General features: G+C 66.3%; 412 protein-coding genes, 12 tRNA genes, 1 other RNA gene, 2 pseudogenes and 3 riboswitches (2 of these 430 only partly in view). Of the genes and pseudogenes, 263 read left to right on the forward strand and 164 right to left on the reverse strand.

Annotated elements, in window-relative coordinates:
• From AC3ANU_RS10290 to bcp, 7 genes are all read right to left on the reverse strand, one after another.
• On the reverse strand, positions 1-1,106 hold the 5' portion of the coding sequence (locus AC3ANU_RS10290) for an LLM class flavin-dependent oxidoreductase (RefSeq protein WP_018768350.1). Its footprint begins 4 nt before the window's first position; only the first 1,106 of its 1,110 coding nucleotides appear in the window; the start codon lies at positions 1,104-1,106; its stop codon lies beyond the left edge, outside the window.
• A gap of 113 nt (positions 1,107-1,219) precedes the next feature.
• On the reverse strand, positions 1,220-4,450 hold the full coding sequence (locus tag AC3ANU_RS10295) for an efflux RND transporter permease subunit (protein ID WP_488315932.1): 3,231 nt from the start codon (positions 4,448-4,450) through the stop codon (positions 1,220-1,222).
• 68 nt (positions 4,451-4,518) lie between these two features.
• Positions 4,519-6,021 (reverse strand): malate:quinone oxidoreductase, encoded by a 1,503-nt coding sequence (locus tag AC3ANU_RS10300; RefSeq protein ID WP_056387928.1) that lies wholly within the window; start codon positions 6,019-6,021, stop codon positions 4,519-4,521.
• Between the two features lie 79 nt (positions 6,022-6,100).
• Positions 6,101-7,768, reverse strand: coding sequence for an ABC transporter substrate-binding protein (locus AC3ANU_RS10305; RefSeq protein ID WP_488315933.1), 1,668 nt, complete (start codon positions 7,766-7,768; stop codon positions 6,101-6,103).
• Between the two features lie 160 nt (positions 7,769-7,928).
• Complete coding sequence (locus AC3ANU_RS10310; protein WP_056387927.1) at positions 7,929-8,621, reverse strand: fasciclin domain-containing protein; 693 nt, start codon at positions 8,619-8,621, stop codon at positions 7,929-7,931.
• A 230-nt stretch (positions 8,622-8,851) separates the two neighbouring features.
• Positions 8,852-8,933 (reverse strand) — tRNA-Leu (locus tag AC3ANU_RS10315).
• A gap of 120 nt (positions 8,934-9,053) precedes the next feature.
• A complete protein-coding gene (gene bcp, locus AC3ANU_RS10320; RefSeq protein ID WP_018768345.1) occupies positions 9,054-9,527 on the reverse strand; it encodes a thioredoxin-dependent thiol peroxidase in 474 nt (157 codons plus the stop codon).
• A 96-nt stretch (positions 9,528-9,623) separates the two neighbouring features.
• Here bcp and AC3ANU_RS10325 point away from each other — a divergent pair, with 96 nt between their 5' ends.
• Positions 9,624-10,082 (forward strand): MarR family winged helix-turn-helix transcriptional regulator, encoded by a 459-nt coding sequence (locus AC3ANU_RS10325; protein WP_018768344.1) that lies wholly within the window; start codon positions 9,624-9,626, stop codon positions 10,080-10,082.
• A 168-nt stretch (positions 10,083-10,250) separates the two neighbouring features.
• Here AC3ANU_RS10325 and AC3ANU_RS10330 read toward each other — a convergent pair.
• The 3 genes from AC3ANU_RS10330 to AC3ANU_RS10340 form a co-directional block, all read right to left on the reverse strand.
• Positions 10,251-10,326, reverse strand: a tRNA-Lys gene (locus tag AC3ANU_RS10330).
• Between the two features lie 114 nt (positions 10,327-10,440).
• A complete protein-coding gene (locus tag AC3ANU_RS10335) occupies positions 10,441-11,571 on the reverse strand; it encodes a PQQ-dependent sugar dehydrogenase (protein WP_488315934.1) in 1,131 nt (376 codons plus the stop codon).
• 55 nt (positions 11,572-11,626) lie between these two features.
• A complete protein-coding gene (locus AC3ANU_RS10340) occupies positions 11,627-12,868 on the reverse strand; it encodes a sunset domain-containing protein (protein ID WP_488315935.1) in 1,242 nt (413 codons plus the stop codon).
• 261 nt (positions 12,869-13,129) lie between these two features.
• Here AC3ANU_RS10340 and ilvD point away from each other — a divergent pair, with 261 nt between their 5' ends.
• The 8 genes from ilvD (at position 13,130) to metG (ending at position 25,836) form a co-directional block, all read left to right on the forward strand.
• Positions 13,130-14,848, forward strand: a complete 1,719-nt coding sequence (gene ilvD, locus AC3ANU_RS10345) for a dihydroxy-acid dehydratase (RefSeq protein ID WP_488315936.1) — start codon at positions 13,130-13,132, stop codon at positions 14,846-14,848.
• A gap of 376 nt (positions 14,849-15,224) precedes the next feature.
• Positions 15,225-17,132: an acetolactate synthase large subunit gene (locus AC3ANU_RS10350; RefSeq protein ID WP_056387920.1), complete on the forward strand. Its 1,908-nt coding sequence runs from the start codon at positions 15,225-15,227 to the stop codon at positions 17,130-17,132.
• 2 nt (positions 17,133-17,134) lie between these two features.
• The gene (ilvN, locus tag AC3ANU_RS10355; protein WP_018768340.1) at positions 17,135-17,647 is read left to right on the forward strand and encodes an acetolactate synthase small subunit; all 513 of its coding nucleotides are present in this window, start codon (positions 17,135-17,137) and stop codon (positions 17,645-17,647) included.
• 83 nt (positions 17,648-17,730) lie between these two features.
• The gene (gene ilvC / locus AC3ANU_RS10360) at positions 17,731-18,756 is read left to right on the forward strand and encodes a ketol-acid reductoisomerase (RefSeq protein WP_026265624.1); all 1,026 of its coding nucleotides are present in this window, start codon (positions 17,731-17,733) and stop codon (positions 18,754-18,756) included.
• Between the two features lie 125 nt (positions 18,757-18,881).
• Entirely contained in the window at positions 18,882-20,471 is a 1,590-nt protein-coding gene (gene serA, locus AC3ANU_RS10365; protein ID WP_018768338.1) for a phosphoglycerate dehydrogenase, read from the forward strand.
• A 218-nt stretch (positions 20,472-20,689) separates the two neighbouring features.
• Positions 20,690-23,488 (forward strand): ABC transporter permease, encoded by a 2,799-nt coding sequence (locus tag AC3ANU_RS10370; protein ID WP_018768337.1) that lies wholly within the window; start codon positions 20,690-20,692, stop codon positions 23,486-23,488.
• Positions 23,485-24,240 (forward strand): ABC transporter ATP-binding protein, encoded by a 756-nt coding sequence (locus AC3ANU_RS10375; RefSeq protein ID WP_018768336.1) that lies wholly within the window; start codon positions 23,485-23,487, stop codon positions 24,238-24,240. The genes AC3ANU_RS10370 and AC3ANU_RS10375 overlap by 4 nt, the downstream gene beginning before the upstream one ends.
• Positions 24,241-24,276: 36 nt before the next feature.
• On the forward strand, positions 24,277-25,836 hold the full coding sequence (metG, locus tag AC3ANU_RS10380; protein WP_488315937.1) for a methionine--tRNA ligase: 1,560 nt from the start codon (positions 24,277-24,279) through the stop codon (positions 25,834-25,836).
• A gap of 88 nt (positions 25,837-25,924) precedes the next feature.
• On the opposite strand, the gene AC3ANU_RS10385 is transcribed toward metG, so the two are convergent.
• The 4 genes from AC3ANU_RS10385 to AC3ANU_RS10400 all read right to left on the reverse strand — a co-directional run bounded on the left by AC3ANU_RS10385 (position 25,925) and on the right by AC3ANU_RS10400 (position 31,264).
• Positions 25,925-28,459, reverse strand: a complete 2,535-nt coding sequence (locus AC3ANU_RS10385) for an FtsX-like permease family protein (RefSeq protein WP_488315938.1) — start codon at positions 28,457-28,459, stop codon at positions 25,925-25,927.
• Between the two features lie 2 nt (positions 28,460-28,461).
• Positions 28,462-29,238: an ABC transporter ATP-binding protein gene (locus AC3ANU_RS10390; protein WP_488315939.1), complete on the reverse strand. Its 777-nt coding sequence runs from the start codon at positions 29,236-29,238 to the stop codon at positions 28,462-28,464.
• 101 nt (positions 29,239-29,339) lie between these two features.
• Complete coding sequence (locus AC3ANU_RS10395) at positions 29,340-30,068, reverse strand: response regulator (RefSeq protein ID WP_196804743.1); 729 nt, start codon at positions 30,066-30,068, stop codon at positions 29,340-29,342.
• Between the two features lie 2 nt (positions 30,069-30,070).
• Positions 30,071-31,264 (reverse strand): sensor histidine kinase, encoded by a 1,194-nt coding sequence (locus tag AC3ANU_RS10400; RefSeq protein ID WP_488315940.1) that lies wholly within the window; start codon positions 31,262-31,264, stop codon positions 30,071-30,073.
• A gap of 150 nt (positions 31,265-31,414) precedes the next feature.
• Between AC3ANU_RS10400 and AC3ANU_RS10405 the strand changes: the two genes are divergently transcribed.
• The 6 genes from AC3ANU_RS10405 to AC3ANU_RS10430 all read left to right on the forward strand — a co-directional run bounded on the left by AC3ANU_RS10405 (position 31,415) and on the right by AC3ANU_RS10430 (position 37,820).
• Positions 31,415-32,467, forward strand: coding sequence for a 3-isopropylmalate dehydrogenase (locus AC3ANU_RS10405; protein WP_488315941.1), 1,053 nt, complete (start codon positions 31,415-31,417; stop codon positions 32,465-32,467).
• A 104-nt stretch (positions 32,468-32,571) separates the two neighbouring features.
• A complete protein-coding gene (locus AC3ANU_RS10410; protein WP_134163871.1) occupies positions 32,572-33,684 on the forward strand; it encodes a branched-chain amino acid aminotransferase in 1,113 nt (370 codons plus the stop codon).
• A gap of 216 nt (positions 33,685-33,900) precedes the next feature.
• On the forward strand, positions 33,901-34,722 hold the full coding sequence (locus tag AC3ANU_RS10415; protein ID WP_488314497.1) for an MBL fold metallo-hydrolase: 822 nt from the start codon (positions 33,901-33,903) through the stop codon (positions 34,720-34,722).
• Between the two features lie 10 nt (positions 34,723-34,732).
• Positions 34,733-35,509, forward strand: a complete 777-nt coding sequence (locus AC3ANU_RS10420) for a fumarylacetoacetate hydrolase family protein (RefSeq protein ID WP_018768326.1) — start codon at positions 34,733-34,735, stop codon at positions 35,507-35,509.
• A gap of 56 nt (positions 35,510-35,565) precedes the next feature.
• Positions 35,566-37,080 carry a glutamate--tRNA ligase gene (gene gltX / locus AC3ANU_RS10425; RefSeq protein WP_488314498.1) on the forward strand — a complete coding sequence of 505 codons (1,515 nt, stop codon included), beginning with the start codon at positions 35,566-35,568 and terminating at the stop codon, positions 37,078-37,080.
• Positions 37,080-37,820 carry an HAD family hydrolase gene (locus AC3ANU_RS10430; RefSeq protein WP_018768324.1) on the forward strand — a complete coding sequence of 247 codons (741 nt, stop codon included), beginning with the start codon at positions 37,080-37,082 and terminating at the stop codon, positions 37,818-37,820. The genes gltX and AC3ANU_RS10430 overlap by 1 nt, the downstream gene beginning before the upstream one ends.
• Positions 37,821-37,909: 89 nt before the next feature.
• On the opposite strand, the gene AC3ANU_RS10435 is transcribed toward AC3ANU_RS10430, so the two are convergent.
• Complete coding sequence (locus AC3ANU_RS10435) at positions 37,910-39,505, reverse strand: hypothetical protein (RefSeq protein WP_488314499.1); 1,596 nt, start codon at positions 39,503-39,505, stop codon at positions 37,910-37,912.
• A 311-nt stretch (positions 39,506-39,816) separates the two neighbouring features.
• Here AC3ANU_RS10435 and AC3ANU_RS10440 point away from each other — a divergent pair.
• From AC3ANU_RS10440 to AC3ANU_RS10455, 4 genes are all read left to right on the forward strand, one after another.
• Positions 39,817-39,888, forward strand: a tRNA-Gln gene (locus tag AC3ANU_RS10440).
• Positions 39,889-40,016: 128 nt separating this feature from the next.
• A tRNA-Glu gene (locus AC3ANU_RS10445) sits at positions 40,017-40,092 on the forward strand.
• A 180-nt stretch (positions 40,093-40,272) separates the two neighbouring features.
• Positions 40,273-42,039 carry a dynamin family protein gene (locus tag AC3ANU_RS10450; protein WP_488314500.1) on the forward strand — a complete coding sequence of 589 codons (1,767 nt, stop codon included), beginning with the start codon at positions 40,273-40,275 and terminating at the stop codon, positions 42,037-42,039.
• Positions 42,036-43,652, forward strand: coding sequence for a GTPase (locus AC3ANU_RS10455; RefSeq protein WP_488314501.1), 1,617 nt, complete (start codon positions 42,036-42,038; stop codon positions 43,650-43,652). Before AC3ANU_RS10450 ends, AC3ANU_RS10455 begins: the two co-directional genes overlap by 4 nt.
• Positions 43,653-43,675: 23 nt before the next feature.
• On the opposite strand, the gene AC3ANU_RS10460 is transcribed toward AC3ANU_RS10455, so the two are convergent.
• Together AC3ANU_RS10460 and AC3ANU_RS10465 are read right to left on the reverse strand one after the other, a co-directional pair.
• Positions 43,676-44,221, reverse strand: a complete 546-nt coding sequence (locus AC3ANU_RS10460) for a DUF1697 domain-containing protein (protein ID WP_488314502.1) — start codon at positions 44,219-44,221, stop codon at positions 43,676-43,678.
• Between the two features lie 44 nt (positions 44,222-44,265).
• Complete coding sequence (locus AC3ANU_RS10465) at positions 44,266-44,985, reverse strand: IclR family transcriptional regulator (RefSeq protein WP_009356552.1); 720 nt, start codon at positions 44,983-44,985, stop codon at positions 44,266-44,268.
• A 113-nt stretch (positions 44,986-45,098) separates the two neighbouring features.
• Here AC3ANU_RS10465 and leuC point away from each other — a divergent pair, with 113 nt between their 5' ends.
• The 6 genes from leuC (at position 45,099) to AC3ANU_RS10495 (ending at position 51,625) form a co-directional block, all read left to right on the forward strand.
• Complete coding sequence (gene leuC / locus AC3ANU_RS10470; protein ID WP_026265621.1) at positions 45,099-46,553, forward strand: 3-isopropylmalate dehydratase large subunit; 1,455 nt, start codon at positions 45,099-45,101, stop codon at positions 46,551-46,553.
• A 10-nt stretch (positions 46,554-46,563) separates the two neighbouring features.
• Positions 46,564-47,166: a 3-isopropylmalate dehydratase small subunit gene (gene leuD, locus AC3ANU_RS10475; protein WP_018768318.1), complete on the forward strand. Its 603-nt coding sequence runs from the start codon at positions 46,564-46,566 to the stop codon at positions 47,164-47,166.
• A 159-nt stretch (positions 47,167-47,325) separates the two neighbouring features.
• The gene (murA, locus tag AC3ANU_RS10480; protein ID WP_026265620.1) at positions 47,326-48,651 is read left to right on the forward strand and encodes a UDP-N-acetylglucosamine 1-carboxyvinyltransferase; all 1,326 of its coding nucleotides are present in this window, start codon (positions 47,326-47,328) and stop codon (positions 48,649-48,651) included.
• A gap of 9 nt (positions 48,652-48,660) precedes the next feature.
• The gene (locus AC3ANU_RS10485) at positions 48,661-49,428 is read left to right on the forward strand and encodes a lysophospholipid acyltransferase family protein (RefSeq protein WP_056387899.1); all 768 of its coding nucleotides are present in this window, start codon (positions 48,661-48,663) and stop codon (positions 49,426-49,428) included.
• Positions 49,425-50,474, forward strand: a complete 1,050-nt coding sequence (locus AC3ANU_RS10490; protein WP_488314503.1) for an NAD(P)H-dependent glycerol-3-phosphate dehydrogenase — start codon at positions 49,425-49,427, stop codon at positions 50,472-50,474. The genes AC3ANU_RS10485 and AC3ANU_RS10490 overlap by 4 nt, the downstream gene beginning before the upstream one ends.
• Before the next feature lie 2 nt (positions 50,475-50,476).
• Positions 50,477-51,625 (forward strand): D-alanine--D-alanine ligase family protein, encoded by a 1,149-nt coding sequence (locus tag AC3ANU_RS10495; RefSeq protein WP_056387895.1) that lies wholly within the window; start codon positions 50,477-50,479, stop codon positions 51,623-51,625.
• A gap of 42 nt (positions 51,626-51,667) precedes the next feature.
• Here AC3ANU_RS10495 and AC3ANU_RS10500 read toward each other — a convergent pair whose 3' ends face one another.
• Entirely contained in the window at positions 51,668-52,171 is a 504-nt protein-coding gene (locus AC3ANU_RS10500; RefSeq protein WP_018768313.1) for a DUF3515 domain-containing protein, read from the reverse strand.
• Between the two features lie 69 nt (positions 52,172-52,240).
• Here AC3ANU_RS10500 and thiL point away from each other — a divergent pair, with 69 nt between their 5' ends.
• Genes thiL through rsmD form a run of 4 tightly spaced genes read left to right on the forward strand, consistent with a single transcriptional unit; the run spans position 52,241 to position 57,225 of the window.
• Positions 52,241-53,287 (forward strand): thiamine-phosphate kinase, encoded by a 1,047-nt coding sequence (gene thiL, locus AC3ANU_RS10505; RefSeq protein WP_488314504.1) that lies wholly within the window; start codon positions 52,241-52,243, stop codon positions 53,285-53,287.
• A gap of 22 nt (positions 53,288-53,309) precedes the next feature.
• The gene (locus AC3ANU_RS10510) at positions 53,310-54,296 is read left to right on the forward strand and encodes a DAK2 domain-containing protein (protein WP_134163917.1); all 987 of its coding nucleotides are present in this window, start codon (positions 53,310-53,312) and stop codon (positions 54,294-54,296) included.
• Positions 54,286-56,553, forward strand: coding sequence for an ATP-dependent DNA helicase RecG (locus tag AC3ANU_RS10515; RefSeq protein WP_488314505.1), 2,268 nt, complete (start codon positions 54,286-54,288; stop codon positions 56,551-56,553). The genes AC3ANU_RS10510 and AC3ANU_RS10515 overlap by 11 nt, the downstream gene beginning before the upstream one ends.
• A 42-nt stretch (positions 56,554-56,595) precedes the next feature.
• Positions 56,596-57,225 carry a 16S rRNA (guanine(966)-N(2))-methyltransferase RsmD gene (rsmD, locus tag AC3ANU_RS10520; RefSeq protein WP_056388174.1) on the forward strand — a complete coding sequence of 210 codons (630 nt, stop codon included), beginning with the start codon at positions 56,596-56,598 and terminating at the stop codon, positions 57,223-57,225.
• 13 nt (positions 57,226-57,238) lie between these two features.
• On the opposite strand, the gene AC3ANU_RS10525 is transcribed toward rsmD, so the two are convergent.
• Together AC3ANU_RS10525 and AC3ANU_RS10530 are read right to left on the reverse strand one after the other, a co-directional pair.
• Positions 57,239-58,027 carry a spermidine synthase gene (locus AC3ANU_RS10525; protein ID WP_223991950.1) on the reverse strand — a complete coding sequence of 263 codons (789 nt, stop codon included), beginning with the start codon at positions 58,025-58,027 and terminating at the stop codon, positions 57,239-57,241.
• Positions 58,027-59,256, reverse strand: coding sequence for an aminotransferase class I/II-fold pyridoxal phosphate-dependent enzyme (locus AC3ANU_RS10530; RefSeq protein ID WP_186447729.1), 1,230 nt, complete (start codon positions 59,254-59,256; stop codon positions 58,027-58,029). Before AC3ANU_RS10530 ends, AC3ANU_RS10525 begins: the two co-directional genes overlap by 1 nt.
• A 43-nt stretch (positions 59,257-59,299) precedes the next feature.
• Between AC3ANU_RS10530 and coaD the strand changes: the two genes are divergently transcribed.
• From coaD to mutM, 5 genes are all read left to right on the forward strand, one after another.
• Positions 59,300-59,800: a pantetheine-phosphate adenylyltransferase gene (coaD, locus tag AC3ANU_RS10535; RefSeq protein WP_056387888.1), complete on the forward strand. Its 501-nt coding sequence runs from the start codon at positions 59,300-59,302 to the stop codon at positions 59,798-59,800.
• A 122-nt stretch (positions 59,801-59,922) separates the two neighbouring features.
• Positions 59,923-60,447, forward strand: a complete 525-nt coding sequence (locus AC3ANU_RS10540) for a YceD family protein (RefSeq protein ID WP_082581631.1) — start codon at positions 59,923-59,925, stop codon at positions 60,445-60,447.
• Positions 60,448-60,483: 36 nt separating this feature from the next.
• Entirely contained in the window at positions 60,484-60,687 is a 204-nt protein-coding gene (rpmF, locus tag AC3ANU_RS10545) for a 50S ribosomal protein L32 (RefSeq protein WP_009356569.1), read from the forward strand.
• Positions 60,688-60,707: 20 nt separating this feature from the next.
• A complete protein-coding gene (gene rnc, locus AC3ANU_RS10550) occupies positions 60,708-61,436 on the forward strand; it encodes a ribonuclease III (RefSeq protein ID WP_056387882.1) in 729 nt (242 codons plus the stop codon).
• Between the two features lie 6 nt (positions 61,437-61,442).
• Entirely contained in the window at positions 61,443-62,411 is a 969-nt protein-coding gene (gene mutM, locus AC3ANU_RS10555) for a bifunctional DNA-formamidopyrimidine glycosylase/DNA-(apurinic or apyrimidinic site) lyase (RefSeq protein WP_144599841.1), read from the forward strand.
• Between the two features lie 24 nt (positions 62,412-62,435).
• On the opposite strand, the gene AC3ANU_RS10560 is transcribed toward mutM, so the two are convergent.
• Genes AC3ANU_RS10560 through AC3ANU_RS10570 form a run of 3 tightly spaced genes read right to left on the reverse strand, consistent with a single transcriptional unit; the run spans position 62,436 to position 67,134 of the window.
• Positions 62,436-63,407, reverse strand: a complete 972-nt coding sequence (locus tag AC3ANU_RS10560; protein ID WP_056388168.1) for an NAD-dependent epimerase/dehydratase family protein — start codon at positions 63,405-63,407, stop codon at positions 62,436-62,438.
• Positions 63,404-66,118: an alpha/beta fold hydrolase gene (locus AC3ANU_RS10565; protein ID WP_488314506.1), complete on the reverse strand. Its 2,715-nt coding sequence runs from the start codon at positions 66,116-66,118 to the stop codon at positions 63,404-63,406. The genes AC3ANU_RS10560 and AC3ANU_RS10565 overlap by 4 nt, the downstream gene beginning before the upstream one ends.
• Positions 66,112-67,134, reverse strand: a complete 1,023-nt coding sequence (locus tag AC3ANU_RS10570) for a 3-oxoacyl-ACP synthase III (RefSeq protein WP_200831085.1) — start codon at positions 67,132-67,134, stop codon at positions 66,112-66,114. Before AC3ANU_RS10570 ends, AC3ANU_RS10565 begins: the two co-directional genes overlap by 7 nt.
• A 230-nt stretch (positions 67,135-67,364) precedes the next feature.
• Between AC3ANU_RS10570 and smc the strand changes: the two genes are divergently transcribed.
• On the forward strand, positions 67,365-70,988 hold the full coding sequence (smc, locus tag AC3ANU_RS10575) for a chromosome segregation protein SMC (protein WP_488314507.1): 3,624 nt from the start codon (positions 67,365-67,367) through the stop codon (positions 70,986-70,988).
• A 103-nt stretch (positions 70,989-71,091) separates the two neighbouring features.
• Positions 71,092-72,297 (forward strand): signal recognition particle-docking protein FtsY, encoded by a 1,206-nt coding sequence (gene ftsY, locus AC3ANU_RS10580; RefSeq protein ID WP_018768297.1) that lies wholly within the window; start codon positions 71,092-71,094, stop codon positions 72,295-72,297.
• Between the two features lie 66 nt (positions 72,298-72,363).
• On the opposite strand, the gene AC3ANU_RS10585 is transcribed toward ftsY, so the two are convergent.
• Positions 72,364-73,605 (reverse strand): MFS transporter, encoded by a 1,242-nt coding sequence (locus AC3ANU_RS10585; RefSeq protein ID WP_026265614.1) that lies wholly within the window; start codon positions 73,603-73,605, stop codon positions 72,364-72,366.
• A 226-nt stretch (positions 73,606-73,831) separates the two neighbouring features.
• Between AC3ANU_RS10585 and AC3ANU_RS10590 the strand changes: the two genes are divergently transcribed.
• Positions 73,832-75,193 (forward strand): ammonium transporter, encoded by a 1,362-nt coding sequence (locus AC3ANU_RS10590; protein WP_018768295.1) that lies wholly within the window; start codon positions 73,832-73,834, stop codon positions 75,191-75,193.
• Positions 75,190-75,528 (forward strand): P-II family nitrogen regulator, encoded by a 339-nt coding sequence (locus AC3ANU_RS10595; RefSeq protein ID WP_018768294.1) that lies wholly within the window; start codon positions 75,190-75,192, stop codon positions 75,526-75,528. The genes AC3ANU_RS10590 and AC3ANU_RS10595 overlap by 4 nt, the downstream gene beginning before the upstream one ends.
• A 93-nt stretch (positions 75,529-75,621) precedes the next feature.
• On the opposite strand, the gene AC3ANU_RS10600 is transcribed toward AC3ANU_RS10595, so the two are convergent.
• Positions 75,622-77,025: a glucose-6-phosphate dehydrogenase gene (locus tag AC3ANU_RS10600; RefSeq protein ID WP_223991945.1), complete on the reverse strand. Its 1,404-nt coding sequence runs from the start codon at positions 77,023-77,025 to the stop codon at positions 75,622-75,624.
• 84 nt (positions 77,026-77,109) lie between these two features.
• Here AC3ANU_RS10600 and ffh point away from each other — a divergent pair, with 84 nt between their 5' ends.
• Positions 77,110-78,693, forward strand: coding sequence for a signal recognition particle protein (ffh, locus tag AC3ANU_RS10605; RefSeq protein WP_018768292.1), 1,584 nt, complete (start codon positions 77,110-77,112; stop codon positions 78,691-78,693).
• Between the two features lie 101 nt (positions 78,694-78,794).
• The gene (locus AC3ANU_RS10610) at positions 78,795-79,529 is read left to right on the forward strand and encodes an alpha/beta fold hydrolase (RefSeq protein ID WP_018768291.1); all 735 of its coding nucleotides are present in this window, start codon (positions 78,795-78,797) and stop codon (positions 79,527-79,529) included.
• Here AC3ANU_RS10610 and thiC read toward each other — a convergent pair.
• A complete protein-coding gene (thiC, locus tag AC3ANU_RS10615; RefSeq protein ID WP_488314508.1) occupies positions 79,526-81,367 on the reverse strand; it encodes a phosphomethylpyrimidine synthase ThiC in 1,842 nt (613 codons plus the stop codon). The two genes, AC3ANU_RS10610 and thiC, sit on opposite strands and share 4 nt — an antisense overlap.
• Positions 81,363-81,470: riboswitch (TPP riboswitch) on the reverse strand. Its footprint overlaps the gene before it by 5 nt.
• Before the next feature lie 79 nt (positions 81,471-81,549).
• Here thiC and AC3ANU_RS10620 point away from each other — a divergent pair.
• The 17 genes from AC3ANU_RS10620 to AC3ANU_RS10700 all read left to right on the forward strand — a co-directional run bounded on the left by AC3ANU_RS10620 (position 81,550) and on the right by AC3ANU_RS10700 (position 94,890).
• Positions 81,550-82,632, forward strand: a complete 1,083-nt coding sequence (locus AC3ANU_RS10620) for an amidohydrolase family protein (protein ID WP_488314509.1) — start codon at positions 81,550-81,552, stop codon at positions 82,630-82,632.
• Positions 82,633-82,731: 99 nt separating this feature from the next.
• A complete protein-coding gene (locus AC3ANU_RS10625) occupies positions 82,732-83,607 on the forward strand; it encodes a VOC family protein (RefSeq protein ID WP_018768288.1) in 876 nt (291 codons plus the stop codon).
• A gap of 168 nt (positions 83,608-83,775) precedes the next feature.
• Positions 83,776-84,231, forward strand: coding sequence for a hypothetical protein (locus AC3ANU_RS10630; RefSeq protein WP_056387866.1), 456 nt, complete (start codon positions 83,776-83,778; stop codon positions 84,229-84,231).
• A 233-nt stretch (positions 84,232-84,464) separates the two neighbouring features.
• Positions 84,465-84,887 (forward strand): 30S ribosomal protein S16, encoded by a 423-nt coding sequence (rpsP, locus tag AC3ANU_RS10635; RefSeq protein WP_018768286.1) that lies wholly within the window; start codon positions 84,465-84,467, stop codon positions 84,885-84,887.
• 1 nt (position 84,888) lies between these two features.
• Positions 84,889-85,131, forward strand: coding sequence for an RNA-binding protein (locus AC3ANU_RS10640; protein WP_013601399.1), 243 nt, complete (start codon positions 84,889-84,891; stop codon positions 85,129-85,131).
• A gap of 118 nt (positions 85,132-85,249) precedes the next feature.
• The gene (gene rimM, locus AC3ANU_RS10645) at positions 85,250-85,795 is read left to right on the forward strand and encodes a ribosome maturation factor RimM (RefSeq protein ID WP_186447728.1); all 546 of its coding nucleotides are present in this window, start codon (positions 85,250-85,252) and stop codon (positions 85,793-85,795) included.
• Positions 85,796-86,608 carry a tRNA (guanosine(37)-N1)-methyltransferase TrmD gene (gene trmD, locus AC3ANU_RS10650; protein WP_488314510.1) on the forward strand — a complete coding sequence of 271 codons (813 nt, stop codon included), beginning with the start codon at positions 85,796-85,798 and terminating at the stop codon, positions 86,606-86,608.
• A gap of 235 nt (positions 86,609-86,843) precedes the next feature.
• On the forward strand, positions 86,844-87,203 hold the full coding sequence (rplS, locus tag AC3ANU_RS10655) for a 50S ribosomal protein L19 (protein ID WP_018768283.1): 360 nt from the start codon (positions 86,844-86,846) through the stop codon (positions 87,201-87,203).
• A gap of 88 nt (positions 87,204-87,291) precedes the next feature.
• Complete coding sequence (gene lepB, locus AC3ANU_RS10660) at positions 87,292-87,969, forward strand: signal peptidase I (protein WP_488314511.1); 678 nt, start codon at positions 87,292-87,294, stop codon at positions 87,967-87,969.
• The gene (gene lepB, locus AC3ANU_RS10665) at positions 87,970-88,800 is read left to right on the forward strand and encodes a signal peptidase I (protein ID WP_488314512.1); all 831 of its coding nucleotides are present in this window, start codon (positions 87,970-87,972) and stop codon (positions 88,798-88,800) included. It begins immediately after the preceding gene.
• A 50-nt stretch (positions 88,801-88,850) separates the two neighbouring features.
• Positions 88,851-89,606, forward strand: a complete 756-nt coding sequence (rnhB, locus tag AC3ANU_RS10670; protein ID WP_488315967.1) for a ribonuclease HII — start codon at positions 88,851-88,853, stop codon at positions 89,604-89,606.
• A 48-nt stretch (positions 89,607-89,654) separates the two neighbouring features.
• Complete coding sequence (locus tag AC3ANU_RS10675) at positions 89,655-89,981, forward strand: DUF2469 domain-containing protein (RefSeq protein ID WP_056335405.1); 327 nt, start codon at positions 89,655-89,657, stop codon at positions 89,979-89,981.
• 108 nt (positions 89,982-90,089) lie between these two features.
• Positions 90,090-90,446 carry a YraN family protein gene (locus AC3ANU_RS10680; protein ID WP_488314513.1) on the forward strand — a complete coding sequence of 119 codons (357 nt, stop codon included), beginning with the start codon at positions 90,090-90,092 and terminating at the stop codon, positions 90,444-90,446.
• Positions 90,446-91,990 (forward strand): YifB family Mg chelatase-like AAA ATPase, encoded by a 1,545-nt coding sequence (locus tag AC3ANU_RS10685; RefSeq protein WP_488314514.1) that lies wholly within the window; start codon positions 90,446-90,448, stop codon positions 91,988-91,990. The genes AC3ANU_RS10680 and AC3ANU_RS10685 overlap by 1 nt, the downstream gene beginning before the upstream one ends.
• Positions 91,987-93,174, forward strand: coding sequence for a DNA-processing protein DprA (gene dprA / locus AC3ANU_RS10690; protein WP_488314515.1), 1,188 nt, complete (start codon positions 91,987-91,989; stop codon positions 93,172-93,174). Before AC3ANU_RS10685 ends, dprA begins: the two co-directional genes overlap by 4 nt.
• A gap of 46 nt (positions 93,175-93,220) precedes the next feature.
• Positions 93,221-94,147 carry a tyrosine recombinase XerC gene (locus AC3ANU_RS10695; RefSeq protein WP_488314516.1) on the forward strand — a complete coding sequence of 309 codons (927 nt, stop codon included), beginning with the start codon at positions 93,221-93,223 and terminating at the stop codon, positions 94,145-94,147.
• Positions 94,148-94,386: 239 nt separating this feature from the next.
• On the forward strand, positions 94,387-94,890 hold the full coding sequence (locus AC3ANU_RS10700; RefSeq protein ID WP_026265612.1) for a DUF3145 domain-containing protein: 504 nt from the start codon (positions 94,387-94,389) through the stop codon (positions 94,888-94,890).
• Positions 94,891-95,005: 115 nt separating this feature from the next.
• On the opposite strand, the gene AC3ANU_RS10705 is transcribed toward AC3ANU_RS10700, so the two are convergent.
• The 6 genes from AC3ANU_RS10705 to aceE form a co-directional block, all read right to left on the reverse strand.
• Positions 95,006-96,241 carry a beta-ketoacyl-[acyl-carrier-protein] synthase family protein gene (locus tag AC3ANU_RS10705; protein WP_018768273.1) on the reverse strand — a complete coding sequence of 412 codons (1,236 nt, stop codon included), beginning with the start codon at positions 96,239-96,241 and terminating at the stop codon, positions 95,006-95,008.
• A 177-nt stretch (positions 96,242-96,418) separates the two neighbouring features.
• Positions 96,419-96,664: an acyl carrier protein gene (locus AC3ANU_RS10710; protein ID WP_009359314.1), complete on the reverse strand. Its 246-nt coding sequence runs from the start codon at positions 96,662-96,664 to the stop codon at positions 96,419-96,421.
• A 77-nt stretch (positions 96,665-96,741) separates the two neighbouring features.
• Complete coding sequence (locus AC3ANU_RS10715) at positions 96,742-97,803, reverse strand: beta-ketoacyl-ACP synthase III (protein ID WP_056387340.1); 1,062 nt, start codon at positions 97,801-97,803, stop codon at positions 96,742-96,744.
• Positions 97,800-98,729, reverse strand: coding sequence for an ACP S-malonyltransferase (locus AC3ANU_RS10720; protein ID WP_186447725.1), 930 nt, complete (start codon positions 98,727-98,729; stop codon positions 97,800-97,802). The genes AC3ANU_RS10715 and AC3ANU_RS10720 overlap by 4 nt, the downstream gene beginning before the upstream one ends.
• A gap of 88 nt (positions 98,730-98,817) precedes the next feature.
• Positions 98,818-100,062, reverse strand: a complete 1,245-nt coding sequence (locus tag AC3ANU_RS10725) for a PucR family transcriptional regulator (RefSeq protein ID WP_018768270.1) — start codon at positions 100,060-100,062, stop codon at positions 98,818-98,820.
• 191 nt (positions 100,063-100,253) lie between these two features.
• The gene (gene aceE / locus AC3ANU_RS10730; RefSeq protein WP_223991926.1) at positions 100,254-102,995 is read right to left on the reverse strand and encodes a pyruvate dehydrogenase (acetyl-transferring), homodimeric type; all 2,742 of its coding nucleotides are present in this window, start codon (positions 102,993-102,995) and stop codon (positions 100,254-100,256) included.
• Between the two features lie 428 nt (positions 102,996-103,423).
• Between aceE and AC3ANU_RS10735 the strand changes: the two genes are divergently transcribed.
• From AC3ANU_RS10735 to AC3ANU_RS10770, 8 genes are all read left to right on the forward strand, one after another.
• The gene (locus AC3ANU_RS10735; RefSeq protein WP_026265808.1) at positions 103,424-103,843 is read left to right on the forward strand and encodes a DUF3052 domain-containing protein; all 420 of its coding nucleotides are present in this window, start codon (positions 103,424-103,426) and stop codon (positions 103,841-103,843) included.
• Entirely contained in the window at positions 103,840-104,334 is a 495-nt protein-coding gene (locus tag AC3ANU_RS10740) for a peroxiredoxin (protein WP_018769522.1), read from the forward strand. The genes AC3ANU_RS10735 and AC3ANU_RS10740 overlap by 4 nt, the downstream gene beginning before the upstream one ends.
• Positions 104,335-104,340: 6 nt before the next feature.
• Positions 104,341-105,261 carry an NAD-dependent protein deacetylase gene (locus AC3ANU_RS10745; RefSeq protein WP_018769521.1) on the forward strand — a complete coding sequence of 307 codons (921 nt, stop codon included), beginning with the start codon at positions 104,341-104,343 and terminating at the stop codon, positions 105,259-105,261.
• A 104-nt stretch (positions 105,262-105,365) separates the two neighbouring features.
• A tRNA-Val gene (locus AC3ANU_RS10750) sits at positions 105,366-105,441 on the forward strand.
• Between the two features lie 111 nt (positions 105,442-105,552).
• Entirely contained in the window at positions 105,553-105,831 is a 279-nt protein-coding gene (locus AC3ANU_RS10755; RefSeq protein WP_223991921.1) for a hypothetical protein, read from the forward strand.
• A gap of 452 nt (positions 105,832-106,283) precedes the next feature.
• Positions 106,284-107,213 carry an NAD(P)-dependent oxidoreductase gene (locus AC3ANU_RS10760; protein WP_488315968.1) on the forward strand — a complete coding sequence of 310 codons (930 nt, stop codon included), beginning with the start codon at positions 106,284-106,286 and terminating at the stop codon, positions 107,211-107,213.
• Positions 107,210-107,980: an SDR family oxidoreductase gene (locus AC3ANU_RS10765; protein WP_056390760.1), complete on the forward strand. Its 771-nt coding sequence runs from the start codon at positions 107,210-107,212 to the stop codon at positions 107,978-107,980. Before AC3ANU_RS10760 ends, AC3ANU_RS10765 begins: the two co-directional genes overlap by 4 nt.
• Entirely contained in the window at positions 107,980-109,062 is a 1,083-nt protein-coding gene (locus AC3ANU_RS10770) for an L-idonate 5-dehydrogenase (RefSeq protein WP_208324255.1), read from the forward strand. The genes AC3ANU_RS10765 and AC3ANU_RS10770 overlap by 1 nt, the downstream gene beginning before the upstream one ends.
• Here the strand turns inward: AC3ANU_RS10770 and AC3ANU_RS10775 are convergent.
• On the reverse strand, positions 109,043-109,768 hold the full coding sequence (locus AC3ANU_RS10775; RefSeq protein ID WP_018769516.1) for a FadR/GntR family transcriptional regulator: 726 nt from the start codon (positions 109,766-109,768) through the stop codon (positions 109,043-109,045). The genes AC3ANU_RS10770 and AC3ANU_RS10775 overlap by 20 nt on opposite strands.
• A gap of 231 nt (positions 109,769-109,999) precedes the next feature.
• Between AC3ANU_RS10775 and gndA the strand changes: the two genes are divergently transcribed.
• The gene (gndA, locus tag AC3ANU_RS10780; protein WP_018769515.1) at positions 110,000-111,439 is read left to right on the forward strand and encodes an NADP-dependent phosphogluconate dehydrogenase; all 1,440 of its coding nucleotides are present in this window, start codon (positions 110,000-110,002) and stop codon (positions 111,437-111,439) included.
• 79 nt (positions 111,440-111,518) lie between these two features.
• Here the strand turns inward: gndA and epsC are convergent, their stop codons facing one another.
• From epsC to msrA, 3 genes are all read right to left on the reverse strand, one after another.
• A complete protein-coding gene (gene epsC / locus AC3ANU_RS10785; protein WP_018769514.1) occupies positions 111,519-112,103 on the reverse strand; it encodes a serine O-acetyltransferase EpsC in 585 nt (194 codons plus the stop codon).
• A 39-nt stretch (positions 112,104-112,142) separates the two neighbouring features.
• Entirely contained in the window at positions 112,143-113,078 is a 936-nt protein-coding gene (gene cysK / locus AC3ANU_RS10790) for a cysteine synthase A (protein WP_026265806.1), read from the reverse strand.
• Positions 113,079-113,142: 64 nt separating this feature from the next.
• Positions 113,143-113,667: a peptide-methionine (S)-S-oxide reductase MsrA gene (msrA, locus tag AC3ANU_RS10795; RefSeq protein ID WP_018769512.1), complete on the reverse strand. Its 525-nt coding sequence runs from the start codon at positions 113,665-113,667 to the stop codon at positions 113,143-113,145.
• A 99-nt stretch (positions 113,668-113,766) separates the two neighbouring features.
• Here msrA and AC3ANU_RS10800 point away from each other — a divergent pair, with 99 nt between their 5' ends.
• Complete coding sequence (locus AC3ANU_RS10800) at positions 113,767-114,690, forward strand: Nif3-like dinuclear metal center hexameric protein (protein ID WP_200831090.1); 924 nt, start codon at positions 113,767-113,769, stop codon at positions 114,688-114,690.
• Positions 114,691-114,799: 109 nt separating this feature from the next.
• The gene (locus AC3ANU_RS10805) at positions 114,800-115,537 is read left to right on the forward strand and encodes a zinc ribbon domain-containing protein (RefSeq protein ID WP_018769510.1); all 738 of its coding nucleotides are present in this window, start codon (positions 114,800-114,802) and stop codon (positions 115,535-115,537) included.
• 9 nt (positions 115,538-115,546) lie between these two features.
• On the opposite strand, the gene AC3ANU_RS10810 is transcribed toward AC3ANU_RS10805, so the two are convergent.
• On the reverse strand, positions 115,547-116,311 hold the full coding sequence (locus tag AC3ANU_RS10810; RefSeq protein WP_488314517.1) for a YaaA family protein: 765 nt from the start codon (positions 116,309-116,311) through the stop codon (positions 115,547-115,549).
• A 56-nt stretch (positions 116,312-116,367) separates the two neighbouring features.
• On the opposite strand from AC3ANU_RS10810, the gene rnpB reads away from it, so the two are divergent.
• The 5 genes from rnpB (at position 116,368) to AC3ANU_RS10835 (ending at position 120,290) form a co-directional block, all read left to right on the forward strand.
• Positions 116,368-116,755, forward strand: an RNA gene (gene rnpB, locus AC3ANU_RS10815) — RNase P RNA component class A.
• Between the two features lie 44 nt (positions 116,756-116,799).
• A complete protein-coding gene (locus AC3ANU_RS10820) occupies positions 116,800-117,333 on the forward strand; it encodes a TspO/MBR family protein (protein ID WP_223991914.1) in 534 nt (177 codons plus the stop codon).
• Positions 117,334-117,638: 305 nt separating this feature from the next.
• A complete protein-coding gene (locus AC3ANU_RS10825) occupies positions 117,639-119,081 on the forward strand; it encodes a glyceraldehyde-3-phosphate dehydrogenase (RefSeq protein ID WP_488314518.1) in 1,443 nt (480 codons plus the stop codon).
• Positions 119,082-119,155: 74 nt separating this feature from the next.
• Positions 119,156-119,365, forward strand: coding sequence for a hypothetical protein (locus AC3ANU_RS10830; protein ID WP_488314519.1), 210 nt, complete (start codon positions 119,156-119,158; stop codon positions 119,363-119,365).
• A gap of 127 nt (positions 119,366-119,492) precedes the next feature.
• Positions 119,493-120,290 carry an HNH endonuclease family protein gene (locus tag AC3ANU_RS10835; RefSeq protein ID WP_478223276.1) on the forward strand — a complete coding sequence of 266 codons (798 nt, stop codon included), beginning with the start codon at positions 119,493-119,495 and terminating at the stop codon, positions 120,288-120,290.
• A gap of 32 nt (positions 120,291-120,322) precedes the next feature.
• Here AC3ANU_RS10835 and def read toward each other — a convergent pair whose 3' ends face one another.
• From def to orn, 3 genes are all read right to left on the reverse strand, one after another.
• Positions 120,323-120,895, reverse strand: a complete 573-nt coding sequence (gene def / locus AC3ANU_RS10840; protein WP_018769504.1) for a peptide deformylase — start codon at positions 120,893-120,895, stop codon at positions 120,323-120,325.
• Positions 120,896-121,028: 133 nt separating this feature from the next.
• Positions 121,029-121,101 (reverse strand) — tRNA-His (locus tag AC3ANU_RS10845).
• 129 nt (positions 121,102-121,230) lie between these two features.
• The gene (orn, locus tag AC3ANU_RS10850; protein WP_018769503.1) at positions 121,231-121,818 is read right to left on the reverse strand and encodes an oligoribonuclease; all 588 of its coding nucleotides are present in this window, start codon (positions 121,816-121,818) and stop codon (positions 121,231-121,233) included.
• A 196-nt stretch (positions 121,819-122,014) separates the two neighbouring features.
• Here orn and mptB point away from each other — a divergent pair, with 196 nt between their 5' ends.
• The gene (gene mptB, locus AC3ANU_RS10855) at positions 122,015-123,571 is read left to right on the forward strand and encodes a polyprenol phosphomannose-dependent alpha 1,6 mannosyltransferase MptB (RefSeq protein ID WP_018769502.1); all 1,557 of its coding nucleotides are present in this window, start codon (positions 122,015-122,017) and stop codon (positions 123,569-123,571) included.
• Positions 123,572-123,595: 24 nt separating this feature from the next.
• Here the strand turns inward: mptB and AC3ANU_RS10860 are convergent, their stop codons facing one another.
• Positions 123,596-124,303 carry a DNA alkylation repair protein gene (locus AC3ANU_RS10860; protein ID WP_488314520.1) on the reverse strand — a complete coding sequence of 236 codons (708 nt, stop codon included), beginning with the start codon at positions 124,301-124,303 and terminating at the stop codon, positions 123,596-123,598.
• A gap of 81 nt (positions 124,304-124,384) precedes the next feature.
• Between AC3ANU_RS10860 and AC3ANU_RS10865 the strand changes: the two genes are divergently transcribed.
• Positions 124,385-125,287 (forward strand): aldose 1-epimerase family protein, encoded by a 903-nt coding sequence (locus tag AC3ANU_RS10865; RefSeq protein WP_488314521.1) that lies wholly within the window; start codon positions 124,385-124,387, stop codon positions 125,285-125,287.
• Positions 125,288-125,321: 34 nt separating this feature from the next.
• Here AC3ANU_RS10865 and AC3ANU_RS10870 read toward each other — a convergent pair whose 3' ends face one another.
• Together AC3ANU_RS10870 and AC3ANU_RS10875 are read right to left on the reverse strand one after the other, a co-directional pair.
• Complete coding sequence (locus AC3ANU_RS10870; RefSeq protein ID WP_268003236.1) at positions 125,322-126,083, reverse strand: alpha/beta hydrolase; 762 nt, start codon at positions 126,081-126,083, stop codon at positions 125,322-125,324.
• Entirely contained in the window at positions 126,083-127,171 is a 1,089-nt protein-coding gene (locus tag AC3ANU_RS10875) for a LacI family DNA-binding transcriptional regulator (protein ID WP_488314522.1), read from the reverse strand. Before AC3ANU_RS10875 ends, AC3ANU_RS10870 begins: the two co-directional genes overlap by 1 nt.
• 168 nt (positions 127,172-127,339) lie before the next feature.
• On the opposite strand from AC3ANU_RS10875, the gene AC3ANU_RS10880 reads away from it, so the two are divergent.
• From AC3ANU_RS10880 to AC3ANU_RS10890, 3 genes are read left to right on the forward strand one after another with little or no spacing between them, the layout of a single operon-like run.
• On the forward strand, positions 127,340-128,509 hold the full coding sequence (locus AC3ANU_RS10880; RefSeq protein WP_018769497.1) for a Gfo/Idh/MocA family protein: 1,170 nt from the start codon (positions 127,340-127,342) through the stop codon (positions 128,507-128,509).
• Positions 128,509-129,723 carry a dihydrodipicolinate synthase family protein gene (locus AC3ANU_RS10885; protein ID WP_488314523.1) on the forward strand — a complete coding sequence of 405 codons (1,215 nt, stop codon included), beginning with the start codon at positions 128,509-128,511 and terminating at the stop codon, positions 129,721-129,723. The genes AC3ANU_RS10880 and AC3ANU_RS10885 overlap by 1 nt, the downstream gene beginning before the upstream one ends.
• Positions 129,720-130,559 carry a sugar phosphate isomerase/epimerase family protein gene (locus tag AC3ANU_RS10890; protein WP_056390723.1) on the forward strand — a complete coding sequence of 280 codons (840 nt, stop codon included), beginning with the start codon at positions 129,720-129,722 and terminating at the stop codon, positions 130,557-130,559. The genes AC3ANU_RS10885 and AC3ANU_RS10890 overlap by 4 nt, the downstream gene beginning before the upstream one ends.
• A 126-nt stretch (positions 130,560-130,685) precedes the next feature.
• Here the strand turns inward: AC3ANU_RS10890 and xylB are convergent, their stop codons facing one another.
• Together xylB and xylA are read right to left on the reverse strand one after the other, a co-directional pair.
• Positions 130,686-132,119: a xylulokinase gene (gene xylB / locus AC3ANU_RS10895; RefSeq protein ID WP_478223278.1), complete on the reverse strand. Its 1,434-nt coding sequence runs from the start codon at positions 132,117-132,119 to the stop codon at positions 130,686-130,688.
• A gap of 3 nt (positions 132,120-132,122) precedes the next feature.
• Positions 132,123-133,310 carry a xylose isomerase gene (gene xylA, locus AC3ANU_RS10900; protein ID WP_144599806.1) on the reverse strand — a complete coding sequence of 396 codons (1,188 nt, stop codon included), beginning with the start codon at positions 133,308-133,310 and terminating at the stop codon, positions 132,123-132,125.
• 144 nt (positions 133,311-133,454) lie between these two features.
• On the opposite strand from xylA, the gene AC3ANU_RS10905 reads away from it, so the two are divergent.
• Positions 133,455-134,681: an ROK family protein gene (locus AC3ANU_RS10905; protein WP_056390715.1), complete on the forward strand. Its 1,227-nt coding sequence runs from the start codon at positions 133,455-133,457 to the stop codon at positions 134,679-134,681.
• 49 nt (positions 134,682-134,730) lie between these two features.
• Here AC3ANU_RS10905 and AC3ANU_RS10910 read toward each other — a convergent pair.
• A tRNA-Arg gene (locus AC3ANU_RS10910) sits at positions 134,731-134,803 on the reverse strand.
• A 206-nt stretch (positions 134,804-135,009) separates the two neighbouring features.
• On the opposite strand from AC3ANU_RS10910, the gene AC3ANU_RS10915 reads away from it, so the two are divergent.
• The 3 genes from AC3ANU_RS10915 to ettA all read left to right on the forward strand — a co-directional run bounded on the left by AC3ANU_RS10915 (position 135,010) and on the right by ettA (position 138,089).
• On the forward strand, positions 135,010-135,561 hold the full coding sequence (locus AC3ANU_RS10915; RefSeq protein WP_056390711.1) for a single-stranded DNA-binding protein: 552 nt from the start codon (positions 135,010-135,012) through the stop codon (positions 135,559-135,561).
• A gap of 214 nt (positions 135,562-135,775) precedes the next feature.
• A complete protein-coding gene (locus AC3ANU_RS10920; RefSeq protein ID WP_488314524.1) occupies positions 135,776-136,345 on the forward strand; it encodes a DUF6993 domain-containing protein in 570 nt (189 codons plus the stop codon).
• Between the two features lie 61 nt (positions 136,346-136,406).
• Complete coding sequence (gene ettA / locus AC3ANU_RS10925) at positions 136,407-138,089, forward strand: energy-dependent translational throttle protein EttA (RefSeq protein ID WP_018769489.1); 1,683 nt, start codon at positions 136,407-136,409, stop codon at positions 138,087-138,089.
• 148 nt (positions 138,090-138,237) lie between these two features.
• Here the strand turns inward: ettA and AC3ANU_RS10930 are convergent, their stop codons facing one another.
• Entirely contained in the window at positions 138,238-139,158 is a 921-nt protein-coding gene (locus AC3ANU_RS10930) for an acyl-CoA thioesterase (RefSeq protein WP_488314525.1), read from the reverse strand.
• 63 nt (positions 139,159-139,221) lie between these two features.
• Here AC3ANU_RS10930 and AC3ANU_RS10935 point away from each other — a divergent pair, with 63 nt between their 5' ends.
• Positions 139,222-139,881: a DUF8185 domain-containing protein gene (locus AC3ANU_RS10935; RefSeq protein ID WP_018769487.1), complete on the forward strand. Its 660-nt coding sequence runs from the start codon at positions 139,222-139,224 to the stop codon at positions 139,879-139,881.
• A gap of 43 nt (positions 139,882-139,924) precedes the next feature.
• Here AC3ANU_RS10935 and AC3ANU_RS10940 read toward each other — a convergent pair whose 3' ends face one another.
• Complete coding sequence (locus AC3ANU_RS10940; RefSeq protein WP_056390703.1) at positions 139,925-140,419, reverse strand: globin; 495 nt, start codon at positions 140,417-140,419, stop codon at positions 139,925-139,927.
• 1 nt (position 140,420) lies between these two features.
• Positions 140,421-141,104, reverse strand: coding sequence for a mechanosensitive ion channel family protein (locus AC3ANU_RS10945; protein WP_018769485.1), 684 nt, complete (start codon positions 141,102-141,104; stop codon positions 140,421-140,423).
• 67 nt (positions 141,105-141,171) lie between these two features.
• Between AC3ANU_RS10945 and AC3ANU_RS10950 the strand changes: the two are divergent.
• Positions 141,172-142,170, forward strand: a pseudogene (locus AC3ANU_RS10950) (NAD-dependent epimerase/dehydratase family protein).
• A gap of 17 nt (positions 142,171-142,187) precedes the next feature.
• Here the strand turns inward: AC3ANU_RS10950 and AC3ANU_RS10955 are convergent.
• Entirely contained in the window at positions 142,188-142,661 is a 474-nt protein-coding gene (locus tag AC3ANU_RS10955; RefSeq protein WP_134164652.1) for an OsmC family protein, read from the reverse strand.
• The gene (pepN, locus tag AC3ANU_RS10960) at positions 142,658-145,231 is read right to left on the reverse strand and encodes an aminopeptidase N (protein WP_056390698.1); all 2,574 of its coding nucleotides are present in this window, start codon (positions 145,229-145,231) and stop codon (positions 142,658-142,660) included. Before pepN ends, AC3ANU_RS10955 begins: the two co-directional genes overlap by 4 nt.
• A 175-nt stretch (positions 145,232-145,406) precedes the next feature.
• Here pepN and AC3ANU_RS10965 point away from each other — a divergent pair, with 175 nt between their 5' ends.
• The 5 genes from AC3ANU_RS10965 (at position 145,407) to AC3ANU_RS10985 (ending at position 149,388) form a co-directional block, all read left to right on the forward strand.
• Positions 145,407-146,435 (forward strand): hypothetical protein, encoded by a 1,029-nt coding sequence (locus AC3ANU_RS10965; protein ID WP_018769481.1) that lies wholly within the window; start codon positions 145,407-145,409, stop codon positions 146,433-146,435.
• 69 nt (positions 146,436-146,504) lie between these two features.
• The gene (locus AC3ANU_RS10970; protein WP_018769480.1) at positions 146,505-146,999 is read left to right on the forward strand and encodes a ribose-5-phosphate isomerase; all 495 of its coding nucleotides are present in this window, start codon (positions 146,505-146,507) and stop codon (positions 146,997-146,999) included.
• Positions 146,999-147,958, forward strand: a complete 960-nt coding sequence (locus AC3ANU_RS10975) for an Fpg/Nei family DNA glycosylase (protein WP_488314526.1) — start codon at positions 146,999-147,001, stop codon at positions 147,956-147,958. The genes AC3ANU_RS10970 and AC3ANU_RS10975 overlap by 1 nt, the downstream gene beginning before the upstream one ends.
• A 108-nt stretch (positions 147,959-148,066) precedes the next feature.
• Positions 148,067-148,537 (forward strand): helix-turn-helix domain-containing protein, encoded by a 471-nt coding sequence (locus AC3ANU_RS10980; RefSeq protein ID WP_478222907.1) that lies wholly within the window; start codon positions 148,067-148,069, stop codon positions 148,535-148,537.
• A 50-nt stretch (positions 148,538-148,587) separates the two neighbouring features.
• A complete protein-coding gene (locus tag AC3ANU_RS10985) occupies positions 148,588-149,388 on the forward strand; it encodes an IS3 family transposase (RefSeq protein WP_488315969.1) in 801 nt (266 codons plus the stop codon).
• A gap of 594 nt (positions 149,389-149,982) precedes the next feature.
• Here AC3ANU_RS10985 and AC3ANU_RS10990 read toward each other — a convergent pair.
• A tRNA-Gly gene (locus tag AC3ANU_RS10990) sits at positions 149,983-150,056 on the reverse strand.
• 131 nt (positions 150,057-150,187) lie between these two features.
• Here AC3ANU_RS10990 and AC3ANU_RS10995 point away from each other — a divergent pair.
• The 6 genes from AC3ANU_RS10995 (at position 150,188) to AC3ANU_RS11020 (ending at position 155,375) form a co-directional block, all read left to right on the forward strand.
• A tRNA-Pro gene (locus tag AC3ANU_RS10995) sits at positions 150,188-150,262 on the forward strand.
• Positions 150,263-150,341: 79 nt separating this feature from the next.
• Positions 150,342-151,736, forward strand: coding sequence for a trigger factor (gene tig, locus AC3ANU_RS11000; protein WP_134164653.1), 1,395 nt, complete (start codon positions 150,342-150,344; stop codon positions 151,734-151,736).
• Between the two features lie 233 nt (positions 151,737-151,969).
• Complete coding sequence (locus tag AC3ANU_RS11005; protein WP_056390687.1) at positions 151,970-152,593, forward strand: ATP-dependent Clp protease proteolytic subunit; 624 nt, start codon at positions 151,970-151,972, stop codon at positions 152,591-152,593.
• A gap of 36 nt (positions 152,594-152,629) precedes the next feature.
• A complete protein-coding gene (locus tag AC3ANU_RS11010; RefSeq protein ID WP_018769476.1) occupies positions 152,630-153,289 on the forward strand; it encodes an ATP-dependent Clp protease proteolytic subunit in 660 nt (219 codons plus the stop codon).
• 177 nt (positions 153,290-153,466) lie between these two features.
• Positions 153,467-154,747, forward strand: coding sequence for an ATP-dependent Clp protease ATP-binding subunit ClpX (gene clpX / locus AC3ANU_RS11015; protein ID WP_018769475.1), 1,281 nt, complete (start codon positions 153,467-153,469; stop codon positions 154,745-154,747).
• A gap of 13 nt (positions 154,748-154,760) precedes the next feature.
• Complete coding sequence (locus tag AC3ANU_RS11020) at positions 154,761-155,375, forward strand: mycothiol-dependent nitroreductase Rv2466c family protein (protein ID WP_488314527.1); 615 nt, start codon at positions 154,761-154,763, stop codon at positions 155,373-155,375.
• A gap of 360 nt (positions 155,376-155,735) precedes the next feature.
• Here AC3ANU_RS11020 and valS read toward each other — a convergent pair whose 3' ends face one another.
• Complete coding sequence (gene valS / locus AC3ANU_RS11025) at positions 155,736-158,357, reverse strand: valine--tRNA ligase (RefSeq protein WP_488314528.1); 2,622 nt, start codon at positions 158,355-158,357, stop codon at positions 155,736-155,738.
• A 71-nt stretch (positions 158,358-158,428) separates the two neighbouring features.
• Here valS and AC3ANU_RS11030 point away from each other — a divergent pair, with 71 nt between their 5' ends.
• Together AC3ANU_RS11030 and AC3ANU_RS11035 are read left to right on the forward strand one after the other, a co-directional pair.
• Positions 158,429-158,809, forward strand: coding sequence for a DUF488 domain-containing protein (locus AC3ANU_RS11030; protein WP_134164655.1), 381 nt, complete (start codon positions 158,429-158,431; stop codon positions 158,807-158,809).
• 18 nt (positions 158,810-158,827) lie between these two features.
• Positions 158,828-159,586 carry an SDR family oxidoreductase gene (locus tag AC3ANU_RS11035; protein ID WP_223991877.1) on the forward strand — a complete coding sequence of 253 codons (759 nt, stop codon included), beginning with the start codon at positions 158,828-158,830 and terminating at the stop codon, positions 159,584-159,586.
• Positions 159,587-159,622: 36 nt separating this feature from the next.
• Here the strand turns inward: AC3ANU_RS11035 and AC3ANU_RS11040 are convergent, their stop codons facing one another.
• Positions 159,623-160,657 carry an endonuclease/exonuclease/phosphatase family protein gene (locus tag AC3ANU_RS11040; RefSeq protein ID WP_488314529.1) on the reverse strand — a complete coding sequence of 345 codons (1,035 nt, stop codon included), beginning with the start codon at positions 160,655-160,657 and terminating at the stop codon, positions 159,623-159,625.
• A gap of 454 nt (positions 160,658-161,111) precedes the next feature.
• Here AC3ANU_RS11040 and ileS point away from each other — a divergent pair, with 454 nt between their 5' ends.
• From ileS to ndk, 4 genes are all read left to right on the forward strand, one after another.
• A complete protein-coding gene (ileS, locus tag AC3ANU_RS11045) occupies positions 161,112-164,450 on the forward strand; it encodes an isoleucine--tRNA ligase (RefSeq protein WP_488314530.1) in 3,339 nt (1,112 codons plus the stop codon).
• Between the two features lie 3 nt (positions 164,451-164,453).
• Entirely contained in the window at positions 164,454-165,812 is a 1,359-nt protein-coding gene (locus AC3ANU_RS11050; RefSeq protein ID WP_488314531.1) for a bifunctional folylpolyglutamate synthase/dihydrofolate synthase, read from the forward strand.
• A gap of 2 nt (positions 165,813-165,814) precedes the next feature.
• Complete coding sequence (locus AC3ANU_RS11055; RefSeq protein WP_488314532.1) at positions 165,815-166,276, forward strand: DUF4233 domain-containing protein; 462 nt, start codon at positions 165,815-165,817, stop codon at positions 166,274-166,276.
• A 65-nt stretch (positions 166,277-166,341) separates the two neighbouring features.
• The gene (ndk, locus tag AC3ANU_RS11060) at positions 166,342-166,761 is read left to right on the forward strand and encodes a nucleoside-diphosphate kinase (RefSeq protein ID WP_018769466.1); all 420 of its coding nucleotides are present in this window, start codon (positions 166,342-166,344) and stop codon (positions 166,759-166,761) included.
• Positions 166,762-166,824: 63 nt separating this feature from the next.
• Here ndk and AC3ANU_RS11065 read toward each other — a convergent pair whose 3' ends face one another.
• Positions 166,825-167,493, reverse strand: coding sequence for a vitamin K epoxide reductase family protein (locus tag AC3ANU_RS11065; RefSeq protein ID WP_056390664.1), 669 nt, complete (start codon positions 167,491-167,493; stop codon positions 166,825-166,827).
• Positions 167,494-167,931: 438 nt separating this feature from the next.
• Between AC3ANU_RS11065 and AC3ANU_RS11070 the strand changes: the two genes are divergently transcribed.
• The 15 genes from AC3ANU_RS11070 to mctP all read left to right on the forward strand — a co-directional run bounded on the left by AC3ANU_RS11070 (position 167,932) and on the right by mctP (position 183,779).
• A complete protein-coding gene (locus tag AC3ANU_RS11070; RefSeq protein WP_488314533.1) occupies positions 167,932-171,372 on the forward strand; it encodes an Rne/Rng family ribonuclease in 3,441 nt (1,146 codons plus the stop codon).
• 148 nt (positions 171,373-171,520) lie between these two features.
• Positions 171,521-171,618, forward strand: a riboswitch (TPP riboswitch).
• A 7-nt stretch (positions 171,619-171,625) separates the two neighbouring features.
• Positions 171,626-173,146 carry a bifunctional hydroxymethylpyrimidine kinase/phosphomethylpyrimidine kinase gene (gene thiD / locus AC3ANU_RS11075; protein ID WP_488315970.1) on the forward strand — a complete coding sequence of 507 codons (1,521 nt, stop codon included), beginning with the start codon at positions 171,626-171,628 and terminating at the stop codon, positions 173,144-173,146.
• A gap of 263 nt (positions 173,147-173,409) precedes the next feature.
• Positions 173,410-173,718 carry a 50S ribosomal protein L21 gene (rplU, locus tag AC3ANU_RS11080; protein ID WP_003803420.1) on the forward strand — a complete coding sequence of 103 codons (309 nt, stop codon included), beginning with the start codon at positions 173,410-173,412 and terminating at the stop codon, positions 173,716-173,718.
• 61 nt (positions 173,719-173,779) lie between these two features.
• Positions 173,780-174,043: a 50S ribosomal protein L27 gene (rpmA, locus tag AC3ANU_RS11085; protein WP_009372867.1), complete on the forward strand. Its 264-nt coding sequence runs from the start codon at positions 173,780-173,782 to the stop codon at positions 174,041-174,043.
• Positions 174,044-174,162: 119 nt separating this feature from the next.
• The gene (gene obgE / locus AC3ANU_RS11090) at positions 174,163-175,752 is read left to right on the forward strand and encodes a GTPase ObgE (RefSeq protein WP_018769462.1); all 1,590 of its coding nucleotides are present in this window, start codon (positions 174,163-174,165) and stop codon (positions 175,750-175,752) included.
• Positions 175,753-175,756: 4 nt separating this feature from the next.
• Complete coding sequence (proB, locus tag AC3ANU_RS11095; protein ID WP_488314534.1) at positions 175,757-176,893, forward strand: glutamate 5-kinase; 1,137 nt, start codon at positions 175,757-175,759, stop codon at positions 176,891-176,893.
• Between the two features lie 26 nt (positions 176,894-176,919).
• Complete coding sequence (locus AC3ANU_RS11100; RefSeq protein ID WP_056390655.1) at positions 176,920-178,284, forward strand: glutamate-5-semialdehyde dehydrogenase; 1,365 nt, start codon at positions 176,920-176,922, stop codon at positions 178,282-178,284.
• A 79-nt stretch (positions 178,285-178,363) separates the two neighbouring features.
• Positions 178,364-178,603, forward strand: coding sequence for a hypothetical protein (locus AC3ANU_RS11105; protein ID WP_018769459.1), 240 nt, complete (start codon positions 178,364-178,366; stop codon positions 178,601-178,603).
• 55 nt (positions 178,604-178,658) lie between these two features.
• Positions 178,659-179,276, forward strand: coding sequence for a nicotinate-nucleotide adenylyltransferase (gene nadD / locus AC3ANU_RS11110; protein ID WP_056390652.1), 618 nt, complete (start codon positions 178,659-178,661; stop codon positions 179,274-179,276).
• Between the two features lie 7 nt (positions 179,277-179,283).
• Entirely contained in the window at positions 179,284-180,582 is a 1,299-nt protein-coding gene (locus AC3ANU_RS11115; protein ID WP_488314535.1) for a hypothetical protein, read from the forward strand.
• Between the two features lie 38 nt (positions 180,583-180,620).
• Positions 180,621-181,022 (forward strand): ribosome silencing factor, encoded by a 402-nt coding sequence (gene rsfS / locus AC3ANU_RS11120; protein ID WP_018769456.1) that lies wholly within the window; start codon positions 180,621-180,623, stop codon positions 181,020-181,022.
• 132 nt (positions 181,023-181,154) lie between these two features.
• A tRNA-Ala gene (locus AC3ANU_RS11125) sits at positions 181,155-181,227 on the forward strand.
• 209 nt (positions 181,228-181,436) lie between these two features.
• A tRNA-Ala gene (locus AC3ANU_RS11130) sits at positions 181,437-181,509 on the forward strand.
• Positions 181,510-181,734: 225 nt separating this feature from the next.
• Positions 181,735-182,106, forward strand: coding sequence for a DUF3311 domain-containing protein (locus AC3ANU_RS11135; RefSeq protein ID WP_018769455.1), 372 nt, complete (start codon positions 181,735-181,737; stop codon positions 182,104-182,106).
• Positions 182,103-183,779 carry a monocarboxylate uptake permease MctP gene (gene mctP / locus AC3ANU_RS11140; RefSeq protein WP_018769454.1) on the forward strand — a complete coding sequence of 559 codons (1,677 nt, stop codon included), beginning with the start codon at positions 182,103-182,105 and terminating at the stop codon, positions 183,777-183,779. The genes AC3ANU_RS11135 and mctP overlap by 4 nt, the downstream gene beginning before the upstream one ends.
• Before the next feature lie 110 nt (positions 183,780-183,889).
• Here mctP and AC3ANU_RS11145 read toward each other — a convergent pair whose 3' ends face one another.
• Complete coding sequence (locus AC3ANU_RS11145; protein ID WP_018769453.1) at positions 183,890-185,227, reverse strand: class I SAM-dependent methyltransferase; 1,338 nt, start codon at positions 185,225-185,227, stop codon at positions 183,890-183,892.
• Between the two features lie 46 nt (positions 185,228-185,273).
• Here AC3ANU_RS11145 and AC3ANU_RS11150 point away from each other — a divergent pair, with 46 nt between their 5' ends.
• The 6 genes from AC3ANU_RS11150 (at position 185,274) to AC3ANU_RS11175 (ending at position 192,106) form a co-directional block, all read left to right on the forward strand.
• Positions 185,274-186,356 carry an FAD-dependent oxidoreductase gene (locus tag AC3ANU_RS11150; protein ID WP_134164660.1) on the forward strand — a complete coding sequence of 361 codons (1,083 nt, stop codon included), beginning with the start codon at positions 185,274-185,276 and terminating at the stop codon, positions 186,354-186,356.
• A gap of 50 nt (positions 186,357-186,406) precedes the next feature.
• Positions 186,407-187,549, forward strand: a complete 1,143-nt coding sequence (locus AC3ANU_RS11155) for a class I SAM-dependent methyltransferase (protein WP_056390644.1) — start codon at positions 186,407-186,409, stop codon at positions 187,547-187,549.
• A gap of 201 nt (positions 187,550-187,750) precedes the next feature.
• Entirely contained in the window at positions 187,751-188,953 is a 1,203-nt protein-coding gene (locus AC3ANU_RS11160; RefSeq protein WP_134164661.1) for an ROK family transcriptional regulator, read from the forward strand.
• An 8-nt stretch (positions 188,954-188,961) separates the two neighbouring features.
• A complete protein-coding gene (locus tag AC3ANU_RS11165; RefSeq protein ID WP_018769449.1) occupies positions 188,962-190,314 on the forward strand; it encodes an extracellular solute-binding protein in 1,353 nt (450 codons plus the stop codon).
• Between the two features lie 2 nt (positions 190,315-190,316).
• Positions 190,317-191,198 carry a carbohydrate ABC transporter permease gene (locus AC3ANU_RS11170; protein WP_134164662.1) on the forward strand — a complete coding sequence of 294 codons (882 nt, stop codon included), beginning with the start codon at positions 190,317-190,319 and terminating at the stop codon, positions 191,196-191,198.
• A 74-nt stretch (positions 191,199-191,272) separates the two neighbouring features.
• A complete protein-coding gene (locus AC3ANU_RS11175) occupies positions 191,273-192,106 on the forward strand; it encodes a carbohydrate ABC transporter permease (RefSeq protein WP_018769447.1) in 834 nt (277 codons plus the stop codon).
• Here the strand turns inward: AC3ANU_RS11175 and AC3ANU_RS11180 are convergent.
• Positions 192,103-192,336, reverse strand: coding sequence for a hypothetical protein (locus AC3ANU_RS11180; RefSeq protein ID WP_018769446.1), 234 nt, complete (start codon positions 192,334-192,336; stop codon positions 192,103-192,105). The genes AC3ANU_RS11175 and AC3ANU_RS11180 overlap by 4 nt on opposite strands.
• Before the next feature lie 109 nt (positions 192,337-192,445).
• On the opposite strand from AC3ANU_RS11180, the gene AC3ANU_RS11185 reads away from it, so the two are divergent.
• The 7 genes from AC3ANU_RS11185 (at position 192,446) to metE (ending at position 201,242) form a co-directional block, all read left to right on the forward strand.
• Positions 192,446-193,453 (forward strand): AAA family ATPase, encoded by a 1,008-nt coding sequence (locus AC3ANU_RS11185; RefSeq protein WP_478223295.1) that lies wholly within the window; start codon positions 192,446-192,448, stop codon positions 193,451-193,453.
• A 6-nt stretch (positions 193,454-193,459) separates the two neighbouring features.
• Positions 193,460-194,362: a DUF58 domain-containing protein gene (locus tag AC3ANU_RS11190; RefSeq protein WP_488314536.1), complete on the forward strand. Its 903-nt coding sequence runs from the start codon at positions 193,460-193,462 to the stop codon at positions 194,360-194,362.
• Positions 194,352-194,831, forward strand: a complete 480-nt coding sequence (locus tag AC3ANU_RS11195; protein ID WP_488314537.1) for a hypothetical protein — start codon at positions 194,352-194,354, stop codon at positions 194,829-194,831. The genes AC3ANU_RS11190 and AC3ANU_RS11195 overlap by 11 nt, the downstream gene beginning before the upstream one ends.
• Positions 194,831-196,786, forward strand: a complete 1,956-nt coding sequence (locus AC3ANU_RS11200; protein WP_056390635.1) for a vWA domain-containing protein — start codon at positions 194,831-194,833, stop codon at positions 196,784-196,786. Before AC3ANU_RS11195 ends, AC3ANU_RS11200 begins: the two co-directional genes overlap by 1 nt.
• On the forward strand, positions 196,783-197,499 hold the full coding sequence (locus AC3ANU_RS11205) for a hypothetical protein (protein ID WP_488314538.1): 717 nt from the start codon (positions 196,783-196,785) through the stop codon (positions 197,497-197,499). The genes AC3ANU_RS11200 and AC3ANU_RS11205 overlap by 4 nt, the downstream gene beginning before the upstream one ends.
• A gap of 330 nt (positions 197,500-197,829) precedes the next feature.
• A complete protein-coding gene (locus AC3ANU_RS11210) occupies positions 197,830-198,795 on the forward strand; it encodes a methylenetetrahydrofolate reductase (RefSeq protein WP_018769440.1) in 966 nt (321 codons plus the stop codon).
• A 107-nt stretch (positions 198,796-198,902) separates the two neighbouring features.
• Positions 198,903-201,242 carry a 5-methyltetrahydropteroyltriglutamate--homocysteine S-methyltransferase gene (gene metE / locus AC3ANU_RS11215; protein ID WP_144599801.1) on the forward strand — a complete coding sequence of 780 codons (2,340 nt, stop codon included), beginning with the start codon at positions 198,903-198,905 and terminating at the stop codon, positions 201,240-201,242.
• A 27-nt stretch (positions 201,243-201,269) separates the two neighbouring features.
• On the opposite strand, the gene AC3ANU_RS11220 is transcribed toward metE, so the two are convergent.
• Genes AC3ANU_RS11220 through AC3ANU_RS11230 form a run of 3 tightly spaced genes read right to left on the reverse strand, consistent with a single transcriptional unit; the run spans position 201,270 to position 203,504 of the window.
• Entirely contained in the window at positions 201,270-201,986 is a 717-nt protein-coding gene (locus tag AC3ANU_RS11220; protein WP_268003220.1) for a hypothetical protein, read from the reverse strand.
• Between the two features lie 48 nt (positions 201,987-202,034).
• Complete coding sequence (locus tag AC3ANU_RS11225) at positions 202,035-202,541, reverse strand: DUF2004 domain-containing protein (RefSeq protein WP_018769437.1); 507 nt, start codon at positions 202,539-202,541, stop codon at positions 202,035-202,037.
• 45 nt (positions 202,542-202,586) lie between these two features.
• The gene (locus AC3ANU_RS11230; protein WP_026265795.1) at positions 202,587-203,504 is read right to left on the reverse strand and encodes a LysR family transcriptional regulator; all 918 of its coding nucleotides are present in this window, start codon (positions 203,502-203,504) and stop codon (positions 202,587-202,589) included.
• Between the two features lie 96 nt (positions 203,505-203,600).
• Here AC3ANU_RS11230 and AC3ANU_RS11235 point away from each other — a divergent pair, with 96 nt between their 5' ends.
• The 8 genes from AC3ANU_RS11235 (at position 203,601) to nrdF (ending at position 212,087) form a co-directional block, all read left to right on the forward strand.
• A complete protein-coding gene (locus AC3ANU_RS11235; RefSeq protein ID WP_488314539.1) occupies positions 203,601-204,998 on the forward strand; it encodes an NAD(P)/FAD-dependent oxidoreductase in 1,398 nt (465 codons plus the stop codon).
• On the forward strand, positions 204,995-205,726 hold the full coding sequence (locus tag AC3ANU_RS11240; protein ID WP_488314540.1) for a DUF1365 domain-containing protein: 732 nt from the start codon (positions 204,995-204,997) through the stop codon (positions 205,724-205,726). The genes AC3ANU_RS11235 and AC3ANU_RS11240 overlap by 4 nt, the downstream gene beginning before the upstream one ends.
• On the forward strand, positions 205,723-207,099 hold the full coding sequence (locus AC3ANU_RS11245) for a class I SAM-dependent methyltransferase (protein ID WP_488314541.1): 1,377 nt from the start codon (positions 205,723-205,725) through the stop codon (positions 207,097-207,099). The genes AC3ANU_RS11240 and AC3ANU_RS11245 overlap by 4 nt, the downstream gene beginning before the upstream one ends.
• A gap of 37 nt (positions 207,100-207,136) precedes the next feature.
• Positions 207,137-207,670 carry a TspO/MBR family protein gene (locus tag AC3ANU_RS11250; RefSeq protein WP_488314542.1) on the forward strand — a complete coding sequence of 178 codons (534 nt, stop codon included), beginning with the start codon at positions 207,137-207,139 and terminating at the stop codon, positions 207,668-207,670.
• Between the two features lie 366 nt (positions 207,671-208,036).
• The gene (gene nrdH / locus AC3ANU_RS11255; RefSeq protein ID WP_013601222.1) at positions 208,037-208,282 is read left to right on the forward strand and encodes a glutaredoxin-like protein NrdH; all 246 of its coding nucleotides are present in this window, start codon (positions 208,037-208,039) and stop codon (positions 208,280-208,282) included.
• 127 nt (positions 208,283-208,409) lie between these two features.
• Positions 208,410-208,880 carry a class Ib ribonucleoside-diphosphate reductase assembly flavoprotein NrdI gene (nrdI, locus tag AC3ANU_RS11260; RefSeq protein WP_488315971.1) on the forward strand — a complete coding sequence of 157 codons (471 nt, stop codon included), beginning with the start codon at positions 208,410-208,412 and terminating at the stop codon, positions 208,878-208,880.
• 20 nt (positions 208,881-208,900) lie between these two features.
• Positions 208,901-211,021, forward strand: coding sequence for a class 1b ribonucleoside-diphosphate reductase subunit alpha (gene nrdE, locus AC3ANU_RS11265; RefSeq protein ID WP_018769430.1), 2,121 nt, complete (start codon positions 208,901-208,903; stop codon positions 211,019-211,021).
• Between the two features lie 91 nt (positions 211,022-211,112).
• Positions 211,113-212,087 (forward strand): class 1b ribonucleoside-diphosphate reductase subunit beta, encoded by a 975-nt coding sequence (gene nrdF / locus AC3ANU_RS11270; RefSeq protein ID WP_018769429.1) that lies wholly within the window; start codon positions 211,113-211,115, stop codon positions 212,085-212,087.
• A gap of 78 nt (positions 212,088-212,165) precedes the next feature.
• Here nrdF and AC3ANU_RS11275 read toward each other — a convergent pair whose 3' ends face one another.
• Entirely contained in the window at positions 212,166-213,668 is a 1,503-nt protein-coding gene (locus tag AC3ANU_RS11275; RefSeq protein ID WP_488314543.1) for an HNH endonuclease signature motif containing protein, read from the reverse strand.
• A 173-nt stretch (positions 213,669-213,841) separates the two neighbouring features.
• Between AC3ANU_RS11275 and AC3ANU_RS11280 the strand changes: the two genes are divergently transcribed.
• Entirely contained in the window at positions 213,842-214,240 is a 399-nt protein-coding gene (locus AC3ANU_RS11280; RefSeq protein ID WP_018769427.1) for a DUF4259 domain-containing protein, read from the forward strand.
• Between the two features lie 30 nt (positions 214,241-214,270).
• Here the strand turns inward: AC3ANU_RS11280 and AC3ANU_RS11285 are convergent, their stop codons facing one another.
• Entirely contained in the window at positions 214,271-214,825 is a 555-nt protein-coding gene (locus tag AC3ANU_RS11285; protein ID WP_056390609.1) for a DUF3090 domain-containing protein, read from the reverse strand.
• Between the two features lie 173 nt (positions 214,826-214,998).
• Positions 214,999-215,430, reverse strand: a complete 432-nt coding sequence (locus tag AC3ANU_RS11290; RefSeq protein ID WP_488314544.1) for a UBP-type zinc finger domain-containing protein — start codon at positions 215,428-215,430, stop codon at positions 214,999-215,001.
• 176 nt (positions 215,431-215,606) lie between these two features.
• Here AC3ANU_RS11290 and AC3ANU_RS11295 point away from each other — a divergent pair, with 176 nt between their 5' ends.
• Complete coding sequence (locus AC3ANU_RS11295) at positions 215,607-217,361, forward strand: NAD(P)/FAD-dependent oxidoreductase (RefSeq protein WP_268003216.1); 1,755 nt, start codon at positions 215,607-215,609, stop codon at positions 217,359-217,361.
• Positions 217,345-218,220, forward strand: a complete 876-nt coding sequence (locus AC3ANU_RS11300) for a hypothetical protein (protein WP_134164673.1) — start codon at positions 217,345-217,347, stop codon at positions 218,218-218,220. The genes AC3ANU_RS11295 and AC3ANU_RS11300 overlap by 17 nt, the downstream gene beginning before the upstream one ends.
• 24 nt (positions 218,221-218,244) lie before the next feature.
• On the opposite strand, the gene AC3ANU_RS11305 is transcribed toward AC3ANU_RS11300, so the two are convergent.
• The 5 genes from AC3ANU_RS11305 to AC3ANU_RS11325 form a co-directional block, all read right to left on the reverse strand.
• Positions 218,245-219,411, reverse strand: coding sequence for a hypothetical protein (locus AC3ANU_RS11305; RefSeq protein WP_018769425.1), 1,167 nt, complete (start codon positions 219,409-219,411; stop codon positions 218,245-218,247).
• Between the two features lie 11 nt (positions 219,412-219,422).
• Positions 219,423-220,712 (reverse strand): glucarate dehydratase family protein, encoded by a 1,290-nt coding sequence (locus tag AC3ANU_RS11310; protein WP_488314545.1) that lies wholly within the window; start codon positions 220,710-220,712, stop codon positions 219,423-219,425.
• Between the two features lie 40 nt (positions 220,713-220,752).
• Entirely contained in the window at positions 220,753-221,664 is a 912-nt protein-coding gene (locus AC3ANU_RS11315) for a carbohydrate ABC transporter permease (protein ID WP_018769423.1), read from the reverse strand.
• On the reverse strand, positions 221,661-222,512 hold the full coding sequence (locus AC3ANU_RS11320) for a carbohydrate ABC transporter permease (RefSeq protein WP_488314546.1): 852 nt from the start codon (positions 222,510-222,512) through the stop codon (positions 221,661-221,663). Before AC3ANU_RS11320 ends, AC3ANU_RS11315 begins: the two co-directional genes overlap by 4 nt.
• A 95-nt stretch (positions 222,513-222,607) precedes the next feature.
• Positions 222,608-223,939 (reverse strand): ABC transporter substrate-binding protein, encoded by a 1,332-nt coding sequence (locus tag AC3ANU_RS11325; RefSeq protein ID WP_056390595.1) that lies wholly within the window; start codon positions 223,937-223,939, stop codon positions 222,608-222,610.
• A gap of 99 nt (positions 223,940-224,038) precedes the next feature.
• On the opposite strand from AC3ANU_RS11325, the gene AC3ANU_RS11330 reads away from it, so the two are divergent.
• From AC3ANU_RS11330 to AC3ANU_RS11350, 5 genes are all read left to right on the forward strand, one after another.
• The gene (locus AC3ANU_RS11330; RefSeq protein WP_082581728.1) at positions 224,039-224,872 is read left to right on the forward strand and encodes an NAD-dependent epimerase/dehydratase family protein; all 834 of its coding nucleotides are present in this window, start codon (positions 224,039-224,041) and stop codon (positions 224,870-224,872) included.
• A 37-nt stretch (positions 224,873-224,909) separates the two neighbouring features.
• Complete coding sequence (locus AC3ANU_RS11335) at positions 224,910-225,719, forward strand: IclR family transcriptional regulator (protein WP_142072631.1); 810 nt, start codon at positions 224,910-224,912, stop codon at positions 225,717-225,719.
• Positions 225,720-225,787: 68 nt separating this feature from the next.
• A complete protein-coding gene (locus AC3ANU_RS11340) occupies positions 225,788-226,720 on the forward strand; it encodes an ABC transporter ATP-binding protein (protein WP_026265790.1) in 933 nt (310 codons plus the stop codon).
• A gap of 8 nt (positions 226,721-226,728) precedes the next feature.
• Positions 226,729-227,961 carry an ABC transporter permease gene (locus AC3ANU_RS11345; RefSeq protein ID WP_488315972.1) on the forward strand — a complete coding sequence of 411 codons (1,233 nt, stop codon included), beginning with the start codon at positions 226,729-226,731 and terminating at the stop codon, positions 227,959-227,961.
• Positions 227,962-228,054: 93 nt separating this feature from the next.
• Entirely contained in the window at positions 228,055-228,792 is a 738-nt protein-coding gene (locus AC3ANU_RS11350) for a PspA/IM30 family protein (RefSeq protein ID WP_056390588.1), read from the forward strand.
• A 586-nt stretch (positions 228,793-229,378) separates the two neighbouring features.
• Here the strand turns inward: AC3ANU_RS11350 and AC3ANU_RS11355 are convergent.
• The gene (locus AC3ANU_RS11355) at positions 229,379-229,552 is read right to left on the reverse strand and encodes a CsbD family protein (protein ID WP_018769414.1); all 174 of its coding nucleotides are present in this window, start codon (positions 229,550-229,552) and stop codon (positions 229,379-229,381) included.
• A 262-nt stretch (positions 229,553-229,814) separates the two neighbouring features.
• Between AC3ANU_RS11355 and AC3ANU_RS11360 the strand changes: the two genes are divergently transcribed.
• Positions 229,815-230,030 carry a hypothetical protein gene (locus tag AC3ANU_RS11360; RefSeq protein ID WP_018769413.1) on the forward strand — a complete coding sequence of 72 codons (216 nt, stop codon included), beginning with the start codon at positions 229,815-229,817 and terminating at the stop codon, positions 230,028-230,030.
• A gap of 97 nt (positions 230,031-230,127) precedes the next feature.
• Here AC3ANU_RS11360 and AC3ANU_RS11365 read toward each other — a convergent pair whose 3' ends face one another.
• The 4 genes from AC3ANU_RS11365 to AC3ANU_RS11380 all read right to left on the reverse strand — a co-directional run bounded on the left by AC3ANU_RS11365 (position 230,128) and on the right by AC3ANU_RS11380 (position 232,394).
• Positions 230,128-230,691, reverse strand: a complete 564-nt coding sequence (locus AC3ANU_RS11365; RefSeq protein WP_488314547.1) for a hypothetical protein — start codon at positions 230,689-230,691, stop codon at positions 230,128-230,130.
• Positions 230,692-230,849: 158 nt separating this feature from the next.
• A complete protein-coding gene (locus tag AC3ANU_RS11370; protein ID WP_018769411.1) occupies positions 230,850-231,449 on the reverse strand; it encodes a TMEM175 family protein in 600 nt (199 codons plus the stop codon).
• A gap of 69 nt (positions 231,450-231,518) precedes the next feature.
• A complete protein-coding gene (locus tag AC3ANU_RS11375; protein WP_268003209.1) occupies positions 231,519-231,797 on the reverse strand; it encodes a YciI family protein in 279 nt (92 codons plus the stop codon).
• Positions 231,798-231,869: 72 nt separating this feature from the next.
• Positions 231,870-232,394, reverse strand: coding sequence for a DUF2087 domain-containing protein (locus AC3ANU_RS11380; protein ID WP_488314548.1), 525 nt, complete (start codon positions 232,392-232,394; stop codon positions 231,870-231,872).
• Positions 232,395-232,604: 210 nt separating this feature from the next.
• Here AC3ANU_RS11380 and AC3ANU_RS11385 point away from each other — a divergent pair, with 210 nt between their 5' ends.
• Positions 232,605-232,757: a hypothetical protein gene (locus AC3ANU_RS11385; protein ID WP_186447719.1), complete on the forward strand. Its 153-nt coding sequence runs from the start codon at positions 232,605-232,607 to the stop codon at positions 232,755-232,757.
• A 31-nt stretch (positions 232,758-232,788) separates the two neighbouring features.
• Here AC3ANU_RS11385 and AC3ANU_RS11390 read toward each other — a convergent pair whose 3' ends face one another.
• From AC3ANU_RS11390 to AC3ANU_RS11415, 6 genes are all read right to left on the reverse strand, one after another.
• The gene (locus AC3ANU_RS11390; protein ID WP_082581720.1) at positions 232,789-233,736 is read right to left on the reverse strand and encodes an alpha/beta fold hydrolase; all 948 of its coding nucleotides are present in this window, start codon (positions 233,734-233,736) and stop codon (positions 232,789-232,791) included.
• A gap of 28 nt (positions 233,737-233,764) precedes the next feature.
• Positions 233,765-234,850 carry an alpha/beta hydrolase gene (locus AC3ANU_RS11395; protein ID WP_223991736.1) on the reverse strand — a complete coding sequence of 362 codons (1,086 nt, stop codon included), beginning with the start codon at positions 234,848-234,850 and terminating at the stop codon, positions 233,765-233,767.
• A 31-nt stretch (positions 234,851-234,881) separates the two neighbouring features.
• Positions 234,882-235,751, reverse strand: coding sequence for an HNH endonuclease (locus AC3ANU_RS11400; protein WP_488314549.1), 870 nt, complete (start codon positions 235,749-235,751; stop codon positions 234,882-234,884).
• Between the two features lie 52 nt (positions 235,752-235,803).
• Positions 235,804-235,995 (reverse strand): hypothetical protein, encoded by a 192-nt coding sequence (locus AC3ANU_RS11405; protein ID WP_018769404.1) that lies wholly within the window; start codon positions 235,993-235,995, stop codon positions 235,804-235,806.
• Entirely contained in the window at positions 235,992-236,516 is a 525-nt protein-coding gene (locus AC3ANU_RS11410) for a hypothetical protein (protein ID WP_018769403.1), read from the reverse strand. The genes AC3ANU_RS11405 and AC3ANU_RS11410 overlap by 4 nt, the downstream gene beginning before the upstream one ends.
• Positions 236,517-236,580: 64 nt before the next feature.
• The gene (locus AC3ANU_RS11415) at positions 236,581-237,528 is read right to left on the reverse strand and encodes a universal stress protein (protein WP_488314550.1); all 948 of its coding nucleotides are present in this window, start codon (positions 237,526-237,528) and stop codon (positions 236,581-236,583) included.
• 26 nt (positions 237,529-237,554) lie between these two features.
• Between AC3ANU_RS11415 and AC3ANU_RS11420 the strand changes: the two genes are divergently transcribed.
• Positions 237,555-239,012 (forward strand): DUF5129 domain-containing protein, encoded by a 1,458-nt coding sequence (locus AC3ANU_RS11420; protein ID WP_488314551.1) that lies wholly within the window; start codon positions 237,555-237,557, stop codon positions 239,010-239,012.
• A 33-nt stretch (positions 239,013-239,045) separates the two neighbouring features.
• Here AC3ANU_RS11420 and AC3ANU_RS11425 read toward each other — a convergent pair whose 3' ends face one another.
• A complete protein-coding gene (locus AC3ANU_RS11425) occupies positions 239,046-239,318 on the reverse strand; it encodes a YegP family protein (protein WP_018769400.1) in 273 nt (90 codons plus the stop codon).
• A 287-nt stretch (positions 239,319-239,605) separates the two neighbouring features.
• Here AC3ANU_RS11425 and AC3ANU_RS11430 point away from each other — a divergent pair, with 287 nt between their 5' ends.
• Positions 239,606-239,992, forward strand: a complete 387-nt coding sequence (locus tag AC3ANU_RS11430; protein WP_018769399.1) for a hypothetical protein — start codon at positions 239,606-239,608, stop codon at positions 239,990-239,992.
• A gap of 40 nt (positions 239,993-240,032) precedes the next feature.
• On the opposite strand, the gene AC3ANU_RS11435 is transcribed toward AC3ANU_RS11430, so the two are convergent.
• The 3 genes from AC3ANU_RS11435 to AC3ANU_RS11445 form a co-directional block, all read right to left on the reverse strand.
• Complete coding sequence (locus AC3ANU_RS11435) at positions 240,033-240,503, reverse strand: GyrI-like domain-containing protein (RefSeq protein WP_018769398.1); 471 nt, start codon at positions 240,501-240,503, stop codon at positions 240,033-240,035.
• 64 nt (positions 240,504-240,567) lie between these two features.
• Positions 240,568-240,930 carry a DUF5655 domain-containing protein gene (locus tag AC3ANU_RS11440; RefSeq protein ID WP_018769397.1) on the reverse strand — a complete coding sequence of 121 codons (363 nt, stop codon included), beginning with the start codon at positions 240,928-240,930 and terminating at the stop codon, positions 240,568-240,570.
• Between the two features lie 17 nt (positions 240,931-240,947).
• Positions 240,948-241,400, reverse strand: a complete 453-nt coding sequence (locus AC3ANU_RS11445; RefSeq protein WP_488314552.1) for a flavodoxin family protein — start codon at positions 241,398-241,400, stop codon at positions 240,948-240,950.
• A 183-nt stretch (positions 241,401-241,583) separates the two neighbouring features.
• On the opposite strand from AC3ANU_RS11445, the gene AC3ANU_RS11450 reads away from it, so the two are divergent.
• From AC3ANU_RS11450 to ppsA, 4 genes are all read left to right on the forward strand, one after another.
• Positions 241,584-243,515 (forward strand): heavy metal translocating P-type ATPase, encoded by a 1,932-nt coding sequence (locus AC3ANU_RS11450; protein ID WP_488314553.1) that lies wholly within the window; start codon positions 241,584-241,586, stop codon positions 243,513-243,515.
• 106 nt (positions 243,516-243,621) lie between these two features.
• Positions 243,622-244,083, forward strand: coding sequence for a universal stress protein (locus AC3ANU_RS11455; RefSeq protein WP_026265787.1), 462 nt, complete (start codon positions 243,622-243,624; stop codon positions 244,081-244,083).
• On the forward strand, positions 244,080-246,635 hold the full coding sequence (locus tag AC3ANU_RS11460; protein WP_488314554.1) for a cation-translocating P-type ATPase: 2,556 nt from the start codon (positions 244,080-244,082) through the stop codon (positions 246,633-246,635). The genes AC3ANU_RS11455 and AC3ANU_RS11460 overlap by 4 nt, the downstream gene beginning before the upstream one ends.
• Before the next feature lie 48 nt (positions 246,636-246,683).
• Positions 246,684-249,107, forward strand: coding sequence for a phosphoenolpyruvate synthase (ppsA, locus tag AC3ANU_RS11465; RefSeq protein WP_018769392.1), 2,424 nt, complete (start codon positions 246,684-246,686; stop codon positions 249,105-249,107).
• 122 nt (positions 249,108-249,229) lie between these two features.
• Here the strand turns inward: ppsA and AC3ANU_RS11470 are convergent, their stop codons facing one another.
• The 4 genes from AC3ANU_RS11470 to AC3ANU_RS11485 form a co-directional block, all read right to left on the reverse strand.
• A complete protein-coding gene (locus tag AC3ANU_RS11470; protein ID WP_018769391.1) occupies positions 249,230-249,652 on the reverse strand; it encodes an Hsp20/alpha crystallin family protein in 423 nt (140 codons plus the stop codon).
• A 13-nt stretch (positions 249,653-249,665) separates the two neighbouring features.
• The gene (locus AC3ANU_RS11475; protein ID WP_081620195.1) at positions 249,666-252,185 is read right to left on the reverse strand and encodes a cation-translocating P-type ATPase; all 2,520 of its coding nucleotides are present in this window, start codon (positions 252,183-252,185) and stop codon (positions 249,666-249,668) included.
• A 24-nt stretch (positions 252,186-252,209) separates the two neighbouring features.
• Positions 252,210-253,076, reverse strand: a complete 867-nt coding sequence (locus AC3ANU_RS11480) for a universal stress protein (protein ID WP_018769389.1) — start codon at positions 253,074-253,076, stop codon at positions 252,210-252,212.
• 144 nt (positions 253,077-253,220) lie between these two features.
• On the reverse strand, positions 253,221-253,679 hold the full coding sequence (locus AC3ANU_RS11485) for a pyridoxamine 5'-phosphate oxidase family protein (protein ID WP_018769388.1): 459 nt from the start codon (positions 253,677-253,679) through the stop codon (positions 253,221-253,223).
• Between the two features lie 240 nt (positions 253,680-253,919).
• On the opposite strand from AC3ANU_RS11485, the gene AC3ANU_RS11490 reads away from it, so the two are divergent.
• Positions 253,920-255,602 carry a GAF domain-containing sensor histidine kinase gene (locus AC3ANU_RS11490; RefSeq protein ID WP_018769387.1) on the forward strand — a complete coding sequence of 561 codons (1,683 nt, stop codon included), beginning with the start codon at positions 253,920-253,922 and terminating at the stop codon, positions 255,600-255,602.
• 9 nt (positions 255,603-255,611) lie between these two features.
• Here the strand turns inward: AC3ANU_RS11490 and AC3ANU_RS11495 are convergent, their stop codons facing one another.
• Positions 255,612-256,283, reverse strand: coding sequence for a response regulator (locus AC3ANU_RS11495; protein ID WP_051081367.1), 672 nt, complete (start codon positions 256,281-256,283; stop codon positions 255,612-255,614).
• A 274-nt stretch (positions 256,284-256,557) separates the two neighbouring features.
• Here AC3ANU_RS11495 and AC3ANU_RS11500 point away from each other — a divergent pair, with 274 nt between their 5' ends.
• On the forward strand, positions 256,558-257,046 hold the full coding sequence (locus tag AC3ANU_RS11500; RefSeq protein ID WP_488314555.1) for a universal stress protein: 489 nt from the start codon (positions 256,558-256,560) through the stop codon (positions 257,044-257,046).
• Between the two features lie 57 nt (positions 257,047-257,103).
• Here the strand turns inward: AC3ANU_RS11500 and AC3ANU_RS11505 are convergent, their stop codons facing one another.
• From AC3ANU_RS11505 to AC3ANU_RS11515, 3 genes are read right to left on the reverse strand one after another with little or no spacing between them, the layout of a single operon-like run.
• Positions 257,104-257,634, reverse strand: a complete 531-nt coding sequence (locus tag AC3ANU_RS11505) for a hemerythrin domain-containing protein (RefSeq protein WP_488314556.1) — start codon at positions 257,632-257,634, stop codon at positions 257,104-257,106.
• Positions 257,631-257,948, reverse strand: a complete 318-nt coding sequence (locus AC3ANU_RS11510) for a DUF3040 domain-containing protein (RefSeq protein ID WP_018769383.1) — start codon at positions 257,946-257,948, stop codon at positions 257,631-257,633. Before AC3ANU_RS11510 ends, AC3ANU_RS11505 begins: the two co-directional genes overlap by 4 nt.
• Positions 257,949-257,986: 38 nt before the next feature.
• Complete coding sequence (locus AC3ANU_RS11515) at positions 257,987-258,244, reverse strand: SHOCT domain-containing protein (RefSeq protein WP_082581719.1); 258 nt, start codon at positions 258,242-258,244, stop codon at positions 257,987-257,989.
• Between the two features lie 254 nt (positions 258,245-258,498).
• On the opposite strand from AC3ANU_RS11515, the gene AC3ANU_RS11520 reads away from it, so the two are divergent.
• Positions 258,499-259,161 (forward strand): hypothetical protein, encoded by a 663-nt coding sequence (locus AC3ANU_RS11520; protein ID WP_488314557.1) that lies wholly within the window; start codon positions 258,499-258,501, stop codon positions 259,159-259,161.
• Here AC3ANU_RS11520 and AC3ANU_RS11525 read toward each other — a convergent pair.
• The 5 genes from AC3ANU_RS11525 to AC3ANU_RS11545 form a co-directional block, all read right to left on the reverse strand.
• A complete protein-coding gene (locus tag AC3ANU_RS11525; RefSeq protein ID WP_488314558.1) occupies positions 259,158-261,974 on the reverse strand; it encodes an HAD-IC family P-type ATPase in 2,817 nt (938 codons plus the stop codon). The two genes, AC3ANU_RS11520 and AC3ANU_RS11525, sit on opposite strands and share 4 nt — an antisense overlap.
• 12 nt (positions 261,975-261,986) lie before the next feature.
• Positions 261,987-262,985 (reverse strand): polysaccharide deacetylase family protein, encoded by a 999-nt coding sequence (locus AC3ANU_RS11530; RefSeq protein WP_488314559.1) that lies wholly within the window; start codon positions 262,983-262,985, stop codon positions 261,987-261,989.
• Between the two features lie 44 nt (positions 262,986-263,029).
• Complete coding sequence (locus tag AC3ANU_RS11535) at positions 263,030-263,497, reverse strand: universal stress protein (protein ID WP_488314560.1); 468 nt, start codon at positions 263,495-263,497, stop codon at positions 263,030-263,032.
• Positions 263,498-263,571: 74 nt separating this feature from the next.
• The gene (locus AC3ANU_RS11540) at positions 263,572-265,152 is read right to left on the reverse strand and encodes a DUF4389 domain-containing protein (protein ID WP_488314561.1); all 1,581 of its coding nucleotides are present in this window, start codon (positions 265,150-265,152) and stop codon (positions 263,572-263,574) included.
• Between the two features lie 65 nt (positions 265,153-265,217).
• Positions 265,218-266,084, reverse strand: a complete 867-nt coding sequence (locus AC3ANU_RS11545; RefSeq protein WP_018769376.1) for a universal stress protein — start codon at positions 266,082-266,084, stop codon at positions 265,218-265,220.
• A 240-nt stretch (positions 266,085-266,324) separates the two neighbouring features.
• On the opposite strand from AC3ANU_RS11545, the gene AC3ANU_RS11550 reads away from it, so the two are divergent.
• From AC3ANU_RS11550 to AC3ANU_RS11565, 4 genes are read left to right on the forward strand one after another with little or no spacing between them, the layout of a single operon-like run.
• Positions 266,325-266,756, forward strand: a complete 432-nt coding sequence (locus tag AC3ANU_RS11550) for a hypothetical protein (RefSeq protein ID WP_056390539.1) — start codon at positions 266,325-266,327, stop codon at positions 266,754-266,756.
• Positions 266,757-266,806: 50 nt separating this feature from the next.
• Positions 266,807-267,328, forward strand: a complete 522-nt coding sequence (locus AC3ANU_RS11555; RefSeq protein ID WP_488314562.1) for a mycothiol transferase — start codon at positions 266,807-266,809, stop codon at positions 267,326-267,328.
• Entirely contained in the window at positions 267,321-268,268 is a 948-nt protein-coding gene (locus AC3ANU_RS11560; protein ID WP_018769373.1) for a ribonuclease Z, read from the forward strand. Before AC3ANU_RS11555 ends, AC3ANU_RS11560 begins: the two co-directional genes overlap by 8 nt.
• Positions 268,252-269,715, forward strand: a complete 1,464-nt coding sequence (locus tag AC3ANU_RS11565) for a protein adenylyltransferase SelO (RefSeq protein ID WP_488314563.1) — start codon at positions 268,252-268,254, stop codon at positions 269,713-269,715. Before AC3ANU_RS11560 ends, AC3ANU_RS11565 begins: the two co-directional genes overlap by 17 nt.
• 126 nt (positions 269,716-269,841) lie before the next feature.
• Here the strand turns inward: AC3ANU_RS11565 and AC3ANU_RS11570 are convergent, their stop codons facing one another.
• The gene (locus AC3ANU_RS11570; RefSeq protein WP_134164688.1) at positions 269,842-270,675 is read right to left on the reverse strand and encodes a C40 family peptidase; all 834 of its coding nucleotides are present in this window, start codon (positions 270,673-270,675) and stop codon (positions 269,842-269,844) included.
• Positions 270,676-270,678: 3 nt separating this feature from the next.
• Positions 270,679-270,849: riboswitch (cyclic di-AMP (ydaO/yuaA leader) on the reverse strand.
• 157 nt (positions 270,850-271,006) lie between these two features.
• Here AC3ANU_RS11570 and AC3ANU_RS11575 point away from each other — a divergent pair.
• The 4 genes from AC3ANU_RS11575 to AC3ANU_RS11590 are packed head-to-tail and all read left to right on the forward strand — an operon-like array spanning position 271,007 to position 273,871.
• Positions 271,007-272,491, forward strand: coding sequence for an aggregation-promoting factor C-terminal-like domain-containing protein (locus AC3ANU_RS11575; RefSeq protein ID WP_488314564.1), 1,485 nt, complete (start codon positions 271,007-271,009; stop codon positions 272,489-272,491).
• A 21-nt stretch (positions 272,492-272,512) separates the two neighbouring features.
• On the forward strand, positions 272,513-272,872 hold the full coding sequence (locus tag AC3ANU_RS11580; protein ID WP_056390525.1) for a TraR/DksA family transcriptional regulator: 360 nt from the start codon (positions 272,513-272,515) through the stop codon (positions 272,870-272,872).
• Entirely contained in the window at positions 272,869-273,399 is a 531-nt protein-coding gene (locus AC3ANU_RS11585; protein ID WP_134164690.1) for a DNA alkylation repair protein, read from the forward strand. The genes AC3ANU_RS11580 and AC3ANU_RS11585 overlap by 4 nt, the downstream gene beginning before the upstream one ends.
• Positions 273,400-273,424: 25 nt before the next feature.
• Positions 273,425-273,871: a DUF1810 domain-containing protein gene (locus tag AC3ANU_RS11590; RefSeq protein WP_043424958.1), complete on the forward strand. Its 447-nt coding sequence runs from the start codon at positions 273,425-273,427 to the stop codon at positions 273,869-273,871.
• Between the two features lie 36 nt (positions 273,872-273,907).
• On the opposite strand, the gene AC3ANU_RS11595 is transcribed toward AC3ANU_RS11590, so the two are convergent.
• Together AC3ANU_RS11595 and AC3ANU_RS11600 are read right to left on the reverse strand one after the other, a co-directional pair.
• Complete coding sequence (locus AC3ANU_RS11595) at positions 273,908-274,801, reverse strand: glucose 1-dehydrogenase (RefSeq protein ID WP_056390519.1); 894 nt, start codon at positions 274,799-274,801, stop codon at positions 273,908-273,910.
• A gap of 156 nt (positions 274,802-274,957) precedes the next feature.
• Positions 274,958-275,464 carry a metallophosphoesterase family protein gene (locus AC3ANU_RS11600; protein WP_018769365.1) on the reverse strand — a complete coding sequence of 169 codons (507 nt, stop codon included), beginning with the start codon at positions 275,462-275,464 and terminating at the stop codon, positions 274,958-274,960.
• A gap of 73 nt (positions 275,465-275,537) precedes the next feature.
• Here AC3ANU_RS11600 and AC3ANU_RS11605 point away from each other — a divergent pair, with 73 nt between their 5' ends.
• The 3 genes from AC3ANU_RS11605 (at position 275,538) to AC3ANU_RS11615 (ending at position 278,684) form a co-directional block, all read left to right on the forward strand.
• Positions 275,538-275,729 (forward strand): DUF1918 domain-containing protein, encoded by a 192-nt coding sequence (locus AC3ANU_RS11605; protein ID WP_026265782.1) that lies wholly within the window; start codon positions 275,538-275,540, stop codon positions 275,727-275,729.
• Positions 275,730-275,829: 100 nt separating this feature from the next.
• Positions 275,830-276,342 (forward strand): NUDIX domain-containing protein, encoded by a 513-nt coding sequence (locus tag AC3ANU_RS11610; RefSeq protein ID WP_018769363.1) that lies wholly within the window; start codon positions 275,830-275,832, stop codon positions 276,340-276,342.
• A 560-nt stretch (positions 276,343-276,902) separates the two neighbouring features.
• A complete protein-coding gene (locus AC3ANU_RS11615) occupies positions 276,903-278,684 on the forward strand; it encodes a glycosyltransferase (protein WP_488314565.1) in 1,782 nt (593 codons plus the stop codon).
• Between the two features lie 4 nt (positions 278,685-278,688).
• Here AC3ANU_RS11615 and AC3ANU_RS11620 read toward each other — a convergent pair whose 3' ends face one another.
• The gene (locus AC3ANU_RS11620; RefSeq protein WP_018769361.1) at positions 278,689-279,366 is read right to left on the reverse strand and encodes an endonuclease/exonuclease/phosphatase family protein; all 678 of its coding nucleotides are present in this window, start codon (positions 279,364-279,366) and stop codon (positions 278,689-278,691) included.
• A 155-nt stretch (positions 279,367-279,521) separates the two neighbouring features.
• Here AC3ANU_RS11620 and AC3ANU_RS11625 point away from each other — a divergent pair, with 155 nt between their 5' ends.
• The 4 genes from AC3ANU_RS11625 to AC3ANU_RS11640 all read left to right on the forward strand — a co-directional run bounded on the left by AC3ANU_RS11625 (position 279,522) and on the right by AC3ANU_RS11640 (position 283,543).
• A complete protein-coding gene (locus AC3ANU_RS11625) occupies positions 279,522-280,325 on the forward strand; it encodes a thioesterase family protein (protein ID WP_488314566.1) in 804 nt (267 codons plus the stop codon).
• 140 nt (positions 280,326-280,465) lie between these two features.
• Complete coding sequence (locus AC3ANU_RS11630) at positions 280,466-281,008, forward strand: PadR family transcriptional regulator (RefSeq protein ID WP_488314567.1); 543 nt, start codon at positions 280,466-280,468, stop codon at positions 281,006-281,008.
• A gap of 4 nt (positions 281,009-281,012) precedes the next feature.
• Positions 281,013-282,725 (forward strand): ABC1 kinase family protein, encoded by a 1,713-nt coding sequence (locus AC3ANU_RS11635; RefSeq protein ID WP_488314568.1) that lies wholly within the window; start codon positions 281,013-281,015, stop codon positions 282,723-282,725.
• Positions 282,726-282,793: 68 nt separating this feature from the next.
• The gene (locus tag AC3ANU_RS11640; protein WP_223991674.1) at positions 282,794-283,543 is read left to right on the forward strand and encodes a lipoate--protein ligase family protein; all 750 of its coding nucleotides are present in this window, start codon (positions 282,794-282,796) and stop codon (positions 283,541-283,543) included.
• Positions 283,544-283,580: 37 nt separating this feature from the next.
• Here AC3ANU_RS11640 and AC3ANU_RS11645 read toward each other — a convergent pair whose 3' ends face one another.
• Positions 283,581-283,838, reverse strand: a complete 258-nt coding sequence (locus AC3ANU_RS11645; RefSeq protein WP_018769356.1) for a mycoredoxin — start codon at positions 283,836-283,838, stop codon at positions 283,581-283,583.
• A 150-nt stretch (positions 283,839-283,988) separates the two neighbouring features.
• On the opposite strand from AC3ANU_RS11645, the gene AC3ANU_RS11650 reads away from it, so the two are divergent.
• Positions 283,989-284,732, forward strand: coding sequence for an SOS response-associated peptidase (locus AC3ANU_RS11650; protein ID WP_488314569.1), 744 nt, complete (start codon positions 283,989-283,991; stop codon positions 284,730-284,732).
• A gap of 68 nt (positions 284,733-284,800) precedes the next feature.
• Here the strand turns inward: AC3ANU_RS11650 and AC3ANU_RS11655 are convergent, their stop codons facing one another.
• Positions 284,801-285,223: a VOC family protein gene (locus tag AC3ANU_RS11655; protein ID WP_488314570.1), complete on the reverse strand. Its 423-nt coding sequence runs from the start codon at positions 285,221-285,223 to the stop codon at positions 284,801-284,803.
• Between the two features lie 16 nt (positions 285,224-285,239).
• Between AC3ANU_RS11655 and AC3ANU_RS11660 the strand changes: the two genes are divergently transcribed.
• On the forward strand, positions 285,240-285,563 hold the full coding sequence (locus AC3ANU_RS11660) for a chorismate mutase (RefSeq protein ID WP_043424939.1): 324 nt from the start codon (positions 285,240-285,242) through the stop codon (positions 285,561-285,563).
• 27 nt (positions 285,564-285,590) lie between these two features.
• Here the strand turns inward: AC3ANU_RS11660 and AC3ANU_RS11665 are convergent, their stop codons facing one another.
• The gene (locus tag AC3ANU_RS11665) at positions 285,591-285,980 is read right to left on the reverse strand and encodes a hypothetical protein (protein WP_018769352.1); all 390 of its coding nucleotides are present in this window, start codon (positions 285,978-285,980) and stop codon (positions 285,591-285,593) included.
• A gap of 132 nt (positions 285,981-286,112) precedes the next feature.
• Between AC3ANU_RS11665 and AC3ANU_RS11670 the strand changes: the two genes are divergently transcribed.
• From AC3ANU_RS11670 to pdxS, 6 genes are all read left to right on the forward strand, one after another.
• Positions 286,113-286,463, forward strand: coding sequence for a DUF6504 family protein (locus AC3ANU_RS11670; RefSeq protein ID WP_018769351.1), 351 nt, complete (start codon positions 286,113-286,115; stop codon positions 286,461-286,463).
• Between the two features lie 19 nt (positions 286,464-286,482).
• The gene (locus AC3ANU_RS11675) at positions 286,483-289,974 is read left to right on the forward strand and encodes a DNA polymerase III subunit alpha (RefSeq protein ID WP_488314571.1); all 3,492 of its coding nucleotides are present in this window, start codon (positions 286,483-286,485) and stop codon (positions 289,972-289,974) included.
• A 115-nt stretch (positions 289,975-290,089) separates the two neighbouring features.
• Positions 290,090-292,099, forward strand: a complete 2,010-nt coding sequence (gene thrS, locus AC3ANU_RS11680) for a threonine--tRNA ligase (RefSeq protein ID WP_056390502.1) — start codon at positions 290,090-290,092, stop codon at positions 292,097-292,099.
• 17 nt (positions 292,100-292,116) lie between these two features.
• Positions 292,117-292,704 (forward strand): HIT family protein, encoded by a 588-nt coding sequence (locus AC3ANU_RS11685; RefSeq protein WP_018769348.1) that lies wholly within the window; start codon positions 292,117-292,119, stop codon positions 292,702-292,704.
• Positions 292,694-293,317: a phosphatidylinositol phosphate synthase gene (gene pgsA, locus AC3ANU_RS11690; protein WP_134164696.1), complete on the forward strand. Its 624-nt coding sequence runs from the start codon at positions 292,694-292,696 to the stop codon at positions 293,315-293,317. The genes AC3ANU_RS11685 and pgsA overlap by 11 nt, the downstream gene beginning before the upstream one ends.
• Positions 293,318-293,454: 137 nt before the next feature.
• The gene (gene pdxS / locus AC3ANU_RS11695; RefSeq protein WP_026265780.1) at positions 293,455-294,381 is read left to right on the forward strand and encodes a pyridoxal 5'-phosphate synthase lyase subunit PdxS; all 927 of its coding nucleotides are present in this window, start codon (positions 293,455-293,457) and stop codon (positions 294,379-294,381) included.
• Between the two features lie 231 nt (positions 294,382-294,612).
• Here the strand turns inward: pdxS and AC3ANU_RS11700 are convergent, their stop codons facing one another.
• Positions 294,613-296,625 carry a M3 family metallopeptidase gene (locus AC3ANU_RS11700; RefSeq protein WP_488314572.1) on the reverse strand — a complete coding sequence of 671 codons (2,013 nt, stop codon included), beginning with the start codon at positions 296,623-296,625 and terminating at the stop codon, positions 294,613-294,615.
• Positions 296,626-296,770: 145 nt separating this feature from the next.
• Between AC3ANU_RS11700 and AC3ANU_RS11705 the strand changes: the two genes are divergently transcribed.
• A complete protein-coding gene (locus AC3ANU_RS11705) occupies positions 296,771-298,153 on the forward strand; it encodes a ferredoxin reductase family protein (RefSeq protein ID WP_488314573.1) in 1,383 nt (460 codons plus the stop codon).
• A 48-nt stretch (positions 298,154-298,201) separates the two neighbouring features.
• Here AC3ANU_RS11705 and AC3ANU_RS11710 read toward each other — a convergent pair whose 3' ends face one another.
• Both AC3ANU_RS11710 and AC3ANU_RS11715 read right to left on the reverse strand, forming a co-directional pair.
• Positions 298,202-298,957 carry a type 1 glutamine amidotransferase gene (locus AC3ANU_RS11710; protein ID WP_488314574.1) on the reverse strand — a complete coding sequence of 252 codons (756 nt, stop codon included), beginning with the start codon at positions 298,955-298,957 and terminating at the stop codon, positions 298,202-298,204.
• Positions 298,954-300,246, reverse strand: a complete 1,293-nt coding sequence (locus AC3ANU_RS11715; RefSeq protein WP_186447717.1) for a Mur ligase family protein — start codon at positions 300,244-300,246, stop codon at positions 298,954-298,956. The genes AC3ANU_RS11710 and AC3ANU_RS11715 overlap by 4 nt, the downstream gene beginning before the upstream one ends.
• 90 nt (positions 300,247-300,336) lie before the next feature.
• Between AC3ANU_RS11715 and pdxT the strand changes: the two genes are divergently transcribed.
• The 9 genes from pdxT (at position 300,337) to AC3ANU_RS11760 (ending at position 310,292) form a co-directional block, all read left to right on the forward strand.
• Entirely contained in the window at positions 300,337-301,047 is a 711-nt protein-coding gene (pdxT, locus tag AC3ANU_RS11720; RefSeq protein ID WP_026265778.1) for a pyridoxal 5'-phosphate synthase glutaminase subunit PdxT, read from the forward strand.
• A 3-nt stretch (positions 301,048-301,050) separates the two neighbouring features.
• Positions 301,051-301,806: a YebC/PmpR family DNA-binding transcriptional regulator gene (locus AC3ANU_RS11725; protein WP_018769340.1), complete on the forward strand. Its 756-nt coding sequence runs from the start codon at positions 301,051-301,053 to the stop codon at positions 301,804-301,806.
• Between the two features lie 62 nt (positions 301,807-301,868).
• Positions 301,869-302,447 carry a crossover junction endodeoxyribonuclease RuvC gene (gene ruvC, locus AC3ANU_RS11730; protein WP_018769339.1) on the forward strand — a complete coding sequence of 193 codons (579 nt, stop codon included), beginning with the start codon at positions 301,869-301,871 and terminating at the stop codon, positions 302,445-302,447.
• Between the two features lie 89 nt (positions 302,448-302,536).
• Entirely contained in the window at positions 302,537-303,181 is a 645-nt protein-coding gene (gene ruvA, locus AC3ANU_RS11735; protein ID WP_018769338.1) for a Holliday junction branch migration protein RuvA, read from the forward strand.
• A complete protein-coding gene (ruvB, locus tag AC3ANU_RS11740) occupies positions 303,174-304,259 on the forward strand; it encodes a Holliday junction branch migration DNA helicase RuvB (protein ID WP_018769337.1) in 1,086 nt (361 codons plus the stop codon). The genes ruvA and ruvB overlap by 8 nt, the downstream gene beginning before the upstream one ends.
• 212 nt (positions 304,260-304,471) lie before the next feature.
• Positions 304,472-304,879: a preprotein translocase subunit YajC gene (yajC, locus tag AC3ANU_RS11745; protein WP_488314575.1), complete on the forward strand. Its 408-nt coding sequence runs from the start codon at positions 304,472-304,474 to the stop codon at positions 304,877-304,879.
• 99 nt (positions 304,880-304,978) lie between these two features.
• Positions 304,979-306,736, forward strand: coding sequence for a protein translocase subunit SecD (gene secD / locus AC3ANU_RS11750; protein ID WP_018769335.1), 1,758 nt, complete (start codon positions 304,979-304,981; stop codon positions 306,734-306,736).
• A complete protein-coding gene (gene secF, locus AC3ANU_RS11755) occupies positions 306,736-307,752 on the forward strand; it encodes a protein translocase subunit SecF (RefSeq protein ID WP_488314576.1) in 1,017 nt (338 codons plus the stop codon). The genes secD and secF overlap by 1 nt, the downstream gene beginning before the upstream one ends.
• Positions 307,753-307,901: 149 nt before the next feature.
• Positions 307,902-310,292, forward strand: coding sequence for a RelA/SpoT family protein (locus AC3ANU_RS11760; protein WP_026265777.1), 2,391 nt, complete (start codon positions 307,902-307,904; stop codon positions 310,290-310,292).
• On the opposite strand, the gene AC3ANU_RS11765 is transcribed toward AC3ANU_RS11760, so the two are convergent.
• From AC3ANU_RS11765 to AC3ANU_RS11775, 3 genes are all read right to left on the reverse strand, one after another.
• Positions 310,173-310,946 carry a hypothetical protein gene (locus AC3ANU_RS11765; RefSeq protein WP_488314577.1) on the reverse strand — a complete coding sequence of 258 codons (774 nt, stop codon included), beginning with the start codon at positions 310,944-310,946 and terminating at the stop codon, positions 310,173-310,175. The genes AC3ANU_RS11760 and AC3ANU_RS11765 overlap by 120 nt on opposite strands.
• A gap of 102 nt (positions 310,947-311,048) precedes the next feature.
• A complete protein-coding gene (locus tag AC3ANU_RS11770) occupies positions 311,049-312,698 on the reverse strand; it encodes a DUF349 domain-containing protein (protein WP_488314578.1) in 1,650 nt (549 codons plus the stop codon).
• A 67-nt stretch (positions 312,699-312,765) separates the two neighbouring features.
• A complete protein-coding gene (locus tag AC3ANU_RS11775; protein ID WP_134164700.1) occupies positions 312,766-313,584 on the reverse strand; it encodes a peptidylprolyl isomerase in 819 nt (272 codons plus the stop codon).
• 229 nt (positions 313,585-313,813) lie between these two features.
• On the opposite strand from AC3ANU_RS11775, the gene hisS reads away from it, so the two are divergent.
• Complete coding sequence (hisS, locus tag AC3ANU_RS11780) at positions 313,814-315,184, forward strand: histidine--tRNA ligase (protein ID WP_223991649.1); 1,371 nt, start codon at positions 313,814-313,816, stop codon at positions 315,182-315,184.
• An 8-nt stretch (positions 315,185-315,192) separates the two neighbouring features.
• Here hisS and AC3ANU_RS11785 read toward each other — a convergent pair whose 3' ends face one another.
• Positions 315,193-316,446, reverse strand: coding sequence for an APC family permease (locus AC3ANU_RS11785; protein WP_056390475.1), 1,254 nt, complete (start codon positions 316,444-316,446; stop codon positions 315,193-315,195).
• Between the two features lie 96 nt (positions 316,447-316,542).
• On the opposite strand from AC3ANU_RS11785, the gene aspS reads away from it, so the two are divergent.
• On the forward strand, positions 316,543-318,339 hold the full coding sequence (gene aspS / locus AC3ANU_RS11790; RefSeq protein ID WP_488314579.1) for an aspartate--tRNA ligase: 1,797 nt from the start codon (positions 316,543-316,545) through the stop codon (positions 318,337-318,339).
• Positions 318,340-318,478: 139 nt separating this feature from the next.
• Positions 318,479-319,227, forward strand: a pseudogene (locus tag AC3ANU_RS11795) (GNAT family N-acetyltransferase).
• Between the two features lie 18 nt (positions 319,228-319,245).
• Here the strand turns inward: AC3ANU_RS11795 and AC3ANU_RS11800 are convergent.
• Positions 319,246-319,914 (reverse strand): acVLRF1 family peptidyl-tRNA hydrolase, encoded by a 669-nt coding sequence (locus AC3ANU_RS11800; protein ID WP_056390471.1) that lies wholly within the window; start codon positions 319,912-319,914, stop codon positions 319,246-319,248.
• 76 nt (positions 319,915-319,990) lie between these two features.
• Between AC3ANU_RS11800 and AC3ANU_RS11805 the strand changes: the two genes are divergently transcribed.
• The 14 genes from AC3ANU_RS11805 (at position 319,991) to nusB (ending at position 333,578) form a co-directional block, all read left to right on the forward strand.
• Positions 319,991-321,472, forward strand: a complete 1,482-nt coding sequence (locus tag AC3ANU_RS11805) for a replication-associated recombination protein A (protein WP_056390468.1) — start codon at positions 319,991-319,993, stop codon at positions 321,470-321,472.
• 168 nt (positions 321,473-321,640) lie between these two features.
• Positions 321,641-322,267 (forward strand): 30S ribosomal protein S4, encoded by a 627-nt coding sequence (rpsD, locus tag AC3ANU_RS11810; protein ID WP_009357431.1) that lies wholly within the window; start codon positions 321,641-321,643, stop codon positions 322,265-322,267.
• 144 nt (positions 322,268-322,411) lie between these two features.
• Entirely contained in the window at positions 322,412-322,786 is a 375-nt protein-coding gene (locus tag AC3ANU_RS11815; RefSeq protein ID WP_018769323.1) for a DUF948 domain-containing protein, read from the forward strand.
• A gap of 17 nt (positions 322,787-322,803) precedes the next feature.
• Positions 322,804-323,034: a DUF6167 family protein gene (locus AC3ANU_RS11820; RefSeq protein WP_222430050.1), complete on the forward strand. Its 231-nt coding sequence runs from the start codon at positions 322,804-322,806 to the stop codon at positions 323,032-323,034.
• A 123-nt stretch (positions 323,035-323,157) separates the two neighbouring features.
• Complete coding sequence (gene alaS / locus AC3ANU_RS11825) at positions 323,158-325,836, forward strand: alanine--tRNA ligase (protein WP_488314580.1); 2,679 nt, start codon at positions 323,158-323,160, stop codon at positions 325,834-325,836.
• Between the two features lie 7 nt (positions 325,837-325,843).
• Positions 325,844-326,428, forward strand: coding sequence for a Holliday junction resolvase RuvX (gene ruvX / locus AC3ANU_RS11830; protein ID WP_488314581.1), 585 nt, complete (start codon positions 325,844-325,846; stop codon positions 326,426-326,428).
• Positions 326,429-326,440: 12 nt separating this feature from the next.
• Entirely contained in the window at positions 326,441-328,177 is a 1,737-nt protein-coding gene (gene mltG, locus AC3ANU_RS11835; protein WP_488314582.1) for an endolytic transglycosylase MltG, read from the forward strand.
• Positions 328,174-329,034: a shikimate dehydrogenase gene (locus tag AC3ANU_RS11840; protein WP_488314583.1), complete on the forward strand. Its 861-nt coding sequence runs from the start codon at positions 328,174-328,176 to the stop codon at positions 329,032-329,034. Before mltG ends, AC3ANU_RS11840 begins: the two co-directional genes overlap by 4 nt.
• Before the next feature lie 23 nt (positions 329,035-329,057).
• Complete coding sequence (gene aroC / locus AC3ANU_RS11845) at positions 329,058-330,257, forward strand: chorismate synthase (protein ID WP_026265774.1); 1,200 nt, start codon at positions 329,058-329,060, stop codon at positions 330,255-330,257.
• A complete protein-coding gene (locus AC3ANU_RS11850) occupies positions 330,257-330,826 on the forward strand; it encodes a shikimate kinase (protein WP_134164705.1) in 570 nt (189 codons plus the stop codon). The genes aroC and AC3ANU_RS11850 overlap by 1 nt, the downstream gene beginning before the upstream one ends.
• The gene (gene aroB, locus AC3ANU_RS11855) at positions 330,823-331,914 is read left to right on the forward strand and encodes a 3-dehydroquinate synthase (RefSeq protein ID WP_134164706.1); all 1,092 of its coding nucleotides are present in this window, start codon (positions 330,823-330,825) and stop codon (positions 331,912-331,914) included. Before AC3ANU_RS11850 ends, aroB begins: the two co-directional genes overlap by 4 nt.
• The gene (locus tag AC3ANU_RS11860) at positions 331,914-332,432 is read left to right on the forward strand and encodes a tetratricopeptide repeat protein (protein WP_134164707.1); all 519 of its coding nucleotides are present in this window, start codon (positions 331,914-331,916) and stop codon (positions 332,430-332,432) included. Before aroB ends, AC3ANU_RS11860 begins: the two co-directional genes overlap by 1 nt.
• A gap of 172 nt (positions 332,433-332,604) precedes the next feature.
• Complete coding sequence (gene efp / locus AC3ANU_RS11865) at positions 332,605-333,168, forward strand: elongation factor P (protein WP_018769313.1); 564 nt, start codon at positions 332,605-332,607, stop codon at positions 333,166-333,168.
• Positions 333,168-333,578, forward strand: coding sequence for a transcription antitermination factor NusB (gene nusB, locus AC3ANU_RS11870; protein WP_018769312.1), 411 nt, complete (start codon positions 333,168-333,170; stop codon positions 333,576-333,578). The genes efp and nusB overlap by 1 nt, the downstream gene beginning before the upstream one ends.
• Before the next feature lie 64 nt (positions 333,579-333,642).
• On the opposite strand, the gene AC3ANU_RS11875 is transcribed toward nusB, so the two are convergent.
• A complete protein-coding gene (locus AC3ANU_RS11875; protein ID WP_018769311.1) occupies positions 333,643-334,914 on the reverse strand; it encodes a PrsW family intramembrane metalloprotease in 1,272 nt (423 codons plus the stop codon).
• Between the two features lie 185 nt (positions 334,915-335,099).
• Between AC3ANU_RS11875 and pyrR the strand changes: the two genes are divergently transcribed.
• From pyrR to AC3ANU_RS11940, 13 genes are all read left to right on the forward strand, one after another.
• The gene (gene pyrR, locus AC3ANU_RS11880) at positions 335,100-335,687 is read left to right on the forward strand and encodes a bifunctional pyr operon transcriptional regulator/uracil phosphoribosyltransferase PyrR (protein WP_488314584.1); all 588 of its coding nucleotides are present in this window, start codon (positions 335,100-335,102) and stop codon (positions 335,685-335,687) included.
• Positions 335,684-336,712, forward strand: coding sequence for an aspartate carbamoyltransferase catalytic subunit (locus AC3ANU_RS11885; RefSeq protein ID WP_223991604.1), 1,029 nt, complete (start codon positions 335,684-335,686; stop codon positions 336,710-336,712). Before pyrR ends, AC3ANU_RS11885 begins: the two co-directional genes overlap by 4 nt.
• On the forward strand, positions 336,712-338,052 hold the full coding sequence (locus AC3ANU_RS11890) for a dihydroorotase (protein ID WP_488314585.1): 1,341 nt from the start codon (positions 336,712-336,714) through the stop codon (positions 338,050-338,052). The genes AC3ANU_RS11885 and AC3ANU_RS11890 overlap by 1 nt, the downstream gene beginning before the upstream one ends.
• On the forward strand, positions 338,052-338,570 hold the full coding sequence (locus AC3ANU_RS11895; protein ID WP_488314586.1) for a PH-like domain-containing protein: 519 nt from the start codon (positions 338,052-338,054) through the stop codon (positions 338,568-338,570). Before AC3ANU_RS11890 ends, AC3ANU_RS11895 begins: the two co-directional genes overlap by 1 nt.
• Positions 338,551-339,849 carry a glutamine-hydrolyzing carbamoyl-phosphate synthase small subunit gene (carA, locus tag AC3ANU_RS11900; RefSeq protein ID WP_488314587.1) on the forward strand — a complete coding sequence of 433 codons (1,299 nt, stop codon included), beginning with the start codon at positions 338,551-338,553 and terminating at the stop codon, positions 339,847-339,849. The genes AC3ANU_RS11895 and carA overlap by 20 nt, the downstream gene beginning before the upstream one ends.
• Positions 339,849-343,163: a carbamoyl-phosphate synthase large subunit gene (gene carB / locus AC3ANU_RS11905; RefSeq protein ID WP_134164710.1), complete on the forward strand. Its 3,315-nt coding sequence runs from the start codon at positions 339,849-339,851 to the stop codon at positions 343,161-343,163. The genes carA and carB overlap by 1 nt, the downstream gene beginning before the upstream one ends.
• Positions 343,156-344,034 carry an orotidine-5'-phosphate decarboxylase gene (pyrF, locus tag AC3ANU_RS11910; RefSeq protein WP_018769304.1) on the forward strand — a complete coding sequence of 293 codons (879 nt, stop codon included), beginning with the start codon at positions 343,156-343,158 and terminating at the stop codon, positions 344,032-344,034. Before carB ends, pyrF begins: the two co-directional genes overlap by 8 nt.
• A 110-nt stretch (positions 344,035-344,144) precedes the next feature.
• Positions 344,145-344,462, forward strand: a complete 318-nt coding sequence (gene mihF, locus AC3ANU_RS11915) for an integration host factor, actinobacterial type (RefSeq protein ID WP_026265771.1) — start codon at positions 344,145-344,147, stop codon at positions 344,460-344,462.
• A gap of 45 nt (positions 344,463-344,507) precedes the next feature.
• Complete coding sequence (gene gmk, locus AC3ANU_RS11920; protein ID WP_018769302.1) at positions 344,508-345,101, forward strand: guanylate kinase; 594 nt, start codon at positions 344,508-344,510, stop codon at positions 345,099-345,101.
• Positions 345,102-345,116: 15 nt separating this feature from the next.
• A complete protein-coding gene (rpoZ, locus tag AC3ANU_RS11925) occupies positions 345,117-345,377 on the forward strand; it encodes a DNA-directed RNA polymerase subunit omega (RefSeq protein WP_003800778.1) in 261 nt (86 codons plus the stop codon).
• 38 nt (positions 345,378-345,415) lie between these two features.
• The gene (coaBC, locus tag AC3ANU_RS11930) at positions 345,416-346,651 is read left to right on the forward strand and encodes a bifunctional phosphopantothenoylcysteine decarboxylase/phosphopantothenate--cysteine ligase CoaBC (RefSeq protein ID WP_056390447.1); all 1,236 of its coding nucleotides are present in this window, start codon (positions 345,416-345,418) and stop codon (positions 346,649-346,651) included.
• A gap of 110 nt (positions 346,652-346,761) precedes the next feature.
• Positions 346,762-347,997 carry a methionine adenosyltransferase gene (gene metK / locus AC3ANU_RS11935; RefSeq protein WP_018769300.1) on the forward strand — a complete coding sequence of 412 codons (1,236 nt, stop codon included), beginning with the start codon at positions 346,762-346,764 and terminating at the stop codon, positions 347,995-347,997.
• A 90-nt stretch (positions 347,998-348,087) separates the two neighbouring features.
• Positions 348,088-350,172 (forward strand): primosomal protein N', encoded by a 2,085-nt coding sequence (locus AC3ANU_RS11940; protein ID WP_018769298.1) that lies wholly within the window; start codon positions 348,088-348,090, stop codon positions 350,170-350,172.
• A gap of 49 nt (positions 350,173-350,221) precedes the next feature.
• Here AC3ANU_RS11940 and AC3ANU_RS11945 read toward each other — a convergent pair whose 3' ends face one another.
• Genes AC3ANU_RS11945 through AC3ANU_RS11960 form a run of 4 tightly spaced genes read right to left on the reverse strand, consistent with a single transcriptional unit; the run spans position 350,222 to position 354,087 of the window.
• The gene (locus AC3ANU_RS11945) at positions 350,222-351,298 is read right to left on the reverse strand and encodes a glycosyltransferase family 4 protein (RefSeq protein WP_488314588.1); all 1,077 of its coding nucleotides are present in this window, start codon (positions 351,296-351,298) and stop codon (positions 350,222-350,224) included.
• The gene (locus tag AC3ANU_RS11950; RefSeq protein WP_018769296.1) at positions 351,295-352,224 is read right to left on the reverse strand and encodes an alpha/beta fold hydrolase; all 930 of its coding nucleotides are present in this window, start codon (positions 352,222-352,224) and stop codon (positions 351,295-351,297) included. Before AC3ANU_RS11950 ends, AC3ANU_RS11945 begins: the two co-directional genes overlap by 4 nt.
• An 8-nt stretch (positions 352,225-352,232) precedes the next feature.
• The gene (locus AC3ANU_RS11955) at positions 352,233-353,102 is read right to left on the reverse strand and encodes an aldo/keto reductase (RefSeq protein ID WP_488314589.1); all 870 of its coding nucleotides are present in this window, start codon (positions 353,100-353,102) and stop codon (positions 352,233-352,235) included.
• 19 nt (positions 353,103-353,121) lie between these two features.
• Positions 353,122-354,087, reverse strand: coding sequence for a sugar-binding transcriptional regulator (locus tag AC3ANU_RS11960; protein WP_018769294.1), 966 nt, complete (start codon positions 354,085-354,087; stop codon positions 353,122-353,124).
• A 166-nt stretch (positions 354,088-354,253) separates the two neighbouring features.
• Here AC3ANU_RS11960 and AC3ANU_RS11965 point away from each other — a divergent pair, with 166 nt between their 5' ends.
• The 3 genes from AC3ANU_RS11965 to glpK all read left to right on the forward strand — a co-directional run bounded on the left by AC3ANU_RS11965 (position 354,254) and on the right by glpK (position 358,438).
• A complete protein-coding gene (locus AC3ANU_RS11965) occupies positions 354,254-356,038 on the forward strand; it encodes a glycerol-3-phosphate dehydrogenase/oxidase (RefSeq protein ID WP_488314590.1) in 1,785 nt (594 codons plus the stop codon).
• A gap of 94 nt (positions 356,039-356,132) precedes the next feature.
• The gene (locus AC3ANU_RS11970; protein WP_026265770.1) at positions 356,133-356,882 is read left to right on the forward strand and encodes an MIP/aquaporin family protein; all 750 of its coding nucleotides are present in this window, start codon (positions 356,133-356,135) and stop codon (positions 356,880-356,882) included.
• 41 nt (positions 356,883-356,923) lie between these two features.
• On the forward strand, positions 356,924-358,438 hold the full coding sequence (gene glpK / locus AC3ANU_RS11975) for a glycerol kinase GlpK (RefSeq protein ID WP_488314591.1): 1,515 nt from the start codon (positions 356,924-356,926) through the stop codon (positions 358,436-358,438).
• A 159-nt stretch (positions 358,439-358,597) separates the two neighbouring features.
• On the opposite strand, the gene AC3ANU_RS11980 is transcribed toward glpK, so the two are convergent.
• The 4 genes from AC3ANU_RS11980 to AC3ANU_RS11995 are packed head-to-tail and all read right to left on the reverse strand — an operon-like array spanning position 358,598 to position 366,294.
• Positions 358,598-359,497 carry a hypothetical protein gene (locus AC3ANU_RS11980; RefSeq protein ID WP_056390439.1) on the reverse strand — a complete coding sequence of 300 codons (900 nt, stop codon included), beginning with the start codon at positions 359,495-359,497 and terminating at the stop codon, positions 358,598-358,600.
• Between the two features lie 41 nt (positions 359,498-359,538).
• Entirely contained in the window at positions 359,539-362,682 is a 3,144-nt protein-coding gene (locus tag AC3ANU_RS11985) for an efflux RND transporter permease subunit (RefSeq protein ID WP_026265769.1), read from the reverse strand.
• A gap of 1 nt (position 362,683) precedes the next feature.
• Complete coding sequence (locus tag AC3ANU_RS11990) at positions 362,684-363,136, reverse strand: efflux RND transporter periplasmic adaptor subunit (RefSeq protein WP_018769288.1); 453 nt, start codon at positions 363,134-363,136, stop codon at positions 362,684-362,686.
• Positions 363,136-366,294, reverse strand: a complete 3,159-nt coding sequence (locus tag AC3ANU_RS11995; protein ID WP_056390830.1) for an efflux RND transporter permease subunit — start codon at positions 366,292-366,294, stop codon at positions 363,136-363,138. The genes AC3ANU_RS11990 and AC3ANU_RS11995 overlap by 1 nt, the downstream gene beginning before the upstream one ends.
• A 533-nt stretch (positions 366,295-366,827) precedes the next feature.
• On the opposite strand from AC3ANU_RS11995, the gene leuS reads away from it, so the two are divergent.
• From leuS to holA, 5 genes are all read left to right on the forward strand, one after another.
• Positions 366,828-369,353, forward strand: coding sequence for a leucine--tRNA ligase (gene leuS / locus AC3ANU_RS12000; RefSeq protein WP_056390433.1), 2,526 nt, complete (start codon positions 366,828-366,830; stop codon positions 369,351-369,353).
• Positions 369,354-369,440: 87 nt separating this feature from the next.
• Entirely contained in the window at positions 369,441-370,460 is a 1,020-nt protein-coding gene (locus AC3ANU_RS12005) for a DegV family protein (protein WP_026265768.1), read from the forward strand.
• 48 nt (positions 370,461-370,508) lie between these two features.
• On the forward strand, positions 370,509-371,420 hold the full coding sequence (locus AC3ANU_RS12010) for a ComEA family DNA-binding protein (RefSeq protein ID WP_488314592.1): 912 nt from the start codon (positions 370,509-370,511) through the stop codon (positions 371,418-371,420).
• A gap of 230 nt (positions 371,421-371,650) precedes the next feature.
• Positions 371,651-373,534: a ComEC/Rec2 family competence protein gene (locus AC3ANU_RS12015; protein ID WP_488314593.1), complete on the forward strand. Its 1,884-nt coding sequence runs from the start codon at positions 371,651-371,653 to the stop codon at positions 373,532-373,534.
• Positions 373,468-374,484 (forward strand): DNA polymerase III subunit delta, encoded by a 1,017-nt coding sequence (gene holA / locus AC3ANU_RS12020; protein ID WP_478223348.1) that lies wholly within the window; start codon positions 373,468-373,470, stop codon positions 374,482-374,484. The genes AC3ANU_RS12015 and holA overlap by 67 nt, the downstream gene beginning before the upstream one ends.
• Before the next feature lie 75 nt (positions 374,485-374,559).
• Here the strand turns inward: holA and rpsT are convergent, their stop codons facing one another.
• Positions 374,560-374,820 carry a 30S ribosomal protein S20 gene (rpsT, locus tag AC3ANU_RS12025; RefSeq protein WP_018769282.1) on the reverse strand — a complete coding sequence of 87 codons (261 nt, stop codon included), beginning with the start codon at positions 374,818-374,820 and terminating at the stop codon, positions 374,560-374,562.
• 169 nt (positions 374,821-374,989) lie between these two features.
• Positions 374,990-375,541 carry a type II toxin-antitoxin system PemK/MazF family toxin gene (locus AC3ANU_RS12030; RefSeq protein WP_018769281.1) on the reverse strand — a complete coding sequence of 184 codons (552 nt, stop codon included), beginning with the start codon at positions 375,539-375,541 and terminating at the stop codon, positions 374,990-374,992.
• A gap of 176 nt (positions 375,542-375,717) precedes the next feature.
• Between AC3ANU_RS12030 and lepA the strand changes: the two genes are divergently transcribed.
• Together lepA and hemW are read left to right on the forward strand one after the other, a co-directional pair.
• Positions 375,718-377,574: a translation elongation factor 4 gene (lepA, locus tag AC3ANU_RS12035; protein ID WP_488314594.1), complete on the forward strand. Its 1,857-nt coding sequence runs from the start codon at positions 375,718-375,720 to the stop codon at positions 377,572-377,574.
• Between the two features lie 25 nt (positions 377,575-377,599).
• Positions 377,600-378,829, forward strand: a complete 1,230-nt coding sequence (gene hemW / locus AC3ANU_RS12040) for a radical SAM family heme chaperone HemW (RefSeq protein WP_488314595.1) — start codon at positions 377,600-377,602, stop codon at positions 378,827-378,829.
• Positions 378,830-378,852: 23 nt separating this feature from the next.
• Here hemW and AC3ANU_RS12045 read toward each other — a convergent pair whose 3' ends face one another.
• Complete coding sequence (locus AC3ANU_RS12045; protein WP_018769278.1) at positions 378,853-379,263, reverse strand: DUF4870 domain-containing protein; 411 nt, start codon at positions 379,261-379,263, stop codon at positions 378,853-378,855.
• A gap of 119 nt (positions 379,264-379,382) precedes the next feature.
• Positions 379,383-380,234, reverse strand: coding sequence for a DUF3097 domain-containing protein (locus AC3ANU_RS12050; protein ID WP_056390420.1), 852 nt, complete (start codon positions 380,232-380,234; stop codon positions 379,383-379,385).
• 171 nt (positions 380,235-380,405) lie between these two features.
• Between AC3ANU_RS12050 and hrcA the strand changes: the two genes are divergently transcribed.
• From hrcA to AC3ANU_RS12065, 3 genes are all read left to right on the forward strand, one after another.
• Entirely contained in the window at positions 380,406-381,419 is a 1,014-nt protein-coding gene (gene hrcA / locus AC3ANU_RS12055) for a heat-inducible transcriptional repressor HrcA (RefSeq protein WP_018769276.1), read from the forward strand.
• A gap of 87 nt (positions 381,420-381,506) precedes the next feature.
• Positions 381,507-382,634: a molecular chaperone DnaJ gene (gene dnaJ, locus AC3ANU_RS12060; RefSeq protein WP_056390413.1), complete on the forward strand. Its 1,128-nt coding sequence runs from the start codon at positions 381,507-381,509 to the stop codon at positions 382,632-382,634.
• Positions 382,635-382,636: 2 nt separating this feature from the next.
• Positions 382,637-383,416, forward strand: a complete 780-nt coding sequence (locus AC3ANU_RS12065) for a 16S rRNA (uracil(1498)-N(3))-methyltransferase (RefSeq protein ID WP_488314596.1) — start codon at positions 382,637-382,639, stop codon at positions 383,414-383,416.
• On the opposite strand, the gene AC3ANU_RS12070 is transcribed toward AC3ANU_RS12065, so the two are convergent.
• Complete coding sequence (locus AC3ANU_RS12070) at positions 383,403-384,320, reverse strand: GerMN domain-containing protein (protein WP_488314597.1); 918 nt, start codon at positions 384,318-384,320, stop codon at positions 383,403-383,405. The genes AC3ANU_RS12065 and AC3ANU_RS12070 overlap by 14 nt on opposite strands.
• A 405-nt stretch (positions 384,321-384,725) precedes the next feature.
• On the opposite strand from AC3ANU_RS12070, the gene AC3ANU_RS12075 reads away from it, so the two are divergent.
• The 5 genes from AC3ANU_RS12075 (at position 384,726) to AC3ANU_RS12095 (ending at position 390,239) form a co-directional block, all read left to right on the forward strand.
• Complete coding sequence (locus AC3ANU_RS12075; RefSeq protein WP_144599755.1) at positions 384,726-385,814, forward strand: PhoH family protein; 1,089 nt, start codon at positions 384,726-384,728, stop codon at positions 385,812-385,814.
• The gene (gene ybeY / locus AC3ANU_RS12080; RefSeq protein ID WP_488314598.1) at positions 385,811-386,284 is read left to right on the forward strand and encodes an rRNA maturation RNase YbeY; all 474 of its coding nucleotides are present in this window, start codon (positions 385,811-385,813) and stop codon (positions 386,282-386,284) included. The genes AC3ANU_RS12075 and ybeY overlap by 4 nt, the downstream gene beginning before the upstream one ends.
• Positions 386,281-387,612: a hemolysin family protein gene (locus AC3ANU_RS12085; protein WP_018769270.1), complete on the forward strand. Its 1,332-nt coding sequence runs from the start codon at positions 386,281-386,283 to the stop codon at positions 387,610-387,612. Before ybeY ends, AC3ANU_RS12085 begins: the two co-directional genes overlap by 4 nt.
• Complete coding sequence (gene era / locus AC3ANU_RS12090; RefSeq protein WP_018769269.1) at positions 387,596-388,555, forward strand: GTPase Era; 960 nt, start codon at positions 387,596-387,598, stop codon at positions 388,553-388,555. The genes AC3ANU_RS12085 and era overlap by 17 nt, the downstream gene beginning before the upstream one ends.
• Positions 388,556-388,652: 97 nt before the next feature.
• Positions 388,653-390,239 (forward strand): LCP family protein, encoded by a 1,587-nt coding sequence (locus tag AC3ANU_RS12095; RefSeq protein WP_018769268.1) that lies wholly within the window; start codon positions 388,653-388,655, stop codon positions 390,237-390,239.
• Positions 390,240-390,338: 99 nt separating this feature from the next.
• Here AC3ANU_RS12095 and AC3ANU_RS12100 read toward each other — a convergent pair whose 3' ends face one another.
• The gene (locus tag AC3ANU_RS12100) at positions 390,339-392,291 is read right to left on the reverse strand and encodes a M13 family metallopeptidase (protein ID WP_488314599.1); all 1,953 of its coding nucleotides are present in this window, start codon (positions 392,289-392,291) and stop codon (positions 390,339-390,341) included.
• Positions 392,292-392,543: 252 nt separating this feature from the next.
• On the opposite strand from AC3ANU_RS12100, the gene leuA reads away from it, so the two are divergent.
• The 3 genes from leuA (at position 392,544) to AC3ANU_RS12115 (ending at position 395,969) form a co-directional block, all read left to right on the forward strand.
• Positions 392,544-394,283 carry a 2-isopropylmalate synthase gene (gene leuA / locus AC3ANU_RS12105; RefSeq protein WP_018769266.1) on the forward strand — a complete coding sequence of 580 codons (1,740 nt, stop codon included), beginning with the start codon at positions 392,544-392,546 and terminating at the stop codon, positions 394,281-394,283.
• An 85-nt stretch (positions 394,284-394,368) separates the two neighbouring features.
• A complete protein-coding gene (gene recO / locus AC3ANU_RS12110) occupies positions 394,369-395,121 on the forward strand; it encodes a DNA repair protein RecO (RefSeq protein WP_018769265.1) in 753 nt (250 codons plus the stop codon).
• A gap of 2 nt (positions 395,122-395,123) precedes the next feature.
• Positions 395,124-395,969, forward strand: a complete 846-nt coding sequence (locus AC3ANU_RS12115) for an isoprenyl transferase (RefSeq protein ID WP_056390408.1) — start codon at positions 395,124-395,126, stop codon at positions 395,967-395,969.
• A gap of 2 nt (positions 395,970-395,971) precedes the next feature.
• Here the strand turns inward: AC3ANU_RS12115 and AC3ANU_RS12120 are convergent, their stop codons facing one another.
• The gene (locus tag AC3ANU_RS12120; protein WP_018769263.1) at positions 395,972-396,931 is read right to left on the reverse strand and encodes an alpha/beta hydrolase; all 960 of its coding nucleotides are present in this window, start codon (positions 396,929-396,931) and stop codon (positions 395,972-395,974) included.
• 149 nt (positions 396,932-397,080) lie between these two features.
• Here AC3ANU_RS12120 and AC3ANU_RS12125 point away from each other — a divergent pair, with 149 nt between their 5' ends.
• Positions 397,081-398,151: a quinone-dependent dihydroorotate dehydrogenase gene (locus AC3ANU_RS12125; RefSeq protein WP_488314600.1), complete on the forward strand. Its 1,071-nt coding sequence runs from the start codon at positions 397,081-397,083 to the stop codon at positions 398,149-398,151.
• A gap of 97 nt (positions 398,152-398,248) precedes the next feature.
• Here the strand turns inward: AC3ANU_RS12125 and AC3ANU_RS12130 are convergent, their stop codons facing one another.
• A complete protein-coding gene (locus tag AC3ANU_RS12130) occupies positions 398,249-398,851 on the reverse strand; it encodes a DUF3043 domain-containing protein (RefSeq protein ID WP_018771080.1) in 603 nt (200 codons plus the stop codon).
• 92 nt (positions 398,852-398,943) lie between these two features.
• Here AC3ANU_RS12130 and AC3ANU_RS12135 point away from each other — a divergent pair, with 92 nt between their 5' ends.
• From AC3ANU_RS12135 to AC3ANU_RS12155, 5 genes are all read left to right on the forward strand, one after another.
• Positions 398,944-400,398: a M20/M25/M40 family metallo-hydrolase gene (locus AC3ANU_RS12135; RefSeq protein WP_488314601.1), complete on the forward strand. Its 1,455-nt coding sequence runs from the start codon at positions 398,944-398,946 to the stop codon at positions 400,396-400,398.
• A 185-nt stretch (positions 400,399-400,583) separates the two neighbouring features.
• A complete protein-coding gene (locus tag AC3ANU_RS12140; protein WP_488314602.1) occupies positions 400,584-400,973 on the forward strand; it encodes a HesB/IscA family protein in 390 nt (129 codons plus the stop codon).
• A 185-nt stretch (positions 400,974-401,158) separates the two neighbouring features.
• The gene (gene ctaC, locus AC3ANU_RS12145) at positions 401,159-402,031 is read left to right on the forward strand and encodes an aa3-type cytochrome oxidase subunit II (protein WP_026266044.1); all 873 of its coding nucleotides are present in this window, start codon (positions 401,159-401,161) and stop codon (positions 402,029-402,031) included.
• Between the two features lie 10 nt (positions 402,032-402,041).
• Positions 402,042-403,769, forward strand: a complete 1,728-nt coding sequence (ctaD, locus tag AC3ANU_RS12150; protein ID WP_018771084.1) for an aa3-type cytochrome oxidase subunit I — start codon at positions 402,042-402,044, stop codon at positions 403,767-403,769.
• A complete protein-coding gene (locus AC3ANU_RS12155; RefSeq protein ID WP_018771085.1) occupies positions 403,766-404,167 on the forward strand; it encodes a cytochrome c oxidase subunit 4 in 402 nt (133 codons plus the stop codon). The genes ctaD and AC3ANU_RS12155 overlap by 4 nt, the downstream gene beginning before the upstream one ends.
• Positions 404,168-404,242: 75 nt before the next feature.
• Here the strand turns inward: AC3ANU_RS12155 and AC3ANU_RS12160 are convergent, their stop codons facing one another.
• Positions 404,243-404,536, reverse strand: coding sequence for an HPr family phosphocarrier protein (locus AC3ANU_RS12160; protein ID WP_018771086.1), 294 nt, complete (start codon positions 404,534-404,536; stop codon positions 404,243-404,245).
• A 160-nt stretch (positions 404,537-404,696) separates the two neighbouring features.
• Between AC3ANU_RS12160 and AC3ANU_RS12165 the strand changes: the two genes are divergently transcribed.
• Positions 404,697-405,467, forward strand: coding sequence for a GntR family transcriptional regulator (locus AC3ANU_RS12165; protein WP_018771087.1), 771 nt, complete (start codon positions 404,697-404,699; stop codon positions 405,465-405,467).
• A 105-nt stretch (positions 405,468-405,572) separates the two neighbouring features.
• On the opposite strand, the gene qcrB is transcribed toward AC3ANU_RS12165, so the two are convergent.
• From qcrB to ctaE, 4 genes are all read right to left on the reverse strand, one after another.
• Complete coding sequence (gene qcrB, locus AC3ANU_RS12170; protein ID WP_018771091.1) at positions 405,573-407,243, reverse strand: cytochrome bc1 complex cytochrome b subunit; 1,671 nt, start codon at positions 407,241-407,243, stop codon at positions 405,573-405,575.
• Positions 407,221-408,291: a cytochrome bc1 complex Rieske iron-sulfur subunit gene (gene qcrA / locus AC3ANU_RS12175; RefSeq protein WP_026266047.1), complete on the reverse strand. Its 1,071-nt coding sequence runs from the start codon at positions 408,289-408,291 to the stop codon at positions 407,221-407,223. Before qcrA ends, qcrB begins: the two co-directional genes overlap by 23 nt.
• A 101-nt stretch (positions 408,292-408,392) precedes the next feature.
• Positions 408,393-409,181, reverse strand: coding sequence for a cytochrome bc1 complex diheme cytochrome c subunit (gene qcrC, locus AC3ANU_RS12180; RefSeq protein ID WP_056390383.1), 789 nt, complete (start codon positions 409,179-409,181; stop codon positions 408,393-408,395).
• An 86-nt stretch (positions 409,182-409,267) separates the two neighbouring features.
• Positions 409,268-409,942 carry an aa3-type cytochrome oxidase subunit III gene (gene ctaE / locus AC3ANU_RS12185; protein ID WP_223991571.1) on the reverse strand — a complete coding sequence of 225 codons (675 nt, stop codon included), beginning with the start codon at positions 409,940-409,942 and terminating at the stop codon, positions 409,268-409,270.
• A 112-nt stretch (positions 409,943-410,054) separates the two neighbouring features.
• On the opposite strand from ctaE, the gene trpD reads away from it, so the two are divergent.
• Positions 410,055-411,110 carry an anthranilate phosphoribosyltransferase gene (trpD, locus tag AC3ANU_RS12190; RefSeq protein WP_018771095.1) on the forward strand — a complete coding sequence of 352 codons (1,056 nt, stop codon included), beginning with the start codon at positions 410,055-410,057 and terminating at the stop codon, positions 411,108-411,110.
• Between the two features lie 15 nt (positions 411,111-411,125).
• On the opposite strand, the gene AC3ANU_RS12195 is transcribed toward trpD, so the two are convergent.
• Together AC3ANU_RS12195 and AC3ANU_RS12200 are read right to left on the reverse strand one after the other, a co-directional pair.
• On the reverse strand, positions 411,126-411,407 hold the full coding sequence (locus AC3ANU_RS12195; protein ID WP_043456257.1) for an Lrp/AsnC family transcriptional regulator: 282 nt from the start codon (positions 411,405-411,407) through the stop codon (positions 411,126-411,128).
• A gap of 115 nt (positions 411,408-411,522) precedes the next feature.
• Positions 411,523-411,924 carry a DUF3054 domain-containing protein gene (locus AC3ANU_RS12200; RefSeq protein WP_043425344.1) on the reverse strand — a complete coding sequence of 134 codons (402 nt, stop codon included), beginning with the start codon at positions 411,922-411,924 and terminating at the stop codon, positions 411,523-411,525.
• A gap of 517 nt (positions 411,925-412,441) precedes the next feature.
• On the opposite strand from AC3ANU_RS12200, the gene AC3ANU_RS12205 reads away from it, so the two are divergent.
• The 4 genes from AC3ANU_RS12205 (at position 412,442) to AC3ANU_RS12220 (ending at position 417,965) form a co-directional block, all read left to right on the forward strand.
• On the forward strand, positions 412,442-414,616 hold the full coding sequence (locus AC3ANU_RS12205; protein ID WP_196804785.1) for a S8 family serine peptidase: 2,175 nt from the start codon (positions 412,442-412,444) through the stop codon (positions 414,614-414,616).
• A gap of 239 nt (positions 414,617-414,855) precedes the next feature.
• A complete protein-coding gene (locus tag AC3ANU_RS12210; protein ID WP_488314603.1) occupies positions 414,856-416,088 on the forward strand; it encodes a type III polyketide synthase in 1,233 nt (410 codons plus the stop codon).
• Between the two features lie 14 nt (positions 416,089-416,102).
• A complete protein-coding gene (locus AC3ANU_RS12215) occupies positions 416,103-416,798 on the forward strand; it encodes a class I SAM-dependent methyltransferase (RefSeq protein WP_488314604.1) in 696 nt (231 codons plus the stop codon).
• 3 nt (positions 416,799-416,801) lie between these two features.
• Positions 416,802-417,965 (forward strand): FAD-dependent oxidoreductase, encoded by a 1,164-nt coding sequence (locus AC3ANU_RS12220; RefSeq protein ID WP_134164726.1) that lies wholly within the window; start codon positions 416,802-416,804, stop codon positions 417,963-417,965.
• Between the two features lie 34 nt (positions 417,966-417,999).
• Here AC3ANU_RS12220 and AC3ANU_RS12225 read toward each other — a convergent pair whose 3' ends face one another.
• Complete coding sequence (locus AC3ANU_RS12225; RefSeq protein ID WP_018771102.1) at positions 418,000-418,413, reverse strand: nuclear transport factor 2 family protein; 414 nt, start codon at positions 418,411-418,413, stop codon at positions 418,000-418,002.
• A 54-nt stretch (positions 418,414-418,467) separates the two neighbouring features.
• On the opposite strand from AC3ANU_RS12225, the gene AC3ANU_RS12230 reads away from it, so the two are divergent.
• The 5 genes from AC3ANU_RS12230 (at position 418,468) to AC3ANU_RS12250 (ending at position 422,256) form a co-directional block, all read left to right on the forward strand.
• Positions 418,468-419,148: a peptide deformylase gene (locus AC3ANU_RS12230; RefSeq protein ID WP_018771103.1), complete on the forward strand. Its 681-nt coding sequence runs from the start codon at positions 418,468-418,470 to the stop codon at positions 419,146-419,148.
• 68 nt (positions 419,149-419,216) lie between these two features.
• Complete coding sequence (locus AC3ANU_RS12235) at positions 419,217-420,098, forward strand: putative RNA methyltransferase (protein ID WP_488314605.1); 882 nt, start codon at positions 419,217-419,219, stop codon at positions 420,096-420,098.
• A gap of 129 nt (positions 420,099-420,227) precedes the next feature.
• Positions 420,228-420,701 carry an NfeD family protein gene (locus AC3ANU_RS12240; protein WP_018771105.1) on the forward strand — a complete coding sequence of 158 codons (474 nt, stop codon included), beginning with the start codon at positions 420,228-420,230 and terminating at the stop codon, positions 420,699-420,701.
• Between the two features lie 22 nt (positions 420,702-420,723).
• Complete coding sequence (locus tag AC3ANU_RS12245) at positions 420,724-421,665, forward strand: SPFH domain-containing protein (RefSeq protein ID WP_018771106.1); 942 nt, start codon at positions 420,724-420,726, stop codon at positions 421,663-421,665.
• 243 nt (positions 421,666-421,908) lie between these two features.
• Positions 421,909-422,256: an RNA polymerase-binding protein RbpA gene (locus AC3ANU_RS12250; protein ID WP_026266052.1), complete on the forward strand. Its 348-nt coding sequence runs from the start codon at positions 421,909-421,911 to the stop codon at positions 422,254-422,256.
• Positions 422,257-422,356: 100 nt separating this feature from the next.
• Here the strand turns inward: AC3ANU_RS12250 and AC3ANU_RS12255 are convergent, their stop codons facing one another.
• From AC3ANU_RS12255 to AC3ANU_RS12340, 18 genes are all read right to left on the reverse strand, one after another.
• Positions 422,357-423,100, reverse strand: a complete 744-nt coding sequence (locus AC3ANU_RS12255; RefSeq protein ID WP_488314606.1) for a polyprenol monophosphomannose synthase — start codon at positions 423,098-423,100, stop codon at positions 422,357-422,359.
• 94 nt (positions 423,101-423,194) lie between these two features.
• The gene (locus tag AC3ANU_RS12260) at positions 423,195-424,862 is read right to left on the reverse strand and encodes an amidohydrolase (protein WP_223991556.1); all 1,668 of its coding nucleotides are present in this window, start codon (positions 424,860-424,862) and stop codon (positions 423,195-423,197) included.
• A gap of 58 nt (positions 424,863-424,920) precedes the next feature.
• On the reverse strand, positions 424,921-427,845 hold the full coding sequence (locus tag AC3ANU_RS12265) for a DEAD/DEAH box helicase (RefSeq protein WP_134164730.1): 2,925 nt from the start codon (positions 427,843-427,845) through the stop codon (positions 424,921-424,923).
• 20 nt (positions 427,846-427,865) lie between these two features.
• Entirely contained in the window at positions 427,866-428,660 is a 795-nt protein-coding gene (gene tatC, locus AC3ANU_RS12270) for a twin-arginine translocase subunit TatC (protein WP_018771111.1), read from the reverse strand.
• Between the two features lie 48 nt (positions 428,661-428,708).
• The gene (gene tatA / locus AC3ANU_RS12275; RefSeq protein ID WP_018771112.1) at positions 428,709-428,981 is read right to left on the reverse strand and encodes a Sec-independent protein translocase subunit TatA; all 273 of its coding nucleotides are present in this window, start codon (positions 428,979-428,981) and stop codon (positions 428,709-428,711) included.
• A gap of 32 nt (positions 428,982-429,013) precedes the next feature.
• On the reverse strand, positions 429,014-429,361 hold the full coding sequence (locus AC3ANU_RS12280; RefSeq protein WP_488314607.1) for a hypothetical protein: 348 nt from the start codon (positions 429,359-429,361) through the stop codon (positions 429,014-429,016).
• A 10-nt stretch (positions 429,362-429,371) separates the two neighbouring features.
• Positions 429,372-431,357, reverse strand: a complete 1,986-nt coding sequence (locus AC3ANU_RS12285; protein WP_056390357.1) for a helix-turn-helix transcriptional regulator — start codon at positions 431,355-431,357, stop codon at positions 429,372-429,374.
• Positions 431,358-431,460: 103 nt separating this feature from the next.
• A complete protein-coding gene (locus tag AC3ANU_RS12290) occupies positions 431,461-431,856 on the reverse strand; it encodes an FKBP-type peptidyl-prolyl cis-trans isomerase (RefSeq protein ID WP_018771115.1) in 396 nt (131 codons plus the stop codon).
• A 64-nt stretch (positions 431,857-431,920) separates the two neighbouring features.
• The gene (locus tag AC3ANU_RS12295) at positions 431,921-432,889 is read right to left on the reverse strand and encodes an FKBP-type peptidyl-prolyl cis-trans isomerase (protein ID WP_018771116.1); all 969 of its coding nucleotides are present in this window, start codon (positions 432,887-432,889) and stop codon (positions 431,921-431,923) included.
• A gap of 115 nt (positions 432,890-433,004) precedes the next feature.
• Positions 433,005-434,369 carry a Pup--protein ligase gene (gene pafA / locus AC3ANU_RS12300; RefSeq protein WP_056390354.1) on the reverse strand — a complete coding sequence of 455 codons (1,365 nt, stop codon included), beginning with the start codon at positions 434,367-434,369 and terminating at the stop codon, positions 433,005-433,007.
• 9 nt (positions 434,370-434,378) lie between these two features.
• Positions 434,379-435,089, reverse strand: coding sequence for a proteasome subunit alpha (prcA, locus tag AC3ANU_RS12305; protein WP_018771118.1), 711 nt, complete (start codon positions 435,087-435,089; stop codon positions 434,379-434,381).
• A gap of 1 nt (position 435,090) precedes the next feature.
• Positions 435,091-435,912 carry a proteasome subunit beta gene (gene prcB, locus AC3ANU_RS12310; protein ID WP_018771119.1) on the reverse strand — a complete coding sequence of 274 codons (822 nt, stop codon included), beginning with the start codon at positions 435,910-435,912 and terminating at the stop codon, positions 435,091-435,093.
• A gap of 80 nt (positions 435,913-435,992) precedes the next feature.
• A complete protein-coding gene (locus AC3ANU_RS12315) occupies positions 435,993-436,196 on the reverse strand; it encodes a ubiquitin-like protein Pup (RefSeq protein ID WP_018761343.1) in 204 nt (67 codons plus the stop codon).
• A gap of 84 nt (positions 436,197-436,280) precedes the next feature.
• Positions 436,281-437,954: a depupylase/deamidase Dop gene (gene dop / locus AC3ANU_RS12320; RefSeq protein ID WP_488314608.1), complete on the reverse strand. Its 1,674-nt coding sequence runs from the start codon at positions 437,952-437,954 to the stop codon at positions 436,281-436,283.
• Positions 437,951-439,702: a proteasome ATPase gene (arc, locus tag AC3ANU_RS12325; protein ID WP_018771121.1), complete on the reverse strand. Its 1,752-nt coding sequence runs from the start codon at positions 439,700-439,702 to the stop codon at positions 437,951-437,953. Before arc ends, dop begins: the two co-directional genes overlap by 4 nt.
• Positions 439,703-439,784: 82 nt before the next feature.
• Positions 439,785-440,849 (reverse strand): tRNA (adenine-N1)-methyltransferase, encoded by a 1,065-nt coding sequence (locus tag AC3ANU_RS12330; RefSeq protein WP_018771122.1) that lies wholly within the window; start codon positions 440,847-440,849, stop codon positions 439,785-439,787.
• Between the two features lie 96 nt (positions 440,850-440,945).
• Positions 440,946-442,151, reverse strand: a complete 1,206-nt coding sequence (locus tag AC3ANU_RS12335; protein WP_018771123.1) for a site-2 protease family protein — start codon at positions 442,149-442,151, stop codon at positions 440,946-440,948.
• On the reverse strand, positions 442,144-442,875 hold the full coding sequence (locus tag AC3ANU_RS12340) for an HAD family hydrolase (RefSeq protein ID WP_026266054.1): 732 nt from the start codon (positions 442,873-442,875) through the stop codon (positions 442,144-442,146). Before AC3ANU_RS12340 ends, AC3ANU_RS12335 begins: the two co-directional genes overlap by 8 nt.
• A 151-nt stretch (positions 442,876-443,026) precedes the next feature.
• Between AC3ANU_RS12340 and AC3ANU_RS12345 the strand changes: the two genes are divergently transcribed.
• Positions 443,027-443,932 carry a PAC2 family protein gene (locus AC3ANU_RS12345; protein ID WP_018771125.1) on the forward strand — a complete coding sequence of 302 codons (906 nt, stop codon included), beginning with the start codon at positions 443,027-443,029 and terminating at the stop codon, positions 443,930-443,932.
• 76 nt (positions 443,933-444,008) lie between these two features.
• Here the strand turns inward: AC3ANU_RS12345 and mshC are convergent, their stop codons facing one another.
• Both mshC and AC3ANU_RS12355 read right to left on the reverse strand, forming a co-directional pair.
• Positions 444,009-445,286, reverse strand: coding sequence for a cysteine--1-D-myo-inosityl 2-amino-2-deoxy-alpha-D-glucopyranoside ligase (mshC, locus tag AC3ANU_RS12350; RefSeq protein ID WP_056390347.1), 1,278 nt, complete (start codon positions 445,284-445,286; stop codon positions 444,009-444,011).
• 15 nt (positions 445,287-445,301) lie between these two features.
• Entirely contained in the window at positions 445,302-446,135 is an 834-nt protein-coding gene (locus AC3ANU_RS12355; RefSeq protein ID WP_018771127.1) for an undecaprenyl-diphosphate phosphatase, read from the reverse strand.
• A gap of 51 nt (positions 446,136-446,186) precedes the next feature.
• On the opposite strand from AC3ANU_RS12355, the gene AC3ANU_RS12360 reads away from it, so the two are divergent.
• Positions 446,187-447,122, forward strand: a complete 936-nt coding sequence (locus AC3ANU_RS12360) for an aldo/keto reductase (protein ID WP_018771128.1) — start codon at positions 446,187-446,189, stop codon at positions 447,120-447,122.
• Between the two features lie 18 nt (positions 447,123-447,140).
• Here AC3ANU_RS12360 and AC3ANU_RS12365 read toward each other — a convergent pair whose 3' ends face one another.
• Entirely contained in the window at positions 447,141-447,407 is a 267-nt protein-coding gene (locus tag AC3ANU_RS12365; protein WP_018771129.1) for a hypothetical protein, read from the reverse strand.
• A 40-nt stretch (positions 447,408-447,447) separates the two neighbouring features.
• On the opposite strand from AC3ANU_RS12365, the gene AC3ANU_RS12370 reads away from it, so the two are divergent.
• Positions 447,448-447,681 (forward strand): DUF5703 family protein, encoded by a 234-nt coding sequence (locus tag AC3ANU_RS12370; RefSeq protein ID WP_018771130.1) that lies wholly within the window; start codon positions 447,448-447,450, stop codon positions 447,679-447,681.
• Positions 447,682-447,705: 24 nt separating this feature from the next.
• On the opposite strand, the gene AC3ANU_RS12375 is transcribed toward AC3ANU_RS12370, so the two are convergent.
• Together AC3ANU_RS12375 and AC3ANU_RS12380 are read right to left on the reverse strand one after the other, a co-directional pair.
• Positions 447,706-448,866 (reverse strand): acyl-CoA dehydrogenase family protein, encoded by a 1,161-nt coding sequence (locus tag AC3ANU_RS12375; RefSeq protein ID WP_488314609.1) that lies wholly within the window; start codon positions 448,864-448,866, stop codon positions 447,706-447,708.
• A gap of 11 nt (positions 448,867-448,877) precedes the next feature.
• Positions 448,878-450,182, reverse strand: a complete 1,305-nt coding sequence (locus AC3ANU_RS12380) for a M20/M25/M40 family metallo-hydrolase (RefSeq protein WP_478223370.1) — start codon at positions 450,180-450,182, stop codon at positions 448,878-448,880.
• 168 nt (positions 450,183-450,350) lie between these two features.
• On the opposite strand from AC3ANU_RS12380, the gene AC3ANU_RS12385 reads away from it, so the two are divergent.
• A tRNA-Leu gene (locus AC3ANU_RS12385) sits at positions 450,351-450,433 on the forward strand.
• A 427-nt stretch (positions 450,434-450,860) separates the two neighbouring features.
• Here the strand turns inward: AC3ANU_RS12385 and AC3ANU_RS12390 are convergent.
• Positions 450,861-451,322 (reverse strand): GatB/YqeY domain-containing protein, encoded by a 462-nt coding sequence (locus AC3ANU_RS12390; protein ID WP_488314610.1) that lies wholly within the window; start codon positions 451,320-451,322, stop codon positions 450,861-450,863.
• A gap of 299 nt (positions 451,323-451,621) precedes the next feature.
• On the opposite strand from AC3ANU_RS12390, the gene AC3ANU_RS12395 reads away from it, so the two are divergent.
• Positions 451,622-453,220, forward strand: a complete 1,599-nt coding sequence (locus AC3ANU_RS12395; protein ID WP_488315973.1) for a phospholipase D family protein — start codon at positions 451,622-451,624, stop codon at positions 453,218-453,220.
• 49 nt (positions 453,221-453,269) lie between these two features.
• Positions 453,270-454,295, forward strand: coding sequence for an NADPH:quinone reductase (locus AC3ANU_RS12400; protein ID WP_488315974.1), 1,026 nt, complete (start codon positions 453,270-453,272; stop codon positions 454,293-454,295).
• 14 nt (positions 454,296-454,309) lie between these two features.
• Here AC3ANU_RS12400 and AC3ANU_RS12405 read toward each other — a convergent pair whose 3' ends face one another.
• From AC3ANU_RS12405 to AC3ANU_RS12420, 4 genes are all read right to left on the reverse strand, one after another.
• Entirely contained in the window at positions 454,310-454,501 is a 192-nt protein-coding gene (locus AC3ANU_RS12405; protein ID WP_018771136.1) for a three-helix bundle dimerization domain-containing protein, read from the reverse strand.
• Positions 454,502-454,653: 152 nt separating this feature from the next.
• The gene (locus AC3ANU_RS12410; protein ID WP_018771137.1) at positions 454,654-454,878 is read right to left on the reverse strand and encodes a hypothetical protein; all 225 of its coding nucleotides are present in this window, start codon (positions 454,876-454,878) and stop codon (positions 454,654-454,656) included.
• A gap of 74 nt (positions 454,879-454,952) precedes the next feature.
• The gene (locus tag AC3ANU_RS12415; RefSeq protein ID WP_018771138.1) at positions 454,953-455,924 is read right to left on the reverse strand and encodes a glycosyltransferase family 9 protein; all 972 of its coding nucleotides are present in this window, start codon (positions 455,922-455,924) and stop codon (positions 454,953-454,955) included.
• Positions 455,921-456,215, reverse strand: partial view of a glycosyltransferase family 9 protein gene (locus AC3ANU_RS12420; protein ID WP_134164742.1) — the 3' end only. Its footprint extends 848 nt past the window's final position; the window shows 295 of its 1,143 coding nt (coding positions 849-1,143); the start codon falls outside the window, past its right edge; the stop codon is at positions 455,921-455,923. The genes AC3ANU_RS12415 and AC3ANU_RS12420 overlap by 4 nt, the downstream gene beginning before the upstream one ends.

Below are 456,215 nucleotides of genomic sequence, written 5' to 3' on the forward strand. Positions count from 1 at the left end.
GCCTCCGCGGTGGCTTTGTCGGCGTCCTGCGATGCCAGCAGGGCGGCGACACGGCCGGCGTGGGTGGGCGGCTCGGGAACGTGCGCTGGCTTGAGGGCCGCGTACTCCTTGCGGAGCACGGGCAGGACTTCCTCGCCGAACAGGTCCAGCTGCTCCAGGACGGTCTTAAGCGGCAGGCCGGCATGGTCGATCAGGAACAGCTGGCGCTGGTAGTCGCCGAAGTGCTCGCGGAAGGTCAGGGTCTTCTCGATGACTTCCTGCGGGCTGCCCACGGTCAGCGGGGTCTGGGAGGTGAAGTCCTCCAGGGACGGTCCGTGGCCGTACACGGGGGCGTTGTCGAAGTATGGGCGGAATTCGTTTACCGCCTCCTGGGAGTTCTTCCGCATGAAGAACTGGCCGCCGAGCCCGACGATCGCCTGGTCCGCCTTGCCGTGTCCGTAGTGCTCGTACCGCTCGCGGTAGAGGCCGATCAGCTGCTGGTAGTGCTCCTTGGGCCAGAAGATGTTGTTGGCGAAGAAGCCGTCGCCGAAGTACGCGGCCACCTCCGCGATCTGCGGGGTACGGATGGAGCCGTGCCACACGAAGGGGGCCACGCCGTCGAGCGGCCGGGGCGTGGAGGTGAAGTTCTGCAGCGGGGTGCGGAACTTGCCGGACCAGTTGACGGTGTCCTCGTCCCACAGCTTGCGCAGGAGGCTGTAGTTCTCGATGGCCAGCTCCACGCCGTCCTGGATGTTCTTGCCGAACCACGGGTACACCGGGGCGGTGTTGCCGCGGCCCAGGACCAGGTCCACGCGCCCGTCGGACAGGTGCTGGAGCATGGCGAAGTCCTCGGCGATCTTCACCGGGTCATTGGTGGTGATCAGCGTGGTGGCCGTGGAGAGGATGATCCGTTCCGTCTGGGCTGCAATGTACGCGAGGGTGGTGGTGGGTGAGGAGGAGAAGAAGGGCCGGTTGTGGTGCTCGCCCAGGGCGTAGACATCCATGCCGATTTCCTCGACCTTTTTGGCGATGGCCACCGAGGCCTTGATGCGTTCGTGCTCGGTGGGGGTGCGGCCCGTGGTGGGGTCCGTGGTGATGTCGCTGACGCTGAAAACACCGATCTGCATGGCGTGCCTTTCCGTTCCTGGACTTGCTGGGCTTGGCTCCAGTGTAAACCAATTTAGATGCATTTACATCTATCGCCGGATACAACGCAGCCACGCCGGAAATATTCCGCCGTTTAGTCTGCGCCGGGAGCGGCGCGCCGGCCGCTGACCTTGGGGACCTGGCCGGTGGTCCAGTCCCTGAATTCGGCGTCGAGGTCGGCACCCGGTCCCATTTCGGGGCGGGCCTGCAGGTCGCGCAGGAGTGCCTTTTTCTCGCGCCGTCCCTCCACCAGCCGGTACAGCACCGGGACCAGGATCAGGGTCAGTGCGGTGGAGGACACCAGCCCGCCGATCACCACCACGGCCAGCGGCTGCGAGATGAACCCGCCGCCGCCCGTGATGCCCAGGGCCATCGGCGTCAGGGCGAAGACCGTGGCAAGGGCCGTCATCAGGATGGGGCGGAGGCGCTGGCGTGCGCCGTTGGTGATGGCGTCCGCCACGTTCATGCCGGGCCTGCCGTCGCGCGGCTGCCGGTACTGGTTGATCAGGTCGATCAGCACGATGGCGTTGGTAACCACGATGCCCACCAGCATCAGCATGCCGATGAGCGACGGCAGGCCCAGGGGCACTCCGGTGAGCAGCAGCAGGGCCACAGCGCCGGTCGCAGCGAACGGAACCGAGACCAGCAGGATCAGCGGCTGGACGAGCGACTTGAAGGTGGCCACCATGATCACGTAGACAATGGCGATGGCTGCCAGCAGGGCCAGGCCCAGTTGCCGGAACGATTCTGCCTGCTGGGTGGTGGCGCCGCCGATCGCCGCGGTGACGCCGGCGGGCAGCTGGACGTCCGCCAGGCGCTTCTGGACTTCCGTGTTCACCGCGCCCAGGTTGGAGCCCGACGGCGTGATGGACACCTTGGCGGTCCGCTCGCCATTGCTGGCGGTGATGGAGACGGGGACGTCCACCTGCTCCACGGACGCGATGCTTCCCAGCGTTACAGGCCGGCCGCCTGCGGGCAGCGGGATGTTCCGGACGGCGTCGATGCTGGTGAACTTGGTGCCCTGGCCGATGCGGACGGGAAAATCGTTGGTATCGATCCGGACCGTGCCCGCAGGGATGGGGCTGATGGTCGATGCCAGGACCCCAGCCACCTGTTGCTCGTTCAGGCCGGCGGCGACGGCTTTGGCCCTGTCCACCTTGACCTGCACCACAGGGTTGCTGGCGGCCAGGTTGCTGGCAACTTCGCTGGTGCCGGGCACGCCCGTCATGGCCGCGACCATGGTGTCGCTGGCGGCCTGCAGGTCGGCGCTGCTGGCAGCCTTCAGCGTGATGTCCACGGTGGATGACGTGCCGAAGCCGCCCTGCTGGGTGCCCACCGATACCTTGCCCGAGTCGGGCACCTTCGCAAGCTCTGAGCGAACTGTCTCCTGGAGGCGCTCCTGGTTGGCCTTTTCGTCTGTCACCACTGTGAAGGTGGAGTTGGAGGATCCGGTGGAGGTGAGCGCGGCGAAGCCGGCCTGGGCGTTGCCGGAGGTCACCTGGACGTCCTTGATGCCGTCAATGCCCCGCAGCACCTCTTCGAGGCGGATGGCGGCGGCGCTGGTGTCGGCCAGGCTGGTCCCGGCCGGCAGCACCTGCCGTACGGTCAGGCTGTTCTGTCCCGAGTTTCCCAGGAGGTTCGTGGCAAGCAGTGGTGTCATGGCACCGGTGGCACCGAGCACCAGGACCGCGGCAACCAGGGTGATGACGGGGTGCTTCTGCGTGGACCGGAGGATGGGCAGGTAGCCGCGCTGCAGGCGGCTTCGCTGTTCGGCTTCGTGGGCCTTCGCTTTCGCCTCCTCGGCGATCCGCCGGGCCTCGGGGGAGCCGGCGGGCGCCCTGCCCGCCGCGCCCTTGGGGTTTTTTAGGAACCAGTAGGCGAGCACGGGGACGATGGTCAGCGACACCAGCAGCGACGCCAGCAGTGCCATGGTCACGGTCAAAGCGAATGGCCGGAAGAGTTCGCCGGCCAGTTCGCCGACGAAGGCGATGGGCAGGAACACCGCCACCGTGGTCAGGGTGGAGGCGGTGATGGCGCCGGCCACCTCCCTGATGGCGGTGAGGATCGCCGTCGACTTTTCCTCACCGTAGCTGAGGTGCCGCTTGATGTTTTCGATGACAACGATGGAGTCGTCCACCACGCGCCCGATCGCGATGGTGAGCGCGCCGAGCGTCAGGATGTTCAGCGAGTAGCCGGTGGCCGACAGGCCGATGAACGTGATCAGCAGGGACAGCGGAATGGACACCGCTGTGACCAGCGTGGAGCGGGCGGACATCAGGAAGAGCAGGATGATGGCGACGGCGAAGCCCAGTCCCAGCAGGCCTTCCGTGGTGAGGTCCTTGATGGACTTTTCGATGAAGGGTGCCTGGTCGAAGACCGGCGTGAACCTGGCGTTGGAGCCCAGTTCCGCCTCCAGGCCCTTCAGCGAGTCCCGCACCGCATGGGAGATGCCCACCGTGTCGCCCTCGGGTTTCTTGGTCACGGAGATGGCAAGGGTTTCGGCGCCGTTGGTGCGGGTGATGGAGGTGCGTTCGTCATCCTTGAGGGAAACATCGGCAACGGAGCCGATTGTTGCCCCATTCCTGGCACCTGCCAGCGGGAGTGCCTTGATGGCGTCCAGGGAGTCCACCGGGCTGCCAATCTGAAGCGACAGCGTCTTGCCCTGCTCCTGGAGCGTCCCGGCGGGGACCAGCGCGCCGTTATTGGACAGCGCGTCCCGGATGGAGGTGACACCTGTACCCGCCGCTGCCATGGCGTCGGCCCTGGGAAGGATCTCGATGTGCTGGGATGCGCCGCCGGTGACATCGGCGCTGCGGACGCCGTCGATCTTCTGCAGCCGGGGAACGCTCAGGCGCTGCAGGTCGGCATTCAGCTCGCTGAGCGTCTTGTCCGAGGAGACGGCGAGGAAGACGATGGGGAAGTCGCTGATGCTTCCGGCAATGGCCTGCGGCTGGACATCGCTGGGCAGGGACCGCTTGGCATTGGAGATGGCCCGGTCGATCTGGTTCCTGGCCCGGTCCAGGTTCGACCCGTACGTGAACACCATGGTGATCTGGGAGACGCCGGTGCGTGACGTGGAGGAGGTGGATTCCAGCCCCTCCACGCCGTTCAGCGCCTTCTCAAGCGGGCCGCTGACCTGCTTGTCCACCACTTCCGGCGACGCGCCCGGCATGGAGCTGAGCACCGTGATCTGCGGGAACTCAATGGAAGGGATGAGTTCCTGCTTCAGCGATGACATGGTGATCACGCCGAAGACCGAGGCGAACACGGTGATCAGTGCGATCAGGGCCCGGTTTGCCAGGGAAAGGTGCGCCAGCCGGAACATGGGTGGTCTCCTGGGGGTCTAAGTGACTGGTACATGCCCTGGGGGTGCCAGCCGCTGGCCCCGCAGGGTCAGTGGCTGGCGGAAACGCTCTCCAGCTGGAGGGACGCGGCCGTTGCCCGTTCCAGCTCCGCGGCAAGGTTCGGATTCTCATCCAGCTTCACCCCGTAGCCGGGCATCATGTCCTTGAGCTTGCCCTGCCAGCCCTTGAAGTTCTTGGGGAACGTCTTCTGCAGCAGTTCGATCATGATGGGGACAGCGGTTGAGGCTCCGGGCGACGCGCCCAGGAGCGCACCGATGGAGCCGTCGCGGCCGGCAATCACTTCGGTACCGAACTGAAGGATGCCGCCCTTTTGCGGGTCTTTCTTGATGATCTGTACACGCTGGCCGGCAGTGATGAGTTCCCAGTCCCCGCCCTTTGCCTCGGGGTAGTACTCGCGCAGTGCCTCAACCTTCTGGTCGTGCCGCTTGACCACTTCCTTGACGAGGTACGCGGTGAGGTCCATGTTGTCCTTGGCCACGGCCAGCATCGGGATGATGTTCCCGGGCCGGATGGACAGCGGCAGGTCCAGGTAGGAGCCGTTCTTCAGGAAGTTGGTGGAGAAGCCGGCGTACGGACCGAACAGGAGCGAACGCTTCCCGTTGACGTAGCGGGTGTCCAGGTGCGGAACAGACATGGGGGGAGCGCCCACGGAGGCCTGGCCGTAGACCTTGGCACTGTGCTGGGCCGCGATGGCCTCGTCCGTGCAGCGGAAGAACTGGCCGGAGACGGGGAAGCCGCCATAGCCCTTGCTTTCGGGGATGCCGGAGGCCTGCAGCAGGTGCAGGGCCCCGCCGCCGGCTCCGACGAAGACGAACTTGGCGTGGATCTTGCCGTGTTCCCCGGACTTGGGGTACTTCAGCGTCAGGTCCCAGCCGCCGTCGGAGGCGCGGGAGATCCCGGTGACGTCGTGGTTGTAGTTGATTTCGACGCCGTTGTGCCCAAGGTAGGTCACCAGCTCGCGCGTGAGTGCCCCGAAGTCGACGTCGGTGCCCTCGGCCGCGCGGGTGGCGGCGATGCGCTGCTGGGGGTCGCGTCCCTTGACGATCAGTGGCGCCCACTTGGCGATCTGCGCGTGGTCCTCGGAGTACTCCATGCTGCGGAACAGGGGGTGCGGCTTCAGCGCCTCGTAGCGGGTCTTCAGGAACCGGGTGTGGTCCTCGCCGATCACGAAGCTCATGTGCGGGACAGTGTTGATGAAGCCCTTGGGCGAACCGATCAGGTTGTTGTCCACCAGGTGGGACCAGAACTGGCGGGAGAGCTGGAACTGTTCGTTGATGAGCAGTGCCTTGCCGGGGTTGACCGAGCCGTCTTTGGCTGCGGGGGAGTAGTTGAGTTCGCAGAGGGCGGCGTGGCCCGTGCCCGCGTTGTTCCAGGGGTCCGAGCTTTCGAGGCCCGGCTGGTCCAGCCGTTCGAACAGGGAGATGGTCCAGTCCGGCTCCAGCTGCTTGAGGAATGCCCCCAGGGTGGCGCTCATGATGCCGCCGCCTATCAGGACAACGTCGGCGTGTGGGGTCTTGGAAATGAAGGTCACGATCAGTCTCCGATTGCAGCGGCTCTGGCTGTCACAGAATATCCCCGCGCGGCCCGCATACTGAAATTGGCCGGGCCCGTCAAGGCTTTAGCTGGACCTTCGTGAAAACTTCGTTTAAGACCGGCGATGCAGGGTAGCTCAGCACCCGGTCTGACAGGGCAAGCGCGGAGATGGGGAAGGCGATGGGGACTGCCGGCACGGTCGCGGCGATCTGGGCATTGATGGTGTGATAAAGCTCATCCCGTTCCTTGCCGTCAGGCAGTCCCCGTGCCCGGTTGATCTTCGAGAACACCTGGGGATCCTGGTAGCCGAACTCGCCGTTCTTCTCTCCGAAGAGAGGGCCGACGAAGTTGTCCGCGTCCGAGTACGAGCCGTTCCAGCCGAGGATGTGGAGCGCGTGGTCGCCGGCGGACTGGACCTTCTGGAGGTAGCCGTCCGACCAGTCCACGGGGACAGGACGGATATTGAAGCCGACGGCGGTGAGCTGGCGGCTGAGCTCGGCGTAAACCTTTTCCGGCGTGGGCAGGTAGGGCCGGGTGACGTTCATGGGGTAGTAGAACTTCAGTTCCTCGCCCGCGTAGCCGCCCTCCTTGAGGTAATCCTTGGCCTTCAACGGATCGTGCCCGAGTGCCGGGGCGTCATTGTTGAAGCCGCTGATCTTGGGCGGGACAAACTGCGTGGCTTTGGCCGTGTTGTCGATAAAGAACTTCCGGATCAGGGTTTCCTTGTCGATCGCAAGCTCCACCGCCTGCCGGATCTTCTGGTTCTGCAGTACCGGGATGTCTTGGTTCATGCCGACGTACATCACCGAGAACGGGTCGCGCTGCACAATCTGTTTGCCGCGCTTGACCAGTTGGTCGAAATTCCCCACGGTCACGGCGTCATAGCCGTCGATCTTTCCGTCCAGCAGGGCCTGGAGGCGAATCTGGGGATGGTTGTAGGCCTGGAAATTGATGGTGGCGATCTGGCCGCGGTCGCCCCAGTAGGTCTTGTTGCTGGAGAGGGTGACACTGTCGCTGCCCCACGCCGCCAGGGTGAAGGGCCCGGTGCCGACGGGGTTCGTGGCGAACCTGGACATGGCCTGGCCGCCCCGGTTCTGGTCCAGGACGTCTGCCGTGCCGGCGGCAAGGGCCGCAGGGGACGCAATGGCGAAAGCCGGCAGGGTCAGTGCCTGGAGGAACGCCGTGAAGCGCTGCGTCAGGTCGATCTGGACGGTGTCGGCCGAGACCGCCGTGCAGCTCTTGAAGATGGACAATCCGGGCTCGTCCGAGTGCCCCTTGAACACGCTCTTGAACGAGCTGCCTGGCGCCTGCCTCCGCAACTCGGCGGGAAACGCGAACCAGCGGTTGAAGTTGGCGCAGACGGCATCGGCGTTGAATGGCGTGCCGTCCTGGAACGTAACCCCGGAGCGGAGCTTGAAGGTGTAGGTCCGGCCCTCGTTGGACTCGTTCCATTCCGTGGCCAGCAGCGGGGTCGGCTTGCCGGTGGTCTGGTCCACGCCCACAAGGCCTTCAAGGATCTGGCGGGTGATGCGCTGCGACTCCACGTCGCTGGACAGGGCGGGATCCAGTCCCAGGGGCTGGGCGGCCGTGCCGAAACTGAAGGTGGCATCAGGCTCCGCCCGCGCGGAACTGGGCGTTCCGGATGTGGGGGAAGGGGACGGCATCCCGGTGCATGACGTCATGCCCAGCGCCATGAGGACGGCGCCGGCCTTGATGACCGTTCGCCGCGATGTACTGCTGGGCACTCGTTTATCACCTCTGGATGCTGCCGGCTCCGCCCCTTGCGGGCCGGGACCAGTCTAGAGGACAAGGCATGGGGCCAATCCCAGGCACGTCCAGGACGCGCCAGGGCCGGGCCCGCTCGTTGCAGCGGGCCCGGCCTTGGTCATGTGGGGAAGAGAGGGCTTACTTGGGCATGAGGACGGAGTCGACCAGGTAGACCGTCGCATTCTTGGTCTTGACGCCGCCGCAGACCACGTTGGCGTTGTCCACCTTGAGGTTGTCGCCACTGCCGGTGACGGTGACGGAGCCGCCCTGGACCGTGGCGTGCGTGCCGGCAATCTTGTCCGGGGTGATCTGGCCGGGAACCACGTGGTAGGTCAGGATCTTGCTGAGCAGCGCATCGTCCGTCTTCAGGGTCTCGATCGTGGCGGCGTCGATCTTCTTGAAGGCGTCGTCCACCGGCGCGAAGACGGTGAATTCGCCGCCGTTGAGCGTGTCAACCAGGTCCACCTTGGGGTTCAGCTTGCCGGAGACTGCAGCGGTGAGCGTGGTCAGGATCGGGTTGTTGGAGGCGGCGACGGCCACCGGGTCCAGGGCCATGCCCTCCACCGAGCCCGCACCGGTGGGAACCTGCTTGGCGTAGGCGGCGCAGCCTGGGCCAACCAGGTTTGCGGCCGGGTCCATCATGCCGGCCGAGGAGCTGGCCGACGCACTGGCGGACGGGGACGCCATGCTGGAGCTGGGGGATGATGACATCGGCGCCGACGACGCCGACGAACCGGAGGTGCTGCCGGAACCGCCACATGCGGTGAGGCTGAGCAGAGCGGCCGCTGCAACGCCTGCGACGGTGAAAGTTGTGCGCTTGAAGGTCTGCATTTCAGTTCTCCTTGGATCGTTTTGCCTGCCGCCCCGGATGGGATGTCCGCGGCCTGCAGTTTGCCTTGGGGTAAGCACCTGCCCTTGGCTGGTGTCTCAATGGCTATTCGGCCGTTGGGCAGTGGTGGATGGGTGATCTTTGGAGTTTTTCGATTTGAGGCACTAATCCGGCCCAAGCACCGTCATGCCTTTAACGCAAAATCCCCCGGCCGAAGCCGGGGGATCCCAGGTGCGCAAGGGGGGACTTGAACCCCCACGCCCGAAGGCACAGGAACCTAAATCCTGCGTGTCTGCCAATTTCACCACTCGCGCGCGGTTTCCTGCCGGGAACCCTGAAGGTTCGACGGCGGATGCCAGTGTCCATTGTAGCGTTGCCCGGGTACGTGGCTGGGAGGGTGCCTGGACAACTGACAGGGGCGGTTGCCTGCGGGGTCAGTTGTCCAGATTGAGGTCCCGCCGCAGTTTGGCGACGTGTCCCGTGGCGCGGACGTTGTATTGGGCAAGGGAAACGTTGCCAGAGGGGTCCACGACGATTGTGGAGCGGATAAGGCCCTGGTACGTCTTGCCGTAGTTCTTCTTTTCGCCCCAGGCGCCGTAAGCCTCGGCCACCGCGTGGTCCGCGTCGGAGAGCAGGGGGAACGTCAGCGACTCGTTGGCAGCGAACTTGGCCAGTTTCTCAACCGGGTCGGGGGAGATGCCAAGGACGTCGAAGCCGGAGGCCTGCAGCGACGCAAGGCTGTCCCGGAAGTCGCAGGCTTCCTTGGTACAGCCGGGCGTGGAGGCGGCCGGGTAGAAATACACAATGGTGGAGCGGCCGGGCCGGGGAGCCAGGCTGACGTCCTTGCCGGTCGAATCCTGAAGAGTGAAAGCGGGTGCTTTGTCGCCGGTAACGAGTCTTTCAGCCATTGTTTTTCTCCTTGTCGCGGGCGGGACACAACAGCCTAGTAAGCACGTGGGGCGAGTGCTAATCGGCATTTGGCTATACTTGCTGCTATGCCTGATATGGATCACTGGCCCACAGGGCGCCTCCTGTCCACTGCTGCGCGCCTCGTTGAACACTCCTGGAACGAAAAACTTGGCGCCATCGGACTCACCCACGCCGGTGTTATCGCCATCGAGGTCCTTGCCGCGCAAGGACCCATGACCCAGGCGCAGCTTGCCCAGTATGTCCGTGTCCAGGCCCAGACCATGGGCAAGACACTCAGCCGGCTTGAGTCCCACGGCCACATCGTCCGGGTCCGCAGCACCTCGGACCGCAGGAGCCACGTCGTGTCGCTCACCGAGCAGGGCAAGGAAGCCGTTGCCCAGGCGGTGGAGATGGAGCGCTCCGTGCTGGCATCGGCGTCGATCGACCCCGAACTGCTGCGCCAGGAACTCAAGGCCGTAGTGCGCGAACTGGCCAGCCAGTTCTCCACCACGCCCAGCAACGCGGGCGACCTGGTGGACAACGCTGCCAAGTAGCAGTTGGCCCCGCAGGCCGTTTAAGGAAAAGCGCGGTCCCGGCATGGAAAAGCCGGGACCGCGCTTTTTTGGTGCCCGACTGCAGGGTGCCCGTTCCGGACGCCGTGAAGCCCTAAAACAAAACAGCCTCCGGTTTGTGTTTCCACAAACCGGAGGCTGTTTTCCCAGTGGTGCACCCCCCGGGACTTGAACCCGGAACCCATTGATTAAGAGTCAATTGCTCTGCCAATTGAGCTAGAGGTGCATCTTTTTTGCTTCCATCCCCGGGCTTTTTCTTTCCCGTTGATCTCCGCAACGACATGAAACTCTACACGAACTTTTGGTGCAAGTGAAATCGGCCCGGGTGGCGGTGCGTGAATCACTGGAATGGGCGCAAAACCAGCACGAAATCAGGGTTTTCGTTGTTCGTCAGCAGCCACAAACCTCCCTGCGGGGTCCGAATCACGTCGCGGATCCGGCCGTATCCGCCTGTGAAATAGGCCACAGGGGTGCCCGCCTCTGTCCCGTTGAGCGGCACCGTCCACAGGCGCTGCCCCCGGAGGGCGCCCAGATAGGCAACACCCCCGGCTATCTCCAGTCCGCTGGGTGAAGAATCGCTCGTCGACGGCCACACCACTTTTGCATCCTGGAACTCCGCCCGGTGCGGTGCGCCGGTGACCAGCGGCCAGCCGTAGTTGGCGCCCGGCACAATCAGGTTCAGTTCGTCGTCCACGTCGGGTCCAAACTCGCTGGCCCACAGCCTGCCGGCGTCATCCCAGGCCAGGCCCTGGACGTTCCGGTGGCCCAGGCTGTAAGTGGCGTTGCCGAACGGGTTGCCCGGGGCGGGGCTGCCGTCGGGCGTAAGCCGAAGTATTTTTCCGCCCAGGGCGTTGGGGTCCTGCGGCTGCCCGCGGCGCTGGGCGTCGCCGGTGCCCACGTACAGGAGGCCGTCCGGGCCAAAGCGGATCCTGCCGCCGTTGTGGGTGGTGGCCTTTGGGATTCCTGCAAACACAACCTGGGGCTGGCCGAGCGCCAGGGAACCATCGCCATTGGCCTTGACGGTAAGCCGGATGACGCGGTTGTCCTCCTGTGCGGTCAGGTAGGCGTACAGCAGGTGGTCCGTGGCGAAGTGCGGGGACAGTGCCAGGCCAAGCAGGCCCCCTTCCCCGGCGGGGACCACGCCCGGGATTTTGCCAAGCGTTGTGGCTTTTCCTTCCCGGACGGCCTTCAGGAGCGCTGTGTCCCGCTCGGAGATGATGGCGGTGCCGTCCGGAAGGAAGACCGCCGCCCAAGGGATGCTCAGCTGCAGGTCCAGCCGTTCCTGCACCGCCGGTACGGGGGCAGAAGAAGCGGAAGGGGCAGGGGCGGTAGAGAGTGGGGGAACAACGACGGCGGTTTCCGGCGGGGTGCCGCGGCTTGCCGTGCCTGTGGCCGGTGCAGGCGGCCCGGGGGTCCCCGTGCAGGCGGCAAGCGCCAGGGACAGGGCCAGCGCCAGGCACGATGCCAGCACCTTGGATGAGTCCAGGCAAGGAAGGCCCGCCGCAACGCGGCGGGCCTTCCTCCTCTTAGAGCCGTTTGCGCCGGGGCGCGCGGAAGCCGGCGGCCTCCGCGTGTGCGGCAGATTCAAACCAGACTTCCGCCCGGGTCTGCTCATAGTCGGGATGTCCTTCTTCGTAGTAGACCATCGCGGCGGCATCGCCCTTCACGGTGTAGTCCGCCGGTCCGCTCCCATCGGGGCCCGGCGCGGCCGAACCTGCGCCATAAGGCTCATCTGCTGCGAGGTGTCCGGCCGGCTCGACGGCAGCCATGCCCTGTGCCTGAGCGCCCTGCCCGGCCGCTGCCACGCCCTGCCCGGCCGCTGCCACGCCCTGCCCGGCCGCTGCCACGTCCTGCCCGGCCGCTGCCACGTCCTGCCCGGCCGCTGCCACGCCCTGCCCGGCCGCTGCCACGTCCTGCCCGGCCGCGGGCACACCCTGGTCCTGGCCGGAGGGCTGGTGGTGCTCCGCCCCGTTCTCCACCAGGGCGGAGGACTGGGTGCGGTCCAGTGTTTCGGCCGCTGCGGCCTGTCCCTCGGTGCCATCGGCGGCTGGCGGCACGGCCGGCTCCTGGTGGGCCGGTGATGCGGACGTGTCGGCGTGGTGCCGTGGCGCGTGCCCGCCGGCCGGCTGCGCTGGCGCCGCGCCGCCGTCGTCCGTGCCTTCCAGTGCAGCCGTTTCAGCGCCGGGAAGCGTGGGGGCGTGCGGTGCCGTGTACTCGTCATGGTGGACCGGGCGGGTCGCCGGGGGTGAAGCCTGCCCGGACGGCGCCCCGGCGGGAGCTCCGGCCTGTGCCGGCTGTTCCGCGGGAGTTCCGGCTGCACCTGCGGCGGAGGAGCCTGACCCGGAGCCGGCCTCGGACCACTGGGTTTCCCACTCGGCCTGGTCTGCCGCCTGGTTCTGTGCCTGGTCCTGGCTGCGACCGTCCCCGTCCTCTGTGCTGCCGGGTGATGTGCTGCGGGGCGACGTGCCGCCTGCCGGAGTGCCGGCACTGGATGCAGCGGCGGAATCAGCCGGTTCCTCAGCGGTGGGAAGGACGGCCGGTTCGGCGGGCTTTCCGAACCCCGCCGCCGTGGGGATGCCGGTGGTGCCCGCAGCCTGGGCGGAGGCCGCGGCACTGCCGCCTTCGAGCGCTCCATCGGTCCGGACCCTGTCCGTCCCTGCCCCCGCCGATGATCCGCCGCGCTGATTGGCGGACCTGCTGCGGTTCACCAGCCAGCCGATGATGATGATGACGATAACGACGAGAATGATCCAGAAAACAATGTCCATGGCAGGCCTTTCGGTCCAAGTGGCTCGGTGTCCTGTCCCCGACGCTACGTCGGGTCACCACTGCTGTCCAGAGATCCCGCGCCACGCCGGGGGAGTCATGGCCGTGAAGCTCCTGCGGCCGGCCGGGACCCGGCATGCGCTGCGCCGAGTCTCGAATTATGAGACGAATGTCCACTATTTGACAACCATTTCCGTGCCTTTTGGCCCAACCTCTGCGCAGACTGTCGTTTCCGCCACGGTCCGAGCCCTAGACTTTCCCCTATGAGTGACGCCCAGACCGCCTCCGAGACCACGCCTGACATCAAACCCCGCAGCCGCGTCGTGACCGACGGGATCCATGCGGCCCCCGCGCGCGGCATGTTCCGGGCGGTCGGGATGGGCGATGACGACTTCGCCAAGCCGCAGGTGGGCGTGGCGAGTTCATGGAATGAGATCACCCCCTGCAACCTCTCACTGAACCGGCTTGCGCAAGGCGCCAAGGAAGGCGTCCACGCAGGTGGCGGGTTTCCCATGCAGTTCGGCACCATCTCCGTCTCCGACGGCATCTCGATGGGCCACGAGGGCATGCACTTCTCGCTGGTTTCCCGCGAGGTCATCGCCGACTCCGTTGAGACCGTCATGCAGGCGGAACGGATCGACGGTTCGGTCCTCCTGGCCGGCTGCGACAAGTCCCTGCCAGGCATGCTGATGGCGGCGGCCCGACTGGACCTTGCCAGCGTGTTCCTCTACGCCGGCTCCATCATGCCCGGCTGGGTCAAGCTCGAGGACGGCTCCGAGAAGGAAGTCACCCTCATTGACGCCTTCGAAGCTGTCGGCGCATGCGCGGCCGGCAAGATGAGCATGGAGGACCTCACCCGCATCGAAAAGGCCATCTGCCCCGGCGAAGGCGCGTGCGGTGGGATGTACACGGCCAACACCATGGCCTGCATCGGCGAGGCCCTGGGCATGTCCCTGCCCGGCTCGGCCGCACCGCCCTCGGCAGACCGCCGTCGTGATGAGTTCGCCCGCAAGTCCGGCGAAGCCGTGGTCAACCTCCTGCGCAAGGGCATCACGGCCCGCGACATCATGACCAGGGAGGCCTTCGAGAACGCCATCGCCGTCACGATGGCCTTCGGCGGCTCCACCAACGCCGTCCTGCACCTGCTGGCCATTGCCCGCGAAGCCGAGGTTGAGCTCACCCTTGACGACTTCAACCGCATTGGCGACAGGATCCCGCACCTGGGCGACCTGAAGCCTTTCGGCCGCTACGTGATGACCGACGTCGACAGGATCGGCGGCGTGCCGGTGATCATGAAAGCCCTGCTCGACGCCGGCCTGCTCCACGGCGACTGCCTCACCGTCACGGGCAAGACCGTTGCGGAAAACCTGGAAGCGATCAACCCGCCGGACGTGGACGGAAAGATCCTCCGCGCTTTGGACAATCCCATCCACAGGACCGGCGGCATCACCATCCTTCACGGCTCCATGGCGCCCGAAGGCGCCGTCGTCAAGAGTGCCGGATTCGACGCCGATGTCTTCGAGGGAACCGCCCGCGTGTTCGAGCGCGAACAGGGCGCCCTGGACGCGCTGGACAACGGCAAGATCCAGGCGGGCGACGTCGTCGTGATCCGCTACGAAGGACCCAAGGGCGGCCCCGGCATGCGCGAAATGCTCGCAATTACCGGCGCCATCAAGGGGGCAGGCCTGGGCAAGGACGTCCTGCTGCTCACCGACGGCCGGTTCTCCGGCGGCACCACCGGCCTGTGCATCGGCCACGTTGCCCCGGAAGCGGTCGACGGCGGCCCCATCGCCTTCGTGAAGGACGGTGACAGGATCCGGGTGGACATCGCCGCCCGCAGCTTCGACCTGCTGGTGGACGACGCAGAACTGGAAGCCCGGAAGGTGGGCTGGGAGCCGCTCCCTGCCCGCTACACCAAGGGCGTGCTCGCCAAGTACGCCAAGCTGGTGCACAGCGCCAGCCAGGGCGCCTACACCGGCTGACGGGTGATCCCTTCCCAAGTGATGCGGCGCGGCCGCCGCATCACTTGGGGCCCTCGGGATCCCCCTTATTAAGCCCTGCCGCCTGTGCGGTTGGGTTTCGGTCGGTCCTTCCGAGATAGGATCAAAGAGTGGACAATGGGGTCCACATGGTGAGATAGGATTGTCGCTCGTTGACACCTGTCTCACCGAGAGGGAAGACTGAACGCATGACTTTCGTTACCGCCGGCACCGTCGTCGTCCTTACCAAGCGCGTGGCACATTAGCCTCCACTGGTAACGAACCGTCACGCGCGAAACCCCTCACAGAGCCACCCGGCTGAGGGGTTTTTTTATTTCCCTCAGCCAGAAACCACAGAAGATCCACAAGGAAGAGTCCGATGAGCAAAGGATCGCCCATCAGCCCCTCGCTGATGGCCACCAAGTCCGCTGGAGCCGCCAAGGCTCCGGAACGCGCCGACCGGACGGCTGACCACGCCGCCGTCGTCGCAGACCTTGCTGCCGTCTCTCCTGTCCTTGGGCCGAACAACGTCGTACCCCCGACGGTGATGACCGGCTCGCAAGCAATCGTCCGCTCGCTCGAAGAACTCGGCGTCGACGACATTTTCGGTTTGCCGGGTGGCGCGATCCTGCCCACCTACGACCCCTTGATGGCCTCCACCATGAACCACGTGCTGGTCCGTCACGAACAGGGAGCCGGCCACGCCGCGCAAGGCTACGCCATGGTCACCGGGCGGGTTGGCGTCTGCATCGCCACCTCGGGCCCCGGGGCCACCAACCTCGTTACCGCCATCATGGATGCCCACATGGACTCCGTGCCGCTGGTGGCCATCACCGGCCAGGTGTCCAGCGGCGTCATCGGCACCGACGCCTTCCAGGAAGCCGACATCGTGGGCATCACCATGCCCATCACCAAGCACTCCTTCCTGGTGACCGACCCCAACGACATCCCGCACGTCATGGCCGAAGCCTTCCACCTGGCTTCCACCGGCCGTCCGGGCCCCGTGCTTGTCGACGTCGCCAAGGACGCCCAGGTGGGCCAGATGACGTTCTCCTGGCCGCCGAAGATCGACCTGCCCGGCTACCGGCCGGTCACCCGCGGCCACAACAAGCAGGTCCGCGAGGCGGCCAAGCTCATTGCGGCGTCCACCAAGCCGGTACTGTACGTGGGCGGCGGCGTGGTCAAGGCACACGCGTCAGCTGAACTGCTTGCACTCGCCGAAGCAACCGGGGCACCTGTGGTCACCACCCTGATGGCCAAGGGCGCATTCCCGGATTCGCACCCGCAGCACGTGGGCATGCCCGGCATGCATGGCACCGTTTCCGCAGTCACGGCCCTGCAGCAGTCCGACCTGCTGATCACCCTCGGAGCCCGCTTCGATGACCGCGTCACCGGCGTGCTGAAGACCTTCGCACCCAACGCCAAAGTCATCCATGCGGACATCGACCCGGCCGAGATCTCCAAGAACCGCACCGCCGATGTGCCCATTGTGGGGTCCGTCAAGGAGATCATCCCGGAACTGACCGAGGCCGTACGCGGCCAGTTCGAGGCCTCCGGCGCCCCTGACCTGACCACCTGGTGGGCCTTCCTTAACAACCTCAAGGAAACCTATCCGCTGGGCTGGACGGAGCCTGACGACGGCCTCATCGCACCGCAGAAGGTCATCCAGCGGATCGGCGCCCTGACCGGGCCTGAAGGCGTTTACGTGGCCGGTGTGGGCCAGCACCAGATGTGGGCTGCCCAGTTCATCAAGTACGAGCGCCCCCACGCATGGCTGAACTCCGGCGGCGCGGGAACCATGGGCTACGCCGTACCGGCGGCCATGGGCGCCAAGGTGGGCGAGCCGGACCGGGTGGTCTGGGCCATCGACGGCGACGGCTGCTTCCAGATGACCAACCAGGAACTGGCCACCTGCGCCATCAACAAGATCCCCATCAAGGTTGCTGTCATCAACAACTCCTCGCTGGGCATGGTGCGCCAGTGGCAGACCCTCTTCTACGAGGGCCGCTACTCCAACACCGACCTCAACACCGGCCACGACACCGTCCGCATCCCGGACTTCGTCAAGCTGGGGGAGGCCTACGGCTGTGCCTCGTTCCGCTGCGAACGCGACGAGGACATTGACGCCACCATCCAAAAAGCCCTCGAAATCAACGACCGCCCCGTGGTTATCGACTTCGTGGTGAGCCCCAACTCCATGGTGTGGCCGATGGTGCCCGCCGGCGTGAGCAACGACCAGATCCAGGTTGCCCGCAACATGACCCCGGAATGGGAAGAGGAAGACTGAGCATGAGCCGCCACACACTCTCCGTCCTGGTTGAGGACAAGCCCGGCGTCCTGACCCGCGTGGCCAGCCTGTTCGCCCGCCGCGCCTTCAACATCAACTCCCTGGCCGTTGGCCCCACCGAAGTGCCGGGCGTATCCCGCATGACGGTGGTGGTCGACGCCGACGGCGACCTCATCGAGCAGGTCACCAAGCAGCTCAACAAACTGATCAACGTCATCAAGATCGTTGAGCTGACCCCAGAATCTTCCGTACAGCGCGACCACATCCTGGTCAAAGTACGTGCGGATGCCGCAACACGTCTGCAGGTAACCCAGGCCGCAGACCTGTTCCGTGCCTCGGTGGTCGACGTCTCCACCGACTCCGTCGTCATTGAGGCCACCGGCCACCCCGAAAAGCTCACGGCACTGCTTTCAGTGCTGGAGCCCTTCGGCATCCGCGAAATTGTGCAGTCCGGCACCCTGGCCGTTGGACGGGGATCCCGCTCCATGAGTGACCGGGCGCTCCGCTCCGCCTAGGCACCTGCCCAAGGCGGGCCCCGCGCCCGTAACCGCAGCACCGCAAGACCACTATCTACAACCACTCAAGAGGAGTTACGCAAGTGACTGAAATGTTCTACGACGACGACGCCGATCTGTCGATCATCCAGGGCCGCAAGGTTGCCATCGTTGGCTACGGTTCCCAGGGCCACGCCCACGCGCTCAACCTGCGCGATTCCGGCGTCGAGGTCGTCATCGCCCTGAAGGACGGCTCCAAGTCGACCGCCAAGGCGCAGGATGCAGGCTTCACGGTCAAGAACGTTGCCGACGCCGCCGAATGGGCTGACGTCATCATGATCCTGGCGCCGGACCAGCACCAGCGCGCGATCTACAACGACTCCATCAAGGACAAGCTGACCCCCGGCAAGGCACTGGCCTTCGCCCACGGCTTCAACATCCGCTTCGGCTACATCCAGGCACCGGAAGGCGTTGACGTCATCCTGGTGGCCCCGAAGGCTCCGGGCCACACCGTGCGCCGCGAGTTCGAGGCCGGCCGCGGCATCCCGGACATCATCGCCGTCGAGCAGGACGCGTCCGGCAACGCCTGGGAGCTGGCCAAGTCCTACGCCAAGGCCATCGGCGGCACCCGCGCGGGCGTCATCAAGACCACCTTCACCGAAGAGACCGAAACGGACCTCTTCGGCGAGCAGGCTGTCCTCTGCGGCGGCGTTTCCCAGCTGATCCAGTACGGCTTCGAGACCCTCACCGAGGCCGGCTACCAGCCGCAGATCGCCTACTTCGAGGTGCTGCACGAGCTCAAGCTCATCGTCGACCTCATGTGGGAGGGCGGCATCGCCAAGCAGCGCTGGAGCGTCTCGGACACCGCAGAATACGGCGACTACGTCTCCGGCCCGCGCGTCATCACCCCGCAGGTGAAGGAAAACATGAAGGCCGTCCTGGCCGACATCCAGTCCGGTGCCTTCGCCAAGCGCTTCATCGAGGACCAGGACAACGGCGGCGTGGAGTTCAAGGAACTGCGTGCCAAGGCCGAGCAGCACCCCATCGAGGCTGTCGGCCGCGAACTGCGCTCCCTGTTCTCCTGGCAGCAGCAGGACGTCGACTACGTGGAAGGCTCCGCAGCCCGCTAAGGCTGCCAGCCCAACCACATAGACCGCAACGGTGAGGCCGGGTTCACACTTAACAATGTGAGCCCGGCCTTTCCGTCGGCCTAGACTTGTTTCCATCCCCAGGACTGCAACGCAGAGGATCAGCCGTGTCAAAACCCGTAGTACTGCTCGCCGAAGAACTTTCCCCCGCCACCGTCGAGGCCCTTGGCCCGGACTTTGAAATCCGCCAGACCGACGGTGCCGACCGTTCCCAGCTGCTTTCTGCGATCAGTGACGTAGACGCCATCCTGGTCCGCTCCGCCACCCAGGTTGACGCCGAAGCCATCGCTGCGGCCAAGAACCTGAAGGTCATTGCCCGTGCCGGCGTGGGGCTGGACAACGTGGACATCAAGGCCGCCACCCAGGCCGGCGTCATGGTGGTCAACGCGCCCACGTCCAACATCGTGTCCGCCGCTGAACTCACCGTGGGCCACATCCTGAGCCTGGCCCGCCACATCCCGCAGGCCAGCGCCGCCCTCAAGGACGGCGAATGGAAGCGCTCCAAGTACACCGGCATCGAGCTGTTCGAAAAGAAGATCGGCATCATCGGCCTGGGCCGGATCGGTGCCCTGGTGGCAGCCCGCCTGAAGGGCTTCGACACCAAGATCCTTGCCTACGACCCCTACATCACCTCCGCCCGCGCCGCGCAGCTGGGCGTGCAGCTGGTGACCCTGGACGAACTCCTGGCCCAGTCGGACTTCATCACCATCCACATGCCCAAGACGCCCGAGACGGTGGGCATGCTGGGCGCTGACGCGTTCAAGAAGATGAAGAGCACCGCCTACGTGGTCAACGTGGCCCGCGGTGGCCTGGTGGACGAGGAAGCCCTCTTCACCGCCCTCCAGGACGGCGAGATCGCCGGCGCCGGCGTGGACGTCTTCGCCAAGGAGCCCAGCACCGACCTGCCGTTCTTCAAGCTCGACAACGTGGTGGTGACCCCGCACCTGGGCGCCTCCACCGACGAAGCCCAGGAGAAGGCCGGCGTCTCCGTGGCCAAGTCCGTCCGCCTCGCCCTCGCCGGCGAGTTGGTGCCGGATGCCGTCAACGTTGCCGGCGGCGTCATTGCCCCGGACGTCCGCCCCGGCATCCCGCTGATCGAGAAGCTGGGCCGCATCTTCACCGCGCTGACCCACGCCTCCCTGACCCAGTTCGACGTCGAGGTGGCCGGCGAAATCTCCTCACTCGACGTCAAGGTCCTGGAACTGGCCGCGCTGAAGGGTATCTTCGCCGACGTCGTGACCGAGCAGGTGTCCTATGTCAACGCCCCGGTGATCGCCGAGCAGCGCGGCATCAACGTCCGCCTGATCACCACGCCGGAGACCGAGTCCTACCGCAACGTCCTGACCCTGCGCGGCGCCCTCAGCGACGGCAGCCAGATCTCCGTGGCCGGCACCCTGACCGGTCCCAAGCAGATCGAGAAGCTGGTGGGCATCAACGGCTTCGAGGTTGAGATCCCCATCAGCGAGCACCTCGTGGTGGTTGCCTACACCGACCGCCCCGGCGTGATCGGAACCATCGGCCACATCCTGGGCATGAACAACATCAACATCGCCGGCATGCAGGTGGCGCGTTCCAACGAGGGCGGCCAGGTCCTTGCCCTGCTGACCATCGACAGCTCTGTGCCGCAGCAGGTGCTGGACGCCATCAAGGCAGGCATCGGCGCTGAGATGGTCCGGGAAGTGGACCTGGAAGACTAACGCGACACACCGGCCGAAACGCCGCTGCCGCCCCTCCGCAAGGCCTCGTCCACTGCGGAGCCACGTATGATTGGCCGGTCTGCTTACAATGGCTTGGTCCTGATTCAGGACCGTAGCCGGCAGACCGGCCAATACCTTTTGCACATCCGTCCGTCATTGTCCACGTCTGCCCGGGCGGATGGAAGTGTGCGCACGCAATCCAGGTTTCAGGGAGTTCCATGAACGCCGTCCAGAGGTTCATCAGAAGCAGGGTGCTGCTGTTGACCGCGGCCATCTTGATCGCAGCCATGTGCTTGTCGGTCCTCGTTCAAAGCCAGTCACAGGCTGCGCTCAACCGCACGGTTGATGAAAACTCGAGGGGGCTCTACGACATCCTGGTCCAGGCCAAGGCACCCTCCGGGGCCCTCCTGCAGCCCGAGATCGCCAACGGCGCCGGCGGCATCGGCTTCGACCAGCTGGACTCCATCCGGAAGCTGTCCGGCACGTCCGTGGCGGCCCCCATCAGCCTGGTCTCGCGGGTCACCCAGAACCTTGAGACGCCCCGGCTCGACGCCATGGACTACCTCGGCTACAACGCCGGGCTGGCCGGCACCGCCACCGCGGACCAGGCGGCGGGTGCCACCTCGCCGGACAAGTGGCCGGCCGCTGAATCGGTCCTGACCGATGCCGCCAAGAAGTACCGGCTGACCGCCAGCGCAGTGAGCTCTGACGGCAACTCGGAGCAGACCCTCTTCAAGACCACCGCCGAGGGCACGCTGGGCAAGGCCCGGCTCGTGGAGGAAAAGGCCCAGGGCGGCAGCAGCATCCGCATCGCCCCGGCGGCGGGGGAGACCGGCATCAAATTCCCCGCCCCCGCCGGCGGCTCCGAGCACAATCTCTTCAACCTTTCCGTCGCCCTGCCGCTGGCTCCCGAGGTCACCGAATCCGTGGTGGCAGTGGACCCGGCCGCTGAACGGGCCCTGCTGGGCTCCGCGGGCGACTTCCTGGCCCCGCTGGAGAAGGCCCCGCCCGCCGACGCACGCGACGCGGGCGCCGTGGGCCGCTACCTGGAAGGCCTCTTCACCAACGGCATCAGCATGGACCAGCTCAAGGAAGGTCCGGACTTCCTGGGCGTCAAGCTCAAGTACTGGGCTCCGCTGATGACCCAGTACCAGCAGGCCAAGCGCACCGGCCAGCTGACCAGCGGCTCGCAGGCCGTCCCGCTGATCGTGCGTTCCGGAACATCGCTGGACCTGAAGTACAACGTCAAGATCGAGGAGATTGACGACGCCGGCAAGGTAGTCAAGGACGTCGGCACCGTGTCGAAGTCCCTGGGCAAGGATTACCTGCCGTTCGTCTCGAAGGACCCGTTCGTTTTGTCATGGCCGGGCTCCACGGACCACTCGTCGCTGCTGGGCAACAACGGCAACTTCAACGCGGGCCTGTACACCCCGGCAAAGTGGAGCACCAACTTCGCCGGCGCCCCCAAATACAACGACAGTGACACAGCGGCCAACGGTGCCGTGGACAAGACCGCTGTTCCCGGCGAATGGGTCACCGTCAACCGCCTTCCTGACAAGGCCGCCAACGGCGCGCCCGTTGACCAGACCCAGCGGAACCCGGTGGACGAGCGGTCCTACCGGGACAACCTGTCCACCGGCCAGCAGCAGGCGGCAACGCCGTTGCCCATGGTGTACGGCACGTTCGACCCCGCCGCTGTCGAGGCGGCCTCCGGGGACGTCAACAAGCTCCCGCTGGGCGGCTACGACCCCACGCCGTTCACGCTGGTCAAGGATGCTGCCGGCAAGGATGTTCCCGCAGCAGACCTGAAGCCCTCGTTGAGCGCCACCGGGCTGGCCAGCCAGTCCGCCGGTGCCATCACCGACTACTACGGACTCGCAGCAGCGCGCGGCTACAAGCAGAACGCCGCCGTCATCGACGCCGTGCGCGTCCGCGCCAAGGCGCCGGGCAGCTGGAAGGACGCCCAGCCCGAGGTGGAGAAGCTCGCCGCCGAGATCAGGGACATGGGCCTGGACGCCACCGTGGTGGCCGGTTCGGCGCGTGAGGACACCAGCATCTTCGTTCCCGGCTACTCCAAGGACGGAGCCGGCAAGGAGTCCGCCCTGGGCACCGTCCAGCAGTCCTGGGTCCGGCAGAACGCTGCCGAAGCCGTGGCCGGAGCGCTGTCCGGAACGAACATCACGCTGCTGTTCCTCACCCTGTGCGGCGCCGCCCTGCTGACGGGGGCCTCCACCGTGAGCTACATCCGGAAACGGCGCAGCGAGGCAGGGACCCTGCGGGCCATGGGCTGGACCCAGCGGCGGATCCGCAGCTGGGTACTTGAGGAATTCGGCGTCGGGGCCGTACTGCTCGCCGCCGCCGGCATCGTGCTGAGCCTGGTGAGCTGGAGCCTTGCCACCGCACTGGTGTGCGCCGCCGTCCTGGTCCTGTACTGCGGCGCGGCCCTCTTCGCCGCGCAGCAGCTCCGCCACCGCGACGTGATCGACCAGGAGCCGCAGCACGACGAACGGCTCATCCCGGTGGACTCGCCGCTGACCTTCGCCAACCGGCAGCTGAGCACCAACAAGTTCAACACGTTGTCCCTGGCGGTTGCGGTCGGCGTCTTCGGTGCGGCCGTCGGCGGGCTGATCGCCCTGCTGATCGACATCCCGCGGGCAGCGGGTGCCAGCGCGCTGAGCGGCCTGGCGGCGGCCAGCGTCACCCTGCCGAGCATCCTGCTGGCGCTTGCGGGGGTGGCCGTGGGACTGGTGCTCACCCTGGTGACCGGCCGCTTCGAGCTCAACGCCAAGCGGCAATACCTTGGCATCCTCCAGGCGATGGGCTGGAACCCTGACATGCTCCGCCAGGTCCGTTTGTTCGAGAACGCACTGGTGGGAACCGTGGCCCTGCCGCTGGGCGTGCTGGGCGCCCTGGGCATCGGCCTGCTGCTGGCACCCTACGCGGCCATCTGGGCCGCCGTAGCCGGCCTGGTGGCTGTAATTTGCTGGATACCTATTGCAACGAAAGTGGTCCAATGACAAACCCGACGAACCTCCAGCGCAGCCGCAGGAGCGGCTCCAACGAGGTCCCCCTGCAGACCCGGGCCAACACCATCGTCAAGTCGGCCGACCACGCCACCCCGCTGGAGATGCGCGACATCACCATCCGCTATGGCGGTGGAAAGGGCGGCGCCGAGGCCGTGAGCGTGGTGGAAGGCTTCGACCTGACCCTGCACGCCGGCGAAATGCACTGTGTGGCCGGCCGAAGCGGCTCCGGCAAGACCAGCATCCTGACCGTCGGCGCGGGACTCACCCTGCCGACGTCGGGCCGCGTTTTCTGGGAAGGCGATTCGCTCGAAAGCATGGGCGACGACGAAATCGCCGACCGCCGTCGTGCACTGATCGGTTATGTGGACCAGGGCGGTGCCCTGATCGACGGCATGAGCGCACTGGAGAACGTGCTCCTGCCTGCCGTTCCGGACGGCGAAGTGGACCAGCGGCGCGACATGGCCAAGGACCTCCTGGACCTGGTGGGCCTTGGCCGGCGGATGCGGCACCGTCCCGCCCAGCTGTCCGGCGGTGAACGGCAGCGCGTGGCGATCGCCCGCGCCCTGATCCTGGGCACCAGGGTCCTGGTGGTGGACGAGCCCACCGCCAGCCTGGACCGTGCCTCTGCCAACCGCATTATCAGTATCCTGAAGGACACCACCTCCGACGGGATCGCCGTCCTGGTGGCCTCCCACGACCACGAACTGGTCCGGCTGAGCGATACCCTGACAGAACTGATCTAGCCCCGCCCACTCCGCACTGAAGGTAACCGTCCGAACGTGACTGCTCCAGAAAAAACGCCGTTCTACATCACCACGGCCATCACCTACCCCAACGGTGTGCCGCACATCGGCCATGCCTACGAGTACATAGCCACCGACGCCATGGCGCGCTTCAAGCGGCTGGACGGTTATGACGTGATGTTCCTGACCGGCACGGACGAGCACGGCATGAAGATTGCCCAGACCGCGGAGAAGGAGGGCGTCACGCCCAAGGAGCTGGTGGACCGGAACGCGGAGGTCTACATGGCCGCGCACGCCGCGCTGGGCATCAGCTACGACCGCTTCATCCGCACCACGGACGAGGACCACTACGCTGCCTCGCAGGCCATCTGGAAGAAGATGGAAGCGAACGGGGACATCTACCTCTCCAAGTACGAGGGCTGGTACTCCGTCCGGGACGAAGCCTTCTATGGCGAGGATGACACCGTGGTCAAGGACGACGGCGTGCGCTACTCGAAAGAGACGGACACCGAGGTGACGTGGACGGCGGAGGAGAGCTACTTCTTCCGGCTGTCCGCCTACCAGGACAAACTGCTGGCACTGTATGAATCCCACCCGGAATTCGGCGCGCCGCAGTACCGGTTCAACGAGGTCATCAGCTTCGTCAAGCGCGGGCTGGAGGATCTGTCCATCAGCCGGACCACGTTCGACTGGGGCGTTCCCGTGCCCGGCAACGACAAGCACGTCATGTATGTCTGGGTGGACGCGCTGACCAACTACCTCACGGGCGTCGGTTACCCGGATGTGGACTCGGAGAAGTTCCGGAAGTACTGGCCCGCCGACGTCCACATCATCGGCAAGGACATCTCCCGGTTCCACGCCATCTACTGGCCCGCCTTCCTGATGAGCGCAGGGCTGGATCTGCCCAAGCGGGTCATGATCCACGGGTTCCTGCACAACAACGGGGTCAAGATGTCCAAGTCCCTGGGCAACGTGGTGGCTCCTGCCGATTTCGTTGCCCGCTATGGGCTGGACCAGGTGCGGTTCTTCTTCCTCCGCGAAGTCCCGTTCGGGGCCGATGGCAGCTACAACCACGAGGCCATCGTGGGGCGCATGAACGCGGACCTGGCGAACAACTTCGGCAACCTCGCACAGCGGTCGCTGTCCATGGTGGCGAAGAACTGCGGCGCCTCGGTTCCCTCCCCCGGAGAGTTCACGGCTGCGGACCAGGCCATCCTTGACCAGGCCAACGGCCTGCTGGACGCCGCCCGCGCCGCCTTCGAAAAGCAGGAATTCAGCCGCGCCCTGGAAGCTGTCTGGGGCGTGCTGCACCACACCAACGCCTACTTCGCCGATCAGGCGCCCTGGGTCCTGCGGAAGACCGACGTCGAACGCATGAACACCGTCCTGTACGTGACCCTGGAGGTCCTGCGGATCGTGGCCATCCTGGCCCAGCCGGTCATGCCCAACGCCACGGCCAAGCTCCTGGACGCCCTGGGCCAGGCAGAAGGTGAAGCCCGCCAGTTCGCCGCCATCGCCAGCCCGATCGTCCCGGGAACGGCACTGCCGGCTCCCACTCCTGTGTTCCCCAAGTTCGAGGAACCGGCCGAAGCCTGAGGTTCCGGCGCACGAAAGGGCAGGTGAGGCGGACTTCCGCGCCACCTGCCCTTTCCCGTTCCGGCGCCCTGGCCCGGCCGTCGGCGGGCTATGCGGCGGCAAGCCCCTGGACAGGCGACAGCCGTGCCGCACGCCGGGCAGGAATGACCGACGCCAGCAGGCCGGCGACCACGGCCACGGCCAGTACCCCCAACAACTGCAGCCAAGGGACGGAGGGTGTGACCTCGGCCAGGCTGCCGAGGGCGGACCGCGCCCCCAGCCAGCCGTAGACGCTGCCCAGGACAGCACCAATCACTGCGGCGACGCCGGCCACCAGGGCTGCCTCAAGGGCCAGCATGCCCCGCAGCTGGCCTTTGGTAAGGCCCAGCGCCCGAAGCAGGGAGTTCTCCCTGGTCCGTTCGAGCACGGACAGCGACAGTGTATTGGCCACGCCGATCAGCGCGATCAGCACGGCCACCCCCAATAGGCCCGTGACCACTAGGAGCAGTACGTCGATGACCTCATTGAAGGTGACCCGCTCTATGGCGGCGCCGCTGACCGCACCCGCGGACACGCCTGCTGCCTGGGCAACAGCGGACTGGATGTCCTTGATCCGGTCTGCGGACAGCGGTGCGCCGCCGGGAGCGTCCGCCAGGCGCAGCCAGACGGCACTGGCCGCGGGGCCGGTGCCATCGGTCCGCGCACTGTCTGTTGGGGCAACGCCACTGCCCGTCAGGCCCGACTGGCGGGCGGTGTCGGTGGACACCAGGGCCGGGATGTTGCGGGTCCGCAGCACCACGGCTTCCAAGGTGGCCCGTCCGGCGGCGCCGTTGACCTCAACGGATCCGGCCGGGGAGCCTTCGGGCAGGTAGATCCTGCCCGGTTCAAGGGTAATAGTGGTGTCGCGGAGCAGCCGGCCGGCCTCCGCCGCGTCGAGGGCATAGACGGGGCTGTCCATGCCTTCGCCGGCCATGGTGCCTGCTACCGGCAGCAAGGCCGCAGTGGCGACGCCGTCGATCCGTGCTACTGCGTCACGCTCGAGGGCTGTCAGTGCACCCCCGGTGATGGCCATATCCACGGGGTAGGTACCGGCGAGGGCGTCATCAAACGCCTGGCGGGCAGTGGCAGCCCCGGTCATCATGAGGGACACCAGCGTGACGCCGATCAGGAGGGCGGCAGCGGTGACGGAAGTCCGGGCCGGGTTGCGGACGGCATTGAGTGCGGCCAGCTTCCCGGGGACGCCGGCAGGGGAGGCCAACCGTCCCGCCAGGCCCACCAGCTGCGGGACGAACAGGGTGGCGCAGAGCAGGACTCCGACGAAGGAGAGCACGCCGCCGGCGAAGGCCACCACCAGCATCACGCCCGCGGCGCCGAGGGCCAGCAACGGAATACCAAGGGCAAGGGCGGCAAGGCCCAGCACCAGTCGCACTCGGCCGCGCCGGTTCCCGATTCCGGCATCGTCAGCCGGCCGCAGGGCAGCAAGCGGAGCCACGGCCGTGGCAGCTTTCGCGGGAACCAGGGCGGCGCCCAGGGTCAGGAATGTGCCTACTGCGAGCCCCACAATGACGGACGACGACGGGACGGCCATGGTGGCAAACGCCATGTCCGGCTGCGTCCCGGCCCAGCCGATCAGGGCAGCCATCAGGGCGACGGCGGCGAGCACACCAGCCGCAGAGGACACCAGGCCCACCACCAGGGCTTCGGCCAGGACCGAGTTGCGTACCTGGCTCCGGCACGCCCCCAGGCACCTGAGCAGCGCCAGTTCCCTGGTGCGTTGGGCCACCAGCACCGCGAAGGTGTTGGTCACCACCAGGCCGGAGACAATCAGGGCGACCCCGGCGAACGCCAGCAGGATGATTGTCAGTTCATCCTGGCCTCCGGTCATCATCGCCACCTGGGCGGTGACCTGTTCGTCTGCTGTTTTGACCTGCGCGCCGGCGCCGACGCCGGTGAGCGCCGCCAGCACGTTCTTGCTGGTTGTGGCGGCGTCGGTGCCTGAAGCCAGGGCCAACTGGATGGTCCCGTAGCCGGCGCCGGCGCCGGTACCACCTTGCGGGTCCCGGGCACCGGCTGCCAGGGCACTGACGGCGGGTGTCCCGGCGACGATCTGCGGGAGGGCAGAGGTGAAGGGGTCGTTGCTGCCGCGAAGGATCCCGGTGACGGTCATGGCCACGGTTGTGGCGCCGCCGGGGGCCCTGAGGGTCAGGGAGTCGCCGATGCGCAGCCCATAGCGGGCGGCGGCAGCCCCGTCCACCGCAACGCCGTCAGCACTCTCCGGGAGGGCGCCGTCGGTCACGGCCGCGGTTTCCAAGGCCATCGGCGCCAGGTTCCGGGCCTGCGCAAACACCTCCTGGCCGCCGGCGGTGAACTCGGTGTACGCCTCCATCCGGCCATAGGCCTCGGTCACGCCAGGTACCGCACGGACTGCTGCCAGGGCGGCATCGTTGAAGGTTCCCGTGTCCGGGGTGGCGATGAGGCCGGCCTTGCTGTAAGCCTCTCCGAGGCTGGCACCCAGCGAAGCACGGGTACTCGCCCCCATCATCAGGGTGGTGGACAGGAACGCCACTGACAGCATCACCGCCAGGCCGACGGCAATGAACCGGCGGCTGTGGGACTGGAATTGCGAGAAGGCAACGCGCAGCACGATCAGCCTCCCAGCTTGCCGAGGGCAGCGAGGACGGACCCGGCGGTGGGCTCGGCGATCTCGCCCACCAGACCGCCGTCACTCATCAGGACCACGCGGTCGGCGTAGCTGGCCGCCACCGGATCGTGGGTGACCATGATGATCGTCTGGCCCATTTCCCGGCTGCTGCGGCGCAGCAGAGCCAGGACCTCGCCGCCGGCGGTCGAATCAAGGTTGCCGGTAGGTTCGTCCCCGAACACCACGTCGGGCCGGGTCAGCAGGGCCCGGGCCACGGCCACCCGCTGCTGTTGACCGCCGGAGAGCTCGTGCGGCCGGTGCCGGAGCCTGTCCTTAAGGCCAAGCGTGGCCACCACTGTGTCGAACCAGGCGGCGTCGGTGGCCTTGTTTGCCAGTGCCAGCGGCAGCGTGATGTTCTGTTCGGCTGTCAGCGTCGGCACGAGGTTAAAGGCCTGGAAGACAAATCCGATCCGGTCGCGGCGAAGAGTGGTGAGCTGCTTGTCGTTCAGGGCCGTGATGTCCGTCCCGCCCACCAGGATCCGTCCGGAGTCCGCGGTGTCCAGGCCGGCGAGGCAGTGCATCAGGGTGGACTTTCCGGAGCCGGAAGGGCCCATTATTGCGGTGAAGCGGCCGGCATCGAATGTGACGCTGACCTCACGCAGGGCGCTGACGCGGGTGGCGCCGCGGCCGTACGTCTTGGCCAGGGAGAGGGCCTGCACGGCGGGAGCGGAGGTGATGTTTTGCCTGTTAAAAGCAGTATGGGCATGCGCGGAAGTTGTCATGTTTCCACGCTATGGCCGCACCCGGCGCCCGGGGATCGGCCGGTGGTCTGGTCCTGCCGGGGCCGGCCTCATACCCAGGTCTGAGACGACCGCGCCAGGCGTCAGCCCCCGGGAGTGACAACCCCGGTCTCGTAGGCGAGCACGACTGCCTGGACCCGGTCCCGTGCCCCAAGCTTGGCCAGGATGTGCCCTACATGCGTTTTGACGGTTGCTTCGGAGACAAACAGGTCTGCCGCGATCTCAGGGTTGGATCGCCCTTGTGCCATGAGGGTGAACACTTCGCGCTCGCGGGCTGTGAGCCGTTCGACGGCCTCGTGGTCCTCGGGCCGTTCGTTGCCGTGCGCGCGCAGCAGCGGAGCTACGTGGTCCAGGAGCCGGCGGGTGGTGGAGGGGGCGATGACGGCGTCCCCGCGGTGCACCGTGCGGATGGCTTCCAGCAGTTCCTCCGGCGGGGCGTCCTTCAGGAGGAAACCGCTGGCGCCGGCTTCGATTGCCGCCAGTGCGTACTCGTCCAGATCGAAGGTCGTGAGCACCACGACGCGAAGTTCAGCCCTGGCTGACCCGGCGGGGGCGGAAGCGGCGCGTTCGATAAGCCTGCGGGTGGCCTCGATGCCGTCCATTCCCGGCATGCGCACGTCCATCAGGACGACGTCGGCGGCTGCTGCTCCGAGGGCCTGGAGTGCCTCGAGCCCGTTCCCGGCCTCGACCACGACGTCAAGGTCCGGCTGGGAGTTGATCAGCATTCTGAATCCCGACCGCACCAGTTGCTGGTCATCGACCAGCGCCACTCGGATCGGAGCGGTTGTGTCACGGTCTAGTGGCAAAGTCATGCTCAAGCCTCGGTGTAGGGAAGGAAGGCCGAAACCTGGAAGCCCCCGCCCGCGGCCGGGCGGGCCGCCAACGAACCATCGTAAAGGCTGATCCGTTCCCGCATGCCCCGCAGCCCGTTACCGCCGTCTTCCCCGGCACCCACCGCCGGATGGGCAGCAGCGCCCCGGCCGTCGTCGTGCACTTCGAGCTGCAGCCCGCGTGGCTGCCACCGCACCAAAACCCGGGCCCGGGCCCGCGGACCTGCATGCTTGAGGACGTTCGTCAGGGATTCCTGGAGGACCCGGTATGCCGTGAGTTCGGCGCCCGGAGGCAGGGTGCGCCGCGGCGATCCCAGCTGTTCGACGTCCAGCGGCAGGCCGGCCGCACGGAACCCCAGGAACAGCTCATCGAGGTCCACAAGTCCGGGCAACGGGCGGGTGGTGGACTCATCGCCGTGCCGCAGCACACCCAGCAGTCGGCGCATTTCCGCCAACGATTCCCGTGCCGTGGCGGCGACGGTGGCCAGCGTTTCCGTGGCCACGGCAGGGTTGGCTGCCGCGGCGTATCGTGCACCGTCGGACTGGGTGATGATCACGGACAGGGAATGCGCCACGATGTCGTGCATCTCACGGGCAATGTGGGCGCGTTCATCGGCGGCGGCCAGGGAGCGTTCCTGCTGTTGTTCGGTTTCGAGCCGACGGGCACGGTCCGCGAGGGTCTGCAGCTGCTGACGGCGGACGCGTGTCAAGTCCCCGAGGGTCCAACTGAACAACACCAGCATCCAGATCAGTACGGTGTACACGGCACTGATGGTGAGGCCCAGCACGCCCGTTTGGGCCGTGCTGCTGAGGTTTCGGGTGGTCAGCAGCACGCCGCCCAGCAGGCCCAGGCCAAGGACCGACCGGCTGGCCCAGGCAGGACCGTAGGCGGCAACGGCATAGATGATCAGCGGAACAGCCATCAATCCCGCCAGGGGCTCCAGCCCGGACGCCCACAACGCCAGAGATGCCAGCACAATGGCGCCCGCCGCGGGCACCGGCCGGGTGCGTCGCCATGCCAGCGGCACCACCAGTGCGCTCGACAGCACGAAGTGCCAGGGTCGGTCCGCGATGAGGTACACCGGGCCGCAGAAAAGCAGGAGCGCCAGCATGAGGACCAGGTCCACCCGGAAGGTGTTGACCCGGAGCCAGTGATAAGCCTTGTGCCGTAATTCCACCCCGAAACTCTATGCTGATGCGGTGGCGGGTGCCTCATGCCTGGGGCTGATCGCTGTACACGTCCGGGACTCCAACGCCGCCGACGGACCCGGTGTCCGGAATATGGGACGGCTTGACCAGCATATGGATGGTCTGGCTACCCTGAAGACATGAGCGCATCCTCCATCGATCTTGCAGTTATTCCCGGCGACGGCATCGGCCCCGAGGTCATTGCCGAGGCCCTTAAAGTCCTGGAAAAGGCTGTTGCGGCGGAGGGCGTGGAGCTCAAGCCCACGCATTACGAACTCGGCGCCGAGCACTGGCTTCGCACCGGCGAGACCCTGCCGGACGACGTCCTGGCCGACCTGAAGACCCGCGACGCCATCCTCTTCGGCGCGGTGGGCGCCGCCCCCGGCGACACCCGGATCCCGTCCGGCATCATCGAGCGTGAGCTGCTCCTCAAGCTCCGGTTCAGCCTGGACCACTACGTCAACCTGCGGCCTTCCCGGCTATACGGCACGGTCGGCAGCCCGCTGGCCAACCCCGGCACCATCGACTTCATCGTGGTCCGCGAAGGCACCGAAGGGCCCTACGTCGGGAACGGCGGCACCCTGCGTGCGGGCACCCCGCACGAGGTAGCCACCGAAGTTTCCCTGAACACCGCCCACGGCGTGGAGCGCGTGGTCCGTGACGCCTTCCGACGCGCCAGCGCACGGGAACGCAAGCATGTCACCCTGGTGCACAAGCACAACGTCCTGGTCTTCGCCGGCCACCTCTGGAAGCGCACCGTCGAAGCCGTCGCCCAGGAATTCCCGGAGGTCACCCACGACTACCTGCACGTGGACGCCGCCACGATCTTCATGGTCACGGACCCGTCCCGCTTCGATGTCATCGTCACGGACAATCTGTTCGGCGACATCATCACCGACCTCGCCGCTGCCATCACCGGCGGCATCGGCCTGGCCGCCTCCGGCAACATCAACATGGACCGCACCGCGCCGTCCATGTTCGAACCGGTCCACGGTTCCGCGCCGGACATCGCCGGTCAGGGCAAGGCAGATCCCACCGCGGCGATCCTCTCCGCGGCCCTCCTGCTGGACCACCTGGGCTACACGGACGCCGCCCGCAGGATTGAAGCTGCCGTGGTTGCCGACGTCGAAAAGCGCGACGGCACCGCACGCAGCACCACGGCCGTGGGCGACGCCATCACCGCCGGCCTTTAGCCCGCGCCGGGGCATCCGGCATCGGGCGTAAGCTTGTCTCGAATCACCAAATGCCGCCCCGCCGTTCAGCGCTGAACGAGGTGGCGGCCGATCGTGGAGGAACCATGACCCAGACCGCCCATGGCGTCGAATTCACCCGGCAGCCTTCGGCCAACCCGAAGTCCGCCGAAGAGCGTGCAGCCATCCTGGCAAACCCGGGATTCGGCAACTACTTCACCGACCACACCGCCATCGTGGACTACAGCGTGGACGCGGACGGCAACGGCGGCTGGCACGATGCCCGGATCGAACCCTACGGTCCGATCGTCCTGGATCCTTCCGCCGCCGTCTTCCACTACGGCCAGGAGATCTTCGAAGGGTTGAAGGCCTACCGCCACGCGGACGGGTCCATCTGGACCTTCCGCCCGGAGGCGAACGCGGCGCGGCTGAACAAATCCGCCCGCCGGCTGGCCCTTCCGGAACTGCCGGCCGAGTACTTCCTCGGCGCCATCCGCGAACTGGTGGCAGTGGACAAGGAGTGGGTCCCCTCCGGCGACGGCGAGGCCCTGTACCTGCGGCCGTTCATGATCGCCACCGAGGCCTTCCTGGGCGTCCGCGCCGCCCGCGAGGTGTCCTTCCGGGTGATCGCCTCGCCTGCCGGCAACTACTTCGGCGGCGAGCTCAAGCCCGTATCCATCTGGATCTCCCGGCAGTATGCCCGCGCCGGCCGTGGCGGCACCGGCGACGCCAAGTGCGGCGGCAACTACGCGGCTTCGCTGATCGCGCAGCAGGAGGCCGAGGCCAACGGGTGCAAGCAGGTCCTGTTCCTTGACCAGGCCAACGACAACGCCGTGGAAGAACTGGGCGGCATGAACGTGTTCTTCGTCATGAAGGACGGCTCGCTGGTAACGCCCGCGCTCACCGGGACCATCCTGGAAGGCGTCACCCGGATGTCCGTTATCCAGGTGGCCAAGGACATGGGCCGCGAGGTTTCCGAGCGGAAGATCACCCTTGACGAGTGGCGTGACGGCGTGGCCTCCGGTGACATCACCGAAGTGTTCGCCTGCGGCACGGCAGCCGTCATCACTCCCATCGGAGTCCTCAAGGACGCCACCGAGTTCATCGGTTCCGAGGACGCCAAGGCGGGGGAGGCCACCATGGCCATCCGCGAAAAGCTCTTGGGCATCCAGACCGGCACGGAGCCGGACACCCACGGCTGGCTGACCCGCCTGGCATAGCCCGGCAGTTTTCAATGTACGACGGCGCCTGCCGGACTTGGGTCCGGCAGGCGCCGTCCTGCGTTCCGGCCAACAGGCATTCCTGGGCTGGTTCGCAGATCCTGACCTTGAAGGCGTGGTTGTGCGAACAAGCTGCTGACTGTTGCGGGGTGGATGCCGGCACACCGACGCGCTGCGGGGCTGGGGTGGGGCAGCGCCGGATGCAAGGATGGACCGGTGACTTCAGTTTCCGGCCCCCGGCTGCAGCGCGGCTCCGGGCTCACACAGTTCATCCTGGCACCCAACCCCGGCCCCATGAGCCTGGACGGCACCAACTCGTACCTCCTGCGTGCCCCTGGCCATTCCTCCGTGGTGGTCGTGGATCCCGGTCCCCGGGACGAAACGCACCTGAACGCACTGGCCGGGACCGCCGCCGTCGAACTGATTTTGGTGACCCACCGGCACGCGGACCATACGGCGGGTTCCGCCCGCCTGCATGAACTGACGGGCGCGCCGGTCCGGGCGGCGGATCCCGGCCACTGCCACGGCGGGGGAGTGCCGCTGGTCCATGGAGAGGTGATCCAGGCCGCAGGTCTGGAGATCGTCGTCCTGGCCACGCCCGGCCACACTTCAGACTCCGTCTGTTTCCACCTGCCTGCGGACGGGGACTATGGATCGGTGCTGACGGGCGACACCGTCCTTGGCCGCGGCACCACCGTCCTGGATTATCCGGACGGCACGCTGGGCGACTACCTGGCATCCCTGGACCGGCTCGAAGCGCTGGGGCCCGCAACCGTCCTCCCGGCCCACGGCCCGGTGCTGCCCTCCCTTGAAGCCATCGCACGGGACTACCGGACACACCGGGAAGAACGGCTGGCGCAGATCCGCGCCGCGCTGGACCGGCTGGGCCAGGATGCAGCCGCGGGGGAAGTGGCCGACGCCGTCTATTCCGACGTCGAGCCTTCCGTGCGGCGTGCCGCCGAGCTGTCCGTGGCCGCGCAGCTGTCCTACCTGCGCGGCGGCGGCAGCGCGGGCCAGGCGGCACCGGCGGGACGGTAGGGTAGGAGCCATGCGTATTGCCAGGTTTGTAGTCGATTCCGATCCCCTGTACGGCGTTGTGGAAGGTGAACCGGGCAGTGAGGAAATCACTGTCATCCACGGCGACCCCTTCTTCCATGGCGTGGAGCGCACATCCGTGCGCCACAAGCTGGAGGACGTCCGGCTGCTGGCGCCGATCATCCCGCGGAGCAAGGTGATCGGCGTTGGCCGGAACTTCGTGGATCACGCCCATGAACTCGGCAACGAGGTCCCCGCCCAGCCGCTGCTCTTCCTGAAGCCCAACACCGCAGTCGTGGGCCCCAACGACCCCGTAGTGCTGCCGGAGTTCTCCGAAGAGGTCTCCTTCGAAGCTGAACTCTGCGTGGTGATCGGCCGGATCTGCAAGGACGTGCCGGAAGACCGCGTGGACGATGTCATCTTCGGCTACACGTGCGGCAACGACCTCACGGCCCGCGACGTCCAGAAAACGGATCTGCAGTGGACCCGCGCCAAGGGCTTCGACACCTCCGCGCCGCTGGGGCCTTGGATCGAGACCGACCTGGACACGGAGGACCTGCGGATCCAGGGCAGGCTCAACGGTGAAGTGCGCCAGGACGGCAGCACCAGCCAGATGATCCGCGGCGTGCGCGAACTGGTGTCGGTGGTATCGCAGGCGTTTACCCTGCTGCCGGGCGACGTGATCATGACCGGCACGCCCGCCGGCGTGGGCCTGGTCAAGGAGGGCGACCGCTTCGAGGTGGAAATCGAGGGCATCGGACGGCTTTCCAACCCCATCGTCCGCCGCTAGGCCTGTCCGGCCGGCGGAAGGCCGGACCCGGCCAGGCGGGTAAAGTTGAAGCCACTATGACTATCGCTTCTTCGTCACCCGCCGCAGCCATTCCGCCCGTTACCGCCGAGACGCCCGTCCGGGTCCGTTTCTGCCCGTCGCCCACGGGTACCCCGCACGTTGGACTGATCCGGACGGCCCTGTTCAACTGGGCCTACGCGCGCCACACCAAGGGCACGCTGGTTTTCCGCATCGAGGACACGGACGCGGCGCGGGACAGCGAGGAAAGCTACCACCAGCTGCTCGACGCATTGAAGTGGCTGGGCATCAACTGGGACGAGGGCGTTGAGGTCGGCGGCCCGCACGAGCCGTACCGGCAGTCCCAGCGCGGCGACATCTACCAGGACGTCATCAAGCGGCTGCATGACGGCGGGTTCATCTACGAGTCCTTCTCCACCCCGGAGGAGATCGAGGCGCGCCACCGCGCGGCCGGACGGGACCCGAAGCTTGGCTACGACGGCTTTGACCGGCACCTGACGGAGGAGCAGCTGGCGCAGTACCGGGCGGAGGGCCGGCAGGCTGTCCTCCGCCTGCGCATGCCGGACGAGGACATCACGTTCACCGACCTGGTCCGCGGCGACATCACGTTCAAGGCCGGTTCCGTCCCTGACTTCGCCGTGGTGCGGGCCAACGGTGCGCCGCTCTACACGCTGGTCAACCCGGTGGACGACGCGCTGATGGGCATCACCCATGTGCTGCGCGGCGAGGACCTGCTCAGCTCCACGCCCCGCCAGATCGCCCTGTACCGGGCGCTGTACGCCATCGGCGTCGCCGAGTACATGCCGGAGTTCGGCCACCTGCCCTACGTCATGGGCCAGGGCAACAAGAAGCTGTCCAAGCGCGACCCCGAGTCCAGCCTGTTCCTGCACCGGGAGCGGGGCTTCATCCCGGAAGGGCTGCTGAACTACCTGTCCCTGCTGGGCTGGTCCCTCAGCGCGGACGAGGACATCTTTACGGTGGAGCAGCTTGTGGAGCACTTTGACGTCCACGACGTCCTGGCCAACCCGGCCCGCTTCGACCTGAAGAAGGCCGAGGCCATCAACGGCACCCACGTCCGGATGCTCGAGCCCAAGGTGTTCCGTGACCGCGTTGCGCACTACCTGCGCGAGGCAGGCCTGGTGGGGGAGATCCTGACAGACCGCGAAGAGGAAATCGTCACCGAGGCGGCGCCGCTGATCCAGGAACGCATCACGCTCCTGGGCGAAGCCCCGGACATGCTGGCGTTCCTGTTCAAGGCCGATGACGCCATCGACATCGCCGACGACGCACGCAAAGGCCTTCCCGCCAACCTTCCCGAGGTCCTTGATGCCGCCATCGCCGCGCTGGAACCGGTGGCGGAATGGACGCCGGACAACATCCAGGCCGCACTCAAGCAGGCCCTGGTGGAGGACATGGGCATCAAGCCGAGGCTTGCCTTCGGCCCGGTGCGCACGGCCGTTTCCGGCCGCCGCGTGTCGCCGCCGCTGTTTGAGTCCATGGTGATCCTGGGCAAGGAGTCCTCCCTGCGCCGGCTCCGCGCCTTCCGCGGCTGATGACCGCTCCCAGCCAAGCGGCCCGAGCCGGCATACTGGAGACACCTTTCGGCCGTGTCCGGGGCGTCCTGTTCGACATTGACGACACCCTGGTGGACCTCGAGTATTCGATGACCACCGCGCTGCGCGAGGTCAGCGAACACCTCCTGCCCGGACTGGACCAGGCCGGGTGGGAGCGGTTCGGCCGCATCTTCACCCACGAGACCACCCACTTCTACGACCGCTACCTGGCCGGCGAGCTGACGTTCAACGAACAACGCCTGCTCCGCGGGCGTGCGGCACTGGGACACTTCGGCGTTGACCTGGGCGAGGGCGAGGAGTCGCACCGGTGGCTGGCGGCCTACATGGAGAAGCAGCCCGCGTACGTGAAGCCGTTCCCCGATGTGCTGCCCCTCCTGGACGTCCTGGACAATGCGGGAGTGCCCTACGGCGCCGTGAGCAACAACGTCCATGACTACCAGCGCGCCAAGCTGGACGGGGCCGGGCTGGAGCGGATCACGCACCTGGTGGGCACGGACACTCTTGGCGTGGCCAAGCCCGATCCGGCCATGTACCTTGAGGGCGTCCGGCTGCTGGGCACTGCCCCGGGCGAAACGCTGTACGTGGGCGATAACCGGCTGCTGGATGCGGAGGGTTCGACGGCGGCAGGGCTGCTGGGCGTCTGGCTGAACCGCATGGGTGAGGTTGTGGAGGGCTTCGAGGGCAGCATGGTTGCTTCCCTGGAGGAACTGCTGGCCTAACCGGACCAGCCGGCCACATAGGCGTTGCAGGCCGGGACCGCGGCCCCCTTTTTTGCAGGGCCGCGGTCCCGGCCTGTCTGCGTCAGCTGTCAGGGGGCCCGCAGGCCCGCGGCACGGCGGCGCAGGAGCAGGTAGGCCGCGACGGCGGCGGCCACGAGCAGCGCGATCAGCAGCAGGGCGATGCCCGGGTTGTCCAGCCAGGACGACGGCGACACTGCCGCCACTTTCGTGTGCAGCTCCTGCGTGCCGGCAGCGATTTTCGCGTTGCCGTCCGCCAGCTTGCCGGCGCCTTCCGCCAGTTTGCCGGAACCGTCGTCCAGCCGGCCGTTGCCATCGGCCAGCTGACCGGATCCTTCGGCGAGCCGTGCGGACCCCGATTCCAGTTGGCCCGTCCCACTGCTGAGCTTGACGGTTCCGTCGGAGAGGGCTTCCGTTCCCGCCAGCAGGCCCGGGTTCGCCGGGTCGCCGCCGCCGTTGATGCCCGCGCTGAGCCGGGTGGTGCCGTCCTGGAGGTTGTTGGCGGCGTAGATCAGGCCGGGACGGTCGGGGTCGCCCGGCACACCGTCCATCCCCACCCGGATCTTCGCCGTCCCCTCGGCCAGCATCGACGTGCCCAGCACCACGCCCGGGTTCTGCGGATCCGTCGCATTGAGCTTTTCCGCCAGGGTGGCAAAGCCCGCCTTCAACCGTCCGGCGCCGTCGTTCAACTCGCCGGCTCCCGTGGCCAGCCTGCCCGTTCCGGTCTTCAGCTGCCCGGCGCCGTCGTCCAGGGCCCCGGCCCCGCCGTTGACCTTTGCTGCGCCGGCGTCAAGCTGTACCGCCCCGGCATAGGCCCTCCGGCCGCCGTCGGCCAGCTTGGCTATCTGGTCCTTGATCACTGCAAGGGGTACCAGGCCCTGCGGTCCGTTCGCTGCCGCTTCGAGCTGGTCCAGTCCCTGGCTGAGTGCGGCGAGCCCGTCGCCCTGTGCGGGGTCGTTGCCGGCACCCGGGTAACCCTTGAGCCGGTTTGCTCCGGCTGCCAGCTGGCCGGTGCCGTCCTTCAGCTCTGCGGTCCCGCTGCGCAGCTTGGTGGCGCCGGCATCAAGATCGCCGGCACCTGCGGCGAGCTGGCCCGTGCCTGCAGCGATCCGGCCCGCGCCGTCAGCAAGGTTGTTGGGTGCGTTTCCGGACGCCGTTGGGGTCAGCGCAGCGGAAAGAGCGACGGCGCCGGACTGAAGCTTCCGTGCGCCGTCGTCCACCTGGTAGACACCCGGTACCAGCTTGTTCAGCACATCTTTCTGCAGCTTGGTGGTACCGGCGTGCAGCTTGTCCACCCCTGGTGCCAGCTGGTCGCGGACTCCGGAGAAGATCCGGCCGGCCCCCGACTGCAGGGCCGCGGCGCCGGCATTCAATTCGCTGCTGCCGTCCCTGACCTTGTCCGAGCCGTCCTTCACCTGCGCCGCGCCTTTGTTCGCGTCCCCTGCTCCTGCTGCCAGCTGGCCCGAACCGTCTTTGAGCTGGTTGGCCCCCGCGGCAGCCTGCTCTGCTCCGTCCATCAGCTGCGCGGCACCGTTGGCGATCTGGCCCGTGAGGAAGGTATAAAACGCAAGGAAAAGAGCCAGCAGCAGGGACAGTGCCGTGATGGCGATGGATTGGGACCGGGTTTTGGGCTTGGCTGTTGCGATGGATTCTGTGCGGGTTGTCAACGCTGACACTTCCTAACTGGGCCACCGGGCGACGCTGCCCGGTGGTCGAAACCGTTGGTGGGAGGGCCATCCTGTTTCCTCGTGGGGGTGCCCGGATAGCGGGACGGGAAGTTGTTACTGATGGGTAACTTACTCGAGGGTAACCATACGGCGGGAGCGTGGGCAAGGGCCCGCATGGAGAAGTCCATGCGGCTGCCGGCGACTTCGTCGATCCCGATTTGTGCGAGCCGAAAGTCTCGGGTAAAGTAATTTCTCGTGCTGAGGCGCACGGAGCAGGGAAAAAGCCCTGAAAACCGGCCCGAAAGTGCCATTGGGATATGGTGTAATTGGCAACACTACGGTTTCTGGTACCGTCATTCTAGGTTCGAGTCCTGGTATCCCAGCTCTGATTTGAAAGCTGGCTTCAGCTGGAATTCAGTAGGTTTCCAGTCGGTTCGCCGATTTGAAACCACGGCAAAGTGTGTGAATACTCACTGAGCTTGAGCGGCGGAAACGCTGCCGGAAGTACTCTGGCCCCATCGTATAGCGGCCTAGTACGCCGCCCTCTCACGGCGGTAACGCGGGTTCGAATCCCGCTGGGGTCACCATCGAAATGGTCCCGGGCATTAGCCCGGGGCCATTTTTTATGAGCATCAGGCCGGTTCCCCTCCAGCCGGACGAGACCGCCTGTCGTTTCGAAGAAAATCGTCCTGCTGCGGGGGAATTCCCTGCTGGGGACGACACGCGGTGGAACTTCGCGCCCCCTACTCAACTGGCATGATGTAGCTGTGACCTCCCATGACGAGCACGGCCGCCCCATCCCGCCGGTGCCGCACGCCATGGCGGCAGTGACCCTGCTGGAGGAGATCCGCAGCGGCCTGGACCATGTGCTGCTGCCGCTCGCGCTGCCGGGCGCGGACCAGGCACGCCGCGAAACGTCGGCCGCAAGGGCGCAGCTGGACGACTACATCCTTCCGCGGTACCGGAGCCTGGACGCCCCCTTGCTTGCCGTCGTCGGCGGTTCCACCGGTGCCGGCAAATCCACCCTGGTGAACGGGCTCGTGGGGCATCCCGTCACGCGGGCCGGGGCCATCCGCCCCACTACCCGCCAGCCCATCCTGCTGCACAACCCCGCGGAGGGAACATGGTTTGAAGGGCAGCGGGTCCTGCCCGGGCTAAGCCGGATCCGCGGTACCCTCGCCGGCAGTCCGGCCGCCGCGGGCGCCATGCCGGAGCCGCGCGACGCCGCTTCGCTGGTGCTGCTGGCCGATCCGGCGGTTCCGGCCGGCATCGCACTCCTTGACGCCCCGGACGTTGACTCCATTTCCGACCAAAACCGCCTGCTGGCCGGGCAACTGCTGGCCGCCGCGGACTTGTGGGTGTTTGTCACCACAGCCAACCGGTACGCGGACGCCGTTCCCTGGAAGCTCCTCCTGGACGCGGCGGCGCGGGACATTACTGTGGCAGTGGTGCTGGACCGGGTGCCGCCGGGCGCGCAGGCGGAGGTAAGCGAGGACCTCCGCGGCCTGCTCGACCGGGAGGGGCTCGGTGGGAGCCGGCTGTTCATCATCGCCGAGACGGTCCTTGATCCGCACGGCATGCTGCCTCCCGGCGCTGTCAATGAGCTGCGGGACTGGCTTGGTGCCCTGGCCGCCGATGCTGCCGGCCGGGCCGCCGTCGCACGGCGGACCCTGAATGGAACCGTCCGCGCCCTGGCCCATCGGATTCCGGATATCGCCGGCGCCGTCCGTGAGCAGGAGCTGGCCGCCTCGCGACTTGAGGCCGACGCCGTGGCGGCTTACGCGGATGCCGCCAAGCGGATCCTTGATGCCACCCGCGACGGTGCACTCCTCCGGGGCGAAGTGCTGGCCCGGTGGCAGGATTTTGTGGGCACCGGTGAATTCTTCCGCGCCCTTGAGCAGAATGTGGGGCGGTTCCGGGACAGGCTGGGGGCCTTCTTCCGCGGTGAACCGGCACCGGCCGTCGGGGTTGAGGCGGCCATCGAAACCGGGCTTCAGGCCGTCATTGTGGACGAGGCAGCCAACGCAGCGGAGGACACCGACCAGCGGTGGCGCTCAGACCCCGCGGGGCGGCAGCTGCTGGGTCCGGACGACCTGTCGGGGACGGCGCCCGGGTTCGCCGAACGGGCAGCAGCGGAAATCCGGGCGTGGCAGGAAGCCCTGATGGAGCTGATCCGGACGGAAGGCCAGGGACGGCGGACGCAGGCCCGGTGGCTGTCCTTTGGCATCAACGGCCTCGGCGCCGCGCTGATGATCGTGGTGTTTTCGATGACTGCGGGCCTGACCGGACTGGAGATCGGCGTGGCGGGCGGAACCGCCGTCGTGGGCCAGCGCCTGCTGGAAGCGGTGTTCGGCGAGGACGCCGTGCGCCGCATGGCTGATAAAGCCCGTGAAGATCTGGCCACGCGGTGCCGGCGCCTGCTGGCAGACGAGCAGGAGAAGTTCCTGCAGCGGCTGCCGGAAGGCAATCCCGCCCTCGCACAACGCCTTGCTGCGCAGGCCGGGGAACTGGCCCGGCTGGCGGAGAGCGCGTGAGCCGCCACAGCGGGGCACACGCGTCCTCCAAACTGGACGCCCGGCTCCAGGCGCTCCAGGACGCCCGGGAGCTGGGGGAGGGGGTCCTGCCGGACCAGGCGCTGCAGGACGTGTTCGACGTCCTGGAGCGCGCAAGTTCCCGCCGTTCCTTGTCCGGCGACCACACCGTGGTGGGATTTTTCGGGGCCACCGGAAGCGGCAAGTCCTCCCTCTTCAACGCGGTCAGCGGCGCGGAGATCGCGACGGCGGCGGCCCGCCGTCCGACGACATCGGAACCACTGGCAGGTGTTTGGGGAGCGGCAGGCAGCGAAGCCCTCCTCGACTGGCTGGAAGTGGGAAACCGGCATCACGCCGCGCCGGTGGACGGCTTCGCCGACGAACAGACGGGGCTGATCCTGCTCGATCTGCCTGACTTCGACTCCACCCATGCAGCCAACCGCGGGATCGTGCAGCGGATGGTGGGGATGGTGGACGTCCTGGTGTGGGTGCTGGACCCGCAGAAGTATGCCGACGCTGCCGTCCACCATGGGTTCCTGGCGCCGCACGCTTCGCACGGGGCCGTCACGCTTGTGGTCCTGAACCAGGTGGACCGGCTCCCGGAACACGATGTGCAGCCCGTGCTCGACTCGCTGCACGCAATCCTTGCAGGTGAAGGGCTGGGACAGGTGCGGGTCCTCCCTTCATCGGCGGTGACGGGGGCGGGGATCGGGGAAGTGCGGGCGGCGATCCGGAAGGTGGCCGTCCAGCGCCAGGCCCAGTCCCGGCGGCTGGAGGCGGATATCACTAAGGCCGGGCAGGACCTGCGGCAGGCTTCCGGGGACGGCGACGCCGCAGGGGTCCGGCCGGCCGCCAGGTCCCGGCTCGCGGGCGAACTGGCTGTGGCAGCGAACGTGCCTGCCGTGGTGCGGGCCGTCGGCCAGTCCTACCGGCTGGAGTCCGTCCGGCGCACCGGCTGGCCCGTCACCCGCTGGCTCTCCAGGTTCCGCCCGGACCCGCTGCGCCGCCTCAATCTCCGCAGGGATTCACCTGCCGGGCTGAACCGGACCTCCCTGCCGGCCGCCGGCGCGCCGGAGCGGGCCCGGACGGACGCTGCCGTCAGGGAATTTGCGGACGCGGCCAGCGAGGGGGCTCCGGGACCCTGGCGGGCAGCGATTAGGGGGAGGGCCAGGGCCGGCCGGGACCGGCTGCCCGACGCCCTGGACCAGGCCATCGCCGGGACCGACATCGGGGCCAACCGCAAGGCGTGGTGGTGGGGTGCCTTCAACGTGGTTCAGTGGCTGGCGCTGCTGACGGTGCTGGGCGGCCTGGGCTGGCTTGGCGTCCTGGCCGGACTGGCCTACCTGCAGCTGCCGGTGCCCGAAGTTCCACGCGCGGAAGGCTGGCCGGTACCCACCCTGATGATCGCCTTCGGCCTGGTGCTGGGGATATTTTTGGCGGTCACCGGCCGTTTCATTGCGTCCGGTGCTGCCCGGGCGCGGGCTGCAAGGGCACGACGGCGGCTGAACAGCGCCGTGGCAGCGGCGGCGCAGGAGCTGGTGGTGGCGCCCGTGGAGGAGGAGATTGCCAGGCTGGCAGCCTTCAACAAGGCGCTGAAGAAGGCCATGGGGCCGTAGGGCTGCTACCGGCCCATAATGACCTAGCCGCCCGCCAGGGCGGCCGCGGCGTCCCGGACCTTGATGAGGGTGCGCAGGTTGCGGGTGGTGGTTGCGGCCTTGAACTTCGTTTTCGCGCTGATCTTGCTGAAGGGGCTGTCCAGTGTCCCTCCCGCCGGGGCCAGCCAGGCAAGCGCTTCGGGCCCCAGCCGCTGCTGGTCCTGGCTTTCAAGGGCTGACCCGGCCGCCTCCAGTTCGTCAATGACGGCGGTGTCCGAGGACAGGGTGATATAGGTGTGGGTGGACCTGTCGTCGTCCGGGTAGGGGCAGCCATCCACCAGTTGGGCCACCCGCCCGGCGTCCAGGACCACAACCCACGCTTCATAGCCAAAGGCGGCCCGGAGGCACTTTTCGCATTCCTGTTTGACCGCTGCCGCGTCCAGGGTGCTGCTGAGCACCACGTTTCCGCTGGCCAGCAGGGTCTTTGCGTCCGTGAAGCCGCAGGATTTCAGCGCGTCCCGCAGGTCCGCCATCTTGATATTGATCCCGCCCACGTTGATGCCGCGGAGGAACACCGCATAGCTGCCCATGGGCACAGCCTAGCGGCCGGAGCCCCGGTGGGGCCGGCAGGAGCCTAGTCGTTGTTCTTGCGGAGGGCCTCGGTGAGGATGCGCCCGGCATTGCAGACAACTTCGGCGTGCAGGCGGCCGGGCTGGCGGGTCAGCCGCTCAATTGGACCGGAAATGGAGACGGCGGCAATCACCCTGCCGGACGGACCCCTCACCGGTGCCGAAACGGAGGCGACCCCCGGCTCACGCTCGCCAAGGCTCTGTCCCCAGCCCCGGCGTCGTACTCCTGCCAGGACGGTCGGCGTGAAACGGGCCGACTGCAGGCCCTCGAGGAGCCTGTCGTGATCCTCCCAGGCGAGCAGGACCTGCGCGGCAGAGCCGGCCTTCATGGACAACTGCGTGCCCACGGGAATGGTGTCGCGCAGGCCGATGGGGCGCTCCGCGGAGGCGACGCATACGCGCCAGTCACCCTGCCTGCGGAAGATCTGGGCGCTTTCGCCGGTGGCATCGCGCAGTTGCATGAGTACGGGCCCGGCCGAGGCGATCAGGCGGTCTTCCCCGGCGGCGGAGGCAAGCTCCACAAGCCTGCTGCCGAGCACGAACCGGCCCTGGATGTCTCGGCTGACCAGCCGGTGGTGCACCAGCGCCAAAGCGAGGCGGTGGACAGTGGGCCGGGCCAGGCCGGTGGCGGCTACCAGCTGCGCCAGCGTGGTGGGGCCGGCCTCAAGGGCATCGAGCACCTGGGCCGCTTTATCAATGACACCGACTCCACTAGAATTGTCCATGTAATGATATTGCCGTCTCAATATCTGAGATGCAAATCTTTCGGCTGGCGCAGCGCGGAGCCGTCCTGATTCAGTTGGATCAATCAGCCAAACAGCAGTGAAGGGAGATGGCCATGGCAAAGACATTGGCCGAGAAAGTCTGGGACGCACATGTGGTGCGCAAAGGTGACGGCGATGGTGCCAACGCCCAGCCGGACCTTCTGTACATCGACCTTCACCTGGTCCACGAAGTCACGTCCCCGCAGGCGTTCGAAGGCCTGCGGCTGGCCGGCCGCAAGCTGCGCCGGCCGGACCTGACCATTGCCACCGAGGACCACAACACCCCCACGCTGGACATCGACAAACCGATTGCCGACCTGACCAGCCGCACCCAGATCCAGACCCTGCGCAACAACTGCGCGGAGTTCGGCGTCCGGCTGCACAGCCTGGGCGATGCCGAGCAGGGCATCGTGCACGTGGTGGGCCCGCAGCTGGGCCTCACCCAGCCCGGCATGACGGTGGTCTGCGGCGACTCGCATACATCCACCCACGGCGCTTTCGGTGCGCTGGCCATGGGCATCGGCACCTCCGAGGTGGAGCACGTCATGGCCACCCAGACCCTGTCCCTGAAGCCGTTCAAGACCATGGCCATCAACGTCGAGGGCACACTGCGTCCCGGCGTCACCGCCAAGGACATCATCCTCGCCGTGATCGCCAAGATCGGCACCGGCGGCGGCCAGGGCTACGTCCTGGAATACCGCGGGTCGGCGATCCGCGCCCTGTCCATGGAAGCGCGCATGACCATCTGCAACATGTCCATCGAAGCCGGCGCCCGCGCCGGCATGGTGGCCCCGGACGAAACCACCTACGAGTACATGAAGGGCCGCCCCCACGCGCCGGAAGGCGAGGACTGGGACGCCGCCGTGGAGTACTGGAATACGCTGCGTACCGACGACGACGCCACCTTCGACGTGCAGGTTGACCTGGACGCCAACACCCTGGAGCCATTCGTCACCTGGGGCACCAACCCCGGCCAGGGCGTGTCCCTGTCCGAGTCCGTTCCGTCACCCGGGGACTTCGGTGACGAAAACGCCAAGGCCGCTGCCGAGCGCGCCCTGCAGTACATGGGACTCGAAGCCGGCACGCCCATGAAGGACATCCGCGTGGACACCGTCTTCCTGGGCTCCTGCACCAACTCCAGGATGGAGGACCTGCGTGCCGCTGCCGACATCATCCGCGGCCGGCAAAAGGATCCGAACATCCGGATGCTGGTGGTCCCCGGCTCTGCCCGCGTCCGGCTGGAAGCCGAGGCCGAGGGCCTGGACAAGGTCTTCAAGGACTTCGGTGCTGAGTGGCGCTTTGCCGGCTGCTCCATGTGCCTGGGCATGAACCCGGACCAGCTGGAGGTGGGGGAGCGTTGCGCCTCAACCTCCAACCGAAACTTCGAAGGCCGGCAGGGCAAGGGTGGCCGCACCCACCTGGTCTCCCCGGTGGTGGCCGCAGCCACGGCAGTACGGGGCACGCTCAGCTCTCCATCGGACCTTGACCCGGCTCCCGAACCCGCCGCCATCCGCATCGACGCAGCCTAGGACAGCACAAATGGAAAAGTTCACCAAGCACACCGGTATCGGCGTCCCGCTGCGCCAGAGCAACGTCGACACCGACCAGATCATCCCCGCGGTCTACCTCAAGCGGATCACCCGGACCGGCTTCGAGGACGCGCTCTTCTCCGCCTGGCGCAAGGACCCCTCCTTCATCCTGAACCAGGAGCCCTACAACGCGGGATCGGTCCTGGTGGCAGGCCCCGATTTCGGCACCGGTTCCTCCCGTGAACACGCGGTCTGGGCGCTGAAGGACTACGGTTTCAAAGCCGTCCTGTCCTCCCGGTTCGCCGACATCTTCCGCGGCAACTCGGGCAAGCAGGGACTTCTGGCCGCGCAGGTTGCGCAGGACGACATCGAGCTCATCTGGAAGGAACTCGAAAACGCCCCGGGAACCCAGGTCACCGTGGACCTCGAGTCCAAGACCGTCGTCTGCGGCAACATCGTGGCGCCGTTCGACATCGACGACTACACCCGCTGGCGGCTCCTGGAAGGCCTCGACGACATCGGGCTGACCCTCCAGCACGAAGCCGACATCACCGCCTACGAGGCGACCCGCCAGGCGTTCAAGCCCAAGACCCTGCCGGCGAAGCTTTCCTAGCCCCGGGGCCACCATCCCGGCGGCGTGGCGCAGCGGGCGAAGGCCGCGCCACGCCCCGCCGCCGGTACCCCCTTATTTCGGTTCGGTAACGCGACCTCCTATGCTTGGTTGGAGCCTTTGCAAGGTTTTGGGGGCTAGTGATCGTGAGGAAACCGGTATATGAGTAGTGTTCTGACAATCCGCGGCGGTGTCCCGCTTACAGGCCGCGTCAGCGTCCGTGGGGCAAAGAATCTTGTCCCCAAGGCAATGGTGGCGGCGTTGCTGGGCAACGAACCCTCGGTGTTGCGGAACGTGCCGGAGATCAAGGACGTGGAGGTGGTCACCTCCCTGCTGCAGCTGCATGGGGTGACCGTGGAGAAGGACCCGGTCAACGGTGACCTCACCCTCGATCCCAAGGCCGCAAAGACGGCGCCGAGCACCGCGATCGATGCCCATGCCGGTGACTCCCGCATCCCCATCCTGCTGTGCGGACCGCTGATCCATGCCATTGGCGAAGCCTTCATTCCCGACCTGGGCGGCTGCAAGATCGGCGACCGTCCCATCGACTACCACCTGGATGTCCTGCGCCAGTTCGGTGCCGTCGTGGAGAAGCGTCCCGGTGGCATCCACATCTCTGCACCCAAGGGCCTGCACGGCGCCAAGATCTCGCTGCCGTACCCGTCCGTGGGCGCCACCGAGCAGGTCCTGCTGAGCGCCACCCGCGCGGAAGGCATCACGGAGCTGTCCGGCGCCGCCACCGAGCCGGAAATCATCGACCTTATCGCCGTGCTGCAGAAGATGGGCGCCATCATCAGCGTGCAGACGGACCGGACCATCCGCATCGAGGGTGTCCGTGACCTCGGCGGCTACAACCACCGTGCCCTCTCGGACCGCAACGAATCGGCGTCCTGGGCTTCGGCCGCACTGGTGACCCGCGGCGACATCTTCGTTGAAGGCGCATCCCAGCGCGACATGATGACGTTCCTGAACACCTACCGCAAGGTGGGCGGCGGAATGGACATCGGCGAGGACGGCATCCGGTTCTACCACAAGGGCGGAAAGCTGAACCCGCTGGTCCTTGAAACGGATGTCCACCCCGGCTTCATGACGGACTGGCAGCAGCCCCTGGTGGTTGCGCTGACCCAGGCCGAGGGCGTATCGATCGTGCACGAGACGGTGTATGAGAACCGTTTTGGCTTCACCGACGCCCTGATCCGCATGGGCGCCAGCATCCAGGTGCACCGGGAATGCCTGGGCAGTGTCCCGTGCCGGTTCGGCCAGCGCAACTTCCTGCACTCCGCGGTGATTTCCGGACCCACCCAGCTCAAGGGAACCGACATTGATGTCCCCGACCTGCGCGGCGGGTTCAGCCACCTGATTGCCGCCCTGGCCGCCACCGGAACGTCCCGGGTCACCGGCATCGACATCATCAACCGGGGCTACGAGCGGTTCACGGAAAAGCTCGCCGGCCTTGGGGCCGACTTCGACATCACCACCACGAAGTAGCGCGGCACCGTGAAGGAATCGGCCAAAAGCAAGGCCACATTTGTTTTCATTGCCAGCATCGCCCGGCCGCTGCTGAACCTGATGATGTCCAAGACGTGGGAAGGCACCGAAAAGCTTCCCGCCGGCGGCTTCATCGCAGCCCCCAACCACTGCACGGAGATCGACCCCCTTGTTGTGGGGCACATGCTCTACAACCAGAAGCGTGCCCCGCACTTCCTGGCCAAGGCCGCGCTGTTCAAGGTTCCCGGCCTGGGTGCGCTCCTGCGCGCCACCAAGCAGGTGCCGGTGGAGCGCTCGACGGCGGGAGCGAACCGATCGCTGCAAGTGGCCCAGGAGATTGTGGCTGAGGGCGGGGCGATCATCATTTACCCGGAGGGAACGCTGACACGCGATCCCGGGCTTTGGCCGATGAAGGGGCATACCGGCGCGGCAAGGCTGGCCCTCGAAGGCGATATTCCGGTGGTGCCCATTGCCCACTGGGGCGCGCACGAGGTGTTCCCCAGGTACGGCAAGCGGTTCCACGTGTTCCCCCGGAAGCACTCACGCGTCGTCGTGGGCGAACCGGTGGACCTGAGTGCGTTCCGCGGCCGCCCGCTGGACAAGGCCACCCTGACGGAGGCGACGGAAGTGATCATGGACGCGATCACGGCTTTGCTGGCAGGCCTGCGCGGCGAGCAGCCTCCCGCCGAACGCTGGGACCCGGCCAAGCGGCCGCAGGCCAAGCACGGACGGTTCGTTGACCGCGGCGAGCCCGAATCAGGAACGGAAGCTCCGTGACCGCTGACGGGAAGCCGGGGGCGGCGGGCACGGTAGCCGTCCTGGGTGCGGGATCGTGGGGGACAACCTTCGCGAAGATCCTCGCGGACGCTGCGATTGCCGCCGGAACGCCGCGCGCCATCAGGCTTTGGGGCAGGCGCGCCGGGGTGGTCGAAGAGATCAACAACTGCCACCGCAACAGTGAGTACCTCAAGGACATCGTCCTGCCGGAGAGCATCACGGCGTCCACAGACGTCCGCGGAGTCCTGGCGGGAGCCGACCTGGTGGTGCTGGCGGTTCCGGCCCAGTCGCTGCGCCCGCAGCTGCGCGAATGGAAGGACATGATCGCTCCCGGAGCTGTTGTGGTCTCCCTGATGAAGGGGCTGGAGCTGGGCACGGACGCGCGGATGAGCGAGGTCATCGCACAGGAACTGGGCCTGCCGCTGGAACGCATCGCAGTTGTCTCGGGACCCAACCTCGCCATGGAAATTGCGCGGGAAGAGCCTACGGCATCAGTCGTGGCATGCGCTGACTCCGCCACTGCAGGCTGGCTCGCCCGGACCTGCACCGCCCCCTACTTCCGGCCCTACACCACGGCCGATGTGGTCGGCGTCGAAATCGGCGGCATCGTCAAGAACGTGATTGCGCTGGCAGTAGGCATCTGTGAGGGCAAGCAGATGGGGGACAACACCAAGGCCTCGGTGATTACCCGGGGACTCGCGGAAACGTCCCGCCTCGCCTTGGCGCTGGGCGGCGAGGCCAAGACCATGGCCGGGCTCGCCGGGCTGGGCGACCTTGTGGCAACCTGTTCGTCCGCGCTGTCCCGGAACCACACGGCCGGGAGGCTGCTGGGCCAGGGCCTGACCCTGGAGGAGGTGGGCCGAAAGATGACCCAGACCGCCGAAGGCATCAAATCCGGCCAGGCCGTCCATGAACTCGCCGCCAAGCTCGGCGTCGACATGCCCATCACTGCCGCCGTCGTCGCGGTGCTGGCAGGCAAGCTGTCCGTTGACCAACTGGGGCCGGTTCTGCTGTCCCGGGAATTGAAACCTGAAGGCGATTACTGACCATGTCCCAAGACACACCCAACACAGGGGAAACTGCCACCAGCCGGAAGCCGCGGGTCGCCGTGCTTTTCGGCGGCCGCTCCAGCGAGCACGCCGTGAGCTGCGTCACCGCAGCAGGCGTGCTGGGCGCGATCAACAAGGACAAGTACGACGTCATCCCCATCGGGATTGCCAAAACCGGCCAGTGGGTTCTTGCCCCGGCCGAAACCACCCAGTGGTCGCTTGCCGCATCATCACTCCCCGAGGTAGTACCTTCCCCGCAGACCGTCACGCTTGCTGAGATCGGCGGGGAACACCAGCTGATCGTGGCGTCCCCCAATGAGGTTCCGCAGGAACTGGGCGCCGTCGACGTGGTCTTTCCGCTGTTGCACGGCCCCTTCGGCGAGGACGGCACCATCCAGGGGCTCCTTGAACTTTCCGACACCCGCTACGTCGGCGCCGGAGTCCTGGCATCGGCCGTCGGCATGGACAAGCACTACATGAAGGTGGTCTTCGAGGCCGCCGGACTTCGCGTGGGACCCTACGTGGCTGTGACCGACCGGCAGTGGCAGCGGGATCCCGAATCCGTCAGGAAGCAGGTGGACCGCCTCGGTTTCCCCGTCTTCGTCAAGCCGGCCCGTGCCGGCTCGTCGATGGGCATCTCCAAGGTTGATTCCCTTGAGGACCTGGACGCCGCGATCGAAGAGGCCCGCCGCCACGACCTCAAGCTGGTCATTGAAGCCGGAATTGTCGGCCGCGAAATCGAATGCGCTGTCCTGGAAGGCAGGGGCACCGATGCGCCCCGGACCTCGATGCCGGGCGAAATCTCGGTGTCCGGGGGGACGCACGAGTTCTACGACTTCAACGCCAAGTATGTGGAGGATGATGCCGCAGCCCTGAGCTGTCCCGCAGACATCCCCGCGGAAGCGATCTCCCGGGTCCGGGAGCTGGCGGCCGCCGCATTCGACGCCGTCGGCGCCGAGGGCCTGAGCCGCGTGGATTTCTTCTACACCCCCGAGGGCGAACTGATCATCAACGAGATCAACACCATGCCCGGCTTCACGCCCAAAAGCATGTACCCGCAGATGTGGGCAGCGTCCGGACTGGGCTACGCGGACCTGATCGACGAACTCATCCACCTGGCCCTGAACCGCAAAACCGGCCTTCGCTGATCCACGCCGGAACCCTCCCGGCGTGGGCCCACCCGCCTGGACCTACCGGCTCTTCGGCAGGTTCTGCAGGTCTTCCTGGCCCACGCAGTTCCGTGCTGACGGCACCTTTTCGGCAGCTGCTGCCAGGTCCGCGAGTACGGTTGCGGAGCTGATTTTGTCCGGGTCCATCAGGATTTCCGTGGCCGGTTCCCGCCCGTAGGTGGTCAGCGTCCACACGGGGTCGCCCTCCTTGATGACCCAGTCGACGCCGTTGACGGTCACGCAGCGGTCCGTCGTAGGGCCCGGCACATTGACGCCGCAGCGGAGGATGACAAGCGACGGGTCGCCCCAGGCTGCGGTGGCCTGGCTGTTGGTCTTCCGCAGCTTTGAATCGCCGATGGCGTCCGGCAGGGCCACCATCATCGGTGCGCACAGCGGATTGGCGGCGTCCCTGGCGGGCGTGACGTCCACCGCGGGGGAGCAGGCGGTCAAGGAAAGGGCGGCAATTCCCCCAACCATCGCCATCCTGGCGGCACGGGCGGACAGGGGCAGCTGGGGATGGTGCATGATCCCAGCCTATCGCCGCCGTCGTCCCCGCCCGGACACGATGTCGGCCGGGCGCGGTAGCGTAGTGGCGTGCCTGAAGACCTCCGTAACCGCGTCGCCTGCCAGCCCACCGTCGCCGGCCTTTCCGAAGCCGAGCTGCTGGACCGGATTTTTCCGCGCCTCCGGATGGCCGGGGGCCACACCGCCAGCACGTTGCTGGGTCCCGGCGATGACGCCGCCGTCGTCGCAGCCCCGGACGGCAGAACCGTCATCAGCATCGACACCCAGGTCCAGGACCAGGACTTCCGCCTCCTGTGGCCCAACGGCTACCGCACCACCGGGTTCGACGTCGGATGGAAGGCTGCGGCACAAAACCTCAGCGACATCAACGCCATGGGCGCACAGGCAATATCCATGGTGGTCAGCCTCACCCTCCCCGTGGACACGCCCGTGAGGTGGGTGGAGGACCTGGCGGACGGGTTGACAGCCGGAATCCGTGAACTTGGCGCCGCGCGTTGCTCCGTGGCCGGCGGGGACCTGGGCCGGGGCCGCGAAATCTCGGTAACCGTGGCGGTGCTGGGGACGCTCGACGGCGGACAGCCGGTCCTGCGGTCCGGCGCCCGGGCGGGGGACATCCTGGCACTGGCAGGAACAGCAGGCCATGCCGCCGCAGGCCTGGCGCTGCTTGAATCGGACATCGCCGTGGACACCCTCACCCCGGCCGAGCGCGCCTTCGTGGACCTGCAGTGCCGGCCGCGTCCGCCGCTGCATGCCGGGCCTGCAGCCCGGGCGGCGGGTGCCACGGCAATGCTGGACATCTCGGACGGACTCCTGCGGGACGGCAAGCGGCTGGCCGCCGCCAGCAACGTAGCCGTCGCGCTCGATCCGGCCGGCCTGGCGCAACTGGCGGACCTCCTGGCCCCCGCCTCCGCCCGCCTGGGCGGGGACGGCACGGCATGGGTGCTCGGCGGCGGAGAGGACCACGGGCTCCTGGCCACATTCCCGGCGGGCGTTCAGCTGCCACCCGGATTCACTGCGATAGGCTCGATACATGCACTCGGTACCGACGAAGGCCCGGGCGTCCTGATTGCGGGCCGGGCCGCGGACACCGGGGGATGGGATCACTTTGCACACTAAGGTTGCCGCCAACGCGCTGGCGATGAAGAGGTGGTTGGGCAAGGCTGAAACTGCCCTGGGAAACCACAGCGACCGGCTCAACGCCATCAACATCTTCCCGGTGGCCGACGGCGACACGGGCACCAACCTCTATCTCACCGTGCGCGCTGCCGCCCGCTCCCTGGTGCTCGCCGAGGATCAGCCGGCCCCGGTCGACGTCGGGGAAGTCCTTGCCACGGCCGGGCAGGCCGCCATGGAGGAAGCCAGGGGAAACTCGGGAACTCTTTTTTCCGTGTTTCTTTGCGCCGCCGCGGAACCCCTTGCCGGCCATACCCGGTTGACCTCCACGCTCCTGTCGGCAGCGCTGAACCGTGCCCAGATCCGCGCATGGTCCGCACTGAGTGATCCAGTTCCGGGAACCATGTTGTCGGTCATGGAAGCGGCAGCCCGTGCGGCAGCCGCCGTCGACGCCGCCCAGGACGGCGATGACAGCAACCATGCGCTGGGCCTGGCCCTGGACGCGGCGGTGGAGGGTGCGCTGGCCGCCGTGATCCACACCGAGGAGCAGCTCGATGCCCTGCAGTCCGCCCATGTGGTGGACGCGGGCGGCGTGGGCATGCTGCTGATCCTCGACTGCCTCCGCTCCGCCGTCCTGGGCGAGGAATTGCAGAGCGAACTCCTCGATGGCCTGCACGGCTACGACGTCTCCGATCCCCACATCCACACTTCCATGCCGGACGACGACGGCGTGGAAGTCATGTGCACCATCAACCTTTCGCCCCTGAATGCCGCCACCCTCCGGCAGCGGCTGGACGAGATCGGCGAGTCCGTCATCATGAGCCAGGTGGGCAACGGCTCGGATCCCGAGGGCAACTACCGGTGGCGGGTCCACGTCCACGTTCCGGAACCTGACGCGGCCGTGGACATCATCAGGTCGCTGGGGGAGCCGTCCCAGATCAGCATCAGCGAGTTGGCGCTTCCCCGGGACCCGGATGCGGAAAAGGTGAACACCGGCGGGCATGAACGCTGAGCTGGACCTCGCCCTGGAACGCCGGATCGGAAAGCGCTCCGCGGCCGTCATTGAAAAACACCTTGGCATCACCACTGTCGAAGGCCTCCTCAATTACTTTCCCCGCCGCTACCTCATGCGCGGTGAGCTGACTCCCATCAGCGAGCTCCCGCTCAATGAGGACGTCACCCTCATCGCCCGGGTGCTGTCCAGCAGCACGCGGGCAATGCAGGCACGGCGGGGGACCATCACGGACGTCATCGTTTCCGACGACGGGCAGCAGGGCCTCCGGCTGGTGGGCGGCAGGGACTACCACGGCAAAGTGCCCGGGACCCTCAAGATCAGCTTCTTCAACGGCTACAAGGCAAAAGCCGAGCTCCTGCAGGGACGGCGGGCTCTGTTCTCGGGAAAAGTCACCAGCTTCAAAGGCCAGCTGGGCCTCACCAACCCGGACTTCCAGCTCCTGGACGATGACCCCTTCGTGCAGGGCACCGGTGACCCCGCGAAACTCGCCGCGATGCCCATCCCCGTGTATCCCGCCACAGCCAAGCTTCCCAGCTGGAGGATCCAGAAGGTGATCGGCACCCTGCTCGAAACCGTGGACCTGGGTGCGCTGCCGGATCCGCTTCCACCCACGGTCGCCGCGAGGGAAGGCTTCCTGCCCGTGGCGGAGGCGTACCGGCTCATCCACGCGCCGGAAATTGCCGCCGACTGGAAACGCGCCCGGGACCGGTTCCGGTACCAGGAAGCCTTGGTGCTGCAATCAGCGCTTGCCAGGCGCCGGGCCCAGCTCGCCGCCGAGGAAGCCACCGCACGGCGCCCTGTCACAGACGGTCTCCTGGCTGCCTTCGACCAGGACCTGCCCTTCACGCTCACAGCCGGCCAGGCCGCCGTCGGCAAGACCCTCGCCGCGGAACTGGCGCAGGCAGCCCCCATGAACCGGCTGCTGCAGGGTGAAGTGGGCTCAGGGAAAACCGTGGTGGCGCTGCGGGCCATGTTGCAGGTGATCGACGCCGGCGGCCAGGCCGCACTCCTGGCGCCCACCGAAGTGCTCGCCGCCCAGCATTACGACTCCATCCGCCGCACCCTGGGCGTGCTCTCCAGCGACGGACTCCTCGGCGGGCCGTCCGGGGGCAACGGGCCGTCCGTGCAGGTCACGCTGCTGACCGGGTCCATGCCCACTGCGGCACGGAAACAAGCCATGCTGGACGCCGCCTCGGGGACCGCAGGAATCATCATCGGCACCCACGCCCTCCTCAGTGACAACGTGTCCTTCTACGACCTCGGCCTGATCGTGGTGGACGAGCAGCACCGCTTCGGTGTGGAACAGCGCGATGCCCTGCGGTCGAAGGCCCGGAAACCACCGCACCTGCTCGTCATGACCGCCACGCCCATTCCCCGCACCGTAGCGATGACCGTGTTTGGCGACCTTGAGACCTCCACCCTCGACGAACTGCCAAAGGGCCGGGCCCCGATCACCACCCACCTCGTGGGCCTTGCGGAAAATCCCGGCTGGGTGGCACGGATCTGGGCACGTGCCCGGGAAGAGATCGACGCCGGCCACCAGGTGTACGTGGTCTGTCCCAAGATCGGAACAGACGACGACGGCGACTTCAGCCCGGGGGAGGCGGCACCTCCCGGCATGGACACAGAGGAGACGCGGGAGCTCGCGTCGGTCACCGCCGTCGTGGACCATCTTCAGGGCGAGCCCTCGCTGGCAGGGGTGCCGCTGGCTCCCCTGCACGGACGCCAGGACCCCGACCTGAAGACGGAGACCATGGCCGGGTTCACCGCCAACCGCATCAAGCTGCTCGTCTCCACCACCGTGATCGAAGTGGGGGTGGACGTCCACAACGCCACGCTGATGGTCATCCTGGACGCCGACAGGTTCGGCATCTCCCAGTTGCACCAGCTTCGCGGCCGTGTGGGCCGCGGCGGACTGCCGGGAACCTGCCTGCTGGTCACCGCCCTGGAACCGGGCCACCCAAGCCGGCGGCGGCTGGATGCCGTGGCGGCCACCACCGACGGTTTTGTGCTCTCCCAGGAAGACCTCAAACTGCGGCGCGAGGGCGACATCCTGGGCGCTTCCCAGTCCGGCGGACGGTCCACATTGAAACTGCTGCGGGTGCTCGAACACGAAGACGTCATCGCCCGGGCCAGGGAGGACGCCCAGGCGATCGTAGGCGGCGACCCGTTGCTGTCCGGCTACCCGGAACTCGCGGACGCCATCGAGAAATACCTCAACCCTGAGAAGGAGGCGTTCCTTGAACGCGGTTAGCAAAGAAAGCGGAGCGGGCGCCGGCGGATCGCGGTGGGCACGGTGACCAGGATTATCTCCGGCGTTGGTGGCGGAACGCCGTTGGCGGCGGTTCCCGGGTCCTTGACCAGGCCTACGACAGACCGGGTGAAGGAAGCTCTGTTCTCCCGCCTGGACGCCTTCGAGGTGATTTCCGGGGCGCGGGTGCTTGATCTATACGCGGGTTCGGGTTCCCTGGGGGTGGAAAGCGCCAGCAGGGGAGCCGCGACAGTGGACCTGGTGGAATCCGACGCCAAGGCCAGCGGTGTGTGCCAGCGCAACGCGGACCTCATTAACGGAGTCCTGGGCCGAAAGGCCGTCACGGTGCACCGCTCCAGGGTGGAACCTTTCCTGGACCGGGCCGCGGAATCCGCGGCGTGGGACCTGGTGTTCCTGGATCCGCCGTATCCGTTGGAGGAAGCCGCACTGTCGGCGGTGCTGCAGAAGCTCGCCGCGCACCTGGTCCCGGGTGCCGTTGTAGTGGTGGAACGCTCGTCCCGCTCCCCGGAACCGCAGTGGCCGGACGGGATGACGAGGTTCGCCGAAAAGAAGTACGGGGAAACCCGGCTGTGGTTCGCCGAGCCGTTCGTGCCCGACGCCATCGCTCCGGATGACCTGGCCGATGTTGCCGGACCTGACACCCAGGGCACCTAGCCCGCCAAGGCGCTCAGCCCGAGAAGGGGTCCAGATCCACTCCCGCCAGGACACGGCCAGGGTGGGGGCCCCGGGCGGCCAGCTCAGCTGTCCACGATTCCGGCCAGGGGCCCTGTGTGCCTGCCAGGATGATGTTGCCCGGATACCTGCCCTCGAACATGCCCGCTTCCGCAAACGCACCCACATCCGCCATTGCCGCGCGCATCGCCGCCACCTGGCTCCGGACCAGTGTGAGGGCCGCCTCGTCGCCCACGTTGACGATCAGCAGGCCGTCCGGGCGCAGACGCTCCCTGGCTTCGCGGTAGAAACCGCTGGTGGCGATGTGGGCCGGCGCTTCCGGGCCGGAAAAGATGTCCAGGATTACGACGTCGAACGTGAGTCCCGGATCGAGGGCACCGAGCGCCTCGCGGGCGTCGCCGATGACGGTGGTCAGGTCTGTCCCGTCGGGCATGGGAAGGTGCCGAAGGACAAAGTCGAGCAGCTCACGTTCCAGCTCGACCGCGTACTGGACCGAGCCGGCGCGGGTGGCCTGGATGTAGCGCGCAAGCGTCAGCGCCCCTGCCCCCAGGTGGAGGGCGCTGATCGGCTCGCCGGGAGGGGCGGCCAGATCCACCAGGTGCCCGATCCTGCGGAGGTATTCGTAGAAGATGTCCTCCGGCCGGTCGAGGTTGACGTGGGATTGTTCGGAGCCGCCGATGCTCAGTACATAGCCCCCGTCAGTGAACGCATCGGGTTCGATGGTGGCATGCCGGCCGGTGGTCCGCAGGAAGCGGCTGGCGTGCACGCCGCTGCCGCCGGACATCAGAGCCTTCCGCGCAGGGTGGACAGCCGCGCCGCAGCCTCCTCCAGGACTTCTGTCTTTTTGCAGAACGCGAACCGGAGCAGGCTTCGCATCCGCTTCGCGCCTTCCGCATGGCAGAAGACCGGAACGGGAATGGCTGCGACGCCCACCAGTGCCGGCAGGCGGCGGGCGAGGTCCAGGGCATCGGTGATGCCCAGCGGAGCCGTATCCACATTGACGAAGTAGGTTCCCTGTGGTGTGAAAACGTCAAAGCCCGCCGCCCGAAGTCCGGCGCTGAGGATGTCACGTTTCGTCTCAAGGGCGGCGGCGATGCCCGTGTAGAAACTGTCCGGCAGGGCCAGCCCCTTGGCGATCGCGGCCTGGAAGGGAGTGCCTGAGCTGTAGGTAAGGAATTGCTTGACCGTGCGGACGGCGGAGACCAACTCTTCGGGCCCGCTCAGCCAGCCGATCTTCCAGCCGGTCAGGGAAAAGGTCTTTCCGGCAGAGGAAATGGTGATGGTGCGGGCGGCGGCCCCTGGAAGGGTGGCAACGGGGGTATGGGCCACGCCGAAGGTGAGGTGCTCATACACCTCATCCGTGATGACAATGCTGCCGTGCTTCTCCGCGAGCTCCACCACGCGCTGCAGGACGGCCGGCGGAAAAACGGCGCCGGTGGGATTGTGCGGGTTGTTCAGCAGTACCACGCGGGTCCGCCCGTTGAACGCTGCCTCCAGGGCCGCCATGTCCGGCATGAAGTCCGGGGCAGCGAGCGGCACCGTGACGTGGGAGGCGCCGGAAAGCCCAATGACCGCGCCGTAGGAGTCATAGAAAGGCTCGAACGTCAGGACCTCGTCGCCGGGTCCGGCAAAGGCCAGGAGGGCCGCGGCGATGCCTTCGGTGGCTCCGGTGGTGATGATGACTTCGGTTGCCGGGTCCGGCGCAAGCCCGTAGAACCGTTCCTGGTGTGCGGCCACCGCCTGGCGGAGTTCGGGCAGGCCCTTGCCGGGCGCGTACTGGTTGGCCCCCGCTGCGATGGCTGCCCGGGCTGCCTCCCGGATTTCGGCAGGCCCGTCCTCATCGGGGAAGCCCTGGCCCAGGTTGATGGCCCCGGTCTGGACGGCCAGGGTGGTCATCTCTTCAAAGATGGTGACACCCAGCCCGCCGTCGGGCGCCAGGAGGTTGGCACCGAGCGCCGTACGCTGCCAGGGCGCAGGTGCCAAGGGGGTGGAAAGTTCCCGTGGTGGATGCATCCAGTCATGGTATCCCGGCCTTTCCATGGGGTAGGTTCGGAGCATGAGACGCGCTGTGTGCCCCGGATCCTTCGACCCCATCCACAACGGCCATCTCGAAGTCATCGCACGGGCTGCCGGTCTTTTCGACGAGGTCATCGTGGCCATTTCCACCAACTACGCCAAGAAGTACATGTTCAGCCTGGAAGAGCGGCTGGAAATGGCGCGCGAAACGCTGGCACTGCTCAGGGGCATCGTGGTGGAACCGGTGGGCGAGGGGCTCCTGGCGGAGTACTGCCGCCAGCGGGGCGTGTCGGCCATCGTCAAGGGGCTCCGGTCCTCGTCGGACTTTGACTACGAGCTGCCCATGGCCACCATGAACCGGCAGCTGAGCGGGGTGGAGACAGTGTTCCTCCCGGCAGAGGCCAGCTACGTCCATTTGTCCTCCACCCTGATCAAAGAGGTGTCGTCCCTGGGCGGCAGCGTGTCCGACTACGTGCCCCGCTCGGTGCACCGCCGCATGGTTTCCGGCGAGCCTTCGGCGGATCAGCAGCCAAAGCGGTAGGCTGGATCGGTACTTCGGCGCTTCCTCGTGCCGGTTTGAGTCGCTGCGGCTCTTCAGGCTAAGATGGTACGTCGGTCATATGTTCAACAGGAGTTCTCATTAACAGAGATGCTGGTTCGCCCTTGGCGTTCGACGTCAAGGACCTCGGGCGCAGCCCGGGAAGCATGCGGACACTGAAGGAACATGTACCCGCACCGGGTGATCTTGGTGTGGCGCTCATTGGTGTTCAGGAAGGCTCGGATGTCGAGCTGGATCTGAGGCTGGAGGCCGTACACGAAGGAATTCTGGTATCAGGAACCGTGGTTGCCGAAGTTACTGGCGAGTGCGGCCGATGCCTGGATCCCCTTGCGTATGACCTTGAGGTCAATGTGCAAGAACTTTTCTTCTACGAGGGCATTCAGCTTTCGGATGGAGAAGATGATGAAGAGCAACGTCGAGTCGAGCACGATGTAATCGATCTTGAACCGGTGTTGCGGGACGCGGTTGTCACCAATCTGCCGTTCCAGCCGGTGTGCCGGGAAGACTGCCAGGGCCTTTGCTCCGAATGCGGAGCTCGCCTGGAAGACGAGCCGGGGCACCACCACGAGGTCCTGGATCCTCGCTGGGCTGCCCTAGCTGATATGGCTAAGCCTGACCGGCAAAATTGATTTGTACGTGTTTGTCTAGAGAGAAATGAGTTAGCCGTGGCTGTTCCCAAGCGGAAAATGTCTCGCTCGAATACCCGCGCCCGCCGCTCGCAGTGGAAGGCGACCGCCCCCCACCTGGTGAAGACCGTTGAGAACGGCCAGGTCACCTACAGCCTGCCGCACCAGGCAAAGGTCGTTACCGACTCTGCCGGCACCGCGCTGTTCCTTGAGTACAAGGGCCGCAAGGTCGCTGACGTCTAATCGGCCCAACAGGCTGACTGATGTCTTCAACTGAAGAGCTTCTGAAGCGTCTCGGTGTCACTATTGACGCCGGGACGCTTCGTCTTGCGCTTACCCACCGTTCGTACGCATACGAGAACGGCGGCATACCCACCAACGAGCGGCTCGAGTTCCTGGGCGACTCCATTTTGGGATTCTCCGTCACCGATGCCCTCTACCGGGACAACCCGGACCTGCCCGAAGGCGAACTCGCCAAGCGCCGGTCCGCCGTCGTCAGTACCCGGGCCCTCGCCGGGATCGGCCGCAGCCTTGGCATCGGTGAGTATATCTACCTCGGGCAGGGCGAAAAGCTCACCCACGGCAAGAACAAGGCCTCCATCCTCGCGGACACCATGGAGGCCCTGATCGGGGCAACGTACGTTTCCAACGACATCGAGACCGCGCGCCAGCTGGTCATGCGGCTGGTCGGTCCGCTGCTGAAGGACGCCGCAGTCCTGGGCGCCGGCACCGACTGGAAGACCAGCATCCAGGAACTCGCCGCCAGCCGGCAGCTGGGCAGCATCCACTATGCAGTGGACGGCTCCGGCCCGGACCACGCCCGTACCTTCACGGCGGTGCTGAACATTGGCGGCAAGGCCTACGGCAAGGGCTCCGGCCATTCCAAGAAGGAAGCCGAACAGGAGGCAGCGGAAGACGCCTGGCGGGTGCTCTCCGGAGCCGGGGCCCAGGCTGACCCCAGCACCTCCGCAGGCTCCATAGCCGCCAAGTAGCGCTCCGTGCCTGAATTGCCAGAGGTCGAAGTGGTGCGCCGCGGCCTGGTGAACTGGGTCCGCGGCAGGACCATCCGCGCCGTGGACGTCATCGATCCCCGCTCCATCCGGCGCCACGCCCTCGGGGCAGGGGACTTCATCGGCAACCTCGAAGGCGCCACGGTGGCCGACGTCGTGCGGCGCGGCAAGTTCCTCTGGATGCCGCTGCTGGACGGCACCGCTGCGCTGCCGAACGCCGGGGAGGACACCCGCGTTCCCGCGGTGGCACTCATGGCGCATCTGGGCATGAGCGGGCAGCTGCTGATGCAGGGCCCCGGCGTTCCCGATGAAAGGCACCTCAAGGTCCGTTTCCGGCTCAGTCCCCGCGACGGAATGCCGGACCAGCTGCGGTTCGTGGACCAGCGGATCTTCGGAGGCCTTTTTGTCACCGCACTGGTACCCACGGACGACGGCGGCCCGGGCGGCCTCGCGGAATCCCCCCTTCCCCTGATCGCCGCCGAAGCCGCGCACATTGCGCGCGATCCACTGGACCCTTCGTTCTCCTTCGACCTCTTCTACCAGCGGCTTCGGAAGCGCCGGACCGGCCTGAAGCGGGCACTGCTGGACCAGGGCCTGGTCTCCGGTATCGGGAACATCTATGCCGACGAAGCGCTGTGGCGGGCCCGGCTGCATTACGCCCGGCCCACCGATACCCTGCGCCGGGGGGACGCCCGGCGTGTCCTCGACAGCGCCCGCGAGGTCATGCTCGATGCCCTGGCCGCAGGAGGAACCAGCTTCGATTCCCTGTACGTCAACGTCAACGGCGCCTCAGGCTACTTCGACCGGTCCCTCAACGCGTACGGCCGCCAGGGTGAGCCGTGCAAAAGGTGCGCGGCCGCAGGAATCCAGGCGGTCATCCGCCGCGAGCAGTTCATGAACCGTTCGTCCCACACCTGCCCCGTGTGCCAGCCGCGGCCACGCAACGGCCGCTGGTAGCACCGGGCCGCCCAGGCGATGGGCTCAGCGGGTGCCATAGTGTGCTGCCAGCCGCGCCAGGCCTTCGTCGATCGGGACGGCCGGAGTCCAGTCGAGGAGTTCCCGGGTTTCGCGCTGGTCGAACCAGTGGGCGGTGGACAGCTGCTCAGCGAGGAATTTCGTCATGGGCGGTTCGTCCTGCATTCCAAGCCTCAGCCACAGTTTTTCCACTACGGACCCCGCCGCCCTGGCAAACCGCCCCGGGACGGACCACGACGGGGCAGGCACGCCACCGGCGGCGCAGATGCCGGCAATCAGTTCGCCCACCGGCCGTGGCTCCCCGTTGCTGACAACCAGCGCCCTGCCATGGATGTGGCTGATGCGCTCCAGCGCGGCAACAATCGCCGACGCGGCGTTGTCCACGTACGTGGTATCGATCAGGGCGGCGCCCGCATCCAGCAGCGGCAGCCGGTGCCGGGCAGCCCGCGCCAGCACCCGTTCCACCAGCTGCGTGTCCCCGGGTCCCCAGACCACGTGCGGCCGAACGGCAGCAACGCGGAAGTCCGGGGCGTCCGCGGCAAGGGCCAGCAGTTCCGCCTGGGCCTTGGTGCGGGAGTAGTCCCCGTGGGCATGCTCCGGGTCCGCGGGCTCTGCCCCCAGGCCCGCAATGGCGGCGCCGGAATTGGCCACTGACGGCGAGGACACGAAGATTAGGTTCCGCACGCCGGCCGCGCGGGCGGCGAGGAGCAGCCGCCGGGTGCCGTGGACGTTTACTTCGTCGAACTGTGCGGCACGGCCGGTGAAGGAGACCTTGGCCGCCAGGTGGATGACTGCCTCGGCACCCCGGACGGCATCGCTGACCGCGGCGTCATCGGTGAGGGATCCGCGGTGGTCCGTGGCGCCGTCGACCCCTGAGGGACGCCGCTGGAAGGTGGTGACGTCATGGCCCCGGTGCACCAGTTGTCCGGCGACTCCGCGGCCCAGGAGTCCGCTTGCACCGGTAACGAGGACTTTCATGGCGTCCCCGCGCGTCCGCCGGCCAGGACGGAGGCAGCCCACCGGGACAGGCGCGTCCGGTCGATCTTTGCGTTGTGGCGGATATCGGTAGGCTGCGCGGGGACCACCAGCACGGCGGCCACGGAAATGCCCGCCGTGCGCGCGGCTTCCCGGACCTTTCCAGCCAGTTCCGGACCGGCAGGCCCGGCTTTCCGGACGGGCGGGACCGTCTCGACCACGGCGGTGACGGCCTGCGTCCCCGCCGGCCCCACGCCAACAATCGCGGCCATCCGGATGCCGGCCACGCGTTCGATGGCCTGTTCGGCGCCGACCGGTGTCACCACCGAACCGGGCGCGGTGACGACGTGCGCAAGCCGGCCTTCCACCCACAACCGGCCGTCGGAGTCGAAGTGGCCGACGTCGCCGGTGCGGTGCCATCCGGCCACGCCGGTGCTGGCTTCCTGGGTCAGCCAGAGCCGGTCGTACATATCCTTGACGTGCGGCGCACTGACCAGGATTTCTCCTGTGATTCCCGCGTCCGTGACAGGAGTTGAACCGGGGGCTGTGCCGTCTGCCGCCAGGGGGATGACGGCCACCCGGGCGCCGTGGACGGGCCGGCCCACGCAGACACCGTTGCCGGCTCCGGGCTTTGTTCCGGATCCGGCGTCGAAAGCCGCGGCCCTGATTTGTTCGAGGCTGATGTCGGTGACGGGGAGCGCTTCCGTCATTCCGTAGGGCGTGTGCAGGGAGGCACCCGGCAGGAGCCGCTGCATCTCCGCAAGGAGCGGTTCGGGAACGGGGGCGCCTGCGGAGAGCAGCAGTTCAACCCGTTTCAGCGCTGCGGTGCCCTCCGCACTGAGTCCGCCGCTGGTGGCGACGACGTTGCGCAGGGCAGCCGGCGAGGCGAAGACCACGGTGGCGTCGATGGCCGCTGCGGCGTCCGCGAGGGCCCGCGCGGTCAGGGTTCGTGGCGCGGTGACATCCATCGCCGGCGTCACGGACACGGTTCCCAGTGCCGGTCCGAGCAGGGCGAAGGGCGCGAAACCCGCCACCAGCCGCTGGCCCGGATGGATCCCGAAGGTTTCGGCCACGGTGTCCCGCATCGCGGCGAGTTGCCGGTGCGTGTACAGCACGCCCTTGGCCGGACCGGTGGAGCCGGAGGTGAAGAGCACGGCGGCGGGGGAGTCCGGGTCCGGCCAGTATGTGCCGTTGCCGTTGCCGTTGCCGTTGCCGTTGCCGTTGCCGTCGCCAGGCCCGGCGGAGCGCACCCTACCCGCCGTTGTTAGTGCGGCCAGGGAGGTTTCCACTCCGAGAATCCGGCGGCGGGCGGCCGGGAGGTCGCGTACGCTGATGCGCCTGGCCGCCCATCCCAGGGCGCGGGCAGCTGCCAGCGCCCTGTCGATGCCGATCAGGAAGTCGGGAGTAGCCCCCTTGACCGCCCGGTTCAGTCCCTTCGTTCCGAGTCCGGCATCGGCCACCACCACTACGGCTCCCAGCCGCAGGCAGGCATACAGGGCCACGGTCAGGTCCACCCCGGGCGGGACCATGAGGCTCACCCGGCTGCCCGGCCTTACGCCTGCCAGGTGCAGGCCGGTGGCCAGGCGGTGGACGTCAGAGTCCAGCTGCTGCCACGTGAGGGAACGGGCCAGGGTGCCGTCCGCAGCCATTTCGACGACGGCCGGCTTACCTCCGGCGGGTCCTGCCGCCTGTTCGGCGAGGAGCGTCCACAGTGGCTGGAAACCTGCGCGGGCCGGTGGCTGGGAAGCGGCGTTCCCCACCGCGGGCGAACCGTTGCCGCCGCCGCTGACGCGCCCGGCCAGCCAGTCGAAAACCGCCGGGGCGATGTCCCGGTCCTCCACGAGCAGGTGTCCTGCGCCCTCGTAGCGGTGCACGTCAGCATGCGGGAGGCGGGTGATGAGGTCCTTGAGGTAGCGGTCGGAAAAGATCGGGTCGCGCGGACCCCACAGCATCAGGGCAGGGACCTCCAGGTTCCGGAGGCCTTCCGCCACGCCGCTGAGCGCAGAAAAGCTGGGATGCCAGGCGTCCACGGGAATGTCGGCAACAAAGTTTCCCACCCCGGCCCGCCGCTCGGCTCCGCGGTAGGGGGCCATATACGCCTTCCGGACATCCGCGGGCAGCGGCGGGTGCGCCAGCGAATGCGTCACCCGCAGGAAGGAGTCAGATGTGGTGGTTCCCCATGTGTGCACGGCAGGGTGCAGGGCAAGGCGCAAGGCCGGGGGAATGGACGAGCCTGCAGGCTGGTGAACGGCCGTGTTGGTCAGTACCACGCCGGCCAACTGGTGCTGGTGGGCCAGCGCCCAGCCCAGGCTGACCACTCCGCCCCAGTCATGCCCCACCGAGACGACCGGTCCCTCCAAGGCCACCACGTCCGTCAGGTCGTTCAGGTCCTGGATCCTGTCAGCCAGCCGGCGGAAGGTGCCCGTGCGTTCGGAGAAGCCCATGTCCAGCTGGTCAACCGCCACCACCCGCCACGGATGCGCGGGGTCGCATCCGGCGGCCAGCAGGCTCCGCCACAGGTAGGACCAGGTGGGGTTGCCGTGCACGCACAGCAGGGTCCCGGCGGGAACCAGGCCACGGCCGGCGAGTTCTGCGCCGTTGTCCAGCAGGTGCCAGCGGCGCACCGTGCCCGGCGCGTCGACGCCGGCTGTGGAAGTGACATCAATCTGGCGCGACCACCCGGCGGCCACGCCCGGCCAGTCCGCGATCACCAAACGATTTCCAGCATTGCGGTGTTCAGGCCGGAACCCACGCCCATGCACAGGACGCGGTCCCCGGTATCCAGGGACTGCGACTCGGCCGCAAGCGTCATGGGCAGCGAGGCGGGCCCAACATTGCCCCAGTGCGGGAACGTGATGGGCACCTTGTCGGGGTCGAGGTCAATGGCGTCAATGATGGCCTGTGTATAGGCGTTGCTGACCTGGTGCGTGACGTAGCGGTCCATGGCCGCCCAGTCCCACTCGGGCTGCGCTTCATGCCACGCGTCCACGACCAGCTGGAGGCCGCCGTCGAGCAGTCCTTTCGTGTCCGTGTTCATGCCGTCGATGCCGCCCACGCACAATTCATGGTGCTCGGTGCCGGCACGCATCACGCCGCCCACCACGCGGTGGGCCCCGGGGTGCTCATCGGCCGGTCCCAGGACGGCCGCCGCTGCCCCGGATCCCAACGTCAGCGTGGCGAACTCGCGGTTGAAGTCGTCGCGGGTGGTTTCCGGCCGCTGCAGCCGGGCGAGGGTGGCCTCCTGCGTCAGCTGGGCGTCCTCGCCATTGACGATGACGGCGTACCTGATCTGTCCCGAATCGATCATGTTCGCTGCCAGGGTCAGGGCGTTCACGAACCCGAGGCATGCGTTGGCGAGGTCGAAGTTCATGGCCGACGACGGCAGGCTCAGGCCGTGGTGGATCTTCACCGCCACGGACGGTTCGAGGTTGCGGCGCGTGACCGAGGTGTTGATCAGCAGTCCGACGTCGGAGGCTTCGATGCCTGCCTCGGCCAGGGCCTTGGCTCCGGCTTCCACCGCGGCGTCGTCGAACGATGTTCCGGGGGCCCACCAGCGGCGGTGCGTAATGCCAGCAACGCGCTCAAGCAGCCGGGGTGGAAACTTCAGCCGCTTCAGGGTGTGCGCCAGGTGGCGGTCGAAGTCCGTGGAGCTTACGATCCTTGGAGCCTCGACGCTGCTCACCGAGAGCAGCGCGGTGTTGCTGTGGCGGAAGGTTGCATTACCTGCCAATTCAAGCCCCTCTTCGTTTCCGTCGCGCATTCATGCGGTGACTGTACCCACATAAACGCAGGCTCAAGAGCTTAACTATGCCTTTGCCCGGCCGGAACCGGCATATCCGGCCGTGGCCCCGGCCCCGGCTTCCGGGTGCTGCTGCCGGGAAATGTCGGTCCTGCGCAGTAGATTGTAGTGAGCCGGTTCCAGCAAAACTGTCCTATCCGCTCCAGGAGACCTGAAAAGCCTTGCACCTCAAAAGCCTCACCGTCCGGGGGTTCAAGTCCTTTGCCTCTGCCACCACCTTCGACTTCGAACCCGGCGTCACCGCCGTCGTGGGTCCCAACGGATCCGGCAAGTCCAATGTGGTGGACGCCCTGGCCTGGGTCATGGGGGAGCAGGGGGCCAAGACTCTCCGCGGCGGCAAGATGGAGGATGTCATTTTTGCCGGGACGTCCGGGCGGCCGCCCCTGGGACGCGCCCACGTTTCGCTGACCATCGACAACGCCGACGGCGCGCTCCCCATCGAATACAGCGAAGTGACCATCTCACGGACGCTTTTCCGGACAGGCGGCTCCGAATATGCCATTAACGGTGCCGCCTGCCGTTTGCTGGATATCCAGGAGCTGCTCTCCGACTCCGGGCTGGGCCGGGAGATGCACGTCATCGTGGGCCAGGGGCAGCTGGACCGCGTCCTGCACGCCACCCCCGAGGACCGCCGCGGCTTCATCGAGGAGGCGGCGGGGATCCTCAAACACCGCCGGCGCAAGGAACGGACCGTCCGGAAGCTGGAGGCCATGCAGGCCAACCTGCAGCGCCTCACAGACCTCACCGGGGAGATCCGCCGCCAGCTGACGCCCCTTGGCAAACAGGCCGAAGTGGCCCGCCGCGCCCAGCGCGTCCAGTTCGACGTCCGGGACGCCCGTGCCCGGCTGCTCGCCGATGACCTCGTCCAGCTGCAGCAGGCCCTGGAGCAGGACGTGGCGGACGAGGCAGCGCTCAAAGCCCGCCGGACCGCCGTCGAGCAGGAACTCGAAGCCGGGCGCCGGCAGCAGGCGGCGCTGGAGCAGCTGGCTGCCGAAGCCACACCCCGGCTCAACGCCGCGCGGGACACCTGGTACCAGCTGTCCACTGCACGGGAGCGCCTCCGGTCGCTCGGTTCGCTGGCCACCGAGCGCAGCCGCCTGCTCGGCTCCGACGATGCCGCACCGGCATCCGCGCGGGACCCCGAACAGCTCGAACGCCAAGCCGCCAGGGTGCGGCAGGAGCTGGCCGAGCTCGAACGGGACATCCACGCCAGGCGCACCACCCTGGACACGGCCAGCGCCGCGAAGGCCGAGGCAGAGCAGGCAGCCGTGGCCGAGGACCGGCGGCTCACGGCCCAGCTCCGGGCCGCGGCGGACCGGCGGGAAGGCCTGGCCCGCCTGGCCGGACAAGTGGCGGCGGCCCGGTCCCGGGTGGAATCCGCGCAGGCAGAACTGGGCCGGCTGCGGGAGTCCCTTGTCGCCGGCACGGAACGGCGGGCGCGCGCCCAGGCCGAGTTCACGGCCTTGGAAAACCAGGTGGCCGGCGTGGAGGAAGGGGAGGAATCCCTCGACGCCGATTACGAGGCCGCCAGTAAAGCACTTGATGCGGTCCTTCAGGAGATTGCCCAGCTCAAGGCCGCCGTCAACGAAGGCGTCCGCAAGCGGGACGCCCTTGCCGCCCGGCTCGACGCTCTTAAGCTCGGCCTGGACCGCAAGGACGGTGCCAGGCACGTACTGGAGTCAGGGCTGTCCGGGGTGCTGGGCAGCCTGGCGGCCGGGATCAGCGTGCAGGGTGGTTACGAGGCGGCGGTCGCTGCCGCGCTGGGAGAGGCCTCCGAGGCAGTCCTCGTCCAGGATCAGGACACGGCGGCCGCCGTCCTGAAGGTGCTCAAGGACGACGACGCCGGGCGGGCGTCGCTGCTCCTCGCATCAGCGGTGGCAGGCCACCTGGGTGACCCCGCCACGGAGTCCACGCCGGGAGGAGCGGCCGCCCCCAAAGCAGTGCCGCTGCCCGATGGTGCGCAATGGGCCGCCGACCTGGTGGACGGACCTGCGGAGCACATCCCGCTGGTCCGGCACCTGCTGTCCGGAACCGCCGTCGTCACAGGCATCGACGCCGCGGCTGCGCTGGTGGCCGGGCTGCCCGGACTCACGGCGGTCACCCGCGAGGGGGACGTGTTCACCGCCGTATCCGTTGCCGGCGGTTCTGCCAAGGCGCCCTCCCTCCTTGAGGTGCAGGCGGCGGTGGACGACGCCGACCGTGGCCTTTTGGCGGTCACGGCAGACCTGGAGCGGAACAGGTTCGCCCTGGCCGCCGCCGAGGCGCGCCGCGCCGGAGCGCAGGAGGAGGCGGACGCTGCCCTGGACAAACTGCACGAATCCGATGCCCGCTTGGCCGCCGTGGCCGAACGCCTGGGCCACCTGAATTCAGTCCTGCGCAGCGCCGTCGGTGAGAGCGACCGCCTGGCTGCCTCCCTGGCACGCGCTGCGGAGAACGTTGCCGCGGAGGAGGAGGCGCTCGCTGCCATCACGGCCCGGCTGGCCGCCGCCCAGGAGGCTCCGGTTGAAGAGGAGCCCTCCACCGAACAGCGGGACGCGTTGGCCCGTGCCGCATCCGCCGCCCGTGCAGCGGAAGTGGAAGCGCGGTTGTCCCTGCGCAGCGCCGAAGAGCAGCTGGCGGCAACCCGCAACAGGGTGGCGTCCCTGGAGCGCGCCGCCGCCACCGAACGCCGTGCCCGGGAGGAAGCAGCCCAGCGTGCCCGGCGCCGCCGCATCCAGGCCAGGCGTGCGGCCGCCGTTTCCGCCGCGGCGGAACTGGCACTGCGTTACGTGGACGTATCGGTGGACCTCGCCCGGCACGAACGGGACCTGGCCGAGGAAAACCGCGAACAGCGTGACCGTGGGCTGCGGGACATCCGGGAAGCCAACGACGCCCTGGCCCGCGAACTGGCCGACCTCACCGACAACGTGCACCGGGATGAGCTGGCCCGTGCGCAGCAGCGGGCCAGGATCGAGGCAGTGGAATCCCGGTCCGTGGACGAGTTGGGCATCACCCCCGAAGCGCTGGTGGCAGAGTTCGGGCCGCACGTCCCGGTTCCCGTGCCTGCGGAGGAGACCGGCGACAAGTGGGCCGCGCTGCGGGCTCCCGTTGACGCCGGCGGGGAAGAAATCCGGGAAGGGAAGCCGTACGTCCGGCAGGAGCAGGAGAAACGGCTGCGCAAAGCTGAACGCGACCTCGCCAGCCTGGGCAAGGTCAACCCCCTGGCCCTGGAGGAATTCGCGGCACTGGAGGAGCGGCACCAGTTCCTCAGCACCCAGCTTGAGGACCTGAAGGCCAGCCGCCGGGACCTGCTGGACATCATCAAGGAAGTGGACGACCGGGTCCAGCGCGTCTTCGCCGAGGCGTTCGAGGACACCCAGGTCCAGTTTGTCCGGGTTTTTGAGCGGCTCTTTCCCGGCGGCGAGGGCCGCCTGGTCCTCACGGACCCGGGGGACATGCTCACCACAGGCATCGAGGTGGAGGCCCGTCCCGCGGGCAAGAAGATTAAACGGCTGTCCCTGCTCTCCGGGGGCGAGCGGTCCCTTACCGCGGTGGCGCTGCTGGTGGCCATCTTCAAGGCGCGGCCCTCGCCGTTCTACGTCATGGACGAGGTGGAGGCGGCGCTGGACGACACCAACCTCGGCCGGTTGATCACCATCTTCGAGGAACTGCGGGAGTCCAGCCAGCTCATCGTCATCACCCACCAGAAGCGGACCATGGAGGTGGCGGACGCACTGTACGGCGTCACCATGAGGGGCGACGGCGTTTCCACGGTGATCAGCCAGCGGCTCGTTTCCGAGGTGTAGCAGCACCGCCGGCGTCCGGCGGCCGCGGGGGCGCCGCATTGGGGCAGGTCAGGGGCGGGCCGGGCGCCCGAACCGGGCAGGCCGTTTGTGAGAAGCTAGGGGAGTGAATGACATCCTTCCCATTGTCCTGTCCATTCTTGTTGCGCTGGTGGTCATCGGCGGCCTGATTCCGGTCCTGCTCAAGACGCGGAGGAACATCACCCGGTACCCCGGCACGCGGGACGCCAACGATCCTGAGGTCCGCTCCGGCGGCAGCACCGCCGTAGCGGACAGCGCCGGACCAATCGAACGCACGGCGCCCGCGGGCGTGGACCTCGAAGGGCTTGACACCACTACGGTTCCGGACGACGCTGCCGGGCTGGAAACCATTCCCGTCGAAACCCCGCTGCCTGTCGCGGGCCGCCTCACCCGCCTCCGTGAGCGGCTGGTCCGCTCCAACAACATCATGGGCAAGGGCCTGCTGGCGCTGCTGTCCAGCGACCGGATCGATGAGAGCGTCTGGGACGAGGTGGAGGAGACACTCCTCCTCGCGGACCTGGGAACCGAACCCACCATGCAGCTGGTGGATGCCCTGCGCGAACGGGTCAAGGTGCTGGGCACCCGGACCCCCGAACACGTCAAGGCCATGCTCCGAGAAGAGCTCATCAAGCTTGTCGACCCCTCCATGGACCGCAGCCTGAACGTCCAGCGCCATGCGGACAGGCCTGCCGTGATGATGGTGGTGGGCGTGAACGGCGTCGGCAAGACCACCACCGTCGGCAAGCTGGCGCGCGTGCTGGTGGCAGAGGACAAGGACGTCCTGCTGGGTGCCGCGGACACGTTCCGCGCCGCCGCGGCGGAACAGCTGGCCACGTGGGGGCAGCGCGTCGGCGTCCCCACCGTGAAGTCGGACATCGACGGCGCCGATCCCGCCTCCGTTGCCTACGAGGCCGTGAAGGCAGGCATTGAGCAGGAAGTGGACGTTGTCATGATTGACACCGCCGGCCGCCTCCAGAACAAGGTGGGCCTGATGGACGAACTGGGCAAGGTCAAGCGCGTGGTGGAGAAGCTGGCCGAGGTGGACGAGGTCCTGCTGGTTCTGGATGCCACCACCGGCCAGAACGGCCTGAACCAGGCGCGGGTCTTTTCGGAGGTTGTCAACATCACCGGCATCGTCCTGACCAAACTGGACGGAACCGCGAAGGGCGGCATCGTCGTCGCCATCCAGAAGACGCTCGGCGTGCCCGTCAAACTCATCGGACTGGGCGAAGGCGCCGACGACCTGGCCCCGTTCGACACCGAAGGCTTTGTCGACGCCCTGCTGAACTAGCTAAGCCAGCCCAACCAGCTCGCATTAGTTGTCGTTTTGAGCCCTCAAAACGACAACAACTGCGGGCTAGTTGGGTTTAACCCGGAGTGTTTCGCGGGTGGGCAGCCAGCCGACGGCGGCCAGGAGCATGACGCCGCCGGTCACGCCGAAAGCCCAGCCGAAACCCAGCCGGTCCGCGAGCAGCCCGGCCGCCACCGGTCCGACGATCGCTCCGACGTCGGACGTCATTTGGTAGACGGCCAGGACCTTGCCGCCGGAGCGTGCGTTCCCAATGACATCGGCGACGGCGGCCTGCTGCGCCGGGCCGAAAAGGCCGGACCCGACGCCGGCAAGCGTCGATGCGGCAAGGAACCAGGGCAGGTCGGAGGTCAAGCCGATCGCCGCAGTCGCGAAGGCTGCCACCAGCAGGCCGGAGATCATCATCGGCTTGCGCCCCAGGGAGTCCGCCAGCCGCCCCGAGAAGGTCAGCGCGGCGGCGTTCCCGGCAGCGAAGACTGCCAGCGCCAGTCCGGCCGCCTGCGGTCCTGCCCCGAAGGCTGCCGCGGCGAACAGCGGCACCGTTGCCATGCGGACGCCAAACGTGGCCCACCCGTTGGCAAAGCTGGACAGCAGGGCCGACCGGTAGGTTCCGGCAGCCACGGCTTCGCCAAAGCGCATGTCCGGCGGACGGTGCTGGGTTTCACCGCCGCCCCGGCGCTGGTGGCTGAGCTGGGTCTGCACCACAAACGCGGCAACGAGCAGGGCCCCGGCGTAGGCAAGGAACGGGACCCGCAGGCCCAGCCCCGCCAGCAGACCGCCCACAATCGGCCCGCACACATTCCCGATCAGGAAAGCGGACGCATAGGCACCTGAGACCCTGCCCCTGCTCTGGGGTGGGGCCAGGCGGACCACCAGGGCCATCGATGCCACCGTGAACATCACGGACCCGGCTCCGCCAAGGCCGCGGAACAGCAGCAACTGCCAATAGTCCTGCGCAAAGGCGCAGGCCGCCGTGGACAAGGCCACGATCAACAGCCCAGCGACATAGACGGGCCGTTCACCGCGCTTGCCGATCAGAGCTCCGCCGGCGGGTGCAAAGGCAAGGCGCATGAAGGCAAAGATCGCCACGATGACGGCTGCCTCGGTGTTCCCTACGCCGAAGGTTGTTGCGAACTGCGGCAATACAGGCGCAACGAGCCCGAATCCAAGCGCAATCAGGAACGCCGCGGCCAGCATCACCTTAATGTCGCGGGGAAGTTTCTCCCGCCGAGGCCTTAGCCGGGCCAAAAACCTCGAAGTGGCGCCGCTTTCGCGGGGTGTTGCCGTCATTGTGAAGGAGTCCTTGCAGGAAAGGGAGCCGGGTGGCTGCGCGGGTGCGGAAACATAACCGTAACAAGGCGGATATGCACCATTTACTTCCTAGAGGTTGTTGTAACAGGCCCGCAATCTAAATCCTCCGCGGGCGAAACACGCCGCCCACAAACTCATTACAGGACGCAAAAAGGCGTTGGCAGGCGGAGTACTCCGCAAGATTCGATGAGAGAGGACGTGCACCATGGAACTTACCGCAGGTCACGTTTGGGTCATGGTGGCGGCAGCCCTTGTGCTGTTCATGACACCCGGTCTGGCATTTTTCTACGGCGGCATGACCCGCGCCAAGGCAGCACTGAACATGATGATGATGAGCTTCATCTCCATCGGCATGGTGGGTGTTGTCTGGGTGCTGTGGGGCGCGTCCATGAGCTCCGGTGAAGGCTTCCTGGAGATCGTGGGCAACCCGTTCGCCACATTCGGCCTTGAGGGCATCACCACCCCTGACGGTCTGATCAAGGTTGGCTACGCCGCCACCTTCGCCATCATCACCGTGGCACTGATCAGCGGCGCCATCGCCGACCGCGCCAAGTTCGGCGCCTGGTCCGTCTTCGTTCCCGTGTGGGTCACGCTCGTCTACTGCCCGCTGGCGTACATGGTGTGGGGCGGCGGACTCTTCGGCCCCGAAGGCGCCATCGGCAAGGCCCTCGGCCCCGCCATCGACTTCGCCGGCGGCACCGTGGTCCACATCAACGCAGGTGTGGCGGCGCTCATCCTCGTCCTCATCATCGGCAACCGCAAGGGCTTCGGCAAGGACCCCAACCACCGCCCGCACAACATCCCGTTCGTCATGCTCGGCGCAGCCATCCTGTGGTTCGGCTGGTTCGGTTTCAACGGCGGTGCAGCCACCACTGCCGAACAGGGGGGTCTGATCTGGATCAACACCCTCGCAGCCCCGGCAGCAGCCATGCTCGGCTGGCTGGTCACCGAACGGATCCGCGACGGACACCCCACTTCCCTCGGCGCCGCATCCGGCGTGGTGGCCGGCCTCGTCGCCATCACCCCGGCCTGCGCCAACGTCAGCCCCGTCGGTGCACTCGGCCTGGGCGTCGTGGCCGGCGTAGCCTCCGCCCTGGCAGTCGGCCTGAAGTTCCGCTGGGGCTTCGATGACTCGCTGGACGTCGTCGGCGTGCACCTGGTGTCCGGCATCATCGGCACCGTGGCGCTCGGCTTCATCGCACTGCCCACCGACGGTGTTGGCGGCGGCCTCTTCTACGGCGGCGGACTGACCCAGCTCTGGGCGCAGCTCGCGGCAGCCGGCGTCGCCATCGCCTACTCCGCAGTCCTGACGGCCATCATTGCGCTGGCCATCCACAAGACCATGGGCTTCCGGGTCTCGCAGGAACAGGAAACGGTGGGTGTGGACCTCAGCCTGCACGCCGAGACTGCCTACGAGTTCGGACTGAGCGGACACGGCGGAAGCTTCCAGCCGCTGCACGACATGATCACCGGCAAGGGCCAGGGCGAGTCCCACGCGCCAGTCCAGGGGACGCCGGGCACGCAGAAGTCACAGTCAGCAACAGGTAAGGAAAGCGTGGGGGCATGAAACTGATTACTGCAATCGTCCGGCCGGAAAAGCTCGAAGCCATCAGGGAGGGACTGGAATCCTATGGTGTTCAGGGCCTGACCGTCAGCGCAGCCAGCGGATACGGCCGGCAGCGCGGCTACACCGAGGTCTACCGCGGAGCCGAATACAACGTGGACCTCCTGCCCAAGATCCGGGTGGAAGTCCTGGCCACGGACGAGCAGGCAGACGACATCCTGGATGTGATCATTGCCAGTTCCAATACCGGCAGGGCCGGGGACGGCAAGGTCTGGACCATCGATGTCCATGAAGCAGTTAGGGTCCGGACCGGGGAACGCGGAGTGGCCGCCATCTAGGCACCGGCACGGAACCATAAAGACAGGCAGGGCGGGAACCGAAAGGTTCCCGCCCTGCCTGTTGTTAACGCTGCCGGTGCTGCCGCGGACTGCTCAGTCCTTTGAGCGGTTGGTGGGCCAGGATGCCGGGCCGGCCGAACCGGCGTCGTACTCTTCAAGCGGGACGTCCCCGCGCTCCCACGCCTTGAGGACCGGCTCAACAATCCGCCAGCAGTCCTCTGCAGTGTCTCCCCGGACGGACAGCAACGGATCGCCGGTCAGCACGCCTTCCAGCACTTCGCCGTAGGGCAGGAGATCGGAGGCGCTCAGTTCGGCTTCCAGGGTGACCCGGCCCAGGCTGAAGATGTTTCCCGGACCGTTGACGTCGACGTCGAACTCCAGTGTGTCCGGGCCGAAACCGATCCGGAGCTGGTTGGGGGAGTCCACCCCGGTAAAGCCCTGGGGCAGGTGGGGCACCGGAAGGAAGGTGACCACCGCTTCCTTGCGCTTGTCGCCCAGGGCCTTGCCGGAACGCAGGATGAAGGGAACCCCCCGCCAGCGCCAGTTGTCGATGCCCACCTGGACTTCGGCAAGGGTTTCGGTTCCCTTTCCGGGATCCACGCCTTCCTCCTTGGCGTAGTCCGGGACGTCCTTGCCTGCCACGGAACCGGCGGTGTAGCGGGCCCTGCGCGTTGAGCCAGTGAAGGGGGCACTGACGCTGCTGGCCCGCAGGACGGTGGAGACGGCGTCGCGGAGGTCGCGCTCGCCGATGGTGGCCGGAGGTTCGATGGCCATGATCGCCATGACCTGCAGGAGGTGGCTCTGGATCATGTCCCGGAGGGCGCCGGCGCCGTCGTAGTAGCGCGCTCGGCCTTCCAGGGCCAGGTCCTCATCGAAAAAGATCTCCACCTTTTCCACGTGCTGCCTGTTCCATACCGGCTCAAGGAAGTTGTTGGCGAACCGAAGGCCCAGGATGTTCAGGACGGTGGCCTTGCCCAGGAAATGGTCAACCCGGTGGATATGGTCTTCGGGGACCAGCCGTGCCAGGGTCCGGTTCAGCGACCGGGCCGATTCCTCGCTGAAGCCGAAGGGCTTCTCCATTACCAGGCGGGTGCCTTCCGGAACCTCTTCCGGCTGGAGCGTCTCGCATGCCTGCTGGCTGATCCGGGGCGGCAACGCAAAGTAAACGGCCACCGGGCCTTCCAGCCCCGCGAGCAGGGCGGCCAGGGCACCCTTGGCCGTGACGTCCACCTGGTGGTACGCCGTCTCCTTCTGCAGCAGCTCGAGGGCGTCCTTTCCGGAACTGTCTGCCGCGCCGGCTGCAGCAGCGAACGATGCCTGGACCCGCTCCCGCCATTGTTCCGGCGTCCACGGATCCGAGCCTGCCCCCACCAGGGTGAGGCCCTCCGCGCGGCCTGCGGCAACGAGCCGCGCCAGGCCGGGCAGGAGGAGCCGGCCGGTGAGGTCGCCCGAGGCGCCGAGGATGAGCAGGGTTTTCACAGTCGTTTGGCTCGTCATTTTGCCAGCATGCCACCTACCGGGCCTGACTTGATACCCTAGATAGTCGAGTCCCGATCATCCACTGAAAGAAGTGCACGTCGCGTGTTCAATTCACTCTCTGACCGGTTGACAGCAACCTTCAAGAATCTCCGCGGTAAAGGCAGGCTCACCGAGGCCGACGTCGATGCCACCGTCCGGGAGATCCGCCGCGCGCTTCTGGACGCCGATGTTGCCGTTCCCGTTGTGCGTGAGTTCACTGGCCGGGTCCGTGAACGCGCCCTGGGTGCCGAGGTCTCTGCGGCACTGAACCCCGGCCAGCAGATCGTCAAGATCGTCAATGAGGAACTCGTCGAGATCCTGGGCGGCGAAACCCGGCGGATCCGGCTGGCCAAGAACGGCCCCACCGTCATCATGCTCGCCGGCCTCCAGGGTGCCGGCAAAACCACCCTTGCGGGCAAGCTGTCCAAGTGGCTGAAGGCCCAGGGGCACAGCCCCATGCTGGTGGCCTGCGACCTGCAGCGCCCTAACGCCGTCACCCAGCTCCAGGTGGTGGGCCAGCGGGCAAAGGTCCCCGTCTTCGCCCCGCACCCGGGTGCCACCTCCACCGAGCTGGACCAGCCCGCCGGCGACCCCGTCGCCGTCGCCCGCGCCGGCGTCGAGGAAGCACGCCAGAAGCTGCACGACGTCGTCATCGTTGACACGGCCGGCCGCCTGGGCGTGGACGCCGACATGATGGAACAGGCGCGCCAGATCCGCCGTGCCATCGTGCCCAACGAAGTCCTGTTCGTGATCGACTCCATGATCGGCCAGGACGCCGTGAACACGGCCCTCGCCTTCGACGAAGGCGTGAACTTCACGGGCATCGTGCTGTCCAAGCTCGACGGCGACGCCCGAGGCGGTGCCGCTCTTTCAGTCGCGTCGGTCACCGGCAAGCCGGTCATGTTCGCCTCCACCGGCGAAGGCCTGGACGATTTCGAACTCTTCCACCCGGACCGGATGGCCTCGCGCATCCTGGATATGGGCGACATCCTCACCCTTATCGAACAGGCCGAAAAGGCCTGGGACAAGGATGAGGCCGCCCGGATGGCGAAGAAGTTCGCCGACCAGGAAGACTTCACCCTTGAGGACTTCCTGGCCCAGATGCAGCAGATCCGCAACATGGGCTCCATGAAGAAGATGCTCATGATGATGCCGGGTGCACAGAACATCCGGCAGCAGCTGGAGCAGTTCGACGAGCGCGAGATCGACCGCGTCGAGGCAATCGTCCGCTCCATGACACCGCACGAGCGGCTGGCGCCGAAGATCATCAACGGTTCACGGCGGGCACGCATCGCCCGTGGTTCCGGCGTCCACGTCTCCGAGGTCAACGGCCTGCTGGAGCGCTTCGCCCAGGCCCAGAAGATGATGAAGAAGATGGCCCAGGGCGGCATGCCGGGAATGCCGGGGATGCCTGGCCTGCCCGGCGCCGGCGGTGGTGCCCGGAAGAACGCCAAGAACGCGCCCAAGAAGAAGGCAAAGTCCGGCAACCCGGCCAAGGCTGCCCAGGAGCGCAAGGAAGCGGAAGCCCGCCGTGCCAACGCCGCCAAGGCGCTGCCTACGGGCGCCGCCTTCGGCCAGCAGGGCGGGGACTTCGACCCGTCCCAGCTGAACCTCCCCAAGGGCTTCGACAAGTTCCTGGGCAAGTAGCAGTTCCCCGGCAGCGCAGCGCCAGGTGTTGTTTTGACCTCTCAGAACGACACCTGGCGCTGCTTGCTTGGGATGTCAGTGCCGTGGAATAGGGTTGGGACATGTTCAAGCAGAGGGTAGTGTTCGTGCACGGCGCCGGAACCTTCGGTGCCGCCGCGTGGCCGCGCCAGCACGGCATGGCACTGTCCTATGACGCCCTGTTCCTCCGCCGCCATGGCTTTGACGTCCTCGCGGAGCCACTGGAGTCGTCCTTCGCGGAGGACACCGCCATCATCCTGCGCTCCCTTGCCGATGACGGCCGCGGCGCCGCCGGCGGGCATGTGGTGGCGCACTCCCAGGGGGCGATCGCGGCCATGATGGCCGCCGTCGAACGTCCGGACCTGGTCTTCTCATTGACGCTGGTGGAACCGGCCTGCCTCTCCCTGACAGCGGAACTCCCGGCCACTGCCGCCCACATCAGCCTCATGCAGCCCCTCTTCGACGTGCGCCACCAGCTCAGCGACGAAGACTTCCAGCGCGAATTCGTCCGGCGGGTCTTCGCCACCGACCTCCAGCAGCCCGCCACCACGGAAGAAAAAAGGTCCGCCCGCAGGCTGCGGCTCCAGGCCCCGTCATGGGAGGCGCCGCTGCACATTGTTCCCGGGGTGCCCACGCTGGTGCTGACCGGTGGGTGGGAACCGCTCTACGAGGAAATCGCCGGGTACCTCCGGGAGACCGGGGCCCTGCACCGCGTTGCCGCGGGAGGACACCGGCCCCATGACTCCCCGGACGGGGACCGGGCCATCCGGCAGTTCATCAGCCAGGTCAGCCGGAGCCAGCCGGCCCGCGCGTCCTAGCTGTCAGCAGGCACCCGCAGTTCCGGCAGGTAGACCTTGCCGCCGGCCGCCAGGAATTCCTCGCTCTTCCCGCGCATCCCGGCCGCAGCATCGGCGAGTGCCGCCTGCGCCTCCGCGGAACCAAATTCGTCGCGGATGTCCTGGCTGATCCGCATGGAGCAAAACTTGGGCCCGCACATCGAACAGAAGTGCGCCGTCTTGGCAGGCTCAGCCGGCAGCGTCTCGTCGTGGAACGCCTCAGCCGTCACCGGGTCCAGGGACAGTGCGAACTGGTCCCGCCAGCGGAATTCGAACCGCGCCTTGGACAAGGCGTCGTCCCGCTCATGCGCCCCCGGGTGCCCCTTGGCCAGGTCCGCCGCGTGCGCGGCGATCTTGTAGGTGATCACGCCGGTCTTCACGTCGTCCTTGTTGGGCAGGCCCAGGTGTTCCTTCGGGGTGACGTAGCACAGCATCGCGGTGCCGTAACGGGCAATCTCGGTGGCACCAATCGCTGAGGTGATGTGGTCATAGCCCGGAGCAACATCTGTCACCAGCGGGCCCAGGGTGTAAAACGGGGCCCCCTTGCAGAGTTCCTGCTGCCGCTCGACGTTTTCCCGGACCAGGTGGAAGGGAACGTGGCCGGGCCCCTCCACCATGACCTGCACGTCGTACTCCCACGCGCGCTGGGTGAGCTCGGCGAGCGTGTCCAGTTCCGCGAACTGGGCGGCGTCGTTGGCGTCCGCCGTCGAACCGGGGCGCAAACCGTCGCCCAGGGAGAAGGCAACGTCGTACTTCGCGAAGATCCCGCACAGCTCATCGAAGTGCGTGTAGAGGAAGTTCTCCTGGTGGTGGGCCAGGCACCAGCCGGCCATGATGGAGCCGCCGCGGGACACAATGCCCGTCACCCGGTTGGCGGTCAGCGGGACATAGCGAAGCAGCACGCCGGCGTGGATGGTCATGTAGTCCACGCCCTGCTCGCATTGTTCAATGACGGTGTCCCGGAAGATTTCCCAGGTTAGCGCGTTGGCCTCACCGTTGACTTTCTCCAGGGCCTGGTAGATCGGCACGGTGCCGATCGGGACGGGGGAGTTGCGGATGATCCATTCCCGCGTGGTGTGGATGTCGTCGCCGGTGGACAGGTCCATAACGGTGTCGGCACCCCATTGCGTGGCCCACTGGAGCTTGTCCACCTCCTCCGCGATGGAACTCGTCACGGCCGAGTTTCCGATGTTGGCGTTGATCTTCACCAGGAAGGCCTTGCCGATGATCATCGGTTCGGACTCCGGATGGTTGATGTTGTTCGGAATGATGGCGCGGCCGGCGGCCAGTTCGCTCCGGACCAGTTCCACGTCGCAGTTCTCGCGCAGCGCCACGAAGCGCATCTCCTGCGTGATGACGCCCTGCCGGGCATAGTGCATCTGGGTCACCGTCCGGCCGTCGACGGCGCGGCGGGGCACCGGCTGCGCGCCCTTCCACTCCGCGGAGGCGGCGCCGCGGCGGACGGCCGAGCGGCCGTCGTCGAGCAGGTTGCGTTCCCTGCCGCTGTAGGCCTCGGTGTCTCCGCGCGCCACGATCCACTCCGCGCGGAAGGGCTCCAGGCCGCGGACGGGGTCGCTTCCCGGCCCCGCCGTCCGGTAGGTCCGGAACGGTGCGTTCGGCTGGCCGTTGGGCGATGGCTCCAGGGCAATTTCCGTGACGGGTACCCGGATGCCGGACCCGGCGTCGTCGATATAGGCCAGCGAATGCGACGCCAGGGACCGGGTCACTTCGGACTGGTTCACCTGGGGCGTGGAGCCGGCTCCGGAACCCCCGGTGGACGGCACGTGGGCAGGGTTCAACTGGGTGTTTTGCGTACTCAAGGGAATACTCACTTCCTTCGCCGGCATTACCCGGACAGGTTCAACGGTCGCAGGCTGCGTCAGCCCGATCTCAGCCCCTGCAAGGGCTCCCGTGTGGTCAGAGAAGAAGCTACCACAGGCCCCCGGAAGGGCGGTGTCACATTTGCGGGTGCTAGCCTGACCGGGCATCGAAAGGAAGCCCGATGGCAGACATCATCTACTTTCGCGGACCCGTCCTGGCCGCACCGGACCGGGTACGCCATGGACTCTGGTCGGTGGACGGCAAGCTCACGTTCAGCCGGCCCGCTGCCCCTCCGGCGCGGGAACTCGACGGCTGGGTGCTGCCGGGGTTCGTCGACGCCCACTGCCACATCGGCCTGGGTCCCGACGGCCCGGTGGAACCCGCCGTTGCCCGGGAGCAGGCGCTGGCTGACCTCAACGCCGGAACCCTGCTGGTCCGCGACGCCGGCTCACCTGCCGATACCCGCTGGATGCAGGGCGGCCGGGACTTCCCGGTACTGATCCGTGCAGGACGGCATGTGGCCCGCACACGCCGCTACCTGCGCGGCTTCGCGGCGGAGGTCGAACCCGACGGGCTCGTGGAGGCCGTGCGGAAGCAAGCGCGCGACGGCGACGGCTGGGTCAAACTGGTGGGCGACTGGATCGACCGGAGCGCCGGCGACCTTGCGCCCTCCTTTCCTGCCGCCGTCGTGCGTGACGCTGTGCAGGCTGCCCATGATGAAGGTGCCCGGGTCACGGCACATTGCTTCGCCGAAGACACCCTGGACCAAATGCTGGACGCCGGCATTGACTGCATTGAGCACGCCACGGGGCTGCTGCCGCGCCACCTGCCCCGGTTCGTGGAGCAGGGCGTACCGATCGTGCCCACCCTCATCAACATCGCCACCTTTCCTGATATCGCGGAGCAGGCGGACGCAAAGTTTCCGCGCTACGCCGCCCACATGCGTGCCCTGTGGGAACGCAGGCTGGAACGGGTGGCGGAGGCCCATGCCGCCGGCGTCCGGATCTTTGCCGGCACGGACGCAGGCAGCGTGATCCGGCACGGCAGGATCGCAGATGAGATCCTCGCCCTGCACGGGGCCGGCCTGCCCATGCATGCGGCCCTGGATGCCGCCTGCTGGGCAGCGCGTGCGTGGCTGGGCGCTGACAACCTGGAGGAAGGCGCGCGGGCCGACGTCGTGGTGTGCCGGGACGACCCCCGGACCACCCCGGACACGATCACGGCGCTGGAGCACGTGGTGCTGGGCGGCCGCGTCATCCGTTGAGTTATTTGGTTCCGCTACTTGGAATAAATTGAAGCTTCAAGTAATTTTAATATGTGACAGGCCGCCGAAGTGACGGCCTCCAACACAAGGAGCCTTCAAATGACCGACGCAGCCAGCAGCCAGGATCTTCTTCCTGCCGACCTCGCCATGGGCACGGTAATGCTCAAGGTGGGCGACATGAAGGTCATGACCGACTACTACCAGCGCGCACTGGGCCTGGAGGCGGTGGCGGAGCAGGACGGCGGGCTCTACCTGGGCAGGCTCGGCAGGCCGCTGGTCCACCTGGCGCCGGCCCCCGGGCTGCACCTTCCCGGCAGGGGAGAGGCCGGCCTGTTCCACACCGCCCTATTGTTCGAGGACCAGGCTTCCCTTGCGGCCACCATCGCCACGGCAGCCCAGTACGAACCCCGGTCCTTCACCGGCAGCGCCGACCACCTGGTGAGTGAGGCCTTCTACTTCACCGACCCCGAGGGCAACGGCATCGAGCTGTACTGGGACCGGCCGCGCAGCAACTGGTCCTGGAACGGGACGGACGTGGTGATGGACAGCCTGGCGCTTCCGCCGCAGCGCTACCTGGAGCAGCACCTCACTGAGGAATCCCTCGAAGGCCAGCGGCGGACGTCCGCAGGCGTGGGGCACGTCCACCTCCAGGTTGGCGACGTCCAGACCGCCAGGGACTTCTACGTGGGTACCCTGGGCTTCGAGAAGACGGCGGGCTGGCATGGGCAGGCCCTGTTCGTTTCCGCGGGCCGCTACCACCACCACATGGCCATGAACGTCTGGAACAGCCGCGGCGCCGGCCCCCGCAAGGACACCCTTGGGTTGGGCGAGGTGCTCATCGAGGTTCCCTCGGGTGACGACGTCGGGGCGCTGGCTGACCGCCTGAGGGTCGCCGGGGTGCCCGCCCACCACACCGGCGCGGAGCTCCGGTTCGAGGACCCGTGGCGCAACCGGCTCCGGGTGGCAGTCCGCTGACCGGTGCTCCTGCACGGGCCGTGCGCCAGTGCTGACGGGCCAGTGTTGGGGCTCGCGGGCTCCGGCCCGGCGCGTTTGCCGGCGGGCGCGCAGCAACTAGGCTGATTCCGTACGGCCGGGCTGCAACTCCCGGCACGCAGCTCCGCCAACGGAAGAAGGGCACCCGCCATGGGCTTCACCGAGATCTTCGTCGCCACCCATGACGCCGCGCTGAAACGCGCCGGCATCCTTGACCAGGGAAGCGGCTCCGCGGCGGACAGCGGGCCCGGGGGCCAGGCGGTGCGGATCCAGGGCATCAGCGACTTCGAAGTCGAACAGCTGGGCGATCTTGCCGGGACTGCCGTGCACGCCGGCGGGGCCGACTATGAGCTGACCATGGTGGACGTCGCCAGCGATTCGCTCCTTGCCGTGCCGCCGGCCATGGTCCGTGCGCTGGCCGACCTGCTCTCCTATGAAACCGAAGGCGAAGGCAATGTCCTTGACGACGTCGCCGAACAGTGGGCCGGCCAGGAGGATATGCCGTTCGACGCCGGCCAGGCCCGGAGCTACGTTCAGCAGGTGGCGGAGTTGGCCGCCTCGATCGACGATTCCGAGCGGACGGGACTGTACGTCTGGTCGGCCTGACCCCGTGATGCCGGTTTCGGCCGTCCTCCGCCTCCACAAGGGCCGGCCGCGGCGCCGGCGCGGTGGCCCAAGTCGAAATAACGCCGTTCATCTGGCACAATAAACAGGTACTCGATCTGCGTGGCCCCTCTCTCCGCGTCCGGATCCTGTCCTTCGAACCCGCAAGTACGGCCCGCCCCACGGGTGCAGAAAGCCGGGTTCACCCCTTTTCTGAAACAGGAGTGACCACAAAAGTGGCCGTAAAGATTCGCCTTAAGCGCTTCGGCAAGATGCGCGCCCCGTACTACCGCATCGTCGTTGCGGACTCACGCACCAAGCGTGACGGCCGCGCCATCGAGGAGATCGGCAAGTACCACCCCACCGAAGAGCCCTCGTTCATCGAGGTCAACTCCGAGCGTGCGCAGTACTGGCTCTCCGTCGGCGCCCAGCCGTCCGAGCAGGTCGCCGCGATCCTGAAGATCACCGGTGACTGGCAGAAGTTCAAGGGCCTGCCGGGCCAGGAAGGCACCCTCAAGACCAAGGTCGCGAAGGAAGCCTTTGTTGCCCCGGAGAAGGGCTCGGTCATCATCCCGGAAGCCATCACCAAGAAGGCATCCAAGTCTGACGCTGCCGAGGCCCCGGCCGACGCCGAAGCTGAGACCACCGAGGCTGAGTAGATTGCTGGCAGAAGCGCTGGAACACCTGGTCCGCGGAATCGTCGATTCCCCGGATGACGTCAAGGTCAGTTCGAAGAGCAACCGCCGCGGGGACACCCTCGAGGTGCGCGTTCACCAGGACGACCTTGGACGGGTGATTGGCCGCCAGGGCCGCACCGCCCGCGCATTGCGCACCGTGGTGGCAGCACTGGCCGGTGGCGAACCGGTGAGGGTCGACGTCGTCGATACCGACCGCCGCCGCTGAGCGCTCGGCAACATTCAGTTTTTGCTCCGGCCCCTTCACCGCCAGGTGGAGGGGCCGGAGTGCTTTGACCAACATGGTGCTTCCACCGGAACCACCACAACCCGGAACAGAGGAACAGATGCAGCTTCAGGTGGCACGGATCGGCAAGCCGCACGGCATTCGCGGGGAAGTCACCGTCCAGGTGCTGACGGACGCTCCGGAGGACCGCTTTGTCCCGGGAACGGAATTCGTCGTTGAGGACGCCGTGGCAGGACGGCTGACCGTGCGGAGTGCGCGCTGGAACAAGGACATCCTGCTGCTCGGTTTTGAGGAGGTGGCGGACCGCAACCAGGCTGAAACCCTCCGCGGCGCCAAGCTGTTCATCGAAACCGAAGAACTGGACGGGGATGATGACGAGGGCTGGTACGAGCACGAGCTTGTCGGCCTGGAGGCCCGGGTAGGGGCGCAGGTTGTGGGCAAGGTGACCGCGCTGAACACCATGCCCGTGCAGGACCTTCTCATGGTCACCACCCCGGACGGCAAGGAAATCCTCATCCCGTTCGTGGAACAGATCGTGCCTGAGGTGAATATCGAGGAAGGCTTCATCCTCCTCACCCCGCCGGACGGACTCTTCGAACTCAACACCGACGAAGCCGCTGCCCCGGAACCGGAAAGCAGGGACTAGATGCGCATCGACGTCGTCAGCATCTTCCCTGAATACCTCGCCCCGCTTGAACTCTCGCTGATTGGCAAGGCCCGCCACGACGGCATCCTGGACCTGCACGTCCATGACCTGCGCAGCTTCACCACGGACAAGCACCGCACTGTCGACGACACCCCGTACGGCGGCGGCGCCGGAATGGTCATGAAGCCCGAACCCTGGGCCCAGGCACTCGCCGCCGTGGCGGAGGAGCGGCCGGATCCGCAGCGCAAGCCGGTCCTCATCGTCCCATCCCCGGCCGGCGAGCGGTTCACCCAGGCCCTCGCCTATGAACTGGCCGAGGAACAGCACCTGGCGTTTGCGTGCGGGCGGTATGAGGGCATCGATGAACGGGTCATCGAATGGGCGCAGGAACACTTCACGGTTCGGCCTGTCAGCCTGGGCGACTATGTGCTGAACGGCGGGGAAGTGGCCGTCCTGGCCATGGTGGAAGCCATTGGCCGCCTGCTGCCCGGTGTAGTGGGCAATCCCGAATCCCTGGTGGAGGAATCCCACTCGGACGGACTCCTGGAATATCCGGTCTACACCAAGCCTTCCATGTGGCGTGACCGCGAGGTGCCGCCGGTGCTCCTGAGCGGCAACCACGGCAGGATCGCCCAATGGCGGCGCCACGAGCAGTACCGCCGCACAGCGGCGCGGCGTCCGGACCTCCTGGAAGGGTTCGACGCCGGCAGCCTCCCGCGTGGCGACCGCACCGAATTGCACAACCTGGGGTATGACATCGTGGATGGCAGGCTGGTCCGCCGGCCGGAAGCGGCAGCCGCGCCGCAGGATTAGTGCCGGGCGAATTGGCGTAACCCTGCCGCTGTGGCAAAATTAACCCTTGTGTCTGCTGGGTCCGCACCTGCCACAGGGGGTAGCGCGGCCAACAGCCGGACAACCGGCCCCATCAACCCTTGAAGCGGCCGGACTATTTTACTTCGGCGGTGAGACCCGGCCTGCCTTCCGGCAGCCGGACTTGCCCGCCGTGACCCAAAGTGAATGACCTGTGGCGTTCACCAGGAGTGCAATCATGCATATTCTCGATTCCGTCGATGCAGCCTCGCTGCGCAACGATGTTCCCGAGTTCCGCGCCGGCGACACGCTCAAGGTGCACGTGAACATCATCGAAGGCAAGAACACCCGTGTCCAGGTCTTCCAGGGCTTCGTCCTGGGCCGCCAGGGCGACGGCGTGCGCGAAACCTTCACCGTTCGCAAGGTCTCCTTCGGTGTCGGCGTGGAGCGTACCTTCCCGGTGCACTCCCCGATCATCGAAAAGATCGAGGTTGTCACCAAGGGTGACGTCCGCCGCGCCAAGCTGTACTACATGCGTGCACTGCGTGGCAAGGCCGCGAAGATCAAGGAAAAGCGCGACTTCAGCTCCGCCAAGTAAGTAAGTTCTGCCCGGACTTACGGCCAGGCTGGAGCGCGGCCGTACCCGGCATGCGCCGGAGCAATGCACCAGCGCCAGGATACGGACCATGCACCAGACAAAACGCCAGCCCCGCAAAATGGGCTGGCGTTTTGTTTTACTGGCCCTGCTCCTCGCGGTGGCCATCAGCGGAGTGGTCCGGTCCCTGTGGCTTGACGTCTACTTCATCCCTTCGGATTCAATGGAGCCGCTCCTGCAGGGCGGGGACCGGATCCTGGTGTCACGCACGGACTTCCAGTCCGAACCCATCCGGCACGGGGACGTCGTTGTCTTCGATGGCCGTGGCAGCTTTGCACCGTTGAACAGCGGCAGGGGTCCGCTGCCGGACGCAGCCGCTGCCGCCATGCAGTGGCTCGGCCTGACCGGCAGCGACACAACCTACGTCAAACGGGTCATCGGCCTTCCCGGCGACACGGTGGCCTGCTGTGACGCCGGCGGCAAGGTCACCGTCAACGGCACTCCCATGGATGAGCCCTACATTTTTTCCGGCGACGCGCCGAGCACGCAGAAGTTCAGCACCGCGGTTCCGGAGGGCAGGCTTTGGCTGATGGGGGACCACCGCTCGGTGTCCGCTGACTCCCGCAGCCTGCTCGGTGCTCCCGGCGGCGGACTGGTTCCGCTGGACAGGGTGATTGGCCGGCCGGTCCAGATCCTTTGGCCGCTTGATAGATTTGCTCCAGTAGCACGGCCGCCCGCAGCGGGGCCGACAACACAGAACGGACGGTAAATGCCCGAGAATCACGCGCGGAAACCTGAACCGCGCCATGACGGCGCATCAGAAACGCCCACCGTTCCAGTTCCCTCCGTACCCGGCGACACCCCGGAAACCGCCGCCCCCGTCCATCGGCGGCACAGGACGGCGTCGAAGGCAGCGGCCGCCAAGTCCGGCGGCAATCCCGTCCTGGGTTGGCTCAAGGAAATCGCCACGGTGGTGGTCATCGCCGTGGTGCTGTCCTTCCTTATCAAGACCTTCCTGTTCCGGGCATTCTTCATTCCCTCGGAATCCATGGTGAACACCCTCGACGTGGATGACCGGATCTTCGTGAACCTCCTGGTGCCGGAGCCCTTCGCGCTCAGCCGCGGCGACGTGGTGGTATTCCGTGACACCAAGGGCTGGCTGCCGCCGGCCCCGGCCAAGGCACAGGGACCGTTCACCTGGGTCCAGGACGGCCTGACATTCGTCGGCCTCCTGCCCGACAACTCCGAACAGCACCTGGTCAAGCGTGTCATCGGGCTCCCGGGCGACCATGTTGTCTGCTGTGACGCCGGCGGTAAACTGACCATTAACGGGACCGCGATTGACGAGACCTACATCAATCCCGCGGAAGTCCCGCAGATCCGCAACTTTGACGTCACCGTACCGGAAGGCAAGGTGTGGGTGATGGGTGACAACCGGAACCACTCTGCCGATTCCCGTGCGCACATGGAGACTGACGGCGGATTCATCAATCTCAAGGACCTCGAAGGCAAGGCCGCGGTCATCGCCTGGCCGCTGAACAGGATCAAGACCCTGGACAACTACCCGGACGTGTTCCGCAGCGTCCCGGCGGCCCACTGACCGTGCCTTCAGCAGTGCAGGCGTCCCCAGCAGTGCAGACTACCCCGGCAGTGAAGGCGCGCTCCGGCTCAAAACCGGCAGCACGCGGAGCCAAGGCGCCCACGCTGCGGCACGAGCGTACCTTCAAGGCCCAGGGGGTGCGCCTGCTTGCCGGGGTGGATGAGGTTGGCCGGGGTGCCCTCGCCGGTCCTGTCAGCGTGGGAATCGCCGTCGTTGACCTGGAACGCCAGAGGCCGCTTGCAGGCGTGCTGGACAGCAAACTCCTGAGCCCTGCGGAACGGGAACGGCTGGATCCCCTGGTGCGCCGGTGGAGCATCGCATCGGCGGTGGGACACGCTTCCGCCGGCGAGATAGATTCACTCGGCATCATCGCTGCCCTTCGGCTGGCGGGAACCCGCGCGTGGAACAGCATCATCAGCGCCGGCATCATCCCGGAGGCTGTGCTGCTTGATGGAAGCCACAACTGGCTTTCCCCGGCAGGCCAGCTGTCCCTGTTCGACCAGCCCGTGCTGGAGGCCGCGTGTGAAGCCCCGGTCCATACCAAGGTCAAGGCGGACATGCAGTGCCTCAGCGTCGCGGCCGCAAGTGTTATTGCCAAGGTGGAACGGGACCGGATGATGCGGGAACTGCACACCGAATATCCCGATTACGGCTGGGACATCAACAAGGGATATGCCACGGCAGCCCATCGGAACGTCCTACGCGCCGCCGGGCCCACACCGTACCACAGGGTAAGCTGGCGGCTGCTTGGCGGGGAACTGCAGGACGCCGAGGTGCCCGACGGGGACGAGCCGTACGAAGACTGACCCCCGCCACCCGCGGCACCCGTGCCGGACATGGTGCAAGATGGAAGCATGAGTGCTGAGGATCTTGAGAACTATGAAACCGACATGGAGCTTCAGCTCTATCGTGAATACCGCGACGTGGTCGGCCTCTTCAGCTACGTTGTCGAGACCGAACGGCGCTTTTACCTGGCCAACCATGTGGACCTCCAGGCCCGCAGCGCCGATGGTGAGGTCTATTTCGACCTGACCCTCCAGGACGCCTGGGTATGGGATGTCTACCGCTCGGCACGGTTCGTCAAAAGCGTCAGGGTCCTGACCTTCAAGGACGTGAACGTGGAGGAACTGCCCCGCAACGAGGAACTGGCCCTGCCCAAGGATGTAGACCTGGGCAACTAGGGTCCCGCGGGACCCTGACTTCCCCTCCACACCGGCCCCTGTCCACATACGGCAGGGGCCTTCTGTCTTCCGCGGCCCTCCGCCTCCAGGCTGGTTGCGGAGGTACACATGAAATCCAAAGACCTGTTGGGCCGGCGGGGCGAAGACCTTGCCGTGGGCTATCTTGAAGCGCTGGGCATGCTGGTGGTGGAGCGCAACTGGCGGTGCACTGGGGGCGAGATTGATATCGTCGCCCTCGACGGCGATGCGCTGGTGATCGCCGAAGTCAAAACCCGCCGTTCGCTCGACTACGGCCATCCGTTTGAAGCCGTCGGTCCGGAAAAGCTGGCACGGCTGCACCGCCTCGCTGCTGCCTGGTGCCGTGACCGCGAACTGCGGATGCCGCTGCGCCGCGTGGACGTCATAGCCGTCGTGGACGACGGCGGCGGGGAACCCGTGGTCGAACACCTCAAGGGGGTGGGGTAATGGCCCTCGGGCGCACCTACTCCATCGCCCTCGTGGGGCTCAACGGCTACATGGTGGAAGTCGAGGCTGACATCGGCCAGACGCTCCCGGCCTTCGTCATTCTTGGGCTGCCGGACGCTTCCCTCAACGAAGCCAAGGAGCGCATCCGCTCAGCCGCGAAGAACTCCGGGATCCCGCTCAGCCGAAGGAAGATCACCGCAAACCTCATTCCTGCCTCACTGCCGAAACGAGGCTCCGGCTTCGATCTCGCCGTCACCATGGCCGTCCTCCGGGCAGCGAACGACATCAAGCCCACGGGGCGCACAGTCTTTATCGCCGAGCTGGGGCTCGACGGGAGGCTGCGGCCGGTGCGGGGAATCCTGCCGGCGGTCATGGCGTCGGTGCAGGCCGGGTATCCGGAGATCGTGGTGGCCCAGGCCAACCTCGCCGAGGCCTCCCTGGTCCCCGGAGCCAAGGTGCGCGGGTACCGCACGCTTGCCCGGCTTGCCCTCGACTTTGGGGCGGACCCCCAGGAACTTGCCCTGGACTTCGAACCGGACGAGGCCGATGACGCCGGTGACGGCCAGGCGCTTCCCGGCCCGTGTCCCGACATGGCAGACGTCTCCGGGCAGGGCGAAGCCCGCAGGGCTCTGGAAGTGGCGGCGGCGGGCGCCCATCATCTGCTCCTCACCGGGCCGCCAGGAGCCGGCAAGACCATGCTGGCGGAGCGGCTGCCGGGCCTCCTGCCGGACCTTGGCGACCACGAGTCCATGGAAGTCACGGCCATCCACTCGCTGTGCGGCCTGCCCGCATCCTCGGTACAGCTCCTGCGCCGGCCGCCGTTCGAAAACCCGCACCACTCAGCCACCGCTGCCGCCATCATCGGCGGCGGGGCCGGCCTGCCCCGGCCGGGGGCAGCATCACGTGCCCACCGGGGCGTGCTTTTCCTGGATGAGGCACCGGAGTACGAGCGGCGTGTCCTGGACGCGCTGCGGCAGCCGCTGGAGAGCGGGGAGTTGGTTATCCACCGGTCAGCCGGGACAGCCGCCTATCCGGCCCGTTTCCAGCTGGTGCTCGCCGCCAACCCCTGCCCCTGCGGCAAGGCATCGGGCAAGGGGCTGGACTGCACCTGCACACCCGTGATGCGCCGCCGCTATCTGGCCAGGATGTCCGGGCCCCTGCTGGACCGGGTGGACATCCAACTGCAGGTGGAGCGCGTATCCCTGGCCGAGTTTGGCCAAGCGGGCGCGGAAGAGGGCACTGCATCAGTGGCAGGCCGGGTCCTGGACGCGCGTGCCCGGCAGGCGGAACGTTTACGGTGCTTCGGCCTGGAGACCAATTCCCAGGTGCCGGGGCGCATCCTCCGCGGTGAACTGCGTCTCCCCGCGGCCGCGACCCGGATCCTTGACCAGTCCCTGGAGCGGGGGGTACTTACCGCCCGCGGGTATGACCGTGTCCTTCGGCTCGCGTGGACGCTGGCGGACCTGGGGCACCGCGATACGCCGGACCCGAACGACATCGGACAGGCCCTGGGCCTGCGGCAGGCTTCGGCGGCCGCGGCATGACACCCAGGGATGCCGAACGGCTGGCCCGGGCCGCCCTGTCACGGCTCATGGAGCCCCAGGACACCGCGGGCCTGGCCCTTGTCCAGATGGCAGGGGCAACGGACGCGCTGCGCATCGCTGCCGGTGAGGTGGCACCCGGGCCCGACCTGGAGCGCGGGATGACATCGCTGCTGGCTGACAGCGGGGCTGCCGGCAGTTGGGCCGGACTGGCAGCCGCGTTGAAGCGTTGGCGGCCACGGCTGCCCGACCTTGCGCCCGAACGCGACCTGGCCACCATGGCCCGGCTCGGCGGACGCCTCATCATTCCCGGTGATGAGCTGTGGCCGGCCCAACTTGCCGACTTGGGAATCCAGGAGCCCATCTGCCTTTGGTGGCGCGGGCGGGAACAACCGCTGCCGGGTGCGGACAAATCCATCGCCCTCGTGGGATCGCGGGACAGCACCAGCTATGGTGCGTCCGTGACAGGGGACATCGCTTACTCGCTGGCGCAGCGGGGTTTCACGGTGGTCTCCGGCGGAGCTTACGGAATCGACGCTCATGCCCACAGAGCCGCCCTCGCCGGCAGTTCCTCCGCCGTCCCCACCATCGCCGTCATGGCCGGGGGAGTGGACCGCTTCTATCCATCCGGTAATGACGACCTGCTGCGGGCCGTGGCAAACCAGGGTGCGGTGCTGGCCGAGGTACCACCGGGGTCGGCCCCTACCCGCTACCGCTTCCTCCAGAGGAACCGCCTCATTGCTGCCCTCTCCGCGGTGACAGTGGTGGTGGAGGCGCGCTGGCGGTCTGGGGCGCTTAATACCGCCCATCACGCAGAGACCCTGGGCCGAGCCGTCGGGGCCGTACCCGGATCCGTCCACAGTGCCAACTCCGCCGGTTGCCACCGACTCCTCCGGGACGGGGGAGCCGTCTGCGTCACCGACGCGGCTGAAGTGGCCGAACTCGCCTCACCGAGTGGAGCTGCCCTTCCCGATCAGCCCACCGCAGACGCTGCAGTGCAGGACGGGCTGACCCTGGAGGACCTGATCCTGCTGGACGCGCTTCCGCTCCGCTCCACTGCGTCCGTGGAAAAGCTCTCAGCCGTGGCCGGGCTTGGCCAGGACTCCGTCAGGGCAGGACTTGGGAGGCTGGGGCTGCTGGGACTCGCCGTATCGGAGCGGGGCGGCTGGAAACGCGGCAAGGCATGACCGTGTCCACCGGCGGTACCGGCCGGGCAACTGGGAAAGTAGAGGAGTGGACAATGAAGAACTGCCCGGGGAACTGGCCAAGGCACTGGACGCGTTCGCCGGGTACCTGTCAGGGGAGCGCGGGATGTCCGCCCATACCATGCGTGCGTACCTGGGCGACCTGCGCAGCCTCCTGGCCCATGCTGCATCGGAAGGCGTGGCAGGGCTGAAGGAGCTTGAACTGGGGACATTCCGCCGCTGGCTTGGCAGCCAAAGTTCGGCGGGCGCCTCGCGGGCGACGCTGGCACGCCGGTCTGCCACGGCACGGGCCTTCACCGCCTGGGCCGTACGGGAGGAACTCATCACCGCAGACCCGGCCCTGCGGCTGAAGGCACCCAAACGCGAGGGGTCCCTGCCGGGGGTCCTGCAGGCCTCCCAGCTCGCGCGCATACTGGAGGGCCTGGAAAGGGCGGCCGCGGAGGGCGAACCGCTGGCTGCACGCAACCGCGCCATCGTGGAACTCCTTTACGCCACAGGTATCCGGGTAGGCGAACTCGCCGGACTGGACGTCGACGACCTTGACCCGGACCGCCGGACGCTGCGGGTCATCGGCAAGGGCAACAAGGAACGCACGGTTCCGTTTGGAGTCCCGGCCGCGGTGGCCGTGGACGACTGGCTCCGGCGCGGGCGCCCGGGACTGGTGAAGGACACCAGCGGGCCCGCCCTCTTCCTCGGTGCCCGCGGTGGACGGGTCGACCAGCGGCAGGTGCGCGCCCTGGTCAACGCCCTGTTTGAGGCGCTCGGTGATACCTCCGCGTCCGGGCCCCACGCCCTGCGCCACTCGGCGGCCACTCATCTGCTCGACGGCGGCGCGGACCTCCGGGCAGTGCAGGAGATTCTTGGCCACAGCAGCCTGGCCACCACCCAGATCTACACACACGTTTCGGTTGACCGGCTCCGGAAGAGTTACCAGCAGGCGCATCCCAGGGCCTGATCGCCGAGGTAATCGCACTGGCGTAATTCCATGGCGTACGGCACAATAAGAGTCACGTCCGGCAACTTTCAAGTGCGGCTTGAAGCTCTCACGGCTTCGGACCGCGCGGCAAGCCCGGACACAGCTTAATCTGATACATCTGAATACAGGCAGGGAACCATCGCCGCAGTGCAGGGCGCAGCAGTTCCATCCAGGCCGAGGTCGTTGGGGAAGACGTACCTAGAGCTATGGAGGATGGAATGTCTGTTGCAATGACCCGCGGTGTGCTGTTCGTTCACTCGGCCCCTACGGCGCTGTGCCCCCACGTTGAGTGGGCAGTCGGCGCCGTGGTGGACAAGCGGACGGACCTTGAGTGGACCCCGCAGCCTGCTGCGCCCGGAATGTTCCGGGCCGAACTGTCCTGGACCGGAACCCCCGGAACGGGATCGAAACTGGCGTCCTGCCTGCGCGGTTGGGCGCATCTCCGCTATGAGGTGACGGAGGAGCCCAGCCAGGGCGTGGATGGTGGCCGGTGGTCGCACACCCCCGAACTGGGGATCTTCCATGCCGTCACAGACGTCCACGGCAACATCATGGTGTCCGAGGACCGCATCCGGTACGCCTACGAGTCCGGAGCCGGCGACCCCGCCGCCGTCTACCACGAGCTGTCCCTCGCCCTCGGCGAGGCGTGGGACGAAGAACTTGAACCGTTCCGCCACGCTGCCGAAGGCGCTCCCGTTCGCTGGCTGCACCAGGTGGGCTGACCGCCGTCGTCCACTTTTACCGCGACGACACCACAACACCTCCATAGCACAAAGGAGGCCCCGCCAAGCGGCGGGGCCTCCTTTGCCGTCCGGGGCGACTTCCCCGGGGCAGCGCCTAGATGCTGCGGATAGCCACGACGGCGTTGTGGCCGCCGAAGCCAAAGGAGTTGCTCAGTGCCACGATGTTCCCTGCAGGGAGGTCGCGGGCGGAGGTGACCACGTCGAGCGGGATCTCCGGATCCTGGTTTTCCAGGTTGATGGTCACCGGCGCCTTGCGGTCATGGACGGCCAGTACGGTGAGGACAGCCTCAACCGCCCCCGAAGCGCCCAGGAGGTGGCCCATCTGCGACTTGGTGGCAGAGACCGCCACGTCGTCCACGTGGCTGCCCAGGGCAGCACGCAGGGCCGTGTACTCGGGCTTGTCGCCGACAGGGGTGGAGGTGGCGTGGGCGTTGACGTGAACCACGTCCTCAGCCTGGATCCGGCCGTCGAACATGGCCGCCTTCAGAGCGCGGGTGGCACCAAGCCCCTGGGGATCCGGGGCAGTGATGTGGTAGGCGTCAGCGGTGACGGACGTACCGGCGAGCTCGGCATAGATGCGGGCTCCGCGGGCCAGGGCGTGTTCCTCGGCCTCGAGGACCAGGGCGCCGGCACCTTCGCCCATGACGAAGCCGTCACGGCCGGTGTCGTACGGGCGTGAGGCGCCCTGGGGATCATCGTTCCGGCGGGACAGCGCCTGCATTGAGGCAAATGCTGCCAGCGGCATGGGGTGGATGGCTGCCTCGGCGCCGCCGCACATGACGACGTCGGCCTTGCCCGAGCGGATGAGCTCCAGGCCAAGGTGCATGGCCTCCGTGCCGGAGGCGCAGGCGGAGACGGGGGTGTGGGCGCCGGCGCGGGCACCGAGGTCCAGGCTCACGGCCGCGGCAACACCATTGGGCATGAGCATGGGCACCGTCATGGGCAGGACGCGGCGCGGGCCCTTTTCCTTCAGGGTGTCCCAGGCGTCCAGCAGCGTCCAGACGCCACCGATGCCGGTGGCAAAGGCAACAGCCAGCCGGTCCTGGTCGAATTCCGTGATGCCCGAATCGGCCCAGGCTTCCCGTGCAGCGATGACGCCGAACTGGGTGGACGGGTCCATCCGCTTGGCCTCGACGCGGCTGAGGACATCAAGGGCCGGCGTGCTGCACCGTGCGGCGAAGTGGACAGGGAGTTCGTACTTGGCTACCCAGTCGTCCTCCAGGGTGCGGGCACCGGAGACCCCCTTGAGGGCGTTGCTCCACATTGTGGGCACATCGCCGCCGATGGGCGTAGTGGCGCCCAGACCGGTAATGACTACTTTGCGTGTCATGGGATCACTCTTTCGTCGGTGGGGGTATCCGCCTGCGGCTGCCGCAGGGTCCCGCACAGTTTGATGATCGGCCAGTCCCGGTCGGGGGGTACTGTGCCGGATAAATGCGGCGGGCTGCCGGTCCGGTCAGTCCGGACCGGCAGCCCCGCCAAGCCGTAGGACGGCGAAAGCCCTTGGCTAGGCCTGTGCTCCGGCGATGAAGCTGACGGCGTCGCCAACAGTCTTGAGGTTCTTGACCTCTTCGTCCGGGATGCGGACGCCGAACTTTTCCTCGGCGTTGACCACGATGGTCATCATGGAGATGGAGTCGATGTCCAGGTCCTCGGTGAAGGACTTGTCCAACTCGACGGCCTCCGGGGCCAGGCCGGTTTCCTCGTTGACGATTTCAGCCAAGCCGGCCAGGATCTCTTCGTTGCTAGCCATTGGTGGCTCCTTTTCTTGTATTGCCGGCAGGGACTGCCGGAAACGGTCCGGGCCGCGGTTGCGACCCTTGGGCGTATCTAGGGAAGGACAACTACCTGTGCGCCGAAGACCAGCCCGGCACCGAAACCGATCTGCAGGGCCAGCCCGCCGCTCAGTCCGGGGTTCTCCTGCAGGAGCCGGTGCGTTGCCAGCGGGATCGAGGCAGCGGACGTGTTGCCGGCCTCGGCAATGTCCCGTGCCACTGTAACCGTCTCGGGCAGCTTCAGCTTCTTCACCATCTCGTCGATGATGCGCATGTTGGCCTGGTGGGGGATGAAGGCAACCAGGTCTTCAGCCTGGATGCCGGCAGCATCGAGTGCCTGCTGGGCCACCTTGGCCATTTCCCACACCGCCCAGCGGAACACCGTCTGGCCGTCCTGGCGGAGGGTGGGATAGAGCTCCTGGGCTTCCTCCAGGAGGGCGAGGTCGCCCGTGGAGTCGGACTGCCGGGCGGCGAGGCCGAGGTCGCGGACGTCAAGCAGGGAGCGGGTCATGCCAATGGCGTCCCACTTGCTGCCGTCTGAGCCCCATACCGAGGGGGCGATGCCCGGGGTGTCGGAGGGGCCGATCACGACGGCGCCGGCACCATCACCGAGCAGGAAGGAGATGGTGCGTTCCCGGTTGTCGATGACGTCGGAAAGCTTTTCGGCCCCCACCACCAGGACATACTTTGCGGTACCGGAGCGGACCAGGGCGTCGGCCTGGGCAATCCCGTAGCAGTAGCCGGCGCAAGCGGCGGAAATATCAAAGGCAGGTGCGGGCGTGGCGCCGATCCTGTCGGCCAGGCTGGCTGCGGCGGAAGGCGTCGCGTAGGGGTGTGTCACGGTGGAAACAATGACGGCCCCGAGCTCCGAGGCGTCAATACCGGCCTTCTCCATGGCTTCGCGGGCAGCGCCCTCTGCCATGTCGATCACGCTGACGTCGGCAGCCGCGCGGTGGCGGGTGACGATGCCGGTGCGCTGGCGGATCCACTCGTCCGAGGAATCAATCCACTGGCACACGTCCTCGTTGGTGACGATGACGTCCGGCCGGTAGGCCCCCAGGCCAAGGATGCGGCTGTGCTCGTGGATGGGAACCTGTTTCAGCGTGGGAACGCTCATGCGTTGCCCTCCAGTTCTGCAAAGAGCGCCAGGGCCGCGGAGAGGTCATCAGGAGTCTTCACCGCAACGGTCTTGACGCCGGGCATGCCGCGCTTGGCCAGTCCGGCCAGCGTGCCGGCAGGGGCGAGTTCGATCACGCCGGTCACACCGCGCTTGACCATGCTCTCCATGCAGAGGTCCCACCGGACCGGGCGGGACACCTGGGCAATCAGGCTTTCGACGGCGGCATCACCGTCCGTGACTTCACCGCCGTCGAAATTCGACAGCAGCGGCACCTTGGGCGCCACCGGGTTCAGCTGCGGCTTCAGTTTCTCAAGCGCGCTGACAGCGGGCGACATATGGCTGGTGTGGAAGGCACCGGCCACCTTGAGCGGGATGACGCGGGCCTTGGCGGGCGGGTTCTCGGCCAGGGCCTTCAGCTGTTCAAAGGTTCCGGCCGCCACTGTCTGGCCTGCCCCGTTGACGTTGGCGGGGGCGGCGCCGGCCGCCTCGATGGCTGCCAGCACCTCGGCCGGGTCACCGCCTACGACGGCGCTCATGCCTGTGGGGGTGACGGCTGCCGCGGCGGCCATGCTGTTGGCGCGTTCGCGGACGAAGGTCATGGCTTCCTGCTCCGTCAGCACTCCAGCCAGGGCGGAGGCGGTGATTTCACCCACGGAGTGGCCCGCGAGGATCACCGGAAGGGAGTTGAGTTCGACATCGAAGAGGGAGGCGGCGGTGACCAGCCCCGCGGCAACGATCAGGGGCTGCGCAACCGCAGTGTCCTTGATGGTTTCCTCGTCGGAGGTGGTCCCGTGGGCTATCAGGTCAATGCCTGCGATGTCACTCAGGGAGGCCAGCTGGCCTGCCACCGAGGGAAGTTCCAGCCAGGGGGCCAGAAAACCCGGGGTCTGTGAGCCCTGTCCAGGGCAGACTATTGCAAGCACGTAACCAGCTTTCCAAATTACTGTGTGATCCAGCGGTGTTTCACCGCACCAAGCTCACGGGGTCAGGTTGTAGGAAGTCTACAATGCCTCACGACTGGTTACGGGATGGTTGCCGCTCCGTGGCGGCCTTGGGCGGGGCCGACAGCCGGCCCACCACCAGCGCGGCCTGCAGGACGAACGCCTCCCGCGGCAGCAACGGATCCCAGCCTGTGACGTCGCAGACGCGCTTCAGCCGGTACCGAACAGTATTGGCGTGGACGAAGAGTTCCCGGGCTGTCGCCTCCAGCGAGTGGCCCAGTTCCAGGTACGTTCCCAGCGTTTCCACCAGGCCGTTGGACGCCGCCAGGAGGGGACGGTAAATGTTCTTCACCAGCGAGCGGCGCGCCGCATCATCGCCGGAAATAACGCGTTCGGGCAGAAGGTCGTCCGCGGCTACCGGCCGCGGAGCGGAGGGCCAGGCGCGCGCGGCGGTCAGCCCCGCAAAGGCCGACTGCGCGGAACCGCTGGCTTCCAGCAGCGAGCTGGCCTCGGGCCCGTAAACCACGGGTCCGGGGGCGAACATGTCGCTGAGCTTCACATAGGCTGTTTCGCGGTCCTGCACACCGCCAAGGATGAGGATCAGCCGGTCGCCCTGGATGCCCACCAGCGCGTCCTCGGCATAGCGCCCGGCCATCCGCCGCAACTCGCTGACGTAGCTGGCGCTGGGTTCGGAGGGCGAATTGCCCACCATCACGGTGAACCTCTCCTGCGCCTTCCAGCCAAGCGCTGCGATGCGTGAGCGCAGGGCGTCCGTGTTTTCGCCACGCAGGATCGCATCCACGATCAGGGCTTCCAACCGGGTATCCCAGGAGCCGCGGGATTCGGCAGCGCGGGCGTACACGTCGGCGGCGGCGAAGGCCACCTCCCGCGAATAGCGCAGGACTGCTTCGCGCAGGGACGGCTGGTCGGCTTCCGGCGCGATGACCGGAACCTGGTCCTCCACCACCTCCACCACGATCCTGATCAGCTGCAACGCCTTCTGCAGGCTGATCGAACGCGTGAGTTCCGTGGGGGCTGTCCCAAAGACATCCGTGAGGATCCACGACGGCGAGCTCGGCCGCTCGTACCATGTCACGAAAGCGGCGATGCCGTTCTGTGCCACCATTCCCAGTGCCGACCGCTCATCCGCACTGAGCCGGCTGTACCAGGGGAGCGACTGCTCCAGCTTGCGCATGGTACTGGTGGAGAGCTGGCCGACGTTGGCGCGGAGCTGCTTGAGGGTTTCGGACTTCTCCGGCGTGACCTTCGGCGGGGTCGGTTTCCGCTTGGAGGACGGGCTGGCTGGTGCTGGCATTCTTTGAGCATACGGCCACCGTCGCGCAAGCTCCATTTGTGCGAAGGCTACAATCCGCCTTGTCACGGATCACAAGACGTCCGGCCCCGTCCGGTGCCGCACACTACAGACACGACGACGGCGGCCCCCACCTTGGTGAGTGGGGGCCGCCGTCGTCGTGATGCTGCTGGATACGCTGTCCAGCCGGAAGGCTAGGCTTCGCCTCCGGCATTGCCGGTGGTGCCGGCATTCACGTTGAGCAGCTTGTACTTCTCGATGGCCTTGACCGGGGCGTCAACATCCACCTCGCCACGGCGCGCCAGCATTTCAAGGGCACGCACCACGATGGAGTGGGTGTCGTTCTTGAAGTAGCGGCGGGCTGCTGCGCGGGTGTCGGAGAAGCCGAAGCCGTCGGCGCCGAGGGTGGCGAATTCGTTGGGGACGAACTGCCGGATCTGGTCGGGGACGGCTTTCATGTAGTCGGAGACGGCGACGATGGGGCCGGTGGCGCCTTCGAGTTGCTGGGTGACGAACGGGGTGCGGGCGGGTTGGCCGGGGTTGAGGAAGGCTTCTTCTTCGGCGGCGAGGCCGTCGCGGCGCAGTTCGTTCCAGGAGGTGACGGACCAGACGTCGGCGGAGACGTTCCAGTCGTCGGCCAGGACGCGCTGGGCTTCGATGGCCCAGGGCACGGAGACGCCGGAGGCGAGGATCTGGGTGCGGGGGCCGTCGATCTTTGCCGGTGCGAGCAGGTAGATGCCCTTGATGACGCCTTCGATGTCGAGGTTTTCGGGTTCGGCGGGCTGGACGATGGGTTCGTTGTACACGGTGAGGTAGTACATGACGTTCTTGTCCGTTGAGTCCGGCCCGTACATGCGTTCGAGGCCGGAGCGGATGATGTGGCCGATTTCGTAGCCGTAGGCGGGGTCGTAGGTGAGCACGGCGGGGTTGGTGGAGGCGAGCAGGGGGGAGTGGCCGTCGGCGTGCTGGAGGCCTTCGCCGGTGAGGGTGGTCCGGCCTGCGGTGGCGCCGATGATGAAGCCGCGGGTCATTTGGTCTGCTGCGGCCCAGAAGGCGTCGCCGGTGCGCTGGAAGCCGAACATGGAGTAGAACACGTAGACCGGGACCAGGGGCACGCCGTGGGTGGCGTAGGAGGTCCCGGCGGCGGTGAAGGCTGCCACGGCGCCGGCTTCGTTGATGCCGGGGTGGATCAGTTGCCCGGCGGGGGATTCCTTGTAGGCCAGGACCAGGTCGCGGTCCACGGAGAGGTAGTTCTGGCCCTTGGGGTTGTAGATCTTCGCGGTGGGGAAGAACGCATCCATGCCGAACGTGCGGGCTTCGTCGGGGATGATCGGGGCGATGTGCTTGCCGAAGTTCTTATCCCGCATCAGGTCCTTGAGGAGCCGGACGAAGGCCATGGTGGTGGCGGCCTGCTGCTTGCCCGAACCGCGCTTTGCCACCTCGTAGGACTTCGCGTCGGGCAGCACGATCTCGGCGTGGGTATTCCGGCGTTCCGGGACGGCTCCGCCCAGGGCAGCGCGGCGCTCCATCATGTACTTGATTTCCGGAGCGTCGTTACCGGGGTGGTAGTACGGCGGCCGGTACGAGTCCTTCTCGAGCTGTTCGTCACTGACGGGGATCCGCAGGTGGTCGCGGAACTTCTTCAGGTCATCCAGGGTCAGCTTCTTCATCTGGTGGGTCGCGTTGCGGCCCTCGAAGTGCGGTCCCAGGCCGTAGCCCTTGACGGTGTGGGCGAGGATGACGGTGGGTTTGCCCTTGAATTCGGTGGCGGCTTTGTAGGCTGCGTAGACCTTGCGGTAGTCGTGGCCGCCGCGTTTGAGGTTCCAGATCTGGTCGTCGGTGAGGTCCGCGACGAGGTCTTTGGTCTGCGGGGTTTTGCCGAAGAAGTGTTCGCGGACGAACCCGCCGGATTCGGCTTTGTAGGTCTGGTAGTCCCCGTCGACGGTTTCGTTCATGATTTTCACCAGGGACCCGTCGGTGTCGCGGGTGAGCAGGTCATCCCATTCCCGGCCCCAGACGACCTTGATCACGTTCCAGCCCGCGCCGCGGAAGAACGCTTCGAGTTCCTGCATGATCTTGCCGTTGCCGCGCACCGGCCCGTCCAGGCGCTGGAGGTTGCAGTTGATCACGAAGTTCAGGTTGTCCAGGTTTTCGTTCGCCGCCAGCTGCAGCAGGCCGCGGGATTCGGGTTCGTCCATTTCGCCGTCGCCCAGGAACGCCCAGACCTGCTGGTCGGAGGTGTCTTTCAGGCCCCGGTTGTGCAGGTACCGGTTGTTCTGGGCCTGGTAGATCGCGTTCATCGGGCCGATGCCCATGGACACGGTAGGGAATTCCCAGAAGTGCGGCATCAGGCGCGGGTGCGGGTAGGAGGACAGGGCATGGCCCTCGCGGGACTTTTCCTGCCGGAACCCGTCCAGGTCCTCCTCGGAGAGGCGTCCTTCCATGAACGCCCGGGCGTACATGCCGGGGGAGGCATGGCCCTGGAAGAAGACCTGGTCCCCGCCGCCGGGGTGGTCCTTGCCGCGGAAGAAGTGGTTGAACCCGACCTCGTACAGGGTCGCGGCACCGGCGTAGGTGGAGATGTGCCCGCCGACGCCGATATCGGGCCGCTGCGCCCGGTGGACCATGACCGCGGCGTTCCACCGCATGTAGGCCCGGTACCGGCGCTCGTACTCCTCGTTGCCCGGGAACTGGGCTTCCTGGTCCACCGGGATCGTGTTCACGTAATCGGTAGTGGTCACCATCGGCACCCCGACGCTCTGCGCGCCGGCGCGCTGCAGCAGGCTCCGCATGATGTATTGGGCACGCTCGGTGCCCTGTTCCCTGATCAACGCATCCAGGGACTCAACCCACTCGGCAGTCTCTTCCGGATCACGATCAGGCAGCTGGTTAGTCAACCCGCTGAGGATATGGGAGGTATCTTCTCCTGCAGCCACGTCCAACCTCTCTTTGCGCGCATGAATCGGCGCACTCAGGCCAGGCAGGGTGACTGCCCGGCGTACATACGCCGTGTGCGACGTATCGGTTACAACAGCCCGGGCATGTGTGCCGGGCAGCTTCCTAGCGCTCCTATGTCTGCACGGAGTCACAAGGTTGTCGTCCCGCAGCCATAGTTGTCACCAGCCACTCTAGCCCTGACCGCAACGCGATGCGTAGCCGCGGGTCAGGTGCTGCGGTTGTATTTCGTTCGTCATACTGGTTGTGTGACAAAAAGCCCTTGTGACGGGGATGCTGCAGCCGGATGTGACGCAGAATATGCGCAGTCCCGGGGGCGGCAGCTTGAAGCGCAGGCACAAAGGGTGTTGGCTTGGGGAGTAATGGAAATCACTATGCACACTGCATATATGAGGTATTGGAGGAACACGTGAGCGAGGCCGACGCCGCCACTTCGGTAAATGTGGCGGAAAAATTGGGTTTCAAGAACGGGGATCTGATTCAGGAGTTCGGTTACGACGACGATGTCGATTTCGACTTGCGTGACGATATTGAGGACCTCACCGGTTCCGAGTTGCTGGACGAGGACGACCACGAGGTGGCGGACGCCGTCATCCTGTGGTGGCGCGACGGCGACGGGGACCTGGTGGACAGCCTGATGGATTCCCTCACTACCCTGAGCGAAAACGGTGTTGTCTGGGTCCTCACCCCCAAGTCAGGCAGGGACGGCTACGTCTCGCCAGCAGACATCCAGGAAGCCGCACCCACCGCCGGCCTGCACGTCACCACCTCAGCGGGAGTCTCGAAGGACTGGAGTGCAACCCGCCTTGTCAGCAGGAAGAACAAATGACGGCAGCGGTTGAGGCCGCTTCCGCAGCTGTTCCTGCACTGGGCGCGGAAGCGCCCGACTTCGAGCTTGCCAACCAGTACGGCGAGCCCGTGACGCTGTCATCCTTCCGGGGGCAGAACGTGGCCCTGGTCTTCTACCCGTTTGCATTCTCGGGGATCTGCACGGGTGAACTGTGCGAGATACGGGACAACCTGGCCACATTCGAGGATTCGAACGCGGTGGTCCTTGCAGTGTCCGTGGACAGCAAGTTCAGCCTCCGGGCCTATGCGGCGCAGGAAGGCTACAGCTTCGACCTCCTTGCCGACTTCTGGCCGCATGGGGCCGTGGCCAGTGCTTATGGTGTGTTCGACGACGTCAGTGGCATGGCCAAGCGCGCCACCTTCATCATCGACGCTGACGGCAGAATCCGTTACAGCGTTGTGAATCCCCGCGGACAGGCCCGGGACTTCGCCGAATACCGCGCGGCCCTGGCGGATCTGAAACAGGCCTGATCGACCATGGCGGAACATCGGCGGGGGACGGGCCTTACCGGCTTTGCCAGCATGCCGCCGGTAGCCCCTGCTCCGCTGTCAGCCGATGACCTCGAGGTGCTGGCCAGGATCCGCGACCTGCTTGCCGGTGCCCCGTTCGCCCTGCTGACGGGCGCGGGCCTGAGCACCGACTCCGGCATTCCGGACTACCGTGGCCCGGACTCGCCGCCGCGGCAGCCCATGACCTACCAGGAGTTTGTCCGGGACGCGGCCAACCGGCGCCGCTACTGGGCCCGGAACCACATCGGGTGGTCCCATATGCGGCACGCGGACCCGAACGTGGGCCACTATTCAGCAGCGGAGCTGGAACGCCGCGGTTACCTCACGGGCCTCATTACCCAGAACGTTGACCGCCTGCACCAGGACGCCGGCAGCTCCAACGTCGTCGATCTGCACGGCCGGTATGACCAGGTGATATGCCTCGACTGCGGGCGGACCTACACCCGGCGCCTCCTGGCCGGTGTTTTCGAGGAACTCAACCCCGGATTCCTGGAACGGGCAGCGGCGTCCGGGTTGGTGGAGATGGCGCCGGATGCTGACGCCACCGTGGAGGACCAGGCCCTCATCAGCAGCTTCGTGGTGCCGGTCTGTCCTGCCTGCGGCGGTACCCTGAAGCCGGACTTCGTCTACTTTGGGGAAAATGTGCCCAAGGACCGGGTGGAACGTTCGTACGCCATGGTGGACGGGGCAGCCGCGCTGGTGGTTGCCGGTTCATCCCTGACGGTCATGAGCGGACTTCGGTTTGTGCGGCATGCGGCCAAGGAATCCAAGCCGGTGGTGATCATCAACCGGGGCGCCACCCGGGGTGATGACAAGGCGACCGTCAAGCTTGAAGCCGGCGTCAGCCAGGCGCTGGGCTACCTCGCGGCCGAACTCCCCGCCCTGTAGGGACACCTCAGGCGGTTCGGTGCGCGGATTCGCCTTTCCGGTCCCCTGTCGGGTAGAGTTTATGTTCGTTGGTTGCGGCAGTCCGGCCGGAAACCGCGTGATTTGGGTCTTTAGCTCAGCTGGTAGAGCGCCACGTTTACACCGTGGATGTCATCGGTTCGATCCCGGTAGGACCCACCAAACTACAAACCCGCTGTCCCCGCCTTACCGGCGGGCGGCGGGTTTTTTGCTGCCCGCCCTCCTGCCGTCATTGTCGGACCCTTGCCATACGTTGCAGGAATGGAACATGTCATGGTGCACACAGACAGCAACGGAATACCGACGACGGTGCTGAGCCGGGGCAGGGAATGGGCGGTTGGTGCCGAGCCGGTCAGGTGGTTCGAGCGCATCAACTGGTGGGAAACCAGCCGGCGGATGCCGAAGGGCAACAGTGGTGTGGACGTCGAAGTCCTGCAGCTGCAGGTGCGGCTGGGCAACAACAGCAAGTCAGCGCTGACCACCATGTACCTCCAGCGCGATGGGATCGGCGGAGGCTGGAGGCTACGGGAGACGGCAGCGGACGCAGCTTGACGTATCAATGCCCGGATACGAAGGCATCACGCCGGCGTTGACTTTCCGGCATTGGAAAACCCTCCACCGCGGCTATTGGGGGATGCCGCGGTGGAGGGCTTGGGATGAATATACCGTGAACTGCTGGAAACAAAAAGTCATGCGCCGTTCGGCTGCTTCACGTTGGATCAGGGCCACGAAAACCGCCGTTCACAGGCCGTCATGGTGGTTGTTGTTCACATGAATGGACACTATGGCACCGCCGGGCGGCGGGTTGGACGTGGAGGATTTGTGGGATCCCTAGGTTCACGGGAAGGTCCTTGAGGATCAGTCGCCCACCAGTGAGGTCCACAAAACCTGCCTCAACCCGGACAGCAGCGGAAATTTAATTCCAAGCACTATGGAGTTCATTATGCTGAATTGTGACTAGGATATTGAACAACTCTTTCCAGCACGACGATGTGAGGCAGATCATGGAGGACAAGCGGGCAGGCTTCGTGGGCCTGGGGCATATGGGTAATTTGATGGCTTCCAATGCCATCGCAGGGGGCTGGCAGGTCAGCGGCTGGAACCGGTCGCCTGAAGCGCTCACCCGGCTGCAGGACCTCGGCGGGTGTGCCGTTGAGCGGGTCGTGGAGATGCGGAACCTCCCCGCCATCGTGTTCATGCTGCCTGACCTGCCACACATAGAGGAAACAGCACATGACCTGCTGGAGAGCTGGAAGCAGAACCCGCCGGCACCGAATACCGTCCTGCTGGTCATGAGCAGCGTTTCGCCCACCGGCGTACAGGAATTCGGGCGGCGCGTCCGGGAGTTCAGTTCCGGCAACGCACGGGTCGTGGATGCACCCGTGAGCGGAGGCACCAAGGGTGCGGCGGACGGCACCCTCGCCATCATGGCAGGCGCGGACGACGAACAGTCCTTCCGCTGCGTTGAGCCCCTGCTGCTGACCATGGGTACCACCGTGCGCCACCTTGGCCCACTGGGCGCGGGCTCACTTGCCAAGGCCTGCAACCAGTTGGTGGTGGGGACCACGACGGCGGCGCTTGCCGAGGCTGCCGAACTTGCCGAACGCTCCGGGCTGGATCCGGCGGCACTGTTCGAGGTCCTGTCCGGCGGCTTGGCCGCGAGCAGGGTCCTGGAGATCGTGGGCCCGCGCCTGGTCAGCAAGGATTACACCCCCACCGGCCCGGCCAAATTCATGCACAAGGACCTTGGGTTCGTGCTGGATGCCGCCGAGGCGGCGGGCGTGGCAACCCCAATGGCAGCGGCCGGCATCGAGCTCTACGCGGAGCTAAGGCGCCAGGGCCACGGCGACCAGGACCTTGCCGTCGTGCGGCAGGTGGTCTCCAACCTCAGTCAAGGAGCCGCGGGAGCGGCGGAAGGAACAGTTGCACCATGAGTTCTTTGTTTGATTTGACCGGCCGGGTTGCCTTGGTGACGGGGTCCAGCCGGGGGATTGGCAACGCGTTGGCGCGGGCACTGGCCGACGCCGGGGCAACGGTGGTGTTGAACGGTATCAACGGGGAGCGGCTCAAGGATGCCGCGGCGGCGATGGCCGCCGACTACGCTCCGGGCCGGGTTCACAGTGTCGCTTTTGACGTGACGAGCGACGCCGGGGCGGCGCGCGGGGTGGCATGGGTGGAGGAGCATGTGGGGCCGTTGGAGATCCTGGTGAACAATGCAGGGATCCAGCACCGGGTGCCGATGCTGGATTTGGACGTGAAGGATTGGGAACGGGTGATTTCCACGGACCTGACCAGCGCGTTCCTGGTGGGCCGGGAAGCAGCGCGGTACATGATCCCGCGGGGGCGGGGGAAGATCGTCAACATCTGCTCGGTGCAGACGGACCTGGCCCGCCCCACGATCGCGCCGTACATTGCGGCGAAGGGCGGGCTGCGGAACCTGACCCGGGCGATGACGGCGGAGTGGGCCGGGTCCGGGTTGCAGATCAACGGGATCGCGCCGGGCTATATCCATACGGAGATGACGCAGAACCTGGTGGATGATGAGCAGTTCAACTCCTGGATCCTGGGCCGGACCCCGGCCAACCGGTGGGGGACCGTGCAGGACCTGGCCGGGCCGGCCGTGTGGCTGGCCTCGGACGGGTCTGATTTCGTGAACGGGCAGACTATTTTTATCGATGGCGGAATGACGGTGGTGGTCTGATGGCACTGGATACAGCACTCCCCGTGTCCGGCCCGGCCGTGGTGGCGCACGCCGCCAACGATCTGCGGATCGACGAGCTGGCCCTTACCGCTCCGGCCGCGGATGAGGCGGTGGTCGAGGTGGCGTTCGGCGGGATTTGCGGGTCGGACCTGCACTACTGGCTGCACGGCGCGGCCGGGGAGTCGATCCTGAGGGCGCCGCTGGTGCTGGGCCATGAGATTTCCGGGACGGTGGTCCGGGCCGCGGCTGACGGGACCGGCCCGGCCGCGGGCACTGCGGTGGCGGTCCATCCGGCCACCCCGGGCCCGGGTGCCGCACGTTACCCGGCGGACCGGCCCAACCTGTCCCCGGGCTGCACCTACCTGGGCAGTGCCGCGCGGTTCCCGCACACGGACGGGGCGTTCAGCCGGTACGTGAACCTCCCCACCCGGATGCTCCGGCCCCTGCCCAACGGTGTTGGCCTGCGGACCGCCGCGTTGATCGAGCCGGCCGCCGTGGCCTGGCACGCCGTCTCCCGGGCCGGGGACGTGGCCGGCAAATCGGCGCTCGTGATCGGGTCCGGGCCCATCGGGGCCCTCGCCGTCGCCGTCCTGAAACGCGCCGGCGCGGCCCGGATCACCGCCGTCGACGTGCACCCCACACCACTGGAAATCGCCCAAGCCGTGGGAGCGGACCAGGTGATCACCGCCGGCGATGCGGAGGCGATCGCCGCCGTGGAGGCCGACGTCGTGATTGAATCCTCCGGCAACCACCACGGCCTGGCCTCCGCCATCCAGGGCGCGGCCCGCGGCGGCACCGTGGTGATGGTGGGCCTGCTGCCCACCGGGCCGCAGCCGGTACTGATCTCCCTGGCCATCACCCGCGAACTCGACCTCAAAGGCTCCTTCCGGTTCAACGACGAGATCGATAACGTCATCGCCGCCCTCACCGACAGGACCCTGCACATCGAGCCCGTCATCACCCACGAATACCCCGTGGACAACGCACTGGAAGCCTTCACCATGGCCCGCAACTCCGCCGAATCCGGAAAAGTCCTCCTCAGCTTCGGCCCCCGGAGCGAAGCTACTGTCGAACGGGGATAAACACCCGTGGCTGTTCCGTCCAGGTGTCGGCCATCTGGGACATGGTGCGCCGCATGATCCGGTCAGAGGCTTCGCGCGCGGACGCGGCATCGCCCCTGGCAATCGCTTGCGCCACATCCTCGTGCCACTGGAGGGCGGCCTGGTGCGGGTGGTCGGGCATCAGGCCATGAACGGTGCGGCCTGTCAGGGTCTCGGCCACCTGGCCCATGAGGTTGGCGAACATCTCGTTGCCCGAGCCGGAGAGCAGCAGGGAGTGGAACCGGATGTCCAGTTCCAGGAAGCGTGCAACTTCGCCGTTGTTGCCGGCCTCCCGCATTGCACGGGCAACGTCCACGAGCTCCATCCGCAGCGGTGCAGGGGCATTCTGTGCCGCCAGTTCGGCGGCCGCGGGTTCCACCGCGGCGCGCAGTTCGGCGAGGGAGCGGAGCTGCGCGCCGCGTGCGTCGCTTGCCAGCCGCCACCGGATCACCTGGGGATCGAAAGGATTCCAACGGCTTGCCGGCAGCACACGGATGCCCACCCGCTTGGTGGTTTCCACCAGCCCCAGCGACTGCAGGACCCGCACCGCTTCCCGGATCACCGAGCGGGACACTTTCAGTTCATCCTCCAACTGCTCCGCCAGCATGACGTGGCCCGCCGGGAGATCCCCCGAGATAATCCGGGTGCCCAGGTTGTCGATGGCACGGTGGTGGAGGCTGCTGGTCATGCTGCTAAGCCTAGTTGCTGGCCGACGCCCGGTTGTGCGTGCGCCCGCTGCCGCGGTGGTTCGCAGGGTGGCCAACCTGAACCGGCACCGAAACAATGGTTCCATTACGCAGCTGTTACTTTCGCGTCACAGCGAGAATATATATGCTTTATTCCGACCCCCTGATCTGCCCCGGTGTCTTCCCGCCTGCGGAAGCCGGCAACCGGGGCAAACAATGAATTGGAGTTATTGATGTCTGCAGCACACATCGGTGTCACCGGCCTCGCCGTCATGGGCGCCAACCTGGCCCGCAACCTGGCCCGCAACGGGTTCACGGTTGCCCTGCACAACAGGTCGGTGGAGAAGACCGACGCGCTGCTGGAGAAGCACGGCTCCGAAGGCGACTTCGTCCGGACCGAGACCCTCCAGGAACTTGTTGATTCCCTGGAAAAGCCCCGCCGGGTGCTCATCATGGTCAAGGCCGGCAAGCCGGTCGATTCCGTCATTGAGCAGCTGGAGCCGCTCCTGGAGCCGGGCGACATCATCATCGACGCCGGCAACTCCCACTACGAGGACACCCGCCGCCGGGAAGCCGCACTGGCCAAGAAGGACCTGCACTTCGTGGGCGTCGGTGTGTCCGGCGGCGAAGAGGGTGCACTGAACGGCCCGTCCATCATGCCCGGCGGTTCCAAGGAGTCCTACAAGGCCCTCGGCCCGCTGCTGGAGAAGATTTCCGCGAAGGTCGACGGCGAGCCCTGCTGCGCCTGGATCGGCACCGACGGCGCCGGCCACTTCGTCAAGATGGTCCACAACGGCATCGAATACGCCGACATGCAGGTTATCGGCGAGGCCTTCGACCTGCTCCGCTCCGGTGCCGGCATCGAGCCCGCCGAACAGGCCAAGATCTTCACCGAATGGAACAAGGGGGAGCTTTCATCCTTCCTGATCGAGATTTCCGCCGAGGTCCTGGGCCACGTGGACGCCAAGACCGGCAAGCCGTTCGTTGACGTCGTCGTCGACGCCGCCGGCCAGAAGGGTACGGGCCGCTGGACCGTCATTTCCGCCCTGGAACTCGGCTCGCCGGTGTCCGGCATCGCCGAATCCGTCTTCGCCCGCGCCCTCTCCTCCCAGGCCGGGCAGCGCAGGCTGGGCCAGGAACTGCTGGCAGGCAACGAGGCCGACGTCGAGATCCCGGAAAGCTTCGTTGAGGACGTCCGCCAGGCGCTCTACGCGTCCAAGCTGGTCTCCTACGCCCAGGGCCTGGACATGCTGACCTCGGCCGCCAAGGAATACGGCTGGGAACTGAAGCTGGACGAGATCGCCTCCCTGTGGCGCGCCGGCTGCATCATCCGCGCCGAGCTCCTCAAGGACATCACCAAGGCCTACGCCGCGGACCAGAAGCCGGCCAACCTGCTGTTCGCCCCGGCATTCACCAAGGCCATTGCAGACGCCCTGCCGGCGTGGCGCCGCGTTGTTGCCACCGCCGTCCAGCTCGGCATCCCGGTGCCGGTGTTCTCCTCATCGCTGGCGTACTACGACGGCCTGCGCCGCAAGCGCGTGGCCGCCGCCCTGATCCAGGGCCAGCGCGACCTCTTCGGTGCACACACCTACGGCCGCATCGACACCGAGGGAACCTTCCACACCCTCTGGGGCGAGGACAAGTCCGAAGTTGAAGCGGTGGACACCCACTAGCAGCTGCCGCCGCATGACAAAGGCGGGCAGTTTCCCGGTTCTCCGGGAAACTGCCCGCCTTTTGCTGTGCCTGGTACTTCTAGATCCGGTACTCGATGTCGTATTCGGCCGGATCGACGGCGGGCTTGGTTTCCCGCTGCGCGTCCCGGTGCCTCCATTTGGCCGGAACACCGGTAACGATCGATTCCGGCGGCGCATCCTTCACTACCACGGCGTTGGCGCCCACGGCACTGTCCCGGCCGATGGTGATGGGCCCCAGGATTTTGGCTCCGGCACCGATGGTGACCCGGTCACCGATGGTGGGGTGGCGTTTGATCCGGGCAAGTGAGCGCCCACCGAGCGTGACGCCGTGATAGATCATCACGTCCTCGCCGATCTCGGCTGTCTCGCCAATGACCACACCCATGCCATGGTCAATGAAGAAACGACGTCCGATCGTGGCACCCGGATGGATCTCAATACCGGTCCAGGACCGGCCCAGCTGGGACAGCAGGCGCGCCGGGAAGCGAAGCGACGGGTTCTGCCACATGCGGTGCGTCAGCCGGTGGATCCAGATGGCATGCAGGCCGGAATAGGCGAAAAAGTTCTCAAAAGAACCTCGAGCCGCCGGGTCGTGGGACCGGGCGGCGTCGAGGTCTTCCTTCAGTCTTGCGAAAAAGCCCACAAAGTTCTTTCTACAGGAAACGGGCGGATGGCGGGCTGATCAGCCGCGGATGTCGTCATAGAGCACGGTGGAGATGTAACGCTCACCGAAGTCGCAAACGACCGCCACGATCAGCTTGCCGGCATTTTCCGGACGCTTGGCCAGTTCCAGCGCGGCCCAGACGATGGCGCCGGAGGAGATGCCGCCCAGGATGCCTTCCTTGATGCCCAGTTCGCGCGCAACGCGGACCGAGTCCTCCAGGTTCGCGTCAATAACCTCGTCGTAGACGTTGGTGTCCAGCAGCTCCGGGATGAAGTTGGCGCCCAGTCCCTGGATCTTGTGCGGGCCGGGGGCGCCGCCGTTCAGGATGGGGGAGTCCTTGGGTTCCACCGCCACGATCTGTACGCCGGGCTTGCGTTCCTTCAGGACTTGCCCGACGCCGGTGATGGTTCCACCGGTGCCAACGCCGGCCACGAAGATGTCCACGCCTCCGTCGGTGTCTTCCCAGACTTCCTCGGCGGTGGTCCTGCGGTGGATCTCCGGGTTGGCTTCGTTGGCGAACTGCTGGGCCCAAATGGAGTTCTCGGTGTTGGCCACGATTTCCTGGGCCTTTTCCACGGCTCCGCGCATGCCCTCGGACCCCGGGGTCAGGACGATCTCGGCACCGAAGGCGCGCAGCATGACCCGGCGCTCGGTGGACATGGTCTCAGGCATGGTGAGGATGACCTTGTACCCGCGGGCGGCACCCACCATGGCGAGGGCGATGCCCGTGTTGCCGGAGGTGCCTTCGACGATGGTGCCGCCGGGCTTCAGGGCGCCCGATTTTTCCGCGGCGTCGATGATGGCAACGCCGATGCGGTCCTTGACGCTGTTGGCCGGGTTGTAGAACTCCAGCTTCACGGCAACGGTGGCGTCCAGCCCCTCGCTGAGCCGGTTCAGCCGGACCAGTGGGGTCCCGCCCACCAGTTGCGTCACATCGTCATAGATCCGTGCCATGTACATACGCCTATCTCTAAGGGGTGAATACTGAGGTCAGCCTAACGAGGCCGCGTAACGGAGGCTAAGCGTTAAGCCATGCAGAGTAATATTTCCGGGCCTTGGCCAGCTTGGGGTTGATGATCACCTGGCAATACCCCTGCTCCGGGTGTTTGGCGTAGTAATCCTGATGGAATTCCTCCGCCACGTGGAACCGCGGCAGGCGGCTGACCTCGGTGACAATGGGATGCGGCCACAGCGCCTGGTTGCGTTCGATGGCTTCCTCGAACAGGATCTTCTCCTCCGTGGTCTCGTAGAACATCGAGGAACGGTACTGGGTGCCCACGTCGTATCCCTGCCGGTTCAGCGTGGTGGGGTCATGAAGGGCGAAGAACATGTCAAGGACAACTTCCGCGGGGATAACCTCCTCGTCGAAGGTCACCGCCACCACCTCCGCGTGGCCAGTGGTTCCACTGCAGACCGAGTAGTAGTCCGGATGGGGATCGTGCCCGCCGGTGTAGCCGGACACCACCGAGGTGACACCCCGTGTCTTCTGGTAGACGGCGTCAAGGCACCAGAAGCAACCTCCGCCAAGAACAAAAGTTTTCATGACCTCTTCAATGGTTGACGGCCCGGGATCATTCCCTGCCGGCCCCGCGCCATGCCGCAAACTGCGGCGGCCGCAAGCCGATGGGGTAAAACTAAGACTATGGAACCTGTGGACACCGACGTTACCGGCCAGGCAGATCACGACGGCGAAGCCTCCTCCGACACGCCGGCTCCGGCCGGTTCCGCGGACGCTCCCACTTTGGCCGAACTGCTCCTGGCAGTTGAGGAACTGTGGCCGGAGTCCCTGGCGGAAAACTGGGACGAGGTAGGGCTCGTGGCAGGCCACCCGTCCGCCGCCGTCACCAAGGTGATGTTTGCGGTTGATCCCACGCTGGAGGTCATCGAGGAAGCCGTTGAGTGGGGAGCCGAACTGCTCATCACCCACCACCCCCTCCTGCTGAAGGGCGTCACGTCGGTCGCCGCCACGTCGGCGAAGGGCCGGGCAGTCCACCGGCTCATCGAGTCGGGAACGGCACTGCTGACCGTGCACACCAATGGCGACTCCGCCGTCGGAGGCGTTTCCGATGTCCTGGCCGACGCCCTGGGGCTCCAGGACGTCGCCCCGCTCACGGTGGCAGCCAACGGGCTCCCGGAGGAAGGCATTGGCCGCGTGGGCGACCTGGCGGATGCCATGAGCCTGGGCGACTTCGCGGCCCGGGTGTTTGGAATTCTTCCGTCAGTGGCCGGGGGAGTGCGGGTCTCCGGCGACAAGGACGGACTGGTGCGGCGCATCGCGGTGTGCGGCGGTGCCGGCGATTCGCTGTTCAATGAGGTGCGCGCCAGCAACGCCGACGTCTACGTCACCGCGGACCTTCGCCACCACCCGGCATCCGAGGCACGCGAAGCCGCCCTCAACGGACGGCCGTACCTGGTGGACGTGTCGCACTTCGCCAGTGAATGGCTTTGGCTGCCTGCGGCCGCGGCCGCCCTGGGCAACGTCCTGGCTGACCAGGGACATGAGGTGGAGATCCAGGTCAGCACCACCAACAGCGACCCCTGGGACTTCATCCTCACGCCGGGCTAGGCAGCAGCCCGGGATAGCGCGAGGCAGGGAAGCGGGGCCACGCGCTAGAGTCTAGGAAGCGCCGGTTCGGTGCCCGGCCACGGCCGGAAGGGATTTATCGGAGGTAACAGTGGCCAAGGCAGCACCGGCGGAACAGTTGAAGTTGCTTGAACTGCAGGGGCTGGACGCCCGGCTGAAGGGCCTCACCAACCGCCGCCGCACGCTGGAAGACGATCCCCGCATCAAGGACCTCGAAGCCGCGCTCTCTGTCGCCAACGGTGAACTGGGAGCAGCCAAGGTGGCCGTGCACGATGCCGAGGCCGCGCTTAAGCGGGCGGAAGCCGACGTCGAACAGGTTGCTTCACGGATCGAACGCGACGAGGCCAGGCTCAACAGCGGCACCGGCCTTTCCAAGGACCTGGTTGCACTGCAAAAAGACATCGCCTCGCTCAACAAGCGGCGCTCCGACCTTGAGGACGTGGAGCTGGAGGTCATGGAGCGGCTGGACAGCCTGCGGGAACGGCAGGCGGCGCAGCAGCAGATTGTCGACGACATCCAGGGCTCCTTTGCCACCATCCGGGCCGAACTTGACGCGGCCCTCGCGGAGGTGGAAACGGAAGCGGCAGGGCTTCGCGCGCAGCGCGCCGCATTCGCTGCAGGCCTGGAGGCGGGCATGCTGGCGGTTTATGAAAAGACGCTTGCCAAGCGCGGAGTGGGCGCGGCCCGGCTGTTCCACGGCACCTCCGAAGCCTCCGGCATGAAGCTCAGCCCCGGCGACCTCGCGGAGATCAAGGCTTCGGCCGCGGACGACATCGTGTTCTGCCCGGACTCCGGCGCCATCCTGGTCCGCTCGGACGAGTGGTCCTGACCGGCCGGATCAGCCCGGCAGGATGATGTTCAGGGCGTGCGGCCTGCGGGCCGTGCCCGGCACCAGTTCTGCGTCCCACTTCTCGCGGGCAGCCTTCAAAAGGTCCGATGGCGCCGCCGGGGCTTTACCGCGCCGTACCAGCAGGTGCCGCGCCAGTTCCCCCCGGGTGTGCTTGGCGAAGTGGCTCACCACTTTGCGGACCCCACCTGTTTCGGTGAAGACGTTGACCGCCACGGTCTGTTCCGGCGGCGGTGCCCAGGCGGCTGCATAGGTGCTGGACCGGCAGTCCACCACCAGGTGCCCCCGGGCGGCGCTGCCCAGGGTTTCGCCAAGCTGCGTCTTCCAGAACGGGGCCAGCCTGCCGACGTCGGGCAGTGCCGTGCCCATGGAGAGCCGGTAGGCGGGGACGCTGTCGCCGAAGCGAAGGGCACCCCACAGGGCCGAGATCACCAGGACGGACGCGTCCGCCTTGCGCCGCTGGGCCGGTGTCAGGCTCCGATAGCCAAGGGCGTCGTACAGGACGCCGGAATAGATGCTGTGTGCGGGCGCTGCCGGCTCGGCGCCCAGGCGCGTATTGCGTTCCACGTCCTCACGCAGTGATGCGCCCACGCCCAGCAGGGCGAGGGCGTCCTGGTGGGCACTGACGGTTCCCAGCGCTTCGAGGACCTTGGCGCGGTAGGGGTTCAATTCCGGAAAGCCGAGCGTGGACCAGTCGACGGCGGGTCCCCGGAGCGCGGGTGTCTTGCCTTCGGAAGGGGGAAGCAGAATCAGCACCGTCCGATCCTACCGGCGCAAAAGCGGGTGGCGGCGCCGGTAGACTGGACGGCGGATGGGACAGCCAGGCGGCCGCGCGTCACGCAAGTGGCTCGAGGAACGTCCGGGCTCCGCAGGGCAGGGTGGTGGGTAACGCCCACTCGGGGTAACCCGCAGGCCAGTGCCACAGAAAACAGACCGCCTCCATTGCCGGCTTTGGCCGGGAAGGGCAGGTAAGGGTGAAACGGTGGTGTAAGAGACCACCAGCTTCCCGGGTGACCGGGAAGGCTAGGTAAACCCCACCCGGAGCAAGGCCAGACAGGACACGTTCGAGGGCTGCCCGCCCGAGTGTCCGGGTAGGCCGCTGGAGGGTGCCGGCAACGGTACTCGTAGATGGATGGCCGTCGCTCCCTTTCCGGTAACGGCAGGGGAGAACAGAACCCGGCGTACCGGCTGTCCCATCCACATTCCGCGTTTGACCTAGGGCGATGCGTTGGGGATGCTGGACCGTGCCCGTTATTCCTGATCCCCGTCCCGCCGCCCGGGCCGGCGTCCCCGGCATCCGTTCCCAGGTCGTTGCGCTTGGCGGGTTCCTGGCGCTGTCCGCCGCGGCGTGGGTCATCGCTTCGGTTCCCATCATCCTGAATTCCAACGGGTGGTACGCCGGTTCGGTGAAGGCGCCGTGGATGCCGCCGCCGTGGATGTTCCGGAGCACCTGGATGGCGCTGTACACCGGCGTGGCGGCAGCCGCGTGGCTGGTCTGGCGCAAGGGCGGCCTGACCGGGAGCACCCGTGCAGGCTACATTGTCCAGCTGCTGCTCAACGCGGCGTGGCCGGCGGCCTTTTTTGCCCTGTACCCAATGCTCGGAGCTGCCGCTCTCTGGGCTGCGTTCGGGGTTATCTGCGCACTCGCCGGAACCTTGGTATTCCTGATCCTGCGCTTCGGGCCGGTGGACGCCGCCGCCGGCCTCCTGGTGCTGCCGTACTTTTCCTGGCTTGTCTTTTCCGCCAGCCTGAACCTCTACTCAGCCGTCCACAACTGAGTCCGGCAACACCACGGCTGCGGGGCATCCCGGCCATGTGAGTGATTTCACGCAGCGCAAGCGTGTTCCCGGCGGCGGGCCAAATTAGAATGGATCCCGGACGCAGGAGTTCTACCGCCGAAAGTTGCGTTCGCAACCGGCGGTTTTTCTTTGCACGCGATCCAGGCGCCTGGGGGCCATCCCTGCAGGCGCGGGTGCCCCTGGACATCATCAGGTGGCCTACATCTGTGTACGAGGACGTACACGGCTGAACCGAGGAAGGTATTTCTGTGAGCCAGACGTCTGATTCTTGTCTTGATACGTGGATGGGCCGGGAGGCCCTCGCCGAGGCCATGATCCCGGTGATCGGCAGGCTGTACCGCGAAAACAACGTGGTCACCAGCATCCACGGCCGGAGCCTGATCAACAAGTCCACCATGAACATCCTCAAGGCGCACCGCTTTGCACGCCGGATGAGCAAGGACGAACTGCTCCTCGAGGACACCGCGCCCCTGCTGAACACGCTGGCCGGACTGGAGCTGGGCGCTGCCGCGATCGACATCGCCCGCCTGAACCAGAAGTTCAAGGAAGAAGGCAACGGCGCCACCCTGGAGGAGTTCCTCCGCGCTGAGCTCGCCGAAATCGTTGGCAAGCGGGGCGGCGATGACCGCACCAGCACCGACGTCGTGCTCTACGGCTTTGGCCGCATCGGCCGGCTCCTGGCCCGCCTCCTCATCGAAAAGGCCGGTGGCGGCCACGGACTGCGCCTGCGCGCCATCGTGGTGCGCCGCGGCTCCGACAACGACCTCTCCAAGCGCGCCAGCCTGCTGCGCCGCGACTCCGTCCACGGGTCCTTCGAGGGCACCATCCGGATCGACGAGGACGCCAACACCATCACCGCCAACGGCGTGCAGATCCAGGTCATCTACTCCAACGACCCCGCCACCATCGATTACACCGCCTACGGCATCAAGGATGCCCTGGTGGTGGACAACACCGGCCGCTGGCGCGACGCCGAGGGACTTTCCCAGCACCTGCAGAGCAAGGGCGTGGCGCGGGTCCTCCTGACCGCACCGGGCAAGGGAGAGCTGAAGAACATCGTCCACGGCATCAACCACCGGGACATCACAGACTCGGACCGGATCGTCTCCGCGGCGTCCTGCACCACCAACGCCATCACCCCCGTGCTGAAGGCCATCAACGACAAGTTCGGCGTGGTGCAAGGGCACGTGGAAACCGTCCACTCCTTCACCAACGACCAGAACCTGATCGACAACTTCCACAAGGGCGACCGCCGCGGCCGCTCTGCAGCCCTGAACATGGTCATCACCGAAACCGGCGCCGCCAAGGCAGTGGCCAAAGCCCTGCCCGAACTGCTCGGAAAGCTGACCGGCAGCTCCATCCGCGTCCCCACCCCGGACGTATCGCTGGCCATCCTGAACCTCAGCCTGGAAAACGGCACCACCAAGGACGAGGTCAACAACTACCTCCGTGAAATGTCGCTGCACTCGGACCTCCGCAAGCAGATCGACTACATCGACTCACCCGAGGTTGTCTCCACCGACTTTGTCGGCTCCCGCCGCGCCGGCATTGTTGATGGACTCGCTACGGTCTCCACGGACAAGAACCTGGTCCTCTACGTCTGGTACGACAACGAATTTGGCTACAGCTGCCAGGTGGTGCGCGTTATGGAGGAAATGGCCGGCGTGAACCCGCCGTCGTTCCCCGCCAAGGAAAGCGCCGCCGCCCTGGCCGCCATCGCGGTCTGACCCTGTCCGCCACGTCCAGCGAATTCCCGGCTGGTTCTCTGGAATCAGCCGGGAAAGGGGACCACACTGGTGGCATGGACAACGAATCGACTCTTCAGCACGACACCACCCTCGAACACGCCCTGGACGTGGCCAAGTCGAACCACAAGGAAGCAGTGCGGCTGCTTGAACGCGCCCGCGCCGCACACGCGGCCGGGGATGTCAGCCAGGACCGCGTGCGCCAGCTCGAGGGACTGCTGGCCATTGCCGAGGAAGACCTTCGAAGGGTCACCAGGGAGCAGTAGCCCAGAGGCGGCCGCGCCGGCCGTGTGAGCCATCACTCGTCCTCAACAGTGTGGATATCACCGGCTTGGGGTGCCCTTTGTCCTAGGCTCTTGGGGTGCCTGACTTTCCCCTTCCGGCGTCGACGCCTTGACCGTCCACTGGGCTGCCTACCGCCGCGCACGCCGCCGTTCCCGGCAGGCCTGGGCGCTGCTGGCAACGGCCGCAGTATGCATCGTCGCTGCCCTGTCGTGGTTCTTCACCGCAGGACAGTTTGCAGCCGCAGGGCCGGCGCCGGAGGGCCCGACCGAGGCGCCGGTCTTCGATGCCCAGTGGATGAAACCGGTGCAGGAACCAAACCCCGTACCGGCGGGCAGTGCCCTCTCTGCACTCGACGGCCTCGCCGTGAAGGGCCGGGCACCGAACACCGGCTACAGCCGCGAGGCCTTCGGCCCGGCGTGGCTGGATGTCGACAGGAACGGCTGCGATACCCGCAATGACATCCTGCGACGGGACCTTGCCGGCGTGGTGTTCGCCGAAGGCTCCACCTGCAAGGTAACGGCCGGTCACTTCCGGGAACCCTATACAGGCCAGGACGTGGACTTCCAGCGCGGTTCAGACAGCAGCCGGGCTGTCCAGATCGACCATGTGGTGGCGCTCGGGGATGCCTGGCAGAAGGGGGCCCAGGGCCTGGCGCCCAAGGAACGCCAGAGCCTGGCAAACGACCCCCTGAACCTGATTGCCGCGGACGGCGCTGCCAACCAGCAGAAGAGCGCAGCGGACGCCGCCACGTGGCTGCCGAAGAACACCGCACTGCGCTGCCATTACGTGGCCCGCCAGATCTCTGTGAAGGCCGCCTACGGCCTGTGGGTGACGGCTGCCGAGAAGGACGCCATGAAGCGTGTCCTCGGCTCCTGCCCCCGGCAGGAAACCATCACTGCCCGCTGACGGGGACCGGAAGGGATGAGTGGCCGAACTTGTCAGTGGCCGAACGGATCCGGGTCCACGCCGGGCATCCACGTCAACCCCGGCACGCCCCACCCGTTTTTCTTCGCCTGCTTCCTGGCTTTGCGGGAATAGCGGTCAATCAGCCGGTTGACATACAGCTTTCCGTCCAGGTGGTCGTATTCGTGCTGGATTACCCGGGCGAACCAGCCCGTTGCCTCAAACTTCACCGGGTTTCCAAAGCCGTCGAACCCCTCCACCCGGGCCCATTCGGCCCGCTTGAGCGGATACTGCTCACCGGGGAAGGAAAGGCAGCCCTCCTCCTCCTCGTCGGGGTCGGGCGCCGCGCCGGAGACCTTGGACAGTGTCAGCACGGGATTCACCAGTACACCGCTTGGGGGAGCGCCATCGTCGTTGGCGTACTTGTAAACGAAGATTCTCTTGCCCACGCCGATCTGCGGGGCGGCGAGGCCCACGCCATGCGCGGCTTCGTTGGTTTCGAACATGTCGGCAATGAGGGTTCGCAGTTCGTCGTCGAAAACCTCCACCTCGGCCGCGCGCCGGTGCAGGACAGGCTCGCCCCAGATGGTGATTGGCAGAACGGTCATATCAGTTGTCCCTCGGCTTTCGCGGTGTCCCCGGTTTTCCTGCGCGTACCCCCGGTGGGGCACAACAAAGGAGGCCGCACCGGATATCCGGTGCGGCCTCCCATGTTGACGGCTGCATGTGCCGCCCCGTGAGGGTGAGCGACGGGGGTTGAACCCGCGACCTCCTGGACCACAACCAGGCGCTCTGCCAACTGAGCTACGCCCACCATGTGCTTCAAGTGAAATCCGCCTTAGCGGCTCCCTGGAAACGCAACTCAAATAGCTTACCTGTTCGGAAGGAGTGCTTTGTCCACTTTTAGCGATTTTCGCCAAATTTCACCGAAACGTGGCGCAGATTACTCCCCGGACTGCCCGGCGGACCCGCCGGTGGTGATTCCCTGGGCGATCTTCTGGGCGGTGGCGCTGTCAGGTCCGGGCGCGGGGACGAAGACGGCTTCGCGGTAGTACCGCAGTTCATCGATCGAATCCTTGATGTCCCCGAGTGCGCGGTGTCCACCCTTTTTGGCCGGTGACTGGAAGTAGGCACGCGCGTACCAGCGGCGCGACAACTCCTTGATGGTGCTGACGTCGATGACCCGGTAGTGGAGATGTTCCACCACGGCGGGCATGTCCCGCGACAGGAACACGCGGTCCGTGCCCACCGAGTTGCCGCCCAGCGGCGCCTTGCGTGGATCCGGAACCCAGGCGGAGATGTACTCCATTACCGCGGCCTCGGCTTCTGCCATCGTCTTGCCGTGCGGAAGTTCCGCCAGCAGCCCCGACTTGGTGTGCATGTCCCGGACGAAGTCGGACATCTGTGCAACCGCGGCGTCGTCGGGTTTGATGACCACGTCAACGCCGTCACCCAGGATGTTCAGTTCCGAATCGGTGACCAGGGCTGCCACCTCGATGAGGGCGTCGTTCTTGATGTCCAGACCGGTCATTTCGCAGTCGATCCAGACGATTCGTTCGTTAGATATAGGCACCGGACCAGCCTACCGTTACACTCCCGGACCCCCTGCCGATGCTAGGATTTCGGGTACGCGGCGGGTCGCCCTTCCGCCCTGAACCATGTCCTGGCCGGCCCGTGCGGCGCGCCGGGCAAACCGCGGAAACGCAAGAAGATTGGACAATCCTGAGATGACGGCGCCTGTGCCCGCAACGGGGGAGATGGCGGCGGCCGGCAGTGCTGGAACGGGCAGTGCCGAGGTGGACAATCCGCGCTCGCCACTGCTTGTCGGTTTCCTGGGGTCCGTGTTCATGCTGTTCGGATCCTTCGGCGTGGGCTGGCTGGCCCCGGTATCGGAACTGCGCCGCATGCCCCTGTTTATCTGGATGCGCACTGAAGCCCCCGGCGTGGCCCTGTCCATCGTCCTGGTGGCGGTGGGGGGCATGCTGCTGGTGCGCGCCTGGCTGCGCCTTGGCCAGAAGGTCCGGGTGTGGGGACCGCAGGCGCGGCGGGCCACCCTGGCCGCGCTTGCGGCGTGGGGGCTTCCCATGATGTTCAGCGTGCCGCTCTTCAGCCGTGACGTCTACGCCTATATCGGGCAGGGGCGGCTGATGGTGGAGGGCTTCAACCCCTACGAAAACGGCATCTCCGCCCTGTCCAACTACTTCCAGCTCGGCGCGGACAAGATGTGGACCGAAGCCCCGGTTCCCTACGGCCAGCTGTTCCTGTGGATTGAACAATTTGTCGTCTGGGCCACCAACGTCCAGCCGGAGGCCTGCGTCATGCTGTTCCGGCTGGTGGCGGTGGCCGGCGTGGTCCTGTGCGTCATCTACGTGCCCCGGCTCGCGGAACTTCACGGCGTCAACCCGCACCGTGCCCTCTGGCTGACCGTGGCGAACCCGCTTTTCCTGACCAACTTCATCGCCAGCGTGCACAACGACTCCCTGATGATCGGGCTGGCCCTGGCGGGGCTGTACTACTCCGCCACCCGCCGGGAAATCCTCGGCATTGTGATCGTGACCCTGTCCATCGCCGTCAAGCCCATCACCATCGTCTTCCTGCCGTTCATCGGCCTCCTCTGGGCAGGGAAGAATGCTGGCTGGCTGCGGAAGGCTGCCTTCTGGGCGTTGACGGCCGGCATCAGCCTCGCGCTCCTGGCCGCGATGAGCCTGGTCAACGGATTCGGCTTCGGCTGGATCAACGGGCTGTCCGCTCCCGGCAGCATCTCCATCTGGTATGCCCCGGTGGGGCTGATCGGCATGGTGGTGGGATCGCTGGCCAACGCGTTCGGCCTGGACGGGTCGGTGCCGGCGGGCTGGGTGTTCGACGCCGGGAAGCTGCTTGCCGTGGGCATCGTCGCCTGGCAGATCCTCAAGGGGGACTACGACCGGCTGATGCGCCGGCTGGCCCTCGGTTTCGCCGCCGTGGTGCTGCTGGCCCCCATCATCCAGTCCTGGTATGTCGTCTGGCTGATCCCGCTCTTCGCCGTGACCGGGATCCGCAATGACTGGCAGGTCAAGGCCCTGTACTTCGTGGTGTCGTTCTTCATGATCTACGCCATTTCGGACCAGCTGGACGTCTTCCCCTACCTGCAGACCCAGGATCTGGGCTTCGCCCTTGCCCTGGCACGGATCGCCGCGGCGCTGACGGCTCTCCTGTTCGCCCTGTACCTGATCTTCTGGGACCCCGGCACCCGCAGGCTGTTCCGCAAAACGCACGAGCCCGTCGTCGAACGTCCCGTGATCTAGCCGTACGCCCATCTGCCAGGCGCACTACTGCGGCGCCGGTACGGCGGCGATCCCGCGCAGGGCCTCCCTGCGTGACAACGCGCTCATGGCGGGTCCCTGCCGGGCGACGAAGGCTTCCACCCACTTTGGCGCCGTCTTGCCATATTCGCGCAGGGCCCAGCCGATCGCCTTCCGGATGAAGAACTCCCGGTCCGCCAGGTTCGGCTCAATGACGGCCGCCAGCAACGCGGTGTCAGTGTCCTTCTTCGCACGCAGTTGCGACGTGATGGAGGCCCTGCGGATCCAACGGTCGGGGTCGTGGCTCCACAGCCTCAGGGTTGCCGACACCGGGGCCCGGTGCGCCTGCAGCAGCCCGCAGATCCGGCCGGACACGCCATCCGCGAAATCCCACCAGGCGCCGGTGCGGATGATCTCCTCGTAGACGGGCAGCATGTCCAGGTCCTGGGCCACCAGCCGGTGCCCGGTCAGGTCTATGGCCGCATACCGTTCCTCCCGGAAGGTGGAGGTGCGCCAGAGCTCCAGTACGGTGGCGCGCAGTTGCCCGGCAGAGGCGGGCGGAAAGTCAGCCGCAGCCCGGGCCGCGATCCGCCGCACGTCCGGAACCCGGACGCCCAGCGAGGGAATCGCTGACCTCATGTAGGCCTGGGCGCCGGTGGCACGCTCCGGGTTGGCGAGTTCCCGGAGCGCGCCTTTGACGGCGGCGATGAGCTCCTGGTCGGCGGCGGTGTCCATGGGGCCAACTTTAGCCACCCGCCAAGGGCCGGGGTGGGGTACGCTGGTGAGCGCTAACACAATCAGAACCTGGGGGAATCCATGCCCGGCACCGAGATCCACCTCGCCCACGGACCCTACTCCGCCGTCGTCACCCGGCGCGGCGGGGCGCTCCGCGAACTGCGCCACGGGAACCGGAACCTGGTGGTGGGCTTCGGGCCCGAAGGCCCCGTGCCTGACTACCGCGGCGTCATCTGCGCGCCCTGGCCCAACCGGCTGGCCGACGGCACCTACACCTATGCCGGGAAACCGTACACGGCCGCCGTCAACGAACCCGAACGCGGCGCCGCGCTGCACGGCCTGGCCATCCATCAGGCGTGGAGGGTGCTGGAGGCGGCCGCGGACCGGGCGGTCCTGGGCTGCCGCATCCCGTCAGGCCCGGAGTACCCGGCCGACCTGGACCTCAGTGTCACCTACTCGCTTTCCGCTGACGGGCTCCACAGCACCGTCCTGGCCGTCAATGCCGGCCCCGTTGCCGCGCCCTACGGGGTGTGCCCGCATCCCTACCTGGTGGCCGGGCCCTCCCCGCTGGATGACTGGTCGCTGGAACTTCCGGCCGCTGCCTACCTGGAGGTCACGCCGGACCGGCTGCTTCCCGTGGGGATGCGGGAGGTGGGCGCAGGTGCCTTCGACTTCCGCTCGCCCCGCCGGCTGGGAAAGGTGAAGATCGACCACGCCTTCACGGACATCTCCCGGGACGCCGCCGGCCTGGCACGCGTCCGGGTGCTGGATCCGTCGGGGACCGGCGTGGAACTGGAATGGGGGGCGGAGTGGCCCTGGGTCCAGGTGCATACGGGGGACAAGCCTGCCGGCCCGGACCGGCTCGGCCTGGCCGTTGAGCCCATGACGTGCCCTCCGGATGCACTGCATTCCGGCACGGACCTGGTGCACCTGCAGCCCGGCGCATCACATTCCGCGGACTGGACCATCCGGGCGCTGCCCTAGCAGGCCGCCCTTCCGGCCACCGGCAGGGCCGGTCTCAGTTTCCTGCTGCCGTGCCCGCCGGGGAGCCGGCCCATCCGGCGCGCTGCAGCCACGCCGCGCACAGGGACGTCCATTGCCCGGGCCCTGGTTCTCCGGCTGCGAGTCCCAGCCCGTGCCGTCCTTCCGGGAAAACATGCAGTTCCGCCGGAACGCCGGCAGCAATCAGTGCCCTGGCATAGTTCAAGCTGTTGCTGACCGGGACGGCCTCGTCGTCGGCGGTGTGCCAAATGAATGCCGGCGGTGTGCGGGGCGTGACGTTCAGCTCCGCCGAGAGTGCCGTGAGGAGGGCCGACGGCGGTGCGTCGCCAAGGAGGTTGGCCACCGAGCCCTGGTGGGCTTCGTGGGTCAGGGACGCCACGGGGTAGCACAGCACCGAAAGATCCGGCACCGCCGCGGGATTGTCGAGGTCCGGCTTCCCCGTGGCAGCCGCCGTGCACAAGGTGGCGGCCAGGTGCCCGCCCGCGGAGAATCCCAGGACGCCGACGCGCTCCGCGTCCACGGGGAGCCCGTGCTCCCCGTTCCGGATGTGGAGCATGGCTTCCTTGGCGTCTTCCAGCGGGGCCGGGTGCCGGTCCGGGGCCACCCGGTAGCGGAGGACGAAGGCGTGGATCCCCAGGGCGGCAAGCCATTCTGCCACCGGCTCGGCTTCGTGGTCTGCCTGGCGGGCATAGCCCCCGCCCGGCAGGACCAGGATGGCAGGACGCGGGCCCGCGGCGCCGGAACGGGCGGCCACCGCGGTAAGTCCCCGCGGTGCCATCAGGCTGCCGCTTCCGTGCTGCGCCGCAGGGTTACCTCTCCGGTGATGCCGCCGGGAGCGGCGGCCTCCACCTCGCCGCCGTCGCCGTAGGCCGGATTCCGGCCAGTGGCCCTGGTGGCAAGGCGCCCGATGTCTTCCAGGGGCAACCGGACAGTGGACAGGGCGGGGCGGAAGTCGCGGAGGGTTTCAATGTCGTCAAAGCCGGCGATGGCTGCGTCGCGGGGGATCCGCAGCCCCTCGGACCGCAGGGCTGCTGCGGCGCCGATGGCCATGACGTCATTGACCGCAAAAATACACAGCCTGGGTGGAGCCCCGTCCCCGGACTGGGCTGCTTTGATCCTGGCGGCCAGTTGAAGTCCTGCCTCATATCCACCGGACCGGTTGAAGGCCGTGCGGAGCACCTCTGCCGGCCGCCGCCCGGCGCGCTCCAACCCTTCCTGGAAGCCGCGGACACGGTCATCGGACGTCAGGAGGCCCTCTGGGCCGCCGATGATTACGAAGTCGCCGTCCCAGCCTTCCGCAAGCCCGGCGGCGAGCTGCCCGGCCAGCTCCTGGTTGGGGACTTTCACCACGTGGTACCCCTCCGGAGCGGTTGCACCCACGACGGGATGTCCCACCACGGCAACCCGGCCGCCGTTGCGGCAGTAGCGGTCAAGTTCGGCAGCCAGTTCGGCGTTGCCCTCCCGGTCCTCTTCCCGGCAGGAACGGGAACCGGCGATCACAATGGAGTCCGCGCGCCGCGCCGCGAAGGCGGCCACTGCTTCCTTCTCTTCGGCCGGGCCGCCTCCGGTGGTGGCGAGCAGCACCATTTTGCGTTGTTCCCGGGCGGCTTCCTGCACGCCCCTGGCGATGGCCGCGAAATAGGGGTCGGCAATGTCATGCACAATCAGGCCGATCAGGCCGGAGCTGGATTTCGCCAGGCCCTGCGCCTGGGCGTTGGGGATATAGCCCAGCGATTCAGCTGCCTGCCGGACGCGGTCGGCAATGTCCTTGCCCGGTTTACGGGCCGAGCCATTCAGCACGCGGGAAGCGGTGGCGGGCGAGACGCCGGCCAGGCGGGCCACCTCGGTAAGGGTACTTGCAGCCACTGCATCTCCTGGTGGTCGGTACGGGCTCAAAGGCTAAGCACATTATGACAGTTCAAACTACTTCCGGAAAGCGCTTGCCAACGGAAAGCGCGCCGTGCATTATTGAAGCAGCGGGAACGCGCTTTCCCAGACACCTTCAGTACATTGCTCACTCACCGTGGAGGACACATGGGCTACGAAACCAAAACGATCCGCATCGCCATGAACGGCATTACCGGCCGGATGGGCTACCGCCAGCACCTGCTGCGCTCCATCCTGCCCATCCGCGATGCCGGCGGCTTCACCCTCGAGGACGGAACCAGGGTCCAGGTTGAACCCATCCTGGTGGGCCGCAACGAGGCCAAGATCCGCGAGCTGGCGGAAAAGCACAAGGTCTCCGAATGGTCCACCGACCTGGACGCCGTGATCAGCGACCCCACTGTCGACGTCGTGTTCGACGCCTCGATGACCAGCCTCCGCGCCGCCACCCTGAAGAAGGCCATGCTGGCCGGCAAGCACATCTTCACGGAGAAGCCCACGGCGGAAACGCTGGAGGAGGCCATTGAACTGGCGCGCGTCGGCAAGGAAGCCGGCGTCACTGCCGGTGTTGTCCACGACAAGCTGTACCTGCCCGGCCTGGTCAAGCTCCGCCGCCTGGTGGATGAAGGCTTCTTCGGCCGCATCCTTTCCATCCGCGGCGAATTCGGTTACTGGGTCTTCGAAGGCGACATCCAGTCAGCCCAGCGTCCGTCCTGGAACTACCGCAAGGAGGACGGCGGTGGCATGACCACGGACATGTTCTGCCACTGGAACTACGTCCTCGAGGGCATCATCGGCAAGGTCAAGAGCGTCAACGCCAAGACGGCCACCCACATCCCCACCCGCTGGGACGAGGCCGGCAAGGAATACAAGGCCACCGCCGACGACGCCTCCTACGGCATCTTCGAACTCGAGACTCCGGCCGGAGACGAAGTCATCGGCCAGATCAACTCCTCCTGGGCAGTGCGCGTGTACCGCGACGAACTGGTGGAATTCCAGGTGGACGGCACGCACGGTTCCGCCGTCGCCGGCCTGAATAAGTGTGTCGCCCAGCAGCGCGCACACACCCCCAAGCCCGTATGGAACCCGGACCTGCCCGTCACCGAATCCTTCCGGGACCAGTGGCAGGAAGTTCCCGCCAACGCCGACCTGGACAACGGCTTCAAACTGCAGTGGGAAGAGTTCCTCCGCGACGTCGTGGCCGGCCGCGAGCACCGCTTCGGCCTGCTGTCCGCCGCCCGCGGCGTCCAGCTCGCCGAACTTGGCCTGCAGTCCAGCGGCGAACGCCGCACCATCGATATCCCGGAGATCACCCTCTAATGACGTCCCTCATCCTTCCCTCCGAAGACGGCGGAACCAGGGAGTACCGCCTTCAGGGCGGCACCGCCTGGGCCCGGCCCACTGCGCCCCTGACTGCACGGCGCGCCTATGCGGCCGCCCATGTCATCCCCGAGGTGCTGGCGGACAATACGCCCGGTGCCCCGGCCCGCCTGGACTGGGACGCCACCATGGCGTACCGCCACGAACTGTGGTCCTACGGGCTGGGCGTCGCCGATGCCATGGACACAGCCCAGCGCGGCATGGGCCTGGACTGGGCAGCGACGCAGCAGCTCATCAAGCGCACGGGAGTGGAAGCCGCATCCGTGGTTTCCGCCAACAACCCGGCCACCGCCGGCAAGTCCGTCCGTGACCTCGTCTCCTGCGGCGCCGGAACCGACCAGCTGGACACCGCTGCACTGCCCACCGGCGAAGCAGGCATCCAGGCGGTGCTCGAGGCCTACCGCGAGCAGATTGCCATGGTTGCCGAGGCCGGACCCAAGGTCATCCTGATGGCCTCCCGGGCCCTGGCCAGGGTCGCCGGCGGCCCGGAGGACTACCTGCGGGTGTACTCCACCCTGCTGCAGGAAGTGGACCAGCCGGTCATCCTGCACTGGCTGGGCACCATGTTCGATCCCGCGCTCGCCGGCTACTGGGGCTCGGACGACGTCGCAACCGCCACCGAAACCTTCCTGGGCCTCATCAGGGACCACGCGGACAAGGTGGACGGCGTCAAGGTCTCGCTGCTGGATGCCGGCCACGAAGTTGCCCTGCGGGCGGCACTGCCCGAGGGCGTCCGCCTCTACACCGGGGACGACTTCAACTACCCCGAACTGATCGACGGCGACGGCAGCCACCACTCGGACGCCCTGCTGGGCATCTTCGCGGCGATCTATCCCGCCGCCTCGGTGGCCCTGCAGAACTATGACGCCGGCAACCCGGCGAAGGCGCGGGAGATCCTGGACTCCACCCGCGAACTGGGCAAGCACATCTTCAGCGCCCCCACGTTCTACTACAAGACCGGCATCGCGTTCATGTCCTGGCTCAACGGCAAGCAGCCCGGCTTCCAGATGGTGGGCGGCCTGCACTCCGGCCGCTCGGTATGCCACCTGGCCAGGACCTTCGAACTCGCCGACCAGGCCGGCCTGCTCAGGGACCCGGCGCTGGCAGCCTTCCGGATGTCGGACTACCTGCGGATCAACGGGGTGGGAGTATGAGCGACCTCTCCCGCCTCTCCATCAACAGTGCCACCACCAAGAAGTGGACGCTCGCCCAGGTCGTCGAGGGCTGCGTCAACGCCGGGATCCCCGCCATCGGACCGTGGCGGGACCGGGTGGAGGAGGCCGGCCTGGACAAGGCCGCCCGACTGATCAAGGACGCCGGGCTGCGTGTCTCCTCGCTGTGCCGCGGCGGATTCCTCACCGCCCCCGATCCAGAGGGCCAGGCGGCCGCGCTCGCGGACAACAAGGCAGCCATCCTGGAAGCCGTGGCACTGGACACCAGGGAGCTCTTCCTGGTGGTCGGCGGCCTGGCCCCGGGGGAGAAGGACGTGGTGGCAGCCCGCCAGCGCGTCGCCGACCGGCTCGCCGACCTGGTTCCGTTTGCGCAGGAAAACGGCGTACGCCTGGTCCTGGAACCGCTGCACCCGATGTATGCGGCTGACCGCGCGCTCATCTCCACCCTGGGCCAGGCGCTGGACCTCGCAGCGCCCTTCGACGCCTCAACGGTGGGGGTCGCCGTCGATACCTTCCACGTCTGGTGGGACCCGGAACTGAAGGCGCAGATCGAGCGGGCCGGCCGGGAGGGCCGCATCGCCTCCTACCAGGTGTGCGACTTCAACATGCCCATCGCGGCCGATCCGCTGCTGTCCCGAGGCTACATGGGCGACGGCGTGGTGGACTTTGCCACCATCGGCACCTGGGTGCGGGATGCCGGGTACACCGGCGACATCGAAGTGGAAATCTTCAATCAGGAGATCTGGGACACGGACGGCAATACCGTCCTGGCCACGGTAAAGGAGCGCTACGCGGAGCTCGTCCTCCCGTACGCCTGACCTGACCCAAGACCGCGGGCTCCTGCCACGTTCCCAACATGACTGGCAGGAGCCTGCGCCCCACATGGAAAGGACCCGGACCGGCGGTGGATGCCCACCGCGGGTCCGGGTCCCTTTGTTTCTTTGTTACCTGTTGCTGCCCTGGGTATACAGCGAGGCGAACCGCCGGTACCGGGCCAGCACGCCGCCGTCGTCCTTCCCCAGTGGAAGGTTGACGGCGCCAGCAGCCCATGCAGGGAAACGTCCGGTGAGGGCCGCCGCTGCCTGGCGTGCCGCGCCGTCGGCAACATACTCACCCGGCTCCGGCACTGTGACGGGTGTTCCCAGCAGGGCCGCTGCGACTTCCTGCACGGCGGTGGATTGGGCGCCCCCGCCCACCAGGAGGATCCGGCGGGCAGACACGCCCTGGGCGTGCAGCGCCGCCAGGCCGTCGGCCAGGGAGCAGACCACGCCTTCGACGGCGGCGCGCGCCAGGTTGGCCGGGGTGTAGTTGGCACGGGTGATGCCGTGCAGGGTACCCGTGGCGTCCGGCAGGTTGGGTGTCCGTTCCCCGTCAAGGTAGGGCACCAGGGTGAGCCCTCCGGCGCCGGAACCGGCAGACAGGGCCAGCCGGTTGAACTCCGGCAGGTCCACGCCCAGCAGCGCCGCCGTGGCATCAAAGACCCGGGTGGCGTTCAAGGTGCAGACCAGCGGCAGGTAGTGCCCGGCAGCGTCGGCAAACCCCGCCACCAGTCCGGACGGATCTGCCGCCGGTGTTTCCGAGACGGCGAAAACGGTGCCGGATGTGCCCAGGGACATCACGACGTCGCCCAACCCCGCCCCTGCGCCAAGCGCGGCGGCCGCGTTGTCCCCGGCACCCGCTGCCAGGACGCTTCCTGCGGGAGTCCGCCCGGCCGCCTCCAACGGGCCAAGAACCCTGGGGACGGCAGGAACGTGGCCGAGCGCCGCGGACAGGACGTCCGGAAGGTAGTTGTCCTCCGCCGTCGAGTAGTACCCCGTGCCTGATGCGTCGGAGCGGTCTGTGGCCAAGGCGGCAAGCCCTTCGGCGCCGCTGCCCGGGCCGAAGCCGGCGAGCCGCCACGTCAGCCAGTCGTGCGGAAGGCAGACAGCGGCCACCTTTGCCGCATTCTCCGGTTCGTTTTCCGCCAGCCAGTGCAGCTTGGTCACCGTGAGGGAAGCAACGGGGACAGTTCCGGTGGTGCGGGCCCAATACTCGGCGCCGGCGGCGGGATCGCCGCCGCCGGCATCCTTGATGAGCTCCACGGCCGCGCCGGCGCTGCGGGTGTCGTTCCACAGCAGCGCCGGGCGGATGACGGCACCGTCGCTGTCCAGGCAGACCATGCCGTGCTGCTGCCCGCCCACCGAGACGGCGCTGACGTCATCCAGCCCGCCGGCGTCGGCCGCCGCCTTTTGAAGGGCAGTCCACCAATGGTCCGGATGAACCTCGCTGCCGGCAGGGTGCGTGGCCCGGCCCTGGCGGACGAGTGCTCCGGAATCCGCGTCGCGGATCACCACCTTGCAGGACTGGGTGGAGCTGTCGATGCCTGCGACGAGCACCATGGCCTAGTGGGCGCCGAGGAGGTGTTCGATGGCGAGCTGGTTGAGGCGGACGAAGGCAAAGGAGCGTTCGGCTGCCTTGTCGGCGTCGAAGTCCTGGAATGCTGCGGCGTCGGCCAGCAGGTCGGCGGTGGTTTCGCCGGCGTTGAGGGTGGGTTCGCCGAGTTCGAAGACGCCGGAGGTCTTGAGGGCTTCCTGTACCTGCGGGTCGGCGCGGAAGGCCAGGGCGCGTTCCTTCAGCAGCAGGTACATGGACATGTTGGCCTTGGCCGACTCCCACACGCCGTCGTAGCCATCGGTGCGGGAGGGCTTGTAGTCGAAGTGCCGGGGGCCGTCATAGGTAGGGCCGCCGCCGGGGAAGCCGTTCTCGAGCAGGTCCACGGTGAAGAAGGCGCTGGTCAGGTCCCCGTGTCCGAAGACGAGGTCCTGGTCGTACTTGATGCCGCGCTGGCCGTTGAGGTCGATGTGGAAGAGCTTGCCGGCCCACAGGGCCTGGGCGATGCCGTGGGTGAAGTTCAGCCCGGCCATTTGCTCGTGGCCGGTTTCGGGGTTCAAGCCCACGATGTCGCCGTGCTCGAGCTGGGCGATGAAGGCCAGGCCGTGGCCCACGGTGGGCAAGAAGATGTCGCCGCGGGGTTCGTTGGGCTTGGGCTCAAGCGCGATCCGCAGATTGTAGCCCTTGTCCTTGATGTAGCCGGCGGCGGTGTCCACGCCTTCCTTCATCCGGTCCAGGGCGGCGGCCAGGTCCTTGGAGCCGTCGTATTCGCTGCCTTCCCGGCCGCCCCACATGACAAAGGTTTCGGCGCCGAGTTCGGCGGCGAGGTCGATGTTGCGCAGGACCTTGGAGAGGGCGAAGCGGCGGATCGAGCGGTCATTGGAGGTGAAGCCGCCGTCCTTGAAGACCGGGTGGCTGAACAGGTTGGTGGTCACCATGGGAACTTTCAGCCCGGTCTCGGACAGGGCCGCGCGGAAGTTCTTCAGGATCAGGTCCCGCTCCGAGGCGGAGGCATCAAACGGGACAAGGTCGTTGTCGTGGAACGTGATGCCGTACGCGCCCAGTTCTGCCAGGCGGTGCACGGCCTCCACCGGGTCCAGCGCGGCACGGGTGGCGACGCCGAACGGATCGGCGCCGGTCCAGCCGACGGTCCAGAGACCAAAAGTGAATTTGTCGGCGGGGGTGGGCGTAAGAGTCATGATGCGTCCTTGCGATCGGGCTCCGCGGAGGTGCGAAGCTTTAGTTTATTGCCTGAACTATATGAGCCGTCGTAGGGTTGGGTCAAGAGTCCCGGCTGGAAAACAGCCGGAAAATCTGTCGGAACTTGGACGGGGAGGTTTGTGATGGTGATGCCGGCGCCTGCAGTGGCGGGACCCGGAGGCGCAGCCCCCGGAAGCGTGGCGGATGTCCGGCGCAGCAACCTGGCACTGGTCCTTGGCGCAATCGCCGAGTTTCCGCCAGGCGTCCATCCCAGCCGCGCCCAGCTGGCCGGAGCCACCGGACTGACCAAGGCATCAGTGTCCAGCCTGGTGCTGGACCTCCTTGACGCAGGGATCGTCCGCGAAATCGGCCTCAACCCGCAGGGGCGGGGCCGTCCCGGCGTGGGTCTGGAACTCAGCCCCAGCCGGGCGGTCATGGGGATGGAAATCAACGTCGACTACATCTCCGCGGCAGTGGTGGACCTCGCCGGAACCGTCCTCGTCCGGGAGGAAGAGGAACGCGACAACCGCAACAGCCCGGACGCGCCGGTGCTGTCCGCGCTCGCAGCCCTGGCCGCCCGGGTCAGGAGCACGGCGGGGGAGCACGGCGTCGAGGTCCTGGGTGGCGGACTTGCCGTGCCCGGGCTCGTTGACCCGGCCCTGGCGCGGGTGCTCACCGCTCCGAACCTGGGCTGGGTCAATGCGGACCTGGACCTGGAGGCGCTGCTGCCCGAAGCTCCCCTTGGAGTGGCGCTGTTCAATGAAGCCAACGCCGCAGCCCTCGCCGAACTGCGGCACCGGCCGGACGGGGCGTCGAACTTCCTCTTCGTCTCCGGCGAGGTGGGCGTCGGTGGCGGGATAGTCATCGGATCAGAGCTATTCACCGGTCCGCACGGCCACGCGGGCGAGGTGGGGCACATTGTGGTTGACCCCGACGGCGGGCATTGTTCATGCGGCGGGACCGGCTGCCTGGAGACCGTTGCCGGCCAGGACGCCATTTTCGCCGCGGCCGGCCTGGCCCTGGATCGGGGTTCCCGCTCCGCGGACATGTCCGCCCTGCTGCAGGCGCTGCGGGCCGGGGAGCCCCGGGCTGTTTCCGCCGTCGAACGTGCGGGACGCTGCCTGGGGATAGCACTCGCCTCGACGGCGCGGGTGGTCAACATCGAATCCGTGGTCCTTGGGGGCCACTTCGCGGTCCTCGAACCATGGCTGCGTGCCCCGTTGCTGGCGAGCCTGGACAAATATGCGCCAGGGAAATATGCATCCAGCCAGGTGACGATGTCCGCCGTTGGCGAGTCGGGCGCCCTTTTGGGGGCAGCCGGAAGCGTGATCCGCTCCCTGATGGAAGCGCCGCACCGGCTGCACGCGTAGCGCCACGCACAACGCCCCGGTCCGAAGACCGGGGCGCCATCCACTGCGGTGCCCCAGGAGGGAATCGAACCCCCGACCGGCGGATTAGAAGGCCGCTGCTCTATCCCCTGAGCTACTGAGGCGTTGGCTTCCGGCCTGCAGGCCGGCGCCTCAAAAAGTTTACATTGCCCGGCTGCCGGCGGTGTCATCCAGCCGCCACTCATCCTCCACACCGGCCTTTCCCCCGGACGTTGTCCACATAGGCAAACCCGTCCCTCCTGCCCGACGTGGTCCGGCGCGATGCTGGTCATGCCTGCTAAAGGCGCCACCATCCAGACAGGACGTAGACATGAGCGAAACCATCACCATCCGGGGCTTCGTGGCCACCGAGATAACCAGTTCCACCACGCCAGGGGGAGTGGCAACAGCTTCCTTCCGCATCGGTTCCACCACCCGCCGCTTCGACCGCGAATCCAGGACCTGGGGCGACGGGCACACCAACTGGTTCACCGTGCAGGGCTACCGCCAGCTGGCGGGAACCCTGGGGTGCAGCATCAGGAAGGGCCAGCCGGTCATCGTGGTGGGCAAACTGAAGATCCGCACGTGGGAAAAGGACGGGCGGGTGTACCACTCCGCCATCATTGACGCCGATGCCGTGGGGCACGACCTCTCCTTTGGGTCGGCAAACTTTATCCGCACCGCTTCCAGGCCGGCGCTCTCCCTCGTGGAGCAGCCGCCGGCCCCCGATGACGTCCCCGGGCTGGACCAGGACCCGGACGAGCCGGAGGACCGCGAAGATGAACACCCCGGGGATCCCGGCCACCCCGCCGTCGTCATTGAGGACAGCGACGGCGGTCTCGCCTCCCTTGACCTGGAAACGGGGGAACTCGCCGAAGTCTAGGAACCACGTATCAGGTATCAGCGTTGCCCATCCAGTCCCGGGCGGACGGAATGGCGGCACCCCCCGGCCGCCCTCCGTCCGCCCGCCAACACCCGTCCGCCCGCCAACATCCCACATCCGCAGGCCCTTGACGGACACTGCGTCCCAGGGGAGCTCTGGTGCACTGCCCGTTTTCCGGGCCGGGCCGTCCCATCACCCATGGCAGAATGACACCATGCGTCCCATCCCCCGTAAACGGCAGTACAACCGCGCCGGCGCAGCCCTGGCATGTGCAGTGCTGGCCTGCCTCCTGTCCGGGTGCACCGCTGCTCCGTCCGGAACCGGACCTGCAGCCGGTGGCAGCGGCAACCGGCCCTCACCGGCGGCCCCGGCTGCCGGTCCCGGTGCGGACGGACAACCGGTCCAGGCCAAGGACTCCGCGACGCCGGGCAGTAATGCCGGCGGGGAACCGCTGGCCAACACGTCCGGCGGCGCGGTTTCGGCCGCAGCTGCCGCCGCCACCGAAACGGTGAAACGGACGGTTACGGATACCCTGACCAAACTGGCCACGGGAACGCCGAAACCTGCCACTGCCCAGGTCAGCGACGCCCTGACCGGGGCCGGCATCGCGCCGGCCGCGCTTCAGGTCTCGCAAAGCCGCACACCCACCGGGCTGGAGGCGGACGCCATCGAAGCCGCCGTGCTGCAGGGCAAGGACTGCGTCATCGGGCAGGTTCGCGAAGGTGCGGTGACCGTCACAGTCCTTCCGGTACTTGCCAGCGGCAAATGCTTCGTGGGCTCCTGATCCGGCTGAGCTGTCCGCCGCAAATGTGAGATCTGCCCGCCAACCCACTAGATTTGAGACCATGGCGGAATTTATCTACACAATGACCAAGGCCCGCAAGGCCGTTGGCGAAAAACTCATTCTTGATGACGTAAGCATGTCCTTCTTCCCGGGCGCCAAGATTGGTGTTGTGGGCCCAAACGGTGCCGGTAAGTCCACCATCCTCAAAATCATGGCCGGGCTGGACACGCCCTCCAACGGCGAGGCCAGGCTCAGCCCCGGCTACAGCGTGGGCATCCTGCTCCAGGAACCGCCGCTTAACGAAGAAAAGACTGTCCTGGGCAACGTCCAGGAAGGCGTTGGCGAGATCTACGGCAAGATCCAGCGCTTCAACGAAATCTCCGAGGAAATGGCCAGCCCCGATGCTGACTATGACACCCTCCTCGAAGAGATGGGCAAGCTGCAGGAGGCCATCGACGCCGCCGACGCCTGGGACCTCGATTCCCAGCTGGAACAGGCCATGGACGCCCTCCGGTGCCCGCCGGCCGATGCCGATGTCACCAACCTTTCCGGCGGTGAGCGGCGCCGCGTGGCACTCTGCAAGCTCCTCCTGCAGAAGCCCGACCTGCTGCTCCTCGACGAACCCACCAACCACCTGGACGCCGAAAGCGTGCTTTGGCTCGAGCAGCACCTCTCCAGCTACCCCGGCGCCGTCCTCGCCGTCACCCACGACCGGTACTTCCTGGACCACGTGGCGGAATGGATCGCGGAAGTGGACCGCGGCCACCTCTACCCGTACGAAGGCAACTACTCCACCTACCTGGAGAAGAAGCGCGCCCGCCTCGAGATCCAGGGCAAGAAGGACGCCAAGCAGGCCAAGCGCCTCTCCGAGGAACTCGAGTGGGTCCGGTCCAACGCCAAGGGCCGCCAGACCAAGTCCAAAGCCCGCCTGGCCCGTTACGAGGAAATGGCCGCCGAGGCCGACCGCACCCGCAAGCTTGACTTCGAGGAAATCCAGATCCCGCCGGGACCCCGCCTGGGTGGCCTGGTCCTGGAGGCCAGGAACCTCCAGAAGGGCTTCGATGAGCGTGTCCTGATCGATGGGCTGTCCTTCACCCTGCCCCGCAACGGCATCGTGGGGGTCATCGGCCCCAACGGTGTGGGCAAGTCCACCCTCTTCAAGACCATCGTCGGCCTGGAACCGCTGGACGGCGGCGAGCTCAAGATCGGTGACTCGGTCAAGATTTCCTACGCTGACCAGAGCCGCGGCGGCATCGACCCCAACAAGACCCTGTGGGAGGTTGTCTCCGACGGACTCGACTTCATCCAGGTGGGCAATGTTGAGATGCCGTCCCGTGCCTATGTGGCCGCTTTCGGTTTCAAGGGCCCGGACCAGCAGAAGAAGGCAGGTGTCCTGTCAGGTGGTGAGCGGAACCGCCTGAACCTGGCACTGACCCTGAAGCAGGGTGGAAACCTGCTGCTCCTCGACGAGCCCACCAACGACCTCGATGTCGAAACCCTCAGCAGCCTGGAAAACGCGCTGCTCGAGTTCCCCGGCTGCGCCGTGGTGGTCTCGCACGACCGCTGGTTCCTGGACCGCGTGGCCACGCACATCCTTGCCTACGAAGGTGACGACGAGAACCCCTCCAAGTGGTACTGGTTCGAGGGCAACTTCGAATCCTACGAGGAGAACAAGGTCCAGCGGCTGGGCCCCGACGCGGCCAAGCCGCACCGCGTCACCCACCGGCGCCTGACCCGCGACTGACCTGCCGGGCCCAAGGGCTCGTCAACAGGACGCCTGCGGGCCCGTTTGCAGGAAAACGGAAGGCCGGCACCCGGGCTGAATTGCTCCCCGGATGCCGGCCTTTCCCATGCCCGGCGCACCAGCGCCGGATCGCAGACGTGTGCGGATCCTACGTGTGCGACGCCTCGGTGGGAACGCGCACCATGCCCTCCTGCGCCACGGAAGCCACGTGCTGGCCGTCCCGGTTGAAGATTTTGCCGGTGGCCAGGCCGCGTGCGCCCTGCGCGCTGGGGGACTCCTGGACGTAGAGCAGCCATTCATCCACGCGCGCCGGGCGGTGCCACCACATCGCGTGGTCAAGGCTGGCAACATTCATGCCCGGGGTGATCCAGCTGAGGCCGTGCCGCCGAAGGATGGATTCGAGCAGGGTGTAGTCGCTGGCGTAGGCCAGGGCGGCGCGGTGCAGGTTGGAGTTGTCGGGCATCGGCCCGAACGTCTTCATCCAGACCGCGTTGCGGGCCTCCCGCGGGCCGGTCGCGGTAACGTACAGCGGCGGATCGACGTGCCGGATGTCGAAAGGCCGCTCATACGCCCAGTGCCGGGCCACAGGATGGTCGAACTTGCCCAGCAGGTCCGCCGTGCTGGGCAGCGATTCGGGGTCCGGGATGCCCGCCGGCATCGCCGACGCGTGCTCGATCCCTTCGTCCTCACCCTGGAAAGAGGCAATCATGGACAGGATGGGAACACCGTCCTGGTAGGCGTGGACGCGCCGGGCGGAAAACGACCGGCCGTCACGCAGCCGCTGCACACCAAAGGTAATGGGCTTGTTGGCGTCACCGGGCCGCAGGAAGTAGCCGTGCATGGAATGCACAAACCGTTCAGGATCCACCGTTCGAATGGACGCCACGAGTGACTGCGCCAGCACCTGTCCGCCGAACACCCTGTGGTGTGGCTGCCGCTGTGAGGGCCCCAGGAAGATGTCCTCGTCCGTCCGGGCGCCCTCAAGTTCACCGAGGTCCAGCAGTTCGATCAGTGATGAGGTGGGGTCTCCGCTTGGCGGGGCCAGGAGTCCGGCTTCGGCTTCAGTCATGGTCCGACTCTAGACGGCGCCCGGGGAGCCACTCAACCGGAGCGCAGCCGGTAGTGTTTAGGTGTGTCTGAACTTCTCACCTCGTCCTTCCGTTTCGCCGATCCCCGGGATCTCGCCGACCTGAAGACGTTTGCCACCAGGGCCAAAGCCATCGATGACGGCGCCATCCGGCTGCAGGCAGCCGGTTCCGTCCTGGCCGCGTACGTGTGCGTCCTGCGGCCCAGGCTCCTGGGCGAAGCCACCCCCACCATCCTGGGCCTGCGGACCATGGCGCTCGCCGAACCGTCCGGAACAGATGTCACTGTTGCCCTGTCCGCCGTCCTGGACCGGCTGGCACGCGCAGGGGAGGACGACGTCGAATTGCCGGTTCCGCCCAGCACCGTCACCGAATCCTGGACAGGAGTGGGCGCCCCAAGGGGCGGATGGGAGCTGCTGGGCGCTGTCAGCGACGCCGGCCTGAAGGCGGCGGCCGAAGCAGGCATGGCGGAGGTGGCGGGCATCGTGCCGGACAAACCGGGTGCCCTGATTGTCAACAACGCCCGGGCGGCTGTCTGGGGACGGGAACTGGACGCGTCAGGCCTGCCCGCCGGAGCGGCCTTCGCAGCGTTCGCCCTGGGCTTCCTCGCCGACGGCGACCAGAAGCTCTACCGCGCCGGCCGCTGGTTCCGGCTGACCGGTCCGCGCGGCCATGTGCTGGCGCGGACCGGCAGCGGCCTGCTGTAGCTGAAGGCGGCCCGGGCCCCTTCCAGGTTCCGGTCGGCAGGCGTCAGGCCTCGGAAGCGCTGTTCACCATGGACAGCGCCGCCCGCTCCATGTACTCCCACAGCGTGCCTTCGTAGAGCGGCGGCAGTTCCAGGGCGTCTACGGCGGTGCGCATGTGGAACAACCACCGGTCCTTCGCCTCGTGGGTCACCTTGAACGGCATGTGCCGCATGCGCAGGCGCGGGTGGCCGCGCTCCTCGCCATACGTTGTGGGCCCGCCCCAGTACTGCTCAAGGAACATCAGGAACCGGCGTTTTGCCGGGGCAAGGTCCTCCTCGGGGTACATGGGCCGCAGCAGCGGATCGGTGGCAACGCCGTCGTAAAAGACATCGATGAGCTTAACGAAGGTCTCGTGGCCGCCCACCGCATCGTAAAAGCTGTCTGTGTAGGCCGGCTTGCTGAAGGGATCGTTCTGCATCAACTGGGGCCGCTGCTGCCGGTCGGGTCCTGCTTTGGCAGGTTGGGGCTCAACAGGGCGCGGTTCAATCGGAAGCGACATGCTATTCCCCGGCTTTCTGGTCAGTCTTCTTCGTCTCAACATGGGCCGACCCCTGGTCGGTGGTCCCGTCGTCGGACTCGTGCAGCGGAACGTACCGTCCCTGCGAGCGGTTGCCCACGCGGAGGATCTCACCGTTGCGCAGGTACCAAATGGCGCCGTCGTCGGAGCGGACGCGGGTGATCCGCAGACCCATGGACTCCACTACGCCCACCACTTCGCTGGTTTCGATGACGTCACCGATTCCGTACTGGTCTTCAATGGTAATGAAAATCCCGGCCAGGAAGTCGCGGATCAGCTGCTGGGCGCCGAAGCCGATGGCCACACCCAGGATACCCACGCTGGTGAGCAGCGGGGCGATGTTGATGTCCAGGTTCTGCAGGACGTACATGCCGGTGATGACCACCACCAGCACGCCCACAATGCTGTTCAGCAGCGAGCCGATGGTTTCCGCGCGCTGCACGCGCCGTTCGTGGTCCAGGGCCCGGAAGGCCGGGGCCGCCCACCTAAACGTGGGCTTCTTGAAAAAGTTGCTTCCCGCCGCCACCCGTTTGGTGATGCGCGAAATGACGAACGTGGCCACGAGCCAGACGGCGACGCCGATGCCCAGGCTGATGACGATGCCCGGGACGCTCACGCCATCGGGCTGTGTTGTGGCGTTGGGAAGGATGGACAACATGCTGACCATGGGTGGAAGTAGCTCCTTGGGATATTGCTTGGTTCTCTTTCAACACTAGCCCCCGTAGCGTGGGGCCATGCGCATTCTCATCCTCGGCGGAACCGCCTTCCTCTCCAGGGAAATCGCCGGGCAGGCGGTTGCCGCGGGGCATGACGTGACGTGCCTGGCGCGGGGAATATCGGGTGAGCCGCCGCCGGGCGCCCACTGGGTCAGGGCGGACCGCGCGACGGGACCGGCTGCATATTCGGGCCTGGTGGGCGACTGGGATGCCGTGATCGAGGTGGCCCGGGACCCCGGGCCCGCCCGGCAGGCTCTCGCCGGCCTTGCCGGCAGGGCCGGGCACTGGACCTTTGTTTCCAGCTGCTCGGCCTACGCCGGCCATTCCGTCCCGGGAGCGGCGGAAGACGCGGCGCTGCTGCCGGCGCTGCCGCCGGGGGTGCAGTCCACGCCGGAAACCTACGGCGAGTCAAAGGTGGCCATCGAAGAAGCGACCCTGGAGGCCGCTGCCGGCAAGGCCCACCTGTGCCGGGCAGGCCTGCTCAGCGGCCCCGGCGACCCCACCGACCGCTACGGCTATTGGCCCGCCCGCATTGCCAGGAACTCCGGACCTGTGCTGGTTCCGGACATCGGGGAGAACCCCACGCAGGTCATGGATGTCCGGGACCTTGCGGCCTGGATCCTGCTCGCCGCGGGGAAGGGGATCAGCGGAACCTTGAACGCCCTTGGTGACCAGGTGCCGTTTGCGGAACTCATCAGCGCCTGCCACGGAAGCGTCCGCCTCCAGCAGCACCACGATTACCGCCGGCGGGGAGTGGCTGGTGGACCAGGGCGTGAACTACTGGTCCGGGCCGGACTCCCTTCCGCTCTGGCTTCCGCCCGGCCACGACGGCTTCATGGCCCGCAGCAACCAGGCTGCCAGGGACGCGGGAATGGTCCTGCGGCCCTGGCAGGAAACGCTGGCCGCCACGTTGGCCGATGAACGCCTCCGCGGACTGGACCGGCAGCGGAAAGCAGGCCTCTACCGGCAACGGAACAGCGCCTGGTGGCGATGCTCCAGGGCGAAAGCCGGGCCTGACGCGGATCCGGCAGGGCCTAACCCGCCACCGTCACCGGCTGGTGCTCCACCGGAAAATTCACGCTGCGGGCAATGAAGCAGAGCCGGTTCGCCTCGTGGTGGAGGCCGGCCGCCAGTTCGGCCTGTCCGGCGTCGGCCACCGTCACGCGCGGGTGCAGGACCACCCGCTCGAACTGCCCGCTGCCGTCCCTGTTGAGCCGCATCAGCCCGGTGGCCTCGTCCCGGTAGTCCGTGACCACCACCCCGTTCTTCACCGCCACGTGCAGGTAGGACAGCATGTGGCACTGCGCCAGCGCGGCCAGCAGGAGCTGCTCGGGGTTGTAGCGCCCGCGGTCCCCATGGAACGTCGGATCCGCCGAGCCTTTGAGGACCGGCAGGCCGGGGATGAGCACGTCGTGGTCCCGTGAGTAGCCCCGGTAGGACGAGGTGCCGTCCCCCCGGTTGCCGGTCCACTGGACTGCCAGTGAATACCGGTGTTCATCAAGACTCACTGGGGACTGCCGTCCGGAAGCACGTCGGCGGCGCGGGCACGCAGGGCGCGGGCAACGCCGTCGCGGTTCTCCAGCATCATCCGCCGCAGCGCGGCGCTTTCCGCCGGCAGCGACGCCAGGAATGCGTCCGTCCGGTCAATGGTGGCCTGCGTCGTCAGCAGCGCCGGGTAGAGGCCGACGACGATCTGCTGGGCGAGTGCGTGGGTCCGGGTGGCCACGATGCCCGGCACAGCCGCGAAGTACTTTTCGGCGTACGGTTCCAGCAGCGAACGGTCCAGCACGCGCATGAAGCCCGTTACGGCCGATCCCTGCAGCGCATTGGACAGCTCCCCCTTGACCACGATCGATTCCCAGGCCGCGGCCTTCGCCTCCGGGGTGGGGATGGCGGCCTTGGCCAGGGCCGCAGCATTCTGTCCGCTGGAGGTGTTGTCCCGCTCCAGCTCGGCGTCGATGCCTTCCTGTCCCATCCGGCCTCCGGCCACCAGGGACTCCACGAGCTCCCAGCGCAGGTCCTGGTCCACCGCCAGCCCGTCCAGGACAACCGACCCGTCCAGGAGGCCGGCCACCCGGTCCAGCTGGGACGCACTGCGGGCCAGGAGGGCAAAGGACTTGATGAACTGCAGCTGCGCATCGGAGCCGCCCGGGACGTCCGAGGCCAGGTCCCACAGCCGGTCCACCGCCGCAACCGCTGTGGCTTCGCGGTGTTCCTCGGCCACATAGAAATTGAGGGTGGTGGCCAGCTGGCGGAGCTGGACCAGGATCACGGAGGAGTCCGTTTCCGCCGCGACGTTGGACAGGATCAGCTCCACGTACTTCCGGGCCGGCGTTTCGCCGTCACGGGCAGCGTCCCATGCAGAATTCCAGACCAGGGTCCGGGGCAGGCTGCCGCCAAAATCCTTGAGGTGGGCGGTGGCGGTGGCCAGCGACTTGGGATCCAGCCGTACCTTGGCATACGCCAGGTCGTCGTCATTGATAAGGATCAGGTCCGGCTGGTCCATGCCGGCCACTCCCGGCACCTCTGTGCGGTCACCGTCCACATCCAGCTCTTCGCGGTGCACCCGCTCGAGCTTTCCGGCGCTGTCCAGGTTGTAGAAGCCCACGGCCAGGCGGTGCGGGCGGATAGTGGGCCATTCCGGGACCGCGGACTGCAGGATGGCGAAGGAACGCAGCTTCCCGTCGGCATCCACGTCCAGCTCCGGGCTCAGTGTGTTGACGCCTGCGGTCTCCAGCCACTGCCGGCCCCAGTCATCCAGGTCGCGGCCGCTGGCCTTTTCGAGCTCCACCAGCAGGTCGCGGAGTTCAGTGTTCTGCCAGGAGTGCTTGGCGAAATACTCCCGGACACCGGCCATGAACTGGTCGGGGCCAACCCAGGCCACCAGCTGCCGCAGCACCGAGGCGCCCTTGGCATAGGTGATGCCGTCGAAGTTGACCTCCACGTCCTGGAGGTCGTTGATCTCGGCGAAGATCGGATGCGTGGTGGGCAGCTGGTCCTGGCGGTAGGCCCACGACTTCTCCACGGAAGCGAACGTGGTCCAGGCGCTGGTGAAGGACGTGGCCTCCACCGCCGCCAGGTGCGACATGTACTCCGCGAAGGACTCGTTGAGCCACAGGTCGTTCCACCAGCGCATGGTCACCAGGTCACCGAACCACATGTGGGCGAGTTCATGGAGGACCGTGATGGCGCGCCGCTCGATCTGGGCCCCGGTGACCTTGCTGCGGAAGACGTAGCCTTCCAGGATGGTCACGGCACCGGCATTCTCCATGGCACCGGCGTTGAACTCCGGAACGAACAGCTGGTCGTATTTCTCGAACGGGTACGGGCAGCCGAACTGCGCCTCAAAGAACCCGAAGCCCTGCCGCGTCAGTTCGAAGATGTTGTCCGCATCCAGGTACTGCATCAGCGACTTCCGGGCGAAGACACCAAGGGGGATGATGCGGCCGTCCGAGCTGGTGACCTCGCTGCGGACGGACTGGTAAGGGCCCGCGATCAGGGCCGTGACGTAGGAGGACAGGCGCGGCGTGGGCGCGAACGCCCATACGGACCTGGCCGTGCCGTCTTCCGCGGGAGGCGCCTCCACGGGGTGGGGGGTGGGGGAGTTGGAGACAACGTCCCAGTGGGACGGGGCCGTGACGGTGAAGGCGAAGGTTGCCTTCAGGTCCGGCTGTTCGAAGACGGCGAACATCCTGCGCGAGTCCGGAACCTCGAACTGCGTGTACAGGTAGACCTCGCTGTCCACCGGGTCCACGAACCGGTGCAGGCCCTCACCCGTGTTCATGTACGGCAGGTCGGCCACGACGGTCAGTTCGTTGTGCTCCTGCAGGTCCGGCAGCTGGATCCGGACGCCGTCGGACACGGTGGCGGGGTCAAGGCTGCGGCCGTTCAGGGTCACGCTGTGCACGGTGCGGGTGACCGCATCAATGAAGCTGGACGATCCCGGCGACGCCGTGAACTTCACGGTGGTGGTGCTGCCGAAGACCTCTCCGCCGCGCGTCAGGTCCAGGCTGACATCGTAGGACTCGACGGTGATCAGTTCGGCGCGCTCACGGGCTTCGGCGCGCGTCAGGTTCATGCCTGGCAAAGGAGGTCCTCCAGAGAAGTTTTCGGCTGCCGGCCGGTGGTCCCGGGTCCGGCACTGTGTTGCATTCTTCCATCCTTGGGATCCTTGGCAAGTTGCGCAGCTCGCAGCGGCCGGCCGTTGCCGCCTGGGCGGTTGGCCGGGCGGCCGCAGGGGTAGCGTTAATTGCATGGGAAAGCTGCTGGATTCGGTGGATACCAAGGCACTCAGGTTCGCCGTGGGGTTCCCGGTCGTCCTGGCCGCTGCCTTCGCCTACTGCGCGTCGCTGCTGCGCCCGGACCTTCCGGAGCCGGTCGCCGTCCGGTGGACGGACGACGGCGGTGCCGCCTTTGCGCCTTTCGGCGCCTACGTGGGCGTGGGCGCGGCGATCATCGTCATCGCCGGATGGCTGGTCCTGCTGCAGGCGGTGCCCCTCAGCAGGCCGGTGATGATGCGCAGGATCATGATGGGGGCCGGGCTGTTCCTCAGCCTCTTCATCACCTCCGCCCTGGCCGCGGGGCTCATCGGCCAAACCGGGCTGGCCGACGCCCGGCAGTCGCGGGTGGACATGACCGTCCTTGCCCTCGGCAGCGGTGCGGCAGTGTCGCTCGGCGTCGCCATGGCCATGGTGTACAAAGCCGACCGGCAATGGTCGCCCGATGACGACCGTGCGCTGCAGGCCGCCATCACCAGGGAACTGGACCCCGACCTTGCCCTGGACACCGTCCGGCTCTGGGTCCACGCCAGGAGTTCGGTCTTTGTCATGATCGCCATCGCCTCCCTGTTCCCGGCAGCCCTTATCGCCGTGGTGGTGCCGTGGCTGGGCATCCTGCTCGTTGTCCTGGCCCTCGTGGGCGCCGCGTTCCTCTTTGCCCGCATCCGGGCGGACCGGCGCGGGCTGAAGGTCCTGCTGGCCGGGGTGGTGCCGGTCATGAATGTGCCGGCCGGCGCCATCTCCGATGCCAGCGCCGAGGACGTCAAAGCCGCCGACTATGGCGGGTGGGGCTACCGGCACCACGGCGGAACCGCAGCCATGCTGGTCAGCAGCGGGCCCGCCGTCGTCGTGAGCAAGACTGACGGCCAGCGCCTGGCCGTCAGCGGCGGAAGCCAGGCCTCCGCGGCGCGGCTGGCCGAAGTCCTCACCCGCGTGGCCGCGAGGGCCCGGCGCGGCGGAGGGCCGCCGGCCGGGGGCCAGCACCCGGAGGGCGGGCAGTCCTAGTATCCTTATCGGTGTCATTCCGGCCTCCACCGGCGACCCGCCAGCCCCACAACCGAACGGACTTTGCACGTGACCACTTCCCCTGCCTACCCGCGGGTCCACATCGCCACCGACCACGCAGGCATGGAGCTCAGCGCCCACCTGGTGTCCCACCTGACCGGCAAGGGATACGAGGTGGTGGACCACGGGCCCCAGGTCTACGACGCCCAGGACGACTACCCGTCCTTCTGCATCAACGCTGCCCTTGCCGTCGTTGCCGACCAGCAGGCAGGCGTCCACGCCCTTGGCATCGTGCTGGGCGGCTCCGGCAACGGCGAGCAGATCGCCGCCAACAAGGTCAAGGGCATCCGCGCGGCCCTCGCATGGAACCTCTCCACCGCCACCCTGGCCCGCGAGCACAACAACGCCAACGTGGTTGCCCTGGGCGGGCGGCAGCATACGTTCGAAGAAGCCACCGCGCTGGTCGAGGCGTTCCTGTCCGAGCCGTTCAGCAATGATGAGCGCCACGTCCGCAGGATCGAAAAAATCGCGGTCTACGAGGCAACAGGCGAGGTCATCGAGTAGTGCCCGAGGGCCATTCCGTCCGCAGGCTCGCCCGGCAGTTCGGCGATGTCTTCGCCGGTGAGGCACTGGCTGTTTCCAGTCCCCAGGGCAGGTTCAGCGGGGGTGCGGCGCTGCTGGACGGGCATACCCTGCTTGCCGCCGAGGCGCACGGCAAACACCTGTTCCTGCACTTCGACAACGCCCTGGTCCTGCACGTCCACCTTGGACTGTACGGGGCCTGGAGCTTCGGCGGGGACCGCACCTTCGCCGGCGCCTCCAGCATTGGTGCCCCCCGGCGCGTCGGGGAGCGGGAGGCCTTCGGTGACGGGGACGACGACGGCGGCGCGCCTTACGCCGGTCCGCCGGCGCCCGTCGGGGCCGTGCGGGTGCGGCTCGCCGGGAGCCATGGCTGGGCGGACCTTCGGGGTGCCACCACCTGCGAAACCATCACCGGGGCGGAAGTCCGCGCCGTGCTGGCACGGCTGGGACCTGACCCACTGCGGAACCTCCGGGGCGATGCCGGGCGCTTTGCTGCCAACGTCCAGGCGCGGACGACGCCCCTGGCTGCCCTGCTCATGGACCAGAAGGTGATTGCCGGCGTCGGGAACGTCTACCGGGCGGAAGTCCTGTTCCGCCGCCGCCTGGACCCCTGGCTGCCCGGCACTGCCCTGCCGGACAACGATGCCCGCAAGCTGTGGCGCGACATCGTGGCCGTCATGGGCGACGGCGTGACGGACGGGCGGATCATCACCACGCCGCCGAAGTACTGGGCGCTTGACGGCACCACCGCCGCCAAAGCCGCCGCGGCCGGCGCGCCGGTGCCGCCCAGGAGCGCCCACTTTCCCGGCAGCGACGATGCCCACTTCGTCTACAAGCGGCACGGCCTGCCCTGCCGCGTCTGCCGCACCATCGTGCTCATCGCCGACCTGGCCGGGCGGAACCTCTACTGGTGCCCTTACTGCCAGCAACCGGGGGAGTAGGAAGGCGAAACACGAAGAAGGCCCCTCCGGATGAACTGCTCCCCGAAAGTTGGACTGAGAAATCAGTTCTGACTTTCGGGGAGCAGTTTTATGCATGGAAGAAGTTCGTTGTCCGAGGAACAGCGCGAGGCCGCGGTGGCGCTGTTTGAGATCGGGTGGGGCTCCAGAGCTGTAGCAACCAGGCTCGGGGTGGGTCGGAAGCCGATCCTCCGGTTGCACGACAGATGGCGCGTTCGTGGAGATACTGCTCTTGTGACCAAACCAGGCAACCGCGTGTATTCATTCGAGCTCAAGCTCAACGCCGTGCAGCGATATATCTCCGGCGAGACCAGGGTCGCACTGGCCAAAGAGCTCGAACTATCCTCGCCACACCTGATAGCCGTGTGGGCGATGCGGTACCGGGCTCAGGGCGAGGAAGGCCTCCGTCCGAAACCTAAAGGCCGCCCAAGGAAGAACCCAGATACCCCGCCGCAGCAGGAACCGGAGCTGCAGCGGCTGCGACGTGAGAACGAACGCCTTCGTGCAGAGGTTGCTTTCCTGGGAAAAGTAAACGCCTTGAGGGACAGGGAACAGCGCTAAAGGTTCGCGCTGTCATCGCTCTCAAGGCTGAGCACCGATTAGAGGTTCTGCTGGACGTGGCCGGGTTAGCCCGGTCCACGTTCTTCTACCACCAAGCCAAACTCAATGGCCCCGATCCACGGGCGTCCCTGAAGGCCGCTGTCACTGACATTTTTACGAAGAACCACGGCCGGTACGGGCATCGCCGGATCCATATTGAACTGTTGAAGCAAGGATGGACGGTCGCCAAGAAGACGGTTCTGAAGCTGATGCGTTCCCTCCGGCTGGTCTGCAAGGTCCGAAGCAGGAAGCGGTACAACTCCTACCAGGGCGAGCCTGGCATCGTGGCCCCGAACCTGCTGAAACGCCAGTTCGACGCGGACGCCCCAGACCAGAAGTGGGTTACCGATGTGACCGAGTTCAGCGTCGGCGACAGGAAACTCTACCTCTCACCGATCATGGACCTGTTCGACCGGCAGATCATCTCCTACGCCATTGGGACCTCGCCCAACCTGGAACTGACCAACTCCTCATTGCGCGGCGCCTTGGCCACGCTGGAGAACGGGGAGAAACCCTTCGTCCACTCAGACCAAGGGTTCCAGTATCAGCACAACTCCTGGCGCACACTCCTGGAGAACGCCGGCGCCGTCCAATCAATGTCACGCAAAGCCAACTGCTACGACAACGCCGTCATGGAGAACTTCTTCGGACACCTGAAGGAAGAGCTCTTCCACCGCGTCCGGTTCCTCAACACCGACGCACTCGCATCAGCGCTGCACGCATACATCAGCTGGTACAACACCGAAAGAATTTCCACCAAGCTCAAGGGCTTGAGCCCGGCACAGTACCGTGCTCAGATGCTTGCGGCTTAGGTCCCAATTAGAAGCACAGCTGGACTAGGGTCCCCCCATTAGACCGCAGCCGAACGCGCCCTTGCCTGTCTGCACGACGATAAACACTCTGGCTTCGGCAGAAGGCTCCTGAGCAAATATCTCGCCCCCTCCGGCTGTCCTGCCTTGAGAGGTTAGGGCGGATACATCGTGTTCGGCGGGCTGTGGGTTGGGACCACAGTTATATTCGCGGTCGGCAAAGTGCACTTTGGACGGAACTTCCTTGGGCGACAGGACCCAGTCCGATGTCTGTTGATGGACGTTCCATAGCCGGACGCCGGCAAAAATGCCCGCCAGCACCAACACGGAAACCATCAAAGACAAAGCGATTCGCGTCCCCCGGCTCATGGACCAAACGATCCACGAATACGGCATGAAGGTCAATGAACGGGCTAAACCCAGGTGCAGCTCTCGTACCCCTTCGCTTGGCAGGTAGTACAAACACGCAGAAGTCCCCGCCCCAAATGGGACGGGGACTTCTGCGAAGAGCCGATCGCTGGCCGCTAAGGTGGATACATCGCATTTGCGAGTCCAACTTTCGGGGACCAGTTCAGGAGAGGGGCCTTCTTCGTGTTGTGGAGGGGACGACGGGAATCGAACCCGCGTAATCAGTTTGGAAGACTGAGGCTTTACCATTAAGCTACGTCCCCGAAGGAAGATCCGTTTTTCGCGGAAACTCCGGGCTGGCTGTTCAAGCCGGATACAACTAAACCTAATCCATGGCCTACGTGTCAAATGTGCAATCGCGACGCGCATCACCGTAGACTTGCCTGTGCACTTACGGGGTGTAGCTCAGCTTGGCTAGAGCGCCTGCTTTGGGAGCAGGAAGTCGCAGGTTCAAATCCTGTCACCCCGACTCTGCGGCCAGGACCGTCAGGCCTGGACATCCATTGCGTTTGCAGAAACCCATCCCACAACCCAGGAGTACTTAGACCGTGAAGAGCGCTGTCGAGAACCTCACCCCCACGCGGGTCAAGCTCAATGTTGAGGTCCCCTTTGAGGAACTGAAGCCCAGCATCGACTCGGCCTACAAGACCGTTGCCTCCCAGATCCAGGTTCCCGGGTTCCGCAAGGGCAAGGTTCCTGCCAAGCTCATCGACCAGCGCGTCGGCCGCGGCTACGTCCTGGAGACGGCCATCAACGACGGCCTCAACGGCTGGTACCAGGCTGCCGTGCAGGAGTCCGGCATCCGCCCCCTGAGCCGTCCCGAGGTGGAAATCACCGAGGTGCCCGATCCCTCCGCGACCGACGGCGGCCTGAAGTTCGCCGCTGAGGTTGACGTCCGCCCCGAAATCGAACTCCCGGACTACTCCGGCATCGAGGTCCAGGTTGCGGCTGCGGAATCCTCCGAAGCTGATGTGGACAAGGCGCTGGACGAACTGCGCGGCCGCTTCGGCACCCTGAAGTCCGTGGACCGCCCGGCTGCCGACGGTGACTTCCTCACCATCGACATCACCGCCACGATCGACGGCGAGGAAGTCGACTCCGCCGCCGGCCTGTCCTACCAGGTGGGCGCCGGCACCATGCTTGAGGGCATGGACGAGGCCGTGACCGGCCTCAGCGCTGACGAGGACGCCATCTTCGACACCACCCTGGTGGGCGGCGACCACGCCGGCGAAGCCGCCCAGGTCAAGGTTGTGGTGAAGGCCGTCAAGGAACGCGAACTGCCGGAAGCGAACGACGACTTCGCCCAGCTCGCCTCCGAATTCGACACCCTTGCCGAACTCCGCGAAGACCTGGCCAAGCAGGCTGCCGACTCCAAGATCGTTGAGCAGGGCGTAGAAGCCCGCGACAAGGTCCTGGACAAGCTCGTCGAAATGGTCGAGGTTCCTGTTCCTGACTCGGTGGTCGAGGAGCAGCTCGAAGCCCACTTCCAGGAGGGCAACGGCCACGGCGAAGGCGAGCACGACACCGAGGAGCACCGCGAAGAGGTCCGCGCCAACACGGCCCGCGCCTTCCAGAACGAGATCATCCTTGACGCCATCGCGGAAAAGGAAGAAGTCAACGTCAGCCAGAACGAGCTGATCGACTACATCGTCACCACCGCCAGCCAGTACGGCATGGATCCCAACCAGTTCGCCCAGATCATCGACCAGAGCGGCCAGGTCCCCATGATGGTCTCCGAGGTCCGCCGCCGCAAAGCACTGGCTGTCGTCCTTGGCCAGGCCACCGTGACCGACACCGAGGGCAACACCGTTGACCTCAGCGACTTCGTCCGCCCCGGCGGCGAGGAAGCCCCCGCTGCAGAGGCAGCCGGCGCTGACGCAACCGAAGCCGCCGAGGCGGAGGTTGTCGACGCCGAGGACGCCACGGCAGACGCCAAGGCCTAGTCCTTAACAACCCGCAGCAACGGCCCCTGGATCCTTCCGATCCGGGGGCCGTTCGCGTTGGACCCGAAACCCCGCAGCGCCGGTTCGGCGATCGTGCGCCGTCAGCGAACAGCCGTCAGTGCGCGAACAAAACGCCGGGGAAACCGGTTAGTGTCCAAGTAGTGATTTTCAGTGATGTCACCGTCACCAGTGAGAGGTAAGTAAACATGTCACAGCACTCAGAGGCCCCCCGGATGGCGACCGTCGATCCTGCAGCCCAGGACAACTACATTTACAACCGCCTCCTCAAGGAGCGGATCATCTGGCTGGGCTCGGAGGTGCGTGATGACAACGCCAACGCGATCTGCTCGCAGCTGCTCCTGCTCTCGGCCGAGAACCCGGAAAAGGACATCTACCTCTACATCAACTCGCCCGGCGGCTCCGTCACCGCAGGCATGGCCATCTACGACACCATGCAGTTCATCCCCAATGACGTCGTGACCGTCGCCACCGGCCTGGCCGCGTCCATGGGACAGTTCCTGCTCTCCTCGGGCACCAAGGGCAAGCGGTACGCCACGCCCAACGCCCGCGTCCTGATGCACCAGCCCTCCGGCGGCATCGGCGGCACGGCCTCGGACATCAAGATCCAGGCCGAGCTCATCCTGCACATGAAGAAGGTCATGGCGGAACTGACGGCCGAGCAGACCGGCCAGACCGTTGAGACCATCCTCAAGGACAACGACCGTGACAAGTGGTTCACGGCTAAAGAGGCCCTCGAGTACGGTTTCTTCGACAAGATCGCCGCGCACGCCGGTTCGGTATCCGGCGGCGGCGGAACGTCCAACGGGTCCTCCGGCGAATCAGCCTCCCAGAACTAACCGGCAACCAGAACACTTCGATCAGGAGCAAAAACAATGAACTACAACTTCGGGTGGTCCGCCGGCAATCTTCCGTCCAGCCGCTACGTCCTGCCGCAGTTCGAGGAGCGCACGCCCTACGGCTTCAAGCGCCAGGACCCCTACACCAAGCTGTTCGAGGACCGCATCATCTTCCTCGGCGTGCAGGTTGACGACGCCTCCGCCGACGACATCATGGCCCAGCTGCTGGTCCTTGAGTCCACCGACCCGGACCGCGACATCACCCTCTACATCAACTCCCCGGGCGGTTCGTTCACGGCCATGACGGCCATCTACGACACCATGCAGTACATCCGTCCCGAGATCCAGACGGTCTGCCTGGGCCAGGCCGCCAGCGCGGCTGCTGTCCTGTTGGCTGCCGGTACCCCCGGCAAGCGGCTGGCACTGCCCAACGCCCGCGTCCTGATCCACCAGCCGGCCTTGTCCGGCGGCCAGGGCGGCCAGGCTTCCGACCTGGAGATCCAGGCGGCCGAGGTCATGCGCATGCGCTCCTGGCTCGAAGACACGCTGGCCCACCACTCCGGCCGCACGTCGGAGCAGGTCAACAACGACATCGAGCGCGACAAGATCCTCACCGCCGAAGAGGCGCAGGCATACGGCCTGATCGACCAGGTGCTTGACTCACGCAAGATCAAGCCCCAGGCAATCACGAGGTAGCAGTACGGAAAGCCGGTGCGGCCCAGCTTCATTTGGCCGCACCGGCCTTTTCTTTCCACCCTTGGGGGCGAATGTGACCTAGAGTGGATGTTGTCACAAACCGGCCCCCGCGGGCCGGCCGAAGATTTCAGCAACGGTGCAGGGCTGCCTGGCAGCAGGATACTAAGGGGTTCACATATGGCTCGGATTGGCGAGAGCACGGATCTGCTGAAGTGCTCTTTCTGCGGAAAGAGCCAGAAGCAGGTGCGCAAGCTCATTGCCGGGCCCGGTGTCTACATCTGTGATGAGTGCATCGAGTTGTGCAACGAAATCATCGAAGAGGAGCTCGCGGAGGTGGCAGACCTCGGCAGCTTTGAACTGCCCAAGCCGCGCGAAATCTTCGACTTCCTGCAGGAATACGTCATCGGCCAGGAGCCCGCAAAGCGTTCCCTCGCCGTCGCGGTCTACAACCACTACAAACGCATCCAGGCGGGCCACGCGCCCAAGTCCGGAAGCCTGGGGGACGGCGGGCATCACGACGACGTCGAAATCGCCAAGTCGAACATCCTCCTCATCGGCCCCACCGGCTGCGGCAAGACCTACCTGGCCCAGACCCTCGCCCGGCGCCTGAACGTCCCGTTCGCCGTCGCGGACGCCACCGCCCTGACCGAGGCCGGCTATGTGGGTGAAGACGTGGAGAACATCCTCCTCAAACTCATCCAGGCCGCAGACTATGACGTCAAGAAGGCCGAACAGGGCATCATCTACATCGACGAGATCGACAAAATCTCCCGCAAGAGCGAAAACCCCTCCATCACCCGTGACGTATCCGGTGAGGGCGTGCAGCAGGCCCTGCTGAAGATCCTGGAAGGCACCGTTGCCTCTGTCCCGCCCCAGGGCGGACGGAAGCACCCGCACCAGGAGTTCATCCAGATCGACACCACCAATGTCCTGTTCATCGTGGCCGGCGCCTTCGCCGGCCTGGAGGAGATCATCGGTTCCCGCTCCGGCCGCAAGGGCATCGGCTTCGGCGCCCCACTGAACGACGCCAGCAAGAAGGTGGACTCCTACGGCGAAGTCATGCCGGAGGACCTGCTGAAGTTCGGCCTGATCCCGGAGTTCATTGGCCGCCTTCCGGTGATCACCACGGTGTCCAACCTTGACCGTGACGCCCTGATCCAGATCCTGTCCACCCCCAAGAACGCCCTGGTGAAGCAGTACCAGAAGATGTTCCAGATCGACGGCGTGGAGCTGGTGTTTGACGAGCCCGCCCTGGAAGCCATCGCCGACCAGGCACTGGAGCGTGGCACCGGTGCACGCGGTCTTCGCGCCATCCTGGAGGAAGTCCTGCTTCCCGTGATGTTCGATCTCCCGAGCCGCGAGGACGTCGCCAGCGTGGTGATCACCGAGGACGTGGTCCTGCGCGGGGCCGAACCCACCATGATTCCGCACGTGGCCAAGCGCCGTAAGTCTGCCTGACCGAGAGGACCCTGTGACTGTACCTGCCAAGAACAAAGCCGACTTCTGGTTCGACCCCCTCTGCCCGTTCGCATGGGTCACCAGCCGCTGGCTCGGCGAGGTGGAGGCCGTCCGGGACATCGAGACCGAATGGCACGTCATGAGCCTCGCCGTCCTGAATGAGGGACGCGACCTGGAGCCCGCTTACCGGGAGTCCATGATCAACGCCTGGGGCATGGTGCGCGTGATCATTGCGGCCCGCGAAGGGCACGGCCCGCAGGTCATCAAGCCGCTTTACGACGCCATGGGCACGCTGATCCACAACCAGGGGGAAAAGGACCGCGCACAGGTCATCACCAAAGCCCTCGCCGAGTGTGGCCTGCCCGCCTCCCTGGCCGATGCCGCCACCACCGACGCCTATGACCGGCAGCTCCGGGCCAGCCACGAAGAAGGCATCTCACTCGTGGGCCAGGACGTGGGAACGCCCGTGGTCGCTTTCAACGGAACGGCGTTCTTCGGACCGGTCCTGACCCGCATCCCCCGCGGCGAAGAAGCCGGCAGGATCTGGGACGCCACCACCACCATCGCCGCCTATCCGCATTTCTTCGAGCTCAAGCGCAGCCGCACGGAGAGCCCGGAATTCAACTAAGCGCCGGGCCGCCTGCCATTGGCTGGCCGCGCCAAGGGCCCCGCAGAAACTACCAGCGTGTAGTTCCTGCGGGGCCCTTGTGCATGCCTTGGGGCAGGAGAACAATGGTTTTTACCCACTTCGAAAGAGGCGGGACGCAGGAACCAAAGATCCAGTGATATGTAATTTGACGCAGCCATCGGCAAAGTTGAGTGCAAGCTACCAGTGACGGTGTAGTAAGACCTGGAGTTTCGGAGGATCCTGCCAGACCATCGAAATAACGTCACAAGATGGCCGAAAAGTCGAAGCCCCACCAACGGCAAAACGCTGATGGGGCTTCCCCTTTGCCCGGAAACGGGCCCGTTCGGATGAGACCGGCTGTCAGGCCTTGGCGGGTTCGTCGCTGGCGGCGAGGGCAACGTCCGTGACGGCAAGGTCTCCGTCGCCCGCCACCAACGTGATCTGCCGGGCGTTGGACGCCGCCTTCAGGTCGGCCAGGCCAGCCTGCAGTTGCGCCGTCAGTGCCTCCGGAGCGGTGATCGTCGCGGAGAGGACCTCGGTGCGCTGCTTGACCTTTGCCTCGGACTTGGCCTTGCGGACACCGCTGAGGGCCACGCCCACAGTTGCCAGCATGGTGGTGTCTCCGCCGGGGATCTCCAGCGCGGCCGGCCACGCCGCCCGGTGCACCGATCCGTTGCGCCACCAGCTCCAGACTTCCTCGGTGGCGAAGGGCAGGAACGGGGCGCAGAGGCGCAACAGGGTGTCCAGGGTGGTGGCCAGGGCTGCCAGCACTGATGCCTGCTCGGCTTCGCCTGCCGCTCCATAGGCGCGGTCCTTGATCAGCTCCACGTAGTCATCCGTGAACTGCCAGAAGAATGTCTCCGTGAGCTGCAGGGCGCGGGCGTAGTCGTAGTTGTCGAACGCCTTGGTGGACTGGGTGACGACGTCGGCCAGTTGGGCCAGCAGGGCACGGTCCAGGGGGTTCGAAAGGACGGAGAGATCGCCGGCCAGCACCGAGTTCTCGGTGGCACCGAGGTTCAGCACGAACTTGGAGGCATTGAGGAGCTTGATGGCCAGGCGGCGGCCGATCTTCATCTGGGCAATCTCATAGGCGGTGTCGGCGCCAAGGCGTGCGGAGGCAGCCCAGTAGCGGACCGCGTCCGAGCCGTACTCGTTCAGCACGTCGGTGGGGACCACCACGTTGCCTTTGGACTTGGACATCTTCTTGCGGTCCGGGTCCAGGATCCAGCCGGAGATGGCAGCGTGCTTCCACGGCGCGCAGTTCTGGAGGGCATCGGCGCGGACCACCGACGAGAAGAGCCAGGTCCGGATGATGTCGTGGCCCTGGGGGCGGAGGTCGAACGGGTAGACCTTGGCAAACAGGTCCTCGTCGCGGCTCCAGCCGCCAACGATCTGCGGGGTCAGCGAGGAGGTGGCCCACGTGTCCAGGACGTCGGCATCGCCCGTGAAGCCGTTGGGCTGGTCGCGCTGCGCCTCGTCGAAGCCGGGGGCGGCGTCAGCCGCGGGGTCAACGGGCAGCAGTTCGTCGGAGGGCAGGATGGGGTTGTCGTACTCCGGGTTGCCCTGGGCGTCGAGCGGGTACCAGACGGGGATGGGCACGCCGAAGAACCGCTGGCGGGAGACCAGCCAGTCACCGTTCAGGCCGGCGATCCAGTTCTCGTAGCGGGAGCGCATGAAGGACGGGTGGAAGTCGATCTCCTTGCCGCGGCCGATCAGGCGTTCGCGGCGGTCCTCGTCGCGGCCGCCATTGCGGATGTACCACTGGCGGGACGTGACCACTTCCAGGGGTTTGTCGCCCTTCTCGAAGAAGTTGACCGGGTGGGTGATCTTCTTGGGCTCACCGTCCAGCAGGTCCGCTTCCTTGAGCAGTTCCACCACGGCTTCCTTGGCGGAGAAGGCCGTCTTGCCGGCGATCGCGGCGTACGCTTCCCTGCCGGCCTCACTGGTGATCCAGTCGGGGGTCTCGGCAATGATGCGGCCGTCGCGGCCCATGATGGCGCGAGTGGGCAGCTGCAGTTCCCGCCACCACGTGACGTCGGTCAGGTCACCGAAGGTGCAGACCATGGCGATACCGGAGCCCTTGTCCGCTTTGGCCAGCGGGTGGGCCTTGACCTCGAGTTCAACGTCGAACAGCGGGGACTTCACGGTCTTGCCGAACAGCGGCTGGTACCGCTCGTCGTCGGGGTTTGCCACCAGCGCGGCACAGGCAGCCAGGAGTTCCGGACGCGTGGTCTCGATGAAGACCTTGTCCCCGTCTTCGGTGAAGAAGGGGTACCGGTAGTAGGCGCCCGGAACCTCACGGTCCTCCAGTTCGGCCTGCGCAACCGCCGTGCGGAAGGTGACGTCCCACAGTGTGGGTGCTTCGGCCATGTACGCGTCGCCGGCGGCCAGGTTGGCAAGGAAGGCGCGCTGGGACACGGCGCGGGAGGTGTCGTCGATGGTGCGGTACGTCAGGTCCCAGTCGACGGACAGGCCCAGGGTCTGGAACAGGTTTTCGAAGACCTTCTCGTCCTCGACAGCCAGTTCCTCGCAGAGTTCGATGAAGTTCTGGCGTGAGACGACGTCGAAATCGCGCTGGTTCTTGGCAGGCTGGGCGGGCGGCCGGTAGTCGGCGTTGTAGGGGATGGCGGGATCGCAGCGGACACCGTAGTAGTTCTGGACACGGCGCTCCGTGGGGAGGCCGTTGTCATCCCAGCCCATGGGGTAGAAGACGTTCCTGCCGGTCATGCGCATGTAGCGCGCCTGCACGTCGGTCTGGGTGAAGGAGAACATGTGGCCCACATGCAGGGATCCCGACGCCGTGGGCGGGGGAGTGTCGATCGAGTAGACCTGCTCCCGGGTGGTGTCGCGGTTGAACTTGTAGGTTCCCTCGGCCAGCCAGCGCTGGGTGAGCGCTGCTTCGAGGCCTTCGAGGGCCGGCTTGTCCGGAACGTTGATGGGGGCGGTGGTGGGCGTGTCTGTACCCTGCGTGTCTTCAGCCATTGGGCAATTCTTTCATGCCCGCTTCCATCCCACCCAACCGGTCCGCCCGGCCGCATGCGAAGGCGGGTAGCATGCGGCGTATGGTCCAACAGCGGGGCACCTTCGGCATCAAGCGCATCTACGATCCACCGGCGGACGACGACGGCTGCCGGGTGCTGGTGGACCGTCTCTGGCCGCGCGGGATGTCAAGGGACAACGCGGCCATCGATGTGTGGCTCAAGGACGTGGCCCCGTCCACCGGGCTGCGCAAGGACTTCAACCACCGCCCCGGACGGTTCGCGGAATTCAGCGAACGCTACCGGGTGGAACTGGATTCCAATCCGGCGGTGGAGACGCTGCTGGAACTGGCCGCCGGCCACCCCAGGATCACCCTGCTCTACGCTGCCCGCAACACGGAGGCAAACCACGCCCTTGTCCTGCTTGATTACCTCCGGGGACGTCCTGCCGGCTGATCCCGTTAGGGTGGTGCCATGACGAAGGACATGCAGAAAAAAGCGGCACTGGTGACCGGAGCAAGCAGCGGAATCGGGGAGGCCACTGTGCGCGCGCTGCGCGCCGACGGGTGGACGGTCTTCGCCGTGGCACGCCGCGCCGAACGCCTGGCCGCCCTGGAAAGCGGGACAGGCGCCGTGGCGATTCCTGCTGACATTGCAGAGGACGACGACGTGTCCCGGCTCCTCGCGCAGGTCACCGACGCGGGCGGCATCGATACGCTCATCAACATTGCCGGCGGCGCCCGCGGCGCCGACAGGGTAGGAGATGCCAGCACGGAGGACTGGGAGTGGATGTACCGGGTCAACGTCCTGGGCACCATGAAGCTCACCCGCGCCTTCCTGCCCATGCTGCGCGCCAACGGCGAAGGTACCGTGTTGAACCTCACCTCCACTGCGGGACTGGACGCGTACGAGGGCGGCGGCGGCTATAACGCCGCGAAGTTCGCCCAGCACGCCATGACCAACGCGCTCCGGCTTGAAGAGGTGGAGAACAACGTCCGCGTCATCGAGGTGGCGCCGGGCCTGGTGCAGACCGAGGAATTCGCGCTCAACCGCCTGGGGGACGCGCAGGCGGCGGACAAGGTCTACCGGGGGGTTGAGAAGCCGCTGACCGCAGAGGACGTGGCCGACGTGGTCCGCTATGCCGTCACGGTTCCGCACCACGTCAACCTGGACCAGATCGTCATCCGGCCGGTAGCGCAGGCAGCCACCCACAAGCTGGTCAGGAAGGGCTGAGCCGGGCGGGGTCTGCCCATCCCGTGGCTGGACCGGTCAGGAACACTGGGAGACCCCGACGGTCAGGGTGGCTGCCACGGCGGCATGGTCCGTCCCGCCAACCCGGTGGACCGAGTAATCCGATGCTCTGATGTCCGGGCTGGTCACCAGATGGTCCAGGGCAATCCCCGGCAGCCGGAAGCCGCGCATGGGCCACGTGGGCACCAGCCTGCTGCCCACGGCGGCAGCCACGTCCACCAGGGGCAGGTTGCCGCCCGTTCCGGCCAACAGGTCCCGGAATTCCCGGTGGTCGTAGGTCGCGTTGAAGTCTCCCGCCAGCAGCAGGGGACCGGATCCGTCGGCAGCCCTGGCCACGGCAGCCAGGTCGCTGCGCCATTGACTGAGGCCTTTTCCCGCTGGCGCCAGGGCGTGGACTGCCACCACACGCAGGCCGGCACCGCTGCCGAGGTCAAGGCGTGCCACGGGCATGGCGAACCGCGTGTCCGGGAGGACGCCGGTGGCTGTCAGGTTGTAGGAGGAGTAGATGGCGGAGCCTGCGGCGCGGTCACGGGCCTGGGCAACCCGGTGGGGGAGCAGGTCGTCGAGTCCGGCCGCCATCAGCTTTCGCGCCATTTCGGGTGTGTACTCCTCAACCGCCAACAGGTCTACATGCAAATCACGGACCAGGGCCACGATGCTGCCGGCATCAGCCCCGCCCAGTTCCGTGTTGATGCTCATGGCAACCAGGGAGACCGACGTGCCGGAAGCCCCGGCCGCTGCCCCGGCGGTTGCCCCGGCGGCCGGTGCGCGGATATCGAGCGGGAAAAGCCAGAACACCTGGCAGGCCGCCAGTGCCGTGGCCAGGACCTGCTGCCACCGGCTCCGTCCAGCGAAGGCCATGAGCAGCGCTGCGGCGGCGGGAACGGCGAGCCAGGGCGTGAATGCCACCAGCTGGACACCGAGTACCGGCCAGTCGGCAGGCACCGCGCGGACGGCGGAGACCGCCGCCACCGGCAGGGCAGCAGGGATGAACAGCCACCTGCACGCCGTGGCCGTACGCCTCCATCCCGCGGGGCGCCCGGAAGCCGTCATGACGCGAGTCTAGGCAATGCACGGTGACGGCGGCAGCCCCCGGACGGAGAAGGCCGCCCGGAAATGGCCCGGCCCGCCCCGAACGGCACACCCCGGCGGAACGGCACTGCCCGCCGGAACCGCGTTGCGCCCGGAATGGCACTGGATGCCGCGGCGATAGTAGACTCTGCAGTGGCTATGACCCGGCAATCACCGGTGAGCTTCCGGAAGAACACGCAGGCCGCGCCCCGCAAGGCGGGCCCGCGTCAGTAGAACCGGACGGGTAAGCCCGTCACAGCAGTAATGAAGCGGCCGGGGCGGCGGGTGTTCCTTTGGGAACCACGCGGCGCCGGTAAGTGAGGTGGTACCGCGGTGGGCGTGCAGTCTTCGGGACGGCACGGCAGCCGTCCTCGCATCCTGAACGGAACCTCCGGCCGTGCCGGGGGCTCACCACGCTCAACCCAGGATGTCGAACATGACGTTTTACCCCAAGGCCTCAGCCTCCAGCACCTCCTCCAAAGGCAGCGCCGGCGTTTCCGCCTCCGTGAAGTTCCCGGAGATCGAAGAGCGCATCCTGAAGTACTGGGACCAGGACGGCACCTTCCAGGCCAGCATTGACCAGCGCAGCGCCGACGTCCCCGGCGGGGAGCCGGGCAGCAACGAATTCGTGTTCTACGACGGCCCGCCGTTCGCCAACGGCCTGCCCCACTACGGCCACCTCCTCACCGGCTACGCCAAGGACCTGGTTGGCCGCTACCAGACCCAGCGCGGCAAGCGCGTGGAACGCCGTTTCGGTTGGGACACCCACGGCCTGCCCGCCGAGCTGGAGGCCATGAAACAGCTGGGGATGACGGACAAGACCCAGATCGAGGCCATGGGCATCGACAAGTTCAACGACGCCTGCCGCGCGTCCGTCATGAAGTATGCCGATGAGTGGCGCAGCTACGTCACCCGGCAGGCCCGGTGGGTGGACTTCGACAACGACTATAAGACACTCAATGTCGAGTACATGGAGTCGGTCCTCTGGGCGTTCAAGCAGCTGCATGACAAGGGCCTGACGTACAACGGCTACCGGGTGCTGCCGTACTGCTGGAAAGACGAAACCCCGCTGTCCAACCATGAGCTGCGCATGGACGACGACGTCTACAAGAACCGCCAGGACCAGACCGTCACCGTCACCTTCCCCATCCTTGCGGGGGATTCGGAACTGTCCAAGGAACTTGCCGGCGTGCAGGCGCTCGCCTGGACCACCACCCCCTGGACGCTGCCCACCAACGCCGCGCTCGCCGTCGGGCCTTCCATCACGTACGCCGTGCTGCCCGCCGGTCCCAACGGCATCAAGGCCGCCTCGGCCGACGCCCCGGTCACGGGCAGCTTCCTGCTCGCGGCGGACCTCCTGGGCGCCTACGCCAAGGACCTCGGCTACGACAGCTTCGAGGACGCGGAAGCCGCCGTGGTGTCCACCCACTCCGGCGCCGAACTGGAAGGCCTGGCATACCAGCGGCTCTGGGACGACTTTGCCGACAACGAAAAGTACGGCATGGAGAACGCCTGGCGGTTCGTAGTGGCTGACTACGTCACCACCACCGACGGAACCGGCGTGGTGCACCAGGCGCCCGCCTACGGTGAAGACGACCAGAAAGTCTGCGAGGAGGCCGGCATTCCCGTGGTGCTCTCCGTGGACGAGGGTGCCAAATTCCTGCCGTTGTTCAAGCACGGCGACCTCCACGACATCGCGGGCCTGCAGGTCTTCGAGGCCAACAAGCCCATCACCCAAGTGCTCCGCGCCCAGGGCAGGCTGGTCCGGCAGGCCAGCTACGAGCACAGCTACCCGCACTGCTGGCGCTGCCGCAACCCGCTGATCTACCGTGCGGTGTCCTCCTGGTATGTGGAGGTCACCAAGTTCAAGGACCGGATGTCCGAACTGAACCAGGAGATCAACTGGATCCCGGGGAACGTCAAGGATGGCCAGTTCGGCAAATGGCTGGAGAACGCCCGCGACTGGTCCATCAGCCGGAACCGCTTCTGGGGCAGCCCCATCCCCGTGTGGCAGTCAACGGATCCCGAATACCCGCGCACCGACGTCTACGGTTCCCTGGCCGAGATCGAGGCGGACTTCGGCCGGCTGCCCCTGAACAAGGACGGCGAGGTGGACCTCCACCGGCCGTTCATCGACGAGCTCACCAGGCCCAACCCGGACGATCCCCGCACCCCCGAAGAGGGCCAGTCCGTGATGCGCCGCGTCGAGGACGTCCTGGACGTCTGGTTCGACTCCGGCTCCATGCCCTACGGACAGGTGCACTACCCGTTCGAAAACGAAGCCTGGTTCAACACGCACAACCCCGCGGATTTCATCGTGGAGTACATCGGCCAGACCCGCGGCTGGTTCTATATGCTGCACATCCTGTCCACCGCACTGTTTGACCGGCCGGCGTTCCGCAACGTCATCAGCCATGGCATTGTGCTTGGATCCGACGGCCAGAAAATGTCCAAGAGCCTGCGCAACTACCCGGACGTCTCCGAGGTCCTGGACCGCGACGGCTCCGACGCCATGCGCTGGTTCCTCATGTCCAGTCCCATCCTCCGGGGCGGCAACCTGATCGTCACCGAGCAGGGCATCCGGGACGGCGTCCGCCAGGTGATCCTGCCGCTCTGGAACGTGTACAGCTTCTTCACCCTGTACACGAACGCCGCGAACGGTGGCGCCGGTTACGATGCCAAACGGCGCTACGAGGGCTACCGGGACACCCTGGACCAGTACCTGCTGGCCAACACGGGCGACCTTGTCCGCAGCATGACGGCACAGCTGGACACCTACGACATCTCCGGCGCCTGCGACTCGCTGCGCAGCTACCTGGACATGCTCACCAACTGGTACGTCCGCCGCAGCCGCCAGCGGTTCTTCGACGAGGACCGGGACGCCTTCGATGCGCTGTTCACTGCCCTGGAGACCGTCACCCGTGCCGCCGCGTCGCTGCTGCCGCTGGTTTCCGAGGAAATCTGGCGCGGCCTGACCGGCGGCCGGTCCGTGCACCTGGCCGACTGGCCGGACGCGGACCTCTTCCCCGCCAATCCCTCCCTGGTGGAAACCATGGACCGGGTGCGCAATATATGCTCGGCGGGTTCCAGCCTTCGAAAGGCTGCAAAACTACGTGTCAGGCTGCCGCTTCAGGGCCTGAGTGTAGTTACTTTTGGTGCGGAACTGTTAAGGCCTTTCGCGGACACTATCGCGGATGAACTGAACCTCAAGTCCGTTACTTTTGAGCAGGCCACGGCTGAGGCTATTGAAAAGTACGGAATCGGGCAAGAAATCAAGCTCAACTTCCGAAAGGCAGGACCCAAGCTTGGACCCAACCTCAAGCGTGTAAAGAAAGCTATCGATGACGGACTCGGCGTCGTTTCTGGAACGCAGTTGCTGATAGATGGGTACACGCTTGAGCCGGACGAATTTGAATTGGCGACCACAATGTCCGGCTCAGGTTCTGTAGCCGTACTTGCAAGCGGCGGATTCGTAGTGCTGGACACAGTCGTCACTCCGGAGCTTGAGGCCGAGGGACTGGCCCGGGACGTTATCAGGGCCATCCAGCAGGCACGTAAGGATGAAGGGCTCAATGTCAGCGACCGCGTCAAAACAACTGTCCGAGCCACGCCAGAAGCGATCCGTCAGTTGCAGCCCCACACGCACCTCATCTGCAAAGAAACCCTCTCGACCGACCTGATCTTCAGCGGGCAACCAACGACGCTGTCAAACTCGCAAGTGGTACTCGTTGCGACTGGCGTTGACGGTGTCGCGGTTGAAAAAGTGGAGGCCTAGGACATGAGCGACGAATTTTCCGTGGAAAGCGTGTACGCCGAACTTCTGGGACGGGCGCCGGAAAACAAGATGGAGCCGCGGCTGGCTCCGCTGTTCCGTGCGATGGACGTGCTGGGCGAGCCCAACAAGGCGTTCCCGATCATCCATGTGACCGGAACCAACGGCAAGACGTCCACATCCAGGATGATCGAGTCCGTGCTCCGCGCCCACGGCCTGAGCACCGGACGCTACACCAGCCCGCACCTGTCCAAGGTCACCGAGCGGATCAGCATCGACGGCCATCCGGTATCCGACGAGACGTTTGTCAGGATCTGGGACGAAATCAGGCCCTACCTGCAGATTGTGGACTCGGAACTCGAAGCCGAGGGGGAGCCGAGACTGACGTACTTCGAGTGCCTCACCATCCTGGGCTTCGCCATTTTCGCTGACCAGCCGGTCAACGTGGCCATCATCGAGGTGGGTTTGGGCGGCATTACCGATGCCACCAACGTCGGCGACGGCCAGGTCTCGGTGGTGACGCCGATTTCGCTGGACCATACCGACCTCCTGGGCGACACCACGGAGGACATCGCCCGCGAAAAGGCCGGCATCATCAAGCCCGGCGGCTACCTCATCAGCGCGGCCCAGCCCCTCGATGCGGCCCAGGTGCTGCTGGAGAAGGCCAAGGAGGTGGGCGTACCGTTCCGCTTCGAGGGCGTTGAGTTCGGTGTCGAGTCACGGACGGTGGCTGTTGGCGGGCAGGTGTTGACTATCCAGGGCATCGCCGGCCGCTACCCGGACCTCATGCTGCCACTGCACGGCGCCCACCAAGCACAGAACGCTGCCGTCGCGGTGGCCGCCTTGGAGGCGTTCTTCGGCGGTGAAAAGGAACTCGACATCGACGTGCTGCAGGAAGGCTTCGCGGCCGTTACGTCCCCCGGCCGCCTTGAGGTGGTGCGGACCGCACCCACCATCATCGTGGACGCCGCCCACAACCCCGACGGCATCAAGGCCTCCGCCGCCGCCCTGCGGGAAGCATTCACCTTCACCAGGCTGGTTCCGGTGGTGGGCGTGCTCAAGGAGAAGGACGCGGAGGAGATCCTGCGCGAAATCAGGGAGTCGCTGGGCGACATGGCAGTGGAGTACTGCTTCACCCAGTCCAACTCTCCCCGGGCGGTTCCGGCCGCCGAGCTGGCGGAGCTGGCGATCGACCTGGGATTTGGCGAGGACAACGTCCACATCGCCGAAAAGCTGGACGACGCACTCGAATGGGCCGTGGAACGGGCCGAAGCCAATGACGACCTTTCCGGCGGCGTGCTGGTCACCGGCTCCATCACCCTGGTGGCAGAGGCGCGGATCCTGCTCGGAAAAACGGAGGCGTAAGCGTGGCCAGATTGACCAAGGCCCAGCGCGAGTGGCGTCCCGGCATGCCCAAGAAGCGCCGCTCCACCAAGGTGATGTTCGCCTCCACCGTGCTGCTCCTGGAAGCGTTCGTCATGTTCTTCGCCACCCTGGTGGTGTTTGGCCTGCGCCGCGGAGAGTTTCCGCCGGCACTGATCCTCGGCGTGGGGATCGCACTCAGCGTGGTCATGATCTTCGCCTGCGCGGTCCTCAACAGGCCCTGGGGCATCGGCCTGGGCTGGATCCTGCAGCTGGTCCTGATCCTCACAGGCATCTTCGAGCCGGCCATGTTCCTGGTGGGTGGGCTTTTCGCCGCGGCCTGGTGGTACGGAATCCGCACCGGCATCCGGCTGGACCGCGAGGCTGCGCAGCGGGCACGCGAACAGGCCGAATGGGAAGCCGCCCACCCGGACGGGGCCGGTCCCGCCCAGCCCCAGTCCCTGTAAACCAGTCCCCGTAAGCCAGTCCCCGTAGACTTATCCCGAAACCCCACGAACGCATTGGAGCAGTTGTGACTACAGAGCGCACCCTCGTCCTGATCAAGCCCGACGGCGTCGCCCGTAACCTGACCGGCGCCATCCTGGCCCGCATTGAAGCCAAGGGCTACAGCCTTGTTGAGCTGAAAAAGGTCGACGCCACCCGTGAGCTGCTGGAGCAGCATTACGAGGAGCACGTAGGCAAGCCGTTCTACGAGCCGCTGGTGGAGTTCATGCTCAGCGGACCCGTGGTGGCGGCCATCTTCGAAGGCCACCGCGTCATTGAAGGGTTCCGGTCACTGGCCGGCACCACGGACCCCACGACCGCGGCCCCGGGCACCATTCGCGGCGACTTCGGCCGGGACTGGGGCCTGAAGGTCCAGCAGAACCTGGTGCACGGCTCCGACTCAACCGACTCCGCCGAGCGCGAGATCAAGATCTGGTTCCAGGGCTGACAGTCCAAGGACAGCAAAAGGCCCCTGGTTCTTCGGAACCAGGGGCCTTTTGCCGTCCGCAGCTCAGAAGCCTGACGTGCCCGCAAAGACCTGGATGAACGCGAAGAAGATGGTGGCGACGACGGCCACGTACAGCAGTGCCGTGATGATCCAGCCGGAATCACCCAGCACGCGGGCCGCCCCCGCGGGCATTGGGATCACTCCGGCCGTGATGTTCCTGATGGTGGTCCACACAAAGAGCGGAATCATGGCCGCCCAGACGATCATGCAGAACGGGCACAGGATGTGGATCGAATACAGGGCCTGGGACCACAGCCACACCACGAAGGCGAAGCCGAGCGTGACGCCCACCTGAAGCCCCATCCAGTACCACCGCGCGAACGCGGCACCGGACAGCAACGCCATGCCCACGGTTATGGTGACGGCGAACGCGACGATACCGATGAACATGTTGGGGAAACCGAACAGCGAACTCTGCCACGTCTGCATGACCTGGCCGCAGGAGATCCAGGGGTTCACGTCGCAGACGGTGGTGTGGTTGGGGTCCTTGAGGACTTCGAGCTTTTCCAGGACCAGGGTTCCGGAGGCAAGCCAGCCCACGATTCCGGTGATGACCAGCAGCCAGCCGAAGGGCCGGTTCCGGGCCATCCGCGGAACGCCTGCGGCCGCAGTGGCCTGCGGATCCGTGGCCCTTTCCGTTTCATGGGCGCTGACGGGGGAGATGCTGGGCATGGGTGTGGCGTCCTTTTCGTCCGGTGCTCCTGAGCCTGATTGTAACGCCGGCGGCTGGTGCCGCCACACAGGAATGGGAACGGAAGTGCCTGCCTCCGCGGCGATCCGGCGCGGGTATGAGAGAATGAACGTGGCTGGAAGCCGATCCACATTCGGACTCCGGTCCGGTGGTATGTTCCCAAGACCGCCAATGATGGGCAGGGCAGGCTTCGGATTCTTCCGGCACTCCCGCCACTCCATTGGGCGGCACCTGGTTGTGGCACGCAGAACAACGGGTTTTCAGAACATCCACCGGCTCCCACGGGCTGCCGCACCCCAATGACGGTGCGAACCTGGGAGTATCCACGTGACTTCTGTCAACGCCTGCGGGTTTTGACAATATGTGCCCCAATGGGTGCCGGATGTGGCGGTACGTCAGGGGCAGGAGTGTTGCCACATATGGACAATGATCAGGAACTGGCCGTTAACGATGATGCACCGGCTGCCGAGGCTGCTGCTGCACCCAAGAGGGCTGTACGTACCCGCCGGAAAACGGCTCCCAAGACCGAAGAAGCCGTGACGGATGCAGCGGCCACGGCGCCGGAGGCAGCCGCCCCTGAAGTAAGCGGCGACTCGCCGTCGGCGGAAGCCGCCGCGGCGACCAAGGCCCCGGCCCGCCGCACCCGCGCCCGCAGGAAAGCGGACGCCCCCGAACCCCTGCCCGCCTTCGCTGATGACGCAGAGGCAACCGCTGCCGCCGGCACTGCGCCTGTTGATGCTGCGTCCGTTGATGCCCCGGCACCGGCCGTGGCCGGTGAAGACGCTGCCGCAGCACCTGCTGCCACGGCGGACGCCGAAACCAAACCTGTTCGCCGCCGTCGGGTAGCCACCCGCAAGGCCGCGTCCCCGGCTGCCCCGCCCGCGGCGGAAGCCGCGGCAGCGGACGCCGTCGCTGCAGAACCAGCAATCCCGGAAGCCCCGGCACAGGAACCGGCCCGGGAGGAAGCTGCCGCCCAGGAAGCAGCTCCTGCGCAGGAGCAGCCCCAGGAACCCGTCGCGGCCGCCGAGGCTGCCGGAGCCCCCGGGCCTGCCCGGGAAACCCCCGCTGTGGCCAAGGAAGAGCACGCTGCGGTCAAGGAACAGACCGCCCCCGCCGCGGCCGCCAGCCCCTTTGGTTCCCTCTTCCTGGAGCCTGCATCGCCCACATCCGTGCTCTTCCAGGCCCCGGACCTCAGCACCGTGGTCCGTCCCGCAGCACCCGCCGTCGAGGAACCTGAAGAGGAAGAAACCGACGACGGCGACGATTCCTCCAGCCGCCGCCGGCGCCGCAGCCGCGGCCGCAGGGGCCGCAGCCGCGTCGGCGACAAGGCGGACGAGGACATCGAGGGTGGCAGCGCCGAGGCTGACGCCGAGGACGAGGCCGACGAGGACAGCGCCACACAAGCCGAGGACGGCGTGACGTCCCGCCGCCGCCGTCGCCGCCGCCGCGGTGACCAGGACCTGGAGCTGACCGGCGGGGAAGGCGACGACCCGCCCAACACGGTGACGAGGGTCCGTGCCCCGCGCGCGGTCAGTGAAGCGCCGGTCAACAACCGGGTCACCAGCGTCAAGGGCTCCACCCGCCTTGAGGCCAAGAAGCAGCGCCGCCGCGAATCCCGCGACACCGGCCGCCGCCGCACCGTCATCACCGAGGCCGAGTTCCTGGCCCGCCGCGAATCCGTGGACCGGCAGATGATCGTCCGCCAGCGCGACGACAGAATCCAGATCGCCGTCCTTGAAGACGGTGTCCTGGCCGAGCATTTCGTATCCAAGACCCAGCAGGACTCGCTCATCGGCAACGTCTACCTGGGCAAGGTCCAGAACGTGCTGCCGTCAATGGAAGCTGCGTTCGTGGACATCGGGCGTGGCCGCAACGCCGTGCTGTACGCCGGTGAGGTCAACTGGGAAGCCGTCAACCTCGAAGGCAAGCAGCGCCGCATCGAGAACGCGCTCAAATCCGGCGACACCGTCCTGGTCCAGGTGACCAAGGATCCCGTCGGCCACAAGGGCGCCCGGCTGACCAGCCAGATCTCCCTTCCCGGCCGCTACCTGGTCTACGTGCCCGGCGGCTCCATGACCGGCATCTCCCGCAAGCTGCCCGACGTCGAACGCAACCGCCTCAAGCGCATCCTCAAGGACCGCCTGCCCGAGCACGCCGGCGTCATCGTCCGGACCGCCGCGGAAGGTGCCTCGGAAGAGGAACTGACGCACGACATCAACCGCCTGCGCGCCCAGTGGGAAGGCATCGAAAGCCAGTCCCAGTCCACCAAGATCCTGGCCCCGGAGCTGCTGTACGGCGAACCGGACCTGACCATCAAGGTGGTCCGGGACGTCTTCAACGAGGACTTCTCCAAACTGATCGTCTCCGGTGAGGAGGCCTGGGACACCATCGAGGCCTACGTCACGTACGTGGCGCCGGACCTGGTGGGCCGCCTCGAGAAGTGGACCAAGGACCAGGACATCTTCTCCGCCTGGCGCATCGACGAGCAGATCCAAAAGGCCCTTGAGCGGAAGGTGTTCCTGCCCTCCGGCGGCTCCCTGGTCATCGACCGCACCGAGGCCATGACCGTGGTGGACGTCAACACCGGCAAGTTCACCGGCAGCGGCGGCAACCTCGAGGAAACCGTCACCAAGAACAACCTGGAAGCTGCCGAGGAAGTGGTGCGCCAGCTGCGGCTGCGCGACATCGGCGGCATCATCGTGATCGACTTCATCGACATGGTGCTCGAATCCAACCGCGACCTGGTCCTGCGCCGCCTGGTGGAATGCCTGGGCCGCGACCGGACCAAGCACCAGGTTGCCGAGGTCACGTCGCTGGGCCTGGTCCAGATGACCCGCAAGCGCATGGGGACGGGCCTGCTGGAAGTCTTCGGCGAGCAGTGTGAGGCCTGCGCCGGCCGGGGCGTAGTGACGCACGACGATCCCGTGGAGCACCGCCGCGCCAACATTGTGGCGGCCGAGCACCACGTCCAGCGCGCCGACAGCCGCCCCGAAGCCCGCGGGGAAGCCCACCGCCCCGAAGGGCAGCGGGCCGATGGCGGCCAGCCCGGAGTCCGTCCCGAGCGCAAACGGCGGCGGGGACGCGGCGGCCAGCAGCCCGAGGCTGCCCCGGCGCCTGCTGTCCACGTCCACACCGTCCTGCCGGACCCCACAGACGCAGAGCGGCACGCCAAGGCAGAGGCCACCCGGCTTGCCCTGGCGAACATCGCGGCTGCCGCCCATGCGGCCCACCTGCATGACGATGAGGTGGCAGCCACCCGGCAGGCACCGTCCGCCGAGCCGGCGCAGGTCCCTGTTGAAGAGAAGCACGACGCCGATGGCCCGGCACGCCCCGCAGCTGTCCTGACCTTCGGCGGCGAGGAAGTCCCGCTTCCCTTCGTGGAGCACGCTGAGGACCAGCATCCCAGGCCCGCCCTCACGCTGGACCGGCTCGCGGAAGCCTTCGCCCACCTCGGCCAGCCGGCTTCCCCGGTGGAGAACGCGCCCGCCAAGGCCGCAGACACGGTGAAGCCGGCCGAACAGTCAGCGCCCGAACAGTCGGTGCCCGAACAGCAGCCCGGCGGGGGAGCGGAGGCGCGTGCCGCCGTGGAAGCTCCGGTGGAAAAGGACTACTCCGACCACACGCTGGAGCAGTCCCGGCAACGCAGGCCGCGGCGCCACCGCGCTGCCAGCCGTGCCCAGGGTGCCGCAAATGAAACCGCTGTCCAGCACCACGAGAACGTCCAGGCGACAGGCGCGGGGCACTCGCACGCAGCCAAGGCCCCGGACACCGCCAAAGCACAGCCCGCTGCGGCGGAGCCCGGCAAGCCGGCAGGGGAACCGATCATCCTCGGCGTCGGCGTCCCCGCCTCGGAGCTCTAAGCCAAGGCGCAGTTAACGCGCCACCCAGGAAGTCCCCGTCGTGCGGACTGTCCCCCATGAATTCAGGGGGAACAGTCCACGGGCGGGGACTTCCTGCATGCGCGGGTGCTGTCACCTTTCCGCCGGGTACGCCCCAGCGGCTACTCTGGAACCCGACACGGGGTGCCGCGCAGAAGGCCGGCTGAGATCCACACCCGTTGAACCTGTCCGGCTAGTACCGGCGAAGGGATGTCTGTTGTCTTCGACCCTCTCCATGCCCCTGCCCACAGCGTCCGGCGTGGCCCCCGCGCTGCCTGGGGGCCGCGATGTCCCGCGCGTCCTCTCCATTGCAGGCTCCGACCCGTCCGGCGGGGCCGGGATCCAGGCGGACCTCAAAAGCATTGCCGCCCATGGCGGATACGGCATGGCCGCGATCACGGCACTCACGGCGCAAAACACCCGGGGCGTGCAGTCCGTCCACGTCCCGCCGGCCGGCTTCCTGGCCCAGCAGCTGGACGCGGTCAGTGACGACATCAGCATCGACGCCGTCAAGATCGGCATGCTGGGCGACGAGTCGGTGATCCGCACTGTCCGCCAGTGGCTCGAAAAGGCCCGTCCCGCCGTTGTGGTCCTGGACCCCGTCATGGTGGCCACCAGCGGCGACCGGCTGCTGAAGGAATCCGCCGAAGCCGCGCTCCGGGAACTGCTGCCCCTTGCCCACCTCATCACCCCCAACCTTCCCGAGCTCGCGCTGCTGCTGGGCACGGAGCCGGCGAAAGACTGGGACACCGCGCTGGACCAGGGCAGGCGCCTGGCGGAAGCCACCGGAGCCACCGTGCTGGTCAAGGGTGGCCACCTTTCAGGCCTCGACTGCCCGGATGCTCTGGTTAACGCTTCGGGCCTCCTGGGGCCGGACGTGGTGGAAGTGCAGGGGAAGCGGGTTTCCACGCGGAACAGCCACGGGACGGGCTGTTCCCTGTCCTCTGCCATGGCAACAGTCCAGGCCCGTTTGGGCAATTGGGAGGCATCACTGCGAACGGTCAAGCCCTGGCTGGCCGGCGCACTTGAGAACTCCGGCCAATTGGAGGTGGGCCAGGGGAACGGCCCCGTACACCACTTCCACCACGTGCGGCCGGTCCTGGAGGAGGGCGGCTTCGCGGCCCGGTTGTGGTCGGAAGCCCAACAGGACCTGGCGGACATCTACGCACTGGACTTCATCCACGGCCTGGCGTCAGGAGACCTTCCGGAGAAGGACTTTGCCTACTACCTGGCGCAGGATGCCCTCTATCTGAACGGCTACTCCAGGGTGCTGGCACGGGCCAGCGCGCTGGCCCCCTCGGAGGCCGAGCAGCTTTTCTGGGCCGGATCCGCGCAGCAGTGCCTTGAGGTGGAATCGGAACTCCACCGCTCGTGGCTCAGCACCCGCCCGGCCCCGAAGGGCCTGGGCCCCGTCACCAAGTCATACGTGGACCACCTCACGGCAGCGTCGGCGTCGGGCAGCTATGCCGTCCTCGCCGCCGCCGTGCTTCCCTGCTTCTGGCTCTACGCCGAAGTCGGCGGGAAGCTCCACGCCCGGTTCCTGGCCTCGGGCGAACCGGACGGCCATGCCTACGCGGCCTGGCTCCGGACGTACGCCGACGAGGGCTTCGCCGAAGCAACCCGCAAAGCCATCGCCATCGTGGATGCAGCCGGACGGACCGCGCCGGACCATGAGAGGGCGGCGATGGTGACGGCGTTCAAGCAGTCCTGCCGCCTGGAAGTGGAGTTCTTCGACGCGCCGAGGCTGCATTCCTGACCCCCGCGGGCCGGGCCCGGCTATGATGGTGGAGCACGGTTGCGGCGGTTCCTGCCGGGCTGTGGTTACTACCACAGCCGGCCCGCCTGAACCAGCCTCATTTGCGGCCGAAGATGGATTTAGCGTATTCTTGATCTTCGGTGCTTACGCCAACACTTGGGTTACGACCCCACGGCGTTGAGGCACAGCGAGAAACCAAGCTTTTAGCAAGTCGGTTTCGCACGCAAATTTTGTAATAAACGTCGAGAGAAGTGAGTTCCCAAGTGGTGTACGCGATTGTCCGCGCAGGCGGCCGCCAAGAGAAGGTTTCCGTTGGAGACTTCGTTACCCTGAACCGCGTCGCCGGTGGAGCCGGCAGCACCATTGAGCTGCCCGCACTGCTCCTGGTTGATGGTGACAAGGTCACCTCCGCCGCCGCTGACCTGGCCAAGGTAACTGTTACGGCTGAAATCCTCCAGGACCTGCGTGGTCCTAAGATTGTCATCCAGAAGTTCAAGAACAAGACCGGCTACAAGAAGCGCCAGGGTCACCGCCAGGAACTGACCAAGGTCAAGATCACCGGCATCAAGTAACCACCGGTTACTGTTCAGGCATTTCAACAGATTCCCCAGAATTTAGAGGCAGGCATTTCAGATGGCACATAAAAAGGGCGCGAGCTCCACTCGCAACGGTCGCGATTCCAACGCTCAGTACCTCGGCGTCAAGCGCTTCGGCGGCCAGGTTGTTTCGGCCGGCGAGATCATCGTCCGCCAGCGTGGCACCCACTTCCACCCGGGCGCCGGCGTTGGCCGTGGCGGCGACGACACCCTGTTCGCCCTGACCCCGGGCGCGGTTGAATTCGGCACCCGCCGCGGTCGTCGCGTAGTCAACATCGTTGCTGCTGCAGCTGCAGAGTAACAACAAGTTCTGAAACGGTGGAGCGGGCCTGAGGGTCCGCTCCACTGTTCTTTTAACCGCATTACAATCGATGTGGCGTCCCCTGGGCCGCCAGGTAAACAGTTTCTGAGGAGATCCACGTGGCCAGCTTTGTAGACCGGGTAGTACTGCACGTATCCGGCGGTACCGGCGGCCATGGGTGCGTCTCCGTCCACCGCGAGAAGTTCAAGCCGCTGGGCGGACCCGACGGCGGCAACGGGGGCAACGGCGGCGACGTGATCCTCCGCGTCGACCACCAGACCACCACGCTTCTTGACTACCACCACGCACCGCACCGGCACGCCAGCAACGGCGGCCCCGGCATGGGTGACTGGCGCGGCGGCAAAAACGGTGAAACCCTCATCCTGCCCGTCCCGGACGGCACCGTGGTGAAGTCCAAGGACGGCACCGTCCTGGCTGACCTCGTCGGCGAGGGCACCGAGTACGTGGCCGCCGCAGGCGGCATTGGCGGACTCGGCAACGCCGCCCTGTCCTCGCAAAAGCGCCGCGCCCCCGGCTTTGCGCTGCTGGGCATCGAAGGCGAGTCCCGCGACATCGTCCTGGAACTGAAGTCCATCGCCGACATCGCGCTGGTGGGTTTCCCGTCGGCCGGCAAGTCCAGCCTCATCGCGGCGATGTCCGCGGCCCGGCCCAAGATCGCTGACTACCCGTTCACCACGCTGGTTCCCAACCTCGGCGTCGTGCAGGCCGGAGACGTGCGGTTCACCATCGCCGACGTACCCGGGCTCATCGAAGGTGCCAGCGAGGGACGCGGCCTGGGCCACCACTTCCTGCGGCACGTGGAGCGCTGCGCAGCCCTGGTGCACGTGCTGGACTGCGGCACGCTGGAATCGGAGCGCGACCCGTTGTCGGACCTCGCCATCATCGAGGGCGAGCTGGAGAAGTACGCCGTCGACATGAGCTACGCAGGCCAGGACGGCGAAGTGGTACCCCTGAACCACCGCCCCCGGCTGGTGGCCCTGAACAAGGTAGACCTGCCCGACGGCAAGGACATGGCCGAATTCGTGCGTCCGGAACTCGAATCCCGCGGCTACCGCGTGTTCGAGGTGTCCGCCACCAGCCATGAGGGCCTGCGCCAGCTGGGCTTCGCCATGGCGGAGATCGTCAAGGCGGCCCGCGACGCCGTCGCTGCGGCACCGCCCAAGGTCCAGCCCGCCGTACTGCGTCCCCGCGCCGTCAACGAGGCCGGCTTCAAGATCCGGCGCGAGGAAAAGAACCTGGAGCCGCTGTTCCGCGTCCTCGGCGAAAAGCCCGAACGCTGGGTCAAGCAGACCGACTTCACCAACGAGGAAGCCATCGGCTACCTTGCGGACCGGCTCGCCAAGCTCGGCGTGGAGACTGAACTGTTCAAGCAGGGCGCCAAGCCGGGCGACACCGTGGTCATCGGCGGGGACGACGGTGTCGTCTTCGACTGGGAGCCCACCATGATGGCAGGGGCCGAGCTCCTGGCGTCACCGCGCGGCACCGATGTGCGGTTCGCAGACATTGGGGATCGGCCCACCCGCAGCCAGAAGCGCGATGAGCAGCAGGAGCGCCGTGACGCCAAGGCCGCCGCCCGGGCCGAGCTCGAGGCGGAACGGAAAGCCGGTATCTGGACCGAATCCGTCAGTGGCCGCCGCGCTGCCCACCCTGTGAAGGAGAGCGGACTGGAAGCGGACGATGACCTCTAGGGGCATGACCGCGGAACCCGCCGGGCGGACGGCGGACAGGAGCGCACTGGCAGGCGCCCGCCGGATCGTCGTGAAGGTGGGCTCCTCGTCTCTGACCAGCATCAAGGGCGGCATCTCGGAGGAATCCCTGACCGCCCTGGCGGACGCACTCGCGGCCAAGCGCAACGCGGGCGCCGAGATCATCCTGGTCTCCTCCGGCGCCATCGCGGCCGGACTGGCCCCGCTGGGACTGGCCAAGCGCCCCCGCGACCTCGCCACCCAGCAGGCCGCCGCCAGCGTGGGCCAGGGGCTGCTGATGGCCCGGTACACCCAGGCCTTCGGCGCGCACGGCGTCACCGTCAGCCAGGTCCTGCTCACGGCCGAGGACCTGATGCGCCGCAGCCAGCACACCAACGCCCTCCGCGCCATGGACCGGCTGCTGAACCTCGGTGTGGTCCCCGTGGTCAACGAGAACGACACCGTGGCCACCCACGAAATTCGCTTCGGCGACAACGACCGGCTCGCCGCCCTGGTGGCGCACCTGGTGCGCGCCGACGCACTGGTGCTGCTGTCCGACGTCGACTCCCTCTATGACGGGCCGCCCGCCCAGGGTGCCAAGCGCATCCCCCTGGTCACGGGCGCGCACGACCTCGAGGGCGTTTCCATCGGCAAAGCGGGCAAGGCCGGTGTGGGAACCGGCGGGATGATGACAAAGGTGGAAGCTGCCAGCATGGCGGCAGGTTCGGGCATTCACGCCCTGGTGACCTCCATGTCCAACGCCGCCGCAGCCCTGAATGGCGAGGACGTGGGCACGTGGTTTTCCGTCAACGGTTCCCGCAAGCCCGTCCGGCTCCTGTGGCTGGCGCACGTTGCCTCGGTGCAGGGCCGCCTGGTCCTGGACGAGGGGGCGGTGCGTGCCGTGCGGCACCACCGCACCTCCCTGCTGCCGGCGGGGATTTCCGCGGTGCAGGGCGACTTTGAAGCGGGCGACGCCGTGGAGCTGGCAGGAACCGACGGCATCGTTGTGGCCCGCGGCCTGGTGAACTACTCGTCGGAGGAGCTGCCCCGCATGCTGGGGCGTTCCACCCGGGAGCTGGGCGAGGCACTGGGCAGCGGCTATGACCGCGAAGTTGTTCATGTTGATGACCTGGTGCTGGTCTGAGCCCAGGGCTCGCCTAAACTTGGAGCATGACTGAAGCCCTGATCCACACTGCTGAAAATTCCGGAACCACTGCTGCGCAGGCGCAGCCGGGTGCCGTGGCAGAACAGGGATCAGCTGCTGCGCCTCTTTCCGCTGCGGAGGTTGAAGCGGCTGTCCACGCCCTCGCGGACCGGTCCCGCCACGCTGCCCGCCGGATGGCCACTGCCAACCGTGCCTGGAAGGACCGCGCCCTCCGGGCTGTCGGAGCCGCCCTGCAGGAGAACGTGCCGGCCATCCTCACCGCCAACGCCATGGATGTGGAAAAAGGCAAGGCCAACGGCACCTCCGCCGCGCTCCTGGACCGGCTCACCCTCACCGAGGCCCGCGTGGCAGGGCTGGTGGCCGCCCTCGAGAACCTGGCCAACCTCCCGGATCCCGTGGGCAATGTGGTGCGCGGCCAGACCCTTCCCAACGGGCTCCGCCTCCGCCAGGTCAACGTGCCCATGGGCGTCGTGGCGGCCATCTACGAGGCACGGCCCAACGTCACCGTGGACATCGCGGGGCTGGCCCTCAAGAGCGGCAACGCCGTCATCCTGCGCGGCGGCAGCGCTGCCGAGGCCACCAACCAGGTCCTGGTCCGGGTGCTGCGCGAAGCCCTCGAATCTGTGGGCCTTCCGGCCGACGCCGTGCAGACCGTGGACCAGTACGGCCGCGCCGGTGCCAACGTCCTGATGAAGGCCCGCGGCAGGGTGGACGTGCTGATTCCCCGCGGCGGCCGCGACCTGATCCAGACCGTGGTGACCAACTCCGCCGTGCCCGTCATCGAAACGGGGGAGGGGAACGTCCACATCTTCCTCGACGAGTCCGCCGACGAAAACATGGCCGTGGAGATCCTGCTCAACGCCAAGACCCAGCGGCCCAGTGTCTGCAATACGGTCGAGACCCTGCTGGTGCATTCGCGCTCAACCGTCCTGCCCGCCGTGGCCGCCGCCCTGCGTGGCGCCGGTGTCCGCCTGCACGTGGACGGGCGCATCAGCGCCGCGCTGCCCGGGATCGAGACCCAGCCGGCCACGGATGTGGACTGGGGAACCGAGTACATGGACCTTGACCTGGCCGTGGCCATGGTGGACAGCCTCGATGAGGCCGTGCAACATATCCGCACCTGGTCCACCGGGCACACCGAAGCGATCCTCACCAACAGCCTTGCCAACGCTGAACGGTTCATCGCCGAGGTGGATTCGGCGGCGGTGATCGTGAACGCTTCCACGCGGTTTACCGACGGCGGGGAACTTGGCCTCGGTGCCGAGGTGGGCATTTCCACCCAGAAGCTGCACGCCCGCGGGCCCATGGGCCTGACCGAGCTCACCACCACCAAGTGGATCGTCCAGGGCGAAGGCCAGGTCCGCGCATAGCAACGCGGTAACATAGACCAGAACCCGGAAAGCAGCGGAAGGTTCCGCTGCCCGTAAATCCTTGAACATAGGGGAGAAAATGCTGCTCCAGCAGATTGCCACGTCCGTCGCCGCCGCAGGTGAATCAGGCCATGAGGAGCTTGCGCCGCTGTGGGCCGAACCGTGGGTCTTTGGCGTTTCCATGTTCGGCATCCTGGTGGTCCTGATGTTCATTGCCTGGTCCTACACCAACCTGGGCAACCGCCACGCCGCCACGGACGAGCACGCCGATCCGCACCGCCAGCACCCCAATAAGCACGATCGCGGGCAGGGCCACTAAGATTTCCCACAACCTGCACCGCAATGGTGCCCGGGGGCGGCTGCGGCTTGGCGTGATGGGCGGGACATTCGATCCCATCCACCACGGCCACCTTGTCGCGGCCAGCGAAGTCGCGGCGGAGTTCGACCTCGACGAGGTGGTCTTCGTCCCCACCGGGCAGCCATGGCAAAAGTCCCATAAACAGGTCAGCGAGCCCGAACACCGCTACCTGATGACCGTCATCGCCACGGCATCCAATCCGCGCTTCACCGTCAGCCGTGTCGACGTTGACCGTCCGGGTCCCACCTACACCATCGACACCCTCCGCGACCTCCGGGCCCAGCGCCCTGATGCCGACCTTTTCTTCATCACCGGCGCGGACGCCCTGGCGCAGATTTTGTCCTGGAAGGACATTGACGAGCTGTGGTCGCTGGCCCACTTCGTGGGCGTGACACGTCCCGGGCACGTCCTGGACGGGATGGGCCGCGACGACGTCAGCCTCCTGGAAGTTCCGGCCATGGCCATTTCGTCAACGGACTGCCGGGCCCGTGTGGCAGCGAACAACCCGGTCTGGTACCTGGTCCCCGACGGGGTGGTCCAATACATCGCCAAGTACGGCCTGTATTCGGACCCGCCGCCTGCAAGCGCGGATGAAATAACTTCCGAAGCACGCGAACCAGCCAGTACTGAATGAGTTCTCAATGAGTCAGGAACAGCCCCCAATCCGCAGCCGCCGGGAACTCCGGAAGGCCAGGGACGCCCAACAGGCCACCCCGCCCGCCACCGGGCAGCGCCCGCCTGCCGCGAACCGGCCGGCCGACGGCGCACCCGCACCGGCGGGACAGGATGCGACGGCCCGCTCCCGCTCCGCAGTAACAACTCCGCCGGCCCCCGCCGACACGCCTGCCGACCGGACGCCTGAAGACCAGACGCCCACCCAGCGTTCGTCCCAGATCCGCGCCCGCGACCGGGCCGCGCTTCGCACCATCAAGGAACTTGAGGAAAAGGAAGGCCAGCTTGCTGCCGGGGGACCGCCCACCCGGCGCCAGCTGCGGTTGCAGCAACTCAAAGAGCAGGCACTGACGGCCGCCAATCCGATTGTGCCACCAGCCGCTGCGCCCGCCCCCACCGCGTCGTCAGGAGCGGACACTGCTGCCCCGGCCCCTGCAGCGAACACCGGCGCGCCGGTAAAAACTGGTGCCCCGGCGAAATCGGCGCCCGCTGCCGCCGCTGAACGTCCTGCACCGGCTCCAGGAGGCGCCCCGGAGGGGATGACGGTGGAACAGGCACTGGAAGCGCGGGCGCTGATCGCCGCGCAGGCCAGGAACCAGATCGCCAAAATGGAGCACATCGCGTCTGTGGATCCGGAGGCCGTCGATCCGGAGATCCTGGCCGAACAGATCGCCCTGGCGGAGCGGGCCGCGGTCCTGAACCGCAGGGCAATGGCCCGGCAGAAGCTCGCCGAACAGGCGGGGAATCCTCCCGCCCCGGCCAGGGAAGCCGCCGCCAAAGACAAGCCCGGCCCGTCCACCGCCAACAACCTGGCGATGGTGACGCCGCTCGAGTTCGTCCAGGTGCCCGGCGTCGAACGTCCGGTGATGAAGCCGCCGGCAACCTCGCATGTCCCGGTCACCACCAGGCCCGGCACCAAAGTTCCGGGAAAACGCAAACCTGCCAACCGCCCCAAGGCGCCAGAGCCCGAATCCGCCACCGGCAGGTCCCAGGTCATAGCCCGTGCCGAGGCAGCGGCCAAAGCCGCCAGCCGTCCCAAACGGGTATCGCTCCCGGACAACCAGACGGAGAACCCCTCAGAGGATCTCTTCGAGGATCTTCCCCGCGTCCCTGCCCGCGCCGCCCATGGCCTTGACCCCCTGGACGCCGCAACGGCCGGCCTGACAAGGGCGCGGCGGAACCGCATCCTTCAGTTCTGCATCCTCGCGTTCGGGATCCTGGCCCTCATTGCCGGCATCATCCTGATCGTCAGCGGCATGTCCCGCTGACCGCACCGGCATCAACTTTTCACCAAACAAGGAGTCCCGTGACTGCAACAGAATCGTCCATTGCAATAGCCCGTACGGCCGCCAAGGCCGCCGCCGACAAGATTGCGCAGGACATCGTCGCCATGGACGTGAGTGAACGCCTGGCCCTGGCCGACGTCTTCCTCATCGCCTCGGCACCCAGCGAACGCCAGGTCAACGCCATCGTTGACGGCATCGAGGAAGAACTTGCCAAACAGGACCTGCGGCCGGTGCGCCGCGAGGGCCGTTCCGGCGGCCGGTGGGTCCTGCTGGACTACGCCGACGTCGTCATCCACGTCCAGCATGAGGAGGACCGGGTGTTCTACGCACTGGAGCGGCTCTGGAAGGATTGCCCCGTGGTGGACCTGCAGCTCGGGGACGACGCATCCGCCAAAGCCGGCGCAATAGCCGACAGCGAGTAGGCCGCGCCCGCGCCGTGAACGTGTGCGGAGAGTGAATATTCCCGATTTGGAATTTTCGGAATTGCTGTTCTAAGATATTTGAGTTGCTTCGGGGGAGACCCCGGAGAGAGCTCCTTGGAGCAGCAACAATCCGGGGCTGTGGCGCAGCTGGTAGCGCACCTGCATGGCATGCAGGGGGTCAGGGGTTCGAGTCCCCTCAGCTCCACCGGCGGGTCCGCCGGAACCATCCTGGTTCCGGCGGACTTTTTCGTTTCCAGCCGTTCCCGCGCAGCTGACGACGGCTGAATGCCTGCAGGACTGCGCGGCGGAGGAGCGCGGTTCCGGGGCCGTTGACCGCCGATTGGCGTCCAGCGGAAAAGTGCATTACTCTGGTCAGGTTGCTCCGGCGAATTCGACCGGAAGGAACAAGAGTACGGGGCTGTGGCGCAGCTGGTAGCGCACCTGCATGGCATGCAGGGGGTCAGGGGTTCGAGTCCCCTCAGCTCCACCGATACTCGGAAAAGGGAACCATCACATTTGTGCTGGTTCCCTTTTTCGTCGTTGTTGGGGGCCTGGTCCTTTTCTCTCCGGATGGGGACCTGCAGCCGGTGGAAAAACCCTTCCCGCGCAGGTCAAAGCGGGGTACAACTGAGGTTGAGGGCACATCGTCCCGCCGCCCGGCCGCTTTCACCCAAGAGCGGGGACGCGGGACAGGCTGACGAGGAGGTCACAGATGTCCCACGCAGATGGTTCCGGCTACAACGGCGATGCTGTTCCAGAGGAATCGCGCCTGACACGCGATACCGCGATCCGGGGGCCTGCGAGGCCCGCTCCATACATCGGTGCCGGCATCATCCTGGCCGCCGCCATCCTCTTCCCCCTCATGCCGCAGCTCTACTCCTTCGATGCGCCCAGGCTGGCCGGGCTGCCGTTCTTTTACTGGTACCAGCTGCTCTGGGTGCCCATTTCGGCCATCCTGACCGGCACGGCCTATTGGCTGGTAACCAAGGAAGACCGACGACGGCGGGCTGAGGCACGTCCAGGCGGCCCGCCACGGGCAGGCACAGCCTCCGCCGATGCCGGGTTGGGAGGGGACCGGCCATGAACGGGCGCGAGATCAACTGGATTGCCTTGATCATTGTTGTGCTGCTGTTCGTCGTTGTTGCCGTCATGGGCTTCCTGGCCGCCAAATGGCGCCGCAGCGGAGAGGTGGAAGGACTGCACAGCCTGGACGAGTGGGGCCTGGGCGGCCGCGGATTCGGCACCTGGATCACTTGGTTCCTGCTGGGCGGGGACCTCTACACCGCCTACACCTTCGTGGCAGTGCCCGCAGCGATGTGGGCCACGGGCGCCGTCAGCGGCTTCTTTGCCGTGCCCTACACCATCGTCCTCTATCCGATCATCTTCATCATCATGAGCCGTTTGTGGTCGGTGTCCCACCGCCATGGCTACGTCACCTCAGCGGACTTCGTGGGCGGCCGCTACGGCAGCCGCTGGCTTTCGCTGGCCGTCGCCGTCACGGGCATCGTGGCCACCATGCCCTACATCGCGCTGCAGCTGGTAGGCATCAAGGCCGTCCTCACGGTCCTTGGCCTGGGCAGCTCAGGCAATGTGCTCCTGACCGACCTGCCGCTGATCCTGGCCTTCGTGGTCCTGGCCGCGTACACCTACACATCGGGACTCCGCGCGCCGGCGATGATTGCCGTCGTCAAGGACCTCCTGATCTACCTTGCGGTGATCGTGGCCGTCATCTACCTGCCCATCAAGTTCGGCGGCTGGGACACCATCTTCAGTTCGGCACAGGCCAAACTGGGCACGGTGAACCAGGCCACCGGAAAGCCCGCAGGGGTCTTCATTCCGGGTGCTGCCAACTACTCCGCCTACTGGTCACTGGCACTGGGTTCGGCCATGGCGCTCTTCATGTATCCCCACTCCGTGACGGCGGTGCTGGCATCCAAGGCCCGCAATACCATCCGCCGCAACGCCGCCATCCTGCCCCTGTACTCGCTGATGCTTGGTTTCCTGGCCCTGCTGGGTTTCGTGGCCATCAAGGCGGGCACCAAGCCCATCGACCTGGACGGATCGGTCAATCCGCAGTTGGTGGTACCGCAGCTGTTCCTTGACCATTTCCCGGCCTGGTTTGCGGGGGTGGCCCTGGCTGCCATCGCCATCGGGGCGCTTGTCCCCGCGGCGATCATGTCCATTGCGGCGGCCAACATGTTCACCCGAAACATCTACCGCGACTTCATCCGGCCTGACGTCGATGCCAGGACAGAGGCGAAGGTTTCCAAGATCGTCTCGCTGGTGGTGAAGGTGGGCGCACTGGTCTTCGTGATCGCCATGGACCAGTCCGCGGCCATCAACATGCAGCTGCTGGGCGGCATCTGGATCCTGCAGACCTTCCCGGCCGTGGTGGCCGGCCTGTACACCCGGTGGTTCGACCGCTGGGCGCTGCTTGTCGGCTGGGCGGTGGGCATCATCTTCGGAACAATCTCCGCATACAACGTGGTCAATCCGGCGACCAAGGCCCATTTTGGCGGCTCTTTGGCCCCCATCCCCGGGACGGACTTCACCGTTTACATCGCGGTGTCCGCGTTCGCGCTGAACCTGATTGTCGCCGCCGTCCTGACCCTGGTGCTGCGGGCCCTGAAGGTCCGCACGGGGGAGGACCTCACCCGGCCCACGGATTACGCCGCCGACGAGACAGACCCGAAGGTGGTCCAGATCGAGAAAATCCAGCCTTTCACCCGGCCAGGCGGACCTCCGCCGGTGGCCTGAAGGAAGCCCGGGTCCTCCCCGGGATTAGGCCGCCCTCCTGCCGGGTTACGTCCCGGCAGGAGGGCGCTGTACGTGGAGTGTTGGCGGGAGTAAAACGGGGTCCGCCAGCCTCACATCCAGGCGGTGCGCCGCAGCGGCGGTTCCTCTCCACCCGGGCGGCGCACCAGCACCTGGTTGACTCCGGTCAGCCCGGTTTCGAAGCCAATGGCGCTGCTGGCCATGTAGAGCCGCCACACCCGGGCGCGTCCCGCACCGGCCAGCTTCACCGCCTCGTCCCAGTTTTCCTCAAGCCGGCTTACCCATGCCCGGAGCGTGAGCGCGTAGTGCCGGCGGAGGGCCTCCACGTCGAGGACTTCGAACCGCGCCGTTTCCAGGGCGGCCACCATTTCGCCGAGGCTGATCATCTCCCCGTCGGGGAACACGTACCGGGGAATGAATGAGTCCGGGTCCGGGCTGGTGGGGCCGGCGTTCCAGGAGATGGCGTGGTTCAGCAGCCGCCCGCCGGGCCGGAGCAACCCGTAGAGGGCCGAGGCGTAGGCGGGGGTCTGGGCGCGCCCGACGTGTTCGGACATGCCGATGGAACTGATGGCGTCGAATGGCCCGTCGCTGACATCCCGGTAATCCTGGACCCGGATGTCCACTTTGTCCGTCAGGCCGGCGTCCGCTGCACGCTTGCGGGCCAGGGCGGCCTGTTCCCTGGAGAGCGTCACGCCCACTACGCTGACGCCGTACCTGGCGGCAGCGTGGAGGGCGAAGCTGCCCCAGCCGCAGCCCACATCCAGCACCCGCATCCCCGGTTGAAGCCCCAGCTTGCGGCAGACCAGGTCCAGCTTGGCCTCCTGAGCGGCGTCCAGCCCCGAGTCAGGGCCACTCCCGGGGGCTTCGGCGCCGCCGGCGGCCCATACCGCGCAGGAATAGACCATCGATGGTCCCAGCACCAGGGCGTAGAAGTCGTTGCCGACGTCGTAATGATGCGAGATGGCGGCCGAATCCCGGCGGCGGGAATGCATCCTGCCCTTTTTGGCAATGCGCGCCTCCTCCGGTGGCGGGGCAGGGTTGGGCCCGATGGCGCCGAGCCGGACCGCGGTGCGCAACAGCAGCCAGAGCTCGCCTGCGGTCAGCGGGCGGAACGGCCCGGGCTCGGCGAACTTGCCGGCCGAGCTCAATGCCGTGAACGCCGCGAAGATGTCCCCCGGGGTGTCGATTTCACCTGCCACGTAGGCGCGGCTCAGTCCCAGCTGTCCCGGCGACCACAGAATGCGGCGCAGAGCCTTTCGGGACCTGAACTCCAGGACGGGTGCGTCCACGGGTCCCGCTTCCGAGCCGTCCCACGCGCGCAGGCGCAACGGGATCTGCCCGGTCCCCAGCACCACCCCCAGGGCCTTTTCCAGCCGGGCAGCGTGCCCGGTGCTTCCGTTTCCTGTCCGTTCGGCTGCTCCAGTTTCCATGCGCCTACCCTAAGGCCGTGTTGGCTTCCGCGACTATCATGGGCAGGTGAGTCCTGACCCAACCGACGTGGTGGTCATCGGGGCGGGCCAAGCCGGCCTCTCGGCTGCCTACCACCTGCAGCGCCGGGGAATTGATTATGCCGTGCTGGACGCCGAGGAAGGGCCGGGCGGTGCATGGCGGCACCGCTGGAGGAGCCTGCGCATGGCCACGGTCAACGGAATCAGCGATCTGCCGGGCATCGCCAAACCGGAGGTGGATCCGGCGGAACCGAGCTCGGAATTCCTGACCCGGTACTTCGGAAGCTACGAGGCTGAGCTGGGTCTGTCCGTTCTCCGGCCCGTCAAGGTACGGGCCGTCAGGCGCGAAGATGATGACCCGGCCGGGCGCTTGCGGGTCGAAACCACACGCGGGGACTGGACGGCCAGGGCCATCATCAACGCCACCGGTACGTGGACCCGCCCGTTCTGGCCCATTTACCCGGGCCAGTCCTCGTTCCGCGGCAGGCAACTGCACGTCGCCGACTACGTCTCCGCGGAGGAGTTCCGCGGCAAACATGTGGTGGTGGTGGGTGGCGGCATTTCCGCCGTCGGGCTGCTGGAAGAAATTTCCCGCGTCACCACCACCAGCTGGTTCACCCGAAGGGAACCGGTGTGGCGCGACGCGCCGTTCGATGCCACAGCGGGCCACGAGGCCGTGGCGCTCGTGGAGGACCGTGTCCGGCAGGGACTTCCGCCGCAAAGCGTCGTGTCCGTGACGGGCCTCATCTGGACACCAGCCCTCCGCGCGGCCAGGGGAAGGGGCGCCCTCGACCGGGAGCCGATGTTCACGTCCATCGAACCGGACGGCGTCCGCCGCGCCGACGGAAGCCTCCGCAAGGCCGACGTCATCCTGTGGGCCACCGGCTTCAGGGCGGAACTGGAACACCTCGCCCCGCTTCACCTGCGCGGGCCCGGCGGCGGAATCGCCATGGACGGAACCCGGGTGGCGGCCGAGCCGCGCGTCCACCTGGTAGGTTACGGGCCGTCGTCGTCCACCATTGGCGCCAACCGTGCGGGCCGCGCGGCAGTGACCGGGATCCTGAAGCTGCCTGGAATGGCGACGGCGGCGAAAACGGTAACGTGGGGGTGATGCCCCGGGACGCGGGGCGAACGAAGGCAACAGAAGGCGGCAGGACACCGGTGGCAGCAAACACCCTGGCGGACATTTTCAACGTCCTGCGCCGGCGGCCCGATGTCGAAGCCCCCAACCTGCAGGCCTGGGATGCCACGGACCGGCTGCTGCTGGAGACCGCAGTGCAGCTGGGGCGGGCCGGCGGTACCGTGGCGGTGATCAATGACCGCTACGGGGCCCTGACGCTCGGCGCCTCGGCAGTGCTTGCCCCGGCGGCGCTGCGCGTGCACCAGGACCTGATCACAGGGGAAAGGGCACTGCGGCTCAACGCGGCCGAACTGGGGGACGGGCCCGGGGCGGAGTTTGTCCAGCTGCCCCTGGGGCACCAGCTGCTGGCGGGAGCAGACACCATCCTGCTGCAGCTCCCCAAAACCCTCGCGGAACTGGAAGAAATCGCTGCCGCCGTGGCCCTGCATGCCGCACCGGACGTCCAGCTGCTGGCAGGAGGCCGGGTGAAGCACATGTCGCTGGGCATGAACGCCGTCCTTGAACGGTACTTCGTTTCGGTGCAGCCGCAGCTCGCCCGGCAAAAGTCCCGGGTCCTCCTTGCCGCGGGCCCCAAACCCTCCACCGCGGCGCCCCGCTTCCCGGTGTTGGAGCACCTTGCCGGCCTGGACCTGGACGTGGCAGCCCACGGCGCAGTCTTTGCCGGCCCCAGGCTGGACATCGGCACGCGTTTCCTCCTGGCGTTCCTGCCCCGGATGAAACCGGCACGGCACGCCGTCGACCTCGGCTGCGGTACCGGAATCCTTGCCGCGATGTACGCGCGGCAGTTCCCGGGAGCCGCCGTGACAGCCACCGACCAGTCCGCGGCCGCAGTGCAGTCCGCCCTTGCCACCGCCCGCGCAAACGGCCTGGCAGACCGCATCAGCGTTCTGCAGGACGATGCGCTGAGCACCTTCCCGGACGCCGCCGTGGACACCGTGCTGCTCAACCCGCCCTTCCACGTCGGTGCGGGCGTCCACGCCGGTGCCGGCCTCAAGATGATCCAGGCAGCCGGGCGGGTGCTGGCTCCCGGCGGCGAGCTGTGGACGGTCTTCAACCGGCACCTCGCCTACCTGCCGGCGTTGGAACGGTACGTGGGGCCCACCGTGGTGGAGGGGCGGAACCCCAAGTTCACCGTCACCCGAAGCAGCCGCCGCCCCCTCTGACTGGAACGCGCCCGGCCACCGGGGGTCCACCGCCGGGAACCGCGGGTGCCGCGCCGCGCCGCCGCCCGCGCATATGGGCGGGGGACCACCCTTAACGTACGATTCAAAGCATCACCATCACGAGGTAGCCGAAGACGTTTAGGGGACACAGTGTCTGAGATCCGCCAATCCTCTCCGAGACGCGGAACCAACTTGCCCAGGATGGGGGATTTCAACCTCACCGTCATCCTTGACGCAATCCGCAGGACGTCCGGTGGCCTGAGCCGCGTTGAACTGGCCCAGATCGTGGGCCTGTCCCCGCAGACCATTTCGAACATCTCGCGCCGCCTGCTGGACCAGAACCTGATTGTCGAGGCCGGCAAGGAGGGTACCGGCCCGGGCAAGCCGCGCACCATCCTCCGCCTCAATCCCGGCGGCATGTACGCCCTTGGTGTCCACCTGGACCCCGCAGTCACCACGTTCGTGGTGCTGGACCTGGTGGGATCTGTTGTCCGGCACTCGCGGATCAAAACCCCTGGCGGAAACGATCCCTCCGCCGTGATCAGCACCATCGCTGCGGAAATCGACCAGCTCGTCGCCGATTCCGGCGTGGACCGCAGCCGCATCGCCGGCCTGGGCGTGGCTGCGCCCGGCCCCATCGACCTGGACAACGGCACGGTCGTGGATCCACCACTGCTGCCCGGCTGGGACAGGGTGGAGCTGCGCGAAGCGCTGGCCGGGGCCACCGGTTACTCGGTACTCGTTGACAAGGACGTCACCAGCGCCGCCGTGGCGGAGACATGGGCAGGCGGGCCCAGCGGCGCCGGCAGCTTCGTCTTCATGTATATGGGCACAGGCATCGGCTGCGGCATCGTCCTGAACGACGAAGTGGTCCGCGGCACGTCCGGCAACGCCGGGGAGATAGGACACATCATCGTCGATCCCGACGGCCCACCCTGCGACTGCGGCCTGCGCGGCTGCGTGAAATCCTCCTGCATCCCGCAGGTCCTGGTGGCGGAGGCGGAAGCAGCGGGCATCCTGGACGGATCCCGCGCGGGTAACAGCGGCGCCGAAGTCCAGCAAAGCTTCGCCCGGCTGTGCGCACTCGCCGACGGCGGGGACGAACGCGCCGCTGCCATCCTGGACAAATCCGCCGTCCTGGTGGCCCGGGCGGTCTCCGTTGTCACCAACACCCTCGACGTGGAACGCGTCGTTTTCGGCGGCCCCTTCTGGAGCGGACTGGCGGAGCGCTACCTGGAGCTGATTCCGCCACTCCTGGATGCCAACAGCGACGTCAGGCTGATCCACCCCATCGAGGTTGTTGGCACGGGCGTCGGGGAGGACGTGGGAGCCATCGGCGCCGCCTCGCTGGTCCTGGAACATACCCTCGCGCCCCGGGCCCAACGGCTCCTGCTGGAAAGCTGAGGAACAGCATGCTTCGCCGGACATCGAAAACCGTCTCCCTGCTGGCCGCCGTGGTCCTTGCCCTTGCGGCCTGCACTCCCGGAAACCCAGCCGAGGGAAACAAGACCATCAAGGTGGCCTACCAGAAAACGGATTCGTTCAAGACCCTGGACACCATGTTCCAGGATGCGAAAAAAGAGTTCGAAGCCGCACACCAGGGCGTCACCATCGAACTGCAGCCCATCCAGGCGAACGACGACGACTACGGCACAAAGCTGGCCCTGGCCCTTCGCTCGCCTGCCACTGCTCCGGACGTCTTCTACGAAGACACCTTCAAGGTCCGCTCCGACGTGGACGCCGGGTACCTCCTGAAGCTGGACAGCCGGCTGGCCGGATGGGGTGACTGGGACAAGTTCAGCGACGGCGCCAAGGAGGCCGGGAAAGCGGACGACGGCGGCACGTACGCGGTGCCGCTGGGCACCGACACCAGGGCCATCTGGTACAACAAAAAGGTCTTTGCGGCCGCCGGCATTGGGTTGCCGTGGCGCCCGTCCAGCTGGCAGGACATCCTGGACACCGCAAGGAAGATCAAGGCATCCAACCCGGACGTCATCCCCTTCAACATGTATGCCGGCAAGGGCACAGGTGAAGGGACCGTGATGCAGGGCTTCTATGAGCTCCTCTATGGAACCGGGGCAAGCCTCTATGACACGGATTCGAAAAAGTGGGTCGTTGGGTCTGCCGGCTTCAAGGACTCGCTGACCTTCCTCAAGACCCTTTACGGCGAGAACCTCGCAGTGGCCCCGGCCGAGGCGCTGGACCCGAACATCTGGAAGAAGGTGTTCGGTGAATGGTTCCCGAAAGCAAAGCTCGGGGCGACCGTGGAAGGCTCCTACGCGCCGTCGTTCTGGCAGGCCGGCGGAAGCTACGCGTGGCCGGGCTACGAACAGGACATGGGCGTGGCCCCGTTCCCGACGCAGAACGGCGGCGCCCCCGGCGCGGTCAGCATGTCCGGCGGGTGGACCCTTGCCGTCGGGGCGGAAACCAAGCAGCCCGACCTTGCCTTCAACTTCCTCACCACGGCACTCAATGCCAAGAACTCGCTGGCCTTCACGGTGGCCAGCTCACAGATCGCCGTCCGGACCGACGTGGCCGCCGACCCCGCCTACCAGTCCGCCAACCCGTTCGTGAAGGACGTGTCCGGCCTGGTGGCCGTCACCAAATTCCGGCCTGCCACCTCCGACTATCCGCGGATTTCCGCTGCCGTCCAGGAAGCCACCGAGGCCGTGATCACCGGCAGCAGGAGCCCTGAACAGGCAGCGGCCGACTATGACACAGCCGTGGCCGGCATCGTGGGCGGCGACAAGACCGTCCGGAAGTAGCGTTGGCGGCCCACCACCGGACACGGCAGCTGCTCCGCTACCTGCCCGTCCTGCCTGCCGTCCTGCTGCTGCTCGTCTTCCTGGCCGGCCCGGTACTGTGGGCCTTCCACGCCTCGCTCACCAACGCCGGACTGACCGGCCGCAACGCAAGGAACCCACAATGGGTGGGGCTGGAGAACTACCAGCGGCTGCTGGAGGACCCCGTCTTCCCGCTCTCGCTGGCGCTGACGGTCCTGTTTGTCGCAGGCTCGGCAGTCCTGGGCCAGAATGTGCTGGGACTGGCCCTCGCCGTCCTCATGCGCCGCGCACGTCCGATGGTCTCGGCAACTGTTGGCACCGCCGTCGTGGCCGCCTGGGTCCTGCCGGAAATCGTTGCCGCGTTCGCCGCCTATGCCTTCTTCAGCCGCGACGGCACGCTTAACCAATTGCTGGGCCGCTTCGGTGCGGGGGAAACCGACTGGCTCTACACCGTGCCCATGGCCGCCGTGATCCTGGCAAACGTGTGGCGCGGGACCGCCTTTTCCATGCTGGTGTACCGGGCAGCGCTCAACGGCGTCCCGGCAGAGCTGACCGAGGCCGCGCACATGGACGGGGCCGGTGCCTGGCAGCGGCTGGCGTTCATCACGCTGCCGGTGATCCGCGGCAGCATCGCCACCAACCTGATGCTGGTTACCCTGCAGACCCTGGCTGTCTTCACCCTGATTTGGGTCATGACTGCGGGCGGACCGGCCAACGGCAGCACCACGCTGCCTGTCCTGGCCTACCAGGAAGCCTTCAAATTCGGTGACATCGGCTACGGCACCGCCGTAGCGTCCGTCCTCATCCTGATCGGCGCCGTCTTTGGCGCAGCCTATCTCCGCCTCCTCAGTGAGCAGAAGCCGTGACTGCACCGAAATGGGCGGGACGGCGGCTCCCGCAGCAACAGCCCGGCCAGCCCAGCCCCAGCCGTCCACGCCGAGTGCAGCCCAGGCGCGGCCGTACCCGGGGCAACGCGTGGGCGGACGCGGTCCTGGTGCTGATTGGCGCCTGCTTCCTGCTGCCGTTGTTGTGGCTGGTGTTCGGTTCCGTGGATCCGGCCGCCGGACACGGCACCAGGGTTCCGCAGCAGCCCGGCCTGGACAATTTTGCTGCCGTCCTGACCCCCGAACTGCTGTTTCGTCCGCTGTGGAACAGCCTGCTGCTGTCCGCGGGGACCGGAACGGTTACCCTGGCGGCGGCCGTGCTTGCGGCGTACCCGCTCTCCCGCTACCAGTCCAGGTTCAACAAGCCGTTCCTGTACGGCATCCTGTTTGGCACCTGCCTTCCCGTTACCGCCATCATGGTGCCGGTCTACGGACTGTTCGTGCAGCTGCACCTGCTGGATTCCCTGCCCGCCACGGTGCTTTTCCTGGCCGCCACCAGCCTGCCGATGGCGATCTGGATGACCAGGAACTTCATGGACGCCGTGCCTCTGGCCCTGGAGGAGGCGGCCTGGGTGGACGGCGCCTCCAGGCTGGCCGCCCTGCGATCGATCGTGCTTCCGCTTATGCGCCCGGGCCTGGGTGTGGTGTTCATCTTTGTGTTCATCCAGGCCTGGGGGAACTTCTTCGTTCCGTTCGTACTCCTGCTGTCCGAGGGCCGGCAGCCGGCGGCAGTGTCGATCTTCAGCTTCTTCGGCCAGCACGGGGCAGTGGCCTACGGCCAGCTGGCCGCATTCTCGATCCTCTATTCGGTCCCGGTCCTGGCCCTCTACGTCTTCGTGGCACGCGGCTCCGGCAACTCGCTGGCCCTTGCGGGCGCAGTCAGGGGTTAGTCGATGTCCTCAAAGACCACGCCGAACGGCAGGGTGTCGTCGAGGTGGGCCTGGTGCCCGGTGGAGCCCGGGTTGTACACCACCCGGACACCGTGCAGCTTTTCCGCCGCAGACTGCATCAGGACAGGCCGGACCGTATCGATGAACATCTGGCTCTTGTCGGCGAGGTATTCCTTGTAGGTGGCTGGAAGCTCGATCATGGCAAAAGGATAGACCTGCAAACCCCGCATGGGGAGGGGTGCCCATTGCCGGGTTCCGGGCGCCGGGCTTGGATAGGATGGCGGGCGGGACACGGCCTTCCGGACCGCGCGCCCATCACCGTCTTCAGGGGGAGATCCAGTGCTTTCGACCAGCGTGCCCGCAAGAATCCAGCCTGCGGAGCTGGCCAGGGCGCAGCAGGTGGCCGCCGGCGTCGCACGCAGTTTCGATGCCAAGGTGGTGGGCCAGTCCCGGCTGCGGGAATCGCTGCTGGTGGGCCTGCTGACCGGCGGCCACATCCTGCTTGAGAGCGTACCGGGACTGGCCAAAACCACTGCGGCCCAAACGCTGGCCGAAGCCGTCAGCGCCGAATTCCGCCGGATCCAGTGCACCCCCGACCTGCTGCCCAGCGACATTGTGGGAACCCAGATCTACGACGCCGCCAAGGGAACGTTCCGCACCCAGCTGGGGCCGGTCCACGCCAACATCGTCCTGCTCGATGAAATCAACCGGTCCAGCGCCAAAACCCAAAGCGCCATGCTGGAGGCGATGCAGGAACGCCAGACGTCCATCGGCGGCCAGGACTACCGCCTCCCGTCGCCGTTCCTGGTCCTGGCAACGCAGAACCCCATCGAGCACGAGGGTACATACCAGCTGCCCGAGGCCCAGATGGACCGCTTCATGCTCAAGGACGTCCTGGACTACCCCAGTCCTGCGGAAGAGGCGCAGATCATCGCCCGGATCGACGCCGGCGTCTTCACGCCGGAACAGAAACCGGCGGCGGCCGCTTCCCTTGATGCCATCCTGGAGATCCAGGAACTGACCAGGCGCATCTACATTGACCCGGCGGTGATCAACTACATTGTGGGCCTGGTGTACGTGACACGGAACGCGGCCCAGTACATTGACGCCCGGCTCGCCGGGTTCATCGAGTTCGGCGCCAGCCCCCGTGCGAGCATCGCCTTCAGCCAGGCCGCCCGCGCCGTGGCACTGCTGAACGGCCGCGACCACGTCATTCCCGAGGACGTCAAGGCGCTGGCCCATCGGGTGCTGCGGCACCGCCTGATCCTGAACTTTGACGCGGTGGCCCAACAGGTTCCGGTGGAATCGGTAATCGATGCGGTCGTCGCCGCTGTCCAGACTCCCTGAACCCCTATGGCCGGCCTCCTCCAGCGGGTGAAATCGAAGATGGCCATCTTCGCCCACCGCAAAGCCCGCGGCATGCTCGACGGCGAATACGGTTCGGTGTTCAAGGGCCGCAGCCTGGACTTCGATGACCTGCGCGGCTATGTGCCCGGGGACGAAGTGCGCGACATTGACTGGAAGGCCACCGCGCGCCACGGCTCACCCCTGATCAGGCGCTACGCCGCCGTCCGCCGGCAGACTGTCCTCCTGGTCACCGATACCGGGCGCAACATGGCGGCGGAGGCCCGGTCAGGGGAGGCGAAGAAGGACATTGCCGTGCTCGCCCTGGGGGTCCTTGGCTACCTGGCCCACCGGCACGGGGACCTGGTGGGGCTCGTCTGCGGTGATTCAACGGCCACGCGTTCCCTGCCCGCAAAGGGCGGCGAGGCCCACCTGGAGCGGCTGCTGGGGCACGTGGACTCCCACACGAGCCTCGACGCGGCGCCCAGCCGGATCCAGGAACAGCTCGAGTACACGGCGCGCACCATCAAGGGACGCCACCTGCTGTTCGTCGTCGCGGACGAGATTGCCGCAGACGATGCCATGGCCCAACTCCTCCGCAGGCGGCGCGCCCAGCACGAGATCCTCTGGCTGACCGTCAGGGACGCAGACCTGGCACCATATCCCCTGACCGGTCAGGTTCCAAGCGCGGAGGTGGACTACTGCAGCGTGGCCGATTCCGCCCTGCTGCCATGGCAGCCTGCTGCGTCCGCCGCGGTGAAGGCCGCTTACACCAGGGCCACCGCAGAGCGCGACGCGGCGCGCAGGGCCATGCTCCGGGCCGCGGGGATTACTGAGGGGGAGGTGGCAGGCAGCGGAGACGTCATCACGGGTCTCTTCGCCCTGCTGGAGAGGCACCGGCGTGCAGGCTGATCCCGGATTCTATGGCCCGCTGCAGTACAGCCCCGCCTGGCTGTGGTGCGGCGCAGCACTGCTGGCACTGGTGGCCGGGTGGTACGCCTACGTGTTTGCCTCCACCCGCAAGGCGGAACGCTCAGCGCAGCGCAGCTCCAAGCCCGGCAGGTCCGCCCTGACCGACCTGCCGGCCCTCAAAGCCGCGTACCTTCAGCGCATCAACGAGGTGGAGGAGGCAGCGGCGGCCGGGCATCTCGAGGCACGCGGAGCGCACCAGCAGCTCAGCCTGCTGCTGCGCGGGTTCGTCCGCGATGCAACCGGAGTGGACGCCACCAGGATGACGCACCACGATTTGGCGCGCCACCCGCTCCCGGCGGCGGCCGACGTCGTCCAAGCTCTGTACCCCGCTGAATTCGGCCCCGGTCCGCTGCAGTCCGTGAGCGTGTCCGCAGCAAAAGCTTCGGCGGCGGTGCGCTCGTGGAGCTGATGTTCTGGTGGCTGCTGCCGGTTGCGGCCGCTGCCGCAGGAGCGGCGGTATGGGCTGCCTTGCGCAGCAACCGGTTGTCCAACGGACGACGGCGGCCGGTTGCCCACGCCGACAGGCTGACCGCGCTGCCCGAATACCAGGCAGCCCTTCGCCGGCACCGGCGGTGGCTGGTCCTGGCCGGTGCCGCCTGCGGCGTGCTGCTGGTTTCCACTGCGGTTGCGGCGGCCCGCCCCCTTGACGTGTCCACCCTCCGTCCGGAGCAGCACAACCGCGACATCATGCTCTGCCTGGACACCTCCGGATCGATGAGCAGTGCCGACGCGGCAGTGGCGGACGTCTTTGCCGGCCTGGCACGGGAGTTCGACGGTGAACGGATCGGCCTGACCATCTTTGACAGCACCGCCATCCAGGTCTTTCCACTGACCGACGACTACCACTACGCCCAGGAGCAGCTCCACCTCGCGAGGGACGCGTTCGACGGCAAGCAGGGCAGCTCCGGATTCTTCGACGGCACATGGAGCGGCAGGGGTTCGTCACTGATAGGCGACGGCCTGGCATCGTGCATCAACAGCTTTCCCGGCTCCGACGCTGCGGGAAGCAACGCTCCCCGGCGCTCGCGGTCGGTGGTGCTGGCCACGGACAACTTGCTCTCCGGTGAACCGATCATGACCCTGGACCAGGCGGCGCGGCTGGCCAAGGACCGATCGGTGCACGTCCACGCGCTGAACCCGGGGGACCTGGACTATGGCAGCGGGACCGGCCAGCCCGGTGCCCAGCTCCGGGCGGCAGCGGAGTCCACGGGCGGCTCGTATTACGCCCTGGACAGCCCTGCTGCCGTGGCCGGAATAGTCACCGCCGTGGAGAGAACTGAAACGGCGGCCATCCAGGGCGCGCCGCGTGCTGTGTTCTCGGAGGTACCTGACCTGCCGCTGGCTGCTGGGCTGTTGTCCGCCCTGGCCCTGTGCGCAGTCCTGTGGCGGCTGCAGCGGGGCCGCCGCGGCAGCAGGGGGTGGCTGCGGCGGGGCGCCGTGGTGCTGCTGGTCATGGCAGCCGCCCTGCGGCCCGGCCTGCCCGGCGGATCGGTCCAGGCTGCCGCCGCCGACCTCAACGTGTTCTTCGTGGTGGACACCACCACCAGCATGGTGGCCGAGGACTACGGCAACGGCAGCCCGCGGCTGGAAGGCGTCCGGAAGGACATCATGGCCATCGCCGGGCAGTTGCCCGGCGCCCGCTTTTCAGTCATCACGTTCGACACCACCGCCCACGTCCGCATGCCCCTCAGCACGGATACGCTGGCACTCGAGACCATCACGGATGTCCTGGAACCCCAGGTGACTGCGTACGCCAAAGGCAGCAGCATCACCGCGGCGAGGCAGGTGCTCGCAGAGCAATTGGCCGCCGCCAGGGACGGCCATCCGGGCCGGCCCCGGCTGGTGTATTACCTGGGCGACGGCGAACAGACCAGCGGCAGGGAACCCGGGGCAATGACATTCGACGGCGGCCTGGTGGCCGGGGGAGCGGTGCTGGGCTACGGGACGGCGGCGGGCGGCCGGATGAAGGAGAACAGCGGACAGAAGATCACCGGACAGGAGAACAAAGGACAGGACAACTCAGGGCAGGAGGACGACGGCGGCACGTATGTCCAGGACAACCGCGCCGGCACCAGCGGAGACGCACTGTCGGTCATCGACGAGGGGAGGCTGCGGACCATCGCCGGCCAGCTCGGCGTGCCCTACGTCCACCGCGCCGCCGGCGATCCCGTGGGGGACATGATGCAGCAGGCACGCCCCGGCAGGGTGGAACGTGCGGATGGAGACGGCCCGACGGCGGCCGCAGCCGAGCTGTACTGGATCTTCGCCGCCGGCGCCTTCCTGCTGGCCCTGCCGGAGGCGGTGGGCATCGTCCGGCAGCTGTGCGGGTTGCCCCGCATGCGCCGCAGCGGAGGGGACCGGTGACTGCCAGGGCCCGCAGGAAACGCCTGCTCCTCTGGTCGGCGGTGCCCGTAATGCTGCTGCTGTGCGTCGCCGCCAAACTCCTGAGCCTCAATGTTCTTGCGGACCGTGCCGCGACCGGTTTTGCGGCAGGGAATGCGCCCGCCGTGGATTCCGCAGCAGAGGGCCTTGGCCTGGCCAACCTGGTGGAACCGCACAAGGCGCCGTTCGCTGCCGGTGACGCCGCGGTGCTGGCAGGTGACTATGGGGAGGCGAAGGCCCTGTTCGAACAGGCGCTGGGACTGGTCCCGGACGGAGCCGGCGATGAATGCCTGGTCCTGGTGAACCTTGTCCTGGTGACCGAACGCCTGGGCGACCAGCGGCTCCAGGCCGGGGACCCGTCGTCGGCCGTTCCGCTTTTCAACGAAGCACTGGCAACCGCCGGGCAGGCACCGGAAGGCTGCCTGTCCCCGGACGCGGCAGCAGGAGCGGACAGGAGGTTGGCCGAAGCGCGGGAACGGCTGGAAGGAAAGCTTGGCGCCGCCGGACGGCCGGAGGACCCGGAGGATGCGCCGGGAAATGAATCCCCGCAGGACGGGTCAGCGGCTGCACAGCAAAGCCAGCTGGACCGGCTCCAGGAGAATTCACGGCAGGCCCAGCGGGAGCGGAACAGCGGGCGCGAACGGGAAGAATACCTGGACAACGGCACTGGCACGGCGCCGGACCGCCCTTGGTAGAACCCCGCCAGGCGAAGAAAATTCTGCCGCCGCAGGAAACAGCCCGTAAAAGTGCGTCTTAATTCGGCCCCGACTTGTCCCGGCCCCGCCCGGCCCCATAGAGTCATAGACAAGTTACCGCGGTAACGTGTCAGCGATCCTCCGTTCCGGAGGGTGTGGGTGCCCCCATGTGGGCCTGACATTTGCTCACGGACTACTTCATTCAAGGCGTAACAGTCGCGGCTGCGTCCTCGTGGAGTCCCTCCGTGTTCCCCAAACTCAAATTCATTGCCGGTTTCCTGTCCTGTTTCGTGGCAGGGAACCCCCAATGGCCCAAAGCCAAGGACGCAAATGTCACCACCAAGCCTGATTGACGCACATCCCAACCTCTCCGACACCGCTCCGGTGGCGCTTTCCTATGAGCTGTTCCCGCCGCGCTCTCCCGCGGCAGCGGAGACGCTCTGGACCACCATCCGCGAGTTGGAAGCCACTGAACCGGACTACGTGTCCGTCACGTACGGCGCCAGCGGATCCAACCGGGACACCGCCGTCGAACTCATCAACCGGCTCCTGCTGGAAACCACGCTGCGGCCGCTGGCCCACCTCACCTGCGTGGGCAACACGCCGCAGGAACTTGCCGCGATCGTCGGCGAACTGCTGGACACCGGGGTTCGGGGCATCCTCGCCCTCCGCGGAGACCTTCCCAAGGACGCCAGCGCCCCGGCCACGGGTTCGCTCCGGTACGCCCAGGACCTGATCGAACTCATCCGCCGCGTGGAGCAGCGCCGGTCGGCCCTGCTGTGCGCAGGAAAGATCGCAGTGGGCGTGGCTGCATATCCAACCCGGCATCCGGAGTCGCCCAGCGAGGAGCACGACGTCGAGGTGCTGCTTGCCAAGCAGCGGTCCGGCGCGGATTTCGCCATCACCCAGGTGTTCTTCGAGACCAGGCAGTACGCCGACCTCCTCACCCGGGCCCGCCGTGCCGGGGTGACCATCCCGATCATCCCGGGCGTCATGCCGCTGACCAGCCTCCGCCGGTTGAACCGGCTGGGCCAGCTGACGGGCGTGGAACCCGCCCCGGAACTGATGGCCCGCCTGGCCGCAGCGGACTCCGACCTCGAACGCCTCCACATTGGTGTCGACGCCACCGTTGACCTGGCCAACGCCGCCCTTGACGCGGGTGCACCCGGCATCCACATCTACACCTTCAACGAGCACCAGAGTGCCTTGGAAGTGCTGGACAAGCTGGCCCTGCCGCGGCGCAGCCGTCCCGGCACCCGCCGCGAATCGATCGCCCGCAGCCAGCTCGCCAGCTGACCGGCGCCCACCTCACCAGCTTTCCTTCACCCACGCAGCGTTCGTACACGCCGCGTTCATCCGTGCTGCGTTCATCCGCGCACGCCCTCGACATCAGGAGTAACCCCATGACTGAACAGAACACCGCCCGCACGCCGTTTCCGGCAGCTTCACTCCTCGGCTACCCGCGGATCGGCCGCCGCCGCGAACTGAAGAAGGCCGTTGAGGCCTACTGGGCCGGCAGGATCGACGCCGGCGCCCTGGACGCCGCCGCCAAGGACATCCAGCTCAGCATCGCCAAACGCCTGCAGGAACTGGGCCTCACCGAAGCCGCAGCGGTCCCGGGCACGTTCTCCTACTACGACCAGGTCCTGGACACCACCGCGCACCTTGGCGCGGTACCGGCCCGGTTCGGCAAGCTCCTCAACGCCGGGGGCCAGCTGGACATCGACGGCTACTTCACGCTGGCCCGCGGCAACAAGGAACAGCAGCCGCTGGAGATGACCAAGTGGTTCGACACCAACTACCACTACCTGGTTCCGGAGATCGGCCCGGAGACCAAGTTCACCCTTGCGTCCACCGCCAAGGTTGACGAGTTCGCCTTCGCGCTGGCCAACGGCATCGAGACCCGCCCCTACATCGTGGGCCCGGTCACCTACCTGCTGCTGTCCAAAGCTTCCGACGACGCCCCCGCCGGCTTCGCGCCGCTGTCCCGCCTCGAAGACATCCTGCCCGTCTACGTGCAGCTGCTCGAAAAGCTCGCCGAAGCAGGCGCCGGCTGGATCCAGCTCGACGAGCCTGCACTCGTGGTTGACCAGGACACCCCGGCCGTCGAAATCGAAGCAGCCGTGGCCCGCGCCTACGAGGTCCTCACCGCTGCGGCCAACCGCCCGCAGATCCTCGTCTCCACCCCATACGGTTCCCTCGACGGACAGCTTGGGACCCTCGCCGCCACCAACATCGACGCCCTGCATATCGATGTCTTCAAGGGCGCCGTCCCCTCCGCAGCGGCACTCGCCGCGCTGGGCAACAAAACCCTGGTTGCCGGCGTCGTGGACGGCCACAACATCTGGCGCAACGACCTCGCCGCTTCGGCTGCCAAGCTGGATGAACTGACGGCAGCTGCCGGCAGGGTCACCGTTTCCACGTCCACCTCCACCCAGCACGTTCCCCATGACGTCGAGGAGGAGACACAGCTCTCCCAGCAGCTCCGCAGCTGGCTGGCGTTCTCGGACCAGAAGGCCGTGGAGGTCAAAACCCTCGCGTCCTACCTGGCCGACCCCGCTTCCGCCAAGGCCGCCATTGACCAGGCAACCGCCGTGATCGCTTCCCGCGCCTCCGCAGAGGGCGTCCGCCGCGCTGACGTCCGGGCCCGCACCGAGGCACTGACCGCAGCCGACTTCACCCGCTCCGACTATGCGGTCCGTGAAGCGGCGCAGGAGGAAGCACTGCACCTGCCGCCCCTGCCCACCACCACCATCGGCTCCTTCCCCCAGACCTCGGACATCAGGTCGGCGCGCGCCCGGAACAACAAGGGTGAGCTCACCGACGACCAGTACGCGCAGCTGATGAAGGACGAAATCAAGCGTGTGGTGGAGCTGCAGGAAGAGCTCGGCTACGACGTCCTGGTGCACGGCGAACCGGAGCGCAACGACATGGTCCAGTACTTCGCCGAGAACCTCGAGGGCTTCGACGTCACCGTCCACGGCTGGGTGCAGTCCTACGGTTCACGCTGTACGCGTCCGTCCATCCTCTGGGGCGACGTCACCCGCAGCGCCCCCATCACCGTTGAGTGGGCCAAGTACGCCCAGTCCCTGACCAGCAAGCCGATGAAGGGCATGCTCACCGGCCCGGTCACCATCCTGGCCTGGTCCTTCGTCCGCGACGACCAGCCCCTCGGCGAGACCGCCAACCAGGTCGGCCTGGCCCTGCGCGACGAAATCGCCGACCTGGAAGCTGCCGGCATCAAGGTCATCCAGGTGGACGAGCCCGCCCTGCGCGAACTGCTCCCACTGCGCAAGGCCGACCAGGCGGATTACTTGAAGTGGTCTGTTGACTCCTTCCGCCTGGCCACCGCCGGCGCCGCCGACTCCACGCAGATCCACACCCACCTCTGCTACTCCGAGTTCGGCGTGATCATCGACGCGATCGACGGGCTGGACGCGGACGTCACCTCCATCGAGGCTGCGCGCTCCAGGATGGAGGTTGTCCACGACCTCGAGTCGCACGGCTTCGGCCGCGGTGTGGGCCCGGGCGTCTACGACATCCACTCGCCGCGTGTTCCGGGCGAGCAGGAAGTCACCGAGCTGCTGGCCACCGCCGTCAAGCACGTTCCGTCCCGCCAGCTGTGGGTCAACCCGGACTGCGGCCTGAAGACCCGGGGCTACGCCGAGACCGAAGAGTCCCTGCGCAACCTGGTCAAGGCCACGCAGACGGTCCGGGCCGGCCTGCTGGAGGCGGCCAAGTAAGACGGGAAACGACGCAACCGCGGCCGGTCACCCCAGGTGGCCGGCCGCCGTCGTCTGCGTCATCCGCCACCCGCTGACGGCCAGCCACACGGCCGCCACAACAATGGCCACAATGCCCACAAGCGTGGGCAACGAATTGGCTGCCGAAAATCCGGATTCCCCGATGATCCACCCCTGCGCCACATACGCCAGCCCGGACAGCGCCATGAGGTAGCCAACAATCCGGGAGGTGTGGCGGGCTGCGGCCACAGCAACACCAACCAGTACCAAGGCGGCACCCAGCAGGATGCTCTGGTAGCTGCGCATTCCCCATTCCAGCCAGCGGATGCCTTCAGCCGTGGCAAAACGGGGCGGCTTTTCCGGGTCCGGGGCAGCAGCCCACGCGTCCACCGCCTGTTTCAGGGCCACCCCGTCAACTGCCTGCAGGGCGGCGTAGAGCACAACTGCAGCAGCGGCGGACAGAGCACCAAACCGTGCGGCCCAGGCCAACGGGCGGCGCTGGACGCCGAGCGCGGTGCCCAACGTAACAAGTCCGGCCCCCACCAGCGCCATTCCCACGAACTGGCCCAGGTGCACGGCGGTCCAGATTCCGCTGTTCGCATAGGCGGTGAAGGACGCCACATGGTCGTTGGCGTCGTGGGACTCAGCATGCAGGATGCCGGCGAGAATCGAAACAAGCACGCCGGCGAGGAGCAGCGACGAAGCCAGCCGCCAGATGCCACGCCTGTCATCAACCACATCCATGGCCGCCCACCCTCCTTGGTGCCCGGGCGCTGTCGACCGGTCGACGGCCTAGGACTCCCAGACGATCTCGTCGTCCACCACGCCGTCCTGGTCGGCGGACGCCACCAGGACCTCGTCCGTGAAGTGCTCGCCCAGGGTGAAATCCAGGACAAAGTAGCGCTCGGGCTGGCCGGGGTAAATGCCCACATGGCCAAGTTTGAGGGCCTTGAGGAAGACCTCGTTGGTGAGCTGGCTGCGGTCCTGGACACCGAACACCTTGTGCAGGTGCTCGTCTTTGAGGGCGTTGCAGTGGAAGTGCAGATACTCCTGCGGACTGGTGCCCTCCTGCTCAAGTTCCTCAGCGATCATCTCGCGGACCTCGTCCACCAGTTCCGGCAGGAAGCGCAGCCGGTACTCGACCTTGCGGAGCGCGGCTTCATCGAAGTTGTCGTGGGCGTTGATGTTCAGGTCGAGTTCCAGCGGGTGGCCACGCAGCTCATGTTTGGCGGCAAAGAGATGATCCATGCCGTGGTTGAGCTCGATCTCCCCAAAGTGCTGGCTCGCTACCTTGTTCATATTCTCAACATAGACCCGAAGGGCAGACCATTCCAGCGTTCTGCCCTAATTCACTGCCGTGCGCATCCCGGCAAGGGTTTCGGCCAGGAGGTCAACGAAAAGCTGCACCCGTGCCGTCTTCCGGTCATTGATCAGCAGCGCAAACACGTTCCGGGCCAGCCGGATCTCCGGGACGTCCAGCACCACAACGCCTGCCGGCTTGTTCCGGAGCGCGAGTTCCGGAACCAAAGCGGCTCCCAGTCCTGCGGCGGCCATCTCCAGGCTGGCATGGAAATCGTCACTGTGCGCCACCACCCTGGGGTGCAGGTTGCAGCCGGCAAACAGACGCTCGATCACCATGGCGTCACTGGTGCCGGGATGGTGCATGATCCACGGCATCTCCGAGAGGTGGTCGGCCGCGACCTTCGCGTCGGCCCGGAAACCCCAGCCGGCAGGCAGCACCACCCGGAAATCGTCGTCGCCAATCCATTGCCTGTTGATGGTGTTGGGCCAGGCGAAGCCGGTCTGGCCCACCTGGAACACCACGGCCAGGTCCAGGTCGCCGCCGGTACGCAGCCCCTGGATGGTTTGGCCGGGTTCAGCCACGGACACCCGCAGGTCGATCCCAAGTTTCTTCCACGCCGGGTTCTTCAGGATCCGCGGCAGGACATACGTGGCCAGGCTGGGGAAGATCCCCAGCCGCAGTTCCTGGCTTTCCGTGGCCTGGGTCCTGGAGGCGGCGGCCATCAGTGCCTCGATATCCGTGAGCACCTTTGCGGCGTGCCGCGTCATGACGACGGCGGCTTCCGTAGGAATCACGGCGCGCGCCGAACGCTGGAACAGGATGGTGCCCGTTTCCCGCTCCAAAGCCGACATCTGCTGGGACACGGCGGAGGCCGTGTAGCCGAGCGTTGCCGCGGCGGCAGCAAACGATCCCAGCCGCGTGACTTCAAGGAGGGTCTTCAGGTGCACCGGGTTTAACACCAGCCCACAGTACTTCACCCATCCACAGCCGGCACGGCACCGAATAGCCAGTTGTATACGCAGCCCAGCGGCAAATGTTCAGCAGAGGAGCATGAATTGTCACCTAACCCAGCAGGAAGTCCAGGCGGGCGGCGGCGCGTCGCCGTGATCGGCAGCGGCGTGGCCGGATTGACGGCCGCCTACGTGCTGAACAGGCAGGACGACGTCACCCTGTTCGAGGCGGACTCACGGCTGGGAGGCCATGCCCACACCCACGACATGCCGCAGCCCGACGGCAGCGTCATCGGGGTGGACACCGGGTTCATCGTGCACAACGAACGGACCTATCCCACACTGCTGCGGTTGTTCGCCGAACTCGGCGTCGAGACCCAGGACTCCGAGATGAGCATGTCGATCCGCTGCGACGGCTGCGGGCTGGAATACGCGGGGGCACGGGACGGCGCCCGCGGCATCATCGCCAAACCCTCCAGCCTGCTCCGCGGCCGCTACCTGCTGATGCTGCTGGAGGTGACCCGTTTCTACCGGAAGGCGAGGGAGTTGCTCAGGACCGCGCCGCCGTCGGCCGTCAGCGGCGAGGTGCCGGTGCCGGAACTGACACTTGGCGCGTTCCTGGAACGGGAGAAGTTCAGCCCTTACTTCATCTCCCACTTCATGACCCCCGTGGTCAGTGCAGTCTGGTCCTGCGACCCCACCATCGCCCTGGCCTACCCCGCGCGGTACCTCTTCACGTTCCTGGGCCACCACGGCATGCTGGGGATCAAGGGTTCGCCGCAGTGGCGCACCGTCACCGGCGGCTCTGCCCGGTACGTGGAAAAGCTCGCCGCCACGCTGGCCGACGTCCGGCTCAACACGCCCGTCACTGCCATCCGGCGCCTGCCCGACGGCGTGGAGCTCGCAACGGCCGGCGGGCCGGAAGAGTTTGACGCCGTCGTGGTAGCCACCCATCCCGCGCAGGCTCTCCGGTTCCTGTCCGACGCCACACCGGAAGAGAAGGAAGCGCTGGGCGGGATGCCGTATTCGGTGAACCACACCGTGTTCCACCGGGACCCGGCAGTCCTGCCCGCCGCGGACAACGCCAGGGCGTCGTGGAACTACCGGCTCCCGGCGTGCGACGCGCGACCCGACAAGGTTCTGGTGAGCTACGACCTGACCCGGCTGCAGCGGCTGCATCCCGTGGACGGAAAGCCGTACCTGGTGAGCCTGGGGGAGTCGGAACTGATTGCCGGCACCGCCGTGCTGGAGCGCATGGTGTACGAACATCCGCAATACACGCCGGAATCCCTCCAGGCCCAGCAGGCCATCGCCGCGCTGAGCAACAACCGGATCGCCTACGCCGGGGCCTACCTTGGCTGGGGCTTCCATGAGGACGGTGCCCTCTCCGGGGTGCGGGCGGCCGAGAAACTGGGCCGCACCTGGCCGGAGGCCCGCGCGGATGAACCGGGCAACTCCTCCGGCGAGGGGGAGCGGGAACTGCTGTCCACGGAACGGGCATGACCATGGACGCCTCGATTTTCCGCACGTCCATCTCCCATGTCCGGCGCAGCCCCTTGAAGAATGCGTTCACCTACCGCAGCTACAGCTGGTTCGTGGACCTGGACCACATGCCGCGCCTGCCGTTCCTGCTCCGGCCGCTGGCAGTGTTCCGCGCGGGAGACCACCTGGGCGATCCCGGCGCAAGCATTCGGGCCAACGTGGAGCGCTACCTGCGCACCCAGGGGGTGGAGCCCGACGGCGGACCCATCCAAATGCTCACCAGTGCCAGGGTTTTTGGCTACGTCTTCAACCCGCTCACCCTGTTCTGGTGCTACCGCTCCACCGGGGAACTGCAGTGCGTGGTGGCCGAAGTCCACAACACCTACGGGGAGCGGCACTGCTACCTGCTGCGAACTGATCCCTCCGGGCGGGCCTCGGTGCCGAAGGCGTTCTACGTGTCACCCTTCAACGACGTCGACGGCGAGTACCGGATGAAGCTCCCGGCCCCGGGGGACAGGCTTGCCGTATCAATCATCCTGGAGCGGGAGGGGCACCGGCCCTTCGTGGCCACCATGGACGGACGGCGCCGCCCCGCCACCGTTCCGAACATCCTGGCGGCGGCTTTCGCGGTGCCTGCCGCGCCGCTGCTGGTATCCGCCCTGATCCGGATACAGGGCATTAAACTCTGGGCAAGACACCTGCCCGTCGTTGCCAGACCACCCCACACTTCACAGGAGGCAGTTCAATGACCATGACGGACGATAACGGCACCACCGCAGGCCGTGTCGAAGGCAAGGCCGGGGGACGTTCCGCCGGACACGTGCCCGCAGCCTGGGGCGCAACCGGGGTGCCGGCGTCGCCCGCCATCATCAATCCCGACCTGTGGCCAGGTGTTGCCCAACCGCCGTCGGGCATGAAAGCCGGACTGGCCGGCAGGACAGCCGGCCTGCTGTTCAGGGGTGCGGTCAAGCGGCTGCCGCTCCGCGTCGAATATCCGGACGGGTCCGTGCTCGGAACGGGCGGTCCGGAGGCCCCCGTGATGACCATGCTGCGGCCCGACGCCTTCGAGGCACGGATCGGAGACAACGGCCTGATCGGTCTGGGCGAATCCTTCATGGCCGGCGACTGGGAAGCCTCGGACCTCGCCGCGCTGCTCGAAGTCTTCGCGGCCTCCGTGGACACGCTGATCCCCATGCCGCTGCAGAAGCTGCGCTCGCTGTACCTGCCCCGGACACCCCGCCAGGAACGCAACGCCGAACAAAACACCCGCAGCAACATCTCCCGGCACTACGACCTGTCCAACGACCTGTTCTTCAACTTTCTGGATTCCACCATGAGCTACTCCTCGGCATTGTTCCCGGAGAAGGCGGGTCCGCTGTCCACCGTTGCATGGGAGTTCCTGGCCGAGGCCCAGCGGACCAAGATCGACCGGCTGCTGGACAAGGCCGGCGTGGGCGAGGGGACGCGGCTGCTGGAAATCGGCACCGGCTGGGGCGAGCTTGCCCTGCGTGCCGCCGCCCGCGGCGCCACGGTCTACAGCGTCACGCTGTCCAGCGAGCAGCAGGCGCTGGCGCAGGAACGCATTGAGGATGCCGGATTCGCGGACCGCGTGACCGTTGCCTTGCAGGACTACCGGGCGGTGGAAGGCGAGTACGACGCCGTGGTCTCGGTGGAAATGATCGAGGCCGTGGGGTACGAGTACTGGCCCATTTATTTCCAGACCATCGACCGCGTGCTGGCACCCGGCGGAAAGGTGGCCATCCAGGCCATCACCATGCCGCACGGCCGCATGCTGGCCACCCGCAACGCCTACACCTGGGTGCACAAGTACATCTTCCCCGGCGGGTTCCTGCCGTCCGTCCGTGCCATCGAGAGCGTGACCCAGCAGCACACCACCCTTCGGGTGAGGGAGCGCATGGGAATGGGTGACCACTATGCCGCCACCTTGCGGCTGTGGGAGGAACGGTTCCTTTCCCGGTCCCGGGAAGTGGGGGAGCTCGGCTTCGATGCAGTGTTCCAGCGGATGTGGCTGTTCTACCTCTGCTACTCGCGCGCCGGTTTCCAGTCCGGTTACCTGGATGTCCAGCAGATCGTGCTGGACCGCCGGGAGGCGCAGCTATAGCATTCGGCAGAAGCAAGGGGAATCGGAGGTTCCGGCCATGAGACTGAAAACACTTGCATGGACGACGGCGGCGACGGCCGCCACAGCCGCCGCGGGCGGAGTGGCCACGGATCCGCAGGGCAGCTGGTACCTTCGGCTGCGCAAGCCTGACTGGCAGCCGCCGGCCATCGCCTTCCCGCTGGTGTGGACGACCCTGTATGCAGACCTCGCGTTGACGTCCGCCGTCGCACTGGACCGGGCTGCTGAACTGGACCGGGCTGCTGCCACCCCGGCCGGCACATCCGACCCGGGTGGCAAGGGCTCCCGCCGGGAGCTCCGCACCTACCGGGGTGCATTGGCTGCCAACCTGGTCCTCAATGCATCGTGGAGCTGGTTCTTCTGGCGCTCACGCAGGCCCTGGCTTGCGGCGGCCGAGGCCGCCCTGCTCGCCGCCAGCAGCGCCGATCTGGTGCGCCGCACCTATCGGCTGAACCGTGCGGCCGGGGTATCGCTGGCTCCCTACGCGGCGTGGTGCGGCTTCGCCACGGCGTTGTCCACCGCCATCGCCAACCTCAACTCCGCCAAGCGGTAGGAAACCCCGGGCAAGCTGGACACACCTTCGCCGCAGGGAGCGGAACCCGGGTCCGTGACCACTACATGTAGTGGTCACGGACCCTTTTCATGCGGAAGGAAACAGGGCGCGACACGCCGCAGCCGTGCGACACGCGGTCCTTTAAATGTGGCTAAGTACTCCACAGGGTGTGGACCCAGCCCGCAAAAAACCCGCGATTCCGGGCATTTTTCCCGCCCCTGCCTGTGGATTAACGGTGCATTAAATGACATACTTGTAATACATCATCTTGGGGTTCCAAAGAGGCGTCTGCACTACATGTAGTATCTACATACAGCTGAACGGGGACACCGGGCCAGCAAGATTTCAACTAAGGGGACAGGGACAATGACCGTAACGGTTTACACGAAGCCTGCTTGTGTTCAGTGCAACGCCACCTACCGCGCGCTCGACAAGAAGGGCATCACCTACCAGAGCGTTGACATCTCCCAGGACGCCGAGGCACTCGAGCGACTGAAGGCACTTGGCTACATGCAGGCTCCCGTTGTGGTCACCGACCAGGACCACTGGTCCGGCTTCCGCCCCGACAAGATCGAGGAACTGGCACTTTCCGCCGTTTCCTCCGTGGCTTAGGAGTTCTGCTTCTCCTGCCGGCAACCAGCAACCAGCTGAGGTGACTCACGTGGCAGCACCAGCAGCACAGCATGACCGCGAGGCCTTACCAATTCACCAGGTTGTTCCCATCCACGCGGCTCAGCGCGTGGAGGTGTCCCCGCCGGCCGGGCCGCAGGACCAGGCTGAACCGGTCCGCACCGGCAGCCAGCTCATCTACTTTTCATCAGCATCCGAGAACACCAGCCGCTTCGTCGCGAAGCTAGGCCGTGAGGTTGCCCGGATCCCGCTCTATCCAAAGGACGCACCCCTCCTCGCTACCCGGCCATTCGTGCTGGTGGTGCCCACCTACGGTGGCACCGGGGGAGAGGGGTCCGTTCCCAAACAGGTCATCCGGTTCCTCAACAACCCGCAGAACAGGAAACTGCTCCGCGGCGTGATTGGCGCCGGAAACACAAACTTCGGGGACAACTACTGCATGGCCGGGGACATCATCGCCGCCAAATGCCACGTACCCCACCTCTATCGATTCGAACTTATGGGAACGCCGGAAGACGTTACCCGGGTCAACCAAGGATTGGACACGTTTTGGACACGACTGTCGCAGACACAGAAGTAACCAGGTCCCGGAAGCCTGAGATGCCCGCCGCGTATAAGGGGTTGGGCTATCACGAGCTGAACGCCATGTTGAACCTCTATGGTCCCAACGGCGAAATCCAGTTCGGCGCCGACCGCGAGGCCGCGCACCAGTACTTCCTGCAGCACGTGAACAACAACACGGTGTTCTTCCATGACCTGGAGGAGAAGCTCGACTACCTGGTGAAGAACCAGTACTACGAGCGCGAGACGCTGGACCAGTACACGATGAACTTCATCCGTGAGCTGTTCAACCGCGCCTACAAGAAGAAGTTCCGCTTCGAGACCTTCCTGGGTGCCTTCAAGTTCTACACCTCCTACACGCTGAAGACGTTCGACGGCAAGCGCTTCCTGGAGCGCTACGAGGACCGCGTCTGCATGGTGGCACTGCACCTGGCGCGCGGCAACGAGCAGCTGGCCCTGCAGATGGTGGATGAAATCATCGAAGGCCGTTTCCAGCCGGCCACCCCCACGTTCCTGAACGCGGGCAAGAAGCAGCGCGGCGAGCTGGTCTCCTGCTTCCTTCTCCGCATCGAAGACAACATGGAGTCGATCGGACGCTCCATCAACTCCGCCCTGCAGCTGTCCAAGCGCGGCGGCGGAGTGGCCTTCGCGCTGACCAACATCCGCGAGGTGGGCGCGCCCATCAAGCAGATCGAGAACCAGTCCTCCGGCGTCATTCCCGTGATGAAGCTCCTCGAAGACAGCTTCTCCTACGCCAACCAGCTCGGTGCCCGACAGGGTGCCGGCGCCGTGTACCTGCACGCGCACCACCCGGACATCTACCGGTTCCTGGACACCAAGCGCGAGAACGCGGACGAGAAAATCCGCATCAAGACCCTCTCCCTGGGCGTCGTCATTCCGGACATTACGTTCGAACTGGCCAAGAAGGACGAGGACATGTACCTGTTCTCGCCCTATGACGTCGAACGCGTCTATGGCATGCCGTTCTCGGACGTTTCGGTCACCGAGAAGTACTACGAGATGGTTGACGATTCCCGGATCAAGAAGACCAAGATCAAGGCACGCGAGTTCTTCCAGACCCTCGCCGAGATCCAGTTCGAATCCGGCTACCCGTACATCATGTTCGAGGACACCGTGAACCGGGCCAACCCGATCGACGGCAAGATCATCATGTCCAACCTGTGCTCGGAGATCCTCCAGGTTTCCCAGCCCACCACGTACAACGATGACCTGTCCTACGCCGACACCGGCAAGGACATCTCCTGCAACCTTGGTTCACTGAACATCGCCAAGACCATGGACTCGCCGGACTTCGGCCTGACCATCGAGACGGCCATCCGTTCCCTCTCGGCTGTCTCGGACATGTCCAACATCACCTCGGTGCCGTCCATCGCCAAGGGCAACGACCAGAGCCACGCGATTGGCCTGGGCCAGATGAACCTGCACGGCTACCTGGCGCGGGAGCGGGTCCACTACGGCTCTGAAGAGGGCCTGGACTTCACCAACATCTACTTCTACTCGGTGGTGTACCACGCCGTCCGCGCCTCCAACCTGCTGGCCATCGAAACCGGCCAGACGTTTGGCGGCTTCGAGAAGTCCAAGTACGCGTCGGGGGAGTTCTTCGACAAGTACACGGAGCAGGAATGGGTTCCGCAGACCGAGAAGGTCCGCGAGCTCTTCAAGAACGTGCACATCCCCACGCAGGAAGACTGGCGCGCGCTGAAGGCTTCGGTCATGGAGCACGGCATCTACAACCAGAACCTGCAGGCCGTGCCGCCGACGGGCTCGATCTCCTACATCAACAACTCCACCTCCTCGATCCACCCGGTGGCGTCCAAGATTGAGATCCGCAAGGAAGGCAAGCTGGGCCGCGTGTACTACCCGGCGCCGTACCTCACCAACGACAACCTGGAGTACTACCAGGATGCGTACGAGATCGGCTACGAGAAGGTCATCGACACCTACGCCGCCGCCACCCAGCACGTGGACCAGGGCCTGTCCCTGACGCTGTTCTTCAAGGACACCGCCACCACGCGCGACATCAACAAGGCCCAGATCTACGCCTGGAAGAAGGGCATCAAGACCATCTACTACATCCGTCTCCGCCAGCTCGCGCTGGAAGGGACCGAAGTTGAGGGCTGCGTCAGCTGCATGCTGTAGCTTCAACCAACGCGACAGTACGACGGCGGGCGCCCGCCCGCCGTCGTACGCTTTAACTTAGAGAAAACCCACCCAACGCATAGGGGATGACATGACCGAGAAGGTCAAGCTGCTCAGCCACGTCGAGGCCATCAACTGGAACCGCATCCAGGACGACAAGGACGTCGACGTCTGGAACCGCCTGGTCAACAACTTCTGGCTGCCGGAAAAGGTGCCGCTGTCCAACGACGTCCAGTCCTGGAACACGCTGACGCCGGCCGAGCAGCAGCTCACCATGCGCGTATTTACCGGCTTGACCCTGCTGGACACCATCCAGGGCACGGTCGGTGCGGTGTCCCTGATTCCGGATGCCCTCACTCCGCACGAGGAGGCTGTGTACACGAACATCGCCTTCATGGAGTCAGTGCACGCCAAGAGCTACTCCTCCATCTTCTCCACCCTGGCTTCCACCAAGGAGATCGACGAGGCATTCCGCTGGTCCACCGAGAACGAGAACCTTCAGAAGAAGGCGCAGATCGTCATGGACTACTACCAGGGTGACGATCCGCTGAAGCGGAAGGTGGCCTCCACGCTGCTGGAAAGCTTCCTGTTCTACTCGGGCTTCTACCTGCCCATGTACTGGTCCTCCCGCGCCAAGCTGACGAACACCGCCGACCTGATCCGCCTGATCATCCGTGACGAAGCTGTTCACGGTTACTACATCGGCTATAAGTTCCAGAAGGGCCTGGAGAAGGTCTCCGAGGAACGCCGCCAGGAGATCAAGGACTACACGTTCGAACTGCTGTTCGAGCTGTACGAAAACGAGGTCCAGTACACCCACGACCTGTACGACGGCGTGGGCCTGGCCGAGGACGTCAAGAAGTTCCTGCACTACAACGCCAACAAGGCCCTCATGAACCTGGGCTACGAGGCGATGTTCCCGGCGTCCGTCACCGACGTGAACCCGGCCATCCTGTCGGCGCTGTCCCCGAACGCTGACGAGAACCATGACTTCTTCTCGGGCTCGGGTTCGTCCTATGTCATCGGCAAGGCCGTCAACACGGAAGACGAGGACTGGGACTTCTAGACTTTCTTCTTTTCAGGATCCGACAGCAAGGGACTCCGCACGTTTTGTGCGGGGTCCCTTGCTGCCATATTCGGCAGTTCATTTGGCATCGAGGTAGGTACGAAGGAATGCTTCTCCCGCAGATGGCGGTTCCCGAAAATAGTCCACGGTCCCCCTCACCGCGGTGGGCATAGGAGAATATGGATGTTGCCGTTCTGTGGCTTGCTGCCCCAACGAACACGGCCAGTGAGGTGCTTCCCAGTCCTGATGTTCGCTTTTGTATCTCCGCCCTGATGGTGAAATCCAGCCGGGCGGCTCGTTCTGTGATGCGGGGGTCGGTGTCCAGCCGCTGGCGTGTTTGAGTCTGTGGTGCCGGGGACAAGGCTGTCCCAGGTTGCTGATCCCGGTGGTTCCGCCGTGATGCCAGGCCAGGAGGTGGTCTGCTTCGTTGTCCAGGGACTGGTTGCTGCACCCGGGGAACGGGCATCTGCCGTCGCGCATTCGTAGCCAGTTCCGCATGGCCTTCGTCAGCCGGTAGCTTGTGCGGCCGATTTCCAACGGGGCCCCGTCCCGTGGATCTATGAGCACCCGATGGAACGAATCCGCTCCATTGGTTAGGAGATTCCGGGCCATGGAGGCAGGGATGGGTCCGAACCCGTCCAGCGTGGCCGGTTCCTCTGTCAGCCCCAGCAGTGAGAAGACGGGAACGGTGATCAGGACCTCGGCCCGGGGCGTAGGGACAGCGGCGGAGCCGGGTCCTCCGGCCCCAGCTCCGCCGCTGCTGATGCCGTTGTCGCTTCGCAGGACTGCCGCAGCAAATACGTCTGCCCGTAACTGGGTGAGCGTCCGGTTCTCGTGGGGCCCTTGCAGGCCCCGGGCGATGGCGGTAATGCGGTTCCAGATAGCAACCGCCTGGTCCGCGGGCAGGTAGGCAGACACCCGCGCCATGCCGTCCTGCTCCGGGGTAAATTCCAGGCACCTGTCCCGCGCTCCCTTAGCATGGCGTTTTTCGATGCTGTCCGGGTGGTGCCGTTCGCGCCAGGTCCTGGCCTTCCGCCGGAACCTGAAGGCGGGCATCTCGCCGGCCGGGCAGCCGCGGGCAGGATTGGCCGCGTCAGCGCCCAGGAAGTGTGCCTCGAGTACCCGCGCTGCGTCACAGTCAAGGGTGGCGGTCTCGTCCACCATCACCCTGGCGTGTTGCCATGAGACAGTTCCCGCCTGCAATGCTGCCAGGGTGAGTGGCAAGAACGTAGCCAAAGCATGGGATTGCTCCAACAGCATGCCTGCAGCCCGATCGCCGATGGCCAGTACACAGCCCACCTCGGCCGCTATTGCCATTTCCTGCGCCTGGACGGGCATGTCAGGAGGCGCGGCAGATCGCGCGGAATCCGCATATCTGGCCGTTGCCTCCGCCTTCAACGCAGCGACCCGGGCCTCGGTTCGTGAAATTCCGGCAAGGATGTCCAGGCACCCGTCAGCGACGGCGGCCAAGGGGTCGGCGTGCTGGGGGAACCCGTTACGGGACTCAGCCACCTCGGCGCGGAGCAGGGCAATCGAGGAGTCGATCGCTTCAAAAGCCGTTGTCACCGCTTCGCTTCCCATGTACTCATCATCCAAGGGGGGTGTGACATTTTGCGGGCCACCACTCCGCGCCAACAACTGCACTTTCAGCACGCACTCTCGAAAAGCTTTGCAGGCATCCACCGCGTGTATGACCTGCAACGGCGCGGTCTGGCATATTGGAGCCACTAGCCGTTAACCGGAAGGGGAACCACGTGGGTGCATGGGGCTACCTGCCGTTTGAGAACGACGACGCGCTGGACTGGCTGGACGAGCTGGAGACCGGAGGGGTCGACGTCGTGCGCCAGGCGTTGGCGAAGGCAGGTCACAGGTATGTCGAGGCACCCGAAGGGGCTGTCGCTATCGCCGCCGCCGAAGTGACCTCCGCCAGCCAAGGCAACCCGCTGGGCGATCTCCCGGAGACCGTGGCGACCTGGGTGGCTGCCCGCGGGGCAGAGGTCACCGCCGAAGACGTGGAGATGGCACTGGAAGCAGTTGAACGGGTTGCCGGGGAGAAGTCCGAGCTTGCTGAACTGTGGGACAACGCTGACGAACCGGAATGGCGTGAATCACTTGAAGACCTCAAGGAACGGCTGCGGACAGCTTTGCGGTAGACCCGCCAGTACCGTCCAGGCTCCCTGGCATCAGACTTCAGGAAGAGTGCAGGTATGCCCGTCGGCGTCCATGGGATAACCGCAGAGCGGGCATGCCGGACGCCCGGCACCCACTACCTCCCGGGTCCGTTTGGCGAATGCGCGGGCGGTGCCCACCGGCATCCGCACCAGCAACATTTCGGCCACGTCAGCGGCGTTCCCAGCAAGCAATTCGACGTCTTCATCAGCACCGACTTCAATGATCGGGTAGGCCTCTATCACAACCTGCGCCGTTGTCGGGTCCCAGCCCAAACTCATGGCGCCGGCCCTGAACTGTTCCTGGACTGCCTCGAGCTGGTCATTGTCGACGAGCTCGATGGGAGTACCCGTGGGAACACTGAAGGGATTGCCGTCAAGGGCGATGAGCTCGTCGAGGATTTCGTCAATCTTTTCGGCGAGCTGGGCAGACTGCTGCTTCTCCAGTGCGATGCTCACAATTTGCCTACCTGCACGTACCTGCAGGTAGAACGTTCGCGCCCCTGGAACACCGATGGTGCCGATGACGACCCGGTCAGGCCAGGCAAACTCATGAACACGTGTGGGCATGTCAGTAGTTTAGGCACATCAGGCTTCGTGCGCCGTTTGCCCGGCGGCGCCGCCGACCCGCGCATCGCCGATGTTGGTGCCTTTCGAGGGCCACAAAAGAGGTTGCCATCCACCCAGCCTCAACGGAATTCTCGCCGGCCCCGGTGACAGCAGGGGTGATACCCGGTCCGTGGTTACCGGTGCAGGCGCTCACGCCAGTCTGCGGGTACCTTGTCTGGCGGTGCAGGTGCTGGCTGCTCAGGTGGCCTGGACTGGGGATCCGGAAGCCTTGGACCACGGAAGAACTTCTTCGTGGTGTGATCGTAGAACCATTCCTCCCCGGGTTCGAAAGACCGTACGACAGGGTGGCCGGTGGCGCGCGCGTGGGCACTGGCATGCTGCGAGGGAGATGAATCGCAGCATCCAATGTGGCCGCACTGGGCGCAGCGGCGAAGATGCAGCCACCAGCCTTGGCCGTCACCGTTGAGGCAGTCCAGGCACCCTGATCCGCTGGGCTTGGCGGCGAGGCTGATTCCAGGAGGAGGGCGGTTTTCCTCGGGGTCTTCCATTTCATCCCTCCGGTCCTGCTCAAGTTCGGGTCCCTGCTTGCCTGCCGTCGGAGCCATTCTGGCAGAATTCGGGCGCCCCCGGAATGACAGAATCGAGGTAAAACGGGGTCCCAGACAACTCCGTCCCCGGTGGCGAAGGAACGTCCGGGAGGCAAGGGAGAACCCTTGTCCCCAATGTCCTTGCGCGAGTATCGTGAGCGCCACCGAACCATAGAACCGGAAAGACGGCGGCCATGGATGACCCGGTTCCGATCATGCTGATTGCCACCACCGACGCGACCTCCCGGCGCATGCTCGGAGATGAGTTGCGCCGACGGTACGGTGCCGATTACGAGGTGGTGGCCTGCGACGGCCACGCCCACGGACGGGCGGTGCTGGAGGGGCTCCGTCGCTGGAACCGCCAGGTCGCCCTCATTCTCGGGTGCTACGGTCCGGCTGACCGCGGGGGACTTGATTTCTTGCGGCGTGCCTACGGCTTCCACCCGGCCGCCAAACGCGGTGTTGTGGTGACATGGGGTGACTTCGAAAGCGCCCCGACTGTGTTCCGGGCGGTAGGGCAGGGGTACGCCGAGCTGGTGATCATACGTCCGGAACGTTCACGCGACGAAGAATTCCATGGGGCGATAACCGACGCCCTTGATGACTGGCAGTTGGCCCAAGGGGTGGGGTTTGAGGCGGTCCGGCTGATCGGGGACATAGGCGACGAAAGGACGCATACGCTGCGCGACTCCCTGAGCCGGAACCACATCCCGGTGGGCTTCCACCCAGTTGGGTCCGAGACGGCGGAACGGACGCTGAAGAGCCTGGGCCTGCGCCATCCCGCGCTGCCGGTCCTGGTGCTGGAGTTCACTGCTTCACCAGTTGTCCTTGAGAACCCCAGTGACCTGGAGATTGCCGAAGCGATGGGGGTGACGCGGCCTCCTCCGGCGGACAAGATCTTCGATGTGGTGGTTGTGGGAGCAGGCCCCTCCGGTCTCGCGGCCGCCGTGTATGCCTCCTCCGAGGGCCTTTCGACCATGGTGGTGGAGGGGGAGGCTGTGGGAGGCCAGGCCGGCACCAGCTCGTTGATCCGCAACTACCCTGGCTTTTCACGCGGTGTGAGCGGCGCCCACCTGGCCTACCGTTCATTTCACCAGGCCTGGACTTTGGGCGCTGACTTCCTGTTCCTGCGGAAGGTGGCGGGGCTCAGCGCGGACGGCCCGCTGTACACTGTGTCGATTTCCGATGGGAGTGCGGTGCGGTGCCGCGCAGTAGTGGTGGCCACGGGTGTGGACTACCGCCGCCTCGGCATACCCCAACTGGAGGATCTGGTGGGCAGAGGCGTCTTCTACGGGGCCACAGTCTCCGAAGCGCCGTCGATGGCCGGAAAGCATGTCTGTGTCGTGGGGGGCGGCAACTCGGCCGGACAGGCGGTTCTGCACCTTGCGAGGTATGCGAAAAAGGTGACGCTGCTGGTGCGTGGACCCACCCTGTCCGCCAGCATGTCGGAATACCTCATTTCCCAACTTGAAGCCACCCGGAACGTCGCGATCCGCTTTGGCACCGCAATCGTGGGGGCCCGGGACCAGGACGGATTCCTTGCCGCCGTCAGGGTCGCCGCATCCGGAGCAGCAGAAGCAATCGCGGGCGAGGAGATCGAAGCGGGCGGCTTGTTCGTGCTGATCGGTTCAGTGCCGCGGACCTCCTGGCTGCCCGACACTGTAGAGCGTGATCCGGCCGGTTTTCTCCTTACAGGTGCCAGGGATGTCAGTGACGCCGGGATGGACAGGGCTCCGCTGGCGCTGGAAACCAGCATGCCCGGCATCTTCGCGATCGGTGACGTGCGGGCCGGTTCCATCAAAAGAGTGGCCACCGCAGTCGGGGACGGTGCCACCGTGGTCTCAATGCTTCACGCCTACCTGGCCGAAAACCCCCTCCCGGCCTCGCCCCCTGCCGCTGGCGGGCCGGCCGCACCCGAGGAGCAGCCCGGTGATGTCCGCTTCAACTGAGGCCATTCCACTGATTGCACCGATGCGGTGGCTGCTCTACGTCGCTGCATTCCTGGTGTTTCTTGCCGGGCTCGTGCTGTTCGTGTTTCCGCTCCGGACCGATGAATTCTTTGCATGGACGGTCAATCCGCCCATGACGGCGGTCTTCCTCGGGGCGGCATACTGGTCGAGCGCCGGCTTGGAGGTGGCGGGCGCCCGTTCGGCAGGTTGGGAGTCGGCGAGGCTGGCAGTATGGCCTGTGTTCGTCTTCACGACACTGACCTTGGGAGTCACCCTGCTGCATCTCAACCGCTTCCACCTGTCACCGGACACGGCCCCCACCGCCCAAATAGCCACCTGGGCGTGGCTGGCAATCTACGCCATCGTGCCCGTGGCAATGGCCGTCACCAGCTGGATACAGATCCGGTCCCGGCGTCCTGCCCCCAAATCCGTAACGGCGGGACTGCCAGTACTGCCGCCTGCGCTCCGAATGCTCATGGTGGGTATTGCCGGGGTGCTGCTCATTTACGGCCTGGCACTCCTGGCGGCACCCATTCCTGCCGCGAAGTGGTGGCCGTGGCCACTGTCCGAACTCACTGCGAGGGCGATCGGGGCGTGGCTGATCGGTCTTGGGTGGTCTGCCGCGCAGGGCCAGTCGAGCCGCTACCTCCATACCGTCCGGCCCGTGGCCCTGACCTCCGTTGTCTTCGTCATTCTGCAGGCGCTTGCCTTGCTGCGGTACGGCGGTGCCCTGGCATGGCAGAGCGCCCCCGCAATCGGCTTCGTCACCATGCTTCTTGCCATTGGAGTTGCCGGCGGATGGGCACTCGGACTTTCCCGTTCGGCGACTTCTTCCCGGGGTCCCGTTCCATCGGCGTGAGCCTGATCGGCAGCGCTGAAAACCTCAGCGCAGACTCATCAGTCCTCCCGCAACAGCGGAGAGGCGCCGGGAGGAGGCAAGCCCGAGGTGATACACGTGCAGTTCCCTGGCTCCCGCCGCACAAAGCACCTGCCACTCGCTTGCCAGCCTGCCGCCGTCGGCCGTCTTCGGCGGCAGCGCCAGGACATACGCACCCACCCGCAAGCCGGCGGCCAACATGGCTTCGACCGTCACGGCGCCTTCGCTGGGCTCGCCCCAGCAAGGTACGACGGCGGTGAGGTCACCCCGGTGCCCCCAGAGCCTGCTCCTGCGGAGCGCCTCCACCGGAACGAAGGGCCCCGTGGCCCAGGGGTCCGGCGTGGCGTGCAGCGACAGCCGGGGGCGGGAGCCGGTGGCTTCGATCGCTGCCAAGCACTCATCCAGCAGCATCGCCGTGGCATCCCACCGGACCTCCAGGAGGGGAAGGAACGCCGCTGCCCCGGACGCAAATGCAGCTGTCATTCGGGCATCATCGGCCTGCGCGACGGCAGAGCGGACCCGGCTTTGATACCCGGCGGCGGGCAACCCGCGGGCCTCGTACCCGGTGGCGCATGCATCGCAGAAGCACAGCGACAACAGCGCCTGCACCCAGGTTGAGTACTCGGCTCCCTCGGTCTTCTCATGCCGGTTCTGGTGGCTGAAACCCAGCGGACCCGCCGCTTCGAGGATTAACCCATCCGGCTGTCCCATCTCCAGGACTTGGCGCACCAGGGACGCAGCGTAGGAGCGGACCTGAGGCTGCGACGGGCACAGCGCGTACCTGTAGACCTCGTCGAAGGCATTTTGTACGCAGAGGCCGGGGCTGTTTCCGCCCACTGCGCTGGAGTGGGTCAGCACCGTCCACGCGTCCACGGGAAGGCCCTCCGCCTGAAATGCCGCTGCGGCCTCGCCGAATCCGTTCTCCGTCCCGGTCCATTCCCTCGCGTTGCCGGGTATCAGCTGCCGGCCTGCGAAAGCACCGCCTTCCGGAACGTAGAGGGCTGCCGACCGGGCGTCCACGACGCGCCGGGTGGGATGCCGTGGGGTTCCGGCCCGCACCGAGTGGTATGCGGCCGCAAGCGCCACGCGGTCAACGCCGGTGTCCCTGACCCATGACACCGCCTTCGGGTCGCCCAGTACATCCCACGGATAGAGATAGCCGGTAACCTGCATCACCTGCGGACCTACCACCGGGGGAGGGCAGCCGTGAAGTCGGGGACAAAACGCTGCATGTAGCCCGTGTCATCCCGCGCCGTCATGCGGGCGTCCAGGTACTGCTGGTGGAGTTCAGCCAGTTTCTCCCGGTTCAGCTCCACGCCAAGGCCGGTGCCGGTGGGAACCGGCACGCTGCCGTCCACAAACTTCAGGGCTCCGGGCTTGACCACGTCGTTGTGCCCGTTCCAGGGATAGTGGGTATCACAGGCGTACGTCAGGGCAGGCGTTGCGGCGGCGACGTGGACCATGGCAGCAAGGCTGATGCCAAGGTGGGAATTGGAATGCATGGACAATCCTATTCCGAAGGTTTCGCAGATGGTGCCCAGTTCCCGGGTGTGGCGGAGGCCGCCCCAGTAGTGATGGTCACCGAGGATTACCTGGACGGAATCGAGTTCCACACTCTTTTTGATGTGATCGAAGGCCACGACGCACATATTGGTGGCAAGCGGCATGGGGGCAGCAGCCGCGACCTGGCCCATTCCCTCCAGGCCCGGCGTCGGATCTTCCAGGTACTCAAGCAGCCCGCTCGTTTCGGCCGCCACCCATTTCGAGGTCTCCACCGTCCAGGCAGTGTTGGGGTCCAGCCGGAGCGGAAGGTTCGGGAACGCTTCACGCAAAGCCCGGATAGCTTCAATTTCACGGGCGGGTGGAAAGACGCCGCCCTTGAGTTTGATGGATTTGAATCCGTACTCGGTGATCATCCGGCGAGCCTGCCGGACGATGCCCTCCGGATCCAGCGCCTCGCCCCAGCCGTCAGAAATGGCCGGGCGTCCATCGTGAGCAGGGTGTTCAGCCCACTTGTAGAAGAGGTAGGCGCTGAAGGGGACCTCGTCCCGCACAGTGCCGCCGAGCAGTTCGCTCACGGTCCTGCCCGTTGCATGCCCCTGGATATCCAGGGCAGCGACTTCGAAGGCGGAGAAGACGGCAGCCCGTTCAAAGGCAGAGAGATTTGGGTCCAGCGCCTGGTTGATGAGCCGCTCCATTGTGGAGGTTTCAAAGATACTGACGCCCTTGATGGCATTGGCGCCGGCGGCGAGGTTGTCCAGGCGGCTCTGGCCGCCGGCACATTCGCCCAGGCCCAGGAGCCCGTTGGCGGTGCGGACTTCAATGACCACCCTATGGACCAGGGGCTCGTGGACGCCGACGGCGTTCAGGAGCGGTGGATCGGAAAAGGCGATCGGTGTGATGGTGATGTCGTTGATCGTCAGGTCTGCCGCGGTGGGTGCCGCGGTGGCAGGAACAATTGAGCTGATATTCATGGAAATTCTTTCGTGGAGGGTTGGGGAGGCCGGGCCTTCCCTAGCCCTTGGTTGCGCCCGAGGTGATGCCGCGGATCATGGAGCTTTGCAGGAAGAGGTACACCAGGAGGCTGGGAATCATGGCCATCAGGGCACCCGCCAGCAGCACGCCGGGTCCGACTGTGGTGTCGTTGCGAAGTACCGCCAGTGCCACGGTCAGGGTGTAGTCTCCGGGGTCATTGGCCGCGATGAGGGGGAGGAGGTACTGGTCCCAGACCATCATGAAGCCGAAAATCCCGATGACGCCCAGCGCCGGCTTGCACAGAGGCAGGATGATGGTGAAGAGCATGCGGAACTCACCCACCCCGTCAAGCCGGGCAGCCTCCTCGATTTCCGCGGGAATCTCCTTCATGAATTCGCTCATGATGAAGATGGAGAAGCCCCAGATGCCCACCGGCAGGATGACGGCAAGGACGGTTCCCCGCAAACTGATGCCCAGCAGCGGGAGGTCACCCAACACCAGGGACAGGGGGATGCCGATGATCTCCTCGGGGAGCATCATGGTCATCAGGACCAGCAGGAGGACCAGGGCCTGTCCCCGGAATTTCCTGCGGCTGAGGCTGTAGGCGGCGAACACGGAAACGGTCATTTGGAGCAGGAGCCCTCCGCCGGCCACCACCAGGGAGTTCAGCAGGTAACCCCACAGACCCTGCTGCTGTGCTGCCTGGAAGTTCTGGAGCGTGAATGTCTTGGGCAGCAGCGAAATCTCGGTCGGGCTGGAGTTCCGGTCAAAAGCGCCGGAGATGATGGCCAGGAACGGCAGGGCGAAAATGCAGAACACCAGTGCGCAGAGCAGCATCCGCAGGACCATGTTGGGTCCAAAACGGGGCGACCATCCCAGGGCCGTGTCGAACCTGGCGGAGGACGACGGCCTGGCCGTGCGGGAGTTCTTTCGGGTCAGTGTCTGGCTCATCGTGCTGCCTTCCTTTTGGCCAGGAGCTGGGTTCCAACGGTCAGGAGCAGGGTGGCCACCAGGAGCAGGACTGCCGCGGCAGAGGCCACGCCAATATCGTTCCGCTGGAATCCCAGGGAATACATGCGGGTCATCCACACCTCTGTTGAGCCGGCCGGGCCGCCTCCGGTAAGTACGTACACTTCCGTGAAGCTGCGCAGGCTGCGGATGGCTGCCAACGTCAGGACGATCACCAGTGAAGGACGAAGGGCCGGCAGCGTGATGTACCGCAGTCGCTGCCAGGGCGTGGCTCCGTCCACGCCCGCAGACTCATATAGGGAGCGGTCCACCCCGGTAAGCCCGGCAAGGATGATCACCATGTTGTAGGGCGCGCCGCTCCAGATGCCGACGACGGCGATGGACCACAGTGCCGTGTCCGTACCGTTGAGGAACTGCAGCGGGCCGAGTCCTAGCCAGCCCAGGATGCTGTTGAGGGGTCCGTCCGGTGTGGGGAAGTACAACAGGCGCCAGATTTCGCCCACCACAGCCAGCGCCGTGACGACAGGCAGGAAAATGGTGGTGCGGAGGATCCACAGTGACCGTGCCTGCCCTTCCAGGAGCAGGGCCAGAAGAAAGCCCACCACCAGTGCGCCGAGGGTCTGGGTGACGCCCAGGACCACAGTGTGTCCGAGGGCCTCCAAGAAGCGTGCATCCGTCAGCACGCCAACATAGTTGTCGAAGCCGACGAAAACGTCACCCAGGAACGGCTGCACTTTGAAAAAGCTCAGCCGAATGCCTTCGGCCATGGGGATGAATTTGAAGTAGAGGCCCAGGACGGCGGCCGGCACCAGGAACAACCAGATGGCCATGGTCTGTCTGCCGTTGCGGCGTTTGCTGCGGGGGGCCGGTGGCGCTGACTCCGGCTCCGCCGTCAAGGCACCTGCCGGTTTCGTTGGTGTTGCGGTCATGACTTGGCGTTCTGGCTTGTCAGTTCGTTGGTGATGGCCGAGTCGAGATCCTTAAGGCCGGACGCCACGTTATCCGCCGCGCAGTCCGAGAAGATCTTGTTCAGGGATTCGGCGGCTGCCTGCTTGATCGGCACGAAGTTGATGGCCGAGGGGAAGGACTTTGACGAGTTCTTCAGCGCGTCCTGGACGACGGTCCACCGGGGATCGTTGTAGACGGCGGCAGCATCGACGTCGGAATTGACGGGTACGCGGACAATCGGCTGCTTGCCGGCGGTCATGCCCGCCTTTTGCCCGTCGGCGGACACGAGGTAGTCGATAACCTGCTTTGTCTGGTCCTTTTTGCCGTTGGTGGCAGTGACATAGATGTTCTCGCCTTCGGCCAGGACTGTGTTGTCCACCGAACCCTTGGGAGTTTCGATGACTTCGTACCGGTCCTTGCCCAGCGCCGTATCAAACGAGGAGAAGTTGTAGGGGCCGGTGAGAATGATCCCGGTCTTTCCGGTCTGGAAAAAGGGTGACGCAGCGCTGGTGGCCGCCGTCAGTGCGCCCGGCTGCGTGTTGCCGGGCGTGCAGAACTGTTGCTTGATCCAGGTGACGCCTTTCTGGCTTTCACTGCTTGCGGCGGAAGCGGTGTACTTTCCGTTGCCGTTGTCCTTCAGGTAGGCGCCGCCGTCCTGCCAAAGGTACGATGAGGCCCACCAACCCAGGTATCCACGTTCGGTGGATCCCGGAACGGTCATCCCGAAAGTGTCTGCCTGGCCATTTCCGTCCGGGTCCTGTGTAGCGAATGCGGTGGCCAGCGCCGCGAGGTCTTCCTGCGTCTTGGGAACGGGGAGACCCAGCTTCTCGCGCCAGTCCTTCCTGATCATGGTCACCATCGTCTGGCGAGAGAACGGGACCCCGTAAGTAGCCCCGTCCTGGCCCACTGCCTCATTCCACAGGGAGTCGGAGATCTTGTCGCCTCCGTCCACCGCTGACTTGTCCAGTTTCTGCAGGTAGCCCTGGGAAGTGTAGTTGCCAAGAGCCGCGGAGTCGTTGATGACGATATCCGGAAGCTTCTTGGAGGCCGCCCTGGTCTGCAGTTGCTGGTCCAGGTCCGGCACCCCCTGAAAGTTGACCGGGATACCGGTCTTTGCCGTGAATTCCTTGAACAGCGCCGCGTAGGTCGTGGAGGCGTCGGTGCCGGCGCGCGCCCAGACCTCGATGGGCTGGCCGTCATCCTTGGCCGCAGGGGCGGACGACCCGCTGCCACAGCCCGTCAGCAGGGTGGCTGAGGTCACCGCCAATGCCAGAGCCGCACGGGAGCGTGCCTTGAGCTTCGAATCCACTTTGATTCTCCTTTTACATATATAAACATCTGCTACCATGTGAAACATACTTCATGAGAGTATGATTAGCATCACAGGCTGTCAACCATTGGAGGAAACTTGCCGGCAGCACAGAAAGCACAGGCGATCGCCATGACGGGTGGTGCCGGCATGATGGCCACGTTGCTGCGTCCCTACCTTGCTGATGCCGGATATGAAGTCCGGCTGCTGGACCTGGTGGAAGCCCGGAATTTGCGTCCCAACGAGGTTGCCCTGGTGGGATCCGTAACTGATCCAGATTTCATGAACACGTCCCTCAGGGCCACATCCGGGGTTGTCCACCTGGGCGGACTCCACCGGGAAATGACCTGGCAGGAAATCGTTGCCACCAACATCACCGGCACCCAGGTGACGCTGGAAGCAGCCCGCCGCAACGGCGTCGAACGTGTATTGCTGGCCAGTTCCACGCACGCCGTGGGCTTCCACGACCTTGCTGATGCCGCGGCGGATGCTGTACTTCCGCCGCGGCCCGATACGTACTACGGTGTCAGCAAAGTGGCCGCGGAAGCGCTCGGCAGCCTGTATGCGGACAAGTACGGAATGAAAGTGGTCAGTGCCCGGATAGGTACCGGCGGCCAGCGCCCGGGCAACGCCAGGACCCTTGGTTCGTGGCTTTCCCCGGCGGATTCGTTCAGGCTCGTGGAGGCGGCGTTGAACGACCTCGGTGCCCCGGGCCATCACGTGGTGTGGGCTGTCTCGGCCAACACCCGCGGCTGGGCGAACCTCCAGGCAGGACGGCGCATCGGCTACGACCCGCAGGACGACGCGGAGCTCTATGCCAATGAGGTCGATACTTCCGGGGGGAACGCTGAAACGGGACTCCTTGGCGGGTTTTGGGCCAGCGATGGTCATAGGGTAGGTATGGACAACTACCCGCACCTGGCCGCGAAATGAGCTGCCGCAGTCCGGTGCGGCGAAAGGGGGAGCGGTAATGGCACCGCTGGATGTACAGGCCGGCACGCGGGGGGACGCGCCCGGCGACGTCAAACTGGTCAAGTCCGCAGAGCGGACCATCGCCATCCTTGAGCTCCTGGCGTCCGCTCCGCAGCCGCTCACCACCGCCGAGATCTTCAAGCAGACCGGGTATCCCCGTTCCAGCCTGCACTGGCTGCTGTTGACGCTCCTGGAGCTCAACTGGATCGAGCAAACACCGGAGGGCGCCTATAGGATCGGCACGCATGCCCTGCTGTGCGGTACGGCGTACCTGGACAGGGATCCGGTGATGGAACACGTTTCGGCCATTCTGGAAAAGGTCCGCAATGCCACGACCTTCACTACCCACTACGCCCGCATCGACCGGTCCGACGTCATCTATCTTGCAACCCGGCAGGCTGTAGACCGGCGCCGGCTGTCCTCAAGGGTAGGGCGCAAGCTTCCGGCCCAAGTGACGGCCCTGGGCAAAGCCATCCTCTCCGAGTACACGGATACGGAGGTCCGGCAGCGGCTTGGCGGCGGGCCCTATCCCCAGCTGACCCCGAACAGCGTCCCTGATTTCGAGGCGCTTCAGGCCGAGCTGACTGAGTTCCGGAAGACGGGCCATGCCATTGAGTGGGAGCAAAACACTGTGGGGCTTTGCTGCGTTAGCGTGGTGGTTCCGTACCGCATCCCCGGGACGGACGCCATGAGCTGCTCCATGCCGGTGGAACTTGCCACAGACGACGTCATCGCGAAAACCGTGGAGACGCTCCACTCAGCCGCAGGTGAACTGGCCCGGACCCTTCGTGCCGCGGGGATCCGGTAGGTCCGGAGTCTGAGCCCAACCGGGCACTTGCGCGACACGAGCAGATCGGTAACCGCTAGTCTGAAACCATGACGATGGGGGACACGGCGCAGGAGCCGCTGGTGCACATTCAGGACTTCCGGATGGACTTCGGGGACACCACGGTCATCCGGGATCTGTCCTTCGACGTGCACGCGGGGGAGACGTTCGGTTTCCTGGGGTCCAATGGATCCGGGAAGACCACCACTTTGCGGGCGCTGCTGGGCATCTACCAGCCCACCGCGGGGATCCTGCACATAGGGGGCAAAGCCTTTGAGCCCCGCGACGGGGCCCGTCTCGGATACCTGCCGGAAGAGCGCGGCCTGTACAAAAAGGAACACGTCCTGGATGTCATGGTCTACTTCGGCCGGCTCAAGGGCCTGTCCAAGGCCGCGGCCCGGTCCTGGTCCGGACACTACTTGGAGCGGGTGGGTCTGGCCGACAAGGCAAAGTCCCGGTTGGACAAGCTCTCCAGCGGCCAACAGCAAAAGGTCCAGTTGGGCGTGACGATCATGAACGATCCCGAACTGCTTATTTTGGACGAGCCGACCAAGGGCTTTGACCCCGTGAACCGGCGGCTGCTGATGGACATTATCGAAGAGCACAAGCGGGCCGGCGCCACCGTCATCATGGTCACCCACCAGATGGAAGAAGTCGAACGGCTGTGTGACCGGGTAATCCTGCTCAAGGACGGAGTCTCCCACGCTTACGGGACGGTGGAAGAGGTCCAGGAAGAGTTCGGCGGCACCGTCTACCGGGTCACCCACGACGGACCGTTGCCCGCATCGGCACTGTTCGACGTCGTCGACGACGTGGACGGGGTCGCCGAACTGGCGCCGCGCCCCGGGTCCAGTGAGGCCGCGGTGCTGCGCGAGCTGGTCGAAGCCGGGGCCGTGGTCCGGTCATTCACGCCGGCCCGGATCTCCCTGGATGAGATCTTCATCAAGGTGTACGGCGAACAGCACGAACTGGCGGAAGGCTGAACATGGCACTGGGACAGCACAACCTTGGGACCGTGATCGCGTTCGAGTTCTTCCGGACCATCAAGAAACGGGGCTTCGTCATCGCAACCCTGGCGCTGCCGGTCATTCTCATCATTATCTTCGCCCTCGTGTACGCGTCCAACGCCAGCACAAAGGACAGCGCCGCCGCCCAGAAGAGTGCGACGTTCGCTTTCACGTACACGGACGCCTCCGGAATCATCATGGCGTCTGCCGCCGAGTTGGCCGGCGGAACAACTGCCAGCGACCCCGAAGCCGCGATCGCTGCCGTGAAGGACGGCGCCTCGGAGGCATACTTCGCCTACCCTGCCGATCCGGCCAAAGAGCCGGTAAAGGTGTACGGTGCGGACAAAGGCACGTTTGAGAACGACAAGTACGAGGCCGTGGCCAAGCAGCTGCTCGCGGTCTCGGCCCAGCACCAAGTCGGCTCACCCCAGCTGACGGCGGCCCTGACCGGGACGGTAAAATTTGACTCCGAAATATTCAAGGACGGCAAGGCCGCCGCGGGCGTCGGCGGGATCATTCCACCACTGCTGTTCCTGGTCATCTTCTATTTTTCGATGATCCTTCTTTCGAACCAGATGCTGAATTCCACCTTGGAGGAGAAGGAAAACCGGGTCACTGAAATGATCCTGACCACGCTGAATCCAACCACACTGATCACCGGCAAGATCATCTCGCTGTTCGCCGTCGGCCTGGTCCAGATCCTGGTGTTCCTGGCCCCGGTCGGATTGGCCTACCTGTTTTTCCGGAACCGCCTGGCCCTGCCCGAGGTGGATCTGTCATCCCTGGTCTTCGAACCCGGCCCCATGATCACAGGGGCCCTTCTCACGCTGGGTGGATTCGCCGTCTTTACCGGGGTCCTGGTGGCCATAGGGGCGATCATGCCGACCGCCAAGGAAGCCGGGACCGTCTTCGGCCCGCTTGTGGCCATGATGTTTATCCCCTTCTACACATTCAGCCTGATCATCTCCAACCCGGGCGCGCTGATCGTGCAGATCTTCACCTACTTCCCGCTGACCGCTCCGGTGACCGCCCTGCTCCGCAACGGGTTCGGCACCCTGAACCCAGTTGAATCCGCCATCGTCATCGTCGAACTCTTCGTCGTCGGCCTTATTATCCTGCGGCTGGCTGTCCACCTGTTCCGGTACGGGTCCATCGAATACGGCCGGAAACTCTCCATCGCCGGAACCTTCCGCCGCCACGACCTGGCCACCAAGTAGGCGCGGCGGGTGGCAGGCATAGCGTAGGGAATCTGGTCCCCTGCGGTGCCGAACACATAGGATGCGAATTCCACTACTGATAGAAAGAATCCCGTGAAGCAGAGTATTTTCGCCCGCGTGGCCCAGTTGGCCAAGGCAAACCTCAATGCCCTCCTGGACTCCGCGGAGGATCCGCAGAAAATGCTGGACCAGATGGTCCGGGATTACTCGGAGAATATCCGCGAAGCCGAGGCCGCGATCGCCCAGACCATAGGCAACCTCCGGATGCTGGAGGAGGACCACAAACGTAACGTCGCCGACGCCAACGAATGGGGCCGCAAGGCTCTGGCCGCGTCCAGGAAGGGCGACGAGTTCCGGTCCGCCGGCAACCTCGCCGATGCGCAGAAGTTCGACAACCTCGCCAAGGTTGCCCTGCAGCGGCAGATGGCCGCCGAGAAGCTCGTGAAAGACGCCGTACCCGGGCTTGCGGCCCAGAACGAAGTGGTCGACAAGCTTAAGGGCGGGCTCGACCAGATGAAGGGCAAGCTGCACGAGCTGACGGCCAAGCGCAACGAGCTGGTAGCCAGATCCCGGACGGCGGCCGCGCAGTCCCAGGTCCACGATGCCCTCAAATCCCTGGACGCCGGTGATCCGACGTCGGCCATCGGGCGGTATGAGGAGCGGATCCGACGCCAAGAGGCCACCGTTCGCGGCCAGCAGGAACTCGCAGCCTCATCCCTCGATGCCCAGTTCGCCTCCCTGGAAGACCTCGGAGAGCAGACCGAAGTGGAAGCACGTCTGGCCGCCCTCAAGTCCATCGACCGGAAGGCCATTGACTCCCAGGCTCCTTGAAGCCCCGGGATCCCGCCGGTCCACCGTCGGGGCATGGCTGACTGCTGGGCCGCGGCCGCCAGGTAATACCGGGCGGTCGCGTCAGGCCGGCGACAGGTCGCCGTCGGCAGCAATGTGCCATGCCGTTTACGTTATGGCCCCACTGCCAGCGGAGGCTTGCGTCTCCACGCTCTGGGCTGCCTGCCCGACGTCAGCCGGCAGCCGGCGTCGGGCTTTGGCCAAGGCAACGAGCAGGGTCAGGACGGTGCCCAACCAGGCAAGCCCGGCGAGAAAAACCAGCCCTATTGCCGCTAAGGGGTGCATGGCCAAAGTTTAGGACGGCGCAACTGGGAGTTGCGGAAGCAACTCCGCACCGAAGAGCCGAAAGATTGTACAAGCCACCCATGGGTCGGAGCTGGGGCGGCCTGGTTCGGGGCGGTGCGCGGCTGGCCAAGTGGAGCCGGCGGGCCGTGAAGAACAAGGCAAGCCAGGCGGCACCAAACACGTAGGGGGCGAGCACGCAGGTCAATCAGGGGTGGCTGGAGTGCACCCCGACACGACGAAGGGCGCGCCCCGTTCGCTGAGCGCGCCCTTCTCGTAAACGGTGTCAGTGCTTGAATGCGTCCTTGACCTTTTCGCCGGCCTGCTTCACATCGCCCTTGGCCTGGTCCGCTTGGCCTTCCGCCTTCAGGCTGTCATCGCCCGTGGCGTTACCGGCAGCTTCCTTGCCTTTTCCGCCCGCTTTCTCGGCAGCGTTTTCAATCTTGTCGCCTAGTCCCATGGTGTCTCCTCCTCTGGTTGGCAGCCGTTCGCATTCGGCTTCGCTCATAATAAGCATGCTTACCAATGGGTTGGCAAGTGATGGGTATCCACAGCAGCACCGACCGGGCAACAAGGAGGCGTTCCGGAAGCCCCGCCTGAGGTGGGGACTTTGGTCCCTGTGTTCCCGGTGAAGGGCGGGGTTTACTGGTGCGTTGGGACAGGCGAAGCCTGTCTGCAGAGCGTTGTGGCTCTGCAGGACCGAGCACGGAGATGCCCCGCTAATGAACCTCAAAGACCGTTGGGACCGCCTTGACCCTGCCACGCAGAAGTGGCTGATCGACAACCCGGGGTGCCAGATGCTGCCCAGGACCATCACGGCGGTGATCTCGAAGGAAACCGGGGAGGACCTGGCCACAGGGCAGCACGGGCAGGCGCTCGTCTCCGGTGAGGATCACGACTTCATCCGCTCGAAGATAAAAGGCGCCTCCATGGCCTGACAAGGGCTCTTAGCTCTCACCGGGCAGCGCGCTCCAGCCGAACGGATCGTCGCCCGGGGGAGGCCGGGGATGCTGACGGCGGGCAGGGGTGACAGCCTCAGCCGGTCACCCGTACTCCGGCAACAGCTCCCGTCCAGGGTGCGTCTCCCGCCGCGGGCAGGGACAGGTGTGCGGAAACGTAGCCCTGTTGAAGCGTGATGACTTGGGACGTGGACCCTGGGCCATCCACTGTGAGCTCGACGGGCCAGAGTATAACCTTGGGATTCTCCTGCCGGATGAAGACTTTGGCGTTGGCAGCACCGACGCACGCAGCAGTGACCGTGTACGTGCCCGCCGCGGGGACTTCTTCCGTCGTGCCAAAGCCCCTGCCGGGGCCGTCCAGCGGACCCTTTTGAAAAAGGAGAACCGGGCCCTGCACGGCCAGGAGAAAGCTGTCCAGGTCCTGGTAGTTTCTGGCCTCCCGCTCAAGGACCAGGGGGTCAGTGGGACGGGTAGCGGATGCCGTCATCCGGGAGGGTTCAGGTGCGGCCGTGCGGTCAGCTTCGGCTGCCGGGGCGTGTGCCGGATCGGGGAAGTCATAGGAGCACCCTGCCGTGCCGGCTGCCGTTACCAGCAGGCACAGGGGAAAGGCGAGCCGGCGCCGGAGGCCTTTCGTTTCCACGGTTCCATGGTGGCCACGCCCGCGGTTCAAATCAACCACGACCCTGCGGAATTCGCCTACCCGGCCCGGCCGTCTTCTCGGCGGCAAGGCGCACCACGGAGGTATGACGGCTCCAATGGTGGAGGCGGCCATCGAATCTGGCGCCAATCTCCATCGGGCTAATCGTGGGCCCCATTCTGATGTGACCGGGTTACAAAGTGTTCGACCCTGCGGTCCGGGACCAGCCAGATAAGGGCCACGATGGTGTAAACGGCGAGCCCGAGCAGGGGCTGGACAGGGGTTAGCGCAATGCCAAGGAGATAGATCAGCGGCGACGCTTTGCCCTTCCAGTCCCGGCCGACAGCACTGGCGAGGGCCCCGTCCTTGCCCTGAGCAGCAATCAGGCGGCGCTCCAGGATGAAGTATGCGATTGCTGCGCACAGCAGGTTGATCCCGTACAGCAGCACAGGGACCTGCGCGAAGCCGGACTCATCCATCCATCGGGTTGTAAAAGGAAACAGCGACAGCCAGAACAACAGATGGAGGTTCGCCCACAGGATGGCCCCATTAACGCGGCTCGCCAAATGGATCATGTGGTGGTGGTTGTTCCAGTAGATTCCGACATACACGAAGCTCAACAGGTAGCTGAAGAGGGTGGGCAGGACGCTGGCCACACCTTCCCACGTTGGTTCCTCCGGGGTATGGAGTTCCAGCACCATGATGGTGATGATGATCGCCAGGACACCGTCGCTGAACGCTTCCAGCCGGTTCTTGTTCATTGGGCATGCTTCCTTCGGGTGACTCTGCGACTTCTTATGTGGCTGCGTGCGACACGCCATGGAGCGCCACTACCCGAGGTGTACAGCGTTCCACTCCAAGAGCCGCCATTCGGCCAGTCCCTCGGTAATAAAGGGGTCTGCAGCGACGAAACGCTCGGCCTCCTGTCGGGAAGTGAAAATGCCCATGGAACTAAGCTCCGGGTCAGCCGTTTGGAATGGACCCAGGGCCACGAGCCCCCCGCCTTCCGCGTGGAACGCCTCGTAGTAGGCCTTGTGGCGCGGGTACGTCTCCATGACACGCGAGCGGTCGATGCCTTCACGGACGGTGTAGATGACGACGCATTCCATGCGGCCGAACTTACCACCTCCTGCACCTACGGCATGGCAGGAATCCGGTGAGGAGCACCACACTAGGCGGAACTAGACGTGGCGGGTGTAGGAGGAGCCCGAGGGGGTTCGCTGCAGCAGTCCGAAGTCAACCATGTACCTTCGCAGCAGCACCACGTCGTCCGTGTAACTGAGAAGCCGTTCGTTGACCTGCCTCTCAGTGAGTTGTTCTCCGGGCGCCATGACCTCGTCCGCGATCCGGGCAAGGAGTTCCCGCCGTTGCGCCAAGTTTGACGGGTACCTTTCGATGCGTCCAAGCCGCATGAACCGATCTGTCCCGATTTGTGGTTGACGCTTGGGCTGTTGGGCGAGAAGGTCGCGAAAAATCGTCTGGGCCGCCACCAGCCGCCCGGGCGCGTGCTGTTCCACGAGTCCGGACTCAAGCAGACTATCGATGGCCCGGTTTCGCCGCTGTTCCTTCACGTTGGGCAGTACGTCTGGCGCCGCAGCTCCAAGCACGATTTGGGCGTACGCGGTCCTGGCATCGTTGTTGCCAAGCGTCGCCAGCACACGCCGCCAGTGCGGGCCGCTCGTTCCCCTGCCTCCGCCCACGTCCACGCTCCCCTCAACCGCTGGCCCACGCCGCTGCGTCGCGGCGTGCTGGGAGATAGTAGCGCCGATGCCCTGGTTTCAGGAAGCACAGGCGCCGGGGACATGCAGCTGGGGCGCAACGCCCGACGAGGTCTCCCGTCCCCTGCCCGGCGATAACCTCGTGCCGAAACCAGCCTTCAACGCCACTAGGGAATCTCACACCGACTTCGGCCGGACATGGACGTCATTTACGATCCCACGCTCAAAGTGGGCGTATCCGCGCGCCCCTTCGCCAGCTGGTCCGCGTTCCGACGCCGGCTCGAGATGTCCCTTGTCACGTTCCGCGTCGAGTTCAAGGACCAGCCTTCGTTGCGCCACCGGCGGGAATGAGCCCAGTGGCGGCGCAAGCACGGGCCGTCGGTTACCGCTTCCCGGCCTTGGCATAAAGAGCCAGGAGGTCGCGGCTGAATTCGTGGGGCGACGTTTCGCTGGGGCTGTGGCCACCCCTGTAGACGCCGATCCGGGCCCGGATTGACTGGGCGAAGACGCGGTGAAGCTGGAGCGGCCACAGGTCGTGTTCGCCCACGGCCACAAACTTGGGAAGGGGCGCCTCCGCCAGTTTTTGCCGAAGATCCGGAACGTTCTGCATGAGCGTATAGATGTCCCGGACCGAGGCGCGGCGGGTGAAGCGGAACCGGTAGTTGACGAACCGCCGCCTGCCCTCCGGTACGTGCACCACCTTGCCGCTCCGGATGCCCCAGATCAGCAAGGCAGCACCCACCCGGCCGTTCACCCACGTGCTGAACCGGCCGATGCGGCCCACCCCCCTGAAACTCTGGCCTGGCTCCGGCGGACAGCTAAGCAACGTGAGGGACCTGAAGAGCTCCGGCCGCTCCCCAAAGGCGAGTTGGGCAATGATTCCCGCGAAGGAATAACCCACAACATGGACTGGGGTGGCAGTGGTCTCCAGAACTGCAAGGAAGTCGTCCACGAAAAGCCGGTAGTCATAATGCTTGCGTGGCGGCACCAGGTTCTCGGGGCCCGCTGCCGCTGACTGGTACTGTCCCGCCAGATCGTAGCTCAGTGCGAAGTAACCGGCATTGGCCAGGTCGGGCATCATGAGGGAGAAGTCCTCTTTGGAACCGGTTGCTCCGGGCACCAGCACAACGCTGGGATTGCCAGGATTGCCCAGCGTCATGGCGGCGAGCCTGCCACTGGGGACATCAATGGATCGGTGGACAGCGCCCGGCGGTGGAGTGAACCAGTCAACGTCCCCCAGCTCCGCATCGAGCAAGGCGGCCGCGTCCACCAGGGCGGAGCCAAACTCCTCGGGGTCGATCCCGTACCCGTTCCGGTCCAGCTCTGCCATGGTCCCAACATAGTCCAGTGCCTTGAATTTATTCAGGGGCAGGACCGGTGGACCGTTCAGCCACACCGCGGACGAACGCGTGAAGGCGCCGGTAGACTTCCTGGGATTCGGGGTAGCGGTAATCCTGTTGCCAGGTGTGTTCGGTGTTGAGGCTGTCCCAAGGGTAGATCAGGGCATCCACTGGAACGTCGTGTTGTTGCAGGCGCTCGATGAAATTCAGGTTTGCCCGGTAGAAGTAGTCACGCTCGGACGTGGTGAGGAACACGGGCGGATGGGTCCCGTCCAGCCACTCGATCGGGGACAGGAAACCCGCGGCGCTCCTCAGCCGCGCCACGGTCCGTGGTGGAGAGGGCCGCTTACGGCCATTGCGTGCTCCCGGACCTGCCGTTGCCCGGGATGCAGGCGGCAACAGCATACGGACGAAGTTCAGGCTGAGGACAAATCCGCTGTTAAAGAAGACCGAGAAATCCACTGCGCTGCAGTGTTGGACGAGCCCTTTCAGGTGTCCCGCGGGAACTGCCGGCCGCAGGGCATAATGCGCCGCCAGTTCGGAACGCAGGCTGGCTGCGGTCAGCAGGGCAGCGATCTGTCCGCCGGCCGAGTCCCCGCCCAGGATCAGCCTCTTGGGATTCCCGCCGTACCCCTCGATGTTGGCGGCAACCCACGCCAGGGCGGCATTGGCATCCTCGAGCACATGCCCCATGGCGAACCGGGGCGCGTGCCGGTAGTTGACGTTGACCACCACCATCCCGCCCACTGCCTGGTTGGCGCAGTACTTGGTCAGGGCTGCCTTGTCACCGGATGTCCACCCGCCACCATGGAAGTAAACGTAGACGGGAAGCAGCTCCGCCGCCACAGCCTCTGTACCAGGAGAGTCAGCTGCCGGCTGCAGCGGTGTCAAAACGTCGAGGCGGTGGGCGCGGAGGGCATCACCCACGTAGTCAATGTCGTGCACATATGCCACAGCCGTGATTGGGTCGGTGTTGAACCGCGCCTGCTCCCGGGCACTCACGGCGCGCATCAGGACGCGCCATGTCCATACGGGTACGCGGCGCAACAGGGGCCGGGCGCTCCTGACCGACTGAAACACCCCGGAACGTGCAGCCAATGTCATCCCTGCAATTTTATCCCCGAATGCTGGCCCCTTACGTCTTGCCGCCCCCGAGGATCCGCCGTGCGTCCTCCTGGGCCTGAAGGGCCAGGTCAGTGACCACTTCACCCCGCACATGCCCGGCGGCCGACATGATGCTCCGGAGTTCGGAAACCGTCCGCGCCGGGTTTGCCCCGTGCGCCACGGCGTGGCAGTTATGGCAAAGCGGAATGAGGTCGGCGATGGGGTCAAGCTGGTATCCGCTGCCAATCATGGCCGGCGGCACCACGTGGTGCACGGCTGTCGCTCCGGTACCGGCCTCACCGTAAGCGGACTCAAAGGAGAAGCCGCAGGCGGCGCACAAGGTGCCGTGGAAGGCCAGGCAGGCCCGGCGGGCGTCGGGGTCCCGCTCAAAGCGGTTCACCTGGATATGGCTGACGCCGCCCGGCGGAAAGGTTCCGGCAACCACCTCGGTGGGATCCGGCGTCGTGGGCCCGTATTCCCTCCACAAGCGTTGCAGAACAGGCCAGGACGACGGCGGCAAGGTCACCAGGGAGGGGCCGTTCGCCTTGGCCCAGAGGTCACCGGGAAAGGCCTCCCGCAGGGTCCCGGGGCGTATTTGCTCGCCCAGCGGGAGCAGTGCGTCGAAAGCGACTGCGATGAACCAGTCGTTGGCATCGGAATCATCGCCTGCGGCGGCCTGGTAGGGCTCCGATGCCACCGACCCGTGACCGATGAGGCCGCTGCCTGCATCATTGCCGCCTTGCACCAGGAGCCACGCTTCGGTCCCCGGGAGGATGTCAGGGCAAAAGCCGACGCGCCAGCGGTCCAGGAACCTGCCGGACTGCGCCACCTGCGCGACGACGGCTCCGTAGTCCCAGCGGTGCAGCCCGTTCGTGTCGCAGCCAAGAATTACTGCCGCCACTGCCCACCAAACCCAGCCTTCGCCGTCGATCCCCAAGCCCCTGCAGCGGGATTTAGATCGGTTCCTTGGCCAGCGCCTTGGTCTTGGCGGGCGTTTCCCGCCCCAGCCGTTCATCAAGCGTGACGCGCAGCCTGGCCGCGGCAACCTGGACCCGGTGCTCGGCAGGCGTGGGTTTTTTGCCCGCGGGCTTGGTACCGGTTCGGGGAGTGTGGACAAGGCGGTGTTCAGGCGATGCTGCGCTCATGGTCCAGCCTCCTTGGCACTGTCTTCATCCGTCATTCCATTCTCGCCTAAGTTGTCCGGGCCGTCCACGACGGCACTCTCCTGCCCTGGGCCGGCGTCGGCATCGTCCCCGTTCTCGTCCCCGGACACACTCTTCCAGGCGATGTCGAACAACTCGAGTTCCTCGGTGCGGGCCAGTTCGCTCCTGGCAAGGACTTCCAGCGTCGCCAGGCCCAGCGCCTTTGTCCCTGCATCCGGGTCCAACGCCCGGTCGAGCGCCCACTGGGTGCGGCGCCACCATTCCGCCCGGCTGTCCGCTTCGGTCTTTTGCCGCAGGGCGTCGGCGTCCGCTTCGCGCTTTTGGTCCAGCGCGGTCTTGTCCGCGGCAGTGCGTTGCTTGAGCGTGCGCCAGTTGATGTAGAAGGCCAGCAGGGCTGCGATAAGAACGGCCAGGGGTCCAAGCCCGGCAAGGATGACCCACCAGTCCGCCGGGCCCGAATGGACGACGACGTCCAGCGGGCCGGGGGAGGGAACAGGGGTCACCGAACCAGCTTAGGAGGAGGTACGGCCTGTGGCCCGGCCGACACTCCTGCCGCGGCCTTCTCCATCATGCGCCGCGCCGGGAAATGAGGACCGGCCCGTGCGCGTGGTGCAGTACTGCGTGGGCGGTTGATCCGATGGTCTCCCGGAGGATGCCGCGGCCCTGGGAACCCAGCACCACTATCCGGGCTTCCGAGGCGGCTTGCAGGATGGCGTTCGGGACCGAACTGTCCGTGAGTATCCTGCCGTCAACGGAGATATTGGGCGCCAGGGTTCGTGCACGGTCCACAACGGATTCGAGAACTTCCCGGGCGCCAGCCGCTGCTTCCTTCCCGTCCAGCCGCGTGTAGCCGGCGGGCTCGTGATGGACGTGGACCACCGTAAGGCGTGCGTGCCACCCGGAAGCAACGGCGCACGCGTCTTCCAGTGCCGAGGGGGAACCTGATGCATCGACGGCGGCGACGACGGGTCCGCCAGGATGGGTGTCCTCCCGGATCACGGCCACCGGGCAGGTGGCGGTGGCCGCCAGTTCCAGGCTAACGGATCCCACCAGGAGGCCAAGGAAGCCGCCCAGGCCACGGCTGCCGACTACGAGCATCCTCTTGCCGCCGGAAATTTCGGCCAAGAGCTGTGCGGGTAGTCCGTGGAGCAGGGTGCCGCGGATCTGAAGCCCTGGAACTTCCGCTGCAGCATGCGAGACCCCTTCTTCCAAGACGGCCTGGGCGGACTGCTCAAGGCCGCTGCCTGACACACCTGGAACCGGACCGAGGTGCCTGGTCAGCAGCTGCCACAGGGAACAATGCACCACATGAAGCGCGCAGTTGGTGGCACGGGCGTGGCGCGCCGCCCACCGGACGGCTGCCGCGGCTCCATCCGAACCGTCATAGCCGGCCACAATCGAACCCGCATCCTGCATCACCTGGCCGCGCTCCTCATCAGACCGATCCTCGCCGGCGGGACCTTCGGCCCTTTGGCGGCCCTGCCCCTTGGTTTCATCCTGATTCCAGGAATCCATCCTGATTCTAGGAAGCGGGGAGGCATATGGGCACCCTAGTGCGCCGTATTGGGGTGATCATGCTTGTCCTGGCCGCCTCCCTGCTGGGGGTTGCGGCCCCAAGTGATGCCGTGTCCCCGTCAGCCGTCATCGTGGAGGACACAGCGGGGGTGCTTGACCGGAATACGCTGGTCCCCGCCGTCGAACGGATCCAGTTTTACGAGCCCACCCGTGTTGCTGTCTTTACCTACAACGGAAAGGCTGAGGACAACCTCAATGAAGAGGTCCTGAGGTTCGCACGCTCCAGGCACCCTGAGTGGATCAGCGCCGACGGACAGAAGTGGGCCGATGGACTGTTCATTTTCGCGCTCGACCCGGTGGGCCGCCACGTGGGCACCTATATGGGGGAGGACCGGAAAGTGTCGCTCGAGCAGCGCAGCGACATCCAGGAGGCCTCAAAGGACCTGTTCCGGGACGCGCAGTGGACCGACGGTACTGTGGCCGGCATTCGCCGTGCCGCCGAACTCATCAACCAGCCCTGGTACCGGTCCGCCGCATTCCTGATCACCGCCTGGGTCACCGGGGGACTTGCGGCCCTTGGGGCAGCGGCGTGGTTGATTGTGCGCGCGGCGACCAGGGCTGCCTGCCGCAAACAAATCGAACGGGGGGACCGGAGCTACTCCAACGTCAGCATGGACCTGGACGTCACGGAACTGAACGCCGGCACCATCCCCGAATCATCCCGCTACGGCAGCAGGGTCCTGGAGAAGCACCGCACCTTCCTGACCCGCTATGCCGCCGCCACGGAACTCTCCAACCAGGTGCACGCCCTGGCCAAACGGTCCCTCAGCAGGCGGAAAAACCTCAAGCTTGCCCGCCAGTTCGCGGACAGCGCCGCCGAGCTGGATGCCCTGGATGATGTCATCGCCGACAGCAACGCCCTGTTGAACCGTGCCGACACATGGCCTACCGCCTGGGACCGGCAGCTTGCCCCGTTCCGCAAGGACCTGGCCGGCCTTGAGCAACTCCTGGCCAAGCGCCACGGGCAGGGGGACTCGGCCACCGCCTCGGCGCTTCGTTCCTTCCGCGACGAAAGCCTGCGGAACATTGAACGCTGGACCTCGGAACTGGCAGATGGCCGGATCACGCCGGAAGAGGCGCTGGACCGGCTCTACGAGGCGCGGTCGCGGCTCTCGGAGCTGCTGGAGAACCATGCGGAAACAGTCATTCAGGGATTCGCCAGGAATGAGCGCGAGGCACGGCTGATGCGCGAGCAGATGCAGACGGCCCACGAGGGCCTGGACCACCGCAGGCGGCGGAGCTATGAGCCGAGCATCCTGGGCACGGTGTACCCGTCGTACCAGTTTTTCTCCGTGGCTACCTTCAACTCCGGCTTCAATACGGGCGTCAGCAGCGTCAATTCCGCCAGGGGCGGCGGCAGCACCACAGGGTACGGCAGCAGCGGCGGAAGCTTCTCCGGTTCGGGCAGTTCCTCGAGCTTCTGATGACCGGGGCTTTGGCCGCCGCCGTCCTCCACCCTAGGCGGCGCCCAGGGAGCCAAGCCTGTGCGGCCCGCGCCGGACCGCGTGCCGCGCGTGCGGGATGGTGCTGCGGGCAACGTTCGGCGGCGGTGAAGGTATGTCCCGGATCAGGCCGGTTCCCGCACATTCCCGTACCTCTTCGATGGCCGCGGCCGCCGCCCGTTTGTCCGCGAATTGTCCGGATACCGCCAGTACGTGTCCATCAGGCATCACAAGCCGGAACCGGATCTGTGAATCTTCATCGACAAACAGTTCGAACGTACCTGCCATAAGCCTTGCTCTCCTCTAGCGTCCCGCCTCCGTTGATGAGGCTGCATGCCGGCCGACACCGGGCGCGGCAAACCCGGATGCACAACCCCAGCGTGGTGCTTCCGGCCCAGACCACCATCTCAGAGGACCGCGGCGTGCTATTAGGGACCAAAGACCCTGATCGCCGGCTCCGGGGATGCTACCGATGGCAGGATGCCCCGAAGCTCGGTGCCGAAGGGCCCTGTCCCATTAAGCCGGGCCGCGGAAGACTGGGTAGTTCACGATGGTTGCGGTTCCCGGAGGACGACATGACGACAGATGCACCTCGACCTGGCCGCCCAGGCAAACCAGCTCCCGGATCCGCAGGTCCCGGTCCCGAGGAGCGGCTCCGGATAGAGCTGGAGGACGCCGCATCGCGCAAGTGGTGGGCGCGGATCCTGTACACGCTGGGCTCACAGTACGGGCGGACGCAACTGCAGTTTGTGGCCAGGACCGGGGACGGACGCCGGCTCTATGCCAGCGATACGTTTCCCGGTCCGCCGCTGAACCCGACACCTCCCGAAGAGGCGTGGGCTCCCGGCATGCAGGCCAGCCTCAGCCAGCTCCGCCGGGAGCTGGCCCGCGACGGGTGGTCCGAAACCAGCCGCGGCGTGCAGCCCTGGGACCTCACCTTCAGTCGCGGCCCCGGAAGATAATGCAGGACCAGGCCCCGGGGCGGCCGAAACCCTGGCGGACTCAGTCCACCGGCCAGATGACCCTGGTCTGCCACGTGGCCGGATCCGGCTGCTGCTCCGGATCGGTCAGGTAGTACTCCCACATGGTGTCGGCAGGGGCAGCGCCCTCGGCTTCCATCCGTTCGCGGATGGCATCGTACGTGCTGCCGAGGGTGTCGTAAGGGCCCGTGTGGACGGCCTCGAACGCGTCAGTATCGGGAAGCGCGCCGCGGGCCACCTCGCCTGTTCCCTGGAAGTTCCCGGCGACGGGGAACCCGGCTTCGACGTCCACCGTGGCGCCGGGAATGCCGTGGTAAAGCGCGAACGGCGGTCCTGCCGGGCTGACGCCCTGCGTTTGCACCGCGGCCATCACCGCACCGAAGGCCCGGCTGAAGAAGCTCGTCAGAGCGTCCATGGGAACCCGTTCACGGACCACGGCGACGGGTTGTTCGGTGACATGGATCTTTCGCGGCTGCTGGCCATTTTCAGTCATGCCCCCAGCCTTGCCATCCCGCGGCCAACGTGAAAGGGCCATAGGACTCTAAAGGGCATGCCAGTCAGGCCGCAGCCTCATACGCTTCGAGCAGCCAACCGCGGACCTCGGCATCGAGTTGGGAACTGTCCGTGAGCTCCAGATGGTGCATCCAGGTTCCTTTCGCCGGGTGGACGACCTGCTTGAAGCGCGGCGAGCCCAGGTTCCGCGGCAGCGCGAGGGATAGGACCAGCGGAACCGGGGAATTCACGTAGACCCCGGGCCGCCACAGGTAGGCGTAGCCCCGGCGCCGGCGGAACGAGATTTGGCTCTTTCCGACCCGGACCTCATGGGGGCCCAGCTCCGCCGCCATCCGCTCCGCTGCCTGGTAGAGCCCAAGGGCGTCCGGAGCGCCGGCGAAGAACCGCTCTACCGTCCACGGCTGCAAAGTAACAGCGTCCCCGCCTATGCAGTACCGTTGCCCGCCCCGGCCGCAAGTCCGGCGGCCCAGGCTGCCGCCCGCTCGGCCTCACCGTCGACCAGCGGGCCCTCGCTGCCTTTGACGTAGAAAGCCATGGGTCCGCCAACGATGCTGGCACCTGCCTCCGTCAGTGCCTTCGTCATCTTCCTGGCAGCGTCGCCGTGGATGAACAGCTTCACCCTCGTATCGAAGGCTGCTGCCTTCACCCCGGCCAGTCCCCGGCGCCCAAGGTCTGCCAGCGTTTCGGTGATCCGGGCAGTCGGCTTCCAGCCGTTGATGGGGCTGCCGACGACGAGCAGGTCACCCGGCTGCAGGGCGTCGGCATCAAAACCGTCAACGTGAACAGCGGCCGCGTCCCGCCCCAGGCGCGATGCCATCGCCTCGGCGATGGTCTCGGTGTTTCCATACGCGGAGTCATAGAGGACGACGGCTTTCATGGAGGCTCCCGGTCCGGATAGGCGGCATGTTGCCCCTCAACCATGCTCCCGGGGCCGCCGGCGGGGCAGGGCCAAAGGTCATGCCGCCGGCCGGGGCCTAATGCCCTAGCCGTACTGCCGGCATCAGGATAGCTTCAGTTTTATGTGTGAGGACCGCTACCGCCCATGTTGAAAGTGTCCTGAATGAGAAAGCAGGCCGTCCCGCCTGCGGCAACCGCCGGCAACGTTGAGGTCGAGGAACGCGTCGGCTCGCCCGTGCAGAAGGTGTGGGGCTTCCTCCGGCGGTATCCCGTCGTCGCGCTGACCTGCCTGGTACTCCTTGCCGCCCTGGTGCTGCTGCAGTTTGGGCTGGAACTGCAGGTCCGCGTGCTCGCCTCGGCCTACGCTGCCATCATCGTGGTGGCGCGGGCGGCCGGCATGGTCCGGTCATTGCGGGAGGGACGCTGGGGCATCGACCTGCTGGCCCTGATGGCGGTTGCAAGCACGGTGGCCGTGGGTGAGTACCTCGCGGCCCTGGTGGTGATCCTGATGCTCACCGGCGGGGAGGCACTGGAAAACTTTGCCCAGGGACGCGCCGCGCGTGAATTGCGGTCCCTGCTGGACCGGGCTCCCCGCTTTGCCCACAGGGAAAGTGCCGACACAGTCCTGGAGGACACCCCGATAGGCGAGGTGGTGCCCGGGGACGTGCTGGTGGTCCGCCCCTCCGAGCTGGTACCTGTTGACGGCGAACTCCTGTCCGATTCAGCAAGCATGGACGAATCATCGCTGACGGGGGAGAGCCTGCCGGTGGAGCGTAGCAAGGGGGAGCTGCTGCTGAGTGGTTCGGTGAACGGCGTGGCCGCCATCCGCATGCGGGCGGCGGCCACCGCGGCTGACTCCCAGTACAGCCGGATCATCGCCCTGGTGGAGGAAGCGTCCAACAGCCGTGCGCCGGTAGTCCGGCTCGCTGACCGCTACGCGGTTCCCTTTACCCTCCTCGCCCTGGCCATGGCCGGGGCCGGCTGGTTCCTGTCAGGTGAGCCGCTCCGCTTTGCCCAGGTGCTGGTGGTGGCCACCCCGTGCCCGCTCCTGATCGCAGCGCCGGTGGCATTCCTGGCTGGAACCAGCCAGGCCGCCCACAAGGGCATCATCATCAAGAACACCAGAAGCCTGGAGCAGCTTGCCAAGGCGCAGACAGCTGTGTTCGACAAGACTGGAACACTCACCTCCGGCCGCCCGGTCCTGGACGGGATCCAGGTGGCGCCGGGCCCGGGGGAAGCCCTTGGCAGCCGGAAGATCCTGCAGCTGGCGGCCTCCGCCGAGCAGTATTCCTCCCACGTGCTGGCAGCATCCGTGATCGAAGCCGCCAAGGCAGCGAACATTGAACTGCTGCAGGTGCAGCAGGCGACCGAAAACGCCACGCACGGGGTTGAAGCTGTCTGCGACGGCCAGCAGGTGGTGGTGGGAAAAGCCGCCCTGATCCGCAGTTCGGCCAGCGGATACCGGGAAGCAGCAGTCCAGAGTGGCCAGTTGGCAGTCCACGTGGCGGTCAACGGCGAGTACGCGGGTGCACTGATCATGAAGGACCCGTTGCGCCGCAACGCCGTGGACACCCTGGCGCGCATGCACAGGCTGGGCGTGCGGAACACCATGCTGCTGACCGGTGATGCCCACGCGACGGCTGCCCACATCGCCGAGGAAGCGGGAATGAGCCACGTCCAGGCCGAATGCCTTCCGGAGGACAAGGTCAACACGGTTGCGGCCATCCTGGAACGACCCGTCCTGATGGTGGGTGACGGCGTCAACGATGCCCCGGTCCTTGCCGCCGCCGACGTTGGGATCGCGATGGGTGCCAAGGGGGCCACCGCGGCCAGCGAGTCCGCGGACGTGGTGATCATGCTCGATGACCTGTCCAAGGTGGCCCTGGCCGTGGCCATTGGAAAGCGGACCGTGGCTGTGGCCCTGGTAAGTATCTGGACTGGGATCGGGCTCAGCCTCATCCTGATGGCCATCGCCATGACGGGTTTCATTCCCGCTGTTGCCGGTGCCCTCCTGCAGGAGGTGGTTGACCTGGCCACCATCCTGAACGGACTCAGGGCATTGCGCGGAGCGGACGAGGCACGGCAACGCGGTTGATGCCGGCTTCCTTCCGCCAGGCCTGCCCGGAGCGGGAGGTGGTGTGGCCGCCGGGCATGACTTTTGGCCCTTCCCAGCGCCGCCCGCAGCCGGGATTGTGGTGTCCATGAACGCAGAAACAGGGGCCAAACCCGTCATTGTAGGTGTGGACGGATCCGAATACTCCTCCGCAGCCCTGCGCTATGCGGGCACGCTGGCAGCCCGCCTGGGCACGCGGCTGGAAGTCATTTCATGCGTCGGAATGCCGGACTACCTGGTGATGTCCCGCCTGGAAGGGGCGGACCGGCAGTTCACCGCCAGGCTTGAGGACGCCGCCGGGCGCCTGGTCGAAGATGCCCTGGGCCGGGCCTTCTCCGGGGAACGGCCCGAAAACATCGACGTGACCATCAAGTTCGGCCCCCCGGCGAAAGTGCTGGTGGAGGAGAGCCGCCGCGCGCAGATGCTGGTTGTTGGAAGGCATGGCGAAGGCGGCCTGCTTAAGTCGTCCATGGGATCGGTGAGCAAGGCATGCGCGGCCCACTCCACCTGCCCGGTGCTCCTGGTGGGCCAGGAGGCGGACGCTGTGTGAGGACTGCGGAGGGCCTGAGCTCCGAACGGGCAGCGCAACTCCTGAAGCAGGCGGGCCCCAACCAGCTCCCGGCAGAGAAACCCGTCCCGCAATGGCGAAAGCTGTGGGGGGAGATGACGCACTTCTTCGCCCTCATGCTGTGGTGCGCCGCCGCGCTGGCATTCGTTGCGGACATGCCGCAGCTGGCCGTGGCGATCATCGTCGTCGTCATTGTCAACGGGGTGTTCGCCCACATCCAGCAGGAACGCGCCCAGCATGCCGCCGCAAGGCTGCGCGGCCTGCTGCCCGCCGACGTGGTGGTGCGGCGGGACGGGACGGCGCGCAAGGTCCACGCCAGCGAGCTGGTGGTTGACGACGTGGTGCTGCTCAGTGCCGGTGACCGTGTGCCTGCAGACATGGTCCTGCTGTCAGCATCGGCCTGCGAAATGGATGAATCCATGCTGACGGGCGAAAGCGAGCCAGTGCCGAAAGCCGCAGGTGACGCGGCGTGGGGCGGTACCTTCCTGGTTAACGGCTACGGAGAGGCCGCCGTGTCCGCCACGGGAGCCAGGACCAGGCTGGCCGGAATTGCCGCCCTCACCAGCGGAGCGGTTCCTCCCCCTACGCCGCTGTCCCTGGAACTGCGGCGGATTGTCCGCGTCACTGCGGGCATGGCGCTGGGTATCGCAGCGGTCTTCTTCCTGGCGTCGCTGCTGGTGGGCTTTCAGTGGCGGGATTCCTTCCTGTTCTCGATCGGCGTGGCCGTGGCCCTGGTCCCGGAAGGGCTCCTGCCCACTGTCACGCTGTCCCTGGCCATGGGTGCCCAGCGCATGGCGTCCCGCAACGGCCTGGTCCGCAACCTCGAAGCCGTGGAAACCCTGGGCTCAACCACCTTCATCTGCACCGACAAAACCGGGACCCTGACTCAGAACCGAATGAACGCCGTCGAGGTCTTCACCCTGGAAGGGACCGTCCACGTGACGGGCCAGGGGTATGACCCGGACGCGCACATCGAGGGCCGGGGAACGGCCAGGGCGGCCCAGGCGGCGCTCGCCGCCCGCACCGCTTCACAGGGCAGGGCCGAGCTGCACGATGGACAGTGGCGTGCACAGGGTGACCCGATGGAAGCTGCCGTGGACGTGCTGGCCCGCCGGCTGACAGGCGCCGGGTCCGGGCCCGCGGCATCGCGCCGGCTGCCGTTCGATCCGGTGCGGCGCAGGGAGTCTGCCCTTGTGGGGCCCGAGCTGTTTTGCAAGGGTGCCCCCGAAACCGTGCTCCCACTGTGCGAATCCGTGCCGGGTCAGGTCAAGGAACAGGTAGAGGTGATGGCAACGCGTGGCCTGCGCGTCATTGCGGTGGCACGGCGGCGTCTCGCGGGAGCATCCGAAACATGGCAGACCAGCCCTGCCGCAGAACTTGAAACGGACATGGAACTCCTGGGCCTGATCGGACTGCAGGATCCGCCCCGGCCGGATGTGGGCAACGTCATCCGAACGGCGCGGCAGGCGGGCCTGAAGGTCGCCATGATCACCGGCGACCACCCTGCCACGGCGGCAGCGATCGCCCGGCAGATCGGCCTTGCCGGAACGCCTGAATACGTGTTGGAAGGCGCAGACCTTCCGGCGGACGAGCAAATACTCGGCGCACTCCTGGACCGTGACGGAGTGGTGGTCAGCAGGGTCTCGCCCGAACAGAAGCTCCGCGTGGCCAAGGCGCTGCAGGCCCGTGGGCATGTGGTGGCCATGACCGGCGACGGCGTCAACGATGGCCCGGCCCTTCGCGAAGCCGACATCGGCGTGGCCATGGGGCGGAGCGGAACTGACGTGGCGCGGGAGGCCGCGGATTTGGTCCTCCTGGACGACCATTTCGCCACCATCGTGGCAGCCATCGAACAAGGAAGGGCAACCTACGCCAACATCCACCGGTTCCTCACCTACCATCTCACCGACAACGTGGCGGAGCTGACTCCCTTTGTCATCTGGGCGCTCTCCGGCGGCCACTTCCCGCTTGCCCTCGGTGTCCTTCAAATCCTTGCCCTGGACATTGGCACCGACCTGCTGCCCGCGCTGGCCCTTGGCGCCGAACCGCCCGGCCGGCGTGTTTTGGCGCGTCCGCCCGAACGCCGGCACCTGATGGACCGGCAACTGATCATCCGTGTCTTCTGCATCCTGGGTCCCACGGAGGCCGCCATGGAAATGGCCGTCTTCTCCGTTGTCCTCGCTGCCGGCGGGTGGATCCGGGGGCAGGTTCCCCAGCCCGGGCTCCTCATGGCTGCCTCCGGCGCCGCCTTTACCGCCGTGGTCCTGGGACAGCTGGCCAACGCCTTTGCCTGCCGGAGCGCCACCGTGCCGCCCTGGAAGCTGGGATGGGGTACCAACCGGCTTCTGGTATGGGCAGTTCTTGCGGAACTGGCCATCCTTGCGATGTGCCTGTTCCTGCCCTACCTTGCAACGCTGTTGGGCCAGGCCCCGCCGCCTCCCCTGGGCTTCCTCCTGGCACTTCTCGCGGCCCCCGCTGTCCTTCTTGCAGACTGGATCCACAAAGCGGCCCGGGCGCGCCTGCGGCGGAGCTAGGACCAAAGACTCTGCCTGCCCCGGCGCCACCAAGGCCAGAATCGAGCCATGACCGCCGCTGCAGAAACGTCCCTGGCCGATGTCAGCGTCAAATGGCTTGAAGAAACCGGGATCGCGGACATCCCCTCCGTAGGGGGAAAGAACGCCTCCTTGGGGGAGTTGAGCCGTGCGCTGCAGCCGGCAGGAGTCCGGGTTCCGGAAGGGTTCGCCACCACGGCCACCGCCTACCGCGCTTTCCTTGCTGCCAACAGCCTGGAGCCCCGGATCAGGAAGCACATGGAGGACCACCGCGCCGGGGCAGCAACACTTCGGCAGGCCGGGGCGGCGATCCGCGAACTGTTCCTGCAGGCCACCTTCCCGGCGGACATCACTGCCGACATCCAGGAGCACTACCGGGCCCTCTGCCAGCGCACCGGGCAAGACCAAGTGGCCGTTGCGGTCCGCAGCAGTGCCACGGCCGAGGACCTCCCGGACGCCAGTTTCGCCGGCCAGCAGGAAACCTTCCTGAACGTGGCCGGGGAGCGCGCGGTCCTGGAGGCGTGCCGGCGCTGCTACGCCTCCCTGTTCACGGACCGTGCCATCAGCTACCGCGAAATGAAGGGTTACGACCACCTCGACGTTGCCCTGTCCGTTGGAGTGCAGCGCATGGTCCGCTCGGACCTTGGCGCATCAGGGGTGATGTTTTCGATCGACACGGAGTCCGGCTTTCCCGGCGTGGTGGTCATCAGCGCCGCCTGGGGGCTGGGGGAGACGGTGGTCCAGGGCACCATCAACCCGGACAAGTACCAGGTGTTCAAGCCGCTCCTTGCAGACCGGCGCTTCAGCCCCGTGATCGAGCGGCAAGTCGGTGCCAAGGAACGCAAAATGGTGTACAGCCGCGGTGGCGATGCCAGGACCATGATGGTGGAGACGACCGGGCGGGAGCAGAGCTCACGGGTACTGGATGACCGCGAGATTGTCCTGTTGGCCCGCTGGGCCGTCGCGGTGGAGGAACATTACGGCCGGCCCATGGATATGGAGTGGGCCAAGGACGGGGTCACCGGCGAACTCTTCATGGTGCAGGCACGGCCGGAGACCGTCCAGGCCCGCCGGAGCACATCAACTTTCCGGACCTACCACCTTGCAGGGCCCGGGAAGGTCCTGGTCACCGGCGCCGCCATCGGAGATTCGGTCGCGCGCGGCCAGGCGTGCGTGGTGCGGGATGCCAAGGACATCGAATCATTCGTGGACGGCTCCGTGCTGGTCACCCGGATGACGGACCCGGACTGGGTTCCCGTCATGAAGCGGGCCGCGGGCATCATCACGGACCACGGCGGCACAACCAGCCACGCCGCCATTGTCAGCCGCGAACTGGGCGTGCCCGCAGTGGTGGGAACGCGCAACGCCACAGAGGTCCTTCCCGACGGCGGCCAGGTCACCCTGTCCTGCGCGGAAGGCGAAGAGGGCCGCGTCTACGAAGGGCTGCTGGAGTTCTCCGTGGAGGACGTGGACATGCACGCCCTCCCGGCCACCCGCACGGACGTGATGATCAACATCGCCAGCCCGGCCGCCGCGTTCAAGTGGTGGCGGCTGCCTGCGGACGGCGTAGGCCTGGCCCGGATGGAGTTCATCATCAACAACCTGATCCGCATCCACCCCATGGCCCTGGTCCATCCGGAACGGGTGTCAGACCCCCAGGAGGCCGCGCTCATCCGGCAGCTCACCAGCGGCTACCAGGACCCGCAGGAGTACTTCATCGACGTGCTGGCCACGGGGATCGCCAAGATCGCCGCCCCCTTCCATCCCAAACCGGTGATCGTCCGGTTGAGCGACTTCAAGAGCAACGAGTACAGCCACCTGATCGGCGGCAGCGCTTTCGAACGTCCCGAGGAAAACCCCATGCTGGGGTTCCGCGGCGCCTCCCGCTACTACAGCAACGCCTACCGGGAAGGATTCGCGCTGGAGTGCAAGGCCCTCAAACGCGTCCGGGAGCAGGCCGGGTTCGGCAACGTGATTGTCATGGTCCCCTTCTGCCGCACCGTGCGGGAAGCGGACCAGGTCATCCAGGCCATGGAAGAGCACGGGCTGGTCCGCGGCGCCGAAGGGCTCCAGCTCTACATGATGTGTGAGATCCCATCCAACGTGGTCCTGGCAGAGGAATTCGCCAAGCGTTTTGACGGTTTTTCCATCGGTTCCAACGACCTCACCCAGCTGGTCCTGGGGGTGGACCGCGATTCGGAGGAACTAGCCGGGTTGTTCGATGAGCGGGATCCGGCAGTAATGTCCATGATTGCCCAGGCGATCAGCAAGGCCCATGCCGCCGGCATCAAGATCGGCATCTGTGGACAAGGGCCCAGCAACCATCCGGACCTTGCGGAGTTCCTGGTCAGCCAGGGGATCGATTCGGTGTCCCTGAACCCGGACACGTACGTGCGGACGCTTCCGGTTATTGCGGCAGCAGAGGCGCGGGCTGCCAACGAACAAGCCGTCTGACCCGCTGCCCAAGGCATACTGCGTGTCCCCGCGTACTGCCCTGGCGGCCACAGGAAAGTGCCTGGCACCCCAGGGGACAGTCTCCCCGGAAGCCAGGCACCGTCGTCGTACCGTGACTCTGCTCAGCCCCTGGTAATGGGGATCTTGGACGCCCCGGTTGCCTGCACCTGCTCCGGCATGGGAGCCCGCACTTCAAGGACCCCGTCCTTGTATGCAGCCGTTACGTCGTCTTGTTTCACCCCGGTGGGGAGGGGGATCCGCCGGACGAAGGAACCGTAGCGGAACTCGGACCGGTAGCTGTCCTTCTCCTTGTGTTCCTTCTTTTCCTGCCGTTCTCCCTTGATGGTCAGGACACCGTCCGTAACCGTCACGTCCACGTCCTTCTCCGGATCGATGCCGGGCAGCTCTGCCCGCACCACCAGCGTGTTGCCGTCCACCATCTCTTCGACCCTGATGGCGGAGGACCCCAGGTCACCCTCGAAAAGCCGTTCGATGACATCGATGGGGGAGCGGCGGTTATCAAACCATTTCATCAGGTCAGTCATTCTTGCCTCCTGCTCATGTGGAAGCCGGACCATCGCGTTGCCCGGCACTTCCACCATCCCCTTTCGATGAATCCGGCTCCAGAGGCAAAGGTCCCAGCCCCGTTCGGCCGTGACCCGCCGGTGGCCGGCGGGTCAGGCGGCCAACCAGTTCGATGGCCAGGCACCCTGCCAGGGCAACTGCAACCGAGACGGCCAGCAGTCCGGCGGGCGGCCACTCAACCCGGAAGAAGTCCTGCGTTAAGGGAACGCTGAACAACAGGACCAGCCCCGCGTACATCCCGGCAAGGATCAACACCTTGATCCGGTTGAGGGGGCGTGATGCCATCACCAGGATCCACGCGGCCACCAGACCGAGTGTCACCGTTGCCGCGGACTGGGCGGACTCAAGGCTGTGGCCGCCCCACAACTGCCCGTACGCGCTGACCGCCAGGACACACAGGGCCGTGCAGATGCCTGCCGGGACCGCGAAGGCCAGGGCACGCCTCAGGAACCCGGGGGCATAACGCTGGCCGCCGGGCTGCAGGGCAAGGAAGAACGCCGGCAGGCCGATGGTCAGTCCGTCCAGTGCGGACAGCTGCCGGGGCAGGAACGGGAAGGCCAGCAACAGGACGCCGGTCACCACGGAGATGACCGTGGCGTAGACAGTCTTGCTCAGGAAGACCAGGGAGACGCGCTCAATGTTGCTGATGGCCCGGCGCCCCTCGTCCACCACCGCCGGCAGCCGTTCAAAGCGCCCGTCCAGGAGGACCATGCGGGCCACGGCCTTGGTCGCGGGGGAGGCCGAGTCCATGGCGATCCCCAGATCCGCATCCTTAAGTGCCAGGACGTCGTTCACCCCGTCCCCGGTCATTGCCACCGTGTGCCCCCGCCGCTTCAGGGCCTGGATCAGGTCCCGTTTCTGGGATGGGGTCACACTTCCAAAGAGGCTTTGCGACTCCACCGTTTCCTCCAGCAGCAGCGGATCCCGGGGAAGCGTGCGTGCGTCATAGGCAACCCCGGTCCCAAAACCCACCCCGCGCGCAAGCGCTGCCACGGTCCGGGGATCGTCACCGGAAATGATCTTGACGGTCACCCCCTGCCGGCGGAAGTAGTCGAGGGTGGAGGCGGCGTCCCGGCGGATGCTCTCCCGGAAGGTCAGCAGCATGACCGGCACCAGCCCGGACGGCAGGCCTGCCTCTTGGGGGCCCGGCGGCAGCGGCGCCGGGAGGTGCGCCAGAACCAGGGTCCGCAGGCCGGTGGAAGCGAGGGCCGCCGCCCTGGCGTGCGCATCAGCAGAGTCAGCGGACCCGAGGACCGTATCCGGCGCTCCCAGGATCCACGTCCCGGAGGCGGCGGAGCCCGGCGCGAACGTCACCGAACTCCACTTCCGGGCGGAGGAGAACGGGACGGAATCCTGCTCCTGCAGCGGAACCCGCACGGGAAAGGCCGCGCCGATGGCTGCAGCGGTGCTGCTGGCCTCAGCATTGGCACCAAACCATTCCACCGCCGGCCGCCACCCGGACGCAGGAACTGTTCCGGCCTCATGGACGGCGTCAAACACCACGGAGCCGGAGGACAGGGTGCCGGTTTTATCCAGGCAGAGGACATCCACCCGTGCCAATACCTCCACGGCGGCGAGTTCCTGGACCAGGACCTTCTGGCGAGCGAGCCGGAGGCCGCCCACGGCAAAGGCCACGCTTGTCATCAGGAGCAGGCCCAGGGGGATCATGGCCATGATCCCGGCAACAGCTCCCACGACGGCAGGTATCCACCGCCCCGATCCCATGGCTCCAGCCCATCCGCCCTGGTCCTGCATCTGCGCATTCGTGAGCAGCAGTGCGGTGGGCAGTAACAGCCAGGTGATGACGGTAAAGACTTTCTCCAGGCCCCTGCGGATCTCTGACCTGACAAGGGAGAACCGCCGTGCCTCGGCTGCCAGCCGGTAAGCGAAGGTGTCGGGTCCCACGCGGAGCACTCTGGCCCGGCCGCTGCCGGCGAGGATCAGCGAGCCGGACAGCAGCACGGCACCGCCGGCTTTGGGAACGGGTTCCGACTCGCCCGTCAGCAGGGATTCGTCCACCTCAAGCGGTGCCCCGCCAAGAAGCTCCAGGTCTGCCGTTACCTGGTCCCCGGCGTTGAGCACCACCAGGTCGTCAGGGACCAGTTCGTCCGAGGAGACGACTTCCCTGGCCCCGTTCCTGACCACCGTGTTCCGGGCGGCCTGCAGAATGGCAAGCTGGTCAAGGGAACGCTTTGCCCGGTACTCCTGGATGATCCCGATCAGCGAATTGCTGATGGCGGACAAGCCGAACAGCGCATCACGCCACTGGCCAAGGACCAGCAGGAGGATGAAGCAGCCTCCCACCACGCCGTTGAACAGGGTGAACACGTTCGCCTGGACAATCTCCCAGGCGCTCCTGCTGGTTGCCGTTGGCACGCTGTTGACACGGCCGGCGGCAGTGCGCTCCCGCACTTCTGCGGTGGAGAGTCCGTCCCGGGGATGGCTCACGTCCAGTCCCGGGACCGGTCTCCCGTTGTCCCCGGCGATTGTCATGATGTGGCCAGGCAGCTGACCCGGTCAGTCGGCGTGCTGCTGCTTGTGCACCCGGGTGATCACGGTGGGGCACGGCGGCTGCGACAGCACTGCGTGTGCCGTGGATCCCAGGACGAACCTTTCGAAGCCACCCTTTCCGCGGCTGCCCAGGACCAGCAGCCGGGCGCCGGATGCAGCACGGATCAGGGCGTCCGCCGGCTCAAGAACGGTCTCCATCCTGGTGTTGACCACGAGGTCCGGATAGTCCTGCCGGAGGCCCGCCTCAGTTTCGGCGAGCACGATCTGTTCCTCCTCGACGACGTGGGTGGCGAAACTGCTCTGCGGCAGCCCTGCCGCAATCCAGCGGTTGGGGCCGGTGAAGGCATATAGGACGGTCAGCTCCTCGCCCAGTGCGTCAGCCTCCGCGGCCGCAAAAGCCACTGCCTGTGTTGCTTCACGCGAGCCATCCACGCCCACCACGATGCCGCGGCCTGCCTCCTGGGCATCACCGATGACGGCCACCGGGCACTCCGCGGTGGCGGTGGCCTGGAGGGCCCGGTCCGTCAGGGCGCCGCGCGTGTGGCCGCTGGTGCCCAGGACGAGCATGGAGGCATTCCTGGAATAGTCGCCCAGGGCTGCCCCGATGCCTCCTTCGAGCAGTTGGAGGGTTACCTGCAGTCCGGGTTCGGCTGCGGTGGCTTTTTCACCGGCCTCCTTCAACAGCGCCAGCCCCGATTCACGCAGGACTTCAAGGTAGGGGAGCACTTCGGCGGCCATCCAGCGGTCGTCCACCACATTTACGACGGCGAGGGGGCACTTTAGCCTGTTGGCCCGGGCAGCTGCCCACAACAGGGCGGCGTTGGAGGCCGAAGTATTAGTGATGCCGACGGCGATTGGCTTGGCAGTTGCCATGGGGGACCATCCTTAGGGGGTGCTGGAGAAGGGGTGTGGTGCGGGCGTGGAGCGGAGCCGGATGACGTTGCCCTGACCGGCGTGCCTGATCCGCGTTGGCCTGATCAGCGTTGGCCAGTCGGCGCTGGGCTAGTGGGCGCTGGGTCAGTCGGCGCTGGGCTCCCGGGCCGGCCACCAATGGGTCGGCGCCGCGATGACGAACCTCCGGCCGCTGATATCCTGCGGCGTGATCCGGATCAGGACATTTTTTTGGCCGGGTTGCCAGGGGGACAAGCCCGCCTCCATGGCGTCCTGGACTTCCTCCGCATCGGTTACAACTTTGGCGTGCCCCTTGATGATGACGCTCCAGGCGATGGTGCCGTACTGGTTCATTCCGTCCGCCTCGACGGCTACCACTTTCCGGTCGGCAAGGGAGGCGAGCTTTGTTCCCTGGCCGGTACGAATGAGCAGTGTGCCGTTGGTGGGGACAAAATTCACCGGATAGTTTTCCACTGCGTCCCCCTCGGAGAAGGCGATCCTGCAGAGGGAAGTTGAACGAAGGTATCGCCAGCAATCGTGGACGCCGAGTTCCTTGATGTCAGGTTCTGTGGCTGCGGTATTCATGGCCGTAGCCTAGGACCGGCAAACCTCCCGGGGATAGGGAAGAAGGTCCCGCGCCAGCAAAGGCACCCATCCGGGACGGTCGGAGGTAATTTTCGCCTGGGCCTCCTAGAATTGTGCCGGTAGCGTCTTCATGCCCAAGTGAAGGCGGACTTGCGGCCCGGGGCAGGCATTTCCGTTCCGGACCCCCGGACCGCGCCAAGGACCCGCAGCGTGGCAGGTTCTTGCCGCAGGAGGTGGAACGTGAGCACTGAGAAGCCCTGGCGTCCGCCGACTAGGGACACCGTTGAAGACCTGCTGCGGGACTTTTCCGCCCGGGGCGACGAACAGCTGGATACCCAGGAACGCATCAACGCCCTGCTGGCGGCGGTGGTGGCCCTCGCCGAGGATCTGAGCCTTGAGGCCGTGCTTGACCGCCTGGTCCGTTCGGCCTGCGCCCTGGTCGGCGCACGGTACGGCGCTATGGGCGTCATTGGCGAAGACCGCACCCTGAGCCACTTCATCACGGTGGGTATTGATGAAGACGGAATCCGCTCCATTGGCGACCTGCCTACGGGGCACGGCGTACTTGGCCTGCTCATCCGCGAACCAAAGCCCTTGCGGCTCCATGACCTTGGCCGGCATCCCATTGCGTCCGGCTTCCCGCCGAACCACCCGCCCATGAAGACATTCCTTGGCGTGCCCGTCCGCGTCCGTGACGAGGTGTTCGGCAACCTCTACCTGACGGAAAAGCAAGGTGGCGAGGATTTCACCTCCGACGATGAGGACCTTGCCGTTGCCCTGGCGGCGGCGGCCGGCGTCGCGATCCAGAACGCGCGCCTCTTTGAAGACAGCGGGCGCCGGCAGAAGTGGCTGGAAGCAGGCATGGAGCTCAGCAGCAGATTGATCATGGCGTCCAGCCCCGGGGACGCGGATAACCTGGACGTCGTTGCCGACGCCGCTTTAAAGGTATCGGATGCGGCACTTGCAGTGGTGGCCGTGCCGGCGGGTGGAGGCGTGCTTCGATGCCGGTCCTGCCTTGGTGTGCAGGGTCTCCAGGCAGGCCAGGAATGGAGGGTCTCCCACTCCGTGTGGGACGTGATCGAGGGCGGCGGCTCCTTTGTGGCCAAGGACCCGCGGCAGGTCTTTGAGGCCGGAATGGCCGGGAAACTCGGATCCGTACTCGTGTGTTCCCTGGGGCATGGCAGCAGCGACAACGGCGTTCTCCTGCTGGCCCGCGCACACGCAACTGCCGCCTTCAACCAGGCGGACGCAGAGTCGGGTGCCATTTTCGGGAGCCGGATCGGGCTGGCGCTCGACCTGGCGCGCGTGAACGCACTGCGCGAACAAAACCTGCTGTTCACTGACCGGGAACGGATCGCGCGGGACCTGCACGACCTCGTCATCCAGCGCCTGTTTGCCGCAGGCCTGAGCATCCAAAGCCTGCGCCGCTACACCGTGGACCCGGTGGCGCACGAGCGCATCGCCGCCGTCACCACGGAACTCGATGAAACAATCCGCAAGCTGCGGGACACCATCTACTCGCTCCGGACGGCGGATGAGGAACGCGAACCGCTGACGGGCCGGATCCTGCGGGTGGTCCGGGAAAACTCGCGCAGCTACGCCCTGACCCCCAAGGTGGCCCTGGACGGCCCCGTGGACTCGATCCGGGAGGATGTGGCCGTCCATCTGCTGTCCGTGCTGTCGGAAGGACTCAGTAACGCGCTGCGGCATTCCGGCGCGGACGACGTGGAGGTCACGGTTGCGGTGGGCAAGGACCAGGTCCAGCTTCTCATCCGCGACAATGGCCGGGGCTTCGCCGACCCTGCCCGGGTGAGCGGCCTGGCGAACATGCGCCACCGGGCTGAGTTGTTGCAGGGCAGTTGCATCATTGAGAGCGGGCCAGGCAAGGGCACATCCGTGACATGGACCGCCCGGCTCACCTGACCTGCCGGCTCAGGCAGTGTCCGTGGAGCTCTTGGTGACGTAGACAGCGGCCTGCGTCCGGCGCTCGAAGCCCAGTTTTGCCAGGATCGATGAAACATAGTTCTTGACGGTTTTCTCGGCCAGGAACAGTTCGTCGCCGATTTGCCTGTTGGTCAGGCCCTGCCCGATCAGGGCCAGGACCTTCTTCTCCTGTGCGCTGAGGCCCTCCAGGCGGGGATCGGTGTGTGCAGTGGACAGTCCGGTAATGATCTGCTGCTCAACTCCCGGATCGAAGAGGGACTCGCCCGCAGCCGCCTTCCGGATTCCGGCCAGGAGGTCATCGCTCCTGATCTGTTTCAGGATGTATCCGGAGGCACCGGCCAGGACAGCGCCTCGAAGGGCCTGCTCGTCGTCGTAGCTGGTGAGTATCAGGCAGCGCAGGCGGGGGTCCAGGGAACGCACGTCCCGGCAGACCTCGATTCCCGTGCCGTCGGGAAGCCTTCCGTCGAGGATGGCGATGTCGGGGTGCAGTGCGGGTATGCGGCGCGTGGCCTCGGCAGCCGAGCCGCTTTCGCCCACCACAAGGAACCCTTCGCCCTCCAGCAGGTCCTTCAACCCCTGCCGGACAAGTTCGTGGTCATCAAGGATGAACACCCGGACCTGCCCGGGAGATCCTGCCGCCTCAGACCCAGCTTCATGCATCTGCACTGATCGCTCCCAAATCTCCAGGACCAAATCCCGCATTCGTGCGGGGGCGGCCCCCGGGGAGGGCCTGAGCCCATTGTTCCCCAGGAGGCGTCCTGCCGGAAGGGACCTAAGTCCGCCGGCGATCCGCAGGGCGGCACCCGAAGTCTGGGCCCTGTTCCTGTCATGACCTTCGGCCCTACCCCTGAAAGCGCACTTGTTCCATTCTGGGGACGACGCTTGCAGGATGCCCGCAGGAGGGAATGCGGCAACAACAGTGAATGGAGCCGGCATGACTGCCCCTGAAACGCACCCCAGGATCATCGTTGGGGTGGATGGATCAGACGCCTCCATCGCCGCGCTCCGGGTGGCCCGGGCCATGGCGGAGCCCCTGTCAGCGACGGTTGAGGCCTGGGCCTGCTGGGACGTCCCGGCCGGCTACGGGGTTTACCTCGCCGTAGGGATCGAAGGGTTCAAGTACGCGGCCCACCAGGTCCTCCAACAGGCAATGGAAGAAGCATTCGGGGAGCTGCCGGCGTTCGTGCATGCCCGCCTGGTACGGGGTAAGCCAGGGCCGGTACTCATCGACGCGAGCCGCAACGCCTCCTTGCTGATCGTGGGCAGGCGGGGACATGGGAGCTTTGTCCTTGGCTCCGTCAGTTCGACGTGCGTGAGCCATGCCCACTGTCCCGTGCTGGTGGTGCACGCCCCGGAGGCGGAAGGCGCGGGGGACACCGGCCAGGCAAGCGCCCTGACGGGGAGCCCTGACCCGGCGGCCTGATTGCAGTCGCCCTGACTGACCGACCCGGCATCCCGCCGTCGTACGTGTCATCCCGCCCTAGTGGCTGTGATGGCCGTCCCCATGATGGTGTGCCGCGCCTTCCCCCACCAGTTCGTGAAGCCCTTCGACTGCCTGTGCGAGTGACAGGCCGGGGGATTGGATGATGAAGGGCATCAGGAGGCGGTTCTCCTTGTCCAGGTGCAGGGCGAAAATCCGTTGGATGGCCCCGGCGGCCACGGCGGCAGCAACGCCTTCGGCGGTCCTGAGCTCTTCAACCAGGCCCACGATGACCTGATGCTCGGCCAGCATGCCGTCCACCAGCAGCTTCGCTTCCGGCAGGCCGTGGGGCCCGCTGTACAGCGGCCCTTCTTCTGCCAGGGCGTGCGGCACCAGCACCGTGTCGCACCAGTCCAGCAACGCAGCCTGCGTTTCCTGTCCGGCGGCAGGGTCCCGTGCCTCCACGGCCTCCGTCAGCAGTCCCACCAGCGCGTTCAGTTGCCGCAGCATGTCGGCATGGTGGGCTTCCACCGCCTGCAGCGCACGCGCCTCGGAGCCGGCTTCCGTGCCGTTACCGCTGTTGGTGTTCATTCGTTGTTGCCTTCCAGTTGGGCGACGTGCCGGTGGTTGGCCCGCAAGGACCAGCGGAGGTCTTTGATGGCCCAGTACGCTCCGCCGTTCATGACGGCGAAGCCTGCGATGCCCAGGTAGGGCGCCCGGACCACCAGGCCAAGGAGCAGGACGCCCACGCCCGCCGCGAAAAGCAGGAGTCCGCGCCTGACGCGGGTGCGAAGCGACAGTACGAAGGCATCCCTTCCGAGCAGGGCCGCGAATCCGGGGTCTTCCTCCTCCAGTCCATGGCCAATCAGTTCGAGTTCGCGTTTTTCAAATTCAGAGAGCGGCACAGCTGCACCCACTATCCATTGCCTGCGGGAACCGGAACTCAGGTACCCGGCTGGCCGCGCAGGACAGCCAGCCTGTTCCGGTATTCCGCGACGTCGATCTCGCCGCGCGCGAAACGCTCGGCCAGTACGTCCTCTGCCGTTAGTGGCGACGGGGGCCGGGGTGCACCCGGGGAGGGAGCCCGCAGGGAACGGGCCAGCAGGACAATGCCGGTGATGATTGCTCCCCAGACCACCACCATGCTGATGCTCATCAGGACATAGCCCCACAGGCCCATGCCGTCGTTCCAGCCGTACACGTCACGACCTCCGCTGAAGTGGAGGCGGACGCCAGCCGTCCGCCTTCCCTTCCAGTATTGGTCTCTGCCGGTGTCCGGGGCAGAGCCATTAGTCCTGTTCCGGGGCCGGGTACCAGGCTCCGGTCCTCGGCCCCCGGTGCGGAACTTCCGCACCGGGGGCTTATGGCACTGGCGGTGGCGGCGCGGGCATGGTGAATCTGGATGAGCATCCGGTTCCGTTGCAGGAGAGTAAAGCGGAAAGGGAGGATGGCACCGTGGCCCTTGCGGACAGCACGTACGACGGCGGGACAGCCCGCCGTGCGTTCCTCACCCGTTGGGTGGGCTGGGCGACCCTGGGCGAGAGCTTGGGCTTCCTCGCCCCGGTCCTTGCGTGGTTTCTTGCGGCCACTGCCTGGCCGCGTGCGGAATTTGCACTCCTGGTACTGGCCGGCCTCGCCGAAGGAGCTGTCCTGGGATGGTTCCAGGTCCGCGTCCTGCGGAACCGGTTGCCGGGGATCTCCGCGGCCCGCTGGGTCCTGCTGACCGCGGTGGCCGCGGCATTCGCCTGGTCCGTGGGCATGCTGCCGTCCACCTTCGGGGAATGGCAGGACTGGCCGCTTCCGCTCCGGCTGACTGCGGGTGGCGCGGCGGCAATCCTGCTGCTCGGATCCATTGGCACTGCCCAGTGGTTTGAGCTGCGGCACCATGTCCGGCGGGCGTGGCCGTGGATCGCCGGCAACGCCGCGGCCTGGGCGGCGGGTCTTGCAGCGTTCATGCTGGTTGCCCCGCCTTTGTGGCAGCCGGACCAGCCTGCCTGGCTGATCGCGGTGATTGGCGTGGGGGCGGCGGTCCTCATGGCGGCAGTGATGGCCGTGGTCACAGGCCTGGTGTTGCTGCGCCTTATGCCGGATGCTGCGGCCGCGGGGGATGAGCACTAGAAGCCGCGGCGCCGCAAACGCTTGTCCACGGCGACTGCCACGGATGCGAGCAGGGCCAGGCCAAGGATCCGCAGCCACGCTTCGCCGCTGATGGGGGCGGTGTGGAAGAGCCCGTTCATCAGCGGCGCATACGTGAGTGCCAGTTGGCCGGCCGCCTGCACCGCGACGCCGACCAGGAGCCAGCGGTTGCTGAACGGGCTTATCCGCCACGCCGGCCGGGTCAGCGACCGGCAGCTGAAGAGGTAGGACACCTCCACGGCCACGAAAAGGTTCACGGCGGACGTCCGGGCCTGTGCAACAGAGGCACCAACGGCCAATTCATGTTCGAAGAGCCACCATGCCCCGGCGACGAGGAGGGCCGAAACGAGCAGGATCCGCACGGTGAGCGCCCACGTCAGGAGGGGGCGGTCCGGCGGCCGTGGCGGCCGGGACATCAGTCCTGGTTCCTTTGGCTCAAAGGCAAGCATGAGTCCAAGGGCAACAGCGGTGGTCATATTGATCCAGAGGATCTGGGTGGGCAGGATGGGCAGCGTTGCGCCCAGCAGGATGGCCACGAGGATCACCAGCCCCTCGGCCATGTTGGTCGGCAGGGTCCAGACGATGAATTTGGTCAGGTTGTCGAAGACATTCCGGCCTTCTTCAACGGCGGCCTCAATGGTGGCAAAGTCGTCATCGGTGAGGACGATGTCCGATGCCTCCTTGGCCACCTCCGTTCCGGTGCGTCCCATCGAAATCCCGACATTCGCCTGCCGGAGGGCCGGTGCGTCGTTGACGCCATCCCCGGTCATGGCGGCCACGTGTCCGCGGGACTGCAGGGCCCCGATCAGGCGGAGTTTCTGTTCCGGCGAGACCCGGGCGAAAACCGTGGCCCGTTCCACGGCATCGGCGAACTGGTCAGGTGCAATGACGTCCAGCTCCGCGCCTGTCAGGGCTGTTCCGCTGTCATGGTCGGCGGCCAGGCCCACCGCCGCGGCAACGGTCACTGCAGTCCGCACGTGGTCTCCGGTGATCATCTTGACCGCCACGCCGGCACGCCGGCAGGCCGCCACTGCCGCCGCGGCCGCTTCCCGGGGAGGGTCGTGCATGGCCTGGAGCCCGGTCAGGGTCATCCGGCCCCGCAATTGGATGGCGGAGAGAGGCCGGCTGTCCGGGGGAAGGCGCATCATGGCCGTGGCCAGCACGCGGAGCCCGCTGTCCGCGAGCGCATGTGCGGCATTGAGCGCGGCCTGCCTGTGGAGGGGCCTGTTGGCACCGTACCTGTCCATTTCCGTGCCGCAGAGGTCAAGGACCCGTTCGGCGGCCCCTTTGACGAACACCACGCCGGCTCCGTGCGGAAGCGTGGAAAGGTGCAGGGTGGCCATGAACTGCCGCTCCGACGTGAACGGCAGTTCCTGCTTCCGCGGGTTGGCCGCCAGGAAGCCGGATACGTCCATCCCGCCCTTCCCTGCTGCCACCAGCATTGCGGCCTCCGTAGGGTCCCCCCGTACGTGCCACCCCTGCCCCTCCCTGCGGACGGTGGCGTCGTTGCAGGCTGCACCGCCCAGGAGGGACCATTGCAGCGCAGCGTCCCCGTCCGCCGGGTGCTCCGCTGAATCCGCCACGTGCTGCCGGCCGCCGGTGTGCTGTGCTGCCGACGGGGCGATGCGTCCCTCCGGTCCGTAGCCGGAACCCGTAACGTCATACGTCCCGGAAGGGGTCCAGAGTGCCCGGACTGTCATCTGGTTCTCGGTGAAGGTGCCCGTCTTGTCCGAGCAGATCACCGTGGTGCTGCCCAGCGTTTCCACCACCGGCAGCCGGCGGACCACGGCCCGGCGGCGCGCCATGCGGCGGACGCCAATGGCAAGCGTCACGGTGACGGCGGCAGGAAGGCCTTCGGGGATGGCTCCCACGGCCAGGGCGACGGCGGCAGTAAACATTTGCCCCGGCTGCTCGCCATGTGCCAGCCCGGCAAGGAAGGCCACGGCGGCGAGGGCCAGGATGGCTATGGTGAGCGTCGAGCTGAAGCGTGCCAGTTTGACCGTCAACGGCGTGGCCACCGGCCGGACCGTCCCCATGAGGCGGTGGATCTCGCCAAGTTCGGTTTCGCCGCCGATGGCGACGACGACCCCCGCACCCGTGCCGGCGGTCACCAGGGTGCCGCTGTACAGCATGTTCCTCCGGTCTGCCACCGGCGTGACCGGGGGCAGGACCACCTCGTCCTTGGGCACGGGGTCGGATTCTCCCGTCAGCGCGGATTCGTCCGCCCGTAAGGCGGACAGGCGCACCAGGCGGAGGTCAGCCGGTACCTTGTCGCCGGCCTCCAGCAGCACAAGGTCGCCGGGGACCAGGTCCTCGGATGGAACCTGCCTCCGTTCGCCGCCGCGCATGACGGTGGCGTGGGTGCGGACAAGCGAGTGAAGGGCGTCCAGGGCCGCTTCTGCCCGGACTTCCTGGACGAATCCGATCAGCGTGTTGACCAGCACCACGGCGAGGATGACGCCGGCGTCCAGGAACGCGCCAAGGACCACGGTGACGGCGGCGGCGGCCAACAGGACGTAGACCAGCGGGTTGTTGAACTGGCGCCCCAGCTTGCGGGCGATTCCCCCGCCCCTGGACCGGGGAAGCTCGTTCGCGCCAAACTGGGCGCGCCGGTGCGCTACCTCTTCCTGGCCAAGGCCCCTGGCCGCATCCGTTTCCAGCAGCAGGACTACCTCGTGGACCGGCAGCCCGTGGTGTGCCGGATCAGGGACAGCGTCCGGTTGGCGGCCGGTGGAGGATGGTTCCGGCCGCGGGGGCTGCACGTGCCCGCGTCGGGAGGGCCGGGTCTTCGCCATGGTGCCGCGGCCTCACTGCCCCGGCAGGGCATCGAGCGTGGTGAAGCCGTATCCTGCGGCAGCGATGCGGTCAATGATCCGGGGGAGGGCGTCGGCGTCGAGGGTGGTGCCGTCGTCGGGATTGGACCCGATGTGCATGAGGACGATTTCACCGGGCTGCAGGCCGGCCTGGACGCGGTCGGCCACCGACTGCACGCTGGAACCTCCACTGGCGCCTTTCCAGCCCAGGGTGTCCACGGTCCACCTGACGGCCACGTAGCCCAGGGAGTTGACTGCAGCGATGGTGCGTGCGTCCCGCTCGCCGTAGGGGAAGCGGAACAGCGGCCTTGGATCGGCGCCGCCTGCCAGGATGGCCTGCTCGGCACCACGCACCTGTTGGAAGATCTGGTCGTTGCCCAGTCCGGTGAAGCCCGGGTGGGTCATGGAGTGGTTGGCCACCCGGTGCCCGGCGGCCACGATCTGCGCTACGGCCTGCGGGTTGTTCGCCGCCCAGTTGCCGGTCAGGAAAAACGTCCCGGCGACCCCCTTGGCGGCGAGGGTGGGCAGGATTACGGGCAGTCCTGCTGCGTTGGCTCCGGCGTCGAAGGTGAGGGCAACCACCCGGCCCGCCCCCGGGATGACGGTCAGGTCCTGGCCGCGGAGGGATTCCGGGAACGGCGCCGGTTGCGGGGGAGTACCCGGCTCCCGGGGTGGCGTCGGGCCGGCCGGTGGCTCCGTGGGCTGCGGTTCGGGAACCGGCGGCACGACGACCGGGGGCTCGACGGGAGCCTGGCCCGCTTCGGGTGTCTCCGTCTCCTGCGGCCCCGGCGCGGGGGTGGAGACGGTTGGGCTGGCTGTGCCGGGCTGGCTGGAGCCGCTGGGCAGCGGGGAGGGAGCCGTCGGTGATGCCGACGGCGGACCGGCCGAGGGCGCCGGGAGCAACAGGGCCAGTGAAATGGCGAGGACCACCAGGGCGGCGGCGAGCGCTATGGCGGGTGTCCGCCGTCGTGCCTCACTGAGCGGCAATGCCATCACCCGTCCCGGAGGTCAGTACCTTTCCCGCCCGGACGTACCGTTCAGGATTCCTTGGAGCTGTGGGCTCCGCTCTCGGGCGTGTGGACCACCAGTACCGGGCAGTGGGCATGGGCCACGATGGCGGAGCTGACGGAGCCCAGGAGCAGGCCGCCGAACCCGCCGTGCCCGCGGCGCCCCACCACGATCATGTCGGCGTCCCGGCTGGCGTCGATCAGCGCCTCACGCGGATGGCCGCGGACAAGGGTCGAGGTGACGTTGGCCGGCATCTCGGCGCCGAAAGCCTGCACCATCGCATCGTCCAGGACCTTCTTGGCGCCTTCCTCGAAGCCCTCAATGCCCATCATGACGTAGCCGGAGTACACCTGCGGGTACTCCCAGCAGGCGATCGCCTGGACCTTGGAGCCGAGGGGAGTGGCGAGCCGTTGGGCCTGGCGAAGTGCCTCCAGGGACGGTTCCGATCCGTCGACGCCCACCACGATCCTGGCAATTGGTGCCCCGGCTATGCTCATGTCTGCTCCCTCGTCGGACCCTCGCTGTCAGGCCCATCATGCCCGGATGCCTGCTGCGGGGCTAGGGCCGAAGGTCACGGCGCCGCGGGGGCTCCCGCCGGTGGTGCCCCGGCCGGCGGAATCACCGGTCCGGGCCATTCAGGTTCGGTGGCTCCCTGGTCCAGCCGGAATGGTGGATATTCGTCCCGCATCAGCGCTGTGTAGGCAAGGACCCGGTAGATCCAGCGGTCGATGCCGAGGATGAAGTCAAACAGCGGGCGCTGGTAGCGGCCGGTGAACAGCAGGATCACTGCCGCGACCAGAACCAGCAGTCCCAGCAGGGACGGTCCCGCACTTTGCTCATAGGTGGCGCCAACGAAGGTGTTGTCCGCCCGCCACCGCCACGTTGTATTGGTAAACGCGGCCACCAGGAGCAGGTGCGGGATCGAGAGGAGCCACCATTTCACCAGCACCAGCCCGCGGGACAGCCGTTCCGGGTAGTCAACGTCAAAGTCCGCAGGATAATTGGTGCGCTTGAGCGTAAACGGCGGGTAGAGGTCGGTGCCTACGGCGGCGTAGGCGTAGAAGGCCACCCGCCAGTTCCAGCGCATGACACCCACATTGAAGTCGAACAGTGCCCTGGGGTACCGGCCGGTGAACAGGATGGCGAAGCCCGCCACGATGGTGGTGATGACGAACGCAAACCAGAGGAAGAAGAGAAGGATGAAATGCGGTATGGCCAGGAACCACTTGACCAGCCACATCCATCGTGACAGTCCCGGATCGATGTCACCGAAAAGCCTTGCGGGGTAGGCGCGGCGGTCTTCGGCTGCCACGGTGAACGGCTGCGGCGGGGGTGCCACTCCGGGTGCGGCCGGCACTGCCTGCATCCCCGGTCCGGCCATCCCAGGCGCCTGCATCCCCGATTCCGCCATCCCCGGTTCCGCCATCCCCGGTCCTGCCACCGCCGGGCCGCCCGGTGATGGTCCAACAGGTGGCCGCCCGGCATGCCGGCCCAGTCCCATGGCGCCGAAGACGATGAGGGGAATACCGATCACGAGGGCGATGAGGCCGCCCACCAGCAGGCCTGTGGCTGCCGGCCTGATGAGGTCTGAGCGGAAGCCGGCCTGTGCCTGGACATCAACACCGGAGGAGGCATCGGCATTCATCACCACCACTTCCCAGGTGCCCGGGGTGATGTTCCACGTCAGCTCCTGCTCGCCGGAGCCTGAAACGGAGGCCGTCCAAAAGCGCTGGCCGGCCGGCGGCGATGCGGGGTTGCCGCCCGGAACGTCACGGTATTCGGCGCGGAAAGGCCGCTGCCGGATGTTCAGCAGCTCCGAGTGGTGCACACCTGACAGGTACTGTTCGACGTCGGCCTGCGGGCCGATGCCAATGAACACCGCTTTGTCGGGGATCATTGATGCAATCCGCAGCCGCAGGGTACCGATGTCGAAAGGAAGCCTGCCCGGCACATCCTCGCCGATGGCCTCGGCCCGCGGAGAGGTGAGGGCAAAGGAACTGACGGAAAAACGGGATGTGCCGGAGGTCAGGTATCCGTCCCCCTGGATCGATCCCACCGCCGATGCCACGGCTCCTCCCGCCAGCGCGGCCAGTCCCGGAAGAGAGATCAGGATGCCGAGGACCAGCATGATGATGGCGGCGGGTTTTTTCATGGCGTGGAACCTTCCGCTGTAGGGGAGGATGTGGAGCGGGAAGAAGGACCAGCAGGCGCTGCGGCCTAAAGGGGGCTGTGAACGGTGTCAGTACGGGTAATGATCGTGGGGCACGGGAGGTGCCTGAGCACGCCGTGTGCGGTCGAACCGAGCAAAAGGCGCTTGAAGGCGCCCCGGCCGCGGCTGCCCACCACAAGCAGCCGTGCCCCGGCGGCGGCCTCGACAAGGGCGTCCACCGCGTTTTTTTCCCTGTCGAGCCGCTGGTGCACGGTCAGGTCCGGGTAGTCTTCCTTGAGCCCGGCCACGGTTTCGGAGAGCACGACGCGTTCTTCGTCCACGATGAGGTCCGCGAGCGCCCCCGGCGTCAGGCCGGCGTCGATGATGGGGTCGGGCGCATTGACGGCATAAACGACGGTGAGTTCGTCTCCCTCGCGGTCGGCCTCGGCCGCGGCGAAGGCGACGGCCCGCGTTGCCTCGGCAGACCCGTCAACGCCGACCACCACACCGGACCTGCCTTCGAGGTCCTGGGTCCCGACGACGGCGACAGGGACTTTGGCGGCGGTCGCCACCTGGAGTGCGCGGTCGGCGAGGGCCCCGCCAAGGTGCCCGCTGCCGGAGCCGATGACCATCATCGAGGTCTTCTTCGAATACTTGGCCAGCTGGCCGCCCACGCTTCCGGTGAGCAGTTCCGTAGTCGGCGTGACCGTCACGGTTCCTTCGAGCCTGCCGGCGGCGGTCTTGAGCAGTTCCTCGCCGGCCTGCTGGAGGGTTCCAAACCAGGGGTAGGGTTCAGCTACCCACCGGTCGTCGACGACGTGGAGGATCACCAGCGGCAGGTGCGTCCGGTGGGCGCGGCGGGCCGCCCACAGGACCGCGGCCTGGCTTTGCGCTGAGTCGTTGGTGCCCACAGCGATGGGTTTCTGGGATGTCATGGCCGCACTTCCTGGTCGTCTTGAACTGGTCTTCCTGCCTTTCAAGACTGGCCCCGCCGCCACCGGCACTCTAGGGCCAAAAGTCACGGAAGCGCTGTTCAGGCCGCCCTGCGGCCTTGGCGCGCGGCCGGGAACCGCCGTTTGTCCGCTTGGGACGGAAATGCGGTGGCTGTTCACAGGCATACCGTTCCTCAGTATGCTTACTATTATCCGCCCGGAGCCCATGAGAAAGGCATCATCATGACTGAACAGAACGTCCCCGACGATGAGTTGGAAGTTGTGCAGGAAGACGACGTTCTTCTCGACGAGACTCCCGGCGCGGCATCGTCACTGGAGCTCGATCCCGTCAACGGGGAACCTGACAGCTACCCCGGGGCTGCAGAGAACAATCCGGACCGCTGGCAGGAGGACCCGCTGCTGCAGGACGAAGCAGTCTCGGGGGAGGAGCAGGACTTCCTGAGTGACCAGACGCTGCGGGACGAAAGCGCGCAGGCCCGGTACCGCTCCGGCGATGAGCAGGTTCCGCCGGACACACCCACGCTGGGTGAAGCAGCAGCCGACGTCGATTTCGGCGGGAATCCCACCGGCCTGGAAGCAGACGCAAGCGACGACGAGGAAAACTTTGGCGGCTCGCCCCTTAGTGAGTTTGAGCCGGACGACCTGGAACGCTAGCAATCCCGGGGCCGGGTGCGCCCGGGCCCGGTCCGCAGGGAAGGAGACCCATGCACTCCAAGGAGTTGTTGCTCGAGGCGTTTGACCGCCTCCCCGGCCTGGTGGGGCAGGTACTGGACGGGCTGGATGGGGAGCAGCTGCAGCTGCGTCCTGCAGGCCAAGGCAATTCCATCGCCTGGCTGGTCTGGCACATGGGACGGGTGGAAGATGCGCAGGTTGCGTCCGCCTCGGGATTGGAGCAGGTCTGGAAGGCCGAAGGATTCGTAACCCGCTTCGGGCTCCCGCTGGCGGACAGTGATACGGGCTACGGCCACTCAAGCCAGCAGGTGGACGCAGTCCGCGCGCCCCGGGAACTCCTGCGGGAGTATTACCTGGCCGTTCACCGGCAGACTGCCAGGGTCCTGGAAGGTATCGGGGATTCCGACCTGGACCGTGTGGTCGACAGGCGCTGGGATCCGCCCGTCACCCTGGGCGTGCGGCTGGTCAGCATCCTGGGGGACTGCCTTCAGCACGGCGGCCAGGCCGCCTACGCCAAAGGGTTGCTTGCAGCGTCAGATTCCAACGGTGCGTGAACTCGTAGTGCTGGGCACTGCGTCCCAGGTTCCCACGCGGACCCGCAACCACAACGGCTACTTCCTGCGCTGGGACGGCGAAGGGCTGCTTTTCGATCCCGGCGAGGGTACCCAGCGCCAGATGATCCATGCGGGAGTGGCGGCGGGCGCCATCACCAGGATCTGCCTTACGCACGTGCACGGGGACCATTGCTTCGGCCTTCCCGGGGTGCTCTCCCGGATGGTTTTGGACGGCGTGGCGCACCCGGTCCACCTGCATTATCCGGCGTCCGGTGACCAGGTGGTCAGGGCCCTGGTGGGTCTCAGCCCGCCCGGGCTTGACGTGAGGCTCCATCCACATGGCGGCGCCGGTGCCGTGGCGGACAGGCTTGAGGTCCGGCCCCTCAATCACCGCATCGAGACATACGGCTACCTGCTCACCGAGCCAGATGGCCGCACGTTCCTGCCGGAGAGGCTGCGGGCGGCGGGCATCGAAGGGCCCGACGTGGGCCTGCTGCAGCGCGAAGGGGTCCTCGGAGCGGCCAGGCTGGAAGAGGTCAGTATTCCCAGGCCGGGCCAGCGCTTCGCTTTCATCATGGATACCGCACCGTGCCACGGTGCCGAAGAACTGGCAGCAGGCACGGACCTGCTGGTGGCCGAGTCCACGTTCAGTGACGACGACGTCGGCCTGGCCCGGCAATACCTGCACCTGACCGCCGGGCAGGCAGGGGAACTTGCGGCGTCCGGGAAGTCCCGGATGCTGGTGCTCACCCACTTCTCCGCACGCTATGGCGACGGCGTCCCGCACCTCGCGGAGCAGGCACGGGCGCAGGCTCCGGGAACCACGGTCATTGCCGCTGAGGACCTGCAGCACATTGCCGTTCCCCGCCGCCGGCAACCGGCACGGGAAGCAGCGGGCGGAACTACGGCGATAGGGTTAAGCCATGACGGCAGCAGCTGAATCCACGGTCACTTTTGACGGCCGTTTCGCCCGGGAACTGTCGGAACTCGCCGTTCCCTGGCAGGCCGAGGAAGCCCCCAGCCCCGAGCTCCTGGTCCTGAACGACAGGCTCGCACGCGACCTGGGCCTGGACCCAGGGTACCTTCGCAGTCCCGAAGGGGTGCGGCTCCTGGTGGGCAACCACGTTCCGGCGGGCGCCACCCCGGTGGCGCAGGCCTACGCGGGCCACCAGTTCGGCGGCTACTCTCCGCTGCTTGGCGACGGACGCGCCCTGCTGCTTGGTGAGGTCACGGACAAAGGCGGCCGCCTCCTGGACCTCCATCTCAAAGGCTCGGGGCGCACGCCGTTTGCCCGCGCCGGGGACGGACGTGCCGTCGTCGGGCCCATGCTCCGTGAGTACGTGGTAAGTGAAGCCATGCATGCCCTGCACATTCCCACCACCCGCTCGCTCGCGGTCGTGGCAACTGGCCGGCAGGTCAGGCGTGACGGCATGCTGCCCGGTGCGGTCCTGGCGCGGGTTGCCGGCAGCCACCTGCGCGTCGGCAGCTTCCAGTACGCGCGGGCCACGGAAAACTTCGAGCTGCTGAAGCGGCTGGCGGATTTCGCCATCGGCAGGCACTACCCGCACGCTGCCGGCGCCCCAAACCCCTACCTGGAGTTGTTCGCCTCGGTGGTCTCCGCCCAGGCGGACCTGGTGGCCCGGTGGATGCTGGTGGGGTTCGTGCACGGGGTCATGAATACGGACAATATGACCATCTCAGGGGAAACCATCGACTACGGCCCGTGCGCGTTCATGGATGTGTTCAATCCCGCCGCTGTCTACAGTTCCATCGACGTCAGCGGACGCTACGCCTACGCCAGCCAGCCGGTGCTGGCCGAATGGAACCTTGCACGGCTGGCGGAGGCAATGCTGCCGCTGATCGACGGGGACCAGGAAAAGGCGGTTGCCCCCGCGGTGGAGGTACTTGGCGGATTCCGCGGACAGTACAGCCAGGCGTGGTCCGGCGGCATGAAGGCCAAGCTGGGCCTGTCGGGAGATGCGGACAGCGACGCCGCCTCCGCCCTGGTGGACGGTGCCATTGCCATCCTGAAGGACGGGCCGGTGGACTACACCTTGTTCTTCCGGAACCTGGGCAAGGCCGCGCGGGGGGACCTCCGTCCCGTGCGCGGCATGGTCCTGGACCTTGAAGCGTTCGACGCCTGGGCGGAGCGGTGGCAGGCCCTGGGGCCCGACGCGGAACTGATGGACAGCGTGAACCCTGCCTATATTCCGCGGAACCACCTCGTGGAAGAGGCGCTGTCCGCCGCCACTGACGGAAACCTGGCTCCCCTGCAGCAGTTGCTCGAGGCCGTCGGCAGCCCCTTCGCCGAGCGGCCGGGCCTGGAACGCTACGCCGAAGGTGCCCCTGAGGATTTCGGCACCTACATGACCTTCTGCGGGACGTGACTGTTCAGCGGTACGGTGCGGAAATGACAGGAGGGCGGCAGCCGGGAATACCCGGCTGCCGCCCTCCTGTCTAAGAACAGCTTTGCTGTTTAGTACCAGCCTGCTGCTGCCAAAGCGTTGCGAAGGCTAGGCTACGCGGACTGCGGAGTAGCCGCCGAGCCAGCTGATGGAGTGGACCTCGGTGCTGTAGCCGTTGACGCCGCCGCTCACAACCTGGCCGTTGCCGGCGTACACGCCCACGTGGCCGGAGGTGATGATCAGGTCGCCGGGGGCGGGAGCGCCGACAACGGTTCCGTACTGGAAGAACTGCGTGGGGGCCAGGTCGCCGACGGACTTGCCGACGGAGCGCAGGGCCTTCTCAACCATTGCGGTGCAGTCCTGGTTCACGCCGACCTGGCTGTAAGCGGATGCCAGGATGGCAGCGCCGGTCCCGGTGCCGGTGGACGCCGCCGGGGCGGCTGAGGCGTAGGACATGTTCATGCCGGTGTTTGCCGGTGCGGTTGCGGCTGCCGTCTGGACGGGAGCTGCTGCCGGCGCCGGGGCTGCGGTGTGGCCAGCGCCGGGGATCTGGATCTGGTCACCGGGGTAGATGATGGAGGACAGTCCCAGTCCGTTGGCGGCCAGGACGTCGTTGAGGCTGACGCCATGGGCGGCCGCGATGGCCCCGATGGTGTCGCCGGACACCACCGTGTGGACGGTTCCTGCTGCTGCGGCGGGTGCTGCTGCCGGGGCAGGTGCGGAGTATGCCTGGACGCTGGTGTTCTCAGTGGTGTCCGGGCCGGTGACACCTGCATGGGCCGGGGCTCCGACGCCAAAGGCAATACCGGACGCTGCAGCAACGGCAAGCGCCGGACGGCCCAGCGAACGGGCCTGGGACTTGGCGGTTACGGCGAGGCCCTCGAGCACAATGGAGCGGGCCGGAGTCGCGCGGTGACGGGCAGTGGTGGAAATTTTTGACACAGTTGATCGCCTCTCCCATGCCTGCGGGGTGAGCTGTCGGGTTCGGGCTGGAGATACCCGGCCGGTAGCTGGCTCCGCGGGCGGAGGCGCTAACGACTTAACCCCAAGGCCACATGTGGCCGTAGAAACTTGGTTCCCCCGTCCCTGCCAAACGGAAAGCGGTTGAATCCCATGATCAGCGGCAGGGCTCGGCATGCTGACGGGAATGTCCCGTCTGAGAGGGACACCAAACGACCATAACCCGCGCTGCCCCCGATTGTCACATTTGGATAACATACGAGGCTCCCCTCTCAATTGCGCAAACGTCTTGATGTACTTCGCATTTCGGGCGGTGACCTCGACCGATGCAGGCAGGGTCTTTATCGCTGCAAACGGTAACAATGTGGCCACGGACGCGCCCTCGGGGGCCGCGCCGGACGGTAAGCTTCGGGACTATGCCCCTGTTCGTGACCAGCCGAGGGACCCGCTCCTCGGTGGCGTGCTGGCCATCGCCCTGGCCGCCGCCACCGTGCTGCCGGCCGCAGCGGAGGAGCCGCCGCCCGGCGGATATCCCTCCTGGTCGGATGTGCAGCAGGCGCAGTCGTCCGAAGCGGCAAAAGCTGCAGAAATTGCCACCATCGACGGGCTCTTGACCGGCCTGCAGGCGCAGTCGGAGGCAGCCGGGGACGCAGCCGTACGGTCGGCCGCCGAATACGCTGCCGCGGATGCAGAGCTCCAGTCCGCCACATCACGCCTGGAAACCCTGTCCGCACGGGCCGCCCGCGCAAACGACGAAGTGGCCCGGTACCGGAAGGACCTCGGCGCCCTGGCCGTGCAGTCGTACAAGACAGGCGGGACCAACGCCGGGTTCTTCGTGGCGCTGGACGCCCTGGGGACCAACAGCGTCCAGGGCCTCAACCTCGTCAAGCTCGTGGGGGACAAGACGGCCGCGTTGGTGGTCAAGGCGGCGGCGGCCGGAAAGGTATCCGCTGCCCTGGTGGAACAGGAAAAGGTTGCCAGGAGCGAACGGGAGCGCCTGTCCGGGGAGGCAAGGGCAAAAGCCGGGGCAGCCAGTTCCGCCAGGGACGCACTGGCACGGCAGGTGGCCGAGGAGCAGCGGCACGGCGGCGAGCTAACGGCCCAGCTTGCCGCCCTGAAAGGGACGACGGCGGCGCTTGAGGGGGAGTACCGCCAAGGCCAGGCTGCGCTGGCTGCCTACGAGGCGGCCCAGGCGGCCAAGCGCGCCGCAGCGGAGGAGCAGGCCCGCCGCCAGGCCGAAGCGGCCGCCAAGGCTGCCGCGGCGGCCGCCCAGCAGCCCAGGCCGCCCGCACCAGCCGCCCCAGCCGCCGTGGGCGGCAATCCTGTCCCGGTGAATCCAGCCCCTGCCAATCCTGTCCCGGCCAACCCTCCGCCGGCCAACCCTCCGCCGGCCAACCCTGTCCCTTCCGTTCCGGAGGCGCCGCCAGCCGAGCCGGCCCTGTTAAGCCCGCCCGCCGTCGTCGTGCCTTCCATTCCCGGCGGAGCGGTCAACGATCCGGCAGGGGCGAAAAGCTACGCGTCCGGACGCCTTGCCGCTTTCGGCTGGGGCCAGGACCAGTTCCTGTGCCTGGCCCAGCTGTGGACCAAGGAATCCAACTGGCTGACCACCGCCACCAACGCGTGGTCCGGGGCCTACGGAATTGCCCAGGCACTGCCGCCCGGCAAGTATGCCAGCGCCGGGAGCGACTGGCTGACCAGCTACCGGACGCAGATCGAATGGGGCCTGGGCTACATCCGTGACCGCTACGGGTCGCCCTGCGGGGCATGGAACCATTCCGTATCCCTGAACTGGTACTGACTGACGCGCTAGGCTTTCCCCATGCCAGATTTCGGACGGTTCCGTGCACTGCTCGAAGAGGAGCGGACGCGGCGGATGGCGCTGCTGCCGGCGCTGCGGGCGGACATCGACGCTGCGAATTCGGCCCGCCAGGACTCCAACGTCGACGACGAACACGATCCGGAGGGCGCCACGATCGCCTTCGAGCTGTCACAGGCATCGGCGCTGCTGAAACAAAGCTCGGCGGGGCTGGACCAGATTGAAGCTGCCCTGGCCCGGCTGGCCGCGGGGACCTATGGCATCTGTGCGGTGTGCGGGGAACCCATCGCCGAGGGCAGGCTGGAAGCCCGGCCCTGGACCCCGTTCTGCATCCACCACGCCTCCGCGGGGCGCGCGCGGTGACCGGCACGGCGGACGTGGTGTCCGCTGCGGCGGAATTTGTTGACCGTACCCTCCAGAATGAGGGCGCCTGGTACCGCGCGGACGACGTCGCACACCGCCTGGGCGGTGTGCTGGCCTCGTATGGTTCCTCCGTGGGCGCCGTCCGTGGAACTGTGCGCGACGCCCTGCGCAAATTCAAGGACCTGGACCACGACGCAACCGTGATGCTGGCCTCTGCCCTCTGGGGACAGCCGGGGCCCGGCTCCCGCCCGGTTTTCGAGCGCCGCCTTGCCGCCGTGGTGCTGCTGCAGTCACGGGTGCGGCTCCTGCAGCATTCGGACCTGACCCGGCTGGAAGGCTTCCTCCGCTCCGCCCACACAGCGGATCTGACCGCGCCCCTGCTCTCCGATGTCCTGATGCCGCTGCTGGCAGGGCTGGGGGAGCGTGAACGGCAGCGGGCCCGCGGTGTGGTGGAACGGTGGAGCGGGGACCCGGACGCCCATCTTCAGGCGGCGGCCGCTGCCCTCATGAAGGAACTGACTTTCTAAAAGCGGACGAATGAAGGAGATCCACATGAATGAGCCGTTTGATCTTGGGCGATTTGTTGCCGCCCAAAACACCGGCGGAACCTATGACCAGGCGTTGGGGGAGCTGCAGGTCGGCCGGAAGTCCGGGCACTGGATGTGGTTCATCTTCCCGCAGATTGCCGGGCTGGGGCAGAGCGCCATGTCACGTAAATACGCCATCTCTTCACTGGCTGAAGCCCGGGCCTACCTGGACCACGAAGTCCTGGGCCCGCGGCTTCTCGAGTGTGCCACGGTCCTGGCCAACCATGCCGACCAGCCGGCCGAGGACATCTTCGGTGGCATCGACGCCAGGAAACTCCGCTCCTCCATGACACTGTTCCTCCGGGCAGCACCCGGAGAAACAGTGTTCAAGACTGTCCTGGCCCAGTTCTTCAACGGCGAGCCGGACCCTGCCACCGACGAGCTCCTGGCGGCGCAGGACGCAGCCGGCTGACCACACGGACCGGGGCAGCCGGAGCGCGGCTGGCTGCTAGGGCGTGGGGCTGCCGCCGTTGACGTTCAGCGTTTCGCCCACGACGTAGCTGGACTCCGGCGACGCCAGGAAGACGTAGGCGGGGGCCAGTTCGGCGGGCTGGCCGGCACGGCCCAGGGGCGTGGACTGGCCGAACTCCGGCAGCTGCTCCTTGGGCTGGCCGCTGCTGACCTGCAGGGGCGTCCAGATGGGGCCGGGGGCCACAGCGTTCACCCGGATGCCCTTGGGCGCAAGCTGCTGGGCCAGGCCCTTGGTGAAGTTGTTGATGCCCGCCTTGGTGGTGGCATAGTCCACCAGGGTGGGGGACGGGTTGTAGGCCTGGATGGACGTGGTGTTGATGATGGTCGAACCCGCAGGCATATGCGGCACGGCGGCCTTGGTCACCCAGAACATCGCGTAGACATTGGTCTTCAGGGTGTGGTCGAACTGCTCGTCGGAAATGTCCTGCAGGTCCTCTTGGGCCACCTGTTTCCCGGCATTGTTGACCAGGATATCCACCCCGCCCAGGACCGCCACCGCCGTTTCCACCAGGTCGCGGCATGCCGCCGAATCCTTGAGGTCAGCGGGCACCTTGACGGCCTTGCGGCCGGCCGCTTCAATGATTCCGGCGATGCGCGAGGCGTCCGCTTCTTCCTGCGGCAGGTAGGACAGCACGACGTCGGCGCCTTCCCTTGCAAAGGCGATCGCCGTCGCGGCCCCGATGCCGGAGTCCGCGCCGGTGACGATGGCCCGGCGGCCTTCCAGCCGGCCGGTGCCGCGGTAGGTCTCCTCGCCCAGGTCGGCCTTGGGTTCGAGTTCTGCATCCAGCCCCGGCTCGGGCTGGTGCTGCCTGGGCGGGGAGATTTTTTCGTAGGCCGTCACGGGATTGCGGAAGGTGTACTGGTCAGTCATGGTGGTCCTCCTGGTCGTGCGGACACGGGCTGGTTCGTCGCCCCGGGTACTGAAGCAGCCCGCGATTTGCACCGTTACAGGAAGGCAAAAAGCTAAGCATGCTTACGGTTCCTAGCCTAGGCAGAGAGGCCGCCTCATGCCAAGCGGCGCGGCGGGTCAGTCACGCTGGACCGTGACCAGCCGGACCTCGGCCAACTGACCGCCGTCGACCGTGGCCTCCATGAACGTGCACGCCGGCTGGCGGCGGCGGTCCGTGGGCGACCCGGGGTTCAGCAGCCGCAGGCCGTTCGGCGACACCGTGTCCCACGGGATGTGGCTGTGGCCGAACACCAGGACATCGGCGTCGGGAAAGAGCGCATCGCACCGCACTTCGCGGCCCTTGGCCGGCCCCGTCTCATGGACCACCGCAAAGCGGACTCCGTCCAGGTTGGCAGTTGCCGTTTCGGGCAGGCGCCGGCGCAATTCGGGCCCATCGTTATTGCCAAAAACACCCAGCAGCCGGTTGCTCCGGCGTTCGAATTCGTCCAGCAGGGCTGCCTCCACCCAGTCGCCCGCGTGGAATACGGCATCGGCATTTTCGACGGCGGACCACACCTGTTCCGGCAGGTCCCTGGCGCGTTTGGGTATGTGGGTATCGGCGAGCAGGATGAGGTTCAACGGCATACCGGAATCCTGCCATGGTGCCCTGTTCCCACGCGGCCACGAGTCGTAATCTGGGGGCTGGGAGGTGATTGCCATGGAGGCAGCCCAAGGCGACCGTATTGTCGTGCACGGCAGGACCGTGGGGTCCTCGGACCGGCATGGGGTGATTCTTGAAGTCCGTGGCGAGGGCGGCAGCCCACCATATGTGGTCCGCTTTGACGACGGGCATGAAACCGTCATGTATCCCGGCGGTGATTTCGCCGTCGACCACGGAAACAAGACCTGACCTGACGGGGCCGGCGGGATTCCGCCCGCCCCCTGGCCCGCCCCACCGCCTGGCCCGCCGGTGCTTCACCTGCGGGTGCTTCACCTGTCAGACTGGAACGATGGATCTCTTTCCGTCCGCCAGCACGTCCTCCACTCCGCCGCCGCGCACCGGCCCGCGCGACCCGGGCGACGCATGGGTGGAGGGGGAACGCGGCCGGTACTGGGGCAGGTTCGGCGCGGCCGGCGTCCTGGCCTACGACCCCGGCAAAGGTGTGCTGCTGCAGCACCGCGCCGTCTGGAGCCACAACGGTGGAACTTGGGGCCTGCCCGGCGGGGCACTGCACCAGGGCGAGGAACCGGTCGACGGTGCCCTCCGCGAAGCCTACGAGGAAGCTGCCGTCCCGCCGGAGAGCGTGGAAGTGCTGTTCACCTCCGTGCTGGACCACGGCTACTGGTCCTACACCACCGTGGTGGTGCTGGTGCGGGAATCCTTCGAGCCCGTCATCAGCGATCCCGAAAGCATCGCACTGCTCTGGATTCCCACAGCCGAGGTGGACGCACTGGAGCTGCACCCCGGATTCGCGGCGTCGTGGCCGGACCTGCTGGCGCGGCTGGACACCCAGGATCCCTGATAAGCCTTTCCTGGACTGCCCACCCTGGAAGTTGGACTGACGGACCGGGCTGCCCTGCGGGCGTGTGTAGGTATCCCTGGCGCGAAATTAGGTACCCGTTACTGGTGCTGCCCGCATGTGCAGGCCGTTATGCTCCAAGCTACGGCGAAGTCGGGGCTGCTTGATCTCTGGGCAGGTAAACCGGACAACCACCGTATTAGCCCTGACGTGTCCCATTTTTGGGGCCATCTCCGGTTGGCTGAATCTACTTCCCAGCCACGAAGCAAGGTTGGTGAGCCAGTTGTCCATTCCTCTCCTGTCACCGGGTGCCACGTCGCAGCCAGGCTTACTGCCGGGCCGGACTCCTGCGGGGGTCCAGATCCCTGCCACTACACAGCGACATCAATATCCTGCATTCTTCGGCATGGTGGCGCATGCGGCGCGGGAGCGCGTCCTCCCGGTACCCGGGCAGCGTGAGGACCAAGATGCCGCGCTCCGCCGCCGGTAGTGCCTTCGCCCGGCTTCGGGGCAGCCGGCCCCAGGATCCCCGCCATGCCCTGGCGCCCCAGGCAGGAGACACCATGACCGCCGTGCTCGATGCCCCCGGACGCAACGGTGGGCGCCTGCGGCCCCGCGATGTGGTCTTCGCACTGGCAGGTGTCGTATCGCTGGTGCTCGCCGCAGGGGCGGCCTCCACCGTGGACCTGCCCGTCAACAGCGACCTCGGGCTCGTTGCCGTCCTGCCCTATCCGTACTGGATGGGGCTCGTGCTGATCAATCTCACCTTCATCGCGGCGCTGCGGGGGGACGCCCGGGGCCCGGCGGGCCGCGCAGTGATGGTGTGGCTCCTCGCAGTGCTGGTTGTGGAGCTGTTTGGGACCGCAGCGTTTGTGACCGACATACCGCGGGGCGAAGTAGCGTTCAGGCATTTGGGCATTGCCGACGCACTATCAAGCACGCAGGTCATAGATCCTGACATTGACGCGTACTTCAACTGGCCGGGTTTCTTTGCCCTCCTGGCCACGGTCATCAAGGCATCCGGCCTCCAACCGGTGAGCATAGCCCTGTGGGCTCCTGTGTTCGACGTTGGGCTGTGGCTCATGGCCCTGGCAGTGCTTGCCCGGACCTTGACCGCTGATCCGCGACGGCGTTGGCTGGTGCTCTGGCTTTTTTGCCTGGGAAACTGGCAGGATCAGGACTATCTGTCCCCGCAGGCCTTCGCTTTCTTCCTGTACCTCATCCTGATCGCCCTGCTCGTCGGACCATTGGCCGCGAACCCCGGCACTTTCCGTGGCTTCCGGCCCGCCGACCTGGCGGTTTGGTGGCGGGGCCGGTCCCCCTGGGAGCAAAGGCCGCAGCACCGGGTGAGCGCTTTCGTGGTGGCCCTCCTGCTTGTCGCTGTGATCTGTGCAAGCCATCAGCTGACGCCCTTCATGATGCTCATTGCCATGACCGCCCTCAGCCTCAGTGGGCGTCTCTGGTCCAGCCGGCTGCCGCTGATCACTGCTGTGGTGCTTGTACTCTGGCTGGTTTACCCGGCAAGTGCCTATCTCATTGGACACCCGCCCCTTGAGGACGCAGGATTCCAGGGTGCGGTTGCGGCTAATGTCGTTGACCGCGTCACCGGGACCCCGGGCCATTCGCTCGTCGTGAAAGTCCGAATGGTCCTGACCCTCGTGCTGTGGGTCCTCGCGGCGGCAGGGGCGGTACGGGACTGGCGTAGGAAGCGGCTTGACATCCGGGTGGTCCTGCTTGCAGTCACCCCGCTCCTGCTGTTCCCGATGCAGTCATACGGCGGGGAAATGCTCATCCGCGTCTCCCTGTTCGCGCTGCCCTTCGTCGCCCTGCAGGCGTCCTCGGCCCTGCTGCCAAGGGAGGGCGGCACGCGCCTTCCTTTCCTGGCCGTGTTGGCCCTTGTGCCCACCTTCCTGCTGCTGACCTTGTTGATCGAGACCAGCAGGTTCGGGAATACGAAGTTCGACATCTTCACCGACAGTGAGATGGCCGCCGTGGCCGAAGTGGAGCGGATCGCGCCTCACGGGGCGGCCATTATTTCCGCTGCCCACCCCACACCATGGCGCAGCGATGCCTACCTGGAACACCGGTACCGGACCATGGACGAGTTGTGCCGGCGGGACTTGTCAGCAGCGAGCTGCGGCCCAATCTTCTATAACTACGGCCGGCACAACCCTGCCGGCGCCTTCGTGCTGCTCATGCGGTCAACAGAGGCAAGCCTCGAGCTCCAGGGCCAGAGCACCGAACGCAACTCCAAGGAATTGGAAGACTGGCTAAAGGCCCAAGGAGGCGTGGAGCTCATATTCAGTAACGCCGACGCCCGAATCTACCGGTTGCCGTCGCCCTGATCCTTTAGTAGCCCTCGCCGTACTCGGCGGTCACCAGGATGGGCAGGTGATCGGAGTTTCCGCGCGGCAGGGTTTCCACGCTGGTGATGTCCAGGCCCAGGGACGTGGCAAAGTCGAAATGACCCTTGAACACCTTGTACCTGGTGTAGGTCCGCCTGTTGCTCAGCGAGAGGGCGTACCCCGAGTTCTTCATATGCATGTCCAGGTTCTTGGTGAAGAACGGATAGTTGAAGTCGCCCACCATCAGGGTCATCAACCCCTTGCCCATGCTCAGCAGTTCGGCGTGGGCTGCGTGGATCTGCTTCCTGCGCAGCGAGTTCGATGCGGTCAGCGGGGCTGCGTGGAACGAGCCGATCACCAGTTCATGCTGGGTTTCGTTGTCCATCACCCGTGTTCCGATGAGCCGCTCATGGGCCGGGGCCAGCACCCGGTCATGCATGGATTTCTTTAAGGCGAAGGATTGCGTGTCCAATGCCGTGAACCGGGTGGTTCGGTAATAGATGGCCAGCCCCAGCCGGTTGCCCTTGGTGACGTCGGCCAGGTGCAGGGGACCAAGGGTCTCCGGCAGATCGCTGGAATCCACTTCCTGGAGGCACAGCGCATCGATGTCATGGTTCCGTGCCAGGGCAAGAAGCTCGCCGCTGGCCTTGTGCTTGCGGAGGTTATAGCTGATGACGCGCATGGAACCTCTTTTGGGTTGCTGACAGGGCCAGTTCCTGAGTCTAGTCCGATTGGCACCCGCACCCTCCAACATTTCGTGGCCTTGCCGCAGCGTGCCTTCCACGGCAGGAGGATAGAGTTAGTGCCAATTCACTGAAATTCCGTAAGGGGCCAGCCTTGACTGCAGACCTGTCCGAACTCGCCGGGGGCAACTTCTACTACCAGGACCTTGGCGGCGGCCTGTTCCGGTCCACCATCCACGCCCAGGGCGCCTGGAACGCCCACGAACAGCACATGGCTCCCGCTTCCGGGTTGATGGCAGATGTCCTGGAACGGCACCAGCCGCGCGGGGACATGCGGATGGCCCGGATCAGCTACGAAATCCTTGGGCTGATTCCCGGCGGCGAGTTCCGCATTGACACCACCACCCTGCGGCCCGGCAGGACCATCGAACTGGTCCAGGCCGAGCTGGTGGCCGGGGGCCGGACCGCGATCCGTGCCACCGGCTGGCGCCTGCAGACCAGTGACACCGCAGGGGTGGCCGCCGTCGAGGACGCGGCGATACCGGGGCCCGATGAATGCAAACCCTATGACGGCTCCGCCGTGTGGCCCGGAGGCTACATCCGGTCCCTCGAAATGCGGGTGGCCGAAGGGCACCGGCCGGGCGCCGGGAAAGTATGGCTCCGCACCGACCATCCGCTGACCGACCGGGCGGACAGCGGTGACTTCGCGCGGCTCATGGGTCTGGTGGATACCGCCAACGGCATTGCCGCCCGGGTACCTCCGGGCAAGGACAGCTATGCGTTCCCCAACCTGGACCTGCAGATCCACATGTACCGCAGGCCCGAGGGGGAGTGGCTGGGGCTGGACAACGCGGTGTCGTTCGGCCGCGACGGGATCGGGCTGACCTCCACCGTGCTGCACGACCGGCAGGGCCCGTTCGGCCGCGCTGAACAAATCCTGACCCTGCGCAAATCCTGACCCTGCGCACGTCCTGACAGTACGCGGGCGGTGGCCGGCTGCTGGGTGTCCGCGGGCAGCATCCTTGCTCCTGGTATGGTGCGCGGCGTATATCGCTGAGTATCGTTGTATATCGTTCGCGATCGGCAAAGGAGTTCATCATGCGTGCTTCACACCCCACAGGGGGATTCGGCGGGAACAATCTGGACGGCATGTGGCAGGCCGTGGAGGACTTGCGCGCCCGTTTCGACAAACGGGTGGGAACCCGCGCCGGGAAGGGAGAGGTGCGGGCAGCGGTGCTGGCACTGCTCGCGGAACGGCCCATGCATGGGTACCAGATCATCCGGGAGATCGAGGAGCGCAGCGGCGGCAGCTGGAAACCGAGCGCGGGTTCTGTCTACCCCACGCTGCAGCTGCTGGCCGATGAAGGGTCCATCAGCGCCGAGGAATCCAACGGGCGGAAGATCTACTCGCTGACCGAAGCCGGCCGTGAGGAGGTGGCGGCCCAGCGGGGATCTGCGCCATGGGATCCGGCGGCCTCCATGAACGGAGGCGGCATCGCTTCCCTTCCCAAGGCCGGGATTGAACTGGCCCAGGCTGCGGCGCAGGTAGGCCGAACCGGTTCAGCGGAACAGGTGCAGCAGGCGGTGGCAGTGCTGGACGAGGCCCGCCGCCGGCTCTACGCCATCCTCGCCCGGGACTGATCGGGTGTCGTCGATCGTCCATGCCAGGGACGACCCGCAGCGCCCGTTGAGGCAGCACCGCGGGCGCTACCGGCGGATCCTGCGCTTCGCCGCCTGGAACCTTGCAACCACGTGGTGGTTTGAGCTGTTCCTGCCGCGGATAGGGCTTGGTGGCGTCGCCGCCCGGACGCGCTCCCGGAGGATGCGGCAGTTTGCCCGGCGGTTCCATGACCTGGCCGTGGAACTCGGGGGCCTGATGATCAAGGTGGGCCAGTTCCTGTCCTCCCGGCTCGACGTCCTGCCTCCGGAGATCACCAAAGAGCTCGAAGGGCTGCAGGACGAGGTGCCGCCGGTGGCCTTCCCTGGAATCGCCGCCCTGGCGGGACAGGAACTGGGTGCACCGCCGGACCAGGTTTTCGCCTCCGTGGACGAGTCTCCGATTGCAGCCGCCTCGCTGGGACAGGCCCACCGGGCCCGCCTGAACCCCCTGGATGCCGGGGACACTGGACTGGATGCCGTGGTCCTGAAAGTTCAGCGTCCGGGCATCGGCGCCATCGTCGACGTCGACCTTGCCGCGCTGCGGAAAGTGGCCGGCTGGGTCAGCCACGTCCGGCTCGTCTCCCGCCGCGCCGACATGCGTGCCCTGGTAGAGGAATTCGCCATGATCAGCCTGCAGGAGATTGATTACCTGCACGAGGCAGTCAACGCCGAGCGCTTTGCGGCTGACTTTGCCGGTGATGACCGGGTGGCGGTACCGGAAGTTGTCTGGGAACGGACAACCCGCCGTGTACTCACCCTTGAGGATGTCACGGCCATCAAGATCACCGATGCCCGTGCGCTCCGTGCCGCGGGCATCGATCCCGCCACGGTGGCCCCGGTTTTTGCCGCCATCATGTTCGACCAGCTGTTCACCAACGGCTTCTTCCATGCGGACCCGCATCCTGGGAACATTTTCGTCACTCCCGTCCGTGCAGGCGCAGGCGAACGCCCCTGGAAACTGACGTTCATTGACTTCGGCATGATGGGCGAGGTTACCCCATCCACGCGCAGCGGCCTGCGGAAGCTCCTGATCGCAGCAGCCGCACGCGACGGCAAGGGACTCGTGGCGGCGATCAATGACGTCGGCGTCCTGATGCCGTCGGCGGACAGCGATGGCCTGGAACGCGCCATGACCCAGCTCTTTGCCCGCTTCGGCGGCATGGGCTTTGCCGAGCTCCGCGAAGTCGACCCCCGGGAGTTCCGGGATTTCGCGGTGGAGTTCGGCGACGTGGTCCGCTCGCTGCCGTTCCAGCTGCCGGAGAATTTCCTGCTGATCATTCGAGCCATGTCCCTGACCTCCGGTGTGTGCAGCGCGCTGGATGAACGTTTCAACCTCTGGGACTCGGTGGAACCCTACGCGGCGCAGCTGCTGCGCGACGAGCGCGGCAACGTGGTGCAGGACGTGGCCCGGCAGGCGCTCGATGCCGCCGGTATTGCCTTGCGCCTGCCCGGCAGGCTGGACGCGCTGGCCGGCCGGCTTGAGGAGGGCTCGCTGGAGGTGGCTGTTCCGCGGCTGGAGCGGCAGGCGGCGCGGCTGGAACGGGCGGGACGGCGCGCGGCCTCCGCCGTGGTTTTCGGTGCCCTGCTGGTGGCCGGCGCCATCGTCCGCGCCGACGACCTGGCGGCCGGGAACGCGCTGATGGCTGCGTCGTCCCTTCCGCTGCTGCACGCCCTGTGGGCCGGGCGCCGGGTTCGTTAAGGCGGTTGCCGCCGTCGGGCGTAACCTAGGGATGGCCTGCCCGCACCCGACCCAGGAGTTTCGCAACAATGCACCACACCGGTACAGGACTCCGCACGCTTACCGTGGTGCGGCAGGACGTGTCCCTCGGCGCGGGCCGTGACCTCGAATTCGGCCTGGAGCTGCTGGCCAGGGCCAGGAGCGGCGGCATCGGCCCCACCCTGCGGCTGTACCGGCCGGCTCCCACTGTGGCGTTCGGGCAGCGGGACACCCGCCTGCCCGGCTTTGACGCCGCCGCCCGTGCCTGCCGGGACAACGGCTTCGAACCCCTGGTCCGGCGGGCGGGGGGACGCGCGGCCGCCTACCACCGTGGCACCCTTGTGGTGGACCATATCGAACCGGACGCGGACGCCGTCGCCGGTTCCAAAACCAGGTTCGGTTACTTCGGTGAGCTCTTTGCGCAGGCGCTGCGGGGCGTTGGGGTGCAGGCGGCGGTGGGGGAAATCCCAGGCGAGTACTGTCCCGGTGAATTCAGCGTGCATGGAACGGATCCAGCGGACAACTCCCGGCGGGTGAAACTGGTGGGTACCGCGCAGCGTGTGGTCTCGGGTGGCTGGCTCTTCAGCTCCGTCATCGTGGTGGAGGATTCCGCCCCGATCCGCAAGGTCCTCACCGACAGCTATGCCGCGCTCGGCCTGGACTGGGACCCGGCAACCGCCGGTGCCGCCAACGACCTGGTGCCCGGCCTTGACGTGGCAGCCGTTGAGCGGTCCCTGCTGGAAACATATGCGGGCCATGCCACCCTGGAAACTGCTTCCTTCAGCAGCCTGGGGGCATGACCCGCACTAAAGTTGCGGCGATGCCGCGCCTTGCCGGTCAGGCAGCCAGCCGGCTCTTGACCTCGGCAGCAGACGGGTTGGTGGCTGCGGAGCCGTCCGGGAAAAGCACGGTGGGAACCGTACGGTTGCCCCCGTTCAGCTGCTCCACGAGTTCGGCAGTGCCGTCCACCTCTTCGATGTTGACTTCCGTGTAGCCGATGCCCTGCGCGTCCAGCTGCTTCTTGAGCCGGTTGCAGTAGCCGCACCAGGTGGTGGAGAACATCGTGATGGTGCCGGATTCGGGAGTGAAGTCCACAGGGATCTCCTATACGTCGCTTGAAAGGTTTCCTTACCGTCAACCGTAGCGTGGCTGCCGGTATTCCCCGGTGCCTGACGCCTGGAACGGCGCCGGATGACAGTTTGTGGCGGGCGGTGGCAAGCTGGTGCCATGTGTGGACGCTACGTAATGGCACGTGCCGTGGGGGACCTGCTGGCTGAGTTCGATGCCGAGCTGGAGAGCGAGGTGAGCATCCCGCCGTCGTGGAACGTGGCACCCACCGATGCCGTCCCCATCGTGCTGGAGCGCCTGGTGGATGACAGTGCCGCGCCCCGGCAGGTGCGCCAGCTGCACGTGGCACGCTGGGGCCTGGTCCCGTCCTGGGCCAAGGACCCCGGAATCGGTTCCCGCATGATCAACGCCCGGAGCGAATCGGTGCTGGAGAAGCCGGCGTTCCGGAAGGCAGTCCAGTCCCGCCGCTGCGCGGTCCCGGCCGATGGCTACTACGAATGGAAGCAGGGACCTGGGAAGTCGAAGCAGCCCTACTACGTGCACCCGGGCACGGACCACGGGCTGGTCTTCGCCGGCCTCTACGAGTGGTGGAAGGACCCCTCCGTTCCCGAAGGGGATCCGGGCCGCTGGCTGCTCTCAACGTCCATCCTCACGGCCGACACGCCCCCGCCGGGGTCTGAATCCACCATCTTCGGGAAGCTGACGGAGCTGCACGACCGCGTCCCCCTGCCCATGGACAGGGACACCATGGAGGCATGGCTGGATCCGCAGGCGGATGACGCCGCCGGACTCGTGGACCTGGTGCGGTCCGGCGTCAAGAATGCCGCGGCCGACTGGCGGGTGGAGTCGGTGGGCAAGGAAGTGGGCAATGTCCGCAACAACGGCCCCGGACTGATCCGCCCGGTCGAAGCCCTGTTCTAGCGGCCTGTTTTCCCAGCCCTGTTTTTCAGCCCAGCTCCAGCAGCCGCACCCCATGGTGAGGCCGGGGATCAGACGGTGACCCTGCCGGCGTCGTCCACTCCCCACGTGGGGTTGTACGCCACTTCCCAGCGGAACCCGTCGGGGTCGGCGAAATACCCCGTGTAGCCGCCCCACGGCTGGGTGACCGGCTCGGCAATGATGTCAGCGCCGGCCTCCGCGGCCTCTTCCATGACCCTGTCCACGTCCCCGGGACCGGCGACGTTGTGGCTGAGGGTGATGCAGGGGATGCCGTCGGGAGGGCTGGTGCCCGCTTCGGCCTGCATCTGGCGGACGTCCCACAGGGACAGCACCAAGCCGTGGTTCACCTGGATGAACAGCACCTCCCCGGCAACCTCACGGTGGACCGGCCAGCCAAGGCCATCAACGTAGAAGTCGCGGGATGCCTGAACATTGCGGACTCCGAGGGAGATAAAGTCGACTCTTGGCTCCATGCTTCGATACTGTCAGATGATGGCGACAATTCAAGGAAACGATAGGGATGCCCGGGCCGACAAGGAACAGCTCGCTGCCGTTCGGGTTGCCGTTGATGAGGTGGATGAACAGATTGTCACCCTCATTGCCCGCCGCGAACGGCTGATCAGGATCGCCGGGACCCTCAAGGGTGATGACGCAGAGGTGCGTGCCCCGGGCCGGGTGGAGCGGATCATCGAGCACGTCCGGTCCGCCGCAGAGAAAAAGGACATCGATCCGGACATCGTCGAAGCAACCTACCGGGCGATGATCTCCGCGTTCATTGAACTTGAACTGCGGATCCACAAAGAAAACAGCTGACCTGTTCCGGGGGCTGGCGGAGGAGCCCTAAAGGGCTTCCTCCACCGGCACCCCGTGCTGGAACTCCCGGCCGTCCGCCTCACTGAAGGCTGACAGGACATGGCCCTGCCCCAGCCCGGTCAAGGCCGTCGCGGGAAAGCTCCCGGTAATGCTGTTGTCCGAGTGGGACACTCCCGACAGGTCGTAGTCTTCCTCGATTCCCTGGTCCCGGTTGAACGAGTAGCAGGCGATTGCCTCCCCGTTCATGAACTCAATGCACAGCCGTCGTTGCATGGAATAATCCGGCGAGGCTCCCATCAGGCCCACCACATAGGCGCCGGAGTCCGGAATGGTGCCGTCGATGTCGAACCGTGCAACCAGGGTGGAGTCCTGGGTCTTGATGCTTGCCTGCTTCAGGAGTGCGTCATCGGTACTCATGCCATCATCCTGCTCCCTGCCGCACGCTCCGTCCACCCCCGCCTATGTTTTGCTGCCTCCCCGGCGTAGACTGGATTCGTTCGAATACATATTCGAATAAGGGTCACAATCTGCAGCTGCAGGGAGGCGCACGTGGGCATGTTCAGCGAGTCCGTTGACGTGGTGTGCTCCGCTTCCGGGCAGCCGGAATCCCTGACGTGGGCAGGAACGTCTTACATTGTCTGTGCCGAACCTGTCCGCTGGTATGAACGCCGGCAATGGTGGGCAGAGGACACCCGGGCTCCGCTGGGAAGCGGACCGGGCGTGGTGGACCACGAAATCTGGCGGGTCCAGGTACTGCCTGCCAAAGTGGCGTCCCGCCCGATGGGGCCAGGAGAACCTGCCGTTGCCGAACCCCTCACCCTTGACCTGACCCGCCATATCCGCAGTGGCCGTTGGCGGCTGCTGCGGATCCATGACGGCCTTCGCCCCAAAACCGCATGAATCCCCACCTCCCATCACCATGAGCTTTACCCACCTCCACGTTTCCACGGCATTTAGTGCCCACTACGGTGTCTCCTGGCCTGAAGAGCTGGCAATGGCGGCCGCAGCCGACGGCGCAACGGCCCTTGCCTGCACCGACCGGGACGGGCTGTACGGCACCATCAAGCACCTCAAGGCCTGCATGGCGGCGGGCATCGACCCCATAGTGGGGGTGGACCTTGCAGTATTTGACGACGACGGCGATCAGCGCACACAGGTATCCGGCAGGGTGGTGGTGCTGGCCCGCGGCCACAACAACGGTGCCGGGTACCGTGCGCTGTGCCGGCTGGTTTCCGATTCCCACGCCAGGACCTCGGGGAAAGCCGGGGGAGCGGTGCCCGCCGCGGTCACCCGTGCCGAACTCGCCTCCCGCACCCTTGACCCCCAGACCCTCAAGCCGGTGCTGACCGTCCTGATTGGACCGGATTCCGACGTCGGACGGGCCATGGGTGGCCGGCGCTACCTGCGTCCACGGACCCTGTTCAAGCAATGGCTGGATGCCATGCCCGCTGGAACGGTCGTGGCGGAAATTGTCTCCCAGCTCAGCGCTCCGGGGACTCCCTTCAGCACCGCACATGCAGTCCGCATGCTCAGGCTCGCAGAGGAACACCACGTACCCGCCATCCTCACCAACGCCGTCAGGTACTGTGCCGCAGACGGCGCACCAACCGCCGACGTCCTGGATTCTGCCCGGACCCTGAAGTCCCTTCCGGAACTTGCAGGTGAACCGCTCCTGCAGCCCACCGGGCAGGGCTGGCTGAAAACCTCCGAACAAATGCTGGGACTGGGAAAGGAAATCATTTCCGCTGCCGGTTACGGTGCAGCAGACCTCAAACAGATGATGGCGCAAACAGAGGCGCTCGCCGACCTCTGCCGGATCGACCCCAGCACCGATATGGGGTGGAAGCAGCCAGTGGTTCCGGAAGCATCGGTTATTGGGATCAGCCAGGATCCGCACGCCGAACTTGTCCAGCGCTGCCATGCGGGAATCGGCAGGCGTTTCCCGGGGATCTCAGGAAAACCCGAACAGGAGATGCTGTCCCGGCTGGAGCATGAGCTTGGCATCATCCGGAACCTGGGTTTCTCCGCCTATTTCCTGACGGTGGCGGAGGTATCCCGCATGATCCAGGACATGGGGGTCCGGGCGGCCGCCAGGGGCTCAGGTGCCTCAAGCCTGGTCAACTACCTGATCGAGGTCAGCCATGTGAATCCCCTCCAGCATGACCTGATCTTTGAACGTTTCCTTTCCAACGACCGTGCCACCCTCCCTGACATTGACATCGATGTGGAAAGCGCGGAACGCCACAATGTGTACCACAGGATTTTTGACCGGTTCGGCCCGGAGCGCGTCACCCTGATGAGCATGCAGAACGGGTACCGGGCCCGGGGGGCGGTTCGCGACGCCGGGCTCGCGCTGGGCATGGACGACGGCGAGGTGGGGGAGATCGCCAAGCAGTTGTGGCGCTTTTCCGCCCGGAAGTTCCGTGAAGCCCTGCAGGAAAAGCCCGAGCTCCGGGAGTTCGCCGGCAGGGTGGAGCAGCGCGACATGGACGGGAACCAGCAGCTTGACCTCCTGGTGGACCTGACCGAACGCCTGGACCGGCTGCCCCGCCACATCTCCATGCACCCGTGCGGAGTGATCCTGGGCGATGCCACACTCCTGGACCGCACCCCGGTCCAGCCAAGCGGCCTGGGGCTGCCCATGAGCCAGTTCGACAAGCACGACATGGACCCCATGGGCATGCTCAAACTCGATGTCCTGGGGGTGCGCATGCAAAGCGCCATGGCCTTCGCAGTCCGGGAGATCATCCGCATCCACCCCAGCAAGAAGGACGTGGTGGAGGCAGGAAGGCACCCGGCAGGACCTGACGGAACAGGCCCTGACTACATCGCCGGGGACGGCCGGATCGACCTCAACGCCGTTCCCCTCGACGACGAACCGACATACCAGCTGATCAGGAGCACGCACACCCTGGGCTGCTTCCAGATTGAATCCCCGGGGCAGCGGGAGCTGATTGGAAAGATGGCACCCCGGGAGTTCAACGACCTCATCATCGATATTTCACTGTTCCGTCCCGGCCCCATGAAATCCGACATGGTGCGGCCCTTCCTGGAACACCGGCACGGGTTCGCCCCTGAGGTCTACCCCCACCCGGACCTTAAACCGGTGCTGCAGGAAACCCATGGGGTCACGGTGTTCCACGAACAGATCCTGAAAACCCTCGACATCATGACCGGCTGCGGGCTTGCCAAAGCCGACGAGTTCCGCAGGGCGCTGAGCAGCGACGACGGTGAAGCCAGGGTGGAGGAATACTTCCGGCGCAATGCAAAAACCAGGGGATACACCCCCGAAGTAGTGGACAAGGTATGGGGGACATTGAAGTCGTTCGCCAGTTTCGGCTTCTGCAAAGCCCACGGTGCTGCCTTCGCCGTCCCCACCTACCAGTCCGCCTGGCTTAAGACACACCACCCGGAAGCCTTCCTTGCCGGCTTATGGGAGCACGACCCCGGGATGTATCCCAAACGGCTGCTGGTGGCCGAAGCCCGCAGGCTCGGGATACCCATCCTTCCCCTGGACATCAACCGGAGCAAAGCTGAATACCGGGTGGAGCGGATCGAGTCCGGCCAGGACGCCGGCAGGCTGGGGATCCGGCTCAGCCTGAACGGGATCTACGGGCTGTCCGCAGCCGAATTGAAGCGGATAGTGGCAGGCCAGCCATATGACTCACTGGCAGACCTCCGCGCGCGCTCGCGGCTCAGCAAGCCAAGCATCAGGCGGCTCGCCCAGCTGGGAGCCTTTGATGCCCTGCACCGGGAAGCCGGGGGAACAGCCAACCGGGCCGACCTGGTGCAGCACCTGCAGCAGCTCCAGTCAGCCACTGGCGCGCGCAAAGGCGCCGACATCCTGGAGGGACAGCTGTCCCTACCCTTGGGCGATATTGAACTGCGCAACATCAAGCCCGGGCTTCCAGCCCCCACGCTGGTGGAAAACGTCCGGGCGGAACTGGACCTCATGGCCGTCGATGTCAGCACCCATCTGATGGAAAGCCACCGTCCCCTGCTGGAAAAGCTGGGCGTCACCACAGCCGATAAACTCCTCAGCCTGCGCAACGGGACCGAAGTGCTGGTGGCCGGGGTGCGGGTGGCAACCCAGACCCCTCCCATGCGCGGCGGACGGAGGGTGGTGTTCATCAGCATCGACGACGGCACCGGCTGCGTTGATTCGGTCTTCTTCCATGAGGCCCAGGAAAGTGCAGGGCCACTTTTGTTTGGCACCCGCCTGCTGCTGATCCGCGGCACCACCCGAAGGACCGGCCCCCGGGGGATCAGCCTGAGCGCAAGCATGGCCTGGGACCTCAGCCGCACCGAGACGCTGCCCTTCCCCGAGTCCTCGCCGGCGGCTGCCCAGGACGGCCCGCATCCCCTGGACGGCATCAGCAGGACGCTGGCGATTACCGGCTTTAACGGGTGAGCGTGCTGTGCGCCGCGTTGGTGGGCTCAACCGGAACCGATAGCATTGACGGTGGCTGGCTGTGGTCCCCGTATGCCACAAGCTATGAAGCCTCAACTTTGAATAGGAGACACCCGTGTCAGATGCCCAGCAGATCACCCTTCTCGTCGATGGCGAAGAGACCAAGGTGACTACCGGGACAACCGGTGCGGAACTCTTCTTTGAGCGCCGTGATGTTGTTGTGGCCCGCGTCAACGGCGAGCTGAAGGACCTGGACCAGGAACTGCCCGAAGGCGCCGAGGTGGAAGGCGTAACCATTGATTCGCCCGACGGCCTGAACGTCCTGCGCCACTCCACCGCCCACGTGATGGCACAGGCAGTGCAGCAGCTGCGCCCCGACGCCAAACTCGGCATTGGCCCCTACATCACCGACGGTTTCTACTTCGATTTCGACGTCGCCGAGCCTTTCACCCCCGAGGATCTCAAGACCCTCGAAAAGATGATGCTCAAGATCGTCAACCAGAACCAGAAATTCGTCCGCCGCGTGGTCAGCGAGGACGAGGCCCGCGAAGCCATGAAGAACGAGCCCTACAAGATCGAACTGCTCGGCAAGAAGAACGACGCTGCCGAGGCAGGCGAGGGCGTGAACGTCGAGGTCGGCGCCGGTGACATCACCATCTACGACAACGTGGAGCGCAAGGAAGGCACCACCGTCTGGTGTGACCTCTGCCGCGGCCCGCACCTGCCCAACACCAAGATGATCTCCAACGCCTTCGCGCTGACCCGTTCGTCGTCGGCGTACTGGCTGGGCAACCAGAAAAACCAGCAGCTGCAGCGCATCTACGGAACCGCGTGGCCCACCAAGGAAGCGCTGAAGGCATACCAGGAGCGCATTGCCGAGGCCGAGCGCCGCGACCACCGCAAGCTCGGCTCGGAACTCGACCTCTTCTCCTTCCCGGACGAACTGGGCTCCGGCCTGCCCGTCTTCCACCCCAAGGGCGGCATCATCCGCAAGGAGATGGAGGACTACTCCCGCCAGCGCCACGTCGAGGCCGGCTACGAGTTCGTCTACACCCCCCACATCACCAAGGGCCACCTCTACGAGGTCTCCGGCCACCTGGACTGGTACAAGGACGGCATGTTCCCCGCCATGCACGTGGACGCCGAACTCAACGAGGACGGCACCGTGCGCAAGCCCGGCCAGGACTACTACCTGAAGCCGATGAACTGCCCCATGCACAACCTCATCTTCCGCTCCCGCGGCCGGTCCTACCGTGAACTGCCCCTCCGGCTGTTTGAATTCGGATCGGTCTACCGCTACGAGAAATCCGGCGTGGTCCACGGCCTCACCCGCGTCCGTGGAATGACACAGGACGACGCCCACATCTACTGCACCCGCGAGCAGATGAAGGACGAACTCACCAAGACCCTGACCTTTGTCCTGGACCTGCTCAAGGACTACGGCCTGAACGACTTCTACCTGGAGCTGTCCACCAAGGACCCGGAGAAGTACGTGGGCGACGACGCCACCTGGGAGGAAGCCACCAGGACCCTTGCCGAGGTGGCGCAGGAGTCCGGGCTGGAGCTGGTGCCCGATCCGGGCGGAGCGGCGTTCTACGGCCCCAAGATTTCCGTGCAGGCCAAGGATGCGCTGGGCCGCACCTGGCAGATGTCCACCATCCAGCTGGACTTCAACCTGCCCGAACGGTTCGAGCTGGAATTCCAGGCCGCCGACGGCAGCCGGCAGCGGCCGGTGATGATCCACCGTGCGCTCTTCGGCTCGGTGGAGCGGTTCATGGGCGTCCTCACCGAGCACTACGCCGGCGCGTTCCCCGCGTGGCTGGCTCCGGTCCAGGTGGTGGGCATCCCCGTGGCGGAGGCGTTCAACGAGTACATGTTCGACGTCGTCGACCAGCTTAAGGCCGAGGGCATCCGCGCCGAGGTGGATACGTCCTCGGACCGGTTCCCCAAGAAGATCCGCACCGCCAGCAAGGACAAGATCCCGTTCGTGCTGATCGCCGGCGGCGACGACGCGGAGGCCGGCGCCGTTTCCTTCCGTTTCCGCGACGGCAGCCAGGACAACGGCGTGCCCGTGTCGGAAGCGGTCAAGCGGATCACCGACGCCGTCCGCAACCGGACCAGCTAGCGAACGGAAGCAGCACAGTGCAGGAGAACACAGGCGCAGGATATCCAGGCGATGCCGGCGTTACCGACGACTTCGCCCTCGCCGGTGTCCCCGACGCCTTCCAGCGCCTGTGGACTCCGCACCGGATGGCCTACATCAAGGGCGGGCAGCACCAGTTCAAGAATGAGAACGACTGCCCGTTCTGCGTGGGCCCCGCCCGCACCGACGAAGAGGCGCTCATCGTCTACCGCGGCCGGACCTGCTACGTGGTGCTGAACCTGTTCCCCTACAATCCCGGGCACCTTTTGGTGTGTCCGTACCGGCATATTCCGGACTACACGGACCTCACGGTCGAAGAAACCGCCGAGTTTGCCGACCTAACCCAGACGGCAATGCGGGTCCTGCGCAAGGTGTCCAATCCCGGCGGCTTCAACCTGGGCATGAACCAAGGGGTTGTGGGCGGAGCCGGCATCTCGGCGCACCTGCACCAGCACATCGTTCCGCGGTGGGGCGGGGACGGCAATTTCTTCCCCATCATCGCCCAAACCAAGGCCATCACCCAGACCCTTGACGAGGTCCGGAGACAAGTGGCCGAAGCCTGGCCCGGGGAGTCGGATGCTGAATAGGCATGCCCGCGGTTTTTTCACCGCACTGTTCACCCCGCTGGCCCGCTGGCTCCTGAAGATCGGTGTCTCCCCGGATGCGGTAACCATCCTCGGAACTGCAGGTGTTGCGGCCGGAAGCCTGGGCTTCTACCCGCTGGGGCAGCTCTTCTGGGGCACGCTCTTCATCACTGCTTTCATCTTCTCGGACGTCCTGGACGGCATCATGGCCCGGATGCAGGGTGTGAAGAGCCGCTGGGGGAACTTCCTCGACTCCACCCTGGACCGGGTTGCCGACGGTGCCCTCTTCGCCGGGGTGTCCGTCTGGTTCTTCACCGGCGGCAACAACATGGCCATCGCCGTGGCCGCCCTGCTCTGCCTTGTCCTGGGCATGGTTGTCTCCTACGCCCGGGCGAAGGCGGAGTCGCTGGGCTTCACGGCCAACGTGGGGATCGCCGAGCGGGCGGAACGCCTGGTATCCATCCTGGTGGTGACCGGCCTGACCGGCCTGGGCCTCCCGCCGGTGGTGCTCCTGGTCACACTGGTCCTCCTGGCGGCGGCCAGCCTCATCACCGTCGTTCAGCGCGTTGTCTCGGTACGCCGGCAGGCATTGGCAGAGCCCACGCCCGCAGATTAGACATGATTAAGCCTGCCGTGCGGCGGGGGACTAGTATATAAGTGCCCGGTCAAGCGACCCGGCAATCCGTGCGTGCACCTCCGGCAGCTGCCGCCGCATGCCCGGCGAAGATCATCTGTCTACCCATAGGGGTTTTTGTGTCTACACCTGATGTAAGCAACGAGGCCGGTTCGTCCGCGAACAGCGTCACGGGCAGCAGCCGCGTGAAGCGTGGCATGGCCGAGATGCTCAAGGGCGGCGTCATCATGGACGTCGTCAACGTCGAGCAGGCCCGCATCGCCGAAGACGCCGGTGCCGTGGCAGTCATGGCGCTGGAGCGTGTTCCGGCCGATATCCGTGCCCAGGGCGGCGTGTCCCGCATGTCCGATCCCGACATGATCGACCAGATCATTGATGCCGTGTCCATCCCGGTCATGGCCAAGGCCCGCATCGGCCACTTTGTCGAGGCCCAGGTCCTGCAGTCCCTTGGTGTCGACTACATCGACGAGTCCGAGGTCCTGACCCCCGCCGACTACATCAACCACATCGACAAGTGGAACTTCAAGGTTCCCTTCGTCTGTGGCGCCACCAACCTCGGTGAGGCCCTGCGCCGCATCAACGAGGGCGCGGCCATGATCCGCTCCAAGGGCGAAGCCGGCACCGGCGACGTCTCCAACGCCACCGGGCACATGCGCAAGATCCGCTCCGAGATCGCCCGGCTGTCCTCCCTGCCCGAGGACGAGCTCTACGTCGCGGCCAAGGAACTGCAGGCCCCGTATGAACTGGTCAAGGAAGTTGCCGCCGCCGGCAAGCTACCCGTCGTCCTGTTCACCGCCGGCGGCATCGCCACACCCGCTGACGCCGCCATGATGATGCAGCTCGGTGCCGACGGCGTCTTCGTCGGCTCCGGCATCTTCAAGTCCGGCAACCCCGCCCAGCGCGCGGCCGCCGTCGTCAAGGCCACCACCTTCTTCGACGACCCCGACGTCATCGCCAAGGCCTCCCGCGGCCTCGGCGAAGCCATGGTGGGCATCAACGTCGACGAGATCCCCCAGCCGCACCGCCTCGCCGAACGCGGCTGGTAACTCCCTCCTCGCGTCCTCTTTGGGCGCCTGGCGGCGCTGATCCTCTGCACGCTATTCCCCGCGCCTCGTTTGGCGGCTTTGTCGCTGGTCGGGGCGCGGGGCCCCTTTTACGCGTGCTGCCGGATCACCCCCGCCTGTCGCTGGTGGTCGCCTCACCTAAGTAATGACGACGCCGGTTCCTCACCTTCTTTCGGTGGGGGACCGGCGTCGTACTTCTTTAAGGTCAGGGGGTTACTCCAGGCCGCGGCGCCTTAGCAGGGGGTCCAGCTGTGCGTCGCGGCCCCTCACGATGCGGAAGGATTCCAGCGGGTCGCGGCTGTTGCCCCGGGAGAGCAACTCCTGCCGGAAGCGTTCGCCGTTCGCCCTGGTTAGGCCGCCGTTCTCCTTGAACCAGTCAACGGTCTCTGCGTCCAATACTTCGCTCCAGATATAGGAGTAGTAGCCCGCCGCGTATCCGTCCCCGGCGAAGATGTGCTGGAAGTACCCGGTGCGGTACCGGGGCGGAATCAGGCGATGGGCGATCCCGGCGGAAGCCAGGGCCTTGGCCTCAAACTCCAGCACATCGTCAGGGGCACCGCCCGGTTCCAGCACATGCCACGCCAGGTCAAGAAGGGCAGCTCCCAGGTATTCGGTGGTGGCGAATCCCTCGCCCCAGAGCCGGGATTCCTCCAGCCGGTCCACGATGTCCTGCGGCAGCGGCTCGCCGGTGATGTGGTGGCGTGCGTAGTTGGACAGTACATCCGGCCACATGATCCACATTTCATTCACCTGCGACGGGTACTCCACGAAATCCCGCGGCACCGCGGTGCCTGAAAAGCGCGGATAGGTAACGCTCGACAACAGTCCGTGCAGCGCGTGGCCAAACTCGTGGAAAAGGGTCCGCAGTTCGTCCAGGGTGAGAAGCGTCGGTTCGCCCGCGGGCGGCTTGGAAATATTCAGGGTATTGATCACCACGGGCCGGGTGCCCAGCAGCGCCGATTGGTCCACGAGCGAGTTCATCCAGGCGCCGCCGCGCTTCGTTTCGCGCGCGTAGTAGTCGCCCAGGAACAGCCCCAGGGCGGAGCCGTCCTCGTGGCGGACCTCCCAGATACGCACGTCAGGGTGGTAGCCGTGGAGGTCGGTCCGCTCGTGGAAGGTGATGCCGTACAGGGATGTGGCCGCAAAAAACACGCCGTCGTTAATGGTGCGGTTGAGTTCAAAGTAGGGCCGGAGCGCCTGTTCGTCGACGTCGTACTTTTCCCGCCGCACCTTGGCCGAGTAGTAGGCCCAGTCCCACGCTTCCAGCGGGTGGCCGGCAACCCCGGCCAGCGCCGCCGCCTCGGCGTCGGCATTGCGGATGGCGGCCGGCGCCATCCGGCCCAACATGGTCCGGACCGCTTCGAAGTCCGGCGCCGTCTGCCGGTCAACCACAAGTTCGGCATAGTTGGCGAACCCCAGCAGCCGTGCCTTCTCCGCCCTCAGCCCGGCCATGTCCCGGGCCAGGTCCAGGACATCCAGGCTGCCGCCGTCACTGCCCCTCGCCACGGAGGCTTCGAACAGGCGACGGCGGACGTCACGGTTCTCGAGTGCGGCGAGGGCAGGCTGGTTGCCGGGCTGGATCAGGGTGAGCAGGTATTTGCCGTCGTGTCCGGCGGCGCGGGCTGCAACCGCTGCGCTGGCGACGTCGTCGGCCGGCAGCCCCGCCAGGTCGCCCGCGTCATCCAGCAGCAGTGCGGCGGACTTCATTCCTTCCTTGACCCGCTGGCCGAACTCGGTGCCCAGGCGCGCCAGTTCGGCGTTGATGGCGCGCAGCCGCTCCTGGCCCGGCGCATCCAGCTGGATGCCTGACTGGCGGAACTCTTTGAGGTATTCCTCCACCAGGCGGGCCGACTCGGGATCGCAAGTGTCCGTATCGATGGCGGCGAAGCGTTCGAACAAGGCCCTGTTGAGGTACACCTCGTCCTGGTGGGCCTGGAAGCGCGGGGACAGTTCCGTCTCCAGCTCCCGGATTTCCTGCGACGCATCTGCCGACACCAGGGTGAAGAACGCCGCGGCTGACCGGTTCAGCAACTGCCCGGAACGTTCCATGGCCAGGGCCGTGTTCTCGAATGTCGCGGGCTGGGCGTTGCCGGCGATGGCCCCGATCTCGTCCAGGTGCGCGGACAACCCTGCGTTGATGGCTTCACGGTACTGCTCCACGGCGATGGTTTGGAACGGTGGAAGGCCGTAGGGCAGGGGACTGGCGGAAAGGAGCGGGTTCGTCATGGGGTAAACCTTTCACAGCGGGGCACGCTTCTCAATCGGGGGATGGAGGATGCGCTCCCAGCCTGTGTCCCTACAATTGCCGCTATGGGGCCCGGCACGGGCCGCAATCGACGCGACCTGCATGGCACGCGCAAAAGGCAGGGCGATGACGAAGGGACCGTGGCCCATGACCAAGGTTGGCAGCAGGCCCGGGACCGACTTCCTGGGCATTCCGTTCCGATGGCTGGGGCCCGGCGCCATCACGGTGCTGGTGGCGGTGTACGGCGTCTTCTGGTTACTGGCACGCCCTGCCGGCGAACCTGTCCTGGGGCACGTTGGGCAGCTCTTCGGTGGCGAGTCCGTCTTGTTGTATTCGATCGCGCTGATCCTGGTCAGCACCCTCCCTCACGTCGAGCCGATTTTTGGTGGCATTGACCACGCCGCCATTTGGCACCGCAGGGCGGCAATTATGGCAACCATCCTGTTGCTGCCGCATATTGAACTTGCCGCCAATCCGGGAGCAACCAGCCTGGGCAAGACGTTGGCAGTGGTTGCCATCAGCGGCCTGGCCGCGTTGATGGTGTGGGCAGTCCTGCCGCGCTGGCGGACGATGCTTCCCGCACCTCTCCGCCGCCTGGTCCTGGCATCTCTTGGAACCCGGCCGGTCCAAATGGCGGCCCGCGTGCTGGGTGGCTACGAGCGGTGGCGGGGCTTCCACCGGCTGACCGGCTTGTTCCTGGCCGCCGGCTTCCTGCACGGCCTGCTCGACGCCAGCGCGTTTGAGGCCGTGCCCGCGCTCAGGTGGAGTTACGTGGTTATCGGCGGGACGGGACTGGGGTTCTACGCCTACCGCGAGCTGCTGTCGCGGCATTTCCTGCCGCACCACGACTACCAGGTTGCGTCCGTCCGGCCCGTTGCGCCGGACCTGGTGGAAGTGGCGCTCCGTCCCCTGGGCCGGCCGCTGGATTTCAGGCCGGGCCAGTTCGCCATGGTCTACCTGGAAACAGCAGAGGGCTGGCAGCGGCACCCATTCTCCATCTCGGGACCGGCAGAGGAAGGTGGAATCAGCATCACGGTCAAGGCGCTGGGCGACCATACAGCCAGGCTTCCGGACGTGGTCCAGCCGGGGATGCCGGCCGTGGTCGGTGGACCCTACGGACGCTTTGACCGGCACCGCGGCACGTCCCATCAGGCCTGGATCGCCGGCGGTGTGGGAATCACGCCCTTCCTCAGCTGGCTGCGGTCACTGGACGGGGAGCTCCACGAAGACGTCCACTTCTTCGTGACCTCGGCAGGTCCGTCGCCCTTTGCCGACGAGATCACTGCCGCCGCCTGGAATCAGCCACGGCTCACGGTCCATCTGGTGGACACCGAGGCGGATGGCCGGCTCACCCCGGAGGCAGTCCTGGCCGCAGTGGGAACCGAACCACGCCAGCTGTCGGTTTTCATGGGCGGACCGGATCCCATGCTGCGGCAGTTCCGCAAAGCCTTCCGGGCCGCCGGCGTCCGCCGGGCCAACATCCACCGGGAGTACTTCCAGTGGCGTTGACCGGGATGCTGCACCTCTGCCGTTAACCCGGGTCAGTAGTCTTTTTGGTCAGCGCGGCCGGCGGGCAGCGTGCTCCCGGGCCAGGACGGCAAAGGTGTCGTCCGGGTTGCCGGGGGAGAAGCTGCCGAACTTGCGCTCCGCTGCGGTGCGGATGAGGAAGTCGGCGATGGCGGGGTTCTTCGGCAGCAGCGAGCCGTGCAGGTAGCTGGCCACGATGTTGCGGTAGCGGGCCCCTTCGTGGCCGTCGTTGCTGTTGTTACCCGTTCCCTTGGCCACGGTACCGAGTGGCTGCACACCGCTGCCCAGCGTGGTTTGGCCGCTGTGGTTTTCGTAGCCGAGGACGTCGCCGAACTCATTGGTTGAGACTTTGACGTTGCCGATCAGGCGCTCATCTGTGCCGTGGGTTTCCACGTCCAGGATGCTGATGCCCGGGATGACAGCGCCGGTGCGGGTTTTGAAGAACCGGCCAAAAAGCTGGTACAGCCCGCAAATGACCAGCATCGGCGCACCATCCTCGGCCAGCTCCTTGAGCTGGCCGGCCCGGGCCTGCAGGTCGTCCTGGATCACCAGTTGCCCGCTGTCCTGCCCGCCGCCGCCGACAATGATGTCCACGCCCTCGGGAAAAGGATCGCCCACGTTGTATTCAAGCAGTTCAGGGGTGTACCCGTGCCAGGAAATGCGGCGCTGCAGGACCAGGGCATTGCCCCAGTCGCCGTAGATGTTCATGTCGCGCGGGTACAGCTGCACCACCCGGAGGGTGCCCTTGGACTGGCCGCCGGCCGTCGCTGCTTCTGCAGGATTCACGAGACAACCTCCACGGTGGTGATTTTGGACAGCTCGCGGCGGATGGCCAGCATAGCGGTGTAGGTGCAGAAAATCCGTTTGGGTTTGCCCTGGCCTTCCCGGATAAAGGCTGCCAGGGCGGCCGGGATGTCGGTCTGCACCGCTCCGACCTGGACGTCGTCGTACTGGAGCCGCAGCGCCATGTCGTAGGCGCGCGACCCGCTTATCATTTCCACCCCCGCCCCGCGCAGGGAATCAAATTCCACGTCCCACAGCCAGGACATGTCCCGCCCGTCCGCGTAGTTGTCGTTGATGGCGATCATGGTGGCGTACCCGGCGGCGGGGAAGGATTTCAGTCCCAGCCGGAAACCGCTGGGGTTCTTCACCAGCACCAGGTCCAGCGGCTGGCCGTCCACGGTGAGGCTTTCGCCGCGGCCGAAGGCCGGCGCCACCCGGGACAGCGCGTCCAGCAAAGTGGCGTGGTCGGCGGTGGCGGCGCCACCGCCGCAGATGCTGCGGGCCAGCGTCAGCGCAGCAGCGGCGTTAAAGATGTTGTAGACGCCGCGCAGCTTCATCGCCGTGGTGACCGTCCCGCCGTCGTACTCAAACTCGGCGCTGTCCGCGCCCACTTTGCGGAGCACGACGTCGGCTGCCGGCTTTTCCTGCAGGCCCGCCGGCGCGGGGCTCCCCGGAGCGGCACGCATGTCGTCGTCATTGGGAAAGGTGCCCAGCAGGGAGTCGTCAAGGCCGAAGTACTTGACCTCCTGGCCGGTCAGTGTATCCGCGATCCTGGCAACGCGGGGGTCCTCGCGGTTCAGGACCACGGTTCCTGTGGTCTTGGAAGCGATGTGCTGCAGGAGCTGTGCCGTTTTGTCGATCTCGCCGAAACGGTCCAGTTGGTCACGCAGAACGTTCAGCAAGAGGCAGTAGCGGGGCGGGACGCTGTTCACGAAATGGACCGCATGGGCTTCGTCCAGTTCCAGCACCGCGACGTCCGCGTCCAGCCTGCCGCGCCAGTCCACCTCGCCGAGGAGGGCCGCCGCCACGCCCCGGGTGAAGTTGCTGCCGGTCCGGTTCGTGAAGACCTTCAGGCCCTGGCTCTCCAGCAGTTCGACCACCATCTTGGTGGTGGTCGTCTTGCCGTTGGTACCGCTGACCACCGCCACACCATGGGGCAGCGTGGTGAGCGTCCGCCGCATGAAGCCGGGATCGATTTTCTCGACCACCAGTCCTGGAAGTGCGGACCCGCCGCCCCGCAGCCGGGACACCCTGCGGACCAGCTTGCCGAGCGGAACACTGAAGAAGACCATGTTTTGAATATATCCCAGCAGCGGCATGCAACCTTTGCCGGGGCCTCCGAGTGGCAGCAGCCATGGAGGGAGGGCCCGTATGCTGGAGGGATGACGAATCCCCCCTCTGCTGCTCCTGCGCGCGTGGGCTCAGGCCTGCGGATTGGCGTCCTGGCCCTCCAGGGAGACTTCCGCGAACACCTCCGCGCCGCCGAAGCCACCGGCGCGCAGGGTGTGGCTGTCCGCCGCCCGGAGGAGCTGGACGGCCTGGACGGCCTTATCATTCCCGGTGGCGAATCCACCACCATCGACAAGCTGGCGAGGGCCTTCGACCTTGCAGACCCGCTCCGGAAGTACATCGCCGAGGGACTGCCGGTCTATGGCTCCTGCGCAGGGATGATCCTGCTTGCCTCGGACATCGCCGATCCTGCCACCGATCTTTCGGGCGCCCCCCAGCAGACGTTCGGCGGCCTGGACATCACCGTCCGCCGCAACGCCTTTGGCCGGCAGCGCGAGTCCTTCGAAACCGATCTGGAGTTCAAGGGCCTGGAATTCAGCGCCACGGAATCAGGCGTGGCACCCGTGCACGCTGTCTTCATCCGCGGTCCGTGGGTGGAGCGGGTCGGTGCGGACGTGGAGGTCCTGGCGCAGGTGGAACCGGCGGACCCCGGCCAGGCGTCCCACGCCGCAGCGCTGCCCGGGACGGCTAGAATTGTCGCAGTGCGTTCCGGCCAGCTGCTGGCCACCTCCTTCCACCCGGAAGTGACCGGCGAGAAACGCGTACACGAACTTTTTATCCGCATGATCAGAGGAGAAGCGTAAAGCATGTCAGGCCACTCCAAATGGGCAACGACCAAGCACAAAAAGGCGATCATTGACAGCCGCCGCGCAAAGTCGTTTGCCAAACTGATCAAGAACATCGAAGTTGCCGCCCGGATGGGTGGACCGGACCTCGCCGGCAACCCCGGCCTGGAACTGGCCGTTACCAAGGCCAAGAAAACGTCCGTCCCCAACGACAACATTGACCGCGCCATCAAGCGCGGCGCCGGGCTCACCGGTGAAGTGGTGGACTACACCGAAATCATGTACGAGGCCCGCGGGCCCCAGGGCTCAGCCCTGCTGATCGAGTGCCTTACCGACAACAAGAACCGGGCGGCTTCCGAAGTAAGGCTGGCCATCTCCCGCAACGGCGGCACCATCGCGGACCCGGGCTCCGTCAGCTACCTCTTCACCCGCAAGGGTGTTGTGAACCTGCCCAAGAACGGCCTGAGCGAGGACGACGTCCTGATGGCCGTCCTCGACGCAGGCGCGGAGGAAGTCAAGGACAACGGCGAGACCTTCGAGATCCATTCGGAGCCGGGAGATCTTCCCGCCATCCGCGAAGCACTCAAGGAAGCCGGCATCGAGTACGACACCGACGAAGTTGAGTTCGTGCCCTCAATGCAGGTTGAGCTGGATGTGGACGGCGCCCGCAAGTTCCTGAAGCTTGCCGACGCCCTCGAGGACCTCGACGACGTCCAGAACGTGTACAGCAACGCCGACCTCAGCGACGAAGTCCAGGCCGCCCTGGAATCCGAGTGACGTCCCGCCTTGCCGGCTAGTGCGTCCCCGGAGGCTGTGCCGGGCACTTCGATGGGGGCCGGGTGACACTCCGCGTCCTCGGCGTTGATCCCGGCCTCACCCGGTGCGGCATTGGCGTGGTGGATGTTGAGCGGAACCGGCGGGCCAGCATGGTGGCCGTCGGCGTGGTAGGCACGTCCCCTGAGGAGACGCTGGACCGGCGCCTGCTGGTGATCGCCACGGCAATTGACGAATGGCTTGACCGCTACGAGCCGGACGTCCTCGCCGTCGAACGCGTCTTTTCCCAGCTCAACGTCAGCACGGTGATGGGCGTAGCCCAGGCTTCCGGCGTGGTCATCGCTGCGGCGGCCCGCCGGGGAATTCCGGTGGCGCTGCACACGCCATCAGAGGTCAAGGCCGCCGTGACCGGGAGCGGGTCCTCCAACAAGGACGCCGTGACCAAGCTGGTCACCAAGATCCTCCGCCTTGACGCGCCGCCGCGTCCGGCCGACGCCGCCGACGCGCTGGCGCTGGCCATCACGCACGCGTGGCGGGCCGGAAGCGGCGCGGCCGTGGCCACCACGGGTCCCGGCAGTTCATCCCTGACTCCCGCGCAGCGGGCATGGGCCGAGGCGGAGGCGAAGGCGCGCCGTGCACGCTGATTGTCCCTGCTGCTTGCTAGGGTATTCGTAAATATGTTCGGATAGCCGGGCCCTCACTGTGAGGCCGGCGGTACAACGGGAGCCCGGCCTTGATCAGTTTCCTCCGCGGAACCGTAGCGCATGTTGGCCTGTCCACGGCCGTGATAGACCTCAACGGTGCCGGGATGAGCGTCAACGCCACGCCCCAGACGCTCAGCAGGCTGCACGTGGGTGAACAAGGCCAGCTGTTCACCTCCCTGATCGTGCGGGAAGACTCGCTGACGCTCTTTGGCTTCGCCTCCGACGACGAACGCGAGGTCTTCGACATCCTGCTGAGTGTCAGCGGCGTCGGTCCCCGGCTTGCGCTTGCAGTCCTGGCCGTCCACGATCCCGAAGCAATCAGGGTTGCCGCGCACACAGGGGACAGCAAGACCTTCACGAAGGTCCCCGGAATCGGCCCCAAGGTGGCTGGCAGGATAGTGCTGGAGCTGGCTGGAAAGCTCGTCCCGCACGGAACCGCCGCGGCCCCCGGTGCCGCCACGCCCGCAGAAGCTGCCTGGAAGCCCCAGGTGGTGGCCGCCATGACCAGCCTGGGCTGGTCCGAAAAGGACGCCTCCACCAGCATCGACAAAGCCCTTGCGGAGGACCCGGAAGTGTCCTTCCGCGGCAACGTGCCCGAAATCCTGCGCACCACCCTCCGCTGGCTGGGCCAGGACGGCGCCCGGGCAGGCAACCGCGTAGGCACCCGTGGCTGAACCGTCCCTGGTCGCAGCGGGGGAGGAGCCGGAGGAGCGTGCCATTGAGGCGGCGCTCAGGCCCAAGAACCTTGACGACTTCGTTGGCCAGCACCGGGTGCGCAAGCAGCTGTCGCTGGTGCTCCAGGCGTCCCGGATGCGCGGACGGACTGCCGACCACGTGCTGTTCTCCGGGCCGCCCGGCCTGGGCAAGACCACCCTGGCGATGATCGTTGCCGCCGAGATGAACGCGCCGCTGCGCCTCAGCAGCGGACCTGCCATCCAGCACGCCGGCGACCTCGCAGCAATCCTGTCCTCGCTCTCTGAGGGCGAGGTCCTGTTCCTGGACGAGATCCACCGCATGTCCCGGCCTGCAGAGGAAATGCTCTACATGGCAATGGAGGACTTCCGCGTTGACATCGTGGTGGGCAAAGGGGCCGGTGCCACCGCCATCCCGCTCGAGCTGCCGCCGTTCACCCTGGTGGGCGCCACCACCCGCGCGGGACTGCTGCCGGGACCGCTGCGCGACCGGTTCGGCTTCACCGGGCACCTCGAGTTCTACTCGGTTCCGGAGCTGGAACTGGTGCTGCGGCGTTCTGCCGGACTGCTGGACCTGAAGGTCAACTCGGCCGGCTTCGCCGAAATCGCCGGCCGTTCCCGCGGCACTCCCCGTATTGCCAACCGGCTGTTGCGGCGCGTCCGGGACTGGGCGCTGGTGCACGGCGTCGAACAAATCGACGCCAGGACCGCGTCCGCTGCCCTGGACATGTATGAGGTGGACAAAAAGGGTCTGGACCGGCTGGACCGGGCCGTCCTCGACGCACTCATCACCAAGTTCGGCGGCGGTCCGGTCGGACTGTCCACCCTCGCCATCGCCGTCGGTGAAGAAACCGAAACCGTTGAGACAGTCGCCGAACCGTTCCTGGTCCGGGAGGGCCTGCTGGGCCGTACGCCCCGCGGCAGGATTGCCATGGCACCGGCATGGACGCACCTGGGCTATGCCATCCCGTCCGGCGTCTTCGCGCAGGAGCAACTGGACCTTTTCGAGCCCGCCGGGGGCGATGCCGCGGCGGGGGACTGGGCCCCGGAGAGCCAATAGCAGGCTCCCTTCAGCTTTTCCCTTTAGACTGGTATGACGCCCGGCACGTTCGGGTCTTTGTTTCGCGGGTGGCCCTGACGCCCCCGTCGCTTGGGGAAGGAACATGTCAGGCGTTCTGCCTGCACCGCAAACCCGCCCCGGCCGAAGCGAAGCCAACGTCGCCGGAAAACCCAGCTACACCACGCTAAAGAACGGAATTCCCCTTGGATCCAATGTCAATTCTCCTGTTCGTCATGCTCGGCGTATTCATCTTCATGATGTTCCGCCGCAACAAGAAGACGCAGCAGCAGCAGGCAGAGCTCCAGTCGAAGTTTGCCCCGGGCGTGGAGGTCATGACCAGCTTTGGCCTTTTCGGCCGGATCGTGGACATCGACGAGGCCGAGAACAAGGTCACCCTTGAACTTTCCCCCGGCAACCTGGCCACTGTGCACCGCCAGGCCGTCACCAAGGTCGTTGAGCCGGTGGCAGAATCCGCCGCCCAGCCGGCTGACGCCTCCCCGGTGGTTCCGGATGATGCGTCCTCCCTCACCACCCCGGAGTCCGGAAGCACCGCAACAGGTGCCGAGACTCCCGAGGAAACCCTGAAGCGCCTCAACGACGAGGGCAAAAAGGACAGCTAGGCCCGCTGGCCCCTTCCTCCCTCTACCGCTGCGGACCACCGCCGGCGCAGGCAGCAGCCCGCTCCGGCGGTTTCTCCGCGAACAAGAGAAAGATCGACAATGGCACGAACTGGCCGCAAGAAACCAGGGCTCCGCGTCCTGGTCTGGCTTGGTGTAATCCTGGCAGCGCTGACCGCCGTCCTGGCCGGCGGCACCATTGCCGGACAGGCCAGCTGGGCACCCAAGCTGGCGCTGGACCTCGAGGGCGGCACCCAGATGATCCTGGCCCCGAAGGTGGAGGGCGGTTCGGACATCAACGAACAGCAGCTCAACCAGGCGGTGGCGATCATCCGCCAGCGCGTTGACGGTTCCGGCGTCTCCGAGGCGGAAATCAGCACCCAGTCAGGGCGCAACGTGGTGGTCAGCCTTCCCGGCACACCCTCTGCCGAGACGCGCAACCTGATCCAGGCCTCGGCGGACATGAACTTCCGCCCTGTCCTCCTCAATGGCGACGGCGCAGCAGTTCCTGCCGAGTCGCAGACGCCGGAGGACCAGCTGCCCAAGCCGACCGCCGAGCCTGCCAACAGCAGTGACACCAACTGGATCACGCCCGAGATCTACAAGCAGTTCGAGGCGCTCGACTGCAACAGTGCCGCTGCGGAGAAAGCCCAGCGGTCGGATCCCACCAAGCCGCTGGTGACCTGCGAGCCGGCCACGGACAAGTCGCCGGCCATCAAATACATCCTGGGTCCCGTGGAGGTGAAGGGCAGCAACATCGTCACCTCGTCCTTCCAGCTGCAGCAGGGCGCACAGGGGGCTGTCACCAATGAATGGGCCGTCAACATCCAGTTCGACGCCGAGGGTACAGCCAAGTTCAAAGAGGTCACCGAACGGCTCAACCAGTTCTACGTGGCAGCCGGCGGCCAGTCGGGCACCGACCCCAAGTCCCAGTTCGCCATTGTGCTGGATGACCAGGTCATCTCCGCCCCGCGTTCCCTGGCTGTCATCACTGACGGCCGTCCGCAGATTACCGGTGGCTTCAATGAGAAGACGGCCAAGGCACTCTCCGACCAGTTGAAGTTCGGCGCCCTTCCCATCAGCTTCGACATCCAGAGCGAGCAGCAGATTTCCGCCACGCTCGGTGGCGAACAGCTGCGCATGGGCCTGCTGGCCGGCCTGATCGGGCTCCTGCTCGTGGTGGTCTACTCGCTGTTCCAGTACCGTGCCCTGGGCTTCGTCACCATCGCATCGCTGGTGGTGGCCGGTGCCCTGACGTACCTGGCCATCGCGATCCTGGGCTGGACGGAGAACTACCGGCTGTCACTGGCCGGCGTGGCCGGCATCATCGTGGCCATCGGCCAGACGGCAGACTCCTTCATCGTCTACTTTGAACGCATCAGGGATGAACTGCGTGAAGGGCGCGGCCTGGTATCCGCCGTCGAAAACGGCTGGAAGCGCGCCAAGCGCACCGTCCTCGCCTCCAAGGCCGTCAACCTCCTGGCCGCACTGGTCCTGTACTTCGTGGCAGTGGGCAACGTCCGCGGCTTCGCCTTCACCCTGGGCCTGACCGCCATCGCCGACCTCATCGTGGTGTTCATGTTCACCCACCCCACGCTGCAGCTCCTGGCCCGTACCCGGTTCTTCGGTGAAGGCCACAAGTTCTCCGGCCTCGACCCCGAACGGCTTGGTGCCGTCCCGCTGTACCGCGGCGCCGGACGCGTCCGCACCCCGGAGGACAAGCCCGTGGTGGTCCGCACCAAGAACACAGGGGCGGCTGCCGAGGCCGAGCGCCGCATGACCATCGCCGAGCGGCGCCTGGCAGAGAAGCAGGAACAGTTGGCTGGTTCGTCCAAGACCTCCGCGAAGGAGAACAAGTAATGTCAGGCTTCGCTACTTTCGGCAACGAGCTCTACACCGGGAAGCGCTCCTACGACTTCGTCGGCGCCAAGAAGATCTGGTTCATCATCGCCGCGGTGGGCGTGACCCTGTCCATCCTTATCCCGGTGGCCAAGGGCGGCTTCAACCTCGGCATCGAATTCCGCGGCGGCTCCGAATTCACCGTGTCCAACGTCAAGACCACCGATGCCTCCATCGGTGAGAAGGCCGTGACTGATGTGGTGTCAGGCAGTGTTCCGCGGGTAGCCAACGTGGCCGGCAACACCATGCGCATCCAGACCGACAAACTGACGGATGACGAGACCCTCCGGATCAAGGAGGGCCTCACCACCGCCTACGGCGTTACCGACAACGAGGTGACCTCCACGTTCGTCGGGCCCACCTGGGGTGCAGACGTGACCAAGCAGGCACTGATCGGCCTGGGAGTATTCGTGCTGCTCGCGGCCCTGCTGATGGCCCTGTACTTCCGTACCTGGAAGATGTCCCTCTCGGCGCTGGCCGGCATGGCCGTCACCATGTTCATCACGGCCGGGGTCTATGCCCTCAGCGATTTCGAGGTCACCCCCTCGGCCATCATCGGGTTCCTCACCGTCCTCAGCTACTCGCTGTATGACACCGTGGTGGTTTTCGACAAGATCCGCGAAAACACGGCCGGGATCGACGCGTCCACGCGCCGGACCTTCGGCGAGGAAGTCAACCTTGCCGTCAACCAGACGCTGGTGCGCTCCATCAACACCATGATGGTGGCCATCCTTCCCGTGGGCGCCATCCTGTTCATTGGTGCCGGCCTCCTGGGCGCAGGAACCCTGCGTGACCTGTCCCTGGCACTGTTCGTCGGAATCCTCATCGGTACAGCGGCAACCATCTTCGTGGCGGCGCCGATGTACGCCTGGCTCCGCCAGGGCGAACCGGAGTTGGTGAAGCAGGCAAGGCGTGTTGAGCAGCGCCGCGCAGGTGCAGCTGAACGGGCAGTTCCGGCATCGCCGGCCAAGGCCTGATCAGCAACCACCGGCAGCTTTAAACCACCCAAAGGCCGGGCGGCGCGTACTTTGCGCCGCCCGGCCTTTGGGTGTGAAGGCCCGGTTATAAAAGTCGCTGCCCGGAGGAATAGACTGGGGTAATTAAGACGGTGGTGAGGGGTACTTCATTGGAAGAACGTTCGGCGTCAGCGCCAACGGCACAGGAGGAAAAAAATCCTGCCGGCATGCAAGCCGGTGCGGCACCTTCTGCGCGCCCGGGCTCATTGGTACCTGTCGATAACTCAGGATCCCGCCCCACGTTTCCCGGCCGCAGGGAGCGCACACGCTCCCGGCTTGCCCGCCTGACCGGACGCGGAACCGCCACATACTCACCCATCCTTGAGCCGCTGCTGCGGACCGTACGCGCCAACAACCCCAAAGAGGACTTCGACCTCATCCAGCGTGCGTTCGACGTCGCCGAGCGCAGCCACCGCGGGCAAAAGCGCAAGAGCGGGGATCCGTACATCACCCACCCGGTGGCTGTGGCCACCATCCTTGCGGAACTGGGCCTCAGCGGCACCACACTGGCAGCCGCCCTGCTCCACGACACGGTCGAGGACACTCCCTATACCCTGGCGGACCTGAAACGGGACTTCGGGCCGGAAGTGGCCATGCTGGTGGACGGCGTCACCAAGCTCGACAAGGTCAGCTTTGGCGAGGCCGCACAGTCCGAGACGGTCCGCAAAATGGTCGTGGCCATGGCCAAGGACATCCGGGTCCTGATGATCAAGCTGGCGGACCGGCTGCACAATGCCCGCACCTGGCGCTTCGTGTCGGCTGAATCGTCCGCCCGCAAGGCCCGCGAAACCCTGGAGATCTTCGCGCCGCTGGCGCACCGGCTGGGCATGAACACCATTAAGTGGGAACTTGAGGACCTGTCCTTCGCTGCGCTCTACCCCAAGGTGTACGAAGAGATCGTGCGGATGGTGGGGGACAGGACGCCGGAGCGGGAGAAGAGCCTGGGTGTCATCCGTGACCAGATCACTGAGGACCTGCGCGCTGCCCGGATTAAAGCCACCATCACCGGCAGGCCCAAGCACTACTACTCCATCTACCAAAAGATGATTGTCCGCGACAAGGACTTCGACGACATCAACGACCTCATGGGCGTCCGCGTCCTGGTGGACTCGGTCCGGGACTGCTACGCCGCCCTGGGCACCCTGCACTCGCGCTGGAACCCCCTGCCCGGCAGGTTCAAGGACTACATCGCGATGCCCAAGTACAACATGTACCAGTCCCTGCACACCACGGTGATTGGCCCCGGCGGCAAGCCGGTGGAAATCCAGATCCGCACGCACGAAATGCACCGCCGGGCGGAGTACGGTGTTGCGGCGCACTGGAAATACAAGGACCAGCCCAACCGCACCGCCGTCGGTCCCGGAAGCCCGCGCGACGGAGACATGGGGTGGCTGCGCTCACTGGTGGACTGGCAGCAGGAAACGTCCGATCCCGGCGAGTTCCTGGACTCACTGCGTTTCGAAATCAATGCGCGCGAAGTGTTCGTGTTTACGCCCAAGGGCGAAGTCATGGCGCTCCCGGCAGGATCGACTCCCGTGGACTTCGCCTATGCCGTGCACACCGAGGTGGGCCACCGCACCATCGGCGCCAGGGTCAATGGAAAGCTGGTTCCGCTCAACAGCGAGCTGAACCACGGCGACTGGGTGGAGATTTTCACCTCCAAGGCCGAGGGGGCAGGTCCCAGCCAGGACTGGCAGCATTTCGTCAAGAGCGCCAGGGCGCGCAACAAGATCCGCCAATGGTTCAGCAAGGAACGCCGCGAAGAGGCAATTGACCGCGGCAAGGAACTGCTGACCCGTGCCATGCGGAAACAGAACCTTCCGCTGCAGCGGCTGATGACGCACGAGGCCCTGGCCGCCGTGGCCGAGGAATTCAAGTACGCGGACATCTCCGGCCTGTACGCCGGTGTGGGCGACGGGCATACCTCCGCCCAGTCGGTCATGGAGAAACTCATTGAAAGCCTGGGCGGCAACGAGAGTGCCGATGATGACGTCGAAGAGGTCAGCATCCCCACCCAGGTCAGCAAGGCCCGCTTCTCCGACTCCGGCGTCGTGGTCCGTGGAGTAGGCGATGTATGGGTGAAGCTGGCGCGCTGCTGCACGCCCGTTCCGCCGGACCCGATCCTTGGCTTCGTGACCCGGGGATCCGGCGTGTCCGTGCACCGCACCGACTGCACCAACATCTCCGACCTGAAGGACCAGCCGGACCGGATCGTGGACGTGGACTGGGCACCCACCCAGTCGAGCGTCTTCCTGGTGGAAATCCAGGTTGAGGCCCTGGACCGGAAATCCCTGCTCTCGGACGTGACGCGGGTCCTGTCCGACAACCATGTCAACATCCTTGCTGCCAGCGTCCACACCTCCACCGACCGGGTGGCCATTTCAAGATTCGCTTTCGAGATGGGCGACCCCAAATACCTCAGCCACGTCCTGAGCGCCGTCCGCAGGATCGACGGGGTTTTCGACGTTTACCGCACCACCGGGAACAAGCGCCGGAGCTAGCAGGGCAAGCTTTTCCAAAGCAGCCCGCTTGTGCGGGACCCTTGGGGTGGCCTCAATGGCGCGCACCAGGAGGCGCAGCCTGACATCCTGCTGCGGCCGGGCCAGCAATCCCGCCAGGGCGGGGACGGCCCGTTCGGCATCCACATGCAGGGCGATATCGAGTGCGGTCCGCAGCGGACTGGAGACCATCAGTCCGCCGAGGCTGATCACATCGAAGGGCCCGAGCTTCACTTCGTGCAGCGTGCAGCCCCGGGTGTTCCGGAGACTGGACACCCTTCGTTTGGCGTCCACCAGCAGCGCCAGCCTCTCCGGTTCCGCTGCGCAGCCGTAGATCCAGGCCGCCGTCATGCGCCCGGCGACAACACGTTGCCGTATGGCCGCCGGGACGATTCCGGCTGCTGCCCTGGCCCGGAGCTGCGGCGATGCCGGTATTCCGGGGAGGGTGTAGCCATGCTGGTGGAAGCGGGCCAACAGCCCGTCGGCCGCCAGGGACTGCAGCTCGGGAGCGGCGAAGGGCGCGCCGGGTGCGTACAGGTCGGGAAAACGCGGCGGCGCGGCCGCCTCCCCAACGTTTGCCTGGCAGCCCGGCCGTACGCCGGCAGCGGTGGCTTCCCTGCCGGGACCGGCGGCGGAGGGGATTGGAGATGAGGCCATGCCTTCATCCTGCCCCGACGCCGTTAACAGGCACAGGCCCGGCCCGGAGTATGTGGATAACACCCGGACCGGGCCTGTGCCCGTCAGTTCACGACAGAAAAATCAGGCAAGCTCGCTGGCGGAACGCTGGATCTGGTCGAGCCATGCCTGGCGTGCCTCGAGTGCTTCCTGGGCGGCCTTGATCTTGCGCTGGTCGCCGCTCTTCTCAGCCCTGGCAAGGTCTTCCTGGAGCCCGGCAATTGCGGATTCCAGCTGCGAGAGCGCGCTGTTGGTGCGTGCCTTGCGCTCGGGGTTGGACCGCTGCCACTGCTCTTCCTCAGCGTGCCGCACGGCGTCTTCAACCTTCCGCAGCCCGGCCTCGACCCGGCCCATGTCCGCGCGGGGAACCTTGCCGGCTTCCTCCCAGCGGTCACGAACGGACTGAAGGGCTTTCTTGGCCGCTGCCAGGTCCTTTACCGGCAGGATGGCATTGGCCTCGGCCAGCAGCGCCTCCTTTACCGTGAGGTTTGCTGCGTACTCCTGGTCGATCTCCTCGTTGGCAGCCTGGCGGGACGTGAAGAAGACGTCCTGGGCGGCGCGGAACCTTGCCCAGAGCGCGTCGTCGTCCTTCCGGCTTGCCCGCGGTGAGGCCTTCCACTGGTCCATCAGCCGGCGGTACTCACCGGCAGCGAAGCCCCAGTCGGTTGATGTTGAGAGCGCCTCAGCCTCGGCAATCAACTTCTCCTTGGCGGCCTTCGCGGCAGAGTTGTTGCTGTCCAGCTGGGAGAAATAGGCACGGCGGTGCCGGTCGAAAACGGTGCGGGCGGCACGGAACCGCTTCCACAGGGCATCTTCGTTGCTGCGGCCCAGGCGGACGCCGCTCTTCTGGGCCGTCTTCCAGTTCTCGAAGAGCTCGTTCATCCGGGCGCTGGAGGTCTTCCACTGCGTCTGCGCCGGATCCTGGCCGGAGATTTCCTCTGCTTCAGCGACGATGGCTTCACGTGCTGCCAGCTCGGCGGCACGCACGGCGTCGTGCTCCGCCTTTTCGGCCTTTTCCAGCTCGGTGATCTGGCCTGCCAGCGCGTCCAGGCGCGCCTCCGCTGCACGGAGGTCGCCCACCATGTTGCGCTCGGCGAGCTGTTCCCGCAGGTGCGTCACGGTCTTCTGCATGTCGGTGCTGGGTGCCCTGGAGCTGACCCGCTGCTCCAGCAGGACGATCTGGGCCACGACGTCGTCGTACTTCCGCGCGAAGTAGAGCAGCGCTTCGTCGTCGCTGACACCCGGGTACTGGCCCACGGGGTGTTCGCCACCGTCGATGCTCAGGTAGACGTGTCCGTCCCCCTCTACCCGGCCCCATTTGGAGGCTTCGGCAACGGACGTACCAGGTGCAGCCGGAGCCGTAACCGCGGCCGGAGCGGCAGCGGCAGGCTTGGGACGCGACGCGAACGCTGCCGGTGACGGTGCAGACGGCCGCGGAGCGGGGGCAGGAGCCGGTGCCGGGGCAGGTGCGGAGGTCTCCGCTGCGGCGGTCCCTCCAGCCTGGTCTTCAGCGCCGTGGTCTTCGGTGGCCAGGGCCCCGCTGGCCGGGTCCCCGATGGCCTGGCTTTCGGCGGCCTGGGCTTCGTCAGCCTGCCCGGTGCCCTCATCGGAAGCGGCGGCTTCAGGGGTCACGGGGGACTGCCCGGCATTGGCATCAGTACCGCCAACCTCGGCCGGAGCCGCTGCTTCGGTCATGTCTGTTGCTGTTTCGTCGGATTTCTGACTGTCTGTCACCGCTAAAAGTCTTTCGCTTGGAGGGAAATACTCACGTACTGCACCGCGGCCTGGCCGGCCCGGCTTCCTACTTCAGAGAGAACGAGTCTATCGTGACTGGTTGTTTTGGCGCGCCGTCCGTGTCGCCGGCTCCCGGGGTGATGCCTGCGGCAGCGATGTTGGATACAACATCAAGCCCGGATGTCACCTTCCCCACCACGGTATAGCCGCCGGCAGCATCGGCCGGAATGACCGTGTCCTTGTAGACAATAAAGAACTGTGTCCCGTTGCCGTACGCGTTGTTCCCCGTGCGGGCCACGGCGATGGTGCCGGCAGGGTAGGTGTTGTCTGCGGGCGTGTTTTCCAGCGGACCCCACGTGTAATTGGGGTCGCCCTGTCCGTCCCCGTTGGGGGAGCCGCACTGCAGCACGCCGAACTGGTCCGCAGTGGTGAGCCGGTGGCATGACTTGCCGTTGAAATAGCCTTCGTCGCTGAGGGACTTGAAAACGGCTGCTGCCTGCGGAGCCTTGGTCCCGTCCACTTCCACGCCGAGCGCGCTGCCGTTCAGCAGCAGTTCGCCGGTGAACGTCTTGCCCGCCGCCGTGTCCGCGGACGGGATGTTGGGCCCGTTGGTGGCCGGCGCCGAGGGTGTCGCGGAGGCGCTTGCAGAGGTGGATGGTTCCGTCAGTCCCGCCTGCGCGGCGGCATATTCGTCCTCAGTGGGGTTTCCGGCGAAGGCGGTGAGCTGGAGGACGACGGCGAGCAGCACGGCGGCGGTTCCGGCGCCGGCGGCCACGAGGTTGTCGCGTTTCCGCCGCTTCTCCTGGTCGCGCCGGAGCTCACGCTTGGCTTCCATCTGCTGGATGCGCCGTTTTGCTTCGCGTGCACTGCGTGAACTGGCCGCCAAGGGTCCTCCTCGTCGTCGGGCTGCTGGTGCCCGGCGGTTGGCCGCGGGGCGCAGGTGTTAAGGGCCAGGCCGTGCGGGTCCGCCGCATTAGAGATGCACACGGATGACGCATAAACTGGCTGCCGCACATAGTTTATGCATGGCTGGCTGTGCTGCCGCCGAACGACCGCCGTTGCGGGCGCGGCCGGCAGCTCCGGCGCACCTTCCATTCCTAAGGAGAACCTTCCCCATGGCACGCACCGCCTCCCTGTCCGGATTCCCCGAGTGGCTTCCCGAGGAGCGGCTGGTGGAGCTGCATGTGCTCGATACCCTGCGCCGGGTTTTTGAACTGCATGGTTTCACCTCGATCGAAACCCGCGCCGTGGAGACGGTGGGCCAGCTGCTGCGCAAGGGCGAGATCGACAAGGAAGTGTACGGGCTCAGCCGGCTCCAGGAGGACGAGAGCGAGAACCCCGTTAAAGCCGGCAAGGCCGATCCCCACGCGCTTGCCCTGCATTTCGACCTGACCGTTCCCTTCGCCCGGTACGTGGTGGAAAACGCCGGCTACCTGGCCTTCCCCTTCCGCCGCTACCAGATCCAGAAAGTGTGGCGCGGCGAGCGGCCCCAGGAAGGCCGGGCCCGCGAGTTCACCCAGGCGGACATCGACGTGGTCGGCGACGGCGAGCTTCCGTTCCGCTACGACGTCGAGATCGCCTTGGTCATCGCCGAAGCACTCAGTGCGTTGCCCATCCCCGATTTCCGTCTCCGGATCAACAACCGCAAACTGGCGGAAGGCTTCTACCGGGGCATCGGACTTGATGACACCGCAGGCGTGCTGCGCAGTATCGACAAACTCGAAAAGATCGGTCCGGCAAAGGTGGCCGAACTGCTCAAGACCGAGCTCGGCGCAACCGACGAGCAGGCTGCCAAGGCGCTTCAACTGGCTGCCATCCGAACGGAAGATACGTCCTTTGTGGACCAGGTCCGTGCCCTGGGTGTCAGCAACGAACTCCTGGACGAGGGCCTGGACGAACTGGAGCAGGTCATCGATGCCGCCGTGCAGCGGGCGCCCGGCAAGGTACTGGCGGACCTCAGCATCGCCCGTGGCCTGGACTACTACACCGGCACGGTGGTGGAAACCGTCCTGGTGGGCCACGAACAGTTGGGGTCCATCTGCTCCGGCGGCCGGTACGACGCCCTGGCGTCGAAGGGCAACCGCAAGTTCCCGGGCGTTGGCCTCTCCATCGGCGTCACCCGCCTGGTGTCCCGGATCCTGAGCCAGGACCTGGCCAAAGCCTCCCGCTCTGTTCCCACTGCAGTGCTGGTGGCCCTGAACCATGACGACAGCTGGGGCACTGCCCAGGATGTCGCCGCCCTGCTGCGCAGCCGGGGAATCCCCACCGAAGTGGCTGCCAAGGCCGAGAAGTTCGGCAAGCAGATCAAGTTCGCGGACCGCCGGGGAATCCCGTTCGTCTGGTTCACGGACGAGGACGGCACCCACCAGGTCAAGGACATCCGCACCGGCGAGCAGGTGTTGGCCGCCCCTGAAACCTGGATGCCGCCGCTGGAGGACCTGGCAGTGCAGGTTGAGACAACCGCGGCCGCCGCGGCGTCGGTCTAGCCGGGCGCTTATGTCCGGTGCCGGTGCTGCCGGAACCGCAGCACCAGCCAGCGCCCCACCACGCCGGCGGCAAGGACTGCGGCCATGGTCAGCACCGACGCAGCCGGCAAAGTGAAGGCCAGTACCACGCAGCCCACGAAACCCAGCGCGTTAAGCCACCGGGGAGCGTAGCCGGGATGGGCGGAAAGGGTGAATGCTGACGCATTGGCTACCGCGTAGTAGACCAGCACGCCGAAGCTTGAGAAGCCCACGACGGTCATCACGTTGGTGGTCAGGAGCAGCAGGATCACGACGGCGGCCACGGCCAGTTCGGCGACGAACGGAACGGTGTGGGGACCGCCCACCCTGGCCAGAGGCCCCGGAAGATCGCGCTCCCTGGCCATGGCCAACGTTGTCCTTCCCACGCCCGTGATCAGCGCGAGGAGTGCGCCCAGGCACGCGGCCGCTGCTCCTGCCTGCACCAGCGGTGCACCCGCTGCCAGCCGGCTGTCCAGCACTGCGTCCAGCAGGGGAGTGCCTGTGGACCCCAACCGCTCTCCGAGGTGGGCCTGCAGGAGCAGGGCCAGCAGCAGGTAAATGGCGAATGCGCCCGCCAGGGCCGCCAGGATGGCGCGGGGGATGGCACGCGCCGGATTCCTGACCTCCTCGCCCAGCGTGGCGATCCGGGCATAACCGGCAAACGCGAAGAACATCAGCCCGGCGGCAGGCAGGACGCCCTCCACCCCGCCGGAATGCGCGCCTCCCGGCAGTGGCGCGGGGTGCGGACCCAGCACGGCGGCGGTGCCAACGAACACCAGTGTTGCCAGGACCAGGCACAGCAGGATCCTCGTCAGCAGGGCTGTCCTGGTGATGCCCAGCAGGTTGACGGCGGTGAGGGCCACGACGGCGGCCACGGCAACCGGGACGGCGTAGTCCCGCGCCACGTAGCTGCCGAACGTCAACGCCATGGCCGCGCAGGACGCCGTCTTGCCCGTGACGAAACCCCAGCCGGCCAGGAAGCCCGGCCATTCGCCCAGCTGTTTCCGGCCATAGACGTAGGTCCCGCCGCTGGTGGGGTACTTGGCGGCGAGGGCTGCCGATGCCACGGCGTTGCAGTACGCCACCAGCCCGGCAACAGCCACGGACAGGACCAGCAGATTCCCTGCCAGTGCCGCGGCCGGGGAGAACACCACGAACACTCCGGCACCCAGCATGGAGCCCAGTCCGATGGCGGTGGCATCAAAGGTTCCCAGCCTGCGTTGCAGCTGCTGCGGTTCGCTCATGCGGCGGCAGTCCCTTTCCAGCGGGTAAACTCGGACGGGATCGTTCCCGCAACGATCATATTGACTTCCCACTGTTTTCCCGCAGAAAGGCGTGCTGTGCTGCGCACACATGACCTCGGATCCCTTCGCTCCGAGCACATTGGACAAACCGTAACCCTGGCCGGCTGGGTGGGCCGCCGCCGTGATCACGGTGGTGTGGCATTCGTGGATTTGCGCGACGCTTCGGGCGTGGCCCAGGTGGTGGTCCGCGAGGAGGAAGTGTTCCACGGACTGCGCAATGAATACGTCCTGCAGATCAAGGGCACCGTTTCCAGGCGTCCTGAAGGCAACGAGAACCCGGCGCTGGCCACGGGCGAAATCGAGGTCATCGCCGAGGACGTCACCGTCCTCAACACCTCCGACCCGCTGCCGTTCCAGATCGACGAGCACGTGGAAGTCGGCGAGGAAGCGCGCCTCAAGCACCGCTACCTGGACCTGCGCCGTCCCGGCCCCAGCCGCAACCTGCGCCTCCGCTCCGAGGCAAACCGGGTGGCGCGCGAACTGCTCCACCATGAGGGCTTCGTGGAGATCGAGACGCCCACGCTGACACGTTCGACGCCGGAAGGCGCCCGTGACTTCCTGGTTCCGGCACGCCTGGCTCCGGGGTCCTGGTACGCGCTGCCGCAGTCCCCGCAGCTGTTCAAGCAGCTGCTGCAGGTGGGCGGCTTCGAAAAGTACTACCAGATTGCCCGCTGCTACCGGGACGAGGACTTCCGCGCGGACCGCCAGCCGGAATTCACCCAGCTGGACATTGAGGCCAGCTTCGTGGACCAGGACGACGTGATCCGGCTGGGCGAAAACATCGTCAAGGCGGTGTGGCAGCTCATCGGCGTCGACATCCCCACGCCCATCCAGCGGATCACGTACGCCGACGCGATGGCGCGCTACGGCTCGGACAAGCCGGACCTGCGCTTTGGCCAGGAACTGACCGAGCTCACGGATTTCTTCAAGGACACCAACTTCGGCGTCTTCAAGGCACCCTACGTTGGGGCCGTCGTCATGCCCGGCGGCGCGTCGCAGGCACGCCGTGCCCTTGATGCCTGGCAGGAGTGGGCCAAGCAGCGCGGCGCCAAGGGCCTGGCGTATGTCCTCTACAAGGAGGACGGCGAGCTCGCCGGACCGGTCGCCAAGAACCTCACCGAGTTCGAGCGCGCCGGCCTGGCTGACGCCGTGGGCGCCAAGCCCGGGGACTGCATCTTCTTCGCCGCGGGTGAGAAGACGCCGTCGCGGGCCCTGCTGGGTGCTGCACGCGTGGAGATCGGCCACCGCACCGGCCTGATCGATCCCAACGCCTGGGCTTTCTGCTGGGTGGTGGACGCGCCGATGTTCGAGCCCTCAGCAGCCGCTGTTGCCTCCGGTGACGTCGCCGTCGGCGGAGGGCAGTGGACCGCCGTCCACCACGCCTTCACCTCGCCCAAGCCCGAGTTCCTTGACACCTTCGACAAGGATCCGGAATCGGCGCTCTCCTACGCCTACGACATCGTGTGCAACGGCAACGAAATCGGCGGCGGCTCCATCCGTATCCACCAGCGGGACGTGCAGGAGCGCGTCTTCGAGCTGATGGGCCTGGACAAGGAGGACGCCCAGACCAAGTTCGGCTTCCTGCTGGAGGGCTTTAAGTACGGCGCCCCGCCGCACGGCGGAATCGCCTTCGGCTGGGACCGCGTGGTTTCGCTGCTGGCGGGCGTCGAGTCCATCCGCGACGTCATCGCCTTCCCGAAGTCCGGCGGCGGCCACGACCCCCTCACCGATGCCCCGGCCCCCATCACGCCGCAGCAGCGCAAGGAGGCAGGCGTGGACTTCAAGCCGGAGGCCAAAAAGCCGGAAGTGAAGAAGCCCGAAGAGAAGCAGTAGCATCACGCAACGCTGCCGCAAGGCAGCGGCCAAGGGAGGTTCCCCGGATCACCGGGGAACCTCCCGCCTTTAACGAAGGAGCTGTCAGTTGTCCGCCCCGGGCAAAAGTGAACCCGCACCACTGGACCTCGAAGCCGCCATGGATGCCGCCTGGCCGGCCCTGGAACGGTACGACGCCGGGGGCTGGGTCCTGCGCGCAGCAGGCGGAGTGACCCAGCGCGCCAACTCCATCTGGCCGCGTGCCGTCACCGCGGATTTGCAAGGTGACAGCCTCCGGGGCCTGCTCGCCGACGCCAGGTCCTGGTACCGCAGCCGCCGGCTGCCGGTCATCTTCCAGCTGTTCGACACCCCCGCAACAGCCGCGCTGCACGACCTGCTCGACGCTGAAGGCTTCACCCGGCAATCCGAGACCGTAGTCATGACCCGCGGCCGATGACTGGAGGAACCGCGGACGCTGCCGTTGAAGTTTCCCGGGAACCCTCCGCGGACTGGCTGCGCGTCTGGTGGGAGGTGGACGGGCGCGGCGGGGAGGACGCCCTCGCCACCGCCAGGGAAATCCTGCTGGGCTGTCCTTCGATTTACGCGCTTGTCCGTGACGGAGCCGGGCTGCCCGCCGCCGTCGGGCGCCTCGCCCTTCCCGCCGGAAGCGCCCAGGGCGGGCTGTACTGCATGGCCACCCGGGCTGAAGCGCGCCGCCGCGGCTACGGAACTGCTGTCCTCCAGTCCTTGCTGCAGGCCGGTGCGGAGCAGGGGGCGGGGAAGTACTGGCTCCTTGTCACCGCCGCCAACCATGGGGCGCAGGCGATGTATGCCAACGCCGGGTTCACGGAAGCCGGGCGTTACCTGTACCGGCAGGAACGCCCCCGCCGCGCCCTGACAGGCTGCTGACCAGGCAACAGCCGTGCGCTATCCGGATGCGTCGGTCACCGTGATCCGGACCGAGCAGGCGTCCACCGCGGCCTTCTTCAACACGGCGGCCCGGGGCTCGGCGACGTCGAGCCACGCGAGGCGTGGCAGGCGAGCGTAGTCACGCAGGGCAGGTTCCTGGAGGACAAGGTCGGCCAGGGGCCGGTCGCCGCCGGGCACCAGGTACTCGAAGGCCGCACTACGGAACACGTCCGCCGCCTGGCCGGCCACGGCCGCAACCAAAGCGTCCGCCTGGTTGGAACGGCGGCGGGCAAACCGCTGCTGGGACTGTCCGCCCGCAGCCGTACGGGACTGGACGTACCTGGTGCCTGCCTTGGATGCCAGCAGGATGCCTTCGCTTGCCACCCCTATGCCGTAACCGCCGCGCCGCACCAGCAGCAGGCCCAGCCGTCGCGGTTGGGCCGCAAGGGCGGCCAGCCGCTCCAGCGCTCCGCTGCCGCGTCCCGGGCGTCCGTCGGCCGGCCACGGCGCCTGCAGGAGCGCTTCGGTGCCGTCGGCCGCCACCAGGCGGAGGCCGTCGTCGTCATCCTGCAGCCGGTAACCGCCATGCGAGGCGCCGAACCGGTCGGCCCAGCCCGGCAGCCGGCTGCCGGGCACGAACGCGGTGCGGACGGACGGCGGCCCGCCGTGGGCAACGGTGGCAGGCATGGGAGTTCCTTTGGTGTCAGGGCCGGGCGGAAGACGGAGGCGAAAAGCAGCGGTGGACTGGAAGTAGCCTATCTATGTGGATGATCTCTTCGGGCACGGACCAGAAAACGACGACGACGGTCCCGTCTCCGGGGCAAGCACCGGTTCCGGGGGCCAGGGTTCCAGGGGGCAGGGTTCCCGTAGCCAAGGTTCGCCGCGCAGTCCGCTGGCCGTCCGGATGCGGCCCCGCACCCTGGACGAAGTGGTGGGCCAGCAGCACCTGCTCGGCCAGGGTTCGCCGCTGCGGCAGCTGGCCGCAGGCGCCGGGGCGGACAGTACGGGCCCGGCCGGTCCCACCTCCCTCATCCTCTGGGGGCCGCCCGGTACGGGAAAGACCACGCTGGCGCACGTCATCGCGCGCGGACCGGGACGGAAATTCGTGGAACTGTCCGCCATCACCGCCGGCGTCAAGGACGTCCGCCGCGTCATGGACGACGCCCTGACGGCCAGGGACCTGTACAAGACCACCACGGTGCTGTTCCTTGACGAGATCCACCGCTTCAACAAGGCCCAGCAGGACGCGCTGCTTCCCGGCGTCGAAAACCGTTGGGTGGTCCTGGTGGCTGCCACCACGGAGAATCCTTCCTTTTCGGTGGTCTCACCCCTGCTGTCCCGCTCCCTGCTCCTCACGCTCAGGCCGCTGACGGATGCCGACATCGAGGGCCTCCTGGTGCGGGCCGTCGAGGACCCGCGCGGGCTGGGCGGGAAGGTCCGGCTCAGCGACGAAGCGCTGGAACACCTGGTCCGGCTGTCCGGCGGGGACGCGCGAAGGGCGCTCACTGCATTGGAGGCTGCGGCCGGCGTCGCCTTCGGTGACGCGGACGACGTCGAACGTTCCGTGGGGGAGGAGGGTGCAGCTGCTGAGCCGGTCACCGCTGAGCCGGTCACCGTGGAGTTGCGCCACACCGAGCGTGCGCTGGATGCGGCCGCCGTCCGCTATGACCGTGCCGGTGACCAGCACTACGACGTGGCCAGCGCATTCATCAAGTCCATCAGGGGCTCGGACGTGGATGCTGCCCTGCATTACCTTGCCCGGATGCTTGAAGCCGGGGAGGACCCGCGGTTCGTGGCGCGTCGGATCGTCATCTCGGCGGCAGAGGATGTGGGCATGGCCGACCCCACGGCGCTGCAGACCGCCGTGGCCGCGGCGCAGGCGGTGCAGCTGATCGGGATGCCGGAGGGACGGATCATCCTGGCTGAGGCCGTGGTCCACCTCGCCACCGCGCCAAAATCGAATGCCGCCTACATGGGCATCAACAAAGCCATCGCGGACGTGCGCGCGGGACTCGGCGTCGGCATTCCCGCGCATCTGCGGGATGCGCACTACCCGGGCTCCAAGCAGCTGGGACACGGCGTGGGGTACAAGTACGCCCACGACGCCCCGCACGCGGTGGCAACGCAGCAGTACCCGCCGGACGACCTGGTGGGCCGCGACTACTACCAGCCCACCGGCAACGGAGCGGAACGGGACATCGCCCAGCGGCTGGAGCGGTTGCGGAAGATTGTGCGGGGCAAGTAGCCGCCATGGTAGGCTGGATGTTCGTCTGGCAAGGCACGGACGCACAATCTCCCCAATTCGTTGAGAAGGTTATGCCCTGCGCCCCGTAGCAAAAGGCAGCGGTTGGCCGATGCTCTCCATCGTGGAGGCCAGTAACACTGACACACCGCAGATATTGGAAGGACACTAGTGGCTAACAACACTCGTGCTCGCCGTCAGGCCCGCCTCTCGCGGTCCCTCGGCATCGCTCTGACCCCCAAGGCCGCCAAGTACATGGAGCGCCGCCCGTACGGCCCCGGTGAGCATGGCCGTGCCCGCAAGAAGCAGGACTCCGACTACGCCGTACGTCTGCGCGAAAAGCAGCGTCTGCGCGCCCAGTACGGCATCCGCGAAGCACAGATGACCCGTGCCTTCGAAGAAGCCCGCCGCACCAAGGGCCTGACCGGTGAAAACCTCATCGAGCTGCTCGAAATGCGTCTCGACGCCCTGGTCCTGCGTGCCGGCTTCGCCCGCACCATCGCCCAGGCCCGCCAGCTGGTTGTGCACCGCCACATCATGGTTGACGGCGTCCGCGTTGACCGCCCGTCGTTCCGCGTCGGCGAGGGCCAGCTGGTCCACGTCCACAGCCGCAGCGAGACCATGGTTCCGCTCCAGGTTGCCGCAGCCGGCGCACACCGCGACGTCCTGCCTGCCGTTCCGGCCTACCTGGACGTCAAGCTGGAAGCCCTGCAGGCACGCCTGGTCCGCCGCCCCAAGCGTTCGGAAATCCCGGTGACCTGCGAAGAGCAGCTCGTCGTCGAATTCTACGCACGCTAAATCCCAGCAGCGTATCCAAAGAAGCCCGTGGCACGCGCCGCGGGCTTCTTTGTATGTAAGGTACTTGGGGGACATCTGCGCAACGGGCATTCCGTCACGCCGCGGATGGGGCTCAATCACAGAATTTCGAGGAGATGAACGTCTATGACTGGTGGCGATATTGCCGGCCTGATCGCTGCCGGGGTGTTCGCGCTCCTGGTGCTGCTGCTCGCGGTCCCCATCCTGAAGCTGGGGAAAGTCTTCGACGAAGTGCGGACTGCCATCAGGTCCATCAGCGACGGCGCCACGCCCCTGATGGATGAGGTAACGGCCACCGTTTCCACCACCAACCAGCAGTTGAAGAAGGTGGACGGTATCGCGTCCAACGTCTCCGACGCATCCGCCAACATTTCCGCCCTGTCCTCGCTGGTGGCCGCCACGGTGGGCTCGCCGCTGATCAAGGTTGCGGCGTTCAGCTACGGCGTGCGCAGCGCCGTCGCCAACCGCCGGAAGCCCGCTGCCGGCCGCCGCAGCCGCTAGATTCGAAGAGAACGAATATGAAAAGAATTGTCTGGATGGGAATCGGCGTGGCCATTGGGGTCATTGCCTTCCGCAAAGTGAGCCAGGCCCAGTCCACTCTTGGACCTGAGGGCCTCAACCGTGCGGTAGGGCGTCTTGCCGACGGGGTGTACGACTTCGCGGATGCCGTCCGCGCAGGGATGCGCGAACGGGAAACCGACCTGCGGACCGCCCTTGGCGTCGAGTCCGCGGAACTGGTCCGCCGCTGAGCCCGCGGGGCACAACCGGCACCAGCCAACAACCGGCAGGAACCCGATCCGGGAACCTTGCCACCTGAACGAAATTTCCGTGCCGCCCGGCGGGACGGACCAAGAAGGGTAAGAAAACAGCTCATGAAGTCGCAGGAGATCACAAAGCGCTGGGTGGACTTTTTTGTCAGCAAGGGCCACACGGCGGTTCCCTCCGCATCGCTGGTCTCCAGCGACCCCTCCCTGCTGTTCACGGTGGCCGGCATGGTCCCGTTCATTCCGTACCTCACTGCCCGCGAGGAAGCGCCCTACTCCCGCGCCACCAGCGTGCAGAAGTGCATCCGCACCGGCGACATCGAGGAAGTGGGCAAGACTGCCCGCCACGGCACCTTCTTCCAGATGTGCGGCAACTTCTCGTTCGGCGACTACTTCAAGGAAGACGCCATCAAGTTCGCCTGGGAGCTCCTCACCAAGAGCGTTGACGACGGCGGCTACGGCCTTGCGCCCGAACGTCTGTGGGTGACGGTCTACGAAGAGGACGACGAAGCCGAGGAACTGTGGCTGAAGAACACCGGCGTCCCGGCTGAACGCATCCAGCGGATGGGCAAGTCGGACAACTACTGGCACACCGGCCAGCCCGGACCCGCCGGCCCCTGCTCCGAGATCTACTACGACCGCGGTCCCGCCTACGGCGTTGACGGCGGCCCCATCGCCGACGAGAACCGCTACGTCGAGATCTGGAACCTGGTGTTCATGCAGTACCAGATCGAAAACGTCCGCTCCAAGGTGGACTTCGACGTCGTCGGCGAGCTGCCCAAGAAGAACATCGACACGGGCCTGGGCATGGAACGCCTTGCCATGATCCTGCAGGGCGTCGAGAACATGTACGAGACCGACCAGGTGCGGCCGGTCATCGACAAGGCCGCCGAACTGTCCGGCAGGGAATACACCTCCGCCGAAACCCCGGACGATCCCCACCACACCGACGACGTGCGCATGCGCGTGGTGGCCGACCACATCCGGTCGGCACTGATGCTGATCTCCGACGGCGTGACCCCCTCCAACGAGGGCCGCGGATACGTCCTGCGCCGCCTCATCCGGCGTGCCGTCCGTTCCATGCGCCTCCTGGGTGTGGAACAGGCCTGCCTGCCTGATCTGCTGCCCGTATCGCGCGACGCCATGAAGGGCGTCTACCCGGTGGTGGAGACCGATTTCGACCGGATCAGCCGCATTGCCTACGCCGAAGAGAAGGCGTTCCTGCGCACCATCGCGTCCGGCACCGCCCGGTTGGAAGAGGCCGTGAAGGAATCCAAGGCCGCCAACAAGCCGCTGTCCGGTGCGGACGCCTTCACGCTGCACGACACTTACGGCTTCCCCATCGACCTCACGCTGGAGATGGCGGAGGAAGCGGGACTCAAAGTGGATGAGGCGGCCTTCCGCGGCCTCATGCAGGAACAGCGCCAGCGCGCCCAGGCCGATGCCAAGGGCAAGAAGGGCGGCCACGCCGACCTCACCGTCTTCCAGGACATCCTGGCCCAGGGCGAGACGGTCTTCACCGGGTACACCGAGCTTGAGGGCGAGTCGCGCGTTCGCGGCCTGCTCAGCGCCGGCCGCCAGGTGCAGCAGGCCGCCACCGGCGACGAGATCGAACTCGTCCTGGCCGAAACCCCCTTCTACGCCGAAGCCGGCGGCCAGGCCGCCGACACCGGCCTGATCACCGGTGACGGATTCGTCGTCGAGGTCCTGGACGTCCAGCGGCCCGTGAAGGGCCTGAGTGTCCACAAGGCGATTGTCCGCGAAGGCGAAATCGGCGCTGACTCGCTGGTGCGCGCCGCCGTCGACCGTGAACGCCGCCATGCCGCTGAGCAGGCCCACACGGGCACGCACATCGTGCATGCCGCGCTGCACCAGATCCTTGGTCCGGAGGCCACCCAGCGTGGATCCTTCAACAAGGCGGGGTACCTGCGCTTCGACTTCGCCTGGGGCGAAGGCCTGAGCACCGCCACGCGGTCCGAAATCGAGGAAGTCTCCAACCTGGCCATCCGTAACAACTACGCGGTGGAAACGAAGATCATGGGGCTGGCCGAAGCGAAGGCCATGGGCGCCATGGCCCTTTTCGGGGAGAACTACGGCAGCGAGGTGCGCGTGGTGGAGATCGACGGCGCGTGGTCACGCGAGCTGTGCGGCGGCACCCACGTTGCCAACACCTCGCTGATCGGCAGCCTGTCGCTCCTGGGCGAACAGTCCGTCGGCTCGGGCAACCGCCGCGTGGAGGCCTTCGTTGGCATGGAGGCCTTCCGCCACCTTGCGGCTGAGCGTGCCCTGGTGACCGAACTGACGGACCTGTTGAAGGTCCCGTCCGGCCAGCTCGCCGACAGGATTTCCGCCACCCTGGCCAAGTTGAAGGCCACCGAGAAGGAACTGGACCGGCTCCGCAAGGAACAGCTGGCCGCTTCCGCTGCGCAGCTGGTTAACACCGCCCAGGACGCCGCAGGCGTCAAGGTGCTGGCCCACGACGCCGGCACCGTCAGCGGAGCCGACGACCTTCGCGGCCTGGCCCTTGACCTGCGCAACCGGCTCGGTTCGGCAGCTGCCGCCGTGGCTGTGGCCGGCGTCGCCAACGACCGTCCACTGATCCTGGTAGCCACCAATGAGGCAGCCAGGGAGGCCGGCGTCAAGGCCGGTGCCCTGGTCCGGGTGGCTGCCGGTGTCCTCGGTGGTGGTGGCGGCGGCAAGGACGACGTCGCCCAGGGCGGCGGAACCGACGCCGGAAGGGTCGGCGCTGCCCTGGCAGCCGTCGTCGACGCCATTTCAAGGCGCTAACCACGTTATGACCGATCCTGTTGCTGCCGGCGGCTACCCCCAGGGCGTCAAACTGGGGGTGGACGTCGGCACCGTCCGGGTGGGCGTGGCCGTCTGCGACCGCGACTCCATCCTTGCCACGCCGTACAAGACCCTCGACCGGAATGCCAGGAAAAACTCGGACGTGCGCGTCATCGCCAAACTGGCGGAGGAACTCGGCGCGGTGCAGGTTATCGTCGGGCTGCCCAGGACGATGAAGGGCGAAGAACATGCCTCGGCCAGGATGGCCACGGACTATGCCCTCCTCCTCGCCGCGGAGTTTTCACGGCGCGGTCTCGCCGTTCCGGTGAACCTCGTGGATGAGCGCCTCAGCAGTGTCACGGCCCACCGGAACCTGCACGAAGCTGGCATGAGCAGCAGGGACCACCGTAAAGTAGTGGATCAGGTCGCGGCGGCGGGTATTCTTCAGCACGCCATCGACATGCAGAAAGCCAGGGGAGCGGATGTCGGCTCACGCGTGACAGCGCCACCCCCGTCCGTGGACCTGGGGGGCCGGTGGGACGGACGAAACCGTCCGCGCCATCCCCGCAGACACGGCCCAATCTTCAGATAATGGAAGGCAACAGTGAGCCCTGCCAACATTGACGACACCTTCGGCCGGCTGGATACCGGGGCTGGGAGGCCGTTGACCCGCAAGGAACTGCGGGCACGGGAGAAGAGCCTCAATACCGGTGGCCAGGACGCCGTGCCCGAGCAGGCCTATGAAACCGGCGACGTCCCGCCGCCCCCGGCCGCACCGCCTGCGGCGCCGTCGCCCGCAGCGGCGCCCACGTTTGCGCCGCTGCCCGGCGCAGGTGATGTTCCTGCGGCACCGGAGGCACCCCCGTCCATCCAGGACGAAGAGCCCGCAGGTCCTTCCCACGCGGACCCTTTCGACGGCGACGCTGCCGCCCCGGACGCCCCTGCGCCCCTTGGACATCACGACGACGTCCCGCACCATGGCAACGTCGGCGGCCATGACGCCGTCGGACACCATGACGCTGTCACGCTTCATGACGATGTGCACCATGAAGTCGCCCTGCACCACGAGGCCGTCGGGCACCAAGACCACGTGCACCATGAAGCGGACCTGCACCACCCGGACCTGCACGACTACCAGCAAGTGCACGACGACCATGTCCACCACGCCGCGGGATACCACGACGATGCCCACGTGGAGGCGCCGCACCACGATGTTCACCACCACGACGCGGACCATGGATTGCTGCCCGGCTCATCGGCAGCCCAGGTAGTGCCGCGCCCCTCGAAGAAGGTCCGGCGCCGGCGCAGGCTGCTCGCCCTGTTCCTGACCCTTGCCGTTTTTGTGGCGGCTGTGGCCGTGGGAGCCCAGTTCCTCAAGCCACTCCTGGGCAACGGCAAGCCTTCGGACTTCCCGGGTCCCGGATCGGGTGAGGTCCGGATCACGGTGGCAAGCGGCGAGGGAACCCGATCGGTCGCCACGGAACTGGAGAACCAGCGCGTCGTGGCCAACGCCGACACGTTCATGCAGGCGTTCCATGCCTCCGGCGGCACATTGTCGCCGGGCGACTACACCTTCAAAACCGAGATGAAGAACGCGGACGCGGTCAACATCCTGGCGGGCAAGGACAAGACGAAGGTCATTTACTTCGCCCTTAGCGCGGGCCTCAGGATTGGCGAATCGCTGCAGGCGATCTCGGAGGGCTCGGGGATTTCCGTGCAGCAGCTGCAGGCCCTCAGCAACCAGCCCGCACAGTTTGGCCTGCCCGCCAACGCCAAGAACCTCGAAGGCTACCTGGCACCGGGTGAGTACCGTTTCCCGCTGGGAACCCCGGCCAAGGACATCCTGCAGGCGCTGGTGAAGTCCACCACCGATGAACTCGTCTCGCAGGGCATCACGGACCCCGCCAAGCAGTACCAGGCCGTTATCGTGGCCAGCATTGTCCAGGCCGAGGGCGGACAGGCAGACTACGGTGACGTGGCGGGCGCCATTTACAACCGGCTCAAGCCCAATGACCAGACCGGTGGCTTCCTGCAGGTTGACTCCGCCGTCACGTACGGCCTTGGCACCCGGAGCTTCAACTTCACGGACGAGCAGCGCCAGGACAAATCCAACCCCTACAACACCTACGCCAATCCGGGGCTGCCGCCGGGACCCATCGGTTCTCCCGGCAAGACCGCCATCGATGCGGCCGCCCGGCCCAAGGCCAATGACTACCTGTACTGGGTGACCATCAACCTGGACACCAAGGAAACCAAGTTCGCCAAGACACTGGCTGAACACAACGCGTACGTCGAGCAGTACAACGCGTGGTGCCAGGCCAACGCGGGCCGCTGCACATGACTCTGCGGGCTGCCGTGCTGGGCCACCCGATCAGCCACTCGAAATCCCCGGCGCTGCATCTCTCGGCATACGGGCAGCTGGGCGCGGGCATCAGCTACACGGCCATCGACGTCACTGAGGAGTTGCTGCCGTCCTTCATGCGCCAGATCCGGCACCAGCCGGGCTGGCGCGGGCTCTCCGTCACGATGCCGTTGAAGACGGCGATGCTCCAGGAAGTGGACGAGGTACGGGGAGTCGCGCAGACCCTCGGCGTGGTGAACACCGTTACCTTCGAGGACTCAGCCGGCGGCATCAGGACGGTGGGCTCCAACACGGACGTTGCCGGGATCGTCAACGCCCTGTGCCATGCGGGCACCCCCGCAGCACCAACGGCTGTCATCCTTGGTGGCGGCGGGACCGCTGCATCGGCCATCGCTGCCCTGAAGGAACTGGGCACCGGAACGTTGCAGGTCTTCGTCCGCGATGCCTCACGCACAGCAGATGTCCGTGCAGCCGCGGACGGCCTGGGAGTTGCCCTGGAGGTCCGCCCCCTGGCTGGAGCCGCGCGCCCCACGTCGGAAGCCGACGTCGTGATTTCCACCCTGCCGCCCCGTGCGGCTGACGGACTCGCAGCCGAAGTGGCCGCCTTGAAAGCTCCGACGCCCGGCGTGCTGCTGGATGTTGCCTACGATCCGTGGCCCAGCCTGGTTGCCTCGGTATGGCAGGCCGGCGGTGGCCGCGTGGTGCCGGGGCTGGAGATGTTGCTTTACCAGGCAGTGGAGCAGGTGCGGCTCTTCACCCGTCGCGGGGAAGACGTTAATGCAGCTGTCATAGATGTGATGTGTGACGCAGTCGGCCTTGCCCGGCGGGCGTTCTGACCGCCCTACGTGGCAGGATGGAAATTATGCGTTGGTTGACTGCCGGTGAATCCCATGGTCCGGCTCTGATGGGAATTATTGAGGGCGTCCCCGCCGGTGTGGAAATCACCAGCGGGCACATCGCAGACTCCCTGGCCCGCCGCCGCCTTGGCTACGGCCGCGGTGCGCGGATGAAGTTCGAGCAGGACGTGGTCACCATCCTCGGTGGTGTCCGGCACGGCATCACCCAGGGCGGCCCCGTTGCCATCCAGGTGGGAAACACCGAATGGCCCAAATGGGAGCAGATCATGTCCGCCGACCCGGTGGCCCCCGAACTCCTCGCCGACCAGGCGCGCAACGCGCCCCTGACGCGTCCCCGTCCGGGGCACGCGGACTTCACCGGCATGCAGAAGTACGGCTTCGACGAAGCGCGTCCGGTGCTGGAACGCGCCAGCGCGCGGGAGACCGCCACCCGGGTGGCGCTGGGCACCGTAGCGGCGCAGTTCCTCAAGCACCTCGGCATTGAACTCGTCAGCCACACCGTGTCCATTGCCAGCGTGACGGTGCCCGAAGGCCGTCCGTTGCCCGTACCGGGCGATGTCATTGCCCTGGATACCGACCCCCTGCGCTGCTTCGACCGTGACACGTCGAACGCCATGGTTGCCGAGGTGGACGCCGCGCACAAGGAAGGCGAAACACTTGGCGGCGTGGTGGAGGTCCTCGCCTACGGCCTCCCGCCGGGACTTGGCAGCTACGTGCACTGGGACCGCCGGCTGGACGCCAGGCTTGCTGCGGCCCTCATGGGGATCCAGGCCATCAAGGGCGTGGAGGTGGGCGACGGCTTCCTCACCGCAGCCCGCCGCGGTTCTGCCGCCCATGACGAGATCGTCCGCGACGGCGGCGGCCGGATTGTGCGCGCCAGCAACCGTGCCGGCGGCATCGAAGGCGGCATGAGCATCGGGGATGTCCTCCGCGTCCGTGCAGCCATGAAGCCCATCGCCACCGTGCCGCGTGCCCTGCGGACCATCGACGTCAGCACCGGTGAACCCGCCAAGGCCCACCACCAGCGCTCGGACGTTTGTGCAGTCCCGGCCGCCGGCGTGGTGGCCGAGGCCATGGTGGCCCTGGTCCTCGCCGAGGCCGTCATCGAAAAGTTCGGCGGTGACTCCGTGGCGGAAACCGCACGCAACATCAAGGGTTACCTGGACAACATCCCGGCATCCCTGGACTCGATCGGCCAGTAGTGCTCCACCGCAGCAGTACCGGATCTGTCGGCGACCGGCCGATTGTGCTCATCGGCCCCATGGCCGTGGGCAAATCGGCCATCGGCCAGCAGCTGGCGCAGCAGCTGGGTGTCCGGTTTGTCGACACCGACGCCGTGATCGTTGCCGGGCATGGATCCATCGCCGAGATCTTCGCGGGCCGCGGTGAACACGCCTTCCGGGAAATTGAGGCGCGGACCGTCGCCCGCGCCGTTGAGGAAGCCGAAGGGACACCCACTGTTATTTCGCTCGGCGGGGGAGCGGTGCTCGACTCGGGGACGCAGCAGCTGATCAGCCACTGCACCGTCGTGTACCTGGAGTGCGACGCCGACACCGTCGCCGACCGGATTGCCCGGAACTCCGGCCGGCCGCTCCTTGCCGGCGACGCCATGGGCCGCTGGACAGCAATGTTCGCCACCCGCAGGCCGGTCTACGAGAAGCTGGCCGACATCACCCTGGACGTCCGCCATGGCTCGATACCCGAGCTCGGCGGCCGGCTGGAAGCAGCACTGCGGAACCACGCAGCTGCCAAACAGGAAGTTGAAAAGTGAACACCCAATCAACAGTCATCAACGTCACCGGCGAGGGTGCCGGCAACAACTACGGCGTCGTCGTCGGGCGCGGCCTGCTTGGTGACCTTCCCGCGCTGCTCGGGGAGCGCGTCCGCCGGGTCCTGGTGATCCACCCCCGCGCCCTGCGCCTCACCGGCGACACCGTCCGCGATGAACTCGCAGCCGCCGGTTTCACCTCCCTCACCGCCGAAATCCCGGACGCCGAAGAAGGCAAGCACATCCAGGTGGCAGCTTTCTGCTGGCAGGTCCTGGGCCAAAACGACTTCACCCGCTCGGACGCCATCGTCGCCGTCGGCGGCGGGGCAGTGACCGACCTGGCAGGCTTCGTCGCCGCCACCTGGCTGCGGGGGGTCAAAGTCATCCACATGCCCACCAGCCTGCTGGGAATGGTGGACGCGTCCGTGGGCGGCAAGACCGGCATCAATACCGCGGAGGGGAAGAACCTCGTCGGCGCCTTCCACCCGCCCGCCGCCGTCCTGGCGGACCTGGACACCCTGGACACGCTGCCGAAGAACGAGATCATTTCCGGACTGGCCGAGGTGATCAAGTGCGGCTTCATTGCCGATCCCGCCATTCTTGACCTGGTGGAAAAGGACCCGGCCACCGTGGTTGACCCGCGCTCCGACGTGCTCCGGGAACTTATCGTGCGGGCCATCGCCGTGAAGGCAAAAGTTGTTTCCGAGGACCTCAAAGAGTCCGGGCTGCGGGAAATCCTGAACTACGGACACACCCTGGGACACGCCATCGAACTGGTGGAACGGTATTCCTGGCGGCACGGCGCCGCCGTGTCCGTGGGCATGATGTTCGCAGCGGAACTTGCCCGCAGCGTGGGCCGGCTCAGCGATACCGACGCCGACCGGCACCGGAGCATCCTGGAAGGCCTTGGGCTCCCGGTCACCTACCGGCGGGACCGTTGGCAGGGCCTGCTGGACGGGATGCGGCGCGATAAGAAATCCCGCGGCGACCTGCTGCGCTTCGTGGTGCTTGACGGCATCGCCAAACCGGGGATCCTCGACGTCCCGGACACCTCGCTGCTGTTTGCGGCCTACCAGGAAATTGCCTCCTGATGCAGGGCAACATGAGCGGAACCTCCGACTGGCCCGAGGCCGGCTTCCCGGGTATCCGGATCAATCCGGACACGCTGCTGCCCCAGGTCGTCAACGAGGACGCGGTGCGGGAGGCGTTGGCCGCCTCCACCGACCCCGCTGACCACATCTTCGTGCTGCTGGTTGAGGGCCACGCGTCCGAAGCTGCCGAACTGCTGGCCGAGGCACGCTTCAAGGACCCGGAATCATTCCTGCTCCGTGTGTTCGAAGCCGAGGTGCTCAGCGTCAGCCACCGCATGGACCGTGCCATTGGGTTGTTCCGGCAGCTCCTGGCTGAGGCGCACGGCACGCCGCGGGAGGCCCTGGCCCTGCAGTACCTGGGCCGCACGCAGTACGCAGCCGGCCAAACCTCCGCGGCGGTGGAGTCCTTCTCCAGGGCGCTTGACCTGGGGGTGGCGCAATCGGCGGATGCCGCCCAGATCTATTCCTCCACGGTGGCCCTCCAGCGTGCCAGGGACGTTCTGGACCTGGCCTGCTGAGCCGGCCGGCAGCGCCGGCGGAAAGGCCCGCTCCGATTTACCGGTAGAATGGTTGTGGAATTTTTGCATCCACGCGATTTTTGACAAACACGTGCAGGCGGGCCGTTGTGGCGTGCCCGCCCGGCATACAGCATCTGACCACGCGGCCAGACAAAGAAACCAGAGGAAACCAGTGGCAACCACTAACGACATTAAGAACGGAACGGTCCTGAAGCTTGAGGGCCAGCTCTGGAACGTCATCGAATTCCAGCACGTCAAGCCCGGCAAGGGCGGCGCCTTTGTGCGGACCAAGATGCGCAACGTGATGTCCGGCAAGGTTGTTGACAAGACCTTCAACGCCGGGCTCAAGATCGAGACGGCCACCGTGGACCGCCGCGACTACCAGTACCTGTACCAGGACGGTGCGGACTTCGTCTTCATGGACACCTCCGACTACGACCAGATCACCGTCTCCGGTGCCACGGTGGGCGACGCCACCAACTTCATGCTCGAGAACCAGATGGTCAACATTGCCATCCACGACGGCAACCCCCTCTACATTGAACTGCCGCCGAGCGTCGTCCTCGAAATCACCTACACCGAGCCGGGCCTGCAGGGTGACCGCTCCTCCGCGGGTACCAAGCCCGCCACGCTGGAGACCGGCTACGAGATCCAGGTTCCGCTGTTCATCGAGAACAACACCAAGGTCAAGGTGGACACCCGCGACGGCAGCTACCTGGGCCGGGTCACTGAGTAGTGAGCGCCCGCGGTAAAGCCCGCAACAGGGCACTGGATGTTCTTTTCGAGGCGGAGCAGCGCTCCGTTTCGGCGTTCGACGTGCTTCGTGCGCGCCGGGAAAAGACCGACCAGGTGGTCAACCCCTACACCCTGGAAATCGTCGAGGGCGTGCTTTCCCAGCAGGCAGCCATTGACGAGTTCCTGGAGACGTACTCGCAGGGCTGGAGCCTGGAGCGGATGCCGTCCGTAGACCGCATCATCCTGCGCATCGGAACCTGGGAGCTGCTTTACAACGACGACGTCCCCGACGGCGTGGCGGTCAGTGAGGCCGTCGCGCTGGCCAAGACGTTGTCCACGGACGAGTCGCCGCAGTTCATCAACGGCCTGCTGGGCCGGCTGCAGCAGCTGAAGCCTTCGCTGCTCGCGTAGCCTTTCCACCACGCAACAGGGCCCCGCCATCCGGCGGGGCCCTGTTGCGTGCCAGCGGTTCACATCATCCGGCCACTGCCGCCCTCAGGGACACGATCCGCTGGAGCTGCTGCCTTTCCTCGGCCTGGTGCAGCGGAACATCGCGTCCGCTCAGGATCCGCTGGCGGGTGTTGGCAAGCTGGGTGGCCGCCTTCACGAACTGCTTCATCTGCCGCTTCCTGCCCGAACCCGCAGCCCATGCCAGGACCATGCGCCTGCCGCCGCGGGTGGCCAGCAGCTGGACTTCCGCGGGCGTGAACCATCCCGCAGCGGAATACTCCATCAGCCGCTGCCGGGTGAGGCGGTTTTCGGCCACCCGCAGGAAGATGATGCCGCCCACTGCCAGCACGAAGATCGGTACCTGGACCATGATGTAGTCCAGCAGGAAGCCGCCGCCCATGCTGTTCCACCTGTTGTGCAGGAACATGGCCGGCAGCAGTCCCACGAAGAAGGCGCCGATCGAGGCGCCCGTGTGCCAGCGCCTGGCAGCGAAGCCCATGACCAGGCCTGTGGTGCCGGTGAAAATCGCATGGGCGAAGGGGGACATGACACCGCGGAGGAAGAACACCTGGGCGAAGTCGCTGGCCGGGGATGCCGATTCCGCGATGGCCCTGCCGAAGTAGAGGATGTTTTCGGTGAAGGCGAAGCCGCCGGCGATGGTGAAGGCAAACACCACCCCGTCCACGGGACCGTCGAATTGCCGGCGCGCCGCGAGGAGGAGGATGAGCAGGCCAAGGGACTTGGCGAACTCCTCGACGATGGGGGCCTGGACGGTGGCCATGTAGGTCTGCAGGTCGGGTTCGTCGGTGAACTGGAAGGCGATCACGAAGAACGGCTGGATGAGCAGGGTCACGGCAACGGACACCGCAGCACCCCACGTGAAGGCAAAGAACAACAGCCGCTTGGGTTCCGGTTCCCACCTGTCGATGATGTGGACCGCAGCGAGGACCACCGACAGCGGGACCAGCGATGCCAGGAAACCAATTAGGAAACCGGCGGCGCCGGTGTTGGACAGCAGGAACGGCACCACCAGGAACAGGCTCAGGAAAGCAAGCACGCCGCCCGCAACCGTCAGGCCCGCCAGCCCGCTGCGGGTCCGCGATGCCCGCAGCGCGGCTTCCTGCGCCTGCGGCGGCACCACTGCAGCCAGCGGGTGGCCCTGGTGTCCGGGGGCGGCGCGGTAGTATTCGGGCTGCACCTGTCCCATCCAGCTGGGATTGGCCTGCCGGGGCAGGGGGCCGGTGGGCCTGCGGTAGGGGTCGTCGGGGAGGCCGGAGGAAGGCTGCTGCGGATACATCGGCATATCCGAAAGCCTAAGCGGGGGCCACCACACCACAAAGGACCGGGCCTCCCGCGCCGTTCGGGTGTGACCAGTACCGCGTCACCCGGGGACCGGCCGGGCAGGGACCGTGTGGTAATTTTGAACAGCAAACATTCCTTTTTTAATTCCGTCCTGTGAGGCGGGGAAAGGGGAGACGAGCGTTGACTTCCGTCACCAGCGCACCGGTTCCAGCCAGGGTTGTCCTCAGCCGGGCGGACATTGACCGGGCACTTACTCGTATCGCCCATGAGATCCTCGAAGCCAACAAGGGATCCCAGGACCTGGTCCTGTTGGGCATTCCCCGCCGCGGCTACCCGCTGGCTGTCCGGCTGGCGGAAAAAATCGCCGCCGCGGACGCCACCGTTGACGCCGCCGCCATTGTTGGCCAGCTCGACGTCACCATGTTCCGCGACGACCTCTCCCACCAGGGGACACGGCCGCCGTACCCCACCAGGCTGCCCCGGACAGGCATCGACAACAAAGTAGTGGTGCTCATCGACGACGTCCTGTACTCCGGCCGGACCATCCGCGCCGCCCTCGATGCGCTGGTCGATCTGGGCCGCCCCCGGATCGTCCGGCTTGCGGTCCTGATCGACAGGGGCCACCGCGAACTTCCCATCCGGGCTGATCACGTTGGCAAGAACCTGCCCACGTCCTCCGCCGAGAAGGTCCGGGTCCGGCTCGAAGAAACAGACACGTCCGACGCCGGAACCCCGGTCAACGAAGTCGTGATCGAAGGCGGCGCATGAAACACCTCCTGTCCACCGAGGACCTCAGCCTTTCGAACGCCATCCGCATCCTTGACACCGCGGAGGAAATGTCTGCCGTGGGGGAGCGGGAAGTCAAGAAGCTTCCCGCGCTGCGCGGACGCACCGTGGTCAACCTCTTCTTCGAGGACTCCACGCGGACCCGTATCTCCTTCGAAGCCGCCGCCAAGCGGTTGTCCGCTGACGTCATCAACTTTGCCGCCAAGGGATCATCGGTGTCCAAGGGCGAATCCCTCAAGGACACCGCCCAGACCCTGTCCGCCATGGGCGCCGACGCCGTCGTCATCCGGCACTGGGCCTCCGGCGCGCCGCACCGGCTGGCCGCAACCGACTGGATCGACGCCGCAGTCATCAACGCCGGCGACGGCACCCACGAACACCCCACCCAGGCCCTGCTTGACGCCTTCACCATGCGCCGTCACTGGGCCCGCCTGGGCGGCACGCGTTCCGATGGGACTGACCTGAAGGGCATGCGGGTCGCCATCGCCGGCGACGTCCTGCATTCCCGTGTGGCCCGGTCCAACGTCTGGCTGCTCCGGACCCTCGGGGCCGAAGTCACGCTGGTGGCGCCGCCCACCCTCCTGCCGGTCGGCGTCGACAAATGGCCCTGCAGCGTCAGCTACGACCTGGACCAGACCCTGGCCAACGGTGTCGACGCCATGATGATGCTCCGTGTCCAGGGCGAACGCATGAACGCCTCGTTCTTCCCCAGCACCCGCGAATACTCGCGCCGGTGGGGTTTCGACGACAACCGCCTCCGCGCCCTTGACGACCTGGGCATGACGGACACCATCATCATGCACCCGGGGCCAATGAACAGGGGCCTGGAAATCAGCGCCGCCGCAGCGGACTCACCCCGTTCCACCGTCCTGGCTCAGGTCCGCAACGGTGTGTCCGTGCGGATGGCCGCACTGTACCTGCTGCTCTCCGGGGATACCCGGGAACCAGCCGCCCACCGGGCACCGGCCTATGCCGCCGCGGCCCCGTCCCCCAAGGAGAGCAACTGATGGCAGGCAACACCGGAACCTACCTCATCCAAGGCGCCGCCATCCTGGGCGGCGACCCCGCGGACCTGCTGGTCCGTGACGGCATCATCGCCGAGATCGGCACCGGCCTTGACGCTGAGGGGGCCACTGTCATCGACGCTGCAGGCCTGGTGGCCCTGCCGGGCATGGTCGATGTGCACACGCACCTCCGCGAACCCGGCCGCGAGGACGCCGAGACCGTGGAGACCGGAACACGGGCTGCGGCCCTGGGCGGCTACACAGCTGTGCACGCCATGGCCAACAGCACCCCCGTCGCGGACACCGCAGGCGTGGTGGAGCAGGTCTACACTCTGGGCCGCGCGGCCGGCTGGGTGGACGTGCGCCCCGTTGGCGCCGTCACCGTTGGACTGGCAGGGGAGCAACTGGCCGAGCTGGGCGCCATGGCCGATTCCCGCGCCCGGGTGCGGATGTTCTCCGATGACGGCATCTGCGTCCACGACCCCGTGCTGATGCGCCGCGCCCTGGAATACGTCAAGGCGTTCGACGGCGTCGTGGCCCAGCATGCGCAGGAACCGCGCCTCACTGCCGGCGCGCAGATGAATGAGGGCGACGTCTCCGCGGTCCTGGGCCTCACCGGCTGGCCCGCGGTGGCCGAAGAAAGCATCATTGCCCGCGACGTCCTGCTGGCCCAGCACGTCGGCTCCCGCCTGCATGTGTGCCACGTGTCCACGGCCGGCTCGGTGGAAATCATCCGCTGGGCCAAGGAACGCGGCATCGACGTCACGGCCGAGGTCACCCCGCACCACCTGCTGCTGACCGATGACCTGGTGCGCAGCTACGACCCCGTGTTCAAGGTCAACCCGCCGCTGCGCACCGACGCCGACGTCCAGGCATTGCGCGCCGGGCTGGCAGACGGGACGATCGACGTTGTGGGTACCGACCACGCGCCGCACCCCAGTGAGCACAAGGAATGCGAATGGGCGCAGGCAGCCATGGGCATGACCGGGCTGGAAACCGCCCTGTCCGTGGTCCAGCACGCCATGATTGAAACCGGACTGATGACCTGGGCGGACTTCGCCCGGGTCACGTCCACGGCGGCCGCGACGATTGGCCGGCTGAGCGACCAGGGCCGGCCCATCGAAGCCGGGGAACCCGCCAACCTCATCCTGGTGGATCCGGCGGCGCGCTGGACGGTGGACCCCTTCCAGATGGCCACCATGGGCCGCAACTCGCCGTTCAAGGGCAGGGAACTCCCCGGCAAGGTGGTGGCCACCTTCTTCAGGGGGCACCCCACCGTCCTTGACGGCAAACTCAACACCCCGCACCCGGACTCCGCCGCAACCCCGGCAGGCGCTGCCTGATGGACAAAATCCTTCCCGGACTTGCCATGCTGGCGGTGGTCGCCGTCGTGTTCGTCCTCCTCGCCGTCGGCTGGCGCAACCGCCTCAAGCGCCAGTCCGACGTCGAGCAACTGCCCCAGGTGCCCGCCGTGCCCGGTGAGCCCACCGCAACTGCCGACGGGCAGTACGTGGCCACCACCACGGCCGGCGACTGGCTGGACCGCATTGCCGTGCACGGGCTGGGGATCCGCACCAATGCCACCCTCGCGGTGTACCCGCACGGCGTGCTCTATGAGCGGTCGGGTGCGCCTGCGCTGTACATCCCCGCAGCCTCCCTCTCCGATGTCCGGCAGGACAGCGGCATGGCGGGGAAGTTCGTGGAGAAGGACGGCCTGCTGGTGCTGGCATGGACGCACGGTGCCCACCAGCTGGACACCGGCTTCCGGACCCGCCGCGCCGCGGACAAGGACGTTCTCTACCAGGCCCTTCAGGATTTGATTTCGTCAGCCCCAGCGGCTGGTGCCACCAGTGGAAAGTAAGACAGTGAAAGCGAATACATTGACAGCAACCACCTCCGCTCCGGCAGCGCCAGCTGCGCTGGTACTCGAAGACGGGCGCATCTTCCGCGGCACCAGCTACGGCGCCACCGGCACCGCCCTGGGCGAAGCCGTCTTCGCCACCGGGATGACCGGATACCAGGAAACCATCACCGATCCCTCCTACGCCCGCCAGCTGGTGGTCCAGACGGCCCCGCACATCGGCAACACCGGCGTGAATGACGACGACGCCGAGTCCCGGCGCATCTGGGTGGCCGGCTACATTGTGCGCGACGCCGCGCGCCGGCCCTCCAACTGGCGCTCCGAACGGTCGCTGGACGAAGAGCTGGTGTCCCAGGGCATCGTGGGCATCCAGGGCGTGGACACCCGCGCCATCACCCGGCACCTGCGTGAGCACAAGACCATGCGCGCCGGCATCTTCTCCGGCGAGGCAGCCAAGGCCACGGACAAGGAACTGCTCGACGCTGTCCTGGCCAGCGCCCCCATGGAGGGCTCGCGCCTGGCCGAGGAAGTCAGTGTGGACGAAGCCTACGTCGTGGAGCCAAAGGACCACGGCTGGGACGGCGAACCCCGCCTCACCATCGCTGCAATCGACCTGGGCATCAAGGCCATGACCCCGGTCCGGTTCGCCGAGCGCGGCGTCCGAGTCCACGTGCTTCCCGCCACCGCCACCCTTGAGGACGTCAAGGCCGTCAACCCGGACGGCTTCTTCATGTCCAACGGCCCCGGCGACCCCGCCACCGCCGACGCCCAGGTCAAGCTGCTCCGCTCGGTCCTGGACGAAAAGCTGCCCTACTTCGGCATCTGCTTCGGCAACCAGATCCTGGGCCGCGCCCTGGGCTTTGGCACCTACAAGCTCCGCTACGGCCACCGCGGCATCAACCAGCCCGTGATGGACCGGCGCACCGGCAAGGTGGAGATCACCTCCCAGAACCACGGCTTTGCCGTGGACGCCCCCCTCGACGGCGCCACGCAGGCCCCGGAGGCACGCTACGGGCGGGTGGAAGTGAGCCACATCAGCCTGAACGACGACGTCGTGGAAGGCCTCGCCTGCCTGGACATCCCGGCGTTCTCCGTGCAGTACCACCCAGAAGCCGCGGCAGGACCGCACGATGCCGCCTACCTGTTCGACCGCTTCATCGAGCTCATGGAAGGCACACGGGACGGCCGGAACGCCAACGCGTCCAAGGACCCCGTGGACGCGGCCCACCCCGCAGGCGCTGACCACAAAAACGACAACAAGACTGAGGACAAGAAGTAATGCCGAAACGTACAGATCTCAAGAGCGTCCTCGTCATTGGTTCCGGCCCGATCGTCATCGGCCAGGCCGCCGAATTCGACTACTCCGGGACGCAGGCACTGCGTGTCCTCAAGGAGGAAGGCCTGCGCGTCATCCTCGTGAACTCCAACCCGGCCACCATCATGACCGACCCCGAGTTCGCCGACGCCACCTACGTTGAGCCCATCACCCCCGAGGTGGTGGAGAAGATCATCGCCAAGGAACGTCCGGACGCCGTCCTGCCCACCCTGGGCGGGCAGACCGCGCTGAACACCGCCATCGCCCTGGACAAGAACGGCGTACTGGAGAAGTACAACGTCGAGCTGATCGGCGCCAACATTGCCGCGATCGAGCTGGGCGAGGACCGTGAAAAGTTCAAGGGCGTGGTGGAACGCTGTGGCGCGGAATCCGCCCGCAGCCACATCATCCACAGCATGGATGAGGCCCTCACGGCGGCCGAAGATTTGGGCTATCCCATGGTGGTGCGCCCGTCCTTCACCATGGGCGGGCTGGGTTCCGGCCTGGCCTACAACGAACAGGACCTGCGCCGCATCGTCGGACAGGGCCTGCAGTACAGCCCCACCAGCGAGGTGCTGCTCGAAGAGAGCATCCTGGGCTGGAAGGAATACGAGCTCGAAATGATGCGGGACAAGAACGACAACGTGGTTGTCGTCTGCTCCATCGAGAACTTCGACCCCGTAGGCGTGCACACCGGAGACTCCATCACCGTGGCACCGGCGCTGACCCTCACCGACCGCGAATACCAGAAGCTGCGCGACGTCGCCATCGCCGTCATCCGCGAGGTGGGCGTGGACACCGGCGGCTGCAACATCCAGTTCGCCATCGATCCCAAGACCGGCCGCGTGGTGGTCATCGAGATGAACCCCCGCGTTTCCCGCTCCTCGGCACTGGCATCCAAGGCCACCGGCTTCGCCATTGCCAAGATCGCCACCAAGCTCTCGCTCGGCTACACCCTGGACGAGATCCCCAACGACATCACGCAGAAGACCCCCGCGTCCTTCGAACCCACCCTGGACTACGTGGTGGTCAAGGTCCCGCGGTTCGCCTTCGAAAAGTTCCCGGCAGCGGACAACACCCTCACCACCACCATGAAGTCGGTGGGCGAGGCCATGGCCATGGGCCGGAACTTCACCGAAGCCCTGCAGAAGGCCCTGCGCTCCCTGGAACAGAAGGGCTCGCAGCTGGACTTCAGCTCCGTCCCGGAATGGGAAGTGCCGGAGCTCATCGAAAAGGCCAAGCGCCCCACCACCGAGCGCCTGCACCAGGTCCAGCGCGCCCTCCTGGGCGGCGCCACCGTGGAACAGCTCTTCGAAGCCACCAAGATCGACCCCTGGTTCCTTGACCAGCTGGAGCTGCTCAACGAAATCTCCCGCGAAATCCGCCAGGCCGGCGCCCTGACCGCCGACATGCTCAAGCGCGCCAAGCGCCACGGTTTCTCCGATGAACAGATCGGCGCCCTGACGCACAACCCCGAGGCCGTGGTCCGCGGCGTACGCCAGGCGCTGGGCATCCGTCCCGTCTACAAGACCGTGGACACCTGCGCCGCCGAATTCGCCGCCTACACGCCGTACCACTACTCGGCATATGACGAGGAGGACGAGGTTGCGCTGCACTCCAAGCCGTCCATCCTGATCCTCGGCTCAGGGCCCAACCGCATCGGCCAGGGCATCGAGTTCGACTACTCCTGCGTCCACGCCTCCATGGCGCTGCGCAAGGCCGGCTACGAGACCGTCATGGTCAACTGCAACCCGGAAACCGTCTCCACCGACTACGACGTCTCCACCCGCCTGTACTTCGAGCCGCTGACGCTCGAGGACGTGCTGGAGGTCATCGCGGCCGAGGAACGCACCGGCGGCGTCATGGGCGTGTTCGTCCAGCTCGGGGGCCAGACCCCGCTGAAGCTGGCCCAGCAGCTGGCCGACGCAGGTGTCCCCATCCTGGGAACGTCCCCGGAGGCCATCGACCTCGCCGAGCACCGCGGCGCCTTCTCCCGGGTGCTGGACAAGGCCGGCCTGGTATCGCCCAAGAACGGCACCGCCGTCTCCTTCGAGGACGCCAAGAAGATCGCGGACGAGATCGGCTACCCCGTCCTGGTCCGTCCGTCCTACGTGCTGGGCGGCCGCGGCATGGAAATCGTCTATGACGAGCCCAACCTCTCGCGCTACATCGCCAACGCCACCGAAATCACCCCGGACCACCCCGTGCTGATTGACCGGTTCCTTGAGGACGCCGTCGAAATCGACGTCGACGCCCTCTACGACGGTACCGACATGTACTTGGGCGGCATCATGGAACACATCGAGGAAGCCGGCATCCACTCCGGCGACTCCGCCTGCGTCCTGCCGCCGATCACCCTGGGGAGCAACGTCGTCGAACGCGTCCGCACCGCCACCCGCGCCATCGCTGAAGGCGTGGGCGTCCGCGGCCTGATCAACATCCAGTTCGCGCTGGCCTCGGACGTCCTGTACGTCCTGGAAGCCAACCCCCGCGCGTCCCGGACCGTGCCGTTCGTGTCCAAGGCCACCGGCGTCCAGATGGCCAAGGCCGCGGCCCTCATCGGCACCGGCGTGACCATCAACCAGCTCCGCAGCGCCTACAAGATGCTGCCCGAAACCGGTGACGGCTCCACCCTGCCACTGGACGCCCCCGTCGCCGTCAAGGAAGCCGTCCTGCCGTTCAGCCGGTTCCGGACCCTTGAAGGCAAGGTGGTGGACTCCCTGCTCGGTCCCGAGATGCGTTCCACCGGCGAGGTCATGGGAATCGACAAGCATTTCGACACCGCCTTCGCCAAGAGCCAGGCGGCCGCCAACAACGCGCTGCCCACCGAGGGCAAGGTGTTTGTCTCCGTAGCCAACCGGGACAAGCGCTCGGTGATCATGGGCGTCAAGCGGCTCTCGGACCTCGGCTTCGAGATCGTCTCTACCGGCGGCACCGCCGACGTGCTGCGCCGCAACGGCATCCAGGCCACCCCGGTCCGCAAGGTCGCCGAGGGCAGCAGCGCCGAGGGTGAAGGCACCATCGCGGACCTCATTGTGGCCGGCGAGATCGACATGGTCTTCAACACCCCCTCCGGCGGCGAAGCCCGCAGCGACGGCTACGAACTGCGCGCAGCGGCGACGTCCATCGGCATTCCGTGCATCACCACGGTGGCCGAGTTCAACGCCGCGGTCCAGGCCATCGAAGCCCTGCGCACCTACGAGTGGTCCGTCACCAGCCTGCAGGAGCACGCCGCCGCGCTTGCGGAATCACAGAAGGCTGCGCTGCAGCATGCCTGAGCAGGTACCAGGCAGCAGGCCGGTATCCGCCGCCGGCCGGGAGTCCTTCGGCTCCCGGCTCGGCGCGGCCATGGCCGCCCGCGGCCCGCTCTGCGTGGGCATCGACCCGCATCCGGCACTGCTGAAGAGCTGGGGACTGGACGACGACGCCGCCGGGCTGAGGCGTTTTTCCCTCACCGTCCTGGAGGCGGTGGCTTCGCTCGCTGCCGCGGTAAAGCCCCAGGTGGCGCTCTACGAACGGCACGGATCGGCCGGTATGGCGGTCCTGGAGGAAGTCCTGGCCACCGCCCGGGACGAGTCCGTCCTGAGCATCGCCGACGCCAAGCGCGGCGACATCGGGTCCACCATGGCCGCCTATGCCGACGCCTGGCTCCGGGACGGGTCCCCGCTGGCGGCGGACTCCGTCACGCTGAGCCCCTACCTCGGCTTCGAGTCGCTGCGCCCCGCGCTGGACCTCGCGGCCGAAACCGGGCGCGGTGTCTTCGTGCTGGCGCTGACGTCCAACCCTGAAGGCGCTTCCGTCCAGCATGTTGGCGGTAAGGACTCGGTGGCCCGCAGGATCACGGCCGCCGCAGCGGCCGAAAATGCCCGGTACGGGGGCAGCCTGGGTTCCGTGGGCCTGGTGGTTGGCGCCACCGTTGGCAGTGCCCTGAAAGACCTTGAACTCGACCTCGCTGCCGTCCGCGGGCCCATCCTCGCCCCCGGCCTGGGGGCGCAGGGGGCAACGCCGGCCGACCTCCGCTCCACCTTCGGCGACGCCTACCCGCTGGTCCTGGGAACCTCCAGCCGCGACATCCTTTCGGCAGGCCCGCACCTGGGTGGCCTGCGGGAGGCGGCCCTGCGGACGCTGGACGGGCTGCGGGGACAATAGGCTGCAATTGCCCGGATGCATTGATTCGGGCTGCACCAAAGGGTAGTTTCAGGACAGGTCCAAGGGCGGCCGCCCTTGGATGAAATCCGCCGAATCCGGGGGTGTCCGTGATGGTCCTGCGACCTTTATCCGCATCTGAACGGGCCGACGCCCTGGGCAAGGCAGCGGCAGCCAGGGCCACCCGTGCGGCCGCCAAGGAAAGCCTTCGGAACGGCGACAGGTCCGCGGCGGACATTATCAGCTCCGCCCTGGAAGACGACGCACTGGCCAGGATGAAGGTCTCGGAACTGCTTGAGGCCCTTCCCGGCATCGGGAAGGTGCGGGCCGCCGCCATCATGCAGCAGCTGGGCATCGCGGCGTCCCGCAGGGTCCGGGGCCTGGGCGTCCACCAGCGCCGGGCGCTGGTAGATTTTATTGACGAGCATTGAGGCAGGCGGCGCCTGTCTTTCCCCCAACTGCGGCAAAAGGAATACGTGAGCAAGAAACCTGGACTGACAGTCCTCGCAGGTCCGACGGCTGTTGGCAAAGGCACCGTGTCCACCTACATCCGTGACAACTACCCCGAAGTGTGGCTTTCCGTTTCAGCCACCACCCGGGCGCCCCGGCCCGGGGAAGTTGACGGCGTCCACTACTTCTTCAAGACCAAGGATGAGTTCGAGCGGCTCATCGCCGAAGGTGAACTCCTGGAATGGGCCGTCGTCCATGGACAAAACACCTACGGCACCCTGAAGAGCACTGTGAACCAGGCCATCGCGGAGGGCCGCTCCGTGCTGCTGGAGATCGACCTGCAGGGTGCGCGCCAGGTCAAGGCAGCCGTCCCGGACGCCCAGTTCGTCTTCCTGGCCCCGCCCACCTGGGACGAGATGGTCCGCCGTCTGGTGGGCCGGGGCACCGAAACACCGGAAGAACAGCAGCGACGCCTGGAAACCGCTAAACTGGAACTTGCTGCTGAACCGGAGTTCGACCACACTGTCATCAACGACGACGTCCGCCGGGCAGCGGACGAGCTAGTTTCACTCATGGGGCTGACACCGCATCCACACCTGCCGGAACCGTCAGCCCGCTAGGAATTTGGAGAATTCGTGTCCACGAACCTTGAAGGCATCATCAACCCGCCGATCGACTCGCTGCTTGAGGCAGCCGACTCCAAGTACGGCCTGGTGATCTTCGGTGCCAAGCGTGCTCGTCAGATCAACGCCTACTACGCCCAGCTGCACGAGGGCCTCTTCGAGTATGTCGGACCCCTGGTCGACACCAAGCTGAACGAAAAGTCGCTGTCGATCGCACTGCGCGAAATCAACGAAGGCAAGCTGGTTTCCACGCCGATCGAAGCCGCAGAGTAATACTGCCGCTGAACTGACTTGCTGTTGACGGAGGTCACGTGCGCATAGTCCTCGGAGTCGGGGGAGGGATCGCCGCCTACAAGGTGGTATCGCTCCTCCGGCTTTTTACTGAAGCCGGCCATGACGTCACGGTGATTCCCACGGAGGCGTCCACCCGCTTCATCGGTACCGCCACCTGGGAGGCGCTGTCCGGAAACCCGGTCAGCAACAGTGTCTTTGATGACGTGCACCTGGTGAACCACGTCCGCCTTGGCCATGAGGCGGACCTCGTGGTGGTGGCACCTGCCACAGCGGACCTCCTGGCGAAGGCTGCCACCGGCCAGGCCGGGGACCTGCTCACCAACACCCTGCTGATGGCCCACGGCCCGGTGCTGTTCGCCCCCGCGATGCACACGGAAATGTGGCAGCATCCGGCCACCCGGGCCAACGTTGAGACGCTCCGCGGCCGGGGCGCAGCCGTCCTGGAACCCGCCTCCGGCAGGTTGACCGGGGCAGACTCAGGTCCCGGCAGGCTTCCGGAACCCCAGGTGATCTTCGACGCAGCCATGGCCCTGGTCCAGGGACGCAGTGATTACCAGTTGCCCCTTGCCGGCCGCACCGTCACCATCAGCGCCGGCGGCACCCGCGAACCGCTGGACCCCGTTCGCTTCCTTGGCAACCGGTCATCCGGCAAGCAGGGAGTGGCCCTTGCGGTCGCAGCGCGGAACGCCGGGGCTACCGTGCGCCTGCTGGCAGCCCACATGGACGTTCCGCCGCCCGCCGGCGTGGAGGTGGTCCGCGTGGAGACCGCCCTGCAACTTCGGGAAGCCGCACTGGAAGCCGCCGCCGTGTCCGACGTCGTCATCATGTCCGCGGCCGTGGCCGATTTCCGCCCGGCGGAAGTCTCGGACACCAAGATCAAGAAACGGGACGACACCGCCGATCCCGTCATCACCCTGGTCCGCAACCCGGACATCCTGCAGGAGCTCGTGGAGCAGCGCAACGCGGGTGCCGGCGAGGCCGGGCAGCTCATCGTCGGATTCGCCGCCGAAACCGGGGACAGCCAGGGCGACGTCCTGGCATATGCGGAAGCAAAGCTCCAGCGGAAAGGCTGCGACCTGCTGGTGGTGAACCACGTAGGAGCGGACAAGGTCTTTGGCCACGACTCCAACTCGGTGGTCATCCTGTCGCGCTCCGGCTCCGAACCACAGGAAGCTTCGGGAACCAAGACAGAGGTTTCGGAAGCCATCGTCCGCCGCATCAGCTTTGAACTGAACCGTGTTTCGTCCACTTGAACCTGTTTCGCCCCTCGCCTGAAGTGTTTCCGGCCACCTTTGCTTAGCACGGGGACATCTACCGACTTCTCCCTGACGGGAGTGCCACCACCAACCAGTAAGGTAGTTGAGTGACTTTACCGCTGCACCTTCCCCACACCCATGGGGCCACGCCCTCCGCGCTCCGGCTTTTCACGTCCGAATCGGTCACCGAAGGCCATCCGGACAAGATCTGCGACCAGATCAGTGACGCCATCCTGGACGCGCTGCTGGCCGCGGACCCCGAATCCCGCGTGGCTGTGGAAACGATGGCCACCACGGGCCTGGTGCACGTGGCAGGCGAAGTCACCACCGACGCGTACGTCGAAATCCCGCAGATCGTCCGGGAGACCATCCTGGGCATCGGCTACGACTCCTCAGCCAACGGCTTCGACGGCGCCCGCTGCGGCGTGTCCGTCTCCATCGGCCAGCAGTCCAACGACATCGCCGGCGGCGTGTTCAACTCCCTTGAGGCACGCGAAGGCCGCCAGGAGGACGACTATGACCTCCAGGGTGCCGGCGACCAGGGCCTGATGTTCGGCTACGCCAGCGATGAAACCCCTTCCTACATGCCCACGCCCATCTGGCTGGCCCACCGGCTGTCCGAGCGGCTCACCGAAGTCCGCAAGACCGGCCAGCTGCCGTATCTTCGCCCCGACGGCAAGACCCAGGTGACGGTCGGCTACGACAAAGACGTGCCCGTTTCCGTGGAAACCGTGGTGATTTCGAGCCAGCACGCGGAGGGGGCAAGCCTGGAGCAGTTGCGCGCCGACCTTGCCGCCGTCGTCATTGAACCCGTCCTCGCGGGCGCCAACCTGGACATCTCACGGACGGCAAATATCCTCAATCCTGCCGGCGAGTTCGTCATCGGCGGCCCGGTGGGCGACGCCGGCCTCACCGGCCGCAAGATCATTGTGGACACCTACGGCGGTATGGCCCGCCACGGCGGCGGCGCCTTCTCGGGGAAGGACCCGTCCAAGGTGGACCGCTCCGCCGCGTACGCCATGCGCTGGGTTGCCAAGAACGTGGTGGCCGCTGGACTGGCCAAGCGCGCGGAGATCCAGATCGCGTACGCCATCGGCCAGGCCCGGCCGGTGGGAACCTACGTGGAGACGTTCGGCACCGAGACGGTGGATCCGGCCCGGATCAGCGCAGCAATCGCGGAAATCTTCGACCTCCGTCCGCGCGCCATCATCGATGCCCTGGATCTGAAGCGCCCCATCTACGCCAAGACCGCCGCCCACGGGCACTTCGGCCGGGATGAGCCCGACTTCACCTGGGAGCGCCTGGACCGGGTGGACGACCTGAAGGCATTCTTCAACGCCTAGCCGGCTTCGGCCGGCTGCCGGACGTCCAATGTCAGTGCCCGGTGCTTGGCTGATCCTGTCCAACCCGTCAGCTGAACGGAGGTGACCGCCATGGTTGCTGGCAGTTCCGTCCAGCCGTCCCTGCTCCAGGGCTTCCCTGCACGTCCCGTGCAAGGCGGCGTCACCGTGGCGGAGCAGCTTCCGGTGGCGCGGGTGCTCATTGAGTCCTCGCTGCCTCACCTGGACCGCCCATTCGACTATGCCGTCCCGGCCGCGCTTGACCAGGCAGCCCAGCCTGGGGTCCGGGTCAAGGTCAAGTTCAACGGCCAGGACCTCAGTGGATTCGTCCTGGAACGCGTGGCACAGTCCGACGCCGGACACACCCTTGTACCCCTGGCAAAAGTTGTGTCCCCGGTCCAGGTCCTTACGCCGGCCGTCCGGGACCTCGCCACGGCGGTCGCTGCACGGTATGCGGGGACGGTCAGCGATGTCCTGCGCCTAGCCGTTCCACCCCGGGTTGCCAGGCTGGAAAAGGACTTTCCGGACTCGTTGGACATCCCCGACGCCGAAGCCGTGCAGGACGTCCAGGGCAGCCCCGGATCTTCAGCCTGGGGCACACTCCGCACAGGTGCCGCTTTCCTGCGGCACCTGGCCGCCGGTGGATCTCCGCGGGCCGCCGTCAATCCGCTGCAGGGCTACGGGACTGCCGGCTGGCCGGCCATGCTTGCCCAGGCCGCCGCTGCAGCGCATTCCTCCGGAAGGGGCGCCCTGCTGGTGGTGCCTGACTACCGGGACCTGGACCGCCTGGAGCAGGCACTCAAGGACCTGGTGCCGGACGCTGCCGTAGCCAGGCTGACCGCCGACGACGGGCCCACGCCCCGGTACCGGAACTTCCTGCGCCTGCTCGCGGGCAAGGCCACCATCGCCATCGGGACACGCTCGGCCGCCTTCGCCCCGGTGCAGGACCTGGGGCTCGTGGCGTGCTGGGACGACGGCGACGACCTCCATATCGAGCAGCGCGCACCGTACGCCCACGCACGGGAGGTCATGCTCCTTCGCGCCGAGCAGGAGGGCACGGCCTGCCTCCTTGCCGGGCACGCGCGCAGCACCGAGGTCCAGCGTCTGGTGGAAGCCGGCTGGGCCGTCCCGGTTCACACCGAGCGTGCCACCGTCCGCAGGACGGTTCCCCGCGTGGTCAGCACGGCAGACAGCTTCGAGCAGGGGCGGGACCCACTGGCCACCATCGCGCGCCTGCCGCACGCTGCCTGGCAGGCCGCCAAGGAAGGTCTTGAGCGTGGCCCTGTCCTGGTCCAGGTTGCCAGGGCAGGGTACGCGCCGTCACTGGTGTGTGAAACCTGCCGGGAGCCGGCCCGCTGCGGGAACTGCCAGGGGCCCCTTGCGCTGGCCGGCACCTCCGCGCTTCCCCAATGCCGCTGGTGTTCCACGCCGGCGCCGGACTGGAAGTGCTCTCACTGCGGCGCCCGGCGGCTGCGGAAAGGTTCCACCGGAGTCCTCCGTACAGCCGAGGAGCTTGGCCGGGCCTTTCCCGGCACAACGGTCATCACATCGTCCGGCGACCAAGTGAAAGCCACGGTGGGGGCGGGAAAGTCGCTGGTGGTGGCGACCGTGGGGGCCGAACCGGTGGCGGAGGCCGGGTATGCTGCCGCCCTGCTGCTGGACGGCGATTCCCTGCTGCGCCGGGAGACTCTCCGGGCGGGCGAAGACACGGTACGCCGCTGGTTCAACGCCGCTGCCCTCGTCCGTCCCGCCCCGGACGGCGGGCTGGTGGTGGTCACCGCCACGGACACAGCAGCCACCGGCGCGCTGCTGCGCTGGGACCCGGCCGGCTATGCCCAGCGGGAACTGTCCCTGCGCGTGGAACTGCAGCTTCCCCCAGCGGTGCGCATCGCCTCGGTCACCGGGCCGCGCGCCGCCGTCGAACACTACACAGGTGCCGTGGCAGCGGACCTCGCCGGCGCGGGGATAACTATCCGCACCGCCGGTCCGGCGCCGCTGGTGCTCACCGCACCGCCTTCCGGCCGGCGCTCGGCCGAGGACGTCCGGACCCTGCTGTTCTTCCCCTATGGCCAGGCCGCCGCCGTCGTCCGTGTCCTGCGGGTGACCCGCGCAGCCGTGGCCGCCAAACGGGCCACGGACCCTGTGCAGCTGCGCCTGGACGGTGTTGACGTCCTCTAGGCTGGGGACGTTCTGTGACGGCCAGGGCAATGGTGCCTTGGGGACGTCCTCAGCGGCGCCTTTTCGCCACGACCTCGTGTGCCGCTTCCACCAGTTGGCGGGCCGATTCATCCCAGCTGAACTCCCGCGCCCGGGCCAGGGAGCGGCGCGACATGTCCTGCCAGTGCGCGTCGTCCTGCAGCTGCGCAACCGCGTCCGCGAACTGCCCGGGTGACTCCGGGTCCACGTAGGTGGCGGCGTCCGCGCCGACTTCCCGGAAGATGGGAATGTCGCTGGCGATCACCGGGGTACCCACGGCCATGGCCTCGACCAGGGGAAGGCCGTATCCCTCGGCCCGGGACAGGCTCACCAGCGCCGTCGCCCGGCGCAGCAGGCCGTCATACTCTGCGTCCGTCACGCCGTTGTGGAACACCACGGAGGCGCCCGGCGGGATGAGGCTTTCCAGCTCCGCCCGCCGCTCCGGCGTGATCCGGCTCAGCAGGTGCAGCGTGTATTTGGGCAGTCCGGCCATGCCGGCCACCATGGTTTCCACGTTCTTGTAGGGCATGAACGAACCCATGTAAATGATGGTCTTGTCCGCGCCGTCGCCAGGCTGGCGGGGTTCCTGCGCCGGTTGGGGAGCGTTGGCGATGATGCGGACGGGCCGGCGCGTCAGCCGGTACTTGGCCATCAGCGCCTCCGTGGTCCTGCTGATGGTGGCCACGGTGTCTGCCCGGTCGAGGAGCAGCCGCTGCGGCCAGAACGCTTTGTGGTAGAGGCGCCAGAGCAGCCGGACGGGGGCCGGCAGGAAGCCCGGGGGAGCGGGGTGCTCATAGTAGATGAGGTCGTGCAGCGTGAGGATCAGCCCGTACTTCCGGCCCCAGGTACCCATGGTCTGCATGGGGCACACCACCACGTCAGCCCCGGTGGCATTGACCTTCCGGGCAACGAACAGCTCCAGCGGCGACAGCGGACTGCTGATGAGCGTGTACGGCACGTCCGGCAGGAGGGCCAGCTGCCGGACGTCGGAAACCAGCATGGAGACATCCGCGATTTTTGCCGTGGCAGCGATCAGGCTGGCTCCGTAGCGGCTGATGCCGTCGTGATGGTCGGTACGGGTGAAACGTGCATCAATGACGATCTTCACGCGGGGTGGTCCTTCAGGAAGCTGCGGATGTGTCGGGCGGCCGGCTCCGGCGTTTCGTAGTGGATCAGGTGTCCGACGCCGGGAATCACCTTCAGTTCCCCGTCCGGAAGCAGTGACAGGAGGCGGTGCTGGCTGGGAAGGGTGGCGATTTCATCCTTTTCGCCCGCGATGAGCAGCACGGGGAGTTCGAGTTGTCCGGCCACCTCCGCCACGTGGTTGCTGACGGAGGCCGTGAACGACTCCAGCAGGCTGTCCCGGTCCGCGAAGGAACTGAAGTAGGCGTGGTGCTGGCCGTGGATGAAAGCCCTCAGCTCCCGGTCGCGGGTCTTGGCCATGGCCTCGCTCATGACCCGCACAATCAGCCGGTTGCGCAGCAGGGCCAGGCCCGGCCCGCGGGGGAGCCGTGCCGCCAGCCGGTAATACAGGACTGCCAGCCGCGTCATCACGCCCTTGGGTCCTTCCAGCGCCGGAGCAGCGATGGGGTTGATGAGGATCAGGGGACGCACGGCCTCCGGGTTGTTGGCCACGAAGTACGCAGCAAGGATGGAGCCGAATGAATGTCCCAGCAGCACGGTTTCCGGCCCCAGTCCCTGGGACGCCATGAAGTCACTGATGAACTGCCCGTAGCGCTCCACCGAGTGCGGGTCCCGGGCAAAGGCATCGGAGCTGCCGAAGCCGGGCAGGTCCGGCATAATGATGCGCATCTCCGGCAGTTTGTCCGCGACGCGCAGGAGCCCGTGGTGGTCGCCGCGGAACCCATGGACCACCAGGATGGTGCGGGTCTCCGGCGTTTCCTGCAGGGGCGCATAGGTCCAGAAGGCCACCGTGCCGCCGTCGATGGTCACGGTGGAGGCTGAGGTGCGGGCGGAAAGCCCCGCGCTCAGGTACGCAGGCGCAGGGGAGGTCCCCGGATTTACGGTGTCCATGCGCGGGCCTACTTGACGTTGTCCGGGTGCGAGCCCGTCCGATGCCCGCGGTCCAGCGCGTTGATGGCCGCCAGGTCGCGTTCGGAGAGTTCCAAATTGAAGACGTTAAGGTTCTCCCGGATCCGCGCTTCGGAACTGGCCTTGGGAATGGCGATGTTCCCCAGCTGCATGTGCCAGCGAAGGATCACCTGCGCAGGCGTCCGGCCGTGCTCGGCGGCGCAGGCCTGGATCACCGGATCGGCCAGGACCTGGCCGCGGCCCAGCGGGCTCCACGCTTCTGTCCGGATGCCCAGGCCGGCGTGCTTGCTGCGCAGTTCCTCCTGCTGCAGCCACGGGTGCAGTTCGATCTGGTTGACGGCGGGAACCACCTCGGCACTTTGGAGCAGGCGGTCAAGGTGTGCCGGCTGGAAGTTGCTGACGCCAATGGCACGGACCCTGCCTTCGCGGTACAGCGTTTCCAGGGCCCGGTAGGTTTCCGGGAACAGGCCACGGCGTGGGCAGGGCCAATGGATGAGGTACATGTCCACGTAGTCCAGTCCCAGGTTGACCATGGAGTCGTCGAAAGCCCGCAGCGTGGCGTCGTAGCCGTGGTGGTCGTTCCACACTTTCGTGGTGATGAAGACGTCCTCCCGGCTCAGGGACGGCGACAGTTCCCCGGAGCCGCCGCTGCCTGTCCCGTCGCCCAACTGGGAACTGATGCCGCGGGCCACGCCGGTTTCGTTCCCGTACATGGCGGCGGTATCGAAGTGGCGGTAGCCGGCGGCGAGCGCGGTGGCCACGAGCCCTTCCGCCTCTGCTGGCGGCACCTTGTACAGCCCAAAGCCGAGCTGGTCTATCAGCACGCCGTTGTTCAGGCTGAGCCGGGGTGAGGTTCTCATGGCAACGACTCTACCCACTTCAGCTGGTCAGTCCCTCGTAATCGACTAGGCGGCGTGCGGTGGCTTCGTCCAGGATCAGGTCGGTGGCCAGCCTCGCTGCCAGGGCGCCGCGCAGGCCGTTGATCTTGGAAACCCCCGACACCACGCAGATCCTGCGGCGCACCTGCCGCAGCTGGGCAAGCGCCGGACCGGTGGACCTTTCGTTCAGGACGATCCCGTCGGAGGACCCGTCGGCGCGGAAGAAGACCGTGGCGACGTCACCCACCACGTCCGAGTTGGCAAGGGCGTTCAGGTCGTCCTCATCGAGGTACCCGCCCGCGTAGACGTGGCTGGGATAGTCGGCGTGCACGGAACCCACACCGAAGATGGCGATGCTCATCTTTGCCTGCAGCTCCAGCACGCGCTGCACGCTGCGTTCATTCCACATTGCCGTCTTGGTGGCGGCGTGGTCGAAGAAGGCCGGAACCGGGAACTGCTCCACCCGGGCTCCGTACGCGCTGCCGAACCTGCGCATGATGTCGCTGGCATAGGTAATGCCCGTGGTGTGCATGTTTCCGGCGCCGTTGAGCTGGACTATCACGCTGTCATGCGTGATTTTCCTGGTGAGGTGCCGGCTGACTGCACTGAGCGTTGATCCCCAGGCCACGCCGATAATGGCGTTGGAATCCACCAGGGGCCCGATGGTGCGCGCCGCCTGCATGGCCACGCGGTCGAGGGTTTCGGCTTCGTTGAGCGTGCCAAGGATGGGAACCACGTGGACATCAAGGTTGTACCGGCGGCGGATGATCCCTTCCAGTTCGGGTCCGGTGTCCAAAGGGTTGCGGATTTGGATCTGCACCAGGCCCGAATCCCGTGCGGACGACAAAAGGCGGGAAACCGTGGACCGTGACGTGCGCAGTTCACGCGCAATCGCGTCCATGGTGAGGTCCTGCAAGTAGTACATTTGTGCAGCTCGGAGGGCATCTGCGTCCCGTGAAAGTGCCATCTCACTTCCATTCTGCACGTTCGTGCATAGTCCTTGACTCCATTTTCCATTTCTCCGAACAATAGAGCAGAACGGCGGCGCTATCCAGTGCGTCCGCATCACACAAAGCCCCAAGGGAGTCGTTTTGGGACCCAAGGATTCAACTGTTCAACCCTCCTCTGTTTCAGTGCCCCGGCCGGGGGCCGGGCGCGCGTCCGTCCACAGCCTGCGGCAACGTCCGCACGCGAAGGTGCTGGTTGTTGGCGGTGGCATCAACGGAGTGGGCACCTTCCGTGATCTGGCACTCCAGGGCGTCGATGTCGCGCTCGTGGAACGCGGAGATTACTGCCAGGGCGCCAGCGGTGCGTCCTCGCACATGATCCATGGCGGAATCCGCTACCTCGAGAACGGCGAGTTCCGCCTGGTCCGGGAGTCCGTGGTGGAACGCAACCGCCTGCTCAGGATTGCGCCGCACTATGTCAAGCCGCTGCAGACAACCATCCCCATCTTCAGCACCTTCTCCGGCATCCTCTCGGCACCGCTGCGCTTCCTGACCCACAAGCAGCAGGGAAAGCCCAAGGAGCGTGGAGCGTTCCTCATCAAGGTGGGGCTTAGTCTCTACGATTCGTTCTCCAGGAACGGCGGGACGGTACCGCGGCACCAGTTCAGGACCCACAAGGCAGCCCTCGGGGAACTGCCCGCCCTGCGGCCCGACGTCAAATACACGGCCACCTACTTCGACGCGTCCGTCCACAACCCGGAGCGGCTGACCCTGGACGTCCTGCAGGACGGCGAAAAGGCCGGACGCGCCGGTAACGCGAGGGGCACCAGCGCACAGAGTGATACGGCCCGCGCCAGCAATTACCTGTCACTCCAATCCATGTCTGCAACCCCCAATCCGGGAACCGGCAGGGGAAGCACTGTCCGCCTTCGCGACGAACTGACCGGTGAGGAATTCGACTTCACGGCGGACATCATCGTCAACACCACCGGGGCCTGGGTGGACCACACCAACCAGGCAATGGGTGCGGCATCCTCGTTCATGGGAGGCACCAAGGGGTCCCACATCGTGCTGGACCACCCGGGCCTCCTCGCCGCCTGCCGCGGCCGGGAAATCTTCTTCGAGCACACCGACGGCCGGATCGTCCTCATCTACCCCATGGGCGACCGGGTTCTCGTGGGCACCACGGACGTTGACGCGGACATGTCGGAGGACGCCGTCTGCACCGACGAGGAGATCCAGTACTTCTTTGAACTGATCAACCACGTCTTCCCCTCGGTCGACGTCACACCAGAGGACATCGTGTACACGTTCTCGGGTGTCCGCCCCCTGCCCAGCCATGACGCCACCCAGCCCGGCTTCGTCTCACGTGATTACCGCATCGAACGCCGCGCGTCCGCACCTGAGGGGAGCGGCGCCGTCGTGCTGAGCCTGGTGGGCGGCAAATGGACCACCTTCCGTGCCCTTGCCGAGCACCTGACCAACGAGGTCCTCAGTGAACTCGGCGTGCAGCGCAAGGTGTCCACGGCGCAGCTCCCCATCGGCGGCGGCGCCGGTTTCCCTGCCGACGAAGCTGGCGTGCAGAAATGGATCAAGGCCCACATGGCCGGCGGCCGGGATGCAGACCGCACGGCCGGACTGCTGACCCGCTACGGGACCCGGGCCGAAGAGGTCATCGCCTACCTCGATGCCGAGCCCGACCACGCGCTGCGGTCCACCCGTGAACTGAGCGTCCGTGAACTGGAATTCATGGCGGCCAATGAGCAGGTGGGGCACCTGGTGGACGTCCTCATCCGGCGTACCTCCCTGGCCTTCCGCGGACTGGTTACCGGTGAACTCCTCAACGAAGTGGCGGAAGTCCTGTCCGCCCCGCTCCAGTGGGACGCGGCGGCGCGCGCCGCCGAGATCAAGCACGCACAGGACGTGCTGCAGCGTTTCCACCGCGTGGAAACGCACAGCCTGGTCGCCTAAGGCCAGGTTTCCTGGCCGGGGCGTTACAGCGTCCCGGCCACACGGTCCTTCACCAGCGGAGGACCGACAACTAAACAAAGAAATGGAGTCAAAGATGTCTCTAGGAATAGTCTTCCTCTCCGAAGTCTTTGGCACGGGCATGCTGACCCTGTTGGGTTGCGGCGTCGTTGCCAACGTGGCTTTGCGGGGGACAAAAGGCAACAGTGGCGGCTTCCTGATGGTCACTTGGGGATGGGGCATTGCCGTCTTCTGTGGTGTCTTCGTCGCCGCCAAGTCGGGCGCGCACCTGAACCCTGCCGTCACGCTCGGCCTGCTGCTCAATGGCAAGGCTGAATATGCGCCGGGAGTCACCGTAGACTTCGCTTCCACCCTCACCTACTTCGGTGGCGAGATGGTGGGTGCATTCCTTGGTGCCGTGGTCTGCTGGCTGGCCTACAAGCAGCACTTCGACGACGAACCCGAGCCTGCCAGCAAGCTTGGGACCTTTTCCACCGGCCCTGCCATCCGGTCCACCCCATGGAACCTGATCACCGAAATCATCGGCACTTTTGTGCTGGTCTTCGTCATCCTCACCCTCGGCGGTACCCCCTCAGGGCTCGGCCCGCTGGCAGTGGCGCTGCTCGTGGTCGGTATCGGTGTTTCCCTCGGCGGCCCCACCGGCTACGCCATCAACCCTGCCCGTGACCTGGGACCGCGCATCGCCCACGCTGTGCTTCCCATCAAGGGCAAGGGCTCCAGCGACTGGAGCTATTCGTGGATTCCTGTGGTCGGCCCGCTTGTAGGCGGCGCCCTGGGTGGACTCGTCGCCCGGATTGTCCCGATCATCATCACGGCCGCTTCCTGACCCGTACTCATCACAGCCATTAACAAGACAAGGACGTCATCATGAACCAGTACGTAATCGCCATTGACCAGGGCACCACCAGCACCCGCGCCATCATCTTCGACCACAGCGGCGCCATAGTCTCCTCCGGCCAGATGGAACATGAGCAGATCTTCCCGCAGGCAGGATGGGTGGAACACGACGCCGCGGAAATCTGGAACAACACCCGTGAGGTCATCGGCTCGGCCCTCTCCAAGGCGAACCTGACGCGGCACGACATTGCCGCCGTCGGCATCACCAACCAGCGTGAGACAGCCGTCGTGTGGGACAAGACCACAGGCAAGCCGGTGTACAACGCCATCGTGTGGCAGGACACCCGCACCCAGGACATCGTCGACGAACTGGGCAGGGACGGCGGCGCGGACCGTTTCAAACAAAAGGTGGGCCTGCCGCTGGCCACCTACTTCTCGGGCACCAAGATCAAATGGATCCTGGACAACGTTGACGGCGCCCGTGAAAAGGCAGAGGCCGGGGACCTGGTGTTCGGCAACACCGACGCCTGGGTCCTCTGGAACCTCACGGGCGGCGTGGACGGCGGTGTCCACGTCACCGATGTCACCAACGCCTCCCGGACCCTGTTCATGGACCTCGAAACCCTGCAGTGGGACGACGAAATCCTCGGGATCTTTGGCGTGCCGCGAAGCATGATGCCGGAGATCAAGTCCTCCTCCGAGGTCTACGGCACCGTCCACAGCTCCCAGCTGCTCCGCGAAACGCCGGTTTCGGGCATCCTGGGCGACCAGCAGGCCGCAACCTTCGGCCAGGCCGCCTTTGAAGCAGGAGAAGCGAAGAACACCTACGGCACCGGCTGCTTCCTGATCTTCAACACGGGCGAGGAAATCGTCCACTCGAAGAACGGGCTGCTGACCACCGTGGGCTACAAGCTGGGCGACGCCAAACCGCACTACGCCCTGGAAGGGTCCATCGCCGTCACCGGCTCGCTGATCCAGTGGCTGCGCGACAACCTGGGCATGATCAGCAGCGCCCCCGAGGTGGAAACCCTTGCCGCATCCGTCAAGGACAACGGCGGCGTCTACATCGTCCCCGCGTTCTCCGGCCTCTTCGCCCCGTACTGGCGCTCCGACGCGCGGGGGGCCATCGTGGGCCTGACCCGGTTCGTTAACAAGAACCACATCGCCCGGGCAGCCCTGGAGGCCACGGCATTCCAGACCCGCGAGGTGCTTGACGCCGTCAACGCGGACTCCGGCGTTCCGCTGACCGAACTGAAGGTCGACGGCGGCATGGTCGCCAACGACGCATTGATGCAGTTCCAGGCGGACATCCTCGGCGTCCCGGTGATCAGGCCCAAGGTCATCGAGACCACGGCGCTGGGGGCAGCCTACGCGGCTGGCCTGGCTGTTGGCTTCTGGAAGGACCTGGGCGAGTGCTCGGCCAACTGGTCCGAGGACAAGCGCTGGGAACCGCAGATGGACAAGGCCGAACAGGACCGCCAGATGCGGCTCTGGAAGAAGGCTGTCACCAAGTCCATGGACTGGGTCGACGAGGACGTGCGCTAGGCAGCACTCTCTGCGGTCCGGGCAGCAGTGAACAATCCGGACAGCAGTGAACAGTCCGGACAGCAGTGAACAATCCGGACAGCAGTGAAAAGGGAGGGCGGCATTGGTGCCGCCCTCCCTGTTCACGGGCTCCGGTCAGGAGATGTCCGGTTCCGAGGCTCAATCGCAGAGTTGGGCCCGCGGTGTCTTCGCGTAAACGCTCCTGCTGACCTCGTAGCCCCTCGCGTCCTGCTCCAGGGCCTCCTCATTGACGCGGGCGAAGTGCCGGGCATCCAGCTGCCGCACTTTCACCAGATCCATGAATTCCTGGTCGGAACCGCCCACTGCAGTGACCTTCACCAGCCCGGTTCCGGCTGAATAGAACTTTCGCTGATGCCCGGCGTCAGGTGGTTCCAGAGGGTTGAATTCATCGATCACCAGCACGTCGTTGTAGCAGCCCGTAGGAACACAAACGTGCTGGTCCTGCTTGAAGACTTGCCCGCAGTCAAGGAAATCCACCTTCGGTGCGTACGCCTGCACATACGGAGGAGTATCCGTCCGGGGCGTGGCCTTCATTGCGATGCCGGCCTGCGCCTTCGCGATGCCGCTGATGAAGGTGCTTGGTGCGCCGGCCAACTTGCCGTTTTCGTATTCCTCGGGGTATTCGCCGAACAGCCAGACGGCGCCGCTGGTGCTCTGCGCGAAGAACGCCAGCTCGGATTCGACCAGTTCGCCGTTGTCATAATCGCGGTCCCACACCACCTGCGTGGTGATGCCGTCAATCACTTTCGTCAGCCCTGTCACGGTGCTGACCACGCTGTGCGCGTGGACGCCGTCCGAAGAGGACACCTCCCCAGTGGTTGTGAATTGCATGCCCGGCTTGAGCGGGAACCATTTGTTGTCGATATGCGGTTTTGTCTGGAAATCAGAAGGGTCGAAGTTGATCGCAGAGCCGGGACCGCAGAGCTCCGGTGGTTGTTGTGCCGCGGCCGCGGTGGCGGCGGACGTCACGGTGAGCGTCGCCAGGACAAGCATGAGCGTGGAACCGTATGCGGTGAATCGCTTTTGTCGATGGAACATGGCCGGCCTTTCGTTGTGAGTGGGTTTTGTGCACCCTGCCGCTATCCAGCGGGGGCTGGTTCCGGGTTGGGGCGGCGAGTGCCGCGGGCCGGGCGCCGCTTGGCGAAGCGGAGGTACAGCGACGGCACAATGAAGAGGTTCAGCAGGGTGGACGTGACGAGGCCGCCCAGGATGACCACTGCCATGGGGTGTTCGATTTCGTGGCCCGGGACATTCCCCATGACCACCAGGGGCACCAGGGCCAATCCGGTTGCCAGGGTGGTCATGAGGATCGGGGACAGCCGCTCGGCTGCCCCGCGCAGCACCAGGTCACGGCCAAAGGTCTCACCCTCGTCCCTTTCCAGATGCTGGCAGTGGCTGATGAGCAAAATGCCGTTGCGCGCAGCGATACCCATCACCGTCAGGAAGCCCACAACCGAGCCCAGGGAAAGAATCCCGCCGGACATGAAAGCGGCGAAAACCCCGCCCACCAAGGCGATCGGCAGGGTCAGAAGGGACAGTACGGCGAGCCGCCAGCTCCGGAATGATGTTTGGAGGAGCAGGAGGATCAGGACGAGGGCAGCGGCGGCGAAAATCATCAGGCGGTTCGTGGCCGCCTCACGTTCGGTGTATTCGCCTAGCAGCTGCACGCTGTAACCGGCCGGCAGGTCCAGGGTGTCAAGGCGTTGCTGCAGCTCGCGGGCGACGTTGCCGAGGTCTGCGCCCGATGCCAGGAACGATCCAACTTCAACGCGGCGCGATCCGTTGGTACGGTCAATCTGGTTCGGCACCGGCTGAAGGGCCACGGTGGCCAGATCAGCGAGGCGGACCCGCTGGCCGGTGGGCGTGTCGATCGGCAGGTCTTCGATGCTGGTAACGCTGGACCGGGTGGCGGGAGTGCTCCAGACGTGGACGTCGTAGGCACGTCCGTCGCGGAAGACGTCGCCTACCTCCTCGCCAGCCACGAGCGTGGCTGCCGCACGTCTCACATCGCCAGGTTTCAGTCCGTATTTCTGTGCCTGGGCCAGGTTGACCGTGACAGAGATCTGCGGAACCTCAACCTCAAGGGAGACATGGGCGTCCTGGGTGCCGTGGATGCCGTCCAGGATGTCTTTGACCCGTTGGGCCTGTTCACGCAGCACGTTGAGGTCATCCCCGTAAACGCGGACGAGGATCGGCTCACTGGCTCCCGTGAGGACCTCTTCGATCCGTTCCTTCAGGTAGGTCTGGACGTCCCGGTGCAGGCCGGGATACCCGTTGACAACGTCCTGCACGGCGGCGAGCGTCTCGTCGTAGTTGGCGTGACGGTCAATGCTGATCCAGTGCTCGCCCGCGTTGACGCCAACAATCTCGTCGGCGGTGAAGGCCTGACCAATGTGTGTACCGCAATTCAGGACGCCGGGCACTTTGAGGAACTCCTCGCAGCCGCGCTGGGAGATCCGATATTCCTCCGCGGCTGACGTTCCCGGCTGTGAGACCCAGTGCATCAGGAAGTCCCGTTCCTTGAAAGTGGGGAACAGGGATGAGCCCAGGAGGGGTGCTATCGCCAAACCTGCCAGGGCGACGACTCCAAATCCCGCGTAGCCGTAGCGGGGCCGCTTCATCATGCCTGAAAGGACCGCGTGGTAGCCGCGCTTGAGCACGCGGACGAGGGGAGCGTCACGCTCCTCCAGTTTGGCGTTACCGAGGAGGATCAGTGCCAGGGCCGGAGTGACCGTCAGCGCCACCAGCATTGAGGCGAGTACTGCCAGCGTGTAGGTGATTGCCAGCGGCCGGAAGAAGACGCCCGTCAGTCCATCCAGGAAGAAGATGGGTACTGCCGCCACCACAATGATCAGGGTGGCATAGACGATGGGGCTCCGCATTTCGAGCGAGGCTTTCAACACCACCGAGGACGTGGATTCGCCGCTGCCCCGGGCGCGGTGCTGCCGCAGCCGCCGCATGATGTTTTCGACGTCGATGATGGCGTCATCGACCACGACACCGACCGCAATGACCAGCCCCGCAAGGACCATCGTGTTGATCGAACTGGCGGTGAAATACAGGACCAGGGCAGCTGTGAGCAAGGACAGCGGAATCGCGATGAGGCTGATGAGGGCTGTCCGCCATTGGAAGAGGAAAGCGCCCAGGATCAGGACGACGAGCAGGCAGCCGAGCAGCAGGGCCAGGCTGAGGTTGGAGATGGATTCCTCCACAAAGCTTGCCGGGCGGAAGATGGTGGTGTCGAAGCTGATTCCACTCAAGCCGGGCTGCAACTCATGCAGGGCCTCCTCAACGCCCTTGGTCACGTCCAGGGTGTTGCCCCAGGGCAGTTTCTCGACAATGAGCATGAGCCCATGGCCGCTATTGATGACGGCGTCACCGATGAGTGGCTGGTGGTCTTCCACTACTTGGGCTACGTCGCCAAGGTGGAGGGGCACGCCGTCCTTTTCACGGATCGTCACCTGGGCCAGGTCGGCGGGAGTCTTTATCGGCTGGACGTGCCGAACCCCCATTCTCTGGTTGGGGCTGTCAATAAAGCCCCCGGTGCCGATGAACCTTCCGGGCGAGTACCTAAGCAGGCCTGCGTCGAGGGCGCCGGCGGTAACTTCCATGACCTGGTTGAGGGAAACGTCCTGGGCTTTGAGCTTGTCGGGTTCCACCTGCACCTGCAGCATCTGGAGCCGTTCCCCCCAAATTGCCACGTTGGCCACACCGGGAACCCGCAGGAGGCGGGCCCGGATGGTCCAGTAGGACAGCATGGACATCTCAATGAGCGAGTGCTCAGATGACGTCATTCCTATCTTCATCACGCGGCTCGTGGCGGACAGCGGCTGCAGCATGACCGGCGGGGCCGCCCAGGTCGGCAGCGCCGCCGTCACGGACGCCATGCGTTCCGAGACCTGCTGGCGGGCGTTGAGCAGGTCGGTGCCCGGATGGAAGAGCAACACGATCGAAGACAGCTGCGCAACGGATTTGGACCGCAGCTCGTCCAGTCCCGGCATGCCGCCTACCGCTGCCTCGATGGGAACGCTGACCAGCTCTTCGACTTCCTGGGCAGTCAGGCCAAGGCACGCGGTCTGGATTTCGACCCGGGGTGGGGCGAATTCGGGAAAGACGTCCACGGACGCGGCACCCAGCTGCAGGGATCCGAGCAGCATGACCGCACACGCGATGGCGACGACGATCGTCCTAAACCTGAGGCTGACCCCGATTATCCAGCGCATGTCACTGGGCCGTGTCGAATTCCGCGCCAAAAAGCTCCTCAGCGCCCGTGGTCACCACCGTTGTGCCGGGAGGCGGCCCGTCGCCCAACTGCGCAACATCGGCGTTGATGCGTTCGACGGTGATTGGCGCGCGGACGTAAACCAGGGGCTCGGGGTTGGTGTACACCCAGGTCTTGCCGGTGCTGTCATACAGAATGGCCGCATAGGAGACGGTGAGCTTCCCGGTCTGGGGGTCCGTCGCCACCTGGACGGTGGTAAGCCCGAGGCGTTGGACAGCGTGATCGGTGAGCGTGATGCGGTGAAGGTCCGTTCCCGGCACCGTGGCAATAGCCGCCGGGTCGTTGGCTGACGCCGCTTCGGACACTTGTGCGCACCCTGCAACCAGGAGTGACAGGAACGCCGCGATAATGAGGGCTGCGTGCTTCCTGGCAGGCCCTGCTGGAATTGATTTCATCACACAACCTGGTTTTCAGTAGGTTCATAGATGGCGTGGCCGGCGCTGTGTGCTGGTGCCTTCGGCGCGAAGGCGAGCAGTACGGCGGGTACCACAAACAGGGTGGACAGGGTGGAGGTCAGCAGGCCGCCCCAGATGATCACGGCAAGCGGTTGAATGATTTCCGTTCCTGCCACACCGCCGAACAGGACGAGGGGCACAAGTGCAAGTGCCGTCATCCCGGCCGACATCAACGTCGGACCCAGCCTGTCCCTCGCCGCATGGACCACCAGGCCAGGCATCGGCATTTCACCGCCCCGGGCCTGTAGTGTCCGGACGCGTTCCGCCATCAGCAGGGTGCCCCGGGCCGCGATCCCCAGCACGACGGCGAACGCCACCAGTGCGACCAGGGAATTTACCGCCCCGGTAACCAGGGCGGCAAGCACGCCTCCGGAGAGCGAAAGGACCAGGCACAGGGCGAGCGGGACGGCGAGCCGCCAGCTTCCGGCAGCAGTCTGCAGAAGAACCAGGATGCCCGCCGCGGCAATCGCTGCGAGCAACCAGAGCCACTGGATGTTGCTTTGCTGCTGGGCATACTGCGTGAGGATTTCGGCGTGGTACGACATCGGGAACTGCATCTTTTGGAGGCCCGCATTAATGTCGTTTTGGATGTCGCTCAGGGGCCGGCCCTGGATGTCGGCTTTCACGTCAAGGCGGCGATAGGTGTCATCGTGAAGTATGACGGACTCGTTTCCGACCATATTGACCTGGGCGACGTCGCCCAGGCGGGCATGCCCGCCGCTGGGGGTGTCGATGATCAGGTCACGAACGCTGTCCAGGCTGTTCCGCGTGGACGGGACCCCCTTGACGATGACCGAGAAGACCTTCTGCTGTTCGTAGAGGTTGCCCACTTCGATACCTTGCACCAAGGCGGCCGCAGCGCGTCGAACATCCCCGGGGGCGACGCCGGCCTTCTGCGCCTTGGCAAGGTCAACCGTGACCTCGGCAATGGGCTGCTCGGGGGGAACGTCAACATGGGCGTTCGCAATGCCGGCGGTGTGTTCCAGAATCTGCTGCACCTCCGACGCCTTCTGCCGCAGGATCGCGGGGTCCAGGCCGTAGACCCGGACGGCGAATCCGCTGTCCGCAGCGTCCCGGATCGCGTCGAGGCGCTCCTGGGGATAGGTCGATACCTTGCTGGTCAGCCCGGGGTAGCCGGCAATGACCTGCTTGACGGCGGCAGCAGTATCCCTGAAGGACGCATCGTGTGCCACGCTGACCCAAAGTTCACCCGAACTTACGTCACCGACCTGGTCGGAGGTGATGGCCCGGCCAACGTGGCCTCCCACATTGGCCACGCCGGGCACGCCGCGCAGCTCGCCCGCCGCCGCCTCCGTGATCCGGCTCATTTCCTGGTCCGAGGTACCAGCGATCGCGCTCCAGTGCACCACCAGGGTCTTGTCCGCCATTACCGGCACCACGGGGTGGCCGGCTGCCAGCTGGGGCATCAAGGCCAGCCCCGCCAGCGCCACAACGGCGGAAGCAGCGAACATCCATTTAGCCCCTCCCCTCAGGCGGACCAGGAGCCGGCCGTAGCCCACCTCGAGCCGCTTCAGCGACCGGCGTTCCCGCGGCGCGTTCAACGCTCCGGGGAGGACGAACACCAGCGCGGCTGTGACGGCCAGCGCCACGATCATCGAGACTGCCAGGGCAAGCAGGTAGGCCAGGACAAGTGGACCGAAAAGGGCTCCATTCTCACCTGTGAAGAAGAATGCCGGCATCGTGGCCAGCGCCATGATCAACAGCGAGTAGAGAATCGGAGTACGAACCGAGCGAAGGGCCTCCGGAATCAGGCCCGAGCCCCGCTGGGTATCGTGCAGCGCGTCCCCGCGTTTCCTGGCGGAAAGGTTCGCCGCCACCACCCCACTGAGGTCCTCGGCGACGTCGCCCACGATAACCGCGAGGGCGAGCACCATGCCCGCGAACACCATGGAGTTCATCCCGACCCCGCGCCAGTACAGGACAAGGGCCGCCGCGGTGAGTGCCACCGGGATGGTGACCAGGCTGATGACAGCGGCACGCCATGACCGGAAGAACGCCCAGAACATCGCGACGATGACCAGCAATGTGATGAGCAGGCCGACGCCGATTACGCCGACTTCCTCCTCGATGAAGGACGCCTGTCGGTAAACGGTGGTGTCCACCTGTACCCCGGGCAGGCCCGGCTGGAGTGCGCGCAGTGCCTCGTCCACGCCCCGCGTCACGTCCATGGTGTTGGTCTCGGGGAATTTCTCGATCACCAGGAGGAGCTCGGTTTCCTTGCTCAGGAGGGCATCGCCGATCAGTGGCTGGTGGTCCGTTTGAACCGTGGCGACGTCCTTCAGGAGGAGGTTCCCCGCCGGACTGTCCAATGGAACCTGACCCAGGTCCTGGGGAGTGGTGATTGGCAGGACGTGCTGGACGCCGATCCGCTGGTGTCCGGTCTCGAAGAAGCCGCCCGTTCCCGGGGTGGAGGCCTCCAGGTAGCTCAGCGGTGATACCCATACTGAGTTGCCGGTGGTCTTGATGACATCGTCCAGCGTGACGCCTTTGGCTGCAAGCTGACCCGGATCCACCAGGACCTGCAGTTGCTGATCCCGTTGGCCCCAGATGGCCACGTTGGCGACACCAGGCACCGCCAGGAGGCCTGGCTTCATCGTCCAGCGGGCCAGGACAGACATGTCGATGGCCGACATGTCCTTTGACGTGAGCTTGATCATCATCACCCGGCTGGTGGATGAGAGCGGCTGCATGAGGACCGGCGCTGCTGACACGTTCGGCAGTGCGCGGGCCTGGGTAAGGCGCTCAGAGACCAGCTGGCGTGCCCGGAAAAGGTCAGTCCCCGGCTTGAAGACCATCTGGATCGAGGACAGCCCGGGGAGGGACTTGGATCGGATCGCCTCCACCCAGGCAACGCCGTTCAGCAGGTCGGCCTCCATCGGGGAGGTGACGAGCTGTTCCACCTCGGCGGCCGAGAGCCCCAGGGCCTCCGTCTGGATCTCCACCTGCGGCGGGGCGAATTCCGGATAGGCATCAACGGACATGCCCGGCAAACTTGATAACCCAAAAGCGAGAATTCCCGCAGCCAATGCCAGGACCAACAACCGGAACTGGACAGCCCAGCGAATTATGGCGGTCATGACCAGTACCACGGTGATTGCCTGGCCCACAACCCGGGAGCTTCGGTGCGGACCTTTACTTTTGCGGGGGCGAAGCTGCTGTCCGCCAGTTGTCGTGCGGGAAATCTACGCCAAGAACACATTTCGGGCTCCTCGACCTGAGACCGTTCAGTACCCCGCAGACTTGCCATCACTGTGGACCGCAGAGCATAACTTGGCAAGAGTACTTAGCCCCTCAACTTTGCGGCTCCGGCAGTAGGGGGAGCACCCAATTCGGGGGGTGGTGGCTTTAGGGGGATGCGGGCTCCGGCGTGTGCCCTCATCGGCTGGGCGGTAATCCGGCACTTGTTTACACTGGGGGTGCGCTAAAGTAGAGCCATGCGTGCGATCCTTCTGCTTAGTTAGCCGCCGGCTCCGGATATCGGATAGCTGAGCGGCAGCCCCTCCCTTGGCGAGGGGCTTTTGTGTGTCCGGGGTATGGCGCCGGGCCGGCAGCAGGAGGATCAGGCCGTTATGGCAGCACCGATGCCGTAACAGAACAGAAGAGGGCAGCAGTGGGCGTTCAGCCGGAGACAGAGACCGGAACAGCAACAACAGTATCGGCGGAGCCTGAGGAGGGCACCTACAGTTTCACCGCCATGGAGGCCAAATGGCCCCAGGTGTGGGAGGACCTCAAGGTCTTCACCCCGGTGGATGACGGGTCCCGGGAGCGCCGCTACGTGCTTGACATGTTCCCGTACCCGTCCGGTGACCTGCACATGGGCCACGCCGAAGCGTTCGCCATGGGTGACGTCGTGGCCCGCTACCTGCGCCAGAAGGGGTACGACGTCCTGCACCCCATCGGCTGGGACTCCTTCGGCCTGCCCGCGGAGAACGCTGCCATCAAGCGCAACGCCCACCCCAGCGAGTGGACCTACGCCAACATCGACACCCAGGCAGCGTCCTTCAAGCGGTACGCCATCTCCGCCGACTGGTCGCGCCGCCTCCACACCTCCGACCCCGAGTACTACCGCTGGACCCAGTGGCTGTTCAAGCGCTTCTACGAGCGCGGGCTGGCCTACCGGAAGAACTCCCCGGTCAACTGGTGCCCCAAGGACCAGACCGTCCTGGCCAACGAGCAGGTGGTCAACGGCGCCTGCGAGCGCTGCGGCACCACCGTGACCAAGAAGTCGCTCAACCAGTGGTACTTCAAGATCACCGACTACGCGGACCGCCTGCTGGATGACATGGACGAGCTGCGCGGCCACTGGCCCGAGCGCGTCCTGGCCATGCAGAAGAACTGGATCGGCCGGTCCGAGGGTGCCCACGTCAACTTCGTGATCGAGGCCGACGGCGGCAAGCCCGCCAAGGAGGTCACGGTCTTCACCACCCGCCCGGACACCCTGTACGGGGCAACCTTCTTCGTTGTGGCTGCCGACGCGCCGCTCGCCGTCGAACTTGTCACGGACGACCACGCAGCTGCCCTGGACGAATACCGTGAACGGGTCAAGGCGCTCTCCGAGATCGAACGCCAGTCCACCGAGCGCGAAAAGACCGGTGTCTTCACCGGCCGCTACGCCATCAACCCGCTGAACGGCGAAAAACTGCCGGTCTGGGCTGCCGACTACGTCCTGGCCGACTACGGCACGGGCGCCATCATGGCCGTGCCCGCGCATGACCAGCGGGACCTCGACTTCGCCCGCGCGTTCAACCTGCCGGTCCGCGCCGTCCTGGACACCGGCGAAGAGGATCCCGCCGTCTCGGGCACCGCCACCTCGGGGGAGGGCACCCTGATCAACTCCGGCGAGCTCGACGGACTGCCCAAGGCCGAGGCCATCCCGGCGGCCATCACCATCCTGGAGCGGCAGGGCACCGGCGAGAAGTTCGTGAACTTCCGGCTCCGCGACTGGCTCCTGAGCCGGCAGCGGTTCTGGGGCACCCCCATCCCCATCATCCACTGCCCGTCCTGCGGCGAAGTCCCCGTTCCCGATGAGCAGCTGCCCGTGACCCTTCCCTCGGACCTCCGCGGCGAGGACCTGGCCCCGAAGGGCACCTCGCCGCTGGCCGCGGCCGAGTCCTGGGTCAACGTCGAATGCCCCACCTGCCACGGCCCTGCCAAGCGGGACACCGACACCATGGACACGTTCGTCGACTCCTCCTGGTACTTCCTGCGCTTCGTCTCCCCGCACTACACCGGGGGCCCCTTCGATCCGGAGAAGATCAACGACTGGATGCCCGTGGGCCAGTACGTCGGCGGTGTGGAGCACGCCATCCTCCACCTGCTGTACGCCCGCTTCTTCACCAAGGTCATCCACGACCTGGGCATGATCGACGCCGACGAACCCTTCAGCGCCCTGCTGAACCAGGGCCAGGTACTCAACGGCGGCAAAGCCATGAGCAAGTCGCTGGGCAACGGCGTGGACCTCGGCGAGCAGCTCGACAAGTACGGCGTGGACGCGGTCCGGCTGACCATGATCTTCGCCTCCCCGCCGGAGGACGACGTCGACTGGGCCGATGTTTCGCCGTCGGGCTCGGCGAAATTCCTGGCCCGCGCCTGGCGCCTGGCGCAGGACGTGGCCAGCGGGCCCGGCGTGGACGCCACCACCGGCGACCGCGCGCTGCGGTCGGTAACGCACCGCACCATCGCGGACGCCGCTGAACTGCTGGACGCCAACAAGTTCAACGTGGTGGTGGCCAAGCTGATGGAGCTGGTCAACGCCACCCGCAAGGCCATTGACTCCGGCGCAGGGGCGGCGGATCCGGCGGTCCGCGAAGCCGCTGAAGCCGTCGCCGTGATCCTCAGCCTCTTCGCGCCATACACCGCCGAGGACATGTGGAACCTGCTGGGCCACCCGGCGTCGGTGGCCAACGCAGGCTGGCCCGCCCACGATCCCGCGCTCCTGGTCCAGGACACGGTCACCGCCGTTGTCCAGGTGCAGGGCAAGGTCCGTGACCGGCTTGAGGTGTCCCCGGACGTCTCCGAGGATCAGCTCCGCGAGCTGGCCCTGGCGTCCGACAACGTCCAGCGCGCCCTTGACGGCCGCGGCATCAGGACAGTCATCGTCCGTGCGCCTAAGCTGGTCAACATCGTCCCGGCATAAGCGCTGCACCCTGCAGCACGCACCGGCCGCCGGAAGTTTTCCGGCGGCCGGTGCTGACTGATCCGGACACCGTCTCCAGGAGGCCCCTTGCCCGACAGTAATGCCGCTGCCTGGCCATGGGTCCGTGCACGGCTGTCAGGCCTCCGTCCCGGGGCGCGTCCGGGGACGCGGCGGGCGGCCGGGAGCGCTGAGGTGCGCACAGCCGTCGTCACTGATTCCGCTGCCGCCCTGCCTGCGGACTATGCAGGCAGGCTGCCGCGGGACGGCATCCTGACCGTGACACCCATGCCCGTCATGGTGGGCCGGGAAATCTACGGCGAGGGTGAAGACGACATCCTCGAGACCATCGCCGTGGCGCTGGCCTCCGGAACGCAGGTCAAAACATCCAGGCCGTCACCGGGCCAATTTGAGCAGGCGTACCGCGCGGCCGAACTCCGGGGATTCCAGGCGGTCGTTTCCGTCCATATCTCCGGGGAACTTTCCGGCACTGCCGACGCGGCCCGGCTTGCTGCGGCAAAGGTGGGGATCCCCGTGGAGGTGGTGGATACCCGAACCGTGGGCATGGCACAGGGGATGGCCGTGCAGGCTGCCGTGGAGGCAGCCGCCGCCGGCGCCGACCATGCCGGGGTTGCTGCCGCGGCAGCGGCCCAGGCAGCCCGCACCAAGGTCTTCTTCTACGTCCCCAGCCTGGAACAACTGCGGCGGGGCGGACGGATCGGCGCCGCGGCCTCGCTGCTGGGCACCATGTTTGCCATCAAACCTATCCTTGCGGTCGACGGCGGCAGGATCGTCCCGCTGGAGAAGGTGCGGTCAGGTGCCAGGGCCGTGGCGCGCCTTGAGGAAATCGTGGTGGCCGAAGCGGCGGCGCGTCCGGGAGAGGCCGTGCGCCTGGCCGTCCATCATTTCGGGAACTCCGAAGAGGCGGAGAGCCTGGCCGCGCGGCTGGAAGCGGCACTTCCCGAATGCCCGCCCGCCCAGATCAGTTCCCTCCCGGCAGTCCTCGCTGCCCATGCGGGCCTCGGCGTCCTTGCGGTCATCGTGGGCAGGACGGCCGCCGATGGGGGGACGGACGGCGGACCGGGCGCCGAAGCGCACCTTTCCACATAGCCTCTTTGCCGGCTGCCGGTCGGCGGACCGTGTTCCTAGGGTGGAGCTATGTCACGCCGGGATGCTGGAGCAGCAGGTCAGCAGGCGCGCCATGTGAGGGCGAGGCTCCATGCCACCCTGGGGGAGGGACCTTCCGGGCTCCTGCAGGACGGGGCCGGCCCCGACGGTTTTGAGTACCGGGGTTCCGGTGACGCGGGCGGAGACAAACCCGGCAGTGGCTCCGGAGCTGGTTCCGGTGTGGCGCCTTCGCTCCGGTGGCGGGTGGGGCTGCGCGTCGCCGTGCTGCTGGCTGTTCTGGCCGTGGCCGCGGGAGCCTGGTTTTGGTGGCAGGCCGGGGCGGCCGCGCCCCAGGTCCTGCCGTTGGGCGGCACCGGTTCCGGCGGCGCATCAGCAGCGGCCGGTGACAGTGGTTCCGTCCAGGGCGGGGCCCCAGCCCCACCGGATTCCGGCAGCGGGCAGGGCGGCTCCGCGCCAGCGGGGACGGTGGTGGTGCACGTTGTTGGCGCCGTGGCCAGACCCGGTGTTATCCGGCTGCCGCACAGCAGCCGCGTTGACGACGCCATCGCTGCGGCGGGCGGTGCGACTCCGGACGCCGACGTCAACCGGCTCAACCTTGCCCTCGTGGTGGAGGACGGCCAGAAAATCCACGTTCCGCGGCAAGGGGAACCCCAGGCCTCCGCGGCCGGTGCCGCAGGTCCGGACGGCACTGGGTCAATGGGTGCTGGTTCAGGCACTGCGCAGCAGGGGACGGTACCCGGCCAGACCGGCGGAAAGGTCAACCTCAACACCGCGGACGCTGCCACGCTGGACACGCTGCCAAAAGTCGGGCCGGTCCTGGCCCAGCGGATCGTGGACTGGCGGAAGGAACACGGCCCCTTCAAGAGCGCGGAAGAACTGGACGCCGTCGACGGCGTGGGACCAAAGATGCTTGAGGCCTTGCTCCCGCTGGTGACGGTCTAGGGACGGCCGTGGGAGCGAATTCAGGAAGGGGAGGCCGGGACAAGGGTCAGGGATGGAATGCGCCCGATCCCGGCGGCGGAAAGCAACGGCGCAGTCCCTGGCACCGCTTCATCGAATCCGCGGTGAATGGCCCCGGCCTGGAACCACAGGCTCCGACGCCTCCAGGCGCAACGGAAGCCTCCGGGACCCCTTCTCCGCCTTCGACACCGGCCCACCCACGGACCCCCTGCTTGCCGGCCACCGGGCACCGGCCGCTGCAGGGGCACTGGACGCGCGCCGTGCACCACGTGCGCCAGCGGGTGGCCGATGGCGGCAAGGCCCAGGAAAACGCTGATACCAGTCCCGCGGAACCACGACGCCGCACGGACCTCCGCCTTGCCCTTCCGGCATTATTGGTATGGACCGCCTCAGTGGCCGGGCTCTGGCTGCCGCCTGCGGAGCTTGCAGCACTGTGCTCCGCACTGGCGGCACTTGGCGGCCTCCTCCTGGCCCGCGCGGCCAGGCATCGCACGGCACGAACTGCGCGTCCCGCCGTCGGCCACCAGGAACGGGCCGGGCCGCCCCGCGCCACCGGACGCAGCTTTCCCGCCGCCCTGGGCGTCTCCCTGATGCTGGCCGCTGCCGCCGCAGCCCACGCTGCAACGTCGTCAAGCCAACGGTTCGAGGGTCCCCTCGCCGACGCGGTCACTGCCGGCAAGTCCGTCGTCGCCATTGTGGAGGTGGCCGGAAACCCAAGGGCCATGGCAGGACCGGGCGGGTCGGCGGGACGCTGGGCAGTTCCGGTGTGGACGCAGGAAGTGACCACCGGCGGCATGCTGGTGCGGACACGGGCGCGGCTCACCATCATGGGCGGGCAAGGCTGGGGCGGGGTGGTTCCGGGGCAGACCCTGCGCGCAGCAGGAAAGCTGCGGCCGGCGGAGCCGGGGGACCAGGACGCGGGAACCCTGGCCGCCTCCACCGCCCCCGGCAAGGCCATGGGAGGCTCGCTGCTGGAGGGGGCAGCGAAGGAGCTTCGGGCGCGCTTCGTTTCCGCCGCGGTTTTCCTGTCACCCGATGCCCGCGGACTCCTTCCGGGAATGGTCACCGGAGACACCAGCGCACTGGACGAGGGACTGGACAACGCCATGAAGGCTGTGGGCATGACCCACCTAACGGCGGTCAGCGGGGCAAACTGCAGCCTGGTGCTGGGGGCCTTGCTGCTCCTGTGCCGCCGGTGCCGGCTGCCGCGTGCTCCCGCTGCGGCTGGAGCACTTTGCGGCCTGGCCCTCTTCATAGTCCTGGTGGGACCGGACGCCAGCGTCCTGCGGGCCGCTCTCATGGGTGCCATCGGGGTGGCCGCCCTCGCGGGCGGACGCCCAGGGCGCGGACTGAGCTTCCTGTGCCTCGCCGTCATCGGCCTTCTACTGGCCGAGCCTGCCCTTGGCACCAGTTTCGGATTCCTGCTGTCCGTCCTTGCCACGCTGGGGATCATTCTCCTGGGGCGGCGGATCGTCGCCTGGATTCCCGCAGCGGTGCCCCGGTGGATCGCCGCCGCCGTTGCGGTTCCGCTGTCCGCACAGCTGTTGTGCGGGCCCGTCATCGTCCTCCTGCAGCCCCGGTTCGCCACCTATTCGCTGCTGGCCAATGTCGTGGTGTCACCCCTGGTGGCGCCGGTGACCCTGCTGGGAACGGCAGCGGTGCCGCTGGTGGTCCTGCTTCCGTGGGCCGCCACGTTTCTGATCGCTGTGGCTGGAACGTTCAGCGCCGGCGTCGCCGCCACCGCCAGGTTCACGGCGCAGCTGCCCGGCTCCGCCCTGCCCTGGCCTGAGGGAGTGCCCGGGCTGCTGTCGATGGTGCTGTTGTCCACCGTTACCCTGGCGGCCGTGTGGGCAGTTGTCCGGCCCCTGCGGTTCGCCTGCCAGGTCCGGAAAGCGCACGCCGTCACGGTGGCACTGATCGGGCTGATGGAGCTGCGGCTGCAGCACATCCGCCGCAAGGGCAGCTTGGACCGCGGGCGCAGACGTGGCAGGCTGGGATCCTGCAATAAAACCTCCGGAAGGGACCTTGGATGGCCGTCGCGCAAAAGCGGGCAACACGCTCCCCGGCGTCGAACACAGCCTCCTGGCGGGACGTAGCCCCGGCCTCGATCGTGCTGATAAGCGGCCCGGAAGAGTACCTGGGCATCAGGGCCATGGACAGGATCCGATCCCAGGTCAGGGCGGCCGCGCCGGACGTCGAATTGAGCCGCATCAACGCCGCCGGCTATGACGCCGGCACCCTGACCATGCAGGTGAGCCCTTCACTGTTCGGTGAGAGCAAGCTCATTGAAGTGGAGGCCGTGGAAGGGATGAACGACGCCTTCCTGGCGGATGCCCTTGCCTACCTGCAGCACCCGGAACAGGACGCCGTCGTCGTGCTCCGGCACGCCGGCGGAGCACGCGGCAAAAAGCTCCTCGACGCCGTTAAGAAGGGTGGCTGGCCGGTCGTCGACTGCCAGCCACTGAAGAAGGATGCGGACAAGGTCTCGTTCGTCATGGCGGAGTTCAAGGCGGCCGGGCGGCGGATCAACCAGGACGCCGTCCAGGCGCTGGTGAATGCCGTGGGGGCCGACCTTTCGGAACTCGCCGCGGCGTGCTCGCAACTGATTGCCGACGCAGGGAGCACCGTCACTACTGAGACCGTGGACAAGTACTACGGCGGACGGATCGAGGCCACCGCGTTCAAGGTCGCCGACGCCGCAATGGCAGGAAACGCCCCCGTGGCGCTGTCGACGCTGCGCCACGCCCTTGCCACCGGTGCTGACCCGGTTCCGCTGGTGGCAGCCCTCGCCTCGAAGCTAAGAACTGTCGCACGGGTGGCCGGCGCCTCCGGATCGCCCGCGCAGATCGCGGCGGAACTCGGGATGCAGCCCTGGCTCGTGGAGCAGGCACAGCGGGACGTCCGGCGCTGGACCCCGGAAGGCCTGGTCCGGTCCATCCAGGCCACGGCGGAGGCTGATGCGCAGGTCAAGGGCTTGTCCCGGGACCCCGTCTACGCCGTCGAACACGCTGTGACGGTGATTGCCATGTCCGTCCAGGGCAGGTAGGCCGCAACGATTAAAAGCGTGTGGCCGGTACCTTGCGGTACCGGCCACACCATCAGTTCGTGGGAACTGGAAACCTTAGAGTGCGTTGACCTTCTTGGAGATCGCCGACTTGCGGTTCGCTGCGTTGTTCTTGTGCAGAACACCCTTGCTGACAGCCTTGTCCAGCTTACGGCTGGCAGTAACGAGCGCAGTAGTAGCAGCTTCCTTGTCAGAGGACTCAACGGCGGTGTTGACGGCGCGGATGGCCGTCTTCAGCTCAGACTTGACTGCGTTGTTGCGCAGGCGTGCCTTCTCGTTGGTCAGGATGCGCTTCTTCTGGGACTTGATATTCGCCACGTGTGAACTCTCTTTGTAATGCGGAAATGGTCTAGAGGGCTTTCAGGCTGGCCTTGACTGAGCGGCGTGGGGATACCTATGGCGGCCAGCCATCAGTGACCGTCGACCTGCACGGACACACAGCAATAAAGAATAGCAGGTCAGCGGCGGCACTGGCCATTTGGGTTGGTCAGGTCCAGCCGTGTCGCCGGCGCAGCCCGGCCGCAACTTTCTCAAACCGCGCCGCGTCCAGCACGGCGCCCTCCCGCCGGATGCTGTCAGGGCGGATCTGCAGGATACGGTCCAGGCGCACTTCACTGGGCCTGCCCTGCTTGTCCCAGTCCCCGGAACCGAGGTCCACGTAGTCGCCGGACGTTGAACCGGCAGGCACCCTGTCCCTGCTGGTCAGCATCAGTCCCAGGAGGAACGGGCCGTTATGCCCCACCAGCAGCACCGGCCGGTCCTTCCCCTTGCCGTGGTCCTCCTCGTAAGGGACCCAGGCCCACACCACCTCGCCCGGATCCGGGTCGCCGTCCGGCTGCGGTGCATACCGGACGGCGGAACGCCCGCTGTAATCACCGGGATACCCGGACCCGGCAGGACCTCCGCCGGGAGCCTGAGGCATGGCCCCCGCCCGGCGGTCCCGGTCGGGGCCCGGGGCCGGCGGGGCGGGCCGCCGTTTCTGCAGCATGCGCAGGCCGCGGCGGACGGCGTTTCCCAGGGAGCGGAGATCAATGACCATGCGAAAAGCCTATCGGCGGTGGTTCGGCATGGAACTGCCCGGCGGCGCCCTGCCCGGATGCGGTCCGTGCGTCCCGGACGTGGGACACTGGATGTTCAAGATGTGCAGCTGTTCCGCAGGCGCCTATGGCGTTGCCCGGCGGGTGGCTGCTGAAAAGCCAACAGTAAGGACCCTGCGTGTCTCCCATGGCCCGCACCGCACCGGTGCCCGCCGCGACAGATCCGGCAATCATTCGGAACTTTTGCATCATCGCGCATATCGACCACGGCAAGTCCACGCTGGCTGACCGCATGCTGCAGTCCACCGGTGTGGTCCAGGCGCGTGACATGAAGGCCCAGTACCTGGACCGGATGGACATCGAGCGGGAACGTGGCATCACCATCAAGTCCCAGGCCGTCCGCATGCCCTGGGAGGTGGACGGCGTCAGCTACGCGCTGAACATGATCGACACGCCCGGCCACGTGGACTTCACCTACGAGGTATCCCGGTCACTCGCGGCCTGCGAAGGCGCCATCCTGCTGGTGGACGCGGCGCAGGGCATTGAGGCCCAGACGCTGGCCAACCTGTACCTGGCCATGGAGAACAACCTCACCATCATCCCGGTGCTGAACAAGATCGACCTTCCGGCGGCGCAGCCTGAAAAGTACGCCGCCGAGCTGGCCAGCCTCATCGGCGGCGATCCCGAGGACGTCCTGCGCGTATCCGGCAAGACCGGCGTCGGCGTCGAGGCCCTCCTGGACAAGATCGTCCGCGACCTGCCGGCGCCGAAGGGCAACCCCGATGCCCCGGCCCGTGCCATGATCTTCGACTCGGTCTACGACACCTACCGCGGCGTGGTCACCTACGTGCGTGTGATGGATGGCATGCTCCATCCGCGTGAGCGCATCCAGATGATGTCCACCAGGGCCTCGCACGAGCTTCTGGAAATCGGTGTCAGCTCTCCGGAACCCACACCGTCCAAGGGGCTCGGCGTCGGTGAAGTGGGCTACCTGATCACCGGCGTGAAGGACGTCCGGCAGTCGAAGGTGGGCGATACCGTCACCAACCTGGCCAAGCCGGCGGCGGAGTCCCTCCCCGGCTACGCCGATGCCAAGCCCATGGTGTTCTCCGGCCTGTATCCGCTGGACGGCGCCGACTATCCGGTACTCCGCGACGCCCTCGAAAAGCTCATGCTCAACGACGCCGCGCTGGTGTACGAACCGGAAACCTCGGCTGCCCTCGGCTTCGGGTTCCGCGTGGGCTTCCTGGGTCTCCTGCACCTCGAGATCACCCGCGAACGCCTGGAGCGCGAATACAACCTCGACCTCATCTCCACCGCACCGAACGTGGAATACGAGGTGACCCTGGAGGACAAGAAGGTGGTCCGGGTGACCAACCCCAGCGAGTACCCCACCGGGAAGGTCGCCGAGGTACGCGAGCCCATGGTCTCCGCCACCATCCTGGCCCCCAACGAATTTGTCGGCGCCATCATGGAACTGTGCCAGTCCCGCCGCGGCGTCATGGGCGGCATGGACTACCTTTCCGAGGACCGGGTGGAAATCCGCTACCGCCTGCCGTTGGCGGAAATCGTCTTCGACTTCTTCGACATCCTGAAGTCCAAGACCCGGGGCTACGGCTCGCTGGACTGGAAGGCCGACGGCGAGCAGGCCGCCGACCTGGTGAAGGTGGACATCATGCTCCAGGGCGAACAGGTGGACGCGTTCAGCGCCATCACGCACCGGGACAAGGCGTACGCCTACGGCGTGATGATGACCGGCAAGCTGCGCGAACTGATTCCCCGCCAGCAGTTCGAAGTGCCCATCCAGGCCGCGATCGGTTCCAGGATCATCGCCCGCGAAAGCATCCGCGCCATCCGCAAGGACGTGCTGGCCAAGTGCTACGGCGGTGACATCTCGCGGAAGCGCAAGCTGCTGGAGAAGCAAAAAGAAGGCAAGAAGCGCATGAAGATGGTGGGCACAGTGGAGGTGCCGCAGGAAGCGTTCATCGCCGCCCTGACCACCGACGAATCGAAGGACAAGGCCAAGAAGAAGTGACCACCGCACAGCGGGGGACCCGCTGATGCCCAGCGTTCTTCCCCTCGGCGACCCGGCGCCGTCGGACGGTCTGCTGCCTGCCCAGGCAGCGGACGGTGCGGCGGCCCGGGCTTTCGGGTTGTACGTCCACATCCCGTTCTGCGCTGTGCGCTGCGGCTACTGCGACTTCAACACCTACACCGCCACGGAACTTGGCGGCGGAGCGTCCCAGGACGCATACGCCCAGACCGCCGTGTCCGAGGTGTCGCTGGCGGCTGCTGTGCTGTCACGTTCAGGGCTGCCGGACCGGAAGCTCAGCACCGTCTTCTTTGGCGGCGGCACGCCCACGCTGCTGCCGGCCGATGACCTCGCCCTGATCCTCCGGGCCGCCATCGACCAATGGGGCATTGACGACGGCGCCGAGGTCACCACCGAAGCCAACCCCGATTCCGTCACGCCGGAGTCCCTTGCCGTCCTCAAGGACGCCGGGTTCACCAGGGTGTCCTTTGGGATGCAGTCCGCGGTTCCGCACGTGCTCAAGGTGCTGGACCGGACCCATACGCCCAGCCGGGTGCCGCAGGTGGTGCAGTGGGCGCGCGAGGCAGGACTGGCTGTCAGCCTGGACCTTATTTACGGGACGCCGGGGGAGTCGCTGGCCGACTGGCGGCAGTCCCTCGAAACGGCGCTTTCCTACGGGCCGGACCACATCAGCGCCTACGCGCTGATCGTTGAGGAGGGCACCAAGCTGGCCGCGCAGATGCGCCGCGGCGAAGTCCCGGGAATCGACGACGACGACCACGCCGACAAGTACGAGCTCGCCGACCAGCTGATCACCCAAGCCGGACTTGGCTGGTACGAGGTCAGCAACTGGGCGCGGACTCCGGAGCAGGCCTGCCGCCACAACCTCGCCTACTGGCGGGGTGACGACTGGTGGGGCATCGGCCCGGGCGCGCACTCACACATGGGCGGGGTCCGCTGGTGGAACGTCAAGCACCCGTCCGCTTACGCGAACCGGCTGTCGCAGGGGCTTTCGCCCGCCGCCGGCAGGGAAACCCTGGACGCGGAAACAAGGAACCTGGAGCGGGTGATGCTGGAGGCCCGCCTCCAGTCGGGACTGGATGTCTCAACGCTGAGTGCCGGGGGACGCCACGAGGTGGCCGGACTGATCGCAGCCGGCCTGGTTGATCCTGCTGCCGCATTCCGCGGACGCCTGGTCCTGACCCTCAAGGGCAGGCTCCTGGCAGACGCAGTGGTCCGCCGCATCCTGCCGGACTAGAGCCGGCCCGCGGGCAGTTGCCCTTACTTGATCCAGCGCAGGTTGTACTGGTAGCGGTGCGGCTGGCCCCGGTTGACGTGGATCCCTGCCGCGACGGAGAAGCACGTGAGCGCCACCCAGATCAGCGTGGCAATGACCGCGAAGATGTTCCCGACGTAGGGGACGAACACCAGGATGTTGGCCAGCACCGCGGCGATGGTGGGCGGCAGGCTGAAGTTCAGCGCTTCCTTGGATTCCTGGGCGGTAAATGGCCCGCGGTCACGGAAGATCAAGTAGATCAGCAGCGAGGGGACGCACCCCAGGATCCCGCCGAAGTGCGCCAGCGTCGCCCACTGGCGGTCTTCGCTGGCCGTAAGCGGCAGGGCGTTGGCGGGGACGCCATGGTACTCGGAACGGCCCTGGCCGTCCCTGTGATCACGTGCGTTTTCTGCCACAGTCTGTTCCTTCGAAGGTGCAAGTGGTGCTGACTACAATTCCGGCGCGGTGCGCAGTGCCTCAGGAAACAAGGAACCGCACTACCAAGAATACTGGTTCCCGGGACGCCGTCCGCCCTTCACGGCACGGTCAGGAAATCGATGACTTCCTCGACCCTGCCCAGCAGCGACGCTTCGAGGTCCGCGTACGTGCGCACGGCGCCCAGCAGCTTCTGCCATCCCAGGCCGACATCTTCCTTGGTGGCGTGGGGCCAGCCGAAGGCTTTCAGGATCCCCGTCTTCCAGTCCTGCCCGCGGGGCACGGCCGGCCATTTGTCGATGCCAAGGACAGCGGGCCGGATCGCCTGCCAGACGTCCACGTAGGGGTGACCGACGATCAGGACGTTGCCGGCGGCGCCCGGGGAGGCCATGACGGCATCCGCGATGCGGGACTCCTTGGAGTCAGGAACCAGGTGGTCCACCAGGACGCCAAGACGGCGGCCGGGCCCCGGCCTGAAGTCCGCGACGGCTGCGGCAAGGTCGTCAATGCCGTGCAGGGGCTCGACGACGATGCCCTCCACCCGGAGGTCGTCTCCCCAGACCTTTTCCACCAGTTCGGCGTCGTGCTTGCCTTCCACCCAGATCCGGCTGGCCTTGGCCACCTGGGCGCGTTGTCCGGCGACCCGAACGGACCCCGAGGCCGTCCTGCCCGCCGCGGGACCGGCAGCGGCCGGCCGGGGGGCGGGTGGCATCAGCCGGATCGGCCGGCCCTCCAGGAGGAAGCCGAACCCAAGGCGGAAGGAACGCGATTTTCCCCTGCGGTCCTCCAGCGCCACCACATGCATGCCGCCGGATTTCTCCACCCGGGTCACGGCACCCACCCAGCCTGACTGCACTTCCTCGAGCACCATGCCGCGCTCCACGGGGACCTCAGGCAGTTCCGTCCGTGCGGGAGCGGATATGCCGCGTGGGCCCCAATTCCGGTAATCCATGGATTTAATCCGCCTAGCGCTAGTGTTCAACTCCGCAATTTCGCCCGGAGCGGTACCAATGCTAACAACGGGCCGAGGCATAATAGACTGTTAGCACTTAGGCATGTCGAGTGCTAACCCTGGGTTGCATCGGGAGGGGCATGCGCCCCGAACCATGGATGGAGGTGGAGAGTGAGCGAGCCACGCAAGCTGGAAGTACTGCGGGCCATCGTGGAGGACTACGTCCACTCCCGCGAGCCGGTTGGGTCCAAGGCCCTGGTGGAGCGGCATCATCTTGGTGTTTCCAGCGCCACCATCCGCAATGACATGGCCGCACTGGAGGACGAGGGGCTGATCACCGCCCCGCACACCAGTGCCGGCCGGATTCCCACGGACAAGGGCTACCGGCTCTTTGTGGACCAAATCTCGGCTGTCAAGCCGCTCTCGGCCGCCGAACGCCGCGCCATCCAGTCCCTGCTCGAAGGCGCGGACGACCTCGACGACGTGCTGGAGAGGACCGTCCGGCTGCTGTCGCAGCTGACCAACCAGGTTGCCGTGGTGCAGTATCCGCACCTGAGCAGGGCACTGGTCCGGCACATCGAATTCGTCCTGCTCGCCCCGCGCAAGGTCCTCGTCGTCCTGATCGCCAACAGCGGCAAGGTGGAGCAGCGGGTGATCGACGTCGGGCAGGACCTTGGCGACGACGCACTGGCTGAACTGCGCACCCGGTTCCTCGGTGCACTGGGCGGAACACCGCTGCGCCAACTGGCCCAGGCGCTGCCCGCCGTCGTCGCCGCCACCCCGCACCCGCAGCGGCAGGCGGCACACGCATTGGCGCTCGGGCTGGAGGGCCTGGCGCAAAACAGTCGGGAGGACCGGATGGTCATGGCCGGCACCGCCAACCTGGCCAGGTCCAACGTCGACTTCCCCCTCAGCATCGGCCCGGTGCTCGAGGCGCTGGAGGAACAGGTGGTGATGCTGCGGCTGTTGAGCGAAATGGCCCAGGACCACCGCGGCGTCGCTGTCAGCATCGGACGGGAGAACCCGTACGACGGCCTTGCCGAGGCCTCCGTGGTGGCCACTGCCTACGGTCCGGACAGCTCGGCGAAAGTAGGCATCCTCGGGCCCACCCGGATGGATTACCCCACCACCATGGCCGCCGTCAGGGCAGTGGCGCGCTACCTTTCCAGGATTTTGGGGCCCTGACTCTTGGCCGCCGGAGCGCGCTTCGGCCGGAAAGCAAGAGCTGGGCCGCCCAACTGAACGCAGTACAACAAGGAAGAGATACGAACTTTGAGCAGCCACTATGACGTCCTTGGAGTCTCACCCGAAGCGACGGGTGAAGAAATCAAAAAGGCCTACCGCAAGCTGGCCCGCACCCTACACCCGGACGTAAACCCCGGTGCGGACGCATCGGAACGGTTCAAGGCAGTAACTCACGCCTACGAGGTGCTTTCGGACCCCCAGAAGCGCCGGATCTACGACACCACCGGCAATGAGAACGGCACCGACAACGGTTTCGGCGGCGCAGGCTACGCGGGCCAGGGCTTCGCGTTCCAGGACATTTTCGACACCTTCTTCGGCGCCGGCGGCACGTCCGGTCCCGCTTCCCGTGTCCGCCGCGGCCAGGATGCCCTGATCAGCGTACGGATCGACCTCCGCGACGCCGTATTCGGCGTGAACAAGAAACTCGAAGTGGACACCGCCGTGGTCTGCCCCACCTGTGACGGATCCTGTTGCCGCCCCGGCACCCATCCGGAACGCTGCGACATCTGCGGCGGCAGCGGACAGGTCCAGCGGGCCGTCCGCTCCATCCTCGGCCAGGTCATGACGGCCGCCCCCTGCGGCACCTGCGAAGGTTTCGGCACCGTCATCAAGGATCCCTGCAACGAGTGCAGCGGCCAGGGCCGTATCCGCAGCCGCCGGTCGCTGACCATCAAGGTCCCTGCCGGTGTGGCCACCGGAACCCGGATCCAGCTCTCCGGCCAGGGCGAGGCCGGCCCCGCGGGCGGTCCGGCCGGCGACCTGTACGTGGAGATCCGCGTCAACAATGACGCCACCTACGTGCGGGAGGGCGACGACCTGCACGCCACCCTGCACATCCCCATGACGGCAGCCGCCCTGGGCACGGATGTCAGCCTGGAAACCTTCGACGGCACGCAGGAGATCGACGTCAAGCCCGGTACCCAGTCGGGGGAGATCATCACCCTGCGCGGCCTCGGCGTCACCCACCTGAGGGGCTACGGCCGCGGCGACCTGAAGGTCCACCTCCAGGTGGACACCCCGGCCAAGCTCGACCCCGCGCAGGAGGACCTCCTGCGCCAACTGGCCAAGCTCCGTGGTGAACAGATCACCGAGGGCAAGCTCGCTGCCAGCGGCGGCATGTTCGCCAAGCTCCGGGACCGGCTCGGTAACCTGTAGCGGTGAGTAACCCCGTCTTCTTCACGCCCCCCGGTTCGCTGGCCGGGATGGCGGCCGGCCAACTCTTTGTCCTCGACGGGGCGGAGGCGCGGCATGCCGTCACCGTCAAACGGCTGTCTCCCGGCGAAGCGGTGGACATCGTCGACGGCGCCGGCACCCGGATGACCGGGAAGGTGGTGTCCGCCGCTCCCTCCGCACTCGAGGTGGAATGCGGGACGCTGACCGTCGAAGACAGGCCGGACGTCCGGCTGGTGCTGGTCCAGGCCCTCGCCAAGGGGGACCGCGACGAGCTGGCCATCGAGACGGCCACGGAACTGGGCATCGACGCCGTCATACCCTGGCAGTCCGAACGGTCAATCGTCCGCTGGAAGGGCGACCGCGCAGCCCGGGCCCATGCCAAATGGGAATCCTCAGTGGCCGCGGCCGCCAAGCAGGCACGGCGCGCCTGGATCCCCGAAGTGCGGTCCGCCGTCGACACTGCCGGGCTTTCCGCTGCCGTGGAAGCTGCCGACCTCGCTGTCATCCTGCATGAGGACGCCGTTCGGCCGCTGCGCACCGTCCTTGAAACATGGCAAGGGAAAGCAGGCTCCGGACCCCGGGAAATCCTGCTCATCGTCGGTCCGGAGGGCGGCATCAGCCAGCGGGAGGTAACCAAACTCTGCGATAAGGGCGCCGTGACCGCCCTCCTGGGGCACCATGTCCTGCGGTCCTCCACGGCCGGCCCGGCCGCCGTCGTGCTTGCCAGCGACGTCCTCGGCCGGTGGACGGCTACCGGACCTTAAAGGACCTCGTGTCCTCGTTCCGGTCCGGTTCCCCGCCGGAGCCGGCCTGGGCCACCCGCAGCATGTAATCGCCCGGCGGAAGGTTCAGGGCCAGGGTGAAGACGCCGGCCTGCCCCTGTTCGGACGCAGCCGTGGTTTCACCCGCCAGGAACGGTGCTTTGCTGCCGCCGTCCGTAGACTGCAGGATCTGCCAGCGGAGCTTCGCCCCGGGAGATGTGCTGCGGCCGGTGATCTTCACGCTCCCGCCGGGCACTTCGGCGTTCTCCTGGGGATCAATGATCCAGACGGGCGCCACCAGGCCCGCGGCGCGGGTCATCAGGGCCCCGAGCTGCACTTTGCCGAAGGCTACGTAGTCCGTGTGGCCGTCCACGAGGATCCGGACCCGGATCTGCTGGCCGGTGTCGATCAGGCCCGAACTGGCGGCGGCAGCGGTTGCCGTGTAGATCAGCTGCTGGATGGCCCGGGCAGCCATGTCGGCATCGAGGTTGCTGTTGAAAGCGTCCGAGGAGACGTCGACGGTGATGACGTCCTTGCCGGAGATTGAGGTGGCAAGTTTGTCCGGGTTCTGCCAGGGCGTGAAGAAGTCAGGGTCCAGCGGCTTCTCGGACATCATGGCCCGCAGGGCGCGGGTGACCGGGTTCTCCTGTTCAGGGACGTCGCGGAATTCCCGGTAAAGAAAGATGTTCCCGCCGCTGCGGCCGATCCAGTAGACCGGCGCCTTGTTGGAGGACTGTGCGGTTTCCAGCGGGGCGCTGGTGGACAGCGTGTCCGGCATGGTGCCGCCCGTTGCCGGCACCGAGGCGAGGGTGCCGGTGGGTGAGGGGCCGCCCTCGGCCGTGCAGCCCGCAAGGACCGGAACCAGGACCAGGATTCCTGCAAGGACGGCGGGGCGCAGACGGCCCATCGGTCGTCCTGCCCTTTCGGGCGCAGAGGTTTCCGGCACTGTCCTGCCCTTGTCCTTTCCTGGCGTGGCGGGCCGATCCCCCTGGCGGCCTGGTGTTCCAGCAGATGCTGGATTTCCAGCATTGCACAGCGGCGCGGCCGCCCAGCCGCTCTTTGCCTCCGCGGGCACAACTGCAACGGGAACGATATGAGGCCGATATGAAGTTGATACCTAAGGACGTCCCGGCCCCCTCCGGACGGGTTGCAGCCGCTGCTCCATGGCGGCCTGGTATCCGGCCCGGCCCCGCGCTGGCGTAAGATAAAGGGATCGCTGGGGCCAGGAGCACCGTCCAACGGGCGCCGGCATCAGCGAACGCAAACATTGATGTCGATCTTCGAGGGGACCACGGGCCTGCGGGCCAGCACCATGACTGAATCAGCAAATGGTAAGCGCCGGCTCAATACGGGCGAAGGCAGTCCGGGTGAATTCCCGCACTCCCTGCCCGGCACCCGGACTGAAGTAGTCCTCTTTGAGAACTCCGACCAGATGGTTCAATCACTCGGCAGCCATGACGAGGCGTTGCGGTTCATCGAAGAGCAGTTCCCCGCCGTCAACTTCCATGCCCGGGGTAATGAACTGTCCATCAACGGACCCGCCGGTGATGTTCCCCGGATCATGCGGCTCCTGCAGGAAGTCCGTGGCCTGGTGGCCCGCGGCACGGTCATCACTCCTGCTGTGCTGCAGCAGCTGGTGTCCCTCCTGCGCACGCAGTCACTGCAGAATCCCGTGGATGTGCTCACCCACGACATCCTCTCCAGCCGCGGCAGGACCATCCGGCCCAAGACGCTGAACCAGAAGAACTATGTTGACGCCATCGACGCCAACACCGTGATCTTCGGCATTGGTCCGGCCGGCACCGGCAAGACGTACCTGGCCATGGCAAAAGCCGTCCAGGCGCTGCAGCAAAAAGAGGTCAGCCGGATCATCCTGACCCGCCCCGCGGTGGAAGCGGGGGAGCGGCTTGGTTTCCTCCCCGGCACGCTCAGCGACAAGATCGACCCCTACCTCCGGCCGCTCTACGACGCCCTGCACGACATGATGGACCCCGAATCCATTCCGCGCCTGATGGCGGCCGGCACCATTGAAGTGGCACCCCTGGCCTACATGCGCGGCCGGACGCTTAACGACGCCTTCATCATCCTTGACGAGGCGCAGAACACCACGCCGGAACAGATGAAGATGTTCCTCACCCGGCTCGGTTTCGGATCCAAGATGGTGGTCACCGGAGACGTCACCCAGGTGGACCTGCCGTTTGGGACGCGTTCCGGGCTGCGGATCGTTGAGGAAATCCTGCAGGGAATCGACGGCGTGAGCTTCTCGGTCCTGGATGCCGCCGACGTGGTGCGGCACCGGCTGGTCGGGGACATCGTCAACGCGTACAGCATCTGGGATGAAGCCCAGCGGAGCCGGCTCAAGCATTCAGCCGGCCGGGAAAAACGGGGGGAACACGCGTGAGCATCGAGGTGAACAACGAGTCCGGCGTCCAGGTGGAGGAGTCGGAGCTCGTGGCACTGGCGCGGTACATTTTTGAGCAGCTCTACATTCATCCGCAGGCCGAACTTTCCATCCTCCTCGTGGATGAGCCGGCCATGGAGAAGCTGCACATTGAACTGATGGACGAACCGGGTGCCACCGACGTGCTCTCGGTTCCCATGGACGAATTGACCCCGGGGACGCCCGACCGGCCCACCCCGCAGGGCATGCTGGGTGACATTGCCATCTGCCCGCAGGTTGCAAAGGTGCAGGCCCGGAACGCCGGCCACTCGCTGCAGGACGAGATGCTGCTGCTGGCCACACACGGCATCCTTCACCTGCTGGGCTATGACCATGCCGAACCGGAGGAGAAGGCAGAGATGTTCGGGCTCCAGCGGGAACTCCTGTCCGGCTTCACGGGCAAAGAAGCACCTGCAGAGACGACCCAGTGACGCAACTGCTCCTGGTCGCGGTGGCATTGGTTTTCCTTGCCGTCGCGGCCCTGCTGACAGCGGCCGAGGCCGCCTTCAGTTTCCTTCCCCGGCACGACGCCGAAGATGCTCTGCACAGGAGCCGCGGCACCGCCATGCGGCGCATCCTTGCCGAGCCCGTGGCCCACACCCGGGCGCTGCGCTTCTGGCGGGTGTGGTTCGAGATGGCCTCCGCGGTGGCCGTCGCCGTCCTGATCTCCAGCCTGCTGGACAACGTGTGGCTTGCCGGCCTGGTGGCCACCGGCATCATGGCCCTTCTTGGGTTCGTGATCGTGGGCGTTTCGCCCCGCCAGCTGGGCAGGCTGCACTCCACTGCCGTTGTCCGCTTCACTGCCCCGATGGTCCGGTTCCTCACCAGCGTGCTGGGACCGATTCCCGGCTGGCTGGTGGCGTTGGGAAGTTCGGCGGCCCCCGGGGCGCCGGGCGGCGACGATGCGTTCTTCAGCGAACAGGAGTTCCGGGAACTGGTGGACCGTGCCAGCGAGTCCGACATGATCGAGGACACCGAAGCGGAGATGATCCAGTCGGTCTTCGACTTCGGCGACACCCTGGTGCGCGCCGTCATGGTTCCCAGGACGGACATCGTCAGCATTGACGCCGGGTCCAGCCTGCACCAGGCGATGTCCCTGTTCCTGCGGTCCGGATACTCGCGGATCCCGGTCATCAACGAGAACACTGACCACATCCTTGGCATCGTGTACCTCAAGGACGTTGCTGCAGTGATCCACCAGCTCCGTGCGGACCAGGAGCCGCCGCTGGTCGAGTCGCTGGCCCGCGAGGTGCGCTACGTGCCGGAGTCCAAGCCTGTGAGCGACCTCCTGCGTGAACTGCAGAAGGAGTCCACGCACGTTGCGATCGTGATCGACGAATACGGCGGCACCGCCGGACTGGTAACCCTCGAGGACCTGATCGAGGAGATCGTCGGCGAGATCGTCGACGAATATGACACCGAGAGCGCGGAAGCCGTCGCGCTGGGGGACGGTTCCTACCGGGTCAGTGCCCGGATGGGCATCGACGATCTCGGCGAGCTCTTCGACCTGGAAATCGACGACGACGAGGTGGACACCGTGGGCGGCCTCCTCGCCAAGGCACTTGGCCGCGTCCCGATCGTGGGCAGCAGCGTGGAAGTGCAGGGCGTATCGCTGCGTGCGGACCGGCTTGAAGGCCGGCGGAACCGGGTCAGCCACATCATTGCGGCGCCGGTACCAAGAGTAGAGACTGACCTTGAAGGCCTCCTGGAAGAGGCCGAAGCAACCCAGCAGGGAGTTCCACGTGAGCAAGAAAAATAAGGCTGCGGCCACGGACGACTTCGGCGGATTCCGCGCCGGATTTTCGGTGCTCGTCGGCAGGCCCAATGCGGGCAAGTCCACCCTGACCAACGCGCTGGTGGGCAAGAAGGTGGCCATCACGTCCGCCAAACCGCAGACCACGCGGCACACCATCCGGGGCATCGTGCACCGCGAGGACGCCCAGCTGATCCTGGTGGATACTCCGGGCCTGCACCGTCCCCGCACCCTGCTCGGCAAGCGCCTGAACGACCTCGTCGCGGATACCCTCGCCGAGGTGGACGCCATCGGATTCTGCCTGCCGGCCAACGAGAAAATCGGCCCCGGCGACAGGTTCATCGCCGCCCAGCTTGCCGCCGTCGGCCGCAAACCGGTGATCGCCATCGTCACCAAAACTGACCTCGTGGACAAGCAGGCGCTCACCGAACAGCTCCTTGCGGTGGCGGCCCTGGGCCGCGAAGTAATGGGGGAGGACGGCTGGAAGGACATCGTTCCGGTATCCGCCACTGACGGCTTCCAGGTGGAAACAGTCGCCGACGTGCTGATCAGCCACATGCCGCCGTCGCCCCCGTTGTACCCGGACGGCGAACTGACGGATGAGCCCGAGGCAGTCATGGTGGCGGAACTGATCCGCGAGGCTGCCCTTGAGGGTGTCCGGGACGAGCTTCCCCATTCCCTGGCCGTGGTGGTGGAGGAAATCGTTCCCCGGGAGGACCGGCCTGACGACAGCCCCCTGCTTGATGTGCGCGTCAACCTCTATGTCGAGCGGCCGTCCCAGAAGGCCATCATCATCGGCAAGGGCGGCAGCCGGTTGCGTGAAGTCGGGACCAACGCCCGCAAAGGCATCGAAGCCCTCCTGGGCACGCGCATCTACCTGGACCTCCACGTCAAGGTGGCCAAGGACTGGCAGCGCGACCCGAAACAGCTGGTCAAGCTGGGTTTCTGATCCACGAATAGAACGTTCGCAGGAGTGCGGCAGGCAAGTTTTTCAGGCTGGACCACTAAAATGGACCGGATTCTGTATTTAGAGGAAGGTTCACGACGTGGGTCGAGGCCGCGACAAACGCGACAACGGGGCTGACCTGTCAGCCGGACCGGGACCGGTATCCCGCCACGCGAACGGCGGCGCCGTAGGTGCCGCCCGGCACCTCGGTACGCTGCGCGGGATGCCCATCTGGCTCAAAGCCGTCACGGGTGTCATGGCGCTGGTCCTCGTGGCCGGGATCGCCTTTGCCGGTTTTTGGTTCCTCCGGCTGCAGAACAACATCTCCAAGGCGCCGCTGAATGCCGGCGGCGAAAGCACCGAATCCCCCGGGAACGATGCCACGGGCCGGCTGCAGATCCTGATCCTCGGCTCGGACACCCGCGACGGAAAAAACTCGCAATATGGCACAGCCGACGATTCCACGGGCTATGGCAAGTCGGACGTGATGATGCTGATGGACATCTCCGAGGACAACAAGCGCGTCAACGTCATCAGCTTTCCGCGCGACCTGCTGGTGGACATTCCTGACTGCAAGGACAAGAAGACCGGCAAGGACTATCCTGCCCGCACCGGCGTCATGATCAATGAGGCCATGAGCGAGGCCGGCATCGGCTGCGCCGTGGATACCGTCAACAAGCTCACCGGCATGCAGGTGGACCACTTCATGATGGCCGACTTCAACGCCGTGAAGGAACTTTCCAACGCCGTGGGTGGTGTGGAAGTCTGCATCAGCGACGCCGTCTACGATCCTGATTCCCGGCTGCGGCTGCCGGCCGGAACCTCGACCGTGCAGGGCGAGATGGCGCTTGCCTTCCTCCGCACCCGCCACGCCTTTGCCGACGGCGGCGACCTTGGCCGCATCAAGGCGCAACAGGGCTTCCTCTCGGCGCTGACCCGCAAGATCAAGGACGATGGAACCCTGTCCGATCCCGCGAAGATGCTGAAGATCGCGGACGTCGTAACCCAGAACCTGACAGTGGATGACGGCCTTGCCTCTGTCCCCACCCTGCTGACGATCGGCAACCGGCTCAAGAACATCGACATCGGCAAGGTCGCGTTTGTCGCGGTGCCCACCACGCCGGCACCCATCGATCCCAACCGGCTGGTCATCGCCGAACCAGCGGGCGCACAGCTCTTCTCGGCAATGCGGAAGAACGTGGACCTCACCGACCCCACCGCGCCCACCACGCCGTCACCCACTGAATCGGCAACCCCGTCCGCGGCCCCTACTGAGACAGCCCCGCCGGTGCCGCCCTACAACAAGGCCATCCAGCCCGTAACCGTCGCCAACGGAAGCGGCGTCGCCGGCCGTGCCCAGGAAATCGTCCAGGCATTGGTGTCGGGCGGCTTCGCCCAGACAGGCCAGTTCCTGGCCCAGCCCGTGGCCAAGACGGCAGTGTATTACGGCAACGGCTTCGATGACGTGGCAGCAGATGTCGCTGCCATGCTGGGGATTCCTGCCACCCTGATGATTCCGGCTCCCGGCGTGACCGGCGTACAGGTTTACCTCGGCAGCGACTTCACCACCGGCACCGCCTATGAGGCCGGCAGTCCTGCCGCAGCATTGCCCCAGGACATCGTCAACCAGACCGCCGGGGACAAGGTCTGCCAGCAGGCGAATCCCGAACTGATCGTGCGCCGGTAGCGACGTTCCATGCCTTGGTACAGCTGCAGGCAGCAGTACCTCCGGCAGGCAACAAAATGGGCCCCGCCGGCAACGGCGGGGCCCATTTCTGTTATGCGGCTACCAGATGCTGACCCGCTCGGCGGGCGGCATCCACATGCCGTCCTCCTCGGTGACGTCGAACGCTTCGTGGAACGGGTCCAGGTTCCTGGCGATCGCGTTGGTCCGGAACTCGTTGGGGGAGTGGGGATCGGTGGCAAGGCGCCGGATGGCCTCCTCCTGCCGGATGACCTGGCGCCAGCCTGCTGCCCAGGAAGCGAAGAAGCGCTGTTCACCGGTCAGCCCGTCCAGGACCTCCGGTTCCTTCCCGTCCAGGCTGATCTGGTAGGCCTTGTAGGCGATGGTCAGGCCTGCCAGGTCACCAATATTTTCGCCCAATGTCAGGCGTCCGTTGACGTGGTGTCCGGGCGCTGCAGCGGGGGAGAGCGCATCGAACTGGGCAACAAGCCGCGCCGTCAGCGCCTCAAAAGCCTGGCGGTCCTGGTCCGTCCACCAGTTGCGGAGCGCTCCGCCGCCGTCGAACTGTGAGCCCTGGTCATCAAAGCCATGCCCGATCTCGTGGCCGATGACGGCGCCAATGCCGCCGTAGTTCACGGCGTCGTCCGCGTCGGCGGTGAAGAAGGGCGGCTGCAGGATCGCTGCCGGGAACACGATTTCGTTCATCATCGGGTGGTAGTAGGCGTTAACCGTCTGCGGCGTCATCAGCCACTTGTTCCGGTCCACCGGCTTGCCCACCTCATCCAGGTGCCTGTCGACGTCGGCATTGTGAGCGCGTTCGACGTTCCCCAGGAGGTCCTCGGGGTCGATCTCCACGGCTGAGTAGTCAATCCACTCGTCCGGGTAGCCGATCTTGGCCCGGAAGGCCTCCAGCTTCCGGAGGGCCTCGGCCTTGGTGTCCCCGCCCATCCATGCAACGTCATTAATGCTGCGGCGGTAGGCCTCGATAAGGTTGGCCACCAGGGTCTGCATCCGTGCCTTGTGCGATTCGGGGAAATGGCGGGCCACGTAGATCTGGCCCACAGCTTCACCAAGGGCGGCTTCGACGACGCCAACGCCGCGCTTCCACCGGTCCTTGTTGCGGGGCGTGCCGCTGATCGTGGTGCCGTAAAACGCGAAATTGGCGTCCACAAAGGCTGCCGACAGATAAGGTGCAGCGGCGCTGATGACGCGCATGGCCAGCCACTCCTGCCACGTTGCCACCGGAACTTCGTCCAGGAGGCCGGCGGCACCGGTGAAGAAGTCAGGGGTGCTCACCACGATTTCCGTACGCTTGTCTGCGTCGATTCCCGCGGCGTCGAACCACGTGGCCAGGAGGGGGAACAGCGCATTGGCTTCCTCCGCCGTCTTCAGGTTGTAGGTCTTTTGCGGATCCCGGAGGGTGACATTGTCCCAGTGGTGGGACGCGAGCTTCGTCTCCAGTTCGACAACCCGCCCGGCCGCACCATGGGGATCGGCCACCCCGGCCAGTTCAAACATTTTCTGCACGTGCGCGGTGTAGGCCGCCACGATGGGTGCGAACTTCTCTTCCCGGTAGTACGACTCGTCGGGAAGGCCCAGGCCACCCTGCCCGGTGTACAACAGGACCCGGTCAGGGTTCCCCGCATCGGGGGCCGGGTAGATGTAGAAAAGCCCGCCCACGTCCGCACGGAACAACCGGCCCGCCAGTGCGATGAGGTCAGCTACCGAGCCCGTGGCGAACACGTCGCCGAGCCGCCCGCGGATCGGCTCCATGCCCTTGCCTTCCACCGTCGCTTCGTCCATGAAGCTGTTGTAGAGGCCGCCGATCTTCCGTTCGATCCCGCTGGCGTCCGCGCCCTTGGCCGCCGCCTCCTCGATGATGTCCCGGACAGCGATTTCGGACCCGTCGCGAAGAGCGGTGAAGGTTCCCTCCAGGGGCCGGTCGTCCGGAATTTCGGTGGCTTTCAACCAGGCGCCGTTGACATGTTGGTAAAGGTCGTCCTGAGGCCGGACTGTGTGATCAATGGTGGACAGATCGATCCCCGAAATGGGCACTGCAACTCCTTTGCTGGAACGCCTGCGTCCGGCTGACCACCGGAGGCGTCTGCATGCTGGACTTTACGGACGGTAGTGCCCTTTCATCTTACGCACCCGTGTTACGCTCAAAGAGTGCGTGCAGAGCTCCTTCTCCTTAGCTGCCGCGGCGAGGCCACAGACGCTATCTAGCGCACGGCCCACCCTCGCTGCGGAGTTTGTGTTGCCCGGCCACCCTTTCACTGAAGATCGATAGAAAAGGCCACGAACATCATGCGTAACGCACAAAAGCCCTCCGGAATGCCCGCCCACCGGTACACGCCCTTCCAGGACCTGATCAAGGTTGAACTGCCGGACCGCACCTGGCCGGACAAGATCATCACCAAGGCCCCGCGGTGGTGCGCGGTGGACCTGCGCGACGGAAACCAGGCCCTGATCGATCCCATGAGCCCGGCGCGCAAGATGAAGATGTTCGACCTGCTGGTCCGCATGGGCTACAAGGAAATCGAGGTCGGTTTCCCGTCCGCTTCCCAGACGGACTTCGACTTTGTCCGCCAGCTCATCGAGGGCAACCACATCCCGGACGACGTCACCATCCAGGTCCTGACGCAGGCGCGGGAACACCTCATCGAACGGACCTACGAGTCCCTGGTGGGTGCCAAGCAGGCCATCGTCCACCTCTACAACTCCACGTCCGTGCTGCAGCGGCGCGTGGTCTTCAACCAGGACGAGGACGGCATCCTGGACATCGCACTGCAGGGTGCCCGCCTGTGCAAGAAGTACGAGGAAACACTCGTGGACACGCACGTGACCTACGAGTACTCCCCGGAGTCCTTCACGGGTACGGAGCTCGAGTACGCCGTCCGGGTGTGCAACGCCGTCGCCGATGTCTTTGAAGCGTCCGCCGACCGGCAGGTGATCATCAACCTGCCCGCCACGGTGGAAATGGCCACGCCCAACGTCTACGCCGATTCCATCGAGTGGATGAGCCGGCACCTGCACCCTCGGGACGGCATCATCCTGTCCCTGCACCCGCACAACGACCGCGGAACCGGCGTCGCCGCCGCCGAGCTGGGCTACATGGCAGGCGCCGACCGCATCGAGGGCTGCCTCTTCGGGAACGGCGAACGCACAGGAAACGTGGACCTGGTGACGCTGGGCCTGAACCTGTTCGTCCAGGGCATCGACCCCATGATCGACTTCTCCAACATCGACGACGTCCGGCGCACCGTGGAGTACTGCAACCAGCTGCCCGTCCCGGAACGTTCGCCGTACGGCGGCGACCTGGTGTTCACCGCCTTCTCCGGCTCCCACCAGGACGCCATCAAGAAGGGCTTCGAAGCGCTGGAGCGCGATGCTGCAGCAGCCGGCAAGCCCGTGGACGACTTCACCTGGCAGGTTCCGTACCTCCCCGTGGATCCCAAGGACCTGGGCCGCAGCTACGAGGCCGTCATCCGGGTGAACTCCCAGTCCGGCAAGGGCGGCGTGGCCTACCTGCTGAAGAACGAGCACAGCCTGGACCTGCCGCGCCGCGCGCAGATCGAATTCTCCGGCGTCATCCAGCGCCGCACCGACACCGTGGGCGGGGAAGTCAGCGGCGCGCAGCTGTGGCAGATCTTCCAGGACGAATACCTGCCGTCCGGCCGGGCCGACGGGCAGTGGGGCCGCTACTCGCTGGGGGCCGTCAAGACGGAAACAGACGCCGACGGCGGCATGACGCTGCACGCGTCGCTCACCATCGATGGTGCCCAGGTCAGCCGCACCGGCACCGGCAACGGCCCCATTGCGGCCCTGCTGAACATCCTGCATGAGGACGGCGTGGATGTCCGCGTGCTGGACTACAGCGAGCACGCGTTGTCCGAAGGCGGCAACGCCATGGCCGCGGCCTACGTCGAATGCGCGGTGGGGGAGCGGGTGCTGTGGGGTGTAGGCATCGATGCCAACACCAGCATGTCGTCCCTCAAGGCCGTGATTTCCGCGGTCAACCGCGCCATCCGGGACGCCCAGGCCTGATACCTGCCGGTGGTGCCGCCGGTTTCCACCGGAGGCACCACCGTGGCCTTGCAGCGAGCTGCCGGGCAGGATGGGAAGATAGAGCGTGGTCCAACACTCTTTTGCCTCCCGGGCGTACCGGGACGACGCCGTAGTGCTCCGTACCCACAAGCTGGGCGAGGCGGACCGGATCATCACACTCCTGACGAAGCACCACGGGCAGGTCCGTGCCGTCGCCAAGGGAGTGCGCCGCACCAGCAGCCGTTTCGGTGCCCGGCTTGAGCCCTTCATGGTGGCCGATCTCCAGTTGGTGTCAGGGCGGACGCTGGACATCGTCACGCAGGCCGTGGCAAAGGGTGCATACGGCGGAAGCATCGCCGCGGACTACGGCAGGTATACGGTGGCCGCCGCCATGACGGAGACGGCTGAGAAACTGACGGACGTCGACGGCGAGGCCGGTACCGCACAATACAACCTGCTGGTGGGCGCCCTCGCTGCGCTGAGCCGCAACGAACATGCGGCTGGCCTCATCCTGGACTCCTACCTTCTGCGCGCCCTTGCCACCGGCGGGTGGGCGCCCAGTTTCACGGACTGCTCCCGCTGCGGCATGCCGGGCCCGCACACGGCCTTCTCCGCGCCCCTTGGCGGCATGGTTTGTGCACAGTGCCGGCCGCCCGGTTCCCCCGCACCCGCTGCAGAGACCGTGACGCTGCTGGCAGCGCTGCTGACCGGGGACTGGACGACGGCGGATGCTTCCCTGCCGCAGCATCGCAAGGAAGCAGCGGGCCTGGTGGCCGCGTACCTGCAGTGGCATCTGGAACGAGTACTGAAATCTCTCAAACATGTGGAGCGTAGCTGACAGTGGCCCTGGGAAAAAAGAACAACGCACCGCGCCGGCGCACGCATCCCGTGGTGGCGCCGTACCCGCACCCGTCCGGCGCGGTGGCACCCACTATTCCGGCTGAATTCATTCCCCGGCACGTGGCCATCGTCATGGACGGCAACGGCCGCTGGGCCAACCAGCGGGGATTGCCGCGGATCGAGGGGCACAAGGCAGGGGAGCCGGCGCTGCTCGATGTCATGGCAGGGGCCATCGAACTGGGCATCGAGTACGTCAGCGTGTACGCGTTCTCCACGGAAAACTGGCGCAGGTCGCCTGAGGAAGTCCGCTTCCTGATGGGATTTAACAAGGATGTGCTGCGAAGGCAGCGGAACCAGTTGGACGACTGGGGCGTGCGGGTCCGCTGGGCGGGGCGCCGGCCGCGGCTGTGGGGTTCGGTCATCCGTGAGCTGGAGGAAGCCGAAGAGTTCACGGCGGCCAACACCACCTGTAACTTGACCATGTGTGTTAATTACGGCGGCAGGGCAGAGATCACTGACGCGGTCTCAGCGATTGCCGCCGATGTGGCGGCAGGCAAGTTGAAGCCTGGCGCCATTACCGAGCGGACCATCCAGAAGTACCTGGACGAGCCCGACCTGCCTGACGTGGACCTGTTCCTACGCAGCTCGGGGGAGCAGCGGCTGTCCAACTTCATGCTCTGGCAGTCGGCCTACGCGGAGTTCGTGTTCATGGACACGCTGTGGCCGGATGTGGACAGGCGCACGCTCTGGGCCGCCGTCGAGGAGTATGCCAGGCGGGACCGCCGGTACGGTGGCGCCGTGGACGCCGCCGCTGCTCCCTCGGCGCCCGCTGCCCCGGCGGAATAGCTTCATCCGTACGCCCGCAACCAGCGGGCCAGCCGCCTGTAGGCATCGGCCCGGACCGGTTCGGGTGACAGGAAGACGTCGTGCAGCGCGCCGTCGATCCGCTCCACGGTTACGGTGCGGCCCAGGGTGAGGGCCCTGGCGCTGATGGTGTTGACGTCCAGGACCGCGTCGGTGCGGCGCATTTCCTCGGACCAGAGGAGCCCGTTCGCGCTGCCCTTGGAAAGCAGTACCAGGATCGGCGCCTGGATCCCCAGGCCGCGGGCCACCTTCGCCTGCCCGGCGAGCACCGCCCTAAGCCAGCCGGCGCGCACCGGAAAGGCCATGCGGGGGCGGTACCGCTCGTCAAGCGGCCACTCGCCGTCGGCAGAGCTGCTGATGGTCCGCCAGTAGTGGCCGCGTTCCGGCAGCCGGAGGACCATCTCAGGGCGGAAGCGGGCCAAGGGGCGCACCATGCTGGATGCAGCGCGCCGCACCAGCGGACTGCCGTGCATTTCCAGCCATGGACTGTTGAGGATCAGCAACGAAACAGCTTCCGGATGGCGGGTGGTCCACAGGGCTGCCACCAGGCCGCCCGTGGAGTGGCCCATCAGGGCCAGGGGACCCGGTGCGCCTGCATCCCGGATGATGCGGATTGCCTCTTCGATTTCAGCGTCGTAGGCGGCGAGGTCGGCCACGTACCCGCCCGGTGCTTCCGGACGAAGGCTTCGTCCGTGGTTGTGCATGTCCAGGGCATAGAAGTCGTAGCCGGCCGCAGCCCAGAACCGTGCCAGGTCCACGTTGAAGAAATAATCGCTCCAACCGTGCAGGAAGAGCACGGCCCGGCGGCTGCCGCCGGCAGGGTCCCTGTCGGGAGATGGCCGGACGCGCACCAGCGTTGCCCTCCGTTCAACCCCGTCACGTCCGGTGGCCGCGAAGGAGTGTGACTCGAAGTCACCGCCCAGGATGTCCTGCTGCCACTGCATGCCCTCATGCTAAACCGGCACACCGGACCGCGCTGTCCGAACTGCGGCGCCCGAACTGCGCTTTCCGAACTGTGCTGTCCGAACTGTGCTGTCCGAACTTCGGCGTCTCCGTTTTGGTGCGGCGCCCCCGGAGACGGGAAACTGGAGGCATGCGCGTTTATCCCACTTTCTTCAGGCTGGCCTTTTCATGGATGGACGCCGAGCGCGCCCACAAGATCGGATTCAAGGGGATACGGCTCGCACATTCTTCCGGTGCGGGGAGAGTCCTGCGGAAACTGACTGCTCCGGCGCCGTCGCTCCAGACCACAGCCTTTGGCGTCACCTTTCCGTCACCGTTCGGGCTCGCTGCCGGCTTCGACAAGGAAGGGCACGGCATCGAGGCCCTCACGGAGCTTGGATTCGGACACATTGAAGTGGGCACCATCACCGGCCAGGCCCAGCCCGGCAACGAAAAGCCGCGCTTGTTCCGCCTTGTCCAGGACCGGGCCGTCATCAACCGGATGGGATTCAACAACGACGGCGCCTCCGCCGTTGCACCCCGGCTCAAGGCAGCACGCGCCGCGCTCCAGTGGCGGTACCCGGAGGTTCGTCCGGTCATCGGCGTCAATATCGGCAAAACCAAGGTGGTGGAACTGGCCGATGCCGTGGACGACTACCTGGTGAGCGCCCGCAGCCTGGCGCCTGCCGCCGACTATTTGGTGGTAAACGTCAGTTCCCCCAACACCCCGGGCCTGCGGTTGCTCCAGGACGTGGAGACGCTCCGGCCGCTCCTGACAGCCGTTGGGCAGGAAGCGGACCGGGCCGCGGGCCGGCATGTGCCCCTGCTGGTCAAGATTGCCCCGGACCTCAGCGATGAGGACATCGACGACGTCGCGCGCCTTGCCCTCGACCTGAAGCTGGACGGCATCATCGCCACCAACACCACCATTGGCCGTTCAGGACTGTCCTCGCCGGCAGAAGAGGTGGCGAAGTGCGGAGCCGGCGGCCTCTCCGGTGCACCATTGAAGCAGCGATCGCTGGAGGTGCTGAAGCGGCTCAGGAACGCTACGGGCGACGCCCTGACCTTGGTGTCCGTTGGCGGCGTGGAGTCGGCCCGGGACGTCCAGGAAAGGCTGGACGCCGGTGCAACCCTGGTGCAGGGCTACACCGCGTTCCTTTACGAAGGACCGTTCTGGGCGGCACGGATCAACAAGCAGTTGGCAAAGAACCGCCGCTCCTAGGCGCTGCAGGCAGGTTGCTGCGGGAAAGCGGATCCCGATAAGAACGAAAAGCCCGGCGGAACACCGCCGGGCTTTTCGTTCTCAAGTGGATGCAGGGTCAGGCAGGGTACTGTCCGCGCTGGACCTGGGGCTTGGGCAGCCGCAGTTTCCGGAACTGCAGGGACCGCATGGAGCCGTACCAGACAGTACCGCGCTCCACCTCGCCGAACTTTTCCGCCAGCCGCTTGCGGAGCTTGCGCGACAGAATGAAGACGTCCACGAAGACTGCCAGGAACATGACCCAGAAAGCGCCCAGGACGTAAATCATCATGTCGCTGGAGGCCGGGACCACCAGGGAAACCAGCACGAAGACCAGGGCGCCGAACATCAGGTATTCGCCAAGGTTGAACCGCGCATCCACAAAGTCGCGGGCAAACCGTTTCTGCGGACCCTTGTCGCGCAGCGGCAGGAACTTCTCGTCGCCGGTGTCCATGGCCCGCCGCATCTTGAGGCGCTGGTCCTGGATGGCCTGGCGTTCGGCAGCCTTGGACGCCTTGCGGTCCTCAGGCACGAGTGGGCGCTTGCGGGCAGCTTCCTGGGCCTTCCGGGTGGGGGTAGGGGCACCCTTGCCCGCGGCACTGTTCTGCCGCGCCGCCGTCTCCGCTGCCTGCTGGTCTATGGTTTCCTGCGCCGAGGGCGCTTCTTTTCTACGTCCGAACACCAGAACAGAATACCTTGCAGCAGCCCGCCCGCTGCCTGCCCCCGCGTCTGCGGCGGCAGGCCGCGGAATGTGACGGGGGTAATGTTTTGGCCATGACTTCATCACCCGCGGCCACCCCGCACAGCACCACCGGAACATCAGGACCAGGCCCTGAGGCCATCGGCAGGACGGAAGATCTCCGTGCTGCGGTGGACCGTTCCTTCGATCAAACTTTGGCACGTCTCAAGGACCTCGTGGCCATCCCGGGCATCGCCTGGCCAAGCTTCGACCGCATGCCACTGGAGCGCAGCGCGGAGGCCGTCGCCGAACTCCTCCGGGGTGTGGGGATCGGCGGGGTCCAGGTCCTGTCCGTCAACAAGGCCGACGGCACGCCAGGCGGGCCGGCCGTCGTCGCCCGCCGGCCTGCCGCAAAAGGAAAACCGACCATCCTGCTTTACGCCCACCATGACGTCCAGCCGGTGGGGGACGAGTCCCTGTGGGAAACAACGCCGTTTACCGCCGTCGAGAAGGACGGCCGCCTCTACGGCCGCGGCGCCGCTGACGACAAAGCCGGCATCATGGCACACATTGCTGCTTACGCAGCCGTTTCGGAAGTCCTCGCCGATTCCCTGGGGCTGGGCGTCACCTTCTTCATCGAGGGGGAGGAGGAAGCAGGGTCGCCCACGTTCCGGACATTCCTGGAGGCGAACCGCGAGCTGCTCCGCGCAGACGTCATTGTGGTGGCCGACTCCAGCAACTGGAAGGTCGGCGTACCTGCCCTGACCACCAGCCTGCGTGGGCTCGTGGATGGCACGATTGAGGTGCAGGTCCTTGACCATGCGGTGCATTCCGGCATGTACGGCGGCCCGGTGCTGGATGCCCCCACCCTGCTGTCCCGCCTGATCGCCACCCTTCACGACACGGATGGGAACGTGGCCATTGAGGGCCTGGTGTCCAGCGACACGGCCGGGGTCGACATGCCGGAGGCGGATTACCGCGCCGATGCCTCCGTGCTCGACGGCGTCCGGCTGGCTGGAACGGGAAGCATCGCCTCGCGGCTGTGGTCCAAGCCGGCATTGTCAATCATCGGCTTCGACGCACCCGCCGTGGACGTTGCCTCCAACACCCTCCTTCCGCGCGCACGGGCAAAGTTCAGCCTGCGGCTGGCGCCGGGCCAGGTTCCCGCGGAGGCCATGGAGGCGGTCCGCCGCCACGTGGAGGCCAACGCCCCATTTGGTGCGAAGGTCGTCTTCACTCCGGGGGAGGCAGGCAATCCGTTCCGGACGGACACTTCCTCTGCTGCGGCAACGGTTGCGATGTGGGCCCTGGGCGAGGCCTGGGGAGTTCCCGCCGTCGAAACCGGAATCGGCGGTTCCATCCCGTTCATTGCCGACCTGACGGACCTGTACCCCGAAGCGCAAATCCTGGTGACGGGCGTGGAAGACCCGGATTCACGGGCACACAGTGCCAACGAGTCCCTGCACATCGGTGACTTCCGCAACGCCATCCTGGCCGAGGCCCTCATGCTCGCGCGGCTGAACAGTGAAGGCCTTTCAACCGGCAAGTGATGGGCCTTCCGTCGTGAACGCCGGGCAGGCGGCTGTCAGGGAACAACCGGCGTGCTTTGACGGTTACGCCAGGAGTTAGAGCTACAGGACTGCCGCGCGTAGCATGTAGCTATAGCCCATACCGTATTTGTAGGGGCAGGCGCCGTTACGGCGACGCCGCCAGACCGTCCTAAGAAGGTAGGCCAATGAACACCGCAACCAACGAAAACAGCACCGCCGCCACAAGCGTGGCCAGCGACGAACTGCCCGTTCACGAGGTCAACCTGACCGATGTCGCTGCAGGCAAGGTCCGCAGCCTCCTGGAACAGGAAGGCCGCACCGACCTGCGCCTGCGCGTGGCCGTGCAGCCTGGCGGATGCTCGGGGCTGATCTACCAGCTCTACTTCGACGAACGGCTCCTTGATGGTGATGCCGTGCGCGACTTCGACGGCGTCGAAGTCGTCGTGGACAAGATGAGCGTGCCGTACCTGAGCGGCGCCAGCATCGACTTCGAAGACACCATCTCCAAGCAGGGCTTCACCATCGACAATCCGAACGCCGGCGGCTCCTGCGCCTGCGGCGATTCATTCCACTAAGCCGGTTATTTCGCCTGATGTCCGCGCCGGGTTTCCTGCCGTCCAAAACGGCATGGGGGCTCGGCGCCGACATGTGGGCGAAACGCCCGGCGGAGCGGTAAGCTCTACACCGAGTAGTAAAACTTTTTTGTGCCCGGAGCGCCGATGGCTGCCCGGACAACAGCAACAAGTAGGAAGGGCCGTCTGTGAGTTCGCAGAACCGAACCGGCAGCCGACGCAAAACGATCACCACGATCTCAAGCTTGGCAATTGCCGGCGCGTTGGTTTTGACCGGATGTTCGCCAGAGGTAGAGAAAGGGTGGATGCCCACTGAACGTGGCACCACCAGCAACACCGACCGCATCATGGACCTCTGGGTCAACTCATGGATTGCTGCGCTCGTGGTGGGCACCATTACGTGGGGCCTGATCATCTGGTGCCTGGTCGCTTACCGGCGCCGCAAGGGAACCGTGGGCTTCCCCCGGCAGACCAGCTTCAACCTTCCGCTGGAAGTTTTCTACCTGACCATCCCCATCTTCATGGTCCTGGTGTTCTTCTACTTCACGGACCGCGACCAGCAGGCGATCGATGACCGTTCACAGCCGGCCGACGTCGTAGTGGACGTCCGCGGCAAGCAGTGGGCCTGGGACTTCAACTACAAGTCCGGCGACGTCATCCAGGAAGACCTGCACGAAGCCGGTGTCCAGGCCCACCTCACCGGCAACACCATCGACAAGGAACAGCTCCCCACCCTGTACCTGCCGGTGAACAAGTCTGTTGACCTCGAACTCAACGCCCGCGATGTCATCCACTCCTTCTGGGTTCCCGCCTTCCTGCAGAAGCGCGACATGATCCCCGGCAAGACCAACTACATCCGGTTCACCCCCACTAAAGAGGGCACTTACGACGGCAAATGTGCCGAACTCTGCGGCGAGTACCACTCCGAAATGCTGTTCCGCGTCAAGGTGGTGTCGGAATCCGAATTCCAGGCCCACATGGACCAGCTCAAGGCCGAAGGCAACACCGGCCTGCTCGGTGCCGAGTACGACCGCAACCCGAACCTGAACGAAACCAAGTAAGGGGAGCGACGTGGCTACGTACACCCAATCCGCACCTGCGGGAGTCCTGTCGGCTCCCGTGGTACCTAAATCCAAGGGGCGCATCGTCGTCAACTGGATCACCTCCACCGACCACAAGACCATCGGGTACATGTACCTGATTGCGTCCTTCGTGTTCTTCTGCCTGGGCGGTGTCATGGCGCTGCTCATCCGCGCCGAGCTGTTCGAGCCCGGCATGCAGATCCTGCAGACCAAGGAGCAGTACAACCAGCTGTTCACCATGCACGGCACGGTGATGCTGCTGATGTTCGCCACCCCGCTGTTTGCCGGGTTCGCCAACGTGATCATGCCGCTGCAGATCGGCGCTCCTGACGTGGCCTTCCCGCGCCTGAATGCGTTGGCCTTCTGGTTCTTCCTGTTCGGTTCCACCATCGCGGTGTCCGGCTTCATCACCCCGCAGGGCGCAGCGTCCTTTGGCTGGTTCGCCTATGCGCCGCTGTCGAACACGACGTTCACCCCGGGCATCGGCGGTGACCTGTGGGTCTTCGGCCTGGCACTGTCCGGCTTCGGCACCATCCTTGGTGCGGTCAACTTCATCACCACCATCATCTGCATGCGCGCCCCGGGCATGACCATGTGGCGGATGCCCATCTTCACCTGGAACACCCTGATCACCGCCATCCTGGTGCTCATGGCATTCCCGCCGCTGGCCGCGGCCCTGTTCGCGCTCGGCGCGGACCGCAAGTTCGGCGCCCACATCTTCGATCCCGAGAACGGCGGCGCTGTTCTTTGGCAGCACCTGTTCTGGTTCTTCGGCCACCCGGAGGTGTACATCATTGCGCTGCCGTTCTTCGGCATCGTGTCGGAGATCTTCCCGGTCTTCAGCCGCAAGCCGATCTTTGGCTACAAGGGCCTGGTCTACGCCACTATCGCCATTGCAGCCCTGTCCGTAACGGTGTGGGCCCACCACATGTACGTCACCGGCGCCGTCCTGCTGCCGTTCTTCTCCTTCATGACCATGCTCATCGCGGTGCCCACCGGCGTGAAGTTCTTCAACTGGATCGGCACCATGTGGCGCGGCTCGTTGACCTTCGAAACGCCGATGCTCTGGAGCATCGGCTTCATGATCACCTTCCTCTTCGGCGGCCTCACCGGCATCATCCTGGCCTCCCCGCCGCTGGACTTCCACGTTTCGGACTCCTACTTCGTGGTGGCGCACTTCCACTACGTGGTGTTCGGCACCGTGGTTTTCGCCATGTTCGCCGGGTTCTATTTCTGGTGGCCCAAGTGGACCGGCAAGATGCTCAACGAGCGCCTGGGCAAGATCCACTTCTGGCTGCTGTTCCTGGGCTTCCACGGCACCTTCCTGATCCAGCACTGGCTCGGCGTCGAGGGCATGCCCCGCCGCTACGCCGACTACCTTGTGGAGGACAACTTCACCTGGATGAACCAGTTCTCCACCGTGGCATCGTTCGTGCTGGGTGCGTCACTGATCCCGTTCTTCTGGAACGTCTACATCACCTGGCGCAGCGCCGAAAAGGTCCAGGTTGATGATCCGTGGGGCTTCGGTGCTTCGCTGGAGTGGGCCACGTCCTGCCCGCCGCCGCGCCACAACTTCACGTCCCTGCCCCGGATCCGTTCGGAGCGTCCCGCCCTGGACCTGCACCACCCGGAACTTCGTCAGGTCCACACCGTTGAGTCGCCGGCACCCGCAGCAGCGGTCCTCGGCAACGCCGACCAGAAGGACACCGCACAGTGAAAATCGAATCCTGGATCTTTGGTTCTGGAGTCTTCTTCTTCGTTCCCGTCGCTCTGGTCTACGGATTCCTGACCAACTGGGGTGAGTGGGTCGGCATCCTGGGCATCCTGCTTGTGGGTGGCCTCGCCGGCATGATCGGGGCCTACCTCGGCTTCACCGGAAGGCGCGTCGGTCTTCGTCCCGAGGACCGCAGCGACGCTGAAATCCACGAAGGCGCCGGCGAGCAGGGGCACTTCAGCCCCTGGAGCTGGTGGCCTCTGGTCCTGGGCATCGCCTGCGCCACCGGCTTCCTGGGCCTGGCCGTAGGCGCCTGGGTCATCTTCATCGCAGGTGGCCTCGCCATCGTGGCCCTCGTGGGCTGGGTGTACGAGTACAGCCGCGGTGACCACGCGCACTAAGCAAGCAAACGAATAACGACGTCGGGCCCCACCTTCCGGTGGGGCCCGACGTCGTTACTGCGCTTTTGGAAGCCCCTAGACGGCTCCCTGCGACTCTAAAAGTCCTCGAAGCTCCCGCAGCGCGTTCTCGGCCTGCTCGCGCCCCAGGCCGCCTTCCAGCGCACTGTCGCTAATGGACAGCTCCACCTCACAGCCTTGTGGGAAGTCAGCCGTCATCACCTGAAGCAGGGAACGGGCATCGGCCTTGTCTGCGCCTGCCTTGCTGATGGTCACCGGCAGGCCCGTGTCGGTGACGGCTCGGACAAACACCGCGGCGGAACGTGCATGCAGGCCCGCGGGCGCTGCCACCACGGCCTTTTCTGTTGGCAAAGGGACTCCTTCTGTGAAAGACGGCCCCCTCCGTCTCGTGGCAAAATTTCCAGACCAAATATAGCTGCCTGCACGGATGCGGCGCGAAAGATTGCCGCGGTCCGTGGCTGGTCTAGACCGTTCTAAAATTGAGGGGACACCCAACGGCAGGAGAACGATCATGGCAGCTGGCGCCGCCGCAATCACGGGGGAAATAGACCGCAGCAGCGGAACGGCCATCTACGTCCAACTCCGGGAAATCCTTCGCGCGTACATCGCGGAGTCATGCCCGCCGGGTTCAGCCCTGCCCTCGGAACGGGACCTCGCCGAACGGTTTGGGCTTGCAAGGATGACGGTGCGGCAGGCCATCGATGCACTGGTGGGGGAGGAGGTCATCGAGCGGGTGGTGGGCCTGGGAACCTTCGTCCGGCGGCCGAAAGTCGACCTGCAGGTGAAGCTCACGTCCTACAGCGAAGAAATGCAGCGGCGCGGCATGGTGCCTGCCGCCAAAGTGCTCAGCTTCGAACAGATCGGTGCCAGTGCGTTCCTGGCCCGTGAATTGCAGCTGGACGAGGGCACCCCGCTGGTCCGCTTCCGCCGGCTGCTTCTTGCGGATGGGGAGCCCATGAGCGTGGACGAAAACTTCATACCGGCTCATCGGGTCCCGGGACTGCTGGACGGCGAGCCGCCCACGTCGCTCTACAACGTCCTCAGCGAGCAGTACGGGCTTGTTATGGAATGGGGGGAGGACATGATCGAGGCGACGGCGGCGTCACCGTCCACGGCGCGCCTCCTCAACGTCGAGGTGGGGGCACCATTGCTGAAGATCCAGCGGCATGCCTTTGTGGCCCGGGCAATGGTTGACTACTCGGTCTCCTACTACCGTGCGGACCGGTACAAGCTGTGGGTGCCCCTGCAGCGGCCCGGAGCCAGGAGGGCCCGCAACCACTAGCCGCCCCAACCATCCGTTCCCCTGCGGGGGCGTGGGCAGCACACCCCAGGAAAACAGGAAAGGCCCGATCCGGATGGATCGGGCCTTTCCTGTTGGAACAGAAGCCTAGTGGGTCAGGCTCTTGCTTCCTTCTGCCGCTTCAACAGCCTCGTGTCCGTGGCCGTGTGCGGCCTCCAGCTCAGCGGGCGTGGCCGGGGCTACGCGGTCCTCGAAGAACCAGCGGGAGAGGAATGCGCGGCGCTTTTCCTTGCGGGTGACCACGCCATGCTCGTTGGGGACCGCAGGAAGGACCTGAGGTGACTCAAAGCCCACCAGCTTGTACCGCTTGTACTCATCCAGAGGCGCGTGCACCTCGATGAACTCACCGTGGGGAAGACGGACGATGCGTCCGGTTTCACGGCCGTGGAGGGCGATTTCCCGGTCCTTGCGCTGAAGCGCCAGGGCAACGCGCTTGGTAACCACGAATGCGATCACCGGACCGATGAAGAACAGGGCCCGCAGCCAGTACGTGACGTCGTTCAGGGAAACGTGGAAGTGCGTGGCGATGAGGTCCGAACCAGCAGCGGCCCACATGACGCAGTACCAGACGAAACCTGCCATGCCGATGGCGGTACGGGTGGGCGCGTTCCTGGGGCGGTCCAGGACGTGGTGTTCACGGTCGTCCTTGGTCACCCAGCGCTCGATCCACGGGTACGTGAACATCACGGTGAACAGGATCCCGGCCGGCACGAGGGCCGGCAGCAGGACGTTGAATGTGAAGACGTGTCCGAAGAAGATCTGCTCCACGTGCCAGTTGCCGAAGGTGCCCGGCATCAACCGGAGTGCGCCGTCGACGAAACCGATGTACCAGTCAGGCTGCGTACCGGCCGACACAGGGGAGGGGTCGTACGGACCGTAGTTCCAGATCGGGTTGATGGTGAAGAACGCGGCCATCAGGGCAATGACGCCGAAGACGATGAAGAAGAATCCACCGGCCTTCGCTGCGTACACCGGACCAAGGGGGTAGCCGACGACGTTGTTGTCGTTGCGTCCCGGACCCGGGTACTGCGTGTGCTTGTGCACCACCACCATGAACAGGTGGGCCACGATCATCAGCAGGATCAGGGCCGGTACCAGCAGGATGTGCAGCATGTACAGGCGGCTGATAATGGCCGTTCCCGGGAATTCCCCGCCAAACAGGAAGAACGAGATGTACGTTCCGATGACCGGAATGGACTTGATGACACCGTCGATGATGCGCAGGCCGTTGCCGGACAGCAGGTCATCGGGGAGCGAGTAGCCGGTAAAGCCTGCAGCCATCGCCAGGATGAGCAGGACACAGCCCACAACCCAGTTCATTTCACGCGGCCGGCGGAACGCACCGGTGAAGAAGACCCTCAGCATGTGTACTGCCACTGACGCAACGAACAGCAGTGCTGCCCAGTGGTGCACCTGGCGCATGAACAGGCCGCCACGGACATCGAAGGAGATGTTCAGCGATGAGCTGTACGCCACCGACATCTCCACGCCCTTCAGCGGAACGTAGCCGCCGTCGTAGTGCGTCTCCGCCATTGACGGGTCGAAGAAGAACGTCAGGAAGGTACCCGACAGCAGCAGGATGACGAATGAGTACAGCGCCACTTCACCAAACATGAACGACCAGTGGTCCGGGAAGACTTTGCGGCCGAACTCGCGGAGGATCCCCGAACCGCCGACTCGTGAGTCGACGAAGTCGGTGATCCGACCTGTCTTGGTTTTGGCGACGAAAGCCGGCTCAGCTGTTGATGCTGCGCTCATGCGAATCACGCTCCCAGTAACTTGGTCCTACGGGTTCATGGAAGTCGCTGGTAGCGACCAGGTAGCCCTCGTCATCAACTGCGATGGGCAGCTGGGGGAGAGGACGGCTGGCGGGGCCGAAGATCACCTTGCACTCCTGCGTGAGGTCAAAGGTGGACTGGTGGCACGGGCACAGCAGGTGGTGCGTCTGCTGCTCGTACAGAGCAACGGGGCAGCCAACGTGGGTGCAGATCTTCGAGTAGGCAACGATGCCGTTGTAGCCCCACTCTTCGCGGCCCTTGGACGGGTTGAGCGATGCGGGATCAAGGCGCATGAGCAGCACAACGGACTTTGCCTTCTCGTTGAGCTTGCCTTCCTCGAGTTCGTTCAGGCCTTCCGGGATGACGTGGAAGGCCGAGCCGATGGTGACGTCCGAAGCCTTGATGGGAGTTCCGTCAGGGTCACGGGTCAGGCGCTTGCGCTTTCCGTCCTGGGGGGCCCACATGGTGTGTGCGAGCTTGTCGTCCGGACGGGGTCCGAGGTCACCGAAGATGGCGACGGCGGGAAGCGGGGCGAGCGCCACAGCACCGAGCAGGGTGTTGCGGATCAGCGGACGGCGCTTGATGCCGGTCTCTTCCACGATGTCGTCGACGATGCGGACAGCCGCCTGGCGGTCCTCCTCGTAGCGGATGGCGTGGCGTTCTTCGGAGACTTCGTGGTCGGGCATCAGGGCCTTGGCCCAGTGCACGATGCCGGTACCGATACCCAGCATGGCAAAGGCAGTACCTACACCGAGCAGGGCGTTCTGGAGCCGGATGGTGGCGATGCTGGAGTCATCACCCAAATCAATGGCGAAGTACGCCACCAAGAAGATCAGGGTTCCAACAACAGAGATGCCAAATAGTAAGGCGACCTGCCGTTCTGCCCGCTTTGCGGCCTTCGGGTCCGTGTCAGCCAGGCGCAAACGATGCGGGGGAATTCCAGGATCCTGGAACTTCTCCACCTCATTCTGACCAGCCGTAGCTACGGTGCCCGAGTGGTTCGGACTGCCGTCACTATGGTTGCCCATAATTCGCCTCATCCTTCTCTCGTCCCGGCGGTTGTGCCGGGTTAGTTTCTAATTTCAAGCTGCTGACTGGGCAGCAGAAGTTGTGTGCTTCCCGCGGAAAGTCAGGACGTCCTGGAAGTCAGCCAGATGGTGAAGGCGATAATGACGCCCAAGCCGGCAACCCATACGAACAGGCCTTCAGCGACGGGGCCAAGCGAACCCAGGTCGGCACCGCCCGGCGAACCGGTGGTCTCGATCTGCTTCAGGAAGGTGATGATGTCCTTCTTGCCTTCGGGGGTGATGTTGGCATCGTTGAAGACGGGCATGTTCTGCGGGCCCGTGGCCATGGCCTCGTAGATGTGCTTGCCGCTGACGTCGGCCAGGGCGGGCGCGAACTTGCCCTGGGTCAGCGCGCCGCCGGCTGCGGCGGCGTTGTGGCACATGGCGCAGTTGGTGCGGAAGAGCTCCCCGCCGGCTGCGGCGTCGCCGCCGCCGTTTGTCAGGTCTTCTGCAGGAATTGCCGGGCCGGCTCCCAGCGAAGCGACGTACGCTGCAAGCTGTGAGGTCTGCTGTTCGTTGAACTGGACCGGCTTTTTCATTGCCTGGGGACCGTTCATCTGCATCGGCATGCGCCCGGTGCCCACCTGGAAGTCAACAGCGGCAGCGCCGACGCCAACCAGGGAGGGGCCATCCTTGGAACCACTGGCGCCCATGCCGTGGCAGGTGGCGCAGTTGGCGGCAAACAGCTTGCCGCCCTCTTCGACGTCGCTTGCGCTTGCGGTGGTGGTGCTCGCCTTGGCCTCATTCATGGAGGTTGCCACGGCGTACAGCCCACCCGTGATGAGGAGCCCCATCAGAAGCAGCGCTATTGCTGCCAGTGGGTGACGCCGCTTTTGTGAGAGTGCCTTCACGTGGTGGTTCCTTTATTCGATCCTGCGCCGGCTCCGGGAGCCGCTACCTGAAATTCTGCCTCTTGTAGAAAAAGAATCAAAGCTGGCTACTTGAGTACGTAGATGACCAGGAAGAGGCCGATCCACACGACGTCAACGAAGTGCCAGTAGTACGAGGTGACGATCGCGGACGTAGCTTCAAAGTGTCCGAACTTCTTCGCGGCAAAGGACCGGCCCATGATGAGCAGGAAGGCGATAAGCCCGCCGATGACGTGCAGGCCGTGGAAGCCGGTGGTCATGTAGAAGGCAGAGCCGTAGGCGTTGGAGGAAAGCGAGACGTGCTCGGAAACCAGCATCGCGTATTCGGTGGTCTGGCCGGCAACGAAGAACGCACCCATGAGGAACGTCAGGGTGAACCATTCGTTCATTCCCCAACGGGCGAACTGAAGGGCACCTCCGGTACGCCGGGGCTGCAGCCGCTCTGCGGCGAAGACGCCCATCTGGCAAGTAAAGGAACTGGCCACAAGGACAATCGTGTTGACGAGCGCAAAGGGGAAGTTGAGCTTGGCTGTCTCTTCAGCCCACATTTCACCGCTCGTGGAGCGGAGCGTGAAGTACATGGCGAAAAGACCGGCGAAGAACATCAACTCGCTGGACAGCCACACAACGGTTCCGACAGAAACCATGTTGGGGCGGTTCAGCGTTGGGTGCGCCGGGGTACTGGGGGCATGGGTCGCAGATGTCACATAGACATTATGTCTGTAAAAGTCCGTGCTGCCCAACGCAAACCGCCTTTTGGGAGGACTTTTTCTACAAAGACGCGAAATTGCCCGGAAAAGTTCCCGGCACCGTTCACATTGGTCAGTGCCTGCCATCGCTCGATAGCATCAGCAGGTGACTTCACAGGCATCTGCAGCGTCCGGCAACACCTGGCCCCGGCTGATCTCGGCACTGATCAAGGGCAATGACCTTACGGCGGAGAACACGTCCTGGGCCATGGACACCATCATGTCCGGCGAAGCCACGCCGGCCCAGATCGCCGGATTCCTGGTGGCCCTCAGCGCCAAGGGCGAAACCGTGGATGAGCTTTCCGGCCTGGTTGAGGCGATGCTGGCGCATGCCAACCCGGTGGAAATTTCCGGCGAGAAGCTGGATATCGTCGGCACCGGTGGTGACCAACTTAACACCGTCAACATCTCCACCATGGCCGCGCTTGTGGCCGCCGGGGCCGGCGCAAAGGTGGTGAAGCACGGCAACCGGGCCGCGTCGTCGTCGTCGGGATCCGCTGACGTGCTCGAAGCGCTCGGCGTCCGGCTCGACCTGTCCATTGCGCAGGTGGCCCGGAACGCCGAAGAGGCGGGTATCACATTCTGTTTCGCGCAGGTGTTCCACCCGTCATTCCGCCATACCGCGGTACCCCGGCGCGAATTGGCAATACCTACCGCATTCAACTTCCTGGGACCGCTGACCAACCCTGCCAAGGTGCAGGCGTCGGCCGTCGGCGTGGCCAATGCGCGGATGGCGCCGCTCGTTGCAGGCGTCCTGGCCCGGCGGGGGAGCAGGGGGCTGGTGTTCCGGGGCAACGACGGCCTGGACGAACTCACCACCACCGGCCCGTCCACCGTGTGGGAGATCCGCGGCGGGGGCGTCACTGAACTGTTCTTCTCCCCGGAGGACCTTGGCATCAGCCTGGCCACCGTTGAGCAGCTTCGCGGCGGTGATGCAGTGGCAAACGCAGGAGTTGTCCGTGACGTGCTTGCCGGCAAGGAGGGTCCTGCCCGGGACGCGGTCCTGGTGAATGCGGCGGCAGGCCTGGTTGCCTTCGACCGTGAAGCGGAAGGCCCGTTCCTGGCGAGGATGCAGAAGGCCTACGCGCGGGCTGCGCAATCGATAGATTCCGGCGCCGCTGCAGCCGTCCTGGACCGTTGGGTGTCCCTGTCCCGCGCCTGAGGACGGCTTGGCGGGTTACTGCTCGAAGCCCAGGGAAAAGGCAGCGTCGAGATCGTGCTGTGAGTACGCCCGGAATGCGATGTGCGTGGTGGTGTGGACCACTGCAGGAACCTTGGAGAGCCGGTCGGCGATAACATCAGCCAGGTCCTCGTGCCGGTGGACGCGCGCCACCGCAATCAGATCCCATTCTCCAGTGACGGAGTACACCTCACTGATGCCTTCGATGGCTGAGATTTCCTCCGCAGTCTCGGGAATGCGGGCGGCGTCAGTCTTGATCAGAACAAATGCGGTGACCACGTTTGTACCCCTTCGATCAGTTCCGCCGCAGCAAGTCACGGCAGGTTTCTCTCTACTGCCAGCCTATTACACGGGCGTCCTTTTCCCGGCAGCCCGCCCTTCGGGCGGAGAGCCCCTATCGGCGGCGGAGACGCGCGGCACCGGCAGCCAGGAGCCGGTAGCCCACGAGGAACGTTGCGAGGGCCAGTGTGGCAACGATGACGAAAGGGAGGACAACCGTCTGTGCGGTCAGCGCGCGCAAAAGCATGCCGCCGATGAGGCTGCCGAGCCAGACCGGAACACCCGCCCGGAGGGCAGACAAAGGGCTGCGCCAGGCGCGGGAAACGACCCATCCCGCTGCCGCGCCGGCAAGGAAGGGCCATGCAGTCAGCAGCACACCCAGGATGGGCTCCTCGCGGTGGTGCGCGTCGCGGCCGATGGCGGCGAACGCAAGGATCAGCACGACATCGGCAGCCGCCGCTGCCAGCACCGTTTTTCCGGACGTTGTAGCTGCCGCCTTCGTTTTCAAGGAACTCATGGTTTCGAGCTTAGCCGTCACGCCTCCTCGAGCTTGACCCAGGACCTCACATGGAGCGGGGGAGCGGAGGCGGAATCGGCATGCAGTATGGTCTCAGCAGGAGCAGAGGTCAGTCCCGCTGTACTGGAGACATGTGTGAATAAAGCTTTGTGGATTTGCAGCCTGGTTGGTGCCGCCGTCGGGATCAGTGTGGGTTTGGCGGTGTTCCATACTCCTTTTTGGGGCTGTGCGCTTGGGTTGGGAATCGGCGCGGTCGTTGGGGCCTCAATGCAGCGCCGCCGTTAGCATGCCGGCAAGGCAGGACCTTGCGGTTGCCTTGACCCCGTCCGGATCACCGGCAGCTGTCCCGGCGTCAGCAGCCCACCGGTCAGCCTCCCCTGGGGCTGGATGATGGTGGGGTCCCTGAGTTCACCAAGCCTTAGTAAGCTCACCGTGGAACCGTAGGCCAAGGGGAGTGAATCTGAGCATGAAGACTGGTGTGACGAAGGGATACACGTACTTACGGACTATGGGGGTGGTGTTGGTAGCCACGATCGCCGGCGTAGCCACCGCACCAGCCGCAAACGCCGCAGACAAACCCGTCTTGCCCGGGCCTTCAGCCGCAGAGAAATTGCCGGATGCCCCAGCTCCCACCGACCAGTTCATCGTAAAGTTCAAACCCTCAGCGGCCGGCAGCGCCGCGGAGCGGGACGAGACCTATTCCAGGGCTGCCGGGCATGCCTCCATCGGCGTGCGGGAGATCAAGACCACGGCCAGCGACGCCAAGGTGGTCAAGACAAGCCACAGGCTCAATGCCGGGGAGTCCAGGCGCGTGCTGGAGAGCATCGCTGCGGACGACAAAGTCGAATCCGTGGAGCCTGACATTCTCATGCATCCGTCGTACACCCCCAACGACACTTACTACTCCTTGCAGTGGGCTCTGTCTGACCCTGGCGTCGGCATCAGGGTTCCGTCTGTCTGGGACAAAACCACGGGTACGGGCCAGATCGTCGCGGTGATCGACACCGGCATAACCGCCCACAGCGATCTCAACGCGAACGTCATGGCAGGCTACGACATGATCGCCGACCCAACCGTTTCAAGTGACGGCGACGGCAGGGATCCGGACGCCTCCGACCCGGGGGACTACCGGACCTCCGGAACTTGCGGTTCCACCTCATCCGCCCATTCTTCCTGGCACGGAACCCATGTCGCCGGGATTATCGCCGCTGTCGCCAATAACAGTGAAGGAGTCAGCGGCGCCGCTCCGGGCGTGAAGATCGAGCCGGTCCGCGCGCTTGGTGACTGCGGCAGCGGCTACCTCTCGGACGTGTCGGACAGCATTACGTGGGCTTCCGGAGGAGCAGTCTCCGGCGTGCCCGCCAATGCTAACCCGGCGAAAACCATCAATCTGAGCGTCGGGGGAGCGGCTGCCTGCCCTTCCACCCTGCAGGCCGCCATTGACGGGGCGGTCAGCCGCGGCTCATCCGTATTCGTGGCTGCCGGCAACGAAAGCCAGCTCGCCGAAAACAATGCGCCGGCAAACTGCAGCAACGTCATTACGGTCGGTGCCACCAACCAGTCCGGATCCAAAGCCTCGTACTCGAACTTCGGTGCCGCCGTCGACGTCATGGCCCCGGGAGGCGACACAGGTGCCGGCATCCTGTCCACCTACAACGCCGGAACAACCACTCCAGGCGCAGAAGCGTACGGCTACCTGATGGGAACGTCGATGGCGACGCCGATGGCGGCCTCCGTCGGCGCACTGATGAAAGCCGCTGATCCCTCCCTGACGCCAGCCCGGATCGAGGCGAAGCTGAAGGCAACGGCCAGGCCCCTTCCGGGAACCTGCCCAGGAGGCTGCGGCGCCGGCTTGATTGATGCCTTGGCGGCCGTCGCGTTTCCGGCCCCGCAGACTCCGATTGCCGTAAAGGCAGCGTCCCTGAACGGGGCCTTAGGAGCTGCCACTACGGGAGAGATCTATGGGCTCAGAGATAACGGCGGGTACCAGTGTTTCGAGCACGGTTGCATCCTTTATTCGCCGGCGTCCGGGGCTCACGTCTCCACCGGCGCGATTCGAGGCCTGTGGGCGGAGACAGGATTTGAGGCTGGTGGCCTCGGCTACCCGGTGACCGATGAAGTTGGCGGGCTCCGGGATGGAGGTGCCTACCAGAACTACCAGGGCGGCGCCATCGTCTGGTCACCGGCGACGGGGGCCCACATTTCCGTGGGGGCGATCCGCGGCCTGTGGGCGGAGACAGGATTTGAGAATGGTGGCCTCGGCTACCCGGTGACCGATGAAGTTGGCGGGCTCCGGGACGGAGGTGCCTACCAGAACTACCAGGGCGGCGCCATCGTCTGGTCCCCAGCCACCGGAGCGCATATCTCTGTTGGCGCCATCCGTCGCGAATGGGCGGTGTCGGGATTTGAGGGCGGCAAGCTCGGCTACCCGGTATCAAACGAAGTGGGCGGGCTGCGCGACGGGGGTGTCTACCAGAACTACCAGGGCGGTGCCATCGTCTGGTCCCCAGCCACCGGAGCGCATATGTCCGTAGGCGGCATTCGCTCCATCTGGGCCTCAACAGGGTACGAATCAGGGCGCCTCGGCTACCCGACAAGTGACGAGTACTCCACGGGCAACGACGGTGGCGTCGCGCAAAACTACCAGGGCGGCGTCATCCATTGGAGCCCAGGCGGTTCCTACATCTCCTGACCCAGCCGGCCGCATGCTGTACTGTCCCGGCGAATGCGGCCTGGTCCGTTGCGAAGGCATCGGCGAGCAGGGCAGCGCTCCCAAAGAGCTAGTTGACATAATGTAGATTATCGGCGCTTTGGGACTGCTCCGGAGCGGGGCGCACCAAGCCAACCAGCCAGCACGAACACCTGCGTAAAAGCGCTGGTCAAACCGGCGGTCCCATTGTCTTTATTCCGGCGCCCGTCAAGAATGAACCAATGACGGTCTACGTACGTTCACTTGAAACTGCAGTTCCGGAGACAAAGCTCATCCAGTCCGAGGCCCGTGACGTATTTGCCGCGCAGCCTGGCTTGTCGCGCTTAGGCTCGCGACTGGTGAACACCTGTTTTGACGGTGCTGCCATCGAGACGAGGTTTACCGCCGTCCAGGAACTCACCAACACGTCCCGCGCCGAAGATCCGCAGTTCTACGACCAGGAAACCGGGCTCCTGCTGAACCCCAGCACCAAAGTCCGCAACGATATCTTCGCCCGCGAGGCCACCAAGCTGTTTGTGGCGGCCTCGCGGGCTGCCCTGCAGGCCGCCCCGGAAGTCGATTTACTTGACATAACTCATCTTGTGACGGTCTCCTGCACCGGCTTCTTCAATCCGGGCCCCGACTACAAGGTGGTCCGTGAACTCGGCCTTAATCCCGCAGTCCAGCGTTACCACCTCGGCTTCATGGGCTGCTACGCCGCCTTTCCTGCCCTGCGTGCCGCGAAACTGTTTTGCGAGGCTGACCCGAATGCGGTGGTCCTGGTTGTCTGCGCTGAACTGTGCTCGCTCCACGTACGCACCTCCAACGACCCGGACACCATCATGGGCTCGGCCCTGTTCGCCGATGGTGCCGCCGCCGCCGTCGTGACGGCGCGCCCAGGCATGGCGGACACCGCACTGATGAAGCTGGACCACTTCGAGACGGTGCTGACACCGGTGGGTGAGGATTCCATGGCCTGGAACATCGGTGACAACGGTTTTGAAATGGTCCTGGGCAACTACGTGCCCCACATCATCGATGACCACATAGTGGGCGCGCTGCAGCCCCTTCTGGCCAGGGAGCCGGAACTGGCGCCACTCCCCTACACGGCAATCCCCCACTGGGCTATCCACCCCGGCGGCCGGAGCATCCTGGACAAGGTGCAGTCCAGGCTCGGCCTCAGCGACACCCAGCTGATCCCCGCACGGGAAACCTTGCGCAACTACGGCAACATGAGCAGCGCCACGGTGCTCTTCGTCCTCAAGCACATCCTTGAACAACCACTCCGGGAAGGGCTCGCCGCGGAAGAGCGGATCTGTTCCATGGCGTTTGGCCCGGGATTGACCGTGGAAACCGGCCTGTTCACCAAGATTCGGCAGGCAACAGGCGGCGCTCCGGGGTGGGAGGGCAGCGCGGCAGAGGATGCCCTGGGCCAGCTCCAAAGCCGGACGCCGGCCGAAGCGCCCGTGGCCTGAGAGCGGTCCGCGGAATGGGGATCCTCCTGCGCCGACGAGCCATCACGGACGTGGAGCAGATGGACAGGCCGGACTGCGATGCCCGTCTCCTGGACAACACGTACCGGCAGTTCGCCGTCATCAACCGGGTGCTGTCCGGCTGGCGGAAACTGTATGCCAGGGAACTCAGGAGCATGGCCCCTCCCGACCAGCGCCCGCTGACGGTGCTGGACATCGGCTCCGGCGGCGGCGACCTGGCCGTGATGCTGGCCCGCTGGGCGGCCAAAGACGGCAAAGCGGTGCATATCACGGGCATCGATCCTGATCCCCGTGCGGCCCGGTTCGCCCAGCAACGCCCGTCCGTGGCCGGCGTGGAATTCCGCAAGGCGCACAGCGGCGAGCTGGTCAGCGAGGGTGCCCGGTTCGACGTCGTCATCTCCAATCACGTCCTGCACCATCTTGGCCCGGAGGAACTCCTGCAACTGCTGGCGGATTCGGAGATCCTGGCCGCCGGAAAGGCGTTGCACAACGACCTGATCCGCAGTCCTGCCGCCTTTGTCCTTTTCAGTGTGGCCGCCCTGCCGTTCCGGCAGTCCTTCATCCGGGAAGACGGCCTCACCTCCATCCGCCGGAGCTACAGGCCGGTCGAGTTGGCGGCCTCCGCTCCCCCGGGCTGGTCCGTGGAGCGCTCATCAGCCTTCCACCAGCTCCTCGCCTACCGGCGGGGCTGACAATTGGACGCCGATGTCCTGATCGCCGGCGGCGGTCCTGTTGGCCTGTACCTGGCTGCCGCGTTGCTGCAGGAAGGCGTATCGGTAAGGGTTTTTGAGCAGCGGCAGTCCCGCAACCGGCATACCCGCGCCATCGGCATCCACCCTCCGGCCCTGGAGGCACTCGCCGGGATCCACGTTGCGTCCAGCATGGTCCAGGACGGCATCCGGATCAGGGCCGGCATGGCGGTCAGCGGCGGGAAGACAGTGGGAACCATGGCGTTCGGCGCCGTCTCGGAAAACTACCCCTTCGTCCTGGCACTGCCACAGTTCAGGACAGAGGAACTCCTGGAGGACCGCGTACGCACCCTGGACCCCGCGGCGCTGGTCCGGGGTGCCAACGTCACCGAAGCCAGGAACGACGGCGGCAAGGTCACCATCGCGGTCCAGTCCAGCCCGGATGCCGCGAACCGGCGTGGCAACCACAACGGCAGCGCCACCGCCGCCTTGCTGGTCGCGGCAGACGGCGCCCGGTCCCGGATCAGGGGCGCGCTGGGCGTCCCTGTGGACCGAAAGTCCTATCCCGACCACTACCTCATGGGGGATTTCGACGACGGCAGCGGGTACGGGGAGAAAGCCGTCCTGTTTCTTGAGCCGGAAGGAATCGTCGAGTCCTTCCCGCTGCCCGGCCGGGTGCGCCGCTGGGTGGTGCGGCTTGGACGACCCGCCGAACCGGGCACGGGACCGGATGAGCTGGCGGAACTGGTGCAACGCCGGACCGGGTTCCGTCCTGAGCCGGACACCAACTCCATGCTGAGCGCGTTCAGCGTCCAATCCACGATTGCCCGGCGCATGGTGGCCGGCCGCTCCGTCCTGGTGGGGGATGCCGCCCACCAGATCAGCCCCATCGGCGGGCAGGGCATGAACCTGGGCTGGCTGGATGCCAGGGCGCTGGTGCCCGTGATCTGCGCCGCACTGGGTGGCGAACCAACGGGAAGGCGGCTTCGCGAATTTGAGGCAAGCCGGCGCCGGGCTGCGGCCGTGGCTCGGCGGCAAGCCGAAATCAACATGATGCTTGGAAGGCCGCTGCCCGGGCCGCTCCTTCGTGTCCGCACTGCCGCCATTGGCGCGGCCGCCGCCGTGCCTGCCGTGAACCAGTGGGCCGCCCGGCGCTTCACCATGCAGTAACCAGGTGAACCGGCAGGAACCAGCGGCTGCAGGGCTACCGGAAATAGCAGTCGTAACTGTCCTGGCTGACGATGACGCCGTTGCGCACCTCAAACACCGACGATGTCCTGGCCCGGATCGTCTCGCCACGGTCCCAGTAGGGCAGATCCATCAGCACGGTGGCCGACCAGTCGGCTTCCACCACCACCCGGCTTCCCTCACAGGTGGTCCGCCGGACCGTGAACTGCTGGTCCTTCACCACATCGCGGCTTTGGTCCGCACCGGCAAGCACTCCCGCCAGCGGGCGGGTGGACCCTTCCGGGGCCAAAAGGTGCGGAGCCTCAGTCAACAGGAATGATTCCGACAGGAACGGCCGGATGTCCTCCGCACCGCCGCCGGCTTCAAGGACCCGGATGAATTCCAGGACGTGCTCCAGCGGGGATGCCTGCGGGAAAGAATCATCAGCCATGCAGTAGACCCTAGTCCAAAGGGTCCTGAGCCGCTCCGCCAGTAGGCTGTCCCCATGACCCAGACTGTTCCCCCAACAACCGCCGGCGCCGACGACATCCGTGAGATTGTTGAGCGGATCCTGTCCGCCGGGTCCCTCCCGCCCATCGTCCAGGCCGGCCACCCCGCCCTGCGCCAGCGTGCCGCCGCCTTCGACGGCCAGCTGTCCGCCGGCCAGTTGGCCCGCCTTATCGGGGTCATGCGCGAGGTCATGCACGAGGCCCCGGGGGTGGGCCTCGCTGCCCCTCAGCTGGGCATCCCCCTGCAGCTCGCCGTCCTGGAGGACCAGTTCGACGTCGATCCCGACGCCGCGGCACTGCGGAACCGGAGCCCGCTGGAGTTCCTGGCCATCCTCAACCCCCGGTACACGGCGGCGGGGACGGGACTGGCGTCGTTCTATGAGGGGTGCCTTTCCCTCAACGGGCTCCAGGCGGTGGTGGCGCGGCCCGACACCGTGGTCCTGGAGTACCAGACGCCCGACGGCGCGGCGGAGCGGCGGACATTTTCCGGGTGGCAGGCGCGCATCGTCCAGCATGAGACGGACCACCTCAACGGCATCCTGTACATAGACCGTGCCCAACTCCGGTCCCTGAGCAGCAACGCCGAGTATGCGGCGCACTGGGCTGAACCCGGCGTCAGCAAGGCGCGGGAAGGGCTGGGTTTCGACGACGGGCCGGCAGGCATATCGCTCGGCTGACCTTCGCCGTCACCCGGGGCAGTGACGAACGGCAGGGGCGCAGGGCGGCCCGTCCTAAGATGGTTCCCATGCCTGCCGCGGATCTCCACCTCCTGTGCCCCGTCTGCTCACATCCGCTGGAACACCTGGAGGCAACGGCCGCGCGCCAGCCCCGCCTGGTGTGCCCGAACGGCCACAGCTTCGACGCCGCCCGGCAGGGCTACTTCAACCTCCTGGTGGGCAAGGGCACGCCCTTCGAACCGGACAGTGCCGCCATGGTGGCGTCGCGCTTCAACTTCCTGGGGAACGGCCACTACCTGCCGCTGGCGCGGGCGGTGGCCTCCGCCGTCGTGCCCAACCTGCCGCAGGAAGGTGCCGTGGTTCTGGACTCGGGGACAGGGACCGGGCACTATCTGCGGGAGATCCTCGACACGGCGGCGGCCAGCGGGCGGCACGCGTCCGCCGTCGGCCTGGACATTTCCAAATTTGCCCTTCGCCGCGCTGCCCGGCTCAATCCCGAGGCCGTGAACCTGGTCTGGGACATCTGGCAGCCGCTGCCGGTAGCAGCAAACTCGGTGGATGCGGTCACCGTGGTCTTCGCTCCGCGGAACCCGGCTGAGTTTGCCCGGGTCCTTCGACCCACCGGCGTGCTGGTGGTGGTGACGCCACGGAGCGGGCACCTTTGGGACATCGCCGCCCTCACCGGGATGCTTGGCATTGAGGAGGGCAAGGATGAGCGCCTGGCCGGGGCGATGGCGGGGCATTTCGAGCCGGCCAGCAGCGTCGACGTCGACATCCCGCTGGCGCTGGGCCGGGCCGCCGCCGCGGACCTGGCGTTCATGGGCCCGGCCGGCCACCACCTGGACCTGGGGCAGATCGCTGCGCGGCTGGAACACTCCCCGGAGCCGGTGACAGCCGACGCAAAGTTCAGGCTCCTGGTGTTCAGGCCCAGGACCCACGGCGCCCCGTAACGACTTGGCCACTATCCCCCTGCGGCCGGTATGAACCGGCCCACACGGTAAGTCCGCGGACTACGATGAAAAGACAGTTACTGGCGGGTCCGCGCGTGCGGCTCCCCCGTGGCGAAGGGGGAAACAGGGATGTTCGAGTGGCTTGGCGAAAACTGGTGGGCATTGTGGCTCACGGCTTTCCTGGCGTTTGCGGTGATCGAGATGATCACCCTTGACCTGTTTTTCATCATGCTCGGCGGCGGATCCCTTGCCGCACTGGTTGCCGATTTCGCCGGTGCAGAGCCCTGGCTCCAGGTGGTGGTCTTCTGCGTGGTGTCCCTGCTCATGGTCGCCTTCGTCCGGCCGGTAGCCCTTTCGCATCTCAAGAAGGGGCCGGCCGAACAGCGGACCAACGTGGACCGGCTGATCGGTGAACCGGCCGTCGTGATGGAGGCCGTGACCGCCGACGGCGGACTGGTGAAAATCGGCGGCGATATTTGGAGTGCGCGCTCCGCGGCGGGAATCCTTCCCGCTGGCCAGAAAGTGGTGGTGGCGGCCATCGACGGCGCCACAGCAGTAGTTTCGGCACCGCCGCCGGCGGCTGCCGGTCCGGATACAGCCTGACAATTGGGGAACAAGGAGTTGTATGGAAAACGCAGGCGGAACCGCACTGGCCATTGTGCTGGTGGTTCTGATCGTCTTTGTCATCATAGTTTTGGTCCGGTCCGTCCGGATTATTCCGCAGGCCCGTGCCGGCGTCGTGGAACGGCTCGGGAAGTACCAGCGCACGCTTAACCCCGGGCTGACGATCCTCATCCCGTTCGTGGACCGGCTGCTGCCGCTGCTGGACCTGCGGGAACAGGTGGTGTCCTTTCCGCCGCAGCCGGTCATCACCGAAGACAACCTGGTGGTCTCCATCGATACGGTGGTCTACTTCCAGGTCACCGATCCCCGCGCAGCCACGTATGAAATCGCCAACTACATCCAGGCCGTGGAGCAGCTCACCACCACCACCCTCCGCAATGTGGTGGGTGGACTGAACCTGGAGGAGGCCCTGACCTCCCGCGACCAGATCAACGGACAGCTTCGGGGAGTCCTCGATGAGGCCACGGGCCGCTGGGGAATCCGCGTCTCGCGGGTGGAACTGAAGGCCATCGATCCGCCCCACTCCATCCAGGACTCCATGGAGAAGCAGATGCGGGCCGAACGCGACCGGCGCGCTGCCATCCTCACCGCGGAGGGGACCAAGCAGTCAGCCATCCTCACCGCGGAGGGCCAGCGGCAGGCGTCCATCCTCGCCGCGGAAGGCGAAGCCAAGGCCGCCATCCTCCGTGCGGACGGGGAGGCGCAGGCCATCCAGAAGGTCTTCGACGCCATCCACAAGGGAAACCCGGACCAGAAACTGCTGGCCTACCAGTACCTCCAGACGCTGCCCAAGTTGGCTGAGGGCTCGGCCAACAAGCTCTGGATCATCCCGAGTGAAGTTGGGGAAGCCCTGAAGGGAATCGGCAACGCCCTTGGCGGCACCAGCGCGGAGCCTGCCGGCGGACTTTTCGACGAGGCGCCCATCGAGCGCACGCAGCCCTAGGCTCTTGACCAAGACAGGGAGGGTTCGGTGGCTAGCCGCCGAACCCTCCCTGTTTTGGTGCAGACGTGTTAAAGCCCGTATAATTGGGTATTTGTCCGGCAGGAGAAGACCAGCTGGAACAACCAAGCTTCGCAATGCGTTGAATCTTATGATGCAGCACAGTGCACACACTAGTCCGGCGGCGCAACGTCGCCACCGGCTAACGCGGAGATTTCATCCGCGAACCGACCAGAGGGAGAAATCATGAGCGATCGCAGCCTGCGGGGCATGCGCCTTGGTGCGCAGAGCATGGAGACCGAGTCCGGAGTTGAGCCGGCTCCGCGCCAGCGGGTCGAATACCGTTGCGCAGATGGCGAGCAGGTTTTCGTCACGTTCTCCTCCGAGGCGGAAATTCCTCCGGTGTGGGTCTCCAAGACCGGCAAGGAAGCGCTCCTGGTTGACGGCGAAAAGCCGGACACCAGCAATGACAAGGCAGTCCGCACGCACTGGGACATGCTGCTGGAACGCCGCTCGCTTCCTGAACTTGAACAGATCCTCGAGGACCGCCTGACCATCCTGCGGGAGCGCCGCGGAGAGCGCCGCTCGGCATAAGGCCAGCCGCAAAAGAAGGGGGCGGCCCCGCACTTTGGTGCGGGGCCGCCCCCTTTTTCCTGTGTCCTCAGAAGGCCGCGGAGGGCGGCCCAGGGAAAAGCTAAGGCTGCTTGTTCTTCAGCCTGCCGGTCAAGGTGTTCCAGCGGGCGGCCAGTCCCCACCGGGTGACGTTGACCATCGCTTCGATGACGATGTTGCCGCTCATCTTGGAGGCGCCCAGTTCGCGCTCAACGAAGGTGATGGGGCGCTCCTCGATGCGCAGGCCCAGTTTGGCCACGCGCCACGCCAGGTCCACCTGGAAGCCGTAGCCCACGGAATCCACCTGGTCCAGGTTGAGCTTTTCCAGGGTGGTCCTGCGGAAGGCGCGGTAGCCGCCGGTGACGTCCTTGATCCGCAGCCCCAGCATCAGCCGGGCGTAGGTGCTGCCCACCCGGGAGATCGCCTGGCGGTACAGCGGCCAGTTGACCACGCTGCCGCCGGGAACCCAGCGCGAGCCCATGGCCAGGTCCGCGCCCTTGTCCACGGCTTCCAACAGCTGGGGAAGCTGTTCGGGCTGGTGTGAGCCGTCGGCGTCCATTTCCACCAGGACGTCGTATCCGGCGTCCAGGCCCCACCGAAAACCGGCGATGTAGGCGGCGCCCAGGCCTTCCTTGCCCTTGCGGTGCAGGACGTTGACCTGGGAGTCCTCGGCGGCGAAGCCGTCGGCAAGCTGGCCGGTGCCGTCAGGGCTGTTGTCATCAACCACCAGCACGTCCGACGCCGGAACGGCCGTCCGAAGGCGCTGGAGCGTCTTGGGCAGCGATTCCAGTTCGTTGTAGGTGGGAATGATCGTAAGGACGCGCACGAAGGGCCTTTCCTGGTGGAAGTGGTCGGAGCACCTGATGCCGGGCTGGCCGGCGGCGGGCGCAACTCCCCATTATAGGGCGGAGGATTATGGGTCAGGAACGCAGGGCCGGGCTGGCGTAGAGTTCGGCACCGTCTTTCACGGTCTGCAGGCATACCGGGTCGGAGCCTGTGTCCAGTGCGGGCAGCAGTGGGGTCCTGGCCCGCGGATCGGTGCTCCATGACTGCACCCTGCCGTCAGCCACCTGGACCATCAGCTCCTCCACCTCCCAGACGGCGAAACTGGCCGGTGCGCCGGGAACCAGTTGCCCGGCCATGGGGTTGGCGTGCCGTGCGGCCCTCCAGCCCGCACGGGTGTGCCCCAGGAACGCTGCGCGCGCGGAAATGCGCTGGTCCACGTTGTGGTGTTCCACACAGGCACGCACGCTGGACCAGGGCCGGAGGGGCGTGACCGGGCTGTCGCTGCCGAAACAGACAGGAACCCCGGCTGAATAGAAGGCAGCGAAAGGGTTCATCGACCGGCTCCGCTCCCCCAGCCTCTGCTCATAGAGGCCCCCGGCTCCGCCCCACGCTGCGTCGAAGGACGGTTGGGCGCTGACGGTCACCGAGTAGTGCGCCAGCCTTGCCACGGCCGCGGCATCAGCCATCTCCACGTGCTCGAAGCGGTGGCCCGCCGCCCGCACCCGCTGCTCCCCGACTTCCTTGGCCGCCACGTCCAGCGCCTCCAGCGCGGCGTCCAGCCCGGCGTCGCCAATCACATGGAAACCGCCCTGGATCCCGGCAAGGGAGCAGGCGGCAAGGTGGGCAGCCGCCTGCTCGACGCTGAGGTACAGGCTGCCGCGTTCCTGCCCGGCATCGCTGTAGCCGGCGCGCAGGGCGGCGGTCCTGGAACCCAGCGACCCGTCGATGTTCAAATCCCCCGCCAGTCCGCGGACGCCGCAACCAAGCTGCTCCACAAGGGTCCGGGCCTGCGCCTCGGACGAAACCAGCTCCCCCCAGTACGGCAGCACCTCAGGAAAGCGCGCCGCGTCCTTGTCGGCGTCGTTCCATCCTGCGGCCAGCCTCAGGTCCTCAGGCCCGCCGATGTGCGGTGCGCCCATTTCGGCCAGCGCAACGTACCCGTTCGCCGCAGCCTCCGCCAGGGCACGGGCCTGGTGCCGCTTCAGCACGTCCTGGGGCAGCTGCCGGGTTGCCAGCCGCGCTGCGTCGTGGGCTGCCCGCGTGACCCGGGCGCCGCCGTCGTACCCGTCCTTGCCGCGAAGGTCCGCGGACTGTACAAGGGACGTCGAAACCAGGGCCGAGTGCACATCAACCCGGGAAAGGTAGACCGGGCGGCCCCCTGACGCCCGCTCCAGTTCCTCGGCACTGGGCAGGGCGGAGTCCGCCCACCTGGTTTCGTCCCAGCCGTGGCCGAGCACCGGCCCTTCCCCTCCAGCCGCGGCGACGGCGTCCAGCAGCGCGCGTGCCGACGTGGCCGTGCCCAGTTGCAGCGATTCCAGGGCGATCCCGGTTTCCGTCAGATGGATGTGCGAATCGACGAAGCCGGGTGCAACCAGGGCGCCACGGAGGTCGATGATCTCCATGGAACTGTCTGCGATGGAGGATGCGGCCTGCTCAGATCCAACCCAGGCAACGGTGCCGCCGTCCACCAGCATGGCCGTTGCGAATGGATCCGCCGCGGTGTAAACGGACCCATTGCGGTACAGGACCGGGGCGGGCCGGGAGGCGGCATCAGAGTGGGAAGTGGCATCGGGGCGCGGCATGGGGGCAGACTCCTGGGGTGTGGGGGTGCCGGCGTGGGCCGGCCGGGTGTCATCGGGGCTAAAGGACGGAAGAATATGCCACGACGCCGCGGCGGATGAGGTTGATCGCTTCGGCGCAGAGCCGTGCCAGCCGAGGGTCCAGTCCGGGGATCTTGGCAAGCTGGTCCAGAAGGTCCACCACCTGCTTCACCCAGCGGACAAAGTCGCCCGCGGCAAGATCGGTGCCGCTGAGGACATCCTGCAGATGGCGGCCACGGGCCCATTTATACAGCGGCCAGACAAGTCCCAGTTCAGGCTCACCGGTCAGGGGGAGCTTGTGTTCCTCTTCCACATCCTCAAGGACGGACCATTCCTTCACCACTGTGTCGACGGCGGTCTCCAGGGAGACGCTGGGCATGCGCGGCCTCAGGCCCCGGTCCTCGCGTTTGGCCTGGTAGACCAGTACGCTGGCCAGCGCGGCAACTTCGGCGGCGTCGAGGTCATTGAATGCGCCCAGCCGCAGGGACTGCGAGATCAACAGGTCCTTCTCGCCGTAGATCCTGCGCAGCCGCTGGCCGTCCGCGCTGATATTCAGCCGGCCGTCTCCCGCGTCTTCCAGGTAACCGTAGACGGACAGGACGTCGCAGACCCGGTCGAAGGTTTTGGCAATGGTGTTGGTGCGGCCCTGGATCTGGCGGACCAGGCCGTCCGTTTCGCGCCTTAGCTTCCACCAGCGCTCCGACCACCGGGCATGGTCTTCGCGTTCGCTGCACCCATGGCACGGGTGTGCCTTCAGGGCCCGGCGAAGATCCGCAATGCGCCTTTCCTGGTTGGGCAAGGCAGCGGCCCGGCCGAAGTCATGGTTGCGGTTCTGGCCCGGGGCGGGCGGACGGTTCTCTCGAAGCGCGTTCCGGACAGAGGACGCCAGGTCCCTGCGGGACTTGGGCACCTTCGCGTTGAAGGACTTGGGGATGCGGACCCGGGTAACCGGCGCGATGGGACCCTCGAGGTCGTCAGCGCCAATCCTGCGCAGCTGGTTGTCCAGCGTCAGCACGGCCGGGCGCGGCTCGCGGCTGGCGTGGTCCGAACTAAGGACGACGGCGGGCCCCGGGGCACGGCCACCGGGAACGTTGACCACGTCCCCAGGCAGGAGCCGCGCCAGTGAATCGTCGCAAAGGGACTTCCGGACGCGGGACTTGGTCCGGGACGTGGCGTTCTCGGCGTCGGAAAGTTCCCTGCGCAGCCGCGCATACTCGGTGAAGTCACCCAGGTGGCAGGTCATCGATTTTGCGTAACCGGCCAGGGATTCCTCGCGGCTGCGCACCTGGCGGGCCAGGCCCACCACGGAGCGGTCCGCCTGGAACTGGGCGAAGGAGGACTCCAGGATCTCGCGGGCCCTGGCCCGGCCAAACTGCGCCAGCAGGTTGATGCTCATGTTGTAGGTGGGCCGGAAACTGGAATTCAGCGGGTAGGTGCGCCGCGATGCCAGTCCCGCGACCGCCGTCGGGTCTGTACCGGGCTGCCACAGCACCACGGCGTGGCCCTCAACATCGATGCCTCGCCGGCCCGCACGGCCGGTGAGCTGGGTGTACTCCCCTGCGGTGATGTCCACATGCGCTTCGCCGTTGAACTTGTCCAGCTTTTCCAGCACCACGGACCGGGCAGGCATGTTGACGCCCAGCGCGAGGGTTTCCGTGGCGAAGACAGCTTTGACCAGGCCATCGGCAAAGAGTTTCTCGACCACCTCCTTGAAGGTCGGCAGCATTCCGGCATGGTGGGCCGCGAACCCCCGGAGCAATCCGTCGCGCCAGGTCCAAAAGCCCAGGACGTCAAGGTCGTCGGCCGGGATGTCCTGCCCCGCCTCGTCAACACGCTGGGCGATGATTCGCTGCTCTGTTTCGGTGGTGAGCCAGAGGCCGGACGAGACACACTGGGCCACGGCAGCCTCACAGCCTGCGCGGGAAAAGATGAAGGTGATGGCAGGCAGCAGGTCCATCCGGTCCAGGCTGGCGATGACCTGGGGGCGGCTGGCGGGGCGCACTCCCGTGTTCTCGCCGCCACGGGCGGGGCGGTCGTTTCCGCGCCGGCCGCGCTGGCCCCTTCCGCCGGGGCCGGGCCTGCTGCGGAAGCTCTGCCGCATCTCGCTCTGGGCCACTGCCAGCAGGTCCGGGTTGACGTCGAAACCACGTCCCTTGCCGGCATCGTGGGACGTGCCGGACGCGGCCGGCCGCAGGTCGTCTTCTTCCACGGGCGGAGCGATCTCGTCGAAGGTGGTTTCTCCGGCAAACAGGTCCATGATCCGGCGGCCCACCATGACGTGCTGCCACAGCGGCACCGGGCGGTGCTCGGAGACGATGATGTCTGTGTCGCCGCGGACGGTGTCCAGCCAGGCCCCGAATTCCTCGGCATTTGAAACGGTTGCACTCAGTGAGGCGACCTGGACCTCGCTGGGCAGGTGGATGATGACTTCCTCCCAGACAGCCCCGCGGAACCGGTCGGCGAGGTAGTGCACCTCATCCATGACCACGTAGCCGAGGTCGCCCAGAGTGGCCGAATCAGCGTAGAGCATGTTCCGCAGGACTTCGGTGGTCATGACCACCACCTGGGCATCCCCGTTGATGCTGGTGTCGCCGGTCAGGAGGCCCACATTGTCCGCACCATATTTAGCGGTGAGTTCACTGAACTTCTGGTTGCTGAGCGCCTTGATGGGTGTGGTGTAAAAGGCTTTCAGTCCCCGCTGCAGCGCGAGGTAGATGGCGAACTCCCCCACGATGGTCTTCCCGGCACCGGTAGGGGCAGCCACCAGGACTCCCTTGCCTTGCTGCAGGGAAAGACAGGCCTGCCGTTGAAAGTCGTCAAGCTCGAAGTCCAGGGTCCGGATGAACGCCCCGAGGTAGGTGGCGGCCTCGGCCCGGCGTTCGGCGCTGGCACGGTACCTCTCGGCCGGCGACATTTCTTCAGGATCGATGGGCCCGGCGGAGAAGGGTCCGGTGGTGGAGGACATACCCCAAGCCTAACGGCAGGCTAGAGCTTCTTCAGTTCACTGCTGGGGGTTGCGACGTCCGCTGTGGCCTCGGTTTCCTCGACCTGCCGGGCCTGGCGGCGGTCGCGGCGCTTGTCGTTCATGATGCAGATGCCGATTGCCGCGAAGAACAGCGCCAGCAGCGGTCCGGCAAGCATGAACATCGAAATCGCATCCGCGCCCGGCGCGGCAATGGCGGCCAGGACGAAGACCAGGAAGACTGTAATGCGCCAGGCCTTGAGGATGGTGTGGCCGGACACGAGCCCGGCCATGTTGACGCCCACCAGCACTACGGGCACCAGGAAGGCCAGGCCCAGCATGAGCACCATCCGGGTGACGAACTCGATGTAGGTCCGGGCATCGATGACGCTGGAGGAGCCTGCCGGGGTGAACTGGGTCAGCGCGTGGACCACCTGCGGCACCACGAGCCACCCCACCCAGATTCCGGCCAGGAAGAGCGGGATGGCAGCAGCCATGTAGCCCAGGGTGTAGCGCCGTTCCTTCGACGTCAGCCCCGGGGTGATGAAGGCCCAGAGCTGGTAGATCCAGATGGGGCTGGAGATGACGGCGCCAATGAGGAGCGACATCTGGAGCTTGAAGTCGAACGGTGATGCGATGGTCCCGAAGTTGATGGCGGCAAGGCCGCCGGTCTCATCGGAAATGCGGTTAACCGGTTCGGCCAAGGCCTTCAGCAGCGGATCGTAAAGTATCCAGCCCCCAATGCCGCCAATGACGACGCCGATGGCCGACTTGATCAGCCGGTTCTTCAGCTCCTTGAGGTGCTCCCAAAGTGACATCCGCCCCTCGGGATTGGCTTTACGGGCCCGCGACAGTGCCACGGGAGGTCAGGCGCGGGTCGACGGCGGAACGTCAGTGCCGTCTGTCGGCTCACCGGGCTTCGCCTTGGGGTGGTTCACGATGGTGCCTTCCACCGGACCGTTTGCGTCGGTGGTGTCGGCCTTGCCGTCGTTCTTCATTTCCTTCACCTCGGACTTGATGATCCGCATGGACTGTCCCAGGCTGCGGGCCATGGCCGGAAGCTTGGGTGCGGCGAAGAGAAGCAAAGCTACAACGATGATGATTACGATCGGCCAGGGGCCGTCAAAGAGTCTTCCCACGGGAAATCCTTTCCTCTAAGTACATCCTACTTCTATGTGAAGTCGAGATCTCCGAACGCCTGCGGCTGGCCCCGGTCCTTTTTACGCTGCACTCGCCGACGGCGGCGTTCCTCGCGCCGGGCCCATTTGGATGCCTCGTAATCATGTCGCATGACGGCGGGCGAGGCAAAAACGGCAGAACCCGGCAGGGGCCCGGACGGATCCGCGGGTTCACCCGCCACCTCGACCGGGCTCAGGTGTCCCAGCTTTTCGCCCGCTGCAGCGAGGTCCTTCACCGTGGCCATGAACTGTCGGAAGAGACGGATGCCCAGCAGGACATAGAACAGCAGGGCAACGGCGACAAGCGCCACCCATATGAGAATCCAGGACCACCAAGGCATGGTGAGAAGTCTATCGGTCGTATCCGGCCAGCGAGGCCGCAAGCCAGTCCCGCGCGGCGGAAGCCAGCTCCGCAGGGGCCAGAATCCGGGCTGAACCGCCATGCTGGGCCACGAACATCGGCAGCCACGCCGTGTTGCCGAACCGGATCTCTGCCACCAGGCCGCCGTCGGGCAACTCCGCGGTACGCTCCGCGTAGTAGTCCTCCGCCAGCCCCCTCCCCTGCCGGGTGAGCTGGACGGTGACGGTGGTGTCGTCGTCGTTCGCGGTGAAAAGCTTGGCCGGGACCCCGCCCTCCGGTATCCCGTGCGGGGCGGCAGGCGCTCCGTTGGGGTGAACGTCCTGTACACGGTCCAGGCGGAAGTTCCGCAGCCCGTCCACCAGGTGGCACCAGGCTTCGAAGTACCAGGTGTTGTCCAGGGAATACAGCCGCAGCGGGTCAACGTCGCGCTCGGTGACGGCGTCACGCTGGGGTGAAAGGTAGGTCAGGTGGAGCTGGGAGCGGGTCTCGATGGCCTGGCGGACCGTGGCATGGGTTGCGGCGTCGGCAGGTGCAACCTCCGGCCCGGCAATGGAGGCAGCTTGCAGCCCTTCCTCGCCTGCGGCCGCCAGGAGCTTCAAGGTAACCGACTCCAGCGCGCCGCCGCCGGGAAGGTCCGGCAGGCCGTTGAGCGTTTCAAGACCTGTCAGCAAAGCGCATGCCTCCGCCACGGTAAACCGGACAGGTTTCTTCAGGTCAAGGTCCTGGGTAATGAAGACGTGGTCGTCTTCCCATTGGATATCGAGCAGGTCGTCCGGATAACCCTCCGGCAGCCCGGAGCAGATGAGGATCCGGAGGTCTGCCTCGAGCTCTTCACGGGTGACGCCGAAGTGCTTTGCGACGTCCTGGATGTGCAGCCCCTGGTTGTGGACCAGGAAGGGGACCAACTGCAGCATGCGCTTGAGCTGGTCCTCAGACGTTCCCTTCCGGGCGGTCCGGGCACGGGCATCGGCGAACGTGTAGTCGGGGACAGGTGCGTCGCTGAACGCGGCCGCTGCCTGGAGCCTGCGCCTCACGGCGGCAGCAAGTTCAGCCGGTTCCACTGCCAGGGCATCGGGTCCGTAGGAGGCCAGCTCTTCGGCAAGCACCTCCGGGTCCCGGTACTCGATGAAGAGCCTGTCGCAGCCCGCACCTGGCCGGCCTGTGGCCTGGTCCTGGGTGGCTTGAACAGCACGACGGCGGAGGGCCAGCAGGTGCCCCTCCTTGACGTCCACGACGGCGGTGCGCAGCGGCAGTTCCGGCAACAGGTCCAGCTCTGCGCGGATACTGAAGTCCACCGGCGGCGTGTACTGCTCCTTCGCCAATGTGGTCACGGCACTGGTGAAGCGCGACAGGCGGAAATGCCGGGGCGCCTCGCGTGTCCGGTCGTAGCCCATGAGGTACCACTGGCCGAAGCGGCTGCCCAGGCCCCAGGGCTCGACGGTGCGTTCCTCCTCTTTGCCGGTGGTGCCGGCGAGATACGTGAAAGTGACCGGATGCCGGGCGTGCATGGCGGCCACGATGTCATCAAAGGCCTGGCCGGCGGGTTTGATCCGGGGCTGGACCCCGGCCGGCAGTTCCACGTCCGCCATCCTGCCGGCGGCCTGGAGTTTGCGGAGCGCGCTTTGGGCGGCGGTGCCCAGTGCCGCGCGCTCCCATAATTGGGAGGCCAGCAGCAGGACGGTCCACTCGTCGGGCCCCAGCTGGACGTCCGGGAGCCGGTTGGACTCCTTGCCGATCCGGTACCTGGTGGTGGCGGGGTCGTCCTCGCTCCAGCCCATGTCCGTCAGTGTCTCCACGTCGAAGCCCATTGCCCGCAGGTCATTCTTGTCCCGCTCGAACATCCGTCCGAACGCAACGTCATTGCCGGAGGTGTCGTGGTAGACCTTTTCGCGCAGTTCGCTGCGGTGCAGCCCGTAGCGGGTGTTGAGCAGCGCAATCAGCAGGTTGAGGAGTCGTTCGGTGCGGGATAGGGACACGCTCGTTACGTTACTAAACTCCCCCGATGAAAGCAGAAAGCGCGGCAGTACCGGAGGAACTTCCTCCAGTACTGCCGCGCTCCCGGCTGTGTTGGCGCCTGGGTCAGCGCACGGCCACGAGGTCCACGACGAAGATCAGTGCCTCGTTGGGAGCAATCGCGCCACCGGCACCGCGCGAGCCATAGGCCAGCTCGGAGGGGATCTCCAGGCGGCGGCGGCCACCGACCTTCATGCCCAGCAGGCCCTGGTCCCAGCCCTGGATGACCTGGCCGACGCCGACGCGGAAGTCCAGGGGTGCACCGCGGCCCCAGGAGGCGTCGAATTCCTCGCCTGTGGACCAGGCAACGCCGACGTAGTGGGTGGAGACGGTGTCCCCTGCCTTGGCTTCCCGGCCGTCACCCTCGATCAGGTCTGTGATGACGAGTTCCGTGGGGACGTCGCCCTCCGGAAAATCGATTTCGGGCTTCTGGCGGTCAAATTCCCGCTGTCCAAAAGACATGCTTGCTCCTATGCGTAAATGCTGATGGGGTGCCGCGAGGGACGCGGCGTCCATGTAAGTCTTGCTACTTGACCCCGAGGATGTCCACTACGAAGACCAGGTCGCCCTTTGCCTGCCCCTGGCCGGCGTCGCCGTAGGCCAGGTCCTTGGGGATGACCAGCAGGACGCGGGACCCAACGGTCTTGCCGGCGAGGCCCTGGGTCCAGCCCTTGATGACCCCGGTCAGCGGGAAGGTGGCCGGCTGGCCGCGGTCGAAGCTGGAATCGAACTTGGTGCCGTCTGCCAGGTTGACGCCGACGTAATTCACGGTCAGCGTGTCGGACTCCTTGACGGTGGCGCCGGAGCCCTTGATCAGGTCCTGGGACACGAGGGATGTGGGGGCAGCCGCACCGGCAACGTTGATTTCGGGGACGCCGTCTTTTTCAGTAACGGTAGGCAGCCCGGCCGGCGGCGTCACGGTTTCGCCCTGGGGCTTGTCCAGGACCGGGGTGGGATCGGATGCGGAGAGCACCTTGATGATCAGCAGCTGGGTGGGCCCGGCTTCCGGACTCGGGCTGGGGCTGGCGCCGTCGGAAGGGCTGGGGCTGGCCGATGCCGCGCTCTGCTGGCCGGGAACGGCCAGTGCAAGGCTGGATCCAACCTTGGCGCCCACGAAAGCGTTGTAGATGACTGCGCTGCTGGTCTTGAGCTCGTCATTCAGCTCCAGGCTTTCCGGCTCGTTGGGGAACGTATCCTCGAGCTGGGAGCCGTCCGTGCCGTTCAGGGCGAGGATGGAAATCTTGGCAACCTGGTTGGCCTTTACGGCGTCGCCCTTGCCCTCGGAAACCACTTTGATGGTTGGCTGGGTCACGGCCAGTGGCTTGTCAAAGTCCACGCCAGGGGCCTTCTTGTCCCCGTTGTCGGTCAGCTTGAGGGAGTCGAACTTTGCAGTCTCCCCGGCGGACTGGCTGCTGGGCTCTGGCTGGGAGGCGGTGCCTCCGCAGGCGGTCAGGAGCAGCAGGCCGGGAAGGAGGATTGCTAGTAGTCGGCGCACGTAGGAAAACTTTCGTCGGGGCAGGGTGGATACGACACTCCGCATGGCGGCGGAGCATGCCGTGAAGAGGTCCCGTTAAAAGGACCTTATCCAGAATAGACCCTGAAGCTGGACGTCAGCCCATAGAGTCCAGAAGCGCATCGACGCGCTCATCGACGCTGCGGAACGGATCCTTGCACAAGATCGTCTGGTGGGCGCGGTCGTTCAGTTTCAGGTGCACCCAGTCCACCGTGTAGTCGCGTCCCAACTCCTGCGCGCGGCGGACAAAGTCGCCGCGCAGCTTGGCCCTGGTGGTTTGCGGCGGCGCGTCCACCGCCCCCTTGATGACAGTGTCGTCCACGATGCGGCGGACCGCTCCACGGGATTGCAGCAGGTAGTAAAGTCCCCGGCTGCGGGAAATGTCGTGGTACGTCAGATCAAGCTGGGCAATGCGGGGCGCGTCCAGGCCAAGGCCGTGGCGTTCGCGGTAGTTATCCATCAGCTTCTTCTTGATGGCCCAGTCGATTTCGGTGTCAATGCCCTTGGTGTCACCGGATTCAATGGCATGCAGCGTCCGCTCCCACAGATCCAGGATCAGCGGTACATGCGGGTTGTGGGCGCCGTGTTCATTGACGAAGGCCGTCACCTTGGTGAGGTATTCCTGCTGGATTTCAAGGGCGGTGAGCTGGCGTCCATTGGCCAGGCGGACCAATGCCCGGCCACTGAGGTCGTGGGAGATCTCGCGGATGCTGCGGATGGGGTTTTCCATCCGCATGTCGCGCATGATCACGCCCGCTTCGATCATCCGAAGGACCAGGTCAACGGTTCCGACTTTCATCAGGGCGGTCGCCTCTGACATGTTCGAGTCGCCCACAATGACGTGCAGCCGCCGATAAAACTCCGCGTCCGCGTGCGGCTCGTCACGGGTGTTGATGATGGGCCGCGACCGTGTGGTGGCTGAGGACACTCCCTCCCAGATGTGGTCGGCCCGCTGGGAGAACGCATAGGTGGCGCCATGCGGCGTCTTCAGGATCTTTCCGGCGCCGGCGATGAGCTGGCGGGTGACCAGGAACGGGATCAGGATTTCGGCCAGGCGGGAGAATTCCCCACGGCGGGGAATGAGGTAGTTCTCGTGGCTGCCGTACGAGTTGCCCGCGGAGTCGGTGTTGTTCTTGAAAAGGTATACGGTGCCGTTGAAGCCCTCGGCCGCCAGCCGGGCCTGGGCCTCATCAACCAGGTCATCCAGGATGAGCTCACCCGCACGGTCATGGGCGATCAGCTGGGCGAGGTCGTCGCATTCGGCGGTGGCGTATTCCGGGTGGGATCCTACGTCGAGGTACAGCCGCGAACCGTTGGTGAGGAACACGTTGGACGAGCGCCCCCAGCTGACCACCTTTCGGAAGAGGTACCGGGCCACCTCTTCCGGGGCCAGCGGCCTCGAGTCGGGGCTCGAGTAAGAGATCCCGAACTCGGTTTCGATGCCGAAGATTCTCTTGTCCATGTCGTCCTCCTAGGCCAGCAGTGCTGTGATGTCCGCGTCGTTCAGCCTGCGGAAAGCACGCCGGGAGCCGCGGGAGCTTTCGGAAAGCCTGTCCAGAACTGCCACCTCGAGGGCGCCGGGCGGCAGAGGTGCTGCCGGCTGGTCACCCTCCTGGGCAGGCGTGAGACCCTTCAAAGCCAGCCGGACAGCGTCGGCGAAGCCCAGGGACGCCTGCCATCCTGCCTCGATGGTTGACGACACCTTGTCTGCCTGGCCGCCCATGACCACAAAGCTGTGCTCATCGGCGATGGAACCGTCGAAGGTCAGCCGGTACAGGTGGTCTTCGGCCTGCGTGGAGCCCACTTCGGCTACTGCCAGTTCCACTTCAAACGGCTTTTGCTCTGCGGTGAAGACGGCACCCAGGCTTTGGGCGTATACGCTCGCCAGGCCGCGGGCGGTGACGTCCTCGCGGTCATACGAGTACCCGCGGACGTCGGCATAGCGGACGCCGGCCTGGCGCAGGCTTTCGAATTCGTTGTACTTGCCCACGGCGGCGAACGCGATCTTGTCGTAGATTTCGCCGATCTTGTGCAGGGACGGCGATGGGTTCTCGGCGACGAGTGCGATGCCGTCGGCGCAGCTGATGACAACCACCGACCGGCCGCGGGCGATGCCCTTCCGCGCGAAATCCGCGCGGTCCTTCATCAGCTGTTCGGGCGAGACATAAAACTGCTGGGTCATCTCAGGCCTCCCGTCCGGCGATGGTGCGCGCTTCGATCACGCTGCGCGAAGCAGCCGCGAGTTCGGCCTCGGGCACCCGGCGGGCTCCCGTCCTGTCCACTGTATAAACCACGGGCCACAACTGCCGGACGGTATCCGGGCCGCCCGTGGCGGAATCGTCGTCGGCGGCGTCGTACAGGGACTCCACGGCGACGGACAGCGCCTCAGCCGGGGTGAGGTTGGGCCGCCAGAGTTTCTTCAGGGCTCCGCGGGCGAAGACGGAACCGGAACCCACGGTATGGTGTTCGTGTTCCTCGTACCTGCCCCCGGTGACGTCATAGGAAAACAGCCGTCCGACACCGGCGCTGGTGTCGAACCCTGCAAACAGGGGCACCACGGCAAGGCCCTGCAGGGCCATGGGAAGGTTGCCCCGGATCATGGCCCCCAACCGGTTCGCCTTGCCTTCGAGGCTGAGCTGGGTTCCTTCAATCTTTTCGTAGTGCTCAAGTTCAACCTGGAAGAGCCGCGTCAGGTCGATCGCTATTCCGGCTGTGCCGGCTATGCCAAGGACAGAGAAGTGGTCTGCCGGGAAGACCTTCTCGATGTGCCTGCTGGCAATGATGTTTCCCATGGTGGCGCGCCGGTCGCCCGCCATCAGGACACCGCCGCCGTAACTCATGGCCACGATCGTGGTGGCGTGCGGAACCTGCAACGGCGCAGCCCCGGACACGCCGCCCTGGAGGGACCGGCTAAAGGGCAGTAGCTCGGGCCGGTCCCGTTGCAGGTGCTCCGTAAAGGACGAGGTGGCGTTGGCGGCTACCTGGTTGGCGGTTGATTCCTGCACTCATCACTCCTTGAACGTGGTACTTCAACGTCGGTACAGATTCCGGCCGTCCGCGGCTTCCGCCACCTTCCGGGTCCGGGTTACTGGCCGCCCTTTTGCACGAATGCCCGGACGAACTCTTCGGCGTTGGATTCCAGGACGCCGTCGATTTCGTCGAGCAGGTCGTCCACGCCTTCGGTCGACGCCGAAGCCTGCGCCTCGGGCGGTGCCGGGGGTGCCTCGGGGATGTCGTCTTCGACCTGGCTGTCGCGTGACTGCGGCTGCTGCTGCTCCTGGCCTGCCATTGGATTCCCTCCTTTTTCCTCCGGTGGATCCGGCGGATCCTCCGATATGCCCATCCTGCCACGGGACGGGCGTTCCGGCGCGGTTTACGCCGCAGGCGGAGTACTGTTGTGTCCCAGCAGTTCGCCGAGGAACGGTCCCGCTTCCCGGTAGCGCTCAAACAACGCTCCGGTCAGGGCTTTGGTTCCCCTCAGTGGTTCCCTGGTAGGCACCCGCTGAAGCCGTCCGTAACCGGGCACGTCGAAGATGACCGAGTCCCAGCTTGCCCCCACCACATCCTTGCCGAAGCTGCTGATGCACTTTCCGCGGAAGAAGGCCCGGGTGTCGGCGGGGGGCTCGGCCACGGCGGCGGAGATGGCAGCATCGTCCACCACGCGCTGCATCCGGTTCCTGGACAACAGGCGGTAGTAGAGGCCTTTCTCCGGCCTGATATCGGACCACTGGAGATCCACCAGGCCAAGCCGGGCATCGCTCCACTCCAGTCCATCACGCTGGCGATACCCATCAAGCAGGGTAAGTTTCGCCAGCCACTCCACGGAACTGGCAGCCGCGGCCCTGTCACTGTCCAGTTGGGTGAGAACGGCAGCCCACCGTTCCAGGACCTCGTGTGTGTGCCCGTCACCGTCCACGGCGTCACCGACGCCGGTGTCCTGGGCGAGTTTGGCTGCGGCTTCGTGGTACATCCACTGAAGGTCCAGCGCCGTGACCCGCCGTCCGTCCAACAGGCGCAGCTTTGCTGTCAGCGAGGTATCGTGACTCACCGTTTTGAGCGCTGCCACCGGCTCGTAGACTTCGATTTTGGGGGCGAGCCCTGCCTCAATGAGGCTCAGGATCATGGCCGTGGTGCCGAACTTCAGGTAGTTGGACACCTGGCTGAGATTGGCGTCACCGATGATGACGTGCAGGCGCCGGTACTTGTCGGCGGTGGAATGGGGCTCGTCGCGGGTGTTGATGATGGGCCGGCGGATGGTGGTTTCCAGGCCGACCTCGGCTTCGAAGAAGTCGGCCCGCTGGCTGACCTGGAAGCCCGGGGTTGAACTGTCCTGTCCTATCCCGAGCCGCCCGGCCCCGCAGACCACCTGCCGGCTGATGAAGAATGGCGTGAGCCCGCGGACAATGTCGCCAAAAGGGACCGAACGGGGCATGAGGTAGTTCTCGTGCGAACCGTAGGACACGGACTTGTTGTCCGTGTTGTTCTTGTAAAGGTTGACCGGCGGGAGCGCCGGGTCCGCCGCCAGCCGGCGCACGGCCGCCAGCCCCACAAGGTCGCCGGCAGCGTCCCAGGCCACAGCGTCCCGTGGGTTGGTGACCTCGGGGCTTGAATACTCCGGATGGGCGTGGTCAACGTACAGCCGGGCGCCATTGCCCAGGACCATGTTCATGAGCAGCGTCCCCGACTCGTCCTGGCCGTCCAGTTCGAGTTCCTCGCGCCCGTAGGCCAGGGCCACCGCCTCCGCGTCAAGCACCGGTGGCTGGTCGGTCAGCTGGGTGGGGTGTGCAGCTCCCCGGTCCACGGTCCAACCCCGGGCATCGTGCAGCGGCTCTTCGTCGGTATAGTCCCAGCGGGTCTCGGCCCCGCCGGCCGCCCGCTGCCTGGTGACCTGGGCATAGGCCTGCACCACCCGCGCGCTCATCATGGTGGCGTTGGCCGAGGGTGCGGAGGGGGCGTGGATGCCGTATTCGGTTTCCGCCCCCATGACCCGCATGGCCCCGCCGACGGGGAGCGCTTCCCCGGCAGCGGGTCCCTTTGCACCCGTCATAGATACTGTCCCGTGGTCGGCATCGTCTCGATGGACTTGCCCGGTTCCTGGCCGGCCTTGCCCTGGACGATGGTGCGGATGTAGGTGATCCGTTCGCCCTTCTTGCCGGAGATGCGTGCCCAGTCGTCGGGGTTGGTGGTGTTGGGCATGTCCTCGTGTTCGCGGAACTCGTCCACCACGGCGCGCAGCAGGTGCTCGATCCGGAGGCCCTTCTGGTGCGTGGTCAGCAGGTCCTTGATGGCGTACTTCTTGGCCCGGTCCACCACGTTCTGCACCACGGCGCCCGAGTTGAAATCCTTGAAGTAGAGCATCTCGGTGTCACCGTTGGCATAGGTGACCTCCAGGAACTCGTTGGACTTATCGGTGGAGTACATGGCTTCGACCGTGCGCTGGACCATGGCGTCAACCGTGGCCTGGACGTCGCCGTTGTGCTCTGCGAGGTCCGATTCGTGGAACGGCAGGTCCGGCGTGATGTATTTGTTGAAGATGTCCGCGGCGGCTTCGGCATCGGGACGCTGGATCTTGACTTTGACGTCCAGCCGTCCGGGCCGGAGGATGGCGGGGTCGATCATGTCCTCACGGTTGGATGCGCCGATGACGATGACGTTGTCGAGGCGTTCCACGCCGTCGATCTCACTGAGGAGCTGGGGCACGATGGTGGTTTCGACGTCGGACGAGATTCCGGTGCCGCGGGTGCGGAACAAGGAATCCATTTCGTCGAAGAAGACCACTACGGGGCTGCCGTCCGATGCCTTTTCCCGGGCGCGGGAGAAGATCAGCCGGATGTGCCGCTCCGTTTCGCCCACGTATTTGTCGAGGAGTTCAGGGCCCTTGATGTTCAGGAAGTAGCTCTTCAGGTCCACGTTCCCGGACCGCTCGGCGGCGCGGGCAGCGAGGGAGTTGGCGACAGCCTTGGCGATGAGGGTCTTGCCGCAGCCCGGAGGCCCGTACAGCAGGATGCCCTTGGGCGCCTTCAGGCCGTGCTCCCGGTAGAGGTCGGGGTGCAGGAACGGCAGTTCCACCGCGTCCCTGATCTGCTCGATCTGGGGGCCAAGGCCGCCGATGTCCTCGTAGGTGATGTCCGGAACTTCTTCCAGGACCAGGTTCTCCACCTCGGAGCGCGGCACCTTCTCGAGTGCGTAGCCGGTCCGCGAATCCACGGAGAGGGCGTCGCCCACCCTGAGCTTCTCGGCCTGCAGCGCGCCGGAGAGCCGGACCACGCGTTCTTCATCGGCCCGGCCCACCACCAGGGCCCGGTCCCGTCCCAGCATCTCCTTCAGGGTGGCCAGCTCGCCGGCGCGCTCATAGCCGAGCCCTGCAACGATCAGGAGGGCTTCGTTGAGCAGCACCTCCTGGCCTACCGCCAGCTGGTTGATGTTTACCAGGGGGCTGATGCCCACCCGCATCTTCCGGCCGGCGTTGAAGATGTCCACCGATTCCTCCGTGGCGGCCTGTCCGCTGTTGCCGGGGGAAGGCTGCCGCTTTGGGTTGATCTGGAGGATGGTGCCGAAGCTGTACGGCGGCTGTCCTTCCTGGTCAAGGGCGTTTTTCAGCCGGAGGATCTCCGCCTTGGCCGTCTCAAGCATGCTGACCAGCTTGGTGTTGTTCTGCGTTGCCGCTGCCAACTGGCGGTCGATGTGCCTGAGCTTGTCCCGAAGGATGTTGACCTGGCGGTCAGCAACCGAGAGGTCGTTGGCGGCAGACTGCTCTGCCGGTGTACGTCCGGAGTCCTGGTTTGGTGTCTCCATGATGTATCAGCCCCTTCCTGCGCTTCTCTTAAGACATTAGTCCCAAGATGCCGGGTAGGGATGGAGACTCCCGAAATGTGGACTAGTTCGTAACCTCGGGCGTGTCCACCACATTCGTTCCGGCGATGGCGTCCCGGGCTGCCCGCCGCAGCTTCTTGTCTGACACCGCCCGCTCCCCTACAGCACCGGGAGTCCAGGCATTGACATCCTCTTCGTTGAATTCGGTCTTGGACGGCCGCCGCTTGACCGAGATGCCCGTCACACCGTCGGCGAGCCGGCGGGTGACCAGCAGGAACCCGGTGTGGGCCACCATCCGGTGGTCCGGCCGGACCGCGAGACCCTCAAGGTGCCAGCCGCGGACCAGCGATTCCCAGGCGTCAGGTTCAGTGAAGCGGCCGTCGGCGCGGATCGCCTCGGCCGTACGGGAGAGCTGGGTGACCGTGGCTACGTAGTTGATCCAGACGCCGCCGGGCGCAAGCACGGTGGCGACGGCGTCGAGGCATTCCCAGGGCGCCAGCATGTCCAGGACCACGCGGTCCACGGAGCCGGGCTCTTCAGCCTTGACCACTTCCTCCTGGAAGTCGCCGAGCGAGATTTGCCATGCAGGATGCGGGCCGCCGAAGATGGTCTCCACGTTTCCCCGGGCGATGTCCGCAAACTCTTCACGCCGCTCGAAGGAGTGCAGGTAGCCGTTGTCCCCCACGGCGCGGAGCAGGGAGATGGACAAGGCACCGGAGCCGACGCCGGCCTCCACCACGCGGGCCCCGGGGAAGATATCCGCCATGGTCACGATCTGGCCGGCGTCCTTGGGATAGACCACGGCGGCGCCGCGCGGCATGGACAGCACGAAGTCGGACAGCAGCGGGCGCAGGGTCTGGTACTGCTGGCCGACGTTGTTCACCACAACGGAGCCGTCCACCTTGCCGATGATCTCATCGTGGTTCAGGAAGCCCCGGTGCGTATGGAAGGCGCCACCGCGTTCAAGCGTGATGGTATTCATGCGGCCACGTTCGTCGGTGAGCTGGACACGCTCGCCTTCCCTGAAGGGGCCGCGGCGACGGGCGGCTCCCACCGGCTGCGAGCCGCTGGCGGCAGCACCGGCTTGCGCTGCTCCGGTGGCGTCGTTGACGGCAGTTTCGCTGCTCATGATGTTCCTCGCTCCTGTAAACCTTTTGTGCCGCGGCCAAAGTGCCCACGGATATTGTGGCCCCTGGCGGCGGCAATGCACGACCGGCAGGTAACTCTACCGGTTCTGGCCCTGCGGGTGCCTATCGGTGCGCTGGCGCCTCCCTGTGATGGCCGCGAGGACAACGTCCTGGGTGAGCAGCCCGGTGACTTTGCCATTGTGGTCCACCACTGCGTAGTGCCGTCCCTCAACCTGCGAAAGAAACTGGATCAGCTCCTGCCCCTTGGACCACTCGGGAACATAGGCTCCCGCAGCCAAGGGAAACGAAATGGCGGTGACTGGCGTCGAATCGGCTGCGGCGTCGGGCACCGAGGCCAATGCGCCGGGGTCCACCACACCCTGCGGCCGGCCGTCCGGTCCGCACACCACCACGGACTTCGTTCCTTCTGCCGCCAGGCGGAGGGCGTCACGGACAGTGCCCGAGGCAGGCACCCCAACGGCCGGCGTCGACAATCCCGCTGCGCTGACCAGCGGCAGCCGTGCCCGCAGCGTGCCCTGCTGGATGGAAGCCGAGGCACCCATCCACAGGAAGCCGCCCACCAGGATGGTGATCATCAGGAGGCTGAAGTCCGGCTGGTCGCCGGCGAGGTAGGGGCGAAGGAGGAACCAGTAAGCGATCGCCAGGACGATGATGCGCCCACCCCAGCCGGCTGCCACGGTTCCTTTCGCCTGGCTCCCGGTGGCCTTCCACACGATGGATTCGACAATGCGCCCACCGTCCAGCGGCAAGCCCGGCAGGACATTGAAGACGGCGATGAGGAAGTTGGCCCACATGAAGATGTTCGTCAGGATCTCGGCGACACTTCCCAGGCTGTTGGTGCCCAGGACCAGCCAGGCTCCGCCGGCGAGGACAAAATTGGCCGCCGGTCCGGCCAACGCCACCAGGACGGACCGGCCGGGGGAAGACGTGAAGCTCTCGAACTGGGTGTGCCCGCCCCAGAGGTTGAGGACGATCTTCTGGGTGGGCCATCCGTAGATTTTCGCCGTGAGGGCGTGCGCGAGTTCATGGACCAGCACCGAGAGCAGGAGCAGGACGGCGTAGGCGAAGGCCACGAGATAGGCGCTCATGCCCAGCATGGGGTTGTTCCGCGCCAACACGGGCCCGTACGCGATGACGGTGAAGGCCGCGATCACAAACCAGGAGTAAGCAAGCACGACAGGAACGCCGGCAATGCGTCCCAGCGGGATGCCGTCACGGCGTCGTCCCGTGGTGCCCGGCGGGGTGCCCGGTTCGGTGTCCCGCTGAGTGCCTGGATCAGCCACGGGAGTCACCAGCGGCGGTGGCGGCCGGCACCGTTGCCTGCGCCCCGGGGAGCAGGGCTTCAAGCTCCACCAGGCCGCGGCCGGCCAGGGAGTCCCAGAGTGCGTAGCTGCCGTCGTCGGGCAGTGGAACGATGTGCGGGACAGCCACCGTGGCGACGCCGGAGGCTACGGCCGCGGCCACGCCCGGTACGGAATCCTCGAGGGCAACGCAGTGGTGGATTCCGAGATCAGGATCGCTTTCCTGGAGCAGTTCGACGGCGGTCAGGTAGGCCTCGGGGTGCGGTTTGCCCTGGGTCACGGTGTCACCCGTGACCAGGACTTCAAAGTAGGGGCGGGGAAGGCTGGCCACCACTTGGCGGGCCAGCGGCCCCTCGGACATGGTGACCAGGGCGCAGCGCACGCCTGCCAGGTGCAGTTCTTCGAGGAGTTCCCGGGCGCCTGGGCGCCATGGCACCTGCTGCTGGACGCTGCTGATGACCTGGGCGGTCAGGGCGTCGATGATCTCGCGGATTTCCAGCTCGACGCCTGCCTGCTGGAGCAGGCCGGCGGAGAACGTCAGTGACTGGCCCACCAGTTGCATGGCCTGGTCGTGGCTCCAGGTGCCGCCATGGGCCTCCACCAGGGCACGCTCCGCGGCAATCCAGTATGGCTCGGTGTCCACGATGGTTCCGTCCATGTCCCATAGGACAGCTTTGAGCGGGGAACCGGTGGCAGGAAATCGCATGACGCCAGTCTACGGGGCGTGGCTGGGCGGAGGCTGTGGGCTACGCCCTTGGCGAATATGACGCAGGCGGGGTGCCCTTTGCGCCGGTTAGCGGCGATTTGCGGCGCTTCATTCCATGCACGAGTGCGCACCTTGGACGTAGGGTGAAGAAATGAATAGCTTCGAGGGAGACACCGCCGAACAAGGTGCCGGACCCGAGCGGGAACGGTTCCTGCAGCCGGTGGCTGACGGACAGCGCGTAACCGTAATGCTTGCCGCCTTTGAAGGGTGGAACGACGCCGGAGAGGCGGCCAGCGATTCGCTGCGGTACCTGAACAAGTTGTGGGGTGGCAAGAAAGTCGCATCCATTGATGCGGACGAGTACTACGACTTCCAGTTCACGCGCCCCACGGTCCGCAGGAACTCTGCCGGTGAACGCAAGATCAAATGGCCTTCCACCAGGATCTACAAAGCCTCGGCGCCCAACTCCAACGTGGACGTCATCTTTGTGCAGGGAACCGAGCCGTCCTATAAATGGCGCGCTTACACCGCGGAGTTGCTGGTCCATGCAGAGGCTTTGAAAGTGGACTACGTGGTGCTGGTGGGTGCACTGCTGGCGGATGTTCCGCACAGCCGCCCCATTCCGGTCAGCACGTCGTCCGATGACGCCCAGCTCCGGGAACGCATGAACCTGGAAGCCTCGCAGTACGAAGGCCCGGTGGGGATCGTGGGGGTCCTGTCCGAGGTGGCACTGCTGGCCGGGCTCCCCACCGTATCGTTGTGGGCCGCGGTGCCGCACTACGTGGCACAGGCCCCCTCCCCCAAAGCCCAGCTTGCCCTGCTGCACCGCATCGAGGAACTGCTGCAGGTGCCGCTGGACACCCACGAGCTGGCGGAGGAGGCGGACGCATGGGAGCGCGGCGTCGACGAGCTGGCCACCGAGGACCCGGAAATTGCTGCCTACGTCCGGCAGCTGGAGGAAGCCAAGGACACCGCCGACCTTCCTGAGGCCAGCGGCGAGTCCATTGCCCGCGAATTTGAGCGGTACCTGAAGCGGCGGGGCCAGGACCGGCCCTGACATTAAAAGGGACAGGGGCCGGGCCGGGAGGAATCCCGGCCCGGCCCCTGTCTGTTTGCTGACGTGGAGCCGAAGCCTAGAGCCGGATGCCAAGAAGGGCGTCCACCGCGTCCCTGACCAGGCTGCTGTCGGCGGGGCTGGCGGCAGCACCGCCGTCGTTCGCTGAACGTGCCCAGCGCGAGACTGCGGCGACTGCGGCGGGCGCGTTGAGGTCCGCTGCCAGCGCCGCCCGCATGTCGGCCAGCAGTTCGCGGCCCGAACCTTCCGGGGCGTGGTCGAGGGCCTTCCGCCACGCTGCAAGGTCTGCCTTGGCAGCGGTGAAGCCTTCATTCGTCCAGGACCAGTCGGAACGGTAGTGGTGGGCCAGGATGGCAAGGCGGATTGCTGCCGGGTCTTCACCGGCGGCGCGAAGCCTGGAGACCAGCACCAGGTTGCCCTTGGACTTGCTCATCTTCTCCCCGTCGAGCCCCACCATGCCGGCGTGTGCGTAGTGCCGGGCAAGCGGTACCCCGGCCAACGAGTATGCATGGCCGGCACCCATCTCATGGTGCGGGAAGATGAGGTCCGAACCGCCTCCCTGCACCGTGAAGGGCGAGGGCAGGTATTTTTGGGCGATCACTGTACATTCGATGTGCCAGCCGGGCCTGCCCGCGCCCAGGCTTCCACCGGGCCAGCTTGGCTCGCCGGGCCGTTCCACCCGCCACAGCAGCGGATCAAGGGCCTGCCGCTTCCCGGCGCGGCCCGGGTCTCCGCCGCGTTCGGCAAAAAGCTCCAGCATGGTGCTTTCGCCAAGGTGGGAGATGCATCCCAGGGACCAGGCATCAGGTGCCGTTGACTGCTTGCCGGCCGCTTCGACGTCGTAATAGACATCCCCGTCGGGTTCCCCGTTGCTGCCGGGAACCTGGTAGGCCAGCCCCAGGCTGACCAGCCGCTCCACCTCGGGGACGATGAGGCCAATCGACTCCACGGCGCCAACGTAATGGTCCGGCGCCAGGACATTCAGCGCCTCCATGTCCGTCTGGAAAAGTTCAACCTGCTCCGCCGCGAGGTCCTGCCAGTCGACTCCGGTGGCAGTGGCGCGTTCCAGCAGGGGATCATCCACGTCCGTGACGTTCTGCACATAGGAGACCTCGCTGCCGGCGTCCCGCCACGCGCGGTTCAGCAGGTCAAAGGCCACATAACTGGCGGCGTGGCCCATGTGGGTTGCGTCGTAGGGAGTGATGCCGCAGACGTACATGGACGGCCGTGCTTCCGGTTCCAGCGCCACTTCGCGGCCTGCCGCGGTATCGAACAGCCGGATGACGGGCATGTTTCCGGGCAGGGCAGGAACGGGGCGGGAAGTCCAGGATTTCACAAGCCAAGCCTAGTCCTAGGCGCTGATGACGCCGAAACCGAGCAGGAGGTACAGGGCCAGCCCCAGGAAGATCCGGTACCAGACAAAGAGCCGGTAGCTGCGCGTGGATACGAACTTCAGGAACCAGCCGATGATGACATAGCCCACCACCAGGGCGATCACGGTGGCAAGGGCAGTTTCCGGCAGGCCGAACGGGCCGGAGATGCCTTCCTTGGTCACCACCTTGTAGAGCTGGTACAACCCGCTGCCGAAGACCGCGGGGATGGCGAGCAGGAAGGAGTACCGTGCGGCGGCTTCGCGCGTGTAGCCCATCAGCAGGCCCGCGGTAATGGTGCCTCCGGAGCGGGAGACGCCGGGAATCAGTGCCAGGGCCTGGGCCAGCCCATAGAGGATGCCGTGCTTGTAGGTCAGGTGCGCCAGGTCCCGTTTCTGGGCCCCCACGGCGTCGGCCACGGCGAGGAAGAGCCCGAAGACGATCAGCATGGTGGCCACGATCCACATGCTGCGCAGTACCGATTCGATCTGGTCCTGGAAGAGCAGGCCCAGCACGATGATGGGCAGGCTGCCCAGGATCACCAGCCAGCCCATGCGGACGTCGGGATCCTGCCGCGGCACCTTGCCGGTGAGGGAGCCGGCCCAGGCTTTGACGATCCGGACGATGTCGCGCCAGAAGAAGATCAGCACGGCGGTCTCCGTGCCGAGCTGGGTGATGGCCGTAAAGGCCGCCCCCGGGTCCTCCGCGTTGGGAAGGAACTCCCCCACGATCCGCAGGTGTGCGCTCGATGAAATAGGTAGAAATTCGGTCAGTCCCTGCACAAGGCCCAGCAGGGCCGCTTCAAACCAGTTCACGCTAAGACCCTACGGCATGGCGGTGGTGCATCTGCCCGTAAGCTTGCTGCTATGCAGCAGCGTTACGTCGGCAACAGTGGATTGCGAGTTTCCGCCCTCTCCCTGGGCACCCGGTCCTGGGGTGGGGAAACTGACGAACAGGACGCGTCCGAGTTGCTGCGTACCTTCCTTGATGCGGGCGGCCGGCACGTGGACACATCGGCGTCGTATGCGGGCGGGGGCTCGGAGGCCATCCTTGGCTCACTCCTGGGTGATGTGGTGTCCCGCACCGAAATTTCCATCTCCACCAAGGCAGGGATGACGACGCCGGACGGGCGGCGCGCGGTGGACACGTCACGCAATGCGATGCTCACCGGACTTGATGCGAGCCTGGCCAGGTTGGGCACGGAATATGTGGACCTCTGGTTTGCTGAGGCCTGGGACGGCAACGTTCCCCTCGATGAAACGCTGGCTGCGCTGGAATTTGCGGTACGCACCGGCCGGGCGCGGTACGCCGGAATTTCGAACTTCAGGGGCTGGCAGGCTGCGAAGGCCGCAGCCACCAGCAGTGTGCCCCTGGTTGCCGTCCAGGCGGAATATTCATTCCTTCAGCGGACGGCGGAGGCGGAACTGATCCCTGCCGCGGAGGATGCCGGGCTTGGGCTGATGGCGTGGGCTCCGCTGGGCCGCGGCGTCCTCACCGGGAAGTATCGCGGCGGCATCCCCGCCGGGTCACGCGGGGCGTCGGCCAGCGAATCGGCCTACGTGGAGCCTTACCTGGAGGAGAAGCCGTCGCGCATCGTGGATGCGGTATGCATGGCGGCCAACGGCCTGGGCCGGACTCCCCAGGACGTCTCACTGTCATGGCTGCTGTCACAGCAGGGAGTTGCCACTGCCATTGTCGGCGCCCGCACGCCGGTGCAGTTGAAGGAACTCCTGGACGTCCAGCCCGCACCGCTGCCACCGCAGATTGCGCGGGCTTTGGAGGATGTCTCCGCCGCCTTCTGAGTTCCTGCCCCGGCGCGGCTATTCCTCGACGATTTCCAGGTCCTCGTCCTCGTCCACGTCGGCTTCCTCGTCCTCTTCGTCCTCGTCGTCAAAGACCTGCAACGGGGTGACCTCGTTGTAGGCCTCGTACAGCGCGTCCTCGTAAACTTCGAAGGCATCGGCCACTGCGAAAAAAGCTGCCTCAACGGAGGGGTCACCGTCCCCGCGGCGGTTCGATGCTGCTATAAGGTGTTCTTCCAAAGCGGTGGTCAGGGACGAAAGCGCGACACGCGGATCGATGCTCATGACTTCACGTTAGCCGGAAAAGGACGAAAATGGAGAGCAAATGAAGGAACAATTTCTCACCAGCTCGGTCCAGCGGGAACGGGATTATTTGCGGCAGTACGAGTACCTCGTGCTAACCGTCAGCCCTGATGATTCCCTGCCGGAGGCACGCCGCCGCCTGGTGGAACACTCCGAATACGGCAAGTGGGAACTGGAACGCAGCAAGCTGTACGTGGGCGGCGGCAGGCGCTTTTGGCTGCGGCGCCGGGTGATGCAGGTCCAGCGGACCGTTTAGGAGTCGTGTGATCCAGCGGACCGTTTAGTCCTCCAGCGGGCCCAGCCAGGCGTTGGCCACCGTGTTGTGGGCAGACTCGTCGTCGGAGGGGTGGAACATGCCGGCAAGCACGTCGCGGTAGAGCCGTTCCAGTTCCGAACCCCTGAAGTAGCTCGATCCCCCGCTGACGCGGATGGCCAGGTCCACAACGCGCCGCGCCGTTTCGGTGGCATTCACTTTCAGACCCACCAGTTTGGGGAACCACTGGTTCCCGTGGTCGGCCAGGGCATCGACGTCGGCGGTGACAGCCCTGAGCTGTGGGTAGAGGTTGTCCATGGCCATGGCTGCCTCAGCAACTTTCCAGCGGATGTCAGGGTCCTGCGCGTAGCTGCGTCCGCCGTTCTTGAAAGACGTGCGGCGCTTTACAGTTTCTACACCCACGTGCAGCGCCCGTTCGCCCAATCCGGTGTAGACGGCGGCCAGGAGGCTTTCGAAGCACGCGAAAATCGCGAACACCAGCGGGTCGGCGTTGGGACCCACGGGCAGCTTGCGGATGATCCGGTCCGGCGGAACGGTCGCACCATCAAGGACAGTGGTGGCGGACTGGCTTGCGCGCATGCCCAGGGTGTCCCAGTCGTCCATGATCCGGTAGCCGGCCGCTTCACGGTTGATGAACCCGTGGACGAGTTCCCCGGAACCGTCCCGGGCTGCGGCGTCCTTTCCGAAAATCCCCAGCCGGGTCCACGCCGGCGAGAGGCTGGTGAAGATCTTGGTCCCGGTGAACGAGTAGCTTCCGTCCGGATAAGGTGTGGCCGCGGTCCGTGAGTCGAAGAGGACTGAGTCGTTGCCGGCCTCCGAATTGCCGAACGCGAAGACCTCGCCCTGCGCCGCCTCCTCGAGCACGAAGGCCAGGGAGTGGTCGCCGCGGGCTGCGAGGACGTGCGCGACGCCGGTCCACACCAGGTGCATATTGACGGCAAGCGCGGTGGCAGGGGCCGCCGTTGCCAGCCTGCGCTGGCACTGCGCTGCCGCCTCGAGCCCAAGCCCCGCGCCGCCGTCGGGTACTGGAACGAAAAGCTTCAGGTACCCTGCAGCCGCAAGCTCCTGCAGGTCCTCGTGGAAGAAGGCGTTGTCCCGGTCGTATCCTGCGGCGCGGCCGCGGATGCGTTCCAGGAGCCCGTCCGGCAGCAGGTCCTCTGGAGTCACGGCAGGTCCCCTCAGTAGTTGGTGAGCAGGGTGTTCAGCACCCGGGCACCGAACTTGAGGGAGTCCGCCGGCACACGTTCGTCCACGCCATGGAACATGCCGGTGAAGTCCAGGTCCTCGGGGAGCATCAGGGGCGCGAAGCCGTAGCCGGTAATGCCCAGCCGGCTGAGCGACTTGTTGTCCGTGCCGCCGGACAGTGTGTAGGGCAGCACTTTTGCACCGGGGTCCTCCTTGTGGAGGGCATCAATCATCGAGTCCACCAGGTTGCCGGCGAACGGGACCTCCAGCGAGACGTCGTTGTGGACGTAGCTGACGTCCACTCCACTGCCGGCAAGCTCGCGCACGATCTCAAGGACCTGCTGCTCCTGTCCCGGCAGCGTACGGCAGTCAACCAGGGCCTCGGCAGACTCGGGGATGACGTTGTGCTTGTAACCACCCTTGAGGAGCGTGGGGTTGGTGGTGTTCTGCAAGGTGGCGCCGACAAACCGGGCCACGGTGCCAAGCTGGTTGAGCAAAAGCTCCGGGTTGTCGGCGTCGAACTCCACGCCGGTGAGTTCGGTCACTCCATCAAGGAACTGGCGGGTGGTGGGCGTGAGTTCAATGGGCCACTTGTATTCGCCGATGCGGGTTACGGCGGCGGCGAGGCGCGTGACAGCGTTGTCCGTGTTGATCTGGGAGCCGTGGCCGGCCCGGCCGTGGGCCACCAGCCGCAGCCACGAGATGCCCTTCTCCGCCGTCTGCAGCAAGTAGGTCCGCTGGCCGCCGATTGTTGCCGAGAAGCCACCCACCTCCGAAATGGCCTCCGTGGCGCCCTCGAAAAGTTCCGGGCGGTTGTCCACGGCATAACGTGCGCCATAGACGCCGCCGGCTTCCTCGTCAGCGAAGAACGCGAAGATGATGTCCCGTTTGGGTTTCCTGCCCTCCCGGGCGAAACCCCGCAGCACAGAAAGAATCATGGCGTCCATGTCCTTCATGTCGACGGCGCCGCGGCCCCAGATCAGGCCATCCTTCAGTTCCGCGCCGAACGGGTCTACAGACCACTGGTCACGCAGGGCGGGGACCACGTCCAGGTGGCCGTGGACCACCAGTGCGCTGGCGGAAGGGTCCTCCCCTGCCATCCTGGTCACGACGTTGGCGCGGCCGGGGGCGGATTCGAAGATCTCCGCCTCCAGGCCCACTTCCTCGATAAGGCCTGCCGCATACTCTGCTGCCGCCCGCTCCCCAGGTCCTGACCCGTCGCCGTAGTTGGAGGTGTCGATCCGGATGAGTTCCTGGCAGATCCGGACAACTTCATCCTCGGGCAGGACGTCAGGCATTGGTGGCTCCTTGGTAGGGAATGACTGGTTGGCACGAGCTGAATCGCTGCCCTCAGCCTACCTACTTGGCTCGATTCGTTGTTCCCGGAAAGTCATGTTAGAGTTTTTCTCGCTGCTTCGGAGAGGCGCGAAACGCTGAAAAGCGCAACGCTTCCCGGAATACCACCTGCGCGGGTGGCGGAATGGCAGACGCGCTAGCTTGAGGTGCTAGTCCTCGAAAGGGGGTGGGGGTTCAAGTCCCCCTCCGCGCACAAGAGTGGTGAGTAGAGTCACCACCGTAAACACCCTGGTCTTCGGACCGGGGTGTTTTTCTTTGCCCTGTTTCCGGGCCGGAGCTTCGGGCCGAAGGCGTTTGCCGCACTGACCGCGCAGGGGCGTTCCGGAAGTTGAAACCGCGGCGGCTACTGCGTGCCAGTCTTGAGCGAAACTTGCGGCCAACGTGGGCTGTCATTTAGGAACGGGTTTTACCGTTAAGGACAAGATCCTGCCGCTGGGGCAGGGTCTTATACATGGGGACAGGGCCGGCGGCCATGGCATCTCTGAGACCGGATGCCGCCCCCCAACCGCCGCCGGCCCATACCCCCTGCAGGGCGTCAGGCGCGCGCTGTAACCCAACGCGGCGCCCGATGACTTTCCAGGGACGGCAGGCCGTTCGGGGAAACGCCCGGGGGAATGTCATCACGCCAAACGGGCCTTCACGATCTCGCTGATGGCCTTGCCGTCGAAGCGGCCGCCGATTTTGGGGGTTACTGATTTCATCACTGTGCCCATGGAGCGCATCGTCAGTTCGGTTCCGTCCGCCTTCAGGCCGGCGATAACCCCGTCCACTATGGCTTCGGCTTCCTGGCGGGTCAGCGCCTTGGGCAGGTAGGCCTCAATGACCTCAGCCTCGGCGATCTCTGCCTGCGCCCGGTCATCGTGACCGGCCGCCGAATACGTGGCGGCGGTGTCCCGGCGCTTGGCCGCTTCCTTTTGCAGCAGCGCCGTGACCTGCAGGTCGTCGAGCTCGACCGGCGTTTTGCCGGACTTCTCCCGCGTTTCGATTTCGCCCAGGACGTTGCGCACAGTGGTCAGGCCCAGCTTGTTGCCGGCCTTCATGTGGTCGATGACATCGCCCTTCAGTTTTTCCTTCAGTGACATGGACCTGACTCATTCCTTCGTTGGTTATGGAGCTGGTTGGTGATTGAGCTGTAGGTACGGCGTGGCTCTTGGAGCGGCCTTATCCCGCCCTGCGCATGGCGCCGGTGCTTGCCGCCGCCGAGTGGACTGCAGCAGGGAGGATCTTGCCCAAGCCTATTCCCGACGTGGCGGTGGAGCGTTGCTGGCTTCAATCTGTCTGGAGCCGTCTGCACGGGGCGGAGGTAGACGCACGGGCGTAGGTTAGTTTGGAAACGCAGTGGCCTGCCCCCGGGCCCCGGAAGGAGCGCCACGTGGACAGCATGGTTGGCAAGTGGTTTCTGAATCAGGCTGAGCGGGGAAACCCTGCCTCCGACGTCCAAGGGGCTGGTAAGGAATCCGGCCCCTGGTCTGAAGGAAACCTGGTACGTCCCCTGATTCACGGAGCAACATACTTCTCCAGGCTGCATGAGGAGCTGTCTGCGCTGCAGGCGGGAGACCAGGTATGGTTCACCGACTGGCGTGGCGATGCCGATGAGCAGTTGGAGGCGAACGGTACGACCATTGGCGAGAAGCTCGCCGGGCTGGCCCGGTCCGGCGTGGAGGTACGGGGCCTCGTCTGGAGATCCCATGGTGAGCGCGTGTCGGCCCCTATCAGTGGCCGCTCCAACGAACTTCTCAGCCGGAAGATCAACGACTCCGGCGGGGAGGCACTGTTGGATCAGCGCGTCCGCCTCTTCGGCTCGCACCATCAAAAACTGGTGGTCATCCGCCGGCGTACCGATCCTTCCCTCGATGTGGCGTTCGTGGGGGGACTGGACCTCTCACACAGCCGCCGTGATGACGCCGGCCATGCGGGAGACCCCCAGGCAGTGGAGATGGATTCCCGTTACGGGCAGAGGCCCCCATGGCACGACGCCGCCCTTGAGCTGCGCGGCCCGGTCGTTGCAGATGTGCTGGCCGTATTCGCTGAACGGTGGAACGATCCCCACCCGCTGGACCGGCGGACCCCGTACCGGATGCTGTTGCAGCGCCTGGCCCGGATGCCCAGGCACCCCAAGCCGCTCCCCGAGTCCGCTCCTCCCCCACCTCCGTCAGGCCCGCACGCCGTGCAGCTGCTGCGCACTTACGGCCTGAAGCATCCGCCATTCCCCTTCGCCCCACACGGAGAACGGACCATAGCGAAGGCTTATGCAAAGGCGTTCGCCCAGGCCCGTTCGCTCATCTACATCGAGGACCAGTATCTGTGGTCAACAGAGGTGGCAGCGGGGATCGCAGCCGCCCTGCAACACAACCCCGGGCTGAACGTGATCATCGTGGTTCCCAGGTACCCCGACACGGATGGCTTTCTCAGTGGACCGCCCAAGCGCTTGGGGCAACTGCGCGCCATCGGCATGCTCCGCCGGGCCGCGCCGGACAGGGTGGGCATATTCGACCTGGAAAACAGCCAGGGAACCCCGATCTACGTCCACGCCAAGATCTGCATCATCGACGACACCTGGTTCACCTGCGGATCAGACAACTTCAACCGGCGCTCCTGGACCACTGACAGTGAGCTCACCTGCGCCGTGATGGACACATCCGCCGACGGCATGCTGCCTGCAGACTCCGGCACCCTGCCCACCCGGCCACTCGCCACGGAGCTGAGGCTCCAGCTCTGGGCCGAACACCTGGGCCTGGAGCTGGACGACCCACAGCTCCAGGCCACCACCGCAGGACTGGAGCTGTGGAACAGCACCGCCGATGCCCTGGACCAGTGGCACCGGGCCGGCCGCAGTACGCCCCGACCGCCAGGGCAGGTGCGCCACCATGCCACGCAACCCGTCCGGCCACTCCATCGCCTCTGGGCGGATCCGGTCTACCGCTTCATCGTCGATCCGGACGGCCGCCCCCGGGGTCTCCGCGGCACGGACCGCTTCTAGCGGTTAGGTTGGAGCGGTAAGGAATGAGCATCCGGACATGGGAGAAGACGTGAAGGCAATCGTGTACCAGGCAACGGGTCCCTCCTCGGTGCTGCAGCTCCAGGACAGGCCATTGACGGAGCCAGGTCCCGGTGAGGTCCGGGTCCGGCTGGTGGTGTCCGGCGTGAACCCCACGGACTGGAAGTCTCGTGCCGGAACGGGTGGCAGGAAACTGGACGTCACCAAGGTTCCCAACCAGGACGGAGCCGGCGTTATCGACCAAGTGGGCGCAGAGGTGGCGGGTTTCAGCCACGGCGACCGTGTCTGGCTCTGGGACGTGGCGTGGGGCAGCAACGAAGGTACGGCGCAGGAGTACGTCGTGGTGCCGGCCCACAAAGTTGTGGCACTTCCCGACGCCGAATCCTTTGACACCGGCGCCTCGCTCGGGATTCCGGCCCTCACGGCCCACCGTGCCCTGACATCGAATGAGGACGGTCCGGCCACGCTCTCGCCCGGCGCCCTGGCGGGTCGAACCGTGCTGGTCACCGGCGGTGCAGGCGCCGTGGGCCATGCTGCCATCCAGCTGGCGCGGTGGGCCGGTGCCACCGTCATCACAACCGTCAGCGGAGAACGGAAAGCCGAACTCGCCCGCCGCGCAGGCGCCGGGACGGTCATCAACTATCGGAAGGACGACGTCGTCCGCGCCGTTCAGGAGGCAGCGCCCGGTGGGGTGGACATCATCGTGGACGTCAACGCGCCGGCGAACATCGATGCCGACCTGCACGTTCTCAAGACTGGCGGGACCATCTCGATTTACGCGGCCAACCCCGGAGAATCGCTCACGGTTCCGATCCGCGAAAGCATGACCAAGAACGTCCGCTACCAATTCATCCTCACCTACACGGTCACGGACGGGCAGAAAGAGAAGGCAGTAGCCGGCGTTGCCGAGGCACTCGCGGCAGGTGCCCTTCGGGTAGGCGAGCAACATGGGCTGCCTCTTACCCGGTTCACCCTTGAGGACACTGCGGCGGCCCACGATGCCGTGGAGCAGGGAACCATCGGAAAAGTGCTTATCGACGTCGCGCCGGCACCCTGAAAAGCCCCTGCGCCTTACCTGGCCAGGCGGTCCCTGGCAGCATGTTCAACCAGGACCGGTACGAACGCGCGGACCCTGCCTGCATCCAGCAGGCTGTGCTCCTGCTGCACCACATCCTCGATGCGTTCGCGGGGCAGTGCGGGAAACCTTGCCGCAAGCCGGTCCACCACGTCAGTCAGTGCCCGCAACTCTTCGCTTACTCCCATCGGGAAAGTGTCAGGGTTCCGAAGAAGCCCGTCAAGACTTGACTGGCAGGCAGCAGCGCAACACCGTCAACGGACGACGGCGGACGCCAGGCCGGGTGCGGTATGCAGGCCGGGTGCTCCACGCCGATGCACCCGGGCACGTCCCGCCGTCGTCAATGCGGGTGCAGCCTACGCGAGTGCCGGTCCCGTCCTTGGGGATGGGAACCCGCTGCGACGGGGCGATACTCGATCCGCCGCTTCTCCGTCCGGAGGTCGCGCCGTTCCTGCCGGCGCGCCTTCCTTTCGGGCCGGTCAATGGCAGACAGGATGGTCAGCGCCACGATGACCCACAACAACGCCGTCCCCAACACCAAAGCAATTTCCAGCTCAGTGCTCATGCACTCAATTTTAGGCCCCCGGGACCCAAGCCGACCCCTGCAGACCCACACTATGAGGCGCAAATCCGCAGCGCTTACAGCAGGCCCAGCCCCCTGACCGCAGCCATGACGTCGGGCACCTGGATTGCCAGCAGCGCGGGGTCCGGCTGCGCCGCGAACGTGTCCCCGCGCCGCAGCTCCGTGCGGGTCAGGACCACATGGGGCCCAGGGGGCGGACCCCAGATTTCGGGTGGGGCCGGACCAAAAAGCACCACGGAAGGAGTGCCGTATGCGGATGCCAGGTGGGCGGCGCCCGTGTCGGCGGAAACCACCAGGCGTGCGGCGGCGATGGTGGCCGCGAACTCTCCGAGGCCCAGGACGCCGGCCAAGACGGTGGTCCCCGGGAGCCCCGCAAGGCGGCACACTTCGTCAGCGCGTTCCCTCTCCCCTGCGCCGCCGGTGAAAACCACCTGGTGGCCGGCTTCCGCGAGGGCCGCTGCCACCGCCGCGAAGCGGTCCGCCGGCCACAGCCTGCTGCCATAGGCGGCTCCGACATGCAGGACTGTCGCACCGGGGACGGGGCTGGGGACGTGCGGCGTATTCAGCTTTACGTCCAGTGGATCCGCCTCGATGCCATGCCACTCCAGGAGCTTTACCCAGCGTTCGCGTTCGTGCAGTTCCGGCCGCCACGGCGGGCCGTCCCGGTGGGCGCTTCGGTGGCCAACCGTATGCCTGGCTTTCAGCGCCTCAATCCTTCCCTGGCTCTCCGGGCCGCTGCCGTGCAGGTTGACGGCAACGTCCACTACGCCGGGTTCCATCGCCAGCGGCTCGTCCAGCCCATGCGTAGGGAACAGCTCATAACCGCCCACCAGCCCCAAAGCTTCTGCCAGCCATCCCTGCGCCGCATAGCGCAGCCGGTGTTCGGGAAACGCCCGCCGGATACCCTTCAGGGCAGGTACGGCCACCAGCAGGTCGCCAAGCTTCAGGGCGCGCAGGACCAGTAATTCCGGTTTGCCGTCAGCGGGAAGCGGATCGGTGGCAACGCCCGCCGTCCCGGTGCCGCTCATGCGTCCTGCTTTGCGTAGGCCGTGGCGGTGAGGCTGCGGACATCCTCGTACACCTCCGGCACCCCGATGCCCGCTACCGCAGAATCGTCATGGGCGCAGCGGGGTGCCGTCCAGCCAACCTGGGTCACGTCTATCCCGCACGTGGGGCATGCTGTCACCCAGGAGGCATGCACGCGGTGCAGGCTCCTGCCCAGCGCTCCGGCGTTGATCACGTTCCCGGCCCAAAAGATGCCGACCGTGGGAACGCCCAGGGCCTGGGCAAGGTGCCGTGGACCGCTGTCGTTTGCCACC

This window comes from Arthrobacter sp. SDR-2R (assembly GCF_057747955.1).

What these genes read in the sequence shown, in the direction of transcription:
- AC3ANU_RS10295 (WP_488315932.1), bottom strand. Translation starts at nt 4,450, where the DNA reads ATGTTCCGGCTGGCGCACCTTTCCCTGGCAAACCGGGCCCTGATCGCA.
- AC3ANU_RS10310 (WP_056387927.1), bottom strand. Translation starts at nt 8,621, where the DNA reads ATGCAGACCTTCAAGCGCACAACTTTCACCGTCGCAGGCGTTGCAGCG.
- bcp (WP_018768345.1), bottom strand. Translation starts at nt 9,527, where the DNA reads ATGGCTGAAAGACTCGTTACCGGCGACAAAGCACCCGCTTTCACTCTT.
- AC3ANU_RS10325 (WP_018768344.1), top strand. Translation starts at nt 9,624, where the DNA reads ATGGATCACTGGCCCACAGGGCGCCTCCTGTCCACTGCTGCGCGCCTC.
- AC3ANU_RS10340 (WP_488315935.1), bottom strand. Translation starts at nt 12,868, where the DNA reads ATGGACATTGTTTTCTGGATCATTCTCGTCGTTATCGTCATCATCATC.
- ilvD (WP_488315936.1), top strand. Translation starts at nt 13,130, where the DNA reads ATGAGTGACGCCCAGACCGCCTCCGAGACCACGCCTGACATCAAACCC.
- AC3ANU_RS10350 (WP_056387920.1), top strand. Translation starts at nt 15,225, where the DNA reads ATGAGCAAAGGATCGCCCATCAGCCCCTCGCTGATGGCCACCAAGTCC.
- ilvN (WP_018768340.1), top strand. Translation starts at nt 17,135, where the DNA reads ATGAGCCGCCACACACTCTCCGTCCTGGTTGAGGACAAGCCCGGCGTC.
- AC3ANU_RS10370 (WP_018768337.1), top strand. Translation starts at nt 20,690, where the DNA reads ATGAACGCCGTCCAGAGGTTCATCAGAAGCAGGGTGCTGCTGTTGACC.
- AC3ANU_RS10375 (WP_018768336.1), top strand. Translation starts at nt 23,485, where the DNA reads ATGACAAACCCGACGAACCTCCAGCGCAGCCGCAGGAGCGGCTCCAAC.
- AC3ANU_RS10390 (WP_488315939.1), bottom strand. Translation starts at nt 29,238, where the DNA reads ATGACAACTTCCGCGCATGCCCATACTGCTTTTAACAGGCAAAACATC.
- AC3ANU_RS10395 (WP_196804743.1), bottom strand. Translation starts at nt 30,068, where the DNA reads ATGACTTTGCCACTAGACCGTGACACAACCGCTCCGATCCGAGTGGCG.
- AC3ANU_RS10405 (WP_488315941.1), top strand. Translation starts at nt 31,415, where the DNA reads ATGAGCGCATCCTCCATCGATCTTGCAGTTATTCCCGGCGACGGCATC.
- AC3ANU_RS10410 (WP_134163871.1), top strand. Translation starts at nt 32,572, where the DNA reads ATGACCCAGACCGCCCATGGCGTCGAATTCACCCGGCAGCCTTCGGCC.
- AC3ANU_RS10420 (WP_018768326.1), top strand. Translation starts at nt 34,733, where the DNA reads ATGCGTATTGCCAGGTTTGTAGTCGATTCCGATCCCCTGTACGGCGTT.
- gltX (WP_488314498.1), top strand. Translation starts at nt 35,566, where the DNA reads ATGACTATCGCTTCTTCGTCACCCGCCGCAGCCATTCCGCCCGTTACC.
- AC3ANU_RS10430 (WP_018768324.1), top strand. Translation starts at nt 37,080, where the DNA reads ATGACCGCTCCCAGCCAAGCGGCCCGAGCCGGCATACTGGAGACACCT.
- AC3ANU_RS10460 (WP_488314502.1), bottom strand. Translation starts at nt 44,221, where the DNA reads ATGGGCAGCTATGCGGTGTTCCTCCGCGGCATCAACGTGGGCGGGATC.
- AC3ANU_RS10465 (WP_009356552.1), bottom strand. Translation starts at nt 44,985, where the DNA reads ATGGACAATTCTAGTGGAGTCGGTGTCATTGATAAAGCGGCCCAGGTG.
- leuC (WP_026265621.1), top strand. Translation starts at nt 45,099, where the DNA reads ATGGCAAAGACATTGGCCGAGAAAGTCTGGGACGCACATGTGGTGCGC.
- leuD (WP_018768318.1), top strand. Translation starts at nt 46,564, where the DNA reads ATGGAAAAGTTCACCAAGCACACCGGTATCGGCGTCCCGCTGCGCCAG.
- murA (WP_026265620.1), top strand. Translation starts at nt 47,326, where the DNA reads ATGAGTAGTGTTCTGACAATCCGCGGCGGTGTCCCGCTTACAGGCCGC.
- AC3ANU_RS10495 (WP_056387895.1), top strand. Translation starts at nt 50,477, where the DNA reads ATGTCCCAAGACACACCCAACACAGGGGAAACTGCCACCAGCCGGAAG.
- AC3ANU_RS10500 (WP_018768313.1), bottom strand. Translation starts at nt 52,171, where the DNA reads ATGCACCATCCCCAGCTGCCCCTGTCCGCCCGTGCCGCCAGGATGGCG.
- AC3ANU_RS10510 (WP_134163917.1), top strand. Translation starts at nt 53,310, where the DNA reads ATGAAGAGGTGGTTGGGCAAGGCTGAAACTGCCCTGGGAAACCACAGC.
- AC3ANU_RS10515 (WP_488314505.1), top strand. Translation starts at nt 54,286, where the DNA reads ATGAACGCTGAGCTGGACCTCGCCCTGGAACGCCGGATCGGAAAGCGC.
- AC3ANU_RS10525 (WP_223991950.1), bottom strand. Translation starts at nt 58,027, where the DNA reads ATGTCCGGCGGCAGCGGCGTGCACGCCAGCCGCTTCCTGCGGACCACC.
- AC3ANU_RS10530 (WP_186447729.1), bottom strand. Translation starts at nt 59,256, where the DNA reads ATGCATCCACCACGGGAACTTTCCACCCCCTTGGCACCTGCGCCCTGG.
- coaD (WP_056387888.1), top strand. Translation starts at nt 59,300, where the DNA reads ATGAGACGCGCTGTGTGCCCCGGATCCTTCGACCCCATCCACAACGGC.
- rnc (WP_056387882.1), top strand. Translation starts at nt 60,708, where the DNA reads ATGTCTTCAACTGAAGAGCTTCTGAAGCGTCTCGGTGTCACTATTGAC.
- AC3ANU_RS10560 (WP_056388168.1), bottom strand. Translation starts at nt 63,407, where the DNA reads ATGAAAGTCCTCGTTACCGGTGCAAGCGGACTCCTGGGCCGCGGAGTC.
- AC3ANU_RS10585 (WP_026265614.1), bottom strand. Translation starts at nt 73,605, where the DNA reads ATGACGGCAACACCCCGCGAAAGCGGCGCCACTTCGAGGTTTTTGGCC.
- AC3ANU_RS10590 (WP_018768295.1), top strand. Translation starts at nt 73,832, where the DNA reads ATGGAACTTACCGCAGGTCACGTTTGGGTCATGGTGGCGGCAGCCCTT.
- AC3ANU_RS10595 (WP_018768294.1), top strand. Translation starts at nt 75,190, where the DNA reads ATGAAACTGATTACTGCAATCGTCCGGCCGGAAAAGCTCGAAGCCATC.
- AC3ANU_RS10600 (WP_223991945.1), bottom strand. Translation starts at nt 77,025, where the DNA reads ATGACGAGCCAAACGACTGTGAAAACCCTGCTCATCCTCGGCGCCTCG.
- AC3ANU_RS10610 (WP_018768291.1), top strand. Translation starts at nt 78,795, where the DNA reads ATGTTCAAGCAGAGGGTAGTGTTCGTGCACGGCGCCGGAACCTTCGGT.
- AC3ANU_RS10620 (WP_488314509.1), top strand. Translation starts at nt 81,550, where the DNA reads ATGGCAGACATCATCTACTTTCGCGGACCCGTCCTGGCCGCACCGGAC.
- AC3ANU_RS10625 (WP_018768288.1), top strand. Translation starts at nt 82,732, where the DNA reads ATGACCGACGCAGCCAGCAGCCAGGATCTTCTTCCTGCCGACCTCGCC.
- AC3ANU_RS10630 (WP_056387866.1), top strand. Translation starts at nt 83,776, where the DNA reads ATGGGCTTCACCGAGATCTTCGTCGCCACCCATGACGCCGCGCTGAAA.
- rimM (WP_186447728.1), top strand. Translation starts at nt 85,250, where the DNA reads ATGCAGCTTCAGGTGGCACGGATCGGCAAGCCGCACGGCATTCGCGGG.
- trmD (WP_488314510.1), top strand. Translation starts at nt 85,796, where the DNA reads ATGCGCATCGACGTCGTCAGCATCTTCCCTGAATACCTCGCCCCGCTT.
- rplS (WP_018768283.1), top strand. Translation starts at nt 86,844, where the DNA reads ATGCATATTCTCGATTCCGTCGATGCAGCCTCGCTGCGCAACGATGTT.
- lepB (WP_488314511.1), top strand. Translation starts at nt 87,292, where the DNA reads ATGCACCAGACAAAACGCCAGCCCCGCAAAATGGGCTGGCGTTTTGTT.
- lepB (WP_488314512.1), top strand. Translation starts at nt 87,970, where the DNA reads ATGCCCGAGAATCACGCGCGGAAACCTGAACCGCGCCATGACGGCGCA.
- AC3ANU_RS10675 (WP_056335405.1), top strand. Translation starts at nt 89,655, where the DNA reads ATGAGTGCTGAGGATCTTGAGAACTATGAAACCGACATGGAGCTTCAG.
- AC3ANU_RS10680 (WP_488314513.1), top strand. Translation starts at nt 90,090, where the DNA reads ATGAAATCCAAAGACCTGTTGGGCCGGCGGGGCGAAGACCTTGCCGTG.
- AC3ANU_RS10685 (WP_488314514.1), top strand. Translation starts at nt 90,446, where the DNA reads ATGGCCCTCGGGCGCACCTACTCCATCGCCCTCGTGGGGCTCAACGGC.
- dprA (WP_488314515.1), top strand. Translation starts at nt 91,987, where the DNA reads ATGACACCCAGGGATGCCGAACGGCTGGCCCGGGCCGCCCTGTCACGG.
- AC3ANU_RS10700 (WP_026265612.1), top strand. Translation starts at nt 94,387, where the DNA reads ATGTCTGTTGCAATGACCCGCGGTGTGCTGTTCGTTCACTCGGCCCCT.
- AC3ANU_RS10705 (WP_018768273.1), bottom strand. Translation starts at nt 96,241, where the DNA reads ATGACACGCAAAGTAGTCATTACCGGTCTGGGCGCCACTACGCCCATC.
- AC3ANU_RS10710 (WP_009359314.1), bottom strand. Translation starts at nt 96,664, where the DNA reads ATGGCTAGCAACGAAGAGATCCTGGCCGGCTTGGCTGAAATCGTCAAC.
- AC3ANU_RS10715 (WP_056387340.1), bottom strand. Translation starts at nt 97,803, where the DNA reads ATGAGCGTTCCCACGCTGAAACAGGTTCCCATCCACGAGCACAGCCGC.
- AC3ANU_RS10725 (WP_018768270.1), bottom strand. Translation starts at nt 100,062, where the DNA reads ATGCCAGCACCAGCCAGCCCGTCCTCCAAGCGGAAACCGACCCCGCCG.
- AC3ANU_RS10740 (WP_018769522.1), top strand. Translation starts at nt 103,840, where the DNA reads ATGACGGCAGCGGTTGAGGCCGCTTCCGCAGCTGTTCCTGCACTGGGC.
- AC3ANU_RS10745 (WP_018769521.1), top strand. Translation starts at nt 104,341, where the DNA reads ATGGCGGAACATCGGCGGGGGACGGGCCTTACCGGCTTTGCCAGCATG.
- AC3ANU_RS10755 (WP_223991921.1), top strand. Translation starts at nt 105,553, where the DNA reads ATGGTGCACACAGACAGCAACGGAATACCGACGACGGTGCTGAGCCGG.
- AC3ANU_RS10760 (WP_488315968.1), top strand. Translation starts at nt 106,284, where the DNA reads ATGGAGGACAAGCGGGCAGGCTTCGTGGGCCTGGGGCATATGGGTAAT.
- AC3ANU_RS10765 (WP_056390760.1), top strand. Translation starts at nt 107,210, where the DNA reads ATGAGTTCTTTGTTTGATTTGACCGGCCGGGTTGCCTTGGTGACGGGG.
- AC3ANU_RS10770 (WP_208324255.1), top strand. Translation starts at nt 107,980, where the DNA reads ATGGCACTGGATACAGCACTCCCCGTGTCCGGCCCGGCCGTGGTGGCG.
- AC3ANU_RS10775 (WP_018769516.1), bottom strand. Translation starts at nt 109,768, where the DNA reads ATGACCAGCAGCCTCCACCACCGTGCCATCGACAACCTGGGCACCCGG.
- gndA (WP_018769515.1), top strand. Translation starts at nt 110,000, where the DNA reads ATGTCTGCAGCACACATCGGTGTCACCGGCCTCGCCGTCATGGGCGCC.
- cysK (WP_026265806.1), bottom strand. Translation starts at nt 113,078, where the DNA reads ATGGCACGGATCTATGACGATGTGACGCAACTGGTGGGCGGGACCCCA.
- msrA (WP_018769512.1), bottom strand. Translation starts at nt 113,667, where the DNA reads ATGAAAACTTTTGTTCTTGGCGGAGGTTGCTTCTGGTGCCTTGACGCC.
- AC3ANU_RS10800 (WP_200831090.1), top strand. Translation starts at nt 113,767, where the DNA reads ATGGAACCTGTGGACACCGACGTTACCGGCCAGGCAGATCACGACGGC.
- AC3ANU_RS10825 (WP_488314518.1), top strand. Translation starts at nt 117,639, where the DNA reads ATGGGCCGGGAGGCCCTCGCCGAGGCCATGATCCCGGTGATCGGCAGG.
- AC3ANU_RS10830 (WP_488314519.1), top strand. Translation starts at nt 119,156, where the DNA reads ATGGACAACGAATCGACTCTTCAGCACGACACCACCCTCGAACACGCC.
- def (WP_018769504.1), bottom strand. Translation starts at nt 120,895, where the DNA reads ATGACCGTTCTGCCAATCACCATCTGGGGCGAGCCTGTCCTGCACCGG.
- orn (WP_018769503.1), bottom strand. Translation starts at nt 121,818, where the DNA reads ATGACCGGTCTGGACATCAAGAACGACGCCCTCATCGAGGTGGCAGCC.
- mptB (WP_018769502.1), top strand. Translation starts at nt 122,015, where the DNA reads ATGACGGCGCCTGTGCCCGCAACGGGGGAGATGGCGGCGGCCGGCAGT.
- AC3ANU_RS10860 (WP_488314520.1), bottom strand. Translation starts at nt 124,303, where the DNA reads ATGGACACCGCCGCCGACCAGGAGCTCATCGCCGCCGTCAAAGGCGCG.
- AC3ANU_RS10865 (WP_488314521.1), top strand. Translation starts at nt 124,385, where the DNA reads ATGCCCGGCACCGAGATCCACCTCGCCCACGGACCCTACTCCGCCGTC.
- AC3ANU_RS10870 (WP_268003236.1), bottom strand. Translation starts at nt 126,083, where the DNA reads ATGGCACCGCGGGGACTTACCGCGGTGGCCGCCCGTTCCGGCGCCGCG.
- AC3ANU_RS10880 (WP_018769497.1), top strand. Translation starts at nt 127,340, where the DNA reads ATGGGCTACGAAACCAAAACGATCCGCATCGCCATGAACGGCATTACC.
- AC3ANU_RS10885 (WP_488314523.1), top strand. Translation starts at nt 128,509, where the DNA reads ATGACGTCCCTCATCCTTCCCTCCGAAGACGGCGGAACCAGGGAGTAC.
- AC3ANU_RS10890 (WP_056390723.1), top strand. Translation starts at nt 129,720, where the DNA reads ATGAGCGACCTCTCCCGCCTCTCCATCAACAGTGCCACCACCAAGAAG.
- xylB (WP_478223278.1), bottom strand. Translation starts at nt 132,119, where the DNA reads ATGGTGCTCGTCGCAGGCATCGACAGCTCCACCCAGTCCTGCAAGGTG.
- xylA (WP_144599806.1), bottom strand. Translation starts at nt 133,310, where the DNA reads ATGACTCTTACGCCCACCCCCGCCGACAAATTCACTTTTGGTCTCTGG.
- AC3ANU_RS10905 (WP_056390715.1), top strand. Translation starts at nt 133,455, where the DNA reads ATGGTGATGCCGGCGCCTGCAGTGGCGGGACCCGGAGGCGCAGCCCCC.
- AC3ANU_RS10915 (WP_056390711.1), top strand. Translation starts at nt 135,010, where the DNA reads ATGAGCGAAACCATCACCATCCGGGGCTTCGTGGCCACCGAGATAACC.
- AC3ANU_RS10920 (WP_488314524.1), top strand. Translation starts at nt 135,776, where the DNA reads ATGCGTCCCATCCCCCGTAAACGGCAGTACAACCGCGCCGGCGCAGCC.
- ettA (WP_018769489.1), top strand. Translation starts at nt 136,407, where the DNA reads ATGGCGGAATTTATCTACACAATGACCAAGGCCCGCAAGGCCGTTGGC.
- AC3ANU_RS10930 (WP_488314525.1), bottom strand. Translation starts at nt 139,158, where the DNA reads ATGACTGAAGCCGAAGCCGGACTCCTGGCCCCGCCAAGCGGAGACCCC.
- AC3ANU_RS10940 (WP_056390703.1), bottom strand. Translation starts at nt 140,419, where the DNA reads ATGTCGCTTCCGATTGAACCGCGCCCTGTTGAGCCCCAACCTGCCAAA.
- AC3ANU_RS10945 (WP_018769485.1), bottom strand. Translation starts at nt 141,104, where the DNA reads ATGGTCAGCATGTTGTCCATCCTTCCCAACGCCACAACACAGCCCGAT.
- pepN (WP_056390698.1), bottom strand. Translation starts at nt 145,231, where the DNA reads ATGAACCTGACGCGCGCCGAAGCCCGTGAGCGCGCCGAACTGATCACC.
- AC3ANU_RS10965 (WP_018769481.1), top strand. Translation starts at nt 145,407, where the DNA reads ATGGGAAAGCTGCTGGATTCGGTGGATACCAAGGCACTCAGGTTCGCC.
- AC3ANU_RS11005 (WP_056390687.1), top strand. Translation starts at nt 151,970, where the DNA reads ATGGCGACCGTCGATCCTGCAGCCCAGGACAACTACATTTACAACCGC.
- AC3ANU_RS11010 (WP_018769476.1), top strand. Translation starts at nt 152,630, where the DNA reads ATGAACTACAACTTCGGGTGGTCCGCCGGCAATCTTCCGTCCAGCCGC.
- clpX (WP_018769475.1), top strand. Translation starts at nt 153,467, where the DNA reads ATGGCTCGGATTGGCGAGAGCACGGATCTGCTGAAGTGCTCTTTCTGC.
- valS (WP_488314528.1), bottom strand. Translation starts at nt 158,357, where the DNA reads ATGGCTGAAGACACGCAGGGTACAGACACGCCCACCACCGCCCCCATC.
- AC3ANU_RS11030 (WP_134164655.1), top strand. Translation starts at nt 158,429, where the DNA reads ATGCGGCGTATGGTCCAACAGCGGGGCACCTTCGGCATCAAGCGCATC.
- AC3ANU_RS11035 (WP_223991877.1), top strand. Translation starts at nt 158,828, where the DNA reads ATGACGAAGGACATGCAGAAAAAAGCGGCACTGGTGACCGGAGCAAGC.
- AC3ANU_RS11040 (WP_488314529.1), bottom strand. Translation starts at nt 160,657, where the DNA reads ATGACGGCTTCCGGGCGCCCCGCGGGATGGAGGCGTACGGCCACGGCG.
- ileS (WP_488314530.1), top strand. Translation starts at nt 161,112, where the DNA reads ATGACGTTTTACCCCAAGGCCTCAGCCTCCAGCACCTCCTCCAAAGGC.
- AC3ANU_RS11050 (WP_488314531.1), top strand. Translation starts at nt 164,454, where the DNA reads ATGAGCGACGAATTTTCCGTGGAAAGCGTGTACGCCGAACTTCTGGGA.
- AC3ANU_RS11065 (WP_056390664.1), bottom strand. Translation starts at nt 167,493, where the DNA reads ATGCCCAGCATCTCCCCCGTCAGCGCCCATGAAACGGAAAGGGCCACG.
- AC3ANU_RS11070 (WP_488314533.1), top strand. Translation starts at nt 167,932, where the DNA reads ATGGACAATGATCAGGAACTGGCCGTTAACGATGATGCACCGGCTGCC.
- thiD (WP_488315970.1), top strand. Translation starts at nt 171,626, where the DNA reads ATGCCCCTGCCCACAGCGTCCGGCGTGGCCCCCGCGCTGCCTGGGGGC.
- rpmA (WP_009372867.1), top strand. Translation starts at nt 173,780, where the DNA reads ATGGCACATAAAAAGGGCGCGAGCTCCACTCGCAACGGTCGCGATTCC.
- proB (WP_488314534.1), top strand. Translation starts at nt 175,757, where the DNA reads ATGACCGCGGAACCCGCCGGGCGGACGGCGGACAGGAGCGCACTGGCA.
- AC3ANU_RS11100 (WP_056390655.1), top strand. Translation starts at nt 176,920, where the DNA reads ATGACTGAAGCCCTGATCCACACTGCTGAAAATTCCGGAACCACTGCT.
- AC3ANU_RS11105 (WP_018769459.1), top strand. Translation starts at nt 178,364, where the DNA reads ATGCTGCTCCAGCAGATTGCCACGTCCGTCGCCGCCGCAGGTGAATCA.
- nadD (WP_056390652.1), top strand. Translation starts at nt 178,659, where the DNA reads ATGGGCGGGACATTCGATCCCATCCACCACGGCCACCTTGTCGCGGCC.
- AC3ANU_RS11115 (WP_488314535.1), top strand. Translation starts at nt 179,284, where the DNA reads ATGAGTCAGGAACAGCCCCCAATCCGCAGCCGCCGGGAACTCCGGAAG.
- AC3ANU_RS11135 (WP_018769455.1), top strand. Translation starts at nt 181,735, where the DNA reads ATGTCCCACGCAGATGGTTCCGGCTACAACGGCGATGCTGTTCCAGAG.
- mctP (WP_018769454.1), top strand. Translation starts at nt 182,103, where the DNA reads ATGAACGGGCGCGAGATCAACTGGATTGCCTTGATCATTGTTGTGCTG.
- AC3ANU_RS11145 (WP_018769453.1), bottom strand. Translation starts at nt 185,227, where the DNA reads ATGGAAACTGGAGCAGCCGAACGGACAGGAAACGGAAGCACCGGGCAC.
- AC3ANU_RS11160 (WP_134164661.1), top strand. Translation starts at nt 187,751, where the DNA reads ATGGGGGATTTCAACCTCACCGTCATCCTTGACGCAATCCGCAGGACG.
- AC3ANU_RS11165 (WP_018769449.1), top strand. Translation starts at nt 188,962, where the DNA reads ATGCTTCGCCGGACATCGAAAACCGTCTCCCTGCTGGCCGCCGTGGTC.
- AC3ANU_RS11180 (WP_018769446.1), bottom strand. Translation starts at nt 192,336, where the DNA reads ATGCGGGGTTTGCAGGTCTATCCTTTTGCCATGATCGAGCTTCCAGCC.
- AC3ANU_RS11190 (WP_488314536.1), top strand. Translation starts at nt 193,460, where the DNA reads ATGGCCGGCCTCCTCCAGCGGGTGAAATCGAAGATGGCCATCTTCGCC.
- AC3ANU_RS11200 (WP_056390635.1), top strand. Translation starts at nt 194,831, where the DNA reads ATGTTCTGGTGGCTGCTGCCGGTTGCGGCCGCTGCCGCAGGAGCGGCG.
- AC3ANU_RS11210 (WP_018769440.1), top strand. Translation starts at nt 197,830, where the DNA reads ATGTCACCACCAAGCCTGATTGACGCACATCCCAACCTCTCCGACACC.
- metE (WP_144599801.1), top strand. Translation starts at nt 198,903, where the DNA reads ATGACTGAACAGAACACCGCCCGCACGCCGTTTCCGGCAGCTTCACTC.
- AC3ANU_RS11220 (WP_268003220.1), bottom strand. Translation starts at nt 201,986, where the DNA reads ATGGATGTGGTTGATGACAGGCGTGGCATCTGGCGGCTGGCTTCGTCG.
- AC3ANU_RS11225 (WP_018769437.1), bottom strand. Translation starts at nt 202,541, where the DNA reads ATGAACAAGGTAGCGAGCCAGCACTTTGGGGAGATCGAGCTCAACCAC.
- AC3ANU_RS11240 (WP_488314540.1), top strand. Translation starts at nt 204,995, where the DNA reads ATGACCATGGACGCCTCGATTTTCCGCACGTCCATCTCCCATGTCCGG.
- AC3ANU_RS11245 (WP_488314541.1), top strand. Translation starts at nt 205,723, where the DNA reads ATGACCATGACGGACGATAACGGCACCACCGCAGGCCGTGTCGAAGGC.
- AC3ANU_RS11250 (WP_488314542.1), top strand. Translation starts at nt 207,137, where the DNA reads ATGAGACTGAAAACACTTGCATGGACGACGGCGGCGACGGCCGCCACA.
- nrdH (WP_013601222.1), top strand. Translation starts at nt 208,037, where the DNA reads ATGACCGTAACGGTTTACACGAAGCCTGCTTGTGTTCAGTGCAACGCC.
- nrdE (WP_018769430.1), top strand. Translation starts at nt 208,901, where the DNA reads ATGCCCGCCGCGTATAAGGGGTTGGGCTATCACGAGCTGAACGCCATG.
- nrdF (WP_018769429.1), top strand. Translation starts at nt 211,113, where the DNA reads ATGACCGAGAAGGTCAAGCTGCTCAGCCACGTCGAGGCCATCAACTGG.
- AC3ANU_RS11275 (WP_488314543.1), bottom strand. Translation starts at nt 213,668, where the DNA reads ATGGGAAGCGAAGCGGTGACAACGGCTTTTGAAGCGATCGACTCCTCG.
- AC3ANU_RS11285 (WP_056390609.1), bottom strand. Translation starts at nt 214,825, where the DNA reads ATGCCCACACGTGTTCATGAGTTTGCCTGGCCTGACCGGGTCGTCATC.
- AC3ANU_RS11290 (WP_488314544.1), bottom strand. Translation starts at nt 215,430, where the DNA reads ATGGCTCCGACGGCAGGCAAGCAGGGACCCGAACTTGAGCAGGACCGG.
- AC3ANU_RS11295 (WP_268003216.1), top strand. Translation starts at nt 215,607, where the DNA reads ATGGATGACCCGGTTCCGATCATGCTGATTGCCACCACCGACGCGACC.
- AC3ANU_RS11300 (WP_134164673.1), top strand. Translation starts at nt 217,345, where the DNA reads ATGTCCGCTTCAACTGAGGCCATTCCACTGATTGCACCGATGCGGTGG.
- AC3ANU_RS11305 (WP_018769425.1), bottom strand. Translation starts at nt 219,411, where the DNA reads ATGCAGGTTACCGGCTATCTCTATCCGTGGGATGTACTGGGCGACCCG.
- AC3ANU_RS11310 (WP_488314545.1), bottom strand. Translation starts at nt 220,712, where the DNA reads ATGAATATCAGCTCAATTGTTCCTGCCACCGCGGCACCCACCGCGGCA.
- AC3ANU_RS11315 (WP_018769423.1), bottom strand. Translation starts at nt 221,664, where the DNA reads ATGAGCCAGACACTGACCCGAAAGAACTCCCGCACGGCCAGGCCGTCG.
- AC3ANU_RS11320 (WP_488314546.1), bottom strand. Translation starts at nt 222,512, where the DNA reads ATGGCCATCTGGTTGTTCCTGGTGCCGGCCGCCGTCCTGGGCCTCTAC.
- AC3ANU_RS11335 (WP_142072631.1), top strand. Translation starts at nt 224,910, where the DNA reads ATGGCACCGCTGGATGTACAGGCCGGCACGCGGGGGGACGCGCCCGGC.
- AC3ANU_RS11340 (WP_026265790.1), top strand. Translation starts at nt 225,788, where the DNA reads ATGACGATGGGGGACACGGCGCAGGAGCCGCTGGTGCACATTCAGGAC.
- AC3ANU_RS11355 (WP_018769414.1), bottom strand. Translation starts at nt 229,552, where the DNA reads ATGGGACTAGGCGACAAGATTGAAAACGCTGCCGAGAAAGCGGGCGGA.
- AC3ANU_RS11360 (WP_018769413.1), top strand. Translation starts at nt 229,815, where the DNA reads ATGAACCTCAAAGACCGTTGGGACCGCCTTGACCCTGCCACGCAGAAG.
- AC3ANU_RS11370 (WP_018769411.1), bottom strand. Translation starts at nt 231,449, where the DNA reads ATGAACAAGAACCGGCTGGAAGCGTTCAGCGACGGTGTCCTGGCGATC.
- AC3ANU_RS11375 (WP_268003209.1), bottom strand. Translation starts at nt 231,797, where the DNA reads ATGGAATGCGTCGTCATCTACACCGTCCGTGAAGGCATCGACCGCTCG.
- AC3ANU_RS11385 (WP_186447719.1), top strand. Translation starts at nt 232,605, where the DNA reads ATGGACGTCATTTACGATCCCACGCTCAAAGTGGGCGTATCCGCGCGC.
- AC3ANU_RS11390 (WP_082581720.1), bottom strand. Translation starts at nt 233,736, where the DNA reads ATGGCAGAGCTGGACCGGAACGGGTACGGGATCGACCCCGAGGAGTTT.
- AC3ANU_RS11395 (WP_223991736.1), bottom strand. Translation starts at nt 234,850, where the DNA reads ATGACATTGGCTGCACGTTCCGGGGTGTTTCAGTCGGTCAGGAGCGCC.
- AC3ANU_RS11405 (WP_018769404.1), bottom strand. Translation starts at nt 235,995, where the DNA reads ATGAGCGCAGCATCGCCTGAACACCGCCTTGTCCACACTCCCCGAACC.
- AC3ANU_RS11415 (WP_488314550.1), bottom strand. Translation starts at nt 237,528, where the DNA reads ATGGATTCCTGGAATCAGGATGAAACCAAGGGGCAGGGCCGCCAAAGG.
- AC3ANU_RS11420 (WP_488314551.1), top strand. Translation starts at nt 237,555, where the DNA reads ATGGGCACCCTAGTGCGCCGTATTGGGGTGATCATGCTTGTCCTGGCC.
- AC3ANU_RS11425 (WP_018769400.1), bottom strand. Translation starts at nt 239,318, where the DNA reads ATGGCAGGTACGTTCGAACTGTTTGTCGATGAAGATTCACAGATCCGG.
- AC3ANU_RS11430 (WP_018769399.1), top strand. Translation starts at nt 239,606, where the DNA reads ATGACGACAGATGCACCTCGACCTGGCCGCCCAGGCAAACCAGCTCCC.
- AC3ANU_RS11435 (WP_018769398.1), bottom strand. Translation starts at nt 240,503, where the DNA reads ATGACTGAAAATGGCCAGCAGCCGCGAAAGATCCATGTCACCGAACAA.
- AC3ANU_RS11445 (WP_488314552.1), bottom strand. Translation starts at nt 241,400, where the DNA reads ATGAAAGCCGTCGTCCTCTATGACTCCGCGTATGGAAACACCGAGACC.
- AC3ANU_RS11450 (WP_488314553.1), top strand. Translation starts at nt 241,584, where the DNA reads ATGAGAAAGCAGGCCGTCCCGCCTGCGGCAACCGCCGGCAACGTTGAG.
- AC3ANU_RS11455 (WP_026265787.1), top strand. Translation starts at nt 243,622, where the DNA reads ATGAACGCAGAAACAGGGGCCAAACCCGTCATTGTAGGTGTGGACGGA.
- ppsA (WP_018769392.1), top strand. Translation starts at nt 246,684, where the DNA reads ATGACCGCCGCTGCAGAAACGTCCCTGGCCGATGTCAGCGTCAAATGG.
- AC3ANU_RS11470 (WP_018769391.1), bottom strand. Translation starts at nt 249,652, where the DNA reads ATGACTGACCTGATGAAATGGTTTGATAACCGCCGCTCCCCCATCGAT.
- AC3ANU_RS11475 (WP_081620195.1), bottom strand. Translation starts at nt 252,185, where the DNA reads ATGACAATCGCCGGGGACAACGGGAGACCGGTCCCGGGACTGGACGTG.
- AC3ANU_RS11480 (WP_018769389.1), bottom strand. Translation starts at nt 253,076, where the DNA reads ATGGCAACTGCCAAGCCAATCGCCGTCGGCATCACTAATACTTCGGCC.
- AC3ANU_RS11485 (WP_018769388.1), bottom strand. Translation starts at nt 253,679, where the DNA reads ATGAATACCGCAGCCACAGAACCTGACATCAAGGAACTCGGCGTCCAC.
- AC3ANU_RS11495 (WP_051081367.1), bottom strand. Translation starts at nt 256,283, where the DNA reads ATGCATGAAGCTGGGTCTGAGGCGGCAGGATCTCCCGGGCAGGTCCGG.
- AC3ANU_RS11500 (WP_488314555.1), top strand. Translation starts at nt 256,558, where the DNA reads ATGACTGCCCCTGAAACGCACCCCAGGATCATCGTTGGGGTGGATGGA.
- AC3ANU_RS11505 (WP_488314556.1), bottom strand. Translation starts at nt 257,634, where the DNA reads ATGAACACCAACAGCGGTAACGGCACGGAAGCCGGCTCCGAGGCGCGT.
- AC3ANU_RS11525 (WP_488314558.1), bottom strand. Translation starts at nt 261,974, where the DNA reads ATGGCGAAGACCCGGCCCTCCCGACGCGGGCACGTGCAGCCCCCGCGG.
- AC3ANU_RS11530 (WP_488314559.1), bottom strand. Translation starts at nt 262,985, where the DNA reads ATGGCATTGCCGCTCAGTGAGGCACGACGGCGGACACCCGCCATAGCG.
- AC3ANU_RS11535 (WP_488314560.1), bottom strand. Translation starts at nt 263,497, where the DNA reads ATGAGCATAGCCGGGGCACCAATTGCCAGGATCGTGGTGGGCGTCGAC.
- AC3ANU_RS11540 (WP_488314561.1), bottom strand. Translation starts at nt 265,152, where the DNA reads ATGAAAAAACCCGCCGCCATCATCATGCTGGTCCTCGGCATCCTGATC.
- AC3ANU_RS11545 (WP_018769376.1), bottom strand. Translation starts at nt 266,084, where the DNA reads ATGACATCCCAGAAACCCATCGCTGTGGGCACCAACGACTCAGCGCAA.
- AC3ANU_RS11550 (WP_056390539.1), top strand. Translation starts at nt 266,325, where the DNA reads ATGACTGAACAGAACGTCCCCGACGATGAGTTGGAAGTTGTGCAGGAA.
- AC3ANU_RS11555 (WP_488314562.1), top strand. Translation starts at nt 266,807, where the DNA reads ATGCACTCCAAGGAGTTGTTGCTCGAGGCGTTTGACCGCCTCCCCGGC.
- AC3ANU_RS11565 (WP_488314563.1), top strand. Translation starts at nt 268,252, where the DNA reads ATGACGGCAGCAGCTGAATCCACGGTCACTTTTGACGGCCGTTTCGCC.
- AC3ANU_RS11580 (WP_056390525.1), top strand. Translation starts at nt 272,513, where the DNA reads ATGCCAGATTTCGGACGGTTCCGTGCACTGCTCGAAGAGGAGCGGACG.
- AC3ANU_RS11590 (WP_043424958.1), top strand. Translation starts at nt 273,425, where the DNA reads ATGAATGAGCCGTTTGATCTTGGGCGATTTGTTGCCGCCCAAAACACC.
- AC3ANU_RS11595 (WP_056390519.1), bottom strand. Translation starts at nt 274,801, where the DNA reads ATGACTGACCAGTACACCTTCCGCAATCCCGTGACGGCCTACGAAAAA.
- AC3ANU_RS11600 (WP_018769365.1), bottom strand. Translation starts at nt 275,464, where the DNA reads ATGCCGTTGAACCTCATCCTGCTCGCCGATACCCACATACCCAAACGC.
- AC3ANU_RS11605 (WP_026265782.1), top strand. Translation starts at nt 275,538, where the DNA reads ATGGAGGCAGCCCAAGGCGACCGTATTGTCGTGCACGGCAGGACCGTG.
- AC3ANU_RS11610 (WP_018769363.1), top strand. Translation starts at nt 275,830, where the DNA reads ATGGATCTCTTTCCGTCCGCCAGCACGTCCTCCACTCCGCCGCCGCGC.
- AC3ANU_RS11615 (WP_488314565.1), top strand. Translation starts at nt 276,903, where the DNA reads ATGACCGCCGTGCTCGATGCCCCCGGACGCAACGGTGGGCGCCTGCGG.
- AC3ANU_RS11620 (WP_018769361.1), bottom strand. Translation starts at nt 279,366, where the DNA reads ATGCGCGTCATCAGCTATAACCTCCGCAAGCACAAGGCCAGCGGCGAG.
- AC3ANU_RS11630 (WP_488314567.1), top strand. Translation starts at nt 280,466, where the DNA reads ATGCGTGCTTCACACCCCACAGGGGGATTCGGCGGGAACAATCTGGAC.
- AC3ANU_RS11640 (WP_223991674.1), top strand. Translation starts at nt 282,794, where the DNA reads ATGCACCACACCGGTACAGGACTCCGCACGCTTACCGTGGTGCGGCAG.
- AC3ANU_RS11650 (WP_488314569.1), top strand. Translation starts at nt 283,989, where the DNA reads ATGGCACGTGCCGTGGGGGACCTGCTGGCTGAGTTCGATGCCGAGCTG.
- AC3ANU_RS11655 (WP_488314570.1), bottom strand. Translation starts at nt 285,223, where the DNA reads ATGGAGCCAAGAGTCGACTTTATCTCCCTCGGAGTCCGCAATGTTCAG.
- AC3ANU_RS11660 (WP_043424939.1), top strand. Translation starts at nt 285,240, where the DNA reads ATGATGGCGACAATTCAAGGAAACGATAGGGATGCCCGGGCCGACAAG.
- AC3ANU_RS11665 (WP_018769352.1), bottom strand. Translation starts at nt 285,980, where the DNA reads ATGAGTACCGATGACGCACTCCTGAAGCAGGCAAGCATCAAGACCCAG.
- AC3ANU_RS11675 (WP_488314571.1), top strand. Translation starts at nt 286,483, where the DNA reads ATGAGCTTTACCCACCTCCACGTTTCCACGGCATTTAGTGCCCACTAC.
- pgsA (WP_134164696.1), top strand. Translation starts at nt 292,694, where the DNA reads ATGCTGAATAGGCATGCCCGCGGTTTTTTCACCGCACTGTTCACCCCG.
- AC3ANU_RS11700 (WP_488314572.1), bottom strand. Translation starts at nt 296,625, where the DNA reads ATGACGAACCCGCTCCTTTCCGCCAGTCCCCTGCCCTACGGCCTTCCA.
- AC3ANU_RS11705 (WP_488314573.1), top strand. Translation starts at nt 296,771, where the DNA reads ATGACGAAGGGACCGTGGCCCATGACCAAGGTTGGCAGCAGGCCCGGG.
- AC3ANU_RS11715 (WP_186447717.1), bottom strand. Translation starts at nt 300,246, where the DNA reads ATGGTCTTCTTCAGTGTTCCGCTCGGCAAGCTGGTCCGCAGGGTGTCC.
- pdxT (WP_026265778.1), top strand. Translation starts at nt 300,337, where the DNA reads ATGACGAATCCCCCCTCTGCTGCTCCTGCGCGCGTGGGCTCAGGCCTG.
- AC3ANU_RS11725 (WP_018769340.1), top strand. Translation starts at nt 301,051, where the DNA reads ATGTCAGGCCACTCCAAATGGGCAACGACCAAGCACAAAAAGGCGATC.
- yajC (WP_488314575.1), top strand. Translation starts at nt 304,472, where the DNA reads ATGTCAATTCTCCTGTTCGTCATGCTCGGCGTATTCATCTTCATGATG.
- secD (WP_018769335.1), top strand. Translation starts at nt 304,979, where the DNA reads ATGGCACGAACTGGCCGCAAGAAACCAGGGCTCCGCGTCCTGGTCTGG.
- secF (WP_488314576.1), top strand. Translation starts at nt 306,736, where the DNA reads ATGTCAGGCTTCGCTACTTTCGGCAACGAGCTCTACACCGGGAAGCGC.
- AC3ANU_RS11765 (WP_488314577.1), bottom strand. Translation starts at nt 310,946, where the DNA reads ATGGCCTCATCTCCAATCCCCTCCGCCGCCGGTCCCGGCAGGGAAGCC.
- hisS (WP_223991649.1), top strand. Translation starts at nt 313,814, where the DNA reads ATGGCACGCACCGCCTCCCTGTCCGGATTCCCCGAGTGGCTTCCCGAG.
- AC3ANU_RS11785 (WP_056390475.1), bottom strand. Translation starts at nt 316,446, where the DNA reads ATGAGCGAACCGCAGCAGCTGCAACGCAGGCTGGGAACCTTTGATGCC.
- AC3ANU_RS11800 (WP_056390471.1), bottom strand. Translation starts at nt 319,914, where the DNA reads ATGCCTGCCACCGTTGCCCACGGCGGGCCGCCGTCCGTCCGCACCGCG.
- AC3ANU_RS11815 (WP_018769323.1), top strand. Translation starts at nt 322,412, where the DNA reads ATGACTGGTGGCGATATTGCCGGCCTGATCGCTGCCGGGGTGTTCGCG.
- AC3ANU_RS11820 (WP_222430050.1), top strand. Translation starts at nt 322,804, where the DNA reads ATGAAAAGAATTGTCTGGATGGGAATCGGCGTGGCCATTGGGGTCATT.
- alaS (WP_488314580.1), top strand. Translation starts at nt 323,158, where the DNA reads ATGAAGTCGCAGGAGATCACAAAGCGCTGGGTGGACTTTTTTGTCAGC.
- ruvX (WP_488314581.1), top strand. Translation starts at nt 325,844, where the DNA reads ATGACCGATCCTGTTGCTGCCGGCGGCTACCCCCAGGGCGTCAAACTG.
- AC3ANU_RS11840 (WP_488314583.1), top strand. Translation starts at nt 328,174, where the DNA reads ATGACTCTGCGGGCTGCCGTGCTGGGCCACCCGATCAGCCACTCGAAA.
- AC3ANU_RS11860 (WP_134164707.1), top strand. Translation starts at nt 331,914, where the DNA reads ATGCAGGGCAACATGAGCGGAACCTCCGACTGGCCCGAGGCCGGCTTC.
- AC3ANU_RS11875 (WP_018769311.1), bottom strand. Translation starts at nt 334,914, where the DNA reads ATGTATCCGCAGCAGCCTTCCTCCGGCCTCCCCGACGACCCCTACCGC.
- AC3ANU_RS11885 (WP_223991604.1), top strand. Translation starts at nt 335,684, where the DNA reads ATGAAACACCTCCTGTCCACCGAGGACCTCAGCCTTTCGAACGCCATC.
- AC3ANU_RS11890 (WP_488314585.1), top strand. Translation starts at nt 336,712, where the DNA reads ATGGCAGGCAACACCGGAACCTACCTCATCCAAGGCGCCGCCATCCTG.
- AC3ANU_RS11895 (WP_488314586.1), top strand. Translation starts at nt 338,052, where the DNA reads ATGGACAAAATCCTTCCCGGACTTGCCATGCTGGCGGTGGTCGCCGTC.
- carB (WP_134164710.1), top strand. Translation starts at nt 339,849, where the DNA reads ATGCCGAAACGTACAGATCTCAAGAGCGTCCTCGTCATTGGTTCCGGC.
- pyrF (WP_018769304.1), top strand. Translation starts at nt 343,156, where the DNA reads ATGCCTGAGCAGGTACCAGGCAGCAGGCCGGTATCCGCCGCCGGCCGG.
- mihF (WP_026265771.1), top strand. Translation starts at nt 344,145, where the DNA reads ATGGTCCTGCGACCTTTATCCGCATCTGAACGGGCCGACGCCCTGGGC.
- AC3ANU_RS11940 (WP_018769298.1), top strand. Translation starts at nt 348,088, where the DNA reads ATGGTTGCTGGCAGTTCCGTCCAGCCGTCCCTGCTCCAGGGCTTCCCT.
- AC3ANU_RS11950 (WP_018769296.1), bottom strand. Translation starts at nt 352,224, where the DNA reads ATGGACACCGTAAATCCGGGGACCTCCCCTGCGCCTGCGTACCTGAGC.
- AC3ANU_RS11955 (WP_488314589.1), bottom strand. Translation starts at nt 353,102, where the DNA reads ATGAGAACCTCACCCCGGCTCAGCCTGAACAACGGCGTGCTGATAGAC.
- AC3ANU_RS11960 (WP_018769294.1), bottom strand. Translation starts at nt 354,087, where the DNA reads ATGGCACTTTCACGGGACGCAGATGCCCTCCGAGCTGCACAAATGTAC.
- AC3ANU_RS11970 (WP_026265770.1), top strand. Translation starts at nt 356,133, where the DNA reads ATGTCTCTAGGAATAGTCTTCCTCTCCGAAGTCTTTGGCACGGGCATG.
- glpK (WP_488314591.1), top strand. Translation starts at nt 356,924, where the DNA reads ATGAACCAGTACGTAATCGCCATTGACCAGGGCACCACCAGCACCCGC.
- AC3ANU_RS11980 (WP_056390439.1), bottom strand. Translation starts at nt 359,497, where the DNA reads ATGTTCCATCGACAAAAGCGATTCACCGCATACGGTTCCACGCTCATG.
- AC3ANU_RS11985 (WP_026265769.1), bottom strand. Translation starts at nt 362,682, where the DNA reads ATGCGCTGGATAATCGGGGTCAGCCTCAGGTTTAGGACGATCGTCGTC.
- AC3ANU_RS11990 (WP_018769288.1), bottom strand. Translation starts at nt 363,136, where the DNA reads ATGAAATCAATTCCAGCAGGGCCTGCCAGGAAGCACGCAGCCCTCATT.
- AC3ANU_RS11995 (WP_056390830.1), bottom strand. Translation starts at nt 366,294, where the DNA reads ATGACCGCCATAATTCGCTGGGCTGTCCAGTTCCGGTTGTTGGTCCTG.
- AC3ANU_RS12010 (WP_488314592.1), top strand. Translation starts at nt 370,509, where the DNA reads ATGTCACGCCGGGATGCTGGAGCAGCAGGTCAGCAGGCGCGCCATGTG.
- holA (WP_478223348.1), top strand. Translation starts at nt 373,468, where the DNA reads ATGGCCGTCGCGCAAAAGCGGGCAACACGCTCCCCGGCGTCGAACACA.
- AC3ANU_RS12030 (WP_018769281.1), bottom strand. Translation starts at nt 375,541, where the DNA reads ATGGTCATTGATCTCCGCTCCCTGGGAAACGCCGTCCGCCGCGGCCTG.
- hemW (WP_488314595.1), top strand. Translation starts at nt 377,600, where the DNA reads ATGCCCAGCGTTCTTCCCCTCGGCGACCCGGCGCCGTCGGACGGTCTG.
- AC3ANU_RS12050 (WP_056390420.1), bottom strand. Translation starts at nt 380,234, where the DNA reads ATGGATTACCGGAATTGGGGCCCACGCGGCATATCCGCTCCCGCACGG.
- AC3ANU_RS12070 (WP_488314597.1), bottom strand. Translation starts at nt 384,320, where the DNA reads ATGGGCCGTCTGCGCCCCGCCGTCCTTGCAGGAATCCTGGTCCTGGTT.
- AC3ANU_RS12075 (WP_144599755.1), top strand. Translation starts at nt 384,726, where the DNA reads ATGACTGAATCAGCAAATGGTAAGCGCCGGCTCAATACGGGCGAAGGC.
- leuA (WP_018769266.1), top strand. Translation starts at nt 392,544, where the DNA reads ATGCGTAACGCACAAAAGCCCTCCGGAATGCCCGCCCACCGGTACACG.
- AC3ANU_RS12120 (WP_018769263.1), bottom strand. Translation starts at nt 396,931, where the DNA reads ATGCAGTGGCAGCAGGACATCCTGGGCGGTGACTTCGAGTCACACTCC.
- AC3ANU_RS12125 (WP_488314600.1), top strand. Translation starts at nt 397,081, where the DNA reads ATGCGCGTTTATCCCACTTTCTTCAGGCTGGCCTTTTCATGGATGGAC.
- AC3ANU_RS12135 (WP_488314601.1), top strand. Translation starts at nt 398,944, where the DNA reads ATGACTTCATCACCCGCGGCCACCCCGCACAGCACCACCGGAACATCA.
- AC3ANU_RS12140 (WP_488314602.1), top strand. Translation starts at nt 400,584, where the DNA reads ATGAACACCGCAACCAACGAAAACAGCACCGCCGCCACAAGCGTGGCC.
- AC3ANU_RS12165 (WP_018771087.1), top strand. Translation starts at nt 404,697, where the DNA reads ATGGCAGCTGGCGCCGCCGCAATCACGGGGGAAATAGACCGCAGCAGC.
- qcrB (WP_018771091.1), bottom strand. Translation starts at nt 407,243, where the DNA reads ATGAGCGCAGCATCAACAGCTGAGCCGGCTTTCGTCGCCAAAACCAAG.
- qcrA (WP_026266047.1), bottom strand. Translation starts at nt 408,291, where the DNA reads ATGGGCAACCATAGTGACGGCAGTCCGAACCACTCGGGCACCGTAGCT.
- AC3ANU_RS12200 (WP_043425344.1), bottom strand. Translation starts at nt 411,924, where the DNA reads ATGAGTTCCTTGAAAACGAAGGCGGCAGCTACAACGTCCGGAAAAACG.
- AC3ANU_RS12210 (WP_488314603.1), top strand. Translation starts at nt 414,856, where the DNA reads ATGACGGTCTACGTACGTTCACTTGAAACTGCAGTTCCGGAGACAAAG.
- AC3ANU_RS12215 (WP_488314604.1), top strand. Translation starts at nt 416,103, where the DNA reads ATGGGGATCCTCCTGCGCCGACGAGCCATCACGGACGTGGAGCAGATG.
- AC3ANU_RS12225 (WP_018771102.1), bottom strand. Translation starts at nt 418,413, where the DNA reads ATGGCTGATGATTCTTTCCCGCAGGCATCCCCGCTGGAGCACGTCCTG.
- AC3ANU_RS12230 (WP_018771103.1), top strand. Translation starts at nt 418,468, where the DNA reads ATGACCCAGACTGTTCCCCCAACAACCGCCGGCGCCGACGACATCCGT.
- AC3ANU_RS12235 (WP_488314605.1), top strand. Translation starts at nt 419,217, where the DNA reads ATGCCTGCCGCGGATCTCCACCTCCTGTGCCCCGTCTGCTCACATCCG.
- AC3ANU_RS12240 (WP_018771105.1), top strand. Translation starts at nt 420,228, where the DNA reads ATGTTCGAGTGGCTTGGCGAAAACTGGTGGGCATTGTGGCTCACGGCT.
- AC3ANU_RS12245 (WP_018771106.1), top strand. Translation starts at nt 420,724, where the DNA reads ATGGAAAACGCAGGCGGAACCGCACTGGCCATTGTGCTGGTGGTTCTG.
- AC3ANU_RS12250 (WP_026266052.1), top strand. Translation starts at nt 421,909, where the DNA reads ATGAGCGATCGCAGCCTGCGGGGCATGCGCCTTGGTGCGCAGAGCATG.
- AC3ANU_RS12260 (WP_223991556.1), bottom strand. Translation starts at nt 424,862, where the DNA reads ATGCCGCGCCCCGATGCCACTTCCCACTCTGATGCCGCCTCCCGGCCC.
- AC3ANU_RS12265 (WP_134164730.1), bottom strand. Translation starts at nt 427,845, where the DNA reads ATGTCCTCCACCACCGGACCCTTCTCCGCCGGGCCCATCGATCCTGAA.
- tatC (WP_018771111.1), bottom strand. Translation starts at nt 428,660, where the DNA reads ATGTCACTTTGGGAGCACCTCAAGGAGCTGAAGAACCGGCTGATCAAG.
- AC3ANU_RS12280 (WP_488314607.1), bottom strand. Translation starts at nt 429,361, where the DNA reads ATGCCTTGGTGGTCCTGGATTCTCATATGGGTGGCGCTTGTCGCCGTT.
- AC3ANU_RS12290 (WP_018771115.1), bottom strand. Translation starts at nt 431,856, where the DNA reads ATGTCTTTTGGACAGCGGGAATTTGACCGCCAGAAGCCCGAAATCGAT.
- pafA (WP_056390354.1), bottom strand. Translation starts at nt 434,369, where the DNA reads ATGGACAAGAGAATCTTCGGCATCGAAACCGAGTTCGGGATCTCTTAC.
- prcA (WP_018771118.1), bottom strand. Translation starts at nt 435,089, where the DNA reads ATGACCCAGCAGTTTTATGTCTCGCCCGAACAGCTGATGAAGGACCGC.
- AC3ANU_RS12315 (WP_018761343.1), bottom strand. Translation starts at nt 436,196, where the DNA reads ATGGCAGGCCAGGAGCAGCAGCAGCCGCAGTCACGCGACAGCCAGGTC.
- dop (WP_488314608.1), bottom strand. Translation starts at nt 437,954, where the DNA reads ATGACGGGTGCAAAGGGACCCGCTGCCGGGGAAGCGCTCCCCGTCGGC.
- arc (WP_018771121.1), bottom strand. Translation starts at nt 439,702, where the DNA reads ATGGAGACACCAAACCAGGACTCCGGACGTACACCGGCAGAGCAGTCT.
- AC3ANU_RS12330 (WP_018771122.1), bottom strand. Translation starts at nt 440,849, where the DNA reads ATGAGCAGCGAAACTGCCGTCAACGACGCCACCGGAGCAGCGCAAGCC.
- AC3ANU_RS12340 (WP_026266054.1), bottom strand. Translation starts at nt 442,875, where the DNA reads ATGCGATTTCCTGCCACCGGTTCCCCGCTCAAAGCTGTCCTATGGGAC.
- AC3ANU_RS12345 (WP_018771125.1), top strand. Translation starts at nt 443,027, where the DNA reads ATGAATAGCTTCGAGGGAGACACCGCCGAACAAGGTGCCGGACCCGAG.
- AC3ANU_RS12360 (WP_018771128.1), top strand. Translation starts at nt 446,187, where the DNA reads ATGCAGCAGCGTTACGTCGGCAACAGTGGATTGCGAGTTTCCGCCCTC.
- AC3ANU_RS12365 (WP_018771129.1), bottom strand. Translation starts at nt 447,407, where the DNA reads ATGAGCATCGATCCGCGTGTCGCGCTTTCGTCCCTGACCACCGCTTTG.
- AC3ANU_RS12370 (WP_018771130.1), top strand. Translation starts at nt 447,448, where the DNA reads ATGAAGGAACAATTTCTCACCAGCTCGGTCCAGCGGGAACGGGATTAT.
- AC3ANU_RS12380 (WP_478223370.1), bottom strand. Translation starts at nt 450,182, where the DNA reads ATGCCTGACGTCCTGCCCGAGGATGAAGTTGTCCGGATCTGCCAGGAA.
- AC3ANU_RS12390 (WP_488314610.1), bottom strand. Translation starts at nt 451,322, where the DNA reads ATGTCACTGAAGGAAAAACTGAAGGGCGATGTCATCGACCACATGAAG.
- AC3ANU_RS12395 (WP_488315973.1), top strand. Translation starts at nt 451,622, where the DNA reads ATGGTTGGCAAGTGGTTTCTGAATCAGGCTGAGCGGGGAAACCCTGCC.
- AC3ANU_RS12405 (WP_018771136.1), bottom strand. Translation starts at nt 454,501, where the DNA reads ATGGGAGTAAGCGAAGAGTTGCGGGCACTGACTGACGTGGTGGACCGG.
- AC3ANU_RS12410 (WP_018771137.1), bottom strand. Translation starts at nt 454,878, where the DNA reads ATGAGCACTGAGCTGGAAATTGCTTTGGTGTTGGGGACGGCGTTGTTG.
- AC3ANU_RS12415 (WP_018771138.1), bottom strand. Translation starts at nt 455,924, where the DNA reads ATGAGCGGCACCGGGACGGCGGGCGTTGCCACCGATCCGCTTCCCGCT.